The following is a 384,243-nucleotide window of genomic DNA, read 5'->3' on the forward strand; positions in this document are numbered from 1 at the left end:
TTTTGAACTCTAACTTTTGGGGTGCACGTCAAGCTGTCGCTTTTTTTCTTTTATTTATCCGTTGGAGGACCAATCAAAATAGAAGGCTGGATATTAGCAGTCGCCGCTTTCCATTGATTTTCATCCAGACCATACGTATAGGCGAAAACGTCAGCGGGCGTTGCTGTTAAAATGTCTGAACCTAAAATCACTTCGGGTGTATCGGTATTAAAGATTCCTTGTAAGTGGGTATCATCAGTATTTGCGATTTGATAATGCCACCAACCTTGAGGAATATTGACCACCTGTCCTGAGGTGATCTGAGAGTGTTGAAACTTTTTCGTGTTAGGATTCATTAATGAAATGGTGGCGGAACCGGATACGCAATAGGTCAGTTCGGATGCATTGGGATGGTAATGGGGCTCGATAATACTGTTTTTGCTAAGGAAGATATCGAGCATCGAGAGGTCGTTCAGTGTATTCAACTGCTGAACGCTAAGAATATTAATGAAGTTTTGTTCATCTTTCTTGAAGAATGTACTTTTATTAACATTCGCAGCATACTGATCGTGATTTGAAATCAGTTAAATCAACCTTTCCATTATACTATTGACCATATCTTTTTTAACAATACCCCGAAAGAATTCACCCTCTTCAAGCGTGTGAAGGGCAATGCCCAACGATAAGAGGGAGATGAATTTCAGTTGGCGATAGCCAAAATACCACTTCTTTGTCGTGGTAGAAACAGCTGTTCTTGTAATGTAATGAAGGTAAGTGCCTGTTTTTTATTCAATCTATTTGATGGTGGAGGCCAGTAAGTGGTATCAGGTCCCTAGTATATTTCACTTTATGTTATTCTTTCATCTTCCAAGTTTCTCCACAGGTGATGAGCTTCTCTTGCGATATGTTCTAACAAATCAGGAGGCGATGTTGTTGCGATTGCACATTTTTTGATTAGTTCATCTAACTCCAATTTAAATGCTTCGAGACTCTTAGCTTCTTTAATAATCACTTCCTTAAAATGTGTTAAAACAGGAAGCGTTTCATTGCGAGGTTTACGAATCATTGTTTTGAGAGCGGTTGCCTGCATTAATAGACGCTCAAATTTTTGCATCATATTTGTTACTTCAAAGTTCACTTCATAATTCGAGACGTCTGAATAATGACGAATATAGCCCAGATGATCTGCCATTTGTCTTAACCAAAATACGGTTTCGTGGATGATAGCATCTGACGGTGAAACTTTACCGCCACTTTCCATTAACTTAAAGACCCTTTGAGATTCTTCAGCTTCCCGTACCATGTGGTCAAGAAGGGATACTGGCGTTGAAATAATGACTTCACAATGTAAAGATTTATCCATCGTATGGGCTAACAGACTGTGAAATTCACTTGTGGCATGATGGGCATCAATAAGCAATGTACCAATATCCTCTTGTCTTGCTTCCGCTCTCTGCCATACTTCCCCCAAACGTTGTATATTGTTTAGGTTTGCACGTGCCAGTTCCATTTCGTAATGGCTTATTTCTCTGTCTAAAAAACGCCCATGATCATAATCATTTCGTAACCAAAATGCAATAATCCCATAGGCATCCCTTTCATAGTTATCTGTGTACGCCAATTCAACACCCCATTCCAAAGTAATGAGTACGGTGCCATGATATGCCTGGCATTTAAATCATATGTTTCGTAAATATATTTGAATAAGTCTATGTTTTGAAACAACTAACGTTGTGTGTTAAACGAAGCTGTGATTGATATGTATTCATATATATGGAAGTTAGTTTAGAAGGAATCTAATGGAAACTGTCGTCCGTTGGTTGAAACATCCACTCATTCATCGAATGCCGTCATACTATAGTAGTAACCGAAAATACGCTAAGAATTCATTTTCGGAGGACTACAAAGAAAGGAGTCGTAGTATGACAAAAAAGCATTGTGCAACATGCAGACAAACCTTACCACCTTGCGCAAATAAAAGCTGCAGATGCAGTGAGAATTCTCATGAAACTAGCTGCTGTGCATGTCATCATCAAAAGGATTGCAGTAATTGTCATCACAGCCATCAATGCTGTGATTGTTGTCGATCGAGGAGATCTTCTTCGACTTCAGCTGGAGGCAGTATTATTCCATCAACTGGATCGATAATGAGCTGATTGTTCTGATCGAGCAGTCTCATTCCATCATGCATGACAACCACAAATTCTCTAATGTCCGGCAAAAAAGGATTCCGTAAAATAACGTTTGCGCCTGTCTCCACAGGCTTCAAAGTATAGGGATCCAAATATTCTGTCCATCTGGGTTCAGCGATAAAAGCACCGAATGCTCCCTGTGATCTATGGTTGGTAGCTGTTTTGGTTATGGTGGTTGCGAAACGATCTTCGAATAAGGTTTTCTTTCTTCGTAAAATGAGGTAACAGAACAATGTAATGGCAAGATTCCAAACGCCAAGACTATAAATGATGACCATATTAAGATTCACGACCTTCTTATTGAAATACCGATTATGATGATCATTAGGAATATCAAGGCTTCCAGAATGACCATAAAATAGACATGCTCTGTCATGATAGCCCCTAGCATTGGAGACATAATACCCGCCATCAGACCATTTATTAATCCTGTTAACATTGTTTGGTAATCAAATAAAGCACCGAAAATTGCTCCAGTTACCATGCCTATGCATGTTGCTAAAATCGTAATAAATGTAAAGTGAAACGGAAATTGAAAAATTAATAAAATGCCCGAGGTTAATGCAATTAATCCACCGGTAACTATGGCTATGTTCATACCTAAATGAAAACCAATCATTCTACGCAACTTAAAAATAAAAATATACAAAAAAATGAACAGTACGAAATTCCCGTATAGTACAGATATAAAGGAAATTCCATGCATTCTACCACTCCACGATAGAATATGCTCCTAACACCCGCAGAGTGATTAAACTAGGGGCATTGCATTGTGATAACCCCTGAAATACTTTTCAATCGAACTACACTTCATGGCGGCAAAGTTGTTTACATCTCAGTGTATGAATTATTAAACAAGACGTCTTTCTACTTCCGACCATAGCTTTGGTCAGTGAAAGACGTCTAGATGGGCCATCTATTGAGGAAGGTAAATGAATTAGCTGTAAAAATTGTTTATGGCTTTTTGGCATCCCAAACCGTACCATTCAAGCGTTTTTCGCTCATCAGTTCACTGACTGTCCCGAGCCTGTAACCTTGCTCTTTAATCTGCATAATCATATCCTCTAAACCTTCTGCAACAGGCGATGTAGGGTGCATCAATACCATGGAGCCGTTTTCGACCTGGGATACTACTCTGTTCACCATCACCGTTGTTGCTGGTTTTTTCCAATCCACCGTGTCTACTGTCCATAAAACCGTATGCATTCCAAGCTGATCGGCGACCTCGACAGTTTGCTGATTGAAACTTCCGCTTGGCGGTCCAAACCATTTTGGCGGATCAATTCCCAATGTTTTCGAAATGATTTCATTCGTTTTCCTTAACTCTTCGACCGTTTCCGCTTCGGATTTCTGCTGCAAATCTGGATGACTGTATGCATGGTTTCCGATTTCATGACCTTCCTCGAAAATTAATTTCGCTATATCCGCGTTTTTGCTTACCCAGCTCCCGTCAAAGAAAAAAGATACCTTTATTTGATGTTTTTTCAATGCGTCCAAAATGTCTGGAATATATTCATTGCCCCAGGCAACATTAATTATAAAAGCTATCATTGGTTTTTCGGGATTACCTCTGAATATGGGTTGTGGAGGATTCAAATCTTCCAAATGAACGCTAGGAGAAATTTCTTGGTAGATGACTTCCGAGGGATTCAATTTGCCACTGACTTTCATTTTTTCATAGCTGGCTTTTATATTCACTTCGAGACCATTGTATCCAGGGATTGCTTTCCAAACCCGATCTACTTTTGCATCAACTGCAGGTATCTTATGTTTCTTACTGAATGCTTCCAATTCCTTATAAAGCTCATCTTGGTTGAGCTTCGAAGCAGAAGCCTTACTATTTGGACGTGAATCGATGCCTAAATACTTCGTGGAAACACCCCAGCACAAGATTCCGATACATATGAGAAGAGAAAGTATGCTTAAGTTCTTCACTGTTTTCAACTCCTTTTTGTTACGTAAATGGTTTTACTAATAAGTATTTCCTAAACATAGGGAACTATGCTTTTGATAAATGAACTGTAAAGTATTAGAAGTGTGACAATTTGAATTCAGGGTATTTCATTACATAATAAGCGATTTGCGTGCTGCTAGATGAGGAAAGCAAATTCTTGAATAGCTAATTGCTAAAGGAGGAGATTGGATATGGTGAAGGAGTATGATTTGCTTGTAATTGGAACGGGAACTGGCGGATCAATTGCAGCTAGTAAATGTAAGGAAGCCGGTTGGAGTGTGGCAATTATCGATGACCGCCCATTTGGCGGTACATGTTCTCAGCGCGGCTGTGACCCGAAGAAGGTGTTGGTAGGAATTGCTGAGCTGACCGATTGGAATGAGCGGATGTATGACAAAGGGGTGCGGACGGCGGCTCGGTTTGATTGGCGAAATCTGATGGAATTCAAACGCACATTTACGGCAACAATTCCCCAAAATACGGAAGAGAAATTTAAGAAGTTGGGTGTGGATTCGTATCATGGGAAAGCAGTTTTTTATAGTGAGAATGAACTGAAAGTTGGTTCAGAGCTCTTGAAAGGTAAGTATATCCTAATTGCGACCGGAGCAGAACCTATAGAGATGGGAATTGGGGGAGAAGAATATTTGAGGGCAAGTGATGAATTTTTGAAATTGGAGGAACTCCCAAAACGCATCGTTTTTGTCGGGGGCGGGTTTATTTCATTTGAGTTTGCGCATATTGCAGCTAGAGCAGGTTCGGAAGTTCATATTGTGCATAGGAGTGAACGTGTACTGAAGCATTTTGATCCAGATTTAGTTGACTTACTGATGGAACGATCAAAAGAAGTTGGTATTCAGGTTCATTTGGAAGTAAGTGTGGATGCGATTGAGAAGCGTGGAGATTCATTTGTTGTAAAGGGAAAGCAAAACGAGAAAGAACTAGAGTGGGAAACCGACTTGGTTGTGCATGGGGCAGGACGGACGGCGGCGCTCGATATGGAGTTGGACCGAGGGAATGTGGAGCGCGACAAGAAAGGGGTACGTGTGAATGAATACATGCAGAGTGTCAGCAATCCTTACGTCTACGCAGCGGGAGATGCAGCTTCAACGGATGGGCCGCCCTTAACGCCTATCGCTAAGGCCGAATCGCTCTTGGTAGCGGCCAATTTATTGGAGGGGAACTATGAGAAAGCAAAATATCCTGTCATTCCATCAGTCGTTTTTACAGTCCCCAAGCTGGCATCGGTAGGGATGAGTGAACAACAGGCGAAAAAATCGGGACTGGACTTCCACGTGGAGTATCAAAACACGACTGACTGGTTCACGTATAAAAGGACGAACGAATCGGCCGCAGCTTTTAAAGTGATTACAGATCAGGAAGAAGGCGTGGTACTGGGAGCTCATTTACTTAGCGAAGAAGCAGATGAGCTTATAAACTTTTTCGCTTTGGCTATCCGGTTTAAACTCTCTCTTCAGGAATTAAAAGACATGCCGTTTGCATATCCAACTTCAGCTTCGGATATTTCTTATATGATCTAGTATTAGGTGGAAATAGTTCCATAGGGTTTTAATCATCTGAACGAATAGACAAAGGGTGGACATTCCCTTTGTCTTTCTTTTTTGAAAAAATGAACATTAGTCATAGTTGTTATAAATAAAGAAAAGTTGACGATAAAGTAGGTGGCTATGCATAAAGTATTCAAAGGGCAAGGAAAGTTTTATGCAGAGATTGAATGATCTTTAGCATGAACATGTAGATGGGGGAAATCAAAAATGTCAATCGGAAAAAAGCTATATACGGGTTTCGGGGCAATCTTAGTAGTGATTTTATTATCCTCGGCTTGGAATCATTATGAGTTGAATGAAATTGAAAGTAGTTATGATGAGATGATGCAGGGCAGTGTCGCATTGACGATGCAAGCACAAGCCGTAAAAACTGAACTCGCATTGTCAGGATCATACATCCGTTCGTTTATTCTGCGAGGAAAGTCTGAGGATGTAGAGAAGTTTATCGAATATGAAGAAAAAGCACGACAAGGTATAGGTATATTGCAAAATATGGTGGAGAGTGGGAATTCTCAAGAGACCAAAGACTTTATTAATGGCATCAAGGTAATGTCAGAGGACTTTTCGGAAGCTGCATCCCGTGTGATTGATTTGAAGAAGGCGGGCCAAACGAGCCAGGCAGGCATTGTATTAGAAGAGACAATGCGCCCGCTCGATACTCAAATACGTGAATCAATGGATGGAATGATTGCGGTGCAATATGAAAATCTTGAAACCCAGATGAGTGAAGTCGAACAAGCTGCAAACTCTGCAAAATGGGGATTGATTTTCGCCGGCATAATTGCCTTGATATTAGCTCTAGTTATTTCCATCTATATCACCCGAATTATCACCCGTCCTTTGCGGCGAGTAACTGCAGAGTCAGCAATCATCGCTTCTGGAGACTTGACTCGTGAAGATGTAGAACTCAATTCCAAGGATGAACTTCGCGAATTGGCGGACTCATTCAATCAAATGAAGCATAATCTCCGCAAAGTAATTGGTGATGTCCATGACAATGCACTTCATTTGACAGCCTCTGCCGAAGAACTTTCAGCGAGTACGAATGAAGTGGCGGATTCCTCTGAAGACATCTCAAAGGCCGTGGAAAGCATTTCAAACGGTGCACGGGGATCTGCTGTCTCTGCCCGAGAGAGTTCAAAAGCTATGGAAGAGACGGCTACAGGGGTACAACGGATTGCAGAGTCAACAGTCAGCCTGCATGACCGTGCAGAAAATGCCATGAAGCTGGGTATAGAAAGTGGAAGAACGATGCAGTTTGCCAAAGAACAGATGGCGCTTATTCATACTTCATCTTCAGAAACGAATGAGATGATCAAACGATTAAGCCAGCAATCCGCTGAAATAGAGAAATTTACAAATGTCATTACGAGTATCACAGAACAAACCAATTTGCTGGCGCTTAACGCAGCAATCGAAGCCGCGCGTGCAGGTGAGCACGGCAAAGGATTCGCAGTCGTTGCGGATGAAGTTCGAAAATTAGCGGAAGAATCGAAAGCATCGGCAAGTCAGATTGCCAGCTTAACCTCTGCTATTCAGCATGATACGAGAAATGTTGAAGTGTCGGTACAAGATAGCTTATCCAATGCGACTCAAGGTGTAGAAGTGATTGAGGACGCTGCACATTCTTTCATGACAATCGTAGAAGCGGTTCAAAAAATGAATGACGAAATTGAAGAAATATCTGCTGCGACTGAAGAGATTTCGGCAAGTGCGGAAGAAGTATCTGCGTCTGTCACAGATATCGCTTCACTGGCAGAGGTAGCTTCGGAACAATCAGGACAAACATCTGCAGCGATGGAAGAACAGATGGCAACTGTTCAAGAAATTAATGCAGTGGCTAACGATCTCAGCAATAAGGCAATTGATTTGCAAGAGATGATTCAACAGTTCAAAATATAATACATGACAGGTACTCTGGCATATACCGTTTCGTCGGGAATGGTAGGAGTACCTGTTTTCCATAACGGCAGGCGCTTGAGCCAACTGAACTTGTTGGAATGATGGAAATTGACTCTTTCAATAACGTCATATGTTTCGTTACAATAGCGCAGTTATCCATTACTAAGGAGATGTCACAATGAACATAAAACGAGCACTAACCATTGCTGGATCTGCAGCGCGGGGTGGAGCAGGCATCCAGGCAGATTTAAAAACTTTCCAAGAGTTCGATGTATTCGGCATGACAGCAGTTACAGCGATTGTTGCGAAGAATCCAAGAACCGGAACAGGAGTATTCCCGCAATCTTGGGAAGCGATTGAAGCGCAATTGGTGACGATTGAAGAGGATATAGGAGTCGATGCGTTAAAGACGGGTATGCTGTTCACTAAAGATATTATTGTCAACGTAGCACAGTGGATCCGACAGTCGGAGGCAGATAATATTGTAGTGGATCCGGTCATGATCGGTAAAATGGGCTCTGCTTTATTGAAAGAAGATGCCATGGAAGTAATGAAAAACGAACTGCTGCCGCTCGCTACGATTATCACACCGAATATGCCGGAAGCAACATATTTACTGAATGGAATGGAACTAAACTCAGTTGTGGATCTGAAGGAAGCAGCACGTCGTCTAATTGATTTAGGTCCGAAATTTGTGCTCGTAAAAGGCGGCCGATTAACTGGTCCGGCAGTAGACGTATTATGCGACGGAAAACAATTTTATTTAATGGAGGCACCGCGCATCGATACGATTCATACAAATGGAGCGGGCTGTAGTTATTCGGCAGCGATAACGGCAGGACTCGCAAAAGGGCAAACTGTACCTGAAGCTGTGATTGAGGCAAAAAAATTCATTACGGCAGCTATTCGTCATTCGTTAACATTTAAGCAAGGAGTAGGACCTACATACCATGCAGCTTATGGCAAATATGATGAAACAAGCTGTCGTGTGACAGTGGAACAGCTGTAAATATGAGAATGGGTGAGTCACCATCTTCCGTAAATGAAGTGCGGAAGATGGTTTTTTCGAATGTTCATTGAGTTCGTATGGTTTTACTTATCGGTAAAAAATTGTTAAGGTTACTATTAGTAAGCTTAATTTGGTTGCTTCTGAAGACCTCGAATATAGTACTAAACGATTGGGGTAGTGCGAATCATGAATAATGAAGAGTTCGTTCAATCGGTAAACCCTAAAGGGCAACAAACATGTGATAGTTTCCATGGAACGATCGAATTTATCGGCAAACGATGGATGGGAATTATTATCTATCAGTTATTGGACGGACCAAAACGATATCACGAGCTGGTGTCTGAAATCGAAGGGATTTCGGATCGTCTTTTAACCGAGCGGCTGCGTGAATTGGAAGCTCATAAATTGGTCGTTAAAAAGAAATCAGATCCAGCAGCCAGGAAAGTTGAATATGAGCTGACGGGTAAAGGTAAAGAATTAGAAAAAATAATTCATGCTATTTTTGAGTGGGTGAAGAAAAATGGCTGTAGTTATAAGGAGTGAATGATGTGATCAGTGAAAAAGCTAAAAGATACAAAGGAATACCATTGTCTATATTGGATTTAGCAATGATTAATGAAGGCAGCGACGCGGGACAGTCTTTCAAGAACAGTGTCGACCTTGCCCAACATGCGGAAGATTGGGGGTTTAACCGCTATTGGCTGGCAGAGCACCATAATATGCCGGGTGTCGCGAGTTCAGCAACGTCAGTCATTATTGGACATGTTGCCGGGGAAACGAAGACGATTCGAGTAGGTTCGGGTGGTATTATGCTGCCTAACCATGCGCCGCTTGTTATTGCCGAGCAGTTCGGAACGCTCGATGCGATGTATCCGGGTCGAATCGATCTGGGCCTCGGGCGTGCGCCGGGCAGTGACCAAGCGACGGCTTATGCACTTCGTCGAACATTGCACAGCAGTGGGGAAGAGTTCCCTCAACAATTGGAGGAATTGCGGTCTTATTTCTCATCTGACTCAACTGCCCGAGTTCGAGCATTTCCTGGAGCAGGGCAGGACATTCCGATCTGGTTGCTTGGTTCAAGCGGTTTCAGCGCACAGTTGGCAGCTCAACTTGGATTGCCGTTTTCTTTTGCTAGCCATTTTGCGCCGGCGTATATGATGCAGGCATTACAGTTGTATCATCAAAATTTCCGCCCTTCTAAAGACCTTCAAAAGCCACATGCAATGTTAGGGGTTAACTTGATTGCGGCAGATACAGATGAAAAAGCACAGTACTTGGCGACCTCGATGCAACAGCAATTTTTGGATATTCGCCAAGGTATCTCGAAACAATTTAGACCGCCGATTGAGGACATCAATGCAACATGGTCACCGTATGAACAGGCTGCGGTCACTCAGCAAGCGGATGCGCCGTCCGTCATTATAGGCGGACCTGAAACCGTACGCCGTCAGCTTGAAGAATTTGTGGAAATGACAAAAGCGGATGAACTCATCATTAGTTCCGGTATATTCTATCACGAGGACCGACTCCGTTCGTATGAAATCTTAAGTGAATTGATGGACTGAAAGATGAAAAGCATCAGCTGTGCAGGGGAATCCTGAACAGCCGATGCTTTTTTACGTTCGTTTTATTGAGCTTCAATTTCTTCTGTCAGCTTCTCTATCTGTTCGATTAAGTCGCCGATGTAAGCAATCGTGTCGCGTAACGGTTTGTCTGTCGTGATGTCAATGCCTGCCATGTTCGCAAGTTCGGCTGGATTTTTGGATCCGCCTGCACTTAGGACATTCAGCCAATCCTTGACAGCTGGGTCGCCTTCTTTTAGAACGCGCTGTGCCATTTCAGTGGAGACTGTCAACCCCGCACTATATGTGTAAGGATATAAGCCCATATAATAATGAGGCTGGCGCATCCATGTTAGTTCGGCTCCTTCATTCAACGTGACAGTATCACCCCAGAATTCTTCCAATACACCGCGTTTTAACTCATTCAATATGATTGCATTGACATTGCCGCCAGCATCTACCCGTTCATACACTTTACGCTGGAATGCCGCCTCCAATAAATGGGTGACGAAGTTGTGGTAGTATGTCCGAGAAACAATAGAAGAGAGTACCCATCGTTTGAATTTCGGGTCTTCTGAGTTCTTAAGCAAATGGTTGGCCATCAGCATTTCATTCATCGTCGAAGGTGCCTCGATGAAATAAAGGGATGCTTCGTAGTTAAATAAATTCTGCTCCTGGTTGGCATGGTAGAAGTGTCCCGCATGACCGAGTTCGTGTGCCAACACAAAGACGTCTTCCATGCTGCCCGTCCAGGAGATCAGGATAAATGAACCGCCGCGATAAGGGCTTGCACAAAATGCACCCGTTGATTTCCCCTCGTTTTGCGCAAAATCAATCCAGCGCTCCGAGAAAGCCCGGTTTACCATGTCAAGATAGTCTTCGCCCATGACGGCGAGTGCATCGTTCATATAGGTTTTTGATTCTTCAACAGTAATGGAAGGCTCGTATAATGGGTCGATTGGCATTTTGAGATCTGCAAATGTCATCTCTTCCAAACCATAGATTTTCTGAAGAAGTTTCGCATATTTTCGCATATGCGGAGCCAACTCTTCCATAATGACATCGATCTGTCGATTGTACATCGAACGATCCACGTCCTGATCCATCAACAAGTAGTCGATAACGGATTTATAGCCACGTAAATCCGCTGTAGTTTTCTCCATTTGGACATGCATGTCATACGTTTTTGCTGTTGTATGCTGATACTCTCTTAACTTGCCCGAGAAAGTCTGGAATGCGGCGCGTCTTTTGGCAGTATCCGGCTCGGATTCCCAAACACCTTCAAATGAAACATAACTAAGTGGATAATCCACTCCGTTTACAGTGAAATTAGGAAAATTGATATCTGCCATCTTGGTCGTATTGTACAAAGTATATGGTGCTTGGAAAGTCGAAGAGAATGCAGCGAGTGTTTTCTCTACTTCGGGGTGCAGCTGATATGGCTTTTTGCGTATGATCTTCTCGAATGTCACTGCATAATCTTCTGATTGCTCACTTGCCTGCTGTAAAACTTCTTCAGGCAGTTCCGATAGTTCGCTCATGACAAATGAAGTTTGACTGCCAATTTTAGCGGCGATCGATCCGTATTGACTTTCTCTCATTTGTGCCTCATCATCTGTCAAATCGATGCTGGCAGCCAACTCTGCATAACTGCCAATCTTGGTCATTTTCTCTTGCAAACTGCGGTATGCATCCAATGCCTTGATTGCTGAAGCTGCGTCTTTAATCGTTCCCCGATAGTGCTTTGCAAATGTGGCGGAATCTGCTTCAGCCTCTTGTACAGCCTGCTGATAAGCGCTGTCATTTTCAAATAAAGTTTTTAAGTTCCATGTTTCCTCTACTTTAACTTGTTCACGTTTAGGTAAGCTTTTCACTATGTGGATCGCTCCTTTGCTTCGATTATTCGATTTCCGAATTATTTAATAGTATAGTACAGATACTAGCGAGAGTACAAAATTACGGTTTATTGGAAATGATAAATTCCATCAACCAGTCAACTTGTAAAGGTCCGTTGACGACTTCGTAGTATAATTGATCGTTTTGAATCAAAATCCCTTCTTCTATTAAGATTGTCATACGGTTTCCTGAATCATCGTGAAGGTCGATAGTGAAGAGAGGCTGATCGTCAAATAATTGCAAAGTATCCGGATCAACCCGTTCAAACTCATAAGCTTGCAAAAAATGAAGCAGGCGATTGACTTCATCCACTTGATCTACTTTCCATGTGACGGACGGTTGTTCATGTATGCCGGGTTGTCGGAAGATGATGGAGGAATAGGGCGTTCCATCCTGATCTGCATATAACCATTCAGTGGGCTGGAAAGTAGTTTCCTTGATTGTCTGGACCATCACATAGAAACCTGCTGAAACTAATAAGGCCAGTAAAACAGCACGTATTTTCATTGAGACTCACTCCTTTTACATACTCTGTGTTTCTTCATAGTATATGAATACTTCTATTACTATACGCACTGAATTATAGACTCGGCTGTGCCGATATTAATTTACACTCGATATTTCAATATTCGGAATGTATAATAGAGAGAATTCATTTAGAAGGAGGAGCTGTCGTGAAAGAATTTATTATCCATGCAATTCAAGATGAATATCCAGATGACTTTTCGTGGTGCTATGGCTGTGGCCGATTAAATGAAGCAGGTAATCATTTCCGGACTGGATGGGAAGGTGAGGAAACGGTGACGTATACTTTGCCGTCTGAAACCTATACCGCGATCCCGGGATTTGTCTATGGCGGATTTCTGGCGTCGTTCTTGGACTGTCATGGCACGGGTTCTTGCTCGCTTGCATTGCATCGTAAAAATGGTCATGAACCCGGCGACGGAGCGATTCCACCTCGTTTCGTTACGGCATCCTTGCAAATTACATACAGCAAGCCGACGCCTCAAGGTCAAGTGCTGAAGGCGGTTGGGCAAGTCACGGAAATCCATCCGAAAAAGTGGAAGGTGGATGTGAAAATCTTTGCGGGAGAGGAATTATGCGCCAAAGGAGAAGTAGTCGGTGTCGTGATGCCCTCTACATTTACTGAATAAAACGGCAACTAGATAAGGTGTGAACAGATAATGAAGAATTCTCCACAGGCTGCAACGGCTGCAAATCCTGTATTTCCAATCATGATTGCAATCGGTGTCTGTCATTTATTTAATGATACGTTGCAGGCGGTGATCCCGGCCATGTTGCCGATTCTTGAGAAAGAACATCAGTTTTCGTTCAAGCAATTAGGTTTCATTGTATTTGCGCTGAATATCGTGGCTTCTTTGCTACAGCCGGTCATCGGTTATTTCAGTGATCGCAAGCCGAAGCCTTTCGCTTTGCCGATTGGTATGACGTTTTCGTTAGTCGGGATGGCAGGCCTTGCGCTAGCGCCTAGTTACTGGCTGATTATTGTATCGGTGCTATTTCTAGGTTTTGGGTCAGCGGTATTTCATCCGGAAGGTTCCCGTGTTTCTTTTTTATCTGCCGGTAATAAACGAGGACTTTCGCAATCTATCTTTCAAGTAGGCGGAAACTCAGGCCAAGCGCTTGCCCCGTTAATTAGTGCATTTGTTCTCGTTCCGCTCGGACAGATCGGAGCAGCAGTTTTTGTTTTGGTGGCAGCGGCAGGAATTGCGCTGTTGTACCGTATTTCGGTTTGGTATAAGAAACAGTTAAATGAGGAACGTCTGGGCAAAAGAAAAAAGGCTATTTTGTCCACGATGGAGAATCTGTCGAAAAAACAAATTACCATCGCATTAATTCTTTTAATGATCGTTATTTTCGCCCGATCATTTTACGTGACGAATATTACGAGTTTTTATATCTTTCATTTGATAGATAACTACGGATTGACGATCCAGCATGGCCAGCTCTATATCTTCTTGTTTTTAGCGCTGGGCGCAGTCGGAACGTTTTTTGGCGGACCAGCGGCAGATCGGATCGGACGAAAGAAAGTCATTGTCTTGTCTCTGGTCGTGCCTTTGCCGCTCTGCCTGTTGTTGCCGTACGCTCCGTTATGGGCGGTCATATTGCTTTTGCTTATCATCGGATTTTTCATTATGTTGAGCTTTTCGGTGACGGTAATCTACGCACAGGAACTGGTGCCATCTAAAATCGGTACGATGGCGGGTCTTACGGTAGGATTGGCATTCGGGATGGGTGCGATCGGCGCGGTAGCGATTGGCGGTCTGATGGATTCGTTAGGAGTGTATCAAACAATGATTATTACATCGTTCTTACCTTTCATTGGTCTGGTTGGCTTGGGATTGCCGCGTGACCAGAAAGTTCAAGCGATGAATTGAAATAACTTATAATTTATATCAAATTACTATGATTTAAAGCTTTTAGTTTGTTATACTAGGTTCACCATTAAAAAAGAAGGTGAACGAGAATGTTAGTTGTAAATAATATGGCGGAGTTGATTGGAGAAACGCCTTTAGTAAAAGTACGTACGCTAGGGAGCCCGAGTGGTGCTGCTGTTTATGTCAAGCTGGAGTATTTCAATCCGAGCCGCAGTGTCAAAGACCGAGCCGCTTATCAAATGCTTGTGGAAGCAGAGAAAAGCGGAGTCTTGAAGCCTGGCGCTACGATCATTGAGCCGACTTCCGGCAATACTGGAATCGGCTTGGCGATGAATGCGGCGGCGAAAGGTTATCGTGCCATCTTCGTCATGCCCGACAACTCGACGATTGAGCGGATCAATTTGATGAAGGCTTATGGAGCGGAAGTGGTTCTTACGCCAAGTTCAGAGCGCATGCCGGGTGCGATTGCAAAAGCGAATGAAATTGCTGCATCGATTGATCACAGTTTCATACCGATGCAATTTGAGAACGAAGCGAACCCGGACAGCCATCGCCATACAACTGCTATTGAAATTATTGAGTCAATCGCTTCGATTGACCGTAAACTGACGGCCTTCGTCTGTACTTCCGGCACTGGCGGAACAGTAACAGGTACTGGAGAGGCACTGAAACAGCATGATCCTACAATTACGGTCCATGTAGTGGAGCCTGCCGGATCACCGGTCTTATCGGGTGGTCAGCCGGGAAAACATAAGCTTGTCGGTACGAGTCCTGGTTTTATTCCTCCAGTATTGAACACCGATGTCTATGATGAGATTTTCCGAATCGAAGATGATGATGCCTATACAACAGTCCGGCAATTTGCGAAACAAGAAGGTGTGTTGCTTGGCCCTTCTGGTGGTGCCTCACTCTATGCTGCTTTGCAAGTGGCCAAACGGCTGACACCTGAGGACACGGTTGTCTGTATTGCACCTGACTCTGGTGAACGATATCTATCAAGTGACTTGTTTCACTAATAAAATCTATTTATTAACCTCTCTGCATAGCAGAGGAGGTTTTTTGATTTGTAAATAATTCGATTCCTACGTTTTCCTGTAGTTTAAACAAATAATTGTAACTTTAAAAAAGAATTTTTAAAATTGTGTTGACAAATCCTATAGGAATGGTAGATTATATACATAGTTAAACATATAAAGATAGTAGGGATTAAAAATCTTTGATAGAAAATAAAATGAGCAATAGGGGGAATCGACATGTATTTATCAATTAAAGGGATTGAAAAGAGCTTTCCCCATAAAGAAAGAGGAACGGTCAAAGTATTGGATAAGATTGACCTTGAGGTGGAGAAAGGTCAGTTCGTCTCGATTGTCGGTCCATCCGGATGTGGAAAATCCACCATGCTGTACTTAATTGCAGGACTTGAAAAAGCGGATCAAGGAACGATCAGCATTAACGGAAAGACAGTGACTGGATCGGGTTCAGACCGCGTTGTCGTCTTTCAGGAAGCGGGATTATTTCCATGGCTGACTGTCCTGGATAATGTGACGTATGGCTTGCTGCTGAAAAAGATACCGAAAAAAGAAGCGGAACAGAAAGCGATTGAGATGCTGAAAATGGTTCATTTAGGAAATTATATCCATTCGTATCCGCATCAGTTGTCGGGGGGGATGAAGCAGCGAGTATCTATAGCACGTGCACTCGTGATGGAGCCTGATATTTTATTGATGGATGAACCGTTCGCAGCACTGGATGAGCAGACGCGCATGGTGTTGCATAAAGAGTTACTGGATATTTGGAGGAAAACAAAAGTCACGATTTTCTTTATTACCCATAATATCCGAGAAGCAGTGCTGCTCTCCCAAAAGATTGTAGTATTCGCTACTCGTCCTGGAAAAATTAAAGCGGTCTTCACATCTAAGGATTCAAAAGATGGCGTTGTACCAAGTGACGTGACACTGCAATTGGAAAAGCAAATTTTAGCAGAACTGCAAGACGAAATAGAGAAGGTGCTGAAGGAGGAGATGGGCGATGACTACAGCTTTAAGACGAATAGCGTTTCTCGGGATACTAGTGGCGATATGGGAAGTCACATCTAGATTATCGGATTTACCCGATTTCATGTTTCCGAGTTTTACGCAAGTGATGGCAACGTTATTTTCCGGGCTCATATCCGGCCAGATTCTAGTCGCAATTGGAGCTAGTCTCAGTCGCCTGCTCATCGGTTTCACCATTGCATCGATTCTCGGTCTTGTGCTTGGTTATTTGATATGGCGCTATAAATTGGTGGAAGATACGCTTGGTTTTCTTGTGACGGCTTTGCAGTCGATTCCCAGTATCGTCTGGTTTCCATTGGCGATCATTTGGTTTGGTCTAAATGACTTCGCTATTTTATTTATCGTTACATTAGGGGCTACTTGGACAATGATCGTCAATGCGACGAGTGGGTTCAAAAATGTACCCATACTTTACCAACGAGTTGCTAAGTCTCTTGGATCCAGTGGAATTCATTTTTTAAGGACCGTAATCTTGCCAGCGTCCGTTCCGCAGCTGATTTCCGGTTTACGTATTGCCTGGGCTTTCTCATGGCGCGCCCTGATGGCAGGTGAGTTGCTTGGTGCTGGTGTCGGGCTCGGTCAATTGCTGGAAGCAGGCCGTGCGCTCGGTCAGATGGATCTCGTAATTTCGGTCATGATCATCATAGGAGTGATCGGAACGATTATGGATAATGTATTATTCTTACGTTTGGAACGAAACGTAGAACGAAAATGGGGAATTAGGACGTAACGAATCCAATTGGAAAAGGGGAGAATGAGATGAATAAAAAGTTACTGGGTGTGTTGATTTCTATAGTGGCACTCGTTGGGATTTTATCTGGGTGCGGTAAAAAAGATGCAGCAGAAGCTGATAAAAATGAAGTGAAGATAGGCTATTTCCCGAACTTAACACATATTGCAACGATCATTGGTCTGGAAAATAACTACTTTGCAGAAGAATTTGGTGAAGATATCAAAATTTCTACGAAGACAGTGAGCAACGGCGGTCTTTTCATGGAAGCAATGGCTACAAATTCAATCGATATTGGAACTGTTGGTCCGGGACCGGTCATCAACTATTTTGTCAAGGATCCAAAATATCATATCGTTTCAGGTGCGGTGAATGGTGGCGCAGTATTGGTGGCAAGTGGTCATAGCGGCATCGATGAATTGGCGGACTTAGATGGAAAAAAAGTCGCGATTCCTGTTATCGGCAGCACGCAGGACGTCATGTTGCGTAAAGCATTGCAAGACGTAGACTTGAAAGCAAAAACAAATGGCGGAACAGTAGACTTATTCGCAGCTGCTCCTGCAGATACCGCTACATTATTCATACAAAAATCGGTTGATGCCGCGGCGACTCAAGAACCATGGGGCTATATTTTGCAAAACCAAGCAGGCGGAAAACTGTTATTGGATTGGGAAGACTTTGCATGGGGCAAAGAGTCAACAAATACTGTTGTAGCGACAAGCGATGGATTTTTGCAAAATAAAGAGCTTGTGACAGCATATTTAAAAGCCCATGCCAGAGCGGTGCAGTTTGTGCGTGATGAGCCGGAAGAAGCACAAGCACTTGTCGTGAAGCATATTAAAGGGCTGACAGGCAAAGAATTAGACAAAGCAGAGCTTGAAGCGGCATTCAGCCGGATCGAAGTGACGACGGAAGTGAATGAAGACGTCTTACAAGAAATGGCGGATATCAGTCAGGAAGCAGATTATATTAAAACGAATGAGATTGACGGTTTGATTGATCTGAATGTGATTAAGGAAATTACCGCCAAATAAAATGAAAGCGAGTGTCCAAAATAGGATGCTCGCTTTTCCTATGTCGTTGGAGTTTTGTCAATCCGGATGAAAACAAAATATGCTACTATAAAGAGAGAACGTAATTTCGCTATTATGAAAGGATGAGAATGTATGCTGGCAGATTTATTGAAGAAATCCAAGCGGACAATCGTCTATACAGGGGCGGGAATGTCGACGGAAAGTGGATTGCCGGATTTTCGTTCGGCCAAAACAGGAATGTGGGAAATGGAAGATCCATCAAAAGTGGCGAGTGTGACAGCTCTCAACGAACAGGTCGAGCAATTTTTCCAATTCTACAAACAACGCGTACTGGCCACGAAGGAAACTGGACCGCACGCCGGACACCGCATCTTGGCGAAGTGGGAACAGCAAGGCTTGATCAGCGGTATCATTACGCAGAACGTCGACGGTTTCCATACAATGGCCGGGTCGAAAAACGTGATGGAGCTGCACGGTACGCTCCGTAAGGTTCATTGTGAAAGCTGCGGAAAAGACTACAGTAATGAACGCTACGCACAGGACGAATTCTACTGCGAATGCGGTGGCAAACTTCGACCATCCGTTGTTCTTTTCGGGGAAATGCTACCTGAGGAAGCTTTTCTCCAGGCTATATTCGAAAGTGAAAAAGCCGATTTATTTATCGTCCTAGGCTCTTCATTAACCGTCTCCCCAGCCAATCAATTCCCGATGATGGCAAAAGAACAAGGTGCAAAAGTAGTCATCGTCAATTTGGAAGCAACTGAAATGGACGACATCGCAGATTTGGTCATCAACGGGCGGAAAATTGGAGAAGTTTTAAAGGAAGCGGATGAGGAATTGTTGCGATAAAAGGTTACTGGCCATTTTTATATACCCCGAGAGGAGAATACATTTGAAAATATTCCACACAGCGGACTGGCATCTTGGCAAACTGGTTCAAGGCGTTTACATGACGGAAGACCAGCGCTTCATCCTGCAAGCCTTTATCGAAGATATCAAACAAGAAAGACCGGACGCCGTCATCATCGCAGGCGACCTATACGACCGTGCCATCCCGCCAACCGAAGCTGTCGGACTGCTAAATGAAGTCCTGCAGGAAATCGTTATAGACTTGCAAACACCGGTCATCGCAATCGCCGGAAACCATGACAGCCCAAGTCGACTTCACTTTGGCAGTTCATTTATGAAAGAACGAGGGCTCTACATAACAGGAGAACTATCTGCCGATTTACCGCCAGTAGTCTTGAAAGATGAATTTGGAGACGTACATTTTCACCTCATACCATACGCTGATCCATCTATTGTTAGAAGCCTATTTGAAGACGACACCATCAGCAGCCACCAACAAGCGATGCAAAAAGTCATCGATCATTTACGATTATCGATGGAACCAAACGCAAGACATATTTTTGTGGGGCACGCATTCATCACACCAATTGGTGAAAAAGAAGAGAATACGAGCGACGCAGAGAGACCCTTATCAATCGGGGGAGCAGAATATGTCTCCTCAAATTTGTTCGAGCCTTTCCATTATACAGCACTTGGGCATTTGCATAGAGCTCATTTTGTTGGGAATGAAACGATTCGGTATTCAGGTTCGCCTTTGAAATATTCCATTTCAGAAGAGAATCATCAAAAAGGCTATCTCATCATTAATCTGCAAAAAGACGGAAAAGTGGATGTGGAGAAACGATCACTGACTCCGCGTCATGACGTCCGGACTGTCGAAGGAACTATGGAAGACTTGCTTGCACATCAGCCGAATGAAGACTATGTTTTTGTGAAGCTATCGGATACTGTGCCGATCATCCAGCCGATGGAAAAAATTCGTTCTGTCTACCCGAATGCTATGCACATCGAAAGAAAGCTCCTCACATCAACGTCTGAAGGATTAAGTGCTGCAGTAGACGTAAAAAAGCGGGAAGACGATCGTGCGATGTTTTTATCGTTCTACAAAGAGCTGCAAGGTGAAGAAGCTGATGCAGAAACAGCGAAGTTATTTGAAGAAGTTTTATGGGATGTCATGAATGAGGAGGACAGAGCATGAAGCCAATCTCATTAAACATGACTGCATTCGGCCCGTATAAAGATACAGAGACCGTAGATTTTCGTGATTTGAAAGAGCATCGCTTATTCGTCATTTCAGGTAAGACAGGTGCAGGAAAAACGACGATATTCGATGGCATTTGTTTTGCACTTTATGGGCTGGCGAGCGGGGAAGACCGAACAGATTCAAAAGCATTACGCAGTCAATTCGCAGATGACTCTGTTCAGACGACGGTGGAATTACTATTTGATATTCATCAACGAAGATACCGTGTTTTGCGGCAGATTCCTTACAGAAAACGAGGCAATAAATCCGAAACATCTGCGCGCTGTGAACTGTATGAGGTGAAGGATGAGCAAAACATTCCTGTAGTCGATCGGCAAATTGTCACTGAAGTGAATGAGAAAATCGAGCAGTTATTAGGATTTACACACGCGCAATTTAGTCAAATCATGATGCTTCCCCAAGGGGAGTTCCGTAAATTCCTTACGTCCGATACAGGAAATAAGGAAGCAATCATGCGCAAGATCTTTAAAACGGAACCTTATCAGAAAATCGTTGACCGGTTAAAGGCGAAAAAAGATGAAGCGAAAATGGAATATCTACGACAGAAACAGCTTAGCGATGCTATTCTACATCAAATTCCAGCGAAATTGCCTGTGCGTGATGCATTGCTCTTCACTGAACTGGAATCGGAGTACCCTAATTTTCATCAGCTAATTTTAGGGTTGCAAGAAGAACAACAGTATTACCAAACACAATCCGTGGAAAAACATGAAGACTATACCCGTTTTTATACCTTCCATAATGATAAACAAAAAGAATTGTACTCTGCTCGCACTACTAATGAACTGTTTGAGAAACTGCAGAAGCGTCAGGAAGATCTTCAGCGATTGTACGCGCAGCAAGATGAAATGACTTCTCTGGAGCAACAATTGCAAGCAGCCGAACGCGCTGCCGGCTTGGAAGATCTGGAACAACAAGTGAAGTCGAATAAATTAGAACAGGACAAAAAAGACCGCAGTTATCAAGAAGTGGTTCACTTGCTCGCGAATGCTAATGAACAACTTGCGAATACTACGGCTTCATATGAACAGGAGAAAGTGAAGGAATCAGACCGGATAGCAGCGAAGGAAGAATTACTAAGATTGAACGGACTTCTTCCGACGGTCACTGGACTGGCGGCTCAGCGTCAGCAGCTTGATCAGCTTCAAAAGAAAGCGGACCAGCTTGAGACGCAACTACAGCAAAATTATCAAGCGGTTGAGCAACAGCAAGCCACTATTATTTCCCGGAAAATAGAAATCGAGGAACTGGAAGGTACATTGGAAGATTACGAACTGCATCTGGACGAGCTAGCCGCTTTAACTGCCATTGCGAAACAATTGAAATTCTATCAAGAAAGAGTTCACGAACTTCAGCAGCTTCATTTTCAATATGAAGCTGCTAAAGAAGAATACGAAGAGTATGCCTCGGCTTTTCGTTTGCTGGAAGATCGTTGGATTGGTAATCAAGCAGTGCTGCTGGCAGCTTCCTTAAAAGAAGGAGAAGACTGTCCTGTTTGCGGCAGCGCTCACCATCCTGCAAAAGCAACAGGTTCAGAAGAACAGAATGTAACAAAACAGCAATTGGACGAGGCAAAGCAAGAGTTGGCATCGAAGGAGCAAGTCTTTCATACGAAATCTGCTGAAACTCGGCAGCTTCAGCAAAATTTAGAAACAATCAAACACGAACTGGATGAACAGCACGTCGATTTCGGGCGTGATTACAAAGCTGAACAGACGAATCTCGAAAACAAAGTGGCTGTGCTTCGAAAGAATCGAGATGTTTTAAAGCAGAAAAGAGATGCCGAAACTCAAGTTAAAATTGCTATGGACGAACAGATGGCTGAAACCAAAAAAATGGAACAGCAGTGTAATAAAACAAAAAGTGAATTGGAAACGAAGCGAGCCGTGTATGACCATACGATTGCATCTGTCCCTGAAGATGTAAGAGAGCTTGCTGCTTTAAATGAACAGATACGAATGAAAGAAGCCGTTAGTCAGCAGTTAGAAGATGCATGGGGAAGAATTCAAAAGCAGTTGCAAGAAGCGAATATCTTGCGAACACAAATGGAATCGCGTGAACAGATGGAAAAGCAATCTGTGGCGGAAATGAAGGAGAAATTGAATCGTAGTACGCTAGCATTTAAAAAGCGATTGGCAGAGGAAGGTTTTACGTCGGAGGAAAGTTATCTGAAAGTAAAATTATCCTCGAGCGATCGTCAAGAAATTAGACATCGTTTACAATCGTACAATCAAACGCTCCATACTTTAAGAGCTTCTGTCGATGAACTGAAACAATCGGTTGAAGGCAAAAAACTGATTGATCTCGAGACACTGGAACAGCAAGTAGAATCTTTGAAAGAACAATATGAGAAGGCATTTGCACATTTCAATCAGTCAGAAGGATGGAGAAAGTCTTCAGAAGAATTGTGTGAACAGCTGGAAAGCAGTAAATCACGTGAAGTGGGATTAGAGAAAACACATGGTAAGTACACAGACCTTTACGATATTGTACGTGGTCAAAATCGGTTAAAAATTTCATTCGAACGATATATTCAAATTGAATATTTGGAACGGATTATCCAAGCGGCGAATATCCGTTTACGAGATCTGTCGAATGGGCAGTATGAATTAGTCCGCAGCGATCGTCAGGAAACGAGAGGGAAGCAAAGCGGGCTGGGTATTGATGTCCATGACGCATATACAGGCCAGACGCGAGATGTAAAGACGTTGTCAGGCGGCGAGAAGTTCAATGCGTCTCTTTGTCTGGCACTTGGCATGGCGGATGTTATCCAAAGTTTCCAAGGTGCTGTACGGATGGAGACAATGTTTATAGATGAAGGGTTCGGTGCACTGGATGAGGAAGCCATTCAGAAAGCGATCGATACATTGATCGCTTTGCAGCAATCCGGAAGAATGATTGGAGTTATTTCACATATTGACGAAATGAAAGAAGCGATTCCAGCGACATTGCAAGTTACAAAATTGAAAGAGGGATATAGTAAGACGAAGTTTGTGCTGAGCTAAATAGATGGTGATAAGGAAAGGATAGAACTGACCGCTTATATGGTCAGTTTTTTTGTTTTGAAAAAGTATATTAAGAAAAAGTATATTAAATAGAAGAAGGCAGGTATATCACGGATACAACTAAATAGTCAGTGAGTTAGCAATAAATTCAATAATTAAACGATTTATCACTCTGTTGATTTTCTGGTTTAGGAAGAGTAATATATTGCATACAGAAAAGTACTGTCGTTAGTAGGAGGATTTTTATTCAAATGGAGAAAAAATTATCATTTTCATCAAGTCTCGTTATCGGGGTTATGCTGTTCGCTTTATTTTTTGGGGCAGGCAATTTAATTTTCCCCGCTGAACTTGGTCAGCTTTCAGGAACTCACACATGGAAAGCAATGCTGGGCTTTTTATTTACAGGTGTTGGTTTACCTTTTTTAGGAATATTAGCGATAGGTTTTTCAGGGAAGAAAGATTTACAGGACTTGGCAAGCCGGATTCACCCTATCTACGCGGTACTATTCACTTCAATATTGTACTTAACCATCGGTCCGTTTTTTGCTGCACCACGTACTGGAGCAGTAGCATTTGATATTGGAGTTGCTCCGTTCCTGGGTGGATTTTCTATTGATTTGGCCAGATTGCTATTTACTTTGGTGTTTTTTGGCATTAGCATGTGGTTATCAATGAATCCTGCAAAAATCGTTGATAGGGTCGGTAAATATCTATCACCTCTTATCATTATATTGTTGATTGGTTTAATTGCGATGACTCTCATCAAGCCGATGGGAACAATCCAAGCTCCTCAAGATCCATACATAGAGTCTCCGTTCTTTAAAGGTTTCCTCGAAGGATACAATACGATGGATGCATTGGCGTCGCTTGTTTTTGGAATTATTGTGATTAAAGCGTTGCATGCGATGGGTATAACGAATAAAAAACAAATTCTGACTTCCACTATGAAGACCGGCTTTGTGGCAGCTGGATTTTTGGCTATTATTTATCTCGGTATCGCTTACCTTGGTGCTACGTCGGTCGAATTATTCGGCCAACTGAATGGGGGAGGACCGGTCTTGAGTCAGACGGCGTCTCATTTCTTCGGTTCGATTGGTCTGGTGTTGCTCGGTGTAGTAATCATGCTTGCATGTTTGACTACAGCGATCGGATTAATAACAGCATGTGGTGAATACTTTCATTCAATTATCCCGGCGATTAGCTATAAATCATTTGTAATTTTCTTTTCGACATTTTGTTTAGTCGTTGCGAATTTTGGTTTAGAAAACATTATCAATTACTCACTACCTGTGCTCGTATTGCTTTACCCACTGGCTATGGTACTGATCTTGCTGACTTTTACAGGGCCTTTATTCCGACAAGCCAAGATAGTATACCGGATCGCCACAGTTACAGCTTTTCTGGTCAGCTTTGTGGAAGCGCTCGTGAAATTCTATTCACTGGTTGAGAAACAGATGCCTAAGTGGCTAGAAGTAATTAATGATGCGTATATAAAATACATCCCATATTATGAGCAGGGGATTGGTTGGCTAGTGCCCGTATTGATCGTAGCGGTCATTACCGGGACTATGGTCTTTATTACCAACAAAAAATAATAAAATTAAAACAGGATCCGAACTTATCTCGGGTCCTGTTTTTTGAAGAACTAAAAAATATTTGATTGGAAATAGTATTACTTTATGAATTGACTCTCTTAACAGAATGAAACTCTTCGATTGCGCGTAGCCAATTTTCTCGCATAACTTTTGTTACTTGTTCTCCGTCTCGTGCACTCATCAGATCAATTATTTGTTCGTGTTCCGTAATTGATTGGGAAGTTAATATGATGGAGTTATGGAAAAATAGTCTTCGTACATGGGCCTGTAAGGAGACGAGCATTGAAGAAATATATGGGTTTTCAGCCGTATCCACAATGATTTGATGGAATTTTTCATCGATTTTCAATGCCTGAAAATAATCTTCCTTTTCTACTGCCCGTGCAAAACGTTTATTCGTATCCCGCAGTTTCTTAATGATATTGTCAGTGAGATTCGGTATCGAAAGTTCAGCTGATAAAGCTTGTAAAGCAGCGAGCGGAGGCAATAAGTCTGAGATGGTCTCGCGATCTACCTCGGTTACTTGCGTCGCTTTTCCAGGAAACATTTGTACGAATCCCTGAACCTCTAAGAGTTGCAGTGATTCACGGATCGGCGTGCGGCTGACACCGAGTGCTTCTGCAAGTTCAACATCATTCAGTTTTTCACCGGGCTGGAGAGTTCCATCGATAATCCACTTTTGTAATTGACTAAATGCGTTTTCCTTTGCTGTCTTACGGATAGGTTGTTCATGATTAGTTGGTATAGGCAATTTCTTACACCATCTTTCTCTTTTTTCAGTCTATTTTGACGGATCGCAATCTAAATGGAGATGATATACAATATACTACATCTTTTAGCTGTTATTTAACAGAGAAAACTTGTTAAGGTTGAATAAAATCGAAAAAAGGGCACGTTTATTTAGAAAACTTAAAAAATAGCGAGTGATAAAAAATGTTCTTGTAACTTTCACTTGCATTTGATAGATTAATGAGTATATTAACTTGCTTATCTCAGTAGATTTAATTTTACAAATCTTCGAAAAAAGGTATTGCAAATTAAGTAAATGTTTGGTATTGTTTACATGTGTACTATAACAAATAACCTGTTTATTCCGCTGTGACATATTAACTAGACAGGCTAATGATGAAAGCGGTTTCAGAGGAACGGAGGAGATTGGTTAAATCGCTTCACTTTGCTAGATAAAATAGAAAAATAGAAAGGGGATTAACAAATGAGTAATCAATCGAAAACTACATTAGACTATGAGCGACTTGTCCAAACTGAAGACTTTAAAGGTTTGGTGAGAAGGAAAAAGAACTTTGCAACTCCTTATGTCGTAGCCTTCTTTGCAGCGACCTTCCTTCTTCCACTCTTAACTGGTTATACTACGATCCTAGAAACAAGAGCAATAGGCTATATGACATGGACATGGGTGTATGCGTTTTCTATGTTTTTCATGGTATGGATATTCACATCTATTTATATGACAAAAGCGAAACACTTTGACGTTGAAGTAGATAAGATAATAGAGAAAAACGTCTTAAAATAAGGGGGTTCTGTTGATGAAAATGGATTTTATTTCTGCACTAATATTCTTCTCAGTCATTGCACTGACACTTTTTATTACATGGTGGGCGGCAAAGCAAACGACCACAGCGAGTGACTTTTACACAGCCGGCGGATCATTGACTGGTTGGCAAAATGGTATGGCAATTGCCGGTGACTACTTATCAGCAGCCTCTTTCCTTGGTATCGCGGGTGCGATTTCACTTAACGGCTTCGATGGCTTCTACTATAGTATTGGTTGGCTGACAGCCTACCTAGTTGTACTATTTCTAATCGCAGAACCACTACGAAACTTAGGTAAGTTTACAATGGCCGATATGATCGGTGCTCGCTTCGGTGCTAAAAAAGTTCGTGGAGCGGCTGCATTAAATACAATTACAATTGTTATGTTTTACATGCTTGCACAATTAGTTGGTGCTGGAGCTCTTATTAAATTACTCTTTGGTATCCCATATGCGGGATCAGTTCTACTTGTTGGAACGATGATGTTGATTTACGTTTTATTCGGCGGAATGACTGCAACAAGCTGGGTACAGATTGTTAAAGCGATGCTACTAATGGCAGGTACAATTATTATCTCGTTCCTTGTACTTATGAAGTTCAACTTCAACTTCATTGGTATGTTTGATGCAATGAGAAATGCAACGCCACATGGGGAAGCATTCCTTCACTCAGGGGTTGTCTATAAGGATACAATTGGTCTAATATCTGTATTAATGGCCCTTGTTTTAGGTACAGCGGGTCTTCCGCATATCCTTATGCGTTTCTTTACAGTTAAAGATGCGAAAACAGCGCGTTCTTCTGTTATTTATTCAGTTTGGATTATTGGTCTTTTCTATATACTTACAATTTTCCTTGGCTTCGGAGCTGCCAAGTTCGTTGGGGCAGATGCGATCATCGCGGAAAATGCCGCCGGAAATATGGCAGCGCCTATGCTCGCCGGAGTTCTTGGTGGTAATGCCCTTGAATCCTTTGTTGCAGCAGTTGCATTTGCAACAATTCTAGCGGTAGTTGCAGGTCTCGTTCTTTCAGGTGCATCTGCAATCGCTCATGATCTGTATGGTCAAATTTTCAAAAATGGTAAAGTGACAGAGAAAGAGCAAGTTAACGCTGCGCGTTGGGCTTCCATCGCGATCGGTGTGTTCTCTATCATTCTTGCACTAGGCGCTGAAAAACTGAACGTTGCGTTCCTAGTATCACTGGCTTTCTGTATTGCAGCCTCTGCTAACGTGCCGACAATTCTTTTGACAATCTATTGGAAGCGTTTTAATACAACGGGTGCTGTCGTATCCATGTTATCAGGGCTTATCGTGGCGCTGGTACTTGTGGCAATGAGTCCGAGTGTATGGAACCCTGTTGAGGGAGCTGCATTGTTTACAGGAGAGCCAATCTTCCCGTATCCACTTCCTACAATTTTCTCTGTTCCAGCAGGTTTCATTGGTGCGTGGCTAGGTACAGTTCTAAGTGCAAAGCGTCACGAAGAGCTCGAAACTTCGTACGCCGAAGTACGCTTCAAAGCAGAAACTGGCTACAGAGAGCTTGATAATTAATTATTTGTAAGATAGTTTTAAGAAATGCTTCCCCTTCTACTAGTTACTCAGAAGGGGAGGCTATTTTTATGTACTGTCAGGGAACCCCGAATAATAAATTGTTCATGAACCGTTAATTTGTGAAGGAGGTTTTGGAGTGCTGCAGACGATAAAAGATCGTGCGTTATATGAAAAAATTCATCAGAGCCCATTATTTGAAAACACAACAGAAGAAGAATTCGACAAGTTATTGCTAGAGTGTAAACTAAAAATATATGAAAATGCCGAGAAAGAGAACTACTTTAAAACACCACAAGAAGGACTATTGATCATTTTGCAAGGAACTGCAGAAGTTCATATTGAAGGACAAGACGGAAGCTCTGTCCTGTTGGAAGTGATTCAAGAAGACGAGATAATCGGTTTTTCTAATTTTGCTTACTACTTAGGTGAAATGGATCGGCCGCTGGATAAACATCACATTGATATGGAAGTGGCGGAAAATGCAATCTGTCTTCAGATTCCGTATGAAGTAATAAAGCAGCGAATGGATGATCAGAACGTACGCGATTTCGTTCTGCGTAAGATGTCTTTGCGTCTAGCCAACGTATATACCTCCCTAGGAGAGCAGGTTCGTTTAGCTGATGAGTATGGTGAAAGTGAGCCTTATGTGCGCCGTGTACAGGACTTCATGAGCAGTCCTGTCATTACGATTGATGCTGATGCAAGAACGAAGGAAATAGCGGAGCTGATGATTAATAACTCCATCAGCTCAATTATTGTGGTAGATCAAATAGGCAAACTTATCGGCATCGTTACTGAAAAAGATCTAGTGGAACGTGTAATAGCGGGTGGAGGCTCTCCGATGGATCTAGCAGCCAAAGATATTATGACGAAGAAACCTCACACTGTTCGTTTGACAGATTATTATTATGAGGCATTGACAAAGTTCTACAAACACGGAATCAAGCATTTGCCGGTTGTGAAAGCTGGAAAGCCTGTAGGAATCGTTACGTTTGCTACGTTAATCATGAAACGTGACCGTAATTCCATGAATATTTTGCGTACGATTGAAGAATCTTCATTTGAAAATTTGCCAATCGTGAAAGCGGCGATTTATGATGTTCTTTCGAATTTGATTCACGATGAAATTTCTACCATTCATACTTTAGAAATCATCACGAAATTCTATGATCGTTTAGCTAAACATTGTGTAATGCTAGCTGTTAAATCACTGGAAGACCAGGGGAAAGGTTCACCGCCAGTGCCGTTTGCTTGGTATCAAATGGGGAGCGGGGCACGGGGAGAACAGTTCATGCTCACCGATCAGGATCATTTTTTAGTATATGAAGATGTTTCTTCAACTGAAGCACAGCGAGTCGAAAGTTATTTTGAAATTCTAGGGAATGAGATTGTCGTTCATTTGGAACAAGCCGGGTATACTAGATGTAAAGGGTTTATGATGGCGAGCGAGACTCAATGGCGCGGTACGATGAATGATTGGAGAGAGCGTCTGCGAAAATGGGCTTTGCAGTCGACGCCTGAACAAATTTTATTGGGTTATAACTTTCTATCATTCCGTTTCCTATATGGAGAGTCATCGGTGAATGACCGTTTTGTTCTAATGGTGAAAGAACAATTGAGGAAGTCTTCCACGTTCATCTATTACATGGCTCAGCAGGAGAGAGAAAAACCGATTCCTCAGCTCCATCAGAATTTCCTGACGATTTTTAAAGGGCGCAGCAAGGCAGATATTATTGATATTAAAAAGCATGCGTTGTTTCCTCTGCATCATTGTTTGCAGATTTTAGGTGTCAACAACGGTATCATTAACGCGACGCCTTTAGAAATTATTTCAGCTTTGCATAAAAAGAAAAAAATCACAAAAGATTTTGCAGAAGAAGTGCGCCATGCTTATGAAATTTCATTGAGCATTCGTATTTCGATGTCATGGGAAAAACATTTACGAAATGAGAAAATCTCCACAGAAATTGATTTGCGAAAGTTACGCCGTTGGGAACTGAATGAATTACGAACCACCTTAGATACTGTAAGAGCTCTTCAATCGCACTTATTATCAAAATTATAAGATGATTTAGATGAAGATCCCTGTACTAAACACGTGCGTAATGTACTATATAGGGAGGGGAGGCAAGATCATGTTCTGGAAAAAGAAAAAATTAACCTATGAGCTACAGCAATCTCTTCACTTAAACACGCCTTTACAAGATATGAGCTTTACAGTATTCGACACCGAAACAACTGGCTTTGCGATAGGAGCAGACGACAGGATGATAGAAATCGGCGCGGTTCAAGTGGAGGGGTTTCATGTGACGGATCGAGTATTTCAAACATTCGTCAATCCTTCAAGAGAGATTCCGACTGCAATCAAAAAATTAACCAATATACAGCAAGCACAAGTGGATGAAGCTCCTTTGCCTTTACCGGCCATTGAAAAATATTTCACATTCATCGAAAAGAATAAAAGTGGTGGCTGGGTAGGTCACCATGTTAGTTTTGATGAAATGGTCATAAAAAAAGAATTAAGCAGACAGAAATGTACCTTTGAAACGCCTACTTCGTTCGATACGATGCATCTCATCCGCTTTTTAGATCCAGCAAGCGAGCAGCAAGATTTGGAAGATTATGCGCGGATTTTTGGTACGGAAATTTTTGAACGGCATCGCGCACTAGGCGATGCCTTAACGACAGCGCATGTGTTCACTGAATTGCTAAAGAAACTCGACCGTCAAGGAATTAAGACACTTGCTGATTTATTGCGCATTAAAAATGGTGGAGCGCATAAGTTTGTATCACATACTTAATCCCTATCGAATAGCCCGCATTCAAGTGAACCTTGGATGACGGGCTGTTTTTGCCAGTCAGTTCATTGTGCTATAGTGAACATACAATTAGTTAGTTGAATTAATTAAGGGGCGTGACAGAATGAATAAACGTCAGCTGATTTTACTGATCCTCATCATCGCAGCTGTTTTACTCTATTGTTGGATTCTGTTTTTTGAACTGCCCGATAAAACTTTATAAGGGCAAATTGAAGAGTATCGCACATTGATCTGCAGAGAAACAATTTGGAAAGAGGTAGAAAAAATGGAAATTATCATTATTACGGGTGCATCAAAAGGAATTGGACAAGAACTGTATAAACAATTTACTGAATCCGGTGCAATGGTTTACGGTCTAGCACGCACGAATCCAGACCGCTTGCAACGTATGGAGGAAGTGGATATTACGGATTTTGGGAAAACGTCAAACATAGTGAAAACAATCATCCATCGCCATATGGACGAGGCTAAATCTTTCACCTTAATCAATAACGCGGGTGTGATCGATCCGATTGATATGGTTGGTTCATTGGATTCGGAAGAAATTGAGAAAGCAGTGAAAGTAAATCTGACTGCTCCTATTCATTTGATCAATACATTTATCGCCACTTTAGTAGATTTTTCGGGAGAGAAAAAGGTCTTGAATATTTCATCCGGCGCTGGTCGCAATGCTTATGAAGGGTGGAGCATTTATTGCACAACGAAAGCGGGGCTTGATCACTTCTCGCGAGTCGTTGCATTAGAACAACAGCAGTCAGAGAACCCAGTAGGTATTGTATCGATCGCGCCTGGAATTATTGATACGGGCATGCAAGAGACCATCCGATCTTCTTCAGAAGAACAATTTCCTCATTTAGAGAAATTCATTGCGTATAAAGAACAAGGACAACTAAGTTCTGCGGCAGAGACTGCGAGTAAATTATTGAAGTTTATTAACAAAACGAATTTCATTGAAACAGAAACAATTGCAGATATTCGTCACTTCAACTAATTAGAAAAGAAACCCCACGGCAACTTGAAGAATCCAAGCTGCAGCGGGGTTTCAACTTCATTCTATAGCTACATTGCGAACCTCTTTAAAATCCTTCATTTTTTCCAGCGCAATCAAAAAAGGTGGGTTTCTGCGTTGATTCAGCAATTCGTAGCGGATGGCATGGACATCTCCTTGATGCAGCGTCTTGACATATTCGAGCAGCGCATCGCGTTCTTCGCTGCCACCTTCATGTCCGTCATACACGGTAATCGTGATGATGCCCGTTTTTTTTAGTAAGCCAAGCAAAGCATCCATCGCTGCAATGGTTGAAGAAGGCTTTGTAATGATGCTTTGGTCTTCACTATAAGGCAGATAGCCTAAATTAAACATGGCACCGCCGATTTCGCCGCTTACATACTGGCGGACGTTCGCGTGACTATCGAGAACTAAAGAAGTCCGGCCTGCTAAATCGCCAAGATGTTGACGCGTCGTATCCAGTGCCTGCTGTTGGATATCAAACGCAAATACCTTTCCGGAGTCTCCGACAAGCTCAGCCAGAAACAGTGTATCGTTTCCGTTGCCTGCTGTTGCGTCGACCACCATTTCGCCCGGTTGCACGCGTTCTGAAATGAGCCGCTTTGCTACAGGCAGGACACGATGCAAAATAATGTCCGTCACTTCAAGTTCACCTCTTGCACATACTTTTTCCCTTGCCAGCTGTTCCGTCTTTCCAATTCCGCGTCAATGCCATTCAGCACTTCCCATTTGGTTACGCTCCACATCGGTCCAATCAATAAATCAATCGGTCCGTCTCCAGTAATCCGATGTACAATCATCTCAGGAGGCATGATTTCCAGCTGATCTGCGACAAGGTTTATATACGCTTCTTTTGTCAGGAATTCCAATTTGCCTTTTTCATATTGTTTGACCATAGGAGTACCTTTCAACAAATGAAGCAAATGAATTTTAATTCCCTGAACGTCAAGCTTTGCAACTGCCTGCGCAGTTTCCATCATCATTTCTTCCGTTTCACCCGGCAAGCCGTTAATAATATGGCTGCAAATGCGGATGCCATGTTTCCGAAGTTTATCGACACCTTCTTTATAGCACTCGAAATCATGCGCTCGATTGACTAGTTTTGCAGTGGATTCATGAACCGTCTGTAAACCGAGTTCGAGCCATAAATAGGTACGCTGATTGAGTTCCGCCAAATATTCAACTACGTCATCGGGGAGGCAATCCGGACGAGTTGCGATGGAAAGCGCAACGACTCCTTCTTGTGCGAGGGCAGCTTCAAATTTCTCTTTCAATACAGGAAGGGGAGCGTGGGTGTTCGTATACGCTTGGAAATACGCCATATATTTTGCGTCTTTCCATTTTCTTTGCGAGCGTTCCTTGATTTCTTTAAATTGCACTTCGATTGGATCGACGCGGTCTCCGGCGAAATCACCAGAACCTGCAACGCTGCAAAATGTACAGCCTCCATGCGCGACAGTTCCATCGCGGTTCGGACAGTCAAACCCCGCATCCAGTGCTACTTTCGCAATTTTACATCCAAATGTATCTTTTAAATGTCGAGACCATGTATGATACCGTTTCCCTTCACTCGGGAACGGAAAAGTTGGTTGGTTCATCGTATCCAGCTCCTTTACAACAGACATTGTACCACGTAGCAAGCGAATAAATCATACAACAATCTGTATGTATACGACAAAAAGCAACAGGGAAGGCTTGTATTCAATCAGGGTTTCGGGTAAACTGAAGAAAATAATGTTGGCTTTGATCAGGAATAGTAGTTCTACCGCTTATTTTAAGAGAGCAGACGGCAGGTGCAAGTCTGTAGTAACGTAGATCGAACTCGCCTAGGAGTCTGTATTAGTGAAGAGATGTAACTGATACCGTGATCCGCGTTAAGGAATCAAGTTGGACGGAGAAATCCGTTAATTTGGGTGGTACCGCGGGAAGCTATATAGGCTCTCGTCCCTGTGCAAAGGGACGAGAGCCTTTTCTATTTGAATTGGAGGAATTTTCAGATGAGTTATAATCACGTGCAAATCGAAGAAAAATGGCAGAAGTATTGGGATGACAACAAGACGTATAAAATGATCAATGATCCATCCAAGCCGAAATTTTACGCATTGGATATGTTTCCGTATCCGTCCGGCGCGGGGTTGCATGTCGGGCATCCGCTAGGCTATATTGCGACAGATATTTTGAGCGCATTTAAACGTAAGCAAGGCTACAATGTGTTACACCCAATGGGCTGGGATGCGTTCGGTTTGCCTGCGGAGCAATATGCGATCGATACAGGAAATGACCCTGCGGAATTCACTGCGAAAAATATTGCGACATTCAAGCGTCAAATGCAAGAACTTGGATTTTCTTATGACTGGGACCGTGAAATCAATACAACGGACCCGAGCTATTACAAATGGACACAATGGATTTTCATTCAGCTGTATAAGCGAGGCCTTGCGTATATCGATGAAGTTCCGGTCAACTGGTGTCCTGCATTAGGAACTGTGCTTGCAAATGAAGAAGTCATCGATGGACTGTCCGAACGAGGAAATCACCCGGTTGAACGCCGTCCGATGCGCCAGTGGGTTTTGCGTATTACTGAATATGCGGATCGTCTTCTTGAAGATTTAGATGACCTTGATTGGCCTGAAAGCCTGAAAGATATGCAGCGCAACTGGATCGGTCGTTCAGAAGGTGCACAGTTAACATTCCAAATTGCCGACACGGAACATTCATTTGATGCGTTCACAACACGTCCGGATACGATTTTTGGTGCAACGTATGCAGTTTTGGCACCTGAGCATAAATTAGTACAAGAGATTACGACGGATGCGCAGCGTGAGGCAGTGGAACAGTACATCGACAATGTGAAATCAAAGAGTGATCTGGAGCGTACGGATTTAGCGAAAGATAAAACAGGCGTCTTCACAGGTGCGTATGCGATTAATCCGGCAAGTGGCGAGAAAATGCCAATCTGGATTGCGGATTACGTTTTGGCGACGTACGGAACAGGTGCAATCATGGCGGTTCCAGCGCACGACGAGCGGGATTACGAATTCGCAAAAACATTTGATTTACCGATTGTCGAAGTTGTAGCAGGCGGGAATATTGACGAAGAAGCCTATGCAGGTGAAGGTGAGCATGTCAATTCTGATTTCTTGAATGGTTTAGGAAAAGAAGAAGCGATTGCAAAGTCGATTGAATGGTTCGAAGAACAAGGAACTGGCGAACGCAAAATTACGTATCGTCTGCGTGACTGGTTGTTCTCTCGTCAACGCTACTGGGGCGAGCCGATCCCTGTCATTCATTGGGAAGACGGCACGATGACGACAGTGGATGAGTCGGAATTGCCATTGATGCTTCCGGTTACACAGAATATCAAGCCGAGCGGCACTGGCGAGTCGCCACTAGCGAATATTGAAGAATGGGTCAATGTGGTAGATCCAAAAACAGGTATGAAAGGTCGTCGTGAAACGAATACGATGCCGCAATGGGCAGGTAGCTGCTGGTACTACTTGCGTTATATCGATCCGAACAATGATGAAATGATTATTGATCCGGAATTAGCAGAGCGCTGGCTGCCGGTGGATATTTACGTAGGAGGAGCAGAGCACGCGGTTCTGCATTTATTGTACGCGCGTTTCTGGCATAAAGTGCTGTATGATATCGGCGTGGTTCAGACGAAAGAGCCGTTCCAAAAACTCTTCAACCAAGGGATGATACTAGGGGAAGGTCATGTGAAAATGTCCAAGTCTTTAGGTAACGTCATCAACCCGGATGATATCGTTCATTCTCACGGTGCAGATACGCTGCGTCTTTATGAAATGTTCATGGGACCTCTTGATGCTTCGAAGGAATGGTCGACAAACGGTTTGGACGGATCCCGTCGTTTCCTAGACCGAATTTGGCGCTTACTGGTCAATGAAGATGATACGTTGACGGATAAGCTTACGGAAGAAACAGGCGGACCGCTTGAGAAAGTATACAATCAGACAGTCAAGAAAGTAACCGAAGATTTCGAAGGCATGCGCAATAATACGGCGATTTCTCAGATGATGGTCTTCATCAATGAGTGCTATAAAGCGGATAAATTACCGAAAGCGTATATCGAAGGATTCGTTTTATTGATTTCACCGATTACGCCGCATTTGGCAGAAGAGCTATGGGTGAAACTCGGTCATACGGAGACAGTAGCTTATGCACAATGGCCGACGTATGATGAAACGAAATTGTCTGATGACACGGTAGAAGTAGCGGTACAGATCAACGGTAAAATCCGTGCGAAAATCAATGTGTCGAAGGATAGTACGAAAGAAGAGCTAGAGCAAGTTGCACTAGCGAACGAAGATGTAAAACAGTGGATGGAAGGTAAGGAATTGAAAAAAATTATTGCGATTCCTGGACGTCTAGTAAATATAGTCGCTGGTTAATAAAATGTTTAAAAGCCGGTCAGAGAATATTTTTCTCTGACCGGCTTATTTTGATTGAAAAGATGGTCGCGATCATAAATTGTGGGCAAGCGCTCATACTTTTGGGAAAGTCGCTCATACTGCATCGATACATGATCATACCTCTTCGATTCACGCTCATAAAAGTTTTTTACCGCTCATAAACCTTCACTCCGCGCTCATACAACACAATGTTTTCACAGCATCCCTGCATTTATACCAGCTAATCTGCCTGTAACAAGCGCAGCGGTAATATTATATCCGCCCGTGTAACCGTGTATATCAAGAATCTCTCCGCAGAAAAAGAGACCGGACTTTTTTCGTGAAGCCATCGTCTTTGGTTCGATTTCTTTCACAGACACACCGCCGCCTGTGACGAATGCTTTCTCGATAGGTTGTGTCCCGGTAACGTGAACAGGAAATGTCTTGAGCAAATGAGCGAGCTTGCGAATAGCTTCCTTGGGAATATCTGCGCCGATTTCAGTTTCAGCGATCTCAGCTTTTTGTAGTAAAAATAAAAGCCAGCGCTCAGGTACAAGCCCTTTTAAAGAAGTCTTCACTTGCTTTTTAGACTCATCCTTCAAAACCTTTGTAATGGATTGCATGAGCTGTTCCTCATGCTGATCGGGTATAGAGTCGATTTGTAGCAACACCGGTTGTTTGCCGTTTTTCATTTGTTCCTTGACGACAAATTGGCTACAGCGCAATATCGCAGGCCCGCTCAATCCGAAATGGGTGAAAAGCATGTCCATTTGATGCGAAACAAGCGTTTTACCTTTTTTATTCAGCACCGACACATTGACATCACGCAGCGCGAGACCTTGCAATTCCTTTGAGACGATGAATGGTTCTTTTGACAATAAAGGAACTTCTGTCGGGTAAAGTTCTGTTACAGTATGTCCGGCGCGTTCAGCCCAAGGATAGCCGTCTCCTGTACTGCCTGTTTGGGGAACTGCTTTGCCACCGACTGCTACGACGACTGCGTTGGCCTGCAGTTCTTCGCCGTCATCCAATCGGACACCAAGAATCTTTTCGTCATTCATCAGCAATTTCTGAACACGGCATTCTAAACGCACTTCCACTTCAAATTTATCCATTTGATTCAATAAGGCATTGACGACATCTTTCGCTTTATTGGAAACAGGGAACATACGACCGTGATCTTCTTCTTTCAAAGGCACACCTAAACCTTCGAAATACTGGATGATGTCTTGGTTATTAAAGACGGAGAATGGTCCGTAGAGAAATTTTCCGTTACCCGGGATGTGCTTGATTATTTCTTCTTGAGATAGGCGGTTAGTGACGTTGCAGCGGCCACCTCCAGAAATGGCCAGTTTATTACCGAGCTTACGCCCCTTTTCAAGCAACAATACACGTTTGTTTTGTTCGGCCGCTGCAATAGAAGCCATTAAGCCAGAAGGGCCGCCGCCGATCACAATTACATCATACATAGTAGAACCACGCTTTCATTCGTTTTGAATTCATTATACACCATGTCGCTTGCAGTTAAAGATTGTACAAACACGTGCCGAGGGGTAAACTATATAAGTATCTCTTGAGAAATGGAAGGAATCAATCATGGCATCGAATTTAATTAAAGGCACAGCCATTTTAACGATTGGCTTATTTTTGTCAAAGGCACTTGGGCTGCTTTATGTTATCCCATTTTATGCAATAGTCGGTGAAAAAAGTGTCGGTCTCTATCAATATGCATACATACCTTATAACCTAGCACTTGCGGTGGCAGTTTCGGGGGCACCGCTTGCAATCTCGAAGTTCGTTTCGAAATATAACGCGCTCGGGGATTATGCGACAGGGCGAAAGTTGATGAAGTCAGGCATGCTCGTCATGTCTTTGACAGGTTTACTGTCGTTTCTCGCTTTGTTCGCCTTAGCGAATCCTATCGCTGGCCTCGTGATAAGAGATGATGAACAAATTTTCACGGTGCAAGATATCGCCTCAGTCATCCGCTGGGTCAGCTTTGCATTGCTTGCCGTTCCGTTACTCAGTATTGGGCGCGGATTTTTGCAAGGCTATCAAAAGTTCGAACCAACTTCTGTATCTCAATTAATTGAACAGATCGTCCGGATTGTTGTTGTTCTTGCAGGTGCTTTTATTGTTGTGAACGTACTGGGATTATCTCCTAGGATAGCTGTCCAATTTGCGGTCTTTGCCGCGTTTATTGGTGCGCTTGCGGGTTTGTGGAGTTTGTATCATTACTGGAAAAAGTATCGTGATGAATTCAATTATTTATTGACTAACAGTCCTCCGGCGAGTTCTGTATCACTCCGTCAAATCTATACAGAAGTATTCGCTTACGTTTTGCCGTTTGTTCTTGTCGGCACCATTAATCCGATTTATCAATTTGTCGATATGGTTACGTTCAATGATGCAATGAAATCGATTGGGCTGGCAAGCGTGTCAGATTTGTATTTGACGAAGCTGAACTTCTTGACGCATAAAGTTGTGATGATTCCTGTCATGGTGGCGACTGGGTTTTCGATGGCGCTCATTTCCATTATCACGAGCTATTACACAAAGAATGATCAGCAAGGAGTAAGCCGGTCATTGGACCAAACCTATCAAATCATGTTATTTCTAACGATCCCGATGGTTATCGGGCTGATCGTTTTGAACAATGAAGTTTATCAGTTTTTATATGAACAGGACGCAGCAGGTGCAGGTGTACTGGCGTCTTACGCTCCAGTCGCCATCCTGTTTGCAATGTTCACGGTAACAGCGGCAATTTTACAAGGTATCGATCATCATAAATGGATTGTCTTTACGTCTTTACTTGGTTTACTTGTGAAAATGATCATCAATATACCGCTAATTAAATTGTTCGAAACAAATGGTGCGATTCTCGCTACTGCAATTGGTTATTCAGTAGCGGTTGGCATCAATTTACTGGTCATTAAGAAGGCGTTGAATTATAAGTCGCAGATGGTCATCAGACGATTGGTTCTTATCTTAATCTTTAATGCGATCATGTTTGCCGGCGTATGGTTGACTACTAAAGGGCTGAACGCATTGCATGTGCCGGTAGGTCGCTGGCAGGCATTGCTTTATGTACTTATCGGAACAGGGGTCGGTATGGCGATTTACGGGTTCCTGTCATTCAAGTCAGGACTTGCACAACGATTATTCGGTGAACGGCTGACGCGGATTGCGCAGCGCATTGGATTTGGAGGGTGACGAATGAGGCTTGATAAATTATTATCGAATACGGGGTATGGTTCTCGGAAAGAAGTACGTCAGTTATTGAAAAAAGGAATGATTCGCGTGAACGGGGCGGTGATGAAAAATCCTGCCCAGCATGTGGATCCCGACAAAGATGCGGTTTCATTACTTGGCGAGGAAGTTGTTTACAAGGAATTCATTTATCTTATGTTGAATAAACCGCCTGGTGTTCTATCTGCAACGGAAGATTCCCGTGATCGCACTGTAGTGGATTTACTAGGAGCTGAAGAACGGCATTTTCAGCCGTTTCCTGTCGGTCGATTGGATAAAGACACAGAAGGTTTGTTATTGCTGACCAATGACGGACAGTTGGCACATAGTTTATTGGCACCAAAAAAAGAAGTGCCGAAGACGTATTTTGCCAAAGTATCGGGATGTGTCACAGAAGAGGATGTAAATGAATTTTCTAAAGGTGTCGTGCTCGATGATGGGTATGAAACAAAGCCGGGATTTTTGAATATACTTCATTCCGGCGAAATTTCCGAAATTGAACTTACGATTACGGAAGGGAAGTTTCATCAAGTAAAGCGGATGTTTGAGTCGGTAGGAAAAAAAGTAGTTTATCTCAAACGGCTGACGATGGGTCCCTTAAAGTTAGACGGCAATTTGCAGTTAGGGGAATACCGGGAGCTGACAGACGTGGAGCTGCAGGAATTGCTGAAATTGGATAGTTCCAAGCGAAAAGGCTGATGCAAGAATGCGTCAGCCTTTTCCGCTGTATAGACAACTGTATATAGGATGCTGAATCAGGAAGTTAATTTCACTTTCTTGGACGTCGTCGTCCATTCGCCGCGGACTGAGTTCTTGATCAATTCGTTGTACTCCAAAACGTTAAGGTCCCGCTGAGCCGTACGTGAGGAAATATTGAATTCCTCCGCCACATCTTCAGTCGTTACTGTACCGTTATCCCGAATGAACAAATAGACATCTTTGATACGAATTAACATGCGATCGGTAGCTGGGTTCATCGAAGAAACCACTCCTTCATCTTCATATTTTCACACCAACATAGCAAACGAAGACTGTTGGGTATTCTCTGAAATTACCTGTCCTGATCCGCTCCTTTTGAGTAGTTATGCCAGAATAGTATGTGAAATGTTCTGACAATATGATTATAACTTATTTTTTCATAAATCGCACATATTTTTGCTTCACTCTTTAACAAACTCCAATAAGATAGTTTCCCTTTATTTTATTCACTAAACGTGGGAAAATAGAGTCAGAGGAAACGGCAGCCTATCATGGTTGTTTTTAGGTTCTATAATAGAAGAGGTGACGGACGTATGATCTACTTTAAAGATGGAGAATACCTGCAGGAAGAACAGATGAATCTATCAATGAATGATCGTGGCTATGTTTTTGGCGACGGCGTTTACGAAGTGATAAAAGTGTATGATGGCGTACTGTATACAGCAGAGGAACATATGGAGCGACTGCTTGAAAGTGCTGCCAAAATTCGTTTGACCTTACCGTACACTTTGGAACAGCTGGTTGGAATTGCAGAACGGTTGTTGCAAGAAAATGAGTTATCGGTAGGTCATATTTATTTGCAAGTGACACGCGGGATAGCTCCACGCGTCCATCAATTTCCAGATCATAGCGTGTCTCCTGTCTTAACAGGCTATACAGTTGAGAATCCACGACCGCTTGAACAGTTGGACAAGGGGGCTGCCATGAAGTCAGTGGAAGACATGCGCTGGCTTCGTTGTGATATTAAGAGCTTGAATTTACTCGGTAATGTTTTGGCTAAGCAAGAAGCGGTGGAACAAGGTTGTCAGGAAGCATTGTTTGTGCGCGACGGAGTTGTCCGGGAAGGTTCAGCTTCTAATGTATTCGGCATTAAAGACGGTATCCTACATACGCACCCGGCCAATAACTTTATCCTGAATGGCATTACTCGTCGCGTTGTTCTTCAGTTAGCGTCCGAACTTTCAATACCTGTCCAAGAGAAGGAATTTACATTAGCTGAAGCGTTGGCAATGGACGAATTTTTCTTTACATCTACGAACGCAGAAATCACACCGGTCGTGACCATTGATCGTCAGCCAATCGGCGAAGGTATACCAGGCCCGCTCACTCGACAGTTGCAGAAATTATTCGATGAGCAGATACCTGCATTAGTAGCTGCTGGACATGCTTCGGAAAGGGATTCAAATGGCTCAACTAGTTAAGCTAGTCGACTATGTTTCGCGCTATGAGAATGATTTGACACGCTATCCGACACAATTCATCCGTCTAAAGCGTTATCAATGGAAACGGATTAAAAACCAATGGGAACATGGTTTTAATCTTTTTGAAGAACAGGCCGCTACGATTGAAGAGGATCCACGAGAAGATGCGAAATGGTATTCTCTTCTCTTCAAGAAATGGCGGAAGCGGCGAGATGAGGAATTTGAAGAGGAAGAACCGAACGTTGGGAAAGAAGAAGGTACGGAAACGGATTTGGCATTCCAGGCCGCTATCTCCGACCGGCCTTCTACTATTGAACAACTGAAAAAATCGTATACGAATCAATTATTTCAGTTCCAATTAAAATGGGCGAGTTCCACACTGTATGATCGTTCACGAGTAGATCCGAGGTTTTTCTCCGATCCCTTATTGAAAGAGTTGACGCAGCGCTTACCTGATAGTTTTTTGCTGTTCTATTATCCGATCGTCAAAGTGAATAAAGCTCCAATTGAACTGGATATTTTATTGCTGACACCAACTGCCTGCTATTGCATCACGGCACTGGAAGATGAGCGGATGGCTGCTTATATCAGCAGCGGTGATCGATTCTGGCTGAAGAAGTTCGGTGAGAATGAAGTAAAAGTGTTGAATCCAACCATTGCACTGAATCGGATGGAGAAAGTTGTTTCATCATTTTTCACGGCTGCGAATTTGGAGTTGCCTATCAAGAAATTAATCCTCACGAGAAATGGCTATATCGATTATCCTGGAAACCCGAATGAAATCACGTCAATAGATAAAAAAACATACGATGAGTGGCTGGAGCGACTCAGTAACAACCCAAGTCCGATGAAGCATACACAATTCAAGGCGGCACAAGCGATTTTGGAACATGCACAAACGACTGCAATGAGCCGGTTATTTGATCCGGAAGAGCCAGGCGAAGAATAAAAGAATTTAAAGAAAAAGTGAGAGTGTACTGATTATGCGTTTACGAAACAAACCATGGGCGAAAGATTTTATGGCAGAGCATCCTGAGATGTTGATCATGGATTCTGAAGGCAAGAAAAGTCATTGGGCGGAGGAGTTCGGAAACCCGCAGCCGATCCATATTGAAGTAGGGACAGGAAAAGGTCAATTTATCATTGGCATGGCGCTTGCCAATCCTTCCATCAACTATATCGGCATCGAACATTTTGATAATGTCATCGTTTCGGCATTGGAGAAAGCAATCGAGGCAGGCAAACCGTCCAATCTGCGTTTATTACGTGCCAATGGTGAAGATTTAGAAAATATTTTTGCGGATGCTGAAATCGATCGAGTGTATTTAAATTTTTCCGATCCATGGCCGAAAACACGCCATGAGAAGCGTCGGCTGACTCATGCGAAGTTTTTACAAAAATATGAAGGTATTCTGAAGCCGGGTGGAGAAATTCACTTTAAGACAGATAATCGTTCGCTCTTCGAATACTCTTTAGTGTCCATGACAGATTACGGCATGAAATTACTGTCTGTTTCCTTAGATTTACACGCGAACATGCCGGAAGACAATATATTAACGGAGTACGAAGAAAAGTTCTCAAGCAAAGGACAACCGATCTATCGCTTGGAAGCCGAGTATCCAATCAGAAAGAAAATATAGGCTATTCCGCGAGGTCTCCTCGCGGAAATCCATGATGGCGGGCGGGATGTTAATTCGGAAGGTAGGGAGGAATTATTATGGATCAATTAACTTTTCATGACATGAAACTAACATGGTTAGACGGTGGAGTGAACTATTTGGATGGAGGTGCGATGTTCGGTGTCGTACCGAAAGCGTTGTGGTCAAGACGCTACGAACCCGATGAAAACAACTTAATCGAATTGCGGACGGATCCGATCTTAATACAGTACCAAGGCAAGAATTTATTGATTGATTCAGGGATCGGCAAGGGGAAACTGGATGAAAAGAAGAAAAGAAACTTGGGTGTCCGTGCTGAAACTAGAGTAGAAGAAAGTTTAGAAGAGCTCGGCTTGACACCAGAAGATATCGACATCGTGCTGATGACGCATTTACACAACGACCATGCGGCAGGCCTGACACAATGGAAAGGCGACCGACTCGTCTCTGTGTTTTCGAATGCTACAATCTACACATCTAAAGTGGAATGGGACGAAATGAGAGAGCCGAATATTCGTTCACGCAACACGTATTGGCCGGAGAACTGGGAGCCGATCCAAGATCAAGTGGAGACATTTGAAGATGAGCTGGAAGTATTGCCAGGTATTAAAATGATCCATACAGGCGGTCATAGTGACGGCCATAGTGTGATCAAGTTGGAACAGCAAGGCGAAACACTTATTCACATGGCGGATATCATGCCGACACATGCGCATTCTAATCCACTGTGGGTACTTGCTTATGATGACTACCCGATGGACTCCATTTTCGCAAAAGAGCGCCTCATGAAGGAAGCGCTTCCAAATAACTATGGATTTATTTTCTATCACGATGCTGTGTTCCGTATGGCAAAGTTCAGCGAGGATGGAAAGCAAATCGTAGAGAGCGTTCCGCGTACTCGATAAAATGAAAAAATGAAGCTGTCCTGAAAGTAGAAATCACTTTCGGTGACAGCTTTTTCTCGTGTGGTCAAGCGAGAAAAGAATTGGAACTCACTAAAGTCTCGCTGCACCTAACATACAATATCGACATAAAACAAGAAATGAAAAAGGACACGTAAGATGAGTTACTCAGTCTCCGTGTCCTTACCTGTTATTTGTATATAGATTATTGGCGAACTAATTCCACGACAGTACCTGTCTTCGCATCCGCAGCAAATTCATATTGTTCCAGTCTTCCGTCTTTCATACGAGAAACTCCTCCACGGTAGACCTCCATAGAAATTACGTGATTTGTATAAGGTTCTGGTTTCATTACGATCCAAGAACCGTCAATTGGACCTTCCTCTTTAAAAGCTTCTTTCACTTTTTTAAGAACGTTGTCAGCAGGTACTTCTTCATTTAATTTGTTGAATGCTTCATTTACTACTACTCCTGCAGCAACACCAGTTAAAATGCCAGCTAAAAATTCTTTTACTCTCATGGCCAATTGCAGCCTCCTTCGCAAATCTTTTCTTATAGTGTACCATAGATTAAAAGAGCATGGCGATTCAAATGTCTTTCCTTTTTATCCATTCAGCATATTTTTAATCATCTAATTAAAGAAAATGAGGAACCTAAATAGTTTTCATCTGTTTGCCATCTCGATATAATGCAGGTAGATCGTAAAAAAAGTGAGGGATTTGCATGAAAAAAGAAACTTTGGATTTATTTCGCACATTGACAGAACTTCCCGGCGCTCCAGGAAATGAACATCGTGTCCGGGCTTTTATGCGTGAACAACTTAAAACAAATTCAGACGAGATCATTCAAGACGGTCTGGGCGGCGTGTTTGGTGTCCGAAACGGTAAAGAGGGGCAGCCGAAAATCATGGTAGCCGGACATATGGATGAAGTCGGCTTCATGGTGACAGGCATCACGGACAACGGAATGCTTCGTTTTCAGCCATTAGGCGGCTGGTGGAATCAAGTGCTGCTTGCGCAACGAGTGCAAATTATTACGACCAAAGATACTGTAACAGGTGTCATTGGTTCAATCCCTCCACATTTATTGAGTGATGAAGCACGAGCAAAACCAATGGATATTAAAAATATGCTAATCGATGTCGGTGCAGATGATAAGGCAGATGCAGAAAGTTTTGGAATCCGTCCTGGACAGCAGATTTTGCCGATTTGTCCGTTCACACCAATGGCAAATCCGAAAAAAATTATGGCGAAAGCCTGGGATAATCGATACGGCTGCGGGCTAGCGGTGGAATTGCTGCAGGAAGTGAAAAACGACACGCTGCCGAATACTCTTTATTCCGGTGCAACTGTCATGGAAGAAGTTGGTTTGCGCGGTGCACAGACCGCTGCCCGCATGATCAATCCAGACTTGTTCTTTGCGTTGGATGCAAGTCCTGCGAATGATGCGAGTGGCAATAAAAACGAATTTGGCCAGTTGGGAAAGGGAACGTTGTTGCGTATTTTCGACCGTACGATGGTGACACATCGCGGAATGCGTGAATTCATTTTGGATATGGCGGAAACTCACAACGTGCCCTATCAATATTTTGTTTCCCAAGGCGGAACGGATGCCGGTCAAGTCCATTTATCCAATGAGGGCGTGCCAAGTGCCGTCATCGGAATTTGTTCTCGATACATTCACACGGCGGCTTCGATTATTCATACGGACGATTATGCGGCAGCAAAAGAATTGCTCGTTCATTTAGTGAAAGCTTGCGACAAAACGACTGTCGAAACGATTAAACAAAACAGTTAAGCGGATATTGAGAGAGGAAGGAGGGTGCTGAATGAAATTTATAACAGGTTCTGAAAATCAAGCGAAAATGCGTGCGGCGACGCGGATGATTGAACGCTACCTTGGCAACAGGGACATATCTTCAGCATCCGTCGCTTCTGGTGTGAGTCCACAGCCAATGAGTGACGAAGAAACGAGACAAGGTGCGATTAATCGAGCGGTCGCGGCGAGTGCGTTGCAAGAGGATACATATGGAATCGGATTGGAAGGCGGCGTCCGGATAATCGGAAGGACGATGTATTTATGCAATTGGGGCGCACTTGCCACACCGGATGGTCAGGTGTTTACAGCTGCAGGTGCGCAAATTCCGCTTCCGGAAGACTTGGCTGCCGAAATTAAGAACGGTAAGGAACTGGGAGATGCGGTCGATCACTATTTTAAGAAACAACAAATTCGCCTTTCAGAAGGAGCCATGGGAATGCTTACAGCCCAAACGGTTCCGAGGGATGTATTGTTCGAACACATCATGCAGCTGTTGATTGGCCAATTCCTATACAGCAAGGCTAGCAGTTGAATATTGCAATAGAGACGGCATGCGATTAGAATAGGACTGATAGAAAATTGTACGGAGTGGAGAAGGGGGGAACCTAGATGTTCCGAAATGGAAAGGTTGTCTTGCTGCTGCTTCTGGCCGTAGTCCTCGTAGGATGCAACCAGAAAGTCGAAGGACTGACTGATGAGGGCTTTGTCGCTGCAAGGGAAGCATTTGAGGCAAATGCTAAAAAAACCAATGAGGCGGCTGGTGACATCCATTTTTACAAGCCGACAACGATGGAAGTGGACAAGCAATCCACTTCTCAAACAATTGTCCTAACGAAACGAAATGATTCATTTTATTTAACTGTCAATCCAAACGAAAAGAAAAATAGCCGTGTCTATTATGATTTGCTGATGACAGATGAACCTGAAAACTTAGTAGGAGCGCAGACATTCGCAAAGGACGAGGTGTTTGGCTTTGTTGCGGTCATACAAAAAAGTGAGAAGTTAGTGGAATTGATTGCTAGTGTAGGTGGAGTGAAAGTGGAGACCGTAACAGATGAAAAGAATATCGACTCTCATTTGGGAAAAATGATGCAAATTGCGCGTTCTGTTCAGCAAGACGAGAAGTGATGAAATAGGACGAACGATTGTTGAGAAGGAGAGTGTCTGGAATGGAAGCTAAAGATTTAGTAGAAGAACTGAAAAATCGTTTACCTAAAGAGAAGTTTGATTGGCAGTTCGATCGTAAGGCTGACAAGCTGCGAATCGTCCATCATACACTTCATAGAGGGATGGATATTTCATTGCCGGAGATTTTGGCGAAGTATGAGTTAAAAAAAGAGCGAGCAATCGATGAAGTAGTCTACACAATCCAAGAAACGTTCCATGCGATGGAACAGGAGCATGAAAAAGGATTTGTTGGTGAAACAACTATTTATCCTGTTATTCGTTCGACATCGTTCCCGACTGAAAGTGCAGCGGGGCAACCGTTTCTGACGAAGGATCATACAGCGGAAACCCGTATTTTTTATGCGCTGGATTTAGGTACGACTTATCGTTTGATTGATGAAGGCATGCTTACTGAGATGGGAATGACGGCTAAGGAAGTACAGGAAGTTGCTATGTTCACAGTGAAGACATTGCCAACTGCCTGGAAACGTGATGAAGTATCCGATAATGTATTTTATTTCATTAATAATAATGATGGCTATGATGCGAGCCGAATATTGAATCAGCCGTTTTTGAAGGAAATGGAACAGAAGATTGAAGGTCATATGGTTGTGTCGGTACCGCATCAAGACGTGTTGATCATCGGAGATATCCGGAATGACACAGGCTATGATGTCATTGCACAAATGGCAATGCAATTTTTCACAACAGGCGCGGTGCCTGTTACATCGCTGTCGTTTATTTATGAAGATGGCAAACTAGAGCCTATTTTTATTATGGCAAAAAATCGATTGGCTAGAAGGGACAAGAAAAAATGAACTTATTTTATAATGCCGCAGGTGTAGGCGATGTTTTATTCGTCCAGTTGACAACTGAACGACCAACTGAAGTAGTATGCGAGCGTAAAAATGATGTAGCGATCCTCAAAGAAGCGAAAACTGGTGATATCATCGGATTCAATTTGTTTGACGTGTCGAGTTACTTCCCGCTTGCTGCAGACGGACAAGTGGAATTAACAGAAGAACTTGCTGAACAACTTCAAGAAGCGCTTAGGAAGAATGAAGTGGAATTTGAACTTGATGTCGACTTCAGTCCGAAATTCGTTGTAGGGTATGTGAAAGAAAAAGAGAAGCATCCAAACGCAGATAAATTGAATATTTGTCAAGTTGACGTGGGCGAAGATACATTGCAAATCGTTTGCGGCGCACCGAATGTTGAAGCTGGACAAAAAGTAGTCGTAGCGAAAGTCGGTGCAGTTATGCCTTCTGGGATGGTTATTCGTGATGCTGAACTACGTGGCGTAGCGTCATCTGGAATGATCTGCTCTGCTAAAGAACTTAACCTGAAGGATTCTCCTGAAGAAAAGGGAATTCTTGTGCTGGACGAGCAAAGAGAAGCTGGAGAAGCTTTCCAACTTTAAGGTTATTATAATTATCTAAGTCGATCAGCTTTTGTACGAGGCTAAGTCCAGCTCGCTGCAAAAGCTTTTTTTATGACTTCAGTCGTATAAGAGGTCCGAGAATCTTGTTGCATTTGGATAGGCTGACTCTTGCAATATTCTTTTTATTTTCAACATACATAGATCTGTTTGATTTCCACATAGTGAACCTGTTAAAATAGATTGATTGACATGAAAAGAGTGATACATTTGAGTTGGTTACGAAATATGAAAAGACGTCTTCAACAAATGGAAGAAGACGGAGAAAAAATAAATGAATCCTATGAAAATTCTATCACCAATGATGATATGGAAGGTAATAAAAAAGTAAACTTTAGATTTCCGATTGTTTCAGATCATGAAATTTATGGATGGGAAAAAGAAATCGAGCACAATGAATATACAAAAGATTATTTACAACAAGAACTAGAAGAAGAATATGAAAAGATTCCGCTTTATCAAAATGCACGCTGGCCTGGCAGATTTGAACAAGAAGGTAAGGTTTATAGATCCGAACCAAAATCTGAATCTCCAAAGCCATCGACGATTGCTAAGATTCGCCCCAAGGCAGCACAAGTGAAAAGCACACCTGTTAAGGAAGCTCTGCCAAAGGTACCTAGAAGACCGTTCTCGCCATCTGAAGTACCGTCTCCTATCTATGGCTATGTTAAGAGCACGCCTGTCTTATCTGCTATGGAAGAAGCTAAGTTAAGAAGAAAGCAAAAAGATGCAATGCAAACGGAAGAACTAGAGGAAACCCAAGCTATAGATGATCTGGACCTGCAACAGGCTGAATCGGTAGATGTTGTGACAGAAATCGAAGAAGTACCTGCAGAAATGACTTCTAATAGTGGTTCAATCGAAGAACTCACACAGCCTTTAGCCGTAGAGGAGTTTGAGAGTGGGAGCAATGAAGTTGCTGTAGCTGAATCTTTTATTATGGAAGAGCAAGAAACTGAGGAAATAGAGGATGAAGTACAAGAAGTAGAAACAGAAACAGAAACAGAAACAGAAACAGAAACAGAAACAGAAACAGAAACAGAAACAGAAACAGACTCACAGTCAGAATTGCCCCTTTCTATGTCAGATACATCGACGATATCTGCCATTTCAGATGAAGATGAAGAAACGACTGTGATTTCCGAAGCACCAATGGTGGCAGTCCGTGAAATCGAGCAATTGGAAGTTGCAGAATCTGAAACTGATGAGTTTGATGCAGAAGAAGCTGAATTAGGAGAAGTGAACGAGGAAATTGATTTTGTTCAGACGATTGAAGAAAATGCTGAATCACAAAAGAAAGAAAAAATCATACCTTTTAATGTGTTGATGCTCCAATCGGACAAAGAAAAATTGGCGATGAAACATGCACAATCTTCATTGGAAGATAAAAACGTGCAAGAAGCCGTACAAGAGAAACAACCTTTAGTTGAGAAAACGGTCATTAAACCCTCAGTTGCGCAAGCAGTACAGCCTATTAAGAGCATGGAAGATGAAGTGGACGAAGAACCACTTCCTTCGTATGCATTCCCACCCCTGAATTTCTTGGCACCGCCGGAAGAAGAGGTGAAGGATGAGGAGTGGCTCGAGTCTCAGTCAGCGAAGTTAGAAGAGGCACTGTCATATTTCTCCATTCAAGCGACCGTCATGCAAGCTGTTCAAGGTCCTGCTGTGACGATGTTTGAGTTGACGGTGGAACAAGGGGTAAAAGTAAGTAAAATCCGCAATCTGACGGACGACTTGAAACTTGCTTTGGCAGCGCGGGATATTCGTATTCAAGCTCCTATTCCAGGAACCAGTTTGATCGGAGTAGAAATACCGAATCGTCAAACGAGAGCAGTCCGTATTTCAGAAGTGATAGAAAGTGAGCCCTTTAAAAACTCGGACTCACCTCTAGAAGCTGTTCTTGGACTCAGTTTAACAGGTGAACCGCAAACGATCGACCTGCGCAAAATGCCGCATGGAATGATTGCCGGTGCAACTGGCTCCGGTAAATCAGTCTGTATAAATTCATTGCTGATCAGTTTATTGTATAAAGCATCCTACCATGATCTGAAACTACTGTTGATCGATCCGAAGATGGTTGAGCTTGCTCCTTATAATGGCATTCCGCATTTATTGAGCCCGGTCATTACAGATGTCAAAGCTGCTACTGCTGCTCTAAAATGGGCTGTTGAAGAAATGGAAAGACGGTACGAGCTGTTTGCCCATTCCGGTGTACGAAATATTGAGCGCTATAATGAAATGGTCATGGAATCGCGCCGCTTCTCCTTGAAGATGCCATACATGCTGATCGTTATTGATGAGTTGGCGGATTTGATGATGATGGCGCCGGCAGACGTGGAAATTTCCATTAGCCGAATCACCCAAAAAGCCAGAGCTTGCGGCATTCACTTGATTATCGCGACACAAAGACCATCCGTCGATGTGATTACGGGAACGATCAAAGCAAATATTCCGACACGAATTGCATTCGCGGTCTCGTCACAAGTCGATTCACGGACGATATTGGATTCGGTTGGCGCAGAGAGGCTGCTCGGAAAAGGGGATATGCTGTACTTAGGCAATGGACAGTCAGCGTCTATTCGTCTACAAGGGACATTTGTCACGGATGATGAAATTGAGCGTATAATAGAACACGTTCGTAACGAAGCTGAACCTGACTATCTCTTCGGTCAAGAAGACTTGCTGGCCACAGCTATTCAGGAAGAGGAAATGGATCCATTATTCCAACAGGCATGTTCCTTCATCATTGAGCAGGGGAGTGCGTCCACCTCGATGCTGCAAAGACATTTCAGCATCGGATATAACCGTGCGGCCAAACTGATGGATCGTATGGAAGCGAATCAGTTTATTTCTGAGCAAAAAGGAAGTAAACCGAGAGATGTATTTTTGACACATCAAGCATTAGAAAACTTCCTAAACTGAAGAAATCAGTAATTCAGTCGCTAATTTTTTTCTTAAACACATGCTATACTATGACAAGATATAATCTTCAAGCGTAAATATTTTTAGCTGAAGATAAAAAGTGGGATGAAAGAATTCCCGGGAGGTTTCAATATGACATTGTTACACTTTACAGGCATAAAAGGATCGGGAATGAGCTCGCTTGCCCAGTTGCTGCATGATTCTTCTTATAAAATCCAAGGTTCTGACGTAGAGAAATATTTTTTCACGGAAGATCCTTTACATGAACGAAATATAAAAGTCCTACCATTTGACGAAAGCAATATCCAACCTGGTATGAAAGTTATCGCAGGCAATGCTTTTAAAGACGATCATGCCGAATTAAAAAGAGCAGACGAACTTGGAGTAGAAGTGATTCGCTATCATGATTTCCTTGGATCTTATATGGAACAATTCACTTCAATTGGCGTAACTGGCACTCATGGAAAGACGTCCACGACTGGCTTACTTTCCCATGTATTGGGCGGTTTCGCACCGACATCGTACTTAATTGGCGATGGAACTGGTAAAGGCGTAGAGAATAGCGAGTACTTTGTATTCGAAGCGTGCGAATATAAACGGCATTTTTTGGCGTACCATCCAGACTATGCCATTATGACGAATATTGATTTTGACCATCCGGATTATTTTAAGAGCTTGGACGATATTTTGGATGCATTTAGTCAAATGGCAAGTCAGGTGAAGAAAGCATTGATTGCTTGCGGTGATGATGAAAATCTTCAGCGTCTACAGACACAAGTGCCAATCGTTTATTATGGACTCGATTCCTCAAATGATTTCTATGCGACCAACATCGAAAAGGACAGAGTCGGCTGTTCCTTCGACGTGTTTATTCGCAATGAATTCTATCATCGATTCACGATTCCTTTAACTGGCGATCACGCAATCAAAAATGCGCTTGGTGTCATCACCCTATGCCATTATGAGAATATACCGGCTGAAGTAATCGATGCTCGGTTCGCTACGTTTCCAGGTGTGAAAAGACGTTTTTCTGTCATGGAATTCGAAGGCAGAGTGATCGTGGACGACTATGCGCATCATCCGACTGAAATTCGTGCAACGTTGGATTCTGCACGTCAAAAATACCCGGATCGGGAAGTAGTGGCGGTATTTCAGCCGCACACTTTCACGCGTACGGCTGCGCTTCTAGATCAGTTTGCAGACAGTTTGTCCGATGCCGATCAAGTGTACCTGTGCGATATATTTGGTTCAGCTAGAGAACAGGCAGGAAATTTAACAATTCAGGATTTAGTCAATAAAATTCCGAGTTCTCGCCATTTAACAATAGATGATACATCCGAACTTTCGCGACATCAAAACGCGGTCATCCTATTCATGGGTGCAGGAGATATCCAACAATACTTAGAACAATTCAAATCCAATATTTCCAAAGAAGAGACAGCCTAACCATATGGGGAGGCTGTTTTTTTATCTTATTCAACGGGAGACTTAAATGATGAGATGAAGTAGTTTTTATTGCGTGTTTGAGGGATGTTCAAACGCTCGCTGAACGGCAGGAGAACACAGGTTAATGCCTCCGTCCTGCATCAAAGTTTACTGACCTGCATCAAGCAGAACTAAGCACAATTCAAATTTCAGGCGCAATTATTCCAAGGAGTAATCGATAAAATGAAACAATTAATTGGAGATTGTAAAAGGATATCGCTTAGTTTTGTCGAAGAATAGCTATAAGGCGAAAAGTTTAAAAGCTCTTTAAGAAGGGTAAAGTTTTCGTAAGAATATGCTCTAGGGGGATAACGTCGGTGGTTAATTTACTTTATGTCGCAGCAGTTGTGGCTGCGATCGCATTTCTTATTCTTTGTGTCAGTCTTGCCATGACGCTCGGGTCTTTAAAGACTACTTTAAAAAGCGTCTCGCATACAATGGACGACATGACTAAACAACTGGAGGGAGTCACAACAGAAAGTACACAACTCCTTCACAAAACTAATCAGCTGGCTGAGGACTTACAAAGTAAGGCGGAAAAGCTGACCACTGTAGTGGATGCAGTAAAAGGAGTAGGTGATTCGGTAAACAACTTGAATCAATCCGTGCACCGTATTTCCAGCTCTGTTACTACACAGGCTGAACAAAACAGTGAAAAAATAGCCCAAGTCTTGCAGTGGGGAACCGTGGCAGTTGGTCTCTACGATCAAGTGAAAGAACGGAAACCGGCAAAGTCCACTGGCTGGACACTATATAAGGCCCGCTCCTAGTTCAAGCATTTTCCTTAGCAGCATACCAAACATTCAACACACAGGAGGAAGTAAAATGACAGAAAACAAACCGAACTACAATACAAACCAAGGTACCTACGCAAACACGTACGGTGAACCACAATACCCGGCAAATTACACGTACCGTTCTACAAACGATTTATATGAAGAAGATAACAGCGGAACAGGAAGCTTCCTGGCCGGAGCAATTATCGGAGGTGTCATCGGCGCAGCCACTGCACTTTTCTTGGCACCGAAAACAGGACGTGAGATGCGTGAAGATTTCACAACACAAGCAGCACAACTGAAAGATAAAAGCATTGAACTTAGCTCAACTGCAAAAGATAAAGCAATAGAATTATCAAGTACAGCAAAAGATAAAACGGCGGATTGGACGGACGTTGCCAAAGAGAAAACAGCTGCATTCACTTCCGCTGCAAAAGACAAATCATCGGAACTTTCTCAAACAATCCAAGAGCAATCTGGTCAGTTAGTGGATAAAGTGAAATCCGTTGCAGGCAAGACAAATATTCCAATGGATGATGGAACAGTGTCTTCAGAAGGTGAAGAGGCAACAGAATATAAAAGCATGAAGGAAAGCAAAGAAGAGTCTGGCAAGATCAAGAAAGCGGATCAATCTGTAGACCAAAATGAAAAAGAGAAGCCGCATAAAAATGTAAACCCGAATAAAACTGTGAGTGCAAGCAAAAAATAATGCTCAATAAATTAAGAGGCTGTCATTTTCTATATGAGAATGACAGCCTCTTTACACTTTATTCAAATTGAATTTCCAGTCGGTCTCCGCCAAAAATAGGTTCATTGAAACGAATGGATTCTCCGTTACGCAGCAAAAGATAAGCAGAAGCGGAGTTAGTAGGCAGCGAGAAATCTGTGAATGAAAAAATGTCGCTGAAAATGATAGGTGCATCTGAGACGGACTTAAATTCTACTTGATCTTCGGGTTGAACCTGATAAGCATGGTCCGCCAGCTGACCGTTGATGTATACGGCAGTGCGTTGTTTCTTGATACTGACAGGTTCAGTATTGAACATAACATCTGCACGAGCTTCCAAGATAATCTCCAATTCGTCCGCAATTTCTTTAATAGATAAATGCTCAGGAGATCTGGTCTCAATGATATCGCCGTCTTGGATTATATATTGATGAGTAATCTCTCTACCATCTACGAGATATTTAGACGGACGATGTTTCAGGATATGATTGCTCCCGTTCCACTTTACGGAAAACGATTCTGCAGATACTTTCGGATGTTGTATGCTGTACACTTTTTCAATAGCCGCACCTAATGTGTTTGCTTGCCGTACAATCAATTCATCACGATCTGAGACCATAGTGTCTATAGAGGCAACTTGTCCGTTCAGTAATACCTCGCTGTCAACTGTTACAGCCAAACCATCTAAGTGAAAATGGATCGATGCAGGACCATCTACTAAATCTTTAACTGCAGCTTCTGCGTCTTTGCCGTCCATTCCGAAATCCAGTTCAATTACATCTTGATTACGAATACGATCTTTCGTGCTGGCTTCTCTGCCATTTAATAAAATCGTGGTGGAAGACCCGTGTTCGCCAGGAATCGTTACCCAGCGCCCGTTTAATTTCACTGTCAAAGCGAGTCCGGGCTTTCCGTATAATTGGCGAGCAGTGACATGCGCTGCAAGTAATGCGTCGCCGACTGTCATTTCTTTTAGTTCGAAAAGACGAATATCCTGCTCGTTGACTGTGATGGACATGTAGTGAATCGGTGCTCTCTTCGCAGCAATGGCAATTCCAATCGGCGTGACGAGTGCAGGGGAAGCTTCAATCGTGTCGTTAAGAGTGACGCCTGTCAATGCATCCAAGCTTCGAATCGCCACCCGGTTCTCAGGCAGCTCCAGTTGGACGCTTAACTCTTTTGATAATGTGGGCGTCAAACTTCCGCCTCCAACAATCATAACAGCCTGCGGAGAGGTCCCGTTATTTAATCTTCTAATCTCTTCGCTGATGGAAATAGCCAAGCGTTGTACAGCAGGACGAATGACGTCAATAACTTCCTCCGCTGGAATTTCTTGTTCGAACCCCAAAATATCGTGAAAGGTGAGCGTTTCCTGCGAAGCTATTTGACGTTTCATTTGTTCGGCAAGCGGGAAGTCGAGCAAGTAATGACTGCTCAAAGTTTCCGTTACTTCATCACCTGCTACCGGGACCATGCCATACGCTGTTACGGTATTTTCATTCGCGATCGCAATATCCGATGTACCGGCGCCAATATCGACTAATGCAATATTCAACCTTCTCATGGAAGGCGGGATGAGGACATTAATCGCGGCAATCGGTTCAAGGGTTAATGCTTCCATCTCTAAATCTGCCCGTTTTAACGCCGCGAGTAATGATTCAACGACAACACGCGGTAAGAATGTAGCGATAACTTCGACTGTTGCTTCTTTTCCTTTCTGGTCGATCAGACTGCCGATTTCCTCGCCATTTAATTTATAGTGAAGTACGGAATAGCCAACACAGTAATAATGATCGTCCTCTTTCAGTTCATCCGAAGTGAGCAAAGTTTGCTGTGCATTCTGAACCGCTGATAATTCCAAGCGGTTAATATCCTCAGTCGAAATCAATGATCGTTCCGAGATATCAATCGTTATGGAGCCTTCTGCTGTCTTCAGAGAGCGACCTGCCGCTGCCACGCTGACATGCTGCAACTTACCATGATGCTGTTCTAGCTCTTGTTTAATCTCTTGAATGATAGACGCCACGCTTAAAATATTATGTATTTGTCCGTCAATCATCGAGCGTTCCTTATGTTCTTTCGAAATTAAATCGATGATATGAAACGAATCATCATATTCTTCAAGCACAATACCGACTACAGAACGCGTTCCGATGTCGAGTGCAAATAATGTGTTAACCAGGATTTTCAACCTCTTTTCAAGCTTTATTCTATGTGAAAATAGTGAAAATGTATTAATTCGGTGAAATTGCGTGACTTTTCAAAGATAAGTCATTATACTTGGTCTATTATATAAAAATGTAACATAGATTCCGGACTTAGAAAAGGATGATATGTGCGGGGAGGAGACAGAATGATGAGCAAGCAAGATTTAGGTGAGTTAAGAGGTCGCATTGATCAGTTAAACAATAATATTTTGGATTTGATCAATGAGCGTACCGCCATTGTACAAGAAATTGGTAAACTTAAGGAAAAGCAAGGTGTGAATAGATATGATCCAATCCGCGAACGGGAGATGCTAAACGTCTTAAAGGATGCGAATAACGGTCCATTACCAGACGGAATCCTGGAGCAAGTGTTCAAATCGATTTTCATGTCAGCGCTTGAGGTGCAGCAAGATGAGCAGAAGAACGCATTGCTCGTATCCCGTGCACGGAAAGCTGAAGATACAATTGTAAATGTGAACGGCCAGAAAATCGGAGGTGGGGAACCTACTTTCATTTATGGTCCTTGCGCAGTAGAATCTTACGAGCAAGTATTGGCTGTTGCACAATCTATCAAAGCAAAAGGCTTAACGATGATTCGTGGTGGAGCTTACAAGCCGCGTACATCTCCATATGACTTCCAAGGGCTTGGTCTGGAAGGACTGAAAATTTTAAAAAGAGTTGCGGATGAGACAGGACTTTCCATTGTCACTGAAATCATCACACCAGCACATTTGGAGGAAGCACTCGAGTATATCGATGTAATCCAAATTGGTGCTCGTAATATGCAGAACTTCGAATTGCTGAAAGAAGCGGGCATGGTTGATAAGCCGGTACTTCTGAAGCGCGGAATGTCAGCTACGATTTCTGAGTTTGTTAACGCAGCTGAATATATTATCTCTAAAGGAAATACTGAAATTATGCTATGTGAGCGTGGAATCCGTACATACGAAACGGCTACACGAAATACACTCGATATTTCAGCGGTTCCAATTTTGAAGCAAGAAACGCATTTGCCGGTATTCGTCGACGTGACGCACTCTACAGGACGCAAAGACCTATTGCTTCCAACGGCGAAAGCAGCGATTGCAGTAGGAGCAGATGGTGTCATGGCAGAAGTTCATCCGGATCCTGCAGTAGCACTGTCGGATTCAGCACAACAAATGAACCTAGAGCAGTTTGATACGTTCTATGAAGAAATGAATCGCTTCATGAAGACACACCAAACAATCTGACAATCAGGCACCGATCTCAGTAATGAGGATCGGTGCCTTCTATATAAGTTGAACAACTGATTTTTTACTTATTCACACTAAGTTGCTTGGAGTGGAAGGCATCTTCCTGGAACGGAAAGTGACGGTTGAGACCGTTCATTCCTTTAATTCATCGTATGTACATAATTAGAAATTTTAAAATAAAGAAAAAACCCTATAAAGATGGGCAACACTGTATACTAGTATAGAATAAGGATCGTTGGGAGGATTGGAAATGGCTATCACCATTTACGATGTAGCAAGAGAAGCAAACGTATCTATGGCAACGGTTTCACGAGTAGTTAATGGAAATCAAAATGTCAAGCCTGCTACTCGAAAAAAAGTATTGGATTGTATTGAGAGGTTAGGATACAGACCGAACGCAGTCGCTAGAGGGTTGGCTAGCAAAAGGACAACAACGATTGGTGTCATTGTTCCTGACATGTCCAAAAGCTATTATGCAGAATTATCTAGAGGAATTGCAGATGTGGCGACGATGTATGAATACAATATCATCATCTCCAACTCAGACAAGAGCACTTCACGGGAAGTCGAACTTTTTGAAGATCATTTAGGAAAACAAGTGGACGGCTTAATTTTCATGAGTGATTCGATCTCTCCAGAAGTGCGGGCAGAAATGAAGACTGCCAATGTACCGATTGTTTTGGCGGGTACATTGGATTTTGAAACCAATTTACCGTCGGTGAATATTGATCATGAACAAGCCGCTTATGATGTCGTTAAGAAATTAATTGATAATGGGCATAAGCGAATTGCCTTCGTATCAGGCCCGTTCACACGTGATATTAACCGTGTGTGTAAACGGGTAGGTTATATCCGGGCTCTAGAAGAAGCCGGTATGCCGATTGATGAATCATTGATTGTCGAGACAGATAATACGTATGATGATGCCTATGAAAGTTGGAATGTATTAGGGAAATTGGCAGATCATCCAACAGCTGTCATGACTAGCAGCGATGAGGTGGCGGTTGGAATTATGAATGGCGTACGTGATGAAGGTCTGAGTATACCAGATGATGTAGAAATCATTTGTTTCCAACACTCCATTCTCGCAAGAATCGTCCGTCCACAACTGTCGGCTATTGTCGTTCCTTTGTATGACCTCGGTGCAGTATCCATGCGTTTGCTGACAAAGTTGATCAATGAAGAAGAGGTAGAAGAAACAGAGGTTATCTTACCGTATCATCTAGAAGAGCGCCAGTCTGTAAAGTAAAAACGAGCAACTTATCATTTGGATAAGTTGCTTGTTTGTGTAGATTAAGAAACTAGTGGGTGAGGCACCGTTGACCTGCATTCCGGGCGGTTGCTTTCCGCGTGGCTCCTGCGGGGTTTCACCTGTCGGGCTAATCCCACAGGAAAAGCCGGAACGAAAAACGGCTTTTGCGAACAAAAGCGTAGCGTTGAGAGCATATTTTCGCCTTTCGCCGCCTTCCACCACGATCAACTGGCGTAATATCCTGAGGATGATGGATATAGGAAATAACATTCGAGTTAAAGAATAGAAATATTTTTTGTTCAAGGAAGAAAATATCAAACTTTCCACAGTGTTTCCACTATGTATAAAATCTTCGGTATGCAAGCACAGACGATCTTACATCATTTAATTACACTATCATATATTCGCCTTTATTCTATGTAGGCTACATAGTCAAGCAACTTATCACTGAGATAAGTTGCTTGTTTTTTATAAATAGATTACGAACCATTGCGAATGACATGGAGAGCTCTCGTTAGCATTTGCTCATTCTTTTCATTGATATCCTTTTTACGTGGCACAGGCTCGTACAAATTGGGGGGGTCTTCCCATGTTTCAATCAGGGAAACAGGGGATTCCGGCTGCCATTTTTTCAACCATTCTTCAGGCAGAGCGCCGGTTGGAGCTGGAATCGCTTTCATAGTTAACCATAAGTGAGACCAAGCGCGTGGAACGACGCGCCATATATCATAACCACCTCCGCCTATTGCAATCCAACGTCCATCACAATATTCTTCTGCCAGTTCTTTGGCAACTTTTGGAATCTCTTTGTAAATCTTCATCGTTCCATACAAATGGGTTAGCGGATCAAAATAATGTGCGTCCGCACCGTTTTGTGTCAGTATCACATCAGGTTTAAAAAACTCTGCAACTTCCCGCAATGCTGTACGATAAATGTGTAAGAACGATTCGTCTTCCGTGAATGCATCCACAGGGAAATTGAAAGAAGTGCCATATCCTTTACCGTTCCCACGCTCCGTTACGTTCCCGGTTCCTGGGAATAAATAACGGCCGGTTTCATGGATAGAAAATGTACAAACACTTGGATCGTCATAGAATGTCCATTGCACACCATCTCCATGATGTGCATCCGTATCGACGTAAAGCACACGGGCACCGTACTTTTCCTGCAAATATTTTATTGCAACAGAGCTGTCATTATAGATACAAAACCCTGATGCTTTGCCCTGAAAACCATGGTGTAAGCCTCCGCCTAGATTCAGAGCAAATCTTGAACGACCTTCCATCACTTCCTCAATCGCAGTGAGCGTTCCGCCGACTAGTAGTGCACTGGCTTCATGCATATTAGGGAAGAAGGGAGTATCTTCTGTTCCGATTCCATATATACTGCCAATATTTTCACTTACTTCACCTTTACTTGCTTTTTTCACAATTTCAATATACTTCGCGTCGTGAGCTAACAGTAGTTCTTCATCGGTTGCCGATCTTGGCACGACAATTTCATCTGGCTGGATCGCATGGATTTCTTCCAGTAAATCTTTAGTTAAGATAATTCGTTTTTGATTGAATGGGTGTGTCTCCGAAAACTCATAATTTAATTGGTCGGGTGAAAATATAAAACTTGCTTGTTTTTTCATAAGTTCATCTCCGGTTCGCTCGGCCAAAGAACCTGAAACCCTTCCATTTTTAAATCTTCGATGATGGAAAGGGGATTCATCCGTTTGATTCTGACAGCTAGAATTTTATATGATTCGTCATCTTGATAAGGATAGACAAGAACACTCAGCACATTGGTATTATGGTGATGAAATACTTTTGATACTTCAAAAAGAATGCCTGGTTGATTTGGGACTCTAATTTGAATATGAGAACTTGGCTGGTTCGCACCTGTCAATTCAATATAATTGTAGAGCAGATCTGTTTTGGTCAGTATACCGACGAGTTGATAATTTGATACGATAGGTAAACAACCGATTTCATATGTGTAAAATAGCAAAGCAGCCTCTTCTATAAAATCTCTTGGATGACCAATGATCAAATCAGTTTTCATAATTTTAGAAAGAGGTGTTTCATAGAGTAATGTTTCTAACTCATCGGAGAGGCTGGAAGGGGCGGCTTCTTTGACATCACGATCCGTTACCAATCCAATTAAGCGGTCATTTTCTATGATCGGTATATGTCTGATCTTTTTCTTTTGCATCAAATGGACAGCTTCTGCGATCGTATGCGTGGAATTCAACGTAATAACGTCATTCTTCATAATGTCTAGTACGAGCATCGTCATTCCTCACTTTCAGTAGTTTACCCGGTTTTTGAAACGAACTCGATCAAATTGTAGGATCGATTCTTCGTCGACTCTTTTTCCTATCCGTGCCATCAAACAATTGGCTGGGTGTGAGCATACCTCCGGATCGTCCGTTGAGAAAAACTCCATTCCGCCAGCACGCATCATTTTTTCCATGACTTTTCGGTATTCCCAAACTGTCAATCCGGTTCCTTTTAGATCCCAATGCCAATAATACTCCGTCGTGATCACGATATAATCTTCCATTGCATCGTCGATCATCGATAACTCCAGCAATGACTTTCCGATATGAGCACCCCGATAAGCTGCAGCTACTTCGACAGCACCAAGCTCAATTAAGTTGGATAATTTTGCTTCATACCATCTTTCAAGTGGATCAGGATAGAGAAAGGTCACGTAGCCGACGATCATGTCTCCGATTCTCGCGATATTGATGCGTCCTTCTGGAAATGAAGCAATTTTTACTAATGCTTCTTGTTGCTGTTTAGGTGGACGAAATGCTTTCAGTCCTTCATGGAAATTAAGCGCAGACAATTGCTCAGATGAAATAGGTCCTTCAATAATTAATTCACCTTCTTCGTGAGGAAACGATCTTGAAAAATACGTTTTTCTATGTTCCACGCAGTTCACTCCTTCCTTTTCAATTTACCCTTAAAGTTGGCAGGTAATCGCTGTGAGCCCAATATGTGCTACTCTACTTCAAGTATACAATTTATGTTGGAAAAATGCGTGTAGTTTTCAGAATATCATGAAATTGTCAATGTTATTTTTTCACAGAAAAAACCGAATTACAAAAGAATAATTGTAATTCGGTTTCATATTCAATCTGTCTTTGGTGGTTCCTGTTTCTCAGGTTCCGGTTTTTTCGGATCATCTTTGTTTTCATTGTTGTTAGAACCGCCATTAACGTTTCCATCTGTTTCAGGAGCGGGAGAACCACCATTTTCTTCAGGTTTGGTTTCCGGTGTAGTTGAATCCGGATCAGGTGTTGGTTCTGGTTCAGGCTCGTGCTCCGGCGCAGCAGTCACTGTATTGGAAGCACCTGATAATAATCCTGTAATATCAACAGCTCTTACATAGTACGACCCAGCGCCAGCCGGATAGGAAAGTGATTCGCCATCTCGGACTGTACCGACGCGAACGCCATTTTGATAAATGTAATAGCCGATTACATCATTAGAAGGTGAAGCTGACCAAGTAAGGACAGAACCATTTTGACTTGCTGAAACTGAAGCTGGCGGTACATTGTCTGCAGGGAAGACGGAGCCGGAAACTACACTGCTTGAATATCCGCTTTGTCCGGAGAATAATTTCGATCCGTCTCCACCAAGTCTGCCAAGCATACGTTTAATAAATTCAGAGTTCAAGCCAACGCCGCCAGATGTCACGAATTCACGTGGTGTGGAAGGCAATGCCTGATACATTTGACCTTTCACTCGTACTCCGGCAGATGAAATGATGCTGTCATCCGCTTTCGATGGGACCATCACTTTAGAATTAAACAAATCAGCGCGCACAAGCCCTGCAGCTGAGCAGGCAGCAGAAGGAGCCATGCCCGAAATCGAACAGAATGAACGAGTTACAACGCCACTTGGACGTTTAAATGTGTCGGACGCCTTGACAATGTCAGGTCGTACGCTGTTGGCTGTATTCATCAGCTGACCGAATAATCGTGCAGTCCGTTCAGAAGGGTGCATTTGACTAGGACTGCCATTGTATAGTGTTGTTTTCTGATTTTTATATCCAAGCCAAACACCGAGAGATACATTCGGATTGTAGCCAACGAGCCAAGCATCAGCATAATGCTGAGATGTACCGGTTTTGGCGGCTAAGTCTGGACGGAAATTCATGAATCCAGGAACTCTCGCCCCAGTACCAAAGCCTTTTAATACATCTCTCATCATATCGGTGACGATATATGCGGTCTCTGGACTGAATACTTCGACTGGCTCCGCTTTATGTTCGTAAACAATATTGCCTTTCATATCTTCAATACGCTCAATCATATAGGATTCAATGAATTGACCGCCGTTGGCGAATGTTGCAAAGGCATTGGTATTTTCCTCAACTGTGACGCCGTATTTTAAACCTCCGAGTGAAGCGGATGGGTTATGACCATCTTCTTCAATAATTTGAGAAAAATTCATTTTCCGTAGAAAATCAATCGGTTGTCTATCGATAATTTGATTGTAAAGACGTGCGGTGGATAAGTTTTGAGACCGTGCTAATGACTCGCGGGCTGAGATGATGCCCATTTCGCGATCATAGTAATTGGCAGGTTTCCAACCGTGCCAGTTGAACTTCACATCAACAACTGGACTACCTGCCCCGATAACGCCATATTCAATGGCGGGCGCATAGACAAGTAAAGGTTTGATGGAAGATCCGTTCTGTCTAAATGCTTGAGTTGAGTGATTCAACGCTTCAATTTCGTGATCGCGTCCACCGATAAATGAAAGAATTCTTCCCGTATGGTTTTCGATCATTGAAGCACCGACTTGTACTGGGTTTTCTACGATATAACTTTTACCGGAATCTTCATCCGTTTTCTCAGTAGTATAAGTAAAACCGTAGTGTTGGAAATTCTTCGCTACTTCATTCATCTTGTCATATAGATCTTTATCAATTGTAGAATAAATTCGGTAGCCGTCTGTGCGCATGGATCGATCTGCAATAATCTCATACTTTTCCTGTATTTTGGAGTCTTCTTCAAATCGACTAGCTTCAATACCATCTTTTTCTGCTAAGACCTTCGCAAGTATTTCGACTGTCCGATTCTGGATTTCTTGTGTAACGTAAGGGTAGCGGTCAGTTGCGCGTCTTGCAGGCTGTCTGAAATCTTTAACGATATCATAGGCAAGCGCTTCCTGATATTCTGCTTCTGTAATGTAGCCAGTATCCCTCATGCGGAATAATACCGTCTTCATTCGATTAATTCCGGGTTGCAGTTTTTCTGGTTCTTTCATCCCCTGATTCTTACTATAGAAAGGTGTGTAAGAGAAGGGAGCTTGCGGTATACCTGCTATGTATGCAGCTTGTGGCAAATTCAGCTCGCTTGCCTTAATACCGAAAATCCCGCGTGCTGCTGTTTCAATTCCCGCAATATTTTGACCTAAGACATCTCTGCCGTATGGAATGATGTTCAGGTACGCTTCTAATATTTCATCTTTAGTCATGAAGTGCTCTAAACGCATAGCGAGTAAAATCTCTTTCGCCTTACGTTCATAAGATACTTCATTCGTTAAAATTTGGTTTTTCACGAGCTGCTGGGTCAAAGTCGAGCCGCCCGTTTGACTAGCAGAATTGGTGACATCTTGGAATACACCGCGAAAAATCGCTTTCGGCACAATCCCTGTGTGCTCATTAAAATACTCATCCTCTGTTGCGAGAACAGCATCCAATGCATATTGTGACACCTTGTCCAAAGTGATCTGCCTGCGCTCGATGTCCGAGTTGATTTTCCCTAAATATACATTGTCGGCAAAATACATTTCCGATGTTTCTTCATAGGTGAAAACCGCATTGCGCAGTTCTTCTTTAGAACGCAAAGGTTCTTTCGCAACTAGTGAAGCGAAATATCCGGCACCGACAGATGTGGCGAAAACCGCGCCGATTACACCGAATATCAGTAACAATATGAATAAGTTCCAAACAACACCTGAACCGATTCGAACTTTTTTGGCCCACGGTTCTTTTTTGAGCTGTTCGAATTTACTTTCTAGTTGTTGGATCCGATTATTTTTCTCTTTATCCAAATCATTCTCCCCCTAAAAATCTTACTCATTATATCATAGATTCAACATTAAATAAGCAATTAATGTTGACTTTCATTGGAACTTGGTTAAAATGAAAGACATACGAAATTACATGTCGAAAAAACCGAAGTAATGTTAGCGATGGTCCGTATTAGAGAGGCAGCGGTTGGTGCAAGCTGCTCGGTGCGCTATACATGAATTACAGTTTTGGAGTGTACGTTTTGCGCAACGTTATCAGCGCCTTAAAGCCGGAGAGTTTCTCTCAAGCCGGGTGGTACCGCGTTATGTTTAATTTACTCAACTAGCGTCCCTGCATGATCATTTATTGATTGTGTGGGGACTTTTTGTGTTGAGCTGAGGAGGAAATGGAAAATGGCGAATGAATTAATGGAAGATTTGAGATGGAGAGGCCTGCTATACCAACAGACGAATGAAGAGGGCTTGGAAAAATTACTGACGGATGAAAAGATTGCTCTATACTGTGGTGTGGATCCAACCGCAAATAGTATGCATATTGGTCATATCGTTCCGTTATTGACATTGCGACGCTTCCAATTGCACGGACATCAGCCGATTTTATTGATCGGCGGGGCAACAGGAATGATTGGAGATCCATCTGGACGCTCTGAAGAACGCCAGCTGCAAACGACGGAACAAGTGGAAGATAATGTGCGCGGAATCAAAAAGCAATTGGAAATGATTTTTGATTTCCAATCAGATAATGGTGCGAAGCTAGTTAATAACAATGACTGGATCGGCTCAATGTCATTGATCGAATTTCTGCGTGATTACGGTAAATTATTGAGTGTCAATTACATGTTAGCGAAAGATAATGTCGCATCTCGTTTAGATCAAGGAATCTCCTATACGGAATTCTCGTACATGCTCATGCAAGGTGCGGACTTCAATCATCTATATGACCATCATAACTGCCGTGTGCAAATTGGTGGATCGGATCAGTGGGGGAATATCACGACAGGTCTTGAAGTCATACGTAAAATGCATGACGAAGAAGTAAAGGCATACGGATTTACAATTCCGCTCGTGACAAAGTCAGATGGAACGAAATTCGGAAAAACAGCGGGCGGCGCGGTTTGGCTAGATGCTAAGAAAACTTCTCCTTATGAGTTCTACCAATTTTGGATCAACGCAGCGGATGCAGATGTCGTGAAATACTTGAAAATCTTCACTTTCTTGAGCCGTGAAGAAATCGAAGCACTCGAAACTTCAGTTCAAGAAGAGCCACATTTACGTAAAGCACAAAAAACATTGGCAGAAGAAATGACACGCCTCATTCATGGAGAAGCGGCACTCGAGCAAGCCATCCGTATTTCAGCTGCTCTATTCAGCGGCGACTTGAAAGCGTTGACTGCCTCTGAAATGAAAGATGCATTTAAAGATGTGCCGACTGTTGAAATGGAGAAGGCGGATCAGAACATCGTCGATTTCATCGTTCAGGCAGGCGTGTCACCGTCGAAACGCCAAGCGCGTGAAGATGTGACAAACGGTGCGATTTCATTTAATGGGGAACGCATTACGGATACAGATTTCACAGTGGGGGCAGATCAGCGTTTAGAAGATGCCTTTACGATTGTGAGACGTGGTAAGAAGAAATATAGTATGGTGAAGTTTGTGTAATAGGTAGCTGAATTGAAAAGCAAGTGACCGTAAACGAATTGGTTTACAGTCACTTGTTTTATTTTTAAAGTGGATTGGAAAGCGTGTTCAGCATTTGGTCAGAAACAGGTTATTCACATCCGACTCCATCGCCATCACGGTCTAGGTGCTTTCCGTATCCCGGATCTCCTCGATATACAGGCGCTGCCCCTGCAGCTCTTGCAGCAGTACAATTTTTATAATAAGCAGTAGAGCTCTGTTGGCTCGGCTTTGATACACTGCTGCCAGATGATGAATCTGATTTATTACTAGCAGCATTTACAGTGGCGTTTGTATTCATGCTTGCTACCTGGCCTTTTAGGTTGCTAACTTCACTTGTCAAAGCTGTGTTCTTCGCTGTGAGATCAGTAATTTCCTGTTCAAAAGCTTTGTTGTTCTCTTCGTGAGCAGTTTGTTTTTCCGTTAACTCTTTTGTTAATTTATTGGAATCATCTAGCTTCACCACTAACTCGTCAATTTCTTTATTCGCATTCTTGTTCTCTTCTAGCAACTTCGAATTTTCTTCTATAAGTATATTGTGTAAGGTTTGCATCTCTTCGTTCTTTGCAATCAACTCGATATTCTCTTCCTGAGCTTTCTCGAACGCAACTTGTACGCTTGTATCCACATTGAAAGCCCCAACGATAAATAATAAAAGACCCCCGATTAAAGCGGAGTAGAAAGGCTTCTTCGGTAATATACGATTACTATTCTTAATTTTCCTTACGAAATGATAAGCCAGATAAATCAATGAACCAAAAAATATAAGTAAACCTACCGCTGCAATTGCCAGCATATTCCCACCTCAATATAATATTTAATAGAGGACTGATGAAGTCATTACATTTATCTCAAACATAGATTGAATTACTCTAAGCGAAAAATTAAATTTGTTGGCGACCCTTTTTCACTCCAAACTCTTTCCAACTTATATGAAACTTGTCTATGTATCCACCATCCTTGTTATATATCGTTATCCTATCTGTTTCTTTAAGTGACTTCTGAAAAGTTTCTGAAGTTATATTTAACGTAGTAGGTGTTCTTTAAAGAATGTATATCGAGGGTTAATAATATTATTAAGCAGAAACTCGTGAGGAGAAGAACTATTTCCCCTGAGTAATCAATAAAAAGTATAATGCATCAAACATAAGAACGACTGTGTTATAAATGAGGACGGAAGTTTACGAGACGAGCATTGGGGCCTTATAAAAAAGGATTATTATTGATAATTACAGAGGGAGGTGCAACGACGTTTGCTAAAGAACGTTTAAAAGTGTATTTTGGTGAAGGTAATTGAAGGGTTTTGCTTTCACTTATCGTATTAAATAAAGAGGGAGGGATTAATCATGACAAACGAAGAAGTAACTAAACTATCAGATATGCTGTTACAAAGCCTTTATGATTATCATTTTGCGAATAATGGAGGAAGCTACACTTTGCCAAAAGCAATGCTGAATGCCGATGCGAATAGTAAACTGGCTATTGACTATCTTATCGAAAATGAATATGCCGTAGATAGTGGGAAAGGGTCGGATAATTTAGTTTTGTCCATAACGCCGAAAGGTATGGAATATGTAAAGAGCAAATAAGCGGTTAATAGGGGCGTCCGTCTTGGGCGTTCTTTTTATTTTATTTAAAAAGAGAGAAGTGGGCGGGGATGGATAGTAGTAGGGGACAGTGTTTATTGCTTAAAGAAGTGATTTAAAAACAATAAAGCCAATCAAATCGAATTTTTATTTGTTCTGACTGGCTTTATAAAGATCTGAGATTTTGATTAATAAATATTCCTCCCTCTAATTAAGCAGCTTGATCAAAGTAACTATTAAGCAATACATCTAATTCTTGACTGCATTTTACTACTAGCGGATGTGTGAACCCTAAATTTGCGGCTTTTTTATACATGTCCTTTCTTTTTACTTCAATTTTACGTTTTAATATTTTCTTTAACAAGAAACTTATCATTATAATCCCTCTCATCCAATATTTTTAGCTTTCTTCATCTGGGGCGTTTGATTGAGATGAAACAACCTTTTCTATATTAGCCTACTCATAATGTAAAGAGTGTCGATTTATGCGTAAAAAAGTGATTTCATAATAATGTCATAAACAAAGAGTTTTGTGTAAGATAAACCAATTTTGACTTGACTTTTATCAACCCTTCAGTTTTGGGTTTCGAAGATGGAGAATGAAGGTTTTTGATTGAGTTGGGGAATAGGCTTTCATCTAATAATGTTACGCAATTTGCAGACAAAACGACGAAAGTGACACAAAACATGTAGTGGAATTAACTCTTTTATATATGAAAGAAGAGACCAATCTCATTGATCTCTTCTTTGTAATATTTTTTTAGCCTAAAAATTAAAAAAATAATAATGTGCTATTTGGAACTGTCCATTTAATTTTCTGGAGGGTCTGCTTGAATAAAGTAGTTAGGAGTTAAAATGTCATTGCTATATGGTTTATGGTAAATGTCAGTCGTTGCTGGTGAGAGTGGTGGAATAAGCCATGCCCAATTACCTGTGATAGGTCGACCATTTTTTCTTTCATTTTCTTCGAAAGTCTTAAATTGTTTTGCAGCTGTATGATGGTCGACAAGCGTTACGTGTTCTTTTTGATAAGAATGTATTACTGCGATATTTAATTCAATTAAAGCTTTGTCGATCCACAGCGAACTGTTTGACTTAGTGTCTAATTCCATTATTTTGGCAACTTTTGGCAGTAAATTATAACGGTCTTGATCGGCTAAGTTTCTTGCTCCAATTTCTGTGCCCATATACCAACCATTAAATGGGGCCATAGGATAATCAATACCGCCTATTTCCAAACGCATGTTTGAGATGATTGGAACGGCATACCATTTTACACCCAGCTTATTAAAATCATCAAGCTGCGGATGAGTTATCGGCACTTCTTTAATAATTTCCTTGGGGACTTCAAATAATTTAGGTTTTTTTCCTGTTTCCTGAATGACTAGAGGGAGAATATCAAAGTGGGTATTATCCCCTTTCCATCCCATTCTTTGGCACATTTTTGTCAATTTGATAGATGTTGAATCACCAATTACTTTATCGCCCTCTTTGTATCCGGCATAACGTAGTAATTGATGGTTCCAAATTCTAATAGGATCTTCTCCATTTTTTCGAGGTGCAAAAATCGTAATGGTAGATCGGATTTTCCCACCGTTTGTAGCAAAATCAATATGATTAACTAATTTTTCATATGCATCTTCTGCTGTAAGTGCATCTCGTGCATCAAAAATATGTAATGTGTTCCAGAGTAATCGACCTATACAACGATTGCTATTGCGCCAAGCCATTTTTGCTCCGTGCGTTAACTCAAAAGTCTTATGTGAATATGTTCCGGTAGTATTTATTTCATTTTTAATTTCTTCAATTCGCTTCAATTGATTTTCTTTAGATATATTGAGTTCATCGTAACAATGATTAATAAATTGTGTTGCTTCCATTAGCAATTTATTTGTTTTAGTAGATTGAACCATTAACATCAACTCCTTACATTGAGCTTAACACGAATATAAGAGGGGGATGACTAAACAATTTGTAGATTCATTGAATTGTTCAATTTGGAAAGATGTGAATGAAACATGAGGGTTAAACGAATTTGATACACATTTCGAAGAAAAGCGGAGTAGACGAAGAAATGAACCAAAAATCCCTAAAGGATGCCTGATCATCTATCGGGTTGAAACCTATGACATTGACGGTAAGCTCTTCCGCATGGTGACAGGAGATGCGGCATCAGGTGGCATGATATCGCTGTCTACATCTTGGAGGATGTGCAAACGAGCGTAAGAATGCAGGTAACAGAATATATAGCAGGCCACTATTAGAGTGTTTATGTGAATGTTTTTCTCCATATATTTTACAAACTACGAATAAAAAAACAAAGTAAGGGCAAAATGATACAAGCATACTTAGATTGGAGAGATTAACTTGAAAGAGAAAAAGTATATTATTCCACTTATGTCGGTTATTTTATCTGCTGGATTTTTATTTGGCTGCAATGGAGTAGATGAAAACGAACCGGATCCGACAGAAGAACCATCTGAACAGCGTCAAGATGAGAATAACCAGTAAAGTATGTGGCACCGTTTAGGCGGTGCTTTTTCTATGCCTAAACAAACTATCCTGAAATAGTTCCATTTTCAAACTCAACCCTTCATAGTGGATATTTTCCCCTCCTATGTATAATCCTTTAGATTTTTGTTAACCACTCCAACAACTCTATGCCAGATGTAAAAATCAACGTCTCTTCTATAGAAGCGGAAGTTACGGAAGTTGCTACAGTTGAAAAAGAAATCGATGCGTCCTCTGCGCAAATTAACAACATCCGGCTATCACGGCAAAGCAAAACGTGCGGCCATGCGCTTTGCTTGGTTCTCGCACTTCGCAATAGCATATTGATCTACGCTTAACTGTGTTTCGTGGTGTGCATACAGATGGCAGAACTCTTCTTCAAGCAGTAGCTTTTTCTCGATCTCGTCCAATCCTTTTTTAATGTAGATGATTCCGAGTTTGCCGCGATCTCTGGGTACGGAGGGATACTCTATCACATTCGTGACCTCTAAATTAAACGAAAGGAGATTGCAACGTAGAGAAATTCAGTATTTACACAACTCTGATTCTGTCGCGCGTTCTGGATGGACTCGCGCAGTTGGTTGAGTTCTATCGATGCCTACTTTGATAAGAGCTGCATTATTTAAAACTTAACTCAGCAGCCAATCCGCGCGAAGTCTACTTCCAAATGCGGAATGTGAAAAAGAAAGTTAATGGTCAAGTTGTTTGGACTAAGCAAATTGAAATGGGGATCGAAGGTTTGGAGGTGTAGCTGATTCCTAACTGGACAAACAACGGCGGAATCTACATGGTTCCCCGCTCAGATAAAGTGGACTAGCAGCAGATCAAGGGGGAGATGGATGCACTGGAAGCGAAGTTGCAAATTGCAGAGGTGGCGATAGCTGCGCGAGAGGGGATGACGACGTGAGGGAGTTTAAGCTGTTAAAGTATTCATTTGCCAAAGGTTAATGGGATTATATCTTAATTATCCTTGAACTTTAATTTATAGCACACTTGTCTAGTTGCCACTAGTTATTTAAAACTAATCAATTGATAATCGTAAATAAACTATCTAAAGGAAATGGGGCGCAATACAAATGAAAGCACTTGGAATTGTAAGGAAGATAGATCAGTTAGGCAGGATTGTTATTCCTATGGAAGTCGGAAGAACACAGAAATGGGAACACGGGACTTTGGTTGAAATGTTCGCGACAGACGATGGAATTACTATGAGGAAGTATCAAGAATCAGAGAAAGTGCACCAAGTCATTGTAGGCTTAGAAGAGGCGAAACTAAAAGCTAAAGATGTTGATACCATTCAAAGTCTCCAAGCGGCTATGGAGTATTTAAATACAAAATTACAATAATAAATTTAATTTAATTTAATTTAATTTATCGGCTAGCTTACATTATAACTAAAATTATTGCTGGATGTAGAAATGATATTTGGAAGATACAAAACTATATATTCTTACAGCCTGCAAATATTCGAGGTTGTAAGTAAGGATAGTTAGGAGTATTAAAAGTGCCTACAATAGACTAGTAAAGTCTACTGCAGGCACTGAGGTTAATTACCTTGTAATACTCCAGATCCAGTACATTGAGTACCTGTTGAACAAGACAAACCGATACTATAATAGCCAGGGCTGATGGAACCCGAAGTAGTTTGATATTCGAAACGTTAAAGATTATTGAAAGCATGGGTACATGGAAGCCGAGAGTGGTTATTGGGGAAAATGTGAAAAATGTCTTGTCGAAAAGAATGAAGCTGGAATTTGATCGTTATTTATCAGATATGGAAAGATTGAGTTATACGAATAATTTCGATGTGCTTAATGCTCGAGACTTCGGGATTCCTCAAGCGAGGGAAAGAGTATTTGTCGTAAGCAGACTGTGTGGATCAGTTTTCAATTTCGCGAGACTTAAGAAAAAGCCAATGCAAGATATTTGGAGTTTCATCGAAGACAAAGCGGACGATCGGTACATTATCACTCAGCCAAACATGCTTAACAAAATAGGTGTTGATCCAACCCTTTTGGTGGCAGGCTCACTCTTATCAAAGAATATGCATGGACAATAACCACGAAGCAAATGCGTTGTCCGAACAGCGGCATTATACCAATCGGAAAAGAAAATTATCGGTTGCTGACAGAAAAGGAGTGCTGGCATTTGATGTGCTTTGATGATGAGGACTTTAATGCCGCTGAGAAAGAGCATCCACGCAGGCGCGACTTTCTTAATGGCACGCTTTATCACCAAGCAGGCAATAGCATTGTGGTGGATGTGTTGGAAGCGATATTCGATGTTCTATTAAGTTCTGAACAACCAAATGATTTTATTCAAGAAACACACGGACAGTTAAGGTGGATTTGTTAAGTGGGGTGAAAGCGATGCACGATATTTTTTATAGTATCCGCTCTAACCATTTCCATGCTGTTTTACTGGATCGGTCGTAGCAACGGTTACATAGCAGGAGTAAATGCTGGCTATGATCACGGCTGGATAAATGGTAAGCGGGAAGGCGAAAGGCTTGGAAGGCGTAGGGAGTTTTGATACACAATTGACAAAAGCTGCACAACAATGAGTTTTCACATTAAAAAATAGTCCCTTCTTAATTAGCTATTAAGAAGAGACTATTACTTAATTTTATTCGTTTTTATTTAAAGAGAAGATTTAAAAAAGAAACGTTAGGGTTTAATTTCCTTTTTATAGAAGTCGTATAACTGGTTAATAGAAGAACCAGACAAGATATGGCTGGCCCGTTCAATTTTCTCACGTTCCCAATCGAACCAACGCATTTCCTTCAACTTTTCGATTTCTTTGTCTGTAAAGCGTTTCTTTATCTCTTTTGCAGGATTACCACCTACTATCGTATATGGTGGGACATTTTTTGCAACGACCGATCCAGCCGCAACAATGGCACCTTCACCAATGGTCACACCAGGCATAATCATCGAATTCATGCCAATCCAGGCATCATTTTCGATGATTGTATCGCCTTTAGGTTCGTAAGAAGTTTCAATTTGTTCCACAAACGGATACACGGTAATCCATTCGGGATGATGATTGTTATTTCCGCCCATTAAAATAATTACACCACTTGCAATGCATACGTAATTTCCAATAATTAACTTATCTAAATGCCAACCATAGTCTTCGATAGGGTTAAATAACTTTCTTGATTTTTCGTCTCCCCATAAGTATCTAACGCACCCATCTTCAAAATCTTGATTATCGTAATAACCAGAATAGTAGGAGTACTCCCCTACTTCAATCATTGGATTGTTGACAATATCTTTTAAATACTTAATTTCAGACCAGTGGTTAAATCGATGTTTTTTCATTTTTTTTCCTCGCTTCTAAGTAGTATAAATCATTTTTTACTTAGAAGCTTAATGCCGTAGCAACATTCTTAAACCGTTTCAAACGACGAACCATCGCCCTCATCCTATTCCTAATTGATGGGGGAATTGTAACAAATGAATCATCTTCTGTCAAATCTTACTGCAAAGTCGAAGGAAAAGCGCAAGAGGGGTCAGATGAAACCGAAAATTCACAAAGGTCGCCCGATTATCCAGCCAGGAGAAACCTATGATATCGACGGCAAGCTAAACGAAGTCGTGACAGGAGTAGCAGGCAACGGCAAGGTTAGAGGTGACTCAATATCGCTGTCGCAGCTGGTCTATATCTTGGAGGATGTTCAGACAGGCGAACGAATGCAGATAGGTGAGAAAGAGCTTCACGCTAAACTCTCATGACAAACAGACCGCAAAGCGCGGTCTACACTCACCATTTGGTGTAATCACAGTTTCAGCGAGTGAGGCTGTAAATAAACATAGTAAATTTTGGACAACAGGTGAAGAGCATGAGCAAAAATCCAATAGCAGAAATAACGAAGATATCGGACCAGCTACCGATCGTAGCGTTACAAGACATACACAAACGCATAGCGGATTGGTTAGCCGGCGGAGGCAAGCATGATGATCCGTATGTTTGGCGGCAGTTGAGATATGCGAAGAGTGTAGCAGAAAGGGTGAAAGTGAATGGTCGCTAAATATGAACCGATCTATTTGCTATTTGAAGATGCCACAGTCAAGTGGCAGTGGTTAGAGAGTGAGTTGTTCCGCTTCCGGCAGATGTGGGTGATGGCGCTGATATTAGCGAATTGACAAAAGCGTTTAAGACTAATCGGCGTAGTATTGCACTTGTTGTGATGGAACAGGCGGAGCAGGGGTTTATTGAGCATCAGCGATTTGGGTTGTTTGGGAATTGAAAAAGACGAGGATCCCTCCGCGGCATGGCTAACAACATTGTAATACACAAAGAGGTATCCTATGGGAAACACTCATGTTTTTAAATTTTATGGCAACAATAATTTGAAATGTTGAAAGAGAAACGGAGTGGAAATATAAGTGGAATTTTTTTATGGTCAAGAAAATCTTACAAGTATTCAATGGATATTACGTGCAATAGTTTCATTTTCCGTTTTACTTTTGGCAACCAAATTATTGGGACGCCGCTCAATTGCACAGTTAAGGCTTCTTGATTTTACTATAGCCTTAATACTTGGAAATATACTTGCACACCCTTTATCAGACGAGCAGTTAGGATTAAAAGGTTCAATTATTACGACAGGGGTGCTAATTGCTCTTTACTTGCTATGTGTATTTGTTTCTTTGAAGTCGAGAGGATTTGGAAAATGGTTAGAACCATCTCCTTTCCCTTTAATAGAAAATGGAGAAATTCTGTATAAAGAATTGGGTAAAGCAAGGATCACAATAGACCATTTATTATCAGAAGCTAGAAAAGCAAAAGTTGCAGAAATTAATCAAGTCGCCCTTGCAATGTGGGAACCTGATGGAACCATTTCTTTTTTCTTATCGCCACAACTCCAGGCATTAACTCCGAAAGATATTCAATTAGTGAAAGATCCTTTTTCTATTTCAAAGACGATTATCAAAGAAGGGAAAATAGATCTCGCTGAATTAAGCCAGATAGGTAAAGACATTGCTTGGTTAGAACATAAAATGTCAATTTCTAATGTTAGTGAAAAAGATATTTTATTGGCAACTATGGATAATCAAGAACAATTAAGATTTTATTTTTATTGATGAAGTTGTTTGTAAATAAAAAAGACAGGATCTCTCCCGTCATGGCTGACGTTATTGTAACACACAAGGAGGGATCCTGTGGGTGTAATTCAAGAAGAAGTATACGTTAAGAGAGCAGGCAAGTTTGTAAAAGTGAAAAATGCGGCGCTGGTGAGTTTGGATAAAAACGCGGTTTATCGAGTGATAGATAAGTCTATAGATGAGACGGACAAGCAGGGAGAGGGATTTGGGAAGCAAATCTTCAACTGGCAGGATGATAAGCCGTTGTTTTATGAGGTTAGTTATACGAAGAGGTAGGTGGGTGAATAGATGAATGATACAGTTAACGCTATGAGTTATCGTGATGGGTTACTTAGACGTTCAATTCTCAAGTTCCCTATTAAAAAAATTATACGTCAAGAAAATAAAATGGGGAAATGATACAATATATAATTCAGGGTTATGGAAAGCATCCACCAGTAATAGAATATATAGTCAAGCGCACAACTTGTTGAAGAGTCACAAATATAAAGATGTTATCTTGAATCACAAAAACGATAGTAAGGTAGGATAAGAAAATGAAAACTCAACTGTCAAAATATATAAAAAACAGGCTCTTCAAAACAATTTATTTCTATTTTTGGTGAAAATAACAATCTGCCTCTTTTAGTGTATTTGCATGGTGGTCCAGGTGATGCTGCTTTACCACTGATCTATAAATATAACTCAGAACTTGGAAAAACGTTTAATGTTGTAGTTTGGGAACAAAGAGGGGCTGGGAAATCCTACTATACTTTTTCTAATGAGGAACAAATATCTAGTGAAACTTATATAGAAGACGTATACAGTTTAATTCATTATTTGTTAGAAACGTTTAAACAAGAAAAAGTTTACCTTTTAGGGCACTCGTGGGGTAGTGTACTAGGCTTAATTTTTATTAAAAAATATCCTCATCTAGTATATAGTTATTTTGGATCTGGTCAAGTAGTTAACATGAAAAAAAGGGTTAAAGTGTCAATATGATTTTGTTCTGAAAGAAATTCAAGAACAAAATAAAAAAAAGCTTATTCAGCGATTGAAAAGTATTGACCTTTCATTAACTCAAAAAGATTGGTTAAACGATTTATTATTTATTACTAAATTAGTGGTACGATACAGACGTTCTTTATATGGTAAAAGCAATTATAACCAACTGGTAAGGGATTTCGTTTTTTCATCAAAGTACACATTTAAAGATTTAATTAATCGTGAAAAAGGGAGTCTACAATCAATACAATATTTGTGGCAAGAGCTCATGAAAATAGATTTTAGTGAATACAAGAGTTTCGATGTCCCTGTTACGTTTTTTGAGGGGCGTCATGATAGGCATGTTTCTTCCGCGTTAGTAGAGGATTACTATCACACAATAAAAACGACAAAAAAACTTATTTGGTTCGAAAATTCAAGTCATTTTCCCCAGTGGGAAGAATCAGTCAAGTTTAATGAGTCTTTGATAAGTGATATAAAGCAAAATTAGTTTTACAAGCTATTGATTTCTTTGAAGTCTGTAATTTGCAATGCTTTAGACGGCAGTATATCAACGCTTTTCATATCTGGTTGGTACAAACGCAGGACTATGAAAGGATATGCATAACTAAATAAGTCTACTGGAACAACCAGGGACACTGAGGAACGGCGTAACGCTGTTGTTTGGTGTCCTTTTTATTTGTTGCACAAGGGAAACTGCTCTCTGGGACTTTTTTACCCAAAAACGATAGTTTTGGCAACATTTATGAAAGGAGTGGGGAAATGAACAAAACTTTAAAAGAACAACTCATTGAAAAAGGACTCGTGCAGCTGGTCAAACAAGCGAAAGTGAAAAAGGATACTCGGACAAGCAAGAAGAGAAACGAGCGGTTGAGCGAGCGGGATTGGAGGAAATTGATGGGTTCGAACATGCCGACGTATGGACGGAAAAAGGGCTGAACATTTAGACAACGATAGGATGGGGGATACAACATGCTGGATTGGGCGGATCTGCTGGATAGAAACAATCCGATTGAGATGGAGGATCTGAAGCATTTCAACTCTATGATTAAATTCATGTCTTACTCTCTGGAATGGATGGAAACAGGACGTCAACCAGGGACTTATCGGGGAGCGGAAGAAAGTAATGTTTATCAAAAAAGATCCTACGAAAATATGGATTGGCTGCCTGATTTGGAAGCGCAACTACGTGAAGAAAATGACATAAACAAAAAGCATTTATTCATGACCAGGGAAGAAAAGATAATACTCGCTGACATACTTTCCTCCTTTTCGTTGAGAGAGCGTCAGTGCTGCCTGTTGCACAAGGGGCAGAAGAAAAGCATGAGTGACATAGGAGAGGGTTTAGGTGTCAGTAAAAGCATGGTCCAACAGTCTATACGCCTTGCCAAAAAGAAGATTTCTGATCGTATTCAAAAAGATTCATGATATATGCTATGATATACGAACTTGCTATACTTGAGGGGAACCATTAAAGGAGCCGTGATATTACCCCTTTCACGGGGATGTTTTACTTTTTTCCCGCACTGATATCAATTCTTTAGTAAATATCTTCACCCTCTTCAATGAATTTTGCTCGCTCATTATACAGTTCTAATTCTTCAGGTGTGAGTTCACGCAGCTTACTACCGTAGGTTGAACTTTTCTAAACTGACTGAAGCAAATGGGTGTACTCATCTTCATTCTTCTTTTAAATCTGTCTAACTCTCCATCTTTTCTTTTTTACTTTTATTTATTTGTTTATTTATTCTTTTATTATGCTTTGATTAACCTCGAATATAAAATATTGGAAGGGATTTAAAATGATCAGAATAAGTAAAAAATATCTAAAACCTTTTGTGTTGTTGTTATCTTTCACACTATTTTTAAATATGATTTCTCCAAGTATAGCTTTAGCACAAACAACAGCTTCTGATCAAAAACCTATCGAAAATCTACAGTATGACGAAAACGGATTTGAAGTACAACCTATGTTTTTAGGCTTAATTGCAAGAGTTGTTATTCAAGGTGGTTCAAGATTATTAAAAGTTTTTAGAGGCAACTCATTAGTCACTACTCATAAACTTATTATTCATTCTGGAAAACAAGGTAAACACATAATAGGTCACAGTAATTTCATACCAGGAAGAAGTGTTTTAAGAGCTGACGCTAATGCATTATTAAAATCATATGCTGGAAAAGGAAAAATGATTAATGAAAATAAAGAAAGAGTAGATTTAGGAAAATCAATTGGAGATTATTACAATCCAACAACAAAGCATTACCATCCTACAAACCAAGGAATTATACATTACAGTAAAACAGGTGCTTATATAGTTCCAGCAGCGCCATAATAGACTAAGGAAAGTTATTATAAATGATCCATATAGATAAAATTGTGAAAAGCTTCTTAAATATAAAACAGGAACTTTATTAAAGATAACTTGGGATAATAATTATACAAGCTTAAATGGGTAAATTTTACACGCGTGTATTTTTTAAGGAATACCCGGAAAGAACATACGAATACCATTATTTTTCAAAAGAACGTTTCTTCGGTGCTGCTTATGAAAATGGCGCAGAAATAGAAACGACGGAATATCTGAAAAATGCAAAATACCCATAACATAAGCGACTCTATCCATTCAGACGGAGTCGCTTTTTTTATTTGCCCGGTCAGTACCCAGTTTAGAGAATACATTATCATATTGATAAGAAAAAGGAGAGAATAAATGGACCCGCGTTTAGCAGACCTTCTTCAGAAGACCAGTTTGTACGGTACTTTAGCCAAATACTACGAACATATCGATCCACGATGGCATATGTATTTTTACGAGTTGCACTTTAAATATGAAAAACAGCTTGTAGAACTATACTGGAAGCTTCATGCACAAAATCCTAAAATGGATAATGAATAATAAATTTTAATTTATTGAGCCGCTAATTAGAAAGCGGCTCTCTTTTTGTATTATGCCTATCGCCCAATTCTAATAGTGTTTGTGCAAGCATACGTTGTTCATCTATAGATCCAGATTTTAAAAGTTCCATTAACATTTTCAATTCATTACTTGACCCCTTGTCACCAAACTCAACTCTCTCTGAAAGCATGATTACACCCCTTTAACGTTATGTTTCACCAATATGATTTGCATCATTCATCACCTCATACTCATTATGTCCACTTTTAATAATTACAATACATACCATTGGTATACGAACATTCATACGATATAATGAGAAAAAGGGGGGCGAGTGTGCGTAAAATATTAGAGAAGTAGGTAAAGTATGGAGAAATATTAGAGGTTATGTATATGGCCAAGGATGGTTCGATCAGTAAAAGACGAATCCGCGTGTTACAAGTGGAAGAGAACTCATTTCGCGCATATTACTTTCTACGAAATTCCAAACGAATATTTCTGATTGATAATATATATTAGCAGCCGTTCCCATATGCCACAGAGAAAGCCTGGTGATCTGATTAATTTCATCAGGCGACTTGAGTAAAATGAGTTCGGTATTGCACCGGACTCATTTTTAATTTTGCCTTCATCCGTTTCGTATTATAATAATTGATATATTTTTCTAGTTCTATTTTAAATTGTTCTACACTTTCAAATTCTTTTAAGTAGAGGAATTCCGACTTCATAATCCCAAAGAAATTCTCTATCATCGCGTTGTCGTAACAGTTGCCCTTACGAGACATGCTTTGGACGATTCCTCTTGCTTCAAGGGTGTGACGATATTGTTTCATTTGATAATGCCAACCTTGATCCGGATGCATCATTAGCTGGTGATCCTCTGGCAAGCGTTCTAGAGCGTTCTCCAACATATCTGAAACAAGTGAATACGTAGGTCTAGAGCCTATTGTATACGTAATAATTTCTCCATTAAATAAGTCTAAAACAGGCGATAAATAGAGTTCCTCGCCAAATAATTTAAATTCCGTAATGTCGGTTACCCATTTTTTATTTGGGGTATCTGCGGTAAAATTGCGGTCTAAAATATTGGGCGCTATTTTACCAACCGTACCTTTATATGATTTATACTTTTTCATACGTACCAAGCACTTTAACCTAACTCTTTCATGATGCGTTGAACCTTCTTATGATTAACTTTCTTTCCACGATTCGCTAGCTCATCACGAATACGACGGTAACCGTAACGTCCCTCATGTTCTTCATAACTCGCTTTGATTTCAACTTTTAAATCAGCATCTGGATCAGACTGATTCATTCGTTTCACTAAATCATAATATGTGCAGCGTGGAATGCCAGCAAGCTTCACGAGTGCTTTCACCGGATATTTATGCCTTAACTCATAGACTACTTGTGCTTGTCTTGTTTGGTGATTTTTCCTTGTTTTGAACTAAGATACTCAACTTTTTTGAATACTCGTTTTCCATCTCAAGCTGTTTAATGCGCGCTTCAAGCACTTCCGTTGATCTTTCAGTAGCGGATGGTTTTGATGATGGATGTGACTCTTTTTTCATGGATGGACGCCCCTTTTGTTTTGGCTGAAGGGCATCAATTCCTTGTGTTTCAAATTGTCTTTTCCAAACACGAATCGTTGAAGGAGAAGTTATTTTGAAAATAGCTGCAGTTTCATTCAAGGACGTACTATTTCCAACCATAAAATTTAGTACGTCCAGTCTAAACTGTTGGGTGTAATTTGTACATCGTTTTATGAATGCTTCGACACCATTGTACTCATATTGTTTGACCCATTTAAGAATCGCTTTATGATCAGTTCCTAAAGATTTAGCTATTTCACGAGAACTCTCACTTCCGTTTAAGTACTGATTAACTGCTTGTAATTTATCTTCTGCAGTAAATTTAGCCATAGAAAAACTGCACCTTCAATTGTTAGATTGTGTCTAACAATTGGGGTGCAGTTCATAAGCAGTTTCGGGGATTTTGAATACTGTCGTTTACTAAGCGTTCTAATTAGCGAGAGTAAACCGATAATTGAGGATTGGTTATTGTGGTGAATAAAAAGACCACTCTATTTTGAGTGGTCCATAAATAATCGGTATATTAGCCGCCTATGCTGTTTTTTATTAGCCCCAACTATATACTTTAACGTGCATTATAATACTTACATGAATAAATAAAAAGAAGCCCAGAACCTTGATTTAACAAGGTTTCTAAGGCTTTTAATACCATGGTTTGCAATGCAAACTAATTAACGAGAGTAGAATTCAACGATCAATGCTTCGTTGATTTCAGCAGCCAATTCGCTGCGCTCTGGAAGGCGAACGAACGTGCCTTTTTTAGAATCTTTGTCGAAAGTCACATAGTCAGGAACAAAGCTGCTCACTTCTAGCGCTTCTTCAACAGCAGTTAAGTTTTGAGATTTCTCGCGAAGAGAGATTTCAGAACCAGGTTTTACAGCGAAAGATGGGATATCTACGCGTTTGCCGTCTACTAGTACGTGACCGTGGTTGACCAATTGGCGAGCTGCGCGACGAGTGCGAGCAAGACCCATGCGGTATACAACGTTATCTAAACGAGTTTCAAGAAGAATCATGAAGTTTTCACCGTGAATTCCCTGCATTTTACCTGCTTTGTTGAAAAGCGTGCGGAATTGACGTTCGTTTACACCGTACATGAAACGTAGTTTTTGTTTTTCTTGTAATTGCATTCCGTATTCGGAAAGTTTTTTACGTTGGTTAGGACCGTGTTGTCCTGGTGCGTATGGACGCTTTTCAATTTCTTTACCTGTGCCGGTTAGTGAGATACCAAGACGGCGTGACAGTTTCCATGATGGACCTGTATATCGAGCCATGAGAGACTCCTCCTCTGTTGGTTTTATTTTGTTGTAAAATAAGACCAGATATGTTCAATCCATTTGCCATTCTATTATCTTGCATCTTCGCCTCTGCAGCCCCGAGGTTACGCGATACACCTTTATAAAGGAATAGACTGGACACAATGGAACACATAACTGCTGCAACTATTTTACACAAAGAATAGCATACCAATTAATTAGTCCTAGGTCAAGCTTTATACATATGGAGGAAGTTTAGAGAAACGATTCTTTCACTTTTCGAGAATTCGCGTTACACTGAAAATAGTATAACGAAAATACGCTTTCATATGATTAATTGAATAAGGTAGTAGAAGGAGGAATCAACATGCAAAAGAATAACAACTGGCATAAAGAAACGGCAATGATTCATGAAGGGTATAATAGTAAAGAGCATCAAGGTAGTCTCGCTGTACCTTTATATCAAACGGCAACCTATGTATTTGATTCGGCCGAGCAAGGTGAGCGGCGATTTGCAGGTGAAGAGAGTGGTAATATTTATTCACGTTTAGGAAACCCGACTGTTGGTGTACTGGAGGAACGGATTGCCAGAATGGAAGAAGGTTCAGCGGGACTGGCTTTTACATCGGGAATGGCAGCTGTTAGTGCAGTGCTCGTCCATGTTACAAAGGCGAATGATCATGTGCTTTGTTCTCGCGGAATTTATGGATGTACCTTTGGTTTATTAAAAATAATGCAGGAAAAATACAGTATCACACATGATCTAATTTCCATGGCGACAGAAGAAGAAATTGAAAAAGCGGTAACGCCTGAAACGGTATGTATATATGTAGAAACTCCAATTAATCCGACGATGGAGCTGGTGGATTTGCAGGCTGTCGTCAATGTTGCCAAACGTCATGGCTTGAAAGTGATCGTAGACAATACATTCTGTTCGCCTTATATCCAAACACCTCTGACATTCGGGGTAGACTTTGTGTTGCATAGTGCAACGAAATATTTGAATGGTCATGGGGATGTAATCGCAGGATTATTGGTAGGGAAAGATCAAGAAGAAATAGCGACTATTCGCAGTACTGTTCAAAAAGATTATGGCGGCGTGATTTCGCCATTTGATGCTTGGTTATTGCTGCGGGGAATCAAAACGTTGCCTGTGCGTATGGATAGACATTCTGCCAACGCCAAGATTCTTTTTGATTATCTGAAAAAACAACCGAAAGTAGAAGAAGTCTTTTATCCATTTGATGATCGACATTCACAGTATGAGATTGCGAAGAAGCAAATGAAAATGGGTGGAGGATTGATTTCCTTTACGATTAAAGGTGGTAAAAAGGAAGCACAGCAGTTGCTGAATAAACTGGAGCTTGTGAAATTGGCCGTTAGTTTAGGTGATGCGGAAACATTGATGCAACATCCCGCGACAATGACACATTCAGGAATACCAAAAGCAGAACGAGAAAAAATGGGCGTTACGGACTCCTTGCTTCGGTTATCTGTAGGACTAGAACATATGGATGATGTGATAGCTGATCTCGAACAAGCATTACACTCTATTTAATGAAGAAATGAAAAGAGGTTGCCGTGGAAGGTCTTTCCGTGGCAACCTTTTCGTTATACAAAAAAACGCCCGAAGTGAAAAAAACTTTTCGGGCGGTTCTGTTTACTGTATAAAATTGTGGAAGGGCTGCCTCTTTTGGAAGCAGCCCTTACTTTTGATAACTTACCAGTTTATTATGTTGGATCTCTCTATATCATAAGTGTGTTGGTTTCTATACATCATGTAGAATCTGAATAAACCGTATTTGCCGCGGTTGTTGTTCTACTGGTTGTTTTACTTAAGCAACGCAAACCCTACCTACTTTTGCGTCCTTGCGACCCTATAGTCGCGCCAGTGATGAATAAGTGTTCCGAAAAACATCTGCAGAACGCCATTTATTGTGTCAGATCAGTTATCAATACCAAATACTTATTATATACCATATATCATTACATGTCAACCGAATTGTAAATAGTCAAGATGGACGGAGTTTACATTTAGATGAAAGGGGAACAAATAAATTAGAGCCTGCGCTGTTAAAAGGCAGGAAAATTTGAACTGGAGGGATTAGGATGAACGTCGAAATTGTTAATGAATTTCCACATGAATTTTTGAGGGAGCAAGCGGAGCTATGTATCTCAATCTATCAACCGACCCACCGTTATCGTCCTGAAAATCAGCAAGATCCAATACGATTTAAAAATTTATTACAAAAAGTACATGAAGAACTAGAAAAAGAATATCCTGCGAATGAAGTGAAGGGCTTACTTGAGCCACTTGAAAAGCTAGTAGGCGAGAGGCCATTTTGGGCTCATGCAGGAGATGGACTAGCGTTATTTGCGACGAAAGATCGTTGTATTGCCTATAGACTCCAACGGCCCGTTCCTGAATTGGCAATCGTTTCAAAAAGCTTCCATATCAAGCCTCTCATCCGAGTATTCCAATCGGCAGATCGCTATCATTTGTTAGGAGTCAATCGACAACAGTTTAAATTGTTTGAAGGAAATCGCTACGGTGTAGAAGAAGTGGAAATACCTGAAGGATTGGCAAAAACTAAAGCGGAAGCAATCGGTGATCAAGTGACCGAATCATACTTAGGTGCAGGTGATTCAAGTGGAGCTGCCGGAACCGCAATGATGCATGGGCATGGAAGTAAAAAAGACGAAATCGATATAGATATTGAGCGTTATTTCCGCTATGTCGACCGAACGGTTGCAGAGCATTACTCCAAACCAAGTGGATTGCCTTTATATTTGGTCACGTTGACAGAGTACCATACGCCTTTTAAAGAACTGAGCCACAACCCGCACTTGCAGCAAATCGGAATCAAATCTGATTTTGAAGCACTGAGTTTAGAACAATTACGAAAAACCGCATGGGAATGCATTGAACCAAATTATTTAGAAAAAACAAAGAAACTAGTAGATAGTTTTGAGAACGCAAGGTCTAATGGTCAAGGCTCTGAAAAAATAGAGCAAGTTGTTCAAGCCGCCAGTGAAGATCGGATTAGTCGTCTTATGTTAGAAGACGGCCGTTTGTACCCAGGTAGAATTAATTTGGATACAGGAGAAATTCAGACAGAAAACCTGAAGAATACAGCTGTTGATGATGTGATGGACGACTTGGCTGAAATTGTTTTTAAAAGCGGCGGGGAAGTAGTCGTCTTGCCAGAAGAGCGAATGCCTGTCGATACCGGAATAGCGGCAATTTATAGATGGTAATGAAAAGCCGGTTGAGAAAATGTTCTCGACCGGCATTTTGTAGAGTTATTCATTTTCTAAAAGTTCTTTTGCGGCAGACAAAGCATTTTGAACACGCGGAAAGCCGACGTAAGGTATTAGTTGCATAATGCATTCGACGATTTCTGTTTTAGTCAAACCAACCGTCAATGCTCGTTTTACATGTGTCTTAATCTGTGGTTCTGTACCTTGCGTCACAAGAGAAGCAAGCGTCACCAACTGTCGCTGTTTACTATCTAATCCAGGCCTAGAATAGATTTCTCCATAACCAAACTCTACGATGTACTTTCGTAAATCAGGTGCTAGATCTTTTAATGTATCGGACGTCATCATCCGTTCTGCTTCTTCCTCGCTAACATATTCTTTGATTTTGCGTAAACCTTGTTCCAAACGATCTGTCGACATAATGTTCCCATCCTTTTTCTATTATTTTCTAATAAATTATAGAGTTAGTATAGCATAGTCCGAATGTTCTCTAAACAAATGGAGATTTTTTGCTTATAAAGGAAGTGAGCAGTTTATATTAGTTAGGTGAAAAGGTAATGGGTAAAAAGTCGCGAAGTGTGTAGAGGAAGTTTGAAAGGCAGGCTGAATAGGTATAGATGAATAGAGCGGAAAACAATTATTTGGAGGTTTTACAAATGGAAAAGTTTTTCTTAGAAAATGCAGTACAAGCAAAAAAGAAGATTGAAGAGCTAGTGACTCAAGGCTACACACATGACGATATTTATATATTCGCACACAATCAGGATCGCGAAGACAAAATCGCAGAAGCGTTAGATTCTGAACAAGTTGGAATGGGGGAGATGGGCTTCCTTAATAAAATGAAGAATATGTTTACTTCTCGTGGAGATACATTACGCAGTGAAATGCAATCAGTTGGATTGACTGAAGCTGAAGCGCAAGAAGGCGAAAGCGAGCTTGATAAAGGCAGACTTTTACTCGTAGCAAAACGATAAAAAAATAAAAAGTCGGTGAAGGACAAGTCCTTTGCCGACTTTTTTTATACTCATAAATTATCCAATGCTTCATAGTAGGCGTCAATCGGAATGAAAAGCCCCACTTTACCATGGTTGTCTTCGTTTAAAGTAGCAAAAATAATACCGATTACTTCATCTTCATTATTGATCACGGGACTACCGCTATTGCCGCGATAAACTGGTGCTCGGATCATCACGACAGGGCGGTCCCAATCAGGCAATTGAATATAATCAAGTACATACCCATTATTGGCTATGCCTGAAAAACTTAATGGGTTGCCAATGAATGTGATAGCTTCATGTTCATCAAAATGGGTTTGTTCGGCCAACACTAAATAGGGAAGATCCTCTCCCCGCACTTCTAAAATAGCGAGGTCAATGTCTGGGAAAGTACGAGTGACTGTGGCAGAGTATCGCTGTCCCTCAGGGAAAAAGACCATAACCGATTCATTCCCTTCGATCACGTGATAATTTGTAAGGATTGTACCTTTATCACTAATAGAAAATCCAGTCCCTTTACCATCCCCGGTTGAGACGACAACAACAGCTTCTTTATATGCAGCAACTTGCGGGTTTCTTGAGAGTTCAGATGAGGTCTTTAAAAATTCAATTGCTGGAATCGAAAAAATTTGAAATACAATAGCGAATGTGCTGACTGCCAATGTTGTCGCCATGATCCAAAACATCCATTTTGGAAATGGGCGGTATACGCGGCGTTCGTTCTTTTCAGTAGCTGCTTTTTCAAGCGCTTCACGTTGCGCTTCCAGCACTAGTTCTTGTAGCTCTTCATCATCCAAGTCTTCATGCAAAGGATCTTTAGAATCCACTCATTCCACCTCTTTCTACTAAGTAGTTTACCAGAAACTGAATGAAAAATACTGTACCGCACCTCTGACCTAATAATGTGAACGAGGAAGAGTGATTCTGTTTGATTTCTTGTCTTTGAAAGTCGATTAATCAGAAATTTGAGATAATAGTAGTAGAAAAGATTCTTTTTATGATATAATAGAAATGGAGATAAAGGACTATTGATTTGGAGGTGAGAGTGTGAAAAGGTCTGTTACGATCCAAGCAGAGACTGTAGAGCAGGCGTTGGAGCAAGCGCTTCAGGTATTGGGGCTCACATTGGATGAAGTGTCTGTTCGAGTAAATCGACCTGCTGGAACATCCATGTTCAGACTGAAAAAAGTTTTAGCAGAAGTCTCAGTTACAGAAGTGGAAGAAAAGAAAGAAAAAATTATGGAAAACCAATCTGTCGTACGAATTCACAACGGACAACTGGAAGCGCACTTTGAAGATCAGAAATATCCGATGATTATTCCGTCCGCTGGGACCGAATTAAGAATTAACGATGATATTGTGGCACGGCGTACAATTCTTTTACCCACAGATCAAATCGTTTGCAAAGCAAAAGCAGAAAAGCTAGATCCTCAGTTCGTCATTCAATTAAAGGATGACGATATGATCGCAAAGGCTATCGTGACACCGGGAAAAACGATTACACGTACATTGATGGATACACAGTGGGAAACGGTTCTGAATATCCAAGTAACAGAAGAAACGCAAAACTTTAACGAATTAAAAACAGAGAGCTTTGTGGATGAACTGAGAAAAATGGGGATTGAGAACGGTTTATGTATGGATGCTATAAAAGAAGCGGCAAATTCATTGGAAGTTAAAGAATTCGTCGTGGCAAAAGGGACTGCGCCAATTGAAAGTAAAGATGCTGCGCTGGTTATTCATTTAAAATTTGATAAAGAACAAGCAGAAGAGCATGAACGAGTAGATTATCGGGAGCAAGATCCCATCCCTACTGTTCAAGCTGGTCAGTTGATCGCAACATATAGTCCACCGGTGGAAGGAATCGCGGGGAAGAGTTTATTTGATGAAGAAAGGCCGGTAAAACCGCCGCAGGAAATCATAATGCAATCGGGTCGGCATGTGAAAGTTTTTCAAAATAAAGTTTATGCAAAAATTGATGGAAGACCCGTAATAGAATGGCGCGGGAAATTGGTGAAAATAGATGTTAATCGAGAATATAGACATTCTGCTGACGTTAATTTGGAGAGCGGAAATATTTATTTTGATGGGGATGTCTGGATTGGCGGCAGTATACATCCCTCAATGTTTATAGCAGCGTCTGGGTCGATTACGATCATAAAAAACAGCACGAAGGCTTCCATACGAGGAACAAAATCAGTATTTATTAAAGGAAGTATTTTTTCTTCCACTGTTACGGTTGGGATACAGGAAAAAGTGATTTCGATGTTGTTGAAAGATCTTGAAGAAGTTCTTTCCTATTTATGTAATATCGAATTGGCGCTTGTTCAAATATTTACATTACGTGGCGAGAAAGCGGAAGAAATAGCGCCATTTATTTTGAAACAAGCGATTCAACTTTTATTAGAACAGAAATATAGTGATTTCATGCAATTAAACAAACAGTTTATTCAAGTTGTCAAGAACCATTCGAGACGATTGGAGAAAGAATGGCTGGAACTTTCCGAGCGGCTGTATCTATTATTTGCCGATCCGCTGAGAGAAGAACAAACAACCATCTCTTATTTGCGACAATTAATAGACGATGCAGACGTGTTGCTTCAAATATATAATGAAGAGAGTTGGCCTGAATCGGTATTGCAAGCCTCCTTTGCGCTGAATAGCATATTATATAGCAATGGGAAAATCCATATTATGTCGAAAGGTGTCTACAACTGTTCAATTACTGCATTACATGACATTGCCATCAAAGGTGTTTGTCGTGGCGGCGAAGTAATTGGCAGAAGACATATTGACCTAGATGAAACAGGTTCTGCTGCTGGCGTGAAGACGAATATCCAAACTGATGAGGTTGGAGAAATTCGGATTGGAACAGCACATCCAGGAACTGTCATTCAAATTGGAAATCAGCGATATGAGTTTTTCGCTCTCAGGCATCATGTTACCGCAATGCTGAACTCCGAAGGATTTTTGACGATTACCTGATCCATTACACCGAGATGCATAGAGTAGGAAGAGTAAAGTTACCGAATTTCCCTCTAAAAACCGCGTCTAATTGATAAAATATCTGTTATTTCTCAAAAAACATGTTAATTCAAGACGAAAAAGCTTTAAACATGTTACGATATACTATAATATCTAGAGTAATGACTTTATGCGCGAAGTGTGGGATAGGGGGATCATAATGCGATGAAATATTTCATCATTCCATTAATTATTGTCATCGTTCTGACAGTAATCGCATTTCTGTTTAGGCGAAAGCATATACAAGAAATTGGAAGATTGGAACAAGAAAAATTACAAATTCAACATAAACCGATATTTGAAGAAATGACGAAAGTGAAACAATTGAATATGACAGGCCAAACGGAAGAGATGTTCGAGCGTTGGCGAAGCACTTGGACGGAAGTCGTTGATGATCGTATTCCAAAAGTGGATTCATTATTATTTGATGTGGAAGATCACGTGGATCGATTCCATTTCAAAAAAGCAACAGAAACAGAAAAGCATATACAAGAAATCTTGTCTCAGTGCGAAAAGGAAATGCATGCCATCCTTGAGGAACTGAATGAGTTAATCGGCAGCGAAGAGAAAAACCGCATTGAAATGGAAACGATTAAAGAGCAGCATTATGCGGCAAGAAAAGCAATCTTAGCACATCAACACTCATACGGGCCTGCCGTTGAACCACTTGAGAAGGAATGGGAGTCGTTTAATCCGAGATTTGATGAATACGATGCCTTGATCGCAAATGGGAACTATCTACAAGCCCGAGAAATCGTTATTTCATTGGCATCTAAAGGAGATAGGCTATCTCATATTATCCATGAAATTCCTTCGTTACTGACGGAGTTACAATCAAAAATACCTGCTGCATTACGTGAACTACGCATCGGGATTTTAGAAATGGAAGAACAAGCCTATTATTTGGGACATCTCAACCTAACTTCGCAGTTTGACGAAATTGAACAGCGCCTTACCGAACTTCGACAACAGCTTGTTGAGTTGCAAGTGAAAGAAGTTGGGCAAGAAGTATCGGAGCTTCACGATCGGATTGACTCCTTCTATGATGTCTTGGAGGAAGAAGTGAGTTCCCGACATTATGTTGAGGACCGATGGGAAGCGGTGTTGGATTTATTTGAAGAGCTGCAAGGAACGATTCAAGATACGATACGTGAAGTGAATTTTGTACAGCAAAGTTATCGTTTAGATGAAAAAGAAGCTCAAGTTCCGCAAAATGCTATGAAAAAGTTGAATGCGTTGGCAAAACGTATCGAGGTATTCATTGAACGCCAGGATAATCATGTATCCGCTTATTCCGGCCTACAGACAGAATTGCAGGAAATAGCAGAAGAACTAGATCTGTTGGCGGAAGAACAAGAGAGATTTACGAATCGTATAAAAAATCTTAGAATCGATGAAAATCAAGTACGTTCGCGTCTTTTGGCATTGTCGCAACAACTTCAGGCTGCGGATCGCAATTTGCATCGTGCGAATATCCCTGGTATTCCGGATGAAATGGAAATCCAGTTGGAAGAAGCAGATGAACAAATTTTTCTTGTCAAACAAAGTTTGGAAGATGTCCCGCTTAATATGGCTTTAGTGGAGTCGTATATTCAAAAAGCAACGACTGTTGTCGATGATGTATGCAAAAAAGCGGAAGATTTGATTGAAAATGCGATGTTAGTCGAACGAATTATTCAGTACGGCAATCGATATCGCGCTTCTCATCCAGAAGTGCATCAGAAATTAGTACAAGCGGAAGATTCTTTTATGCAATTCCGCTACATGAAAGCTTTGGAAGAGGCAGCTACCGCTGTTGAAGACGTCGAACCGGGCGCCATGAAGAAAATTCAAGAAATGCTTCATCATAAAGTGTAACTATATTCCGACAAAGCCACCGGTTTGCCCGGTGGCTTTGTTTCGCTCATTCTGATTAAGAAGGAAGGTTTGAAATGTGTATTTTGATCACAGTGCGACGACAAAAACGGATGAAAGGGTACTGCGCACATTTATAGAGGTTTCTACAAATTATTTTGCAAACCCAGCATCTTTGCATGCTGCAGGGAAACAAACAGAAAAGCTGCTGGAACGTGCAAGAAAACAATTATTGGATACCATTGGGACAGGACTTACAGAAGGAGTTTTTACATCGGGTGGAACGGAAGCAAATAATCTTGCTATTGTCGGATATGTTTTAGCGAATCAGCATAAAGGCAGACATTTGATCACAACAGTAGTAGAACATCCATCCGTGTTCCGTACATTTCAGTACTTAGAAGAACAGGGCTTTACTGTCGACTATTTACAAGTCGATGAAGAAGGAAGAATCTCACTGAAAGAACTCGAGTCTACTTTACGAAATGATACAATTATGGTCAGTATCATGCATGTCAATAATGAAATTGGTACAATTCAACCAATAGAGGAAAGTGCTAGGATCATCCATAGTACATCGCGTGCAGTCTTTCATTCGGACTGTGTCCAAAGTTTCGGAAAGTTATTGCCGGCTGATTTTCAGGATGGACCAGATCTCATTACAGTTTCCGCTCACAAAATTTATGGAATTAAAGGCAGTGGATTTTTAGCTTTTCGAAAAAATTTGAGGCTTCAGCCGATTTCATTTGGTGGTGGACAAGAGGCGACCTTGCGAAATGGTACAGTTTCCGTACCGCATGCAGCCGCATTCGCAAAAGCCGCACGTTTGCAAGCGGAAGAAGTGGATTTGGAAAAATTTAGACGGTGGAAAAATGAATTGCAACAATTCTTTGCAGAGTTTGATGATTGCAAAGTATTAGCGCCAAATTCGAGCGTACCCTATATACTATCGGTTGCTTTTAGAAATATTACTGGAGAAGTAGTCGTTAATTTTTTACAAGAACGAGACATCATCGTCTCAACGTCAAGTGCCTGCTCTTCGAAAAATTCGGACGTGAGCCATGTAATTGAGGCAATCCGTTTGCCGAAAGACTTCGAGAAGGGTGTAATCCGTATCAGCTTCGGAAAAGATCAGACAATAGATGAAATTCATCAGATAATGGTAGCTGTACGTCAATTGATGCAGCTGCTGAAAAGGGGAATTGGAAAATGAATTGGAATACCATTTTAATCAGATATGGTGAAATGTCTCTAAAAGGGAAGAATAAAAGTAAATTCGTCCGCAAATTAAAAGAAAATATTAAAGCTGCCTTGCAAGAACTTACGACATTGACAATGCGCGCAGAACGAGATCGCATGTTTCTTTATACGGAGCGTCCTGAGGAGTTAATCCGAGCGATTGAGATTTTGCCAACAGTGTTTGGAATCCAATCCTTCAGTCCAATTGCGATTTGCGAACCGACACTTGAAGCGATTAAGCAGACATCACTAGATGTGATCGGCAATACTGAAACAGAGGGTAAAACGTTTAAAGTTGAAGTGAAACGAACAGATAAAACTTTCCCGCTCGTCACAGGAGAATTGCAACAAGAACTCGGTGGACATGTACTTCGCGCGTTTCCTGAATTGATCGTAAAAATGAAGAAACCTGAAATTTTATTATACGTGGAAATACAACGCGGTGCAGCTTATATTTCTTCTCATATTTATAAGGGAGCGGGAGGAATGCCGGTCGGTTCAAATGGTCATTCGCTTTTATTGCTATCCGGCGGAATCGATAGTCCGGTTGCAGGCTATCTTATGATGAAAAGAGGTGTATCGTTTGACGCGATACATTTTGCGAGCCCTCCATTCACAAGTGACTTGGCAAAACAAAAGGTAGAAGATATTGTACGTCAGTTGACGAAGTTCGGAGCTACTATCCGCTTGCATGTTATTCCATTTACAGAATTGCAGCAAGCGATTGTTAAGCAAGTACCGAGTAATTTATCGATGACAACGACAAGACGGATGATGATGCAAATTGCAGATCGTGTCCGCGAAGAAATACATGCACTTGGACTGATTACAGGTGAAAGCCTTGGTCAAGTAGCCAGTCAAACATTAGAAAGTTTAACGGCTATTAATGAAGTAACGTCTACACCGGTGTTGCGTCCACTCGTTGCAATGGATAAGCTCGAGATTATTCAAATAGCAGAGACAATCGGAACGTATCCGATATCAATCCGTCCATACGAAGACTGCTGTACCATATTTGCGCCGTCCAGCGCCAAAACGAAACCGCAATTAGAAAAAGTACGTTATTACGAAAGCTTCGAGAATTTTGAAGCTATGGTGGAAGAAGCGGTTAACAAGCGTATCACGATCATTCCAAGTGAACAGAACGAAGAGGAATTCAATGATTTGCTTTAAAGAAAATATTTCCTGTCGAATCTCCTGCATGAAATTTCGAAAAGTGACCATTCTATAGTCACAAGGAGGTGACAACGACATGACAAACAACAGCAACGGCAACAACTCAAACCAGCTTTTAGTACCAGGAGTACAACAAGCACTTAACCAAATGAAAGAAGAAATTGCTTCTGAATTTGGAGTACAACTTGGACCAGATGCTTCATCGCGTGCCAACGGTTCCGTCGGCGGAGAAATTACTAAGCGATTAGTGCGTCAGGCTCAACAACAAATGAACGGTTTCCAAAAATAAGCATTGGTCCAAAGAGGACCGTTCTGCATATGCAGAACGGTCTTTTTAGTTTGTATGGAAAAGTGGAATTTATACATAGAGATCAGGCTATTGTAGTTAAATTTCATAACTTAAAATTACGATTAATATAAAAAGTTTTGAAAAGTACGCATTGTATTTGTATACTTATACTATTATGTAAAAGGAGGAATGAAAATGAACCGTGAAGAATTGTTAGCACCGTCTAAGTATAACATCGTCTCAGAATTCGAAAAGTATGCAACAGGTGATGGCAAAAAAGCGTTAATTTACGTAGACTCACAAAACCAACAGCAAGAAGTGACATATGATGAACTTATGAAAGCGGCAAACAGAACGGCCAATGTATTGACTGCAAATGGTCTGCGAAAAGGTGATGTCGTATTGGTCATGGTACCTCGCATGATCGAAGCCTATGTTACATACATTGGTGCGCTCAAGGCAGGGCTTGTCGTCATACCGAGTTCAGAAATGCTGCGTTCCTCTGATATTGAATACCGGATTGAGCATAGCGGTGCAAAAGCGATCATTGCATTTGATGCCTTCACCGACCAATTAGAGCACGTTGGCAATATAGACAAAGTGAAAGTTTGTATTATCGGTCAGGCAAGGGAAGGTGAAGTGTCTTTAACGGAACAAGAAAAAAACGCATCCTCTGATTTTACAGCTTGTGATACGGCAAGCACAGACACTGCATTTTTATCTTACACATCGGGCACAACAGGCAAACCAAAAGGTGCAGTACATACGCATGCTTGGGGTTATGCGCATTTACGTACGACAGCACCGAACTGGCTTGGTATAAAAGAAGGAGACATAGTTTGGGCGACCGCCGCGCCTGGTTGGCAAAAATGGATTTGGACGCCGTTTTTATCGGTTCTTGGAAGCGGTGCCACAGGATTTGTTTTTAATGGTAAATTTAATGTTGATAAATACCTCAATTTCTTAGACGAGTACCAAATCAATGTGTTGTGCTGTACACCGACAGAATACCGCTTCATGGCAAAAGCAGAAAATCTCAGCGACTATACACTTACCTCTGTTAGAAGTGCTGTTTCAGCGGGCGAACCGTTAAATCGTGAAGTCATTGATATTTTTGAAAAACAATTCTCGCTCTCTGTACGAGATGGTTATGGACAGACCGAAAACACTTTACTGGTTGGAACGATGATCGGAATGGAAGCGAAGCCGGGCTCCATGGGTAAACCGACACCAGGAAATCAAGTGGAGATCATTACGGATGAAGGAACAATTGCTGCAGTGGATGAAGTGGGAGATATTGCAGTTCATAAATTGACACCGGCTCTGTTCCGAGAGTATTTGAATGATCCTGAGCGAACTAAAATGCAATTCAGGGGCGATTACTACATTACAGGAGATCGTGCAAAAAAAGATGCAGATGGCTATTTCTGGTTTGAAGGACGCGGAGATGACATTATTATAAGCTCCGGCTATACGATCGGACCTTTTGAAGTGGAAGATGCGTTGATTAAACATCCAGCTGTGCGGGAATGTGCTGTGGTAGCAAGTCCTGATGCAGAGCGCGGCAATGTGGTGAAAGCATTTGTTGTGTTGCGTGATAGAGCGAACGCTCACTCAGATGATTTGGTTAAAGAGTTGCAAGAACATGTCAAGCAATTGACAGCGCCGTATAAATATCCGCGTAAAATTGAATTTTTGGAAGAATTGCCAAAGACAGCATCGGGTAAAATTATGCGCGTTGAGTTACGTAAAAAGGAACATAGTTTAGAAAGTTAATAGAAAAAAGGCTGTCCAAAGTCGTTTGCTCCGACTTTTGAACAGCCTTTAGTTTTGTAATTAAAAGAAAGTACGTTGCACTTTCTCGAAAAATGAATTATCCGAAAGTTTGGCAGTCCGAATGACCCGGTTACTCAGTTTAGCTTCGACTTTTTCAACCTGCTTGATTCCGAGCGCCTCATTGTCTGCCGCAGTCGAAGGGAACTCATTGCCTTCTTGATGAACATTCAAAGTGAGTTTCCTATTGCCGCTTAAAATAAATGAAGTCCCCAAAGTGCGGTAGCGATTGTTATTGACGGAAGCAAGTTCCGACACTTGGAAGCAAGGCAATAATGGATCAATGACAGCGCCGCGTACCGATTTATTGTAGGCTGTGCTGCCAGTCGGTGTGGAAATGATCAAACCGTCTCCTAAAAATGTCTCAAATAATAATTCGTCAATGGAAATATCCATGACGAATGTTCGTATAATGGTGGAACGAATGCTGAACTCATTTAAGCAATAGAATGGTTTATGTTGGTTGATTGTTACTTCGAGTATCGGATAGTGACGCTCTGCAAGGCTGGGTTGGTTCAATGCGTATACCAATGTCCCAATTTCATCGTATTTGAAGTCGCAATAAACTCCATGAGCGCCCTTTATGGAGATGCCAAGATAGAGACAGTCTTGGCGGAAATCTGTTTTGCGGACAGCTTGAAGAAATGTGCCATCACTTCCTATACTTATGACAACGGTCGCCTCTGTATGGTCATCAGTAAGCGAGAATCCTTCTTTCAGCAATTGTTCTTCAACAAATGTCTTTTTATGAACGGTATCTTCGTCAAGCCGGCTAAAGAGATAAATAGTGTGCTGATTAACCATCGGAAATCTCTCCTTCTCTATTTAATAGATTAAGTGTAGCATGAATGAAACATTTGGACGATTGGTAACGTACAGTAAGATGTAAACAAAGGAGGAATTTTAAGAATGACAGCAAAAAGAGTGATTGCAATTGCAGTCGCAGCGATATTGGTGTTCGTGTCGATCGGCATCAATACGATGTCCTGGTTTTTCACGAGAGATTGGAATGATCTAATCACTGAAATCACAGCTATCGACCAAGACCTGCAAGAAACAATAGTCGAAGACGGGAGTCTGAGTGAACGGATTGCCGTACTGAAAGTGGATGGTGTCATCCAAGATACGGGCGCAGCTTCTCTGTTTAGTGGGGAAGAGTACAATCACCGGCAGTTTATGGCACAATTGAATGAAGTCATGAACGACTCAACAGTAAAAGGAATCGTATTATCTGTCAATTCGCCAGGTGGCGGTGTATTGGAATCATCGGATATTTACGATGCGTTTACAGAAATTCAAGCGACAAAGGAAATTCCGATCTATGTGGCCATGGGTGGAATGGCAGCTTCAGGCGGTTACTATATCTCTGCCCCTGCTGAAAAGATTTTCGTTCACCCTGAAACATTAACTGGATCGATTGGAGTCATTATGCAGTCGATCAACTATGGCAAACTGGCAGAAAAATATGGAGTAGATTTTCCTACCATCAAGTCAGGTCCTTACAAGGACATGATGAGCAGTACGAGAGAGATGAAACCTGAAGAGCGCAAAATGCTACAGGAAATGATCGATGATTCGTATAAACGATTTGTAAACATCATCGCAGAAGGTCGCGGCATGTCAGAAAGCGATGTACGCAAAGTTGCGGATGGTCGTGTAATGAATGGCCGACAAGCGATCGAGGCTGGACTTGCAGATGATTACGGAAAATTACCGACAGTCGTTTCGGCAATGAAAGAAGACTACCATTTAGAAAAGGCTGCTGTCTTTGAATATGGGGCGCCAGACAATTTGACTTCATTGTTATCCATGAAAGCGCACGATGTATTTGGCGGAGATATGGAGTCCCAAATCATGAAGAAGTTACTGACAGATAACCAAGCACCTCGGATGATGTATTTATATGGTGAGTGAGAAGGGGGAAATCGATGATGACGAATGAACTGCTGAACACACAGCGATCCATACCCACGGAACATTCACTTTTCCAACCGAAATTTGCAGGGTTTTGGGTCAGGCTGTGGGCTTTTTTGATTGACCTGCTGCTCATCTCGTCCATTAGTGGAATCTTTGTCAAACCGATTTTCCGTCTGATGGATATGGCGATCAATAAACCGTTTGCCTTTTTATTCAGCCCATATAAAGTAGCGGCATTACTATTATTGCTTCTATATTTTATTTTAATGACAAAATTGGCTGGGCAAACAGTAGGGAAAATGATCATGGGGATTCGTGTAGTGAAATTAAATGGGCAGAAATTGGATTGGAGCACAGTTTTGTTTAGAGAAGGAATTGGACGATTCATTTCACAAATGCTGTGGATTCCTTATTTACTCGTTCTGTTTACACCCAAGAAGTCCGCGCTGCATGATATATTCGCAGATACGGCCGTGATTCATGAGCAGGTATATGAGAAAAAGAAAGTACATGAGTTGAGTCCAACCGAACAACATAAGTTGCATGAAGGCCCTACCGTTTAGTACACTATGTTAAAAGGAGTGATTGGCATGGTAAATGTTACATTTAAAAACAATCCAATACATCTAGAGGGAACAGAAGTGAAAGTAGGGGAACGTGCTCCAGACTTTACAGTTCTATCTAATGACTTGCAGCCTGTTACATTAGCAGATTCAAAAGGTAAGGTTCGTTTGATCAGTGTCGTACCTTCTGTAGATACAGGTGTTTGTTCTCTGCAGACAAAACGTTTCAATGATGAAGCTACTTCTCTTGGGGATGACGTGGAAGTGTTAACAATTTCGGTAGATTTACCTTTCGCACAAGCTAGATGGAAAGATGCTGAAGGTGTGGAGAATTTGAATCTATATTCCGATCACAAAGATCTTTCATTTGGTACGGCATATGGAACTGCCATTAAAGAACTGCGTTTGCTGACTCGTTCAATTTTCGTTATCGACCGTAATGATAACGTGTCCTATGTGGAATATGTCAGCGAAGCAACAGATCACCCGGACTATGATGCGGCAATCAAAGCCGTGAAAGAATTGAATTAAACTAAAACCCACCTATTAAGAGGTGGGTTTCTTCATGGAGGAAATAGCATGAACAATATGGAAAAAGTGTTTACTTATTATGATGAATATGCACAATCAACGGATGGTTTGTATTTGGATGCAGTGCTTGAGGCTAGTGAACATTGGCTGGACAAACCTTCAGCAGTAGAGTTGGAGGATCCTGTCCAACCAGAAGAAATCCGTAAAGGTGTTCAACTTGCTCTGTTAAAAGGAATGAAGCAATCTGCACAAGCTCATCACCAAATGACTCCCGATTCAATCGGCTATTTGATTGGCTACTTAGTCAATAAATTGATAAATCCTAAACAAGCAGTTATATTTTTGGATCCGGCTGCCGGTACAGGAAATCTGCTATTTACAGTGCTGAATCAATTTGAAGGCAAAGCATCTGCAAGTGCGGTGGAAATCGATGATGTACTTATTCAAATTGCAGCGGCTACGGCAAATTTACTGCAACTGCCGGTATCGTTTTATTTACAAGATGCTCTGCGGCCCCTGCCCATTGATTTGGTAGACGCGGTGATCAGTGATCTTCCGGTTGGTTACTATCCGGATGACGAAGTGGCGATGGATTATGAACTCATGGCTTCAGAAGGACATGCATTTTCGCATTATCTTTATATTGAGCAATCGATGCGCTATGTAAAGCCGGGTGGATATGGTTTCTTCGTCGTCCCATCAAAATTACTGACGGCGGATGGAGCAGAGCCGATCTTATCATTTGTGAAAGAACATCAGCTGTTAAGAGGAATGTTTGAACTACCTGCTTCTTTATTCAAGGATCAACGTTTTGCGAAAAGTATTTTGCTGCTGCAACAACCGCCAACTGATCGGATTGTCATGCCTGAGGTATTGCTTGCGAAGATTCCAGAGCTTGGAAACGCTTTGGCATTACAAAACTTTTTTGGTAAAGTAAGTCTTTGGATGGAGGAAGGGGAGAGTGACTGAGCACTCGCTCTTCCTCTCTTTTTCTTTTAAAGAAAAATTTTACAGAAAAATAGCTCAAATATCATTTTATTAATTGCGTTTCAAATAGTTAGGTATTATAATAACTTGAACGTCTACCAACGTAAAAGATTACTAAGGGGTTGAGTATAAATTGCCAAAAATTTTATCAGTGAATGCGGGAAGTTCATCTTTGAAATTCCAGTTGATTGAGATGGCAACGGAAGAAGAGATTACCAAAGGATTATTCGAAAGAGTAGGAATGGATAATTCAATTTTCTCCATGACAACAAATGACAAGAAGATCGAAAAAGTACTGGATATTGCGGACCACTCACAGGCTGTTAGTATGTTGCTTGAGCATTTGCTAAGCGAAGGTGTTGTATCGTCCTACGATGAGATTGATGGAATCGGACATCGGGTCGTCCACGGAGGCGAGGTATTTAGTGATTCAGTGCTGATCACTGAAGAAGTAATTGAAAAACTCGAAGAAATTTCAGGATTTGCACCGCTGCATAATCCCGCAAATATTGTCGGTATCAAAGCTTTTAAGGAAGCTCTGCCTAACTTGCCAGCGGTAGCAATTTTCGATACTGCGTTTCATCAAACGATGCCTGAAAAAGCATTTTTATATGCACTGCCGTATGAGTATTATGAAAAATATGGTATACGGAAGTACGGTTTCCATGGTACGAGCCATAAATATGTTACAGAACGGGCTGCGAAGATATTAAATCGTCCGCTTGAAGATACGCGTCTCATTTCATGTCACTTAGGTAACGGTGCAAGTATTGCCGCTGTCAAAGGCGGCAAATCAGTAGACACGTCCATGGGCTTCACTCCTTTAGCAGGGGTGATTATGGGTACTCGTTCAGGAAATATCGACCCGGCGCTTATTCCTTACATGATGGACCGCACGGGGCAGTCTGCTGAAGAGGTAGTGAATGTACTAAATAAAAAATCAGGCTTGCTTGGCCTGAGTGGTTTTTCTAGTGATTTACGTGATATTACAGAAGCTGCGGAACAAGGTAATGAACGTGCTCAATTAGCTTTGGATGTTTTCACAGATCGGATTCATCAGCATATTGGTCAATATGCTGCTGGAATGGGTGGAGTCGATGCCATCATATTCACAGCGGGAATCGGAGAAAACAGCGCCATTGTGCGTGAAAAAGTGATGCGAGGACTAGAATTCATGGGGGTCTATTTTGATCCGAGCTTGAATAATGTCAGAGGAGAAGAAGCGTATATTAGTTTCCCTCATTCGCCTGTAAAAGTATTGATCATTCCAACGAACGAAGAGATCATGTTGGCACGTGATACGGTGCGAGTTGGCGGTATTTCAGTGGAATCTTTACAAGTATCGAAATAAAAAACTCGTTCTTCCTAGAATACCTAGGGAGAACGAGCTTTTTTGTTATTCTTGAGTTTCAGGTGTACGTACTACAAGCACATCACATTTCGCGGAACGGACGATGTTCTCGGAAACGCTGCCGATCAGGAAACGCTCCACACGGTTTAACCCTGTAGCTCCACAAATAATGAGATCTGCATTTAATTTTTTAGCAATATCACGAGGGATCAATGTTTTGGGAGAACCGTATTCAACGTGGATCTGTACGTTGTTCATACCCACTGCGGCAGCCTCGGCCTGATATTCAGTCAATAGATCTTCCGCATACTTTTGAGCTCGTTCTGCGATGGAACGATCATATGCCTCGACTGCTGCATAAGAACGCGTATCAATGATGTTGATTAAGTGTAAAGTTGCTTCGTTACGGTCTGCAATAGCGATTGCTTTTTTGAAAGCCCATTTTGCCTCATCTGATCCATCTACGGCTACGATGATGTCTTTGTACTTAAGTGCCATAATTACCACTCCATCCTTAAAGTTAGATTGTATCTACATCTACTATATTCTTCATAGCTTGCGAATATCCTTCTTTTTTTGTCGAAATATTTACCCTAAGCAATGCAAACTGAAAAGTATACGGAAAGGTTTTAAAAAACAGAGGAAAAAACTTATATTTTCTGATAAGATTAAATTTATATTAATCGGCAAGATGAAATAGGCGATTAACGTAACTTTCAATTTAGGAGGATTTCGCATGCGTATAGGTGTTCCAAGAGAAGTTAAAAACAATGAAAACCGAGTGGCAATTGCCCCTGCAAGTGTACTGACTTTAAAAACTGCTGGACATGAAGTTTTAATTGAAACAGGGGCAGGACTTGGCTCCAGCTTTTTAGACGAAGAGTATAAAGAAGCTGGAGCTACGATTGTGGCAACTGCTGCTGAAGCCTGGGGTGCAGATATGGTGCTGAAAGTAAAGGAACCAGCTGCTTCAGAATTTCAATACTTCCGTGAAGGATTGATTTTATTCACCTATTTGCATCTGGCTCCAGAACTGAATCTGACGCAAGCATTGCTTGAACATAAAGTTACTGCGATTGCATATGAAACAGTCCAATTGCCAAACGGTGCATTGCCTTTATTGGCTCCGATGAGTGAAGTGGCTGGACGAATGGCAACTCAGATCGGTGCGCAATATTTAGAAAAAACAAAGGGTGGTAAAGGAATCCTGTTAGCAGGAGTTCCAGGCGTTTCACGCGGTAAGATAACAATCATCGGTGGTGGTCAGGCGGGTACGAATGCGGCTCGTGTTGCGATCGGAATTGGTGCACATGTGACGATTCTAGATTTATCCGTAGAGAGAGTCCGCCAGTTGGACGAGTTGTTCGGGAAGGATATTCAGACGCTAGTTTCTAACCCATACAATATTGCGAATGCAGTGAAAGATGCGGACTTGGTAATTGGCTGTGTGCTTATACCGGGCGCAAAAGCACCGACTTTGGTAACGGAAGAAATGGTTAAATCCATGAAGCCGGGCTCCGTATTAATTGATATCGCAATTGACCAAGGCGGTATTTTTGAAACATCCGATCGTGTAACGACTCATGATGAACCAACCTATGTAAAACATGATATCGTTCATTACGCGGTAGCGAATATGCCGGGTGCTGTTCCTCAAACATCTACCGTTGCATTAACGAATGTAACGATTCCATACGCACTTCAAATCGCGAATAAAGGTGTAAAACAGGCTTGTTTGGATAACGAAGCACTCCGCAAAGGTATTAATACAATGGCTGGAAGCATAACATACCAAGCAGTAGCAGAAGCTCAAGAGCTTGAGCATACTCGCGTGGAAGACGTTTTGCAAAGCATATAATTGAAAAAGCAGTCCGCGCTTTGTGCGGACTGCTTTAACTTTAAATAAACATTAAGTTTATTAAGGGAGAAATGAAATAAAATAATAAAGGGCTTAAAGTTAAGGTGATTGGATGATACTTACACTTTATATATTTCCCGAAATACACAATCAACTCACTATCATCAGAAAAATATGCTAGTTGATCGTAGTGGAAGGCGGCGACTCCAGCGGGATTAGCGTGACAGGTGAGACCCCACAGGAGCGAAGCGACGAGGAGGCTCACCGCACGCCCCACGGAAAGCGTCCGCCTGGAACGGAGTTCAACGATGTTATTCCACTTGCCTATTCTTTTGTCTACAATCTAAGCAGTCCGCACATTTCGCGGACTGCTTTTTTATGTTCATAAACTAGTTAAATAATCTTCAAGTCTTTAGGGAACTTCGTCAAGACCTCAACGCCGTCCTTCGTTACCAGTACATCGTCTTCAATTCGTACGCCTGTAATCGTTGGATCGTAAATACCCGGCTCGATTGTGAAAACCATCCCTTCTTCTAAAGGGAGTTCATTCGCTGCTGTCAGAGAAGGGTACTCATGTACGGATATACCGAGGCCATGACCTATTCGGTGTGGGAAAAGTTCACCATAGCCCGCTTCTTCAATCACAGAACGAGCGGCCAGATCCACTTCTTTTGCTAATGTGCCGGGACGAACCACATCAATTGCTGCTTGCTGTGCTTTTTTAACTGTTTCATAGATTTTTAGTTGTTCGTCTGTTGGCTCGCCAAGTGCGATTGTTCGGGTAATATCTGAACAATATCCTTTATAGACGACACCTAGATCAAAAAGGATGAAATCTCCATTTTTAATAGCGCGGTCTCCGGGGATACCGTGAGGAGAAGCGGTTTTTTTACCTGAAATGACAATCGTGTCAAAGGACATCTTTTCGGCACCCTTCTGTTTGACTGCTTGTTCAACAGCTTGGACAATCTCCAGTTCGGTTTTACCTTCTTTAATTTCATTGCAACCGACTTCGATTGCGTAGTCTGCCAATTCAGCAGCTTTTCTCAAGCAGTCCAGTTCAGTTTCATTTTTAATTAACCGATAATTTGCGATTTCTCCATCCAGCTTAGCGAATTGGAGGGCGGGGAACCGTTCTTGTAAAATTTCGAACCGGTCTACTGTTATATGTTCTTTTTCTATTGCCAGTAGTGTCAATTCAGAGATGCGTTCTTGGATGGCGTTATCCAAGAATTCAAATGCGTTATCGGTGTCTTTATAGCCGACAACGCCATGGGACCAGCCGATTGCTTTTACATCCGCCACTTCCATGGCTGGACATATAATAAATGGTTCTTCTTCTTTAAAAATAACCACACCTAGTAAACGTTCATGTGGCTCACTTCGAAAATTGGTTAGATAGAAGATGTTATCGGGATTCGTAATAAGAGCGGCATCTATAGCGTGTTCGATGAGGAAATCTTGGACTTTTTTAATATTAGACATTTATGTAGCCTCCTTTGTTTTTGTTAGTATAACAAAAAAAGAGGGTTTTGCGCTGTTTTGCAGAAGGTATAGAGTACAGATTCATTAAAATTAGGAGAGTGATTTTTGTGAAAATCTCATATCACGGCCATTCGATCGTGAAAATTGAAACAAGCGGAAAGACCATACTGATTGACCCATTCATTACGGGCAATAAGCTGACAGATCTGAAAGCGGCAGATGAAAAACCGGATGTGATCTTACTGACGCACGGTCATAACGACCATGTAGGAGATACGATGGACATTGCGAAAAGGGAAGATATTCTCGTCGTTGCGCCCAATGAATTGGCGGTTTATTTAGGTTTTCAAGGATTGCGGACACACGGCATGAATATAGGCGGTTCAAAAAAGTTCGATTTTGGGACAGTCAAATATACACAAGCATTCCACAGTTCTTCTTACACAACAGAAAATAATGAAATCATATACACAGGCATGCCAGCAGGTCTGTTACTGACCATTGAAGATAAAATCATTTATCACGCGGGAGACACGGCGCTGTTCAGTGATATGAAATTGTATGCCGAAGATCCGATTGATATTGCTTTCCTTCCGATTGGCGATAACTTTACAATGGGGCCGCGCGACGCAGCGAAGGCTGTTGAGATTCTGAAGCCGAAATTAACTGTGCCTGTCCATTTCAATACGTTTCCGCCAATCGAACAGAATCCTGAAGGTTTCAAATCACTTGTAACGTCACATGAAGTGAAAATTATGGCGGCTGGAGACGTGATTGAGATCTAAAAATCCAAAATAGAGCAGTGGCGGTCGAGACGCTTTGTTATCGTCTTAGACCGTTTTTTTGATTGAATTATGGTATGATTAGCTAAAAGCCTAAACCGTTCAAACTAGGTCGGAGAAAAAGGTGAATCCATGTCAACAAAACACGAACAAATCTTGCGCTACATTGAAAGTTTGGCAGTAGGGGAGAAGATTTCTGTACGCCAAGTAGCTAAAGCGCTAGAAGTAAGTGATGGTACTGCATACCGTGCGATTAAAGAAGCTGAAAATCAGAAGCTCGTCAATACAATTGAACGTGTAGGTACCATTCGTATAGAAAAAAAGAAAAAAGAAAATATTGAACGCCTGACATTTGCTGAAGTCATCAATATCGTAGATGGCGTGGTATTAGGTGGTCGCGATGGATTACATAAAACATTAACGAAATTTGTCGTTGGAGCTATGCAGCTTGAGGATATGATACGATACATCGATGCGGGTAGCCTGCTAATTGTCGGAAACCGTTTGAAAGCCCATGAAATCGCTATAAAAGCGGGAGCGGCGGTGCTTGTAACAGGCGGATTTGATGCGACGGAAGAAGTGAAGCATCTAGCAGATGAAATGAACTTACCTGTCATTTCCACGAGCTATGATACATTCACAGTGGCTACCATGCTCAATCGCGCCATTTATGATCAGTTAATCGAAAAAGAAATTTTATTAGTAGAAGACATATTGACTCCGCTCGCCCGTACGGTAACTTTGGCCCCGGAAGACTCAGTTGATCAGTTTTTCGAAGTTAATCATCAGACGGCACACTCGGCTTATCCCGTCGTGGAGTCCGATGGAAAGTTGGTTGGGATCATCACGTCTCGTGACGTCGTCAGTAAACCGGATATGGATACTGTCGGAAAAGTCATGACCCCGGATCCCATTACCGTCAATGGGAAAATGAGCGTGGCTTCGGCAGGTCACAGCATGATTTGGGAAGGCATTGATTTAATGCCAGTTGTTTCCGAAGCGGGAATACTCGAAGGGATCATCAGCCGTCAAGATGTCTTGAAGGCACTGCAAATGACCCAGCGTCAACCGCAACAAGGTGAAACAATCGATGATATTGTAAAGAATCAAATGAAGGTCATTCCAAACGCGCCTGAAAAAATAGAATTCTCTGTTGTCCCTCAAATGACCAATCAATTCGGCTCTCTATCTTATGGCGCTATGCTCACAATCTTGAACGAAGCAGGCAGCCGAGCGATTCGTCTTCAAAAACGCGGAGAGAGCGTTCCTGAAAACGTCACGATTTATTTCATTAAACAAGTTCAGCTAGGTGCTGCAGTCACAGTTGTGCCGAAAATCTTGCACACGAGTCGGAGATTCATCAAATTGGAAATAGAGCTCTTCTCGAATGACAGTATCGTGGCAAAAGCAATGGGGATGTTCCAACTTTTTGAGAAGTAACTTGGCTGGCTTCTAACCGTGATTAAAAATAAAAAACTGATGCCGTTTGGACATCAGTTTTCGTTCAATGCTCGCTCTTCTTCAACGAACTGCTTATAATGTTTCTTCGCTTTAAGATTAAAGATCGCGACATAGCCGCCAAATACTATGAATATACCTGCCACCACATAGGTTAGAATACCTTCGAAAAACAGTATTTGATTGAGCCCAAAAAAGATCAAAAGGGCACCAAGAGCAGATCCTGCCATGCTTGCATACATCTTTTTCCGGATCGGAAACATATGGCTGGTTCGAAATTGACGAGTCTTAAAAACGAAATAAAAAACGCCGGAAGCGACGATACCAAAAACGAATAAAAAATTGACCGTTCCCATTAAAAAGCCTCCATTACATGAAAATAATCTATAGGTTTAAACCTTTAGGTCATAATACATTGTAGCGGCTTTTAACAGGAATTGCGAATACAAGAACAAGAACTTGGGGGAATCCGCATGAAAAGACAAATCATTGACACAATTGAACGCTATCAAAAAATCATTATCCATCGACATGTCCGTCCAGACCCGGACGCATATGGCTCTCAAATGGGACTTAAAGAATTAATCAAAAAAAATTATCCTGATAAAGAAGTACTGGCTGCAGGAACACATGATGAACTTCTCACTTATTTGGGGAAACCCGATCAGGTTACTGAAGCAGATTACGAAGGCGCACTCGTCATTGTTACAGACACAGCCAATACAGATCGGATAGATGGCGAATTCTTCAAACAAGGATCTTTTTTATTGAAGATTGACCACCATCCGAACGAAGATCCATACGGTGATGAGCGATGGGTGAATACGGAAGCCAGCTCTTGTTCGGAGATGATCTATACTCTTTTTGAAGAAGGTCAAGCATCGTATGGCTGGGAAATTTCAACAGAAGCAGCTCGTTTTTTATTCGCTGGAATTGTGGGAGATACTGGACGTTTTATGTTCCAAAGCACTACAGAAAAAACATTTGAAATTGCGAGTTCACTTATCAAACAACCTTTTGATCGAACGAAATTATTTGCAGGAATGTATGAAGTAGAGCGTAAAATCTTGCACCTCCAAGGTTATATTTATCAAAACTTCACAATTGATGAACATGGAGCCGCGTATATTAAATTGACCCGTGAGATACTTGATCAATTTGATGTGACAGTTTCTGAAACTTCACAGCTGGTCGGTTCATTAGGGAATGTCGAAGGGATCTGTGCGTGGATTATTTTCGTTGAAGAAGACGATCAAATCCGTGTTCGCTTACGCTCAAAAGGTCCTGTGATTAACACCTTGGCGATGCAATATAACGGAGGCGGGCATCCACTTGCATCCGGAGCATCGGTCTATTCGTGGGATGAAGCAAATGAAGTCATTGTGAAGCTAGCAGAAATTTGTAGAAATTACTAAGCAGAGCTGAGGGATTGAAATGAACCTGATGTATCCGCAAATCGTTACTGGCGCAGACTTATTGCGCGGAATCGTAAAGTTAGATGAATTGGCTCCTCTTTTACAACAAAGGGGAGCTAGTTCGGCTGCAATCGTAAATAGTAAACTGTACGGTGTACGATCGTTCAGTAAGATGTTGTCAAAATACGGCATACGTCCAGTGATCGGTCTATCAGTCAAAGTGTCGATTGAGGACAAAGATCTTCTTCTATATGTGTATGCAAAAAATCAATTAGGTTTTTCGAATCTAATGAAAATGAGCAGTGCCATATCGACACGTGAAGAGGAAAACCTACCGCTTTCTTGGTTGCATGCATATCGGGAAGGTTGCTGGGTCATTTGTGCGTTAACGGATTCTTCATGGGCTGCACACAGGACCGCTGAGATTGTGCAACAGTTAGTGGAAGCACAAGCGGATCAGTCGACGTTTATTGGGATTGGTCGACCAGGCGGAGCAAAACACGCCGAAGAAGACCGCATGATCGAACTGGCAGGAGAATGTAAACTGCAAATTGCTGCATGCCATGAAACTCGTTTTCTGCATGCGGAAGATTTTCCTTCCTATGAAGTGGCAACCGCGATTCGTAAAGGCTATAAATTAAATGACCCTCAAAAACCTCCGAATCGTTTTCGCCAAGCGTATTTACCTCAGGCACATGAACTGTCTGAATGGTTCCATGACCATCCCGAATGGCTGCTACTGACTACGGAAATTCTCAGTGCATGCCAAGTGAACATATCAAATCAAGATTTTCAACTTCCTACATTTCCAATTCCTGCGGGACGAACCGCTATTTCCGTACTAACAGAAAAATGCCAGAAAGGTCTCCAGAGTCGTTTTCAGCAACTACCTGCTGAGTATGCAAAACGTTTGAACTATGAATTGGAGATCATTGAGCAGATGGGGTTCACTGATTATTTCTTGATTGTTGAAGATTATGTCCGCTATGCAAAAAACGAGAAAATACTCGTCGGTCCGGGCCGGGGTTCATCTGCCGGATCTTTAGTTGCCTTTGCTCTAGGTATCACGGAAGTAGATCCAATTCATTATGGATTGCTATTTGAACGATTTTTGAATCCTGACCGTGTGACGATGCCGGATATCGACATCGATTTCGCAGATAATCGCCGAACGGAAGTGGTCAATTATGTGGCGGGTACATACGGCAAGCAACACGCGGCACAAATCATCACGTTTGGAACATTGTCAACGAAAGCTGTCGCAAGGAATATAGCGAGAGTTCTGGATTTCACTCCAGAAGAAGTACGTTTTATGTCCAATGAATTAAACAGTGGACGTTCATTCAAAGACACGGTCCAGCAGTCCCGAAAACTGCAGGATTGGATTTCGGTTGATCCTCGCAGAGCCCTTTGGCAGCAATCTGCGGAAAGACTGGAAGACTTGCCGAGAAACGCTTCCACGCACGCAGCGGGCGTTGTACTGTCGACCGATCCGCTTGTCAATTTTGTGCCGTTGCAAATTGGTACAGAAGAAGTATTTTTAACGCAGTGGGCCATGAAGGATGTCGAAGAGGCCGGCTTGTTGAAAATGGACTTTCTGGGTCTGAGAAATTTAACATTACTCGACAGGATTCGTTCAATGGTCCAGTACAATAAAAAATTGGAGATTGATTTTGAAAGCATCCCGCTGGATGATCCGGCAACGTACACTTTGTTCAAAAAAGGGGATACGACAGGGATTTTCCAGTTTGAGTCACCTGGCATGCGGCGGGCATTGCAAACCATTCGTCCGGATAATTTCAATGATCTGTACTCGGTAAATGCCTTGTACCGACCGGGACCGATGGAATTCATTCCTCTCTATAGCCGCCGTAAAAACGGACAGGAGCCGACAACGTACGATATACCGGAATTACAGCCGATTTTAGCAGAAACATACGGAATCATCATCTATCAAGAGCAAATCATGAAAATCGCTGTTGAAATCGCCGGATTCACTTTAGCTGAAGCGGATTTATTACGACGGGCCATCAGTAAAAAGAATCAACAAGTGTTAGAAAAAGAGCGGCAGCATTTTATTGCAGGTGCAACGAAAAAAGGGTTTGATCATGCCAAGGCGAATAACGTCTATAATCTAATCGTCAAGTTCGCGGACTATGGTTTTCCGAAAAGTCATGCCGTTGCGTATACGTTAATTTCCTATCGCCTGGCTTTCTTTAAGGCAAATGAACCGACATATTTTTATGCGGCTTATCTATCTTCACTGACAGGCAGCAAAGATAAAATGATGGAACTAATTCGAGAAATTAAAGCGAAAGGAATGGAGATTCATCCGCCTTCCGTAACGAACAGCCGCTATTCGCATACTGTGGAAGGAAACGCTATTCGTTTAGGCCTTGGGGCGATTAAAGGAGTGACCTTTGCTTTCTATCAGCAATTAGCTATTGCTAGAGAGAATCAACAATGGTCGTCGATGTTTGATATGGCTATTGCTTTGGGTGCTGATCATTTCACTGAAAAGACATTGATTCCACTGATCAAAGCAGGTGCCCTAGATGGGTTCGGAGAGACACGAGCAGTTCTATTGGCCTCTATCGATGCGGCACAATCGCATGCATTGTATATAGGGGATGACGCGCTAAGCGAACAATTCAAATTCAATTCACATCCGAAATACAATCCAGGCGGAACGATGGATCGTTTAACGGTGCTGGCCTTTGAACGTGATACCTTAGGATTTTATTTATCTGAACATCCTATAGAAGAGTTAAAACGCAATGCCACCGATCTTATTCAGCCGATTTCATCTCTGCTTGATTTAAGGCCAGGCGCCAAAGTCAAATGTATGGGCATTATTTTATCGATTAAGCGGATCCGAACGAAAAAAGGAGAAGCAATGGCTTTTCTGACTCTGCAAGATGAGACGGAAGAAATTTCTTGTACAGTATTTCCGAAGCTTTATGCGCAAATTAGTGTTCACTTGAATGAAAACCAATTTGTTCAATTAGCAGGAACGATTGATTATCGAAATCATGCTGTTCAGGTAATCATTGACCAAATGACTCCCTTGTCGACTCATGAAAAAGAATGAAATAGAACAGAAAAAAAGCGTTAGCCAGACATGACACAAGACGCGTCATTGCTGGCTGTGCGCTGTACTATTACAAAGCGAGCGTTCAGTCAGTGCGAAATTTGACGGAAAAAAACTATCGAAACTTTCCCATTTATGCTTTACGGAGAGGAATCTTTTTTGTATGCTAGTAAGCAAGGTGGTCTGACCACTTTGCCGGCAGAACGAAAAAGGAGTTCTTTTATGCAAAATTCACAATCGTCATCCAAGAGATTTTTGGATATTATCGGAGAGCTGCAATCGCTGATCAAAGAGCAAGGTATCCAATATGGCGATAAATTGCCCTCTGAGCGACATCTTGCCGAGCAGTTGCAGGTTAGCAGGACAGCAGTCCGAGAAGCGTTGCGCAGTATGGAATTGCTTGGCTTGATTGAAACGAGACGCGGAGAAGGAACTTTTTTATCTGATTTTAAAAAACACCAATTGGTTGAGGTCCTCTCCACGTTTATCATGCAACAAGCTCGATCTGTCCAAGACGTTGTGGAAACTCGAATGATTCACGAACGTGCAGCCATCACCACTGTAACTGAAAATGAGGAACTGCGCGCATTGCCTGTTTGGAAGGGCATGCAAGTTAAATTAAATGAAGAAGAAGCTGTTTTCTTAAGAGAAGACGTGATACGTGAAACGATTATCGCGACGGAAAATCGACTTTCCTTAAAAATTTGGTTTTTATTGAAACAATATAGCGGAGTCTCTTTTGATGTGGCGATCATTGCCCCAGAAGAAATAGAGGTAGTGGGCGCTCTGTTAGAAGAAATGATGGCAGGCAATACACAGCAGGCCATAGCCTATTATGCACAATGGATGAACCGAGTCGAGGGAGAAAGAAGGGAAATGGAATGAGTATCCGAGAGTTATTTAAAAAGAAGTCAAAAGAAGAAAACCACACGATTCCATCAATGAAAAGCAAAAATGACGTACCAGAAGGCATCATGACTAAATGTCCTGAATGTAAGTTTGTAATATTGACAAAAGACCTGATGAAAAACGCCAAAGTTTGCCCGGAATGTCAACATCATTACAAGATGACTGCACAGGAAAGAATCGAGCATTTATTGGATGCTGAGAGCTTTGAATCAATGGATGATCACCTGAAAACAGAAAACCCTCTAGATTTTCCTTCCTATACGGAGAAAGTCCAGGCAGATTCAGAAGCGACAGGGTTAAATGAAGCAGTGTTAACAGGAGTCGGCACTATTCAAGGTAAGCAAGTTGCGGTTGCTATTATGGATGCGCATTTCAGAATGGGTTCAATGGGTTCTGTCGTAGGCGAGAAAATCACAAGAACTGTAGAAAAAGCAACGCAACTAGGAATTCCAATGTTGATCTTTTCCGCTAGCGGTGGGGCGAGGATGCAAGAAGGAGTCCTTAGTTTGATGCAAATGGCGAAAGTAAGTGTTGCTCTTAAACGTCATGCCAACAAGGGCTTGCTTTTTGTATCGATTATGACCTATCCGACAACAGGCGGAGTCTCAGCAAGCTTTGCTTCTGTTGGAGATATCAATCTGGCGGAACCAAAGGCACTTATCGGTTTTGCTGGACGTCGTGTCATTGAACAGACAGTCAGGGAGAAATTGCCGGAAGACTTCCAAACGGCAGAGTTCTTACTTAGTCACGGACAAGTTGATGCTGTCGTTCATCGATGCGATATGGTGGATGTAATGGATAGAATTATTAAGCTTCACGCAGGGAAGGAGACGGATCGTGCATGAGTAAAACATTAGCTTTTGAAGAACCCATCGTGAAACTGCGTGAAAAAATTAGTGAATTAGAAGAGTATACGACAGTAAATGATGTTGACCTTTCAACGGAAATCGTGAATTTGAAAAGCCGTTTGGCGAAATTGGAAAAAGATATTTATGAGAATATGGAGCCGTGGGATCGTGTACAAGTCGCTCGACACCCTATGAGACCGACAACTACTGACTATATCCAGTATCTTTTCGAAGACTTTATAGAGCTTCATGGCGATCGGAACTTCGGTGATGACGAAGCGATTGTAGGAGGCATTGCATCATTTGACCAAATGCCGATCACAGTCATTGGCCATCAGCGAGGGAAGGATACGAAAGAGAATGTCAGAAGAAACTTCGGAATGCCTCACCCGGAAGGATATCGCAAAGCGCTTCGTTTAATGAAGCAAGCCGAAAAATTCAATCGCCCAATTATATGCTTCATTGACACAAAAGGAGCTTACCCCGGGAAAGCCGCTGAAGAGCGTGGCCAAAGTGAAGCAATTGCACGGAACTTGGTGGAAATGGCAGGATTGAAAGTGCCTGTAATTTCGATTGTCATCGGTGAAGGCGGAAGTGGCGGGGCGCTGGCATTAGGCGTGGCCAACCATATCCATATGCTTGAGAACTCTACGTACTCTGTCATTTCACCAGAAGGGGCCGCTTCGATTCTATGGAAAGATCCAAAACTTGCGAAGCAGGCAGCGGAAGCGATGAAAATAACGGCTCCAGATCTTAAAGAAATGAACATCATTGATGAAATCATTCCTGAAGTTCTAGGCGGCGCCCACCGAGATGCAAATCAGCAAGCGATCGAGATTCGCGATACATTGCGCAGATCATTAAAAACGCTGTTTGAGTTGTCATCGGAAGCGTTAATCGATGCACGCTATGAGAAATTCCGTAATATCGGCGTGTTTTCTGAATGAAAGGTGCGGAATAACCGCATCTTTTCATCCTTACATACTAATTTGATGTGAAAGGAGTGTGGAGAATGAGGAAAATTGCAGTGTTGACGAGCGGAGGCGACGCGCCTGGAATGAATGCGGCGATTCGTTCGGTTGTCCGGAAGGCGATATTTGAAGGCTTGGAAGTCGCAGGTGTATTCAATGGTTATCAAGGGTTGATTGATGGGAAAATTGAACAGTTCCAACTTGGGTCGGTAGGCGATATCATTCAAAGGGGCGGAACTGTTTTACGTTCAGCCAGATGTCCTGAATTCATGACAGAAGAAGGCCGCCAAAAAGCAGTGCGACAGATTAAGCTTCACGGTATAGAAGGTATCGTGATCATCGGTGGTGACGGTTCTTTCCGCGGAGCTAATGAACTCGTCAAGCTGAATATACCGTGTGCTTGTGTACCGGCTACGATTGACAATGATATCAATGGCACAGAGTTTACGATTGGTTTTGATACTGCGCTCAACACGGTAATTGAAGCGATTGATAAAATCCGAGACACTGCCACCTCACATGAACGTTCATTTATCATAGAGGTCATGGGGCGGGATGCAGGTGACCTGGCGTTATGGGCCGGCCTTGGCGGCGGAGCGGAGTCCATTCTACTTCCTGAAAAGGAGTTTGACGTGACTTCAGTCGTCAACCGTATAAAGAAAAGTGCTGATCGTGGAAAAAAACACAGTATTATCGTTTTGGCTGAAGGGATGATGCCCGCAAATGAATTGGCGGAGATTCTAAAAAAAGAAGCTAATGTCGATACGCGTGTTTCTGTTTTGGGGCATATTCAGCGGGGGGGTTCACCATCTGCACGAGACCGCGTCATTGCCAGCCAATATGGCGCACGTGCGGTTGAAGCTCTGATGGAAGGAAAAAGAAGTGCTGCCATTGGTATGAGAAATCATAAAGTGGTAGACTATAATTTAGAGGAAGTCTTTACGAAGCGAGAAAAGTTAGATCTGTCATTATTGGATTTAGCTGAAACTTTATCCATTTAATTGTTATCACTAGAGTCTACATGACACAGAGGAGCGATAGTTAGTGAGGAAGACAAAAATTGTGTGTACAATCGGTCCAGCAAGTGAATCGTATGAATCACTGAATAAGCTGATTGACGCAGGGATGAACGTGGCACGTCTGAACTTCTCCCATGGCACCCAAGAAGAACATAAAGTACGTATCGAAAGAATTCGTAAGGCGGCTAAAGAAAGAGGAAAAGTCGTCGGGATTTTACTGGATACGAAGGGTCCTGAAATCAGAACACATAAAATGAAGGACGACCAAATCGAGCTAGTCAGAGGACAAGCAATCGATATTTCGATGGAGGAAGTGCTTGGGACTGAAGAAGTTTTTTCAGTCACGTATAAAGAGCTGATCAATGATGTAGATCGCGGTTCATTCGTACTTTTGGATGATGGACTGATTGAGCTGGAAGTTACCGGCAAAGATAATGACAAAGGGTTGATTCATACTAAAGTGATCAACGCAGGTCCATTGAAAAACAATAAAGGTGTTAACGTACCAAATGTTTCTGTACAGCTTCCGGGGATTACGGATAAAGACAAAGAAGATATTCTGTTTGGTATTGAGCAAGGAGTCGATTTCATTGCAGCTTCCTTTGTTCGACGCGCAGCAGATGTGATAGAGATTCGCGAATTGCTTGAAAACAATAATGGCGGACAGATCCATATTGTGCCGAAGATCGAAAATCAAGAAGGCGTCGACAATTTGGATGCAATACTTCAATTATCAGATGGATTAATGGTAGCTCGCGGAGACTTAGGCGTCGAAATACCGGCTGAAGAAGTTCCTTTGGTTCAGAAGATGATGATTAAGAAATGTAACCAGTATGGAAAGCCGGTTATTACGGCCACTCAAATGCTTGATTCCATGCAGAGAAATCCGCGCCCGACGAGAGCGGAAGCAAGCGACGTAGCGAATGCCATCTTGGATGGCTCTGATGCAGTCATGCTATCAGGCGAAACGGCAGCAGGGATGTATCCAGTAGAGTCTGTTAAAATAATGGATAAGATTGCAGTTTCTACAGAAGACTCCATGGACTTCCACTCGGTTGTTTCCTCCAGAACAAGAGGAAAAGAAGGAAACCTTACAGAAGCGATTGGACAAGCGGCTGCCTATACAGCTCTAAATCTTAATGTAAAAGTAATTTTGGCACCGACAGAAAGTGGTCAAACTGCTGAGATGATTGCGAAATACCGCCCAGGTGTTCCGATTATCGCAGTGACACGTTCTGAATCTGTTTCTAATAAACTGACACTCGTGTGGGGGGTATATCCTATCGTCGGCAAAAAAGCGTTGGATATTGATGGGATCCTCCAAGAATCTGTTGAAGAAAGTGTCAAGCATCAATACGTCACACATGGGGATGTCGTCATCATCACTGCAGGTGTTCCAGTTGGAGAAGCAGGTACTACTAACCTAATGAAATTGCATGTGATCGGTGATTTAATCGCACGCGGACAAGGTATCGGTAAAAATGTGGCGTTTGGAAAAGCGAAAGTCATCAATTCGGCAAGGGAAGCACTGACTCAAATAGCTGAAGGCGACATCATCGTGACGAAATCAACCGATCGTGATATGTATGCAGCGCTTGAGAGATGTGCAGGTATTATCACAGAAACTAGCGGGCTGACGAGTCATGCAGCAGTAGTTGGTTTAAGTCTAGGTGTTCCTGTTATCGTCGGTGTTGAAAATGTAACATCAATAATTAAAAATGGAAGCGACATTACAATGGATGCAGCGAGCGGTGTTATCTACAACGGTCACGCGAAAGTATTGTAATTCATTCAGACCGCTGTTCTCATTATGAGAAGGCGGTCTTTTAGGAGGTTAATATATGAAATGGTTAGTAGGTCTGTTCATCATTGTTCCAACTGCAGAGTTGGCTTTATTGATAGTTACCGGTAAAACACTAGGAGTGCTTCCGACAATCTTAATCATACTTGTGACGGGGTTCGGAGGTGCCTATCTAGCGAAAAAACAAGGTTTTCGGGCTTGGCGAGATCTTCAATATCGCTTGGCGAATAGGGAAACACCTGGAAAAGCCTTGGTAGATAGTGTTTGTATATTTTTCGGCGGACTATTGTTGTTGATGCCTGGATTTTTGACAGACATCCTAGGATTTATATTGCTATTTAGTTGGCCGCGTAAAATTTTATATCCATTTATTGTGAAGTGGATTTACAATAAGATGAAAAACGGGCAAATTCGCGTTATGTGAAGGTAGGATGTTCTTTTACTTTCAAAGCTAAAAATAAAAAGAATGGTAAAAATATAATGCCGTAAATGCCAAATAAATAGACTGCACATGCAGTAATGAGAAACGAATGAACGGTTCTTAATTTGAAAGTATGAGCCCATAAAAAAGATTCAGTCATCTGCCTTGTGATGAGCAAAACGATATATAGAATGAGCAAACCGATTGCTAATTGTACGTGATCTATGTAAAACGCAAATGCAATCATTGGTAAAAAGACTAATCCAATTCCTAAAAAAGGAATACTGTCGACCATGGAAATTAAAAATGCTTTTGTCAAAAAAGAGTCGAAACCGAGCAACCAAAAACCGATACTCATGAGTGAAAAGGTAATGAAAAAAAGCCGTATTTGAACAGAAAAGAAATGCCCCATCAGGCTGCTGGCTTTTGAAAAAATACGTGTCGCAGCGGGGCGGAATTTTTTGGGGAAATAAACTAAAAACCAAAAGCGATTCTTCGCACTTTCTCGTAATGCAAAGAAATAAGCAATAACGAACATGAAGATGCTAAACAATTGTTGGAATAACTTTTGGAAAAAACTTAAAATTCCTTCCATTGCTTCATGACTGGACTGTATAAAGCTCTCTGATACTGCGTGAAAATCCAGCCCTTTGCTGTCAATCATCTCCAAGACTAAGACCAACTGATCTTCAACTGTCCAAAGAACTGAAATAAAGCCGTTCACCGAAAAGAAAACAAATGCGTACATTAAAAGCGCAAGGATGAACATAATGATTAAGGTAGCTAAAAAAGCTGGTAATTTAGTTAAAGATATTAAAGAGTTCACAAGCGGGGCAGTGAAAAAAGCTAAAATTATTGCGAAGCCAATAGGCGGGATGATCACTACAAACAGGACAATGAATAAAGCGGGTAACCATTGCCGTGAGTACGTTTGTAGGCGTTTAGAGTCGATCGATATCATAATTTCTGCCCGCTCCTTTCGAATAATTATAAACAAAAAACATCTTTACCATTCACAAAACTGTAAAAGTTGCTTATAATGGACATTGTAAGCGTTTTAGATAAAAATATAATTAGCAGATGGCCGTCATTCTGCACTCCGCATCCGGGGGATGGCCAGACTGGGAAGAAGGAGAGAATATCATGACAGCAACAAAAGGATTGGAAGGTATCATTGCGGCACAAACTCAAATCAGCTCCATTATCGATGACACACTTACGTATGTAGGGTATGGCATTGACGATCTAGCAGAGAACGCTAGTTTTGAAGAAGTAGTTTACCTCCTTTGGCATAAGCGCCTGCCAAGTGCAGACGAGCTTGCTGAGTTAAAACAGCAACTAGAAGAGCATGCGGAAATACCACAAGGAGTAATCGACCACTTTAAAACTTATCCAATCGACAAAGTGCATCCGATGGCAGCACTACGCACAGCAATCTCACTTCTTGGATTATACGATGATAAAGCTGAAGATATGTCACCTGAAGAAAATTACAAAAAGGCGATTAAACTTCAAGCAAAAGTTGCAACTGTTGTTACTGCTTTCGCGCGTATCCGTAAAGGACAAGAGCCAGTAGCGCCTAAAAAGGGCCTTAGCTATGCGGCAAACTTCCTTTACATGCTTTCTGGGGAAGAGCCTGCTGATATCGCGGAAGAAGCATTCAACAAAGCACTTGTACTACATGCAGACCATGAATTGAACGCATCTACTTTCACAGCGCGTGTATGTGTCGCAACTCTTTCTGATATGTATTCTGGTGTAACTGCTGCAATTGGCGCTCTTAAAGGGCCGCTACACGGCGGAGCTAACGAAGCGGTTATGAATATGCTAATGGAAATCGGCGATGAGGAAAAAGTCGAGCCATATATTCGTGAAAAGCTAGCAAACAAGGAAAAAATCATGGGCTTCGGTCACCGTGTCTACCGCAAAGGTGATCCACGTGCGAAGCATTTACGTGAAATGTCTAAGAAATTAACTGCTCTTCGCGGTGAAGAAAAATGGTATAACATGTCTGAGAAAATCGAATCAATTGTAACAGGCGAAAAGAATTTGCCTCCAAATGTTGATTTCTACTCCGCTTCGGTATATCATTCATTAGACATCGATCATGATATTTTCACACCTATTTTTGCGGTTTCTCGTTTTTCAGGATGGATTGCACATATCCTGGAGCAATACGAAAACAATCGCTTGATCCGCCCACGTGCAGAATACGTAGGACCAGGCATGCAGAAATATGTTCCAATCAATGAACGATAAAAACTAGTAAATTTCGTGGGGCGGTATCTCGTATACCGGCCCACTGATTTTGAACTCAGGAGGATATCAATAATGGCTAATGATGGAAAGATTACAGTAACTAACGGTGTTTTAAACGTCCCAGATCACGCAACGATTCCTTTCATTATAGGCGACGGTACGGGTCCAGATATTTGGAACGCAGCATCACGCGTAATTGAAGCGGCTGTTGAGAAGGCTTATGACGGTAAAAAGAAGATTAATTGGTTAGAAGTTCTTGCAGGGGAAAAAGCATTTAATCAAACTGGTGATTGGCTTCCGAAAGAAACTCTCGACACAATTGACGAATATCTTATCGCGATTAAAGGACCGCTTACAACACCAATCGGTGGAGGATTCCGTTCATTGAACGTAGCTTTGCGTCAAGAACTTGATCTTTACACTTGCTTGCGTCCAGTTCGTTATTTCGAAGGAGTACCTTCACCCGTGAAACGTCCTGAGGATTGTGACATGGTTATTTTCCGTGAGAACACAGAAGATATCTACGCGGGGATCGAGTACCAAAAAGGTTCTGACGATGCGAAAAAATTAGTTAACTTCCTTCAAACTGAGCTAGGTGTTGATAAGATCCGTTTCCCTGAAACTTCCGGTCTTGGAATCAAACCGATTTCTGAAGAAGGAACGAAACGTCTTGTCCGTGCTGCGTTGAACTATACGATCAATGAAGGCCGTAAATCATTGACACTTGTTCACAAAGGTAACATCATGAAGTTCACAGAAGGCGCATTCGCAAGCTGGGGATATGAAGTGGCTGAAGAAGAATTCGGCGACAAAGTATTCACGTGGAAAGAATATGACCGTATCAAAGAAGCTGACGGCACTGAAGCAGCGAACAAAGCACAAACTGACGCAGAAGCTGCTGGTAAAATCATCGTAAAAGATGCGATTGCAGATATCTTCTTGCAACAAATCTTGACTCGTCCTAAAGAATTCGACGTAGTTGCTACAATGAACTTGAACGGTGACTACATCTCAGATGCACTAGCTGCACAAGTTGGCGGAATTGGTATCGCTCCAGGAGCGAACATCAACTATGTAACTGGACATGCAATCTTCGAAGCAACTCACGGTACTGCACCTAAATACGCTGGATTGGATAAAGTTAACCCTTCATCCGTACTTCTTTCAGGCGTTATGATGCTAGAACACCTTGGTTGGAATGAAGCAGCTAATTTAATCACAGCTTCTATCGAAAGCACAATTGCGTCTAAAGTCGTGACGTATGATTTCGCACGTCTAATGGACAACGCAACTGAAGTCAGCACATCTGGTTTCGCTGATGAATTAATCAAAAATCTATAAGAAATAATTAAGAGGGGGAATTCATTCTCCCTCTTTATCTACATTCAGCAACAGACTTTCACCTCTATAGGTGGCGGGATGAAAGCTTTATATTTACTGTTTAGCGGTGTTCAAACGCCTGCTGAATAAAGACGGAGCCTCCGGCGGATGTCACAGGTTTTGAAAGGAGTTAATCGAGCTTGCTCGATTCAAAATCTAGACGCAATTACACCGAGGCGTAATTGATAGTAAATTGTTCTGAAAAGGGGAGTTTTACATGTCATTGAAGCGTAAAAAAGTATCGGTTATCGGATCTGGTTTTACCGGAGCAACAACTGCATTTCTTTTGGCTCAAAAAGAACTTTGTGATGTCGTAATTGTGGATATTCCTCAGATGGAAAATCCAACAAAGGGCAAAGCATTGGACATGTTGGAGGCTGGTCCGGTTCAAGGTTTCGACGCAAATATCATAGGGACTTCTAATTATGAAGATACAAAGGATTCAGATGTCGTTGTCATCACTGCAGGTATTGCACGTAAACCAGGAATGAGCCGTGACGACTTAGTTCAGACCAACCAAAAAGTAATGAAATCAGTAACAGCTGAGATCGTGAAATATTCACCAAATACGACGATTCTAGTGTTAACCAATCCAGTTGATGCGATGACGTATACCGTTTATAGGGAATCTGGCTTTCCGAAAGAACGCGTAATCGGTCAGTCTGGAGTTTTAGATACTGCTCGTTTCCGTACATTTGTCGCACAAGAATTAAATCTTTCCGTAAAAGATGTGACTGGTTTTGTATTGGGCGGTCACGGGGATGATATGGTTCCGTTAGTGCGTTATTCAACAGCAGGTGGTGTACCGTTGGAAAACTTGATTTCTGCAGGCCGTCTGGAAGAAATCGTAGATCGGACGCGCAAAGGTGGAGCTGAGATCGTCAATCTTTTAGGTAATGGTTCTGCATACTATGCACCTGCCGCTTCATTAGTGGAGATGACAGAAGCAATCCTTAAAGATCAAAAACGTGTCTTGCCATCTATTGCATTCCTTGAAGGAGAGTATGGCATGGACGGTATATACTTAGGTGTGCCGACTGTGTTAGGTGCAGGCGGTATCGAAAAAATTATAGAACTGGAATTAACGGACGATGAAAAAGCGGGTCTTGAGAAATCAGCTGACTCTGTGCGTGCGGTAATGAATGTTCTGGCATAATGAATGTCTGAAGAAACGAGCAGCGAATGAAGCTGCTCGTTTTTTTATGTAACTCGATTTTTCGCAAAGAGATTGCTATACTTTAACTAATTGAATAGATCTTCGTTCGCTTTACTGGATAATCCGGAAGTATACTAGGGGGGATTTCTTTGTTGAAAGGTAAACGTATAACGATTGGGAAAGAAATGGCCGAGTTGGAAGTTGGAGAGAGGCTAAGCCTTACTGAGAAAATTGAGGATAAAGACTTGATGCTCTATTTAGGGCTGACAAATGATGCGAATCCGCTGTATATTCAGCATGACTATGCAGCTGAGACCATTTATGGACAGCCGATTGTGCCGCCGATTATGTTGACGGGTATCGTGACAGCTGCAGTTTCAAAGCACTTGCCTGGCCCAGGCGCGCACATTATCCGTCAACAACTACATTTTCCAAAGCCGGTATATCACTATGCGATTGTCGAGTTTTTCTTGGAAATTACTAAGTTGGAGCTCGCAACAAATCAAGTAACGATTTCAGTAGATGCGATCGATGACGAGGGAGAGTGTGTCATGAGCGGGGAAGTAGTCGTCAAGACGCCTGAAAAAACAAACACCGAACAATTGTCGAAAAAAGGAGTTATTAATGGAAACTAAACAACAGAAGGTATTGATCGTAGAAGATGAACAATCGATTCAAAAACTATTAGAATTTACTCTTAAGCAAGCGAATTATCACACAATCTTGGCCAGTGACGGTGAACAAGCTCTATCACTCGTTTTAGATGAAGAGCCCGATTTGATTATTTTAGATTTGATGCTTCCTAAAATTGAGGGCATAGAAGTGTGCAGAATGCTGAGAAAGCAAGATATTGAAACTCCGATCATAATGCTGACCGCAAAAGGCGAAGAGATGGACAAAATCATCGGTCTTGAGATGGGGGCAGATGATTATATGACAAAACCTTTCAGTCCACGCGAAGTGGCAGCTCGGGTAAAGGCGGTTCTTCGGCGTACCGGCGAAAAAAAGGTCCAAAAAATAAAAGAAGAAATTCTAGAAGCAGGACAATTAGTCGTCTATCCTGAGCGTTTTGAAGTCTATCTCGATAAAAAACAATTAGATTTCACACCTAAGGAATTTGAGCTGCTCGTCTATTTCATGCGTCATACCAACCGTGTACTCACACGTGATCAGCTTCTTCAAGCTGTCTGGAATTATGATTTTGCGGGCGATACGAGAATCGTGGACGTCCATGTCAGCCATCTGCGCGATAAAATCGAAGAAAATACAAGAAAGCCTCGTTACATCAAAACGATGAGAGGGGTAGGCTATAAATTCGGAGAGCAAATTTAAATGAAGAACTATTATTCGAGCCTGCTCGCTGCGTCTGCGATAATTTTATCCATCTTATTAATTGTACTTGGAATTATCCTAGGTCAATTTTTTCACTTATTCGCAGAAGATGTCGACCCAATCATTCAACAAACGTATTGGGTCTTTCTTTTACTTACACTTGTATTAGTATTCATCGTCATGATGTTTGTGATGGCAAAATTACTCCAGCAATACGTTCAACCCATCGACCATTTTACGGATATCGCTCATCAGCTGGCTTCAGGTAACTACTTAGCGAGAGCTCAAGTGGAAGATGGTCATATGAATCAGCAGTTGACGATCACAATCAATCAGATAGCCAGGAATCTGCAAGAGAATTCGATTCTGCGTGCGATGGAACAGGAACGACTTAAGACATTGATCAGCAGTATCGGCAGCAGTCTTCTTGTATTTGGTCGGCAAGGCGCTGTCAATCTTGTAAACCGTGTGTTTGAAGAAACATTTCATCGAACTGGCGAAGATCTAATGGGGAAGACTTATAAAGATATCGGATTACCAGAAGATATTGAGAAGGAAATTGAAGCGATTTTTTTAACGGAAGAAGTTCGCTCATTCCAATCAAAAATTCGTTTGGAAGGCGATATAGTTCATTTGGAAGTGTACGGTGCTCCAGTTATTGGGGAAAATGGGAATTGGCTAGGGATCGTTGTCATCATGCATGACATTACGGAGTTGATTCACCTTGAACAAATACGTAAAGATTTTGTTGCAAATGTCTCTCATGAATTGAAAACCCCTGTCACATCAATTAAAGGATTTTCTGAGATGCTATTGGATGGGGAACTTGAAGACTCTGCGCTTAAAAAAGAATTTCTTGAAATCATCTACAAAGAAAGTAATCGGCTCCAACTGCTAATTGAGGATTTACTTCGTTTGTCGAGTATGGAACGCGGAAGTTTTGAAATTACGAGTAAACCTGTAAATATGATTGAAGTTATTAAGCAATCTATCCAAATTGTTCAAACCAAGTTGCAGAAAAAAGATATGGAAGTTGTATTAAATATGCCGCAACAATTAATAATCCCTGCGGATCACGACCGTCTTGTACAAGTGATGGTCAATTTGCTGAATAACGCTATTGCCTATTCACGAGAGGAAACTACGATTACTGTATCGGTTCAGGAAGTATCTGACTTTGTCAATATTGATGTCAGTGACGAAGGAATGGGCATCACATCTTCTGAGCTGCCACGCTTGTTTGAGCGCTTCTACCGTATCGATCGTGCGAGAAGCAGGGAATCGGGCGGTACGGGACTTGGTTTGGCAATTGTCAAACACATAGTAGAAGCACATAACGGATCTGTTACGGTTGATAGTGAAATAGGGATCGGCACCACCTTTAAAGTACAGCTTCCAGTAAGTGAATCTAAACAATGATATACAATTCTCTATTTCATTGAAACTAAATTGCCGGTTGTTCCGTAAAGTAAACATACAGAGAAAAGGGAGGAACAATTATGGGCACAAAACGAATCCTCGTGACACTGGGCTTAGTCATCACCGGATTATTGCTTTTATTAATCGTATTTACGACATGGTATACCGTTGACGAATCCGAACAAGCCGTCGTGATTTCATTTGGTCAAGCGGGTGAACCAGTCGTGGAGTCTGGCTTGCACTTCAAACTACCGTGGCCGATTCAGCGGGCTGAAATTTTATCTAAAGAAACGTATAGTATCCACTTTGGCTACAAACAAGACAAAAGTGGTGAGATTGTCGATAAGGAAACGAAAATGATTACAGGTGATGAATACATAGTACTCACCGATCTAACCGTTCAATGGCGAATTGTCGATCCCAAAAAATATATTTTCAATGCTGAAGAGCCAATTGAAATTTTGCGGGATGCAGCTTCTGCTTCCATTCGCTCCGTCATCGGCAGTTCGACTATCGATGCAGCATTAACGGATGGAAAGGCAGAAATAGAGGCTAAAACACGCGATTTATTAACGAACCTGGTGGAAAGTTATGACATTGGAATTGCCGTTCAAGGCGTAAAACTGCAAGATGTAGAACTGCCAAATGCTGAAGTACGTGCTGCATTTACGGCCGTGACTGATGCAAGGGAAACGAAGAATACGAAAATTAACGAAGCAAAGAAATATGAAAACCAGAAAACAAAAGAAGCGATCGGTGAACGTGACGCGATCAAATCCGAAGCACAAGGTAAGAAGACCGCACGTATTGAACAAGCACGAGGGGATGTAGCGGTATTCAGTGATCTATATACCGAGTATGCGAAAAGCAAAGCAATTACGCGAGAGCGTCTGATCCTCGAAACGCTTGAACAAGTCTTACCTAAAGCAAATCTTTATATCATGAACGATAGCGGAGAAACAATGAAGTATTTGCCTATTCAACAGTTGCCGCAAGCCCCGCCTGTAGAGACTAAAGAGTCGGAGCAGCAAGCTGAGAAAGGAGAGAAAGCATCATGAGTAACGAGCAAAATCCTTTCAAAAAAATAGAAGAAGCGATGAAGAAAATGAGTGAAAATGAGAAAAATAAAACCGATCAGAAAAGACCGGCAACTGATCCTAAAGTAAAAGTTATCAAACCGAAAAAAACAGTCAATATCAAACGTTATACGAAATTAATCGTAATGCTGACCGCCGCATTTGCTGTGCTGGTCATCCTGCTTTCCAATTTGTTCATCGTCAAAGAGAATGAATACCGGGTCGTTCGTCAGTTCGGTGAAATTACCAGGATCGTCAAAGACCCGGGTATTAATATGAAAATACCATTTATTCAAAGTGTCTCGACTTTGCCTAAAAACCAAATGACGTATAACGTGCAGGAAGCAGAAATCACTACTAAGGATAAAAAGCGGATCATCATCGACAACTATGCAGTCTGGCACATCACAGATCCTGCAAAGATGATTTCAAACGCCCGGAACATCGTTAACGCGGAAGCACGGATGGAGGAATTCATTTATTCAGTAGTCCGAAATGAAATGGGGCGCCTGGATTACGTGGATGTCGTCAATGACGAAAACTCAGGACGCGGAAGTTTAAACGACCGCGTTACAGAGAAGGTCAATGACTTCCTAGCTGAAGGAAACTTTGGAATCGAAGTCGTCGATGTCCGAATGAAACGCATCGACTTACCTGAAGAGAACGAGCAATCCATATACACACGCATGATTTCAGAACGTCAATCGACCGCACAATCCTATTTGTCGGAAGGGGACGCGGAAAAACGTAAAATCGAAGCAGAAACGGATCGAGAAGTACAGGAAATGTTGGCGAAAGCAAAAAAAGAAGCAGCCATTGTGACAGCACAAGGGGAAGCAGAAGCTGCAAAAATCTATAACCAAGCTTTCTCGAAAGATCCTGAATTCTACAAGCTTTATCGAACGCTTCAATCTTATTCGAAAGTCGTGAATGACGAAACGGTAATCATCCTTCCATCCGATTCACCATATGCGAAGCTATTAACTGGATATTTACAATAATAATAAGTGCGTCATTTTCATTTACAGTTGCCGAATGGTAAACTAAATGAAAATGACGTGTTTTTAATTCAAAAGCGGAAAGCGCCGTCTAGCCTCGACAGGCACTGGAAGCTTTAAAATAAAGGCGCTTTTTGCCTTTATCTTTAAGACTGAAGTGTCCCGAGAGGCTGGCGCTTGCAGCTGGATGATTAATTGTGAAGATACTTAAAGGAGTGGGATAGATTTTGACGAAAAAGAAAATAGTCTTACTGGACGGCAACAGCTTGGCGTATCGAGCTTTTTTTGCTTTACCCTTACTGACGAATGATAAAGGGATCCACACGAATGCTGTATATGGCTTCACGATGATGCTCGAAACGATTCTGGACAATGAAAAGCCGACACATGTCTTGGTGGCCTGGGATGCGGGTAAAACAACGTTCCGGCACAGCACTTTTACAGAATATAAAGGAGGCCGACAAAAGACGCCGCCCGAGCTTTCCGAACAATTTCCCTATATCCGTAAATTGATTGAGGCATTTGGCATCGAGCAATATGAACTCGATCTTTATGAGGCGGATGACATCATTGGTACATTGAGCAGGGAGTGTAGTGAAGCGAAAGCAGAAGTGGTCATCATTTCTGGAGACAAGGACTTGACCCAACTGGCAAACGAACAGACAACGGTGTGTATTACGAGAAAAGGGATTACGGATCTTGAAAAATACACTCCTCAGCATATTGAAGAAAAATACGGCATTGAGCCATTGCAGATCATCGATATGAAAGGCTTGATGGGCGATGCGTCCGACAATATTCCAGGTGTTCCGGGAATTGGGGAGAAAACTGCGCTAAAGCTTTTGAAAGAGTATGGTTCAGTAGAGAATGTTTACCAATCAATCGATCAAATTACCGCCAAAAAAATGAAAGAAAACTTAGTGACGAATAAAGAGCAGGCGTTCATGAGTAAAGAATTGGCAACGATCGAAGTGCATGCGCCAATCGAAGTATCTTTAGCAGATCTAGATTTTGCAGGTCGAAATGAAGAGGAAGTCATCCAGCTTTACAAAGAGCTGCAATTTAATTCGCTTCTCGAAAAATTGGATGCGCCAGTTGAAGTGCAGCACCTTGAAGAAATAGAAATTCAAACTGTCGATGAAGTGACTGCCGATATGTTGACGGATACAATGTCTATCCATGTGGAAATCGATGGAGACAATTATTTATCAGCGTCTATTTTAGGGATTGGCCTGTCGAATGAAACCAATACCTATTTCGTTCCGACTAATGTAGCGGCATCTTCGGCTGTGCTTAAAGAATGGCTGGAAGACCATGCGACATTGAAATATGCTTCTGATTCCAAGTCAGCCTATGCGGCGATAGCGAGGCTTGGCATGGAGCTGAACGGCACGGACTTTGATCTCATGCTGGCAGCATATATCGTTAATCCTTCTTTTTCGACAGGAGAAGTAGCAGAGATTGCGCGTTCATTCGGATACCACGGAGTTAAAAGCGATGAAGCGGTTTTTGGCAAAGGTGCAAAAAGATCACTTCCTGCTGCAGAACAACTTGCAGAGCATGTCGCAAGAAAAGCGCATGCTGTGTGGGAGCTGTACCCAGTCGTATCCAAGCAGTTGGAAGAAAATGAGCAACAAGAATTATTTCATGAGCTTGAACTGCCATTAGCGAAAATTCTAGGTAAGATGGAAGTGACTGGAGTTAAGACCGATTTGGACGTACTCCAAACAATTGGTCAACAATTGTCCGAACGCCTAGCATTGATTGAGAAGGACATCTATGAAATGGCGGGAGAGAAATTCAATATTAATTCGCCAAAGCAACTCGGTGTAATTCTTTTTGAGAAAATTGGCCTGACACCGATTAAGAAGACGAAAACAGGCTACTCGACAGCAGCCGATGTTTTGGAGAAGCTAGAGAATGAGCATGAAATCATTCAGCATATCCTACTGTATCGTCAGCTTGGTAAGTTGAATTCGACTTATATTGATGGACTTTCAAAAGAGATTCACGAAGATGGAAAAATTCATACGCGCTTCCAGCAAGCCCTGACGCAGACAGGTCGCTTAAGCTCAATCAATCCGAACTTGCAAAATATCCCGATTCGTTTGGAAGAAGGCCGCAAAATACGGGCAGCATTTATTCCTTCCGAACCTGAATGGATTATGTTTGCTGCAGACTATTCACAAATTGAGTTGCGTGTATTAGCTCATATCTCGCAGGATGAGAAATTGATCGAGGCCTTCAAGCAAGGCGCGGATATTCATACGAAAACTGCGATGGATGTATTCGGCGTAAGTGAAGAGGATGTCGACAGCAATATGCGCCGTGCAGCCAAAGCTGTCAACTTCGGAATTGTCTACGGCATAAGCGATTATGGATTGTCGCAAAGCTTGAATATTACGCGTAAAGAGGCAGGGGAATTTATCGATACGTATTTGGCTAGTTTCCCGGGTGTAAAACAATATATGGATGACAGTATTGCCGATGCCAAGCAAAAGGGATATGTGACGACTTTGCTTAATAGACGCCGATACTTGCCGGATATTACGAGCTCTAACTTTAATTTGCGCAGCTTTGCAGAACGGACTGCAATGAATACACCGATTCAAGGGACTGCGGCGGATATCATTAAAAAAGCGATGATTGATATGGACGCACGACTTGAAAAAGAACAATTGCAAACACGTATGCTGCTGCAAGTACATGATGAATTGATTTTTGAAGCCCCTGTGGAAGAATTAGAAAGATTAAAAGAAATCGTACCGGAAGTCATGGAACAAACACTTCAGCTTGATGTTCCATTAAAAGTCGATTGGAATCATGGCAAGTCCTGGTACGAAACGAAGTGAGAGGATATACATGCCGGAACTACCCGAAGTAGAAGGAGTGGTGCGAGATCTCGCGCCGCTTGTTGAAGGACGGACGATCAAAGGGCTTTCCGTGTCCGATACGGTCGTAACTTCAAAATTAGCTGGTAAAGAAACGATTATTAAAGGAAAAACTGTAGAGGACTTTCTTCAAGATATGGAACTTATGCACATTCAGAAGATCGTCCGGCGCAGTAAATATATTTATTTTCATCTGAAGAAGCAAGAGCAGTCGTATCTACTCGTCAGCCATTTAGGGATGACGGGTGCTTGGTTTGTCGTCGACTCTTTAAATGGAATTGCAGAAGAGAAGTTTCGTAAACATGCTCATATCTTTTTGGAGATGGAAGATGGCGGTTTACTTATTTATTCGGATATCCGCAGATTCGGAGAGATGCGTCTTTTACAATCAGAAGAAGATTTTCCGCCTCTCCTAGATATGGCACCAGAGCCATTTTCAGAGGAAGCGCTAGATCATTTTCTCGAAATGGCGGAATCCACAAAATATAAAAGTAAAGCGATCAAAGAAGTGATCATGGATGGCAAAGTGATCTCAGGCTGTGGCAATATTTATGCAACAGAAGCATTGTTTCATATGAATATTCATCCAGCGCGAGCCGCGGAAAGAATTAGCAGAAAACGCAAAATTCTGCTGTTCAATGAAATTGTCCGCGTGCTGCAAGAGAGCATAGATGCAGGGGGCAGCACGATTTCGGATTATCGTTCTGTCAACGGCAATGCGGGAACAATGCAAAATCGTTTGCATATGTACGGAAAGAAAGTGTGCAGTACGTGCGAAACGCCTACGAAAAGCAAGCAGATTGCCGGAAGGACTTCCGTCTATTGTCCTGCTTGTCAAAAATGAGGAGTGATAGAAGTGATCATTGGATTGACAGGTAGTATCGCCAGCGGCAAAAGCACAGTGGCCAACATGCTGCGTGAAAAAGGTTACCCTATTGTCGACGCAGACGTCATCGCCCGCCAAGTAGTTGAACCAGGAAGTCCTCTTTTGAATGAAATTCAACATGCATTTGGCAGTGATGTTATTCAAAAAGACGGATCACTCAATCGCGAAGAACTAGGTGCACTAATTTTTCATGATGAAAATAAACGCGTCCAATTAAACGAACTCATGCACCCGGCAATTAGAGGGGAAATGGTAAGCCAGAAGGAACAATATCTGCAGCAAGGCTATCAAACTGTCATTATGGACATCCCATTGCTTTTTGAAAGCAAATTGCATTCCTATGTAGAAAAGATTCTAGTCGTCTCTGTCACTAAAGAACTGCAAAAACAGCGTCTAATCGCACGTAATGAATTGTCAGAACAAGAGGCAGATGCACGAATTGCCTCCCAGCTCGACATGGATATCAAAGAATCAAGTGCCGACGCAGTCATCCATAATAATGGCACGATAGAAGAAACTGAAAAACAGTTAGAAAAGATACTAGCTGACTGGCAAGCGACGCCTTTATAAGGAATACCCGACGGTACCGCATAATATCCGTAGTTCGTTCGTGTTTGTAAGTAGTATTTCTTTCGTATATTTAGAAAATTTTTTTTAAAAAATAAACATCTAATAGTGTTGGCTAAATCGTAATATATGTTATACTAATTAACGATAAAAGATAATAAGTATAACATACATGCAGGAGGATCCCTTTCATGACTACTACAATTGCGATTAACGGACTCGGCCGTATTGGACGGATGGTATTCCGTCAAATCATCAAGGAAGAAGATGTTAATTTAGTTGCCGTAAACGCGACATATCCAGCAGAAACGATTGCTCACCTATTAAAATATGATTCCACTCACGGTGTGTTTGACGGTGACATTCAAACTGAAGAAAATGCCATCATTGTAGACGGCAAACGTGTACAACTCATTTCTGAACGCGACCCATCAAAGCTGCCGTGGAAAGAACTCGGTGTTGACATCGTGATCGAATCAACAGGTGTATTTAATTCACGTGAAAAAGCAGCACTTCACTTAGGATCCGGAGCAAAGAAAGTAATCTTGACGGCTCCTGGTAAAAATGAAGATGTCACAGTAGTACTTGGTGTTAATGATGATAAACTGGACGTTGAAAAACACAGCGTTATTTCGAATGCCAGCTGTACGACCAACTGTTTGGCGCCAGTAGCAAAAGTATTGAACGATGAGTTTGGTATTGTGAATGGCTTAATGACAACGGTACATGCTTACACGAATGACCAGAAAAACTTGGATAATCCACATAAAGATTTACGTCGTGCTCGTTCTTGCGGCGAGTCAATTATCCCAACTTCAACTGGAGCAGCGAAAGCATTATCTTTAGTCCTCCCTGAACTTGAAGGGAAAATTCATGGCTTGGCATTACGTATTCCAACACCAAACGTATCACTTGTAGACTTAGTTGTAGACGTAGAAAAAGATGTGACTGTTGAGAAAGTGAATAATGCATTTCTAAAAGCAGCAAATGGGCCATTGAAAGGTATCATGCGTTTCACGACGGAACCGCTTGTTTCTATCGACTTCAACACGACAACAGAATCTGCAACGATTGACGGTCTTTCCACGATGGTAATGGGAGATCGTAAGATAAAAGTACTTGCTTGGTATGACAATGAGTGGGGCTATTCAGCACGCGTAGTCCAATTAACTAAAAAAGTAGCAGCTGCTTTGAAAAATAAAGTAATTTCATAATGGCAGAGCGAACACTTCACCATAATCGGTGAAGTGTTTTTCATTACCCTTCTGTTGTTGTACCGGCAGTTTCTGTTATAATGAAAGGTACCAATTAAAAATGCGGAGGAACCGACTATGTTATGTCCAGCTTGCCATTACAATGGAACACGCGTTATCGATTCGCGTCCGGCAGAAGAAAATCGCTCAATTCGTAGAAGACGTGAATGCGAAAAATGTAGTTATCGTTTCACGACTTTTGAAAAAGTAGAACATACCCCGCTCATTGTCGTCAAAAAAGACGCAACGCGCGAGGAGTTCAGCAGTGAAAAATTGCTTAGAGGTTTAATTCGTGCCTGTGAAAAGCGAGCCGTCCCTATAGAAAAATTGAAAGGTATTGTTATCTCGATTGAAAAAGAGCTGCGAAGTGCAGGGATCGTAGAAATAGACTCCGATCAAGTAGGTGAAATGGTGATGGAACGGTTGATTGACGTAGACGAAGTTGCATACGTCCGCTTCGCTTCTGTTTATCGGCAATACAAAGATATCACCGTGTTCATAGATGAATTACAGCATTTACAAAGCAGGAAAGACCAACAAGAGTAAATCGTTTTAACCAGAGGAGGAGGAGATTGTCATAATGCTTTATACAGAACTACAGCCTGTCGATTCCTTCCAAGTAAAACTAGCGCATCCTTTTTCCGTTTATGACCGGCAGATGATCACTTTGTTTTATCAGCCACTCATCGGTTCAGAGGCTGTCAGTTTGTTTTTGACACTTTGGACGGATGCTGAAAATATGGAGGCCCAAGAGCATACTCATTACTATTTAATGAATATCTTATCATTCCCACTTCAAAGAATTTTTGAAGCGAGAATTTCATTAGAGGCGATTGGATTGCTTCGGACTTATAAAAAAACAGATGAGATGGAGAACCGCTCTTTTCTATACGAGTTACTGCCGCCGCTAGACGCGCCTTCTTTCTTTCACGATCCGTTATTATCCACTTTTTTATTCAGTAAAATAGGTGAACAGCCATATCGCCAACTACGCAGCCGGTTTCTTCAAGAATCAATCAATGAAGAAATGTATCAAGACATTTCCCGTACTTTTTTAGACGTATTTCAGCCTGCAAGAGGGGATCAGGCTATGGAGTTAACATATGGCTTGGAGTTTCAAGGGAAAACAGTTGCCCCTGGAATCCCTTTTTATATGTCAGATTTCAACTTCGAGTTATTTTATAGCGGACTGTCTGAACAAATGATTCCGAAGTCTTCACTTCGCAGTATTTCCCAGGAAATGATAGCAAAACTTTCTTTTTTATATACATTGACGCCTTTGGATATGCAAAAAGTTGTGATGATTGCAATGGACGAAAACCATCAAGTTACAGAGGAGCGGGCGCGAAAAGCCGCCGCTGAATTTTATAAGATGAACCGCTCGAAAGTGCCGCCTCGTTTAAAGAAAGCATTCGCTTTACCGGTAAATGATGAGCCAATGCCAGAAGACTTGAGTCGGGAAGAAGAGTTGGTTTATTATTTAGAAAATATTTCTACAATTGATATGCTAAGGCAGATTACTGACAAAGAACCATTATCAGTCGATATTAATTTAGCAGAAGAACTTATTCTGACTCACGAGTTTCCAATTGGTGTTGTAAATGCGTTGTTCCAATACATCATGTTGCGTAACGATATGAAAATTACGAAAGGCTTTGCAGAACGCATTGCCTCTCATTGGGCAAGTAAAAAAGTAGAGGATGTCAAGACAGCGCTTGAGCTTGCACGAAAAGAACATGATAAATATATGAAGTGGCTAAAAGAAGGAAAACAGCCGAATACAGGTACACGAAAACCAATTCGAGAAGAGAAAGTGCCTGAATGGTTTGCCAAACGTACCAATAAATCGAAAAAAGCAGAAACGCCTTCTGATTTTAACGTAGAGGAAGAACGACGGAAATTAATGAAGGAACTGGGGATTCAAGAAACAGAGGTGAAATAATTGGAACGAATCGGAGATGCTATGAAGCGGGTGGTCAATGCTCCTTCATTGGCTGCAAAATACGAGGAACTTCGGCAAGAAGTGCTAGAAGACATTGCTGTCCAGCAATTCATCAGTGAACATTCAGACGAAATCAATACAGAAGTAGTGAATCGCAGTTTAGGGAAACTGTATGAGTTCTCAACCGCCTCGCATGCTTGTGAACGCTGTCCAAACCTAGAAGGCTGCGTAAATGTCATGAAAGGATTCGAACCCAAACTGGTAATCGCACAGCGTCTCATCGACCTGGACTACGTCGTCTGTCCGACCAAGCAACTTGACGATGAACGTCGAAATGTATCGAAAATGGTCAATAGCATGTATATGCCAAAAGATGTGATGGAAGCTCGACTGTCAAATGTCGATTTTAAAACTGAAGACAGCCGTGTCCAAATCATGCGGGCTGCGAAGAATTTTTTGAACACCATTGACTCCACAGGTGAGATTCCTGAACGCGGTTTGTATTTGTATGGAGATTATGGAGTTGGGAAGTCCTTCATATTAGGCGCTTTGGCGAATGAACTGGCAACACGTAAAATTCAAACAGTTGTTGTATACGTCCCAGAGTTTTTACGTGAAATGAAGCAATCTATCCAAAACCAGACATTGGATGAAAAAGTGGAATTCGTCAAAAAAGCTCCGATATTAATGTTGGATGATATCGGTGCTGAAACGATGTCAAGCTGGACCAGAGATGAAGTGCTCGGTACCATCTTGCAATATCGAATGGCCGAAAAATTGCCTGTCTTCTTCACATCCAATTTCGATTACGATGTGCTCGAACATCATTTGACCACATCTCAGCGCGGTGAAAAGGAACCGATGAAAGCAGGCCGGCTCATGGAAAGAATTCGCATGGTCAGCACTCCGCTCAAACTGGGCGGTAAAAACTGGCGGGATTGATGTTATATAATGTTTTTTATTAAGGCTTAAAGCGTCCCGTCTGCAGCATAAATCTCGTGTCGCCGCTAAACTTTACTTATGCCATTTCATCGGATTTTGGTTATGAAATTAAGGAAATAAGAAAATAAACTTGCAATTCCGCTCAGACTTTTTTATACTATTACTCAGTTCAATATAAATAATTTGTCAAAATGCATCGAAGAGGACAACAGTTACTTTTTCACCTTTCAGAGAGCAGGGGCATGGCTGAAACCCTTGCAGGCAGGAAAAATAATTTACCACCTCCAAGCAGCATCAGTGAATATAGTAGCTGATGACGGTAACGGCCCGTTAGCCGATCGAAAGCTTCATCTATTCGCAAATGCGAACAGAAGGAAGAAGGGTGGAACCACGAGCTCAAGCCTCGTCCCTTTAGGGATGAGGCTTTTTTGTGTTCAAAAAAAGAAAGGGAGTATGGCAAAATGGCAGAAAACATTCATTTAACATTTCCGGATGGAGCAGTAAAGGAATTTGAAAATGGAACAACAACAGAAGATGTTGCGGGGTCTATCAGTCCTGGATTGCGAAAAAGTGCATTGGCAGGGAAAATTGGAGATCAGCTAATCGATTTGAAAACACCGATCCATGAAGATGGGGAAATCAGTATCGTGACACCAACTTCAGACGAAGCATTGGAAATCTTACGTCATAGTACTGCTCACCTTTTAGCACAAGCTGTCAAACGTAAGTTTCCTGACGCGAAGCTTGGAATCGGTCCGGTTATTGAAAACGGATTTTACTATGATATCGATTCACCGACGCCGATCACAGCAGAGGATCTACCAGAATTAGAAAAAGAAATGAAACGGATCATTGGTGAAAATCTTCCTATTGTGCGTCATGATGTTTCACGAGAAGAAGCAGAAAAACGTTTCAAAGAAATTGATGATGAATATAAATTGGAACTTCTTGAAGCAATTCCCGAGGGTGAACAAGTCTCAATCTATGAACAAGGCGAGTTTTTCGACCTTTGCCGTGGAATTCACGTACCGTCTACCGGTAAACTAAAAGAGTTCAAATTGCTCAGCATTGCGGGCGCTTATTGGAGAGGGAACTCTGACAATAAAATGCTTCAACGTATTTACGGAACAGCTTTCTTCAAAAAAGATGAACTGAAAGAGCATTTGCGTTTATTGGAAGAAGCGAAAGAGCGTGACCACCGTAAAATCGGTAAAGAACTGAACCTTTTTACGAACTCTCAAAAAGTAGGACAAGGTTTGCCGCTATGGCTGCCAAAAGGCGCTACAATTCGTCGAGTCATCGAACGGTATATTGTAGATAAAGAGGAAAGACTGGGTTACGATCACGTCTATACACCTGTTTTGGGAAGTGTAGATTTATACAAGACATCCGGACACTGGGACCACTATCAAGACAGCATCTTCCCGGTGATGGAAATGGATAATGAAAGCCTGATCCTGCGCCCGATGAACTGTCCTCATCATATGATGGTCTATAAGAATGGTATTCACTCTTACAGGAACTTACCTGTTCGAATTGCTGAACTTGGAACCATGCATCGTTATGAAATGTCTGGGGCACTTTCCGGTTTGCAAAGGGTACGCGGAATGACGTTAAACGATGCGCATATCTTTGTTCGTCCTGATCAAATTAAAGAAGAATTGAAAAATGTAATTTTATTAATTATCGAAGTGTATAAAGACTTTAATATTAAAGATTATACGTTCCGTCTGTCATATCGTGATCCCGCGGATACAAAGAAATACTTTGATGATGATGAAATGTGGGAACGCGCACAGTCCATGCTGAAAGAAGCAATGGATGAGTTAGAGCTTCCTTATACAGAAGAAGAAGGCGAAGCCGCATTCTATGGTCCGAAACTGGATGTTCAAGTGAAAACAGCTATCGGCATGGAAGAAACACTTTCTACGGCACAACTCGATTTCCTTCAGCCTGAACGCTTCGACTTAACGTACATTGGCGAAGACGGGAAACAACATCGTCCAGTCGTCATCCACCGTGGTGTCGTATCCACAATGGAACGTTTCGTTGCATTCTTAATTGAGGAGTATAAAGGAGCCTTCCCAACTTGGCTTGCACCTGTTCAAGTAGAAGTGATCCCGGTCTCGCCTGAAGTGCATTTCGACTATGCAAATCAAGTGAAAGAGCAATTGACAGCAGCTGGATTCCGCGTCGATGTAGACAGCCGTGATGAGAAGATCGGTTACAAAATCCGTGAAGCGCAAGTTCAAAAAGTACCTTATATGCTCGTCCTTGGAGATAAAGAGGTCGAGTCCGGTGAGGTCAATGTCCGGAAGTATGGTGAACAAAAATCCGAAAGCATGTCTTTCGAAGCGTTCTTGGAATTGATTCAGGAAGACGTGAAGAAAGACTAAATCTTTTTAGGGGTTTGCTTTCTCTAACTGGACAATTAGTTTTGTGCCGTCGTTCGACTTATAGTGTGTCCGGGACGAAGTGCATGTTGTGCTTTGGCACCGCTACGCCGCTGGGGGATTGCCTCCCGCTAAGAGCCAACTAGCAAAGGACGCTAGCTGTCTCTTGGCTTCGGCCGACCCCGCAGTTGCGGCTTTGCTGGTGTGATGAAGCTAATAAGTGTATTGTTTAAAACTAAGAAAGCTCCGGCACCTGGTTTAGTAGTCAGAAGCCCATGAGCGAAAATATATACCCGGGGCTTTCACTTACTCAACGAAGGCGCCTTACAAGCGGTAGGCGAAGTGATGAGACAGACAGGCGCTTTTCCTGACTGGCTCGTCGCGGGAGCCATCCGCAAGCGCCGAAGTAGTTTCAATGACGTTACTCATTTTTTGTTCCGTTGCTCGAATACCAGTGTGTCCTAGACAGAGTACATGTTGTGCTTTGGCACCGCTACGCCGCTGGGGGATTGCCTCCCGCCAAGAGCCAACTAGCAAAAAGCGCTAGCTGTCTCCTGGCTTCGGCTGACCCCGCAGTTGCGGCTTCGCTAGTGTGGTAAAACTAGTGAGAAAAGTGTTTAAAGTTGTGGAAACTTCGGCAACCGATTTATTAGTCAGAAGCCAATGTGCAAAAATATATACCTAGGGCCTTCACTCACTAAACGAAGGCGCCTTACAAGCGGTAGGCGGAGTGATGGGACAGACAGGTGCACTTCCTGACTGGCTCATCGCGGGAGCCATCCGTAAGCGCCGAAGTGTTTTCAATGACGTTACTTATTTTTTGTGCCGATACTCCAATGAAAGTGTTTAAAGCTGAGAAGGCTTTAGCACCCGGTTAAGTAGTCAGAAGCCGATGAGCGAAAATATATACCCGGGGTTTTCACTTATTCAACGAAGGCGCCTTACAAGCGGGAGCCATCCGCAAGCGCCGAAGTGATTTCAATAACGTTACTTATTTTTGCTGTTTTTTGCTTAAGAAAATAATAGTTGCCAAATATTCACGAGTGAGCTATACTATGATAGTTGAATTCTTTTGAATCTAAAATGTGCATTCGATAACAAGTTTCAAATCTAGTTGTTGACACGTTATCCAAAACATGATAAAGTAAATAAGGTTAAATGAATACAGTTTGTGGTATAAGAAGAGGCTACCCGCTTCTCACCTGATCGACGCAATAAAGTTGTTGACAGGTTGGCACATGAGTGAATTTCTATGCATGCATTGCATAGATTACTTACGCGGGTAGACAAATAACATTTGTCTACTTTTTTTATTTCGTAAAATGAATGGACCTGTGGGATCGGATTATTCGACATACCCAATACGTGTATTCACGAGACAACATTCGGAGGTGGATTACTATTAGCAAAGACATGTACGTAAATGACGGTATCCGAGCACGTGAACTACGCTTAATTGATCACAATGGTGAGCAACTCGGTATCAAAACACGTAATGAAGCTTTGGATATTGCTGCTCGAGTGAACCTGGACCTTGTTCTTGTCGCTCCACAAGCGAAGCCCCCAGTAGCTCGTGTTATGGACTATGGAAAGTTCAAGTTCGAACAGCAAAAGAAAGAGCGTGAAGTTCGTAAAAATCAAAAGATCATCAATTTGAAAGAAGTTCGGCTAAGCCCGACAATTGATGAGCATGATTTCCAAACGAAACTTCGTAACGGAATCAAGTTCCTCGAAAATGGGGACAAGGTAAAAGCTTCGATTCGTTTCCGTGGCCGTGCGATCACGCACAAAGAAATTGGCCAACGTGTGCTCGATCGCTTTGCAGAAGCTTGCAAAGAAGTCGCAACTGTTGAAGTAAAACCAAAAATGGAAGGCCGGAGCATGTTCTTAATACTTGCACCGCTTGCCGAAAAAAAGTAACACGAACAATTTAGGAGGAACAGAACATGCCAAAAATGAAAACTCACCGCGGTTCCGCGAAACGTTTCAAAAAAACTGGATCTGGTAAATTAAAACGCGGCCGTGCGTATACAAGTCACCTTTTTGCAAACAAGTCAACGAAGGCAAAACGTCACCTTCGTAAATCTGCACTAGTTTCTTCAGGCGATTACAAGCGAATTCGTGAAATGCTAACAAACATGAAGTAATACAGGTAGAACTCGCTGGATGAATTCTAACAACACACACTTACAGGATAAGCAGGAGGTAATGCACTATGCCACGCGTAAAAGGTGGAACAGTCACGCGCAAGCGTCATAAACGAGTATTGAAATTAGCAAAAGGCTACTTTGGTTCAAAACATAGACTTTATAAGGTTGCTAACCAACAGGTAATGAAATCTTATAACTATGCATACCGTGACCGTCGTCAAAAGAAACGTGACTTCCGTAAACTATGGATCACACGTATCAATGCGGCTGCACGTATGAATGGCCTTTCATACAGCACATTAATGCACGGCTTGAAAGTAGCTGGCATCGATGTTAACCGTAAAATGCTTGCAGATCTTGCTGTTACAGATGCACAAGCATTTGCACAGCTTGCAGAAACTGCAAAAAAATCGGTTGCAAAATAAGATGAACTAAAAGCCGCTTTCGTTTTCATTCTTATATGGAAACGGAGCGGTTTTTCTATGTGAAGGAGCGGGTAAGTTGGCACAAACCCTGATGATTTATATGGCAATCCTTTCTATATGGGCATTTGCAGCTATGGGATTTGATAAAAAACAAGCACAAAAGAAAAAAAAGCGTATTCCAGAAAGGAATCTTTGGTTACTCGCACTACTAGGCGGCGGTGTCGGTGCCTACTTCGGCATGCAAATATTTCGTCATAAAACGAGAAAGACTGCTTTTCGAATCGGTTTTTTGTTATTCGCAATGTTAGACGTTGTAATCCTGCTTGCCGCGTCAGGTGTTAAATTGCCGACTTCTATTACCTTTTAAAAAAGGAATAGCCCATATGCGCTATTCCTTTAAAGAATTATGATTTCATTAACTGCTCGATAGGATTCTTCCAATTGATCTCGGCGTGTGGATAATTAGTTTTGACCTCGGATTCTAAAAAATAGAAGTCCTCCTTTGTCATCCCTTGCAGTTTAGACTCGTCCTTTACCCAGATGAAAATGGATATGACATCGAATGAATCTGTTGTCGTGCCTAAATACTTCTCGCCTTCAAATAATGCACCTTTATACGTGATGAAGAAATTTTTTCGGATATTTTTCACATCATCATAAAAATAGTATTGCTCTTTTTCATGCGCTTCATCCAGTTTCCGCTTAGCATCCGTCAAATAGCGAATACCTACATAAAATAAGTAAATGACAAGAGCTATAATGAACACGCGAATCAATAAAACCATGAAATCAACTCCTGAACACTATATAATACTTTACTATACGGATGAACAGGATATAAGGTTTCATTCTACAGCAAACTTTCGGGGGGATTTTGAAATGAAATTACACCAATTATTCGAAATGCAGAAAGCATTGGATGCATACATACAAGCAAACCACCAACAAGCCGAAACATTCAATGAAAGAGGATTGGCGTTATTGGTGGAATTGTCGGAGTTAGCGAATGAAACGAGATGTTTTAAATTTTGGAGCACGAAAGGTCCTTCCGCGGATGAAGTCGTTCTTGAAGAGTACGTGGACTCTATTCACTTCCTTCTTTCGTTAGGAATTGAAAAAGGGTTTGACGACTTGGATGAATGGCCTACGAGTGATGAACTAGAACGGGATCTAACTCAATTATTTTTACAAACAGGACAGTCCATCTACAAGTTTTTGGATGACTTGACGTTTGACAATTACAAAGATGTTTGGATGCGGTATGGGGCATTGGCCAAAACATTGGGCTTTACAGAACAGCAGATCATTCAAGCTTATATTGACAAAAATGAAGAAAATTATGCACGTCAAAGAAATGGCTATTGAGCTCTACTGCTATGTATTTGATATATCGCGGTTCAGATGATACGATTCTTTCGAGCCTTATATGAATTTCATATAAAATCAATTGACAAAAAGACCTTTTTATCAATAAAATAAATGAGTAGAGCTCAAATGGGGGGTATTTCGTTGAACGAATGGAGTAAAGATGACTTTGGATTGCGTTTGAAAGCACTTAGAGAGCGACGAGGGCTTTCGATGATGGCATTTGGTGCCGCAATCGGAACATCTGCTAGTCGAATAAAAGATTGGGAGCGCGGGAAAAATGCCCCATCCGCTGCCTGGATTGCCAAAATTTCAGAACGTTTTTCGGTGTCTACAGATGAATTGATCATGGGTGAAGTAACCTTTACTCCTTATATAAAAACGACAGGAAACACCGTCGAATCGCTGTATGATCGACTTCGCGAAACAATGAATGCAGAATCCTCTGGAAAATGGCCATCCGAAAGCGATGAGATGTATGCGGAAATCGATTCAACTAATAAAGAACGATACCGCAGTGGGAAAGGCCGACGCTTAGCCGAAAAAGAATTAATGGAACTGGTTATCAGACTGCCTAAAAAAGATGTACTTGAACTATTGGAATTAGCTAAATATAAAAGACGTAACATCTAACACAATGACTCGATTGTTCATTGTGTTTTTTTGTGTCTGAAATATGGAATAGAGTGAAGTATATGAAAACATTTAATAATACGTTATGATAGAAGCGTATATAAATGTGGGAAGGATGAGTTGAATGAAAGCTTTTGTACATGAGAATGGCAAATTGCAGTTTACTAATATCGCAGAACCTATGGCAGGTAAAGGAGAAGTGGTAGTCGCATTGAAAACTGCTGGTCTGAACCGCCGCGACACGAAAATTCCAATTCGGCGGGGAGATGCCAAAGAACCTCTAGTGCTAGGTTCTGATGGGGCGGGTATCATTGAGTCAATAGGTGAAGGTGTAACAAATTGGAGTGTCGGCGATAAAGTAATCATCAACCCATCGCTTCGTTGGTTTGAAAAAAGTGATGCGCCTTCAAAGGAGTTCGATATTCTAGGTATGCCGGATCACGGTACATTTGCTGAAAAAATTTGTCTTCCAGCAGACCAGTTAGAAAAGAAACCTTCTTATTTAACTTGGGAGGAGTCTGCTGTTATCGCACTTGCCGGCTTGACAGGTTACCGCGCACTGGTGACGAAAGGACAAATACAAAAGGGACAGACCGTATTTATTCCTGGCGCGGGGAGCGGCGTCGCAACATTTTTAATTCAGTTCGCTAAGAAGCTTGGAGCGCGTGTAATTGTCTCTTCTCGAAGCGAAGAGAAAAGACGTCAGGCAACTGAAATAGGTGCAGATCTGGCGATTAATACAAATAGTGACTGGCAAGCTGAACTGCAAGATGAATGTGTGGATTTAGTAATAGAAAGTGTGGGAAGAGCGACATTTAATCGTTCCCTTGATGTCTTGAAACAAGGCGGCCGGATCGTTGTATTCGGAGCTACGACAGAGGATACAGTCGATCTTAATTTGCGGGAGTTCTTTTATGGTCAGTACACATTGCTTGGAACGACGATGGGCAGTCGTGAGGAATTACGTGAGATGTTATCATTTATTGAAACGCATCAAATTCATCCAGTTATTGATTCAGTTCTTCCGCTCGCAGAAACAAATGATGCATTTGCCAAGCTAGACGACAGTGTACAATTCGGTAAAATCGTTTTACAAATTATGCAATGAGACTATCCGAGAAATAGAAAGGCAGTGGGGGCAGTGGCGGAACAGGTGAAAACGCTGACGGATTTAGAAATTGCTTCAAAAGCAAAAATGCAGCCAATTGAAAAAATAGCGGAAAAAGCAGGAATACCTATAGATGCTCTTGAGTTATATGGGAAGTTCAAAGCGAAAATCAATGTGGATTTAATACCAAAAGAAACAAATCAAGCAAAGGTGGTCTTAGTCACAGCCACGAGTCCTACGCCGGCAGGAGAAGGGAAATCGACAGTGACGGTTGGTCTTGGTGATGCGCTTTCCCGCTTAGGTAAGAAAACGATGGTTGCTTTACGTGAACCTTCATTAGGTCCTGTAATGGGTGTCAAAGGAGGTGCCACTGGTGGCGGCTTCTCACAAGTAGTGCCGATGGAAGACATCAACCTTCATTTTACGGGAGATCTTCATGCAATCACAACTGTGAATAATGCACTGAGTGCGATGATTGATAATCATCTGCATCAAGGAAATTTGTTAAATATTGATCCGCGTCGTATAACATGGAAACGTGTTATGGATATGAATGACCGGGCTCTTCGCCATATAACTATTGGACTCGGCGGACCCGCTCAAGGAGTACCACGGGAAGAAGGGTTTGATATTACGGTTGCTTCTGAAATTATGGCTGTGTTCTGTTTGGCGACAGATTTGTCAGATCTCAAGGAGAGATTGGCACAGATCGTCATTGGCTACACGTATGAAAAAGAAGCTATAACAGTAAGGGACTTAGGGGTAGAAGGCGCACTTACTTTATTATTGAAAGATGCATTTAAACCCAATCTTGTCCAAACGATAGAAGGTACGCCAGCATTGATTCATGGAGGCCCTTTTGCAAATATTGCACACGGTTGTAATTCATTAATCGCGACAAACACTGCCCGTAATCTTGCAGACTTTGTGGTGACGGAAGCAGGGTTCGGTTCGGACTTAGGTGCGGAGAAGTTCATGGATATCAAAGCGCGGAAAGGGAATTTTCAGCCGGATGCAGTAGTCTTGGTGACGACAATCCGTGCGTTAAAAATGCAAGGCGGCGTAGCCAAGCAGGAATTGAAATCGGAAAATAGTTCTGCGGTTGAGCTAGGTTTAGTCAACTTAGAGAAGCATGTGGAAACGATTCGTGCATTCGGTGTTCAGCCAGTTGTTGCGTTGAATCATTTCATAGGAGATTCTGAAAGCGAACTTCAAAAAGTTCAACAATGGTGCAAGACAAATGCCGTAAAGATAGCTTTAACTAATGTCTGGCAAGACGGCGGGGCTGGTGGAGAGGAATTGGCGAAAGAAGTTCTCAAAGCATTAGATGAGCCAAATGAATTTGCCCCGATTTATGATGTGGAACAATCGGTCGAAGAGAAGGTGACCGCAATCGTCCAGAAAGTATATGGAGGATTAGGTGTTTTATTTACCGACCAAGCACTAAAAGATTTGGCTGAAATTCAGAAAAACGGCTGGGATTTACTGCCTGTCTGCATGGCGAAGACACAGTATTCCTTTTCGGATGATCCCAAAAAACTTGGTCGGCCTACTGAATTCATGATCACGATACGCAGTATTTTGCCGAAGCTTGGTGCTGGATTCCTCGTTTGTTTAACAGGTGACATCATGACAATGCCTGGTCTTCCAAAACAGCCAGCTGCGCTGAAAATGGATATAGATGAAGATGGCAAGGCAAAAGGCTTAATGTGAACATACTTAGAATGCAAGGAGTCTAATTAGGCTCTTTGCTCTTTTTTTTGTAAAGTAATGCATGCATTGTGACAAAAGACTGAAAAAAACCAAAATAAGGTCCCAATGGACTACTTTAATGATATAATATTTATAGAAGTTTATAACTATTGTTGAGGATGAGAGGTGATGGATTGGATAAGAATTTTCGCGGGAAATTAACAGTCATCCTCTTTTCATTCATGCTGTTTCTTTCACTCATTATCGTTGTGGCCGATTATCAGAAGCTGAAAAAGAATGTGCAAGCAAATCTGGAGACGAAAATTCAGAAGGCGGAAGATGAAATTATCACAAGTCTTTCCACTATTGATAAAGTCTATAACATACTAGACGTGGACCGTGCTGCGAATATGGAAGCGTATTCACTTAAACTGCTGGATCTGTATGAAGAAAATTCGGATTTTTCAACGTGGGATCTTGAGGCAATGGAAAAAGAAAGTGGAATGGATATTTTTATTATTAATTCTTCAAATGAAGTGATTGAGAGCAGTTACATAGAAGATATCGGTCTCAACTTTAATGAATGCTGCAAAAACTTTAGTACGTTATTGACAGAACGGCGTAAGCTTGGAGTTTTTTCTCATGATGCTCTGGATATTCAACAAAAAACAGGCGAATTCAAGAAATTTAGCTATATGCCGACTCCCGATGGAAAATTCTTAATTGAGCTGGCATATTACTTAGAGGATAAACTGGAATTCCAAGAATTTAATTTCAATGATACCACGGAGCGGTTGGAGCAGGAAAATGAGCAAATTAAATCGATCAACGTCTACACATCTTTCGGTTTACTGTTAGGTGACAGGAGAACGGATAGGGATGTAAGGGTGGCTGCATCTCGTGAAGAAGTCTTCAAAGAAGCTTTTAAGAAGTTCGAGAAAAGAGAACTAACTGTCGAGGAAAATGGGCAGACGTTAACTTATCGTTACATACCCTATAAAGCAGAGAAAGCGAAAGGACTTTCAACTAACCGTGTAGTGGAAATAGCATACTATGACGTCCCTTTCGCCAGTGTACTCGCATCATACAGAAATCAATTTATCTTTCAAATTATCGCGATTACAATCATTACCATTATTCTCTCGATTGTTCTGGCTCGAATGATTTCAAGACCAGTATATTTAGCCTTCCATGATGTGTTGACTGGATTAAAGAATCGCGCAGCGTTCGAAGATACGGCTGTAGAATGGTTACGCCAAAAAAAGGGACCTTTGCAATTTATGATTATCGATTTGGATAACTTTAAATTGGTGAATGATTCACTTGGCCACGGAGAAGGAGACAAGATTCTAATTCAAGCTGCAGAAATTATTGGAAAAGAAAGTGGGAAAGATCACTTGGCAGCTCGGATTGGCGGCGACGAATTTGTCGTACTGTTTTCTCGGCTAACAGAAGAGCAAGTGAGGGAGCGAGCGGAAAATATGTTAAAGACAATGCGTCAATCCTTTAGTTACTTGCAAAAAGAAGAAATACCCTTGTCAATCAGTATTGGGATTGCAATCGCTGATGAGAAAGATACCATGCATACCCTCTATCATAAAGCGGACCTCGCTTTATACCAATCAAAGAAAAAAGGAAAGGATCAGTATTCGCTATATAATTCCGCAGAATAATCAAAACCGGTCATCTCAAAGTGGGATGACCGGTTTGATTGGAATCAATTAAGTTCGTTTACAGCTAACCAATTTCTGATTGAATCGGCAATAGATTGTACGGTGTCTTCTTCAAATGGAGACTGCAAGTGTGCTTCTTTGATGAGCTCCAAAAAGGATTTTGAACCACCAAGTTGGCAAAGATGTACATAATCTTTCCACGCGGAATCGAAATCTTCGATGGAACGCTGCCAGAATTGAAATGCGCAGATTTGAGCAAGCGTATAATCGATATAATAAAACGGCACTTCATAAATATGACCTTGTCGCTGCCAGAAGCCTCCTTGTTCTAAATACGGATGTCCATCATAGTCACGAGTCGGTAAATAGATATTTTCTAACTCTTTCCACACGGATTTTCGTTCACCAGCGTCAGATCAGGCTGATCATAGATCCGGTGCTGAAATTCATCCACAGCTACTCCGTATGGTAAAAATAAGACACCTTCAAGTAAATGGGTATAACGATAGAGGTCGGCGTCCTTTTCAAAGAAAAGATCCATCCAAAACCAAGTGAAAAACTCCATACTCATCGAATGTATCTCTGCGCCTTCACTCGTGGGCCAAATATATTCGGGGATTCCAATATTTCGACTGGAATAAACTTGGAATGCATGGCCTGCTTCATGAGTTAAGACGTCGATATCACCGGAAGTACCATTGAAGTTGGAAAAGATAAAAGGAGAGTCATAGTTATCGATGAAGGTACAATAGCCGCCGGCCTCTTTTCCTTTCTTCGCCACAAGATCCAGCAGATTTTTTCGTTTCATATAATCAAAAAAGCGTCCTGTCTCGCGAGAAAGTTCTTGATACATCTTTTGCCCATTTTCAATAATCCACTCCGGCGACCCGCTTGGCTGCGGATTGCCTTCAGGAAAGTGTAACGGTTCATCATAGAACTTTAATTTAGGTACATGGATTCGATTTGCCTGCCCATGACGAATTTCTGCAGCTAAGGGAACAATTGCCTCTCTAATTTGCTTTCTGAAACCTTCTACCATCTTTGCATCGTAGCCTATCCGATCCATCCGGACGTAACCAAGCTCTGTGAAATTCTTGTAACCAAGCGTCGTTGCTATTTTATGACGCACTGCAACGAGCTGATCGAAAAGGTCATCGAATTGATCCGCATGTGCAGCGAAGAAATCGGCTGACGCTTGCATAGCGTCTTTTCTTATCGAACGATCAAGCGACTCTTTATAAGGTCCGAGCTGAGCGAGAGTTAACGTCTCGCCTTGAAATTCTATTTGCGCTGAAGCGACAAGCTTCGCGTACTCAGAGATCAGTTTATTTTCTTGTTGCAAGAAAGGCTGTACCTCATCGGAGTATGAGCGGATTGCGTTTTCTGCTAAAGCGAACAATTGGGGTCCCCATTTAGCCTCGAGATCTCCACGGAATGGTGTAGTGAGCAATGCTTTATAATACTCGCTCTGCAACGCTTGGAATTGAGGTCCGATTTCATCAAAAACATCTCGCTCTTGCTGATAAAAAGAGTCGTTCGTATCGATGGAAGAGCGGATATACATGATGTTTTCCTGTGTACTATAGTTCCTTGTGATCGTATTAATCTGCTCAATAATGGCGGATTGATCTTCGAATGAAGAGGCTTGTTGAAAATTTTCAAGAAGTGCATGGAATTGCTTTGAAAGTTCATTCATGTCTGGTCGGGTATACTTATAATCTTCAAAGGTAAGCATATAATTCCTCCTAATTCGTCTTAACGCAGTCTATCCATTCATTTTCGAGCAACTATTCATGAAAAGCAAACTTTTTATCAGAATTCATGGTCTTAAATTGCCCCCTACATGTAAAATGATGTAGGATAGAGGAAGCACTAAAGTGAACAGCGCTGAAATGCCCCAAGTGGTTGGCGATACTTTAAAGAGCGGGAAGAAGGAGAAGTTGTATGAACATAGTAAACGGCAAGGTAGAAGAATTGGTGGATCCGACAGGCATTATAGAAGGACAGAGGTTTGAGTTCCTTTTGACGGTCAAATTGGATGAAGAAGATGAGCTATACAATGAGAATGGCACGGGACTGCGTATTCTATATTCTGTAAAAGACGATCAACGCAAAATGTTAACATATCAATTTTATGAACTGGCTACCGAAATTCCATTTGACGTAGAATGGGACGAAGAAGAACAAGCAGCAGCAGAACAGTATTGCCTGGCTCATTTTCCTGAAATGTAAAACAAAATAGATGTAACTCTCTAAGAAATAGTAGATAATATAGTAGGAATACGTGTTGTAGATCTCAAGAGTATTATACTAAAGAATTGTTTATAGGAGTGTTTTTCATGAATCAAGAAATAGTAGATATTACGATTATCGGCGGAGGACCGACTGGATTGTTTTCATCGTTCTATGCAGGTATGCGTGAAATGTCTGTGAAAATTATCGATAGCCTGCCGCAGCTGGGCGGACAATTGATCGAGCTATATCCTGATAAATATATTTACGACGTCGGCGGCTTCCCTAAAATCTTAGCAAAGGATTTAGTGGCGAACTTAGTCACACAAGCGCATCATGCGAATCCGGAAGTTTTATTAGGTGAGGCTGCATTGTCTGTAGAGAAAAAAGACGATCATTTTGTTCTGACTACAGATAAAGGACAGCATCTGACACGTACGATTTTATTAACTGCCGGAATCGGCGCATTCCAACCGCGTAAAATCGGTTTAAAGGAAGAAGCTCTTTTTGAAAACAAAACATTGCACTACGGCATTAAGGACCTTTCCATGTTCAAGGACCAGAACATCCTTGTATGTGGGGGAGGAGACTCTGCACTTGACTGGGCGTTGATGCTGGAAAATATCGCAAGCCAAGTCACGCTCGTTCACCGAAGAGAGCGATTTACGGCGCATGAAACAAGTGTTAATCAGCTGCGCAATTCAACGGTGAATGTTTTGACATCCCATACGGTAAGTGAAATTCATGGTGATGGCGATAAAATCGAGAAGTTGACCTTAACAGAAAAAGGCGGCGACACGAAAGAATTCGAAGTGGATCATGTGGTCGTCAACTATGGTAATATTTCTTCACTTGGGCCATTGAAGGAGTGGGGCTTGGAGATGGAGCGCAACTCGATCGTAGTCAACTCTCGAATGGAAACCAATATTGAAGGTATCTATGCAGCCGGAGATGTTACAACGTATGACGGCAAAGTGAAATTGATTGCTGTCGGTATGGGTGAAGCACCAGTTGCTATCAGCCACGCGAAAGCTTTTATCGATCCGAAAGCTAAGCTGCAGCCATTACACAGTACTAGTGTATTTGGTTGATCTGAAAATAAAATTCATACCCTATAGGAAGCCTCAGCCGGGCTTTCTATAGGGTATTTTATTGTTCGTGCATAGATTCAAATGAAACTTTTTTTGAAAAATTTGCGTATGTGAAGGTGCATTTAAATAGGAGGGAGAGTTAAATGAAACAACTATACATTAAACAAAAGGTGTTCAGTATGAGCGGCAAGTTTACAGTAAAGGATCAGACCGAGAAAGATGTCTATTATGTAGAAGGCAGTTTTATGAAGGTCCCTAAGACTTATTCAATCAAAAATTCTGAAATGAATGAGGTAGCACTGATTACGAAAAAAATATTCAGTTTCATGCCGACTTTTTTTGTTGAGACTGAGAATCGAGAAATGGTAACGATCAAGAAGCAATTCACATTCTTGAAAGCAAAATATACTATTGATGCGGCAGGACTTGAAGTGCGGGGAAACTGGTGGGATATGAATTTTGAGGTTTTGCAAAATGGGGAAGTTATTGGTGCTGTAGATAAGGAATGGTTCACGTGGGGGGATAGCTATCAAATAGAAATTATGAAGGAAGAAATGGAAATCCTACTCGTTGCTCTTGTCATAGCTATTGATTGTGCTAAGGCTGATCAGGCAGCTGCTTCCAGTGGGAGTGTTTGAGTTCAAGGCATTCTTCATACTCAGATGTTGCATTTCCGGACCACCATGGAAATTGGAAAATGGGAGGAGAAAATATGTCTGTTCAGATAAAACGAGTATATGATAAGGCTGAAAAAGCGGATGGGATACGGGTTTTGGTAGATCGTCTATGGCCGCGGGGAGTCAGCAAAGAGGATGCTAAGCTGGATGACTGGTTAAAAGAAGTGGGACCGAGCAAAGAACTTCGTGAGTGGTTTGGCCATGATCCTGAAAAGTTTGATGAATTCAAAAGGAAATACAAAGAAGAGTTGAAAAATAATAAAGTCCAAACAGAAGAATTGAACAAATTGATCAACCGGAGCAAGGAGCATGATGAACAATTGACGCTTGTATTTGGGTCGAAGGATGAAAAACATAACCAGGCAATCGTTCTTAAAGAACTATTGGACCACCAATGAAATGCATGAAAAATACGTTAAAAGCAGTCTGAATACCCTGCTTGGAGAAAACTCCATACAGGGTATTCGTTAACCATATAGTATTAAAGCTTTGTTATTTCAGGATCTGCAACTTTTACAAGTTGTTTCCCAAGGTTTGTTCCTTCGAAAAGACCTAAGAACGCATTTGGGATATTTTCAAAACCCTCAACGATCGTTTCGTTATATTTCAATTTTCCTTCCGCAAGCCATTTACCTAAATCAGCAGCAGCAGTTCCAAAGTCTGCTGAATAATCCCCGACAGTGAACCCTTTCATTAATGCACTTGTTTTGATCATAGCTGATTGAAGGCGAGGGCCGACGTCCTGACCTTCTTTATTATAAGACGAAATCGCTCCGCATAAAGGGATACGCGCATGTTTATTCAACAAACGAAATACCGCGTCTGTTACTTCGCCGCCTACATTATCAAAATAAATATCTACGCCATCGGAAGCAGCATTTTCCAAGTCTTGTTGAAAACTGTCATTTTTATAATTCACTGCCTCGTCGAAACCAAGTTCACTTTTCAGATAATCAACCTTCTCATCCGAACCTGCGATCCCCACTACTTTGGCTCCTTTCATTTTGGCGATTTGACCAACGATGGAACCAACTGCTCCTGCAGCACCTGACACAACAACGGTTTCGCCTTTTTGCGGCTTTCCGATATCTAATAATCCAAAATACGCTGTAAGGCCAGGCATGCCAAGGATTCCCAAATGTGTAGTGATTGGGGCAATGGATGGATCTATTTTTCGTATATCTTTCTCCATTGCTGCAGTGTACTCCGCCCAGTTTAGATTGCCTACAACAACATCACCTGGCTGGAAAGCATCTGAATTTGACTTCGACACTTCACCTACCACACCGCCAACAATCACCTCATCGAGCTTAAAAGGCGGGATATAAGATTTTGCATCTTGCATCCGTCCTCGCATGTATGGATCTACCGATACATATAAAGTTCTGATCAGTACTTCTTTATCTTTAAGTGTAGGAATAGGACGCTCTACAAAATTAAAGTCTTCCATAGTAGGCAAACCAGTTGGACGTTTTGCTAAGTAAATTTCTTGTTGTGTTGCTTGAGTCATTAATAAGTCCTCCCATTATGTTCGGTTATAGGTATTAAACATGCTATACCCTGTTAATAAACTTACTAATAGTAAGTTTATATTCAACCTTACTATTAGTAAGTAAACATGTCAATTATAAGGCCGTTTTTTGTGAATATCGGCTGTAAGTTAGCAGTTGAAATACAGGGAGGTGTTTCATTTGATTAACTAACAGGAAAATTGGGGAGCTAGAAGAGAAATATTAAGCCGAAATACTGCTGATCGTAGTCTTGTTGTCTGCATTCATAGTGTATAATATTTTTTTTAATCTACTGATTTTTAATAAGAAAATAAGGAGCCATCCGAGTCATTTTCACCTGACTTTACGGATGGCTCTTGTTTTTTATGTTTATTAAAATAAATGGACTTTTTACATACGATGGATTAAATAATGCAAAAACTCTTCTTATTATTCCATTTACATTTATTCAAAATTTGTTATTATATTAATTGATAATGATTATCAGTATCAAGTGAAAAGGAGGGATTAACAACACAATGATAATAGCATTATTTTAGAAGGTCGAGTAATAGTATGAAAAATGAAAAAAGGACGAGATTATTTATTTGCATCCTATATGAATTCGTCCTTTCTAATAAGAAGGGGTTAGATGACAAATTCTGAACATTTGGTAGAACTATATGGAACTGCTCCGCTCACATTTTTAGATATTGTTACACAAAAAATGGCGGAGAAAGATTCAATTCGATCCTTTACTTCGAATGTCGGGGCAGGGGGACTGCTATTCCCTATAGATGGATCGGCTGTTTTTACGATTGAAAATGTAGAGTACATGTTGGAGAGAGGGAAAATCTTGCATGTAGGACCCGATTTAGCGATAGAAAGCCAAATAACAAGCGATCGTCCTTTTGAGTATGCAGTAATTCACTTCAAACTTTCATGTGACATATCAGATCAATTTCCACTTTTTTATAAACATTTCCTGCTCCAGACGAGTGAAAGTATCAAACTAGCTAAGATAGTCCAACAACTTCAGCAAAACTTTTTGATTCCAGGGGCTTTGTCCTATTTACAGTCTAAAGTGTTGTTTTTGAAGATCTTAGAAGAGCTCATCATAATAACTGAAAAAAAACGCTCAGACAGGATCGACGATATGAGTGCCATCATCGAATATATGCATCAGTTTTACGAGCAGGGGATCAGCGCATTGGATATCGCAAATCATTTCAATACAGAGAGAAGAAAGCTGTCGTCCTTATTTTTCAAACAAATAGGGGTGAGTCCCACAAGTTATTTAACAGATTTGAGAATTCAACAAGCAAAATTATTATTGCGTACCTCTGATTTGCCAATAGCTGAAGTTGCTGAGAATACGGGCTATAAAGACCATTTTTATTTCAGTAGAGTCTTTAAAAAAGAGACGGGCTTTTCACCAACTGGTTATAGAAAGCATATGGGTTGAGGATAAATTTCACAATAGTAATGATAAATATGAAGGTCTTACATCAAAAATAGAAAAAAGGAGAAATTGCCAAATGAAAACCAAAGTACAACTATTTATCTTATCACTAGTAGCATTGTTCGCGTTAGCTGCTTGTAGCACCCAAGAGAAAGTTGAGGCAGATACAGAAAAGGAAGCAAAAACAGCAACAAGTGAGGCGAATACTAGTGAATCGGAGACGCGTGCTATTACATATTTAGGAGAAACATATACGGTTCCCAGTAAAGTGGAGCGTCTTGTAATTACGGGTGCAATGGAAGCGATGGAAGACGCTACAGCTTTAGAAGTAGAACCTGTTGGAGCCATAACGATTGCTGGTGAGTTCCCGGAAATGTTTAAAACGGCAATGGGCCAAGCTGAGTCAATTGGAGAAAAACAGCAGCCCAATTTCGAAAAAATCGTCCAATTAAAGCCAGATGTTATTTTAGGGTCAACTAAATTTTCTGAAGAAGTAGTAAGTAAGTTAGAGCAAATTGCACCGACTATCTTAGTTTCACATATTTCCTCCAGTTGGGAAGACAATCTCATGTTGATGGGGGAGTTGAGTGGAAAAGAGGAAAAAGCTCAAACGCTATTAAGTGACTATAAGGAAAGTGTCAAAACAATAAAGCCTTCTTTAGCTGAGGATTTCAAAGACCAAACAGTTGTGGCCATGCGTGTTCGCGGGGGCAAAATGTTCGTCTATCCAGAAGATGTCTTTTTCAATCCTGTTTTGTATGAAGAACTAGGATTGGAGATTCCTGAGACGATTAAGAAAGCTAAAGCACAAGAGGAACTATCAGTTGAACAACTTGCAGAAATGAATCCAAATCATATTTTCATGCAAGTACAACAAACTGGAACGCAAGAGAATGAACAAGCCTTCGAACATTTGAAGAAAAATCCGATTATCCAAAATATCAAAGCGTTTAAAGAAGATCAAGTCTACGTAAACGTCGTTGATTCGCTCCTTGAAGGAGGAACTGTTTTTAGTAAGAGTGCATTTGTGAATGAATTACAGAAAAACTATTAATTCTAATGAAAATAGGAGCTATTTGTATGTCGAAGATACGAAATAAACCTACCCTATTACTGATCGTCATACCGCCAGCCTTAATCGTTACAATGATTTGTTCTGTTATGTATGGGGCGACAACTTATGACGTATCAACTGTTTGGAGAGCTATGTATCATGCGGATTTTTCAAACATGGATCATCTGATCATACGAAATTCTCGAATTCCAAGAGTGGTGGGTGCACTTCTTGTAGGGTTATTTATTGCTATCTCGGGAGCGTTAATGCAGGGGATGACAAGGAACTTTCTTGCATCTCCTAGCATTATGGGCGTTTCAGATGGGTCTATCTTCGTGATTACGTTAAGTATGATATTTATGCCGAATGCCACGCCGTTAACATTGATCCTCTATTCATTTGTCGGATCTATTCTAGGGCTTCTATTTGTATTCGGTGTCGCTAATTTGATTCCAAATGGGTTATCACCGATTTCCTTAGCGATTATCGGTACAATTCTTGGCATGTTCCTAAACGGAGTGTCGCAAGCGCTCGCTACATATTTTCAAGTCTCACAAAATATTAGTTATTGGTACAATTCTCGCCTGCATGAAATCGATCCAATTATTATTAAATGGTCAATACCGTTTGCACTCATTGGACTCATCATCGCATGGATTGTCAGTAAATCCATCACGGCTATTTCCTTAGGAGATGAAGTCGCACAAGGATTGGGAATCGACCTTCTTAAAATTAAACTTCTGACCATATTGAGTGTTGCGCTCTTAACTGGAATCTCCGTAGCGATGGTTGGGAAAATTACATTCATCGGTTTAATCATTCCGCATATCGCTCGATTTTTAGTCGGCGAAGATTATAAGCGAATTATTTTTTTCGCTGGAGTTTTAGGCGCATTTTTCTTAGCTTGGGCAGATATTGCCAGCAGATTGATCAACCCGCCTTTCGAAACCCCTGTAGGTGTGATGACTGCTTTAGTCGGTGTTCCTTTCTTCCTTTATCTAATACGAATAAAGGGAGGGAAACAACATGCGTAGACGCGCGGCATCAAGACGTTTTACCACTGTTTTCTTTCTTGGTTTAGTGTTAGTGCTACTGGTCATGTACATGAGCTTGGCAACTGGAATTATTCAATTGACTCATTTTGAGATCATCCGCACTCTGTTTGGACTAAATGAAAATCTGGATGATCAACTTGTGATTTATGAATTTCGCATCCCGCGTATTACTATTGCTGCCTTTGTAGGTTGTGCTTTAGGTATAGTCGGTGCTGTCTTGCAAGGTCTTACAAAAAATCAATTAGCGGATCCCGGTATTTTAGGGATACAAGCTGCTGTCGGTTTTTCAGTAGTTTGCTATATGTTTATTGTACAAAGTAATGTAGTCGGCATGAGCGGGCAGTCTATCTTCAGTATGTCGTTATTTGGTTGGCTGGGCGGGGTTCTCGCTGCTATATTCCTCTTTATGTTCTCTAGAAACCATGGAGAGCTCGATCCAAAAAGATTGATATTGGTAGGAATTGCCATAAATGCTGAATTTGGTGCGCTTACACTTTTCGTTTCATTAAAGATGAACCCACAAGATTTTGAAATGGCTACGGTCTGGCTGTCAGGAAGTATTTACAGCGCATCATGGGAACAGATCTATTCAATCATCCCATGGTTGCTCATCGTGGTACCTTTTCTCATATGGAATTCGCGTACATTGAATTTGCTGCAATTAGATGAAGTATCAATGGTTGGTCTTGGATTACGGGCAAATAGAGTTCGGCTCCTTTTTCTTTTGGGGGCAGTAGGTTTAATCAGTTCCAGTGTCATCGTTTCAGGGAGTATTAGCTTTGTTGGCTTGATTGCACCTCATATATCAAGACGCTTGGTAGGCATCCATTATCAATATGTCATGCCGATCAGTGGGGTGGTCGGAGTTCTGTTAGTAGTAATTGGGGATTGGATAGGGCGAACGATTTTCTCGCCTGCAGAGTTGCCTGTAGGTATTGTCATTTCCATAATCGGAGTTCCATACTTTGTATATTTATTGATGCGTTCAACGAGATCGATGTAGTGAATTGATAAGGAGGTGATGGGGATGCAAGGAAATATTCAAAAGATATTTCGGCACCCTTTAGCGGGACATTTTTATAAAATAACTGTGTCGGTTCCAAATGAAGAAGTGCCTGCAACAGGCTTTCCGGTATTGTATATTCTAGATGGCAATGCTTATGGAACTATGTGCGAAGAAATATTGAAGCTGCAGTGGCGGAGGGCTGAAAAAACCTATATTTCTCCAATGATTATCGTGAGCATTGGATATGAGCTAGACGAAGTATTTCCCGCCTTGCGTGTATACGATTTTACTCCTTCTTATCCCGCTAGTTCATTGCCTGATAAACCAGATGGTACTTCATGGCCGGCACATGGCGGAGCAAAAGAATTTTTAGATTTATTGGAAGAAGAGATTCAACCATTTGTTACCAAGCAGGTATCTGTTGATTTAAATAACCAAATTTTATTCGGCCATTCATTAGGCGGGTTGTTTGTTTTATATGTGCTATTTGAACGACCTGAACTGTTTAGAAATTATTTATGTTGCAGTCCGTCTATCTGGTGGAATGATCGAGAAATTTTAATTCATGAACGAAAAACCTGTCTTTTTCCAAATAAAAAATTGTACATTGCAGCGGAAAAGGTAGAAAAAGGGGATATGTTCGAAAATAGCCTAATGCTTTATCAGAGATTAAAAGCTCATCATCCTGATTTTGTTTCTTTTACCTCTCCAGTTGGAGAAAACCATATGTCCATAGTTCCCGCGATATTCAGCGAAGCAATGCGCTTTTTTTATAAATAACATAGAGGTGATAAAAATGATAGGGATCGACCACATTCAAGTAGGGTATGGCGAGCAATTAATCATCAGCGATCTTAGTGTCAACATACCCAGTGGAGAAATCACTACAATTATTGGACCAAATGGCTGTGGGAAATCTACCTTGCTTAAGACGATTGCCCGGATTTTAAAAGTACAGCAAGGAGCGGTTTATATCGATGGGAAATCGGTACACGAAACGTCTTCCAAAGAAATAGCGAAGAAGTTGGCGGTTTTGCCACAAACAGCTGCAGCGCCAGGAGGTTTGACAGTTCAGGAGTTAATTACATATGGGAGATTTCCGCACCAAAACTATTTTGCAAAGACTACGTCAGAAGATAAAAAGATGGTGGAATGGGCATTAAAAAGCACTAATTTAGAGCAGCTTGCTGATCGTCCGATTGAAGCATTGTCTGGCGGTCAAAGGCAAAGAGTGTGGATTGCGATGGCGTTAGCACAAGATACAGATATCTTAATCTTAGACGAACCAACCACATATTTAGATATGGCGCATCAGTTAGATGTATTGGAGCTATTAAAAGAATTAAATAGCGAAGAAAATAAAACGATTGTGATGGTCCTTCATGATGTAAATCATGCCTCAAGGTTTTCGCAGTTTTTGATTGCTATGCGAGATGGAAAAGTTGTAACAGAAGGAAAAGTCTCAGAAGTCATGACTGCCCACTACTTAAATGAAATTTTTGATATTCACCCATTTTTCGCGAAATGCCCTATTAGCGGAAATCCAATATGCCTTTCTTATGAAAAAACAAAGGTAGGTTGAATTTCAAAGATTAAAATGGAGGGAAAGCTACAAACAATTCAGTTCGGTTATAACCATAATTAAAGAAAAGAATGTTTAAGCGATTTATGAAGAGTATAAGGTCTGGATAAGATTGTGAATAAGAAAAAAGGAAGTGTTTATGTTAATAATGGATTCCGTTGCCTATCGCAAAACTAGAATTTACACTCAAAAATGCAAATAAAAATATATATTTAAAAGCACCATATAGTTTAGGTATATTTCTTCATAAGCTAGCTTTAATAACAACTATATTAATAAAAAGAAGCAGCCAATTCGCAGTTATATTAACTGCGAATTGGAGGGGTAACTCAGATAATGTAATCGAAAACTGAACTACGTTAAAATTAGGGCATTTAATCTTTGACTTTTTTCGAGATATTCTATTTTGGGAAAATGCCGCTGTTTTAATTGATCATTAGTATGTACAGTCGCATGCCTAATTTGCCGAATATCTGAAAAAAAGATTTATAAATCTCCAAATTGACTTCCTTTACGTATAGTGATAAGCTAATCCGTATTAGGGATATTAGGAGTCTCTAATATCCCTTTTAGGATAAGGAGGATATGTATGAGGTATTCAAACGCCACAAACTACGCCCTGCACACAATGGTCCACTTAATGCTGCAGCCTAGGGAGAACCTGGTGGGAGTGCAGGAATTAGCTGAAATGCAACATCTTTCCCCGACGTACCTTTCTAAGATATTAACCAAACTTACGAAAGCTGGTTTGGTCGAGTCGACACCAGGAGCGAAGGGAGGCTATAAAATCTCCAGAACAAAACACGAAATATCCTTTTTAGATGTTATTAATGCGACTGAAGGAGATAATAGCTTATTCGACTGCTCCATTCATCATGAAGGCTGCCTGATTGAGAAAGTCATGTGGCAGGCAGAAGAAAATATGAAAAGTGAATTGAAATCAAAGCTTTTGATTGATATTGCTAAAGAGGCAGAATCCAAACAGGAATAACGAAAAAGTTAATTTATTTAAAGGAGTGGACAAAATGATATTAGACTGCGCTGTGATTGGCGGAGGACCGGCTGGGCTGAATGCTGCATTAGTTCTTGGAAGATCAAGACGTAAAACGATTCTGTTCGATGACAATAAACCAAGAAATGCGGTAACCTCCGAGTCCCACGGGTTTATCACAAGGGACGGTATACATCCGCAGGAATTCAAAAGAGTTGCCCAGGAAGAATTAAGCAGATATCCAGACGTGAGAATTGAAAAGCAACGGGTGTATCGTATAAATAAAGAAAACACTTTTTTCCAGGTGGAGACAGAAAATGGGGAAGTATACAGCGCGAAAAAGATCATTCTCGCAACCGGTTTTAAAGAAGTCCTTCCAGATATCCCAAGGGTGGAAGAGTTCTATGGCAAAAGCCTGTTCAGCTGTCCTTTCTGTGATGGCTGGGAATTAAGAGATCGTCCGCTAGCAGTGATTGCAAATGATCAAAAAGCTTTTCATATGGCGAAACTGGTGTCCAACTGGACGAACGATTTAATTATTTTTACCAATGGCAATAAAATACTATCGCTGGAAGAACAAGAATTACTCAAACGCTACGGAATCAGTATTAATGAAAAGAAGATCGCCACTTTCATTGGCGAAAACCGGATGCTGAAAAAAATTCAACTTGAAGATGGTACAAAAGTGCTCCGTGAAGGAGGGTTTATATCTGTGGAATGGAAACAGGCTGCTTCTTTTGATTCTACACTTAAATATACATTAAACGAGCATGGTGGAATTGAAACCGACAGCTGGCAACGCACGAATACGGAAGGGGTGTTTGCTTGTGGAGATACGCGAATTTCCGGTCCCTCCCAATTAATTATTGGAACGGCAGAAGGTAGTATGGCTGCCATATCTGTGATTACAGCACTGACAGAAGAAAAATTTAACCAGGATAAACAGCCACTTAAAAGGAGAATATATATGCATCACCCGCATGGTAAGAATAGCAAAGAAAAAGTATCATACTTGGAAAGCCCAGAACGAAGAAAGGAATTTTCCCCGGAACAGTTGCTGAACATGATACCTTTAAAAGAAACGGACAGCATCTTGGACTTTGGCGCCGGAACCGGTTATTTTTCCATCCCGGTGGCGAAGAGGACCACGGGAAAAGTATACGCACTAGATATCGATGCTGCAATGCTGGCAATAATAAAAGAGAAATCCTTGAAGGAACAGCTTTCGAATATTGTCCCGGTGCAAGGAAGTATGGAGGAACTACCTTCACCTGAAGGCACTATCGATATGATTATTGCTTCTCTGATATTGCATGAAATTCAGCCGCTGGGACCATTGTTACAGCAAATGAGAAATGTACTGAAAAAAGAAGGCCATCTAATCTGTCTAGAACTTGAACCAAAAGGAAGTTCCGATAAAGGATCAAGAATTACCTTGGAAGGAATGGAGCGAGAAATGAAGGAAGCAGGATTCCAGGTAACAGAGAAATATTTTCCATCGGAATCTCTATACATGCTCGTTGCACAGAGAAGGGATTAATCGATTATTTTTTTGTTTTATTAAAGATATTAGGTATCTTTAAAGACTTCAATTCATTCTTCACATAACATGTAGTTGACGAGCTAGTTTCCTTTTTCGAGGCAAACAGGGCAGGAATGATATATAGGCACTGAGGCTAACGTAGTTGTCCAATGCCCATTTTCTTTTGTGGTTCCTTCTAATCATTCATAGTGTGACAAATCAATGATTTTTTTGATAAACTGATGTAGCAAGTGGCAGAACCTCGTGTTTGTTTCGACAACTTTCACAATAACGGATTTGCCATTTGTTTTCATTTCATCGTCTTATCTGTCGACTACACTTCGCGGTGATGAACCAATATGGCTCCTAGTTAAGCAGGTGTTTTGGTGAAGAGCCGAGAAGCCGTTAATAAAAAAGTCGCTGTCAATAGAAAAACAGCCAACTCCACTCTAGGAAGTTGGCTGTTGTCTATTCAATCAATCATGAAACTGTCTCTTCTAAACGTAACGCTTCAATTTTAGCTAAGCGATCGTTAAACTCCTCAACCGTTAAATCGTGTTCCACGAAATAACGATTGCGTGGATGTACACGACATTCATCTGAACAGCTGCGCATATAGACATGTTCATTCTCTTCAGAACATAAGATTTTCGCATTACACTCCGGGTTCGCACAATTCACATAGCGTTCGCATGGTGTGCCATCAAAATGATCACGGCCAACGACTACATGCTCCACTTGATTGATCGGAACTGCGATACGCTCATCAAATACATAACACTGGCCATCCCAAAGCTGTCCTTTTGCAACAGGATCCTTACCATACGAAACAATACCGCCATGTAAATGCGCTACGTCCTCAAAGCCCTCTCGTTTCAACCAGCCAGTAAATTTCTCGCATCGGATACCGCCTGTACAATAAGCCAATATTTTCTTACCTTCTAGTTGCTCTTTATTTTCTAGAACCCACTCAGGTAGATCACGGAAGTTTTCGATATCTGGACGGATTGCTCCGCGAAAATGGCCTAAGTCATACTCGTAATCGTTACGGGCATCCAGAACAACTGTGTTTTCGTCTTGCATCTGCTCTAGAAATTGTTCAGGCTCCAAATACTCACCAGTTAACTCTAAAGGATTGACATCTTCAGGTAAGCTGAGATTAACAATTTCGGGTCGGTGTCGTACGTGCATTTTTTTGAATGCGTGACCGTCTGTTTCATCGATTTTGAACCAAATATCAGCGAAACGCGGATCAGCTTTCATATGTTCCATGTACGCGTCAGTTTGTTCAATTGTCCCTGAACATGTTCCGTTAATACCTTCTTCACCAACTAGGATTCGTCCCTTTAGTCCAGTTTCCTTACAGAATGCCAGGTGTTCAGCAGCGAATTCCTCAGGATTTTCCACGTGGACGTACTTGTAAAACAACAATACTCGATATTCATTCTTTTCCATTTTAATTACCGCCTTCTGTTTTCTCTTTGCAATAGATAACAGCCGAGATCGGTGTGTATCAAAGGAGATGGTAAGTTCCCCTTACACCCGGATTTGCAAGATTCGGGCCTTGGATATTATACCATAAATCCGATTTCAGGAAAAGTATATCTTCAGGGGATTGCCCAATCTACTTAATGAAAAAATATTGAGAGATTCTATCAAATTCTTGTTTAGTTATAAATTTATTGTATACTAATAAATAGACATACTTTTTTAGTTTTCGCTATAAATCTACCATAGCTGACTGCATACAGAAGAGATTTGTCCGATCAAACTGAATAAAGCAATTTTAGGTAGTTTCAAAGATTAAGAAATATCGAAAAAAGGAGTCTTTCTATGAAGTTCAAAAAGAGAAAACGCCGTTCGCTATGGATCGATGTTGCGTTTTCAAGTGCAATCATGGCAATGACAGCCATTGCATTACTGTTAATATTTAACACATCTGACCGGTCGACAAATGCATCTCCAAATAAATCAAAAAAAGAGACGAAGCCGGAAATATTGGTCGACTCAAGCGACTCAAATTTTCCAGGCGTAAAAATTGTCACTGAAACTACCAATGATCCAAATAATCCGTTTGCAATCCAGTACCCTCAAACCGAGTTTACAGATTTTAATGACGAGATATTGGAGTACATAGATCAATGGAAAACTCGTTATTTGAAATCTGACTCGGATAAAAACAGTACAACACCAAAAGAATTGAATATTTCATTTGAAACAGTACAGCATAAGTCAGGGAACTACTCATTCGTTATGCTGACAACAATTTCAACGAGTGAAAGTGATAGCCAGACAGAGATTCGTACATTCCATATCCAGCCAGAAACAGGTAAAGGAATTAAGATGACGGACTTGGTTGGTGGAGACGTTGAAAAACTAAAACGGATTGCTAAAGTAGTTCGTGATCATATTTATCAAAATCCTGAATTCAAAGACATACTCCTAGCGGAAAATGTCTGGACGCCGACGGAACCTTTATGGAAAAATTATCGTAATTTTTCTTTGACTGACGACAAAATCATTTTTTATTATGATGCAGGCGTTGTTACGGAAGAGTCAGCAGGCCCGGCAATTGTGGAAGTCCCCTTAGAAAAGTTAAATCCATTTTTAGCTGAAGAGTATCAAGTGGAGGTCGCTGAAAAGTCTGAGGGCAAAAAAGTCGCACTCACATTTGACGACGGTCCTGATCCGAAATCCACTGTAAGAATTCTTGAGACACTGAAGAAATACGATGCAAAAGCGACGTTTTTCATGTTAGGAAGCCGCGTTGAATATTATCCGGAAATTGCACAGCAGGTTGCCGAAGCTGGTCACGAACTAGGCAACCATTCATGGAACCATCCTTCGTTAACAAAAGTACCGGATAAAAAGCTCTATGACGAAGTACAGGGGACTACGGATATCATTCAAGAAGTAATCGGACAACCCGCAACTGTTTTCAGACCACCATATGGCGCAGTCGATGATCGTGTGCGAGCTATTACAAATTTACCTGTAGTAATGTGGGATGTTGACACCTTGGACTGGAAACATCACAATCCTCAAAAACTATTAGCAATAGTGAAAGCTCATACGCGTGATGGGAGCATTATTTTGATGCATGACATCCATAAAGCAACAGCAGATGGTTTGGAATCCGTTATGGCTTACTTGCAATCTCAAGGTTATTCATTTGTAACCGTTTCTGAATTAGAAAATTACTAATTTAAAGTTGTTTCATTGTTTTACTTCTAACAATGGAACAACTTTTGTTTTGTACTAGTCCTATTTAGTAGAGGATGGACATACAGTAAGAATATCAGTCCAAATGAGCATTAAAGAAAAATGGCGTCATGTTATTAACAGTTGACTGCGTGATATACTGTATGGAATGAATTTTATTGGAGGAACAATACGCATGGAGTGGAAAAATTTATATCGAGGGTTTTTAATGGGAATCAGTGATTTGATCCCAGGTGTGAGTGGTGGAACAATTGCTTTCATATTAGGAATATATGATCGATTGCTTATCTCGATAAGCGGATTTTTCAGCAGAGAGTGGAAAAAGCATATTGGATTCTTGCTTCCACTTGGCATTGGGATGGGTGCGACCATTATCTTATTCAGTAAAGTAATTTCTTATTTATTGAAGCATTATCATGAACCTACTCAATATTTCTTCTTAGGGTTGATCGTAGGCGTAATTCCGTTTGTTTCCAAGCAGGCAGGATTGAGAAAAAGTTTTAAGTTTCACCATATAATATTAATGTTAGTTGTGGCAGCAGGACTTGCCTCTACCATATTTATTAAGCCGGCGGATCCTAGTCTCATCACACATCTGACAGGAAAGACAGCGGTTATATTATTTTTTTCCGGATGGGCAGGAAGTATGGCCATGTTGTTGCCAGGTGTGAGCGGATCTTTTGTGCTATTGCTGCTTGGCGTCTACACGACTGTTATTACAGCAATTTCAGACTTTAATATTCCGATTATTTTAGTTACAGGTGTCGGAATCACTGTTGGATTTGTGGTGAGCAGTAAACTTATTCGCATGTTGTTGACTCATTTCCATACCGGAATGTTTGCGGTCATCCTAGGTCTCATTATTGGTTCCATTTTTGTTATTTTCCCGGGAATCCCTGAAAGTGGCACGCCATTTGTCATGAGTGTGGTCGCCATTATTACAGGATTAATCATCGCTAATATTTTGAATGGCGTAGGAGAAAAATAATGTTCAGACAAAAGCGCTTGGAGAATGAACTCCAAGCGCTTTTATATGTTTTATTCTTAGACGAGTGTTGTAGTATTTTCAATGTCTACATCTGCCATTGGAATGTCCAATGCTTTTGCGACACCTTCACCATATCTCGGATCTGCTAAATAACAGTGGCGGATATGCTTGATTTTGATTTCTTTAGGAGCATCTCCCATATTACGAGCAGTATTGTTGAATAAGCGTTCTTGTTCTTCACTGCTTAATAGATTGAATAATTTTCCTGGCTGTGTGAAGTAGTCATCGTCATCCTCACGGAAATTCCAATGATCTGCATCGCCATGAATTTTAAGTGGTGGTTCTTTGAAATCAGGTTGTTCTTGCCACTCGCCGTAGCTGTTTGGTTCATAATGCATTGTAGCACCGTGGTTCCCGTCAACACGCATTGCGCCGTCGCGATGGAAACTATGGAATGGACATTTTGGTGCGTTGACTGGAATTTGATGATGATTGACGCCTAGACGGTAGCGCTGCGCGTCACCATAAGAGAATAGGCGGCCTTGCAACATTTTGTCAGGAGAGAAACCGATGCCTGGGACGATTGCAGCTGGTGTGAACGCGGCTTGTTCCACTTCCGCAAAATAGTTATCTGGGTTACGGTTTAGCTCAAATTCTCCAACTTCAATTAAAGGGAAGTCCTTTTTATACCAAACTTTTGTCAAATCGAAAGGGTTGTAGGGCATTTCCATCGCTTGCTCTTCCGTCATGACCTGGATATACATTTTCCATTTCGGGAAGTTTCCATTATCGATATTGGACAGTAAGTCACGCTGAGCACTCTCACGGTCAGTAGCAATTGTTGCAGCAGACTCTTCATCAGTTAAGTTTGCAATCCCTTGTTGAGAACGGAAATGAAACTTCACCCAATGACGTTCATTGTTCGCATTAATCATGCTGTATGTGTGGCTGCCGAAACCATGCATTTCACGATACGATCTTGGTATACCACGGTCGCTCATGATGATAGTGATTTGGTGAAGCGCTTCAGGCAGGGAAGTCCAGAAATCCCAGTTGTTTTTCGGGCTTCTTAGATTCGTCCGCGGGTCTCGTTTAACGGCGTGGTTCAAATCTGGGAATTGCAATGGGTCACGGAAAAAGAATACCGGTGTATTATTGCCGACTAAATCCCAGTTACCTTCCTCCGTATAGAATTTTAATGCAAATCCTCGAATATCTCTCTCCGCATCCGCTGCTCCGCGTTCACCAGCAACAGTTGAAAAACGTGCGAACATCTCAGTCTGTTTACCAATCTCTGAAAACAGCTTAGCTTTCGTATATTGCGTAATATCATGCGTGACAGTAAATGTACCGTAAGCTCCTGAACCTTTCGCGTGCATGCGTCGCTCAGGAATAACTTCGCGGTCAAAATGTGCTAACTTTTCCAATAACCAAACGTCCTGCAGCAAAAGCGGACCTCTTGAACCTGCAGACATAGAGTTTTGGTTATCAACTACAGGAGCACCAGCTGCTGTAGTAAGCTTTCTTCTTTGAGAATCGTTCTCGTTAATTGACATATAAAATTCCTCCCAATCAGTTCTTTTTTTATCTACAATTACCATTATAGCAGAGCATTTATTAAAAGAAAAGAGTTATTTATAATAATTATCACCTGATAACTATTACTGTTAGATATAAGTTATTAAATGATATATATTATATCTTAATTTTTAGCTTGCTGTTTGTCTAGAAAAAGGTATCGGCTAACGAAAAAAGTTGCAATGAGGTATAATAACAAAAGAAATAGTTTGAAAGAAAGGATGTTAATCGATGAAATCAACGAGTAGATTGTTCGTTTTGCTTACCGTACTTACCAGCTTATTGCTTAGTGCATGCAATGATGAAAAGAATGAATCAGAAGAAAAACCCGAAGTGAATAAGCCGCAGGAGGAAAATGTGGTAATCCCAGCATTAACAGATGAAGCTTTTTTTGAGCAGGTACATAAGAAATTAGAGACAGCAGGTTTTGAAGTGAGCGAACCGATGGAAGCAGATGTGGAACTATTCGGAGCAGTAAGCGGCATGACACTTATAGTGAATAAAGAAGCCTTGATGCCCCTTAATCTTTACAAATTATCACCTTCAGATGAACGTTTATCAGAAGTCGACAAAACGGGCTATTTAGAGGTGACAACTGAAACAAAACATGAACGCCTAGCAGCCAAACGAAAAGATCACTTCATTATATATCTGCATAAAGGCCATCCGGATTACGAGAAAGTGATGGAAGTGTTGGACGAGTTGTAATCTATAGAGAAATATTATCCCATAAGGCTGTCACTGAAAGTTGCAATTGTCTTTCAGTGACAGCCTTTTCTTTTGTTATTGAGCAATGGAAGCTGGAGAAAGGAACAGAGTTTTGTTGAATCGTACTAAAATGCCTCCAGTCTGAACCAAAAAACATACCGTTCTAAACCACCACCGAAAGAATCACTCCAGCCGCACATCCAAATTACCTTCCCTTAAGTAATTGTCTCAAAGAACAACATTCTTTCGTTATACAAAAACCAGAGCCACGCAATACTCGAATTCATATGACTTTTTTGCCTTGATTTCCTGATAAAGGTAGCCGTTTTAAGGAATTCGCAAGGTCTGAACTTGTTGTTACAAAGCCGCCATAACTTCTGTACAATTCGGACATAAGTTTGCAGCTTTGTAACAGGAACTACGCAGATTGTTCACGAACTCTTTTTCGAACTACGTTATTGTAGGTAATAGAAACAAAGATCGAAAGGAGATCATGGAAAATGGAGGAAGTTCTATTAGCAAGAATACAATTTGCATCCACCACACTATTCCATTTTATTTTCGTACCACTGTCTATTGGCTTGGCATTGGTTATTGCGATCATGCAAACGATGTATGTGGTGAAAAAAGACGAAATCTATTTAAAAATGACCGAATTTTGGAGTGTGTTCTTTCTCATTAATTTCGCCATCGGAGTGGTGACCGGGATCATTCAAGAATTTCAATTTGGCATGAACTGGTCTGCTTATTCTAGATTTGTAGGGGATATATTTGGCGCCCCACTGGCAGTTGAAGCATTATTGGCATTTTTCCTGGAATCCACCTTTATCGGAATTTGGATTTTCGGATGGAATAAGTTACCGAAAAAATTACATTTAGCGTGTATTTGGCTTGTTTCAATCGGCACAGTTATGTCTGCGTTTTGGATATTGGCGGCCAACTCGTTCATGCAAAACCCAACAGGCTATGTATTGCAAAATGGGCGGGCGGAAATGAATGATATTATGGCCGTTCTGTTGAATGAGAAGTTATGGGTTGCATTTCCACATACGGTTTTCGGCAGTTTCGCAACCGGTGCATTTTTCGTAGCAGGGGTCAGCGCATGGTATTTGATTAAGAAACGTAAAGTGGACTTCTTTAAAAAGTCACTGACCATTTCATTGGTCATCGGCATGTTGTCTGGCGTGGGAATTGCATTCTCCGGACACTCTCAAGCACAATACCTAATGCATGCACAGCCAATGAAAATGGCAGCTGCAGAAGGATTATGGGAAGATAGTGGAGACCCTGCTGCGTGGACATTGTTTGCGAATATTGATGTGGAAAATCGTGAAACGACTAGCCGCATTGATATTCCATACATGTTGAGCTACTTGACGTACAGTGAATTCAAAGGAAAAGTCGAAGGTATGAATGCACTGGAAGCGAAAATGATTGAAAAGCACGGAGAAGGCAGTTATATTCCTCCTGTAAAAACGACATTCTGGAGTTTTCGTATCATGGTCGTGATGGGCGGCGTGCTCCTCGGACTAGGTACAGTAGGACTGTTTCTCATGTATCGAAAAAAGATTGCCGAGTCGGTTTGGTTCTTGCGTTTACTGATCGCGGGGATATTCCTGCCGTTTATTGGTAACTCGTTCGGATGGATTATGTCGGAAATGGGTCGTCAGCCGTGGGTAGTGAATGGCTTGATGAAAACAGCAGATGGCATTTCACCGAACGTTTCGGCCGGACAGATTCTATTTTCGCTCATATCATTCTCTACAATCTATACAATCCTAGGTATTATCATGGTTGTGTTGTTCGTAAAGTTTATCCAGCGAGGACCGGAAGAGAGACCAGAAGCGGATGTTTCCGCAACAGATCCGTTTGATACAGGAGGTGCCGGACATGCCGTTAAGTGATATTTGGTTCATATTGATAGCTGTCCTGTTTATTGGGTTCATATTCTTGGAAGGCTTTGACTTCGGTGTCGGGATGAGTACGAAGTTTTTGGCGAAAGATGATACCGATAAACGGATCATCATCAATACGATCGGCCCTGTCTGGGATGCCAATGAAGTATGGCTGATCACTGCTGGAGGCGCCATGTTTGCGGCATTTCCTCATTGGTATGCAACAGTCTTCAGTGGATACTATCTGCCTTTCGTTGTTCTATTGCTGGCGCTGATCGTCAGGGGAGTAGCATTTGAGTTCCGTGGAAAAGGTGACTCGGAAGCTTGGGTCAAAACTTGGGATTGGGCGATTTTCTTTGGAAGTTTGCTGCCGCCTTTCCTATTCGGTGTATTTTTCACGAGTTTGATACAAGGATTACCGATTGACAGTGAAATGAATATGTATGCAGGATTCACTGACTTCATTAATGTCTATACAGTAATCGGCGGTGTCACTTTTGTTATGTTGTCGTACTTGCACGGGCTTTTATTCATCGGTTTGAAAACAGTAGGCAGCTTGCGGGAGCGAGCCAATTCCGCAGCTCTTAAGGTGTATGGGCTTACAGGGGTGGTTGTCGTACTGTTCATGGTTTTCACCTATATAGATACTGGTGCATTTTCAGATCGGGGAACGATTCTAGTCCCGTTGTACAGCGTGGCCCTAGTATTGTATGGTTTATTATTTTTCTTCCTGAAAACAAAGCGGGAAGGCCTAAGTTTCACCATGACAGGATTAATCTTAGTGATTGTCATGGCTAGCTTCTTCATTGCTTTGTTCCCGAACGTCATGATCAGTACAATGGATCCGGCATTTAATATGTCGATCGCAGAAGCGGCTTCAGGAGAGTATTCACTGAAAATCATGACGATCGTAGCATTTACTATGGTGCCAATCGTTTTGGCGTATACAATCTGGAGTTATTATGTGTTCCGTAAACGATTGACAGGTGATAAGGAGCATCTAGAATACTAATGGATAAATACTTGCTTCAATATAAAGGAAGTAAACAAGTGTTGGCGTTGATTGGACTACTAACTGTAGTTCAGTCAATTGCCATCGTTTTCCAAGCAATTTACTTGGCGAAAGCCATTACACAATTGTTCCAAGGTGCCGAAGGAAGTATTGCACTTCGGTCATTTGTGATTTTTATCGTTGCCAACAGCATTCGCCACCTCATTCAATGGGGGAAGGAGCGAATTGCATATAGATTTGCCGATCGAACAGCGAAGGATTACGAACAGCAATTGCTGCGCAAGATTTTTACGATCGGTCCTCAAGCTGTCGGAAAGTATGGTTCGGGTCATCTGGTGACACTTGGGCTAGAGGGGGTTCCAAAGTTCCGTAAGTATTTGGAGTTGCTCTTACCGCGTTCTCTCTCAATGGCGATTGTTCCATTTGTGATTTTGGTCTATGTTTTTACACTTGATAAAATGTCCGCGATCACATTGCTTATCGTTTTGCCGATCTTGATCATTTTTTTAATTCTGATTGGAATGGTCTCTCAGAAAAAGATTGATGACCAGATGGATACGTATCGATTGCTATCACGACATTTTGTTGATTCATTGCGCGGTATCGTCACGTTAAAGTATTTAGGCCACAGCCGTGCTCATGAGCAGTCTATCGCAACGGTCAGTAATAAGTATCGTATCGCGACCAATCGTTCGTTGCGCTACGCATTTCTATCGTCTTTTTCATTGGATTTCTTTGCAAGCCTGTCGGTGGCTGTTGTAGCGGTGGAGCTCGGATTGCGTTTGATCAATGGCCAGATGTTGCTTGAACCATCTTTAGCAATTTTGATTTTAGCGCCTGAATATTTTTCTCCTGTACGGGAGCTTGGAAATGATTTTCACGCAACCGCTGACGGTAAAGATGCAAGTATGCAAATTCACGCTATTTTAGAAGAGGCTGAGCCAGAATCGCTTGTTTTAGAAAAAACAATTCGACGCTGGAATGCTGAATCTTCATTAGAGCTGAAAAATCTAGAGGTCAAGATGGAAGAACAGACTATATTTAAAGGTCTTACTATGAAAATGCAGGGTTACGGAAAAGTGGGGGTAATTGGCCATTCAGGCGCAGGAAAGTCCACATTGATCGATGTATTATCGGGTTTCACAGTGCCGACCGGTGGGGCTTGCTTGCTGGATGGGCAAGAGCTGCCTCACTTGTCGACTGCGGAATGGCAAGATCAAGTCGCCTATATTCCGCAACACCCAACGATATTTCCAGATTCAGTAATCAATAATATTCGCTTTTATGAGCCCGATGCATCGTTAGAAGAAGTGACGGAAGCCGCGAAAAGAGTTGGCCTTGATCAGTTGATCACGACTTTACCGAATGGTTACGATGAACGGATTGGCGCAGGCGGACGTTCATTAAGCGGGGGAGAAGAGCAACGGATTGCAGTCGCGCGTTCTTTGCTCCAACGTCGCCAAATTTTATTGTTTGACGAACCGACAGCACATTTGGATGTGGAGACAGAGCATGAATTGAAGCAGATGTTATTACCCTTACTTGAAGATAAACTCGTTGTGTTTGCGACGCATCGAATACATTGGATGCAAGATATGGATACGATCATTGTGCTGGAAAATGGCAAGGTTGTAGAGACGGGTTCTCATGAAGAGCTTATCGGCGCGGACGGAGCCTATTGTCGACTGCTGGAAGCACGCGGAAAGGGGCATGCAGTATGAATCTTTACCAACATCATATTTTTCCGTATGTCCGTAAATATAAGAAGACATTGTGGTCCACAATCATTTTAGGCGCATTGACGATCTTGTCTGCGGCGATGTTAACATTCACTTCAGGTTATTTGATTTCGAGGACATCTGAACGTCCCGAAACAATTTTGCTTGTCTATATTCCAATCGTAGCGGTTCGGACGTTTGGAATTTCGCGTGCTGCTCTTCGCTATGTGGAACGGTTGCTTGGCCACAATGCGGTTTTGAAGATTATTGCTGATATGCGTGTTCGTCTTTACCATGTGTTGGAGCCGCAAGCATTGTTCATTCGCTCACGCTTTCAGACCGGTGATTTACTCGGTACACTTGCGGATGACATCGAACATTTGCAAGACGTCTATATTCGAACGCTATTTCCGACAGTCATCGGTTTATTCCTCTATAGCTTTTCGGTGATCGTGCTGGCGGTATATGATTGGAAATTCGCACTCGTTATGGCACTTTGTCTTGCAGTTGTGGTCTTCATCTATCCGATGGCTTCTCTTTATTTAATGAAGAAAAACCAGCAACAATCTAAAAAGCTGCATAGTCAATTGTACAACACAATGACCGAAGGAATCTTCGGTCTGCGCGATTGGATTATCAGTGGGCGCAAAGAACAATTCTTATCAGCTTTCCAAAAAGAGAGCCATGCAAGTCACGAAATCGATAAGAAAATTGCTTATTGGCAACAATCTCGAACCGTACAACTTCAGATTTTCTCAGGTATTCTTGTATTGGTAGTTGGTGTGTGGGCTGGTCAACAAGCAGCGGATGGATTATTGCTCCCTACGTATATTGCAGCCTTCACTTTGGTGACATTGCCAATTTTGGAAGGATTGATTCCAGTTTCGCATGCAGTTGAGCGCATGCCTGCCTATGATGCATCCTTACAACGTATCGATCGCATACATCGGCAGAGTCCCGAATATGTGCAGCTGCTTGAAATGCCGAATGAACATCTTGATGTTACGATTGAACTCCAAAATGTTCGTTATCGTTATGAAAATCAACCAGCGGATGCAGTAAAGAACATCAACCTTTCCATTCGACCTGGTGAAAAAGTTGCAGTGCTAGGTAAGAGCGGGGCTGGAAAATCTACACTGATCCAATTATTGCTTGGCACACTCGAGCCGACAGAAGGCGACGTCCATGTCAATGGTCAACCAGTTAGTCAGTATGGAGATTCCGTGTATGACGTAATGAGTGTGTTGAATCAAAAACCGTATCTATTCGCTACGACTGTAGAAAATAATATGAAATTGGGTGATTACCAAGCTGTCCTTGAAGACGTCAACCGAGTAGCTGAACAAGTAGGTTTGCACGAATATTTACAGTCTCTTCCTGCAGGATTGAAAACTCAGATGGAGGAAACAGGGCAGCGTTTTTCTGGCGGTGAACGCCAGCGAATTGCGCTTGCAAGAATACTCCTAAAGGAAACACCAGTCGTCATTTTGGATGAACCGACTGTAGGGTTAGATCCGGTGACAGAATATTCTTTGGTTGAGACGCTCCATCAATCTTTGCAAGACAAGACAGTCGTATGGATTACCCATCATTTGATGGGTATGGAGAAAATGGATACAATCCTTTTCATGGAGGACGGGGAAATCATCATGCAAGGAACGCATGAAGAATTGCTCAGTATGAATGAACGGTATCGCCAGCTGTATACAATGGATCAAGGATTATGAAGAACAACTAAATTGGTAACAAAACGTCTGGCATAATGCTAGGCGTTTTTTCTCATATCATAACGTGGTTGGATGTCTAGCGTAAATAACGGTCAAATATATATAGTAGTAGTTTACTAAAAATTTTGTTATTGTTTTTTCTTTCCAATAAAACTATAATAGAAAGTAGGATAAATTGACTAATTCAACTAGTGCAATCAGCATACAAAAGAAAAATGAATCTAGGGGTGCTGTATGAGAACGATTGGTTCTAAGCTTATTTTGTCAATTGTGTTACTAGTAGTTGGGGGAAGTGTGTTGCTTGGCTTTTTTACTGCGCAAAACAGCTCGAAAGCTCTGTTGTATCAGTCTGAAATTACATTGACTGAAAAATCCAAAGACACTTCAGATTATATCGATGAACATTTCAAGAGAAAATACTTAGAAATTGAAGCGCTTGCAAAGAGTCAGGAAGTAAGAAGTATGGATTTTAAAATACAATAAGAATATTTGGCAAAACAATTGGACAGTCAATCAGATTATCTAACTTTTGCAATCGTAACAGCCGATGGAATTTCGCATTATCTTGATGGAACGACAGCGGATTTAAGTGACCGTCCATATGTGATTGAGGCATTTAACGGGAAAACAACTTTATCCAGCTCGATTATTAGTCGTGTAACAGAAGAACCGGTTTTCATGATGGCGACACCCATTTTAACAGAGGACAGTGAACCCGCACTTTTATTAGGGCGTATTGATGGAGATTATTTAAGCTCTATCGTAGAAGGAGTTACATTCGGAAAGAATGGGTATGCCTATATTTTAGATGAAAACGGCAAATTCATTGGTCACCCGGATAGAACATTGGTGAACGATGAAATCAACTTTTTAAATTTAGTAGAAGAGTCAAAGAAACAGTCTGATAAAGGGAGCAGAATAAAAGAGATACTGACCCTAAATCAAGGTTTGATCAACTACTATTATAAAGAGAAGGATCGCTACGTTGGATTTGACACAATGGAAAATGGGTGGAAAGTGGTTATTGCTTCTCCAATGGAAGATATGCTAAGCGGTATGACGCAATTAAAAAAAGATTTCTTTATAGTAGTAGTGGTTATTATTCTTTTAGGGATTATAATTGCCTATTTCATGGCCAGATCGATCAGTAAACCAATTCAAGTGGTGAAAAGCATAGGCGAGCAAATTGCGGAAGGGAGTTTTTCTTATGAAATACCTGCACGTTACTTACGGAGAAATGATGAAATTGGCTCACTGTCTCATACGCTAGTGAGGATGACGGACAATATGAAAGATATGATCGATAACGTGCGCAACGGGGCTGAAAATCTAGCGGACTCCTCACAGTTGCTCAACCGAAAATCCGAGGAAGTGACCAAGATGTCAAATGACATTTCATCTGCGATCGAACAAGTGGATCACGGTTCCGAAATGCAAGTGCAAATGTCCGAAGATAGCGCACGAGCGATGGAGGAAATGTCTATAGGTATTCAAAATGTGGCAGAAATTGCGGCTAATATTGCGGGCAACTCCGATTATATTACAGAGCGTGTGAGTGAGGGGCATGTAGCGGTCCAAACTTCCGTACAACAAATGAATAGTATACAAGCGACAACTGCCCAATCCACCAACGCTATCCGACAATTGGCAGACGAAGCATTGGAGATCGGACAAATATCTAAAATGATAACGGATATTTCGGAACAGACGAATTTACTTGCATTGAATGCTTCGATTGAAGCTGCACGAGCTGGAGATGCCGGGAAAGGATTTGCGGTCGTTGCGAGTGAAGTACGTAAATTGTCCGAGCAGACAGCAGATTCTGCTTCACAAATTAATCGTCTGATCGATAGCGTACAATCTCATACGGGAGACGCAGTGAAAGCTGCTGAACAAGGGGATGCTAACGTCATAAAAGGATTGGATGTGATCAACCAACTAGGCGATCGCTTTGAGGAAATCGTTCGTTCCATTGCACAAATCAGCAATGATATTGGGGAAATGAGTGCCGTTTCTGAGGAGATGTCAGCAAGTTCAGAAGAAGTCAGTGCGGCGATGGAAGAAATGGCGGCTACTGCAAGAGATGCATCCGATTATATCGGCGAAGTGACGAATGCAGCCAATCGACAGCTCGTCACAGTTGAAGAGATGGATCAGTACACGAACCGCTTGCTTTCATTGGCGGAAGATTTACGATCCTCTATCGATAGATTTACAATTTAATACTCCAGCTGGAAAAAGCGTATTCGAGACCCCACTCTCGAATACGCTTTATTTTTGTACAGTAAAGATTTAGAAAAAAGGCAGTCGAATGAAATAGCCGAGAAGGATGCAAATCATTGTCGACACGATCACACCTGGAATTGCGAATAAAATATAACGTCTTACGCTCATCCCGCTCATTCCTGAAACATAACAAACAAAATGGCGCATACCCGGTAAGAAATAACCAATCGTTACTGCCCAAGAACCGTATGCCATAAACCATTGCTCCACCTTTTGCATACGATGGGGCGAGAGGAATAAATAGCGGCCGAAACGATGAACGAGCGGCTTGCCAATCTTCCTTCCGATCATATATGTGAACAATGTTCCGACCATTACACCGGAAATCGTGAAAACCATTGCAAATACGAAATGAAATGTCCCGGCAGATGCTAAATAACCAGCAAATGTTACGAGCAATTCATCTGGCAGCGGTAAACCGAAAATACCTAGCGCCAAAAAGAAAAAAATGGAGAGATATCCGTACTGCGCTATATATTCTTGAATCTGTTCCATTAGAAAACCTCATCTATTTAATATTGCCACTCTCCGATTTTATCACCGACCTGCACTTCTGTAAAAGGTAGATTTAACGGAGCGAGAGAGTTTTTGTTTTCAATGAATAGAATCACGGTAGAACCGAATGCAAAGTGACCAAAATCTTCACCCTTCACACAGTCCTTAGAAGAATCTGCAATACGAATACTATTGACATTCAACGCACCGACCTTAACGATCGCAACCCGGCCACATGCAGTTTCCAACTCTGAAATAATCCGATAGTTTGAGGAGAACAGCTCATCTTTCATTCGAATTCCTAAATCGTTTACAGGATAGGAAGTCGTTCCTAATGCATAGCGGCTGACCAACTTTCCAGAAACAGGGTAGTGGAAATGATGGTAATGCTGAGGGGATAGGTAAAACAAATAATAATAACCATTTTGATAAGGTTCTGCTTTACTTGTATCGCCGAAAAGGTCCGTAATACTGTAGTTTTTGTCCTTCACTACAAACTGCTGTTGTTCATTGACAGGACCTGAGTAGCTCAAGACCCCGTCAACTGGTGAAATCAATGTGTTCGGATCGTTATCAATTGGCCGGCTGCCGGCTTTCAGAGACCTCGTGAAAAAGGCATTCAAACTTTCATATTCATTCATTGGGAATTCTGCTTCCTGTTGCTGAATACGATAGAATGAAGAAAATGGCTTGATCAATGGCTTACTGATTGCGGAGGCAGTGAAGTTTTTTATAATTGAAGAACTGATCGGATGCCCCGTCAACTCGACAAATGTTTTAAAAATATGTTTTTTCATCTTTTCATCCCTTCTGTAAAGGATTATAATGGATTAGTCAGTGAGGAGGCAATGAAATGTTTTCATTCAGATATTTTGATTATACTAAACTCAAATCACAATTGGCGAATATTATTACACTTTTCAATTTAAGTTTAGGAATTATAGCAATATTACTTGTGTTAAAAGGACATGGGCATATGAGTTTGATGTTCATATTCTTTGCAGCTATTTTTGATCGATTCGATGGGATGGTTGCAAGACACTACAATATGGAGTCTTTATTCGGTAAAGAACTTGATTCACTAAGCGATTTAGTTTCATTCGGGGTAGCACCGGCTATTCTCATCTATGACGCTGCTTTGTCACAAACATTATGGATTGGTTTATCTGCAGTGCTGTTTTATATTTTAGCCGGTGCTGTGCGATTAGCTCGATATAATGTCGAAGAGTTTGACGGCACGTTCTTCGGCTTACCGATTACGGCTGCCGGTGTGCTGCTGACTTTGAGTTATTTTGCAGTACCGTATATTCAACCGCCATATTTTGTGATCTTCATGGGATTGCTCGCATGGCTGATGGTGAGCCGAATCCGAGTCGCGAAAGTCTGAAATACGTCTTGCAGGGAGTTTTCTGCAAGGCTTTTTTTATTTGGTAATATTATGTGTGTTGATTAACCAATGTTTCACTCATCTTTCTGTCTTTTTATTTAACATTCCCCGAAAGAAGTCTCCCTCTTCAAGCGTGTGCAAGGCGAAGCCCAACGGTAAGGGGGGAAGAATTTCGGCTGGTGATAGAGGGAATGATGTATCAATGAATTTGGATAGCAACAATCATTCATTGTTCTTACTGTATTCTCATCTCGTGATGGCCGTCAAATACCGCCGAAAAGCGATGGACGATGTGATCTCGGATTATGCAAAAATTACATGATTTCTTTAGTCGAATGGAATCATGATCAGAATCATGTCCACATATTTTTCAAGGCTCACCCAAACACTGAACCCTCGAAATTTATCAATGCTTACAAGGGTGCGAGTTCGAGACGTATCAAAAAAGAATTTCCAGAAATGAAGAAGAGGCTTTGGAAAGAGTTTCTTTGGTCGAGAAGTCCAATCACTCTCGCTTCTATCGGCAGATACAAGAAAAACTTTCAAAGGAACAGAAAGTCCTTTCACGCAGAACGAAAGGTTCCGCTTGATACAAAAAACAGCGAATCAAAGTCGCTGCACTACATGAGCAGGTGGCGAATCAACGAAAGGACTTCTTACACAAGAAATCTCGTCAGTTGGCAAACAAATATGATTGTGTCGTCATCGAAGCCCTCAACATGAAAGGGATGTCGCAATCCCTTCACTTCGGTAAAAGTGTTGCGGACAACGGATGGGGAATGTTCACCACATTTCTGCACTATAAGTTGGTGAAGCAAGGAAAGCACCTTATCAAAATCAACAAGTGGTTCCTTCAACTAAAACCTGCTCAAATTGCGGACATGTAAAAAAGGTTGCCCTTTCTGAACGACTCTACTCCTGTGCGTGCGGGTTCGAATCTGATAGAGATTGGAACGCCGCCATCAACAGCCGAAATGAAGGGAAATTGATGGTAGCATTACCGTGAAATCAAAACAAAAACTCTCAGAACAAGAGGAGTAGCTCGGTCAGTTTTCGTTGGCTAGTAAAAGCAGCGATAAGTCGAGAAGCCCCCACTTCAAACAACCTGAAAGGGTGTTAAGTGGTGGGGAGTTCACGTGTCTCTGCAATTCTGTTATGATTAGGGAAACGATGAAGGAGTGGTTGATATGTCAGGACCCGCTTTAAGACAGCTGCATTCACATCGAGCAATCCATGAAGGCGGCTTATCAGGTGCCGTGATGAAGACGGAAGATTTGGTGGGTTTTCTAGAGCAAGGTGAGCAGGAAATGGTCAATCAAGCGTGCGATGATTTAATAGATTACTGGAAAACGAGAGTGATCAGCCATGCAGATGCCGAAGAGGAAGGTTTCTATAAGCAAATTTTAGCTGAGAATCCAGAGCTCGAACGAGAAATTATCCAATTGACACGTGATCATGATTTGATGCGTTTAGTAGTACAAGATATCGAAGCATTGCGTGAGAAGGATCCGCAAGTGACACCGGAAATCATGCAGAAGTTTTATGGCTTGATGGTAATCAACGAATTACATAGTCGGGAAGAAGAACGGTTATTATTTCAATGAAACAAAATAGCAATTCGGGAAGGAGGCGGCGATCATTCACGATCCATTAGATATATTAGCTAAGCATTTTGGATATTCAGAGTTCCGGGAAGGCCAACAGCGGGTCATCGATCAAGTGTTACAGGACGATGATACGCTTTGCGTCATGCCTACAGGCGGCGGAAAGTCCATTTGTTACCAAGTGCCTGCTCTTGCGATGGAGGGCACAGTGCTCGTCATTTCGCCGCTCATTTCATTGATGAAGGACCAAGTCGATGCACTGCACCAATTAGGTATCCCTGCGGCCTATATAAACAGCACATTATCGACAGAAGAGTATTTCGGTACGATGGATAATGCAACAGCAGGCATGTATAAGCTTTTATACGTTGCTCCTGAGCGTTTGGAGTCTGAATCGTTCCTGAATCAATTGCAGAAAATGAATATTCCGTTGATTGCGATCGATGAAGCGCATTGTATTTCGCAATGGGGACATGATTTTCGTCCAAGCTATCGAAATATCCACCGTATTCTAGACTATTTAAACAGGCGGCCGATTATTCTTGCTTTGACTGCAACAGCGACTCCGGAAGTTCAGGATGACATTTGCCAGCAACTCCACATCCCGCCTGTCAGCCGCGTCGTAACAGGATTCGAACGGAGCAACTTAGTGTTTTCAGTAGTCAAAGGACAAAACCGGGATCAATTTGTCAAAGATTATACGCAGAAGAACAAAAGTGAATCGGGTATCATCTATGCAGCTACGCGAAAAGCAGTGGAGCAAGTATACTCGACGTTAGAGAAAAATGGTATTGCGGTTGCAAAATATCATGCAGGCTTGCCGGATCAGGAACGACAGCATCAACAAGATCGTTTCATAATGGAAGAAGCGCGCGTCATGGTGGCGACAAATGCGTTTGGAATGGGTATTGATAAGTCCAATATAAGATACGTTATTCATTACCAAATGCCAAAAAACATGGAAAGTTATTATCAAGAAGCCGGAAGAGCAGGCCGGGATGGGCTCGATAGTGATTGTTACCTCTTATTCTCTTCGCAAGATGTGCAGACGCAGCGTTTCCTGATCGAACAATCACCTGATCCCACACGTGTTTCGAATGAAATCAAGAAGATGCAGGTGATGGTCGATTATTGCCATACTGAAGGGTGTCTTCAAAAGCATATCATCACATATTTTGGTGAAAACGATGCAGAAGACTGTAAACGATGCGGAAATTGTACTGATACGCGAGAGCAATTTGATGTCACAGTCGACACGCAAAAAGTTCTCTCTTGCGTGATCCGGATGGGACAGCGATTCGGAAAAACTATGGTCGCACAAGTATTGACAGGTTCGAAAAATAAAAAACTGATGGAATTTAATTTTGATCAGCTGACGACGTATGGCCTGATGAAAGAACGAAGTGCCAAAGACGTTGCGGATTTCATTGAGTTTTTGATTTCGGAGAATTATTTGCAAGTGGAAAGTGGTCCTTTTCCGATCATTTTTGTGAGTGAAGAAGGGAAGGATGTACTTCTCGGGAAAGTGAAAGTGTGGCGTAAAGGCGAGATGGTCACGACCGTTGTGGCTAAAGACGATCCATTATTCAATGAGTTGCGTGCGCTTCGCCTGAAATTGGCACAGGAAGCAGGAGTACCGCCATTTGTTATTTTCTCGGATAAGACGCTGCGTGATATGGTGGCCAAAATGCCGGCAACCGACGATGAATTGCTGACGGTACAAGGTGTCGGTGAAACGAAGTTAGAGCGCTACGGAGACGTGTTCCTTGAAGCCATCCTATCCTTTTCAGCTCAACAAGCATAAAAAAGAGCCGATTCAATCAATTTTTGATTGGATCGGCTTCTTTTAGTTTTGAATTGTGCTTGGGCCAGCAGGATGTAGCTCATGCAGGCGTTGCCACAGGACGTGGCGTTCTTAGCCTGCGTACTCCTATTGTTCAGCGAGCATTTGAATACCCGAAGAACAGGAAATAACACCACATTCGTTTCATCTCCTATAGTGGCGAGAGGTTTCTACTGAATAAAGATAAATTATTGATTTGAAATCACTGCGTCCGAATTAGTTAATGGGCGAGAGTTTTTTTCTTTTCTCGCTTCGATTCGACGACATATAGCGACCAATAAGTAGACAATCGGTGTATCGACTAAAGCAACAACGAATTTGAAAATATATTGCGTGCCAATCAGTACAAGTAAAGCGCTAATCGGCATAATACCGTAGAATGCAATCGTGATGAAGATTACGGTGTCGACCAATTGACTAGCCATGGTAGACGCATTATTACGGATCCATAATTTCTTCTCACCGTGTTTTTCTTTAAGTTTATGGAAAATCGTGACGTCTAGATTTTGACTGACAATATAGGCAGTCAAACTCGCGAGCGTTACACGAAAACCTGCCGAAAAAATCGTTTGGAAAGCTTCTTGGTCCTGATATACCGGCGCGGCAGGCAAATTGATCGCAAGCCAGATGAACATACTGGATAAAAGCTGGGCAAATAAACCAGTGAGCACAGTTTGACGCGCGGCTTCCTTACCATATGTTTCTGTTAAGACATCCAAAATAGGATATGTACAAACATAGACAATGGCCGCTGCCGGCAACACGATCCAGCTTCCGAAACTGACTAATTTGACCGCCAAAATATTTGAAAGAATGAGTAGACCGACAAATGTACCGCTTAAATAGTATCTCATCGCTCAATCACCGATTATCCACTTTCTCAGGATACAAATCGTGTTGGAACAAGCGCTGCTCCGCCATCTGTTCGAACTTTGTGCCGGGCTTGCCGTAATTACAATACGGATCGATCGATAAACCACCGCGCGGTGTGAACTTACCCCATACTTCAATATAACGAGGTTCAAGTAAGTTGACCAAATCCATCATGATTGAATTGACGCAGTCCTCATGGAAATCACCGTGATTTCGGAAACTGAATAAATAGAGTTTCAGTGACTTACTTTCGACAAGTTTCCGATCGGGAATGAAGCTGATATAGATTGTCGCAAAATCGGGTTGACCGGTTTGAGGACATAGTGAAGTGAATTCAGGGCAATTAAATTTTACGAAGTAATCACGTCCCTGGTGTAAATTATCGATGGATTCCAGTAAATTTGGATTGTAGGAATAATCATAGACCGTATTCTGATTTCCTAGTAATGTTAAGTCATGCAAAGTTGATTCATCTCTTCCTGCCATTTAAAAAAACCTCCTGTGTAAGTGGTCAGGGAGGTTCATAGACGAGGTGAATTTACTTATTTATTTCTGCAAAAATGCTGCTAAAATAAAAAAAGCCATGTCAATGGACATGGCGAAAATTCATCATCCATAGTTTTTTATAGAGGGTCGCTATGAACCTCTCCCAGACGGGTTATTCATTTCTATCAAGACATTACTGGATTGTCGTCGTTTTGTCAACAGGCTGTATATCTTTTCGTAGACCAATAACCGTAAAAACTCCCGCTAGGAACAAAATGCCACTTGCGAGCATAAACGCATGCTGAGACCCTAAGTCCAGAATACCGATTGCACTGGATCCTACTACGACTCCAAATGAAAAGAATGCATAGAAAAAGCCATATGCCTTCCCTCTGGTTTCAGGTTTAGTAGAATCAATCAGCAATGAATTGATGGAAGGGAATAATAAAGCAAAACCCATGCCGTAAACAATCATGGCTGTCAGCATTAGGGACAATTGATCCACTTGCGATAAAAACAGCATACTGGCGCTCATTAGAAATAACCCGATCGCCAATGTCAACATCGGTCGCGCAAAGTCAAAAATTCGGTTGACCGGCAAAAGGAAAATCAGCACGGCAACAAAACCGAAAACGCTTAGCAGCATACCGGTCGTTTTGGCATCATACTGTAGAAACTCAACTTTTAACGGAAGGACCAATGCTAAAACGCCTTGAGAGAACATCAAGAAGAAAGCACCGAGAAATGCACGGATAATTCCTGGGTGGCGAAAGAATGCCAATGGCTTCACTGCTTTTTGTGTTTCCGTTTTCACTTTCCTAACATATGTAAACGAGCGTAAAAATAGGAAAGCTCCTATCGTCAACAGAACCATGAAGGTCCCGTTAATTGCCATGATCGTCACGACACTTGTATGGACAGAAACGATACCGCTGTAAGCAGGTCCGAAAATGGCTGCCAACCCAACAAAAGCACCTGAAATCGCTGCATTGCGTCCTCTTTTTGAGCGCTCAGAACCGTTCGCAAGAAAAGTGAATGCTGCCGGAACGATCAAACCTTCTGTCAAACCATGCAGGAAACGGACACCGATCAATGTCGCGGAGCCTTCAATCAGCGCATAAGAAAATAAAGATAAGGCAGAAGTGAGCAATCCAAACAGCAATATGTAGAATGGACCCTTTCGATCGGTCAAAATCCCCGAGATAATATTTCCGAAAACATTCGAAAATGAATAGATTCCGACTGACAAACCAACAATAAATGAAGAAGCGCCCAGCGAAGTCGCAAATGGACTAATAACAGGGAGCTGTGAAAATAAATCGAAAAACGAGAAGAAGACAATTAAATAAACAAAAAAGCGCATTATGAACCCCTACTTTTCAAATAATTCAACTGCCCCTATTTTACCATGAATCTCTATGAAATGAACGAAACAGCTCAACAATCACTGACGTCTTGGCGTAATTGCATCCAGATTTTGAATTGCGCTAGCACGATCCCTTTTTCGAAAACTGCGGCTGTCGACATACGCTTATCTTAATTCGGAAAAATATTCGCAATCTATCAACCTTCACGGTAAAATGAGAAAGGTAAAAAAGAAAGTAGAAGGGGATGTGTATTCTTGAATAACAAAATACGAGTAGGAATCGCTGGATACGGAAATCTGGGACGCGGCGTAGAGTCCGCGATTAGTCAAAATGAAGATATGACGTTGGTTGGTGTATTTACACGGAGAGAGCCAGTGGACGTGCAATTGCTGTCTGATCAAGTGCCTGTTCATAAATTGGACGAAATTGAATCATTCAAAGACGATATCGATGTGCTGATCCTTTGTGGCGGCTCTAAAGACGATTTGCCAGAACAAGGACCTGCATTGGCCAAACACTTCACAACAGTCGATAGTTACGACACGCATGCCAAAATTCCAGAATATTTTGCTTCCGTCGATGAAGTCGCACAAGCTGCAGGAACAACGGCCATCATTTCAGTCGGCTGGGACCCGGGCTTGTTCTCGATTAACCGTATGATGGGCGAAGCGATTTTGCCAGAAGGCGAAACGTATACGTTCTGGGGCAAGGGGCTTAGTCAAGGACATTCGGATGCGGTGAGACGAGTAGACGGAGTCAAAGCAGGCGTTCAATACACATTACCGGCTGAAGACGCAATGAATCGTGTACGCAATGGTGAACTTCCTGAACTGTCCACAAAAGAAAAACACACACGCGAATGTTATGTGGTCTTAGAAGAGGGGGCTAGCGAAGAACAAGTTCGCGAAACGATCGTCACGATGCCGGATTACTTCGCGGACTATAATACAACGGTCAACTTCATTACCGAGGAAGAATTGCGCCGTGATCACGCGAAAATGCCGCACGGCGGATTTGTCATCCGAAGCGGGAAAACAGGTGAAAGTACAGACCAAGTAATAGAATTTTCCCTGAAATTAGACAGCAACCCTGAATTCACGTCAAGCGTATTAGTAGCCTACGCACGCGCAGCTCACAAACTACAGCAAAAAGGCGACACAGGCGCGAAAACTGTTTATGACATAGCACCGGGCCTTCTTTCTCCCAAGTCGCCAGCGGAGATTCGTAAGGAATTGCTGTAAATACACCTATTCAGGACACTTTAGAAATTTAAGAACTAGGAGGAAGAGCCTTTTATGAAACTAGATGAAACGTTAGAAATGATGAAAGACCTGACGGATGCACGAGGCATTCCAGGAAACGAACGGGAAGCACGGGACGCTATGAAAAAACATATCGAACCGTACGCAGACGAAATCGATCATGACGGACTTGGATCGCTGATCGCGAGTAAGACAGGTGACGTAAACGGCCCGAAAATCATGATAGCGGGTCACTTAGATGAAGTAGGTTTCATGATTACACGGATTGACGACAAAGGTTTCATTTACTTCCAAACAGTAGGTGGCTGGTGGTCACAAGTCATGCTTGCACAACGTGTATCCATCGTAACTCGGTCAGGAGAAACGATCACGGGCATCATAGGTTCAAAACCGCCGCACATCCTAACACCGGAAGCACGCAAAAAGCCAGTCGACATTAAAGACATGTTCATTGATGTTGGCGCTGTATCGAAAGAAGAAGTCCTTTCATGGGGCGTCCTTCCTGGAGATATGGCAGTGCCATACTTCGAATTCACAGTCATGAAAAACGAAAATTTCCTATTGGCAAAAGCCTGGGACAATCGAATTGGCTGCGCAATCGCGATTGAAGTAATGAAGCGATTAAAAGATGAAAAGCATCCAAACCAAGTCTATGGCGTTGGCGTTATTCAAGAAGAAGTCGGCTTGCGCGGAGCTAAAACCGCGACCAATAAAATCCAGCCTGACATCGGTTTCGCAGTCGATGTAGGAATTGCTGGTGATACACCTGGAGTTTCTGATAAGGAAGCTGTTGGAAATATGGGAGAAGGACCTCAAATTCTGTTATATGATGCTTCTATGGTGTCGCATACAGGCTTACGTAATTTTGTCGTAGAGACAGCAGAGGAAATCGGCGTCCCATACCAATTCGCGACAATGTCGGGCGGCGGAACAGATGCTGGATCCATTCATGTAAGCGGGACTGGAATACCGACACTGGCAATCTGTATTCCAACTCGTTATATTCATTCACATGCGGCTATGCTGCATCGAGCAGACTTCGAAAATACAGTAAGACTATTGGTTGAATTAATGAAGCGCTTGGACTCCGAAACGGTTCAAAAAATCACATTTGAATAATACTTTCTAGACGACAGCGATGCCTTTTCAGGTATCGCTGTTTTATTAATAAAAATTCATTTGACTTCATAATTATACATATGTATACTAATGCATAATACTTTAAATGGATGGTAGGGGATCGGAAAATGGCGACTAATAATCAAACAAAAGCGATGATAGAAAAAGAATCGTTAAAGGGACGCGACTTCTTGACATTATTGGATTATTCCAGTGAAGAAATCGCCTATTTATTGCAACAAGCGTATGATATGAAGCAAGACACATTGGCTGGAACTATGCCTCCTGTCCTGGCAGGCAAGACGCTCGGCATGATTTTCGAAAAACATTCAACACGAACTCGTATTTCATTCGAAGTCGGCATGATTCATTTAGGCGGACATGGAATATTCATGAACGCGCGTGATTTGCAAATTGGCCGTGGGGAGTCTGTTTATGATACGGGGCATGTGCTGTCTGAATTTTTGGACGGCGTTATGATTCGTGCGAAATCCCATAAAATGGTGGAAGAGTTGGCAGAGCATACGTCTGTACCAGTAATCAATGGATTGACAGATATATTCCATCCTTGTCAAGCGATGGCGGATTTATTGACAATTAAAGAAGTGAAAGGTGATTTGAAAGGTTTAAAGCTTTCCTACATCGGTGATGGCAATAATGTTGCGCATTCATTGGTCATTGCAGGAGCGCATATGGGAATGCATGTGGCAGTTGCTACGCCGGAAGGCTATGAATACAATGCCGGCCTTCTGGAAAAGGCGAAAAAGATTGCAGAGAAGAATGGGGGCAGCGTTATTTCAACGTATGATCCAGTCGAAGCTGCTTCTGAGTCAGACGCGATCTATACAGACGTCTGGACGAGTATGGGGCAAGAAGAAGAAGCTGCAAAACGTTTGATCGATTTTAAAGATTTCCAGATAAATGATCAGCTAGTGGGCCATGCACACAAAGATTATGTATTCTTGCACTGTCTGCCGGCACACCGAGAAGAAGAAGTTGCAACGTCTGTAATCGATGGACCGAACTCATACGTCTTCCAACAAGCGGGCAATCGTTTGCATGCACAAAAAGCGATTTTAGCTTCTTTATTATAAGAATATAAAGAAAACCGGACTGCTTTCCCTGTTGATCGGGAGAGTGGTTTTTTTGTCGTGATGTTTAGATGAACATTATTTTGTTATAATACGATCAATTGAAATCGAGGAGGAAAAGCTTTGTTGACCTATTTACTCGTATTTTTGATAGCAGCTGTTCCTGGATTTGAAGTGTTGGTGGCTGTCCCGTTAGGTATCTTGCGCGGTATCCCGCCAGTTTTAGCTGTAATCATTGGTTTTGCTGGTAATGCTGCAACCATTTTACTAGAGATCATTGTATTCAAGAAGTTGAAAGAATGGTGGGAAAGCAAAAAGAAAAAAGATGTTTCGATGCCTTCCAAACGTACTGTTCGTGCTGAGAATATTTGGAGACATTACGGGATTCCGGGTCTTTCCTTACTTGGTCCAATTTTAATCGGCTCTCATCTTGCTACATTCTTGGCATTGGCACTTGGCTCGACAAAAAAACAAACTGCTTTCTGGATGTTAATCAGTCTAGCTGTTTGGGCAATTATATTTGGGATCCTGTCGGTGCTTGGTGTAGACATATTCTCTTGGATGAGGCAAAAATTCATTTAATATTCAAATAATGGTAGACAGAATAGTTTGATAATGTGTATACTATGTCCATAAAGTAAACCTAAAGTGTCATTGCAGGAATTCATAGTAGACCTCATCGGCGCATAGAGTACATCCGGGGAAACAAACTCCATCCCATTGCGCATAGATGCTTTTCATTTTAGACGATTGGACAAGCAGATGTTCAGTTGGTAAGGCGATGGATAATGATTTTCACTTCTAAATTAAGAGGAGCGGATGGATATGATGCAGACACCACTAATTTTGTCATCATTTATTAAAAGGGCAGAACGATTTTTTCCAGAAAAGATGGTTATCTCACGTACAGGAGAACAAACAATTCAGCGGTTCACATACCGAGAATGGGCAAAGAGGACACGCAAATTATCGAATGCCTTAACGCAGCTAGGAATGGAAAAAGGAACAAGGGTTGGTACCTTTGCGTGGAACCATCACCGTCATTTGGAGGCATATTTTGGCGTGCCTTGTACAGGTGCGATCCTTCATATGATCAATATTCGATTATCACCCGAGCATATTGTCTACGTCATCAATCATGCAGAAGATGAAATCCTTCTCGTCGATGAAGATTTTCTCCCTCATTTTGAAAAAATGGCACCCATGTTGAAATCCGTGAAACATATTGTCGTAATGAGTGACAGCAAAGATTTGCCCGAAACATCACTTGAAAATGTCCATTCTTACGAAGCGCTGCTCGAAGCTGCTTCCGATGAATACGACTATCCTGAAGACTTGGATGAAAATACACCTGCGGGATTATGCTATACATCTGCGACGACAGGGAATCCAAAAGGTGTAATATACACGCATCGCGGATTGGTGTTGCATAGTTACGCGCTTGGCCTTGCGGATGCAATGGGGCTTTGCGAGCGCGATATCGCTATGTCCGTTGTACCGATGTTTCATGCAAATGCCTGGGGCCTTCCATTCGCAGGCGTCTTTTTTGGAACAACGCAAGTGCTGCCGGGACCAGGCTTTAATCCGGCGGTTCTCTTAGACCTGATTGAGGCAGAAAAAGTAACGATTACTGCCGGTGTGCCGACCATCTGGCTCGCTGCACTGAAAGAATTGCAACAAAATCCACGTGACCTCTCTTCATTGCGTGTCATTGTCTGTGGTGGTTCGGCTTCACCAAAGGGACTAATCCGTGCATTTGAGGAAAAATATAATATCCCGTTTATAGTTGGTTACGGAATGACGGAGACAAGTCCGCTTGTCAGTTTATCTGTCCTCACTTCATCGATGAAGGATTTGACGATGGACGAGCGAATTGAAATCCGTGCTTTACAAGGATTGGTCATGCCGGGACTGGATATACGAGTAGTCAACGAAGAAGGCGAAGTGCCGTGGGATGGCAAAACGATGGGCGAGTTGACGGTGAAAGGACCATGGATTGCAAGTGAATACTATAAAGATGAACGAACAGAGGAAGCATTTAAGAACGGCTGGCTCTACACAGGGGATATTGCGATCATGACCGAAGATGGCTATCTGAAGTTAATGGATCGAACAAAAGACTTGATAAAGAGCGGTGGTGAATGGATTTCTTCTGTAGATCTGGAGAACGCCCTTATGACACATGAATCGGTTTATGAAGCAGCCGTCGTCGCGGTGCCTCATGAAAAATGGATGGAACGCCCGCTTGCCTGTGTAGTATTGAATGAAGGTGTCACGGAAGATGACAGCAAGAAAGAAGAACTGAGAGACTATTTAAAAGGTCAATTCGCCAGCTGGTGGGTTCCGGATGAAGTGCTCTTCGTTAAAGAAATCCCGAAGACTTCGGTAGGGAAGTTCCTGAAAGCAGCATTGCGCGTTCAATTACGAGAACAGTATTCAGTCAATTAAACAGCACAGTAAAAAATCCTCCGCTTTTTTACAAAGTGGAGGATTTTCAGCTGTTGTTCGATTTATTGCGCTTTAGCGAATGCTTGAGACAACTCATTTGTCATCGCATCTTTTTCTTTATCATCGGCACGCTGCCAAAGCTGTTCGAAAAAAACGCCGAGGCCTGGTAACAAATGTTCTTCTCCCCGCTGAATTGCATCATCGATAACACTGCGTACATCCTGTGAACTATTATTCGTCATATTTGCGGCAATTGCATCGCGTATTTGAAAATTCATTTCATCAACCTCCTACCTTCATCTTTTCCACAACAGTCGCTAAATATACGCGCGTTTGGTACACTAAAAAGAAAAAAGGATGTACAGCCTCTTGAATAAACGTATAGAATCCACACAAAATTCATTAGTGAAACATTGGAAAAAATTAGTGACGACACGGAAAGAACGAGATCAAACAAACGAGTTTCTCGTAGAGGGATTCCATCTCGTCGAAGAAGCAATAAAACACAAGGATTTAGTCATTCAATTGCTTGTGAGAGAAGATCTTGATATTCCTGCTCATTGGGATGTACCGATCATCGAATTGACGGCCGCAGTCTCCAAGGAAATTTCGGAGACCGAACAAACACAAGGTGTCTTTGCCTATTGCAAACAACCGCAATATGACGAAGCAGACCATCATGAATGGAAACGGCTTTTATTGATAGACGCTGTGCAAGACCCTGGCAATATCGGAACAATGATCCGCACTGCAGACGCAGCCGGCCTCGATGCCGTAGTTCTTGGCAAGGGCTGCGCCGATCCGTTTAATCCGAAGACTGTGCGCTCTGCACAAGGGTCACACTTCCATATTCCTGTCGTGCGTGGTGAATTAATGCCATGGCTGGAACGTCTGAAATCGAATAATATTCCAATCATCGGTACCGGTTTGCAGGAAGCAGTCTCTCTTAATGAAATCACTGCACAATCAGAATTCGCCTTACTTGTTGGCAATGAAGGTAGCGGCGTAGACCCGGACCTTCTTTCAAAAGCCAATCAAGTAGTAAAAATCCCGCTCTATGGGCAGGCGGAATCATTGAACGTAGCCGTCGCAACAGGCATTTTGCTATACACGCTCCGCGATCATTGAGTTGACTGTTGAAGGCGATTGTCTTTTACGGTATACTACAAGATGAATCATACAAACAGCAACGACCGGGAAAAGTACATGGCACAGCACGTTCTTAGGGATTTCACACCTCGACTGAAAATGTGAAAAACGTCGCCCCATCGAATTCACCCTGCGAGCTGCACGCTAGGACCAGCAATGTAAAAGCGTGCCGGCAAAGGACCGTTATTCCAAATCAAGTGATTTTGCATCACATTCTTCAAGATGCAAACTAATCAGGGTGGTACCGCGAACTCGACCTCGTCCCTTTTACAGGGGCGAGTTTTTTGTTTTTCGGAAACTATACAAGTTGATTTGTTTTTTATTCTTTAGATAGTTTTTCTTGATTTGAAGAATATCTAGTTGATTGTAGTGGAAGACGGCGACTCCAGCGGGATTAGCGGGACAGGTGAGACCCCACAGGGAGCGGAGCGACCGAGGAGGCTCACCGCCCGCCCCGCGGAAAGCGTCCGTCTGGAACGGAAATCAACGGTGCTTAGCAGCCAATCCATCTTACATAGTTTTAAACCACCATTGAACTCAAGAGAGGAGCTATGAACATGAAAGAACAACTGCATGAACTGAAAGAACAAGTCATTGCAAAAATCAAAGATTCCCAAACCATCAAAGAACTCAACGACGTACGCGTGGCCTACCTGGGGAAAAAAGGACCCATCACAGACCTGCTAAAAGGAATGGGTAAACTTCCTGCAGAAGAACGACCAAAAATGGGCGCGCTCGTCAACGAAATCCGCGAAAGTGTAACTGGAATTCTGGAAGAGCGCAAAGAAACACTTGAACAGCAAGCCATCCAAGAGCAACTCGAAAAAGAGTCCATTGACGTGACATTGCCTGGTCGCCCAGTAGAGCTTGGCAACCACCATCCGCTAACCCGCGTTGTAGAAGAAATCGAAGACTTCTTTATCAGCATGGGATATGAAATCGCGGAAGGACCTGAAGTGGAAAAAGACTACTACAACTTCGAGGCACTCAATCTTCCAAAAGGACACCCAGCTCGCGACATGCAGGACTCCTTCTATATTACGGAAGATATTTTACTGCGTACCCACACGTCTCCCGTGCAGGCACGGACGATGGAAGCGAAAGATGGTGCTGCCATTAAGATCATCTGCCCAGGAAAAGTGTATCGACGTGACTCAGATGACGCAACACACTCCCACCAATTTACTCAGATTGAAGGATTGGTCGTTGGCGAAAACATTCGCATGAGTGACTTGAAAGGTACTCTTGATTTATTGGCGAAGAAATTATTTGGAGCAGATCGCGAAATCCGTTTGCGCCCAAGCTTCTTCCCATTCACTGAACCATCTGTAGAGATGGATATTTCTTGCTTTAAATGTGGCGGATCTGGATGTAACGTTTGTAAGAAAACAGGTTGGATCGAAATTCTGGGAGCCGGCATGGTGCATCCAAATGTGCTGAAAATGGCGGGCTATAATCCGGAAGAAGTGACTGGCTTTGCGTTCGGCATGGGGCCTGAACGAATCGCGATGTTAAAATACGGAGTGGAAGATATTCGTCATTTCTATACAAATGACATTCGGTTTATTTCACAATTCCACCGGGCAGAGGCGTAAGGAGGCGTACTGATGTTAGTATCAACAAATTGGTTAAGTAAGTATGTAGATTGGAATGAACTCAGCGTAGAAGAACTAGCCGAAAAAATCACTCGTGCTGGAATTGAAGTAGACGGTATCATTGATCGTTCATTCGGTATGGACAATATAGTTATCGGATACGTAACAGACTGCGTAAAACATCCAGAAGCGGACAAATTACATATTTGTCAAGTGGATGTGGGTGGAGAAATCACTCAAATCATTTGTGGCGCACCGAATATTGCGGCAGGTCAAAAAGTCATCGTTGCACGTCCGGGAGCTGTGTTGCCGGGTGGAATGAAGATCAAAAAAGCGAAACTTCGCGGCGAAGAGTCAAATGGTATGATTTGTTCATTGCAAGAACTGGGCATTGAAGGGAAAGTAGTTCCGAAAGCCTATGCAGAAGGAATTTATGTTTTGCCGAATGATGTGCAAGCTGGAGAAAGTGCGTTGACTCATCTTGGATTATACGATCAAGTAATGGAATTTGACTTGACACCGAACCGTTCGGATGCACTCAGTATGCTAGGGGTTGCATATGAAGTAGGGGCAATACTGTCAAAAGACATCAAGTTGCCGGCTATTTCTTTTGAAGAATCTTCAGAAAAAGCACAGGACTATTTAAAGTTGGCGGTAGAAGCTCAAGAGGACAATCCGATGTATATTGCGAAAGTCGTGAAGAACGTCAAAGTGGCGGAATCCCCGCAGTGGCTGCAAAATACATTGATGTCTGCAGGAATCCGTCCGCATAATAATATCGTCGACATCACGAACTATGTGCTGTTGGAATATGGTCAGCCGTTGCATGCGTTTGATTACGATCGTCTGGAAACGAAAGAAATCGTTGTGCGTCATGCCCGTGAAGGCGAAAAAATTGTGACGCTCGATCAGGCAGAACGTACATTGAATGGCCATCAGCTCGTTATCACGAACGGGGTGGAGCCGGTTGCACTTGCAGGTGTGATGGGCGGAGCGAACTCGGAAGTGCATGAGGGAACTGCGACTGTCGTCATCGAATCGGCTTATTTCGCACCAAGTTCTGTACGTCGGACTTCAAAAGAAGTTGGACTGCGTAGCGATGCGAGTACACGATTTGAAAAGGGTGTAGATCCAAATCGGGTGGCTGAAGCAGCAGAACGTGCAGCACAACTGATGGCTGAACTTGCTGGCGGGGAAGTCCTTGAAGGTTCAGTTCAATTTGATGAGTTGGATAAAACTGCCGAGAGAATCATTCTGTCTCCAGATTACGTTAACAATCGTCTAGGTATGAAGATTCCGATGGACGAAATGAAGTCGATCATGGACCGTCTGCAAATTCCTACGGAAGCGATCAATGGTCAGCTCGTGATGGATATTCCGACGAGACGACAAGACTTGCGAATCAAAGAAGATATAATTGAGGAAATTGCTCGTCTTTACGGCTATGATGAGATACCGAAAACTTTGCCGGTTGTGGAAAGTACACCAGGTGGATTAACTCCATATCAAGCAAAGCGGCGCATCGTCCGCAGATTTTTAGAAGCAGCGGGTCTTTCGCAGGCATTGACATATTCATTGGCTTCACCAAAAGATGCACAAGCTTTTGCACTGGAGACAGCTCCCGTCACAGAGCTTCTTATGCCGATGAGTGAAGAGCGCAGCGTACTTCGCCAAAGTTTGATCCCCCATTTACTCGATGCAGCTACGTACAATACGGCACGTCGCAACGAATCGGTTGCGTTATATGAAACAGGTTCCGTGTTCCTTGGCATCGAAGAAGATGGATTGCCGAAAGAAGTCGAGCATGTGGCAGCCGTATTAACTGGCAAGTGGGTTCACCATGCGTGGCAAGGTGAGACGAAAAAAGTAGATTTCTTCGTCATGAAAGGGATTGTGGAAGGGCTGTTTGAACAATTAGGATTGCTCGAGCGCATCCAATTTACTAAAGCTACGGTAGAAGGCATGCACCCTGGCCGAACTGCAACTGTATGGCTAGGTGACCAAGCGGTAGGTATGCTGGGCCAAGTACACCCGACTGTACAAAATCAACGCGATTTGCAGGAAACGTACGTAATGGAAATGAATTTACGCGTGATCATGGAAACGGCGGCGGAGGAGCTCTTCTACGAGCCAGTACCTCGCTATCCATCGATCTCCCGTGATATCGCATTAGTCGTTGATCGCGACACATCTGCTGCGAACTTGCAGGCTATTATTTTGCAGGCGGGCGGCAAGCTGCTGAAGACCGTTCAGTTGTTCGATCTGTACGAAGGAAAAAATGTTGAAGAGGGCAAGAAATCCTTGGCCTTCTCGTTAACGTACTTTGATCCTGAACGTACTTTGACAGATGAAGAAGTAGTCAATGCGCACAAGAAAGTGCTGGATGCACTGACAGTACAAGCTAATGCGCAATTGAGATCTTAATAAAAAATGAACCGCAGTTCTCTTACGAGGACTGCGGTGTTTTTACCTTATTTCTTATATGCAAGTTTCAATGCTTTTTGTGTATTGGCGAAATGCACTTTCGTGATGGAATGTAAAAACGGTTCGCCTTTTTTACGTATGATCTGACAAGCGATTTGGTCGACTTTCGGACCGGCACCTTTTGGCAGCGTAACTCCTGCCTTGGCACTCAGCCGATCCATTTCTTCCAAGAAAGCCACACGTGCTAGAATGGATGCCGTTGCTACGGATACATGCAAATTCTCTGCTTTTGTCGAAAATAACACTTTGTCACGAATGATTGTCGACTCATTTTTTAAATGATTGTAGTAAATTCTTCGTTCGGCAAATTGGTCGATTAAAATATATTCGGGCAACTCAGGCTGCATTTGTTCGAGAACTTGTTGAATCGCTTGGTTGTGTAGTACGGCTTTGATTTTTCCTTGTGACCAGCCTTTTTTTTGGATTTCATTGTATTTGTCATTATCGAGGGTCAGCACACAATGTGGGACAACCTGTTTCAAGTCCTCTGCGATTTGTTGCATATAGACATCCGTCAGCTGTTTCGAATCTTTCACTCCTAGTTCGCGGACCAGTTCTATTTTATCACGGCTGACAAAACAGGCAGCTACCGTAATTGGACCGAAAAAGTCGCCTGTTCCAGTCTCGTCTGAACCTATTACAGACAAAGTAGCGAAATTCTCGGGCAAGACATCACCTTTTGCTGCAGAACTTTTTGTTTTAGCAGCCGTTGATGGAGTTAGGGAAGGGGACCAGCGTGCAGCTTCTCGATCGGCACCAGCCCCTTGAAACAGCACTTTGCCGGATCGATATGCTGTGATGGAAGTATCAGCTGTCTTTGCAGCGAAAATCACGCCTGGTGCATTGCGTGTAATTTTATTTTGCTCGTAGAAATTCAGAACTTTAGGCATTTCATTTTCATTAAGGACGATGACTTGGTTACTCACTAAATCGTTCACTCACTTCCTGAAAGGATTTTCTACTTAGTATACCTGAAAAGCTAGTGCATAATGAACAGAACCATTTAAAATAGTTGAGAGAATGTAGATATGAGGCATAATTGATTCACAACCAATTGTTATTCATGGTATGATTATTAACAGGGTTTTTCAGAGGAGGGCGGAATAGTGGCGGACAAAGAAAAGACAAGAGTGGCAGTTGGAATCTATGGACAAACCTATACAATCGTTGGCACGGAAACGTCTAATCATGTACGTCATGTTGCCTCGCTCGTTGATGAGAGAATGCGGGAAATCAGTAAACGCAATCCTTACTTGGACAGTACAAAAATAGCTGTTTTGACTGCTGTTAATAGTGTGCATGACTATTTAAAACTGGAAGAAACCGTACAGCAATTAGAAGAAGAAGTGAAAAAGTTGAAGGGTTGAGAGGCGAAAAATGGTTGATTTACTGATAATTTTCTTGTTAGTCGGCGGTTTGATCACGGGCTTCAGACGTGGGTTGATCGTCCAGCTGATCCATATGCTTGGACTGATCGTGTCGATTATCGTTGCGTATATGTATTACAAACAATTAGCGGAGAAGCTCATCTTGTGGATTCCGTATCCTGGGGCTACGGCTGATTCGAAACTTAGTTGGACATTTGATCACTTAGACTTGGATATGACGTTTTATCGGCTCATCGCATTTATATTCATTTTTGTCGCAGTCAAGCTGGTATTACAGTTAATTGGCTCGATGTTGGACTTTTTGAAGCATTTGCCTGTTCTTGGTTTCGGTGCACGTTTACTTGGCGCTGGTCTCGGATTTATTGAATTTTATTTCATTATCTTTTTCTTTTTATCCGTTTTGGCGATTTTACCAATTGAGGTCATTCAAAATTCCTTGCGCCATTCCTTGCTGGCAAAAGCGATGTTCGAACATACGCCGGTCATCTCATCGGCCATCAAAAATTGGTGGTTTGTGTATATGGGTTAACGCCCGTCTGTAAGCAGTGTACATATGAACTGACAGCTTCCCGTTAGCGTGGAAGCTTTTTTAACAGAGTAGGGAGGGTAACGATTTGAATAAAAAGACAATCATTCGCACGTTTGAAAAAATTGCACTCTATATGGAGTTGCTTGGAGAAAACCACTTTAAAGTAGCGGCTTTCCGAAAGGCGGCTTCTGTACTTGAATTAGATACAAGAAGTTTATCCGAAATGGACGATATCCTGTCATTGAAAGGAATCGGAAAAGGAACAGGTGCGGTCATTACCGATTTGATGGAAAACGGCACATCCGAAGTGCTAAAAGAATTGGAAGACCAAGTGCCAAAAGGGTTAATTCCTTTGCTGAACATACCGGGACTTGGTGGGAAAAAGATCGCCAAATTAAGAGAGGCGTTGAATATTGATTCGGTGGAATCGCTTCGGAAAGCATGCGAAGAAAAACAGGTGAGTACAGTGCCTGGTTTTGGCAAGAAGACAGAAGAAAACCTATTACGTGAAATCGAATTGCTTGCGGAACGCTCCGGAAAGACGCCGATTTGGCAAGTAGAAAAAGTCGTAAATATTGTTGAAGCGGAATTGGAACTGATTAAAGAAGTCGATAAGTTTCAAGTTGCCGGCAGTTACCGCAGACGTGAAGAAGAAAGTTCTGACGTGGATTGGATCATCGTGACGGAAAAACCGGAAACAGTGCGTGAAAAAATTCTTTCCGTATTGCCGATTGAAAAGATCATCGCAGCAGGTGATGCTAAGCTTTCTATTTCACTCGACACAGAAAAACCGATTGATGCGGATTTCCGTTTTGTTACAGAAGCCCAATTTGCCACTGCACTCCATCATTTCACTGGTTCTGCAGCACATAATGTTCGGATGCGGCAGCTCGCGAAAAGTAAAAAGCTGAAAATCAGTGAATATGGAGTAGAAGATGAGGCAGGAAATGTTCAGACTTTCAAAAGCGAGAAAGAATTTTTCGCACATTTCGACTTACCTTTTATTCCGCCGAGTATTCGAAAAGACGGTACAGAGATTGAGCGCGCCGATGAAATCGCAAATATTGTCATGCCTGATCAGATTCGTTCGGATCTGCATATGCATACGACGTGGTCAGACGGCGGCTATTCTATAGAAGAAATGGTGGAGGCGTGTCGGGCAAAAGGCTATTCCCATATGGTAATCACCGATCATTCTCATTATTTAAAAGTAGCAAATGGTCTGACACCTGAACGATTGCTGAAGCAGATAGAAGAAATCCGTGAAGTGAGTGCGAAATATGATGATATTGAAGTTTTTTGCGGAACGGAAATGGATATTTTGCCAGACGGAACATTGGATTTTGAAGATGAAATTCTAGAGCAATTGGATTTCGTCATTGCATCGATTCATTCGAGTTTCAATCAGCCGCAAGAGCAAATTATGGAGCGCCTGCATTCTGCCTGCAAAAATCCCCTTGTCCATATGATTGCGCACCCGACAGGCAGGATCATTGGTCAGCGGGAAGGTTATAATCCCGATATGGATCAATTGATCAAATGGGCGAGCGAGTACGGTAAAATATTAGAATTGAACGCGAGTCCCTATCGTTTGGATTTGCGTACAGAATATTTGATTCAAGCGAAAGAAGCGGGTGTGAACATTGCGATCAATACGGATGCACATGCGACCGAACAGCTTGACTATATGCCTATTGGTGTAGAGTATGCTCAAAAGGCATGGCTTCCAGCTGAGATGGTCATCAATACTTGGCCGCTTGAAACATTCATCAAGAACGTGATACGCAGATGAAAGGAAGTGTGAGACGTTGGAAAAACGTGTCTTAAAAACACTTGAATTTAATAAAATAATTCAGCAAGTCGCGACGCACTGTACATCAGTAGCGGGAAGAGCACACGTAGAACAACTTACGCCTTCACGTGAACTGGAAGATGTTCGGCGTTTATTGGAAGAAACGGATGAGGGACTTGCTTTGTTACGTATTCGAGGGAATGTCCCGATGGGGGGAATTCATGACATCCGACCACATGCGAAACGTGCGCAAATCGGCGGAATGCTGAGTGCTATGGAGCTTGTGGAAATTGCGGATACTATACGTGCAAGCCGAATCTTACGCCAGTTCTTGGAGGCTGTAACTGCAGAAGGAGAAATTAACATTCCTCATTTAATTGCCCGCAAAGAAGCAATGCCGATTTTGACGGGTGTTGAGCATGAGATCAATGCCGCGATTGATGATAATGGACGAGTAGTTGATAGTGCTTCTTCGGCATTGCGATCGATTCGTCAAAGCTTACGCGTGCAAGAAAGTCGAGTGCGCGAACGGCTTGAAAGTTATACGAGAGGGAAGAATGCAGCGAAAATGCTGTCCGATGCAATCGTAACAATCCGTAACGATCGGTATGTTATCCCTGTCAAGGCAGAATATCGCTCGCATTATGGCGGTGTTATTCACGACATGTCTTCTTCAGGTCAGACTTTATTTATCGAGCCGGACGCTGTCGTTCAAGCGAATAATGAAATCCGCAGTTTAAAAGTGAAAGAGCAGGAAGAAATCGAGAAGATCTTGCTCGCATTATCCGCCAGTGTCCGGGAAGTGGCACATGACCTCTTTACGTTAGTGCAGCTATTGGCGGAAATTGATGTGATCTTGGCGAAAGCGAAGTATGGAACGGCGAATAAATGTACCAAACCTGCTGTAAACGCAGACGGGTATATGCGTCTTACAAAAGCGCGTCATCCGCTGTTGCCAATTGAAGAAGCGGTTGCCAATACGATTGAATTCGGCCAAGATATCACGACAATCGTCATTACAGGACCGAATACAGGAGGTAAGACAGTTACACTAAAAACCGTGGGCTTATGTACACTGATGGCCCAATCTGGACTGCCAATCCCTGTATTGGACGGTTCTGAAATTGCGGTCTTTGATTCGATTTATGCCGATATTGGAGACGAGCAGTCTATCGAGCAAAGTTTGAGTACATTTTCTTCTCATATGGTCAATATCGTAGACATTTTGAAGAAGTTCGATGACCGGTCATTACTATTATTTGACGAGCTAGGCTCAGGGACAGATCCTCAAGAAGGAGCAGCACTGGCCATTTCGATTTTGGATGAAGTGCATGGCAGCGGCGCGCGTGTAATGGCAACGACTCACTATCCTGAACTAAAGGCGTATGGCTATAATCGTCCGGGTGTCGCAAATGCCAGCGTGGAATTCGATATCGATACATTAAGCCCTACGTATCGTCTGCTGATCGGCGTTCCCGGTCGAAGCAATGCGTTCGAAATATCGAAACGACTCGGTTTGCATAATCATATTATTGATCGAGCAAAAGGGTTTACAGGTGAGGATCGCGGCGAAGTGGATTCGATGATTGCTTCTCTAGAGACCAGTCGGGTGCAGTCTGAAAAAGATGCTGAACGCACGCATGATTTACTTCTTGAAACAGAACAATTAAAGAAGGAATTGAATGCGAAGCTGGCAGAATTTGAAGAACAGAAAGAGCGCTTGACGGAAGCTGCAAAAGAACGGGCGAAAAAGATCGTGGAAAAAGCAAAATCCGAATCTGAAGCCGTTATTTCTGACTTACGTGCGTTACGAATGAATGCAGGGGCAAGTGTGAAAGAACACGAACTAATTGAAGCGAGAAAACGGCTTGAAAGTGCTACGCCTGCTGAAAAGAAAAAGAAAGCCATCAAGGCAAAAGCAGCTCCTCGTCCATTGCAAAAGGGCGATGAGGTAAAAGTGCTGGCATACGGACAAAAGGGTACGCTCGTTGAGAAAGTCTCGGATAAAGAATGGGTCGTCGAAATAGGAATCTTGAAAATGAAGTTGCCGGAATTAGGTTTGGAATATGTAAAACCTGAGAAAGAGAAGAAACAAGTGACCTCTGCAGCCGTCCGGGGGCGTTCAGGTCATGTAAAACTGGAACTAGATCTGCGCGGGGAGCGTTATGAAGATGCGATTGCGCGAACGGAAAAATATATTGATGATGCATTGTTGTCCAATTATCATCAAGTCTCAATCATTCATGGAAAAGGGACAGGCGCACTGCAAAAAGGTGTCCAACAGTATTTGAAAAAACATTCCCGCGTCAATTCCTATCGCTTTGGCGAGGCGGGAGAAGGCGGTCACGGTGTTACAATCGTAGAATTAAAATAAAATGAAACTTTTCGGCTGCCTGAACCGTATGACATGCAAGAGAACATAAAGAAGGTGCCGAATACATGAATAATACTGGTTTTTGGGGTCATCCATTAGTAGAGACTGCAGGTTACTTCAGTGTCGTCGTTCTATGTCTGATCGTCTCCATGGTTTTATTTGAAATCGTAACAAAATATAAAAACTGGGAAGAAATTCGAAAAGGTAATCTGTCGGTTGCTATGGCAACGGGCGGGAAAATCTTTGGAGTGGCTAATATTTTTCGCTATTCCATTGAGCAGCATAATAGCTTGCCGCAAATGATGGGCTGGGGGTTGTATGGCTTTACATTGCTCATCTTTGCCTACCTTTTGTTCGAGTTCCTGACGCCAAAATTCAAAGTGGATGAAGAGATTCAAGCAGATAATCGTTCGGTCGGCTTCATTTCCCTTTGTATTTCGGTTGGTCTGTCCTTTGTTATAGGAGCCAGTATATCTTAGGAGATAGCGTATTATGGAAAGATTGATTAAAATTTTATTCGCGGTCTGTATACTTTTCGTTCTAATAGGGGTATATTGGCTCTTCAAAAACACGCCTTGACAGTTGTCTTGGCGTGTTTTTGCTTCACTCCAAATAATTCATGTCCTGTTTTGCAAAAAGAACGAAAGTGTGGAGGAAAAGGTGTGTTGCTCGGGATTTGCCCTCCAGACGGGGACGCGTTCTGGAGGGCGCGCGGTGAGCCCGCCGTCGCAAGCTCCCTGGCGGTCTCACCTGTCACGCTGATCCTCCCAGAGTCGCCCCGCCTTCCGGGCAAATCCCCAACTTTTTATCCGGAAGGCACTGAATTTTTTCTGGTGAGTAGCGAGTGGAATAGTGGTTGCTCTTAAAAAAAGAAATACTAGTACAAAAACGATACCTTTTGGTTTTTATTAATTTCAAACGAAAATCAAATTATCTAGCCTACTCAATGTAGGGATTGGAGCGGAAGACGGTCGACTCCGGGAGGATCAGCGTGTGCCTTGAGACCCCGCAGGTAGCGAAGCGGACGAGGAGGCTCAAGCAACGCCCTCCGGAAAGCGTACCGTCTGGAGCGCAAATCCCCATGGATACACTCATGCCGCACTCACTTGGCCAAAAGAACCCATCGGTTGCATTCGTTTTATTTTTGTTGCATTTAAAATAAAAATTACAAAAAACATGTGAACTATTAATTAATCAACTTATCAGATAGTCCCTCCAAGTAGTAAAGTTAGTCATAAAAACCACTTGCACCTAATAGAATAAAAAGCAAGGGCTCTTGTCTGTTTAGTCATAATTCGCCATTACCGTAGACAAACCATTTAAAATAGCTCTTAATTCAACAGGAGAGTAAAGCGCTTTCATATTTATCTTGTAAACTAAAAGATTTATCGATATACTAATGAACAAGGAATATTCAAACAATTAACTACATGTAGAGGAGTTGTGAAGATGACACAAAAACCTTGGTTGTCCGCTTATCCCCCTGAAATTCCGACGACTTTGGAATATGAACAAATTCCATTGCAAGACTATCTTACTAGGTCCAGTAAGAAATATCCCAATAAAACGGCAATCCACTTTATGGGGAAAGATGTTTCATTTCAAGAGTTTCATGAGTCTGCTTTGAAGTTTGCGACGTATTTGCAGAAGCTTGGGGTTGAAAAAGGAGATCGGGTGGCGATTATGTTGCCTAACTGTCCGCAAGGTGCCGTGGCGTATTATGGTATACTCTATGCAGGTGGTATTGTCGTTCAGACAAACCCATTGTATACTGAGCGTGAATTAACCTACCAAATGGCAGATTCGGGAGCAAAGGTTATTATCTCGCTTGACATTTTGTTTCCACGAATCTCGAAAATCAGGAAAGACACTTCTTTAGAACACATCATCGTGACAGGTATCAAAGACTATTTACCCTTCCCTAAAAATGTCATCTACCCATTCATCCAGAAGAAAGAACATGGTCTTTCCGTTAAGGTGGAACATCGGGGGATTCATCATCTTTATACAGAAATAATGAAATCGACGAAAGCTGATCCGATTCATGTTACTTTTGAAAAAGATGATATTGCATTATTGCAATATACTGGAGGAACAACAGGGCCACCGAAAGGCGTAGAGCTGACGCATGCTAATTTGATCAGTAATACAGAGATGTGTAACGCCTGGCTGTATGAAACAGAAGAAGGAAAAGAAACGATCATGGGAATTTTGCCGTTCTTCCATGTCTATGGTATGACGACCGTCTTAATCTTTGCGGTTATGAAGGGCCATCGGATGGTATTGGTACCTAAATTCGATTTTAAAACGGCTTTGAAAGAAATTGATAAACAAAAGCCGACACTTTTCCCAGGCGCTCCGACTATTTATATCGGTCTTTTAAATCATCCGGATTTGTCAAAATATGATTTATCATCAATCAAAGCATGTATTAGTGGTTCAGCCTCCTTGCCTATCGAAGTGAAAGAGAAATTCGAACAGGTGACAGGCGGAAAGCTGGTAGAAGGTTACGGACTGACGGAGACTTCACCGGTCGCTTTAGCGAATTTTGTTTGGGATGGGCTAGAGAAAAGGGGCTCTATTGGTGTGCCTTGGCCGGATACCGATGCTTGCATTTTAGGTCCTGGCTCTTCGGAATCATTGCCTGTCGGAGAGATTGGAGAAATCGCGGTAAAAGGTCCACAAGTAATGACTGGTTACTGGAATAGACCGGATGATACGGCTGAAGCTTTCCGTGACGGCTGGTTTTTGACAGGTGATTTAGGGTATATGGATGAGGACGGATACTTCTATATCGTAGACCGCAAAAAAGATATGATTATCGCAAGTGGCTTCAATATCTATCCACGTGAAATTGAAGAAGTGCTCTATGAACACCCTGCCATTCAAGAATGTATCGTAGCTGGCGTGCCAGATCCATATCGTGGCGAAACAGTGAAGGCGTATATTGTCTTGAAGGATGGTCAATCGGTTACAGAAAAAGATTTGGATACGTATTGCAGGAAACAACTTGCCGCATTCAAAGTTCCTAAGAAATATGAATTCCGGGATGATTTGCCGAAAACTGCAGTTGGCAAAATTTTACGTCGTTCATTAGTAGAAGAAGAAAGAAAAAAACAAACAGATGTCCAAGACACTTTAAAAAGTTCATAACAAAAAGCTTGACTCTAACTGAAAAGTTTATTATTATGAAAATATGAATGAATCATCATTCATATTTTCTTTTTTGGTGGTGAAACAAAATTAAACGAACAAAACCTAAATATAAACAAATTGTAGACGCTGCAGTGATCGTAATTGCAGAAAATGGATACCACCAAGCGCAAGTCTCGAAAATTGCGAAGGAAGCCGGAGTAGCAGACGGAACCATCTATCTTTATTTTAAAAATAAGGAAGATATCCTCATCTCTGTCTTCAGAGAAAAAATGGCGATTTTTGTAGAAAACATCAACGAGATACTTACAAAAGATCTTTCTATCAGTGAAAAATTACTTCAAGTAGTAGAAAACCATTTTAGGGTATTGCAAAACGATCCTCATCTGGCGATTGTCACACAGCTGGAACTAAGACAGTCAAACAAAGATCTACGATTTCAGATCAACAATGTATTGAGAGAGTACATGATCTTGCTGGATCAGCTGCTGGAAGAAGGGGTAGAGAAAAACGAGTTGTCTTCTGAACTCGATTTACGTCTAGCTCGGCAAATGCTCTTCGGTACAATGGATGAGACCATTACTTCTTGGGTAATGAATGAACAAAAGTACGATTTGATCAGTCTGGCACCCAAAGTGAGTAATATGTTATTGCGCGGTTATCAACAACGGTAAAAGAACATTTTTTGAAGGAGATGTACTAGATGGCGTTGATTAAATTGGAAAAAGACGGACATGTTGCATTAGCAAAAATCGACCACCCACCAGCGAATGCACTATCTTCTAAAATAATTGAAGAAGTGGATCAACTGTTAACCGAAGTAGAGAATGACCCCGATGTACGAGTGGTCGTTCTCTACGGAGAAGGTCGGTTTTTCTCCGCAGGTGCGGACATTAAAGAGTTTACGACAGTGGAATCAGGCGAAGCGTTCGCTAAGCTTGCTGGCAAAGGACAGCAAGTGTTTGAACGCTTAGAAAATTTTCCGAAACCTGTAATCGCTTCCATACATGGAGCGGCTCTAGGCGGCGGTTTAGAATTAGCTATGGCATGCCATATTCGGTTGGTTACAAAAAGCGCGAAGCTTGGTTTGCCTGAGCTTCAGTTAGGGCTTATCCCCGGTTTCGCAGGGACTCAACGGCTGCCCCGATTGGTCGGTGTCGCAAAAGCAGCAGAAATAATGCTGACAAGTGATCCTATTTCAGGTGAAGAAGCTGTTAAGTGGGGGCTTGCCAATCATGCGTACTCCGATGAAGAACTTTCAAGCGAGACATTGAAATTGGCAAAGAAGATCTCACTGAAAAGCCCGATTGCGGTAAAGCATGCTTTGCAGATGCTAACGTATTCAAAAGACCAGTCCTTCTATGATGGAGTGGAAGCAGAAGCTAAATCGTTCGGTGAAGTGTTTGTATCAGAAGATGCAAAAGAAGGTATTCAAGCATTTATTGAAAAGCGTCAACCTGCATTTACTGGAAAGTAATTATTGAATAGGAGGTTCTATTAATGAACATTTATGCATTAGTAAAAAGAACATTTGATACGGAAGAAAAAATCTCGATTTCAAACGGTGCTATTTCAGAAGACGGCGCAGAATTCATCATCAATCCATACGATGAGTACGCTGTGGAAGAAGCGATTCAACTCCGCGACGAACATGGCGGTGAAGTAACGGTCATTTCAATCGGTGAAGAAGATGCTGAGAAGCAATTGCGTACTGCATTAGCTATGGGCGCAGACAAAGCGGTCTTGATCAACGTTGAAGATGACATCGATGAAGTGGATGAATTTACTTCTGCTAAAATAATTGCAGATTACTTGAAAGATAAGGATGCAGATATCATTCTTGCAGGTAACGTAGCAATTGACGGCGGTTCAGGCCAAGTTGGTCCTCGTGTAGCGGAATTATTAGGTATTAATTATGTAACGACAATTACAGAACTAACGGTGGACGGCACCAATGTAACAGTTGTACGTGACGTAGAAGGGGATTCTGAAACAATTGAAACTTCTTTGCCACTTCTTGTAACAGCTCAGCAAGGACTCAACGAACCTCGTTACCCTTCTCTGCCAGGAATTATGAAAGCAAAGAAGAAACCATTAGAAGAGTTGGAGTTCGATGATTTAGACTTGGAAGAAGACGATGTGGAAGCGAAGACAGAAACAAAAGACGTTTTCTTACCACCTGAAAAAGCGGCAGGACGTATCCTTGAAGGTGAACCAGCAGATCAAGCAGCTGAGCTCGTGAAATTATTGCATTCTGAAGCGAAAGTAATTTAATTCTCATAGAACTGTATTAGGAGGGACTACATTATGTCAAAGAAAATTTTGGTTTTAGGTGAAGCACGCGATGGCGAACTGCGTAACGTGTCATTTGAGACGGTTGCTGCAGCAAAGAAAATATCATGCGGCGGGGAAGTTGTCGCTGTTTTAATAGGAGACCAAGTCCAGTCATTAGGGGAAGAAATGATTCATTATGGAGCGGACCGTGTGGTTACGGTGGAGCACCCACATTTGAAGCATTATACATCTGATGGATACGGACAGGCATTCATGGCTGTATATGAAGATGAATCACCAGAGGGGATTGTCTTTGGTCACACGGCAATGGGGAAAGACTTATCTCCCAAAATCGCTAGTAAACTAGCATCTGGATTGATTTCAGACGTGACAAAAATCGGAGGAGAAGGCGATGATGCAGAATTCATCCGCCCGATTTACTCCGGTAAAGCGTTTGAAAAAGTGGAAATTAAAGAAGGTTTGTTGTTCATCAGCATACGTCCGAACAACATCGAGCCACTTGAACACGATGCAAGCCGTACAGGCGACGTATCTGCGAAAAGTGTCGAAATTACCAATTTACGTTCAGTGATCAAAGACGTTGTTCGAAAGTCTACAGAAGGTGTGGATTTGTCAGAAGCGAAAGTCATTGTAGCAGGTGGACGCGGCGTAAAAGGAACAGAAGGATTCGAGCCGTTGAAAGAGTTGGCTAACCTCCTTGGAGGGGCAGTTGGTGCTTCACGTGGTGCGTGTGATGCGGATTACTGTGATTATTCGTTGCAAATTGGTCAAACAGGTAAGGTCGTCACTCCAGATCTATATATCGCAGCGGGTATTTCAGGTGCAATCCAGCACGTTGCCGGGATGTCAAACTCAAAAGTTATTGTCGCGATCAATAAAGATCCAGAAGCGAATATTTTCAAAATTGCAGACTATGGTATTGTAGGAGATATTTTTGAAATCATTCCAATCATGATTGAAGAAATAAAGAAATTAAAAGCTAGCTAATCAAAAGGCGTTGTAAGCATTTGTTTAGCCCCTATGAAACCTCCATGATATAATGCGAATATAGTCGTATTTAAAAGGAGGTAATAACAGATGGCAATTATTAATGCAACAGATGCGAATTTTGCTGAAAATGTTAAAGAAGGCGTAGTACTTGTAGACTTTTGGGCACCTTGGTGTGGTCCTTGTAAAATGATCGCTCCAGTGCTAGAAGAACTTTCAGGTGAAGTTGAAGGTAAAGCGAATATCGTTAAAGTTAACGTGGACGATAACCAAGCAACAGCAAGCCAGTTTGGAATTATGTCCATTCCAACTCTCCTTCTATTTAAAGATGGAGAAGTAGCGGAGAAGGTTGTAGGATTCCAACCGAAGGAAGCACTTGCACAACTAGTTGAAAAACACGCGTAAATACAAGAGACCGGGAGCTACTTCAGCCACCCGGTCTTTTAGTAGGTGAAAATAATGAATGAAATAATTGAACATAAACTATCGATCCTCCCTGATCTCCCTGGCTGCTATTTAATGAAGGATCGGCAAGGGACCATTATCTATGTCGGAAAAGCCAAAGTGCTGAAAAATCGTGTTCGTAGTTACTTCACGGGCTCACACGACGGCAAAACGCAGCGCCTGGTCGGAGAAATAGAGGACTTTGAATATATTATTACCAATACGGAAATCGAGGCACTCGTCCTTGAATTGAACTTAATCAAAAAGCATGACCCGAAGTACAATATCATGCTAAAAGATGACAAGACCTATCCTTATTTGAAGATAACGAATGAACGGCATCCGAAACTTATCATCACACGCAAAGTGAATAAGAAATCGGGCAAGTACTTCGGTCCCTATCCAAACGCAACAGCAGCCCATGAGACGAAAAAGCTCTTGGATCGCCTCTATCCCTACCGAAAGTGCCAAAATATCCCGACTCGGGCTTGCCTATATTACCACATCGGCCAGTGCTTGGCGCCGTGCATCAAAGAAGTTCCTGCAGAAGCCTATCATGAGATGGTCAATGACATTACACGTTTCCTGAATGGTGGCTACAAAGAAATGAAAAAAGAACTTCAGGAGAAGATGAATGAAGCTTCTTTAGAGTTGGAATTTGAGCGGGCAAAAGAATACCGCGATCAGATCACGAATATCGAAGCCGTCATGGAAAAACAGAATGTGAATACAAATGACTTCACAGACCGTGACATTTTCGGCTATGCAGTGGATAAAGGGTGGATGTGTGTTCAAGTATTTTTCGTACGTCAAGGAAAATTGATCGAGCGCGATGTTTCAATCTTTCCCGCTTATAAAGACGCCGAAGATGAATTATTGACGTTCCTCGGCCGATTTTATGGGGAAACACAACATTTGCTGCCAAAAGAAGTTCTCCTGCCTGAAACGGTAGATATAACGCTTGCTGAACAATTGCTTAACACAAATGTCTATGTGCCGCAGCGTGGGAAAAAGAAAGATCTTGTGAAGTTGGCTGAAAAAAATGCATCGATTGCATTGCGTGCAAAGTTTCAATTGATTGAACGGCAGGAAGAACGAACAATCGGGGCTTGTGAAGAATTAGGTGAAGCTATGGCCATAAGCACGCCATTGCGGATCGAAGCATTTGATAACTCGCATACTCACGGTGTAGAACCAGTGTCTGCAATGATTTCATTTATAGATGGTAGACCGAATCGCAAGGATTATAGAAAGTATAAGACGAAGACAGCTGCCGCTCATGACGACTACGGTGCGATGCGTGAAGTAATTAGAAGACGCTATACCCGGGTACTGAAAGATCATCTCCCGCTTCCCGACTTGATCGTCATTGATGGCGGAAAAGGGCAAATGGAGATTGCTAGGGAAGTTTTAGAGGATGAACTTGGCTTGTTTATTCCGATTGCAGGTCTTGCGAAAGATGATAAGCACAATACGGCACAATTGCTGTATGGCAGTCCGCCTGAGATTGTACCGCTGAAGAAAACGAGTGAGGCATTTTATCTGCTGCAACGAATTCAAGATGAGGTCCACCGTTTCGCGATTACTTTCCACCGACAGCGTAGAGGGGCTTCTTCACTAACCTCTTCGTTGGATGGCATAGAGGGAGTAGGACCGAAACGCAAACAGCAGCTGCTTAAGCACTTTAAAACAGTAAAAGCCATTCGCGAAGCAACAGCTGAACAGTTAAAAGAAGCTGGTCTCCCTGCAAAAGTAGCAGAAGGACTCATCGCGCATTTTCAACAACAATGATAAAAAGTGGCCACGTAATCTAAGTGGCCCCTTCCTTATTATACGGGTGATTTAGGATCACCTTTCACGATGAAATGAATATGATCTTCTTTGGGCATTTTCTGACCGTAACATTCGGTCAAATAGCCGTTGACCTTTTGATGCTGTTCGGCCAGAAAACCTGCCTCGAGCGAGCAAGAACCACCTGAAAGTTCAAGTAAGCTACTATTATGTAATGTATAATGTGTTTCTTGCTTAACAGTCTTTTCAATTGCCAATTGTCCCCAACCGGCTTCTGCAAAAAAGGCGGGTAACTCATCGAGCGACAAGATAGGGAACTTTCTGGCCATGTCTTTACCAAGCCAATACAATATGTCGTCTTCGTGCTTGCCTAGTAACGTGGGCAGTAAATGATCCCGCAGCAGATTGTAGCCAAAGTTTGTGGCTGGTGTTTGTTGAGTATTCAATAGTTTACAATCCTTTCGGAAATAGATATGAACAGGATCAGAGCAGTTTTCGGAAAAATCGCAATAAATTATAAAAAGTAGACAGCATCTTGACCTGCCACATACAGAGGAGTACAATGTACATGTTATCATATTGTACCACGAAGAGAGATACCGAGGAAGTGCAGCTAAATAGAGAATCTGCAATTCTTGTCAGGGAAATCTCAGAAATAAGGGAGGGTAAAAGACTTGTCGAAAGAATCAGATTTTTTCTTGCGCCGACTACATTCGTTGTTAGGTGTTATTCCAGTCGGACTATTTGTTGCCCAACACTTAGTCATCAACCACTTTGCAACGCGCGGTGAAGAAGCATTCAACACTGCATCTAACTTTATGGGCAACTTGCCATTTGTTACATTCTTGGAATGGTTCATCATCTATATTCCATTAATGTTCCACGCTTTTTATGGAGTGTACATAGCTTTTTCTGCGAAATATAACGTGAACCATTACGGCACATTCCGTAACTGGATGTTTACGCTGCAACGTTTTACTGGCGTATTCCTAGTGATCTTCATCGCATGGCACGTGTATGAAACACGTATCCAAAAAGCTCTTGGTGCAACAGTAGACTATAACATGATGGCGGATATCTTATCGAATCCACTTATGCTTGTATTCTATATTGTTGGAATCCTATCTGCGACTTTCCACTTGGCAAACGGACTTTGGTCTTTCTGTGTCACTTGGGGTATCGCTCAATCACCAAATTCACAAAAAATCGTTTCTTATATTACAATGATCGTATTCTTAGTACTTTCAGTAATCGGAATTCAAGCACTTTTAGCTTTCGTTTAATCAACTAACTTATGAAAACATGTATAATTGAGGAGTGAAACAATAATGGCAAAAGGCAGATTGATTGTCGTCGGTGGAGGGTTAGCTGGTTTAATGGCTACCATCAAAGCAGCAGAAGCTGGCACACCGGTTGACTTGTTCTCGCTAGTCCCAGTGAAACGTTCCCACTCCGTATGTGCCCAAGGTGGCATTAACGGTGCTGTTAACACGAAAGGTGAAGGCGACTCAGTCGATATTCACTTTGATGATACGGTTTACGGCGGAGACTTCCTAGCGAATCAAAAACCAGTGCAAGCAATGACGGCAGCAGCTCCTGGGATCATCCATTTATTAGACCGTATGGGCGTTATGTTCAACCGTACACCAGAAGGTCTTTTGGATTTCCGTCGTTTCGGTGGTACACTTCACCACCGTACAGCTTATGCAGGTGCTACAACAGGACAACAATTACTGTATGCTCTTGATGAACAAGTTCGTTCACACGAGGTAGCAGGGTTAGTGAAAAAGTATGAGCACTGGGAATTCCTTGGAATCATCACTGACGAAGAGGGAATTTGCCGTGGGATTAGAGCGCAAGACTTAAAGACCATGGAAATCCAAGCATTTAAAGCGGATGCTGTTATCATGGCGACAGGCGGACCTGGAATTATTTTCGGTAAATCAACAAACTCTGTAATCAATACAGGTTCTGCAGCTTCAATCGTCTATCAGCAAGGTGCATATTATGCAAACGGAGAATTCATCCAAATTCACCCGACTGCGATTCCTGGCGATGACAAACTTCGTCTAATGAGTGAATCCGCACGTGGTGAAGGTGGACGAGTTTGGACTTATAAAGATGGTAAGCCGTGGTACTTCCTAGAGGAAAAGTATCCCGATTACGGTAACTTGGTTCCACGTGATATCGCGACACGTGAGATTTTTGATGTCTGCGTAAACCAAAAATTAGGTATCAATGGAGAGAACATGGTGTATTTGGACCTTTCTCACAAGGACCCTAAAGAATTGGATATCAAACTTGGTGGGATCATCGAGATTTATGAGAAATTCACAGGGGACGACCCTCGTAAATTGCCAATGAAAATCTTCCCGGCTGTTCACTATTCAATGGGTGGACTATGGGTTGACGATCATCAGCAGACGAACATTCCAGGACTATTTGCTGCTGGGGAGTGTGATTATTCTCAGCACGGAGCAAACCGCCTAGGTGCGAACTCATTGCTATCTGCAATCTATGGCGGGATGGTCGCAGGACCAAACGCTATCGATTATATGAAGCACTTGAAGCGTACAGCTGACGAACTGCCTGAAACTATTTATGATGAAGCAGTCAAAGAAGAGCAGCAAAAATGGGAAGACTTGCTCAAAATGGATGGTACGGAAAATGCGTATGTCATCCACAGAGAGCTTGGCGAATTGATGACTGATAATGTTACAGTTGTTCGTTTTAATGATAAGTTAAAAGAAACTGACGAGAAGATTGTCGAGTTGCTTAAGCGCTATGAAAATATCAGCATGACGGATACACAACAGTGGTCTAACCAAGGCGCAATGTTTACTCGTCAGTTGAAAAACATGCTATACCTAGCTCGTGTTATCACATTAGGCGCATTGAACCGTGATGAAAGCCGTGGTGCACATTATAAGCCTGAGTTCCCGAATCGTGATGACGAGAACTTCTTGAAGACAACAATGGCGAAATTTGACGGAGTATCTGCACCGATCATAACGTATGAAGATGTAGATGTTTCCCTAATTCCTCCACGTAAACGCGATTATTCAGCGAAGAAAGGAGATTGACCAAAGTGAGTGAACAACAAACAGCAACTGCAACTAAGACAGTCGTGTTTGAGATTCAGCGTCAGGACACTGCTACTTCAACGCCATACATGGAAAAGTTTGAGATTCCTTACCGTCCGAATATGAACGTTATTTCGGCGCTAATGGAAATCAGACGGAATCCAGTGAACGCAAAAGGTGAAAAAACAACACCTGTTAACTGGGATATGAACTGTTTGGAAGAAGTATGTGGTGCATGTTCCATGGTAATCAACGGTCGCCCGCGTCAATCTTGTACAGCGCTAGTCGATCAGTTGACACAGCCAATTAAACTAGAGCCAATGCGTACATTCCCAGTTGTCCGTGACTTGATCGTGGACCGTGAATTCATGTTTGATTCATTGAAGCGAATTAAAGCGTGGGTACCAATCGACGGTACGTATGATTTAGGTGAAGGTCCACGTATGCCTGAGCGTAAACGTCAATGGGCGTATGAGTTATCTAAGTGTATGACATGCGGTGTATGTCTGGAAGCTTGTCCGAACGTAAACGACAAGACGAATTTCATGGGACCTGCTTTGATGTCACAGGTTCGTCTATTCAACTCTCACCCAACAGGTGCGATGAACAAAGACGAGCGTTTGGCAACAGTCATGTCAGACGGTGGAATCACAGAGTGTGGTAACTCACAAAACTGTGTAGTTGCTTGCCCTAAAGGTATTCCATTGACTACATCTATCGGTGCAATCGGTAGAGCAACAACAATTCAGATGTTCAAGAACTTCTTCGGAAGTGACCATCAAGTAGACTAATATCAAAACAAGACGACTTGCCTAATAGGTAAGTCGTCTTTTATTTGTCCTAAAATGATTGATTAAAGGTAAGGCAGTGCCAACCACTCGTAGCCAAGTTGGTTGACGTCTACCATTTTTTTGATATAATAAAAGAATGAATATTCATTCACTTATATAAGGGGGTATTTTGATATGAAAGCAAACTATATTGAGGATTTGGATAAATGGAAAGAGGATTTTCAGTTCTTTTCAGAAGTATCGGTGCGTTTCTCTGAGACGGATATGTACGGACATTTGAATAATACGTCTGTTTTTACGTACTTTGAATACGCACGCATAGAATATTTTAAGTCTTTGAACTGTATGGAGAAGTGGATGAATCCGAAAGGGGAGACAATTCCGATCGTCGCTGATTTGCAATGTGATTACAGGAAACAAGTCTTCTTTGACGAAAAGCTAAGGGTCTTTGTGAAAACCCACAAGATGGGAAATAGCTCAATGGATCTGCATTATATGGGGAAAAATGAACACGATGAAATTGTCTTTACGGGCAGGGGGACAGTCGTGCAAATCAACCGAAAGTCCGGACAGCCTGTGGCATGGTCGGAAGAAGAACTGGGAGTATACTTGCAAAACTCGTAAAAGCCTACACAGACGCGCCCGCGCTCACATATCTTATGTGGAAAGCGTAAAGAGGAGGGGCGCATCTTGGATGAAATGCAAAACCGTTCTTTATTGACGAATCGAGAACGACAAATATTTACTTTACTCGTTGAAGACTTTACCACAAAAGAAATTGCAGGGCAGTTGACGATCAGTGAAAAAACTGTCCGGAATCACATTTCGAATACAATTCAAAAGCTTGGTGTATCGGGCCGGGCGCAAGCAATTGTAGAATTACTTCGGTTGGGTGAATTGCGTTTGAACTAATTTTTATTGAAAGCGTATGAAATTTGGCGTATTTTTGATCAATAGGTGTCCACAAATCCCTCTCTGCTGGTAGATTGCATGAAAAACTGTTGCGTTCATCATTGAAAAAGGTACAATGAAAAGACAGGAATCATTTCAGGGAGCTGATTTTTTGTCGAACGAACAGAAAAGCCTGTTGCATGGGATCGCATTGATGGAAAAAGATCTGCGGCATGTTGCAGCGATCATCAAAGAGCAAGGACGTAAAATCTTAAAAAATTATACGATAACGCCTCCTCAATTTAGCGCTCTTCAATGGCTGCTGGAGCACGGAGATATGACGATCGGTGACTTATCCAATAAAATGTTTTTGGCATTCAGTACGACAACGGACTTGGTGGACCGAATGGAAAGCAGTCAGTTGGTGAAACGAGTACGCGATGACAAAGATCGACGGGTTGTTCGGGTTCATTTGTTACCAGAAGGAGAACGAATCATTGAGGAAGTCATAGAAAAAAGGCAGCAGTATTTGCAGGAAGTACTCAAAAATCATGATAAGCAGGAAATTGAACAATTTTCGGCTCTGCTAGCTAAATTACATGAAGAGATGACTAGAGATTGAGGGATTATAGTGAATGCACCTATTGGAGTTATTGATTCGGGTGTCGGCGGTTTAACGGTCGTACGAGAGTTGCGAAAGTTTTTACCGAATGAACCCATTATTTACATTGGCGATGATGCACGTTGTCCATATGGGCCAAGACCATCAGAGGAAGTGTTGGAATTTACCATGGATATGGTGAAGAGTTTGGCAGATATGGGCATTAAAATGTTAGTGATAGCATGTAATACAGCGACTGCGATTGCTTTAGAGGAAGTCCGACATCAATTCGACTTTCCGGTGATCGGCGTTATTCAGCCAGGAGCAAGAGCGGCTTTAAAGGCGTCTCAAACTAGCGAGATTGCAGTATTAGGTACTCTTGGCACAGTGAAAAGTAAGGCGTATGATCAAGCAATTCATATGCAGCAGCCTGACGCAACGGTCCATTCATTGGCTTGTCCTGAGTTTGTTCCGATCGTTGAAAATGGGGAGTATCGCTCTCCAGCAGCCAAAGTAATTGTGGATCAAACCTTACAGCCATTGCACAAAGAGTCGTTTGATACGGTCATACTTGGCTGTACGCATTACCCGTTACTGCAAGAACATATCGAAGAGCATTTCCAACAGCAGAAGCGTATTATTTCTTCTGCTGTGGAAACCGTTGCGGACGTTGAAAGTATTTTACGCAAGCAGCAGATGTTGTCTGTCTCCGCAGTAGAACCGATTTTCTATACGACCGGTTTAAAAGAAAAGTTTCAGTCAATCGTTGAAGATTGGCTGAGCATTCAGAAACCGGATGTACGCACGATACAGTTTTGAGAATAGCGGAATTCACCCGAAAACAGTTACTCGTTTTCGGGTTTTTACTGTTCTTATGGTAAGATAGGTTGAATGTTTATTTATATGGACAAAATAATAAAAATGGTACATAACGGAGGATATAGCATGCGACATGATGGCAGAACAACTGAAGATATTCGTACAGTGACGATAGAGAAAGATTATTTAATCCACCCGGAAGGCTCGGTGTTGATCTCAGTTGGAAATACGAAAGTGATTTGTACGGCTACGATTGAAGATCGGGTACCACCATTTCTACGAGGCAGCGGAAAAGGCTGGATATCAGCGGAGTATTCCATGCTTCCGCGGGCAACAGGACAGCGGACAATCCGTGAATCTTCTCGCGGTAAGGTAGGCGGCCGCACAATGGAAATCCAACGTTTGATCGGCCGTGCTTTACGTGCGGTTGTAGATTTGGATGCAATCGGTGAACGGACGATTTGGATTGATTGTGACGTGATCCAAGCTGATGGCGGCACACGGACTTCTTCCATTACCGGCGCGTTTGTTGCGTTAGTGATTGCTGCGAATAAATTGCAGGTCGAAAAGCAATTGCCGACTTTCCCGGTTCGTGATTTTCTAGCGGCTACAAGCGTTGGTAAGCTTGCGGACGGACAACTCATTACGGATCTTGACTATGTAGAGGATTCATCGGCAGACGTCGATATGAATGTCGTAATGACAGGAGAAGGACAATTTGTCGAACTCCAAGGTACAGGGGAAGAAGCTACGTTCTCACGAGCAGAGATGAATGACCTATTAACACTTGCAGAACAGGGAATCGAACGGTTGATCAAGATTCAAAAAGAAACGTTAGGGGAGCTAGCGAATAAAGTCGGACAGCGGGCAGGCGATGCACAATGAAAGAAGTATTGATTGCGACAAATAACCGCGGAAAAGCGAAGGATTTTGAGGTGCTGTTTAGCCCTCTTGGAATTAAGGTTTTTACTTTACAGGATCTAGACGAATCAATCGATGTGGAAGAGACGGGCACGACGTTTGCGGAGAATGCGATCTTGAAGGCCGAAACGGTAGCGAACATGCTCGATAAGGTGGTCATAGCAGACGACAGCGGATTGGAGGTAGACGCCCTAAAAGGAGAGCCAGGCGTCTACTCTGCACGCTATGCGGGCGAACCGTCAAACGATGAAGCGAATATCGATAAGTTGCTGGCGAATCTTTCTGATGTGCCTGCAGCCGATCGTCAGGCGCGTTTTAGATGTGTGTTGGCGATCGCTGGGCCTGACGTGGAGACAACGACATTCTCAGGCAGCTGCGAGGGTGTTATTACGGCGGAAAGACAAGGCATAAACGGCTTTGGCTATGATCCGGTATTTTATGTACCGAAAAAAGAGAAGACGATGGCACAGTTAACAGCCGAAGAAAAAAGCGCAATTTCTCATCGGGGTGCAGCGTTAGCACAATTAAAAGAACATCTTTTAGAATTCCTTAAAAGTTTAGGTGATAATGAATGAAAATTATTGTATTAAGTGATTCGCATGGTGATACGGCAACTGTTCAGCAGATTGCCGCATTGCCGGCGGATGCTATATTTCATTGTGGAGATAGCGAATTAGCAGCAGATCATCCCTTGCTTGCAGATTTACATTGTGTTCGAGGCAATTGCGACCTCGACAGCCGTCTACCAGCCTCTCTATTGGAGAAGGTAGGGGATGAATCAGTATTTGCTGTACATGGCCATGAACATGATGTGAAGCGCTCTTTACTTACGCTTTCTTATGCGACAGCCGAACAGCAAGCGACCATTGCGTTATTCGGCCATTCTCATTTATATGGAGCAGAACTGATCAACGGTGTATTATTCGTCAATCCCGGCAGCACAACACAGCCACGCGGCGGCAGGGAAGCAACATATGCGGTGATTGAGACAGGAGAAAAGTACACAGTCAACTTTTATACTATGCAAAATCATCTAGTAGATCAAATAGTTTTAGAAAAATAAAATATAGTGTTGACTTTTATTTAAGTCATGCCTATAATAGTTCTTGTGCCTGAGTTATTCAGGTGTTTGTCTCAGTAGCTCAGCTGGATAGAGCAACGCCCTTCTAAGGCGTCGGTCGGGGGTTCGAATCCCTCCTGGGACGTTTTTGAGTAAAAATGGAATACGATAAGAAAATCAAAGAAGACCACAAACGTTGATATAATAGCGTTTGTGGTCATTTTTGTTTTTTTTAGATATACTTTCTGTAAATACATAGTTATATTTTAAAATCCTCACTTGTTTGTTCCGATAAATTATCGTATATATCATCTGTATAACAACAGGAACTTTTCCACTCGTTTACTGTTGTAGTAATGAGATACTGAATTATTGTCATCATGAATATATTACGTGCGGTATCCTTTTATTCTATGAATTTATGTTAGTATGGACATAGTTAATCTCTTTGTTAAGATGCTGCGAATATTAATATAAGTTTTTGATAAATTAAAATGTATTTTACTGTAAAGGGGAATTAGTTATGCCTAATTTAACAGGAAAAGTTGTGTTAGTAACTGGAGCAAATAGGGGGCAGGGAAGGGACATAGCGAAACATTTAGCATCACTTGGAGCAAAAGTTGCCTTAGGCGCAAGGGATATAGAAAAAGTGAAGGCTCTCTCATTAGAAATTGGAGAGGATAAATGCCTTCCGCTACAATTAGATGTAACGAAGGAAGAAGATTGGATATCTGCTGTGAACTCTATTATTTCTACTTATAAAAAGGTGGATGTACTTGTTAATAATGCTGGAGTTTTTATGAAAAAACCAATATTAGATACTACCGTTGAAGACTTTCAAGAATTAATCAATGTGAATCAGTTGGGGGTTTTTAGAGGAATAAAGGCAGTTGCTCCATTTATGCAAAAACAACAAAATGGGTCAATTATCAATAATGTTTCCATATCTTCTTTTGCACCAATTAATCAATCCGCAGCTTATGCCGCTACAAAGGCAGCAGTTTCCAACCTTTCGAAATCAGCTGCAATAGAATTAGGCAGAAAGGGAATTAGAGTAAATGTAGTCCATCCAGGTGTTATTGAGACAGATATGGTCAGTAACAATACATTAAATTTAGATCGTGATGCCATCCCTTTAGGGAGAATGGGAAAGGCGAATGATATTGCCAATGTAATTGCTTTTCTTGCTTCCGATCAGAGCGCTTATTGTAATGGAACTGAAATTGTTGTTGATGGAGGTTTGACGCTAGGAACAGATATTTAATATTATGCTTGTTAATTAACCATAAAGATCCATTTGAAACATGTATAAAGCAGCTGGGAAGACACGGACTTAGATTATTTTTTTAAAGATTTTTATTTAGGTATACAAACAATACTGTATATATTGACACATAAGGTTTCGCGTAGGTCCACCGGAGATGTAATACGAACGATGAAAGAACGTTAAGAAATCGACGTTCTTTTTTATATATAGTTTAAACACTTGTCCTACAAAATTAAGGATAAGAAGGAGTGATTATTAGTGGCTCGAAAAAAATATCAAAATTCAGATCCAACAGCAACAATCAGTTCACTGAAAGATGTTATACGTTGGCAAAAAGAGCGAATGGGAAAGAAAAAAGATCAAAGTTATCGGATCGGCCAGGCAGAATGTAAACAACAGGAATTTTTGAGAAGTAATAAAAACGAAACAACGCTTACATGGATTGGCCATTCGACATTCCTACTGCAAATCGCTGGGCTGACGATTGTAACGGATCCTGTATGGGCAAAAAAAATGGGGTTCAGTCCAAGACTTGAAGAACCGGGCATTGCTTTGGAAGAAATGCCGTCCATAGATGTTATTTTACTTTCACATGCGCATTATGATCATCTGCATGTTCCCTCGTTGAAAAAACTCAAAGGCTCGCCAACCGTTCTCGTACCAGAAGGTTTCGGTCGTAAAATGCAAAAGATAATGCCTGGAAAAATTGTACATGAGCTGCCGTGGTGGGGATATGTCAAGATTGATTCCGTTGAATTCCACTTTGTGCCTGCTCAGCACTGGAATCGTCGCACGCTGTCTGACACGAATTCGTCCCATTGGGGAGGGTGGGTAATCAAACGTTCTGAAGCGGCTTTAGCCGAAGGGATGCAAGAGAACGATGCGATCTACTTTGCAGGAGACAGTGGATATTTTCAAGGCTTCCGTGAAGTTGGAGAGAGATTCCCAGATATCACCTATGCCCTTATGCCGATTGGAGCGTACGAACCAGAATGGTTTATGGGTACACAGCATGTAACGCCTGAAGAAGCAGTGCAGGCTTTTCTTGATGTAGACGCAAAGATTTTTATACCGATGCATTACGGGGCTTTTCGTTTAGCGGACGATACGACAGAAGAAGCACTGAATCGACTGCTGGCAGAGTGGGATCAAAAAAAACTGCCTAGTGATCGATTGCAATTGCTACAGCACGGAGAGACATTAGTCCATGCGAGAACTAAAACTACTTGGGATCGTAATCTTTCCCAGCATGTTTACCTATAAATAGACACGAAATTATCTTCCAATTCAGCTGAATGGAAGATTTTTTTGTAGAGGAAAGCAAGTATTTAGCGATTTGGATGGAAGGTAGAATGCTTTTTGGAGACCTTATGAAAACTATTCATCCACGAAATTGCAAAACTATAAAGACAGTAACGCGGTGAACCTATCAATTATACTGACACAAAGTCTAAAAGTTATATTGATTATTTTTATTTCGACGAACTATAAAGAGCGTTATCTAAAAAATACTTAAGCTTAGTAATATCTAGAAAATGAATGTAGCCCTGGTCATAATAAATCATTTCTTCTGCTTTCCATTGATTGATTATCTTATAGACGGTAACCCGGGATGTACCGATAAAGCGAGCTAGAGAAACTTGGCTTAATTTTACTTTAAAATCATTTTCTCGTAAGTGAAGCTTATACAGAAGATGAGCTAGTCTATAGTCAGCCGGTGCATTTAGAATGGATGTTGTCTCTGCCAACAACCGGACTTTTACTATTAAAGAATTCATCAACATATTGGCGGCTTCTGGAATATCTACACAAAGAAGATCAAAATCTTTTTTTGAAAAAAAATAAAGCGTTGAAGGAATAGTACTTGATGCTGTGGTAAAGTAGGGATTATGATTAAAGCCTTGTTCTCCTAGTAAATCCCCTGGCATTACATAATCGATATCCCTCTCGCTTCCTTGGTTGGATAAAAGACTGATTCTCACTTCGCCTTTTTCAAGATAGTAGAAGCCTTGACCAATTTCACCTTGACGAAATAATACAGTGTTTTTATTAACATCAATCCTTTTTCCGTATCCACTATTAATAATATTTTTCCAAGTATATTGCTGTTCATTCAACAGTTATCACCTCTATTAAGAAATGGATAGAAAACACTGCATAAAGAATTGGTACATTTTACTTTATTTTATCAGATAATACTGATAACTACAATATTGTATGTAAATCGAATATAATTTAATATACTAGAACTTTCAGTCAAATAGTTGTCCTCATCGTTTGCGTATGTATAGTGTTTTACAAATGACTTTTCTACCAATCGTATAGGAGGGTTTTTATGTTTGATTCGTATCTTAAAGAAGGTAAGAGAATGTTTTTAAAAAAGAATACAGTGGTGTATGAACAAGGAACAAAAGGCGCTGGATTTTATTATGTTGCAGACGGCATGGTAAAAATGAGCATGAAAGTGTTCGAAGGAAAAGAAAGGATACTTGAACTTGTTGATAGCGGAAAAACATTCGGTGAATTATCAATAGATCGTAAATGTTATGTTTCATCTGCTATCACAATGGAAAACTCAGTCATTTACTACTTGGAATATAATAAAATTCAAGAGCTAGTTATGAAAGATAAAAGTGTTCGGAATATGTTTTATAGTTCAGTAATCGATAAGTTAAAACAACTTGGCGATATTATTCAGTATAAATCTCTTTCTGTAGAAGAACAGTTAGCACATTTATTGATAGGCATTTGCCGTGAAAATAATCATTATGAAATCCCTCTTAATCAACAACAACTAACGAATTACACGGGCTTGACGCGTATAACAATTTATAAAATTACAAAGGAATGGAATGAAAAGAAACTTATAATAAAAAAAGAAGGTAAGCTGTTTATTCGGTGTCCGAAAAAGCTATTAGAATATGTAAGCGCTCTCTAGTAAATGGAGAGCGTTTTTCTATTTAAGTGGACTAATAGTAATCGACAGCAACTGAAAAGATAAAAGATGTTAATAGGTTAACGGAAAAAGTAAGTGAGTGACGTTACTATAAATATATAAGAGATCATAACAATTGTCATGAAGGTAAAGAGAGGGGTTTAATGTGATGACTACAAAGGATGCAGCAATCTTAAAAAGCCTGGACGAGCAGAAAGAGAGACAGCCGAGCAAGTATACAACGAGTACGGCGTTTTTAGAATCACTACAAGAAGCTGGGGTTTCATATATTTTTGCCAACTTGGGAAGCGACCATCCAGCAATAATTGAGAGTTTAGCGCAAGCAAAAAAAGATAATAAAAAACTGCCTAAGTTGATTACTTGTCCCCACGAAATGGTTGCGATGAGTGCTGCACATGGCTATGCACAGCTAACAGGTGAACCGCAAGCCGTCTTGGTTCACGTGGAATGTGGAACGCAAAACATTGGGGGGGCAATTCATAATGCCTTCAAAGGAAGAATCCCCGTACTTGTCTTTGCAGGTGCTTCTCCGTATACGCAAGAAAATGAATTGTTAGGAAGTAGAAATGAGTTTATTCATTGGATTCAAGACGTATTTGATCAACGCGGAATCATGCGAGGATATTCAAAGTATGATAACGAAATTCGCACTGGTAAAAATGTTAAACAACTCGTTCACCGTGCTTTGCAATTCGCTAAAAGCGAGCCAAGAGGTCCTGTTTATTTGATGGGTCCGCGTGAAGCAATGGAAGAAGTAACTGAACCCATAACGATTAATACAGATCTTTGGGAACCGATATCTCCTAGCGCAATCCCGCCAAAAGATATCGAGGAAATAGCCGAAGATTTAACGAGGTCCAAAAAACCACTTATCATTACATCTTATTTAGGAAGAAATCCGGCAGCTGTTGGAGATCTTGTGCAATTGAGTAACCGTTTGGCGATACCTGTAATCGAATCGGTATCCAATGCGATGAATTTCCCAGCGGATCATCCGATGCATTGCGGTCATCAATGGAATACTGCAGAGCAAAATGAACTGCTGGCGGAAGCTGATTTTGTCCTTGTATTAGATAGCGATGTGCCGTGGATTCCTATGAAAAATAAACCATCAGAAGAAGCGACAATTTATTATATTGACATGGATCCATTGAAGGAGGAAATGCCGTTATGGTATATCCCTTCCAAAAGTTTTTTTAAAGCAGACACAAAAGTAGCGCTTCAACAATTAAATGAGCAGCTTAACAGTGTGCAAATATGTGAAGAAACAATCCAGAGCCGCAGAGAGAAAATTACTGCAATTCATGAGGAAAATAAAGCAGAGAATCTTCGTTTAGAAGAACCCACAGAAAATGTGATTACACCTGAATACCTCAGCGCATGTGTTCGTGAAATTATTGATGAAGACACGATTGTGTTGAACGAGGGCATTTCAAATTATAAAACGATTTGTACTCATATTGGCCCTAGAAAACCCGGTACACTCCATGGAAGTGGTGCAGGCTCGTTAGGGTGGAACGGGGGCGCAGCGATTGGGATGAAGCTGGCTAATCCGGATAAAACAGTTGTCAGCCTAACAGGTGACGGTTCTTACCTGTTTAGCATTCCATCCGTCGTCCATTGGATGGCTCGAAAGTACAATACTCCATTCCTAACAGTAATTTATAACAATACTGGATGGAAATCACCGAAACTTTCGACATTAGGAGTGCATCCCGACGGCATTGCAAATGCTATGGATGAATTCGGAGTAAACTTTGATCCTCCCGCTGACTTGGCTAAAATAGCGGAGGCTGCAGGTAACGCATTTGCGCTAATAGTGACAAAACCCGAAGAGTTAAAAATTGCATTAGATGAGGCGTTTAAAGTGGTAAAAGAAGGTCGTGCCGCTGTAGTAGATGTAATGATTCCGACAGTTTAACTATTTAATTTCCAACGGACTGAAAACTGGAAAAATGTTAATAGGTTAACAATCTTTAAAGTTAATAAGATATAAAATGAAGTAAGCAATAAATATTAAATGGAAGATACGGGGGTAATAGGATGGATGTTCAATCGCAAGTATTACACAAAACATCGCATGATCAATCACACGTATTAAGCCAATTACTAGGAAGTATTGTAAATGATTCAATTGAAGTCGTAGATATGACGCAAGTATTGAACGAAGATACACCAGTAATTCAACTTCCAGAACCATTTAAGAACACGGGCGGTTTTCAGTTTAAACAGCTTTCTAAATACGATGAAACAGGGCCTGTATGCTATTGGAATGATTTTGTCGCAGGTGAGCACTGTGGTACACATTTCGATGCACCGAATCATTGGGTAACAGGCAGAGAAAATGCAAGTGTAGATAAGATCCCAGTAAAAAATCTGATTGGAGAAGCACGAGTCATTAATATTAAAGAAAAGTGTATAGAGAACCCGGATTATTGTTTAACAGTTGAAGATATAGAAGAATACGAAGCAGAATTCGGACAAATACCTAAGCATTCCTGGGTATTGCTATATACGGGTTGGGCGGAGTATCTAAACAGTGAAAAATATTTCAATACAGATAGAGATGGTTTGTCACATACGCCTGGATTTACACCGGAAGCATCCCGTTTTCTTGTCGAACGCGATATTTTAGGAGTAGGTGTAGAGACAGTAGGCACTGATGCGGGGATTGCCCATACTTTCGATCCTCCATTTCCAAGCCATCATATTATGCACCAAGCAAATAAATATGGTTTAGCACAGTTGACGAACGTTGATAAGCTTCCGCCTAAAGGAGCGGTCCTAATTGCGGCCCCGTTAAAAATAGAAAATGGGAGTGGAAGCCCAATTAGAGCCATCGCTTTAGTTTAATGCAGTGCTAAATTTAAACCCGATAAAAAATAGATAAACCCCAGAATAAATTGTTGATTTTATATTAATGGAGGAGATTTATATGCAAACAATTAAAGCAAACACAAACGAAATCACATTAGATAGCCAATACGGTTCTTTTATTAATGGTGAATTTGTTGAGTCGGCAAATGGTTATATTGATGCAATTAATCCAGCAACCGGTGCCGTACTGTCCAAAATAGCTAGAGGGAATAAAGAAGATGTGGACCTTGCAGTAAAGGCTGCAAATGAAGCATTTAAAACATGGTCAACTCTATCAGTGGAAGAACGTGCAGCATATCTTCACAAAGTTGCGGACGCACTAGAAGAAAACACAGCACGATTGTCTATGATTGAATGCTTAGATACAGGCCGTCCTATAAATGAATTTGGGCTAGATTATGATATTGCAGTAAAACAATTCCGATACTTCGCTTCTGCGATTTTAACTTATGAAGGTACTTCAAGACCACTTCCTAATGGTCAGTTGATTGTACAGAAAGATCCTTTAGGTGTTTGTGCACAAATTATTCCATGGAATGTTCCGATGATAATGGTTTCTTTCAAACTGGCACCTGCTCTTGCAGCAGGTAACACAATTGTCATGAAGCCCGCTGAAGATGCGAGTTTATCTACTTTGGAATTTGCTAAAATCCTTAAAGATATTCTACCGAAAGGCGTCGTGAACTTTGTTACAGGTTACGGTATTGAGGCCGGAGATGCGCTTATTAACCATAAGGATGTTCATAAACTTTCTTTTACGGGCAGTGTAGGCGTAGGCCGGTTAGTTGGTAAGATAGCTGGTGAAAGACTGTTGCCGGTAACTCTTGAATTGGGTGGAAAGTCTCCGCATATCGTCTTCCCAGACGTCAATATTGATGATGCTGTAGAAAACACTACTCTAGGTTACTGCTTATTTAATGGACAAAGTTGTATTCTTGGTTCTCGTTTATTCGTCCATGACGATATCTATGATGAATTTGTTGAGAAGTTAGTTGCAAGAGCAAAAGAAGTTAAAGTGGGCGATCCAACTGATCCATCTACTCGAGTCAGTGCGCTTATCAATGAAAAGCAGGGAAAACGTGTATTAGGCTATATTGATATCGCTAAAGAAGAAGGAGCAAAACTTTTAGCAGGAGGCAACCGCGTAACTGTTCCTAATAATGAACACGGTTACTTCATAGAACCGACGATTTTTGAAGCAACGAATGAGATGAGAATTTCACAAGAAGAGATTTTCGGACCCGTGATTACAGTTATGCGTTGGAATGATGTGGATACGGTCATTAAAGAAGCAAATGATGTGGAGTACGGTTTGGCGGCGGGTATTATGACGAATGATTTTAAGGCCGCATTGGATACTGCACAAAAAATGCAGGCTGGAAGTGTCTGGATTAATCAATATTTTAACTTCCAAACAGGAGCCCCTTTTGGAGGTTACAAAGACAGTGGCGTAGGAAGAGAATATGGCAAGGAAGCCTTAAGTGAATATACGCAAACAAAGACAATAGCGGCGAATTTCAACTTACCGCCGGCTGGTTTTTTTAAATAAGTCGTTTGTATTTGAAGGATCTTTGTGTAAGAAATTTTGAATGTTTAAGCATTCATAATGATATCATGTACCAGTATCCGCCAATGACAGAGGGGGAGCCCAATGCAAAGTTTGCAACGCGAAATTATTAATCCAAGTTCAATTCACGACCCGATCGGATATACCCACATCACGATCCCTAAAGGGAAAAAGATTGTTTTCATTGCTGGACAAGTAGCATGGGATAAAAATTTGCAAGTAGTAGAAGTGGGCGATCTGGCTAAACAAACAGATATGGTCTATCAAAATATTGAACAAGCTTTAATTGAAATAGGAGCAACTTGGGATCATATTGCGAAGACAACAATCTTTACAACCCAGCCGCACGAATATGAAATAATAGGAAGTGTAACTGCAAAGTACTTTGGAGATATCCCTCCACCCTCCCAAACTATAGTTGGTGTAATGGGGCTAGCGCTTCCGGAGTTCCTAATCGAGATCGAAGTGACTGTAGTAATGGAGGAATAAAAATAGTACCCTGCAAATGATGAGGGGAAAGGAAAACCCTCAATCAAACAACGCATAATCGAACGCAACACCACTTTGTTACGATCAACGTATCAAAGTGGTGCTTTCTCGCGAAGAGGGCCTGTGAGAAAGCTTACATACTCATGTTTGCTGAAACTCGTATGAATTATTAAACAAACTATATTCTTTTATCTATTTAACATTATAGATACCCCCAATACTGTTTCCATTATGATCAACACGATGCAAGGCATGCTTGATCTAGAAAAAGAATGCTTTTAAGTAGGCGACAATAACCATTCCTTTATTCGCAAAGACTTTACCTCATTCAATGAATAAAAAATTCCTATTTGGACAAACTTTACGTACACTATTGGGAATAAAGGGGAGGTGTGTCTCTATGGATAATTTAAATTGTGATTTTACACCGATGAAGAGAACATTAACCGAAGATATTCGCCAAGTTATTTCGGCATTACAAAATAATGTAGAAGCAATGAACGCTGAAAATTTCTGTGTACTTGGAGATTTCGAGGAAATTAAAGAGGCTTTTTTAAGCATTGAAATGAGAGCGGCTACTTTTTATTTGAACTGTTATTTGTCTCCGTTTACAGATAAGTATCCGGAAATATCACAGTGCATTCAAAATATGTCTAAGCGAAGACATGGCGGATTAATTGTAATTCAGCGTGAAGATCCTCTTGAATCTTTGGTGACATCAGGAATACCGATAGGCGCAGAATTAACTCATACTTTATTGGAATCAATTTTTTTCCCCGGTAATCCACTTCATGATGGAGCTGTGATGGTGAACTTTAATCACATCGTTTCAGCGACAAATGTTCTGCCGTTATCAGACAGATTTACAGGTGACAAAAAGCTGGGTACCCGACATCGTGCTGCTTTAGGATTATCCGAACGAAGCGACGCGCTTGTACTTGTAGTATCTGAAGAAACGGGAAGAGTTTCATTTGCTATTAATGGACAACTCCATCCTATAACTTCTCATGGAGCTCTATAAACATAACATGCAAGACACAATTTCTTGTATGTTGGAATAAAATTAACATTTTTTAAAAATCATAAAACAGAATTTCCAGCCCTTTCTTTCTATCTAGAAGAAAAGGGTTTTTTCATGTGCACCAACAAGGTGAAACCTCTTCAGCCTTCTTATCGGACAAATTTCATTGTTGCTCATTTGCAAAATACAAATTAAAGTAAAGGATAGATACTTATAGATTAAGATATTAACTAATACCTAATAAACTATGTAAGCACATCGGAGGAATTGTATTGGATAATAAAAACAAAACAGTGGTTCGATCAATGGATGTCTTAAATCTATTCATTAACCATGCAGAACTGACATTTCAAGAAATCATAGATTACTCGGGTATCCCAAAAACATCTGTTTACCGCATGCTTCGGTCACTTGAGGAAATGGGTTTTCTCGTGAAGGGGGAGGATTCAAAATATCGATTGGGACTTATATTTCTGAAGTTTGGTCATTTGGTCTCTTCTAGGATGAATATTCGTGCCATCGCGTATCCGATCATGCAGGCTCTTCATCAAGAAGTGAATGAAGCAGTGAATCTTATCATAAAACAAAATGATGAAGCCATTTACATAGAAAAAATTGATACACACCAGAAAGTTCGGCTTTACACAGCGATAGGAAGAAGAAGTCCTTTATACGCCGGAGCCTGTTCTCGTGCCATTCTTTCATTCTTACCGGATACGGAAATTGATGACTATCTTGATTCGATTGAGCTGACATCTTTTGGCAGGGGCTCTATTACAGATAAAACACAACTTCGAGAAACGATTAATCAAGCAAGAATAGATGGGTATACTGTCAGTCATTCTGAATTGGAAAACCATACATCCGCGATCGCAGCTCCTATCTTTGACCATAAAGGAGATGTCATTGCGGGAATCAGTGTTGCAGGGATCGAAGCAAATTATCAAGGAGAAAAGATTCAATATTTTGCAGAAAAAACGCTAGAAGCGGCAAAAAAAATATCAATGCACTTAGGCCACGATGAATAGTGCCTTGAAGAGGCTGCCTTGAATGTTAGAAAAACTTTCAATGGCAGCTTTTACTCATATGAAAGGTGAGAGAAACGGTGAATCAAGCCAAAGTAAAGTTGCACTTGCCCCTGTCAAACCTTTAACTGAATCCCTATTTTGAGGCTTGCGATAATTTGTTCGTTTTTCCATAGTTCATTTTCTGCTTCCTCAATTGAAACCACTTCAAATTGGATGGTCCCTGGTGGCCGCAGTTGCGCTAAACTCGATAAATCGGCCGAAATAATTTGTGCGATCTTCGGATAACCACCAGTCGTTTGCCGATCTGCCATTAAAATAATGGGCTGACCGTTAGGAGGGATTTGTATCGTTCCATAAGTGACACCTTCAGACAAAAGCTCGGTTTTTTCATTTAATGCAAGGGGCGGACCTTCCAAGCGATATCCCATTCGATCGGATGAATTTGTCAATACAAATAGTTCCTCGATTAGCCTTTGTTTACTCATTTCATCAAATTGATCATATTCTGCGCCTTCCGTGATACGAATGGTTTGCGCTTGACCAAGACGAATGATTGTTTCGTGGTTAACGCTCCATGCAAAGTGGCGTTGCAACTTAGATAATTGTTGCAAAAATGATCGGCTTGTTGCATTTAGTTCACCGCAGGATAGGCTGTCCCCTTTTTTCAATGCTCTTCCTAAGAAGCCACCAATCCCAGCTCGGACATATGTACTTTTACTCCCCATAACTTTGGGGACAACTAAACCACCAGCAAACGCAATATATGCACGGCATCCTTTTCTTGCCGATTTAAAGGAGAGTAAGGAGCCTTTTCGGACTAATACAGGACGCCACATTGGTACTTCTTTGTCATCTACAGCCGGCATTAAATCACCGCCAGTAATTGCTATTAGAAGATCCCTTTCGAAGCGAAGCGTGCAGCCTACCAATGTCATTTCCAGAGTGCCTTCACCTTCATCATTTCCTACGAGTAAGTTTGCGATGCGAAGCGAATAGCTGTCCATTGCGCCGCCCACGATGACACCGTATTTTTGTGAACCGTATCTTCCCAAGTCCTGTATAGTCGTCAAAAGACCGGGGTGAACTACTTGGAAACTCATGATTTCAACTCCTTTATTCTAGTGTACTCCCTAACGGAAATAGACTTGAAGCGTATTTTATATCCTGCCTGCAGATATGTCGGAGGTTGCTGATCGGGAAGGAAAAGATCGACAGGAGTCCGGCCGATAATTTGCCAACCCCCAGGCGTTTCTAAAGGATAAACTCCTGTTTGCAACCCTGCGATTCCTACAGAACCCGCAGGAATAGAAGTTCTGGGTGTTTCCTTGCGCGGAGTAGCAATTCGCTCATCCATGCCACCCAAGAAAGGAAAACCAGGAGCAAATCCAATCATATATGCTAAATATTCATTTTTTGAGTGAATTTCGATTACTTCATCGGGACTCAGCCCATGATGGCTCGCAACATATTCTAAGTCTGGTCCATACTCACCGCCGTAAACAACAGGAATCGTGACGAGTTTTTCTTCGGAACCTGGTTGTTTACCGATTTTCTGAACTAAGTTTTCCATGTAAACGCTAACATATCGAAATGGACTTTTTGGCAATCCATCAGTAATCGACTGATGCACAATGTAAGGATTATAGTAAACAGTTAAACTGGTGTACGCAGGAACGGACTCGATATAGCCGTTAAATGGATGAATCTCCAGCAATCTAGTCAACTCGCCTACTAATTTGTGAATGGAAGGGTCGATCCCTTCACCTAACTGGACAATCAGGGCCGAATCTCCCAATGGTTTAATAAGTGCGTTATTCGTTTCTTTCTTCATTATCACAACTCCTAAAGTTCCGAAATTCGGTACACTGGTTTTAAATATTGGATCATATAGTTATTATAATAGACAGAAAACAAATTTCAAGTCGTCTAAACAATAAAAAGGTTTCGATACCTTATCACAAACTTTTTTAAAATAAAATCTATTCAATTTCAAAACTTTATGATAAAGTGGATTTGTAATTCAAAACTAGAGTTTCGATTATCGGAACTAAACGATTTGTAAGCGTTTACGATAATGCATTTCATTTTATTTTTGGAGGGATTATGATGTATCAAGTTGATTTGAACTGTGATTTGGGTGAGAGTTTTGGACGCTATATGTTAGGTGAACAGAAAGAAATATTAAAATATGTCACATCTGCAAATATAGCATGCGGGTTTCATGCAGGTGATCCGCGTGTGATGAGAGAGACCGTCAGACTTGCTGTAGATCATAATGTGAAAATCGGTGCCCATCCAGGTCTACCAGATTTGAATGGTTTTGGCCGCCGCGAAATGAAAATCACTCCACAGGAAGCATATGATATGGTCATTTACCAAATAGGCGCACTGCAAGGGTTCTTAACTGCTTGCCAAACGTCTATGCAACATGTGAAACCACATGGCGCGCTGTACAATATGGCTGCACAAGATGAAAAACTTGCAGAAGCTATTGCGCAAGCTGTATATGACATTTCTGCCGATCTTATCTTATTTGGTCTGGCGGGAAGTGAATTAACAAAAGCTGGTGAACGAATCGGTTTACAAACAGTACATGAAGTATTTGCAGATCGGACCTATCAGGACGATGGTTCTTTAACTTCCCGCTCCCAGGCTGAAGCGATGATTGTTGATAAAGAACAATCTGCTGCACAAGTGATCAAAATGGTGACAGAAGGAAAAGTGTTAACGCAGCAAGGAATAGAAGTCCCTGTCAAGGCGCATTCCATTTGCATCCATGGCGATGGAGAGCATGCGTTGGATTTTGCAAAATACTTAAAAGAACAGCTACTGCAAAACAAGATAAAAGTTGCGGCAATGTCGTAAGAAGTGGAGGGTTCGTATGAAAGACAAGAATTTGGTGCATACACCGAAGAGTGAGAAAGTAAGTAAAAGTGTTTTATTCGGAGCGGCCTTTTTAATGGCTACTTCTTCGATCGGTCCTGGATTCCTAACGCAGACGACGGTATTTACGCAACAATTAGCGGCAAGTTTCGGGTTTGTGATTTTAATTTCCTTGCTGCTAGATGTCTTTGTACAAATAAATATTTGGAGAATTATTGCAGTATCTGGTTTAAGAGGACAAGAAATAGCGAATAAAGTGCTTCCCGGTCTCGGAGTCGTGCTGGCTGTTTTAATTGTCATTGGAGGACTTGCCTTTAATATTGGGAACGTTGCTGGCGCTGGGCTTGGACTTAACGCCATGCTCGGTATGGATCCCGTTTATGGAGCAGTTTTGAGCGCTGCTTTTGCAATCTTTATCTTTCTCTTTAAAGAAGCCGGTAAGGCAATGGATAAAGTTGCACAAGCTGCAGGCGGTGTCATGATCCTCTTGATGCTTTACGTTGCATTTACTACTTCACCACCGGTAGGAGAAGCGATTGTGAATACTTTTAAACCTGAGCAGCTTAGCATCTTTGCGATTATCACAATTGTTGGGGGATCTGTAGGCGGATACATTACATTTGCCGGAGGTCACCGTTTATTAGACGCTGGTGTGAAAGGGATTGACTCATTACCGGACGTTACGAAAAGCTCTGTTATGGGAATTGCGGTAACAGGTGTTATGCGTGTAGCTTTGTTCTTGGCAGTTTTGGGCGTTGTATCGATGGGACTGGCGATCGATCCTGCCAATCCACCTGCTTCGGTTTTCAAGCTGGCAGCAGGAGAGGTAGGATACCGAATGTTTGGTGTGATTATGTGGGCAGCAGCCATTACATCAGTTGTTGGAGCTGCATACACATCCGTTTCTTTCATACGAACCTTTCATCCTGCTATCGAAAAGTATCATAACTGGGTCATCATCTTATTTATTTTGATTTCAACACTGACATTTGCCATCGTCGGTAAACCTGTAAATGTTCTGATCCTTGTTGGTGCCTTAAATGCATTAATCTTGCCTCTTGGACTCGGTACTATTTTAGTAGCCGCTTATAAGAAAGAGATTATCGGGAATTATAAACATCCGCTTTGGTTAACCATTACAGGAGGAATCGTCGTGGTGGCGATGGCTGTGTTAAGTATTATGACATTAATTGAGCAGATTCCATTACTGTTTTAAAGAATGGCAAGTATGCATAGAAGAGGAGAATACATAATGACGAACTATGAAGAGATGTCTCCTGCAAAAGTTAGGGAACTGATCCGCGAACAGACGATTACAGGTCCTACTGCAGGAATGTCAAAAGGATTTGCACAAGCGAATTTGGTGATTCTAAAAAAAGAGCATGCGTACGATTTTTTATTATTTTGCCAGCGGAACCCGAAGTCATGTCCTTTATTGGATGTGACGGAGGTCGGTTCGTTCAAGCCCAACAAAATAGCGACGAATGCAAACATTTTAACTGATGTACCCAAATATCGGATTTATAAAGATGGTGTATTTACGGAGGAAGTGCTGGACGCTTCTGACTATTGGGAAGAGGACATGGTCTGCTTTCTGATAGGTTGCAGTTTCACATTTGAAACGCCACTCTTGGCAGACGATATACCGATACGTCATATCGAAGAAAAATGCAATGTGCCTATGTACAAAACGTCGATTGCATGTGAGAAAGCGGGCGTCTTTGAAGGGCCAATGGTAGTGAGTATGCGGCCTATGACTTATGAAAATGCCATACGAGCTGTACAAATCACCACTCCTTTACCTGCTGTCCACGGGGCGCCTATTCATATCGGAGACCCGAGCCAAATCGGCATTCAAGATATTGACAAACCAGACTTTGGGGATTCAGTCACGATAAAGGATGGAGAAATTCCGGTGTTCTGGCCATGTGGTGTTACTCCACAGGCAGTTGCGATGCAAAGCAAACCTTCCATCATGATTACGCATGCCCCGGGCTGCATGTTTATTGGCGATATTAAAGATACAACGCTTAGTATTTTTTAATGCCATAGATAACTAAATAAAATGCATGAGAGATTGGACATGAACCCGTGTCTGATCTTTTTTGCGGTATGATGACTAGACAAAATTTTTCATAGTAGGTAAAGTGGAGAGCAGGCTAGGGCGATTGGACAGAGTATTATTAGGTTATACTCCGAACTAAACCTGATTTTAGTAAATAATAAGGAGTGAATGATTATGACAATGAGTAATAAAAAAGAGTTATCACCCGAACAACAAGAAGAACTACTATCAATTTTGAAAGCACGTTTCGAAAAAAACATGAACCGTCATGAAGGACTGGTATGGACGGTGATACAAGCGAAGCTCGAAGCAAATCCCGAAAAACTTTGGTCACTCAATGAAATGGAATTGACTGGGGGTGAACCGGACGTCGTAGAGTATGATGAAAAATCAGATGAATATGCTTTTTACGATTGTTCAGCGGAAAGTCCTAAAGGGCGCAGAAGTGTGTGTTACGATCAGGAAGCGCTGGAGTCGAGGAAGAAACATAAACCGGAGAATAGCGCTATGGAGATGGCAACTGCCATGGGCATTGAATTGTTAACGGAGAACCAGTTCCGTGCATTACAGGAACTTGGGGATTTCGATTTGAAGACATCGAGTTGGGTTCAAACTCCATCTGATATTAGGAAACTCGGCGGAGCCCTTTTTTGCGATCGTCGATTCGGACACGTTTTCGTATATCATAATGGAGCGGAATCTTATTATGCCAGCAGAGGATTTCGTGGATGTCTTCTTGTCTGAATAAGGGACGTCGTGATTTAAGGAGATATCTAAACTGAGTTGTTAGGATTCTAATTCAGACATCATTAAGGCAACACCATAAATAATGAACCATACGTCTGTGAAAAATAGATGTGCGGTTCATTATTTTTTTACATACCCATCAGATGGATAAATTTCGTTTACAATTCATATCAATGAATGGGGAGGTATATGAAATGACAGATAAACAGAAAGATAACGAAAAAGATGAGCAACTTGAGTGTTTTCGTGTGAATGATAAGGGAAAATATATGACAACAAATCAAGGGTTAAAGGTTTCCGAGGATGAACTTTCCTTGACTGCCGGTGTCCGTGGTCCAACCTTAATGGAGGACTTTCATTTCCGGGAGAAATTAACACATTTTGATAATGAACGAATACCAGAACGGGTTGTCCATGCTAGGGGCTTTGCAGCTCACGGTGAATTTGAGTTGTACCAAGATATGTCGCGTTATACAAAAGCGAAAATATTTACTGATACATCTATAAAAACACCAGTATTTGTACGGTTCTCCACTGTTAATGGGGCAAGGGGTTCAGGAGATACGGCAAGAGATGCTCGCGGATTTGCAACAAAGTTTTACACGGAGGAAGGAAACTATGACCTCGTAGCCAATAACATCCCTGTTTTCTTTATTCAAGATGGAATAAAATTTCCAGATGTTGTTCACGCATTCAAACCAGAACCTCATAATGACATTCCTCAAGCATCTACAGCTCATGATAACTTTTGGGACTTTGTTGCCAATAATCCCGAAAATGCGCATATGGTGATGTGGATTATGTCCGACCGAGCGATTCCAAGAAGTTTTCGAATGATGGAAGGGTTTGGTGTAAATACATTTCGTTTTGTTAACGCTGCGGGGGAAGCATTCTTTGTTAAATTTCATTGGAAACCAAAACTCGGCGCCCACTCTTTAACTTGGGAGGAGGCCCAGAAGCTAATGGGAGTTGACCCTGATTTCCATCGCCATGATTTGTGGAATGCGATTGAACGAGGGGATTATCCAGAGTTTGAGTTAGGTGTACAAATTGTAAATGAAAAAGATGAATTTACGTTTGATTTTGATTTATTAGACGCAACTAAGCTAATACCCGAGGAAGAAGTGCCGGTGCAAATCATTGGAAAGATGACATTAACGAAGAACGTTGATAACTTCTTTGCTGAGACTGAGCAAGTAGCGTTTCATCCGGGGAATGTGGTACCAGGTATTGACTTTACGAATGATCCATTGCTCCAGGCGAGATTATTCTCCTATATTGACACACAATTAATACGTTTAGGTGGACCAAACTTTCATGAGATACCGATCAACCGTCCGATTTGTCCCTTCTATAATAACCAGCGTGAAGGTTATCATAGAATGACGATCAATGTTGGTCGTGTGAACTATCATCGCAACTCCTTAGCAGGGAATACACCGGCTCCCGTACCGCCTGAAGAGGGTGGTTATAAGCATTATGAAGAAAAAGTTGAGGGTCGGACAATAAGAGCAAGAAGTAAAAGTTTCACGGATTTCTTTTCTCAAGCAACTATGTTTTGGAATAGCATGAGTGGAACCGAGAGGAAACATATAATCGATGCATTTAGTTTTGAACTAGGAAAAGTAAAAAATAAATCGGTACGACAACAAAATGTAGATTTATTTGCAAATGTTAACCTTGAACTGGCTAGAACAATAGCTAGAAATATTGGGGTTTCACCACCAACAAGTGGAGGATCAACTGTAAAAAAATCTTCCCCAGCATTGAGCCAATTAAATATGCCTATGTCTGCGAAAACTCGTAAAGTAGCGGTAATTGTATCGGATGGGTTTAATGGTCCTTTAGTAAAGTCAGTACTTGACTATTGGAAATCGAAAGGGCTTGTTCCGGAAATCATAAGTGAGGACCAAGGAATAGTTCATGGTACGAAGAACGTTCAGTTAGAAGCGACACAAAATGTATATACTGCCGATTCAGTGTTATACGATGCGGTCTATATGGTGCGGGGAAGTAGTGATGATATGGCTTTTAACCAAAAAATCGCAAATTTCCTTGATGAGGCTTTTCGTCACAAAAAGACAATTGGGGCTACTGGTCAAGGCGTACAATGGTTAAATGTCAATAATTTCATCAATAAACCAGGTGTTATTACAGATGAAAATATCCCTAATTTTGCAAATCGGTTTGTGGAAGCTGTTGCACAGCATCGTCATTGGGATAGGTAGTTTTCAATGGGAGGCGGTCCAAGGTTCCCTGAATAATAAGAGGTTGAGACAATAAAACCAACAAATTAAAATATTGGCGTCGTACTCCCACCATGTACTGGTGAAGGTACCGCGCCTATTTTTGTTTTTCCTATTCTTATATTTGTTTAGTATTCGAAGAGAATAACTTGAAAAAAATAAAGTGACACAATAACTAGCAGGACCTGTGAATATCTAGAATTTTTATTTAAATACTGCAAACGGCTGAGAATAAAAATTAACGAAATCAGGCAGTAGCATTGATAGAAACAAATCAGCTCATGATTCTTCACTTTCAAAATGACTACAAATAAATAAGAAATTTATAGTCTGAAAAATAGTTATTAAATTTTCAGAAAATTAACTTGATATTTAAAAAGTGAATGTGTAGAATAAAAATTAATCAATTAACAGGGAGGTGAATCACTGTGTCGTTGCGGCAGAAGAAGATAGCTAAGAAAAAAGAAGATATTTTACGGACAGCAGTTAGTATTCTGGCAGAAAAGGGCTATCAGGGGACGACAATGGAAGAGATTGCCTCTAGTTTATTGATGACAAAAGGATCTGTCTATTATTATTTTAAAGACAAACAGGATCTACTTTATCAGAGTCAGCTTATGCTCTTACAGCAAAGTCTGATAAATATTAAAACAATACAGCAGGAAAATTTACCGGTAGTTGATAGATTTAAAAAGGCTATGGTAGCTCATATCACCTATTTACTAGATGAAAAATCAGGGTTTGAAATGATGGTAAAGCTTGAACAGATCTTTTCAACTGAACAACTTGAAGAGATTTTTCAATTGCGAAATGATTACGAGAAGTGTTTCGACCAACTAATCCTAGAAGGTATCAATGAAGAAGTGTTTGAAGCTGTAGAAATCACAATAGTAAGGAACACAATATTAGGTGCCATGAACTGGGTGACTCAATGGTACTCGCCAGAAGGAAAAAAAGACCCGATAGAAATTGCTGAAACGGTTTCTGGCTATTTAACACGTATTCTGGTAAAAAAATAAACTACATCATTATTGGAGGGAAACAAATGAAAGTAAAAAATGCCGTCGTAGTAGTTACAGGTGGAGCTTCAGGTCTTGGAGAAGCTACAGTAAGGCAAATCGTTTCCAAGGGAGGCAAAGCTGTTATCCTCGATCTATCTGAGGAAAAAGCTCTTCATCTGAAAGAGGAATTAGGGGAAAGTATGTATTATGTACAAACCGATGTAACCGACGAGACCAGTGTACAGCAGGCTCTGGACCAGGCAGTTGAAAAGTATGGAAAAATTAATGGGCTCGTAAATTGTGCAGGTATTGGCATAGCAGAGAAGACGATCGGCAAAAAAGGGGTACATAGTTTATCTCGTTTTGCAAAAGTTGTCCAAGTGAATTTAATTGGTACATTTAATGTCATTCGACTGACATCAGAAATGATGGCTAAAAACGAACCGAATGAGGATGGTGAGCGTGGGGTAATCGTTAATACGGCATCTGTTGCTGCCTTTGATGGGCAAATTGGTCAGGTTGCCTACAGTGCTTCGAAGGGTGGGATTGTAGGAATGACATTACCGATTGCACGAGATCTTGCTCCGCTCGGTATTCGGGTAATGACAGTAGCACCTGGATTATTCGATACTCCATTATTTGCTTCATTGCCGGAAGAGGCAAAATCCGCATTGGGCAAAATGACACCGTTTCCATCCCGTCTAGGTTTTCCTGCTGAGTATGCACTTTTGGTAAGCAGTATTATGGAAAATCCAATGCTAAACGGTGAAACCATTCGTCTTGATGGCGCGATAAGAATGCAGCCACGGTAAGACCAGCCCTGAAGGATAGATGATGTAAAGGAGGATATTTGATGGAAAGAACTTTTTTACTTGAAGAACATGAAATTTTCCGTAGTTCATTGAGAAGGTTTCTTGAGAAGGAAGCTTTTCCATACTATGAGCAATGGGAGAGTGAGAAACAAGTTCCCAGATCTTTTTGGAAAAAGGCGGGGGCACAAGGCTATCTTTGTCCTTGGGCTGATGAAAAACACGGGGCGTTTCAAACTGATTTTGGTTATACTGTTGTCCTTAGTGAGGAATTCGAACGTGTAGGAACCGGAATGATCGGTGTAGGTCTCCATAATGATATTGTAATGCCGTACATTGCGTCTTATGGGACAATTGCACAAAAAGCAGCTTGGATGCCTGGCGCAATCACCGGAGATTTAATTTCTGCTATAGCTATGACGGAACCGGGAACTGGATCGGACTTGGCCGCAGTCAAAACGACTGCAATTAAAGATGGCGATGTGTATATCTTAAATGGGGAAAAATCTTTTATTACGAATGGACACAGTGCCGATTTAGTTATCGTCGTTTGTAAAACAAACCCTAAAGCTCAGCCTGCTCACAAGGGCATCAGTCTGATTGTAGTAGAAACTGGGACGCCAGGATTTACAAAAGGTAAAAAGCTGCGGAAAGTCGGACAGCATGCTAATGATACATGTGAATTAATTTTCGAAGACGCACGTGTTCCAGCCAGCAATTTACTGGGTGAAGAGGGGAAGGGTTTTTATTATTTAATGGAAAAGCTGCAGCAGGAACGTTTGATGGTTGCCATTCAAAGTATAGCAGCATCGGAAATTATGCTGGATTCAACCATTGACTATGTTAAACAACGAAAAGCTTTTGGCCGCAGTATCAGTCAGTTCCAAAATACGCAGTTTAAGCTTGCGGAACTGAAGACTGAAATTCAGATCGGCAGGACATTTATTGACCGACTGATTGTTGACCATGTTGCAGGAAAAGATGTCGTGACCGAAGTATCGATGGCGAAATGGTGGACGACTGATCTAGCAAAGAAAGTGGCAAATGAATGTATGCAGCTGCATGGCGGCTATGGGTATATGGAAGAGTACGATATCGCGAGAAGATATCGTGATGTGGCAGTTTCAACTATTTATGCAGGTTCCAATGAAATCATGAAAGTGATCATTGCGAAAAACATGGGATTATAGAGGCTGACTGCATGTAATTGAAAGAGGAGAATAATATTGAAATTTGATGCATTTTCTATCGGACAGGAATTCCACACGGAACCTGTCATGATAACAAAAGAGGACATTATTGCGTTCGGAGAGAAATATGATCCTCAATATTTCCATATTGATGAACAAGCTGCTGCAAACAGCCTGTTTGGCTCATTGATTGCGTCAGGATTTCATACGCTTGCCGTTGTCTGGTCAGAGTGGATTAAAATGGATATCCTTTCTGAAGATTGCCTTGGCGGTGTGGGAGCGGATGAAATCAGGTGGAAAAAACCAGTAAGAGCAAACGATTGGCTGGCAGGCCGATTTACTGTAGCAGCTAAAAAGATAGACTCCAATGGAAAACGCGGACTTCTGACATTGAAAATCATTATTAAGAATCAGCGGGATGAGGAAGTATTAACTTGCAGTACAAATGTATATGTGCAGGCTTAAATATAAGGGCTTACAGAATGCTTGATGGAAAGGGAGTTAGCTATGCGTGAAGCAGTAATTATTGAGGCAGTCAGGACGCCTGTTGGCAGAAGAAACGGATTATTAAGCGGAATACGGGCAGAGGAATTGGCTGCAAAGCCTTTAGAGGAAGTATTGAAACGGGCAGGTATTTCTGCAGAATTGGTGGAAGATGTTATTTTCGGCTGTGTATCGCAAGTTGGAGAGCAGGCTTTTGATATTGCTAGACAAGCAGCGTTGATTGCCGGTTTTCCAGTGGATGTTCCGGGCACAACAATTGATCGGCAGTGTGGTTCGAGTCAGCAAGCGGTTCATTTTGCTTCACAAGCGATTATTAGCGGTGATATGGATGTTGTGATTGCCGGTGGAATTGAAAGTATGTCGCGTGTGCCAATGGGATCCAATATGCAAGGCGTACAGCTTAGTGAAGCATTAACTTCAAAGTACGAGATCATTAATCAAGGCATATCCGCCGAGCGAGTCGCGGATAAATGGAATATAAGCCGTGAAGAAATGGATGAATTCTCATTGGAAAGCCATAGAAAGGCAATTAAGGCTCGTAAGGAAGGACGTTTTGTAGAAGAAATCATGCCGTTAGAGGTAGCACTTCCAGATGGGACAATGACTGTGATGAAAGATGATGAAGGTCCTAGAGAAAATACAAATCTCGAGAAACTTAGCGGGATTAAGCCGGCTTTTCGGGAGGACGGCAGCGTAACAGCGGGTAATTCCAGTCAAATCAGTGATGGCGCTGTTGCGATATTAATGATGTCGCGAGAGAAGGCCGTTGAACTTGGATTAAAGCCGAGATTTCGTGTAATTGCGCGAACTGTTGTAGGATCCGATCCGACACTCATGTTGACAGGACCCATTCCTGCAACAGAAAAAGTACTGCAAAAAGCGGCATTGACGCTTGGAGATATCGACATTTTCGAAGTCAATGAAGCGTTTGCATCGGTTCCGCTCGCCTGGCTTAAGGAATTTGATATCGATCCGGCAAAACTGAATCCAAATGGCGGTGCGATTGCGTTAGGCCACCCTCTTGGTGCAAGTGGCGGACGTCTGATGACCACCATGCTGCATGAATTGGAGAGAAGCAATGGACGGTATGGACTGCAGACCATGTGTGAAGGCCATGGGATGGCAAATGCGACCATTGTAGAGCGACTTGATTAGTAAATTGTAAGTTGCCTGTCGTTTTATCATTTTACTAGAGTGACAGTTACCTTATAATATTTGCGCAATTAATTTTGTCTGGAGGTGTTCGTGTGGTATTAACGTCTATTCGTGTTCTCGATTTAACCCGCCTGTTGCCGGGACCGTATTGTACGATGTTACTTGCAGATTTCGGCGCGGAAGTGATAAAAATAGAGGACCCAAAAATCGGTGATTATGCAAGAATGTACGAACCTAAATTAGACGAGGACAGTGCACTTTTTCATTCGCTCAATAGAAATAAGAAAAGTGTTTGCCTTGATTTAAAAACAGAAGAAGGTAAACACAATTTTATAAAAATGGTCGAGAACGCAGATATAGTGGTAGAGTCATTTCGTCCGGGGGTTATGGAACGACTCGGCTTGGGTTATCAAACGCTGAAACTAGTAAACCCACGCCTTATTTATTGTGCGGTGACAGGTTACGGGCAAACAGGTCCCTATAAAGATTTTCCAGGACATGATATTAATTATTTGAGTTTTGCCGGCCTGCTCAATTTGATGGGAGAAAAGGATGGGAAACCGATCGTACCTTCCACGCAAATAGCCGATATTGGCGGTGGGGCCCTGCCGGCAGCAGTAGGTATTTTATTAGCTTTATTTGAGAGAGAAAGATCAGGAAAAGGGCAGTTTGTCGACATCTCCATGTTGGATGGCGTGATTTCCTGGTTGCAGACGATCCTCCCGAACTATTTAGCCGACTCTGTGACGACCAAACGAGGAGAACAAATGTTGTCCGGCGGGCTTGCTGCTTACAGCATTTATGAAACAAAGGACGCGCGCTTCCTTTCTGTAGGGGCACTCGAGGAAAAATTTTGGCAAGCGTTTTGTCATGGGATAGGAAGAAGTGATTTTATCCCTCGTATATTGGCACCTCCCCACGAACAACATCGCCTAAAATACGAAATACAAACGATAATCTATCAAAAAACACTGGCTGAGTGGATGGAGATATTTGAGAATAAAGAAGCCTGTGTCACTCCAGTGTTAACACTGGAGGAAATGACAAGCGACCCTCAAATAATGGCGCGTGAAATGATTCAATCCATGAAACACGAAACTTTAGGAACGATAAAACAAATTGGTATTCCCATTAAACTTTCTGAGACACCTGGTGTAATTCGTTTCATAGCACCAAAACTGGGTGAACATACAGAAGAAATCTTGAAGGAAGTAAATGCCGCTCGAAAAAAAGTATAAGTACATTATATTTTTCTGGAGGAATGTTCATGGATATTGGGACTACTTTAGCGAGGAACGCACGTCGGACGCCGGATAAAGAAGCAATTTATTTTAAGGATCACGTATACACATATGGTCGATTGAATCGGGAAGTAAATAAACTTGCACATGGATTGATTGCAAGAGGAATTGAAAAAGGAGACAAAGTTGCACTTTTGATGAAAAATTCCGACATGTTCGTAATTGCATTTTATGCAGTTATGAAAGTCGGAGGTGTAGCTGTTCCAATTAATTTCCGATTGACCCAAGAGGAAGTTCGGTATATTCTGGATGACTCCGATGCGTCCGCTGTATTCTTTGATGAAGAGTATGCGATGTTAGTCAATCAGGCTGCTGCGGATAACCAAAAAGTTATATTTCAGGTTTCTGTCGGAGAAAAAGTAGTAGGTGAACAAATCAAAATGGCAGAAATACTGACAAAAAATGACGCGGACCCGCCTATTGAAGTGGATGAATCCGACGATGCAGAAATTTTATACACCTCTGGCACGACCGGACGTCCAAAAGGAGCTTTATTCGATCATCATCGGGTTCTTCATGTAGCGTTTTCTACCGCGATTATGATGAAAATTAGTCCTGATGATAATCTGCTGCACGTAGCGCCACTTTTCCACTCAGCTCAACTCAACTTATTTATGATTACTGGGACGTTTTTAGGAAGTACTCAGGTAATTCATCAGGAATTCGACCCGCGTCACGTACTCCAATCAATCGAAAAATATAAAATTAACATTTTCTTCGCCGTTCCAACCATGTACAATTATTTGCTTTTAGTTCCTGATAGAGAGAGTTTTGACCTAACATCCGTAAAGAGATGCGGGTATGGTGCAGCACCCATGCCGGTTGCCCTGTTGGAAAAGTCTATTGCCATGTTTAAGAATGATCAGTTTCATAACATGTGCGGCTTAACCGAGGCGGGTCCGGGAGGGATTATATTACCGCCTGAAAAACATAAGGATAAAATAGGTGCAGGCGGAAAAGCCATGCTGAATACAGAAGTAAGGGTAGTAAGCGATACAGGTGATGATGTACTGCCGGGTCAAGTAGGAGAATTCATTATCAAAAGTGAGATGGTGATGAAGGGGTATTATAAAAACCCTGAGGAAACAAGAAAAGCGCTTCGGGATGGCTGGCTGTATACCGGAGATCTTGCGTTAATAGATGAAGAAGGCTATATTACACTGGTAGACCGTAAGAAAGACATGATTATCTCTGGTGGCGAAAATGTTTATTCTACTGAGGTAGAACAGATTCTATATAAACATCCAAAATTATTGGATGCAGCAATTATTGGCTTGCCAGATGAGTTGTGGGGAGAAAAGGTTGTGGCAATCGTTGTTCCGAATGAAGGAGAAGTAGTGGATGAGGAGGAAATAAAAACTTTTTGCGGGCAACATCTCGCAAAGTATAAAGTTCCCACCCAAATTTTTGTGGAAAAACAGATTCCACGTAATGCATCAGGTAAGGTATTGAAATATCGAATCCGGGAAGCACTTTCCAATGGTAAACCGGTCATTAATTGAACCAGATTAAGAAAGGGATTTCAAATGATGAATAAGCGGCTAACGTTAGCGTCTTTAGAACCGGTTAAGGGAATACCCCTTAGCCGGTTTTACGTGTTTCTTACTGGCCTTGATTTATGTTAACAAACCGTCGAAAAGTTATACCTAATAATTCAAATTAGAAAAGAGCAATACGGCTGAATTAATGCTATACTTACAAAGTATAATTTACAAGCGAGTAGGTGAGCGATATAATAGAAGTGAAACGATCTCCTGTCAGTGACGGAGAATTCAACAGGGGAGTATTCGCAACATGCGACATCAAAAAAGGCCAGCTCTTGCACGAGGCGCCTGTCATTGCGTACCCGAATGAACAACACCAACATATTGAAAAAACAATACTTGCCGACTACGCTTTCGAATACGGAATGAATCATACGGCAATCCTTTTAGGTTATGGAATGTTATTCAACCATTCATATGAACCGAATGCAACGTACGACATTAACTTTGATCACCATACCTTTGATTTCTTTGCACACAAAGACATCAAAGCAGGTGAAGAAATTCTGATCAACTATAACGGTGATGTGGATGATCAAGAACAACTATGGTTTAATGAAGATTACGATGGAACTGCAAATGATTAATATTGGAACTTCGATTCTATACCTGAATCGAAGTTGTTAATCATTTTTATTACTGTGTCCTAGTAGCTCAGCTGGATAGAGCAACACCCTCCTAAGGTGTAGGTCGGGGGTTCAAATCCCTCCTGGGACGTAATTTAAATTAGTCGCGAACATTTTAGTTGTTGAATAAATTTTCTTTAAAAGAAGAGAGTAGGTGAACAAAGTGGGGAAATATCAATTGGATGCTAAAGGTCAGGCAGCTGTGACAAAGTATCATGAAAAACACAAGCCTGCCAAATTTGATAAAAAGCAACAACTTGAAAAAATACGTGCGGAGTATTTGGAAAAGAAGCAAAAACAAACAGATAAATAAAAGGAAGAAACATCTTCAAAATTATCAAAAATAGACCAACGGCAAAAGGCTATTTAAGAATTAGTGACGGTATAACACTTGTTTAAGTATTTAATATATTATAATTTAAAAGAGTGTATAGAGCAGATTCATGCGGTTGAAAAGCAAGAGAATAAGAGCAGCAATGAGGCGAGTAAACTAAGTGTTTATCTCGTTTTTTTATTTGTATTGTCAAAACTGAAATTGCCATTTGAGAACATCCGTTGAGCGTTCCTAAATTTGAACGAATCCCTTCTGAGAAGTCAAATAATACAAAAAAGAACGCTGATCCACTCAGCGTTCTTTTTTATATACCATTCACCATTACACAGCATGCGATCCTCTGCGTGTAAACAACCGAATAATCCAATTAAATAAAGGCTCGATCAAACGACGTTGCCAAATAATCAAAAATGCAACTACAAGTGCAATGAAAGCGCCCGTCAATACATCGGTAGGATAATGGACACCAACGAATATTCGTGACAATGCCATCAGTCCTGCAAACACTAGAAGCACAGCGCCCATTTTTCTGCGTTTCCAGAAGAGGGCAAGGGCTAGGGCAAAGGAACCGGCAGTGTGATTACTTGGAAATGAAGGGTCGGAATCTAATTTGTCTACTAACATGGTGACATCATGGTTGACGAAAGGTCGTGAGCGGAAAAACGACATCTCAATGACCTTATCAATCCCGATTGTGACCACGGCAATCGTAAAAGCAAACAGCACGATTTTTCGGTTTTCTGCACGGTTTCCGTGTTTCGTGAACCATAGCCAGACGAAAAACAATCCGAATAAAAGCGGACCGTATTTCGTGAAAAATACAACGGATTGATCCAGTATATTATTGTGACCGGCAAATTGATTGATTGCTTCAAAAATCTTAAAGTCTAAATTCATTTGTTTTAATCCTCACGTTCTGTTTCGATAAATCATCATTCTTCATCATTTTTATTTGACGCTAAAAAGTCTTTTAGGATTTCTTTATTTTCTTCGAGATTAATATCCAATACAGCGCCTACATTTACACGTTTATCGGTGTAGGAGCCTTCTACAGGTATGCGCAGCGTCTCCATTTCTTTGGATTTCCCACCTGTCACCATACCTTTGCCGATTGCAAACAATATTTTACTATCTATATTCGTATCGAGATAGGAATCGACCACGCCAAGTAGTTTTGGTAAATTTAAGAGGGTGTGGACACTGATGGCCTGTTCTTTTAGTTTAGACAACGCTTCTTGCTGACGCTCTACCCTGCCAAAATCGCTATGGATGTCATGTCGGAAACGGACATACGCAAGCAGCTGTTCACCATTAAGATGTTGTTCGCCTGGTTCCAGTGTCATACCGATACCGTGCGACATGGGATAGGGGATATCGACATGTATGCCGTCAGGTGTAATCACATCTACAATCTTCGTAAAACCCTCGAAATCGACGATTGCATAATATTGAACATCTATGTCGAAATTTTGCTTGATGGTTTTGCGGACTAATTCAGGACCACCAAGGAAAAATGCTGCATTTATTTTCTGCATTCCATATTCAGGAACCTCGACATATGTATCTCTCATAAGGGAGACTAGCTTTACTTTATTCGTATGTTGATCGTAATGGCCGATCATCAGGGCGTCTGATCGTGCATCTTCCTCATCCGCTCTGGCATCGTTACCGATTAGCAGTACGTTTATTTCACCAAACTGAGGATCCGCGCCTTCAAACGGTTCGAACTTCGTATTCAAATCCCCATTGCCGCTCGAATTGCTATTCAGTTCAGTGTGGACGTTGCTCGTCGTATCCCCATTTGCCAAAGATACTCCACTAGTATATTGATTCACAAAGTAGATAGCACCTGCTAGTAGTATGAACGCAAAAATCAGGAAAAAGTTCCTCTGATCCTTGCTTTTCTTCCTCCTTCTCTTGCTTCTCGTCTCCATCCTTATCACCTGCTAACTTGGTTATTAATTCTTATTTACTGTGCTGGAAGCAATCTGAACAGCGATCGCATCATCGATATAGCCAATTGCGAATAAATAATCCGGTATGGCATCGATCGGGGCAATGAAATATAATAATGCACTGCCAATAATAGCAATTTCTCGTTTACTTCCATTTTGAGCTTTGAACCTGCCGAATAAGTATTTTAGCTGATCCATGAATGGTCCCGTTCCGCCGGTGCTTTGGAGTTTCTCCTCAAAATCATTCAGAATACGATTCTTGCCTTCTGTCGTTTGTGAATCGTCTTTGTACTCTGCCAGTTGTTTTTCTACATTAGAAATGGAAATAGTGGCGGAGAGTTGATCAGATATATCCAAGAGGTGTTGTATGGTTTTATCGTCAGCAAACGTTGATTCTTTTTTGTTTTCTATAGAATAGCCTGCAGCTTCCAATAATTTCGACAACGGGATATCCAAAACAGATGAAAACTTCTCTAGATGATCAAGAGTCGCTTTACGTTTGTTGTTGATGATTCGAGAAATCGTAGCTGTGTCAATGTCCGTACGTTCACTTAGTTTGCGCATGGACAATGAATGTTTTTTTAAAGTATTTCGTAATAAATGCCCGATCGACAGTGTTTCAAATTCATTTGACATAAAACCAATCTCCTTTACAGAAAAACTGTAAGAAATTAAATGATCACCTAACGGCTTACATTGTAAAGAATTTTAAAGTAGTGTTGACAATTTGTCAACATGTGTAGAAAAATATTGCAGTTTGTTGAAAATGCAAATGAAATTCACTTGTTACTTTGCAGTAAGATTTCTTTTCATGAGATGTCAAATGTTTTTTCTGGTACGCTACAACATAGGATATAGAACTGTATAGAAAGGAATGGATAATTTGAAAGAAATGATAGCGAAATGCAGACAGATGGTTGAAATTATTTATAATAAATATGATGCGAGTCACGATCTAGATCATATTGATCGCGTGATGAAAAATGCAGAGAAGATCTTGCTTACTGAACCAACTGCTGATGAGCTCGTCGTTCGCTTAGCTGTTCTTTTGCATGACATAGAAGATGCGAAATATGAATCATTGCATGAGGCTACAACGGTAGAGATGCTCAAGCAAATTGGTGCTTCAGAGGACTTATCTGCGAACGTAATGTCTGCAATTGAAAGTGTGTCATTTAACGGAGGGCATTCGAAAGAGATTACTTCTATTGAAGGGGCTATTGTCAGAGATGCGGACCGGCTGGATGCAATCGGAGCAATCGGCATTGCGAGGGCATTTGCTTTTGGAGGGGCGCGGGGCAGAAAGTTATACGACTTAGAGGAAGAAGCTCGCAGGAGTATGTCGGCTTCTGAGTACCGTTCAAAAGAAACAGCTTCTGTTACGCATTTTCATGAAAAGTTGCTATTGCTTAAGGATTTGATGGTAACAGAAGAAGGAATCCGACTGGCGAAGGAACGACATGATTTTATGGTTTTATTTTTAAATGAATTGAAGAAGGAGATTGAGTAAAAAGAATAGTTTGAAATTCAATTCCTTTTCTGGTCTTCGTTTGGTAGAATAAAGAAAACAGCTTATTTTGTTCTATCCTGTGAAGAAAAAGGTGAGTACTTGGATAAAAATAATAGATTATTTATTATTACATTAATTGCAATTGTACTCTTTACATTGGGTGGTTTTGCAATGCAAAAAGGTTTTATTACATTTTAAGTGTCTTGTTTCATTCTTTAGAGTCCTATGGTCAGTTCATCGACCAAGGGCTTTTCAAGTTATTTTGACATCATGAAAGATATAAACGAAATACTCAATGAAGGAAGGAGGGAATCAGATGAATATATATCAAAAACAGCCTGCAGAAATAGCGTCTATTTTTGTTGGGAAACCAAAAGTGATAGGGCAGCAAAATGCAGATCATCCGATGGAACGTGAATGGAAAACCTCCATCTTTAAAGAGCCTTTTGACGGACAGATCTTTTTAGGGATGACCAATCTGGAAGGGGATGAGCAGGCGGATCTAAAACACCACGGGGGTCCTGAAAAAGCTGTGTTTTCCTATCCGTCCGAGCATTATCATTATTGGCAAAATAAGCTCGGAAATTCGGAAATCAAGCCGGGCGGCATGGGAGAAAATTTCTCTACTATTAATTTGCAGGAATCTGACGTTGCGATTGGTGATATCTATGAAGTTGGGGAAGCCGTGATACAGGTGTCCCAACCGCGTCAGCCATGCTGGAAGCCTGCCCGTAGATTCCAAATACAAAATCTGGCTATACTTCTGCAAAACTCAGGCCGCACGGGTTGGTATTATCGTGTTCTTCAGGAGGGCTTTGTCGAGGCGGGTCAGACATTTCAACTGAGAGATCGTGTCGCCCCAGAATGGACAATTGAAAAATGTAATCAGGTCATGCATATAGAGCGAGAAAACTTCGAAAAAGCAGCTGCACTTGCAGCAGTTTCTGAGCTTGCGACCAATTGGAAAAAGACGTTGCTGAATCGAATTGAAATGAGAAAGGCTGAGGATATTCATAATCGAGTGTTCGGTCCTAATGTCGAGTGATATTCCTCGTATTTACTTTGCATAATCTACAACAGTTCAATATAGTAAGCAATCCAAGCTGAAAACTTTTTTGTGTTCAGCTTTTTTTGTTGCAATAGATTTAACGTTGCTGTTTTTTTAACCGTTCTACTTCTTTCATCAAATATTCAATTTGCTGTTGCATCTCCAATTTATCCGGATCATTCGCTGATTCAGGTCCTTTTGAAATTTGCTGTAGTGCTAAGTAGGCGGAAAACGTGGTCAGTGCATCGCCAAGAAACCCGAAAGCTTCACCAAGAAAAGCGATTTCCGCAATTTGTTTATCGCTAACACCCTCGTTTTGAAAGAAGTCATTATCCACCCAAACAACCTCCCTTATCCTTTTATCTATTATATGAAAAGCCAGCTAATTGAGTTCGAAATAGAAGTGCTATAGTACATACTAGTTATGCTGAAACTGCATAAAACTCGACTTGAAAGGGCAGGCTTTTTGCATGTCCGTTGTTCGGGTGTTTAGAAAGCAGATTTTGGGTATACGTTTTAAATAGTATGACTCTTTGAAAGGGCGGAGTATAGTGGCTTTAAATGTTACACAAAAGCTAATTAAATCACATTTAATTTCCGGGGAAATGAAACACGGAGAAGAGATTGGATTGAAGATTGACCAGACACTTACACAAGATGCAACCGGTACAATGGTGATGTTAGAGCTGGAGGCAATGGGTGTAAAGCGTGCACAGACAGAAGCATCCGCCCAATATGTAGACCACAATGTCATTCAAGTAGACAACAAGAATGCGGATGATCACTTATTTTTGCAGAGCGCCACACAGCGATTTGGATTGTATTATAGCCGACCTGGCAATGGAGTTAGCCACCCTGTACACATGCAACGGCTTGCAAAACCTGGGAAGACCTTGCTGGGTTCGGATAGTCACACTTGCGCGAACGGTTGTATGGGGATGCTGGCGATGGGTGCAGGCGGTTTGGATGTCGCGCTGGCGATCGCCGGCAAACCCATTTATATTAAAATGCCACAAGTATGGGGTGTGAGATTGACTGGTGAATTACCTGATTGGGTAAGTGCCAAAGATGTCATACTGGAAATGTTAAGGCGTTATGATGTCAAAGGCGGCGTAGGTAAGATCATTGAATATTATGGCCCGGGGTTGAACCATCTAAGTGCCATGGATCGGCATGTGATTGCCAATATGGGGGCTGAATTAGGTGCCACCACGACTGTCTTCCCATCAGATGAAGAGATAAAACATTTTCTAAAGACTCAGGGGAGAGAAGAAGATTGGACAGAACTTACAGCGGATAAAGGCGCAACTTATGACTTGAATGAAGAAATTAATTTATCAGAACTCGTTCCCTTAATCGCTAAGCCTTCAAGCCCCGGAAATGTTGTTCCTGTATCTGAAGTTGCCGGTACACCCATTTATCAATCATATCTCGGTTCCTCGGCAAATCCGGGTTATCGTGATTTTGCTATCGTATCTGAAATTGTTAAAGGGAAAAGGGCGAAACAAGGTGTTTCTTTCGATGTTAACCCAACTTCCAGACAACTCCTAACTGATTTAGTTAAAGAAGGGCATATCGCCAATCTTCTTCAAGCGGACGCACGGTTGCACCAAGCTGGCTGTAATGGCTGTATCGGTATGGGACAAGCCCCAGCGACTGGGCGGAATAGCTTACGGACAACACCGCGGAACTTCCCGGGCAGATCGGGAACACTCGAGGATAGCGTGTTTTTGTGTAGTCCGGAAACAGCTGCAGCATCCGTTCTGAATGGAGAAATTACAGATCCGAGAACTTTGGGTATGCCGTATCCGCTAGTAAAAGACCCGGAAACGCCTACCGTGGATACGAAACTATTGACAGAACCATTGCCATATGAGGAAGCTCGAAAAGTGGAACTATACAAGGGACCGAATATCGCGTTGATTCCGGAGATGGATGAATTAAAAGACGAACTTGAAATTCCAATATTGCTAAAGATGAATGATAATATTTCAACCGATGAAATCCTCGCAGGAGGAGCGCGTGTCTTGCCTTATCGGAGTAATCTTCCTGAAATCAGTAAATTTGCATTTGAGATAATCGACCGTACCTATTACTCGCGAGCCAAAGCAAGTACTTTGGAAGGCGGACATGCCATTGTCGCAGGTTCTAACTATGGGCAAGGATCAAGTCGGGAACATGCCGCTCTTGCACCGAGATATCTTGGTCTACGGGTAGCATTAGTAAAAGATTTTGCCCGTATACATTGGCAAAACTTAGTTAATTTTGGTGTTCTTCCATTAACCTTTGTCGATCCAGATGATTATAAGTTGTTAGAAAATGGAGACGTTCTTCAACTTAGTAATTTACGTGAAGCGGTGAAGAGTGCAAAAGAATTTCCGATTGCTATAAAAGGGAAAAATCGTCAAATTCTTGTTCGACACAGCATGTCGGAGAGGCAAATTGATGTCATGCTCGAAGGTGGCATGATTAATTGGGCAAAAGCTCGACAAGATGAGACGCATGTTTAATTAAAGAGGGGGTATTATAAAATGGTTGATCGAGAAAGTACATGTAAGGCATGTGAAGGTGCAGGAATGTTAGCGGACGATGAAGGTTGGCAATATGCCTGCAGTGTCTGCCGAGGTAAAGGAATTCTTCACTCTGCTGTTTCTGCAGAGGAAGCAAAAGTCATGGAAGTAGACCACAACAACCGATTGTTAGATTAATGGACAGGAGGCTACAATAATGGAAAGAAGTTCATCAACTGAGCGTTTTCAACCGGTTACTTCAGAAAAGAGTAATCAAGGTGTAGAGGTAACGCCTGACCTGTATTGTCATACGATACAAATTGTGAACATCATCTTTTATGGTAAACCTGACGAGGGAGATTGGGTCCTGATTGACGCAGGAATGCCTAAATCCGGGAAAAAAATTGTGGAAGCCGCAGTTGCGCGGTTTGGTTCTCACCGACCTCCAAAAGCGATTATCATGACACATGCACATTTCGACCATGTGGGTGGATTGATTGATGTATTGGAGGAATGGAAAGACGTCCCGGTTTACGCCCACGAGCTTGAAATGCCTTATATTACGGGTAAGCAAGACTATCCACAACCTGATACTTTGGTAGAAGGTGGCATGGTAGCCAAAATGTCTTTTATGTTTCCAATCGAAGCCGTAGATATTGGAGAACGGGCGCATGTCTTACCAACTGATCATTCTGTACCGTTCATGCCGGGATGGAAATGGATCCATACGCCGGGTCACTCAACAGGACATGTATCACTATTTAGAGAATCAGATCATGCGCTGATTGCAGGAGATGCATTCGTTACAGTGAAACAGGATTCACTTTACAAAGTGTTTACCCAAGAACTGGAGATGAACGGTCCACCACGCTATTTGACTCCCGATTGGGAAAGTGCAGAACAATCAGTCAAGTCATTGGCTGCTCTCAAACCAGAAATTGCGATTACAGGTCATGGCGTACCGGTTACGGATGCTTCATGGCTGCAAATAGAATTAGACAACTTAGCCAATCGGTTTAAAAATGTAGCTGTGCCCAATTATGGTAAATTTGTCGATGAATAATTGAAAAGCTTATCTGCAGACAGGATGTACTGCAGATAAGCTTTTTGGTTTGAAAACAAGAAAACCTTGAATTGACGAACTATTAAAACAACAGTAGTATAGTTAATGAAAGCGAATACATTCAGTTTGTATATAGATAAGCTACAGAGGGAGGAATCGGGATGGCGATAGAAGGAACAATACTTTGGAAACCAAGTGAATCCTACAAAGAACAAGCGAACATTACACACTATATGAATTGGTTGCAGGAAGAGAGAGGATTAGAGGTCTCTGACTATAACTCACTATGGCAATGGTCTGTAAATGAACTAGAGGATTTTTGGGAATCGATATGGAACTACTTCGCTATTGATTCAGCTTCTCCTTATAAACAAGTACTAGACACGAAGAGAATGCCGGGCGCTAACTGGTTTTCGGGATCAACACTAAATTACGTGGAGCATATTTTCCGACAGGGCGCTAATGAGAAAACTGCGATTTTTCATGAATCTGAAATTCGTCCGCTCGGAGAAATGTCATGGGGGACATTTAAAGAGCAAGTCGTGACCTTAGCGACGAAATTACGAGAGATTGGGGTCAAACCTGGAGATTGTGTAGCTGCCTACTTGCCGAATATACCGGAAACCGTTGTAGCAATGATGGCTACAATGAGCATCGGTGCGATCTGGTCAAGTTGTTCACCGGATTTTGGCAGCAGAAGTGTGCTGGATCGCCTTCAGCAAATCGAACCGAAGCTATTGTTGACGATCGATGGGTATCAGTATGCTGGTAAAACCTTTGATCGGCGTGAAGAGATTCGTGACATTGTAAAGCGTTTGCCAAGTGTTCAGCATGTGATTCATGTACCATATTTATATGCAGAAGAACAGGTAGGACCTACGAAAGATGCGTTAATCTGGAATGATGTGATCAATGAGCCCGCAGCAGTCTCGGTAGCCCAATTTACATTTGAAAAAGTGCCATTTGACCACCCTCTGCAAATTATGTACTCATCCGGCACGACAGGAATTCCAAAAGCGATTGTGCATAGTCATGGCGGAATTTTATTGGAATCATATAAGATTTTAACCTTCCATGCAAACTTGACTCCGGATAGCCGCTTGCTCTTTTATACAACGACAGGGTGGATGATGTTCAATATATTAACGAGTGGATTGCTTACAGGTTCGTCTATCATCCTGTATGATGGGAATCCGGCTTATCCATCGATCGGAAAGTTGTGGGAGTTAGCAGAAAAGACGAAAGCTACTGTCTTTGGTGCCAGCCCGATGTACATTAATTTAATGAAGAAAGCAGGCCTAACGCCAAAAGAGCAATATGATATTTCGGCTATTGATTCCATTATATTAAGCGGCGCGCCGGCAAGTCCAGATGTCTTTGAGTGGATTTATCAGAATGTGAAAGACGATTTATGGCTTTCCTCTCAAAGTGGGGGTACCGATATTTGTTCGGGGTTCGTGTCGGGTGTACCGACAGAGCCGGTATACGCGGGAGAAATGCAAGTCCGCGGCCTTGGCGTAGATGTCCACGCATTCTCCGAAGCAGGAGTTCCTGTCGTGGATGAAGTTGGGGAATTAGTTGTACTGCAGCCGATGCCGTCCATGCCGATTTATTTTTGGAATGATGAACAAAATGAGCGGCTTCTGGAAAGCTACTTTGACACGTATGAGGGAATTTGGCGGCAAGGAGATAATTTGAAGATAACTTCGCGGGGTACTTGCGTAATTTACGGTCGGTCCGACTCTGTATTAAACCGCAACGGGGTCAGGATGGGGACAAGTGAAATTTACGCGTCGGTAGAATCACTCGAAGGAATCCAAGATAGCATTATTGTGAATTTAGATTTACCGGATAGCCGATCGTATATGCCATTATTTATCGTGGTAAAAGAAGGGGTTTTATTCGACGAAGAATTAAAGTCGAGAATTAATAAAAAGATAAGAGAAGGTGTTTCGCCGAAGCACGTACCGGACGCTATTTTTCCAATCCAGCAAGTACCTTATACACTTACCGGAAAAAAGATGGAAGTGCCTATACGAAAAATAATTACGGGGATTCCAGTAGAGCAAGCAGCAAACCCGGATGCTATGGCGAATCCAGGGGCGCTTGATTATTTCGTTCGCTTCTCTGAAACCTTGAACGCACCTGTTGAAGGATGAACCGATAAAAGAGCTGAAGTCTTTATGATTTCAGCTCTTTTCTATATGATTAAAAGCTGTTTTCACGATTTGCTTAGTATGAAAGGGACTAGCTGACGCATAGCAATGTATTAAGAGAAAAGGAGAGTGATGGAAATGTATAATGCGTCTTATCATGATCAGCAAAGCCGTTCCATAACTGTTTGGGGGGAAGGGGCGGTGAAGGTAACTCCCGACACCGTTCATATTATTATGATGGTCAATTCGAGAGGAAATGAATTAAATGAAATTCAGCAAGAAAATGCGGATCGGATGAACAATGTCATCAGCTCATTGGTCGCTATGGGCGTCCCGGAATCCTCTATCCAAACGATCGATTATCAGATTCATCCTGTCTATGATTACGTGGATGGCGTACAAATCTTCAAAGGTTATGAAGTCGTCAATACAATACGCGTTACAATCAGTGAAATTTCACGTGTAGGTGAAGTGGTGGACACTGCTGTTTCGAATGGTGTGAACCAAATTGGCTCAATCCAATTTACGATCCAAGATCAAAGCGAATACTATCAAAAAGCTCTTGCGCAGGCACTGCAAGACGCCGAAACAAAGATGGTGACGATCGGTTCTTCGCTAAAGCTGCCCAATCGACCAATTCCAGTGAAAATTGAAGAACAACATGTTGCACAGCCGGTTGCCTTTCGTGCTGTTACGATGGCGGAAGCAGGGGGGACGCCGATTGAGTCGGGAACGATTACGGTGAGTGCTAGTTTGAAGGTTAGATATCAAATGGTTTGAGAGTAAAAAAACATAGTATTTTGCTTTATTGGTCTGACAATTTAATTGTTAGATATATCCGTTAATCATTTAATCCGACGACAGCCCCCAACTGGAATCCTAATCTGCCCCTGTGCTATAGTAAAGTTAAAAGGCAGGTGAATGGATTGCGGAAAAAACCTAAACGAGTAATCCAGAAGGGGAATGTCGTAGTATTCCCAGGCACCTTGGAACGATTGCATAGAGAAGGAAGAGAAGCGATGGAGCGGGATCTTCATGTCGAAGCCATCGAGCACTTTGAGACGATCCTTGATATTGATCCCGAAGAAACTTCCATTCTTGACTTGCTGGCCATTTCGTTATACGAGACGAAGGATTTTGAACGTGCTAAGGAATATGCGCTTCTTGCTATGCAAAATCAATCGGGTGATTACATAGAAATATTGGAATTGTATTTATCGATTTCAATTCAACTGCGGCAGTATGAAGAAGTTGAGTTGACGATACAAGGTTTAATGGAAAAACAGATGATTCCACAAGACAGCATAAGGAAATTTCAATATTTGCGGGAATTAAATAATCGATTAGCTAATCGTTATATAGAAGATTCTACGCTTGAAGAACCTGCCATGGAGCTTGACGATTTTCTTCAAATGACAGCTCATGAACAGCAAGATTTTCTTTTGTCCTTGCAGAATCAACAACTGAAACCGTTTGTGCCTTTGTTGGTTGAACTTGTTCAGTATGAAGACAGTCTTCCCGTTGTAAAGACCTATGCGCTTCTTTTGCTGCAGCAAAATGGTGTGGAAGAAAGACTATATATAAGGAAGTATCATTTTGAGACAGAGACGATTCCGACAAGGCTTGTGTCGCCTGAGGATGATTTATTTATCAATGAAGTACAGTTTATTGCGAAATCACGATTTGAAAAAGATCCGACGGCCAGCGAGTTGGCGATGAATTTAATATTGAAGTACGGTATTATGCTTTATCCCTTTCATTGGGGTCCTTATACAGCAGAAGAAGTGGCAGAGGCATATGTCGCCTACACCAAACATTTATTGTATGGAAAAACGGTAGATGAAACTTCCCTGCTCCAATTCATCCGCTCTGTCGATGAAGAAATGGACGGCTGATGAGGAAATTTTGTTGAAAGATGATTAGACTATGTTATACTAAAATGGTTGTCAACTGCTTATCTGTCTCCACTGTAATTTTCGCTAAATAGCATGGCGGGGAACAATCTATTAGTGGTGTCCAGATAAAGCCTTCGAACGGTGTCACAGAGTTTTTTCAAGTGCTACTGAAAAAGTTTCGGACGCAATCACGCGGAGGTATAATTGATTAAAATAAAAGAAATAAAAGTTGTGTAAATGATTTGGAGGTCAGACATATGACAGTTAAATGGGAAAAATTAGAAGGCAGTGAAGGGAAACTTACGTTTGAAGTTTCTGTCGAACGGTTCAACCAAGGAATGGACGAAGCGTTTAAAAAAGTAGTAAAGAAAGTACAAGCACCAGGTTTCCGTAAAGGAAAAATGCCACGTAAGATGTTTGATAAAATGTATGGTGAAGAAGCACTTTACAACGATGCAATTGATATCGTGCTACCTGAAGCATATTCAAAAGCAGTTGAAGAAGCTGACGTTGAGCCAATCGCAGCTCCTGAAATTGATATTGAAAAGCTAGAAAAAGGCGAGCCGGTTATTTTCACAGCAGTTATCGCTTTGAAACCAGAAGTGAAATTGGGTGAATATAAAGGACTTGAAGTGACTCGTCAATCTACTGAAGTTACAGATGAAGAAGTAGACGCTCAACTACAACAAGGCCGCGAAGGACTTGCGGAAATGGTAGTTAAAGAAGATGGCGCTGCAGAAAACGGCGACACGGCTACAATCGATTTCGAAGGCTTTGCAAATGGTGAAGCGTTTGAAGGCGGAAAATCTGAGAACTATGATCTTGAAATCGGATCTGGATCTTTCATTCCAGGATTTGAAGAACAAGTGGTCGGTATGAAAGCAGGAGAAGAAAAAGATATCGAAATCACTTTCCCTGAAGAGTACCATGCAGCTGAATTAGCTGGACAACCTGCTACATTCAAAGTGAAAGTTCATGAAATCAAAGCGAAAGAAGTTCCTGAGCTTGACGATGAACTAGCAAAAGAAATCGACGAGAGCGTTTCTTCAGTAGAAGAACTGCGCACGAAGCTTAAAGAAGAAGCAGAAGAAGTGAAAAAGAACGATTCTGAAACTGCGCTTCGCGACGATCTAGTTGAGCAAGCAGCAAGCAATGCAGAAATGGAAATTCCACAAGCGATGATCGATTCTGAAACAGATCGCATGATGCAAGATTTCGAACAACGTTTACAAATGCAAGGCATGAATCTTGAGCTTTACTTCCAATTCTCTGGTCAAGACGAGCAAACTCTTCGCGACCAAATGAAAGACGACGCATTAAGCCGCGTTCGCGTTTCATTGACACTTGAAGCAATTGGTGAAGCAGAAAAAGTGGAAGTAACAGAAGAAGAAGTCAATGCAGAACTTGAAAAAATGTCAGAGCAATTCGGCATGGAAGTAGAACAAATCAAGGCAACTCTTGGTGGCACTTCTGTACTTGAAAATGACCTTCGTTTCAACAAAACAGTTCAATTGCTTGTAGACAACGCAAAAATCGTTGACTAATCCAGCCATAAAACTAAAACAAGGTACGGTTTACCGTGCCTTGTTTTTCGTAAATAAAGGTAGGTATGCATAGTCTGCACAAATATCCATAAGCTATCAAGGAAACCGAATACATATTTGTCTTGGAGTTCTAAATAGTTGATTAAGTCATGGTAATCTTGTAGTATATTCACTTGAATAGGGGTGAGCATAATGTTCAAATTTAATGATGAAAACGATAACCTAAGCTGTTCTTTTTGCGGTAAATCACAAGATCAAGTCCGTAAATTAGTGGCAGGTCAAGGTGTTTATATTTGTGATGAATGCGTTGAACTTTGTGCGGAAATCGTGGAAGAGGAAGTTGGTCTTGAAGAAGACTTCGAACTGAAAGACGTTCCAAAACCAAGAGAGATCCAAAGCATTCTCGATGAATATATCATCGGGCAAGATCGCGCAAAGAAATCACTCGCTGTAGCTGTATACAATCACTACAAACGTGTAAATTCAGGAAGTAAAATCGATGATGTCGAACTGGCAAAATCGAATATTGTATTAATCGGACCAACGGGTAGCGGTAAAACGTTACTTGCTCAAACATTGGCTCGAATCTTGGACGTTCCATTCGCGATTGCGGATGCGACTTCTCTGACAGAAGCAGGTTATGTTGGTGAAGACGTAGAGAATATCCTTTTGAAATTGATTCAAGCGGCGGACTTCGATATTGAAAAAGCTGAAAAAGGAATTATTTATATCGATGAAATCGATAAAGTAGCTCGTAAGTCTGAGAATGCTTCCATCACACGTGATGTATCGGGTGAAGGTGTTCAACAAGCATTGCTGAAAATCTTGGAAGGAACTGTCGCGAGCGTGCCACCACAAGGCGGACGTAAGCATCCACACCAAGAGTTCCTACAAATCGATACGACGAATATTCTGTTCGTAGTCGGCGGTGCGTTTGACGGCATTGAAGATATCGTCAAGCGTAGAATTGGACGTAAAGTCATTGGCTTTGGTTCCAACCCGAACAAAGAAATTAGTGAAGATGAGAGCTTGTTGTCTAGATTGATTCCAGAAGACTTGCAGCAATACGGCTTAATTCCGGAATTCATCGGTCGTTTGCCTGTTATCGCTACATTGGACGCACTGGATGTAGACACGCTCTATCAAATCCTCACTGTTCCAAAAAATGCAATCGTCAAACAATACCAAAAGATGGTAGAACTTGATGAAGTAGAGCTTCGTTTCGAAGAAGAAGCTTTACGTGAGATCGCGAAAGAAGCCATTGCACGTAAAACAGGTGCTCGTGGATTGCGTTCGATTATCGAGAATATCATGCTCGATGTCATGTATGAGTTGCCTTCACTTGATGAAGTGAAGGAATGTCTCATTACAAAGGATTCCGTCCTAGGAAAAGCTTCTCCAATTTTATATAAAGCTGATGGAACCGTATTTGACATCGATCAAGAAAAAAATACGGCATAACGCCGATATTGGCAAAAAGCCGGCTCAACCTATGCGTTTTCACGCTAGGTAGTCGGCTTTTTCTTACATATGATTTTGCAGTTTATCTTTCTTACATATACATAACTTAATGGAGGTGGCTTGTAATGCCGAGTAATCAAAAGAAGAACATCCCTTTATTGCCACTTCGCGGAGTGATCGTTTATCCAACGATGCTTTTACATATCGATGTAGGCAGAGAGCGTTCGGTTTTTGCGATCGAACACGCTTTAGCTAATGATCATCAAGTTTTTCTTGCAACACAGATGGACTTAGGACTGGAAAACCCTGAAAAAGAAGACTTACACAGATTAGGTACGCTTGCGACCATCAAATCAATGACTCAATTACCGAACGGTACATATCGGGTGTTAATCGAAGGGGTGCAGCGCGCACACTGGTCTGCTTATCAAGAAGCCGATCTTTATCCCGTCGTAAATGTTCAAGGCTATGAAGAAGAGCAAGAGAAAGACGCTGAAACCGAAGCCCTTATGCGGACTTTGATTGCACAGTTCAAGCGCTATGCTAAAAATAGCAATCGGATTTCCGATGAGACAGTGGAAACAGTGGAAGGGATTCAAGAAGCAGGAAGATTAGCAGATATGATCGCCTCGAACCTTCCTTTGAAGTTGTCTGCCAAGCAAGAAGTACTTGAAATGACAGATGTCCAAGATCGTTTGGAATGGCTAATTAGCAGGATGTACAACGAACAGGAAATCATGGAGCTGGAACGCAAAATAAACGAGCGAGTAAAAGAAGCGATGGAGCGGACACAAAAAGAGTTCTATTTGCGTGAACAGCTTAGAGCAATTCAAACAGAACTTGGGGATAAAGACGGCAAAGGCATCGAAATCGCGGAGCTCAGGCAGAAGATTAAAGAGGCCGATATGCCGGAAGGAGTCCTAGAAGCGGCAGAACGAGAACTGGATCGGTATGAAAAGATTCCTTCGGTTTCCGCGGAAAGTGGCATTATTCGCAATTACCTCGATTGGCTGATCGCGCTGCCATGGTCTCATGCGACGGTGGACCAGCTTGATTTGGCTAAATCAGAAGCTATATTGAATAGAGACCATGAAGGTTTAGAAAATGTCAAAGAACGTATATTGGAATATTTAGCAGTGCGACAAATGACCAATTCGCTGCGCGGACCGATTCTTTGTCTCGACGGTCCTCCTGGTGTAGGGAAAACGTCATTGGCTCGTTCGATTGCAGAGTCCCTTGGCCGAAAATTTGTCCGTTTATCGCTCGGCGGTGTCCGGGACGAGTCTGAAATTCGGGGTCACCGCAGAACGTATGTCGGTGCGATGCCAGGCAGAATCATTCAAGGTATGAAGAAAGCAGAAACGATCAACCCCGTCTTTTTATTGGATGAGATCGATAAAATGTCGAATGATTTTCGTGGAGATCCTTCATCCGCAATGCTTGAAGTACTCGATCCAGAACAAAATAGTACGTTCAGCGATCATTATATCGAAGAACCATATGATTTATCGAATGTCTTATTCATTGCGACGTCAAATGATTTAGGTGCGATTCCAGGACCTTTACGCGACCGCATGGAAGTCATTTCGATTCCTGGTTATACAGAACAAGAAAAACAATCAATTGCTGTAAATTATTTGATTCCAAAACAATTGAAAGAACATGGACTGACGAAATCTCAGGTCCGTTTCCAAAGTCAGGCGATTTTAGAGCTTGTGCGCTATTATACACGAGAAGCCGGCGTTCGTTCATTGGAGCGGAAAATCGCGAGCATCTGCCGTAAAGCCGCTCGTCAAATACTTGCAGGTGACAAGAAAAGCTTGACAATCAGCCCAAAAACATTACAAGTCTTACTAGGGAAAAAACTATTTCGGTTTGGACAGGCGGAAACAGTCAATCAGGTTGGTATGGCTACGGGCCTTGCTTATACTACTGTCGGGGGCGATACTCTTCAAATTGAAGTTTCATTATCACCCGGAAAAGGTAAGCTATTGTTAACTGGGAAGCTTGGCGATGTCATGAAAGAGTCTGCTCAAACAGCGTTGTCCTATGTCCGTTCAAAAGCAGTCGATTTCGCGATTGATCCCGAGTTCCATGAAAAATGGGATATTCATATTCACGTCCCTGAAGGTGCTACGCCGAAAGACGGCCCTTCGGCTGGAATTACGATTGTGACAGCTTTAGTCTCCGCTTTGACAGAACATCCTGTTCGCCGTGAAGTCGGCATGACGGGAGAAGTGACTTTGCGCGGACGTGTACTGCCTATCGGTGGGCTGAAGGAAAAATCGTTAAGTGCCCATCGCGCTGGTTTGCGAACAATTATTATACCGAAAGACAATGAACGCGATCTTGATGATATACCAGAAAGTGTACGTGAAGAATTAACATTTAAACTCGTGTCGGATGCTCAGGAAGTACTCGATATCGCTTTGGAGGAAAAGAAATGAAAGTCCATAATGTCGAAATGATCATGAGTGCGGTGAAACCTGAACAATACCCTACGGAAGGCTATCCGGAATTTGCTTTAGCAGGCCGGTCAAATGTAGGTAAATCTTCGTTTATCAATAAGATGATCGGACGTAAAAGCTTAGCCCGGACTTCATCAAAGCCAGGGAAGACCCAAACTCTGAATTTTTATAAAATCGAAGAGCAATTATTTTTCGTCGATGTTCCTGGTTACGGTTACGCAAAAGTTTCTAAAACGGAACGAGAAGCATGGGGGAAGATGATTGAGCGCTATATTACAGCGCGTGAAGAATTGCGTGCGGTTTTGCTCATTGTCGATTTGCGTCACCCGCCCACTGAAGACGACTGCATGATGTATGACTTTTTGGCACATTATAATGTACCGACCATCGTAGTGGCGACGAAGGCAGATAAAATTCCAAAAGGTAAGTGGGAAAAGCATAAAAAGGTCGTACGTACAACGTTGAATATGGAGAAGCATCATCCACTATTATTGTTTTCATCCGAAAAGGGGATGGGAATTGAAGAAGCGTGGCGCGAAATTGAAAGTCGGATGTGAAAATAAGCGATTTTAACTGAACACTGCTAAAATTTGACGTCAAATGTTGTTCACAAATCGCATTCCGACCAGAACACTATATATGTTATAATGTAGTTACGAAAAGATCTCGAAAGGTGTGAGCACCTAATGCATACAGTTGTCGTCGGTGTTAATCACCGAACTGCCCCTGTCGAAATTAGGGAAAAATTATCATTCGTTGAAGCTGAACTGCCGCAAGCGATGCAAACATTGCAACAGCAAAAAAGCATCTTGGAAAACATCATTATTTCCACTTGTAACCGTACAGAAATCTATGCGGTTGTAGATCAGCTTCATACTGGACGATATTATATAAAACGGTTCCTCGCTGATTGGTTTTCAATTCCGATTGAGGAATTCTCAAGCCACTTAATCATCTTTGAAGAAGATGGCGCGGTAGAACATTTATTGCGTGTTGCAGCAGGTATTGACTCCATGGTACTCGGCGAAACACAAATTTTAGGGCAAGTTCGAAGCAGTTTTCTTTCTGCACAGGAAATCGGTACTACCGGAACGATCTTTAATGAATTATTCAAACAAGCTCTAACAACTGCGAAAAAAGCCCATTCTGAAACAGCAATCGGCGAAAATGCTGTTTCGGTCTCTTACGCTGCTGTGGAACTTGGAAAGAAAATTTTTGGTTCACTGAAAAATAAACATATTGCAATTCTGGGTGCAGGTAAGATGGGCGAATTGGCTGTCAAGAACTTGCAGGGCAGCGGTGTCGGGAAGATCACAGTGATCAACCGTACATTCTCAAAAGCAGAATTATTAGCTGCCAAGTTCGATGGAGAAGCGAAGTCCATGCAGGAGTTACAATGTTTATTATTGGAAGCTGATATTCTGATCAGCTCCACAGGCTCGACCGATTATGTAATTGATTATGAGTTGATGGAGTTCGTTGAGAAATTACGTAAGGGAAAACCGTTATTCTTGGTGGATATCGCAGTTCCACGTGACTTGGATCCGAAAATAGGCGATTTAGCGAATATGTTCTTATATGATATTGACGACCTGCAAGGAATCGTGGAAGCAAATCTCGCAGAACGTAAGCGTGCTGCAGATGAAATTGGCATCATGATCGAAAGAGAAGTCGTCTTATTTAAAGAATGGCTTTTGACTCTCGGCGTAGTTCCAATGATTTCAGCATTGCGTAAAAAAGCAAGCCGCATCCAAAGTGAAACGATGCAAAGTATTGAAAATAAAATGCCTGATTTAACAGAACGTGAAAAGAAAGTGCTGAACAAGCATACAAAATCCATCATCAACCAACTTCTGAAAGAACCGATCTTACAGGCAAAGGAACTTTCTATAGATAAAAAAGCTGAAGAGAAACTGGCTTTATTTGAGCAGATCTTCGGAATTTCAGATGATGTCGTGGCAGAAAAAGAACAACAGGCTATTCAAGCGAAAGAACGCCTGCAAAAACGTGCAAACGAGAAAAATAACACAATCGACTCAACCAAATTGAATTATTTGTACTAATACACTGGTGGTTCTGTATCTAGCTCTTTCACAAGAACGATACAGGCCGCTTTTTTTATGGTGAGTATGAAATATTTTTAAATTTGGTTGTGTGTTTTATGTGAACATAATAGTTGATTGGAGTGGAAGGCGGCGACTCCAGCGGGATTAGCGGGACAGGTGAGACCCCACAGGGAGCTCAGCGACCGAGGAGGCTCACCGCCCGCCCCGCGGAAAGCGTCCGCCTGCAACAGAAATCAACGGTGCTTGGAAGCAATGTAGATTTAATTGTATGGATGCAATCATTTGCAGGAATACCCTCTCATTTGAGAGAATGAAGGTAGAATACTTCTGAATACAAAAGAGAGGTCTTCGCTTGAAAGGCAGAGAATAGCATATGGTGGATTTGACTATGGCAAGACTTCAGGAATTCATGATCGTCCTATATGCCCTTGGTCTTGTCTTTTATTTAATTGACTACTTTAAAAAGCAAAAAACTTTGCAACAAATTGCCTTCTGGCTGATTGTTACGGTGTGGGTGACACAAACCGCGATTCTGCTGCTGTATATTATCGAGATGAAACGGTTTCCGGTACTCTCACTAGTCGAAGGAATTTATTTTTACGTCTGGCTATTGGTAACCCTGTCGATAGTATTTCAATTGATTTACAAAGTGAATTTTATGGTCTTTTTTACAAACATCATCGGATTTATTTTCTTAATGATTCACGTGTTTTCCAACTTGAAATATACGGCGTCTACAGTCGGTGATTCGCTCATTTCGGAAGTATTATTCATTCATATTACGACAGCGATCCTCTCGTATGCCGTGTTTGCATTAGCTTTTGTTTTTGCGGTATTGTATTTGATTGTCTATAAAGTATTGAAGAAGAAAAAGTGGTCGAAGCAATTTTCCAATCTTCCGAATCTGCATCAAACGATGATGGGGATGAAGATGTCGATTTACACAGGGATTCCGATTTTGTTCGTCAGTCTAATCTTTGGAGTGCAATGGGCATATGTGGCGCTTGTAGATTGGTCGATTTGGGATGTGAAGATCATGGGCTCGTTTGCAGTGCTCTTGATCTATACAGGGGTAATGTATTTCCAACACAAAGGTAAGCTTCAATCGATGGAATTTGCCTGGATGACAGTTTTTGCATTTCTCTTAACGGTTGTAAATTTCTTTTTGGGCAGTACATTGTCTGAGTTTCATTTATGGATATAAGGAAGGAAGAGTGTTGTGAGAAAAATCATTGTAGGTTCTCGTAGAAGTAATTTGGCATTAACACAAACAAAATGGTTCATTGAGCAAATGAAACAAGCAGGTGCACCATTTGAATTCGAAATCAAGGAAATCGTAACAAAAGGCGATCAGATTCTAGATGTCATGCTGTCAAAAGTCGGCGGTAAAGGTCTGTTCGTGAAAGAAATCCAGCAGGCGCTATTTGATAAGGAAATCGACTTTGCGGTACATAGCATGAAAGATATGCCTGCTGTCATTCCAGATGGTTTAACGGTAGGTTGTATTCCTGAACGTGTCGATCCGCGTGATGCGTATATTGCCAATGACCACGTCCGTTTCATGGACTTGCCGATCGGCGCGATTGTCGGGACATCCAGTTTACGCCGCAGTTCTCAACTATTGATGTTGCGTCCTGACCTTGAGATTAAGTGGATTCGAGGCAATATCGATACGCGTATACGCAAGTTACGAGACGGTGAATATGACGCAATTATACTTGCAGCAGCGGGTATGAAGCGTATGGGCTGGGATGATAGCACTGTCACGGAATACTTGGCACTTGACGACTGCATCCCTGCGGTTGGCCAAGGCGCACTGGCTATTGAATGCCGACAAGACGATACGGAACTTTTGGATGAATTAGCAAAACTGACGGACCAAAAAACATGGATCGAACTGCAAGCTGAACGGACATTCCTCAACGAAATGGACGGCTCTTGTCAAGTTCCGATTGCTGGATTTGCGAAGTATGACGGTAATGAAGTGGAACTGACTGGTTTTATTGCGTCACCTGATGCAATTGAAGTCTTCCGTGAAACGGTGAAAGGAACTGATCCTGTCGCTGTTGGTAAAGAAGTGAGTAAAATTCTTCGCGAGCAAGGTGCCGCCGAAGTAATTGAGAAAGTGAAGGCGGACATGGATGCGTAATGCGTTACCATTAACAGGGGAAACAGTCATTTTCACAGGTACCCCTAAAGCGAAAGAGGCAGCAGAACTCGTTAAAGAGTACGGCGGCACACCTATTTCAATTCCGCTCATTGAAGTGGGAGAAGTGCAGGACAAAAAAGATCTGCAAAAGTTGGAAGAAGCGATGCAAGCGGATTGGCTCATTTTCACGAGTCAATCTGCAGTCGGAGCATTTCGTTCAAAAATGGAACGACATCGTTTTACTGCGGATTCGTATGCAGGAAAAGTAGCTGCTGTCGGAACACGAACGGCAGCTGCACTTGACCAGCTTGGCTTTACGGTTTCGTTCATTCCAACTGTATTCAGTGCGGATGTCTTCGTTCAGCAATTTAAGCCAAAAAAGTCCGAGCAATTACGTGTTGTATTTTTAAAAGGTTCGCTCGCAGGCAACTTAATCCGCGAAGAATTGCCGTTTCATGTTACAGAATGGACAGTTTACGAAACGAAAAGCGCTACGAGTTCCATTGATAAATTATGCAAACAGATCAAGCAAAAAAATCAGGTTTCTGTACTGTTCGCTAGTCCGTCAGCGGTAGAAGTTTTTGCTACACGCGTAGCTCCGAATACAACATGGAACGGTTTTACAGTTTGTGCGATCGGGCATGTTACAGAACGTGCGTTACTGAAAGCAGGTGCGCGTGTTCATGTCAAACCCGAAACGTATACGTTAACCGAGTTAGTTCATGCATTAGCTAAACGAAAGGGAGATTTCAAATGAATCCAATAGAATTTAAGCGTCATCGCCGACTTCGTACGCATCCGACAGTGCGTGCGATGGTTAGAGAGACATCGATCAAAGCAGCGGACTTCATTTATCCACTATTTGTAACGGAAGGCGAGAATGTTCGCAATCCGATTGCCTCGATGCCTGGGGTCGATCAGTTTTCGATTGATTTATTGCTGAAAGAAACAGATGAAGTGGTGGAACTCGGTATTTCATCGATCATTTTATTCGGGATTCCTTCCAGCAAGGATGCAGTTGGTTCAGAAGCATATGACGATGAAGGCATCATTCAGCGTGCAACTCGTGCAGTGAAGGAACGTCATCCGGAATTGGTTGTGATTGCAGATACATGTTTATGTGAGTATACCGATCATGGCCATTGTGGTGTAATTCACGGTACTGATGTTGATAATGACGAAAGCCTGGAATTGCTTGCGAAAACAGCTGTGAGCCAAGCGAAAGCTGGGGCGGACATTATTGCACCTTCAAATATGATGGACGGTTTCGTTGCGGTGATTCGTCAAGCGCTGGATGAAGCTGGATTTGAGCAGATCCCGATTATGTCGTATGCAGTCAAATATGCTTCCGCGTATTATGGCCCGTTTCGTGAAGCAGCTCAATCAACTCCGCAATTCGGTGACCGTAAGACCTATCAGATGGATCCGGCGAACCGTATGGAAGCGATGCGTGAAGCGGAATCCGATATTCTTGAAGGAGCAGACTTCTTGATTGTCAAACCGGCATTATCTTATTTAGACATTATTCGAGATGTGAAGAACCATGTGTTATTGCCGGTCGTCGCGTATAACGTCAGTGGTGAGTACGCAATGGTGAAGGCAGCTGCTCAAAACGGCTGGGTAGATGAGAAAAAAATCGTATTAGAAACGTTGACAAGTATGAAGCGTGCAGGCGCAGACATTATTATGACGTATCATGCAAAAGACGCTGCTCGCTGGCTGGAGGAGAAATAATTGGGTAGATCATATACAAAGTCTGAACAAGCATTCAAAAAAGCTGTAGATTTATTGCCAGGGGGAGTGAACTCTCCTGTCCGTGCATTTAAGTCTGTCAATATGGATCCGATTTTCATGGAAAGCGGTAAAGGCGCGATCATTAAAGACATTGATGGCAATGAATACATCGACTATGTCCTATCATGGGGACCCCTGATTTTAGGACATACAGACCCGGACGTGGTCGCGGCGATTCAGAGAGTAGCCGAGACAGGGACGAGCTTCGGTGCTCCTTCTTTAATTGAAAATGAAGTGGCCGAACTCATTATCGACCGAGTGCCGTCTATTGAAATGGTGCGCATGGTGTCTTCAGGCACAGAAGCGACGATGAGTGCATTGCGGTTGGCACGTGGTTACACAGGCCGCAATAAAATTTTGAAGTTTGAAGGCTGCTATCATGGCCACGGCGACTCTTTGCTGATCAAAGCAGGATCGGGCGTCGCTACATTAGGCTTGCCAGACAGTCCGGGAGTACCGGAGTCGATTGCTAAAAATACGATTACAGTTGCTTACAACGACTTGGAAAGTGTTAAAGCGGCATTCGAACAATATGGCGATGATTTGGCAGGAGTCATTGTAGAGCCGGTTGCGGGGAATATGGGAGTTGTCCCACCTGAGCCAGGTTTCCTTGAAGGTTTGCGTGAGTTGACGGCCGCCAATGGCACATTGTTAATTTTTGATGAAGTTATGACAGGTTTCCGTGTCGGTTATAATTGCGCGCAAGGTTATTTCGGTATTACTCCTGATCTGACTTGCCTGGGCAAAGTAATCGGCGGTGGACTACCGGTCGGAGCGTACGGTGGTAAACGTGAAATCATGGAACATATTGCGCCGGCAGGAACGGTTTATCAGGCAGGTACATTGTCTGGGAATCCACTTGCGATGACTGCAGGTTCAGAAACATTAAAGAAATTGACACCTCAATCTTATGACCGTTTCGTTCAGTTGGGGGATCAATTGGAGCAAGGTTTCCGTGAAGCTGCGTCGGAAAATGGTATACCGCATACGGTGAATCGTGCAGGTTCCATGATCGGATTCTTCTTTACAAATGAACGCGTCTATAATTATGATCAAGCTAAAACTTCTGATTTGCAGTTGTTTGCTGAATATTATCGTCTGATGGCGGAAGAAGGCATTTTCTTGCCGCCGTCCCAGTTTGAAGGAATGTTCTTATCTGCTGCTCATACAGAAGAGCATATTGCGAAGACAGTGGAGGCATTCCACACCGTGTTTGCTAAGTTGAAACGATAAAAGATAGCGCTGAGGGATGATCTGTTTTAGGACAGATCATCCGCTCAGCGTTTTTTCTGTGGGCGAAGTGGGATTGGTGCGGTGTGATAGGGTTTTCGCTCGGATTGATTGAGCTTTGGTTCGGTTGCCTGCGGCTTTGGTGCGGTACGGTGGTGAATTGGTTCGGTTCTCACTAGGTTTGGTGCGTTCTCAATGATTTATACTACTTTTTTCGCTGGTAGTACTTCTATTCTTTTCGTTTGCTTCATATAGTAGCCTGAGTTAAGAAAAGGAGTGAAGCGGATTGACTAATCATCAATGGACGTTGAATGAAACGTTTTATTTTCCTACTGAATATGGTGCTTTTTCGGAAGCAGTTGAAGTGAAAGTAACACCTGGCTACACGGAAGACCGTACGGAGGAAGCGATCCGATTGCAAGGGATCTATCATATTGCAGCGAATGTTACATTTGACCAAGACAAGCTTGTAGAATTGTCTGCTGAGGATCGATTGGTAATTGATGATGTAGAAGTGGAGAACGGTGCAGGTTACTTTGAATATGCGGTGCCGTTAAATGTGGACTTACCCGGCGATATTGCGGGCCCTCTTGAATTGAATGTGGAAGGAGTGCGGGCTGCGCAGCTTGAAGACGGAGGCCTGCGTTTGGAATGGTCTGTAAATTTACAAGAAATAGCTGAGGTACAAGAGGAGATTGTAGAAGAGGTAGCGGTTGAATCGAAGAAGCCTGTTAAAACAGCAATTGAATCAACTTCCCATTTAGAGTTTTTAGCCAACGCGGACAAAGCAGTTGAAAACGTCGAAAAAGAAATGGAAGACTTTCTCTTATACATCGCCGAGTTGGATGACGATGTGACGAGAAAGATCTTCCATTCAAATAATATTTTTGTAGAAGCAGAACGACAGACCAGCGAGGAGACAGAATAGTAAAAAATCTCCGGTCGTTGGCACGATCAGCAAACGGATCAATTGAAACACAGTGAGCGGAAATATACATCCTTTGCAATAAAACCTTGTCTTCCGAAGCCAAGGTGGCAGCAAATATGGATTATATCCTTTTCGCAATGCACACCCTCCTTTCTTGTTTGTCTAAAGTAAAACTTGACGGTTATGGCATCCTTCCCATATAATAATGGGTGATAAGGATAAAGATGCGAAGAATAGGAAAGTACATGTGCAAAGTTTTCTCTAGAGAGGGTACGATAGGTGGAACGTACCTGTAAACTACAGATGGAAAGTCCCCTATGAGCAGTTTCTGTGAAAAACGAGTAGCAGGAACCGGTGAAAGCCGTTACTGATTCATTAAGATGCATGCTTTTTAGCGTTCATAAATAAAGGTGGTACCACGAGCTCCTTCGTCCTTTAACCGGGATGGACGGGGCTTTTTGTATCCCTTTTTTTACCTTAAGGAGGAACTGAAATGACAGATGAACTAACGATGCCGACAAAATACGATCCACAAGCAGTGGAAGACGGACGCTACGACTGGTGGCTGAAAGGAAACTACTTTGAAGCCGATGTGACAAGCAAGAAAGAACCGTACACGATTGTCATACCGCCGCCGAATGTAACAGGCAGACTTCATTTGGGTCACGCTTGGGATACGACGTTACAGGATATGCTCATCCGGATGAAGCGTATGCAAGGCTATGATGCGTTATGGTTGCCTGGAATGGACCACGCAGGCATCGCGACGCAAGCGAAAGTGGAAGAAAAGCTTCGTTCAGAAGGTGTATCGCGCTATGATCTAGGGCGTGAAAAGTTCGTACAGGAAACATGGAAGTGGAAGGAAGAATACGCCGACCACATCCGTGCACAATGGGCAAAGCTAGGACTGGCACTGGATTATTCACGTGAGCGATTCACATTAGATGAAGGGCTTTCTAAAGCTGTTCGTGAAGTGTTCGTCAAGCTGTATAAAAAAGGATTGATTTATCGCGGTGAGTATATTATCAACTGGGATCCTGCCACTAAAACTGCGTTATCTGATATTGAAGTTATCCATAAAGACGTTCAGGGCGCATTCTATCATATGCGTTACCCATTGACGGATGGCACAGGACATATCGAAATCGCAACAACGCGTCCTGAAACGATGCTTGGAGATACGGCGGTTGCGGTCCATCCAGATGATGAGCGTTATCAGCATTTGATCGGGAAAATGGTCAAGTTGCCAATTGTTGACCGTGAAATTCCGATCGTAGCGGACGACTATGTCGAAATGGACTTCGGAAGCGGTGCGGTGAAAATTACACCTGCCCATGATCCGAACGACTTCGAAGTGGGGAATCGTCATAACTTGCCAAGAGTGCTTGTGATGAACGAAGACGGTACGATGAATAAACTGGCGGGTAAGTATGAAGGCATGGATCGCTTTGAGTGCCGCAAGCAAATCGTCAAGGATTTGCAGGAGATGGAAGTTTTATTCACAATAGAAGATCATATGCATTCGGTTGGACATTCTGAGCGAAGTGGAGCGGTCGTAGAGCCGTATTTATCGACACAATGGTTCGTCAAGATGCAGCCGCTAGCAGAAGAAGCGGTCAAATTACAGAAAAATGAAGAAGAAAAAGTTCAATTTGTTCCGGAACGTTTTGAAAAGACCTATTTGAACTGGATGGAAAACATCCACGACTGGTGTATTTCACGTCAGCTTTGGTGGGGACATCGAATTCCGGCTTGGTATCATAAGACGACAGGTGAAGTATACGTTGGTCAGGAAGCGCCGGCTGATGCGGACAATTGGACACAGGACAACGATGTGCTCGATACTTGGTTCTCCTCCGCTCTATGGCCGTTCTCGACAATGGGATGGCCGGACGTCGACAGCGAAGAGTTCAAGAAATATTACCCGAACGCTGCCCTAGTTACAGGATATGATATTATCTTCTTTTGGGTGTCTCGCATGATTTTCCAAGCTCTAGAATTCACGGGAGAACGTCCATTCAAGGATGTTTTGATCCATGGACTCGTACGTGCGGAAGATGGACGGAAAATGTCTAAATCCCTTGGTAACGGCGTCGATCCAATGGACGTTATCGATCAATACGGTGCAGATGCATTGCGCTATTTCTTGGCGACGGGTTCTTCACCAGGACAGGATTTACGTTACTCCACTGAAAAAGTCGAAGCAATCTGGAATTTTGCCAATAAGATTTGGAACGCATCTCGATTTGCATTGATGAATATGGATGGAATGAAATACGAAGAAATCGACCTGACAGGGGAAAAATCTGTTGCAGATGCGTGGATCTTAACTCGTCTGAATGAAACAATCGAACAAGTGACAAGCCTTGCAGATCGTTATGAGTTCGGTGAGATGGGTCGTGCGTTGTACAACTTTATTTGGGATGATTTCTGTGATTGGTATATCGAAATGGCGAAGCTTCCATTGTATGGTGAAGACGAAGCAGCGAAGAAAACGACACGTTCGGTTCTCGCATATGTTCTCGATAACACGATGCGTCTATTGCACCCATTGATGCCATTCATCACAGAAGAAATCTGGCAGAACCTTCCGCATGAAGGGGAGTCGATCACGGTAGCGAAATGGCCGGAAGTAGACACGGCATTGTCTGACGCGTCTCGTGCAACACATATGAAGTTGTTGATGGACATCATCCATGCAGTGCGTAATATTCGCTCGGAAGTAAATACACCGATGAGCCGTAAAGTCGATTTGTATATTTCCGCGAAAGATGAAGCGACGGTCGCAGTGTTGGAAGACAACCGTGCGTATATCGAGCGCTTCTGTAATCCAGAAACATTGACAATCGGTGTAGGTGTAAATGCACCAGGCAAAACGATGTCAGCTGTTGTGACTGGCGCCGAGCTTTACTTACCGCTTGAAGGTTTGATTGACATCGACGAAGAATTGGCTCGTTTGACGAAAGAACTCGGCAAATGGGAAGGCGAAGTAAAGAGAGTTCAAGGGAAATTGTCCAATGAACGCTTTACAGCGAAAGCTCCTGCAGCAGTTGTTGAAGAAGAACGTGCGAAAGAACAGGACTACCTGGAGAAACGCGCGGCGGTTGAACGACGTATAGCGGAGTTGAAAGAGATTTAATTGAAGAAAAAATCAAGCTGTCCTGTTAGTCGTTGAGTATGACTGACAGGACAGCTTTTTTCATGTAATCATTTATGTGTTCTCATAAGCAGCAGGTTTGCGCTCATAAACTCTGCTTCCACGCTCATAGCGTGCAGATTTACGCTCATAAGCCTCGCTTTTGCGCTCATAGCATGCGAGTTTACGCTCATAACCCCTGCGTTTGTGCTCATAGCGTCTGATTTACACTCCTAAAGTATTCACACTTCCAATCGCTCTTTTATATAACACATCAACTTCTCAGCCACTGAAAAATCATGTGTCGCGTAAAGCGATCGCGCGCCGACGGGGTCTTCAATTTCATTGAGCAGCCAGCCGCCTTCTAGGGGCAGGAGAAAATCGATGCCAATATAGTCGCTGCGAATAGCTCGTGCGATTGTCTGGACTTGATTTGTCTGTGCTGCATTAAGCATATATTTTTCCACCGATCCGCCAAGCGTGAAATTGGATTTGAATGAATCCGAGGGACCTGTTCGCTTTACAGCTCCAAGTATTTCGTCGCCAAGCATGAACACGCGAACATCCTGTGCATTGGATTCGATGAACGGCTGAGCAATCAATTCTTTCAGATCAAATCGGCTACATACCTCTTCCACATCTTTTTCGGTGTGGCAAAGGAATACTTCGCTGCCGCCGTGTCCCACTTTTGTTTTAAGAACGAACGGAAGCGGAGGCAATTGTTTATCCGGACGAAAAGTCTGCACTGCGGGAATGCCTAGCATAGTGGCCAATTCAAATGTACGGTATTTATCATTGGCGATTTCTTGGACAGCGGAACGGTTGAAAAGGCGATAGCCGGATTGCTCGAGTTCACGAGCTACAAGTGGATTGCGATCGCGGAATAAAACAAAATCGAGCGGACCGGTTGGATGCGTTGTCCGTAAGTCGAGTTCAATGCCGATTTTCTGTGCTTCCTGTTGTACGTCTGCAATAAAAGTCTGATTCCGCAAAGCTTCTGCCTCACTATAATAAACAGCGCCTTTCATTGAATTTCCCCCAATATGTATTCAATCATCGCATCTGCCACATTGATGCCTGTAACCGTATAGATATTACGGATATGCGCTGCGGCATTCACTTCACAGACGAGCGGTTCATCATCCGCCCCATACAGTAAGTCGACGCCCGCAAATTCTGCGCCGACAGCTTTTGCTGCGCGTAAGGCCAGCGATTCCTGCTCGGCTGTCAGATCCACGACTTCGGCTATCCCGCCATTCGTGATATTCGCACGGAAATCGGTCTCTGAATACCGATACATCGCAGCGACGATTGTATCTCCCACGATATTGACACGCAAATCTCGTCCTCTGCTCGTTTCAATAAACTCTTGGAACACATAATCCACTCCACGCAATTCGTCGACTTTTTCATAAAAACTTTCTTCTGACTCGATCAAATAAACCTTCATGCCGAATGAACCATGACCTTCCTTGATGATCATCGGCAAGCCGAGTTCGTCAAGCACTCGCTCATAATAGCCGCTGTCACGGATGGTGAAGTTCGCATACACTTTCGGTGCGATGATGGTCTTTGGCATTGGAATCCCCGTGTTTGCGAGTTCTAAATACTGCTTCGCTTTATTGTCACATGTCTCGATCACATCTGGATCGTTAAATACCGGAATGCCCGCTTGCTTCAGATAGCTTGCGAGCAGTGTATCTTTATCGAGAAACACGACAAAATCAGGAGGGTTCTGAATCGGTTCTTGCAAATTCATTGGAAGTTCATGGTTTTTCAGTATCGTAGCTTGCACCCCCGCACGTTCTGCCGCTTCTTGTATTAAATGCGCTTGATCGGCAAATTTATCACTCGTCAAACTGCCGTTATAGATCACCCAACAACTTTTCAATCCCCACGCCACCTTTGCTATAATAAAGTTATATATCAATATTAGCACAGGAGGAATTCCTTTGATTCCAAAACTTGACGAATATAAAAAACAATTTGAATTAAAGAGCGATGACGCGATTAAACCGGGACTTGAGGCAGTGGAAGAGGCACTTGCGAAAGTTGGTCATCCTGAAAAAGATTTGAAGATTATTCATGTCGCAGGCACGAACGGTAAAGGCTCGACGATCGCGGTGATGGAAGCCGTGTTGAAAGAGCATGGATTCACGACCGGTGTGTTTTCTTCACCTGCTATTGTCGATTTGCATGATCAGATTCGGTTGAATGGCGTGCCGATTTCATCTGAGGAACTGTCCGTTGTGTTTGAGGAAATGAACAGTGCCGGTCTAAGTGGGACATTAACGGACTTTGAATTATTGACAGTGGCGGCATTTTTGGTTTTTCGAAATGCTGCACCAGACTATGTATTGCTCGAGACGGGAATGGGTGGAAGGCTAGATAGTACGAATGTTGCGACGCCGTTAGTCTCTGTTATCACTTCGATTGCGCTTGACCATACAGGGTTTCTAGGTAATACAGTAGCAGAGATCGCTTCGCATAAGGCAGGTATCATTAAGCCGGGTGTGCCGGTAGTAATTGGCAAGTTGCCGAAAGACGCGACAGAAATAGTAGAATTTGAAGCCAATCAAAAAGGAAGTCCGTTAGTTGTCTATGGACAAGATTTTAGAATGGCCAACGAGGAAATTGAAACTTTTAAAGGTATACAGAATTTTGATCTTCCGATTAGAAGAATGAAAGGGCCGCATCAGGCGATTAATCATGCAGTGGCATTGGAAGCTTTACTGCATGCAGGAGTTTCCTTAGAACAGGAAAATGTAGCCACAGCCATTCAGAATGTACAGTTGCCGTTTCGTTTCCAAGAAATTAGGGAAGGCGTGTTCATAGATGGCGCACATAACCCGGCAGCTGCTCGTATGCTGGTTCGAACGATAGAGGAAGAGTTCCCTGGTGAGAAGGTGGACTGGGTAGTGGGGATGCTGAAGACGAAGGATTATGAAGAGACTTTAAAGATTTTAGCGCCACTTGCTAATAGCTTTACGTTTGTTGATTTTCCGCACCCGCAAGCTGCGAGAGCGGAGGATTTGCAGGCGGTATGTCCGATTGGAGACAGTACGATTGTTTCATTGGAGGAGATTGATTTCAAATGTAATGAAAAGTACAAAAAGATTGTTGTTGGGTCACTTTACTTGTTGAGTGGTTTAGTGAGACAATAGGCTTAATAGAATACGTTTTTTATTATTATTTTAGGTGATTAAGGTATTTAGGATTAGTGTTCATAGTAGATTTGCAATATATGAAAAGATTCTGAGGGAGGGGTATCATGAGAGCGAAAGATGAGAAGGGCATGACACTTGTAGAAGTGTTGGCGGCTCTTGTGATTTTGGGCATTGTGTTTGTTGGTTTCATGACTATTTTCCCACAGATGAGTAACTTTAACTCCAAAACAGAAGCGAAATTAGAAACAATGAATCTGGTGAAAAAAGAGTTGGATTTTTGGAAAAACAACCCACTTCCCTTAATGGAAGATGAAGAGTTAATAAATGTTTTATTGCCTGATAAAAGCAATTCAGAGTTTACTGTGTATGAATACGATCGAGTGAGTACACCGAATTACCATTATAAAGTAAAGTATTTTACAAATTCGGATTTGATTACGGATGGATTAGATAATGAAGACCATTCTCTGTCGGAGCTCTATAAACTACACATAACAATAGAGAAAAATAATAGAGAAATAAGCGAGACATTTGGTTATGTGCATTTAGGGGGCATAAAATGAGAAAAAAAGAAAAAGGTATGACTTTAGTGGAAGTGCTAGCCACTCTCGTACTTTTATCTTTGATAGTTGGAATAATTTGGACTACTTACTTCATCGCTTCAAAATCAAACGTGAAGGAAATGTCTGTTTTGCGTTTACAACAGGAAGCGAACTATATTATTTCGGAGCTACAACAAGTGCATCGTCACTGTCCTTCTTATGAGTTAACGATAGAGAAGGGAAAAATAGAAATCCAAAAATGTACGTCAAGTGATAATCAAGAAGCATATAACGGAATAATAAGTTCCGATTTTCGCTTTTTTGCAACATTTACTGATGTGTCAGATGAAGAACTAGAGAGATTAATATCTTCAGGTTTCAAAGACTTTGAAGGCATTACTGATAATAAAATCATTCCGACGGGAACTGATTTGAATTTCCGACATTTGATTGTGCAAGATCCTCTAAGTACAAAGCGATTTGTAGATGTACCTACGTTGATTACTCGGTATAAAACTGATTAATGAATGTTAATATAAAATTTTCATTAACTGGATAGTTGAGTGATAAAGTCTCTATAAAGGCGGTGCTAGCGATGAGAAAGTCGAAAAGTCAGGAAGGATACGCATTGGTTTTAGTATTGTTCCTAATTGTATTTATTATGATTGTTAGTGCTGTTTTCATGAGAGGAGCGCTAAGCAACGCTAAGCAAGAGAAGATTGTAGACTCTAATCAATTGGCAGTCGTTGCCTCAGAAATGGGAGTGGATCTTTATAAAACTGCTGTATTAAATGCGTTTTATGGAAAGAAAGATGAGCTGATAAATAGCGCTCAAAGTGAAATTGATAAACTATATAAAAATAGTGCTAACCTTACTTCGACTCAATTGAAAAACCAAGAAAATGCTATTTACGATTCATTTAAGCAACAGTTTATTAATGAATTAAATAAAGGTATTGTTGAGCAGAAACAAAGAAATCAGATAGAAAGTGATATTTATTATGAAAATATTAGTATCAAAGCTATAGATGCCGGACCGAAAGTAGTAAAAGTGAACGGGTTAGTTATTGGGGTTAAGAAAGATGCTAATGAAGGGAATTTGCATGAAAATAAAATGGAGATACAAATGGTTTTTCAACTTCCTAATCTAAAACCAACTGATGGTTCAAATGATGGGAATTCAGGCTCATCAAGTGGGCAGCAAGGGAAAATCAATATGTATCAATTGTACCCTACTGACGTCGTGTTCCCTAAATGCGATAATAATTTAAAAAATAAAACATGTGTGGGTGACAATTCAAATAGGTTAAGCGAAATGGATAAAACAAAGTTGTACCTTCCCACTGGACACACTTCAGAGAATGAAAATAATCTTAATTTAAAGAACTCAGTTATTTATAGTAAAGATAAAATAACTTTTAAAAATATTAATAGTTTAAATAATATTACTATATATACTGATGGAGCATTTAGCGCAAAAAATATGAATGGACAGGGATTGCAAAACTCAAATTTATTCATAAATAATAGCTCTGATTTTGACCAAGTAAAAATGAACAATTCTTCTATTGTGCAACGTGGTGCAATCAAAATTAATGATCATCTAACGTTAAGTAATAATTCTAAGATGTGTGTAGCTGGTAGTATTCATGTTGTAAAATCCTTTACAAAGGATGCTTCAAGTAAAGTTTATGTTTGGGGAACGGTACAAGGAATCAACGAGTCAGATATTATTAGAGTAAATAGTGTCGAAGAATTAGTTGAAAGATGTGTTGGTGACAATCAAACGGGTCCAAATAGTCCTATTCTTGATTCGAATTGGCCACCGCCAGAAGTCAATGTGGATTATGTATCGTAATAGAATGATATTTAGAAAAGGTGACTACCCAATGAAAAGAAAACTATACACAATCAGCCTACTATGGGCGGCCGTTCTCCTAGCCCTATCCACCCTATTCGTCCAAGACACCTACGCAGGCGACGGCTTTTTCTCAAACATCAAGCGCTTCGGCAAGCACACATATGTCGGGCCGTTTGATATATCGAAACTAAGTCGTAAGAAAGCAAAAGAAAAGCTTGCGGCAGATTTCACTGATCTAGAACAGAATCTCGCGGTGGAATTGCTTGTGCAGGATGAGTCTGTGGAGGTACCTTCAGAAGTCGTTACGTTTGATGTCGATTCCACGTTAAGTCAGGCTGCTTCAGGGCAGGATAATTCGTTAATTGCGAGTGTATCGCGAGATGGTTTGCGAACGGTCTTGAAGCAGAATTTTGATTCGCTGGTATTCTCTGAAGATGAAGTAGATACAGTCGCTACTAAAATAGAAGAATATGTGTGCAGCGGGATTATGCCACAGCGCATTCATTTGCCGGAGTATGTCCCGAATTTATATTCACAAACGCAAACTTTGGCTTCTTCTACCTATTCAATCAATGAACTATCAAAAGAGTTACGCCTGATTATGGAAGATCTGAATGGTACGGAAATTCAACCAAATACCACTTTATCTTTTATGGAGATTTTGGAAGGAAAAGAATCGGCCAGTGCGAGTGATGAACAGTTGACGATCATGGCCTCGATGTTATACACGGCGGCCCTTCAAACGAATTGGATTATTGATGAACGTAACATCAGCAGTGAACTGACAGCTGAAGTACAGCCGGGATTTGAAGCGGCAATCAACCGTCAACTTGGTTTGGATTTTATGTTCTCTAATCCGAATCAAACGGTTTTCACCATCCATACAAATTGGACAAACTCTCAATTGGAGTTGACGATAGAGGGGCTGTCTTTTGTCCGTACATACGAACCAGAAGTGGAGAAATTGACCACATATGAGCCCAAAACAGTCATTCGTTATAGTGCATTTGTTTCTCCAGGTAGTGTGGAAACGTTGGAGGTTGGGAAAAAGGGCTTGGAAGCAACAGTAAAACGAAAAGTGTTGCTGAACGGTTCGCTTGAAGAGTATGAAGACGTGTCTGTTGATTTCTATGTGCCTCAACCAAGAATTGAACGCCATCATTTGGTCCAGGCTGAGAAGCCGTCTGACGGCACAAATCAGGATGGGAATAGTAGCTCGGGACCAAACAGCGCAAATCCAGACAGTTCGGGATCGGACAATACAAGTAAGAACCCAAGAAATTCTGAAAATAATACTACAGGAACCGGGACATCTTCAGGAAAACCTTCTGGAAACTCTAATGCTTCAGAAGGCTCCGCTGGCGGTAAAGAAGACGATAAAATCATTTACGACAAAGGCGGAAATATTATGAAGTTCGATGAAAACGGGAATCCGATCGACTGATGAAGGAGGATTTAGATGGCTGGTACTAGAAAACGTCTCGGGGATTTATTAATTGAATCAGGTTTATTGTCTGATGAACAACTGATGAGTGCGTTGAAAGACAAACCGCGAGAACAACGACTTGGTGATGCGTTATTGCAGCGTGGCTACATTACTGAGCAACAGCTGATTGAAGTGTTGGAGTTCCAGCTTGGAATCCCGCACGTCAATTTATACAGGTATCCGTTTGATCCGAAACTCTTCAATATCGTACCAAAAGAATTGGCTAAGCAGAAAATGATTGTGCCGCTAAAGAAAGATGGCGATAAATTATTCGTCGCGATGGCGGACCCGATGGATTACAATACAATTGAAGATTTACGTCTCTCGACTGGTTTCCATATCGAAACCGCGATCGCTTCAAAAGACGATATTACTCGAACGATCACTCGATACTATGATGATGAACTTTTCGAAGATCTGACTTTTGAAGAACCAGAAGATCAGCAACAGCAACAACAGCAGGAAGAATTGGTTGACAACGACTCGCCAATAGTCCGTCTCGTCAATCAAATCATTTCAAGTGCTGTTTCAATGAAAGCAAGTGATATTCATATCGATCCACAAGAACACCAAGTGGTCATTCGTTTCCGTATCGATGGTAAATTGCAGACAGAACGCGTCTTGCCGAAACATTTGCAGTCCACACTCATTGCGCGGATTAAGATCATGGGCAATTTGAATATTACCGAATCACGTATTCCCCAAGACGGCCGTATTAAAGTAACCATCGATTTTAGACCGATCGACATCCGTTTATCTACTTTACCTACCGTCTTTGGTGAAAAAATTGTTATGAGGATATTGGATTTAAGCAGCTCGCTGAACGACTTGGCCAAGCTAGGTTTTGGCCATACGAATTTACAGCGCTTTTTAGAAGAAATCGAAAAGCCTAACGGCATTATTTTGATTTCAGGTCCGACGGGTTCGGGTAAGTCTTCCACATTGTATGCTTCGCTGAATCGTCTGAATAATGAAGAGGTCAATATTATCACGATAGAAGATCCGGTTGAGTATCAGCTCGAAGGCATCAATCAAATCCAAGTGAATCCTAAAGTGGGCTTGTCTTTTGCGGCCGGCTTACGTTCCATTTTGCGGCAAGATCCGGATATCGTCATGGTTGGTGAAATCCGTGATAAAGAGACTGTAGAAATTGCGATTCGCGCTTCGTTGACAGGGCATTTAGTGCTCAGTACGATTCATACAAATGATTCTGTGGCTTCCATTTCGAGGTTGCTTGATATGGGGGTAGAGCCATTTTTGTTGACGGCTTCATTAAATGCGATAGTCGCACAACGTTTGATTCGGAGAGTGTGTCGAGATTGTGGGGCACGTCAGCCAGCTACAACTCGTGAGAAAGAGATTTTTGCTCGGCGTGGCATGGAGATTGAGGAAATCAATCGAGGAGCTGGCTGTGCGGCGTGTAATATGACGGGATACAGAGGACGAATTGCGATTCATGAAGTATTGATCATCAATGCCGAGATGCGCGATGCAATCAATCGCAATGCCTCGCCAAGTGTATTGCGGGATATTGCTGAAAAAAGCGATACGATTTTCTTGATTGATGATGGTTTAGATAAAGTAAAGCAAGGCATTACAACTACTGAGGAAGTGTTGCGAGTGGCCTTGATTGAATAGGGGTGTGTGTGATGCCGATACGTATTGATCAATTATTAACTGAAGCATTTCAAATGAAGGCTTCTGATATTCATTTGACTGTTGGCGTACCTCCAGTCTTTCGTGTTCATGGAGATTTAAAACGTTATGGTGAAAATCCATTGACGGAAGAAGATACACGAGAGATCGCTTATCAAACAATTCCTGAAAAAGTGGTTCCAGACTTTAAAGAGGCGGGTCAGATCGACTACTCGTATGAAATTTCAGATGTGTCACGTTTCAGGGTCAATGCATTCCAGCAACGCGGAGCGATATCATTGGCATTCCGGACCATTCCGACGAAAATTCCGACTATCGACGATCTGCAGATGCCAGAGACGTTAAAGAATCTTTCGGGTACAGCACAAGGACTTATTTTAGTGACAGGTCCCACAGGTTCAGGGAAATCTACAACACTTGCCGCAATGATACGCTATATGAATGAAACGATGAGAAAGCATATTATTACGTTGGAAGATCCGATTGAGTATATGCATGATCACGGAGCATCGATTATTGACCAGCGTGAAGTTGGCTTTGATACACTTTCGTTTGCGGATGGATTGCGTGCAGCATTGCGTCAAGATCCAGATGTCATTCTAGTTGGTGAAATGCGGGATTTGGAGACGATCTCCACAGCGATTACTGCGGCGGAGACCGGTCACTTGGTGCTTGCAACCTTGCATACTTGGAGTGCAGCTTCTACAATCGACCGGATTATCGATGTGTTCCCGCATGGACAACAGGCACAGATTCGTATTCAGCTGGCGGGTGTGTTGACAGCGGTTATTTCGCAGCGTTTATTTCAAACGATGGATAAAGACGGTCGACGTGCCGCTACAGAAATTATGATCAACAATCCAGCTGTTTCAAATTTGATTCGTTCTGAAAAAGTACATCAGATTCCGAACGTCATCCAAACGAATCGTGCGCTCGGTATGCATATGATGGAGCATTCGGTCAAAAGCCTCATGGAGCAAGGCATCATCTCGTATGAGGTCGCGATACCATACTTGCAAGGAGATGATTGACCGTGACGCGTTTTACATATGAAGGGCGTGACGCGAAATCGATCCGTCGCGGCACTATCACAGCTACAAATAAACGAGATGCGGCGGTAAAATTGAAGAATCAAGGCATTCGTGTCGTCAGTATTGTGGAGCAGAAAGAAACTGTTTTGACAAAAGACATCACAATCGGTAGTCCTGTCAAACGAGAACAATTGATCATGTTCTTGCGTCAGTTTTCTACTTTGTTGCAGGCTGGAGTAACGATTGTGGACGCTGTTCGAATTCTGGCCATGCAAGTCGAACAGCCTGCATTTAGGAAGATTTTAAACGCCGTGCAGGAGGACTTGCGTACCGGTACACCATTATCAGACGCATTGGCAAAGCATCCGAAAGCGTTTGAACCATTGATTTTGAATATGGTTGGTGCAGGGGAAGTTTCCGGGACAGTCGATGAATCGCTCGATCAGTTGGCAGATCATTTCGAGAAAGCTTACCGAACCAGACAGAAAGTAACATCTGCTATGGCTTATCCAGTTGTTGTTGGCATTTTGGCGCTCGGCGTTGTGATTTTTCTGTTGTCATTCGTTGTTCCGATGTTTGTCGATATGTTCGATAGTATCGGAGGCGAATTGCCTTGGTTGACGCTTTTTGTGCTTGCAGCGAGTGATTGGATGCAAAACTATTGGTATTTGTTGGTGTTGCTAGTGGCAGCTAGTGTAGTGGGTATTCTATTGTTGCGGAACAATCCTCAAGGGAAATATATTTTGGATTCTTTCTTATTGAGGATGCCTATTTTTGGAAATATCGTCAAAAAGTCCTCACTGGCAATGATGACACGTACACTCAGTTCGATGTTTTCGAGCTCGGTACCGATTCTACAGGCGCTCACCATGACGGAGCGAGTCATAGGAAACGAAGTGATCTCAAGAGTGGTTGGTGAATCCAGACAATCAATGGAACGCGGCGGATCATTGACAGAGCCGATGATGAACCACTGGGCATTTCCTCCGCTAATTCCGCATATGATTGCGATAGGCGAAGAAACTGGTTCTTTAGACTCTATGTTAGCGAAAGTTGCGGACTTTTATGAGAAGGAAGTAGAAGCAGCGACAGACCGATTAAAGGCGCTCATAGAGCCGATTATGATTGTTATTTTGGCAGCAATAGTAGGGACTATCATCTTAGCAATTATGATTCCGATGTTTAGTATGTTTGAACAAATAGATAGTTTGTAATGGATATTATGATTTTTTTTTTGAAATGTGTATTTTTTAGATATTACTAGTGTTAATTTCCTAATTCGTCTGCTATACTATATTCATAGAGTAAGTGAAAAAAGAGGAGGAAACTACATGAAAATGTTTCTACAAAAGAAATTGAAAAATGAAAAAGGTTTGACGTTGGTGGAGTTACTTGCGGTAATTGTTATTTTAGGGATTATTGCAGCGATTGCGGTGCCGGCTATTGGGAATATTATTGATAACTCGCGGGCGAAAGCGCTGGTGTCTGATGGGATCAATGTTATGAATGCAGGAAATATGTACTTTACAGAAAACTCCGGTGAGTCAACAGTAGATATCGCTAAACTGAAATCTGAAAAATATTTGGAATCAGAAGGCAAGCTATCTACCGCTACAGTTAACAACGTTACCGGAGGGGAAAATACTATTTCAGCCAAAGGTACAAATGGTAAAGTAACATTAGATATAAGCGATAAGACTCTAAAGCAACTTTCCACTCAGAAAGTTAGTATTGGTGATAGTGGGGCTATAACTCTTGGTGAGGAGTAAGATGTACCAGATTCCCGCACAATTTGGAAACTAAATAAAATTACCTGTGCAACACATAATTTATTTGTCCAAAATCTAGACTCTCAAGAGATATTCTCTTCAGAGTCTTTTTTAAACCTTTTGACTATGTTTGTTCAGTCATTCGATTATGAAAAGATAAGCAACATATTGAAAGAATTAACTTTTGTTCTGTCTTAGAAAATTAGTAATATATATTCTTTTCTTTATGCAAGGAGAAGAAACTATAATAAAACTACTAAAAGATAAAAAAAGCCTTTCCCTCATCGAAGTATTAACGGTTGTACAGAATTAAAGGTTGGAAAAGAACAATGTGGAGATATGGAACCATTGTAAAATACTAATTAATAAATAAGTGCGATAAATAAGCATATTTCGCTATGAATCTTTCCTTCTCGCAGTCCATTTGCTATACTTAGCCTAACTAAACAGCAGTGAAAATCATTGATAGTTGAATGCTTGCTATTGCTTGTCCGGAAGGAGCCGCCTATGTCTATTCTTGAAAAACTTTCGCGTCCCATTTCATTATTCGGTCGTAAAAAACGTACGGCATCTTTAACAATTGATGAAGACGCAATCCGTCATGTGCGTATTAAGTCTCGAGATCCGCTCGTGCTGGAAATGGCACAAGAACTTCCTATGCCGCCGGATGTCATGGAAGAAGGCCGGATTGCGGATCAGCCTGCGCTTGAACAAATATTGTCTGAGGCAGTGAAAGATTGGAACCTGACAAAGCGAGACGTGGCGTTCCTTGCGCCTGATGCATACGTCATCATCCGACGAGTGGCTTATCCCGAAACAGTAAAAGACGAGGAATTGAAAGGACATTTCTTCATCGAAATTGGTTCAACCATTTATTTACCATTTGATGATCCGGTATTCGATGTTGTGCCTTATAAAGCAAATACTGCCCAGCATGAAGCCATTTTGATTGCCTCGAAGGAAAGTGTAATGCAGACCTATGAGGATGTTCTCGAAGCGGTAAAACTCGTGCCGGTAGTGGCCGACATCACGCCGCTTTCGTTGTATCGGCTAGCGTTTCATTCGCATCGGTTCTCAGGTGCAGAGCATATTCTACTTGCGGATTTACGAGGCCGCAGTTTGACGGTGTCCATATTCTTCAGCCATTTCCCTTTATTCATCCGGTCGATGGAGCTAGAAGTGCCGCTTAGTATGACAACAGGTGAAGAAATGAATGAACACCGCGTGGAGCCGTTAACTATTGTTATGGAACTTGAAAAACTGGCGAATTTCTATCGTTTTAATTTGGCGGAAAATGAAGCGTCGATCACGCATCTTCTGTGGAACGGATCGTATGGACAACAGGATGAGTTGCTGCAGATGGTGCGGGATCGTCTGGCGATCGAAGCGCTTCCTTTGGTGAAGGAGCCGATTACTTGCGTGGACGGTTCTGCGGTTTCTGCAGAGTTTCATCGGACGATCGGTCTTGCGCTGAAGGAAGAGGTGTAGGTGAAGTATGTTAGTCGACATAAATTTGCTGCCAGAGAAGTTAAAAGAACGGTCCACATGGTTATGGGTGGCGATAACAATTCTCGCAGCCGCACTTATCAGCTGGGCTGTTCTTTTTTGGCTTGCGCAAAAGAATGACAATGAAGCCCAATCTCTTCAACAGCAAGCGTTTGAAGTGCAGAAACAACAAGAAGATGTCACCTCACAGCTTCGGCCTTCTTCATTTGGCCAGGAGAAAGCTCAGCTCGCCGCAACGGTAGAGTGGCTTGAAGGGTATCAGTATAAAACAGTTCCGCTTCTTCAGGAGCTTGTACACGCATTACCTGAGCGAGGATTCTTTTTGGAGTTCACGTTCACCTCACCGAATGAAGCGACCTTCGATGTGCAGTTCGATGATGTGTCGGAAGCTGCTCATTATTTGACGAGAATGAAAGCTTCTTCATTGATCAATGGAGCGACCTTTGAATTAGTAGAGACAGAAGAGCTGACAGAGGAAGAATTGAGTGCAGATGTGCTGCCGCGCTACGTCGCTAGATATTTCGTTCAATTCCTTGATGAACGAGCTCAGACGGAGACGGACGCCATAGTTGAACCGGATGATGCAATTGATCAGCCGGAAGAACTGCCTGTAGATGAAGCGGAGCCTTCGGAGAACGAAGAAACGGAAGGAGGCGGCGTAGTTGAGTAAATACTTTACAAAACGACAGATGGAGATCGGGCTTGTCGTTTTAGCTTCCATTTTCTTTATCGCGCTCGCATTCTATTCCTTATATACGCTCTATTTGCCGACAAAAGAACAACGTGATCAAGCTGCGCTGCAATTATCTACAGAGCGGGATACATTGTTTGCTTTGCGAAAACAGTTGGCGAATAAGGATCCAGATAAAACCTTCACTTCCCGGCCTCTTCAGCAGAAAGTACCCGTCATACCGCTGGAAGATGCTCTTCTTCTGCAAATTGAAAAAGCAGAAGTGAAATCAGGAAGCAGAGTACACGGAATCGTATTTTCTAAAGAAGTGCCGGAATTTGAAGACATGCCGGAAGAAATGCAGAATGTAGAGAGAGTTCTAATGGAAGTAGAATTGGTTGCGGATACATACGACCAAGTGGAGATGTTCATTTACGAAGTCGAAGAGATGAAGAGGATTCTCAATGTAGAATCCATTCAATTTAAAGCGACAGCAGAAAAGACTGAAGAAGAGGTTGCAACAGGACCCATGGAGTTGGTTATCTCCTTTAACGCTTTCTTCCGTCCAGACCTAATCAACCTACAGAATGAAGCGCCGAAAATAGATGCTCCGCCTGCTGCATTAAAGGAAGATCCGACAACGCTCAATAAAATGACCGGCGACGAGAACGTGGAGTAGGAGGCTGTCTATGGAACTACTAATTAGCGTATTTTTCTTCCTCTACGGCATCACGTTCGGCTCATTTTTCAACGTGGTTGGCTTGCGTGTGCCGATGAAGGAATCCATTGTATCACCGCCTTCTCATTGCACGACATGTGAACGCCGCTTGACACTTGCCGACCTGGTGCCGGTATTTTCCTACGTCTTTCTTAAAGGCAAGTGCCGTGGTTGTGGAGAGCGTATCAGTGCGATTTATCCACTCATGGAGTTGCTGACGGGGGTACTGTTCGTCTTCGCCTATTTACACTTTGGTTTTGAGCGCGAACTGATCCTGGCACTTTTATTTATTTCGCTGCTGGTCATTTTGACGGTATCTGATTTGAAATACATGCTGATTCCGAACAGAATCCTTTTGCCTTTCGGCGTAGCGATTTTTATCATGCGCATTTTCAGTCCGCTGACACCTTGGTGGGATAGCTTGCTCGGCGCGATTGTCGGTTTTGGTCTGTTATTGTTCATTGCGATCTTGTCGAAAGGCGGCATGGGAGGCGGGGACATTAAACTGTTCCTAGTGATTGGATTGGTTCTAGGGACGTTGCAGACCTTGTTAACGCTTTTTTTGGCTTCATTGATCGGCGCGATTGTCGGTATGATCTTTCTTAAAAAGACCAAGCAGGGCCGCAAGACGCCGGTACCTTTTGGGCCGTCAATTGCAGTTGCTGCACTCATTGCCTATTTTTACGGCACGCAACTTGTCGGATGGTACACGGGTTTGTTGAGCTGAATCAGAAAATGTTCTAGGACAAGACGACAAGAGTCTTGTCCTTTTTCGCGTCTGCTTTGGTAAAGTGAAGAAAAAAGTGGAGTGAGTGCAGAATGAATTTTCGCAAATCCTATTCAAAATTCACAGTGATTCGGGCGATGGTGCAAGGTGTGGCAATTGGTCTTGCGGCCGTTTTAGTCATTGGTTTGACAATTTTCAGTACTGGAGGGAAAGATGCAAAGCCGTCTAAAACTGTTGTCACATCCGGCCCGAATACAGAGGAGACTGAAGAAAAACCTGCGGATGGAACGGCGATTCCAATGTACGTTAAGCAGCATGGCGTATTTTCAAGTGAGGAGACGGCGACTGAATTTATCACGTCTAATCCCGCCTTGGCAAATACGGCTATTATACAAGTAGGCGATCAGTTCTACATCTGGGGAGCTGTCTGGCTGAAGGAAAGCCAAGTGGTCTTGAAAGAAGGAGAAGATGCATTTAAGAAGAAAATCCAAGTTACCCCCGGAACGTGCAAGACGGCGGACATCAATGAAGTGAAAAAGGCGTTACTTGCGGAGGATTTATCGAAAATTAAATTATCCAAAGCGAAAGACGATGCCAAAAAAGAGTCGGATTTTGAGAAGAAATTAACCGCTATCACAGCATTCACCAAGGATTCTTCCATTGCCCGACTTCATTTGCTGTCACACTACTCGAGTCAGGACCCATGCTTCAAAATTCAATTTTGATCGAATATCCAGATCGAAATTCAATTTTGCTGCTTTTTCAAAAAGGGTGCAATAGCGTACACTATGGGAAAGGAGGTTTTCCCAATGAAATTTACAAGTACACGACCAATTATCCTCGCATCCTCTTCACCAAGGCGTAAGGAACTGTTAAAACTTGCAGGAATCGATTTTGAGGTGAAGCCGAGCCATGTAGCAGAAGATTTACCATTTACCCCGGAAGAACCGGATCTCTATGCGATTCGCTTATCTGAGCAAAAGGCGCAAGCTGTTTTTAAGGAAGAACCGGACTCGATTATCATCGCAGCAGATACGGTTGTCGTGATGAACGGCAGGCAGTATCCGAAACCCGCCAATAATGCGCAAGCGGTAGATTTCCTGATGGAACTTTCCGGTCAGACGCATGAAGTAATTACTGGCGTAACAGTATTGGAGAAAAATCGTAAGCTGCAGTTCGCAAGTTTGTCACAAGTGAAGTTCAGGCGGCTAGATTTGGAACTGGTTCACGCATATGTGCGGTCAGGGGATGCTGCGGATAAAGCAGGCGCCTACGGAATTCAAACAGAAGGAATGCTGTTTGTGGAAATCATCGCCGGAGATTATCAAAATATCGTCGGGCTGCCAATTGGAAAATTGGTTGAGCGTCTACGAGAAGAAGATTGGTTGTTTCTAGAAGAAGGTGACGCCTGAAATGCCGCTTGATTTAGCTCCACAAATGATGATCCGTGACGTTCATTTAGCGGACAGGCCTCGTGAACGTTTGATCCGGGAAGGGGCAGGAAGTCTTTCCAATCAAGAGCTCATGGCGATTTTATTACGCAGCGGAACGCGCTCTGAGTCAGTTTTAGTGCTCGCTAATCGGGTATTGTCGACACTGGACCGGCTGCAGGATTTGAAAGAGCTGACGGTGGAGGAAATGACGGAGATAAAAGGGATTGGCGAGGCGAAGGCCGTACAGCTCTTGGCTGCGGCCGAACTTGGCAAACGTTTATATCGTACAGCACCGCAAGACCGTTATAAAATCCGTTCACCTGAAGATGCAGCCAATTATTTGATGACGGACATGTCTTCACTGAATCAAGAACATTTTGTCGCGTTATTTTTAAATGTCAAAAATGAAGTGCTACATAAGCAGACGATTTTTATCGGCAGTTTGAACTCCAGTATCGTTCACCCGCGCGAGGTGTTCCGCGAAGCATTCAAACGCTCGGCTGCTTCGATGATAATCAGCCATAACCACCCAAGTGGCGACACGTTATCCATAGTACAATAAATTGTAGTATTTAAAGTAATCAAGGATAGGGATGTATGGCATTATATTTCTTTAAATACAAACTAACAAGAGCTATAATTTATAGTAGTTATAGTATTTAAAGAGGGGGGAGGATGTGAAGGTTCAAAAGATAACAGTGGATAATAAACCATATCCACTTTATTTATTGTTAGATAAAGAATACCAGCTAATAGAGCCAGTGATGGGATTTATAAAATATCTTGATAATACTGGTAAGTCACCAAACACCATTAAGGCTTACTGCTACCATTTAAAGCTCTTTTATGAGTTTATGGAGCAGAGAGGGATAATACTAGATGACGTAGGGTTTGAGGAATTAGCGAACTTTATGGGATGGTTGAGATACCCAACGGCAGTAAAAGTAATAGATATTCAGCCAAAAGAAGCCGTAAGGGAAGAATCAACTGTGAATACAATTCTAAATGCAGTTATGAGCTATCTGGAATACTTAACTAGACTAGGAGAATTTAAATCAGTTAATGTATTTAAACAAGCGAGAGGAAGAAATTTCAAAGGGTTTTTACATCATATTAATAAAGGGAAATACCAAAAGAATGTCTTAAAATTAAGGGCTAAAAAGAAGCAGATAAGAATTTTAACATCAGAAGAAGTCAAACAAATAGTTGATGCTTGTCATACAAAGAGAGATAAATTGATTTTAATGCTTATGTATGAGGGCGGTTTAAGAATCGGGGAAGTGTTATCGTTAAGGCTTGAAGACATTGCCACTTGGGATAATCAAATCCATTTAATACCTAGAGATGTGAATGTCAATGAGGCCTACATTAAATTAAGGAAGGAAAGAACAATACATGTAAGTAAAGAGCTTATGGCACTTTACACAGAGTATTTGGTATATGAGTATTGTGAGGACCTGGAGCATGATTATGTTTTTATTTCCTTAAAAGAAGGCTATTTCGGAAAGCCGCTAAAGTATCAAAGCGTTCTTGATCTGGTAAGAAGAATTGTTAAAAGAACTGGAATAGAATTTACGCCACACATGCTACGTCACACTCACGCAACGCAGCTAATTAGGGATGGATGGGATGTTGCACACGTTCAAAAGAGATTGGGCCATGCAAATGTTCAAACAACGTTAAATACCTATGTTCATCTTTCGGATCAGGATATGAAAATTGAATTTAATAAATATCTTGAGAGAAAGGAACATAAAAATGAATGATTCCAATAAAAGAAAAATTATCAATCAAAATGAGATCAGCAAAAAAATAGCTTCAATGAAAGAAGAATTACAGGGGTTTTGGGCTGATGACAATTGGGATATAAGGATATGCCCACATCCATCTGCCATAGAGTTAAGTAAAAATCCTTCTTTGAGAAATCGATGGGTTCGTTTTGAGCGTGTTGAAAACCTATGGTTAAGAACAGAATTGAAGTATTTTTATTTTTATCATTTAAATAATGGAATATGGAATGCTAAAACTGTATGGATTAGAAAAGGAACTGTAATTAATAGAATGTTAGATTTTTTAGACTCAAAGTATCCTAATATTGCTTCAATTACAGAAGTCCCTATTGAAAAAGCAATTACGGAATACAGGACATATTTGATTGAAAAGGGAGTAAGAATCACCACCACCAATTATAAGATTACTGCTAACCAGGAGAAAATAGCTGTAAAAGCTAATTCTTATTATGTAACTAATTTAAAACAATTCATAGAGTTTTACGAGGACTATTACTTTGAAGGGGAGGAGTGGGATAAAGATGTTTGGGATAGACGTAAATTGCCATTGCCAGATGATAAGGTTAATCCAACTTCGTATGAATACTTAATTACATTCAAAACCATTCGTAATGATTATTTTAAACGATTAGCAAAAAGGTATTGCAAATTGAAATTGAATACTTCTAGCTTTTCTCATGTAAATGATATTGCGCAGAAACTTTGTGAGTTCTTCAATTTCATAGATGCAAATTTCAATGGTGTTCAAAGAATACACCAATTGACAAGAAAGGAAATTGAAGCGTATTTAAGTAAGATAAATGCTATGGGAATAAAACCAAGCACAATAACTGGTAGAATCTCTACATTGGAAGGGTTGTTTAGCACTCTTCTAAGGCTAGAATGGGAAGACATTCCTTCAAAGGTATTAATTTATCCAGAAGACTATCCAAAAATACCTAACGCAAAACCACGCTTTATAGATGAATTCGTATTAGAACAATTGAATAAACAAATTGATAAATTACCGGAATATATAGCTACGATGACTATGATAGTCCAAGAATGTGGAATGAGAGTAAGTGAATTGTGTACTATAAAAAAAGGATGTTTATTAGAAGACAAAGATGGTGATTACTTTTTAAAGTATTATAATTGGAAAATGAAAAAGGAGCATATTGTTCCAATATCAAAAGAGGTGGCATTATTAATTAAAATGCAGGAAGATCAGACCTCAGAAATTTTTCCGAACAGCGATTATCTCTTTCCAAGAAAAGACGGATCACCGTTGAAACAGGCAACATTTAGAGAAGAATTAAACAAATTAGCTTTTGACCAAAATATAGTGGACAGGTCTGGTAATGTTTTTAGATTTCATGCGCACGCTTTTCGTCATACAGTTGGAACAAGAATGATTAATAACGGCGTGCCGCAGCATATTGTACAGAAGTTTTTGGGTCATGAAACCCCTGAAATGACCAGCAGATACGCTCATATTTTTGATGAAACCCTTAAAGTCGAATTTACCAAGTTTAAGGAAAAGCTGGTTACTAATCACGGAGATATCTTAGAGTTGGACAGCGAAAGTGAAGTCGATGATGTAAATCTTCAATGGTTTAAGAAAAATATAAATGCACAAGTGCTTCCAAATGGTTATTGCAGGTTGCCAGTCGTAGCAGGTTCTTGCCCGCATGCCAACGCTTGTTTAGATTGTACTCACTTTTGTACTAGTAAACAGTTCTTACCGCAGCATGAAGAACAGTTAAAGCATACAGAAGAGTTATTGGCTATGGCTAAAAATAAACAATGGCAAAGACAAATTGAAACTAACAGCCGTATTAAAGATCGCCTTGAGCAAATAATTGGTGGCTTGAGGGGGGTATGATTAATTGGATAAACAAGTGAGAAATACAAGGGAAATTGTGCGTTTAGCAAAGCTAAAGACCAAGCATACTAGAGAAAATGTAGACAAGATTATTTCCAAGTTATCCCTTGAGGGTAAGACCATTAATTTTAATACAGTAGCAAAAGAAGCGAATGTTTCTAAATCATGGCTTTATAAAGAAAGCGATATTAGGCAAAGGATTGAATCCCTTCGTAATCGACAGAAAACATACAGTGCATCGAAATCTAAGAAAAGCTCCCGGTCAGAAGAAGTATTAATTAAAACCTTAAAAACAAGAATCAAAGAGTTAGAAGGGGAAAATATTAAACTAAGAGACCAAATTCAAAAATTATATGGAGACTTGTACACTAAAGATTAGTTTAAATGAAATGTTAAATGCTCTCGAACTAAAGATGTTACTTATCCTTTATTTCAAAGGGATCGGATCATATTTATTATTTCGCGAAAGGACGGAAGTTCATGGATAATAGTTATTTTTTTGAACACTTGGACGCTGATACAGAAAGCAATCCAAGGATACACTCGATATTAAGGGATCTTGAAAAACTATCCCAAGAGGAAAAAAAGCAAGTATATGTAATAAACAAACCAGTAGGCGAAAGAAAATATCAATACTCTTATAAAGAAGCAGTTGTAATTCTTATTCCAAAAGTTAAGCTATTAGTTATTAATGTTGGTAATGATACGGATGCGTTTCAAGACTTTTCTGATGACTTTATCGAAGATCTTGGGATTATATCAGATAAATATAATTATAATAGTTTTTTGGGTAGACCGAGAAAATGGAGAGATAAGCTTGTTGAAGAAATTGATTTCGAGGCTAATGATGATATAGCTTCGATTATTCAGAGTAATTCTTTAACTGGTATAGATGCACGTAAAGGTGAGCTATTGATATCTTTACTAACTGGAAGTATAAATGATATTGATCGTGTTGATGGAGAACTCCCTGGAAATACGTTAGAACAAATAAAGAAAAATATTATTCTATTTGATGGCGAACAAACAAGGTTCATTTACAAACAGCCAGATAAAAAAGTAGTAACAATTCAAGGTTTAGCAGGCACGGGTAAAACGGAATTACTGTTACATAAACTTAAGGATATTTACGTTAACGAGGAAAAGTCGAAAATCTTTTTCACCTGTTTCAGTAAGATTTTAGCACAAGATTTGAATGGGCGAATCCCCACTTTTTTTGATTTCATGAAAGTTAATGAGCAAATTAAATGGGACGAGCGACTTTGGGTGGAACGTAGCTGGGGCTCTAAAGCAGATAAAAATTCGGGTTTATATAGTTTTATTTGTAATTATTACCAAATTCCTTTTCAAAGGTACAGCTGGTCTATATCTTTTGAATCAGTATGTAAAGATGCGTTAGAAAGGCTGAATCAACTTGAATCAGAAGGGGCATTTGAGCCGTTCTTTGATTATATTCTAATCGATGAAAGTCAAGATTTTAATGAAGCGTTTTTCGAACTATGTAAAAAGGTTACAAAAAAACAGGTTTATATTGCTGGTGATATCTTTCAAAGTATTTATTACTATAATGAAAACACAGAAATAATGCCTGATTTTCTTTTGAATAGAGTTTATAGGACTGATCCAAAAACTCTAATGTTTGCTCACGCCATCGGATTTGGACTTTTAGAGAGGCCGGTAGTTAGATGGTTAAGTGATGAAGAATGGGAGGCTTGCGGATACACGATTGAAAAAGAAGGGGATTATTACAGTTTTTCAAGAGAGCCCTTAAAAAGGTTTGAAAACATTGCAGAAGATATTACCAGCCTTAAACTTGCTGTTGCTAAAGATGACACGTATTTAGATAAAGTTCTATCGGCTATTCAAGATATTCGAGAAAAAAATCCTACTGTCGAACCGGGTGATATTGGAATCGTATTCCTTGAAGACAATAAATCTAACTATGAACTTGCTGAACAATTGATTATCAAGGTTGATCGGATGTTTGGGTGGACAGCCATTAAGGGTTATGAAGTAAAAAATAAAACAAAAGATGCTTTATTTATAAGTAATCGAAACAATATAAAGGGGCTAGAATTTCCTTTTATTATTTGTATAACAACCTCCATACTTAATAGTAATACAACTATTAGAAACTCGCTATACATGATGCTAACCAGGTCATTTATCACAAGCTATTTAATACTTTCAGAAGAAAATGGAGAACTTAATTTAAAACTTGAAGGTGCAGCAAAAGAATTAAACGATACGGGTCAACTTAAGGTGGAAAAGCCAAAACCTGATGAAATAATGGATAAATCTAAACTGATGCTTGAAGCTAGTGAAAATAAATCTCAATACGAAATCGTAGAAGAGATTTTGCACCAATCGTTTCAAATTCGAGACCTAAGAGTAAAAGAACAAATTCATAGAGTGGTTAATGTAATGTTACCGGAGAGTGTGGATGTTGATAAAATTTATGAAGTAATTAGTAAAAATATTGAATTGATATAAGGTGTTAGTATGAAAGAGTTTACAGTAAGTATGACTAAAAGATTCGTGGAAATAGCTTCTAAACCAATTAGAACGAAAAAACATGTTATTATGTTGATGCTAGAAGCTATTCCATTACTAACAAATGCTGATGTTTTAGAAAGACCAAGTAATAATTATATCATCTTAAGAGTTGATAAAATGAAACGGTTGTTTTTTGTAATTGAGAATAAGATTTTCTCATTCAATTTTCCTTTCAATGTTGAAGTTCAGGAAGAGAAGAACAATCCAATAATTTACGATTCTATTACCGATTTAGAGTTAAATGCGCTCAACCTTACAGTTCTGAAATCAGCGTTTGAAGAAACTTTTTATGGAAACGAAAATCAGGGGATTCTTGATTTGGATTCTGAATTGATGCAAGTAATAGACAGTTTTGATACCAAACCGAATAAAGATCAAGTATGGCAAATACTAAAAACCCTACAGATGTTTGAATCGGGTTATTTACGATACGATTATGATGAGGTGCGCGAAAATGGTAAGTTACACCCATTAAATCATATTGATATAAATTATACTTCTGACGGTACCTTTAAGATTGGAATTAATGATACACTTGATTGTAACACTTTTATAGATATTCTCGATGTAAATACGGATAGTTACTTTATCTCAAAGTGACGGTATCCCAAAAACGTATGAATAAGCCTATATAGATAATGGCAGTATAGATTTGTTTGCTACTCCAATAAATGTTTACTCGCTATTTGGCTCTTGACATGGAGCGTCAGAGCATGTGAATAACATGGGTCTTGAAGGTAGTATTATAATAACTTTCGCCTTTGACTTTTTTAGAAAGCACTTGTATGATGGGAATAACAATTTGAATTTTAGGAGGACTATTGAAAATGACACACTCTATGAGACTACGTTTCCCAACTTTGAACCAGTAACTGAATATGGTTAAAGACTCTGTTTGTGAATGCAGAGTAAACGGGATAAGTCTATCCATTTTCAATACCCCCTTTGGAAAATAATTATATGATTTGAGGAAAGGGGATTAAGTTGCCTTTCTTTATTTTGTGTACTATCGATTTTACATTCTGACAGGAGTAGTAGTCGATAGCAATGATACTTTCGTGATTCATTCAATTAGATAGGAAATCCCCTTACTTTAGATCACAGACAGACCGTTTGTGATCTTTTATTTTATTTAAATTCGAAGGAGGATATTTAAATGGGTATGTTGCTTTTTTATTGATGCGAGCTGAAGTGTTGATAGCTCGTATCGATTAATAATCGATACGTAAGAACTTTTACAGGGGGTATCGATTATAATGAAAAATAACGGTTTAAACTGGAAACGTAAATTCTTCGCTATTTATACAGGGCAGTTCTTTTCGCTACTAAGTAGTGCTGCCGTACAATTTAGTATTATATGGTGGCTAACTGACACGACGGGAGGTTCACCGCTGGTCTTAACACTGGCTGGTTTGGCTGGATTTTTACCTCAATCACTCTTAGGACCTGTTGCAGGTACAATAACAGATCGTTATTCACGAAAAGTGATGATGATCTGTTCAGACATGACAGTTGCCTGTGTAACTTTCGCTTTATTTGTTACGATGTATTTTTTTGAACCAAGTATACAATTGGTCATACTTGTGCTAATTCTTCGTTCAATAGCAACAGCATTCCATATGCCGGCCATGCAAGCGTCTATTCCACTAATGGCACCCGAAGAACATCTTACAAAGGTTGCCGGTTGGGGACAGACAGTAAGTTCCTTGTCCAATATCGCAGGTCCGGCAATTGGGATGTCATTATTAGCTGCTAGTTCAATTGAATGGGTATTATTGTTAGATGTTTTCGGTGCAGTGATAGCAAGTAGTATTCTACTATTTATTCACATACCGAAAGTGCAAAGAAGAAAAACAATAGACAGTACAAGCATTCTTGCTGAAATGAAAGAAGGATTTGATGCGCTTGTAAACCATCCTGTCTTGTTAAAGTTAACGGTCATCATGACGGTTGTTGCTGTTTTATACATTCCTCTTGGCACTTACTTTCCTCTTATAACACGCAATCATTTTGAAAAAGGTGTTATCGAGGCTGGTGTTGTCGAGGTTGTTTTTGCTGTAGGTTTAATTGCAGGGGGTTCACTGTTAGGTATTCTCGGTGATCGATTTGATAAGGTCAAAACAATGGCAGCAGGAATGATTTTGATGGGTATTGCATTGGCCATTTCCGGTTTGCTCTCTCCATCCCTCTTTTACGTATTTGTTGTTTTAGCTTGCTTAGTCGGTTTAGCCGGACCTTTGTTTTCAGGACCTTTCTATGCTTTTATTCAGACTGAAATTGAACCACAGATACTTGGAAGAGCCTTTGGTTTCGTAACAAGTCTTTCGTTATTAGCGGTACCAATTGGCTATGCAGTGGCAGGGATATTGATTAAATTAGTAGGAGTAGCTGCGCTATTTTCTATAATAGGTGTATTAATTACAATAAACGGAATTTTAGCGTTGAAATCTAAATAGGAGGAAAGTGCAATGTCATTTTTATTGTTTTATTGATACGGGCTTGATTTAAAAGCTCGTATCGATGGTTAGCTATCGGTACGAAATGACCATATTTCGGGAGGTAGCTATGATGGAACAAATATGTTTTGAAATAGAAAATGTGGAAGTAACCTTTCTTGATAAGAAAGTATTGGAGATTGATCGTTTAGCTGTCCATCAATTTGATCGGATTGGTGTCGTTGGGAAAAACGGCGCAGGGAAAAGTACTTTAATAAAATTACTTGCAGGAATCGCTAAACCATCGAAGGGGAAAGTTGGAAGTCATGTAAGTGTTGGATATTTTGAACAATTAGAAGTGCCAAAATCCGTTGAAGTCGATCCTCGGTTGCTGGGAAAATTGCACGTGCACAGTGCTGTTGATGGATTGAGTGGTGGTGAACAGACAAGATTGAAGCTTGCCCAGTTGTTTACCCACTATTATGAATGCTTATTAATTGATGAACCGACAACACATCTGGATCAAGAGGGTATTTCCTTTTTACTCGATGAGCTTAGGTATTACTATGGTGCACTTGTGCTAATTAGTCATGACCGGGCTGTATTAGACGAATTGGTTACAACCATTTGGGAAGTAGAGGAAGGTAAAGTAAACGTATATTCCGGGAATTACAGTGAATACATTGCACATAAGCAATTGGAGCGAGAACAGCAAGGTAAAGCTCACGAACAATACATGAAAGAAAAGAGTCGTCTTGAAAAAGCAGCCCAGGAAAAAATGAAAAAAGCTGAGAAAATAGCTAAGTCATCGAAAAAGGAGCCAAAGGCAAAGGCTAATCGTATGATAGAGACCAAGTCAAAGGGAACAAGCCAAAAAGCCATACAGCGTGCGGCAAAAGCAATTGAGCAAAGGGTGGAGAAGCTGGAAGCTGTGGAAGCTCCGAAGGAAGAAAACGTCATTCGTTTTCGCCAACCAAAATCGCTTGAGCTGCACAATAAGTTTCCAATTATGGCAGAGCGATTAACGATTTCGGCAGGCGATAAATTGCTTCTAAGCGAAGCCGATTTTCAGTTCCCATTGGGTCGAACTATTGCTATTACGGGGAGTAATGGATCAGGTAAAACAACGCTTCTTCGACATATTTTAGCAAACGGTAAGGGCCTGACGATTTCTCCCAAAGTGGTTTTTGGAGCTTATGAGCAGATGGATTATCAGTTCACTAAAGATGAAACAGTCATCGGGTTTGTAAAAGAGAGAAGTGACTACGAAGAAAGCGAAATTCGTTCCGCTCTTCATTCTATGGGGTTTGCAGGAAATGATTTGAAAAAGAATGTTCGTAATTTAAGTGGTGGTGAAGCAACTCGCCTTGTGTTGTGCCGGTTAGTTTTAGGCAGATACAATGTTTTGGTTTTAGATGAACCAACCAACTTCCTTGATATTTTTTGCATTGAGGCTTTGGAGAGATTTTTAAAGGGATATGAGGGTACTGTCCTTCTTGTATCACATGACCGAACTTTTATAGACCGGGTAGCTGATGATGTGTATGTGATTGAGAAACAAAAAATAAAGCATATAATCTAAACCTTAGGGAGCAGGGTAATCCTGCTTCCAAGGTTTTTCTTATTAATCATTTTCACAAGAGAACGACACGATTATATAATAAATGTCACTTTTAGGTGTAAGTTTAAGTGAACTTATATAAAACCTGAATACTTACATTATTTGGTAATAATTTCGGGTGCCAGTTTTAAATATATTTACCAAGTGAGATCACCTTAAATACATAGCCTTAAAGTACGGGCATTGATTTTAATGGATTTTAAATAATTTACTCTTGATAAAACCCGACGCCATCCAGGGAGGATATCGAAGTGACGAAACGACTAATGGAAGCGGGGGCGATCATGGGAATAGACGTCCTTGATCACATCATTATCGGCGACCAAAAGTTCATCAGCCTTAAGGATAAGGGATATATTTAAGAGGGATGATAGACTGTTAGATGCATGCAAGAGACTGGGGAAATCGGTCTCTTTTTTCGTGTTTTTTGCATTCTAGTGAGACCCCACTGTAAATTTAGTTACCTTTCCGTTATAATGTGGTGTATGCTTTTAAGAAGGCCGTTGACGGTTATGCAGAAAGGAAGAACTAATTTGTTTGGAATCGGAACTAAAGATGTAGGAATCGACCTGGGTACAGCCAATACATTGGTCTTTATCAAAGGAAAAGGTATTGTGCTGCGGGAACCTTCCGTAGTAGCTAAAAACACTGTGACAAATGAAATCGTAGCAGTCGGTAGTGCTGCTAAAAATATGATTGGACGTACGCCAGGCTCCATCGTGGCGACTCGCCCGATGAAAGACGGGGTCATTGCGGATTTTGAAACAACAACTGCAATGATTGAGCATTATATGAAAGAGGCAACAAAGGCTTCCGGCGGTTCATGGAAGAAGCCGAATGTCATGATTTGTGTGCCATACGGAATTACTTCCGTCGAGCAACGTGCAGTCATTGATGCGGCACGTCAAGCAGGAGCAAAAGATGCATTCACGATTGAAGAGCCTTTTGCGGCAGCAATCGGAGCAAATTTGCCGGTTTGGGAACCAACGGGCAGTATGGTCGTCGATATAGGTGGCGGTACGACAGAAGTCGCAGTCATTTCACTTGGCGGTATTGTAACGAGCGAATCAATCCGCGTCGGTGGGGATACGATGGATTTAGCGATTATCAGCTATATTCGCAAGACGTACAACTTAACGATCGGTGAGCGTACGGCAGAGGCGATCAAAATTGAGATCGGTTCCGCTAAAGATGCAGTGAAAGCGGAAAAGATGGATATTCGCGGTCGTGACCTATTGACGGGTCTGCCGAAAACATTGGAAATTTCTTCAGAAGAAATTGTCGAAGCGTTGCGCGAATCTATTTTGCAGATTATTGAAGGTGTGAAAAAGACACTGGAAACTACTCCGCCTGAATTATCTTCAGACGTGATGGAACGCGGAATCGTCTTGACAGGCGGGGGCGCGATGCTTCGCAATTTGGACAAGGTTATTTCGGATGAAACGAATATGCCTGTGTTTATCGCAGAAGATCCATTGGACTGTGTGGCTATGGGTACCGGAAAAGCATTAGATAACTTAGAAGTTATCAAAAAAATGCAAGTAAAATAATTGGAGGAGATGTAGGCAATGCCACGTTTTTTTTCCAATAAACGATTAATCATTTTATTAGTAGGAGTAATCGTCCTTGTGGCATTAATTGCATTCTCACTTCGTGACCGGGATCATTCAAATTTACCGGAGCAAGTAGTGAAGGATGTTGTCGGTTTCGGGCAGTCAATGTTCACGAAACCGGCTCATTTTGTTACGGGGATTATTGAAAATATTGATACGATGCTTAATACATACGAAGAAAACAAACGATTGAAGGAACGACTGGATGCGTATGCGGCTACGCAAGCCGAGCTGGTCGATGTGAAATCGGATAATGTGAAATTGCGGGAGATCGTCAATAAGCTGGATGATTTACGAGCGTACGAGCCGATCCAATCAACGGTGATTTCACGGAATCCAGATCAATGGGAAGATAAGCTGATTGTCGATAAAGGAACGACGGACGGTGTGGAAGTCAATATGGCCGTCATTACTTCTCAAGGATTGATCGGGAAAGTTGTGCTTTCCAATCCATTCACATCTACAGTGGAATTGCTATCAACTGAAAATATCAATTTCCGCGTAGCTGCAATGATTGCAGGAGAAGAAGAGATCTTCGGTCTGATTGAAGGATTTGACCGACAATCACGTCAATTGATCATGAAGCGAATCGACTCTAGCTTTGACGTGAAAAAAGGCATGCAGGTCACGTCTTCTGGTCTAGGCGGGATTTTCCCTAAAGGTATTTTAATTGGCGAAATAACGGAAGTGTCAACGGATGACTATGGTCTTACGAAGCTTGCGTACATTCGACCAGCAGCTAATTTTTCCATGCTGGATCACGTGATGATTGCCAAACGTTCATCGACTATCGTGGATGGCACGGATGGAGGCAGCTCTGCTGACACAGAGGGGGACGATGAATCATGACTCGGTTCGTCATCCCTCTCATTGCAGTTGTATTGTTTTTCTTGGAGCCGATTTTTAGTCTGTTCTCGCCAATTGAACAGAACGGAGAATTATTTGTATTCGTTCCGAGATTTTTGATTGTTTACTTGATTTTCATTGCGGCTTATTACAGTCGTCAGCGGGCCATTTTATATGGTTTAATACTCGGACTCTTGTATGATATGTATCACATTGATATTATTGGACTATACACTTTTATGTACCCGCTCATTTGTTATTTATCTACGTTGGTGATCCGCCAAATTCAGCGGCACACATTGACGGTCATGGTATTATCATTAGTGATGATTGTCTTGCTTGAAATTCTTTCGTACTTTTTTGCTAGCGTGATCGCGCTCACGTCGATCGATTTCAATGAATTCTTGACGAGTCGACTCGTGCCGACGGTGATTGCCAATTCAATATTCATTGTGATGTTTGGCTGGACGTTTAAGCAAATTACATTAAAACGATTTTCTCAAAAACAAGCTGGTTTTTAAGTATTGCGAGGTGATGTGGGTGACAAAATCACAAATGGTAACCATAAAAGGAACAAAAGACGGCTTGGTGCTTCGGTTGGACGACCATTGTTCGTTTTCCGAGCTGCTGGAAGAGCTGGAGGAAAAAGTACAGGGCACCGGACTCGAAGGCGTTGCAGAAGTGCAGTTGCATACAGGGCACCGTTATTGTGACGAACAAGACATGAAAAGCATTCTCTCGGTCATTCATCATTCTCCTCATTTACGAGTTTCAAAGGTTCAGAGTGATGTCATATCGTTGGAAGAATGTCAGCAAAAGCTGATCGAGAAGCAATCCGAAACCTATATTGGGATTGTTCGATCAGGACAAATCGTAAAGGCGGCTGGCGATTTAGTCATTATTGGCGATGTGAATCCAAATGCCCAAGTTATTGCGGGTGGGAGTATTTACATTTTGGGTAGGCTGAAAGGCATAGCGCATGCGGGAGCCAAAGGTAATTTAGAAGCCGTAATAGCTGCTTCTTGGCTGGAGGCTACGCATTTGAAAATTGCGGATAAAATGGAGACGATGACGGATGAATTGACGATCCTTTCCGAACATCCTGAAATGGAATGTGCGTACATCCATGATAATGGGCAGATTGCGATTGACCGCCTCCAAGAACTCCGACATTTACGTCCGGGCCTTGCTACATTTAAAGGAGGTATATAATTTGGGAGAAGCAATTGTTATTACTTCTGGTAAGGGTGGCGTCGGTAAAACAACTACGTCCGCCAATCTCGGCACCGCCCTTGCATTACAAGGAAAAAAAGTTTGTTTAATTGATACAGATATCGGTCTGCGAAATTTAGACGTTATTCTCGGCTTGGAAAACCGGATTATTTACGATCTTGTCGATGTCGTCGAAGGCCGTTGTAAGATACATCAAGCCCTTGTAAAAGACAAGCGCTTTGATGATCGTCTGTTTTTATTGCCGGCTGCTCAGACGACGGATAAAAGCGCCGTATCTCCAGAGCAGATGAAAAAACTCATCACAGAATTGAAAATGGATTACGATTATATTTTGATCGACTGTCCTGCAGGCATCGAGCAAGGATATAAAAATGCCATTGCCGGAGCGGATCGGGCAATTGTTGTCACGACTCCGGAAATTTCTGCCGTTCGTGATGCAGATCGGATCATCGGATTACTAGAATCAGAAAAAGATATAGAACCACCAAAATTGATCATCAACCGAATAAAAGGCCGTTTGATGGAAAGCGGAGACGCGCTTGACGTCAATGAAATCACAACACATTTGTCGATTGACTTGCTAGGGATCGTCTTAGACGATGAAAACGTGATTTCTTCTTCCAATAAAGGCGAGCCTGTCGTGATGGACCCTTCCAATCCGGCTGCTGTAGGCTATCGTAATATTGCACGCCGCATTTTGGGTGAATCTGTGCCGTTGATGTCCATGGATACAGGGAAAACAGGATTTTTCGGTAAATTGAAATCATTGTTTAGTAAATAATTGAAATGAAACTCAGTGCCATTAAGGTACTGAGTTTTTTTGCGTCTATTTTCCACCCGCATTTCTAGAGCCGTTCTTTCATACACTGCAGGTAAGGGAGGGGAAGTGGTGAAGTGGAAAACCAAATGGATAATCGCTTTTCTTTTGACTGTGTCTGTAGTCGCTTTGTCAAAAATGGAAGAACGCCAACTCGTCAACATACCTATAACGCAATACGTCACAACAGGTAAAGATTTTGTAGTCATGAAAAAATGGGTTTCCTCCTGGATTGCGGATGATGAATCCATCACAGTATCAGCTGAAGCAGCATTCGACCCATTCGCCAAATATGAATCGTTTCAGCCTTACCAGGATGGTGCGATTATTTCGTACACTCAACCATTATCGATAACGTCACAAGGAAACGGACTCGTTGTATTTACAGGCTATACCCGCCAGTCAGGCAAAACGGTGACGATACAGTATGACAATGGAGACGAGGTGACGTACGGATTTGTCGGTTCTTTTTCGACGTTGCCCTATACAACCGTCAGACGAGGGGATGAAATCGCCATGATGGATGAAGACGCTGTGTATATACGTGTGAAACGCAATGGTATTCCATTGGAGCCTACAGTACTCGCAACCTATATGACAGGCGACCTCGAATGAAATTTCGCATTCATCCAATTTTATTGCCGATTTTTTTATTTTTTATGATTGTCGGAGGCGTCTCATTGTATGCCATGATCTTATTTTCACTATTATTCCATGAGGTTGGACACATATGGGCTGCCAAACAAGCAGGGATGAATGTTCGCAGCTGCACAATCTTGCCGTACGGAGGAGAATTGCAAATCGTCAATCGTCAGTTGGCAACAAAACAGCAACGGCTGATCGTAGCACTTGGCGGACCGCTCGCGACAGCCGTTCTGTTACTCATTGCTTTACTCGTCTCATTCCCGGGAAGCGCTCAGCTTATTCAAATTCAACTCATATTGCTGGCCGTCAATTTGTTACCCATCCTGCCTCTAGACGGTGGACAAGCACTCTCCGTATTACTGGAAAGTAAAGACGATAAATACTCCTCACGCTCGATATTCACGCTCTATTCCGTCATCGCGTCAATTGCCTTGTTTTTATTTTTAAGCATGTATCTGCCAGAAAGCCTTCCTTACACAATTGTAGCTGCTTTCCTAGCGGTTCAAAACATCATCTCCTACCGTTTCCGTAAGTATGAGCAGGTATTTGAGCAAATGTCGAAAGCACGGAGAACAACGGCTTAAGGGCGGAATCTAGATGTATACCCGAGACTGGGTGCATCATATCCTGAGACCGCTTTGGCGCTGAGAGATTTTACGGCATGAGCCAACTAGTGAAGGGGGTGTTAGTTGACTTATGGCAACTAATGCCCCCGAGTTGCGCTTACAAAAGGAAAAGAAATCGAACGGATATTGGCTGAGTTGGAATATGAGGAATTTGAAAAATTGAAGGTTCAGCAGAAACAGATGAAGCAACAGAAAGGGATAAATCAAAAGAGACAACCATAAATCATATCGAAAGACTTTGATTATTATGGAGGTTATTGGAAAGATAAAATGTTATCATTGAGTGAAGTGAGAAATAATGGGTGTTAAGCAAACGGGCCATATTGCGAAAAAAACAGTAATTAAGATTGTTTGAAAGGATTGGAGGGTTAACCATTTTCCTTGTAGTTATTATCATTTTATTGCTTGTTATGTCCTTATTGTTCAGTGGAAAAACTCTGTACAATAAATGGGTTAAAATATTGGTAATACTCTATTATCTAATTATTACTTTCGTATTCATCTATGGTTATCATCGTATTCACGAGAAATACAATATGTATGACGGACCTGTCATACCAGAGGGCTGGGACGTAAATAGGAATTGGGCATACGGGTTTAGTTTTGCTTTTATCATTCCAATCGCGATTCTTTTTTTATACGCAATAACTCAAAAAATAAAGCCGATGGAAAGAAAACGTTGGACTTATTTTATAAGAGCCATATTGCTTGGTGTAATAGTATTATTTATTTTATTTAGTATTTTTAATCTTGCATATGGTTTGAGTCCTTGAGTTAGTTTACTAGCCATGGTTAATTTAACGGATGCATTTCTTGCATAAAATTTGTGCTCCAATCGGGCGCGATTGTGGCACATTCAAAAGGGTCAATTTCTCAATTTTTTGTTGAGGAGTTGACCTTTTTGTTGTTTTATTTCTCCTAATTACCATAGTCAAAATTCCATAAAGTCCATTTCCGCTTTATTGCAAACATAACAGATACATGTTCTCGTTAAAACTTGGTAATATTTCGACAATAGTCGATTTATTTAAAGAAATACCACGGAAAAGAACGGCTTAAGGGCGGAATCAAGATGTATGCCCGAGACTGGATGCATCATGTCCTGAGACCGCTTTGGCGCTGAGGGATTTTACGCCATGAGCCAACTAGTGAAGGGGGTACTAGTTGACTCGTGGCAATGAACGATCCCCTGTTGCGCTTACAAGCTGTGCAAACGCGAGCGGCAACCTTTATGCAGCAACAGGGGGTATCGCTTCAACAGAAGGCATCTATGGACCAGCTATCTCCTGCTGAAAAAGACAACTTTGAAAGTATGTTGAAGGAAATCAAGAGATTGCAACTGGCATTGCGTTTATTTGGATCTTATTATGACGAGTGCATTCATTTGCGGATGCCAAGTTTGGATGTATCGGATAAGTCGTTAGTTCAGCGTGAGTGGCTGATGACGGCAATGGATTATTACGGAGAAGCTTTTACAAAAGAACGACTGGCCAATTTTCCAAGTGAGCCACCGAAGAAATACTAGAAAGAGCAATTAGTAGCTGTGCCCGATTATTTACGAGCGAAACGAGCATATGATGTAGCCGTTTTACGAGGAGAGCAGGTGTCCGCACAGGAGTTGCTGCGAGTCCAGAAAGGAATGGACCCGGAATTATTGAAGGATTTGGCACACCCTCGTTATCAGGCTTTTGTATTGAGTGATTGTGTTGCAGAAGACATATTGTCCGAAAAGAAAGCGAATGATTTTTTAGCAGCTGTAGAAGTGGCAACAGATCAAGGAACTGTTTTTTATAATGACACTTTCGGGGGCAAACAAATGAATGTCTACAGTTCCCAAACGTTATTTGAGCAGTTCTTTAAAGGAAAAGCAATCGATCGGATATTGGATGAGTTGGAATATGAGGAATTTGAAAAATTGAAGGCGCAGCAGAAACAAATGAAACAACAGAAGGGGATGAATCAAAGAAGGAAGTCATAAGTATCAGTTAAAACTTCTAATATTATGGAGGTTATTGGAAAGTTAAAATGTTATCATTGAGTGAAATGATAAATAATGGATGTTAAGCAAACGGGCCATTATGCAGACCAAAAAAGGGGATAACTTGTTATGTTATTTAATAAAGAACATCCGTGGCGTTTTGCTATCGGAAATTGGGGAGCATTTGTTGTGGCAACTATATTGCTCTTGATATTTGATAATAATAAATATCTAATGCTTGGTCTTTTAACCTCAGCAATAATTGTAACGATTGGGAACGCAATTTATGTACTTTACAAAAAGCGGAATTCAAGAGCAGAGAAAAAATAAAGTATTTATTTTCAGACGTCAATAATACAGTATTTTAAGCAAATGGGGGCTTTACTTAAAGATCGTTGAGCTGCTTCAGGCAAATTAGATACTAGATTCCTATTTGAGGTTCTAATTGGAGATTAGTGATTTAAAAATGAACGGATTAGCTCAATAGAACATCCCTTTCATTTTCAGTTTAGAGGAGGAAGGTAATTATGTTAGATGGTCTTTTTGATTGTAATCCACTTGCCATAATCCGTTTTAAGATTGACGACGAAAAAGAAGAGCATGGGGAGTACATGGGTGGATTTTCAACTTGGGTTCCCGATGAATTGACTGAACACCTTGAACATAATTTCGGTAAGGTCACACTTGTTCAACAAACTGAAACCAAGATTCGGTACACATACAAGTATGGGAAAAAAGGCGGGAATAGAGAAGGGAAAATACTTGTGACGTTCGATTACTTGTGGGATCAGAAAGCGGAGAGGGTTAATAAACTTGTCCCTTATTGGATTGCAAAGGGGCGGCAATCCAATAGGGGACAGTAATTAGGAAATTAATTCTTATGCCTAATTACCGAATGCTCAATTTTTCTTGTTCAATCAACGGGGGCGATTGTTGTATTATCATCTCCGTTCCTATTAAACTAATGAGGCTTTGCTTAATAAGTCTAATTTTAAAAAACCTATTCCTAGCATTTGCAAGGTGGGCTAACCTAATTTTTTGAGACAATCGATATCTTGGACTGTAGTTCAAGTACTTTAAATTTTAATATAAACACTATTGGGTAGCACCGTTTATTTATGAGAACGGGGTCATGTTTTTTAAAGTTTCTAGAATTCAACATATAAACAACTGTTTTTCTGTTTACCTTTTATAAACTCAATCGTTATACAAGTAGGAGGGGAGAAATGAATGATACATTCGGGAAGAAATTGCAGCAAAAGTTACGTCCAGTATTTCTAACCTTAATATGGGAGCAAGTAAAGAAGATGCAGAAGATATTACACAAGAAACAGCCTTACAATTTCTTCAATATATCGATGGAATAGACATCGATCTTGCACAGGCCTGGCTTTACAGAGTAGCAATTAATAAATATTATGACATGTTGAAGAAGAAGAAAATCCGTGAAAATTACATACTTGCATTTAATTATGAATGAACTTTTTAATTATGAAACACCGGAACATTTCTTGTTGATGAAGCGAGAGGAATAGCAGGAAGATAAATGAATAGTGAAAGTAGGTTTGTGTATGACAAAACAACACGTAAAAATGCGCTTCGCATTCGGCACAGCTTTGACTCTGGTGATTTGTTTAGCAGTTACATCCGAAAGCATTTTTGCCTCAGCTGGACAAGTCCAAGCTAAGCTCACAAATGCAGCTCATGTCGTGAAATTCAACACGCGGCTATCAGCAACTCATTCGATGAAAGACGCCAGTTTTGCGATCTGACTAAGTGCTTTCTTCTTGGATTTCAAATCATTTCAGTGGGATTATTCCATGCATTCACACTCAAATCCCGGACCACTTTCAAATCATTCTTTCACTCAATTACGATTTCCCTTGACCAAGAGATTTCTATGTGATAATATTTTACTGTTATTGTTTGTAGCACCCGTGCTACAACCGCACTGATCAGGTACAAGCATTCGAGAGCGAATCACCTGTGAAGGCGAGTCTGAGTAAATAGAGGAGGTGCAAGTATGTACGCAATTATTGAAACTGGTGGAAAACAAATCAAAGTTGAAGCGGGCCAAGAAATCTTCATCGAGAAAGTTGCTGGTGAAGCTGACGAGGTTGTAACATTTGACAAAGTCCTTTTAGTAGGTGGGGATGACCTGAAAGTAGGTGCTCCTTTCGTAGAAGGCGCTACTGTAACAGGTAAAGTTGTCAAGCAAGGCCGTGGAAAGAAAATTACGGTTTTCAAATACAAGCCGAAAAAGAACTACCACAAAAAACAAGGTCACCGTCAGCCATACACGAAAATCGTGATCGACGGAATCAATCTATAATTCGGTATGATACATGTCCGAATTACAAAAGAGCCTTCTGGGCGCATCTCAGCTTTTGAGATGGACGGTCATGCTGAATTTGCAGAACACGGTAAAGATTTAGTATGTGCAGGCGCTTCAGCCGTATCCTTCGGGGCGGTCAATGCAATCGCTGAACTTACTGGAACTACACCTATGATCGAGCAAGGAGCGGACGGTGGATACTTGCGAGTGTCGTTTCCGGAAACGGAGCGGGACACGGAAGTCCAACTGATCGTGCAAGCAATGATCGTTTCTTTACAAACGATTGAATTAGACTATGGGCAATATATACAATTATCCTTTACCAAGTAGGAGGTGGCAGCTATGTTACGTTTGGATCTTCAGTTTTTCGCATCCAAAAAAGGAGTAGGTTCTACAAAGAACGGTCGTGACTCCGAATCGAAACGTCTTGGCGCTAAGCGTGCAGACGGACAATTCGTTTCCGGTGGTTCAATCCTTTATCGCCAACGCGGAACAAAAATTCACCCAGGTGAAAACGTTGGTCGCGGTGGAGATGATACTCTTTTCGCAAAAGTTGACGGCATCGTTCGTTTCGAACGCCTTGGCCGCGACAAAAAGAAAGTCAGCGTCTACCCAGAAGTGCAAGAAGCATAATTGGATAGCATGACGAAATAGAAAAAGGACTGCACTTGATGCAGTCCTTTTTCTATTTCTTTGTTGATTATTTTAGTGATTTCCGTACGTAAATGCTATACTAAGAAGTACGAATTCAGCTGGCGGTGAAAACAATGGGAAATATCGAATTAAATGTGTCCGACACCATGAGATACAGTCGGCATGACCATATGAATGACCTGCAATTATTGCTCATGTATTTGGACATGGGCAAGTATAAGGAAGCCAGAAAATGCATCCTGGACAAAACAGCAGAAATGCAGCAACTTGCAATGCTTCAGAAACTTTGTATGCCGCTAACGGAAGAGTGGTTGACTACATTGGACTGGAGATACCCAGTCTTTAAAAGCCACCTGCATTGCGACATCGCATCGAAAATAGAAGTGCAACAGATTGACGAAGTACTTGTGGATTACTTGGAACGTCTTGTACAGGACGTTATACCGAAGATCGACCAATATGCAGAATGTCCAGTGGAAATCACAGTCAGGACAGATGCAGCAGGGTGGAGTATTCAAATGACGTTTTCAGAAATACATGCAAAGCAAATGAACATAAGCGAGAATTCATCTCTGCTTACGGTTGAAGTCTGCGCTGAAGAGGGTCAATGGACGTTTATCATCAGTGGACAATTAGGAGGATTATAAATAATGTTTGTGGATCACGTAAAAGTATTTGTTAAAGGTGGCGACGGAGGCGACGGTATGGTCGCGTTTCGCCGAGAAAAGTATATTGCATATGGCGGCCCTGCTGGAGGGGATGGCGGAAAAGGCGCGGATGTAATCTTTGTCGTTGACGAAGGTCTACGTACGTTAATGGATTTCCGTTATCAGCGTCATTTTAAAGCACCGCGTGGAGAGCACGGAGGAAGTAAGAATATGCATGGACGCGGTGGCGCGAATTTAGTCGTGAAAGTTCCGCCCGGCACCGTCGTAAAAGATGCGGAAACTGGCACAGTCATTGCAGACCTTGTAGAAGACGGCCAGCAAGCTGTCATCGCTCGCGGGGGACGTGGAGGACGCGGCAATAGCCGTTTTGCGACACCTCAGAACACAGCTCCTGAGCTATCGGAAAAAGGTGAGCCAGGTGTCAGCCGTGATATCATACTGGAATTGAAAGTATTGGCTGATGTTGGATTGGTAGGTTTCCCGAGTGTCGGAAAATCCACCTTGTTATCTGTCGTTTCGGCAGCCAAGCCGAAGATCGCCGATTATCACTTCACTACGCTTGTACCGAACTTAGGGATGGTGGAAACGGATGATCACCGTACATTTGTTATGGCGGATTTGCCTGGCCTGATTGAAGGAGCGCATGAAGGAATCGGCCTCGGCCATCAGTTTTTGCGACATATTGAACGGACGCGTGTTATCGTCCACGTCATTGACATGTCTGGACTCGAAGGGCGCGAACCTCTCGAAGACTATCAGACCATCAATGCGGAGCTTGAGCAATATAATATGCGTCTGACCGAACGGCCGCAGATTGTAGTAGCCAATAAAATGGACATGCCGGATGCGGAAGAGAATTTAGCGGAATTCAAAAAAGCGCTGGGAGACGAAGATATACAAATATTCCCGATTTCGGCATTGACCAGAACAGGATTGGATCCATTGCTGTATGCAATTCTGGATTTATTGGAAACAACGCCTGAATTCCCAATGTTGGAAGAGGAAGAAGAGGAAGCGAATTCTGTCTTGTACAAACATGAGGCAACCGGTCCTGACTTTGTTATTTCTAGAGATGACGACGGTGCGTATGTATTGTCCGGTTACACATTGGAGCGCTTGTTCAAGATGACGGATTTCAATTTCGATCAATCTGTGCGGAAGTTTGCACGACAGATGCGTGGTATGGGTATCGACGATGCATTGCGTGAACGAGGTGCACAAGACGGCGATATCGTACGGATCTTGAACTATGAGTTCGAGTTCTTAGAATAAGTCGTCAAATGTAATTGCTCGTTGTGGGGGGAGCCAAATGGAACAAATTGGGGAAGGCCAGTTTTACTTGGTCCGTGAAGATGTTTTGACAGAATCCATGCAAAAAATGCTGGAAGCAAAGAGAATGTTGGCAAGAGGCGAAGTGACAACGATCCAAGAAGCTACGAAGCGGGTCGGTTTGTCACGTAGCGCCTTTTACAAATATCGTGATGCCGTGTTCCCGTTCGAATCGATCGCGCGGGACCGCATCTTGACGATTTTTATTCAATTGGAAGATTTAAAGGGGTCATTGGCCGTGCTGCTGGAAATTATTTCAGAGGCAAAATGCAATGTGTTGACGATCCACCAGACGATTCCTGTACAGGGGCGTGCCAATATCACGCTATCGCTCGATGTAACGGAAATGGAAATTAAAGTGGAAGCTTTTCTACAACGACTGAAAGCTCCCCGATTCATTGATTCCGTTGATTTAATCAGTTCAGGTGTCTTCTGAAATAAGGCAAGACGAACTAGTTAGGAGATGAAAATACATTGAATGATACTAATTACACACCATCTGTTGCATATTTAGGGCCGGAAGCATCTTTTACTCATATTGCAGCAGCTGAGTTATTCGGCCACAAAGGCTTGACGCCCCGTCCGACCATTCCAGATTGTATCGAAGCAGTGACGGAAGGTCATGTAGCTTATGCTGTCGTACCTTTAGAGAATGCGCTGGAAGGCTCGGTGCCGTTGACAATTGATTACTTATTCCATGGCGGAGAATTATTCATCACAGCGGAAATTTCCACGCCGATCGGACAGCATCTAATGGTGAATAAAGCACAGAAAGACTTTACGGATCAATTGGAGTCCATTCAATCGCATCCTCATGCGCTTGCGCAATGTCATAAGTTCTTGCAATATCGTTATCGCAAGATTCCTTTGATTCAGACGACATCCACAGCGGCAGCAGCAAAATATATTTCTGAGCAACCCGCACTGCATATTGCAGCAATCGGCAATCGGCTTGCGGCAGAAACGTACGGCTTACATATAGTAGAAGAAAATATTCATGACTTTCATTTCAATCATACGCGGTTTGTCGTGCTATCGTTAAGGAAAGAAATACTCGATCATAAAAATCATGCGGCATCAAAAAAGACTACGCTTATGGTCAAGCTGCCGGAAGATGACAAAGCAGGGATGCTCCATCAGATTTTATCCGTATTTTCATGGCGGCGCCTAAATTTAAGCAAAATTGAATCGAGACCACTTAAGACTGGGCTCGGTCATTATTTCTTTATTATCGATGTTAATGAATCCGACGATCATCCGATGATGAAAGGCGCCATGGAAGAGTTGGCTGCGCTCGGTTGCACCGCTCGATCATTCGGCTCCTATTACGTCTATGAAACAGATCCATCCTCTGAGTGAGGGAGGATCTGTGCTTTTGGACGAAAGAATTGACAAGTGGCTAATGGTAACGTTGATCTTCGTTTCAGGCGGGCGCTTTCCGGGGGCGTGGCTTGAGCCACCTCGCTCCTAACGCTTTGCTTTTACTCGCAAAAGCGAAGCGTTACGGCTTTCGCTACCTACGGGGTCTCAAGGCTTACGGTGATCCCTCAAGAAGTCTGTTTTGCCTTCCACTGCGATCAACTACCATATTTTACTGAAATTAGTGAGTTGACTGTCTATCCCGGGAAAATACGAAGTGCAGTAAGTAATAGCCCGGGAAAGTACAGATGTTTTTCTGTTGAAGGAAGCGATAACTTACACTACATACAGTGAGTTCGCTATGTACTACAGTTCACTTTATAGGGATTGGAGCGGAAGATGGGCGACTCCTGTGGGACTTAGTGCGAATGATGAGACCCTGGACTGAGCGAAGCGAGGGAAGCGGCTCATCCGCGCCCCACGGAAAGCGTCCCATCTGGAGCGCAAATCCCCGGACCACAAGCCTCATATTCTTTTCTTGCATTTCTATCTTTATAACTTTAATAGTTATCTACATTTTGCGATCCACCTCCATGTGAGGGTGGATCTTTTTTTGTAATAAAGAATTCCCTGCCGAATATACATAACAAGAGAGGAAGCCTAAATAAGAGTCACCAATCTAGGCGTCCGTTCATACGATGGATTGATGGAAGGGGGAAATGTTAGTGGAAGTTCATATTGTCGTTAAAGGTGATACATTATGGAAAATTGCGAGGCAATACAATATTCCATTTGAAGAATTGAAGCGAGTGAATGCGCATTTGGCCAATCCGGATTATATTGTGCCTGGGATGAAAATATTTTTACCGATGGATAAGAAAAAGCCGACTCATAAAGGTGAATCATCCAAACCGCATGATAAGACACCACAAAAGCCAGCGAAACCAAGTCAACCAGAGATGAAACCGCCGACGCCGGCACCGAAGCCAACGCCAAAACCTGAAAAACCGCATCCTCCAGCACAGCAGGTACCGCCACTGCCACAGATGCCGCAGATGCCACAGACACCTCAGAAGCCGCATACACCGCCGCCACAGAAGCCGCAACTGCCGCAGAAGCCACAGACACCGCAAACGCCGCAATATCCGCAACAGCCATTGGAGCCACAAACACCGCCGGCACCTCAGATGCCGATGATGCCGAATATGCCGAGCGTACCAATGTGGCAAGCAGTTTTCCCGATTTGTGGATGGATGCCGATTTTCGATGCAGACTGCCACCCACATATGCCGCAACAACCGATACATCCGCCTATGCAAGCGCCGATTAAGCCGTTGCCGCCAAAAGCACCGATAGATTGTCATGATGAGTCGCCGCATCATCATAAACCTGCACCTATGCCGGACGGCTGGCAGTTGCTCGAGTCCAGTTCTCTGCACATGCCAATTAAGCCGCTTCCGACACCGAAACCGCCCGTCATGCAGCCAAAACCACCTGTTACGCAACCTAAGCCAATTCCACCAAAAGTAGAGCAGCCAATGCCGATGCCGATGCCAAATCAGCCGTCCATTCCGCCGAAAGCTTGTACACCTGCCTCATGGTGTCCGTCTAATCAGGATTACTGCTCGCCGCAGTGGCCGATTCAGCCGCAATGGCCGATGAATACGGAATGCATGCCGTCGCAGCCGCCAATGCAATGGTATCCAATGGCGTGTTACCCGCCAGCGTCGATGATGCCGCTGCCGTATCCAGGTCCATACCCACAGCAGATGCACCCGCCATTCGGACAGCAGAACGAATCGCATTATCCGATGCCCATTCAGGATGATTGGTATAGAAACCAATAATGGGATATGACAGCTGAACAACGATTTACAAAGATAAAAAAGAATGTATGGAAAATGGAAGCCGGCGGACGGGTATATTCTGTAAAGAAGTATGCATCCCTTGCACAAGCTGTGAAAGTTCGACAACTTCATCAATTACTTAATGTACATCATTTCCCGCATATCGTGTCAGTGTTAGAAGAAAAGGACCCATTACTCATCATGCAGCCATGGCTTGAAGGAGCGAAAGCCGTCAATTTCAAACGAAGGATTGACCGGATCGATTCTTTCAATGCGCTGCAGGCATTACATGATACAAATTCGTATATTGATTGGCCGTCGATGTCATTTCTCCCTCATTATCATATGCTGGAGAAATGGGAGGTCCGACTGGCCAGGTTCATGGAGCTTCGAGAAATTTGCCAGCAATTTCTCTCTCCGAAAATGTATGAAGAGTTACTTGTTTATGGCAAAGAAGCCTTGAAAATCAGCAAGAAACAGCCTTCACCGAATAATTCATTGACCTTGTTACATGGTGATGTCGTCCATCATAATATTTTGCGTGATGGATCCGGCCTAATTCGTTTCATTGATTTTGATTTAGCGTGTCTCGGAGCTGAGGAAGATGAGCTCGTATTGTGGATGCATCGTGTGTTACCACAGGTTACGTACAATCCTTCTTTTTTAATGGGCGAGCATCCCGCATTGCAGCACTTGTCCAACCAAGCGTTGGCAAAATTACTGTATCCCAATGAAGTGCTGCGTGAATGGCTGCATTTACTGTCGCTTCCGGCAGCTCAGCAACAACGTATGGTCAGCAAACTCCTCCTCTTTACGGAGACCGCACTCTCGCAATGGCCGAGATTATGGTATGATGTAGAGCGAATGATGAAGTAGGAGGTTTGATCCATGGCTGGCCATTCCAAATGGAAAAATATCCAGAACAGAAAAGGCGCACAGGATGCAAAACGAGGAAAGATCTTTCAGAAGATGTCACGAGAGATTTACGTCGCGGCAAAGTCTGGCGGAGACGATCCAGACACGAATCCGGCTCTACGTCTAGCAATCGATAAATCGAAAAGCGCGAACGTCCCTAATGATGTAATTCAGCGGGCAATTGATAAAGCAACAGGTGCTGGTGCGGATGAAAATTACGAGGAAGTTATTTATGAAGGTTATGGACCGGGCGGAGTAGCAGTGCTCGTCTATTGCCTGACAGAAAATCGCAATCGTACAGGTCCGAATATCCGAGTTGCTTTCAATAAAAATGGCGGGAGTTTAGGGGAATCCGGCTCTGTCAATTATTTGTTCGAACGAAAGGGACGACTTTTTATCGAACGTACAGCAGAGATTGATGAAGATGCGATCATGCTGTTGGCTTTAGAAGCAGGTGCGGAAGATATACTCTCTACTGAAGACGGATTTGAAATCCTCACGGAGCCGTCTGAGTTCCTGACAGTGAAAGAAACACTGGAAGCAGAGGCGTTTACGTTTGTTTCAGCGGAAGTCGATATGGTACCATCTGTGTATGCTGAATTGTCGGATGAACAAGAAGAGCAATTCGAAAAAATGATCGATACGCTTGAAGATGACGACGATGTGCAAAATGTTTATCATAATGCAGGCAACTAAAAACTCAACCCGACAGGAGAAGTCTTTGTCGGGTTTTTTGATCTGTCATTGTTGGATTTCCAGCGTTTCCAGCATTTGAAAAAATCGGGCACCATGACCTTCCTGTGCTTCAAGTGAATAGGCTTCAGTAATGAGCAAAGTGCCGGCTTCTCCAGCATCCATCAAATAAGCCATAAAAACTTGACTGTCCGGCTCAATGCCAGAAGTACCGTGAAGCGAAGTGGCTTGGACAGGGGATGTAACAGTTTCTTCTTCTACTGTAAAACTAAGATCCTTTTTTACTTCTTCCTTTACTTCATCTGGAGATTTATTGTGAATGTATCGAATTTCCATTTTCACTTCGGGATACGAATCAGGTAATGGCTCGACAGGAGTCAACACATCAAAATTTTCAAGCCTCTCAAATTGATAGCGCTCTTTATCCACGTAAAAGGAATAAAGCGATTCTCTGCCTTCCATTAAATCCATTTTAATCGTCTCATCCTGTCCTTCTACTGAAAACACAACGTCTTTCGTAGGTTTTCGCTCTGTTGGGGCAGCAGTGGCAGAAGAACCCGATGGTGTTTCTTCCATTGTTTCTTTAGGCGTATCTGCTTGGTTTGTAGAATCACAGCTGACTAATAGGATGGATGCGATCACGCCGGAATATAAAACTTTGCGCATATACTTTCCTCCTCAATTTAAATTCTAACTATTCAATCAGACGGATAAGAAACCCGAAATGTTACAGAATATAAGCAAATGATTCGTGATTTGAAACTACAAGCGCTATGATAATAAGTAGAATTTAAACACACAAAAAAGGGGCCATTCTTTATGACAATTAAAGTAAAAGCAATCATCGGCAGCACAAGTTCTACTTCGTATAATTTGAAGCTGGTCAACTACATGGCAAAACGCTATCAAGACGAATTGGAGATTGTTCCTGTACTCATTAACGATTTGGAAATGTTTTCTATTGATATCGAAAGCGATCCATCTCCTGCAGTACGTGCATTCAAGGATGACGTCAAAGATTCCGATGCTGTATTGTTCGCAGCGCCGGAATATAACTACTCAATTCCAGGTGCAATGAAAAATGCAATAGATTGGCTGTCTCGTGGAGGAGATTTCACGTTGCACGGAAAAACCGGCTTCATTGTCGGTGCATCCATGGGCGTACTTGGTACAGTCAGAGCACAAATACACTTGCGCGAAATCCTTTCCAACCCTGCGTTGGCACCTACTTTATTGCCTGGAAATGATGTGTTTATTGGGGCAGTCCATACAAAGATGAATGATGAAGGCGACTTGACCGATGAAGCGACGATTCAGTTCTTAGATACAGTCGTACAAAATTTCATCGCATTTTATAAGAAGCAAAAAGCGGTCTCATTGGCATAAATTCTTATAACGGACGGACTGGATGGACACGATGTTAACGTGTCCATTTTTTCTGATGAATTTTAGAGGTCTGACAAGTAGAAAACTCGTTCGTATGCTATAATAACAGGTATACTTAGGGGGAGAATGTATTGTACGATTACATAAAAGGACTTGTCACAAGAGTGACACCGGAATATATTGTCTTGGAGCAGCAAGGAATCGGCTGGCAAGTGATGACGCCAAATCCGTTTGCTTTTCATGTCACGGAAGAGTTGCAGCAAGTATATACCTATCTGCATGTGAGGGAAGACGCCCAATTACTGATTGGTTTTAAGACACTTGAACAGCGCGAATTGTTTCGTAAGCTGATCACCGTCTCGGGAATTGGTCCTAAAGGAGCGCTCGCTATTTTGGCGAACGGTCTGCCTTCTCAGGTAGTCAGCGCAATTGAACGTGAGGATGAAGGATTCCTCGTGCAATTCCCGGGGGTCGGCAAGAAAACAGCCCGCCAAATGATCCTGGATTTAAAAGGCAAGCTGCATGATCTGTTTACGGAAATCGATATGCCGGATTCGGAAGATACACTGTTGACGCTTGCCGAAAGTGATGCGCTCGACGAAGCGTTGCTTGCTTTATCAGCGCTCGGCTATTCTGAGCGTGAATTGAAGAAAGTGAAGCCGAAACTGGCGGATGTTGATCTCGATACAGAAGGCTATATGCGTCTCGCTTTGCAGTTATTATTGAAACAAGGCTAAAACGACGGAGGTGGTTCCAATGGAAGAACGCATATTGACGAATGAAGCAACTCATTTTGACGATAGCTTCGAACAATCATTACGACCTCAATTGCTGCAGCAATACATCGGTCAACAGCAAGCGAAGGACAATTTATCGATTTTTATTGAGGCGGCAAAAGGGCGTGAGGAAAGTCTAGATCACGTCTTATTGTATGGTCCTCCCGGGCTCGGAAAGACGACATTAGCTACCGTTATCGGCAATGAGATGGGTGTGAATGTGCGGATGACGAGCGGCCCAGCCATTGAACGTCCAGGTGATTTGGCCGCCGTCGTTTCTTCCTTGGAGCCGGGTGATGTGTTATTCATCGATGAAATCCATCGGCTGAACCGTGCGATTGAGGAAGTTCTATATCCGGCGATGGAAGACTTTTGCTTGGATATCATGGTAGGAAAAGGACCGACAGCGCGTTCTGTCCGTCTGGATTTGCCGCCCTTCACTTTGATCGGTGCTACAACTCGGGCAGGTTCATTGTCTGCACCGTTGCGTGACCGATTCGGCGTTCCGCTGCGGCTTGAGTATTATGAAGTGGAGCCGCTGACTGAAATCGTGATCCGAAGTGCAGGCTTATTCGAAGTACAGATTGATCCGCTGGCAGCCGTGGAACTCGCGAAACGATCGAGAGGTACACCGCGTATTGCCAATCGACTGTTGCGCCGAGTACGGGATTATGCGCAAGTACGAGGCAATGGAACGATTACGCTCGACATTGCCCAGGAAGCACTCGACATGCTGCAAGTGGACCATCATGGACTCGATCAAATCGACCACCAGCTGTTGCAAAGCATGATGGAGCGGTTTCGCGGGGGGCCCGTCGGTATAGATACGCTCGCTGCAAGTATAGGCGAAGAATCAGTGACGATAGAAGATGTATATGAACCATATTTATTGCAAATTGGATTTATTCAACGCACAGCTAGAGGACGGATGGCGACAGAAAAAGCGTACGCGCATTTCGGTTATCCACTCCCGCAGTGACAGATAGGAGTTACAATGATGGATGTACATGATTTTGATTTTGACTTACCCGAGCATTTGATTGCTCAGACGCCGCTTCTCGACCGCACAGCTAGTCGTTTGCTTGTGATGGATCGTCAGAACGGGGAAGTGTCCCATCGGCATTTTCGTGACCTGGTTGATGAAATGGAGGCCGGAGATTTGCTCGTTTTGAACGACACGAAAGTCCTTCCAGCTCGTTTGATCGGGACGAAAGAAGACACGGGTGCTACGATTGAAGTATTGTTGTTGAAAGAGATTGGTGAAGATCGATGGGAGACTTTGGTCAAACCAGCGAAGCGAGTGAAGGTTGGAACGGTTGTGACGTTTGGAGACGGACGCCTGCAAGCGAAATGTACCGCAATTGGTGAACAAGGCGGGCGAGAATTTACGTTCATGTATGATGGTATTTTCTATGAACTGCTTGATCAGCTAGGTCAAATGCCGTTGCCGCCTTACATTACGGAGTCACTTGAAGATCAATCACGTTATCAGACGGTCTTTGCGAAAGAACGAGGATCGGCTGCCGCACCGACAGCAGGTTTGCATTTTACAGATGAAATCCTCGATGAATTGCGGGATAAAGGGGTGAAGGTCGCCTTCATTACACTGCACGTCGGGCTCGGCACATTCCGCCCGGTGAGCGTGGATTCGATTGAAGATCATACGATGCATGCCGAGTATTATGTGATGACGGAAGAAACGGCAGCGCTGGTGAGAGAGACGAAGGCAACTGGCGGCCGGGTAATTGCGGTCGGTACGACGTCTACTCGAACATTGGAGACGATTGCTTCAGAAAACGACGGAAACGTTGTAGCTGCGAGTGGTTGGACTTCGATTTTTATCTTTCCGGGATATGAGTTCAAGGCGATTGACGGTTTGGTGACGAATTTTCATTTACCGAAATCGACCTTGTTGATGCTGTTGTCGGCTTTTGCAGGACGCGAACCGATACTCGCAGCATATGAAGAAGCCGTGAAAGAGCAATACCGCTTTTTCAGTTTTGGGGACGCGATGTTTATTCGCCCCGCTAAAAGAAAGGAACGAGATTAATTGGCAGCTATTACGTATGAACATATAAAAACGTGTAAACAAACAGGCGCGCGCCTTGGAGTCGTCCACACACCGCACGGTTCTTTTGAAACGCCTGCTTTCATGCCGGTCGGTACGCAAGCCTCTGTCAAAACGATGGCACCGGAAGAGCTGAAAGAAATGGGCGCAGGAATCATCTTAAGCAATACGTATCACCTTTGGTTGCGTCCAGGCCACGAGATCGTCAAAGAAGCTGGCGGCCTTCATAAGTTCATGAACTGGGATCGTCCGATTTTGACAGACTCCGGTGGTTTTCAAGTGTTTTCATTGAGCAAATTCCGGGATATTAAAGAAGAAGGCGTTCATTTCCGTAATCACATAAATGGCGATAAGTTATTTTTAAGTCCAGAGAAAGCGATGGAGATACAAAATGCACTGGGCTCGGATATTATGATGGCGTTTGATGAGTGTCCTCCATTTCCTGCGACACACGAGTATATGAAAGCGAGTGTGGAGCGGACTTCCAGATGGGCGGAACGTTGTTTGGAAGCACATCAGCGTTCGGGAGACCAAGGCTTGTTTGGTATTGTACAGGGGGGAGAGTATGAGGATCTCCGAAAACAAAGCGCAAAAGATTTGGTGTCGTTGGATTTCCCGGGCTATGCAATCGGTGGCTTATCTGTAGGGGAACCGAAAGACGTCATGAATCGTGCGCTTGAATTTACGACGCCTTTATTGCCTGAAAACAAACCGCGTTATTTGATGGGGGTCGGATCTCCTGACTCCTTGATCGATGGAGCAATCCGTGGAATCGATATGTTCGACTGTGTATTGCCAACACGTATTGCACGAAACGGTACGTTAATGACAAGTGAAGGTCGTCTTGTTGTGAAAAATGCAAAATACGAACGAGATTTCGGTCCGCTTGATCCGAATTGTGATTGTTATGCATGCAAAAATTATAGTCGTGCCTATATTCGTCACTTGATTCGTGCAGGAGAAACTTTTGGTATTCGTTTAACGTCTTATCATAATCTCCACTTTTTATTGAATTTGATGGAGCAAGTACGACAAGCCATTCGTGAAGACCGGCTCGGAGATTTCCGCGAAGAATTTTTTGAGCAATATGGCTTCAACAAACCGAATGCAAAAAACTTTTAAATCTTGTATAATAAATCTTGGTGCTTCAGGAAGGGGGAATTAGATTATGGAACAATATGGTGGAATTTTGACTATGGTGCTTATGGTCGCTATAATGTGGTTTTTACTTATTCGACCTGCACAAAAAAGACAAAAAGCAGCGAAAGAGATGCAAAACAGTTTGCAGCGTGGAGACGAAGTAGTAACAATTGGCGGTTTACATGGAACGGTAGATGCGGTGGATGAAACATCTATCTTCTTGCGTGTAGCTGACACGACAGTCTTGCGTTTCGACAAGCAGGCAGTTGGAAGAGTTGTAACGAACACATCAGCTTAATAAAAAGCGGTTATCTACTGGAATGTCCATAGATTGCCGCTTTTTTGTTTGCATGCGTATAGAACAAATGCCTGAAGGAACACTAGTTGTTTAAGGAGGCAGATTTGGGATGCATGAGTATGTGATTATCGGATTGCGGACGATTTTTTTATATGTCTTTTTATTGGTCATTTTACGAATTATGGGCAAAAGAGAAGTGGGAGAACTGGGTGTCATCGATATTGTGGTCTTCATTATTATGGCTGAAGTGGCGGCAATGATTGTAGAAACTCCTGACAAACCAATCATTGTAGGGGTTCTCCCTATTCTTCTGTTGCTCGTAATCCAATATATTTCTTCATTAATTTCTCTGAAAAGCAAGAAATTCAGGGATGTCGTAGACGGCAATCCGACCTTAATTATTAAAGATGGACAGATTCAAGAACAAGAAATGCGAAAACAACGGTATAATTTAGATGATTTATTTCAACAGCTGCGTGAAAATCAAATCGGCTCGATCCATAACGTCACCTATGCGTACCTAGAGCCTTCCGGTAATTTATCAGTGTTTACACGAGATGGCGATCTTCCCATAGTAGGTCTTGTTCTTGATGGAGAAATTCAAGAAGAACATCTCCGCTTAGTCGGAAAAACAGAAGAGTGGTTATTGAAACAGTTGCAAGACCAAAATATTTCGGATGTCTCGACTGTTTTTTATTGCTCATGGGAACAAGGCGATCTAAAGATTCAGATGAAAGAAAGTTAATACAGCAGGCTCAAAGCGCGACCTCTAGAATGCGTCCCCGCCTGGAGGGCAAATCTCGAGGATCCATAATGGCACACAAATTAGCTAATCCACACGTTCATTAATACCGTTTGACTAAATTACGAAGCATAATCCAATCTGACTTTTTTATTTGCCCTGTCAGCAATAAAAGGGCTAATAATACAGCGGATGTGATGACACATTCTGTAAATAAATGATAGGAACCAACCGGGATGAAGATAGGCCGCATGATCGCGGTTAAAAGGAAAGCAGCATAGGTCATGGCGAACATTGAGAAGCCGGTTGCCGTGGCTTTATTTTGCCGGATTGTCGCGATATGTAAAAACGAAGTGACCAATACGCCGAAACCGATCGCTAGGACCGCCCCTGTTTCCTGTAGACCAGGTTGCGATGCAAGAATGAACATGACCGCGAGTTTAGCAATTCCTCCGTACACCGAATTCATCATACCAGCTTTTGCGTCACCGGTAGCCTGCAAGATGGAATACAATGGACTTTGAATATAATAAAAGAAAAAGACGGGTGCCAAAATTGTCATATAACTGGCCCCTTCTACTACATGGAACAGCTTTTCGGCTAGTTCTTGACCATGAATATAAAATACCGTCGCTGCAAAAGCTCCAGTTAAAGCAGATAAGCGGAGTGCTAAATGAATGCGTTCCTGCAGCTTCTTTACATTGCTCGATGCGGCAGCCCCACTGACAGCCGGTACAAGCACGACAGATAATGCATACGGAATGAATGCAGGGAACAATAACAAAGGAATCAATACACCTGATATGACTCCGTACAAAGAGGTGGCGGCTACAGCTCCGACACCTGCCATACTTAGTGCACGTAAAAATATGATCGGCTCCAAAAACCAAGTGAAAGTACCGAATAGTCGACTACCCGACGAAGGAAGCGCGACGGAAAGGATGGGTCCCATCGGATAACGCGGCTCTTTTTTACGTTTCTTCGGCTGTTTGCGCTGATGTTGTTTGTATTTGTAAAGGAGATAGAGTACCGACAACACTTCTGCCAAAAATGTGACGACCATCGCATAGGCAGCATTGATCATCGGATCGTTTGGCGCCAGAATATAAGGCAGCATCCATGTAATAAGCAGGATTCGGAAGATTTGTTCAATGACCTGAGCCCACGCCGTTTCTTCTATCCGTGCAATCCCTTGAAAATAACCTCTTATTAAACCTCCAATCGCCGCAATCGGCACAATCGCTATGGCTACATAGAGAGCGGATGAGGTTGCTTCATTACCAAGCAGATTTCCCGCCAAATAAGGCACGAATAAAATACAGGCCGGGATGAAAACCGCTCCTGATAAAATCGTAATGAACGCCGACGTCTTCATCACTTGACGCAACTGCACATTTCCACCTTGCGCCTTCAGTTCAGCAATTACTTTCGCCATCGCAATCGGCACGCCCAACTGTACAAGGGAAAGAAAAAATACAAAAGCAGGATATGCTGTCATATAAATTCCAACTGTTTCTTCTCCAGCTACCCGCATGAACTGAATTCGGTACACGAAACCAAGCAACTTCGATAGAAATACAGCGGCCATCAAAAAAACTGTCCCGCGGATAAATGAAGACACCTCAAACAACTCCTTCTCAATTCCAGACTTTTCAGTTACACTATGAATACGTATTTTAAATTCCAAATATATGTTGAATTATAGTTTAAACATGAATTTATGCAGTAATGGACACTTAGTTGATTGGAGTGAAAGGCGGCGAAAGGCAAAGATATGCTCCCAACGCTTCGCTTGTGCTCGCAAAAGCCGTTCTTCGTTACGGCTTTTCCTGGGAGATCGGCGTGCGTCTTGAGACCCCGCAGGTAGCGAAGCGGACGAGGATGCTCAAGCCACGCCCCCTGGAAAGTGTCCGCCGGGAACGGAAATCACCGGTTTCTACGTTTTACTTTGTGTGTAAGTTATTTATTTCAGTTTATCTAGTTAAGTGTATGTACTAGCATTCGAAATATTCCGCAAAACAGACGAGGCAAGGCAGAAGGGGGAAGCGCCAATGGATCAGAAATTAGACGAACTGTACACACATGTATTGCCGGCACTAGAAAGCAAAAAGAACGAATTTCATCTATATGGTTACACCGTAGTCACGGAAAGAGGACTGTGGGACTATCTTGTACAAAAGAAATGGCGCAGAAAAGATATCTCCAATATGCGCCCTTATGAAATTGTTCAAGATTTATTCAAATTATCTCCCGCTCAATTTATGACGTATACTCAGACAGAGGCTCAGCGTAATAGCAGCGCGTTTCCAGAGCTTAGCGAAGAAGAGCGGGCCATTCTTTTTTCCCCAAGAAAATCAAATTGATTGGCATTTGACATCATGAACTATTTGACACAGACTTCCGACTGTTTCATAATTGGTATGTTGTACAATGAGAGAACGAAGTACGAAGTACATAACAAGTGCTGTGCCGCTCTAGTATATGAGGGGGAAAAGGAAATATGAAAAACAGAGGCAGGATTGTCGCGTTTTTGCTGCTGATTGTGATATTTGCATCAACGATCTTTTCAACGACAAATCCGATTTTAAAAGACGTCAAGCTAGGCCTTGACTTGCAAGGCGGTTTTGAGGTTCTGTACCAAGTGAATCCGCTGAAGGAAGGGCAAAAGATTACAGAGTCCACGGTAGCGGACACCGCGCGGGCATTGACGAACCGGGTCGACGTTTTGGGTGTCAGTGAACCAAGCATTCAAATCGAGTCGAACAACCGTATTCGTGTACAGCTTGCCGGGGTAGAAGATCAGGAATCTGCCCGGAAATTGTTGTCCACTCAAGCGAATCTTTCATTCCGTGATGCGGATGATAATTTGATGCTTGACGGGAATGATTTGAAAGAAGGCAAAGCAAAAGCCAATTTTAATGAAAACAACAGTCCAGTCGTCACATTAGAAATGAAAGATCCAAATAAGTTTGGAGAGGTTACAACTCAAATCCTTCAGAAGAAACCGGATAATGTGCTGGTAATTTGGTTGGATTTTGAAGAAGGCGTGGATTCTTATAAAGAAGAAATCACTAAGCCTAAACCGGCATTTATCTCTGCTCCTATGGTATCCAAGCCAATCAACTCATCCAGTGTTGAAATTTCTGGGAGTTTTACGGTAGAAGAGACGAAGAACCTTGCTGGTATTTTGAACGCAGGTGCGTTACCGGTTGATCTTGAGGAAATTTACTCCACTTCAGTCGGCGCACAATTTGGTGAACAGGCACTTGATAAAACGATATTTGCCGGAATAGTTGGTATCAGCTTAATCTTCATCTTTATGGCATTCTATTATCGTTTGCCAGGGATTGTTGCAGTTATCACCTTGTCTGTTTATATCTACTTGATCTTGTTGGTGTTTACACTGATCAATGGGGTACTGACACTTCCAGGGATCGCTGCATTGATGCTCGGTGTAGGGATGGCGGTAGATGCCAATATTCTTACCTATGAGCGGATTAAAGAAGAATTGCGTGTCGGAAAATCTATTAAATCATCCTTTACAGCCGGCGCCAAGTCATCATTCACCGCGATATTGGATGCGAACATTACCACTCTTTTAGCAGCGGTTGTATTGTTCATATTCGGTACAAGCTCTGTAAAAGGATTTGCGACCATGCTGATCATCAGTATTCTGGTCAGCTTTATCACCGCTGTCTGGGGGTCCCGCCTATTGCTTGGATTGCTTGTCCACAGTGGCAGCCTGGATGGAAAAACCGGTTGGTTCGGTCTTTCCAAGAAGCAAGTCCATTCGGCGGATGAAGGACTTGAAACATTGGATCTTACAACGAAGTTTGACCGTTTTGATTTCGTTAGGTCGAGAAAACGTTTCTATACGCTCTCAATTGTCCTGCTGATTGTCGGTGCAATTATGCTTGGAGTCTTCAAGCTGAACCTCGGAATCGATTTCTCCGGCGGTACGCGTGTAGAAATCCTTGCTGAACAGGCATTGGATCAAACGGAAGTTGAAAAAGAACTAGAAGCGATCGGGCATCCTTCATCTGACGTCGTCATATCCGGTGATGAGAAAAATATTGCCATTGCACGATATAAGGAAGACTTCTCGCAAGAAGAAGTGAATAAGATTAAGAAAGAGCTGAATGGTGTCTACGACTCAGAACCGAACGTTTCAACGGTTTCCGATACTGTCGGGAAAGAGCTCGTGCAAAATGCGATCAAAGCATTGGCTGTCGCTGCAATCGGCATCATTATCTATGTTGCCTTCCGTTTTGAATGGCGGATGGGATTGGCTTCAATCGTCGGTTTATTGCATGATGCATTCTTCATGATTGCAGTCTTCAGTATTCTACGTTTAGAAGTCGATATCACATTCATCGCAGCCGTTCTTACAATTATCGGGTATTCCATCAACGATACGATCGTCACGTTCGACCGGATTCGTGAAAACCTTCACCACACGAAGCACATTGACAGTGAAGATGAATTGGCAACGATTGTCAATAAATCCTTACGTCAGACACTTGGACGCTCAGTCAATACAGTCTTGACTGTAATCTTCGTAGTTGTTGCATTAATGGCGTTAGGTGCAGAATCCATCCGTCCATTCTCGATTGCATTGCTGATCGGTTTGATTGCGGGTACGTATTCTTCCATCTTCATTTCCGCTCAACTTTGGTTTGATCTGAAGAAGAAGCAGATCAACAAGGGTAACGGTTTGAAAGTAGAAAAAGAGAAAAAACAATGGGGCTCCGACGAACCAGTCGTTTAAGACGTTTGCAGCCTATCAAAAACAGGGTATACTCCGGTATATCCTGTTTTTTGATTGGAGGAATGAATGGAATGAGTAGAGAAAGTGGAAAGAATTTTCAGTGGACTGTGTTGTTAAGTTTATTGTTTGCGGTCATTATTGCAGTTTTCGCAGTTTTCAATGTCGATTCGGTACCTGTTAATTATCTATTCGGCACGGAAATGATTCCTCTCGTGCTGGTCATCCTCGGCTCGGCATTGCTAGGTGCCTTATTTAGTGGATTTTTCGCCATCTTCAAATCGTATATAGGCAGCCGACGTATAAAGGAGCTAGAGAAGAAGCTGCAAGCGAAAGAAGAGGAACTGACAAGGCAACAACGACAAATGCAAGAGATGGAAGAACAGATCGATACGCTGATGGCAGAAGTGCCGGTTGTGGAAGCAGAAATTCTTCCGCCAAAACAAATGTGATGCAAGAGCGGAATGGGCTGTGTTTCTCGCCTGACCGCTTTTTTCATGTGGTTTCCTTTCCGTCTCCGCCAAGATTCGATATAATACGAGATGAGGATGTGAACGTAATGATACAATCCAAAAAAAGATGGCAAATTGAACGTCCAGACGAACAGCTCGTTGAACAGTTAGCGAATGATCTGCAACTCTCTACGATGCTTGCGAAAATTCTTGTTGCACGGGGCGTCACGACCAGTGAGCAAGCAACAGCGTACTTGCATATGGATGAAACCAATTTGCACGATCCTTTTTTATTATATGGTATGACAGAAACGGTCGAATGTTTGAAGCAAGCAATCAAAGAACAAAAGCAAATTACGGTATATGGCGACTATGATGCCGACGGAGTGACTAGCGTAACTGTCCTCACGACTGCACTAGAACGTCTCGGAGCAAATGTAAACTTCGCTATACCGAATCGTTTTGAGCACGGTTATGGGCCGAATAAAGACTATTTTGAGCAATTACATACAGAAGGTACCGAAGTTCTCGTTACAGTAGACAATGGCATATCAGGGATCGAAGAGATCGCATTTGCTAAGTCGCTCGGCATGACCGTCATCGTCACGGATCACCATGAGATGGGCGAACAATTACCCGAAGCTGACGCGGTCATTCATCCGCGCCATCCGAAGGGCGAGTATCCATTTGGCGAATTGGCTGGAGTAGGGGTAGCATTTAAACTAGCTTCTGCATTATTAGGCGAGCCGCCACTCGATCTGCTGGAGTTTGTTGCAATCGGCACCGTAGCTGATCTTGTTCCGTTAGAGGATGAAAATCGCTATGCCGTCAAAGAGGGAATACGCAGATTGCGGCGTTCTAAGCGACCTGCTATTAAAGCATTGATGCAAGTGAGCGGGCACGAACAAGAGGCTTTATCGGAAGAGACCATCGGCTTTACGATTGGGCCTCGTTTGAATGCACCAGGACGTCTGGGAGATGCAGATCCTGCTGTTCATTTACTAAAATCAAAAGACGAGCAGCAAGCGATGGGGATCGCCGAGGAACTAAATGAACTCAATAAAGAGCGACAGCATTTGGTGAAAGAAATTGCAAAAGAAGCAGAAGAGCAAATCCAAATTCGCTACGGTAATCAGGTGCCGTACGTCTTGGTCATTGAAGGAGAAGGTTGGAACCCGGGGGTGGTCGGAATTGTCGCATCCCGATTGACAGAGAAATTCTATCGTCCTGCTATTGTGTTATCAATCGATCATGAGACAGGTTTAGCAAAGGGGTCTGCACGAAGCATTGAAGGATTTGATCTGTATAAGGAACTTTCAAAGAATGCTTCCATTCTGCCGCATTTTGGAGGCCACGCAATGGCTGCCGGCATGTCGTTAGAAATAGCAGACGTCGAATTGCTGCGGAGCAATTTAAATGAGCAGGCAAAAGAACTATTGACGGATGAATTGCTGCAACCTAAGTTGTCGATTGACGTTCCACTTTCACTTCATGAAATTGATATTGCAGCCATCGAAGCGCTCGAATTGATTCGGCCGTTTGGTGTTGGATTTCCGAAGCCTGTCTTTCTGCTCGAACAGCTGGAGACGGCTTCCGTTCGAAAAATTGGAGCGTCAAAAGATCATCTGAAATTGGAGATGGCAGACGGAGACGAGCGATTGGATGCCATTCATTTTGGTGCGGGCGCATTAGCGGATGAAATGGCGCCCACCATCAAATTAAGTCTAACGGGCGATCTGCAGATCAATGAATGGAACGGACGAAAGAAACCGCAAATGCTAGTGGAAGATATTAAATGCGACGAATGGCAACTATTTGATTATCGGGGAGTGCGGGACCCGGCAAGATGGCTGCCGCTTATACCGGAACAGGCTGCATTTGTGGCGTTTACGGAAGAGGCAATCCATCATTTCACTCCGTTTCTCAAGGATGTGCCGATTCAGTTAATCGGAAGAGACACACTTTCACCGGTGGATTCAATCGTGTTAATCGACTTACCGCAGGACGAAGAACAGCTTAAATCAGCGATCGGATCATCGCAGGCCAATCGAATCTATTTGCATTTATATGTCCATGATTCGATGTATTTCGAGAAAATGCCTGACCGCCAACAATTTGGCTGGTATTACAGCTTTTTGAAGAAGAGAGGGTCTTTTCACCTGCGAGATCAGATGGATATGCTCTCGAAACATAAGGGTTGGAAAAAAAGTACGATTAAATTCATGACAAAAGTGTTTTATGAGCTAGAATTTGTTACACTAGAGAATGGTGAAATCACTATGATGGAACCTGCCGAGAAACGTGATTTGGCAGAAGCGCCATCTTATAAAAAACGCCAACAGCAGATCAAATTGGAAGAGTTACTTCTTTATGCGCCGTATCAGGATTTGAAGAAGGTGTTCAACTCATTACGCAAGATTGAAGCTGTTGAGGAGGAAAAACTGTGGATTTAAAAAAGTTTGTAACGATTGTCGATGACTATCCAAAACCAGGAGTAAGCTTTAAAGATATTACAACGATTATGGACAACGGCGAAGCATACAAATACGCTACCGATCAAATCGTGGAGTATGCGCAGGATCTGGACGTTGATATCATCGTCGGACCGGAAGCTCGCGGCTTCATTATCGGTTGTCCCGTGGCATATGCGCTGCAAGTCGGTTTCGCACCTGTTCGAAAACCTGGAAAACTGCCGCGTGAAACGATCTCCGTTTTCTACGATTTAGAATATGGTCAAGATGAATTGACCATTCATAAAGATGCCATTAAACCCGGCCAGCGTGTGTTGATCGTAGATGATTTGCTCGCAACAGGCGGAACAGTTGGTGCTACAGTTGAACTAGTCGAAAAACTTGGCGGCGTTGTAGCAGGTTGTGCCTTTTTAATCGAACTTTCCTATTTGAATGGTCGAGAAAAATTGACCAATCATGACATTCGGGCATTGATTACGTATTAATTTAAGAATCCTTCGCATATTGCGGAGGATTCTTACTATATTTACCAAGCGCTGTAATTGATTCGTTTTACATTTAAGTGATACTATACATATAATAATATAATTAAATTTCGGAATAGGTTGAAAGGGGTAAGAGAATGGCGAAGAATCAAGACATGACAGAACAAGATATTTTTGAGCTTGTCGCCAAATACATGAACGAAGAACATGTCGACTTTATCAAGAAGGCGTTCGTCGTGGCAAAAGCTGCACATGAAGGGCAGTTTAGAAGTTCAGGTGAGCCATACATCAACCATCCGATTCAAGTGGCTGGGATTTTAGCAGAACTTCAAATGGACCCTGAAACGGTAGCAGCCGGTTTCTTGCATGATGTGGTGGAAGATACTGAAGTCAGCCGTGAAGACATTATCCGCGAGTTCGGGGATGAAGTGGCGATGCTCGTAGATGGTGTGACGAAACTTGATAAATTGAAGTTTAAGTCAAATGAAGAAAAGCAAGCGGAAAACCATCGTAAAATGTTTATTGCAATGGCCCAAGACATCCGAGTCATTTTAATCAAGTTGGCAGATCGCCTTCACAATATGCGAACTTTGAAACATGTGCCCGCTGCGAAACAACGTCGAGTCTCCGAGGAAACACTGGAAATCTTCTCTCCGCTAGCGCATCGTCTAGGAATCTCCACAATCAAATGGGAACTCGAAGATATTGCATTACGTTATTCCAATCCCCAACAATATTATCGTATCGTGAATTTAATGAAACAAAAACGTGTCGAACGAGAAAAGTATTTGCAGGATGTAATGGAGCAAATGCGGGTAGAGCTTGATAATATGGGAATCGCTTCCGAAATGCATGGAAGACCGAAGCATTTATATTCGATCTATCAAAAAATGGTCATTCAAAAGAAAGAATTCAATGAAATATACGATCTATTGGCTGTTCGAATTGTGGTCAAGAGTATTAAAGATTGTTACGCAGCGCTCGGTATTATCCATACTTTATGGAAGCCAATGCCAGGCCGATTCAAAGACTATATTGCCATGCCGAAACAAAATCTTTACCAATCTCTCCATACGACGGTTGTTGGTCCAGCGGGAGATCCACTGGAAGTACAGATCCGTACGGAAGAGATGCACCGTATTTCCGAATTTGGAGTGGCTGCTCATTGGGCATATAAAGAAGGCAAATCCGTCGCAAAATCTTCCAATGATATTGATTCAAAATTAACTTGGTTCCGTGAAATATTGGAGATCCAAAACGAATCTTCCAATGCACAGGAGTTCATGGAGTCGTTAAAGTTCGACCTGTTTTCCGACATGGTCTACGTTTTCACGCCGAATGGGGATGTTGTCGAATTGCCGCAAGGATCTGTGCCGATCGACTTTGCTTACCGAGTACATTCGGAAGTTGGAAATCGGACGACTGGCGCTAAAGTGAATGGGAAAATTGTTCCGCTGGATTCTTCTCTTGAAACCGGGGATATTGTAGAAATCCTTACATCGAAACAATCATTCGGTCCAAGCCGGGATTGGCTGAAGCTTGCCCATACTTCCCAGGCGAAAAACAAAATCCGGCAATACTTTAAGAAACAATTGCGAGATGAAAATATTATTAAAGGCAGCGAACTCGTCGAAAAGGAATTGAAATCCCAGGAATATGACGCTAAAGAGGCGTTAAGCCATGCGAATATTCAACGGACGATCGATAAGTTCAGTTTCACTTCCGAAGAAGATATGTACGCAGCGGTTGGATCTGGTGGAATTACCGCTCAGCAAGTCGTCAATCGGTTGGCTGAACGTATGCGCAAAGAACGCGAGCAAAAAGAGACCATCGATAAAATCGTTTCGGATATGAAAACGCCTCAGCCTGAGAAACAGACGGAATCAGGAGTCATCGTCAAAGATGTCGACAATATGTTGATCCGAATCTCAAAATGCTGCAATCCGGTGCCTGGGGATGACATCGTCGGCTTCATTACGAGAGGTCGGGGAGTCTCCGTGCATAGAACGGATTGTACCAATATTTTATCGGAAGATGGTCAAAGTGAACGATTGATTGACGTGAAATGGGCATTGCCTGACGAGAAAATGCGCAAAGAATTCCAAGTCGACATTGAGATTTCTGCATTCGATCGTCAAGGTTTGCTGAATGAAGTAATGATGGTTGTAGCGGATATGTCGACACCAATTATTGCAGTCAGCGGCAAAGCGGATAAAGACAGTATTGCGCATATCCATATGTCAATAAAGATTCAGAATATTACTCATTTACAACGCACCGTCGAGAAAATTAAACAGATTAAAGATGTTTATTCAGTAGAACGAGTCATGAATTAAAAAGGAGGGGCTGACTTATGCGCGTGCTATTGCAGCGGGCGAAAGATGCGTCTGTGACAGTGGATGGAGAAATTGTCGGCTCCATTGCTAAAGGTTATGTGTTACTGGTCGGGATTACGCACGAAGACAGCGAAAAGGATGCGGCCTACTTGGCTAAGAAAATAGCGGGGTTGCGAATTTACGAGGATGACGAAGGTAAAATGAATCGCTCCATTGAAGAAGTGGAAGGTGCCATTTTATCGGTATCTCAATTCACTTTATACGGCAATGTTCAAAAAGGCAGACGACCGAGTTTTATTGGCGCCGCAAGACCAGAGCAAGCTGAACCATTATGGGAGTACTTTAACGAACAGCTCCGCAACGAAGGACTTCATGTTGAAACCGGACAATTCGGAGCCATGATGGATGTTCAATTGACCAATGATGGACCTGTGACGTTGTTGGTGGAATCGCCTAAGGCGTAACTTCGGCGTAAGATTTTTATTTAATTATCTGCGGGCATAGTAGTTTTAGTTCTAGTAATGTTATTGAAGCTTGGCAAAGGAAAGCATCTTAAATGATGCTTTTTTTATGTAGAGATTTAATGGAGATGAATTGCTGCCGTTAAGGATGATCAACATTCTAAGTTTGATAATTACTTTAAAAATGAACAAATTGTGATTTGCTAATCGTCTAAAACCGGAATTGGTTACAACTTGCAAGAAGATATTCAAGTAAGAGGTAAATAGAGTGTCATTTGTATTTAACAAGGGAATGAATCTTTGCAAGGCGAAGACGTTGCATTATTAATGAGGGCTACTACAGTGTGAAATTACACTAGGGGTGGAATGAAAGATGAAATGATAGATGCGGCTTACTATATTACCTTTGAGAAAGACTTTTAAATTCAATTTCAGAAGAGTTAACTACATATAATTCAATATAAAACGAGAAATTTTGAAAAAGTATTAATGATTACATCTACAATTTAGTTGGGTGGTGTTTCTGGTTTTATTGTTGGCGCCGGATTTATCAGCACTTGGGTACTTAAAAAGCGTTAAGATAGCTTCAGTTCTGTATAATTTAGTTCATACCTATACCATTCCAGCTATACAAATGATCTGCGGTTTATTGATAGACCACCATCATGCTTTAAAGGTTAGCTTAATCTGGATTGCTCATATCGGGATGGATAGAATGTTTGGATATGGATTGAAATATCCAACAAAATTTCAAGATTCTCATCTTAATCGTGTTTGAGCGCTATACTAACAAAATTTATTTAGGTAAGAAGGTAGTGTGTGTTGGATATAATTACTGCAAAATTAATGTATATTGCCATATTTATTTTTATCATTCACTCAATCGAGACACTCGCTTATGCCGTGAGATTATCAGGTGCCAGGGTAAAGATGATTGCTTCCGCTTTATCCCTTTTTAATATCATGGTGATGTTTTCAAGATTGGCAAATATGATGCAACAACCCTTTACGGGAAGTTTAATCGACACTGCACCAGGTAGTCATGCACAGGAGTTCGTAGCAACGCAATTTCGATTTCTTATAGGTGCATCAACAGTTGGAACAATTTTTGGCATGTTGTTACTACCTACTTTTATCGCCCTATTTTCAAGAGCGATTATTCATTTATCTGAAGAAAAGGGATCTGTTCCATCTTTAGTTAAAAGGTTATTTTCCTTACAGTATATAAAACGCGGTGTAACTCATTTCAATTTGCCTAAATTTTCGTATCTAAAAGATACAAAAATGAAAGATATTCCAATACGATTATTTTTCGTCAATATGGTAATAACAGCGATCTATACCATTGGTGTGTTATCTGCGTTGTATGCAGCCCTGCTCGCACCTGAACGGGCATCGACAGCTATTATGGCATCTGGCTTAATAAATGGAATGGCTACCATACTGCTAGTTATTTTTGTTGACCCAAAAGTTTCTGTTGTTGCTGATGAGGTTGTAAATGGAAGAGGGAGTTATCAAAAGCTTAAAAATCTCTCCTTGATGATGGTTTCGTCAAGGTTATTGGGAACGTTGTTGGCACAATTATTTTTTATTCCAGGAGCAAAATATATTGCTTGGTTTACTCAATTTATCGTGTAACATTCTTCGTCAAGCGGGCGTTTTAACCGCATTATGGAGCGCCTGTTTTTATATGAAATACTGCAGCCGTAATAGGCTATATTGCAAATTACTGAATGATTTTAAATTATTGATTTAAAATAGTGTGCTATTCTTCGATAGGGAGAGTAGCTTTTTTGTTTCACCAAATATATTTCACTAAAAACTAAGACGGTATTCTAGATTTTAGAATTTTTTCTCTTTGTTGTAAACTTTCTTAACGAGTGCATTTCATGATTACTAGAACGCCTACTACGATGTGAAAGATTTAAATATAGATAGTATAGAAATACTAGAAAAAATCACTTATGGTACAAAGGATGAAATAGCAGATATTATCAATAAAGCATCATCAGAAGGGGGCAAAGATAATTATTAACAAATACTTGCTAATCGGTAGGGGATGCTCCTCTCAATTGAAGCAATAAGCCAGAATGAATACACATCCTTCAATTTAGTAACATCATCACGAATCCGAGATGTTTCTCTTGCACATTTATCAATTGAGTAGTAAAGTGAAGATGACACAAGGGAGTGCTGGACAATATGAAAAAGAATACTCGTGGATCATTAATCTGGCTGCGACTCGCTCGATTTACACATCAAAGTAACTTACTTTCAAATGACTTTTTAAAGCAATTTGATTTAACAACTGCACAATTTGATGTGTTAATGCAAATTTCAACATACCAACCATTAACACAAAGTGAACTGGCTGAGAAAGTAACCGTAACGCAGGGCGGTATTTCGCGTATGCTCGCTCGCCTTGAAAAAGAAGGGCTTATTGAACGTAAGCAAGATTGGAAAACAAAAACGATTTCCTTAACAAAGAAAGGGCAGGACAAACTGGACAATGCGTTTGAAGCTCAGCTGGAGTTTCAATCTTCATTCTTTGATGAGTCTTTATCTGAAGAGGAACAAAAGACTTTGTATTCGCTCATATCACGCGTGCAAAAAAATAGCGAAAAAAAGAAATTGTCAAACAGATAATTTTTTTACCTCATCACTTGATTAATCAAATGAAAAACAGGAGGAAAACTTATGAATACAATTCCAGGACATCATCATATTTCAATGATTACAAAAAACGCAAAACAAAATAACCGTTTTTACCGTGACATACTGGGTTTACGGCGTGTGAAAAAGACGGTAAATCAAGACGAACCATCAATGTATCACTTATTTTACGGCGATAGAACAGGAAGCCCTGGTACGGAGTTATCATTTTTTGAGATACCGATGGCTGGCCGGACGCATCGAGGCACAAATGCGATCACTCGAATCGGCTTGCTTGTACCGTCAGAAGCGAGCTTAATTTACTGGAAAGAACGTTTTGAGGAATTCGGCATACAACACAGTGACATCACAACCTATGCCAATAAAACTGCTCTTCACTTTGAAGATTCCGAAGGCCTTCGCATGGTGCTTCTTGTGTCGAATGGAGAGAAAGTGGATCACTGGGAAACATGGGAAAGATCAAATGTGCCTGAAGAACATCAAATTCAAGGGATGGGCGCTGTGGAAATTACGGTGCGCCGACTCGATAAACTAGCGCGTACGCTTACGGAAATATTTGGCTATACACAAATTTCGCGTACAGAAGATGAAGCGATATTTCAATCGATAGAAGGTCAAGTATTCGGTGAGATCGTTGTGAAATCTATAGATGGACCTAGTGAAAAACCAGGGCGCGGCAGTATCCATCACTTAGCGATTCGTGTGAAAGACGATGCAGAGCTCGCTTACTGGGATGAACAAGTACGAGCAAATGGTTTTCACTCATCGGGGATTGTAGACCGTTTCTACTTCAAGAGCTTATACTTTCGCGAATCAAATGGTATTTTATTTGAAATTGCAACAGACGGACCAGGTTTTACAATCGATGGAGATATCGAAACACTGGGCGAAAAATTAGATTTGCCACCTTTTTTAGAAGGCCGACGTGCGGAAATTGAAGAAAAACTACAACCTATTGAGGAGGACTAATTATGGAAAACTATCGTATCGACCCGTCAAAAGGTATGGAATTTGGATTGTATTCATTAGGAGATCATATGCCGAACCCACTAACAGGTGAGCGGATTTCGGCCCAACAACGAATCAATGAATTAATTGAAGCAAGCAAACTAGCGGAACAAGCTGGAATTGATGTCTTTGGCGTTGGTGAAAGTCATCAAACATATTTTACCACTCAAGCTCATACCGTTGTCCTTGGTGCGATCGCACAAGCAACAAGTAAAATTAAAATCACAAGTTCTGCAACCGTATTAAGCGTATCAGACCCTGTACGTGTGTATGAAGATTTTTCCACAATCGATTTAATATCCGACGGCCGTGCAGAAATTGTTGCTGGACGTGGCTCCCGTGTAGGGGCCTATCAATTACTAGGCGTCGATTTACAGGATTATGAAGAAATCTTTGAAGAGAAGTTGGAACTCCTTAAAAAGCTAAATGAAGAAGAGTATGTGACATGGCAAGGAGAATTCCGTGCCCCATTAAAAAATGCAAATATACTTCCTCAACCCAAAAATGGTTCACTACCAATTTGGCGTGCGGTCGGTGGCCTGCCTGCAAGTGCCATTAAAGCGGGTGTAATGGGAATTCCAATGATGCTGACTACATTAGGCGGACCAGCAAGCAACTTTAAACCTTCTGTTGATGCATATCGCGAGGCAGCTGAACAAAGCGGATATGATCCAAAAACATTACCGATTGCGACAACCAGCTTGTTCTATGTAGCTGAGACTACAAAAGAGGCTTTGCAAGGTATGTACCCTCATATCAACGGCGGATTCCTGGCAATTCGCGGCGGCGGCTATCCTAAGCAGCAATTTGCTCAAGCACCTGATACACGCGATGCACTAATGGTTGGCAGTACACAACAAATTATTGAAAAAATGCTGTTCCAATATGAACTCTATGATATGCAGCGTTTTATGGCGCAGATTGACTTTGGCGGGGTACCTTTTGAAAAGATTATGAAAAACATCGAAATTATCGGGAACGATATTATTCCAGCCATTAAAAAATATACAGCAAAATAACGGGAGGTAATAACATGAAAATCGTCGCACTTGCTGGATCAATCGTCGGTTCAAAGACAAAAACCGCTATGCTGAAAACAGTGGAAATTCTTAAACAAAAATATCCTCAGCATGAAGTCACGCTCATAGATTTAGCGGAATATACAGTAGAGTTTAGTGATGGACGTAGTTACTTTGAATATGAAGGAGATACGAAATACGTTACAGAGACCATCATGGCAGCAGATGCCATGATTATTGGAACGCCGACATTCCAGGCATCGATTCCCGCAACACTTAAAAACATCTTCGACTTACTCCCTGTTAACGCTTTTCGAGACAAAGTCGTAAGTAGTATCGTGACAGCTGGTACAGCGAAGCATTATTTAATGGTGGAACAGCAATTAAAGCCAATCTTGGCGTATATGAAAGCACACATCGTTCCAACATATGTATTCATAGAAGAAAAGGACTTCTTACGTAAAGAAATTGTGAATGATGATATCCTATTCCGTTTAGAACGATTGGTTGAGGATACAGTATTAACAGTAGAAGCATTCGAAGCCATTCGTAGGAAAAAAGACGAAGAATATGATTTTTAAAAGGAGTGCATATAATCTTTAACAAAAATCTATATGGGCTGTTCTGTTAATCATTATTTGGATTGGTATGGATTATTCGGTTGAAATTAAAAACTAATAATAGAAATCTTATTTCTCAGTAATAATTAGATTTAAAAAGTAATTCTCGTTTTCGAGACATTTAATTTGATTTCCAATCGATTGATTGGTAAAGTGAAACAGAGTTAACGAATGGATTTTATTTTTTGTCCAATATCTCTAATACGAGACATATGAAGTGGCTACATTCAAAATTGAAAAAGACACTTTTTTTAGTTGATCTTTATCAATTCAAGAAAATACACGTGTTTTTTCTTGTAGCTAACCCAAACTAACCCATGATGAAAAAGAAAAAATTACTTATTTAGATAAGAGAAAAATGAGGGATATATAATGGAAATCAAAGGAATACATCACGTTACAGCGATCACTAGCAGCGCAGAAAAAAACTATGAGTTTTTCACTTATGTTTTAGGCATGCGTTTAGTTAAAAAAACGGTGAATCAAGACGATATTCAAACGTATCATTTATTCTTTGCCGATGATAAAGGCAGTGCAGGCACAGACATGACCTTCTTTGACTTTCCCGGCATTCCAAAGGGAGTGCATGGTACAAACGAGATTTCAAAAACATCATTCCGAGTGCCGAGTGACGCTGCATTGGATTATTGGGTAAAACATTTTGAACGTTTAGAAGTTAATCATACAGGGATCAAAGAACAGTTTGGCAAAAAAATTCTCTCTTTCGTTGATTTTGATGATCAACAGTATCAATTGATTTCAGATGAAATCAACAAAGGGATTGATTCCGGTACGCCTTGGCAAAAGGGTCCGATCCCAATTGAGTATGCGATTACTGGTTTAGGACCTGTTTTTATCCGGATTGCGAATTTTGATTATTTTAAAGAAATGCTGGAAAAAGTTTTATTATTTAAAGAGACAGCTCAAGAAGAATCATTCCATTTATTTGAAGTAGGTAAAGGCGGAAATGGTGCCTCAGTCATCGTGGAACATAATGCGCTTCTTCCTGAGGGCCGCCAAGGCTTTGGTACAGTACACCATGCGGCTTTCCGCGTAGAGGATCGTTCAGTACTTGAGGGATGGATTGACCGGATGAATAGTTTTGGATTTCAGACATCTGGTTATATAAATCGCCATTTCTTTGAGTCATTGTATTCAAGGGTTGCACCACAAATCTTATTTGAGTTCGCGACAGATGGTCCTGGTTTTATGGGAGATGAACCTTATGAAACGCTTGGGGAAAAATTATCTTTACCTCCATTCCTGGAGCCTAAACGTGAAGAAATAGAAAAATTGGTTCGTCCGATTGATACAGTAAGAAGCACGAAGGAATTCATTAAAGAATAAAACCAGAGGCTGGAACACAAACTTTCACTAGTAATTTTGGTTTTCAAACGAATGGATGAATTTTTGCGGCTCTAGCAAGGTTTACAGTAAAACAACTTAGAATACACATCCTCTCAACTATTTTGTACTTGAATTATGTTGCAGGGCAAAATATTGAATATCAAATATATTCAAAGGAGGTGGTTATAACTAAACGAAAAGAGGAAATCATATATGGGAATTTTAAATAAAATATTCGGGAGAACAAAGGAGAATAAAGATATGTCAAACGTCAAATTAGCAGTAGTTTTTTATAGCATGGGTGGAACAAATTATCAACTATCAAAATGGGCAGAAGAAGGAGCCAAAGAAGCTGGAGCAGAAGTAAAATTACTAAAAGTACAAGAATTGGCACCGCAATCCGTTATCGATGGGAACGAAGGATGGAAAGCTACTGTTGAAGCAACGAAAGACGTTCCAGTTGCAACATCAGAAGATCTTGAATGGGCAGATGCAATCATCTTTAGCGCTCCGACTCGATTTGGAAACATGCCATCACAAATGAAGCAGTTCCTTGATATTCAAGGCGGGCTTTGGGCTGGTGGAAAAACAGTGAATAAAGTGGTAAGCGCAATGACTTCCGCGCAAAACCCACATGGTGGTCAGGAAGCGACCCTTTTATCATTATATACTTCCATGATGCACTGGGGAGCTATTATCGCAACCCCTGGTTATACAGACCAAGTCCTATTTGGAGCAGGTGGAAACCCGTATGGAACTAGCGTAACTGTAGGACAGGATGGAAAAATGATTGAAGATGTCCAAGCGGCTGTCAAACATCAAGCGAAGCGTACAGTGCAAGTTGCGGAATGGGTTAAAAAAGGAAATCAATAAGAAAATACAAAGGCTGACCGATATTTATTCGGTCAGCTTTTTTTACGTTGTGAAGATTTATCGTAAAGGTCAAATTGAATTGTTTACAGTGATCAGCATTTCTTTTGCAATGAGGAATGCTGTTTACCTTTGGCTGAAATTCAAAGAACTTCACAAAAATGTATGGAAACCGATAAATATTTATTGTAATTCGATAAATAATGTATTATTATCAAATAGAAACTAAATATGCGAGGTGCTTTTTGTGAAACATGGTTCAACATTATTTTTAAAGATAGCTGTTATTTTTATTGGCCTTCCTGTTCTTGCTTTGTGCATCTTTGCGCTGCCCCAACTCGCGAGTGTAGCGATTGCAGAGGCCGTGAAAGGTGCAAAGTTGGGTTATGTGATAGTAGGCCTTTTAGTAGTTATGTATGTATCGGTGCTCCCGTTTTACTTTGCATTGTATCAGGCATTTAGACTATTAACGTATATTGACAAGAACCAAGCCTTTTCGGAATTGTCAGTAGGGGCACTGAAAAAAATTAAAACTTATGCCCTCTCAATCAGCGGTTTGTATGTGATCGCGCTGCCATTGGTTTATATCATCGCGGAGTGGGATGACGCACCGGGTCTCATATTAATTGGGCTGGTCATGGTCGGTGCATCCATGGTGATCGCGGTCTTTGCTGCTGTTCTTCAAAAGCTTTTAAAAGATGCGATCGATATTAAATCCGAAAATGATTTGACGGTCTGAGGTGAATAATATGGCGATTATAATTAATATTGATGTGATGTTGGCTAAAAGGAAAATGAGCGTAACGGAGCTTTCACAAAGAGTTGGTATCACGATGGCCAATCTTTCTATATTGAAAAATGGCAAGGCAAAAGCGATTCGATTATCAACTTTGGAGGCAATTTGTAAGGCTTTGGATTGTCAGCCAGGCGATATTTTAGAATACAAAAGTGATGAAAACGCTCAAGAATGATGAAGGTATATATTTAGTGCAACCTTCTACTAAGAGTACGGCACTTTTGACTTGGTGGTTCTCGTCTAACATTCTGCGCTGTCACCTTTTAATTAGCAAATCCGAATAATACTTTACGAACTGGATCTACTAGATGTAAACCCCAGCAATCTTCCTATGTGAAGTTTGCTGGGGTTTTAAGTTGGATGTGCGGACTATCTGTTCAACATCTCGTAATCTTCAATTCAACTCAATTAAAATAATCAAGCAATCCTTGATAAATACCGTGTGTAGCCTGTTCACGGAAATGATTGGTCGTGATTTGGCGTTCTTCATTGTAATTCGATAAGTATCCTAGTTCTACCAGCACGCCAATTCGGTTATTTTCGCGCAACACATGAAAATCTCCGAATTGCGTACCGCGGTCTCGTAACGTGATCGTAGAAGCTAACCCTTTATTGATAGCTTCTGCGAGCGGCTGTTGTTCAGATCGCGTGTAATAACTCGTGAATCCTGAAATCGATGGGTCTACATGCGCGTCATAATGAATACTGACGAACGCATCCGCATCATGGTACTGTGCAATGGAAGCACGCGCTCCAAGCAATACATATGTATCCGAATTCCGTGTTAATACTACTTCAGCCCCTGCTTTTTGAAGCTTCGTTGCAAGCAGCTCTGCTGTTATAAGCGTCAAATCTTTCTCGATCGAACCATGGGCGCCTGTTGTCCCTCGGTCATGTCCACCATGTCCCGGGTCCACCACAATCGTCAACCCTTTCAGCGTCCCTTTGACCCGAGCTTGTTTTGTCTGCTTTTGCCCAGTTGGGGAAGAAGAATCCGTTGTGGTCACTACCCATTCCGCTACAAATGCTTGCTGGCCGTTTGGCAATGTAATTTTATACCAATCGTCCTGCTTGTCGATAATTGGATAGTTCTCACCTGCGTTCACTCGGAAAACGACCGGCGATGAAGTAGAAGGCTCTTCACGTAAATTCGTTCCATCTGTCAGGATGGTAACGATTCCTTGGTCGGTCTCATCAGTCGATGCTACTTTTGTTTGATTCGACGAAAGATGCCCGTGGAATGAATAGACCCAACCTGTCTTTTTCTTATCCAATTGGACTTGCACCCAATTGCCATCAGTTGCCACTACAGGGAACGTATCGCCTTTGTTAATCTGCGTTAGTTTTTTTGACTGCAGTGTCGCTTTTTTACGAACATTGAGCTTTTCAACCGCCACTGTAAATTCATCGGGATCAGTTACTTCTTTAGATACGGTAGGCTGTTCGATTTCTTCCTCTTCACCCGACGCTGCGAATGAAGATTCCTTCGCTTCCGACACATACTCAGCAGAAACCCAGCCTTCTCTTCCGTCCAGTATGATTGAAATCCAATCACCTTCTTGACCGTTAGCTGTCGCAATCGCACCTGCACGCATTTTTCCGATGACCGCAGATTGAACGGAAGGACTGGAACGGATATTAAGTGAATCGACTTTCGATACGACTTCCTTTGACTGTTCGCTCGTTTCAGCAGAGCGCGTCAGCCACTTTGCAACCCATCCTTGTTCCTCTCCAAACTGGATTTTCAGCCAATCTCCATCGGTCTCTAAAATAGTTAAGCGATCTCGATCTTTTAATTGACCGACAACAGGATAGGTGAGCCCAGGCCCGCTGCGTACATTAAGGGTCGGCGAATCTACTTCAACGGTTTCCGCTAAGCCGCTTGGGAGACTACTGAAAAATAATAAGAGTGCTAGAGACATTATTAAACCAAAGCGATATTTTCTCATGTCTTCACCTCCTTACTTCGTATTGTACCGAACAAGCCGCAGTAAACGCCACAATTAGATAAAAAAGTTGACAGTTTGAGTAGAAGTGATTAACATAGGAAATAATCGAATCGAACTACATACCGATGAGATGGAAAGTAACTTTACGAACGGCTGGAAAGAGAACAGGGAACTTGGCTGAAATTCCTTGACAGAACAGTAAGGCGAACAACACCATGGAGGTTTTGTGCTGAAATTAGTAGGCATGAACGGAACCGGCCGTTATCCGGATTCGAGTGGGCACAGTATGTGTCAATTTGGGTGGAACCGCGGAAGCTACAAGCTCTCGTCCCTATGTTTTTAGGGATGGGAGCTTTTTTATGTTTTCTGAAAAGGACGCCCGCAACTATTAGGTCATTGAAAGGGGTTATGAACATGAATTTCAAAGTTCCTCGGGGTACACAGGACATCTTGCCTGATGTTTCTTGGAAATGGCAACGTGTCGAAAACATCATCCAATCTGTTTGTGATGTTTACAATTACAAAGAAATTCGCACACCTATTTTTGAACAAACCGAATTATTCCAACGCACAGTCGGTGATACGACCGATATCGTACAAAAAGAAATGTACACATTCACAGACAAAGGAAATCGCTCGATGACATTGCGTCCTGAAGGCACAGCGGCAGTCGTTCGTTCATTCGTTGAGAATAAAATGTTCGGCTATGCAGATCAACCTGTAAAATTATTTTATACAGGACCGATGTTTCGTTACGAACGTCAACAAGCGGGACGCTATCGTCAGTTTGTACAATTTGGCGTAGAAGCAATCGGGAGTGATGATCCGGCTATTGATGCTGAAGTGATTGAGTTGGCGATGACAGTCTATAAGCGTGCAGGTTTATCTGATATCAAACTCGTCTTGAACTCACTCGGTGATAAGGAATCCAGAAACTCACACCGGGAAGCACTCATCGCACACTTCACTCCGCACATCGGAGAATTCTGCCAAGACTGCCAAAACCGTCTGGAGAAAAACCCGCTGCGCATACTAGACTGTAAAGTGGACAGAGAGCATCCGTTGATGGAAACTGCTCCATCTTTAGCAGACTATTTGAATGAAAGCTCATCGGCTTATTTCGAAAAAGTGAAACAGTATTTGGATATAGCAGGAATCGAGTACGAATATGATCCAAACTTAGTCCGCGGACTCGATTATTACAATCACACTGCATTTGAGATCATGAGCACATCAAAAGGCTTCGGCGCCATCACTACGCTTTGCGGCGGCGGTCGCTACAACGGCTTAGCAGAAGAAATCGGCGGACCACCAGCACCTGGTATCGGCTTTGCCATGAGTATTGAACGCCTCCTGCTCGCACTAGAAGCAGAAGAAAAATCCTGGACAGATGAACCGTCACTAGACGTCTATCTCGTCACATTAGGCGACGCAGCCCGAACAAAAGGCTTCGAACTCATCGGAAAACTTAGAGAAAACGGCCTTCGCAGTGAAATGGATTACATGGACCGCAAAATGAAAGCCCAAATGAAATCCGCTGACCGCCTGCAAGCAAACTACGTCATCGTCATCGGCGAAGACGAAGTAAACGAAAACACCGTCCAACTAAAAAACATGGCAGACGGACAGCAGAAAAAAGTATCAATGGATGATTTATTGGAAGAACTGAAGAAGTAATATAATTAGGATCGGTGTTTTTATTTATCTTCCAAGACTTTAGTTGATTGTAGTGGAAGGCGGCGACTCCTGCGGGATTAGCGGGACAGGTGAGACCCCACAGGGAGCGTAGCGACCGAGGAGGCTCACCGCCCGCCCCGCGGAAAGCGTCCGCCTGCAACGGAAATCAACGGTGGGTGGATATGATGTACCAGTTTTAAACGCTAATGCAAATGCAATTAAAACCAACAACAAAGAATTGAAAGGTAGTGTAGTCGTCATGCAACGCACACATTATTGTGGAAACCTAACAGAACAACAAATCGGACAAGAAGTCACCCTCCAAGGCTGGGTACAAAAACGCCGCGACTTGGGAGGACTCATCTTCATCGACGTCCGTGACCGTGCAGGAATCGTCCAAACTGTCTTCAACCCGGATATTTCTAAAGAAGCACTGGAGATTGCCGAAACACTGCGTAACGAATACGTCGTCGAAATCAAAGGACACGTCATCGAACGCGCGGAAAAAACAAAAAATCCGAACCTGAAAACAGGCGCGATCGAAGTCCAAGTAAGCGACGTCAAAGTCGTCAATGAAGCAAAAAATCCGCCATTCACAATTGAAGACAACACCGACGTAGGGGAAGAAACGCGTTTGAAATACCGTTACTTAGACCTTCGCCGTCCTGAACTTGCACGTATTTTCAAAATGCGCTCAGACATCACGAAAACGGTCCGCAATTTCTTGGACGATGAAGGCTTCTTGGAAGTTGAGACGCCAATCCTTACGAAATCAACACCTGAAGGCGCGCGAGACTATTTGGTTCCAAGCCGTGTGCATGAAGGGGAATTCTACGCACTACCGCAGTCACCGCAACTATTCAAGCAATTATTGATGGTATCTGGCTTCGACCGGTACTACCAAATTGCACGCTGCTTCCGTGACGAAGATTTACGTGCAGACCGCCAACCTGAATTTACTCAAATCGATATGGAAATGAGCTTTATGTCGATTGAAGATATTTTAGAGATGAATGAACGTTTAATGAAGAAAGTCATGAAAGATGTAAAAGGGGTCGACGTCGAAACACCATTCAAGCGACTTCCTTATGATGAGGCGATGAGCCGCTACGGTTCAGACAAACCGGATACTCGTTTTGGAATGGAATTGACGGATGTATCGGAAATCGTCAAAGACTCTTCATTCAAAGTATTTGCCGGAGCAGTCGAATCGGGTGGACAGGTGAAATTAATCAACGTCAAAGGGGCAGCAGAGAAATATTCTCGTAAAGATATTGATGCGCTTGGCGAGTATGCAAAAGTGTACGGAGCGAAAGGGTTAGCTTGGTTGAAAGTAACGGAAGACGGCTTTAATGGACCGATTGCAAAGTTCTTTGATGGGGAAATTGGAGAAGCACTTAAGGCAGCTGGAGAAGGAGAAGTGGGTGACTTATTCCTTTTCGGTGCAGATAAGAAATCTGTTGTCGCGGATTCATTGGGCGCATTGCGTTTGAAATTAGGAAAAGACTTGGACATGATCGATCAGTCTCTGTATAATTTCCTATGGGTTACAGACTGGCCACTATTCGAGTACGATGAAGAAGACGGCCGCTACTACGCAGCGCACCATCCATTCACTATGCCTGCTGATGTTGAGCAGTTAAAAACTCATCCTGAGTCGGTAAAAGCGCAAGCATATGACTTAGTGTTAAACGGCTACGAACTCGGCGGAGGATCATTGCGTATTTACCAACGTGAAGTACAGGAAGAAATGTTCAAGGCACTTGGCTTCACTGAGGAATCTGCTCGCGAACAATTCGGTTTCTTAATGGATGCATTTGAATATGGGACACCTCCACACGGCGGAATTGCATTCGGTCTAGACCGGATTGTCATGTTGCTTGCGGGCTCCACAAACTTACGTGACACTATCGCATTCCCGAAAACAGCAAGCGCAAGTGATTTGTTGACGGAAGCGCCAAGTTCCGTAGATGATGCACAATTAAAAGAACTAGGGATTAAAGTGGTAGCTGAACCAGCAAAAAAGTGAGGAATCTACTATTTTTGAAAGACTGTATTCAAATTGATTGAATTATGAAATAGTATATGATAGGATAAAGATAGTAAAAATCCTGAAGTGTTCGTCATTTGCCAATCAGTTTTGACCCAACATATTATCGTCGGGAGTCTGCTGTTCCAACTTGGATGGCATGCCTTTAATCGGGACGTCAAAAGAGCTGGATAAGACACCCACCTGCTACATGCGGGTTCAAAGCGATATCCAAAGACGGCACAGTCGGGATTTTACTTTCTTGCAAACTTCCAACCTCTTGCATCTGCAGGAGGTTTTTTGCGCTTCAATTAAGTTAGTTGCACTGTGGGCTATGACTGCATTAACATAGGGAATAAGACAAATTACTTTAAAGGATGGGTATCTATGTTACATCAATTTTCAAGAAATGAGTTAGCAATCGGCAAGGAAGGCGTCGAGCGGATGAAAGGGAAGACCGTTGCGATCCTCGGTGTAGGAGGCGTAGGTTCCTTTGCGGCGGAAGCATGTGCCCGGACAGGGGTTGGACGCATTATTTTGGTGGACAAGGATACAGTTGACATTACAAATATTAACCGTCAATTGGTCGCTTACCTTTCAACTGTCGGAAAATCGAAGGCTGGCGTCATGAAAGAACGGATTGAGGATATTAATAAAGAGTGTGAAGTCATCTCGCTACATATGTTTTATACAGAAGAAACAGCAGAGGAATTTTTCTCTTATAAACCGGATTACGTCATCGATGCGTCGGATACGATCAGTTACAAAATTCATCTGATCCAAGAATGCCTAAAACGAGGAGTGAAAGTAATCTCCAGCATGGGGGCTGCAAATAAAACGGATCCGACTCGCTTCCGAATCGCAGATATTTCAAAAACTCATACCGACCCGCTTGCAAAGGTCATTCGCCTTCGTTTGAGAAAGCTAGGCATTGCAAAAGGAGTGCCCGTCGTGTTCTCTGATGAAAGTCCGATCGTTATTCGGGAAGATGTCGTAGAGACCGTCGGAAATCCTGATGCTTCCATTCGAAAAGCACAGATGCCCCCAGCTTCCAATGCCTTTTGCCCTTCTGTCGCTGGTTTGATTTTAGCCAGCTGGGTATTAAACGATATAGTGGCAGATATTCCTGTTGAACGTGTAAACGATTCGAAATAAAGGAGAGATGTACGATGGATGTAGTTGAAATGATCATCAATGGAAAGCTAATCGGCTCAGATTTACCGCAGATGAATGTGACCAATCCTGCGACGGGCGAAAAGATTGCAATGGTACCGCGTGGCGGAGCAAAGGAAGCGGTGCAGGCAGTGGACGCAGCTTCTGCTGCGCTAAAAGAGTGGTCTGCACTGTCTGCATATGAACGCAGTGCGTTTTTGATGAAATGGCACGCATTGATCTCGGAAAATGAAGAGAGCTTAGCCACGACGATGACGACGGAACAAGGAAAGCCCTTGTCAGAAGCATTGGGTGAAATGCGCTATGCGAATGGTTTTATTAGCTGGTATGCGGAAGAAGGGAAGAGAATTTACGGTGAAATGATCCCTGCAACCCACTCAACAAAGCGGCTCTTTGTTCATAAGCAGCCCGTTGGCGTGATTGCAGCCATCACACCTTGGAACTTTCCGGCTGCGATGATTACACGGAAAGTTGGACCCGCTCTTGCCGCTGGCTGTACGGTCGTGTTGAAGCCGGCTTCTCAAACTCCTTTGACAGCTCTTCGTTTAGTCGAGTTGGCACACCAAGCAGGCATTCCTGACGGTGTTGTCAATATCGTAACCGGGAGTGCCAGTGAGATTGCGGGTGCCTGGCAACAGGATGGGCGTGTGCGCAAGCTGACGTTCACCGGTTCTACTGAAGTGGGAAAAACGCTGATGAAAGGGGCTGCCGATACAGTGAAGAAAATTTCATTGGAACTCGGTGGACATGCTCCGGCAATCGTGATGGCTAATAGCGACCTCGATAAAGCGGTGGAAGGGATTATCGCCGCAAAATTCCGTAATGCAGGCCAGACTTGTGTCTGTGCCAACCGAATTTACGTTCATTCATCAGTAGCTGAGGAATTTACTCGGCGCATCGGTGAGAAAACGAAAGCTCTGAAGGTTGGAAATGGAGTAGAAGAAGGCGTGGACATCGGCCCTTTAATCGATGAGGCTGCGATTGAAAAGGTGTTGGAACACGTTACGGATGCAAAAACCAAAGGAGCGACTATCGTGGCTGGAGGAGAGCAGATCGATGGATTATTCTATTCACCTACTGTGCTTTATAATGTAAAGGATGAAATGCTCTGCATGAAAGAAGAAACATTCGGCCCGGTTCTACCGATCACATTATTTGAAACGGAAGAAGAAGTGATTCAGCGTGCCAACGACTCCATCTATGGATTGGCTGCCTACGTCTTCACTGAAAACATTTCAGAGGGAATCCGAATTTGTGAAGCCTTGGAGTACGGTATCGTCGGTCTGAATGACGGTCTGCCATCTGCCCCGCAAGCACCGTTTGGCGGGTTTAAACAAAGTGGGCTTGGACGAGAAGGCGGGCATCATGGGATCGATGAATATTTGGAAGTGAAGTATATTTCACTGGGTCTTTAATGAAATAAAGGTGCAGGCACGGGTTTGATCGATGAGAAGAAAACAATATCCAACAATATTTTTGGGGAACTAATTCGCGTATGAATTGGTTTCCCTTTTTTATTGAAAGCTAAATTTTTGTGTGGTGTTTAATATACGAATCAACGAGACGTTGCACATCTAAATTAACGCTATGGTGTTAATTGGCATGATGGAAATGATTACAAATTGTATACATCTTAGGTAGCGGTTTGCTTATTATGAGAATAAATAGGTTTCTTGTAGGGTTTAGAAAAAGGTTGTGGTAAAATAAGTTAAAATATTAGAAAGGGTCTGTGCGGGGAATTAAGAGGGAATTTTTTTCTTAAACAAACTAACCGTTTGACAGAATAAGGATATTAAGATATCGGGTGATAATGGGGGATATAGTTTGTAAGGTGATAAGGGAAACAATGTGAAGGAACCAGTTATTATTGGAGATTACAATTCAGATTGGTTGAAAGAAAAAAGCTATTAAGTTAAAACAAAAGCAAAAACGTGTGAATATAGTAGTTCTATGTATAGTGGCGTTTTTAGCTTTATTTTATTTGAATTAGCACGTAAGAATTAACTCTAATAATTTTCGGTAATAGAACTATTAGAAAAATAAACGTGTAAGGATGATAGCATACGTGGAAAGAAATATTCTAGCGATTTCCGGTGGTGGTTTTTCTAAAGAAGAGAAAGCTTATATAGACGAGTACTTACTAAAAATTTCACGCAAAGAAAAAAAGTTAAAAATCGCATTTATTGCTACGGCAAGTGATGATACTCAGGAGTATATTAATAAATTTTATGAAACTTTTAAAACAGAACAGGCAAGCCACATTACAATTCAAGACTTTGAATCAACAAACATCCAAGAAATTATAAACTCCTTAGACATTGTGTATGTAGGTGGGGGCAACACGCAATACATGCTAAGAACTTGGCAAAGAGCTCATTTCGACGCTGTATTAAGAAATGCATATCGAAATGGTGTCATCTTAGCTGGAATAAGTGCAGGAGCAATGTGTTGGTTCGACACTTGTTTTAGTGAAAAAAACGGGGAAGAGTACGAAGAATTTAAAGGCTTAGGAATATTAAAAGGTACTCTGTGTCCACATTACAATGACGAAAAACGTCGGAAAGCTTTCGATCACTGGGCAAAAGCTCAAAAAGACAGTAATTTATATACATTAGATGACAATGTAAATTTACACTTTCGAAATGAAAAATTAATCGCGAGAATTATAGTATGAAGTAACCTGATCTTGAACACAAATGCCATTTAATACAGCTATTAATGGAGGTGGGTTTTATGGTGTCTAATTATAATTGTTCTATTGATATTCTTTTCAGTAATGGAGATATTCAATTTGATGTTACAAATGGCACACAGTTATTTAGTTTTAAATCAGGTATAGGTTTTATAGCAATCCCGGTTTTTTTCTCAACTCTTTCCTCGCTATATAAAGGAGAAATTAGTGAGGCGGAATTAGTTTGTCATGGAAACTATGATTACTATTTGTTTTCCACTGATGGTACAAACCTTTTTATTGAACATGTAAGCCATTTTCCAGATGGTGTTTTTAAATATGAATTTAACCTAAAAAAGTATATTGCAGTTATCTGCACAGGGTTTCAAAAATTTCTGAAACAACTTGAAAAAGAAGGAATATTGCCTGTGAAATCTCAAGAATTTGCTCATCCATTAGGTGATGATATATTAAATGCCTTCAATGGTTTTTCATCACATTTAAGTCATTAATTTTATATATTTATTTGGAAAGTTCAACTATACGGCCAGATTGTTTGGTCAATCATATTCAAAGACTATTCAACAAAGTTAGTGGCGATGCAAACAAGGAGGTTGGAACTGTGGTTAAAACAGTAACTTTTTCTTTCAAAAGTTCTGAGTATGACGGTACTGAGGCGACAGAAACATTTACCTTTGAAGAGCTGGAAATTGATAAGAAAATAGATGGGGAATTATTGGAGAGAGAATTGGAACAAATTTTTCAAGCTTGGGTTTGGCACAAACTGAATATTTCTTGCAGCATAATTATGGATAAATCAGATACTGCCCAGTAAGACGATAAAAATTACAAGACACTTTTACAAGTGTTAAGTTAAACTAATGGAGACGTCGATTCCCAACATCGATGTATTAGCAGGAATGTGCTTAACGATGTAGATGTGTAAAGCGCATACCAAAACTAAATTTGCAATTAACTAAGATGTGAATGTCGATACTTACCATTGAACATAGGATTCCAACGAAGGATCGGATGGAAGAATTAAATGAACTTCATTCATAAAAAAGGATGGTGCAGAAATTAAATCTGCTCCCATCCTTTTTATTGTGATCGATATTTTATTTCCTTAATTAACAAACTGATTGCCAAAAGGATACTTGCCCCCAAAATGATTGGTCCGACTTTAAAATAAAACATGCCGATCAAGTAAAAACCAATAGCCTGCGCGACTGCCACGCTTAAACCATAGACAAATGCTTGGTAACGGTTTTTACGAATAGCAAGAAATAGTTGGAGTATAATGATATTACCTAAAAGTAAGATACCTGCCGCAATCAAGTAATCGACTGAAAAAATGCTTGTTCCTTCTGCTGTGCCAAAGAGTGAAAATGAGGCTATCAAAATTGTGGGAATGTTAATGGCAACCAATGCCACTACCCAAATGATCCATTGTACTGGTTTATTCATTGTATTTATCTCCTTTTATTTGAATGAATCGACGACTGCACCTATACTCGATGCACGGACGCCGGATTCGTTCTGTAATTGTTTAAGTGCTACTTTTTTTCCGACCACAACCGACCCGATGACTTTAATATTTGTTTCATCAACCTCACCTTGCTCGGTCAGTGTTTCGTAGAACGTTGCCATATCTCTTTTATAGGGCCCCATGTGATTTTTCCCATACACCACAGAATCCATGAATTCCTTAACAGGATCCTTTAATCTGATGCCTGTTTTGTCTACCAATGAAAACCCGAAGACTTCGTTTTCCGTAAATATATTTGCGGGAGGCTCTGAAGTTTGTAACGAGTTGACTTCTTCGACGGAATAAACATCAACCCACGCCCATTGTAAGGCTATATCTTTTGGTAACATTGCTTTCACTTCATCCAATGAATAAGCTTTATCAAATGAAAGTCCCATTTCAATTAATTGATGATCCTGAAACATATCGATATTCTTTAATTCGTTCGGGACGTGGTTTAATTTCACTTCTGGGTGAATAAAATTCATCACTTTTCCGCCAAGGTAACTATACGTTTCGTATTCGTTCGGCGTGAGATGCACTTCGATTTTATCGGAGTTATTCGAGATTTCTCCAAGGTATACAGGTCGCCCGTCCAATAATTTATACTGAGGAGCTGTCGCTTTGCTTCCAATAATCTGAATTGACTCTTCCCAAGGACCAATAAACGAATTGGCACCGTGCACTTCATAGTACGTTTCTTGGGCTATCAATTCCTTGTTCAACAACCAAGGTGTCACTTGCAGTTTCACTAATATGATGAGTGTTAGTACCAACAGAGAGACTAATCCACTAATAAAGACCATACGGATTGTACTTTTTTGTTTTGCTTTCGTAATGAGGTTTTTTTCGTTTTTCTCAAAACTGAAAAGATCGTCCAATTCATGATTGTCTTTCAACAAACTCACTCCATTTCTGTTTAAAAGTATTCCGTGAGCGATATAGCGTCGTTCGGATTGTGTCAACTTTCATATTTAGTAGGACACTTATTTCTTCGTACGATAAATCGAGCTCATATTTCAAGAGTAGCAAGTTCGATTGTGTAGGCGATAATTGATTCAAAACTGTTTCAATTTCATTTTTATGTTCTTTCTTCAGCACAATTTGTTCCCCGTCCTCACCCATCTGGTACATATTCTCAAAGAAACTTTCATCTATTTGCGCATGCGGGTATCGTTTTTGTTTCCTGCATAAATCGTAATAATTGTTTATAGATACCCTAAAGAGCCACGCAGAAGGATTGTCCACATTCAGATGAATCATATGCTCAAATGCTTTAGAAAACGTGGTTTGTACGATATCTTCAGCATCCTCTTTCGGACATCCAATTTTTATTAGGTAACGGAATATGACACGAGACTTCTCCCGGTACAGGTCCTCAATCGTTTGGATTTGCAAGTGGCCACCTACTTTATGTTGTTAACATACATCAGACGCAGAGGTTTGAAAAAAGTATACATGTTTTTATTTATTTTCGTTAAAGAAATATTTCACTGCCAGTTGTCCTGCCAAATTTAATTAATCTACACTAAGTCATTGCTGAAACACTGATTTACGAAAAGTAGAGCAAAGCGGGGTGGATCGAGTTCTTTCAACCGTATCTTAAAAGCATCGAGGCATTCAGAGTTTTAGGGCTTTTTTGTTTGTAATTTGTAAAGAAATCTACTTAAAATAACGGCGGTGGTTGGTGAAATAAGTATAGTAAACATACGTCAAAAAAAACGCTCATTTTTCTTAGCGTTTTTGCTGTTTTTATTAATAGTTTATGGATAATTTGAAAGAAAATAGTGATATTGTGTTAAAATGGATTATAAATAAATATTTTATTCAACAAACAGAGCCGTTTCGTTGTAATGCTCTTTAAATTAAACCTTAATAAATCCGTGAATTGTAAAGCGTTATAGGTTGTATGATGTGCAGGTTTGTCTTTTGAAGAAGGACTATAATACAGACGAACATTTAACGGGTGCAAGAATAGCATTTAATTTAGCGCTGTTTTTGCTGATATCTTTAACCAGTTTAGTCGGTAACTTCAGCAAAACTTTTTTCTTGAATATAAATGGTTTATTCCAACGTTATTGTGAATAGATATTATATTTTTGTTTCTTTACTACTTGAACGTCAAAAATAAAGGCTATCGTAGCGAAGGTATTTATTATTTCATTCTACTATTGCTTTTAGAAATTGCATCGGTAGGAATAATCATTTCTTACATTTTAAGCGGTTTTCTGAAGTATGCTTATCTCAACGAGAGGAATTAAATGGCTATAAAAAGTATACGGATTTTTGGGGGCTGGGTACAGTCGCAGTGCTATTCATACTTTTCATGTCTTGGTTTTATCCATTTTTTCACTTCAGTATATATAAAATTTTTACATACAAACCGACTGAGGTTTTATACCATAACGATAAAACATATGAAGATATTCTCAATAAATTCACTGAATCATACGAGAAGAACTTGGCTAAAGGAATTGAAAAATATAGTAACCGTGATCAGGACGTAACCGTAATGCAGACCCAATATATTCTGCCGATTTTTGAACAGGACTGGCTAATCGGTACAGATCCAGTATCGATGGATCAACATAAATTAGATGAGATGCTTGTCGATGTAAAACAGAGCAGAGACACATTATTGAGCTTGATTACTAAGAAAGATTATTCAAGTGAAGTTAAAGTGTACTTGGTTGATACAATAAATAATTTTTTAAGGCTGGAAGAAGAAATCAGGTATATAAAAGATGGGAATAATTTTTCGAGAAGTGAACTGAATATTTTATTTGGTAATTTACGTAATACTTTCAGAAGCAACTTTAATATTTTTGCAACGACCTTTTATGAAAGTTCCCACTTGCAGCGGCAGTGAATTACCTTATTGTTCAATCGGACCAATATTGTTTAATAGCTTATGTGGAAATTTCATGCGTCAATTTGAGGAGGAGAAATCATGAAATATAGAGTAGGAAACGTTCAACTTGTTTGCCCTTGCTGTCAAAATGATACTTTCGATAAAGACTATAGACAACTCAACACAAGGGGAGCAACGCTGTTTGGCCTTGACTGGGCAAACCGCGATGCGACTATATTGATTTGCAGACAATGTTCCTATATTTCTTGGTTTATGAAGGAACCAGAAGCGGTTAGGTAAAAATTTAAACGATGAGAATTGGAGACGACAGTGGTGTTTCCGTGATTACACTGTTTTCATAAACAGACCAATCTGTTTAATAACAATTTTAAAGTGAAGTGGATATTATGAAGGTTTGCCGGTTTAACCTTATATATCCACAATCTTAATTACATTTGTTTGTATATTGGTTAAAGGTAGGTTTGGAATGGGGGATTAAATGGTTGATTTCTTCTTAATACTTAGGGGTTTCTTTATCGTTATTGCAAATATTATTGGATTTATATACTACAAAAAAAGAAAAACCTATATTTTGCTGCATTTACAATATTACTACTAGCAGTTTTATTTAGTGCAATTGGTGGTGCATTAGCAATAGTTATTATTCGTGATCCTTTTGCAATATTTTATGGCATGCAAGTGGGACAGTATTTATTGGCAAATAGTGTCATCGTTTTTATTATTGCAATTTTGGTAACTGTGATAAGAAAATATAACAACAGTAAAATTTAAATCATGATTATATTTAACTAACTCGGCGCGATTGCTTAACAGGAGAGTGAGCCAAACGTGCAAGGAGAGTTACTTATTAAAAATAATAGAATGGTATTTTCTTTTAATGCAAAGAATGGGGGATTTTTGGTTTTTACGCTGACCTACTTGTTTCAGCTATATACTATTTTTATTATTTATTTACAGTAAGTACTTTATTTTCTCCTAGTTTGATTTTTTGGAACGGTCTATTTGTTTTCTTTGCAGTTGAATTCATTTCGAGCATTATACACAAGGAATCGGAAAGGAAATTATAATTGAATTGTACTGTTTTGCACTCAGGCGCTTTTCTTCAATAAAGATCAGTGCCAATCGTCGTTTCGATTATACTATTATTCCCTTCTATTAATAGACAAAAAATCAACTTGAAAGAATTGAAAAAAGTTGATGATCTGAATCAACAATTAGAAATGGATAATCAAGAAGTGGGGAGTTATTAAATTAACGGGCGCAGTTGCTTTACAAGGATTGTGCCGCAAACTGGCCATTTTGTTAAGTACTAACTCGTTGGAAGGGAGCAGATTACATGGGCTTATGGTATATAATTAAAGATCGTTACATGCTTTTTTCAATTCTTCTAATAATTCTTCTTGTATGTTTATTTTTACTTTTAGCTACTTGGAAAAGACGCTCTGACATACCTAAAATCTTAACCTTAATAATAACTACAATTTGTACAGTTATAATCTTTTTATCAATATTTGCATTGGTATTTGCAGTTTCCTTTGGATATAACTCTTAAAAAGATTTTCAGAAGCGGATGCGCTTCCGCACTAAGGATTTGCGCCCATTCATCACTCAGGCCAGATTGCTGAAAGAGGTGATAGACAGGATGAACGATATGATTTTTATGGGAGCAGGAAATTGGATTGGTATGCTCTCAACAATTTTAATCATTATTTGTTTTTATTTTACTCTTACATTTTTCCAAAGTTTAAGATCGAATAATGAACGTCTTGCTAAACAGTCAAAGTTAGCAGCAGTTACTTGTTTGGCACTCGGATTGTTGTTGCCCGTTTTATATGGTTTTTATATTTATAATCAGATGATGCGATGAAGAATTAATATTTTGGGTTTTGGCAATCAGGGATGGCAACAGTTATGTAGGAGAAGGTGATTGACATTAAAAACTGGTTTTGGATACTTTTTAATTTAAGCTTTGCGTTCATCCTTCTTGGTTGTGCAAAGGGGGGACATATATTTGATCATAGAGTATAGTGATCGGTTTAATATGTATATTATTTAAGATGACTTTCTATTACCGGTTTGTTTGTCGTGCTAAAAGTGAATGTATAATCTAGGCTAGTTCAGTAGCTTCTCCTATTTACAAAACAATAGTACCGATAAGAATCGACAATGTTTGGTATTTTAAAAATCATTGTGTTGAAATGGAATTACAAATTGTGGCCATATCATTATACAACTGCCCGTGTGAAACACATTCATGATTATTTAATTTAATAGGACGGTTAAACAAACGAAATAGTTTCGTATACAGGTATCCTTCACCGGCATATTTTAGTCAAAACAGGGAAATATACATATGACAGTTTCAGGAACCACAGAAAGGAGATGAATAAGATGGGCGTGCATCACTATTTTAAAAGCTTGTCTGATTTAGAACAAATTATCCGTTGTCCAGGAAAGTTTAAATATCAAGAGCATTCTGTGGCCAGTCATTCATTTAAGGTAGCAAAAATTGCTCAATTTCTTGGGACGGTCGAAGAAAGATCTGGACAGGAAGTAGATTGGAGAACGTTGTATGAAAAGGCATTGAACCATGACTATGCGGAACTTTTCACAGGAGATATCAAGACACCCGTAAAATATGCTTCAAAAGAGTTGAAGCAGCTGTTCAGTGAAGTAGAAGAAGAAATGACAAGAAATTTTGTGGAAAAAGAAATTCCGGTTGAGTATCAGGCCATTTATTTGGAACGGTTCAAGGAAGGGAAAGATGAAACACTGGAAGGACGTATTTTGGCAATTGCTGATAAAATTGATTTGCTTTATGAATCATTTGGTGAGATTCAAAAGGGAAATCCGGAGCCGTTGTTTTTGGAAATCTACGAAGAAGCATTGCGGACCATTCTGCTGTTTCAAGATATGAGCTGTGTGGAATACTTCATGGAAAATATACTTACAGATATGCTTAGTGAACAATTTACTGAGCATGACGAGCTGACGGACATTACGATGTGGATAATTGGCGAATGCAAGAAGTAAAAGACATCCAGCACTGTCTTGTTGAATTTAGGTGACTAACTTGATTCTATAATCGTTCCAAGATATATTATTTAACGACAGATCGAAAGTACAAGACCATCTGTATTTTAGTGAATGACGAAGAAATCTCTATTGATAATATAATGGGTATATAATCTATATCAGTGATCTTTGTTATTCAATTATCGAACGCGATTGCTGGATAAAAACTCCAAGCGGTCTCCTAGGTGATTAAAAAGGAAGGCGGCGACTCCTGCAGACAAGTGAACAGCTAGCCTAAATTCGATTAACAGACATGATTGTTGAGCAGGGAACGCCACTTTTATGAATAAGATAGTGCATCAAAAAACGTTCAGATTTCTGATCGGTTTTTGATGCTGTTTATATTTTTACTCTCCCGATTCTGCTTCTTTTTACTTCGTTTCAATCTCCCGTAAAATGCCATGACCATCTCGCACTTTAAAATGTGCAGTAGTGATTCCGTCCTGAAGCCCTTGCGCTGCTACACGATGTCCTTTTTTCGGGACATAAAAAGGATCCAAGCCGAAGTTCACGATATAGTGTTCGCTTTCCCGGTATTCCCGTTCAGTTGTTTGAGGCAACCAGCCCTCTAAATAGACACCGTCTGTGGGTTCCTTCTCGCTTAAAGTGACCAGCTGATCTATTCCATTTTGCTTTTCCAATACGCCGAAGACTTTTGTCATCCCCAATTCGGACGGTTGTTTCAATGTTTCCACTAAACTGTCCGTCATCTGTTCTTTGAGGACCTTTTCAATTTCATAACGTAGGACGATGTAGTTTTCATTTGCGTCCTCTTTCGTGATCGGTTCGGTTTGCAAATAGACATCATCCCCCGTTTGAAGTGTTTTAAAATGAGGAACTGCGAGACTTGCCAGTAGAAGCAGAGGAATGACAAAGAGAAGTGCAACACTTATTTTTCTATGCCGATTGCTCAAAGCCGGGTCGCCGCCTTTCGGTAGATTTCATAAAAATACTTCTTATGTATGTAGAGCATGTGCATAAATGGATGGTTTTAGTAGTAATTTACCCATTAATTTTATCCAGGAAACATTTTGAAATTGAAATTTCAAGCACAAAAAAAGCCTAATGTGGTAAACATCAGGCTTTTTCGGTGTATATAAATTAGATCAGCAGTCCGAATAAAGAGCTGTCTTTGTTCACTTCTTTATAAGGGAATCCATTCTGTTCCATTCGTGCAATTAGACCTTTGTAGTCTTCTTTGCGTTTAATCTCTATACCAACCAGTCCAGGACCGCTTTCTTTGTTGTTTTTCTTCGTGTATTCAAACATCGTGATATCATCATCAGGACCGAGCACGGTGTCGAGGAATTGACGTAGAGCTCCTGCACGCTGTGGAAAGTCGACGAGGAAATAATAGAGCAAGCCTTCATAAATCATCGACTTTTCTTTGATTTCCTGCATCCGTCCGATGTCATTATTCCCGCCGCTGATGACACAGACGACGCATTTTCCTTTGATTTCATTTTTATAGAAATCTAGTGCGGCAATTGGCAAAGCGCCTGCTGGTTCCGCGATGATGGCGTGTTCATTGTATAAATCCAAAATGGCCGTGCATACTTTACCTTCAGGCACGCTGACAATATTGTCTACGTAACTCATGCAAATATCAAAGTTGAGGTCACCGACACATTTAACAGCAGCTCCATCGACAAACTTATCGATCGTTTGCAACGGCACCACTTTCTGTGCGTCAATGGAAGTTTTCATACTTAAAGCACCAGCAGGTTCTGCTCCAATCATTCGTGTATGTGGAGATAAGTTTTTGATGTATGTGCTGATGCCCGACATGAGACCGCCGCCTCCGATGCTTGCAAAGACATAATCAATGGGTTCTTCAATATCGTTCATAATTTCTACCGCGACGGTTCCTTGTCCGGCCACGATGTCCCGATCATTGAATGGATGAATGAAGATTCGTTTCTCTTTCTCTACCAATTCAATTGCCTGTTCGAAGCAATCATCAAATGTGTCTCCGACCAATATGATTTCGATACGGTCGCGTCCAAACATTTTCACCATATTCACTTTTTGTTTAGGTGTTGTCTGAGGCATGAAGATTTTGCCGTCAATATCGAGGTGAGCACACGCATACGCAACGCCTTGCGCATGATTTCCAGCGCTGGCACAAACGATGCCTGACTTCCGTGCTTCCGTTTCTATACGTTTCATCTTGTAGTACGCACCGCGCAGTTTAAAGGAACGGACATGTTGCAAGTCTTCACGTTTAATATACACATGACAGTCATATTTTTCCGATAGACGCTCATTCTTTTGCAGCGGCGTATGGGCTACTACATCTTTCAGCAGCTGGTTGGCAATTAAGATATCTTCCACTTGAATACTTTTCGACTCCATAGTTTTCACCTTCATAATTAATCATCTAACCTCCGTAACAATTCAACGTTTACTCATAATAACATGAAAAAATCCGAATGAACATAAGAAAGTTCCAAATTGTTCGTTTATTTTAACAACACCTCAATATGTAAGCGTTTACTTGGTTTGAAGGGGTTTCAATAGAGATAAATGGGAAAAGAATTTAATATTTTTAGTACTATTCTTCGTTGGCGATTGCTAGATCTAATACAGTTAGTGTTTAATTTAAAAAGCGAGGGGAAAACTACTCAGAGAAGAGGCAGCCAGCTAAAATAAGAAAGGGAGCGTTACTGTATGCAAAAATGGGATAGCAGGCCCGAGAAGCCGGATAACGCGCAGTGGACATTTTTTGTGGTCACTCTCGTTATTATCGCAGCCGTAATTGTGTACGGCTTAATGATATAGGAGTCAAAAATTCGGAGCGCCGAGTAATCAGCGCTCCGAATTTTTGTTCAATTCTAAATCTTTATGCATTCATCCAGCTCTTTTGCATTCTATCGCAGAATACTAGCTTTTATCCAAAAGTAGTGACAAATCTATTCAATCTGTTATATATTAGTATCAATCATAAGTTGCTGTATCAGTACAGTATATCACAGAAAATGAATGGAGGAATTAAGGATGAAAATGAATAATGAGCAAAGACAAAAGGTTGAAAAGGTTTGCCCGGAGTGTGGAGATAAGTTCACGGAAAAACACGAATCGGTATTGGTGGAGTGCGAACGCTGCATCGGCCGTCATGAAGAATAAAAGCAACTGCATCCTATGCTTCCATTGCGGAGCATAGGATTTTTAATGTTTTAGAAAAACCCTGAGTGGTATAGAATGATAAGATGTATACAGTCTGTGGAAAGGAGGAAGGATGTATGGCGTATCTTGGCGTGCTATTTATAGCCATTGCGTTTTTGATCGTAGCCATCTACCTCTCCATGTTGCTTGTGAAGTCGTCCCATTTGTTACTGACGGTCACCAAAACAGCGAAGCGAGTGGAAGAGAACTTGGATCAGAGCTTGGAATATGTGAATGGTTTACTAAACGAAACGGAAGAGTTGGCAACAGATGTTCAAGTGAAATTGGATGCGACGACGCCGCTTTTCTCGTCAATTGAAAACGTCGGACGTTCTAGTCAGTACTTGAGTGAAGAATTGACGAAACGAACGAAGCAATTTGAAGAAGATGGATCACTTTCAGGAACGAAACCATTCGTTCAAGCGATTCAATATGGAGAATTTGGCTCCGAACTCTTACGTTCATGGAAACGAGGAAAACAAAGTACGGAAAATAGTCGATAGAAATGAGGTATGAAGATGGATCTCGTAGGAATTGGCGTCGTATTGATTGGTATCGCCTTTATAATTTTAGCCATTTATTTCTCTAAAGTCTTGCAGCAGGTAGGGAATATCTTGCAGGACGTAGATAAGACGGTAGGGGAGTTACCTCGCCAACTGAATGGCATTTTAGATGAAACAGGAAATTTGATTCAAAATAGTAATAACACGTTAGCGGATATGAATACGAAATTGGAAAATTTGACTCCGCTGTTTCAAGTAGTTGGAGATCTCGGTGAAACCACACAAGGTTTGACTTCTTCTCTAGTGGATGTAACTTCATCGGTACAGCAAAAAGGTGAGCATGCTAATAAATCCGAGCAAAATAAACGACTTGGTAATATTTACGGCTCAGCGATGTTAGGTTACTATTTCTTGAAAAAGCGTAAAGAATCTTCTACAGGATCAACCCATTCAAGAGTAGCGCAAGATCAACCCTTGAAAAAGTTACCATCACCTGAAAACACCGGTTACTGAAGGCTGGTGAATTCGGTCCTTGGATAGAAAATAATATATAACAGTTGGGGACACCATTCGTATATGAATTGGTGTCCCCGTTTTTATTGATGTACACAGTTTCAAGGAATTTACTGCACGAATGTAGAACTCATAACCAACTTAACTGTATTGCCTGCATCTAAATAAAGGTGCAGAATTGTTTTATGTATCTTGTAATTTATAATTGACATTTGGATACTATATATTACAATCAAAGTAGGGAATTGAGGTGAAGGTTTTTGAAAGAAATCTCAGTTAAAAATAAAGTAAAAATTACTCGGATTGAAAAGGGAAAGATGACCCAAATAGAATTAGCCAACTTGGTCGGAGTTACCCGACAGACGATGAATTTAATTGAAGCACAAAAATATAATCCTTCCATTCGAATATGTCTTCTAATCGCACGGTTTTTAGAAAAACCATTAGACGAGCTTTTTTGGATTGACGATTAAAACTTATTAACAAGAAAGGAGAATTCAGTATGCGTTTACCAAAGTGGGGATTGTTGATATTCAATATGTTATTGTGTGCGGCATTTGCATATGTAAGTATTTCATCATATTCCAATGGGGCGATGATTTGGTGGTTATGGGGGCTAATCTCTATCCTATATGGATTTACCACTATTACTCTTTTTGTAAAGGGGGTTAAGGAAGGTTGGTCTTCAACTGAAATTGTGGAGGATGAACGGACTTGGAATGTTCGACTCGTATCATGTTTCATCTCTTTTATTTTTATCCTGCTTTTCTTAACCGTTGGTATTATTGCCTATTACACAGAGAATTTATCCTTAGATCCTGTTGCTTACATGATTCTTGCAGTCACTGCAAGTGTAGTAGTATTTGCAATAGCTCAAGTTGTACAGTCGATTCAAAAGTAATTTAAGGGCTGTGATTTTGTGCGCTTTAACGGCATAAAGAAACGTGGATTTTTTATTATCGGGCCAAATTTTGGAGGGATTAATATGAAGGACAGGGTATTGTCCATGGTAATATAATCTTTTATTGTAGGAGGTGTAGCTATAAGTAGCATGGATTCCCTAAGTCATGCTTTCAAATCAAATTTTTACATCTTAGCTATGGTTATTTTAGGGGCGATTGTGCTACTTTATCTTTTTGAAAAGGTTAAAAGCATTGGAGAGTAGCCTATATATAGTGTCGGCAATCGGGTGGGCTTAATGGAATAAGCGATAGAGTGAGGTGTTAAAATGAAGTTCCATCTGTTAGGTGAGAAAACTGTATTAGAAATAGATGTCTTAGCTCGTATGTATCCGAACAGTTCTGATTATTGGGACGGAAACTGGCTTAGTTCAAATTTGAAAATTGAAATTCCAGGGTATACAGTTGACTTTAGTGCAAGTTTAAGAGCAGATGAAATTAGAGATTTTTTGAATGACGTAAAGTTAATGCATAGGAATTTATCTGGGAAAGCGAAATTGACAAGTTTAGAAGACTATATACATCTTGAAGGTGAAATGGATAAGCGGGGTCATATAGATTGGTCTGGAGAGACATGTTATCCAGCAGGAAGCGGTGCGGTACTAACCTTTGAATTTGTATCAAATCAATCCTATTTAGAAGAGGTTATTAAAGAGTTAGAGGATATAACCTATGTATATCCAGTAACAGGTAAGCCGTAGTCTTCAATTATGGGCGTGACGGTTTAAAAACATATACTATAATCGGTCCCAATTGTTGAATGACATGTTTTACAAGGTGGGGCAACACCACTAAAATAAACTTGGAGGTTTAAAAATATGAAACCATCAGGGACGCTATACTTTTTCTGTGGAAAAATGGGCGCAGGAAAATCAACTAAATCAAAACAAATGGCAATAGATAAACATGCGGTACTGTTATCTGAGGATGAATGGCTTTCATCTCTTTATCCCAATCAAATCGGATCATTTGAGGATTATCTAAAATTTTCGGCGCAGATCAAGCCGTTGGTGAAAAAGCATGTCCAAAATATATTAAGCGTCGGTACAGATGTAGTGATGGATTTTCCAGCTAACACTCAAAAGCAACGAAAATGGTTTTTGGATATGGTGTTAGATGTCAATGCAAGCCATCAATTAATTTTCCTTAATCTTAATAATGAGCAATGCTTACGTCAAATTGCACAAAGGCGTAACGAACAACCTGAAAGAGCGGATTTTGACACGGAAGCGGTGTTTACTCATGTTACTAACTTTTTTGAAGCACCAGAGGCATTCGAGGGTTTAAATATTTTAGAGTTTAGTGGAAAAGAATAATAAGGAGTTCAACACAACATTGGGGTAGCTTTCAACAAAAGGGAGCTCTTCTTAAATGGTAAATGATTTCTGATTGAGCCTGCCATAGGGCATTTTTTTCATTAACGCATCATGGCTTGCGAAATAATAGTATTTGTTATAAAGGGGGAATTGGAGTGGCAGTAATAATTAGGAAATATGAAGACGCGGACTTACCACATATGATCACAATATGGAATGATATTGTGGAAGAAGGTATGGCTTTCCCAGAAGAGGGGCCATTGACAATTGAGGAAGCACGTTCTTTTTTTGCAGAACAATCCTATACAGGTGTGGCCGTCGACAACGGTGAGATAGTGGGTCTTTATATTGTACACCCGAATAATGTAGGGCGTTGCGGACATATTGCCAACGCTTCCTATGGTGTCAAAGCTGGACAAAGAGGTAAACGTATTGGCGAAAGGCTAGTGGTTGATTCATTGGAAAGAGCAAAATCACTGGGTTTTCGAATCATGCAATTTAATGCGGTGCTGGCTACGAACGAAGGGGCGATTCACCTATACAAAAAACTAGGATTTACCCCGCTAGGTTTAATTCCAGGAGGATTTAGACAGAAAAACGGTCATTATGTCGATATTATTCCTTTTTATATTGAAATGAATACAAATAAAGGTCTTTCTTGAGTTCCGCAAGATGAAGTTGTTCCACAAATGGGGCATCCACCCTGTTAAATGTAGTTTGCATGCAAAATGCCCTCCTGCAACATACTACAGGAGGGCAATCATGTCTTATAGTTTTTGAAGTTTCTTCAGTTCTTTACGCTGTTGCAACAAATAAAACACGATTGTCACTAACCCGTATAATCCTTTGTATTCTTTCTCTTTCACAAAATCACTTGCATTTCCGACACGCTCTTTCAATCGTACGGAACGATCGAGCGCAGCTGTTGTTACCTCACGTGACGCTTCACCAACATCGCCGACGATTTCGAAAACAGGCGTTACTTCTGTAATTTGCTTATTTACATTGCTAATCGTTTCATTGCTTGTGTGAAGTATTTGCTGTGTCTGTCCCGTTAAATCCGCTACCGTTGACGGCAGGGTATCTGTCGTCTTTTTAACGCTTTCCAACACCTCGGTTAACTTCCCAAGCGGTTTGATCAGAATGACGGCTACTATAATAAGTGCAATGCCAATTAGTAAGACGCCTATGCCTAGTACCCAATCCATCAAATTCACCTCTTTCCTTTCTGTTGCTTCGCGCTGTAATACATACGCGCTGCTGCTTCAGATAAAACAGTTGTTTGTTGCATCAGTTTTGCGTATTTTCCTGGGGTCGCAGCTACTTGATCGGCTATTTTCGTTAAGGAATGCTGTACATACTCTGTAGAATCACGAAGTTCCTTTGCCGAAGCCGCCAATCCATCAACAGATTGTAATTTGGCATTCGCATCTTCCGCAATTCGATTCGTCTGATTCATCAGCTGATCCGTCTTATCTGTAATGCCACCCACTTTTAATTCTACGCGTTTCATCGTGTCCGTTACGTCTTTCATTGCTTCTTTGACCGTTTTGGCCGTTTTGATAATAGCAATTGCAATGACTACTAAGGCCGCTACGGCGACTATGGCACTAATATACAAGAGCACCTTCAATCTCGTCACCTCCACATGATAAAAACATGAACTATTTTATACAAAACGTCTGCCGAATTGCAATTGCGGGTTGACGTTCCATACCCTTGTCTTTCCACAAATGAGGAGAATCTAAACCCCAGCTTGCTTGTGGCTTCTATTTGATATGCTTAACATATCATAAAAACAGGATTTATCCACTTTGTATCTATCTCAATTTCGAAAAAACTTTCGTTGCGCCAAAAGGGAATACTTTTCTGCCCATTTTGTGAGTTGAAATCATTTACTGCGCTTATTGTTTAATGTTAAACTAACTGCATGAAGGAGTGGTTGATTATGAAACTAGAAAACAAAGTTGCCATCATTACCGGGGGAGCAGGCGGTATCGGCTTTGGAATTGCAACAGCCTATGTAAAAGAAGGTGCAACCGTTGCCATTGTCGACTTGAATCAACAAGCAGGTGAGGCAGCGATAGAAAAACTGAAAGAAATTTCTCCTCAGTCCATATTCATTCAAGCGGATCTATCCGATCATTTGACCTTACCATCTATTGTGGAAAAAGTAGTCCAGACCTTTGGGAAATTGGATATCTTGGTCAACAATGCGCACGCTTCACGTATGAAGCCATTCGAGGAAACAACTAAAGAAGACCTAGACCTTTCATTCGGCACGGGATTCTACCCTACTTTTTATTTGATGCAGGCAGCGCTTCCACATTTAAAAGAGACAAAGGGAAAAGTCGTGAATTTTGCATCAGGCGCAGGAATTAACGGGGACGTCAATCAAGTTTCCTATGCAGCTGCAAAAGAAGCGATCCGTGCGGTTACTCGGGTAGCTGCAAACGAATGGGGACAATATGGTATTACATGCAACTTGATTTCCCCAATTGCGAAAACTCCGGGGATTGAACAGTGGGCAGAAGAACATCCTGATTTCTATAAAGCCATGCTCAGCAAGAATCCTTTAGGCCGACTTGGAGATCCTGAAAAAGACATTGGTCGGACTGCTGTTTTTCTGGCTAGCGAAGACTCGGATTATATAACAGGTCAGACATTGATGGTGGACGGCGGTTCCATCAAACTTCGATAATAACTCATGCAAAAGGCTGTTGCCGAAAGAAAATTCTTTCAGTGACAGCCTTTTTTGACGCATTAAAAATCAGATGAATGTCTCATTCAACTTCGTATAAATCTTTAACAATTGGCTCTGCTCGGCGGCAGATAGATGGCTAAAAAATTCGGTTCGTACTTGTTGACCGTATCGTTTAGCTTCATTCAAGACCTCCAAGCCAAGAGGTGTGATATTCCAATACTTCGTACGTCGATCTTCTTTATCATTTCGCAGCGTAATATATTCATTTTTGATGAGTTTGGTCGATAAATGAGTAAGAGAGGCCGGCGTATAGCCGAGAGTCTCTGCCAGATCGGATGGACGCAGTTCCCCGTTGTTATGTAGTTCTAACAGCACTAGGATGTGAGAAATGCCAAGTGACAACTCAGACTCACGCTGGAAGCGAATGAGCATTTTATTCGTTACTTGATCCATCGTATGGAGCAAATTGAAGAAGGTTTGTTCATCTTTCAAATGGGACACCTGCCTTTCTTTTATGATCAATTATGTCCCGGCGGTATTGCGCCCAAATTTTGGATTTAAAATTTGTGTCATCTGCCGGAAGCTTTATCTTTGTTCTGGAAATCCGTTGAACAGGAAAGAAAACCGTATTCCTCTCACCAGCCATAAAGGCGGGGGTTTTCTGCTGAATAAAGATAAACCTTATGTTCATATACTATTCATTATACAGCAATTTGAGTATTTACAACATTTCTATGACAAATTCGCCATGAACTACTTTACTTTGCTATCGAAAATAAAGAGATTTACATTTTCTACTTTTTAATTACAGATTGATAGCGTATTATTAAGACAACGAATGAACTAGATGATTAGAAAGAGAAAGGTGGGCAAAAAGATTGATGAAATTTAGAGATTCACTAACATTTCAACTAGGAACGATTATTGCCGGGATCTTAGTAGTAATGCTAGCGATCACATCGATTGCCACGTACAAAACAGCATATGATAAATTATATGACGCAGCTGGAATTGAAGCATATGGCTGTGCCAATATTACAACCGGTCTGATTCGTCCGGATGAAATGGAAAAGGCGATGGCTGGTGATCTTCAGACGCAGGATGAAATTGGAAAAACATTGAATTGGACAACTGATCACAAAGATATATTTGAAACGCAATATATTTTGGATTTGGATGGTAATTTGATTGCATTGGATGACAATCTGAAAAGTAAAGGGTTTAAGCCTGGAGATGCGTTCCACATGGATAAGAAAGCAGTGGACGATTTGCTGGCACACGCACATCCTTCCTATTCCGAACCTTATGAGTTTGGCGGCATGAAGAGATTATCCGGTTATGCGCCTATCCATAAAGACCATGATCCAAGCAAGGAAATTATTGCGGTCAGTGTCATTGATTTTGATGCCGATATCGTGAAAAATCGTACGTGGGATGTTGTGCGCGACGGCATTTTGATCAGCATTATTCCGATGCTGCTAGCTTCCATTGTAACAGGCTTCCTCATTCGTCGAAAAACGAAGCCGATTTCCAGCTTGATTGTCCAAGCGAAGAAAATTGCGGATGGAGATTTGGCAGTGGAAACCACAACCGTCCACTCGAACGATGAAGTAGGGGACTTGGCACGCACGTTGAATCGCATGACAGTGAACCTGCAAGAAATGATCGGGACGATGAACACTACATCGCATCAGTTATCTGAGAATTCAAATGAAACTTCTAGTTCGTTGAATGAAATGCGAGAAGCTGTCTCTATGGTTGCGAATAGCATTGAAGAAGTGGCAACAGCGGTGACAGATGGAACAACTACCGCCGAAAGTGCAACGGAAATCTTAACGAATTTGGCCAACGACTTACGCAGTACGAAAGAAGATGCAGATGCTATGCTCGTCAATTCCAATGAAACGATGAACATTGCGCTCGAAGGCGCACAGCGGGCTAACGAAATCAGCAGAGACATGGAATTGATTCGAACCGGGTCACAAGAAGTTGGAGATACCATTCAAAACTTGGTGGAATCCACAACGAAAATTCAAGATATTACAGGGTCGATTGCCGGAATTGCGGCACAAACGAACTTGCTCGCCCTGAACGCATCCATTGAAGCCGCTCGTGCCGGCGAACATGGTAAAGGATTTGCGGTAGTTGCCGAAGAAGTACGAAAATTGGCGGAGCAGTCCAATCAAGAAGTGCTGGAAGTGGAGAAATTGGTTCAGGATATTTCAGAACGAATTCAGCAAGTCATCACTTCCACATCAGAAAATACGAAGCATATTACCAAAGGTACAGAAACTGTACGACTCACCTCTCAGTCATTGAGCAATATTTCTTCCGCTGTGGCAGAAACTGTTGAAGAAATTAAAAACATTTCACGCCTGATGACTTCAGAATCAGAAAAGTCGGGTGAAGTCGTGCAATTAATCGAGAATCTGACGCATTCGGTTCGAGATATTGAAGACATGACGAATAATATTGCAGCAGCTGCAGAGCAGACGACTGCAAGTATCGAGGAAATTGCTGATCGCTCAACGCAGACGAATCAAATGGCACAGGATCTCGAAGTGTTTGTCGGTTCCTTCCGATTGCCAGAACAAAATTAGACGATCTATTGAGAAAGAATAATAACTGAAAAGCCTGTATCTTTGATTACCTTGTAATCAGGATACAGGCTTTTTTATTTAAGCTATACTTGTGCTTAAATTAATTTTTATAAAAATTGAACCTAATATGATTTGATAATCGTCTAATTGCTGAATTTGAAGTGGTTTGAAGGGGAGGATAATCGATTGAACAAAGAAGAAAAAGATTTTGAACTAGAGAGAGTGATGATTAAATACGGTAATGAGTTGATGCGGCTTGCATTCTCTTACGTGAAAGACACAGAGACTGCTAAGGACATGGTTCAAAATTCGTTTATCAAATGCTATAAAAACCTTGATTCATTCCGTTATGACTCACAAATCAAAACCTGGCTATATCGCATAACAATCAACGAATGTAAAGATCATTTAAAAAGCTGGAATTACAAAATGGTACAAGTAAAAAGCTTTATAAATGAAACAGCAAAATCCATATTGCCATCAACAGAAAAAACAGTTATCGAGAAATACAGGAATAAAAAAATAAAGGATACTGTCTTTTCTCTTCCAAAAGTGTATAGGGAAGTAGTTTATCTATATTACTATGATTCACTAAACATGGAGGAAATTGCCGAAGTGTTGGATATACCGGTCAATACAGTGAAAACCCGATTAAGAAGAGCGAAACAAAGATTAGAGTTAATGATAAGGGAGGCAGAGCTGAATGGGAGATAAACGATTAAAAGAAAAATTTTATAATGCGGATGACCAAGAACTACGATTTACGAAAGAAGACCGTAATGAGGTATTTGAAAAAATTCATAAACTGGAGAAGCATAATACAAAAAAGAAATCCATTATTTTTTCTTCAAAAAAGTTCACCCCACTTGCAGCATCTTTAGTAGTAGCGGGCTTGTGTATAATTTTGTTTATTCCATCAATCCTACCTAGAGATATTGCCAACCAAAGCAACGGAAATATTGACGGTAATGCAAATACAAGCAAATCAGTGGTACAAGAAAATGAAGTTTCAACCACTTTATTAACGGTGAAAGATGAAAATAATAGAATACCAATTAACCTTTTATTTACTTATAGTAAAGATAAAAATATGATGAAGATTCTATCGATTCCTCGTGATACCTATGCTCCGATATTGGATAATGAAAAAACTACTCCATATGATAAATTGTCGCACGCTTATGTAAATGGTTCGGGAGGGATTGAAGATGTACGAACAACCATTTCTAATTTATTTGATTTACCAATTGATTATTATGCTGTGATGGATGTAGAAGCTTTTTCAAAGATGATTGATTCAGTGAATGGTATAGATTACGACTTGCAAGAAGATATTCGAGTCCGAGCAATATCCAAAGTAGCATTTGAATTCAAAAAGGGAACGCATCGTTTGAATGGAGAAGAAGTTTTGGCATTACTGATGGATGCTACAGTGGGAAATGAATTGGGTGAAAAAGACCAATTAAACCTCATTAATGCGGTTATAAATCAAACAATAAACGTGTTACCACAAACGCAATTAGAACAATTTGCTACTGAAATAGAAGGTGATTTTCCAATTGAACAATTATTGGAGAATCCATTGGAACTTCCCTCGATACAATTAGTATCTTTAACCGATGGAATGATAGGTTCCATGATGAATGAGTCATACTATATTAAATTTGAGAAGAAATTTTTAAATTCAGTTTCAGAAGAGTTAACTACATTTAACTGATAAGAGTTTTAAAATAAGGGAAACATCTTTGATTTGAGTTCGATTTGGGGAACACGTCGATGGTTCTATTGCTTGTCTGACTATTTAAGTAAAAGAACTGATCCAATCAAGTTGAAAGAAATGATAGCGTTATCTATTTAATGAAAAATTAAATGAAACTGGGTCCTCAAGTATCAAGACGAGTTTGTGGCGTAGCAATATACCAGGATCGGGTCATTATGCTGAAATTATGAAACTGCTCACTATCTCGTTTCGTCTTAATTAATAAGAACTTTCAGTATGAATGGAGGATGTGTAATTTTGTGGCTAATATTCGGACTCCTAGCAATAACTGCAACTTTTATAAATTTATATATGTATGGAACAGGCAAAGATTATAAATTGGCAATGGCGATGGGGTTATCTTTTACTGCTCTAACCCTTGTTGCAGATTATAGTATGGTCTCCAATTGGGTAAAGGCGGAAGATTGGGCTGCTTTATCAGACGTAGTGCCTACGATGGAAAAAGCGTTTTGGATTTTAACGAGTATAGCGATTTTATTAAATATAACTCCCACACTTTTAGAGTTAAAAAATAGAAAATAACTATTGCATTAACTTTTTTGTGCAATTAAAAGGTGCAATTGTTGATAAGGGCATTGCGTCACCGAATCATGAAATTGAACAAAAAGAGATCATCAATTGTGATGGTCTTTTTTTACATTGCATTCAGAATATATGTTCTGTATAATCACGAACATATATACGGTTTTGGAAGGAGCAATTATATGGAGCGAAATCGTGACCGAGGAAATATCAAATGGACTTCTCTGATGCTTCCTGAACATTTAGAACGTCTACGCGACTGGCAGCGGGAAGATCAGTACACGGAACGACCAGAGCTGACGGACTGGGAGCTGCAATCGATGCAGCTGACGCTGGAACATGGCTGGCGAAGCAAGTGTGAACTGTTGATCAAGACATGGCATGACGGTGAAGTGCGTTATCATCAGGGAGTGATCGAAGCGCTTGATTCTGCTAATTCCGCAATTCTGCTTGGCGATCCTTTCGGTACGGAAAGAATCCCTGTTGCCGACATCATCGACGTACAACTGGCAAAAGGTGCGGATGGGGTTTGAACAAAAATAAAAACTGTCTGCGAATGCAGACAGTTTAGTCTCTGTAAAATGCTTTTTCTGTATTGTACTTTGCGCGTTCCGTATTGATCACATACGTTTCATAAATCTCGCGCTCCATTGGATCGTCCACAAGAATAGCAGCTATTTTCGCTACTTCTTCACGGTGATTGCGCAATGGAGATACTTGGTCTTCAAAATGCTTTTTTAGACGCGGGCGCAACTTTCTTGCTTTCCCTACGAATAATAGCTCGTCACTTTGGTTGTAAAACAACAACAGACCGCCTTTATCCCGGGGAATTTCATGGAAATCAATAAAACCGAAGATCGGCTTGATTGGCGTCGTATCCGGCGTCAGTTCCTGCTTTCTGCGAACGATTGTCACAGCTGGTTCTGGTAATTGAATCGTAATCAATTTTACTTCACATCCTCATATGATTAAGTGTCCATCCTACCATATGGCAGGGGAAAAAGCGAGAAACTTTCCGTGTGTTCCTTGCATATGGTAGACAAATGCCTTGGAGAGGATGAATCCATGAAATTGCCTGCTGTTATACAAGCGTATCATGTGTCGCATACGAAACCCAAAGTGAATATTTATTATCCTGTCATCATTCAGCTGGAGGACCCGAAAATTCAGCAGCAGCTCAATCAAGTGATTTTCACAGAGATGAATAAACTGCTTGTGGAACAAAATTATTACGAACCCAGTTTGGTCGAATTAGTAGCTGATTTTGAAATAAAAAACAACCAGCGAGGGATTCTCAGTTTAAATCTTATTGTCTATTCCTTCACTGGCGGGGCGCATGGAATGACAGTCTGTAAGTCACTGACGTTCGACACACGTACAGGCAGAAGCTATAGCTTGCCCGATCTTTTTAAGCCAGGCAGCCCATATGTGCAGCGGATTTCTGAATATGTCCGCCGGCATATTGAAAAATGGAAAACGCCTGTATTGGAGCCATTTAAACAAATCCGGCCCGATCAAGATTTCTACATCGCAGATACTTCCCTCGTCGTCTATTTCCAGCTGTATGAAATCTCACCTTACGTAGCCGGTTTCCCGTATTTCCCGATTCCACTACTCGACCTGGAAGACCTCATCAAGCCAGGCAGCCCTGCAGATAGAATGCTGCCATTTATAGGAGTTTAACAAGATCTCTTACGGAAGATATGTAGGAATATATGAAGTATTAATGCTATAATTTGAATATACAGACTATACAAACGAGGTGGAACGTATGCTAAGAGATCTCTTTATCGGTTTATCGGAAAATCAATTGTTGAACCGCGCCGCTCGGAACTATGGCTTACAGCTTGGAGCGCAGCAGGTAGTGGCTGGAACAAATATTACAGAAATGATGGACAGCGTAAAAGAACTAAATCAAGCAGGGATTGCGTGTACCATTGATAATTTAGGTGAATTTGTTTACGACAAAAGCGAGGCTATCAGGGCGAAAGAACAGATCTTAGCAGTAGTGGAGGCGATCCGCGAGCAGCAAGCGGATGCACATATCTCCTTGAAACCATCTCAGCTCGGCCTCGACATCGATTATGAGTTTTGTAGAGAGCAAATAAAAGAGATAGCAGAAAAGGCAAGCCGCGACGACATCTTCGTGAATTTGGATATGGAGAATTATCCGCGGCTTGAACCTACCTTCCGTCTGGTTAATGAATTATCAGAAGAAGGGTATACGAATATTGGAACCGTCATTCAGGCGTATTTTCATCGCGCATTGAAAGACACGCGTGCCTATCGTGACATGCGAATGCGTCTGGTGAAAGGTGCATATAAAGAATCGCCTGCTGTTGCCTATCAAAAAAAGCAAGAAATTGATGAGAACTTCATCCGAATCATCGAGTGGCATCTGCTTCATGGAAAGTTCACTTCAATTGCCACGCATGATGATAAAATCATCGATCATGTCAAACGCTTTGCAGCAGAACATGACATCGAGCGTGATCAATTCGAATTTCAGATGCTATACGGATTCCGCAAAGACTTGCAGCTGGCGTTAGCGAAGGAAGGCTACCGCTTCTGTACATATGTACCATTCGGTGAAGATTGGTATGGGTACTTCATGCGCAGATTGGCGGAACGTCCGCAAAATATGAATTTGATGGTGAAGCAAGTGTTTAATAAGAAGACCAATACAGTAATAGGTTTGGCGGCAGGTGCATTTTTGCTTGGGCGGTTGTCGAAGCGTGGGAAATGACGAAATCATTGAATAGGGCTATCCGGGAAGTCGTTAGACGATTTCTTGGATAGCCCTTTTTTATATCAAGTGTTTCTTTAGGACCCTCACGCTCATAAGATGCCCGTCGGCGATCATATTTTCGGCCGGGCGCTCATATCCATCCGTTTGCCGCTCATACGGACTCGAAACTCGCTCATATGTCTTCTCCCCGCGATCATAAAGGGAGTATTCTCGCTCATACGCCGAATTGCCAGGTGTTATTTTTCTTATGATTCTACTAAATAAAGCTTCATTTAGTAGAAATACACTTATTTTATCAAATGATTTGAAACTTTTATAGAAAATCTCCGTCTGTAGGGTTCTAAATAAAATAACAGATAGCGGAGTGAATATATAGTGAGAAAATTGTTCGGAAAAATAAAGGTCGTTCTTTTCATTAGTTTGTTATTTGTTTTAATTACCCTGGCCAGCCTGTCTTTTTCCCATTTCGGTGCTGCGGTGCAGGACCAGCGATTTTCGGATATAGACAATACATTCTGGGCCAAAGATGAAGTGATGCAGCTGGCGGATGAAGGGATTATTGCCGGGTATCCGGATTTTCAATTTAGACCGAGTGCTGTTATAACACGTGGTCAGGCGGCCAATTTATTAGCAAGTGCATTACAACTACCCGATACGCCATATGAACCGATATTTACAGATGTCAGTCAGGAGTCATCCTTTTTACGTGGAGCGATGGCGACATACCAGGAAAAGATATTTGCCGGAAAACCGGACGGCGCGTTCGGCGTCAGTGACCCCTTAACAAGAGAACAGATGGCCAGCGCAATCGTCAGCGCGTTCAATTTAAAAAACACAGGGACGGCAAGTGGGTTCACGGATGAAAATGAAATCGGCATATCTCATAAACAAAGTGTAAACGTGCTGAAACAATATGGTATTACGACAGGGAAAGAAGACGGCTCGTTTGATCCGAAATCACCTGTCACAAGAGCGACCTTCGCAGTATTCTTACATAGGACGATGATTCAGTCGGGCGCATTGAAAGAACGGGCAGCTGTAAAGCTCACTGAACCGGAAACAATCGGACCATTTGAAGCCGTCCCTCATTCGGAGCAATTTATTGAATTACCATTGGGTGAGGAGTGTAAAGTATTTCTGCGGTCCGATCAGCAATTGCAGTTGATTGAAAAACGGACGCAGGCTCACGGTCATGCAACCGATCAAATGTATACGTACAGTGTGAACGGGCAGGATTCTGTAACTATGACCGTGGTCAAGCGCCAGTTGCCAAACAGTGACTATTTCTTATTTACAGAGTTACGGAATCCCGAGACGACCCCGATCCGTATAGATCTTGTACAGACTGAAGACGAAATTAAATCAAATGCACTCGAACCGTTCAGCAAGTTTTCTGCGAAAAAAGAAGTGAAGAAACTAGTCGGCGAAGATGTGACGACATTTCCTGTTGGTCTACTGGAGACGGTGACGGATGACAAAATCAGTCAGGAGCTGATCGGAAAATCGTATCGTTCCCGTGAATTGGAAATAAACTATGCGCAGGGGAGCAGCCGTACCCGCGAATTTCTGGCAGAAGAAGATGTATACAGCAGCATAGTGATGGGCGGCACGCGTGTGTCTGTATTTGCATTGCAATCGCATGGTGATGATGTTACAGATCAATGGCTTCTTTCATCCGGAACCAAGTTGTTCTCTACAGATGAACAAAGGGATAACTGGATGCATGAATTTGCCCTCCATAGTAAAAAACGCAATCAATGGTACACTGCCAAAGGAGCTTACAGTAAAATGGCCGAGACCGTGGAACCGATTGCTGCTTCCGGACGTGCGTATGGCCGTAATTTGCTGATGATGAAAGAAGACCGTGCCATGGAACTGTACCAACAGACACAAGAGCGGTTCTATGAAGACCTGCTGCATAATGCATTTGTCAATTTACAGTTGTTCAAAGGAGAGGAACAGTATTGGGAAACAGAAGTGACCAGTACCTACCTGAAAGACTTGTACGGCTTTACGGCTCCGTTTATTGATACGCGTTTTAATGAACAAATTGCCTTGTTCTTGAATAAAGCCGGCGATGCTTTTGAACATCCGGATGCGAGTGAAGGCCTGCGCAACTATGCTGATTTGCTTGTCGCTCAGCAGGAAAAAGGGAATATCAGTGGTTTGAAGCCAGGTGCTTATTATATTCCAGATTATTTCCCAGTGAAGCAGAAGGTGGTTACGCATACATCTATGAATCATCAGCTTGGCGGGATGAACATTCTTTTATTGGCCTATCAAGAGTTTGGGGATACTGTTTATCTAGAAACAGCAAGTGCGATTGAAAAAGCGATCGCGCTGGAAGAAAAAAGCTGGATCCGGGATGATGGGGATATATGGTATAAGCGGACGCCCGATGGAGAGTTTGCAGGAAGGGACTATACCCATCTGACATTGGAAGATTTGATTGATTCCTATGAGAACTGGCTTGCTGTAGACGAAGCAAAAACGCCTGTGTTTAAGCGGATGATCGAGTCAAAAGCAGGCTATTTAGATAAAAATAAGAAAGGGTATACAACTAAAATTAAAGAGGGGCTGAAACGGATCGATATGTCTAACTTATTACCTAATGGAATCGAGCATACAGATGCGTTGTAAAGTAAAATTGTTTGAAGATGCCTTTGTAATAAATTGATGGATTCGTCTAGATGACCATGAGTATTCGTGTGAAATTTCCTATTTGTTACTCTTATAGATGCATTTTCCGAAATAAAGCTTCACTTGCGAAAGAAAATGTATTGAAATGAACAGTATATGCGAACAATACGAGGGGGAGCAATATGAGCAAAAAAAAAACCATTTACCTCTAAAGTAGAGAAGCTGCTAAGTCTAATGCGAAATAAATAAGCATCTATTTGGATTGAGAATAACCATGCTATTTTTAAATTAAAAGGAGTGCGATTTGCACTCCTTTTTTCTTAGTCAATTCCAATTCTCTCTCAATCAACAGAACCCGTTAAAAATGAGGCAAGCGTTTCCACTATACTGTACAATAATAGAAACCGTCTAGATGTAAACTTAGGATTGGAGGCGAATTGCTTGTTTGAAGTGATTAATAAAAAGAAAGCGCAATTAGATGATGCTCGCCCTTTACCAAAATATACTTTAAAAAGTTTACAAGAAAAATTATTTCTTGAGTGGACATATAATTCGAATGCCATTGAGGGAAATACACTAACAATGTACGAAACGAAAGTAGTTCTTGAAGGAATTACTGTCGGTGGTAAAACGTTAAGGGAGCATTTAGAAGTCATTAATCATCGTGACGCTATTTCGTATGTCGAAGAAATTGTCCAAGAGAAAGCATCACTTTCTGAATGGCAAATTAAAAATTTACATCGTTTAGTGTTAAAGGGGATTGTCGATGAATATGCAGGAGTATATCGTCAAGAACAAGTCTTTATTTCGGGTGCTAAACATACTCCTCCAGCGCATTTTCTAATTCAAGAAAAAATGGAACAGATGATGAATTGGTATTATACAGCAGGAGTTGACCTTCATCCAGTGGAGCGGGGAGCAATGTTACATGCCATTTTTGTGGGAATTCATCCTTTTATAGTTGGGAAAGGACGCACCTCTAGACTTTTGCTTAACTTAGAGATGATGAAGGATGGGTTTCCCCCAGTAATTATAAAGGTTGAAAATCGATTAGCCTATTACGAAGCGCTCGATAAAGCTCATACAACAGAAGATTACAAAGACTTTATTGCGTTAGTAGAACGAGAAGCGGAAGATTCTTTGGATTTATATTTAAGTGCAATTAATTAGATTAGCATCTTATATGAGGTGCTTTTTTAATACAATATAAGAACGTAGCGGCGAACATTGATATTCTATGAAAGAGCATGATCTATGGGAGATTTCGTTAAGACACACTTTTTATTTGTCATTAGTAAATAACGAAATTGAAATGTATAATAAAGGGAAGGATAACAGTATGAAAGTGGTGTTTGTATGAAAGAATTTAATATCGATCAAAAGAATTTAGAAGAGTGATGCATAATCTTCGATTGGAAAACATGAGTCTTTCTCAAGCAGAAAAAAAGAAAGTACTTGAGCTTATCAATACAAATATCGCAATTACGCCAACTTTGATCAAGGATTTATTTAAGCATGGGGAAATATAATGAACAAGATAATGATGACGGTCTTTTAAAGCATAATCGGTTGTTGATGTAGGCCATTAAGAAAATTCTTTTTAGAGAAAATTCAATACCACAAGTGAATAACAATAATCTTTTAGAGTGTCGAATGTGAGCAGTGTGTGTTGAAGGACTGGGTTTATCAGTATCCATGATTGGACGAATTTCCGTAAATGGGAATGCGTCCAGTCTTACAATAGGACCCAAATAATACGTTGCATACTGTCCCTACACTGAAGAAAATAGTAAATTGAGTTATGACAATGAGGCTTTAAAGATATTTTTGACAAATCATGATGGTGATTGCACTTCAGATGCCACCCCAAGAACGTTTATTATTCAGGGCGATAAAGACTTATCTAAAAGTATAAAAAGAGTTGTTATTACTCAAAGTGGTACGAAAACCAACATACCAAATAAAGAGTAAAGTTTGCTATATGTGGCTTTATTTATGAAATATCGTTTGTTTTCCGCTAAAAGGCGCTTTTCTTCAAGAAAGAGCAGCGCTCAATTTCATAAACGGCCGTTTTTGTTGAATAATTGAATACCGAAATAATAAAGAAGTGCTTAGTTTTCCAATGAATGTAGTGACCCCTAAAAGTTAGAGTTTTAT

At 41.6% G+C, this 384,243-nt stretch carries 363 protein-coding genes, 2 tRNA genes, 1 other RNA gene, 8 pseudogenes, 1 riboswitch and 6 other annotated features; of the genes and pseudogenes, 307 read left to right on the top strand and 67 right to left on the bottom strand.

Translation table 11 applies throughout. The features are described from left to right. Positions 1–65 precede the first annotated feature (65 nt). The 5 genes and pseudogenes from H7J92_RS07585 to H7J92_RS07605 all read right to left on the bottom strand — a co-directional run. Positions 66–563, bottom strand: a pseudogene (locus tag H7J92_RS07585) (cupin domain-containing protein); the annotation flags it as partial. Positions 564–826: 263 nt separating this feature from the next. Next, positions 827–1,600: a DUF2935 domain-containing protein gene (locus H7J92_RS07590; protein WP_221836301.1), complete on the bottom strand. Its 774-nt coding sequence runs from the start codon at positions 1,598–1,600 to the stop codon at positions 827–829. 444 nt (positions 1,601–2,044) lie between these two features. Beyond that, entirely contained in the window at positions 2,045–2,461 is a 417-nt protein-coding gene (locus tag H7J92_RS17665) for a hypothetical protein (protein ID WP_246602654.1), read from the bottom strand. After that, positions 2,458–2,769 carry a hypothetical protein gene (locus H7J92_RS07600; protein ID WP_246602655.1) on the bottom strand — a complete coding sequence of 104 codons (312 nt, stop codon included), beginning with the start codon at positions 2,767–2,769 and terminating at the stop codon, positions 2,458–2,460. The genes H7J92_RS17665 and H7J92_RS07600 overlap by 4 nt, the downstream gene beginning before the upstream one ends. A 356-nt stretch (positions 2,770–3,125) precedes the next feature. Then, positions 3,126–4,106, bottom strand: coding sequence for a polysaccharide deacetylase family protein (locus H7J92_RS07605; RefSeq protein WP_221836305.1), 981 nt, complete (start codon positions 4,104–4,106; stop codon positions 3,126–3,128). A 210-nt stretch (positions 4,107–4,316) separates the two neighbouring features. Between H7J92_RS07605 and H7J92_RS07610 the strand changes: the two genes are divergently transcribed. From H7J92_RS07610 to H7J92_RS07630, 5 genes are all read left to right on the top strand, one after another. After that, the gene (locus tag H7J92_RS07610; protein ID WP_221836307.1) at positions 4,317–5,663 is read left to right on the top strand and encodes a dihydrolipoyl dehydrogenase family protein; all 1,347 of its coding nucleotides are present in this window, start codon (positions 4,317–4,319) and stop codon (positions 5,661–5,663) included. Between the two features lie 234 nt (positions 5,664–5,897). Further along, positions 5,898–7,592 carry a methyl-accepting chemotaxis protein gene (locus H7J92_RS07615; RefSeq protein ID WP_221836310.1) on the top strand — a complete coding sequence of 565 codons (1,695 nt, stop codon included), beginning with the start codon at positions 5,898–5,900 and terminating at the stop codon, positions 7,590–7,592. Positions 7,593–7,770: 178 nt separating this feature from the next. Next, on the top strand, positions 7,771–8,601 hold the full coding sequence (thiD, locus tag H7J92_RS07620; protein WP_221836311.1) for a bifunctional hydroxymethylpyrimidine kinase/phosphomethylpyrimidine kinase: 831 nt from the start codon (positions 7,771–7,773) through the stop codon (positions 8,599–8,601). A gap of 186 nt (positions 8,602–8,787) precedes the next feature. Further along, complete coding sequence (locus H7J92_RS07625) at positions 8,788–9,144, top strand: winged helix-turn-helix transcriptional regulator (protein ID WP_246602660.1); 357 nt, start codon at positions 8,788–8,790, stop codon at positions 9,142–9,144. Positions 9,145–9,149: 5 nt separating this feature from the next. Beyond that, positions 9,150–10,166, top strand: coding sequence for an LLM class flavin-dependent oxidoreductase (locus H7J92_RS07630; protein WP_221836312.1), 1,017 nt, complete (start codon positions 9,150–9,152; stop codon positions 10,164–10,166). Between the two features lie 62 nt (positions 10,167–10,228). Here H7J92_RS07630 and pepF read toward each other — a convergent pair whose 3' ends face one another. Both pepF and H7J92_RS07640 read right to left on the bottom strand, forming a co-directional pair. Then, positions 10,229–12,037, bottom strand: a complete 1,809-nt coding sequence (gene pepF / locus H7J92_RS07635; protein WP_343228079.1) for an oligoendopeptidase F — start codon at positions 12,035–12,037, stop codon at positions 10,229–10,231. 82 nt (positions 12,038–12,119) lie between these two features. Next, complete coding sequence (locus H7J92_RS07640) at positions 12,120–12,566, bottom strand: hypothetical protein (protein WP_221836313.1); 447 nt, start codon at positions 12,564–12,566, stop codon at positions 12,120–12,122. Between the two features lie 167 nt (positions 12,567–12,733). Between H7J92_RS07640 and H7J92_RS07645 the strand changes: the two genes are divergently transcribed. From H7J92_RS07645 to brnQ, 10 genes are all read left to right on the top strand, one after another. Next, positions 12,734–13,213, top strand: coding sequence for a PaaI family thioesterase (locus tag H7J92_RS07645; RefSeq protein ID WP_221836314.1), 480 nt, complete (start codon positions 12,734–12,736; stop codon positions 13,211–13,213). Positions 13,214–13,243: 30 nt separating this feature from the next. Further along, positions 13,244–14,458, top strand: a complete 1,215-nt coding sequence (locus H7J92_RS07650) for an MFS transporter (protein WP_221836315.1) — start codon at positions 13,244–13,246, stop codon at positions 14,456–14,458. An 89-nt stretch (positions 14,459–14,547) separates the two neighbouring features. After that, positions 14,548–15,474, top strand: a complete 927-nt coding sequence (gene cysK, locus H7J92_RS07655) for a cysteine synthase A (protein ID WP_078816953.1) — start codon at positions 14,548–14,550, stop codon at positions 15,472–15,474. Between the two features lie 237 nt (positions 15,475–15,711). Beyond that, positions 15,712–16,554 (top strand): ABC transporter ATP-binding protein, encoded by an 843-nt coding sequence (locus tag H7J92_RS07660; protein WP_221836317.1) that lies wholly within the window; start codon positions 15,712–15,714, stop codon positions 16,552–16,554. After that, positions 16,487–17,242: an ABC transporter permease gene (locus tag H7J92_RS07665; RefSeq protein ID WP_221836319.1), complete on the top strand. Its 756-nt coding sequence runs from the start codon at positions 16,487–16,489 to the stop codon at positions 17,240–17,242. Before H7J92_RS07660 ends, H7J92_RS07665 begins: the two co-directional genes overlap by 68 nt. 29 nt (positions 17,243–17,271) lie before the next feature. Beyond that, entirely contained in the window at positions 17,272–18,276 is a 1,005-nt protein-coding gene (locus H7J92_RS07670; RefSeq protein ID WP_221836322.1) for an aliphatic sulfonate ABC transporter substrate-binding protein, read from the top strand. Positions 18,277–18,408: 132 nt separating this feature from the next. Beyond that, complete coding sequence (locus H7J92_RS07675; protein ID WP_221836325.1) at positions 18,409–19,125, top strand: NAD-dependent deacylase; 717 nt, start codon at positions 18,409–18,411, stop codon at positions 19,123–19,125. Between the two features lie 43 nt (positions 19,126–19,168). Next, positions 19,169–20,323 (top strand): exonuclease SbcCD subunit D, encoded by a 1,155-nt coding sequence (locus H7J92_RS07680; protein WP_221836341.1) that lies wholly within the window; start codon positions 19,169–19,171, stop codon positions 20,321–20,323. After that, the gene (locus H7J92_RS07685; protein WP_221836343.1) at positions 20,320–23,394 is read left to right on the top strand and encodes an AAA family ATPase; all 3,075 of its coding nucleotides are present in this window, start codon (positions 20,320–20,322) and stop codon (positions 23,392–23,394) included. Before H7J92_RS07680 ends, H7J92_RS07685 begins: the two co-directional genes overlap by 4 nt. A gap of 251 nt (positions 23,395–23,645) precedes the next feature. After that, the gene (gene brnQ, locus H7J92_RS07690) at positions 23,646–24,989 is read left to right on the top strand and encodes a branched-chain amino acid transport system II carrier protein (protein WP_221836344.1); all 1,344 of its coding nucleotides are present in this window, start codon (positions 23,646–23,648) and stop codon (positions 24,987–24,989) included. Positions 24,990–25,071: 82 nt separating this feature from the next. Here brnQ and H7J92_RS07695 read toward each other — a convergent pair whose 3' ends face one another. Next, positions 25,072–25,740: a GntR family transcriptional regulator gene (locus tag H7J92_RS07695; RefSeq protein WP_221836345.1), complete on the bottom strand. Its 669-nt coding sequence runs from the start codon at positions 25,738–25,740 to the stop codon at positions 25,072–25,074. A 462-nt stretch (positions 25,741–26,202) separates the two neighbouring features. On the opposite strand from H7J92_RS07695, the gene H7J92_RS07700 reads away from it, so the two are divergent. The 5 genes from H7J92_RS07700 to H7J92_RS07720 all read left to right on the top strand — a co-directional run bounded on the left by H7J92_RS07700 (position 26,203) and on the right by H7J92_RS07720 (position 31,897). Further along, positions 26,203–26,520 carry a DUF485 domain-containing protein gene (locus H7J92_RS07700; RefSeq protein ID WP_009497736.1) on the top strand — a complete coding sequence of 106 codons (318 nt, stop codon included), beginning with the start codon at positions 26,203–26,205 and terminating at the stop codon, positions 26,518–26,520. A gap of 19 nt (positions 26,521–26,539) precedes the next feature. After that, complete coding sequence (locus H7J92_RS07705; protein WP_176132496.1) at positions 26,540–28,087, top strand: solute symporter family protein; 1,548 nt, start codon at positions 26,540–26,542, stop codon at positions 28,085–28,087. A 136-nt stretch (positions 28,088–28,223) separates the two neighbouring features. Continuing rightward, positions 28,224–30,152 (top strand): DUF294 nucleotidyltransferase-like domain-containing protein, encoded by a 1,929-nt coding sequence (locus tag H7J92_RS07710; RefSeq protein ID WP_221836346.1) that lies wholly within the window; start codon positions 28,224–28,226, stop codon positions 30,150–30,152. A gap of 70 nt (positions 30,153–30,222) precedes the next feature. Next, positions 30,223–30,888 carry a 3'-5' exonuclease gene (locus H7J92_RS07715; protein ID WP_245799441.1) on the top strand — a complete coding sequence of 222 codons (666 nt, stop codon included), beginning with the start codon at positions 30,223–30,225 and terminating at the stop codon, positions 30,886–30,888. A 283-nt stretch (positions 30,889–31,171) separates the two neighbouring features. Next, positions 31,172–31,897 carry an SDR family NAD(P)-dependent oxidoreductase gene (locus H7J92_RS07720; RefSeq protein ID WP_221836347.1) on the top strand — a complete coding sequence of 242 codons (726 nt, stop codon included), beginning with the start codon at positions 31,172–31,174 and terminating at the stop codon, positions 31,895–31,897. A gap of 57 nt (positions 31,898–31,954) precedes the next feature. Here the strand turns inward: H7J92_RS07720 and mnmM are convergent, their stop codons facing one another. Both mnmM and mnmL read right to left on the bottom strand, forming a co-directional pair. Further along, positions 31,955–32,548, bottom strand: a complete 594-nt coding sequence (gene mnmM, locus H7J92_RS07725; RefSeq protein ID WP_343228084.1) for a tRNA 5-(aminomethyl)-2-thiouridylate-methyltransferase MnmM — start codon at positions 32,546–32,548, stop codon at positions 31,955–31,957. A 5-nt stretch (positions 32,549–32,553) separates the two neighbouring features. Further along, on the bottom strand, positions 32,554–33,513 hold the full coding sequence (gene mnmL, locus H7J92_RS07730) for a tRNA modification radical SAM protein MnmL/YtqA (protein WP_221836350.1): 960 nt from the start codon (positions 33,511–33,513) through the stop codon (positions 32,554–32,556). 136 nt (positions 33,514–33,649) lie between these two features. Then, positions 33,650–33,867: a binding site (T-box leader), on the top strand. A 45-nt stretch (positions 33,868–33,912) separates the two neighbouring features. Here mnmL and leuS point away from each other — a divergent pair. Beyond that, positions 33,913–36,327 (top strand): leucine--tRNA ligase, encoded by a 2,415-nt coding sequence (gene leuS, locus H7J92_RS07735; protein ID WP_078816939.1) that lies wholly within the window; start codon positions 33,913–33,915, stop codon positions 36,325–36,327. A 215-nt stretch (positions 36,328–36,542) separates the two neighbouring features. Here the strand turns inward: leuS and H7J92_RS07740 are convergent, their stop codons facing one another. Beyond that, a complete protein-coding gene (locus tag H7J92_RS07740) occupies positions 36,543–37,796 on the bottom strand; it encodes a BaiN/RdsA family NAD(P)/FAD-dependent oxidoreductase (protein WP_009497723.1) in 1,254 nt (417 codons plus the stop codon). Positions 37,797–37,923: 127 nt separating this feature from the next. On the opposite strand from H7J92_RS07740, the gene H7J92_RS07745 reads away from it, so the two are divergent. Together H7J92_RS07745 and H7J92_RS07750 are read left to right on the top strand one after the other, a co-directional pair. After that, on the top strand, positions 37,924–39,540 hold the full coding sequence (locus H7J92_RS07745) for a putative polysaccharide biosynthesis protein (RefSeq protein ID WP_221836352.1): 1,617 nt from the start codon (positions 37,924–37,926) through the stop codon (positions 39,538–39,540). A gap of 3 nt (positions 39,541–39,543) precedes the next feature. Next, positions 39,544–40,275, top strand: coding sequence for a pseudouridine synthase (locus H7J92_RS07750; protein WP_221836356.1), 732 nt, complete (start codon positions 39,544–39,546; stop codon positions 40,273–40,275). Positions 40,276–40,331: 56 nt separating this feature from the next. On the opposite strand, the gene H7J92_RS07755 is transcribed toward H7J92_RS07750, so the two are convergent. Beyond that, positions 40,332–40,553, bottom strand: coding sequence for a DeoR family transcriptional regulator (locus H7J92_RS07755; protein WP_009497720.1), 222 nt, complete (start codon positions 40,551–40,553; stop codon positions 40,332–40,334). A 315-nt stretch (positions 40,554–40,868) separates the two neighbouring features. Here H7J92_RS07755 and dat point away from each other — a divergent pair, with 315 nt between their 5' ends. The 4 genes from dat (at position 40,869) to H7J92_RS07775 (ending at position 44,319) form a co-directional block, all read left to right on the top strand. Continuing rightward, entirely contained in the window at positions 40,869–41,756 is an 888-nt protein-coding gene (gene dat / locus H7J92_RS07760) for a D-amino-acid transaminase (protein ID WP_221836359.1), read from the top strand. Continuing rightward, a complete protein-coding gene (locus H7J92_RS07765) occupies positions 41,740–42,705 on the top strand; it encodes an NERD domain-containing protein (protein ID WP_221836361.1) in 966 nt (321 codons plus the stop codon). Before dat ends, H7J92_RS07765 begins: the two co-directional genes overlap by 17 nt. Before the next feature lie 34 nt (positions 42,706–42,739). Beyond that, positions 42,740–43,396, top strand: coding sequence for a tRNA (guanosine(46)-N7)-methyltransferase TrmB (gene trmB / locus H7J92_RS07770; RefSeq protein WP_221836363.1), 657 nt, complete (start codon positions 42,740–42,742; stop codon positions 43,394–43,396). Between the two features lie 77 nt (positions 43,397–43,473). Beyond that, complete coding sequence (locus tag H7J92_RS07775; RefSeq protein ID WP_221836365.1) at positions 43,474–44,319, top strand: YtnP family quorum-quenching lactonase; 846 nt, start codon at positions 43,474–43,476, stop codon at positions 44,317–44,319. A gap of 202 nt (positions 44,320–44,521) precedes the next feature. On the opposite strand, the gene H7J92_RS07780 is transcribed toward H7J92_RS07775, so the two are convergent. Beyond that, entirely contained in the window at positions 44,522–44,836 is a 315-nt protein-coding gene (locus H7J92_RS07780; RefSeq protein ID WP_009497715.1) for a PepSY domain-containing protein, read from the bottom strand. Between the two features lie 203 nt (positions 44,837–45,039). On the opposite strand from H7J92_RS07780, the gene H7J92_RS07785 reads away from it, so the two are divergent. From H7J92_RS07785 to H7J92_RS07825, 9 genes are all read left to right on the top strand, one after another. Next, positions 45,040–46,113 (top strand): M42 family metallopeptidase, encoded by a 1,074-nt coding sequence (locus tag H7J92_RS07785; protein ID WP_009497714.1) that lies wholly within the window; start codon positions 45,040–45,042, stop codon positions 46,111–46,113. 31 nt (positions 46,114–46,144) lie between these two features. Continuing rightward, positions 46,145–46,666, top strand: a complete 522-nt coding sequence (locus H7J92_RS07790; protein ID WP_009497713.1) for a DUF84 family protein — start codon at positions 46,145–46,147, stop codon at positions 46,664–46,666. Between the two features lie 77 nt (positions 46,667–46,743). After that, complete coding sequence (locus tag H7J92_RS07795; protein ID WP_078816930.1) at positions 46,744–47,262, top strand: hypothetical protein; 519 nt, start codon at positions 46,744–46,746, stop codon at positions 47,260–47,262. Positions 47,263–47,303: 41 nt separating this feature from the next. Beyond that, positions 47,304–48,119, top strand: a complete 816-nt coding sequence (locus H7J92_RS07800) for a DUF1444 domain-containing protein (RefSeq protein ID WP_078816927.1) — start codon at positions 47,304–47,306, stop codon at positions 48,117–48,119. Continuing rightward, positions 48,116–48,721 (top strand): YtpR family tRNA-binding protein, encoded by a 606-nt coding sequence (gene ytpR, locus H7J92_RS07805; protein ID WP_078816926.1) that lies wholly within the window; start codon positions 48,116–48,118, stop codon positions 48,719–48,721. The genes H7J92_RS07800 and ytpR overlap by 4 nt, the downstream gene beginning before the upstream one ends. Before the next feature lie 228 nt (positions 48,722–48,949). Then, the gene (locus tag H7J92_RS07810) at positions 48,950–51,664 is read left to right on the top strand and encodes a DNA translocase FtsK (RefSeq protein WP_246602664.1); all 2,715 of its coding nucleotides are present in this window, start codon (positions 48,950–48,952) and stop codon (positions 51,662–51,664) included. A 132-nt stretch (positions 51,665–51,796) separates the two neighbouring features. After that, positions 51,797–53,110 (top strand): UDP-N-acetylmuramate--L-alanine ligase, encoded by a 1,314-nt coding sequence (murC, locus tag H7J92_RS07815; protein WP_221836369.1) that lies wholly within the window; start codon positions 51,797–51,799, stop codon positions 53,108–53,110. Between the two features lie 356 nt (positions 53,111–53,466). After that, entirely contained in the window at positions 53,467–53,919 is a 453-nt protein-coding gene (locus tag H7J92_RS07820) for a DUF948 domain-containing protein (RefSeq protein WP_221836371.1), read from the top strand. 55 nt (positions 53,920–53,974) lie between these two features. Then, complete coding sequence (locus tag H7J92_RS07825; RefSeq protein ID WP_078816922.1) at positions 53,975–54,634, top strand: YtxH domain-containing protein; 660 nt, start codon at positions 53,975–53,977, stop codon at positions 54,632–54,634. Between the two features lie 58 nt (positions 54,635–54,692). On the opposite strand, the gene H7J92_RS07830 is transcribed toward H7J92_RS07825, so the two are convergent. Further along, a complete protein-coding gene (locus H7J92_RS07830) occupies positions 54,693–56,843 on the bottom strand; it encodes a cell division protein FtsA (RefSeq protein WP_246602665.1) in 2,151 nt (716 codons plus the stop codon). Between the two features lie 165 nt (positions 56,844–57,008). Between H7J92_RS07830 and H7J92_RS07835 the strand changes: the two genes are divergently transcribed. Beyond that, the gene (locus tag H7J92_RS07835) at positions 57,009–58,091 is read left to right on the top strand and encodes a bifunctional 3-deoxy-7-phosphoheptulonate synthase/chorismate mutase (protein WP_040759645.1); all 1,083 of its coding nucleotides are present in this window, start codon (positions 57,009–57,011) and stop codon (positions 58,089–58,091) included. Between the two features lie 253 nt (positions 58,092–58,344). Further along, positions 58,345–59,343 (top strand): catabolite control protein A, encoded by a 999-nt coding sequence (ccpA, locus tag H7J92_RS07840; protein WP_078816921.1) that lies wholly within the window; start codon positions 58,345–58,347, stop codon positions 59,341–59,343. A gap of 482 nt (positions 59,344–59,825) precedes the next feature. Here the strand turns inward: ccpA and H7J92_RS07845 are convergent, their stop codons facing one another. The 4 genes from H7J92_RS07845 to H7J92_RS07860 all read right to left on the bottom strand — a co-directional run bounded on the left by H7J92_RS07845 (position 59,826) and on the right by H7J92_RS07860 (position 65,406). Next, positions 59,826–60,983, bottom strand: a complete 1,158-nt coding sequence (locus H7J92_RS07845; RefSeq protein WP_221836374.1) for an acetoin utilization protein AcuC — start codon at positions 60,981–60,983, stop codon at positions 59,826–59,828. Then, a complete protein-coding gene (locus tag H7J92_RS07850; RefSeq protein WP_221836377.1) occupies positions 60,980–61,624 on the bottom strand; it encodes an acetoin utilization AcuB family protein in 645 nt (214 codons plus the stop codon). The genes H7J92_RS07845 and H7J92_RS07850 overlap by 4 nt, the downstream gene beginning before the upstream one ends. Positions 61,625–61,639: 15 nt before the next feature. After that, complete coding sequence (locus tag H7J92_RS07855; protein ID WP_221836379.1) at positions 61,640–62,272, bottom strand: GNAT family N-acetyltransferase; 633 nt, start codon at positions 62,270–62,272, stop codon at positions 61,640–61,642. 200 nt (positions 62,273–62,472) lie between these two features. Further along, positions 62,473–65,406, bottom strand: a complete 2,934-nt coding sequence (locus H7J92_RS07860) for a transglycosylase domain-containing protein (RefSeq protein ID WP_221836381.1) — start codon at positions 65,404–65,406, stop codon at positions 62,473–62,475. Positions 65,407–65,778: 372 nt separating this feature from the next. Here H7J92_RS07860 and tyrS point away from each other — a divergent pair, with 372 nt between their 5' ends. Further along, a complete protein-coding gene (tyrS, locus tag H7J92_RS07865; RefSeq protein ID WP_009497698.1) occupies positions 65,779–67,044 on the top strand; it encodes a tyrosine--tRNA ligase in 1,266 nt (421 codons plus the stop codon). A 109-nt stretch (positions 67,045–67,153) separates the two neighbouring features. On the opposite strand, the gene H7J92_RS07870 is transcribed toward tyrS, so the two are convergent. Further along, complete coding sequence (locus H7J92_RS07870; RefSeq protein ID WP_221836383.1) at positions 67,154–67,858, bottom strand: excalibur calcium-binding domain-containing protein; 705 nt, start codon at positions 67,856–67,858, stop codon at positions 67,154–67,156. A 550-nt stretch (positions 67,859–68,408) separates the two neighbouring features. On the opposite strand from H7J92_RS07870, the gene H7J92_RS07875 reads away from it, so the two are divergent. Beyond that, positions 68,409–68,651, top strand: a complete 243-nt coding sequence (locus tag H7J92_RS07875; protein ID WP_221836384.1) for a hypothetical protein — start codon at positions 68,409–68,411, stop codon at positions 68,649–68,651. A 208-nt stretch (positions 68,652–68,859) separates the two neighbouring features. Here H7J92_RS07875 and H7J92_RS07880 read toward each other — a convergent pair whose 3' ends face one another. Beyond that, complete coding sequence (locus H7J92_RS07880; RefSeq protein WP_221836385.1) at positions 68,860–69,024, bottom strand: aspartyl-phosphate phosphatase Spo0E family protein; 165 nt, start codon at positions 69,022–69,024, stop codon at positions 68,860–68,862. A 433-nt stretch (positions 69,025–69,457) separates the two neighbouring features. Continuing rightward, positions 69,458–70,561 (bottom strand): nitric oxide synthase oxygenase, encoded by a 1,104-nt coding sequence (locus H7J92_RS07885; RefSeq protein ID WP_246602666.1) that lies wholly within the window; start codon positions 70,559–70,561, stop codon positions 69,458–69,460. Positions 70,562–71,015: 454 nt separating this feature from the next. On the opposite strand from H7J92_RS07885, the gene H7J92_RS07890 reads away from it, so the two are divergent. Beyond that, complete coding sequence (locus H7J92_RS07890) at positions 71,016–71,159, top strand: hypothetical protein (RefSeq protein WP_176132486.1); 144 nt, start codon at positions 71,016–71,018, stop codon at positions 71,157–71,159. Between the two features lie 260 nt (positions 71,160–71,419). Here the strand turns inward: H7J92_RS07890 and H7J92_RS07895 are convergent, their stop codons facing one another. Then, on the bottom strand, positions 71,420–71,635 hold the full coding sequence (locus H7J92_RS07895) for an ImmA/IrrE family metallo-endopeptidase (protein WP_221836386.1): 216 nt from the start codon (positions 71,633–71,635) through the stop codon (positions 71,420–71,422). Positions 71,636–72,235: 600 nt separating this feature from the next. Between H7J92_RS07895 and H7J92_RS07900 the strand changes: the two genes are divergently transcribed. The 3 genes from H7J92_RS07900 (at position 72,236) to H7J92_RS07910 (ending at position 73,514) form a co-directional block, all read left to right on the top strand. Continuing rightward, entirely contained in the window at positions 72,236–72,505 is a 270-nt protein-coding gene (locus tag H7J92_RS07900) for an AbrB/MazE/SpoVT family DNA-binding domain-containing protein (RefSeq protein WP_221836387.1), read from the top strand. Between the two features lie 269 nt (positions 72,506–72,774). Then, positions 72,775–73,218: a DNA cytosine methyltransferase gene (locus tag H7J92_RS07905; protein WP_425516856.1), complete on the top strand. Its 444-nt coding sequence runs from the start codon at positions 72,775–72,777 to the stop codon at positions 73,216–73,218. 11 nt (positions 73,219–73,229) lie between these two features. Then, positions 73,230–73,514 (top strand): DNA cytosine methyltransferase, encoded by a 285-nt coding sequence (locus H7J92_RS07910; protein ID WP_343228080.1) that lies wholly within the window; start codon positions 73,230–73,232, stop codon positions 73,512–73,514. A 311-nt stretch (positions 73,515–73,825) separates the two neighbouring features. Here H7J92_RS07910 and H7J92_RS07915 read toward each other — a convergent pair whose 3' ends face one another. Continuing rightward, positions 73,826–74,482 carry a CatB-related O-acetyltransferase gene (locus H7J92_RS07915; protein ID WP_221836392.1) on the bottom strand — a complete coding sequence of 219 codons (657 nt, stop codon included), beginning with the start codon at positions 74,480–74,482 and terminating at the stop codon, positions 73,826–73,828. Between the two features lie 195 nt (positions 74,483–74,677). Between H7J92_RS07915 and H7J92_RS07920 the strand changes: the two genes are divergently transcribed. The 9 genes from H7J92_RS07920 (at position 74,678) to H7J92_RS07960 (ending at position 80,151) form a co-directional block, all read left to right on the top strand. Further along, positions 74,678–74,896, top strand: a complete 219-nt coding sequence (locus H7J92_RS07920; protein ID WP_221836394.1) for a hypothetical protein — start codon at positions 74,678–74,680, stop codon at positions 74,894–74,896. Positions 74,897–75,003: 107 nt separating this feature from the next. Beyond that, positions 75,004–75,192 carry a DUF6877 family protein gene (locus H7J92_RS07925; RefSeq protein WP_221836396.1) on the top strand — a complete coding sequence of 63 codons (189 nt, stop codon included), beginning with the start codon at positions 75,004–75,006 and terminating at the stop codon, positions 75,190–75,192. A 358-nt stretch (positions 75,193–75,550) separates the two neighbouring features. Next, entirely contained in the window at positions 75,551–76,249 is a 699-nt protein-coding gene (locus tag H7J92_RS07930) for a DUF421 domain-containing protein (protein WP_221836399.1), read from the top strand. A gap of 78 nt (positions 76,250–76,327) precedes the next feature. Then, a complete protein-coding gene (locus tag H7J92_RS07935) occupies positions 76,328–76,546 on the top strand; it encodes a glycosyltransferase (RefSeq protein WP_221836402.1) in 219 nt (72 codons plus the stop codon). 351 nt (positions 76,547–76,897) lie between these two features. Next, complete coding sequence (locus tag H7J92_RS18045; protein WP_221836404.1) at positions 76,898–77,251, top strand: alpha/beta fold hydrolase; 354 nt, start codon at positions 76,898–76,900, stop codon at positions 77,249–77,251. 765 nt (positions 77,252–78,016) lie between these two features. Then, complete coding sequence (locus H7J92_RS07945; RefSeq protein WP_176132457.1) at positions 78,017–78,193, top strand: hypothetical protein; 177 nt, start codon at positions 78,017–78,019, stop codon at positions 78,191–78,193. Positions 78,194–78,226: 33 nt separating this feature from the next. Then, complete coding sequence (locus tag H7J92_RS07950; protein ID WP_078816904.1) at positions 78,227–78,682, top strand: hypothetical protein; 456 nt, start codon at positions 78,227–78,229, stop codon at positions 78,680–78,682. 374 nt (positions 78,683–79,056) lie between these two features. Then, positions 79,057–79,587 carry a polymorphic toxin type 50 domain-containing protein gene (locus tag H7J92_RS07955; RefSeq protein ID WP_078816903.1) on the top strand — a complete coding sequence of 177 codons (531 nt, stop codon included), beginning with the start codon at positions 79,057–79,059 and terminating at the stop codon, positions 79,585–79,587. A 378-nt stretch (positions 79,588–79,965) separates the two neighbouring features. Continuing rightward, the gene (locus H7J92_RS07960; protein ID WP_078816902.1) at positions 79,966–80,151 is read left to right on the top strand and encodes a hypothetical protein; all 186 of its coding nucleotides are present in this window, start codon (positions 79,966–79,968) and stop codon (positions 80,149–80,151) included. A 22-nt stretch (positions 80,152–80,173) separates the two neighbouring features. Here H7J92_RS07960 and H7J92_RS07965 read toward each other — a convergent pair whose 3' ends face one another. The 3 genes and pseudogenes from H7J92_RS07965 to rpsD form a co-directional block, all read right to left on the bottom strand. Next, the gene (locus H7J92_RS07965; protein WP_176132484.1) at positions 80,174–80,341 is read right to left on the bottom strand and encodes a hypothetical protein; all 168 of its coding nucleotides are present in this window, start codon (positions 80,339–80,341) and stop codon (positions 80,174–80,176) included. Between the two features lie 379 nt (positions 80,342–80,720). Beyond that, positions 80,721–82,073 (bottom strand): annotated as a pseudogene (locus tag H7J92_RS07970) (IS3 family transposase). 341 nt (positions 82,074–82,414) lie between these two features. Continuing rightward, entirely contained in the window at positions 82,415–83,017 is a 603-nt protein-coding gene (gene rpsD / locus H7J92_RS07975; protein ID WP_078816901.1) for a 30S ribosomal protein S4, read from the bottom strand. 349 nt (positions 83,018–83,366) lie between these two features. Between rpsD and megL the strand changes: the two genes are divergently transcribed. Both megL and H7J92_RS07985 read left to right on the top strand, forming a co-directional pair. After that, complete coding sequence (gene megL, locus H7J92_RS07980; protein WP_221836405.1) at positions 83,367–84,557, top strand: methionine gamma-lyase; 1,191 nt, start codon at positions 83,367–83,369, stop codon at positions 84,555–84,557. Between the two features lie 551 nt (positions 84,558–85,108). Further along, on the top strand, positions 85,109–86,257 hold the full coding sequence (locus tag H7J92_RS07985; protein WP_221836408.1) for a baeRF3 domain-containing protein: 1,149 nt from the start codon (positions 85,109–85,111) through the stop codon (positions 86,255–86,257). Between the two features lie 45 nt (positions 86,258–86,302). On the opposite strand, the gene H7J92_RS07990 is transcribed toward H7J92_RS07985, so the two are convergent. Continuing rightward, positions 86,303–86,680, bottom strand: a complete 378-nt coding sequence (locus H7J92_RS07990) for a carboxymuconolactone decarboxylase family protein (RefSeq protein WP_078816898.1) — start codon at positions 86,678–86,680, stop codon at positions 86,303–86,305. Positions 86,681–86,916: 236 nt separating this feature from the next. Between H7J92_RS07990 and H7J92_RS07995 the strand changes: the two genes are divergently transcribed. After that, a complete protein-coding gene (locus tag H7J92_RS07995; RefSeq protein ID WP_246602668.1) occupies positions 86,917–87,234 on the top strand; it encodes a YflT domain-containing protein in 318 nt (105 codons plus the stop codon). A gap of 50 nt (positions 87,235–87,284) precedes the next feature. On the opposite strand, the gene H7J92_RS08000 is transcribed toward H7J92_RS07995, so the two are convergent. After that, positions 87,285–88,082 (bottom strand): S1C family serine protease, encoded by a 798-nt coding sequence (locus tag H7J92_RS08000; RefSeq protein WP_221836412.1) that lies wholly within the window; start codon positions 88,080–88,082, stop codon positions 87,285–87,287. A 220-nt stretch (positions 88,083–88,302) separates the two neighbouring features. Here H7J92_RS08000 and H7J92_RS08005 point away from each other — a divergent pair, with 220 nt between their 5' ends. The 6 genes from H7J92_RS08005 to mbcS all read left to right on the top strand — a co-directional run bounded on the left by H7J92_RS08005 (position 88,303) and on the right by mbcS (position 96,613). Then, entirely contained in the window at positions 88,303–90,240 is a 1,938-nt protein-coding gene (locus tag H7J92_RS08005; protein ID WP_221836414.1) for a flagellar assembly protein A, read from the top strand. Between the two features lie 204 nt (positions 90,241–90,444). Then, on the top strand, positions 90,445–92,136 hold the full coding sequence (ezrA, locus tag H7J92_RS08010; protein WP_221836415.1) for a septation ring formation regulator EzrA: 1,692 nt from the start codon (positions 90,445–90,447) through the stop codon (positions 92,134–92,136). Positions 92,137–92,212: 76 nt separating this feature from the next. Continuing rightward, entirely contained in the window at positions 92,213–93,346 is a 1,134-nt protein-coding gene (locus H7J92_RS08015; RefSeq protein ID WP_221836416.1) for a cysteine desulfurase family protein, read from the top strand. Continuing rightward, positions 93,343–94,545 (top strand): tRNA uracil 4-sulfurtransferase ThiI, encoded by a 1,203-nt coding sequence (gene thiI / locus H7J92_RS08020; protein ID WP_078816892.1) that lies wholly within the window; start codon positions 93,343–93,345, stop codon positions 94,543–94,545. Before H7J92_RS08015 ends, thiI begins: the two co-directional genes overlap by 4 nt. A 79-nt stretch (positions 94,546–94,624) precedes the next feature. Next, positions 94,625–94,837 carry an alpha/beta-type small acid-soluble spore protein gene (locus tag H7J92_RS08025; RefSeq protein ID WP_078816891.1) on the top strand — a complete coding sequence of 71 codons (213 nt, stop codon included), beginning with the start codon at positions 94,625–94,627 and terminating at the stop codon, positions 94,835–94,837. 195 nt (positions 94,838–95,032) lie between these two features. After that, positions 95,033–96,613 carry an acyl-CoA synthetase MbcS gene (gene mbcS, locus H7J92_RS08030; RefSeq protein ID WP_221836417.1) on the top strand — a complete coding sequence of 527 codons (1,581 nt, stop codon included), beginning with the start codon at positions 95,033–95,035 and terminating at the stop codon, positions 96,611–96,613. 60 nt (positions 96,614–96,673) lie between these two features. Here the strand turns inward: mbcS and H7J92_RS08035 are convergent, their stop codons facing one another. After that, the gene (locus H7J92_RS08035) at positions 96,674–97,474 is read right to left on the bottom strand and encodes an NAD kinase (protein WP_078816889.1); all 801 of its coding nucleotides are present in this window, start codon (positions 97,472–97,474) and stop codon (positions 96,674–96,676) included. A 105-nt stretch (positions 97,475–97,579) separates the two neighbouring features. Between H7J92_RS08035 and sppA the strand changes: the two genes are divergently transcribed. The 5 genes from sppA (at position 97,580) to H7J92_RS08060 (ending at position 102,019) form a co-directional block, all read left to right on the top strand. After that, positions 97,580–98,584 (top strand): signal peptide peptidase SppA, encoded by a 1,005-nt coding sequence (gene sppA, locus H7J92_RS08040; protein ID WP_078816888.1) that lies wholly within the window; start codon positions 97,580–97,582, stop codon positions 98,582–98,584. A 14-nt stretch (positions 98,585–98,598) separates the two neighbouring features. Beyond that, the gene (locus H7J92_RS08045; RefSeq protein ID WP_221836418.1) at positions 98,599–99,150 is read left to right on the top strand and encodes an RDD family protein; all 552 of its coding nucleotides are present in this window, start codon (positions 98,599–98,601) and stop codon (positions 99,148–99,150) included. Positions 99,151–99,177: 27 nt separating this feature from the next. Next, a complete protein-coding gene (tpx, locus tag H7J92_RS08050; protein ID WP_078816886.1) occupies positions 99,178–99,681 on the top strand; it encodes a thiol peroxidase in 504 nt (167 codons plus the stop codon). Positions 99,682–99,729: 48 nt separating this feature from the next. Further along, the gene (locus H7J92_RS08055) at positions 99,730–100,650 is read left to right on the top strand and encodes a class I SAM-dependent methyltransferase (protein WP_221836420.1); all 921 of its coding nucleotides are present in this window, start codon (positions 99,730–99,732) and stop codon (positions 100,648–100,650) included. Positions 100,651–100,801: 151 nt separating this feature from the next. Continuing rightward, positions 100,802–102,019 (top strand): acetate kinase, encoded by a 1,218-nt coding sequence (locus H7J92_RS08060; protein ID WP_009497679.1) that lies wholly within the window; start codon positions 100,802–100,804, stop codon positions 102,017–102,019. 45 nt (positions 102,020–102,064) lie between these two features. On the opposite strand, the gene H7J92_RS08065 is transcribed toward H7J92_RS08060, so the two are convergent. Beyond that, positions 102,065–102,517: a universal stress protein gene (locus tag H7J92_RS08065; RefSeq protein WP_009497678.1), complete on the bottom strand. Its 453-nt coding sequence runs from the start codon at positions 102,515–102,517 to the stop codon at positions 102,065–102,067. A gap of 238 nt (positions 102,518–102,755) precedes the next feature. Here H7J92_RS08065 and ald point away from each other — a divergent pair, with 238 nt between their 5' ends. Continuing rightward, entirely contained in the window at positions 102,756–103,877 is a 1,122-nt protein-coding gene (ald, locus tag H7J92_RS08070) for an alanine dehydrogenase (protein ID WP_078816884.1), read from the top strand. Positions 103,878–104,270: 393 nt separating this feature from the next. On the opposite strand, the gene H7J92_RS08075 is transcribed toward ald, so the two are convergent. Further along, a complete protein-coding gene (locus H7J92_RS08075; protein ID WP_221836422.1) occupies positions 104,271–105,362 on the bottom strand; it encodes a M24 family metallopeptidase in 1,092 nt (363 codons plus the stop codon). Positions 105,363–105,469: 107 nt separating this feature from the next. Here H7J92_RS08075 and H7J92_RS08080 point away from each other — a divergent pair, with 107 nt between their 5' ends. Both H7J92_RS08080 and H7J92_RS08085 read left to right on the top strand, forming a co-directional pair. After that, positions 105,470–106,147 (top strand): metal-dependent hydrolase, encoded by a 678-nt coding sequence (locus H7J92_RS08080; protein ID WP_221836423.1) that lies wholly within the window; start codon positions 105,470–105,472, stop codon positions 106,145–106,147. Positions 106,148–106,276: 129 nt separating this feature from the next. Next, entirely contained in the window at positions 106,277–107,584 is a 1,308-nt protein-coding gene (locus tag H7J92_RS08085) for a DRTGG domain-containing protein (protein ID WP_221836424.1), read from the top strand. A gap of 53 nt (positions 107,585–107,637) precedes the next feature. On the opposite strand, the gene H7J92_RS08090 is transcribed toward H7J92_RS08085, so the two are convergent. Next, on the bottom strand, positions 107,638–107,958 hold the full coding sequence (locus tag H7J92_RS08090; protein ID WP_009497672.1) for a YtpI family protein: 321 nt from the start codon (positions 107,956–107,958) through the stop codon (positions 107,638–107,640). Between the two features lie 117 nt (positions 107,959–108,075). On the opposite strand from H7J92_RS08090, the gene H7J92_RS08095 reads away from it, so the two are divergent. From H7J92_RS08095 to H7J92_RS08130, 8 genes are all read left to right on the top strand, one after another. Continuing rightward, the gene (locus H7J92_RS08095) at positions 108,076–109,017 is read left to right on the top strand and encodes a DHH family phosphoesterase (RefSeq protein WP_040759267.1); all 942 of its coding nucleotides are present in this window, start codon (positions 108,076–108,078) and stop codon (positions 109,015–109,017) included. Between the two features lie 19 nt (positions 109,018–109,036). Continuing rightward, positions 109,037–112,108, top strand: a complete 3,072-nt coding sequence (locus H7J92_RS08100) for a DNA polymerase III subunit alpha (protein WP_221836426.1) — start codon at positions 109,037–109,039, stop codon at positions 112,106–112,108. A 222-nt stretch (positions 112,109–112,330) separates the two neighbouring features. After that, positions 112,331–112,993 carry a FadR/GntR family transcriptional regulator gene (locus H7J92_RS08105; protein ID WP_040759265.1) on the top strand — a complete coding sequence of 221 codons (663 nt, stop codon included), beginning with the start codon at positions 112,331–112,333 and terminating at the stop codon, positions 112,991–112,993. Continuing rightward, positions 112,990–113,862 (top strand): acetyl-CoA carboxylase, carboxyltransferase subunit beta, encoded by an 873-nt coding sequence (gene accD, locus H7J92_RS08110; RefSeq protein ID WP_221836428.1) that lies wholly within the window; start codon positions 112,990–112,992, stop codon positions 113,860–113,862. Before H7J92_RS08105 ends, accD begins: the two co-directional genes overlap by 4 nt. Next, positions 113,859–114,812 carry an acetyl-CoA carboxylase carboxyl transferase subunit alpha gene (accA, locus tag H7J92_RS08115; RefSeq protein ID WP_221836432.1) on the top strand — a complete coding sequence of 318 codons (954 nt, stop codon included), beginning with the start codon at positions 113,859–113,861 and terminating at the stop codon, positions 114,810–114,812. The genes accD and accA overlap by 4 nt, the downstream gene beginning before the upstream one ends. A 65-nt stretch (positions 114,813–114,877) precedes the next feature. Beyond that, positions 114,878–115,837, top strand: a complete 960-nt coding sequence (gene pfkA / locus H7J92_RS08120) for a 6-phosphofructokinase (RefSeq protein WP_221836435.1) — start codon at positions 114,878–114,880, stop codon at positions 115,835–115,837. Between the two features lie 43 nt (positions 115,838–115,880). Further along, entirely contained in the window at positions 115,881–117,641 is a 1,761-nt protein-coding gene (pyk, locus tag H7J92_RS08125) for a pyruvate kinase (protein WP_009497665.1), read from the top strand. A gap of 55 nt (positions 117,642–117,696) precedes the next feature. Next, positions 117,697–118,080 (top strand): FxsA family protein, encoded by a 384-nt coding sequence (locus tag H7J92_RS08130; protein ID WP_221836438.1) that lies wholly within the window; start codon positions 117,697–117,699, stop codon positions 118,078–118,080. On the opposite strand, the gene H7J92_RS08135 is transcribed toward H7J92_RS08130, so the two are convergent. Continuing rightward, positions 118,073–119,038, bottom strand: a complete 966-nt coding sequence (locus H7J92_RS08135; protein ID WP_221836441.1) for an AI-2E family transporter — start codon at positions 119,036–119,038, stop codon at positions 118,073–118,075. The two genes, H7J92_RS08130 and H7J92_RS08135, sit on opposite strands and share 8 nt — an antisense overlap. Positions 119,039–119,220: 182 nt before the next feature. Between H7J92_RS08135 and citZ the strand changes: the two genes are divergently transcribed. From citZ to H7J92_RS08235, 20 genes are all read left to right on the top strand, one after another. Beyond that, positions 119,221–120,336 carry a citrate synthase gene (gene citZ / locus H7J92_RS08140; RefSeq protein ID WP_040759263.1) on the top strand — a complete coding sequence of 372 codons (1,116 nt, stop codon included), beginning with the start codon at positions 119,221–119,223 and terminating at the stop codon, positions 120,334–120,336. 72 nt (positions 120,337–120,408) lie between these two features. Then, positions 120,409–121,677 (top strand): NADP-dependent isocitrate dehydrogenase, encoded by a 1,269-nt coding sequence (gene icd / locus H7J92_RS08145; RefSeq protein WP_078816876.1) that lies wholly within the window; start codon positions 120,409–120,411, stop codon positions 121,675–121,677. A 256-nt stretch (positions 121,678–121,933) separates the two neighbouring features. Further along, a complete protein-coding gene (mdh, locus tag H7J92_RS08150; RefSeq protein ID WP_009497660.1) occupies positions 121,934–122,872 on the top strand; it encodes a malate dehydrogenase in 939 nt (312 codons plus the stop codon). Positions 122,873–123,021: 149 nt separating this feature from the next. Next, on the top strand, positions 123,022–123,507 hold the full coding sequence (locus H7J92_RS08155; protein ID WP_009497659.1) for a MaoC/PaaZ C-terminal domain-containing protein: 486 nt from the start codon (positions 123,022–123,024) through the stop codon (positions 123,505–123,507). Next, positions 123,497–124,204 (top strand): response regulator transcription factor, encoded by a 708-nt coding sequence (locus H7J92_RS08160; RefSeq protein WP_078816875.1) that lies wholly within the window; start codon positions 123,497–123,499, stop codon positions 124,202–124,204. The genes H7J92_RS08155 and H7J92_RS08160 overlap by 11 nt, the downstream gene beginning before the upstream one ends. Beyond that, positions 124,205–125,623 carry a two-component system histidine kinase PnpS gene (pnpS, locus tag H7J92_RS08165; protein ID WP_078816874.1) on the top strand — a complete coding sequence of 473 codons (1,419 nt, stop codon included), beginning with the start codon at positions 124,205–124,207 and terminating at the stop codon, positions 125,621–125,623. Positions 125,624–125,703: 80 nt separating this feature from the next. Further along, entirely contained in the window at positions 125,704–126,681 is a 978-nt protein-coding gene (gene hflK / locus H7J92_RS08170) for an FtsH protease activity modulator HflK (RefSeq protein ID WP_078816873.1), read from the top strand. Further along, positions 126,678–127,700: a protease modulator HflC gene (gene hflC / locus H7J92_RS08175; protein WP_009497655.1), complete on the top strand. Its 1,023-nt coding sequence runs from the start codon at positions 126,678–126,680 to the stop codon at positions 127,698–127,700. Before hflK ends, hflC begins: the two co-directional genes overlap by 4 nt. Before the next feature lie 224 nt (positions 127,701–127,924). After that, positions 127,925–130,549 carry a DNA polymerase I gene (gene polA / locus H7J92_RS08180; RefSeq protein ID WP_221836444.1) on the top strand — a complete coding sequence of 875 codons (2,625 nt, stop codon included), beginning with the start codon at positions 127,925–127,927 and terminating at the stop codon, positions 130,547–130,549. Positions 130,550–130,559: 10 nt separating this feature from the next. After that, entirely contained in the window at positions 130,560–131,432 is an 873-nt protein-coding gene (gene mutM / locus H7J92_RS08185) for a bifunctional DNA-formamidopyrimidine glycosylase/DNA-(apurinic or apyrimidinic site) lyase (RefSeq protein WP_221836447.1), read from the top strand. A 12-nt stretch (positions 131,433–131,444) separates the two neighbouring features. Next, on the top strand, positions 131,445–132,044 hold the full coding sequence (gene coaE / locus H7J92_RS08190) for a dephospho-CoA kinase (protein WP_343228081.1): 600 nt from the start codon (positions 131,445–131,447) through the stop codon (positions 132,042–132,044). Positions 132,045–132,232: 188 nt separating this feature from the next. Then, on the top strand, positions 132,233–133,255 hold the full coding sequence (locus H7J92_RS08195; protein WP_009497651.1) for a glyceraldehyde-3-phosphate dehydrogenase: 1,023 nt from the start codon (positions 132,233–132,235) through the stop codon (positions 133,253–133,255). A 117-nt stretch (positions 133,256–133,372) separates the two neighbouring features. Beyond that, complete coding sequence (nrdR, locus tag H7J92_RS08200) at positions 133,373–133,840, top strand: transcriptional regulator NrdR (RefSeq protein WP_009497650.1); 468 nt, start codon at positions 133,373–133,375, stop codon at positions 133,838–133,840. Positions 133,841–133,874: 34 nt separating this feature from the next. After that, positions 133,875–135,236 carry a replication initiation and membrane attachment family protein gene (locus tag H7J92_RS08205; RefSeq protein WP_009497649.1) on the top strand — a complete coding sequence of 454 codons (1,362 nt, stop codon included), beginning with the start codon at positions 133,875–133,877 and terminating at the stop codon, positions 135,234–135,236. After that, entirely contained in the window at positions 135,237–136,178 is a 942-nt protein-coding gene (gene dnaI, locus H7J92_RS08210) for a primosomal protein DnaI (RefSeq protein WP_009497648.1), read from the top strand. It begins immediately after the preceding gene. A 187-nt stretch (positions 136,179–136,365) separates the two neighbouring features. Continuing rightward, positions 136,366–136,592: a binding site (T-box leader), on the top strand. Between the two features lie 47 nt (positions 136,593–136,639). After that, the gene (thrS, locus tag H7J92_RS08215; protein ID WP_009497647.1) at positions 136,640–138,574 is read left to right on the top strand and encodes a threonine--tRNA ligase; all 1,935 of its coding nucleotides are present in this window, start codon (positions 136,640–136,642) and stop codon (positions 138,572–138,574) included. A gap of 1,410 nt (positions 138,575–139,984) precedes the next feature. Next, positions 139,985–140,491, top strand: a complete 507-nt coding sequence (gene infC / locus H7J92_RS08220) for a translation initiation factor IF-3 (RefSeq protein ID WP_040759255.1) — start codon at positions 139,985–139,987, stop codon at positions 140,489–140,491. 26 nt (positions 140,492–140,517) lie between these two features. Continuing rightward, the gene (rpmI, locus tag H7J92_RS08225; RefSeq protein WP_009497645.1) at positions 140,518–140,718 is read left to right on the top strand and encodes a 50S ribosomal protein L35; all 201 of its coding nucleotides are present in this window, start codon (positions 140,518–140,520) and stop codon (positions 140,716–140,718) included. A gap of 68 nt (positions 140,719–140,786) precedes the next feature. Beyond that, complete coding sequence (rplT, locus tag H7J92_RS08230; protein WP_009497644.1) at positions 140,787–141,146, top strand: 50S ribosomal protein L20; 360 nt, start codon at positions 140,787–140,789, stop codon at positions 141,144–141,146. 76 nt (positions 141,147–141,222) lie between these two features. Next, positions 141,223–141,513 (top strand): DUF1294 domain-containing protein, encoded by a 291-nt coding sequence (locus H7J92_RS08235; protein ID WP_246602670.1) that lies wholly within the window; start codon positions 141,223–141,225, stop codon positions 141,511–141,513. 37 nt (positions 141,514–141,550) lie between these two features. Here H7J92_RS08235 and H7J92_RS08240 read toward each other — a convergent pair whose 3' ends face one another. After that, positions 141,551–141,931, bottom strand: coding sequence for a hypothetical protein (locus H7J92_RS08240; RefSeq protein WP_009497642.1), 381 nt, complete (start codon positions 141,929–141,931; stop codon positions 141,551–141,553). Positions 141,932–142,025: 94 nt separating this feature from the next. Between H7J92_RS08240 and H7J92_RS08245 the strand changes: the two genes are divergently transcribed. From H7J92_RS08245 to H7J92_RS08265, 5 genes are all read left to right on the top strand, one after another. Beyond that, on the top strand, positions 142,026–142,511 hold the full coding sequence (locus H7J92_RS08245; protein WP_040759253.1) for a dUTP diphosphatase: 486 nt from the start codon (positions 142,026–142,028) through the stop codon (positions 142,509–142,511). 144 nt (positions 142,512–142,655) lie between these two features. Next, entirely contained in the window at positions 142,656–143,144 is a 489-nt protein-coding gene (locus H7J92_RS08250; RefSeq protein ID WP_050804681.1) for a helix-turn-helix domain-containing protein, read from the top strand. A 124-nt stretch (positions 143,145–143,268) separates the two neighbouring features. Beyond that, positions 143,269–144,252, top strand: coding sequence for a zinc-binding dehydrogenase (locus H7J92_RS08255; RefSeq protein ID WP_221836449.1), 984 nt, complete (start codon positions 143,269–143,271; stop codon positions 144,250–144,252). A 24-nt stretch (positions 144,253–144,276) separates the two neighbouring features. Beyond that, positions 144,277–145,965 carry a formate--tetrahydrofolate ligase gene (locus H7J92_RS08260; protein ID WP_425516855.1) on the top strand — a complete coding sequence of 563 codons (1,689 nt, stop codon included), beginning with the start codon at positions 144,277–144,279 and terminating at the stop codon, positions 145,963–145,965. A gap of 173 nt (positions 145,966–146,138) precedes the next feature. Then, positions 146,139–147,617: a GGDEF domain-containing protein gene (locus H7J92_RS08265; protein ID WP_176132483.1), complete on the top strand. Its 1,479-nt coding sequence runs from the start codon at positions 146,139–146,141 to the stop codon at positions 147,615–147,617. A gap of 44 nt (positions 147,618–147,661) precedes the next feature. Here H7J92_RS08265 and H7J92_RS08270 read toward each other — a convergent pair. Next, positions 147,662–149,352 (bottom strand): annotated as a pseudogene (locus H7J92_RS08270) (M3 family oligoendopeptidase). Positions 149,353–149,561: 209 nt separating this feature from the next. Here H7J92_RS08270 and H7J92_RS08275 point away from each other — a divergent pair. The 4 genes from H7J92_RS08275 to H7J92_RS08290 all read left to right on the top strand — a co-directional run bounded on the left by H7J92_RS08275 (position 149,562) and on the right by H7J92_RS08290 (position 152,015). After that, entirely contained in the window at positions 149,562–149,849 is a 288-nt protein-coding gene (locus H7J92_RS08275; RefSeq protein ID WP_009497635.1) for a DUF6509 family protein, read from the top strand. 107 nt (positions 149,850–149,956) lie between these two features. Beyond that, positions 149,957–150,940 carry an NAD(P)/FAD-dependent oxidoreductase gene (locus H7J92_RS08280; RefSeq protein WP_009497634.1) on the top strand — a complete coding sequence of 328 codons (984 nt, stop codon included), beginning with the start codon at positions 149,957–149,959 and terminating at the stop codon, positions 150,938–150,940. A gap of 143 nt (positions 150,941–151,083) precedes the next feature. Then, positions 151,084–151,578, top strand: coding sequence for an LURP-one-related/scramblase family protein (locus tag H7J92_RS08285; RefSeq protein WP_221836452.1), 495 nt, complete (start codon positions 151,084–151,086; stop codon positions 151,576–151,578). A 74-nt stretch (positions 151,579–151,652) separates the two neighbouring features. After that, on the top strand, positions 151,653–152,015 hold the full coding sequence (locus H7J92_RS08290) for a DUF488 domain-containing protein (protein WP_040759249.1): 363 nt from the start codon (positions 151,653–151,655) through the stop codon (positions 152,013–152,015). Positions 152,016–152,098: 83 nt separating this feature from the next. Here the strand turns inward: H7J92_RS08290 and H7J92_RS08295 are convergent, their stop codons facing one another. Continuing rightward, positions 152,099–153,127, bottom strand: coding sequence for an NADP-dependent oxidoreductase (locus H7J92_RS08295; RefSeq protein ID WP_078816861.1), 1,029 nt, complete (start codon positions 153,125–153,127; stop codon positions 152,099–152,101). Between the two features lie 632 nt (positions 153,128–153,759). Here H7J92_RS08295 and H7J92_RS08300 point away from each other — a divergent pair. From H7J92_RS08300 to H7J92_RS17945, 8 genes are all read left to right on the top strand, one after another. Continuing rightward, complete coding sequence (locus H7J92_RS08300) at positions 153,760–154,572, top strand: helix-turn-helix transcriptional regulator (RefSeq protein ID WP_221836454.1); 813 nt, start codon at positions 153,760–153,762, stop codon at positions 154,570–154,572. Positions 154,573–154,645: 73 nt separating this feature from the next. Beyond that, complete coding sequence (locus H7J92_RS08305; RefSeq protein ID WP_221836457.1) at positions 154,646–155,623, top strand: ABC transporter substrate-binding protein; 978 nt, start codon at positions 154,646–154,648, stop codon at positions 155,621–155,623. Positions 155,624–155,649: 26 nt separating this feature from the next. Continuing rightward, positions 155,650–156,657 (top strand): FecCD family ABC transporter permease, encoded by a 1,008-nt coding sequence (locus H7J92_RS08310; protein WP_221836458.1) that lies wholly within the window; start codon positions 155,650–155,652, stop codon positions 156,655–156,657. Further along, entirely contained in the window at positions 156,650–157,681 is a 1,032-nt protein-coding gene (locus tag H7J92_RS08315; RefSeq protein WP_221836461.1) for a FecCD family ABC transporter permease, read from the top strand. Before H7J92_RS08310 ends, H7J92_RS08315 begins: the two co-directional genes overlap by 8 nt. 24 nt (positions 157,682–157,705) lie before the next feature. Next, positions 157,706–158,464 carry an alpha/beta hydrolase gene (locus tag H7J92_RS08320; protein WP_221836464.1) on the top strand — a complete coding sequence of 253 codons (759 nt, stop codon included), beginning with the start codon at positions 157,706–157,708 and terminating at the stop codon, positions 158,462–158,464. A 10-nt stretch (positions 158,465–158,474) separates the two neighbouring features. Beyond that, on the top strand, positions 158,475–159,266 hold the full coding sequence (locus H7J92_RS08325; protein ID WP_221836684.1) for an ABC transporter ATP-binding protein: 792 nt from the start codon (positions 158,475–158,477) through the stop codon (positions 159,264–159,266). A gap of 589 nt (positions 159,267–159,855) precedes the next feature. Further along, entirely contained in the window at positions 159,856–160,257 is a 402-nt protein-coding gene (locus tag H7J92_RS08330; RefSeq protein ID WP_040759242.1) for an RrF2 family transcriptional regulator, read from the top strand. A gap of 34 nt (positions 160,258–160,291) precedes the next feature. Beyond that, on the top strand, positions 160,292–161,797 hold the full coding sequence (locus H7J92_RS17945) for an FAD-dependent oxidoreductase (protein WP_343228082.1): 1,506 nt from the start codon (positions 160,292–160,294) through the stop codon (positions 161,795–161,797). 462 nt (positions 161,798–162,259) lie between these two features. Here the strand turns inward: H7J92_RS17945 and trhO are convergent, their stop codons facing one another. Beyond that, positions 162,260–163,234, bottom strand: coding sequence for an oxygen-dependent tRNA uridine(34) hydroxylase TrhO (gene trhO, locus H7J92_RS08345; RefSeq protein WP_040759240.1), 975 nt, complete (start codon positions 163,232–163,234; stop codon positions 162,260–162,262). Positions 163,235–163,612: 378 nt separating this feature from the next. Here trhO and H7J92_RS17670 point away from each other — a divergent pair, with 378 nt between their 5' ends. Together H7J92_RS17670 and H7J92_RS08355 are read left to right on the top strand one after the other, a co-directional pair. Continuing rightward, positions 163,613–164,983 carry a polysaccharide deacetylase family protein gene (locus H7J92_RS17670; protein ID WP_009497619.1) on the top strand — a complete coding sequence of 457 codons (1,371 nt, stop codon included), beginning with the start codon at positions 163,613–163,615 and terminating at the stop codon, positions 164,981–164,983. 193 nt (positions 164,984–165,176) lie between these two features. Beyond that, the gene (locus H7J92_RS08355; RefSeq protein ID WP_246602673.1) at positions 165,177–165,989 is read left to right on the top strand and encodes a DUF368 domain-containing protein; all 813 of its coding nucleotides are present in this window, start codon (positions 165,177–165,179) and stop codon (positions 165,987–165,989) included. 56 nt (positions 165,990–166,045) lie between these two features. On the opposite strand, the gene H7J92_RS08360 is transcribed toward H7J92_RS08355, so the two are convergent. After that, positions 166,046–167,545: a catalase gene (locus H7J92_RS08360; protein WP_171805924.1), complete on the bottom strand. Its 1,500-nt coding sequence runs from the start codon at positions 167,543–167,545 to the stop codon at positions 166,046–166,048. 253 nt (positions 167,546–167,798) lie between these two features. Between H7J92_RS08360 and H7J92_RS08365 the strand changes: the two genes are divergently transcribed. The 7 genes from H7J92_RS08365 to H7J92_RS08395 all read left to right on the top strand — a co-directional run bounded on the left by H7J92_RS08365 (position 167,799) and on the right by H7J92_RS08395 (position 176,850). Next, entirely contained in the window at positions 167,799–168,275 is a 477-nt protein-coding gene (locus H7J92_RS08365; RefSeq protein ID WP_078816855.1) for a hypothetical protein, read from the top strand. A gap of 500 nt (positions 168,276–168,775) precedes the next feature. Further along, positions 168,776–170,179, top strand: coding sequence for a cytochrome ubiquinol oxidase subunit I (locus H7J92_RS08370; protein WP_221836468.1), 1,404 nt, complete (start codon positions 168,776–168,778; stop codon positions 170,177–170,179). Continuing rightward, entirely contained in the window at positions 170,166–171,182 is a 1,017-nt protein-coding gene (gene cydB / locus H7J92_RS08375; RefSeq protein ID WP_009497613.1) for a cytochrome d ubiquinol oxidase subunit II, read from the top strand. The genes H7J92_RS08370 and cydB overlap by 14 nt, the downstream gene beginning before the upstream one ends. Beyond that, positions 171,182–172,903, top strand: a complete 1,722-nt coding sequence (gene cydD / locus H7J92_RS08380) for a thiol reductant ABC exporter subunit CydD (RefSeq protein WP_078816853.1) — start codon at positions 171,182–171,184, stop codon at positions 172,901–172,903. The genes cydB and cydD overlap by 1 nt, the downstream gene beginning before the upstream one ends. Next, positions 172,900–174,627, top strand: a complete 1,728-nt coding sequence (gene cydC / locus H7J92_RS08385) for a thiol reductant ABC exporter subunit CydC (protein WP_078816852.1) — start codon at positions 172,900–172,902, stop codon at positions 174,625–174,627. The genes cydD and cydC overlap by 4 nt, the downstream gene beginning before the upstream one ends. Before the next feature lie 234 nt (positions 174,628–174,861). Beyond that, the gene (locus H7J92_RS08390; RefSeq protein ID WP_221836470.1) at positions 174,862–175,110 is read left to right on the top strand and encodes a hypothetical protein; all 249 of its coding nucleotides are present in this window, start codon (positions 174,862–174,864) and stop codon (positions 175,108–175,110) included. Between the two features lie 6 nt (positions 175,111–175,116). Next, the gene (locus H7J92_RS08395) at positions 175,117–176,850 is read left to right on the top strand and encodes a methyl-accepting chemotaxis protein (protein WP_221836472.1); all 1,734 of its coding nucleotides are present in this window, start codon (positions 175,117–175,119) and stop codon (positions 176,848–176,850) included. 69 nt (positions 176,851–176,919) lie between these two features. Here H7J92_RS08395 and H7J92_RS08400 read toward each other — a convergent pair whose 3' ends face one another. Both H7J92_RS08400 and asd read right to left on the bottom strand, forming a co-directional pair. Beyond that, on the bottom strand, positions 176,920–177,408 hold the full coding sequence (locus H7J92_RS08400; RefSeq protein WP_009497610.1) for a DedA family protein: 489 nt from the start codon (positions 177,406–177,408) through the stop codon (positions 176,920–176,922). 17 nt (positions 177,409–177,425) lie between these two features. Continuing rightward, positions 177,426–178,205, bottom strand: a complete 780-nt coding sequence (asd, locus tag H7J92_RS08405; RefSeq protein ID WP_221836474.1) for an archaetidylserine decarboxylase — start codon at positions 178,203–178,205, stop codon at positions 177,426–177,428. Between the two features lie 56 nt (positions 178,206–178,261). On the opposite strand from asd, the gene pssA reads away from it, so the two are divergent. The 5 genes and pseudogenes from pssA (at position 178,262) to recQ (ending at position 182,203) form a co-directional block, all read left to right on the top strand. After that, positions 178,262–178,795 (top strand): CDP-diacylglycerol--serine O-phosphatidyltransferase, encoded by a 534-nt coding sequence (pssA, locus tag H7J92_RS08410; RefSeq protein ID WP_009497608.1) that lies wholly within the window; start codon positions 178,262–178,264, stop codon positions 178,793–178,795. Positions 178,796–178,997: 202 nt separating this feature from the next. Further along, positions 178,998–179,320 (top strand): annotated as a pseudogene (tnpA, locus tag H7J92_RS08415) (IS200/IS605 family transposase); the annotation flags it as partial. Further along, a pseudogene (locus tag H7J92_RS08420) lies at positions 179,233–179,801 on the top strand (RNA-guided endonuclease InsQ/TnpB family protein); the annotation flags it as partial. The pseudogenes tnpA and H7J92_RS08420, both read left to right, overlap by 88 nt. 181 nt (positions 179,802–179,982) lie before the next feature. Continuing rightward, a complete protein-coding gene (locus H7J92_RS08425) occupies positions 179,983–180,399 on the top strand; it encodes a hemerythrin domain-containing protein (protein ID WP_009497604.1) in 417 nt (138 codons plus the stop codon). A gap of 31 nt (positions 180,400–180,430) precedes the next feature. Beyond that, complete coding sequence (gene recQ, locus H7J92_RS08430) at positions 180,431–182,203, top strand: DNA helicase RecQ (RefSeq protein WP_040759235.1); 1,773 nt, start codon at positions 180,431–180,433, stop codon at positions 182,201–182,203. Positions 182,204–182,430: 227 nt separating this feature from the next. Here recQ and H7J92_RS08435 read toward each other — a convergent pair whose 3' ends face one another. The 3 genes from H7J92_RS08435 to H7J92_RS08445 form a co-directional block, all read right to left on the bottom strand. Further along, positions 182,431–183,096 carry a queuosine precursor transporter gene (locus H7J92_RS08435; protein WP_221836476.1) on the bottom strand — a complete coding sequence of 222 codons (666 nt, stop codon included), beginning with the start codon at positions 183,094–183,096 and terminating at the stop codon, positions 182,431–182,433. A gap of 7 nt (positions 183,097–183,103) precedes the next feature. Continuing rightward, positions 183,104–183,601, bottom strand: a complete 498-nt coding sequence (gene queF, locus H7J92_RS08440) for a preQ(1) synthase (protein ID WP_078816847.1) — start codon at positions 183,599–183,601, stop codon at positions 183,104–183,106. Between the two features lie 123 nt (positions 183,602–183,724). Beyond that, positions 183,725–183,768: riboswitch (PreQ1 riboswitch) on the bottom strand. A gap of 26 nt (positions 183,769–183,794) precedes the next feature. Further along, positions 183,795–184,964: an MFS transporter gene (locus H7J92_RS08445; RefSeq protein WP_009497600.1), complete on the bottom strand. Its 1,170-nt coding sequence runs from the start codon at positions 184,962–184,964 to the stop codon at positions 183,795–183,797. 258 nt (positions 184,965–185,222) lie between these two features. Here H7J92_RS08445 and H7J92_RS08450 point away from each other — a divergent pair, with 258 nt between their 5' ends. From H7J92_RS08450 to H7J92_RS08470, 5 genes are all read left to right on the top strand, one after another. Continuing rightward, positions 185,223–186,209, top strand: a complete 987-nt coding sequence (locus tag H7J92_RS08450; protein ID WP_221836479.1) for a diaminopimelate dehydrogenase — start codon at positions 185,223–185,225, stop codon at positions 186,207–186,209. Between the two features lie 54 nt (positions 186,210–186,263). Beyond that, positions 186,264–187,349 carry a M42 family metallopeptidase gene (locus H7J92_RS08455; protein ID WP_078816846.1) on the top strand — a complete coding sequence of 362 codons (1,086 nt, stop codon included), beginning with the start codon at positions 186,264–186,266 and terminating at the stop codon, positions 187,347–187,349. Positions 187,350–187,477: 128 nt separating this feature from the next. After that, positions 187,478–188,443: an ornithine carbamoyltransferase gene (argF, locus tag H7J92_RS08460; RefSeq protein WP_078816845.1), complete on the top strand. Its 966-nt coding sequence runs from the start codon at positions 187,478–187,480 to the stop codon at positions 188,441–188,443. Between the two features lie 120 nt (positions 188,444–188,563). Continuing rightward, positions 188,564–189,022: a small multi-drug export protein gene (locus tag H7J92_RS08465; RefSeq protein WP_009497595.1), complete on the top strand. Its 459-nt coding sequence runs from the start codon at positions 188,564–188,566 to the stop codon at positions 189,020–189,022. A 243-nt stretch (positions 189,023–189,265) separates the two neighbouring features. Continuing rightward, positions 189,266–190,888, top strand: a complete 1,623-nt coding sequence (locus H7J92_RS08470) for a long-chain fatty acid--CoA ligase (protein ID WP_040759623.1) — start codon at positions 189,266–189,268, stop codon at positions 190,886–190,888. A 62-nt stretch (positions 190,889–190,950) separates the two neighbouring features. Here H7J92_RS08470 and sspI read toward each other — a convergent pair whose 3' ends face one another. Further along, complete coding sequence (gene sspI / locus H7J92_RS08475) at positions 190,951–191,166, bottom strand: small acid-soluble spore protein SspI (RefSeq protein WP_009497593.1); 216 nt, start codon at positions 191,164–191,166, stop codon at positions 190,951–190,953. 79 nt (positions 191,167–191,245) lie between these two features. Here sspI and H7J92_RS08480 point away from each other — a divergent pair, with 79 nt between their 5' ends. The 3 genes from H7J92_RS08480 to pheT all read left to right on the top strand — a co-directional run bounded on the left by H7J92_RS08480 (position 191,246) and on the right by pheT (position 196,056). Next, complete coding sequence (locus tag H7J92_RS08480; RefSeq protein WP_009497592.1) at positions 191,246–192,016, top strand: TrmH family RNA methyltransferase; 771 nt, start codon at positions 191,246–191,248, stop codon at positions 192,014–192,016. Between the two features lie 52 nt (positions 192,017–192,068). Continuing rightward, positions 192,069–192,306: a binding site (T-box leader), on the top strand. 288 nt (positions 192,307–192,594) lie between these two features. Beyond that, the gene (gene pheS, locus H7J92_RS08485) at positions 192,595–193,632 is read left to right on the top strand and encodes a phenylalanine--tRNA ligase subunit alpha (protein WP_040759233.1); all 1,038 of its coding nucleotides are present in this window, start codon (positions 192,595–192,597) and stop codon (positions 193,630–193,632) included. A gap of 12 nt (positions 193,633–193,644) precedes the next feature. Beyond that, on the top strand, positions 193,645–196,056 hold the full coding sequence (gene pheT / locus H7J92_RS08490; RefSeq protein WP_009497590.1) for a phenylalanine--tRNA ligase subunit beta: 2,412 nt from the start codon (positions 193,645–193,647) through the stop codon (positions 196,054–196,056). 47 nt (positions 196,057–196,103) lie between these two features. On the opposite strand, the gene rnhC is transcribed toward pheT, so the two are convergent. Next, entirely contained in the window at positions 196,104–197,042 is a 939-nt protein-coding gene (gene rnhC / locus H7J92_RS08495; protein WP_078817016.1) for a ribonuclease HIII, read from the bottom strand. A gap of 180 nt (positions 197,043–197,222) precedes the next feature. Here rnhC and zapA point away from each other — a divergent pair, with 180 nt between their 5' ends. The 12 genes from zapA (at position 197,223) to uvrC (ending at position 210,869) form a co-directional block, all read left to right on the top strand. Next, positions 197,223–197,483, top strand: coding sequence for a cell division protein ZapA (gene zapA / locus H7J92_RS08500; RefSeq protein ID WP_009497588.1), 261 nt, complete (start codon positions 197,223–197,225; stop codon positions 197,481–197,483). Between the two features lie 10 nt (positions 197,484–197,493). Beyond that, complete coding sequence (locus tag H7J92_RS08505) at positions 197,494–198,033, top strand: CvpA family protein (RefSeq protein WP_009497587.1); 540 nt, start codon at positions 197,494–197,496, stop codon at positions 198,031–198,033. An 85-nt stretch (positions 198,034–198,118) separates the two neighbouring features. Beyond that, positions 198,119–199,825, top strand: coding sequence for a DNA polymerase/3'-5' exonuclease PolX (gene polX, locus H7J92_RS08510; RefSeq protein ID WP_009497586.1), 1,707 nt, complete (start codon positions 198,119–198,121; stop codon positions 199,823–199,825). Between the two features lie 16 nt (positions 199,826–199,841). Then, entirely contained in the window at positions 199,842–202,199 is a 2,358-nt protein-coding gene (locus H7J92_RS08515; RefSeq protein WP_078816843.1) for an endonuclease MutS2, read from the top strand. 65 nt (positions 202,200–202,264) lie between these two features. Beyond that, positions 202,265–202,678 carry a DUF350 domain-containing protein gene (locus H7J92_RS08520; protein ID WP_009497584.1) on the top strand — a complete coding sequence of 138 codons (414 nt, stop codon included), beginning with the start codon at positions 202,265–202,267 and terminating at the stop codon, positions 202,676–202,678. Positions 202,679–203,648: 970 nt separating this feature from the next. Then, positions 203,649–205,352 (top strand): long-chain-fatty-acid--CoA ligase, encoded by a 1,704-nt coding sequence (locus H7J92_RS08525; protein ID WP_221836482.1) that lies wholly within the window; start codon positions 203,649–203,651, stop codon positions 205,350–205,352. A gap of 89 nt (positions 205,353–205,441) precedes the next feature. After that, positions 205,442–206,026 (top strand): fatty acid metabolism transcriptional regulator FadR, encoded by a 585-nt coding sequence (gene fadR, locus H7J92_RS08530; RefSeq protein ID WP_221836690.1) that lies wholly within the window; start codon positions 205,442–205,444, stop codon positions 206,024–206,026. Between the two features lie 29 nt (positions 206,027–206,055). Next, positions 206,056–206,829 carry an enoyl-CoA hydratase gene (locus tag H7J92_RS08535; RefSeq protein ID WP_221836485.1) on the top strand — a complete coding sequence of 258 codons (774 nt, stop codon included), beginning with the start codon at positions 206,056–206,058 and terminating at the stop codon, positions 206,827–206,829. Between the two features lie 23 nt (positions 206,830–206,852). Then, entirely contained in the window at positions 206,853–207,626 is a 774-nt protein-coding gene (locus H7J92_RS08540; protein ID WP_009497580.1) for an electron transfer flavoprotein subunit beta/FixA family protein, read from the top strand. Between the two features lie 33 nt (positions 207,627–207,659). Then, positions 207,660–208,634, top strand: coding sequence for an electron transfer flavoprotein subunit alpha/FixB family protein (locus H7J92_RS08545; protein WP_221836487.1), 975 nt, complete (start codon positions 207,660–207,662; stop codon positions 208,632–208,634). Between the two features lie 90 nt (positions 208,635–208,724). Beyond that, the gene (trxA, locus tag H7J92_RS08550; protein ID WP_009497578.1) at positions 208,725–209,039 is read left to right on the top strand and encodes a thioredoxin; all 315 of its coding nucleotides are present in this window, start codon (positions 208,725–208,727) and stop codon (positions 209,037–209,039) included. Positions 209,040–209,093: 54 nt separating this feature from the next. After that, entirely contained in the window at positions 209,094–210,869 is a 1,776-nt protein-coding gene (gene uvrC / locus H7J92_RS08555; protein ID WP_009497577.1) for an excinuclease ABC subunit UvrC, read from the top strand. A gap of 38 nt (positions 210,870–210,907) precedes the next feature. Here the strand turns inward: uvrC and H7J92_RS08560 are convergent, their stop codons facing one another. Then, entirely contained in the window at positions 210,908–211,315 is a 408-nt protein-coding gene (locus tag H7J92_RS08560) for a YslB family protein (RefSeq protein WP_009497576.1), read from the bottom strand. Between the two features lie 228 nt (positions 211,316–211,543). Between H7J92_RS08560 and H7J92_RS08565 the strand changes: the two genes are divergently transcribed. The 13 genes from H7J92_RS08565 to H7J92_RS08625 all read left to right on the top strand — a co-directional run bounded on the left by H7J92_RS08565 (position 211,544) and on the right by H7J92_RS08625 (position 221,565). Further along, a complete protein-coding gene (locus H7J92_RS08565; RefSeq protein ID WP_009497575.1) occupies positions 211,544–212,152 on the top strand; it encodes a succinate dehydrogenase cytochrome b558 subunit in 609 nt (202 codons plus the stop codon). Positions 212,153–212,197: 45 nt separating this feature from the next. After that, on the top strand, positions 212,198–213,952 hold the full coding sequence (gene sdhA / locus H7J92_RS08570; protein ID WP_009497574.1) for a succinate dehydrogenase flavoprotein subunit: 1,755 nt from the start codon (positions 212,198–212,200) through the stop codon (positions 213,950–213,952). Beyond that, on the top strand, positions 213,949–214,743 hold the full coding sequence (gene sdhB / locus H7J92_RS08575) for a succinate dehydrogenase iron-sulfur subunit (RefSeq protein ID WP_009497573.1): 795 nt from the start codon (positions 213,949–213,951) through the stop codon (positions 214,741–214,743). The genes sdhA and sdhB overlap by 4 nt, the downstream gene beginning before the upstream one ends. A gap of 174 nt (positions 214,744–214,917) precedes the next feature. Further along, positions 214,918–215,367, top strand: coding sequence for an acyl-CoA thioesterase (locus tag H7J92_RS08580; protein ID WP_009497572.1), 450 nt, complete (start codon positions 214,918–214,920; stop codon positions 215,365–215,367). 75 nt (positions 215,368–215,442) lie between these two features. After that, positions 215,443–215,655, top strand: a complete 213-nt coding sequence (locus tag H7J92_RS08585) for a helix-turn-helix domain-containing protein (RefSeq protein WP_040759620.1) — start codon at positions 215,443–215,445, stop codon at positions 215,653–215,655. A gap of 193 nt (positions 215,656–215,848) precedes the next feature. Next, positions 215,849–216,256: a MarR family winged helix-turn-helix transcriptional regulator gene (locus tag H7J92_RS08590; protein ID WP_050804706.1), complete on the top strand. Its 408-nt coding sequence runs from the start codon at positions 215,849–215,851 to the stop codon at positions 216,254–216,256. Between the two features lie 9 nt (positions 216,257–216,265). Next, positions 216,266–217,054, top strand: a complete 789-nt coding sequence (gene racE / locus H7J92_RS08595) for a glutamate racemase (RefSeq protein WP_221836490.1) — start codon at positions 216,266–216,268, stop codon at positions 217,052–217,054. A gap of 126 nt (positions 217,055–217,180) precedes the next feature. Further along, positions 217,181–217,939, top strand: coding sequence for a ribonuclease PH (gene rph, locus H7J92_RS08600; protein ID WP_040759228.1), 759 nt, complete (start codon positions 217,181–217,183; stop codon positions 217,937–217,939). After that, positions 217,936–218,550: an XTP/dITP diphosphatase gene (locus H7J92_RS08605; protein ID WP_009497567.1), complete on the top strand. Its 615-nt coding sequence runs from the start codon at positions 217,936–217,938 to the stop codon at positions 218,548–218,550. Before rph ends, H7J92_RS08605 begins: the two co-directional genes overlap by 4 nt. Next, positions 218,547–219,038 (top strand): metallophosphoesterase, encoded by a 492-nt coding sequence (locus H7J92_RS08610; RefSeq protein WP_009497566.1) that lies wholly within the window; start codon positions 218,547–218,549, stop codon positions 219,036–219,038. The genes H7J92_RS08605 and H7J92_RS08610 overlap by 4 nt, the downstream gene beginning before the upstream one ends. 68 nt (positions 219,039–219,106) lie before the next feature. After that, positions 219,107–219,180 (top strand) — tRNA-Arg (locus tag H7J92_RS08615). A 378-nt stretch (positions 219,181–219,558) separates the two neighbouring features. Further along, positions 219,559–220,299 carry an SDR family NAD(P)-dependent oxidoreductase gene (locus H7J92_RS08620; RefSeq protein ID WP_009497564.1) on the top strand — a complete coding sequence of 247 codons (741 nt, stop codon included), beginning with the start codon at positions 219,559–219,561 and terminating at the stop codon, positions 220,297–220,299. A 261-nt stretch (positions 220,300–220,560) separates the two neighbouring features. Then, positions 220,561–221,565, top strand: a complete 1,005-nt coding sequence (locus H7J92_RS08625; protein WP_009497563.1) for an MBL fold metallo-hydrolase — start codon at positions 220,561–220,563, stop codon at positions 221,563–221,565. 209 nt (positions 221,566–221,774) lie between these two features. Here H7J92_RS08625 and H7J92_RS08630 read toward each other — a convergent pair whose 3' ends face one another. After that, positions 221,775–222,419 carry a Crp/Fnr family transcriptional regulator gene (locus H7J92_RS08630; RefSeq protein WP_078816830.1) on the bottom strand — a complete coding sequence of 215 codons (645 nt, stop codon included), beginning with the start codon at positions 222,417–222,419 and terminating at the stop codon, positions 221,775–221,777. 218 nt (positions 222,420–222,637) lie between these two features. On the opposite strand from H7J92_RS08630, the gene H7J92_RS08635 reads away from it, so the two are divergent. From H7J92_RS08635 to H7J92_RS08665, 7 genes are all read left to right on the top strand, one after another. Next, entirely contained in the window at positions 222,638–223,240 is a 603-nt protein-coding gene (locus tag H7J92_RS08635; RefSeq protein WP_009497560.1) for a Crp/Fnr family transcriptional regulator, read from the top strand. A 166-nt stretch (positions 223,241–223,406) separates the two neighbouring features. Further along, the gene (locus tag H7J92_RS08640) at positions 223,407–225,179 is read left to right on the top strand and encodes a thiamine pyrophosphate-requiring protein (protein ID WP_009497559.1); all 1,773 of its coding nucleotides are present in this window, start codon (positions 223,407–223,409) and stop codon (positions 225,177–225,179) included. A 122-nt stretch (positions 225,180–225,301) separates the two neighbouring features. Continuing rightward, positions 225,302–226,111: a cyclase family protein gene (locus H7J92_RS08645; RefSeq protein ID WP_009497558.1), complete on the top strand. Its 810-nt coding sequence runs from the start codon at positions 225,302–225,304 to the stop codon at positions 226,109–226,111. 82 nt (positions 226,112–226,193) lie between these two features. Next, positions 226,194–227,684 (top strand): aldehyde dehydrogenase family protein, encoded by a 1,491-nt coding sequence (locus tag H7J92_RS08650; protein ID WP_246602674.1) that lies wholly within the window; start codon positions 226,194–226,196, stop codon positions 227,682–227,684. 102 nt (positions 227,685–227,786) lie between these two features. After that, positions 227,787–228,191 (top strand): RidA family protein, encoded by a 405-nt coding sequence (locus H7J92_RS08655; RefSeq protein ID WP_009497556.1) that lies wholly within the window; start codon positions 227,787–227,789, stop codon positions 228,189–228,191. A 400-nt stretch (positions 228,192–228,591) separates the two neighbouring features. Beyond that, positions 228,592–229,212, top strand: coding sequence for a sporulation-specific diadenylate cyclase CdaS (cdaS, locus tag H7J92_RS08660; RefSeq protein WP_221836496.1), 621 nt, complete (start codon positions 228,592–228,594; stop codon positions 229,210–229,212). A 272-nt stretch (positions 229,213–229,484) separates the two neighbouring features. Further along, positions 229,485–230,240, top strand: coding sequence for an IclR family transcriptional regulator (locus H7J92_RS08665; protein WP_009497553.1), 756 nt, complete (start codon positions 229,485–229,487; stop codon positions 230,238–230,240). Positions 230,241–230,353: 113 nt separating this feature from the next. On the opposite strand, the gene H7J92_RS08670 is transcribed toward H7J92_RS08665, so the two are convergent. Further along, a complete protein-coding gene (locus tag H7J92_RS08670) occupies positions 230,354–231,340 on the bottom strand; it encodes a 5-oxoprolinase subunit C family protein (protein ID WP_221836499.1) in 987 nt (328 codons plus the stop codon). Further along, positions 231,337–232,071 carry a 5-oxoprolinase subunit PxpB gene (gene pxpB, locus H7J92_RS08675; RefSeq protein WP_221836502.1) on the bottom strand — a complete coding sequence of 245 codons (735 nt, stop codon included), beginning with the start codon at positions 232,069–232,071 and terminating at the stop codon, positions 231,337–231,339. The genes H7J92_RS08670 and pxpB overlap by 4 nt, the downstream gene beginning before the upstream one ends. Positions 232,072–232,346: 275 nt before the next feature. Here pxpB and H7J92_RS08680 point away from each other — a divergent pair, with 275 nt between their 5' ends. The 15 genes from H7J92_RS08680 to H7J92_RS08750 all read left to right on the top strand — a co-directional run bounded on the left by H7J92_RS08680 (position 232,347) and on the right by H7J92_RS08750 (position 246,624). Next, the gene (locus H7J92_RS08680) at positions 232,347–233,105 is read left to right on the top strand and encodes a LamB/YcsF family protein (RefSeq protein WP_040759226.1); all 759 of its coding nucleotides are present in this window, start codon (positions 232,347–232,349) and stop codon (positions 233,103–233,105) included. A 16-nt stretch (positions 233,106–233,121) separates the two neighbouring features. Continuing rightward, on the top strand, positions 233,122–234,339 hold the full coding sequence (locus H7J92_RS08685; protein WP_009497548.1) for an NRAMP family divalent metal transporter: 1,218 nt from the start codon (positions 233,122–233,124) through the stop codon (positions 234,337–234,339). Between the two features lie 36 nt (positions 234,340–234,375). Further along, positions 234,376–235,167, top strand: coding sequence for a putative hydro-lyase (locus tag H7J92_RS08690; RefSeq protein WP_221836505.1), 792 nt, complete (start codon positions 234,376–234,378; stop codon positions 235,165–235,167). A gap of 189 nt (positions 235,168–235,356) precedes the next feature. Then, positions 235,357–235,932, top strand: a complete 576-nt coding sequence (locus tag H7J92_RS08695; RefSeq protein ID WP_009497546.1) for a DUF4256 domain-containing protein — start codon at positions 235,357–235,359, stop codon at positions 235,930–235,932. 197 nt (positions 235,933–236,129) lie between these two features. Continuing rightward, on the top strand, positions 236,130–238,163 hold the full coding sequence (locus H7J92_RS08700; protein WP_221836508.1) for a catalase: 2,034 nt from the start codon (positions 236,130–236,132) through the stop codon (positions 238,161–238,163). 446 nt (positions 238,164–238,609) lie between these two features. Next, entirely contained in the window at positions 238,610–239,200 is a 591-nt protein-coding gene (locus H7J92_RS08705) for a TetR/AcrR family transcriptional regulator (protein ID WP_221836511.1), read from the top strand. Positions 239,201–239,226: 26 nt separating this feature from the next. Further along, a complete protein-coding gene (locus H7J92_RS08710; RefSeq protein ID WP_221836514.1) occupies positions 239,227–239,994 on the top strand; it encodes a 3-hydroxyacyl-CoA dehydrogenase in 768 nt (255 codons plus the stop codon). A gap of 41 nt (positions 239,995–240,035) precedes the next feature. Continuing rightward, the gene (locus tag H7J92_RS08715) at positions 240,036–241,181 is read left to right on the top strand and encodes an acyl-CoA dehydrogenase family protein (protein WP_221836517.1); all 1,146 of its coding nucleotides are present in this window, start codon (positions 240,036–240,038) and stop codon (positions 241,179–241,181) included. 36 nt (positions 241,182–241,217) lie between these two features. Further along, positions 241,218–241,646, top strand: coding sequence for a MaoC/PaaZ C-terminal domain-containing protein (locus H7J92_RS08720; protein ID WP_078816812.1), 429 nt, complete (start codon positions 241,218–241,220; stop codon positions 241,644–241,646). 42 nt (positions 241,647–241,688) lie between these two features. Next, positions 241,689–242,840 carry a thiolase family protein gene (locus H7J92_RS08725; RefSeq protein ID WP_040759217.1) on the top strand — a complete coding sequence of 384 codons (1,152 nt, stop codon included), beginning with the start codon at positions 241,689–241,691 and terminating at the stop codon, positions 242,838–242,840. Positions 242,841–242,932: 92 nt separating this feature from the next. After that, positions 242,933–244,078: a CaiB/BaiF CoA transferase family protein gene (locus H7J92_RS08730; protein WP_078816811.1), complete on the top strand. Its 1,146-nt coding sequence runs from the start codon at positions 242,933–242,935 to the stop codon at positions 244,076–244,078. Between the two features lie 29 nt (positions 244,079–244,107). Continuing rightward, a complete protein-coding gene (locus H7J92_RS08735; protein WP_246602678.1) occupies positions 244,108–245,643 on the top strand; it encodes a class I adenylate-forming enzyme family protein in 1,536 nt (511 codons plus the stop codon). A 230-nt stretch (positions 245,644–245,873) separates the two neighbouring features. Next, on the top strand, positions 245,874–246,272 hold the full coding sequence (locus tag H7J92_RS08740) for an SET domain-containing protein (RefSeq protein ID WP_040759608.1): 399 nt from the start codon (positions 245,874–245,876) through the stop codon (positions 246,270–246,272). A 56-nt stretch (positions 246,273–246,328) separates the two neighbouring features. Next, a tRNA-Arg gene (locus H7J92_RS08745) sits at positions 246,329–246,402 on the top strand. 72 nt (positions 246,403–246,474) lie between these two features. Further along, positions 246,475–246,624 carry a hypothetical protein gene (locus H7J92_RS08750; RefSeq protein ID WP_176132480.1) on the top strand — a complete coding sequence of 50 codons (150 nt, stop codon included), beginning with the start codon at positions 246,475–246,477 and terminating at the stop codon, positions 246,622–246,624. Between the two features lie 342 nt (positions 246,625–246,966). Here the strand turns inward: H7J92_RS08750 and H7J92_RS08755 are convergent, their stop codons facing one another. From H7J92_RS08755 to H7J92_RS08765, 3 genes are read right to left on the bottom strand one after another with little or no spacing between them, the layout of a single operon-like run. Then, positions 246,967–247,542 carry a phosphatase PAP2 family protein gene (locus H7J92_RS08755; RefSeq protein ID WP_078816809.1) on the bottom strand — a complete coding sequence of 192 codons (576 nt, stop codon included), beginning with the start codon at positions 247,540–247,542 and terminating at the stop codon, positions 246,967–246,969. 35 nt (positions 247,543–247,577) lie between these two features. Continuing rightward, the gene (locus tag H7J92_RS08760) at positions 247,578–248,579 is read right to left on the bottom strand and encodes an LCP family protein (protein ID WP_221836521.1); all 1,002 of its coding nucleotides are present in this window, start codon (positions 248,577–248,579) and stop codon (positions 247,578–247,580) included. 24 nt (positions 248,580–248,603) lie between these two features. Beyond that, complete coding sequence (locus tag H7J92_RS08765) at positions 248,604–249,236, bottom strand: DUF1232 domain-containing protein (protein WP_078816807.1); 633 nt, start codon at positions 249,234–249,236, stop codon at positions 248,604–248,606. Positions 249,237–249,474: 238 nt separating this feature from the next. Here H7J92_RS08765 and H7J92_RS08770 point away from each other — a divergent pair, with 238 nt between their 5' ends. Together H7J92_RS08770 and H7J92_RS08775 are read left to right on the top strand one after the other, a co-directional pair. Then, positions 249,475–250,110 carry an HD domain-containing protein gene (locus H7J92_RS08770; protein ID WP_009497532.1) on the top strand — a complete coding sequence of 212 codons (636 nt, stop codon included), beginning with the start codon at positions 249,475–249,477 and terminating at the stop codon, positions 250,108–250,110. A 316-nt stretch (positions 250,111–250,426) separates the two neighbouring features. Next, positions 250,427–251,155, top strand: a complete 729-nt coding sequence (locus tag H7J92_RS08775; protein WP_245799433.1) for an MOSC domain-containing protein — start codon at positions 250,427–250,429, stop codon at positions 251,153–251,155. Positions 251,156–251,255: 100 nt separating this feature from the next. Here H7J92_RS08775 and H7J92_RS08780 read toward each other — a convergent pair whose 3' ends face one another. Further along, complete coding sequence (locus H7J92_RS08780; protein ID WP_009497530.1) at positions 251,256–251,495, bottom strand: hypothetical protein; 240 nt, start codon at positions 251,493–251,495, stop codon at positions 251,256–251,258. A gap of 214 nt (positions 251,496–251,709) precedes the next feature. On the opposite strand from H7J92_RS08780, the gene H7J92_RS08785 reads away from it, so the two are divergent. The 18 genes from H7J92_RS08785 (at position 251,710) to H7J92_RS08870 (ending at position 275,561) form a co-directional block, all read left to right on the top strand. Further along, positions 251,710–253,668 carry an aconitate hydratase gene (locus H7J92_RS08785; RefSeq protein WP_009497529.1) on the top strand — a complete coding sequence of 653 codons (1,959 nt, stop codon included), beginning with the start codon at positions 251,710–251,712 and terminating at the stop codon, positions 253,666–253,668. A gap of 21 nt (positions 253,669–253,689) precedes the next feature. Then, entirely contained in the window at positions 253,690–253,866 is a 177-nt protein-coding gene (locus tag H7J92_RS08790; protein ID WP_009497528.1) for a hypothetical protein, read from the top strand. A gap of 19 nt (positions 253,867–253,885) precedes the next feature. Further along, positions 253,886–254,731: an MBL fold metallo-hydrolase gene (locus tag H7J92_RS08795; RefSeq protein WP_009497527.1), complete on the top strand. Its 846-nt coding sequence runs from the start codon at positions 253,886–253,888 to the stop codon at positions 254,729–254,731. A 161-nt stretch (positions 254,732–254,892) separates the two neighbouring features. Beyond that, positions 254,893–256,890: an acetoacetate--CoA ligase gene (locus tag H7J92_RS08800; protein ID WP_221836523.1), complete on the top strand. Its 1,998-nt coding sequence runs from the start codon at positions 254,893–254,895 to the stop codon at positions 256,888–256,890. 135 nt (positions 256,891–257,025) lie between these two features. Continuing rightward, on the top strand, positions 257,026–257,667 hold the full coding sequence (locus tag H7J92_RS08805; protein ID WP_221836525.1) for an SIMPL domain-containing protein: 642 nt from the start codon (positions 257,026–257,028) through the stop codon (positions 257,665–257,667). A 146-nt stretch (positions 257,668–257,813) separates the two neighbouring features. Continuing rightward, positions 257,814–258,782 carry a hypothetical protein gene (locus tag H7J92_RS08810; protein ID WP_221836527.1) on the top strand — a complete coding sequence of 323 codons (969 nt, stop codon included), beginning with the start codon at positions 257,814–257,816 and terminating at the stop codon, positions 258,780–258,782. 257 nt (positions 258,783–259,039) lie between these two features. Next, the gene (gene tig, locus H7J92_RS08815) at positions 259,040–260,326 is read left to right on the top strand and encodes a trigger factor (RefSeq protein WP_221836530.1); all 1,287 of its coding nucleotides are present in this window, start codon (positions 259,040–259,042) and stop codon (positions 260,324–260,326) included. A gap of 192 nt (positions 260,327–260,518) precedes the next feature. Continuing rightward, positions 260,519–261,787 carry an ATP-dependent protease ATP-binding subunit ClpX gene (clpX, locus tag H7J92_RS08820; protein WP_078816792.1) on the top strand — a complete coding sequence of 423 codons (1,269 nt, stop codon included), beginning with the start codon at positions 260,519–260,521 and terminating at the stop codon, positions 261,785–261,787. 125 nt (positions 261,788–261,912) lie between these two features. Beyond that, positions 261,913–264,234, top strand: a complete 2,322-nt coding sequence (lon, locus tag H7J92_RS08825; protein ID WP_009497520.1) for an endopeptidase La — start codon at positions 261,913–261,915, stop codon at positions 264,232–264,234. Continuing rightward, positions 264,231–264,812, top strand: coding sequence for a ribosome biogenesis GTP-binding protein YihA/YsxC (gene yihA, locus H7J92_RS08830; RefSeq protein WP_009497519.1), 582 nt, complete (start codon positions 264,231–264,233; stop codon positions 264,810–264,812). Before lon ends, yihA begins: the two co-directional genes overlap by 4 nt. Before the next feature lie 129 nt (positions 264,813–264,941). Then, positions 264,942–266,318, top strand: a complete 1,377-nt coding sequence (gene hemA, locus H7J92_RS08835; protein WP_009497518.1) for a glutamyl-tRNA reductase — start codon at positions 264,942–264,944, stop codon at positions 266,316–266,318. Between the two features lie 376 nt (positions 266,319–266,694). Then, positions 266,695–267,525 (top strand): cytochrome c biogenesis protein, encoded by an 831-nt coding sequence (locus H7J92_RS08840; protein ID WP_009497517.1) that lies wholly within the window; start codon positions 266,695–266,697, stop codon positions 267,523–267,525. Positions 267,526–267,540: 15 nt separating this feature from the next. Then, positions 267,541–268,470, top strand: coding sequence for a hydroxymethylbilane synthase (gene hemC, locus H7J92_RS08845; protein WP_221836532.1), 930 nt, complete (start codon positions 267,541–267,543; stop codon positions 268,468–268,470). Further along, positions 268,463–269,227 (top strand): uroporphyrinogen-III synthase, encoded by a 765-nt coding sequence (locus H7J92_RS08850; RefSeq protein WP_221836534.1) that lies wholly within the window; start codon positions 268,463–268,465, stop codon positions 269,225–269,227. Before hemC ends, H7J92_RS08850 begins: the two co-directional genes overlap by 8 nt. Next, the gene (gene hemB / locus H7J92_RS08855) at positions 269,224–270,204 is read left to right on the top strand and encodes a porphobilinogen synthase (RefSeq protein ID WP_221836535.1); all 981 of its coding nucleotides are present in this window, start codon (positions 269,224–269,226) and stop codon (positions 270,202–270,204) included. The genes H7J92_RS08850 and hemB overlap by 4 nt, the downstream gene beginning before the upstream one ends. Continuing rightward, positions 270,205–271,497 carry a glutamate-1-semialdehyde 2,1-aminomutase gene (hemL, locus tag H7J92_RS08860; RefSeq protein ID WP_221836536.1) on the top strand — a complete coding sequence of 431 codons (1,293 nt, stop codon included), beginning with the start codon at positions 270,205–270,207 and terminating at the stop codon, positions 271,495–271,497. 283 nt (positions 271,498–271,780) lie between these two features. Beyond that, a complete protein-coding gene (locus H7J92_RS08865; RefSeq protein WP_221836537.1) occupies positions 271,781–272,422 on the top strand; it encodes a hypothetical protein in 642 nt (213 codons plus the stop codon). 220 nt (positions 272,423–272,642) lie between these two features. Continuing rightward, positions 272,643–272,861 (top strand) — a binding site (T-box leader). Positions 272,862–272,915: 54 nt separating this feature from the next. Next, on the top strand, positions 272,916–275,561 hold the full coding sequence (locus H7J92_RS08870; RefSeq protein WP_221836538.1) for a valine--tRNA ligase: 2,646 nt from the start codon (positions 272,916–272,918) through the stop codon (positions 275,559–275,561). A gap of 239 nt (positions 275,562–275,800) precedes the next feature. Here H7J92_RS08870 and H7J92_RS08875 read toward each other — a convergent pair whose 3' ends face one another. Both H7J92_RS08875 and H7J92_RS08880 read right to left on the bottom strand, forming a co-directional pair. Continuing rightward, the gene (locus H7J92_RS08875) at positions 275,801–276,586 is read right to left on the bottom strand and encodes an ATP-grasp domain-containing protein (RefSeq protein ID WP_221836539.1); all 786 of its coding nucleotides are present in this window, start codon (positions 276,584–276,586) and stop codon (positions 275,801–275,803) included. Continuing rightward, positions 276,583–277,449, bottom strand: a complete 867-nt coding sequence (locus H7J92_RS08880) for an ATP-grasp domain-containing protein (protein ID WP_221836540.1) — start codon at positions 277,447–277,449, stop codon at positions 276,583–276,585. The genes H7J92_RS08875 and H7J92_RS08880 overlap by 4 nt, the downstream gene beginning before the upstream one ends. Positions 277,450–277,510: 61 nt before the next feature. Between H7J92_RS08880 and H7J92_RS08885 the strand changes: the two genes are divergently transcribed. From H7J92_RS08885 to H7J92_RS09120, 49 genes and pseudogenes are all read left to right on the top strand, one after another. Then, complete coding sequence (locus H7J92_RS08885) at positions 277,511–278,722, top strand: bifunctional folylpolyglutamate synthase/dihydrofolate synthase (protein WP_221836541.1); 1,212 nt, start codon at positions 277,511–277,513, stop codon at positions 278,720–278,722. Between the two features lie 107 nt (positions 278,723–278,829). Continuing rightward, complete coding sequence (locus H7J92_RS08890) at positions 278,830–279,288, top strand: type IV pilus modification PilV family protein (protein WP_009497507.1); 459 nt, start codon at positions 278,830–278,832, stop codon at positions 279,286–279,288. Further along, positions 279,285–279,791 carry a PilW family protein gene (locus H7J92_RS08895; RefSeq protein ID WP_221836543.1) on the top strand — a complete coding sequence of 169 codons (507 nt, stop codon included), beginning with the start codon at positions 279,285–279,287 and terminating at the stop codon, positions 279,789–279,791. Before H7J92_RS08890 ends, H7J92_RS08895 begins: the two co-directional genes overlap by 4 nt. Positions 279,792–279,862: 71 nt before the next feature. Further along, positions 279,863–281,125, top strand: coding sequence for a hypothetical protein (locus H7J92_RS08900; RefSeq protein WP_221836546.1), 1,263 nt, complete (start codon positions 279,863–279,865; stop codon positions 281,123–281,125). A 31-nt stretch (positions 281,126–281,156) separates the two neighbouring features. After that, on the top strand, positions 281,157–282,572 hold the full coding sequence (locus H7J92_RS08905; protein WP_221836549.1) for a VanW family protein: 1,416 nt from the start codon (positions 281,157–281,159) through the stop codon (positions 282,570–282,572). A 15-nt stretch (positions 282,573–282,587) separates the two neighbouring features. Then, positions 282,588–284,252, top strand: coding sequence for a GspE/PulE family protein (locus H7J92_RS08910; protein WP_221836552.1), 1,665 nt, complete (start codon positions 282,588–282,590; stop codon positions 284,250–284,252). An 11-nt stretch (positions 284,253–284,263) separates the two neighbouring features. Then, positions 284,264–285,301, top strand: a complete 1,038-nt coding sequence (locus H7J92_RS08915; protein ID WP_221836554.1) for a type IV pilus twitching motility protein PilT — start codon at positions 284,264–284,266, stop codon at positions 285,299–285,301. Between the two features lie 2 nt (positions 285,302–285,303). Next, positions 285,304–286,515: a type II secretion system F family protein gene (locus H7J92_RS08920; RefSeq protein WP_221836555.1), complete on the top strand. Its 1,212-nt coding sequence runs from the start codon at positions 285,304–285,306 to the stop codon at positions 286,513–286,515. Positions 286,516–286,632: 117 nt separating this feature from the next. Then, positions 286,633–287,070, top strand: a complete 438-nt coding sequence (locus tag H7J92_RS08925; RefSeq protein WP_221836556.1) for a type II secretion system protein — start codon at positions 286,633–286,635, stop codon at positions 287,068–287,070. A gap of 507 nt (positions 287,071–287,577) precedes the next feature. Further along, complete coding sequence (gene pilM, locus H7J92_RS08930) at positions 287,578–288,558, top strand: type IV pilus biogenesis protein PilM (protein WP_221836557.1); 981 nt, start codon at positions 287,578–287,580, stop codon at positions 288,556–288,558. 7 nt (positions 288,559–288,565) lie between these two features. Next, complete coding sequence (locus H7J92_RS08935) at positions 288,566–289,246, top strand: PilN domain-containing protein (protein ID WP_221836558.1); 681 nt, start codon at positions 288,566–288,568, stop codon at positions 289,244–289,246. Then, a complete protein-coding gene (locus H7J92_RS08940; RefSeq protein WP_221836559.1) occupies positions 289,239–289,925 on the top strand; it encodes a pilus assembly protein PilO in 687 nt (228 codons plus the stop codon). The genes H7J92_RS08935 and H7J92_RS08940 overlap by 8 nt, the downstream gene beginning before the upstream one ends. Before the next feature lie 10 nt (positions 289,926–289,935). Continuing rightward, the gene (locus tag H7J92_RS08945; RefSeq protein ID WP_221836560.1) at positions 289,936–290,691 is read left to right on the top strand and encodes a prepilin peptidase; all 756 of its coding nucleotides are present in this window, start codon (positions 289,936–289,938) and stop codon (positions 290,689–290,691) included. 92 nt (positions 290,692–290,783) lie between these two features. Then, the gene (locus H7J92_RS08950) at positions 290,784–291,416 is read left to right on the top strand and encodes a hypothetical protein (protein WP_221836561.1); all 633 of its coding nucleotides are present in this window, start codon (positions 290,784–290,786) and stop codon (positions 291,414–291,416) included. Between the two features lie 84 nt (positions 291,417–291,500). Further along, positions 291,501–292,103 (top strand): Maf family protein, encoded by a 603-nt coding sequence (locus H7J92_RS08955; protein ID WP_221836564.1) that lies wholly within the window; start codon positions 291,501–291,503, stop codon positions 292,101–292,103. Position 292,104: 1 nt separating this feature from the next. Continuing rightward, a pseudogene (gene radC / locus H7J92_RS08960) lies at positions 292,105–292,665 on the top strand (RadC family protein); the annotation flags it as partial. A gap of 136 nt (positions 292,666–292,801) precedes the next feature. Further along, positions 292,802–293,890, top strand: coding sequence for a tyrosine-type recombinase/integrase (locus tag H7J92_RS08965; RefSeq protein WP_221836569.1), 1,089 nt, complete (start codon positions 292,802–292,804; stop codon positions 293,888–293,890). Next, positions 293,883–295,778 carry a tyrosine-type recombinase/integrase gene (locus H7J92_RS08970; RefSeq protein ID WP_221836571.1) on the top strand — a complete coding sequence of 632 codons (1,896 nt, stop codon included), beginning with the start codon at positions 293,883–293,885 and terminating at the stop codon, positions 295,776–295,778. Before H7J92_RS08965 ends, H7J92_RS08970 begins: the two co-directional genes overlap by 8 nt. 4 nt (positions 295,779–295,782) lie before the next feature. Further along, complete coding sequence (locus H7J92_RS08975; RefSeq protein WP_221836572.1) at positions 295,783–296,157, top strand: DUF6262 family protein; 375 nt, start codon at positions 295,783–295,785, stop codon at positions 296,155–296,157. Positions 296,158–296,258: 101 nt separating this feature from the next. Beyond that, a complete protein-coding gene (locus H7J92_RS08980) occupies positions 296,259–298,271 on the top strand; it encodes an STM2767 family DEAD/DEAH box helicase (protein ID WP_246602682.1) in 2,013 nt (670 codons plus the stop codon). A 9-nt stretch (positions 298,272–298,280) separates the two neighbouring features. Next, the gene (locus H7J92_RS08985) at positions 298,281–298,934 is read left to right on the top strand and encodes an STM2766 family helicase-associated protein (RefSeq protein WP_221836573.1); all 654 of its coding nucleotides are present in this window, start codon (positions 298,281–298,283) and stop codon (positions 298,932–298,934) included. A 227-nt stretch (positions 298,935–299,161) separates the two neighbouring features. Beyond that, positions 299,162–299,206: an erythromycin resistance leader peptide gene (locus H7J92_RS18050; protein ID WP_105980607.1), complete on the top strand. Its 45-nt coding sequence runs from the start codon at positions 299,162–299,164 to the stop codon at positions 299,204–299,206. A gap of 384 nt (positions 299,207–299,590) precedes the next feature. Beyond that, positions 299,591–300,790, top strand: coding sequence for an MFS transporter (locus H7J92_RS08995; RefSeq protein ID WP_221836574.1), 1,200 nt, complete (start codon positions 299,591–299,593; stop codon positions 300,788–300,790). Positions 300,791–300,902: 112 nt separating this feature from the next. Continuing rightward, on the top strand, positions 300,903–302,351 hold the full coding sequence (locus H7J92_RS09000) for an Msr family ABC-F type ribosomal protection protein (protein ID WP_221836696.1): 1,449 nt from the start codon (positions 300,903–300,905) through the stop codon (positions 302,349–302,351). A gap of 260 nt (positions 302,352–302,611) precedes the next feature. Beyond that, positions 302,612–302,752 (top strand): annotated as a pseudogene (locus tag H7J92_RS09005) (JAB domain-containing protein); the annotation flags it as partial. 171 nt (positions 302,753–302,923) lie between these two features. Then, entirely contained in the window at positions 302,924–303,940 is a 1,017-nt protein-coding gene (locus H7J92_RS09010) for a rod shape-determining protein (RefSeq protein WP_040759197.1), read from the top strand. Between the two features lie 18 nt (positions 303,941–303,958). Further along, a complete protein-coding gene (gene mreC / locus H7J92_RS09015; protein WP_221836575.1) occupies positions 303,959–304,852 on the top strand; it encodes a rod shape-determining protein MreC in 894 nt (297 codons plus the stop codon). Continuing rightward, the gene (gene mreD / locus H7J92_RS09020; RefSeq protein WP_078816764.1) at positions 304,849–305,370 is read left to right on the top strand and encodes a rod shape-determining protein MreD; all 522 of its coding nucleotides are present in this window, start codon (positions 304,849–304,851) and stop codon (positions 305,368–305,370) included. Before mreC ends, mreD begins: the two co-directional genes overlap by 4 nt. Positions 305,371–305,383: 13 nt before the next feature. Beyond that, positions 305,384–306,061: a septum site-determining protein MinC gene (minC, locus tag H7J92_RS09025; protein ID WP_078816763.1), complete on the top strand. Its 678-nt coding sequence runs from the start codon at positions 305,384–305,386 to the stop codon at positions 306,059–306,061. Position 306,062: 1 nt separating this feature from the next. Beyond that, positions 306,063–306,863 (top strand): septum site-determining protein MinD, encoded by an 801-nt coding sequence (minD, locus tag H7J92_RS09030; protein ID WP_040759193.1) that lies wholly within the window; start codon positions 306,063–306,065, stop codon positions 306,861–306,863. A gap of 108 nt (positions 306,864–306,971) precedes the next feature. Beyond that, entirely contained in the window at positions 306,972–307,514 is a 543-nt protein-coding gene (locus tag H7J92_RS09035) for a peptidoglycan DD-metalloendopeptidase family protein (RefSeq protein WP_078816762.1), read from the top strand. Then, positions 307,511–308,128 carry a M50 family metallopeptidase gene (locus tag H7J92_RS09040; protein ID WP_221836576.1) on the top strand — a complete coding sequence of 206 codons (618 nt, stop codon included), beginning with the start codon at positions 307,511–307,513 and terminating at the stop codon, positions 308,126–308,128. Before H7J92_RS09035 ends, H7J92_RS09040 begins: the two co-directional genes overlap by 4 nt. Before the next feature lie 1,213 nt (positions 308,129–309,341). Next, positions 309,342–309,695: a hypothetical protein gene (locus H7J92_RS09045; RefSeq protein ID WP_221836579.1), complete on the top strand. Its 354-nt coding sequence runs from the start codon at positions 309,342–309,344 to the stop codon at positions 309,693–309,695. 18 nt (positions 309,696–309,713) lie between these two features. Beyond that, positions 309,714–310,148, top strand: a complete 435-nt coding sequence (locus H7J92_RS09050) for a hypothetical protein (protein ID WP_221836581.1) — start codon at positions 309,714–309,716, stop codon at positions 310,146–310,148. A 129-nt stretch (positions 310,149–310,277) separates the two neighbouring features. Continuing rightward, the gene (locus tag H7J92_RS09055) at positions 310,278–310,478 is read left to right on the top strand and encodes a hypothetical protein (protein ID WP_221836584.1); all 201 of its coding nucleotides are present in this window, start codon (positions 310,278–310,280) and stop codon (positions 310,476–310,478) included. Between the two features lie 197 nt (positions 310,479–310,675). Continuing rightward, on the top strand, positions 310,676–311,011 hold the full coding sequence (locus H7J92_RS09060) for a hypothetical protein (protein WP_221836588.1): 336 nt from the start codon (positions 310,676–310,678) through the stop codon (positions 311,009–311,011). A 363-nt stretch (positions 311,012–311,374) separates the two neighbouring features. Next, positions 311,375–311,515 (top strand): hypothetical protein, encoded by a 141-nt coding sequence (locus H7J92_RS17680; protein ID WP_246602683.1) that lies wholly within the window; start codon positions 311,375–311,377, stop codon positions 311,513–311,515. Continuing rightward, positions 311,467–311,628 carry an RNA polymerase sigma factor gene (locus H7J92_RS18055; RefSeq protein WP_425516857.1) on the top strand — a complete coding sequence of 54 codons (162 nt, stop codon included), beginning with the start codon at positions 311,467–311,469 and terminating at the stop codon, positions 311,626–311,628. The genes H7J92_RS17680 and H7J92_RS18055 overlap by 49 nt, the downstream gene beginning before the upstream one ends. Before the next feature lie 91 nt (positions 311,629–311,719). Continuing rightward, the gene (locus tag H7J92_RS09070) at positions 311,720–311,920 is read left to right on the top strand and encodes a hypothetical protein (RefSeq protein WP_221836595.1); all 201 of its coding nucleotides are present in this window, start codon (positions 311,720–311,722) and stop codon (positions 311,918–311,920) included. 162 nt (positions 311,921–312,082) lie between these two features. Next, positions 312,083–312,158: a sequence feature (ribosomal protein L21 leader region), on the top strand. Between the two features lie 13 nt (positions 312,159–312,171). Then, the gene (gene rplU, locus H7J92_RS09075; protein ID WP_009497483.1) at positions 312,172–312,480 is read left to right on the top strand and encodes a 50S ribosomal protein L21; all 309 of its coding nucleotides are present in this window, start codon (positions 312,172–312,174) and stop codon (positions 312,478–312,480) included. 6 nt (positions 312,481–312,486) lie between these two features. Continuing rightward, entirely contained in the window at positions 312,487–312,813 is a 327-nt protein-coding gene (locus tag H7J92_RS09080) for a ribosomal-processing cysteine protease Prp (RefSeq protein ID WP_221836597.1), read from the top strand. A gap of 12 nt (positions 312,814–312,825) precedes the next feature. Next, a complete protein-coding gene (rpmA, locus tag H7J92_RS09085; RefSeq protein WP_009497481.1) occupies positions 312,826–313,116 on the top strand; it encodes a 50S ribosomal protein L27 in 291 nt (96 codons plus the stop codon). A gap of 134 nt (positions 313,117–313,250) precedes the next feature. Continuing rightward, positions 313,251–313,784, top strand: a complete 534-nt coding sequence (locus tag H7J92_RS09090) for a Spo0B domain-containing protein (protein ID WP_221836599.1) — start codon at positions 313,251–313,253, stop codon at positions 313,782–313,784. Between the two features lie 3 nt (positions 313,785–313,787). After that, the gene (gene obgE, locus H7J92_RS09095) at positions 313,788–315,077 is read left to right on the top strand and encodes a GTPase ObgE (protein ID WP_221836601.1); all 1,290 of its coding nucleotides are present in this window, start codon (positions 313,788–313,790) and stop codon (positions 315,075–315,077) included. Positions 315,078–315,114: 37 nt separating this feature from the next. Further along, positions 315,115–315,570 carry an ACT domain-containing protein gene (locus H7J92_RS09100; protein ID WP_009497478.1) on the top strand — a complete coding sequence of 152 codons (456 nt, stop codon included), beginning with the start codon at positions 315,115–315,117 and terminating at the stop codon, positions 315,568–315,570. Positions 315,571–315,608: 38 nt separating this feature from the next. After that, positions 315,609–316,493 (top strand): prephenate dehydratase, encoded by an 885-nt coding sequence (gene pheA, locus H7J92_RS09105; protein WP_221836603.1) that lies wholly within the window; start codon positions 315,609–315,611, stop codon positions 316,491–316,493. A gap of 725 nt (positions 316,494–317,218) precedes the next feature. Further along, positions 317,219–318,340: a LysM peptidoglycan-binding domain-containing protein gene (locus H7J92_RS09110; RefSeq protein WP_221836604.1), complete on the top strand. Its 1,122-nt coding sequence runs from the start codon at positions 317,219–317,221 to the stop codon at positions 318,338–318,340. Between the two features lie 6 nt (positions 318,341–318,346). Beyond that, a complete protein-coding gene (locus H7J92_RS09115) occupies positions 318,347–319,216 on the top strand; it encodes a phosphotransferase (RefSeq protein WP_221836606.1) in 870 nt (289 codons plus the stop codon). A gap of 12 nt (positions 319,217–319,228) precedes the next feature. After that, the gene (locus H7J92_RS09120) at positions 319,229–319,951 is read left to right on the top strand and encodes a YebC/PmpR family DNA-binding transcriptional regulator (RefSeq protein ID WP_221836607.1); all 723 of its coding nucleotides are present in this window, start codon (positions 319,229–319,231) and stop codon (positions 319,949–319,951) included. 45 nt (positions 319,952–319,996) lie between these two features. Here H7J92_RS09120 and H7J92_RS09125 read toward each other — a convergent pair whose 3' ends face one another. Next, a complete protein-coding gene (locus tag H7J92_RS09125) occupies positions 319,997–320,614 on the bottom strand; it encodes a hypothetical protein (RefSeq protein ID WP_221836610.1) in 618 nt (205 codons plus the stop codon). A gap of 153 nt (positions 320,615–320,767) precedes the next feature. On the opposite strand from H7J92_RS09125, the gene H7J92_RS09130 reads away from it, so the two are divergent. The 7 genes from H7J92_RS09130 to H7J92_RS09160 all read left to right on the top strand — a co-directional run bounded on the left by H7J92_RS09130 (position 320,768) and on the right by H7J92_RS09160 (position 326,361). Continuing rightward, a complete protein-coding gene (locus H7J92_RS09130) occupies positions 320,768–321,334 on the top strand; it encodes an NADPH-dependent FMN reductase (protein WP_221836611.1) in 567 nt (188 codons plus the stop codon). Positions 321,335–321,465: 131 nt separating this feature from the next. After that, on the top strand, positions 321,466–322,071 hold the full coding sequence (ruvA, locus tag H7J92_RS09135; protein WP_009497470.1) for a Holliday junction branch migration protein RuvA: 606 nt from the start codon (positions 321,466–321,468) through the stop codon (positions 322,069–322,071). Between the two features lie 19 nt (positions 322,072–322,090). Further along, entirely contained in the window at positions 322,091–323,089 is a 999-nt protein-coding gene (gene ruvB / locus H7J92_RS09140) for a Holliday junction branch migration DNA helicase RuvB (protein WP_221836612.1), read from the top strand. 18 nt (positions 323,090–323,107) lie between these two features. Further along, positions 323,108–324,160 carry a tRNA preQ1(34) S-adenosylmethionine ribosyltransferase-isomerase QueA gene (gene queA / locus H7J92_RS09145; RefSeq protein WP_221836613.1) on the top strand — a complete coding sequence of 351 codons (1,053 nt, stop codon included), beginning with the start codon at positions 323,108–323,110 and terminating at the stop codon, positions 324,158–324,160. Then, positions 324,161–325,300 carry a tRNA guanosine(34) transglycosylase Tgt gene (gene tgt / locus H7J92_RS09150; RefSeq protein ID WP_221836614.1) on the top strand — a complete coding sequence of 380 codons (1,140 nt, stop codon included), beginning with the start codon at positions 324,161–324,163 and terminating at the stop codon, positions 325,298–325,300. Between the two features lie 46 nt (positions 325,301–325,346). After that, positions 325,347–325,616, top strand: a complete 270-nt coding sequence (gene yajC / locus H7J92_RS09155) for a preprotein translocase subunit YajC (protein ID WP_009497465.1) — start codon at positions 325,347–325,349, stop codon at positions 325,614–325,616. Positions 325,617–325,725: 109 nt separating this feature from the next. After that, positions 325,726–326,361 (top strand): DUF421 domain-containing protein, encoded by a 636-nt coding sequence (locus tag H7J92_RS09160; RefSeq protein WP_009497464.1) that lies wholly within the window; start codon positions 325,726–325,728, stop codon positions 326,359–326,361. A gap of 100 nt (positions 326,362–326,461) precedes the next feature. Here H7J92_RS09160 and H7J92_RS09165 read toward each other — a convergent pair whose 3' ends face one another. Beyond that, on the bottom strand, positions 326,462–327,979 hold the full coding sequence (locus tag H7J92_RS09165; RefSeq protein ID WP_040759189.1) for a putative polysaccharide biosynthesis protein: 1,518 nt from the start codon (positions 327,977–327,979) through the stop codon (positions 326,462–326,464). Positions 327,980–328,409: 430 nt separating this feature from the next. Here H7J92_RS09165 and H7J92_RS09170 point away from each other — a divergent pair, with 430 nt between their 5' ends. From H7J92_RS09170 to H7J92_RS09250, 17 genes and pseudogenes are all read left to right on the top strand, one after another. Then, the gene (locus H7J92_RS09170) at positions 328,410–328,721 is read left to right on the top strand and encodes a post-transcriptional regulator (RefSeq protein ID WP_221836615.1); all 312 of its coding nucleotides are present in this window, start codon (positions 328,410–328,412) and stop codon (positions 328,719–328,721) included. Between the two features lie 137 nt (positions 328,722–328,858). After that, the gene (gene secDF, locus H7J92_RS09175) at positions 328,859–331,126 is read left to right on the top strand and encodes a protein translocase subunit SecDF (RefSeq protein ID WP_221836616.1); all 2,268 of its coding nucleotides are present in this window, start codon (positions 328,859–328,861) and stop codon (positions 331,124–331,126) included. A 71-nt stretch (positions 331,127–331,197) separates the two neighbouring features. Further along, on the top strand, positions 331,198–331,575 hold the full coding sequence (locus tag H7J92_RS09180) for a LapA family protein (protein WP_221836617.1): 378 nt from the start codon (positions 331,198–331,200) through the stop codon (positions 331,573–331,575). 107 nt (positions 331,576–331,682) lie between these two features. Then, the gene (recJ, locus tag H7J92_RS09185; RefSeq protein ID WP_078816750.1) at positions 331,683–334,028 is read left to right on the top strand and encodes a single-stranded-DNA-specific exonuclease RecJ; all 2,346 of its coding nucleotides are present in this window, start codon (positions 331,683–331,685) and stop codon (positions 334,026–334,028) included. Continuing rightward, a complete protein-coding gene (locus H7J92_RS09190) occupies positions 334,019–334,531 on the top strand; it encodes an adenine phosphoribosyltransferase (RefSeq protein WP_009497457.1) in 513 nt (170 codons plus the stop codon). Before recJ ends, H7J92_RS09190 begins: the two co-directional genes overlap by 10 nt. A gap of 137 nt (positions 334,532–334,668) precedes the next feature. Next, a complete protein-coding gene (locus tag H7J92_RS09195; RefSeq protein ID WP_221836618.1) occupies positions 334,669–336,867 on the top strand; it encodes a RelA/SpoT family protein in 2,199 nt (732 codons plus the stop codon). 17 nt (positions 336,868–336,884) lie between these two features. Next, complete coding sequence (gene dtd / locus H7J92_RS09200) at positions 336,885–337,331, top strand: D-aminoacyl-tRNA deacylase (protein ID WP_221836620.1); 447 nt, start codon at positions 336,885–336,887, stop codon at positions 337,329–337,331. Between the two features lie 505 nt (positions 337,332–337,836). Further along, a pseudogene (locus tag H7J92_RS09205) lies at positions 337,837–338,106 on the top strand (DUF4260 domain-containing protein); the annotation flags it as partial. A 44-nt stretch (positions 338,107–338,150) separates the two neighbouring features. After that, entirely contained in the window at positions 338,151–338,966 is an 816-nt protein-coding gene (locus H7J92_RS09210) for a lipid II flippase Amj family protein (RefSeq protein ID WP_078817013.1), read from the top strand. Between the two features lie 564 nt (positions 338,967–339,530). Next, positions 339,531–339,974 (top strand): MarR family winged helix-turn-helix transcriptional regulator, encoded by a 444-nt coding sequence (locus H7J92_RS09215; protein ID WP_009497449.1) that lies wholly within the window; start codon positions 339,531–339,533, stop codon positions 339,972–339,974. A gap of 51 nt (positions 339,975–340,025) precedes the next feature. Beyond that, the gene (locus H7J92_RS09220; RefSeq protein ID WP_221836623.1) at positions 340,026–340,970 is read left to right on the top strand and encodes a ring-cleaving dioxygenase; all 945 of its coding nucleotides are present in this window, start codon (positions 340,026–340,028) and stop codon (positions 340,968–340,970) included. Between the two features lie 2 nt (positions 340,971–340,972). Further along, on the top strand, positions 340,973–342,028 hold the full coding sequence (locus tag H7J92_RS09225) for an LLM class flavin-dependent oxidoreductase (protein ID WP_221836625.1): 1,056 nt from the start codon (positions 340,973–340,975) through the stop codon (positions 342,026–342,028). 14 nt (positions 342,029–342,042) lie between these two features. Beyond that, the gene (locus tag H7J92_RS09230) at positions 342,043–342,609 is read left to right on the top strand and encodes an NADPH-dependent FMN reductase (protein ID WP_221836628.1); all 567 of its coding nucleotides are present in this window, start codon (positions 342,043–342,045) and stop codon (positions 342,607–342,609) included. 408 nt (positions 342,610–343,017) lie between these two features. Then, a complete protein-coding gene (locus H7J92_RS09235; RefSeq protein ID WP_221836702.1) occupies positions 343,018–343,995 on the top strand; it encodes a ring-cleaving dioxygenase in 978 nt (325 codons plus the stop codon). 261 nt (positions 343,996–344,256) lie between these two features. After that, on the top strand, positions 344,257–344,868 hold the full coding sequence (wrbA, locus tag H7J92_RS09240) for an NAD(P)H:quinone oxidoreductase (RefSeq protein WP_040759591.1): 612 nt from the start codon (positions 344,257–344,259) through the stop codon (positions 344,866–344,868). Between the two features lie 244 nt (positions 344,869–345,112). Beyond that, positions 345,113–345,604 (top strand): DUF2975 domain-containing protein, encoded by a 492-nt coding sequence (locus H7J92_RS09245; RefSeq protein ID WP_040759186.1) that lies wholly within the window; start codon positions 345,113–345,115, stop codon positions 345,602–345,604. A 10-nt stretch (positions 345,605–345,614) separates the two neighbouring features. Continuing rightward, positions 345,615–345,836, top strand: a complete 222-nt coding sequence (locus H7J92_RS09250) for a helix-turn-helix domain-containing protein (RefSeq protein WP_009497437.1) — start codon at positions 345,615–345,617, stop codon at positions 345,834–345,836. A 229-nt stretch (positions 345,837–346,065) separates the two neighbouring features. On the opposite strand, the gene H7J92_RS09255 is transcribed toward H7J92_RS09250, so the two are convergent. Further along, positions 346,066–347,610 carry an N-acetylmuramoyl-L-alanine amidase family protein gene (locus tag H7J92_RS09255; protein ID WP_221836631.1) on the bottom strand — a complete coding sequence of 515 codons (1,545 nt, stop codon included), beginning with the start codon at positions 347,608–347,610 and terminating at the stop codon, positions 346,066–346,068. A 116-nt stretch (positions 347,611–347,726) separates the two neighbouring features. Next, positions 347,727–347,946: a binding site (T-box leader), on the top strand. Positions 347,947–348,024: 78 nt separating this feature from the next. Between H7J92_RS09255 and hisS the strand changes: the two genes are divergently transcribed. The 8 genes from hisS (at position 348,025) to H7J92_RS09295 (ending at position 355,995) form a co-directional block, all read left to right on the top strand. Next, on the top strand, positions 348,025–349,287 hold the full coding sequence (gene hisS / locus H7J92_RS09260; RefSeq protein WP_221836634.1) for a histidine--tRNA ligase: 1,263 nt from the start codon (positions 348,025–348,027) through the stop codon (positions 349,285–349,287). Between the two features lie 259 nt (positions 349,288–349,546). Next, positions 349,547–351,316, top strand: coding sequence for an aspartate--tRNA ligase (gene aspS, locus H7J92_RS09265; protein WP_221836705.1), 1,770 nt, complete (start codon positions 349,547–349,549; stop codon positions 351,314–351,316). Positions 351,317–351,392: 76 nt separating this feature from the next. Further along, positions 351,393–351,573: non-coding RNA, 6S RNA (gene ssrS / locus H7J92_RS09270), on the top strand. Positions 351,574–351,703: 130 nt separating this feature from the next. After that, on the top strand, positions 351,704–352,471 hold the full coding sequence (locus H7J92_RS09275) for a tRNA threonylcarbamoyladenosine dehydratase (RefSeq protein ID WP_221836635.1): 768 nt from the start codon (positions 351,704–351,706) through the stop codon (positions 352,469–352,471). 14 nt (positions 352,472–352,485) lie between these two features. After that, the gene (locus tag H7J92_RS09280) at positions 352,486–353,904 is read left to right on the top strand and encodes an NAD-dependent succinate-semialdehyde dehydrogenase (RefSeq protein ID WP_221836637.1); all 1,419 of its coding nucleotides are present in this window, start codon (positions 352,486–352,488) and stop codon (positions 353,902–353,904) included. Positions 353,905–354,554: 650 nt separating this feature from the next. Beyond that, on the top strand, positions 354,555–355,163 hold the full coding sequence (locus H7J92_RS09285; protein WP_221836639.1) for a Type 1 glutamine amidotransferase-like domain-containing protein: 609 nt from the start codon (positions 354,555–354,557) through the stop codon (positions 355,161–355,163). Between the two features lie 59 nt (positions 355,164–355,222). Next, positions 355,223–355,672, top strand: a complete 450-nt coding sequence (locus H7J92_RS09290; protein WP_246602691.1) for a hypothetical protein — start codon at positions 355,223–355,225, stop codon at positions 355,670–355,672. Between the two features lie 110 nt (positions 355,673–355,782). Beyond that, on the top strand, positions 355,783–355,995 hold the full coding sequence (locus H7J92_RS09295) for a hypothetical protein (protein WP_040759177.1): 213 nt from the start codon (positions 355,783–355,785) through the stop codon (positions 355,993–355,995). A gap of 266 nt (positions 355,996–356,261) precedes the next feature. On the opposite strand, the gene H7J92_RS09300 is transcribed toward H7J92_RS09295, so the two are convergent. The 3 genes from H7J92_RS09300 to H7J92_RS09310 are packed head-to-tail and all read right to left on the bottom strand — an operon-like array spanning position 356,262 to position 358,086. Next, positions 356,262–356,627, bottom strand: coding sequence for a hypothetical protein (locus H7J92_RS09300; protein WP_009497423.1), 366 nt, complete (start codon positions 356,625–356,627; stop codon positions 356,262–356,264). Positions 356,628–356,642: 15 nt separating this feature from the next. Next, positions 356,643–357,587 carry an anti sigma factor C-terminal domain-containing protein gene (locus H7J92_RS09305; protein WP_221836643.1) on the bottom strand — a complete coding sequence of 315 codons (945 nt, stop codon included), beginning with the start codon at positions 357,585–357,587 and terminating at the stop codon, positions 356,643–356,645. Then, positions 357,571–358,086: an RNA polymerase sigma factor gene (locus tag H7J92_RS09310; protein WP_221836645.1), complete on the bottom strand. Its 516-nt coding sequence runs from the start codon at positions 358,084–358,086 to the stop codon at positions 357,571–357,573. Before H7J92_RS09310 ends, H7J92_RS09305 begins: the two co-directional genes overlap by 17 nt. Before the next feature lie 1,063 nt (positions 358,087–359,149). On the opposite strand from H7J92_RS09310, the gene H7J92_RS09315 reads away from it, so the two are divergent. The 4 genes from H7J92_RS09315 to H7J92_RS09330 all read left to right on the top strand — a co-directional run bounded on the left by H7J92_RS09315 (position 359,150) and on the right by H7J92_RS09330 (position 362,593). Further along, entirely contained in the window at positions 359,150–359,557 is a 408-nt protein-coding gene (locus H7J92_RS09315) for a hypothetical protein (protein ID WP_221836647.1), read from the top strand. Positions 359,558–359,638: 81 nt separating this feature from the next. Beyond that, complete coding sequence (locus H7J92_RS09320) at positions 359,639–359,839, top strand: hypothetical protein (RefSeq protein ID WP_009499533.1); 201 nt, start codon at positions 359,639–359,641, stop codon at positions 359,837–359,839. 1,363 nt (positions 359,840–361,202) lie between these two features. Continuing rightward, entirely contained in the window at positions 361,203–361,427 is a 225-nt protein-coding gene (locus tag H7J92_RS09325) for a hypothetical protein (RefSeq protein WP_050804617.1), read from the top strand. Between the two features lie 524 nt (positions 361,428–361,951). After that, positions 361,952–362,593 (top strand): HD domain-containing protein, encoded by a 642-nt coding sequence (locus H7J92_RS09330; RefSeq protein WP_221836649.1) that lies wholly within the window; start codon positions 361,952–361,954, stop codon positions 362,591–362,593. Between the two features lie 413 nt (positions 362,594–363,006). On the opposite strand, the gene H7J92_RS09335 is transcribed toward H7J92_RS09330, so the two are convergent. Both H7J92_RS09335 and ilvA read right to left on the bottom strand, forming a co-directional pair. Continuing rightward, positions 363,007–363,549, bottom strand: coding sequence for a GDYXXLXY domain-containing protein (locus H7J92_RS09335; RefSeq protein WP_221836651.1), 543 nt, complete (start codon positions 363,547–363,549; stop codon positions 363,007–363,009). Between the two features lie 187 nt (positions 363,550–363,736). Beyond that, positions 363,737–365,005 carry a threonine ammonia-lyase IlvA gene (ilvA, locus tag H7J92_RS09340; RefSeq protein WP_009496504.1) on the bottom strand — a complete coding sequence of 423 codons (1,269 nt, stop codon included), beginning with the start codon at positions 365,003–365,005 and terminating at the stop codon, positions 363,737–363,739. 627 nt (positions 365,006–365,632) lie between these two features. Here ilvA and yhfH point away from each other — a divergent pair. From yhfH to H7J92_RS09380, 8 genes are all read left to right on the top strand, one after another. After that, positions 365,633–365,761, top strand: coding sequence for a protein YhfH (gene yhfH / locus H7J92_RS09345; RefSeq protein WP_143759236.1), 129 nt, complete (start codon positions 365,633–365,635; stop codon positions 365,759–365,761). A 116-nt stretch (positions 365,762–365,877) separates the two neighbouring features. Then, complete coding sequence (locus H7J92_RS09350; RefSeq protein WP_221836653.1) at positions 365,878–366,303, top strand: DUF948 domain-containing protein; 426 nt, start codon at positions 365,878–365,880, stop codon at positions 366,301–366,303. A 15-nt stretch (positions 366,304–366,318) separates the two neighbouring features. Then, the gene (locus H7J92_RS09355) at positions 366,319–366,816 is read left to right on the top strand and encodes a DUF948 domain-containing protein (RefSeq protein ID WP_078816720.1); all 498 of its coding nucleotides are present in this window, start codon (positions 366,319–366,321) and stop codon (positions 366,814–366,816) included. 260 nt (positions 366,817–367,076) lie between these two features. Beyond that, positions 367,077–367,289, top strand: coding sequence for a helix-turn-helix transcriptional regulator (locus tag H7J92_RS09360; RefSeq protein WP_009496508.1), 213 nt, complete (start codon positions 367,077–367,079; stop codon positions 367,287–367,289). Positions 367,290–367,318: 29 nt separating this feature from the next. Next, positions 367,319–367,717 carry a hypothetical protein gene (locus H7J92_RS09365; protein ID WP_078816719.1) on the top strand — a complete coding sequence of 133 codons (399 nt, stop codon included), beginning with the start codon at positions 367,319–367,321 and terminating at the stop codon, positions 367,715–367,717. A 327-nt stretch (positions 367,718–368,044) separates the two neighbouring features. Beyond that, positions 368,045–368,476, top strand: coding sequence for a WapI family immunity protein (locus tag H7J92_RS09370; protein WP_221836655.1), 432 nt, complete (start codon positions 368,045–368,047; stop codon positions 368,474–368,476). Between the two features lie 117 nt (positions 368,477–368,593). Further along, positions 368,594–369,091, top strand: coding sequence for a P-loop nucleotide/nucleoside kinase family protein (locus H7J92_RS09375; RefSeq protein WP_078816717.1), 498 nt, complete (start codon positions 368,594–368,596; stop codon positions 369,089–369,091). 155 nt (positions 369,092–369,246) lie between these two features. Continuing rightward, positions 369,247–369,753, top strand: coding sequence for a GNAT family N-acetyltransferase (locus H7J92_RS09380; protein WP_343228083.1), 507 nt, complete (start codon positions 369,247–369,249; stop codon positions 369,751–369,753). Positions 369,754–369,858: 105 nt separating this feature from the next. Here the strand turns inward: H7J92_RS09380 and H7J92_RS09385 are convergent, their stop codons facing one another. Further along, positions 369,859–370,299, bottom strand: coding sequence for a DUF948 domain-containing protein (locus tag H7J92_RS09385; RefSeq protein WP_009496513.1), 441 nt, complete (start codon positions 370,297–370,299; stop codon positions 369,859–369,861). Positions 370,300–370,304: 5 nt separating this feature from the next. Beyond that, positions 370,305–370,718, bottom strand: coding sequence for a DUF948 domain-containing protein (locus H7J92_RS09390; RefSeq protein ID WP_343228085.1), 414 nt, complete (start codon positions 370,716–370,718; stop codon positions 370,305–370,307). Between the two features lie 321 nt (positions 370,719–371,039). On the opposite strand from H7J92_RS09390, the gene H7J92_RS09395 reads away from it, so the two are divergent. Then, the gene (locus H7J92_RS09395) at positions 371,040–371,792 is read left to right on the top strand and encodes an SDR family NAD(P)-dependent oxidoreductase (protein WP_246602693.1); all 753 of its coding nucleotides are present in this window, start codon (positions 371,040–371,042) and stop codon (positions 371,790–371,792) included. Between the two features lie 69 nt (positions 371,793–371,861). On the opposite strand, the gene H7J92_RS09400 is transcribed toward H7J92_RS09395, so the two are convergent. Further along, positions 371,862–372,287, bottom strand: coding sequence for a MarR family winged helix-turn-helix transcriptional regulator (locus tag H7J92_RS09400; RefSeq protein ID WP_009496516.1), 426 nt, complete (start codon positions 372,285–372,287; stop codon positions 371,862–371,864). Positions 372,288–372,676: 389 nt separating this feature from the next. Here H7J92_RS09400 and H7J92_RS09405 point away from each other — a divergent pair, with 389 nt between their 5' ends. The 5 genes from H7J92_RS09405 (at position 372,677) to H7J92_RS09425 (ending at position 377,230) form a co-directional block, all read left to right on the top strand. Beyond that, a complete protein-coding gene (locus H7J92_RS09405) occupies positions 372,677–374,395 on the top strand; it encodes a methyl-accepting chemotaxis protein (RefSeq protein ID WP_009496518.1) in 1,719 nt (572 codons plus the stop codon). A gap of 186 nt (positions 374,396–374,581) precedes the next feature. Further along, the gene (locus H7J92_RS09410) at positions 374,582–375,109 is read left to right on the top strand and encodes a sigma-70 family RNA polymerase sigma factor (RefSeq protein ID WP_040758077.1); all 528 of its coding nucleotides are present in this window, start codon (positions 374,582–374,584) and stop codon (positions 375,107–375,109) included. Then, on the top strand, positions 375,099–376,112 hold the full coding sequence (locus H7J92_RS09415; protein WP_221836658.1) for an LCP family protein: 1,014 nt from the start codon (positions 375,099–375,101) through the stop codon (positions 376,110–376,112). Before H7J92_RS09410 ends, H7J92_RS09415 begins: the two co-directional genes overlap by 11 nt. 300 nt (positions 376,113–376,412) lie before the next feature. After that, positions 376,413–376,697 (top strand): hypothetical protein, encoded by a 285-nt coding sequence (locus H7J92_RS09420; RefSeq protein WP_078816712.1) that lies wholly within the window; start codon positions 376,413–376,415, stop codon positions 376,695–376,697. A 182-nt stretch (positions 376,698–376,879) separates the two neighbouring features. Beyond that, on the top strand, positions 376,880–377,230 hold the full coding sequence (locus tag H7J92_RS09425) for a YolD-like family protein (protein WP_040758079.1): 351 nt from the start codon (positions 376,880–376,882) through the stop codon (positions 377,228–377,230). 34 nt (positions 377,231–377,264) lie between these two features. On the opposite strand, the gene H7J92_RS09430 is transcribed toward H7J92_RS09425, so the two are convergent. Further along, positions 377,265–377,642, bottom strand: coding sequence for a nucleotide excision repair endonuclease (locus H7J92_RS09430; protein WP_009496523.1), 378 nt, complete (start codon positions 377,640–377,642; stop codon positions 377,265–377,267). Between the two features lie 120 nt (positions 377,643–377,762). Here H7J92_RS09430 and H7J92_RS09435 point away from each other — a divergent pair, with 120 nt between their 5' ends. The 4 genes from H7J92_RS09435 to H7J92_RS09450 all read left to right on the top strand — a co-directional run bounded on the left by H7J92_RS09435 (position 377,763) and on the right by H7J92_RS09450 (position 383,256). Beyond that, positions 377,763–378,380 carry a DUF3298 and DUF4163 domain-containing protein gene (locus tag H7J92_RS09435; protein WP_009496524.1) on the top strand — a complete coding sequence of 206 codons (618 nt, stop codon included), beginning with the start codon at positions 377,763–377,765 and terminating at the stop codon, positions 378,378–378,380. 88 nt (positions 378,381–378,468) lie between these two features. After that, positions 378,469–379,443 (top strand): proline dehydrogenase family protein, encoded by a 975-nt coding sequence (locus tag H7J92_RS09440; protein WP_221836660.1) that lies wholly within the window; start codon positions 378,469–378,471, stop codon positions 379,441–379,443. Between the two features lie 378 nt (positions 379,444–379,821). Next, positions 379,822–382,086 carry an S-layer homology domain-containing protein gene (locus H7J92_RS09445; RefSeq protein ID WP_221836662.1) on the top strand — a complete coding sequence of 755 codons (2,265 nt, stop codon included), beginning with the start codon at positions 379,822–379,824 and terminating at the stop codon, positions 382,084–382,086. Between the two features lie 441 nt (positions 382,087–382,527). Next, positions 382,528–383,256, top strand: coding sequence for a Fic family protein (locus H7J92_RS09450; protein WP_221836664.1), 729 nt, complete (start codon positions 382,528–382,530; stop codon positions 383,254–383,256). Positions 383,257–384,243 lie beyond the last annotated feature (987 nt).

Source organism: Sporosarcina aquimarina (assembly GCF_019748715.1).
GTDB classification, from domain to species: Bacteria; Bacillota; Bacilli; order Bacillales_A; family Planococcaceae; genus Sporosarcina; species Sporosarcina newyorkensis.

Bases quoted from the DNA above. Each gene is read 5' to 3' on its own strand.
- H7J92_RS07600 (WP_246602655.1), bottom strand. From the start codon at position 2,769: ATGAACATAGCCATAGTTACCGGTGGATTAATTGCATTAACCTCGGGC.
- H7J92_RS07610 (WP_221836307.1), top strand. From the start codon at position 4,317: ATGGTGAAGGAGTATGATTTGCTTGTAATTGGAACGGGAACTGGCGGA.
- H7J92_RS07615 (WP_221836310.1), top strand. From the start codon at position 5,898: ATGTCAATCGGAAAAAAGCTATATACGGGTTTCGGGGCAATCTTAGTA.
- thiD (WP_221836311.1), top strand. From the start codon at position 7,771: ATGAACATAAAACGAGCACTAACCATTGCTGGATCTGCAGCGCGGGGT.
- H7J92_RS07625 (WP_246602660.1), top strand. From the start codon at position 8,788: ATGAATAATGAAGAGTTCGTTCAATCGGTAAACCCTAAAGGGCAACAA.
- H7J92_RS07640 (WP_221836313.1), bottom strand. From the start codon at position 12,566: ATGAAAATACGTGCTGTTTTACTGGCCTTATTAGTTTCAGCAGGTTTC.
- H7J92_RS07650 (WP_221836315.1), top strand. From the start codon at position 13,244: ATGAAGAATTCTCCACAGGCTGCAACGGCTGCAAATCCTGTATTTCCA.
- cysK (WP_078816953.1), top strand. From the start codon at position 14,548: ATGTTAGTTGTAAATAATATGGCGGAGTTGATTGGAGAAACGCCTTTA.
- H7J92_RS07660 (WP_221836317.1), top strand. From the start codon at position 15,712: ATGTATTTATCAATTAAAGGGATTGAAAAGAGCTTTCCCCATAAAGAA.
- H7J92_RS07665 (WP_221836319.1), top strand. From the start codon at position 16,487: ATGACTACAGCTTTAAGACGAATAGCGTTTCTCGGGATACTAGTGGCG.
- H7J92_RS07670 (WP_221836322.1), top strand. From the start codon at position 17,272: ATGAATAAAAAGTTACTGGGTGTGTTGATTTCTATAGTGGCACTCGTT.
- H7J92_RS07675 (WP_221836325.1), top strand. From the start codon at position 18,409: ATGCTGGCAGATTTATTGAAGAAATCCAAGCGGACAATCGTCTATACA.
- H7J92_RS07685 (WP_221836343.1), top strand. From the start codon at position 20,320: ATGAAGCCAATCTCATTAAACATGACTGCATTCGGCCCGTATAAAGAT.
- brnQ (WP_221836344.1), top strand. From the start codon at position 23,646: ATGGAGAAAAAATTATCATTTTCATCAAGTCTCGTTATCGGGGTTATG.
- H7J92_RS07700 (WP_009497736.1), top strand. From the start codon at position 26,203: ATGAGTAATCAATCGAAAACTACATTAGACTATGAGCGACTTGTCCAA.
- H7J92_RS07705 (WP_176132496.1), top strand. From the start codon at position 26,540: ATGGATTTTATTTCTGCACTAATATTCTTCTCAGTCATTGCACTGACA.
- H7J92_RS07715 (WP_245799441.1), top strand. From the start codon at position 30,223: ATGTTCTGGAAAAAGAAAAAATTAACCTATGAGCTACAGCAATCTCTT.
- H7J92_RS07720 (WP_221836347.1), top strand. From the start codon at position 31,172: ATGGAAATTATCATTATTACGGGTGCATCAAAAGGAATTGGACAAGAA.
- mnmL (WP_221836350.1), bottom strand. From the start codon at position 33,513: ATGAACCAACCAACTTTTCCGTTCCCGAGTGAAGGGAAACGGTATCAT.
- leuS (WP_078816939.1), top strand. From the start codon at position 33,913: ATGAGTTATAATCACGTGCAAATCGAAGAAAAATGGCAGAAGTATTGG.
- H7J92_RS07740 (WP_009497723.1), bottom strand. From the start codon at position 37,796: ATGTATGATGTAATTGTGATCGGCGGCGGCCCTTCTGGCTTAATGGCT.
- H7J92_RS07745 (WP_221836352.1), top strand. From the start codon at position 37,924: ATGGCATCGAATTTAATTAAAGGCACAGCCATTTTAACGATTGGCTTA.
- H7J92_RS07750 (WP_221836356.1), top strand. From the start codon at position 39,544: ATGAGGCTTGATAAATTATTATCGAATACGGGGTATGGTTCTCGGAAA.
- H7J92_RS07755 (WP_009497720.1), bottom strand. From the start codon at position 40,553: ATGAACCCAGCTACCGATCGCATGTTAATTCGTATCAAAGATGTCTAT.
- dat (WP_221836359.1), top strand. From the start codon at position 40,869: ATGATCTACTTTAAAGATGGAGAATACCTGCAGGAAGAACAGATGAAT.
- H7J92_RS07765 (WP_221836361.1), top strand. From the start codon at position 41,740: ATGGCTCAACTAGTTAAGCTAGTCGACTATGTTTCGCGCTATGAGAAT.
- trmB (WP_221836363.1), top strand. From the start codon at position 42,740: ATGCGTTTACGAAACAAACCATGGGCGAAAGATTTTATGGCAGAGCAT.
- H7J92_RS07775 (WP_221836365.1), top strand. From the start codon at position 43,474: ATGGATCAATTAACTTTTCATGACATGAAACTAACATGGTTAGACGGT.
- H7J92_RS07780 (WP_009497715.1), bottom strand. From the start codon at position 44,836: ATGAGAGTAAAAGAATTTTTAGCTGGCATTTTAACTGGTGTTGCTGCA.
- H7J92_RS07785 (WP_009497714.1), top strand. From the start codon at position 45,040: ATGAAAAAAGAAACTTTGGATTTATTTCGCACATTGACAGAACTTCCC.
- H7J92_RS07790 (WP_009497713.1), top strand. From the start codon at position 46,145: ATGAAATTTATAACAGGTTCTGAAAATCAAGCGAAAATGCGTGCGGCG.
- H7J92_RS07795 (WP_078816930.1), top strand. From the start codon at position 46,744: ATGTTCCGAAATGGAAAGGTTGTCTTGCTGCTGCTTCTGGCCGTAGTC.
- H7J92_RS07800 (WP_078816927.1), top strand. From the start codon at position 47,304: ATGGAAGCTAAAGATTTAGTAGAAGAACTGAAAAATCGTTTACCTAAA.
- ytpR (WP_078816926.1), top strand. From the start codon at position 48,116: ATGAACTTATTTTATAATGCCGCAGGTGTAGGCGATGTTTTATTCGTC.
- murC (WP_221836369.1), top strand. From the start codon at position 51,797: ATGACATTGTTACACTTTACAGGCATAAAAGGATCGGGAATGAGCTCG.
- H7J92_RS07825 (WP_078816922.1), top strand. From the start codon at position 53,975: ATGACAGAAAACAAACCGAACTACAATACAAACCAAGGTACCTACGCA.
- H7J92_RS07835 (WP_040759645.1), top strand. From the start codon at position 57,009: ATGAGCAAGCAAGATTTAGGTGAGTTAAGAGGTCGCATTGATCAGTTA.
- ccpA (WP_078816921.1), top strand. From the start codon at position 58,345: ATGGCTATCACCATTTACGATGTAGCAAGAGAAGCAAACGTATCTATG.
- H7J92_RS07845 (WP_221836374.1), bottom strand. From the start codon at position 60,983: ATGAAAAAACAAGCAAGTTTTATATTTTCACCCGACCAATTAAATTAT.
- H7J92_RS07850 (WP_221836377.1), bottom strand. From the start codon at position 61,624: ATGCTCGTACTAGACATTATGAAGAATGACGTTATTACGTTGAATTCC.
- tyrS (WP_009497698.1), top strand. From the start codon at position 65,779: ATGGCGAATGAATTAATGGAAGATTTGAGATGGAGAGGCCTGCTATAC.
- H7J92_RS07870 (WP_221836383.1), bottom strand. From the start codon at position 67,858: ATGCTGGCAATTGCAGCGGTAGGTTTACTTATATTTTTTGGTTCATTG.
- H7J92_RS07875 (WP_221836384.1), top strand. From the start codon at position 68,409: ATGACAAACGAAGAAGTAACTAAACTATCAGATATGCTGTTACAAAGC.
- H7J92_RS07880 (WP_221836385.1), bottom strand. From the start codon at position 69,024: ATGATAAGTTTCTTGTTAAAGAAAATATTAAAACGTAAAATTGAAGTA.
- H7J92_RS07885 (WP_246602666.1), bottom strand. From the start codon at position 70,561: ATGGTTCAATCTACTAAAACAAATAAATTGCTAATGGAAGCAACACAA.
- H7J92_RS07900 (WP_221836387.1), top strand. From the start codon at position 72,236: ATGAAAGCACTTGGAATTGTAAGGAAGATAGATCAGTTAGGCAGGATT.
- H7J92_RS07910 (WP_343228080.1), top strand. From the start codon at position 73,230: ATGCGTTGTCCGAACAGCGGCATTATACCAATCGGAAAAGAAAATTAT.
- H7J92_RS07915 (WP_221836392.1), bottom strand. From the start codon at position 74,482: ATGAAAAAACATCGATTTAACCACTGGTCTGAAATTAAGTATTTAAAA.
- H7J92_RS07920 (WP_221836394.1), top strand. From the start codon at position 74,678: ATGAAACCGAAAATTCACAAAGGTCGCCCGATTATCCAGCCAGGAGAA.
- H7J92_RS07925 (WP_221836396.1), top strand. From the start codon at position 75,004: ATGAGCAAAAATCCAATAGCAGAAATAACGAAGATATCGGACCAGCTA.
- H7J92_RS07945 (WP_176132457.1), top strand. From the start codon at position 78,017: ATGAACAAAACTTTAAAAGAACAACTCATTGAAAAAGGACTCGTGCAG.
- H7J92_RS07950 (WP_078816904.1), top strand. From the start codon at position 78,227: ATGCTGGATTGGGCGGATCTGCTGGATAGAAACAATCCGATTGAGATG.
- H7J92_RS07955 (WP_078816903.1), top strand. From the start codon at position 79,057: ATGATCAGAATAAGTAAAAAATATCTAAAACCTTTTGTGTTGTTGTTA.
- H7J92_RS07960 (WP_078816902.1), top strand. From the start codon at position 79,966: ATGGACCCGCGTTTAGCAGACCTTCTTCAGAAGACCAGTTTGTACGGT.
- H7J92_RS07965 (WP_176132484.1), bottom strand. From the start codon at position 80,341: ATGCTTTCAGAGAGAGTTGAGTTTGGTGACAAGGGGTCAAGTAATGAA.
- rpsD (WP_078816901.1), bottom strand. From the start codon at position 83,017: ATGGCTCGATATACAGGTCCATCATGGAAACTGTCACGCCGTCTTGGT.
- megL (WP_221836405.1), top strand. From the start codon at position 83,367: ATGCAAAAGAATAACAACTGGCATAAAGAAACGGCAATGATTCATGAA.
- H7J92_RS07985 (WP_221836408.1), top strand. From the start codon at position 85,109: ATGAACGTCGAAATTGTTAATGAATTTCCACATGAATTTTTGAGGGAG.
- H7J92_RS07990 (WP_078816898.1), bottom strand. From the start codon at position 86,680: ATGTCGACAGATCGTTTGGAACAAGGTTTACGCAAAATCAAAGAATAT.
- H7J92_RS07995 (WP_246602668.1), top strand. From the start codon at position 86,917: ATGGAAAAGTTTTTCTTAGAAAATGCAGTACAAGCAAAAAAGAAGATT.
- ezrA (WP_221836415.1), top strand. From the start codon at position 90,445: ATGAAATATTTCATCATTCCATTAATTATTGTCATCGTTCTGACAGTA.
- thiI (WP_078816892.1), top strand. From the start codon at position 93,343: ATGAATTGGAATACCATTTTAATCAGATATGGTGAAATGTCTCTAAAA.
- H7J92_RS08025 (WP_078816891.1), top strand. From the start codon at position 94,625: ATGACAAACAACAGCAACGGCAACAACTCAAACCAGCTTTTAGTACCA.
- mbcS (WP_221836417.1), top strand. From the start codon at position 95,033: ATGAACCGTGAAGAATTGTTAGCACCGTCTAAGTATAACATCGTCTCA.
- H7J92_RS08035 (WP_078816889.1), bottom strand. From the start codon at position 97,474: ATGGTTAATCAGCACACTATTTATCTCTTTAGCCGGCTTGACGAAGAT.
- sppA (WP_078816888.1), top strand. From the start codon at position 97,580: ATGACAGCAAAAAGAGTGATTGCAATTGCAGTCGCAGCGATATTGGTG.
- H7J92_RS08045 (WP_221836418.1), top strand. From the start codon at position 98,599: ATGATGACGAATGAACTGCTGAACACACAGCGATCCATACCCACGGAA.
- tpx (WP_078816886.1), top strand. From the start codon at position 99,178: ATGGTAAATGTTACATTTAAAAACAATCCAATACATCTAGAGGGAACA.
- H7J92_RS08055 (WP_221836420.1), top strand. From the start codon at position 99,730: ATGAACAATATGGAAAAAGTGTTTACTTATTATGATGAATATGCACAA.
- H7J92_RS08065 (WP_009497678.1), bottom strand. From the start codon at position 102,517: ATGGCACTTAAGTACAAAGACATCATCGTAGCCGTAGATGGATCAGAT.
- ald (WP_078816884.1), top strand. From the start codon at position 102,756: ATGCGTATAGGTGTTCCAAGAGAAGTTAAAAACAATGAAAACCGAGTG.
- H7J92_RS08075 (WP_221836422.1), bottom strand. From the start codon at position 105,362: ATGTCTAATATTAAAAAAGTCCAAGATTTCCTCATCGAACACGCTATA.
- H7J92_RS08085 (WP_221836424.1), top strand. From the start codon at position 106,277: ATGTCAACAAAACACGAACAAATCTTGCGCTACATTGAAAGTTTGGCA.
- H7J92_RS08090 (WP_009497672.1), bottom strand. From the start codon at position 107,958: ATGGGAACGGTCAATTTTTTATTCGTTTTTGGTATCGTCGCTTCCGGC.
- H7J92_RS08095 (WP_040759267.1), top strand. From the start codon at position 108,076: ATGAAAAGACAAATCATTGACACAATTGAACGCTATCAAAAAATCATT.
- H7J92_RS08100 (WP_221836426.1), top strand. From the start codon at position 109,037: ATGAACCTGATGTATCCGCAAATCGTTACTGGCGCAGACTTATTGCGC.
- H7J92_RS08105 (WP_040759265.1), top strand. From the start codon at position 112,331: ATGCAAAATTCACAATCGTCATCCAAGAGATTTTTGGATATTATCGGA.
- accD (WP_221836428.1), top strand. From the start codon at position 112,990: ATGAGTATCCGAGAGTTATTTAAAAAGAAGTCAAAAGAAGAAAACCAC.
- accA (WP_221836432.1), top strand. From the start codon at position 113,859: ATGAGTAAAACATTAGCTTTTGAAGAACCCATCGTGAAACTGCGTGAA.
- pfkA (WP_221836435.1), top strand. From the start codon at position 114,878: ATGAGGAAAATTGCAGTGTTGACGAGCGGAGGCGACGCGCCTGGAATG.
- H7J92_RS08130 (WP_221836438.1), top strand. From the start codon at position 117,697: ATGAAATGGTTAGTAGGTCTGTTCATCATTGTTCCAACTGCAGAGTTG.
- H7J92_RS08135 (WP_221836441.1), bottom strand. From the start codon at position 119,038: ATGATATCGATCGACTCTAAACGCCTACAAACGTACTCACGGCAATGG.
- citZ (WP_040759263.1), top strand. From the start codon at position 119,221: ATGACAGCAACAAAAGGATTGGAAGGTATCATTGCGGCACAAACTCAA.
- icd (WP_078816876.1), top strand. From the start codon at position 120,409: ATGGCTAATGATGGAAAGATTACAGTAACTAACGGTGTTTTAAACGTC.
- mdh (WP_009497660.1), top strand. From the start codon at position 121,934: ATGTCATTGAAGCGTAAAAAAGTATCGGTTATCGGATCTGGTTTTACC.
- H7J92_RS08160 (WP_078816875.1), top strand. From the start codon at position 123,497: ATGGAAACTAAACAACAGAAGGTATTGATCGTAGAAGATGAACAATCG.
- pnpS (WP_078816874.1), top strand. From the start codon at position 124,205: ATGAAGAACTATTATTCGAGCCTGCTCGCTGCGTCTGCGATAATTTTA.
- hflK (WP_078816873.1), top strand. From the start codon at position 125,704: ATGGGCACAAAACGAATCCTCGTGACACTGGGCTTAGTCATCACCGGA.
- hflC (WP_009497655.1), top strand. From the start codon at position 126,678: ATGAGTAACGAGCAAAATCCTTTCAAAAAAATAGAAGAAGCGATGAAG.
- mutM (WP_221836447.1), top strand. From the start codon at position 130,560: ATGCCGGAACTACCCGAAGTAGAAGGAGTGGTGCGAGATCTCGCGCCG.
- H7J92_RS08195 (WP_009497651.1), top strand. From the start codon at position 132,233: ATGACTACTACAATTGCGATTAACGGACTCGGCCGTATTGGACGGATG.
- nrdR (WP_009497650.1), top strand. From the start codon at position 133,373: ATGTTATGTCCAGCTTGCCATTACAATGGAACACGCGTTATCGATTCG.
- H7J92_RS08205 (WP_009497649.1), top strand. From the start codon at position 133,875: ATGCTTTATACAGAACTACAGCCTGTCGATTCCTTCCAAGTAAAACTA.
- thrS (WP_009497647.1), top strand. From the start codon at position 136,640: ATGGCAGAAAACATTCATTTAACATTTCCGGATGGAGCAGTAAAGGAA.
- infC (WP_040759255.1), top strand. From the start codon at position 139,985: ATGTACGTAAATGACGGTATCCGAGCACGTGAACTACGCTTAATTGAT.
- rpmI (WP_009497645.1), top strand. From the start codon at position 140,518: ATGCCAAAAATGAAAACTCACCGCGGTTCCGCGAAACGTTTCAAAAAA.
- rplT (WP_009497644.1), top strand. From the start codon at position 140,787: ATGCCACGCGTAAAAGGTGGAACAGTCACGCGCAAGCGTCATAAACGA.
- H7J92_RS08240 (WP_009497642.1), bottom strand. From the start codon at position 141,931: ATGGTTTTATTGATTCGCGTGTTCATTATAGCTCTTGTCATTTACTTA.
- H7J92_RS08245 (WP_040759253.1), top strand. From the start codon at position 142,026: ATGAAATTACACCAATTATTCGAAATGCAGAAAGCATTGGATGCATAC.
- H7J92_RS08255 (WP_221836449.1), top strand. From the start codon at position 143,269: ATGAAAGCTTTTGTACATGAGAATGGCAAATTGCAGTTTACTAATATC.
- H7J92_RS08275 (WP_009497635.1), top strand. From the start codon at position 149,562: ATGAACATAGTAAACGGCAAGGTAGAAGAATTGGTGGATCCGACAGGC.
- H7J92_RS08280 (WP_009497634.1), top strand. From the start codon at position 149,957: ATGAATCAAGAAATAGTAGATATTACGATTATCGGCGGAGGACCGACT.
- H7J92_RS08285 (WP_221836452.1), top strand. From the start codon at position 151,084: ATGAAACAACTATACATTAAACAAAAGGTGTTCAGTATGAGCGGCAAG.
- H7J92_RS08290 (WP_040759249.1), top strand. From the start codon at position 151,653: ATGTCTGTTCAGATAAAACGAGTATATGATAAGGCTGAAAAAGCGGAT.
- H7J92_RS08295 (WP_078816861.1), bottom strand. From the start codon at position 153,127: ATGACTCAAGCAACACAACAAGAAATTTACTTAGCAAAACGTCCAACT.
- H7J92_RS08300 (WP_221836454.1), top strand. From the start codon at position 153,760: ATGACAAATTCTGAACATTTGGTAGAACTATATGGAACTGCTCCGCTC.
- H7J92_RS08305 (WP_221836457.1), top strand. From the start codon at position 154,646: ATGAAAACCAAAGTACAACTATTTATCTTATCACTAGTAGCATTGTTC.
- H7J92_RS08310 (WP_221836458.1), top strand. From the start codon at position 155,650: ATGTCGAAGATACGAAATAAACCTACCCTATTACTGATCGTCATACCG.
- H7J92_RS08315 (WP_221836461.1), top strand. From the start codon at position 156,650: ATGCGTAGACGCGCGGCATCAAGACGTTTTACCACTGTTTTCTTTCTT.
- H7J92_RS08320 (WP_221836464.1), top strand. From the start codon at position 157,706: ATGCAAGGAAATATTCAAAAGATATTTCGGCACCCTTTAGCGGGACAT.
- H7J92_RS08330 (WP_040759242.1), top strand. From the start codon at position 159,856: ATGAGGTATTCAAACGCCACAAACTACGCCCTGCACACAATGGTCCAC.
- H7J92_RS17945 (WP_343228082.1), top strand. From the start codon at position 160,292: ATGATATTAGACTGCGCTGTGATTGGCGGAGGACCGGCTGGGCTGAAT.
- trhO (WP_040759240.1), bottom strand. From the start codon at position 163,234: ATGGAAAAGAATGAATATCGAGTATTGTTGTTTTACAAGTACGTCCAC.
- H7J92_RS17670 (WP_009497619.1), top strand. From the start codon at position 163,613: ATGAAGTTCAAAAAGAGAAAACGCCGTTCGCTATGGATCGATGTTGCG.
- H7J92_RS08355 (WP_246602673.1), top strand. From the start codon at position 165,177: ATGGAGTGGAAAAATTTATATCGAGGGTTTTTAATGGGAATCAGTGAT.
- H7J92_RS08360 (WP_171805924.1), bottom strand. From the start codon at position 167,545: ATGTCAATTAACGAGAACGATTCTCAAAGAAGAAAGCTTACTACAGCA.
- H7J92_RS08365 (WP_078816855.1), top strand. From the start codon at position 167,799: ATGAAATCAACGAGTAGATTGTTCGTTTTGCTTACCGTACTTACCAGC.
- H7J92_RS08370 (WP_221836468.1), top strand. From the start codon at position 168,776: ATGGAGGAAGTTCTATTAGCAAGAATACAATTTGCATCCACCACACTA.
- cydB (WP_009497613.1), top strand. From the start codon at position 170,166: ATGCCGTTAAGTGATATTTGGTTCATATTGATAGCTGTCCTGTTTATT.
- cydD (WP_078816853.1), top strand. From the start codon at position 171,182: ATGGATAAATACTTGCTTCAATATAAAGGAAGTAAACAAGTGTTGGCG.
- cydC (WP_078816852.1), top strand. From the start codon at position 172,900: ATGAATCTTTACCAACATCATATTTTTCCGTATGTCCGTAAATATAAG.
- H7J92_RS08390 (WP_221836470.1), top strand. From the start codon at position 174,862: ATGAGAACGATTGGTTCTAAGCTTATTTTGTCAATTGTGTTACTAGTA.
- H7J92_RS08400 (WP_009497610.1), bottom strand. From the start codon at position 177,408: ATGGAACAGATTCAAGAATATATAGCGCAGTACGGATATCTCTCCATT.
- asd (WP_221836474.1), bottom strand. From the start codon at position 178,205: ATGAAAAAACATATTTTTAAAACATTTGTCGAGTTGACGGGGCATCCG.
- pssA (WP_009497608.1), top strand. From the start codon at position 178,262: ATGTTTTCATTCAGATATTTTGATTATACTAAACTCAAATCACAATTG.
- H7J92_RS08425 (WP_009497604.1), top strand. From the start codon at position 179,983: ATGTCAGGACCCGCTTTAAGACAGCTGCATTCACATCGAGCAATCCAT.
- H7J92_RS08435 (WP_221836476.1), bottom strand. From the start codon at position 183,096: ATGAGATACTATTTAAGCGGTACATTTGTCGGTCTACTCATTCTTTCA.
- queF (WP_078816847.1), bottom strand. From the start codon at position 183,601: ATGGCAGGAAGAGATGAATCAACTTTGCATGACTTAACATTACTAGGA.
- H7J92_RS08445 (WP_009497600.1), bottom strand. From the start codon at position 184,964: ATGCGCTTTTTTGTTTATTTAATTGTCTTCTTCTCGTTTTTCGATTTA.
- H7J92_RS08455 (WP_078816846.1), top strand. From the start codon at position 186,264: ATGAAACTAGATGAAACGTTAGAAATGATGAAAGACCTGACGGATGCA.
- argF (WP_078816845.1), top strand. From the start codon at position 187,478: ATGGCGACTAATAATCAAACAAAAGCGATGATAGAAAAAGAATCGTTA.
- H7J92_RS08470 (WP_040759623.1), top strand. From the start codon at position 189,266: ATGATGCAGACACCACTAATTTTGTCATCATTTATTAAAAGGGCAGAA.
- sspI (WP_009497593.1), bottom strand. From the start codon at position 191,166: ATGAATTTTCAAATACGCGATGCAATTGCCGCAAATATGACGAATAAT.
- H7J92_RS08480 (WP_009497592.1), top strand. From the start codon at position 191,246: ATGTACAGCCTCTTGAATAAACGTATAGAATCCACACAAAATTCATTA.
- pheS (WP_040759233.1), top strand. From the start codon at position 192,595: ATGAAAGAACAACTGCATGAACTGAAAGAACAAGTCATTGCAAAAATC.
- pheT (WP_009497590.1), top strand. From the start codon at position 193,645: ATGTTAGTATCAACAAATTGGTTAAGTAAGTATGTAGATTGGAATGAA.
- H7J92_RS08505 (WP_009497587.1), top strand. From the start codon at position 197,494: ATGGTTGATTTACTGATAATTTTCTTGTTAGTCGGCGGTTTGATCACG.
- H7J92_RS08520 (WP_009497584.1), top strand. From the start codon at position 202,265: ATGAATAATACTGGTTTTTGGGGTCATCCATTAGTAGAGACTGCAGGT.
- H7J92_RS08525 (WP_221836482.1), top strand. From the start codon at position 203,649: ATGACACAAAAACCTTGGTTGTCCGCTTATCCCCCTGAAATTCCGACG.
- H7J92_RS08535 (WP_221836485.1), top strand. From the start codon at position 206,056: ATGGCGTTGATTAAATTGGAAAAAGACGGACATGTTGCATTAGCAAAA.
- H7J92_RS08540 (WP_009497580.1), top strand. From the start codon at position 206,853: ATGAACATTTATGCATTAGTAAAAAGAACATTTGATACGGAAGAAAAA.
- H7J92_RS08545 (WP_221836487.1), top strand. From the start codon at position 207,660: ATGTCAAAGAAAATTTTGGTTTTAGGTGAAGCACGCGATGGCGAACTG.
- trxA (WP_009497578.1), top strand. From the start codon at position 208,725: ATGGCAATTATTAATGCAACAGATGCGAATTTTGCTGAAAATGTTAAA.
- uvrC (WP_009497577.1), top strand. From the start codon at position 209,094: ATGAATGAAATAATTGAACATAAACTATCGATCCTCCCTGATCTCCCT.
- sdhA (WP_009497574.1), top strand. From the start codon at position 212,198: ATGGCAAAAGGCAGATTGATTGTCGTCGGTGGAGGGTTAGCTGGTTTA.
- H7J92_RS08580 (WP_009497572.1), top strand. From the start codon at position 214,918: ATGAAAGCAAACTATATTGAGGATTTGGATAAATGGAAAGAGGATTTT.
- H7J92_RS08585 (WP_040759620.1), top strand. From the start codon at position 215,443: ATGCAAAACCGTTCTTTATTGACGAATCGAGAACGACAAATATTTACT.
- H7J92_RS08590 (WP_050804706.1), top strand. From the start codon at position 215,849: ATGGAAAAAGATCTGCGGCATGTTGCAGCGATCATCAAAGAGCAAGGA.
- rph (WP_040759228.1), top strand. From the start codon at position 217,181: ATGCGACATGATGGCAGAACAACTGAAGATATTCGTACAGTGACGATA.
- H7J92_RS08605 (WP_009497567.1), top strand. From the start codon at position 217,936: ATGAAAGAAGTATTGATTGCGACAAATAACCGCGGAAAAGCGAAGGAT.
- H7J92_RS08610 (WP_009497566.1), top strand. From the start codon at position 218,547: ATGAAAATTATTGTATTAAGTGATTCGCATGGTGATACGGCAACTGTT.
- H7J92_RS08620 (WP_009497564.1), top strand. From the start codon at position 219,559: ATGCCTAATTTAACAGGAAAAGTTGTGTTAGTAACTGGAGCAAATAGG.
- H7J92_RS08635 (WP_009497560.1), top strand. From the start codon at position 222,638: ATGTTTGATTCGTATCTTAAAGAAGGTAAGAGAATGTTTTTAAAAAAG.
- H7J92_RS08640 (WP_009497559.1), top strand. From the start codon at position 223,407: ATGACTACAAAGGATGCAGCAATCTTAAAAAGCCTGGACGAGCAGAAA.
- H7J92_RS08645 (WP_009497558.1), top strand. From the start codon at position 225,302: ATGGATGTTCAATCGCAAGTATTACACAAAACATCGCATGATCAATCA.
- H7J92_RS08650 (WP_246602674.1), top strand. From the start codon at position 226,194: ATGCAAACAATTAAAGCAAACACAAACGAAATCACATTAGATAGCCAA.
- H7J92_RS08655 (WP_009497556.1), top strand. From the start codon at position 227,787: ATGCAAAGTTTGCAACGCGAAATTATTAATCCAAGTTCAATTCACGAC.
- cdaS (WP_221836496.1), top strand. From the start codon at position 228,592: ATGGATAATTTAAATTGTGATTTTACACCGATGAAGAGAACATTAACC.
- H7J92_RS08670 (WP_221836499.1), bottom strand. From the start codon at position 231,340: ATGAGTTTCCAAGTAGTTCACCCCGGTCTTTTGACGACTATACAGGAC.
- pxpB (WP_221836502.1), bottom strand. From the start codon at position 232,071: ATGAAGAAAGAAACGAATAACGCACTTATTAAACCATTGGGAGATTCG.
- H7J92_RS08680 (WP_040759226.1), top strand. From the start codon at position 232,347: ATGTATCAAGTTGATTTGAACTGTGATTTGGGTGAGAGTTTTGGACGC.
- H7J92_RS08685 (WP_009497548.1), top strand. From the start codon at position 233,122: ATGAAAGACAAGAATTTGGTGCATACACCGAAGAGTGAGAAAGTAAGT.
- H7J92_RS08690 (WP_221836505.1), top strand. From the start codon at position 234,376: ATGACGAACTATGAAGAGATGTCTCCTGCAAAAGTTAGGGAACTGATC.
- H7J92_RS08695 (WP_009497546.1), top strand. From the start codon at position 235,357: ATGATTATGACAATGAGTAATAAAAAAGAGTTATCACCCGAACAACAA.
- H7J92_RS08700 (WP_221836508.1), top strand. From the start codon at position 236,130: ATGACAGATAAACAGAAAGATAACGAAAAAGATGAGCAACTTGAGTGT.
- H7J92_RS08710 (WP_221836514.1), top strand. From the start codon at position 239,227: ATGAAAGTAAAAAATGCCGTCGTAGTAGTTACAGGTGGAGCTTCAGGT.
- H7J92_RS08715 (WP_221836517.1), top strand. From the start codon at position 240,036: ATGGAAAGAACTTTTTTACTTGAAGAACATGAAATTTTCCGTAGTTCA.
- H7J92_RS08725 (WP_040759217.1), top strand. From the start codon at position 241,689: ATGCGTGAAGCAGTAATTATTGAGGCAGTCAGGACGCCTGTTGGCAGA.
- H7J92_RS08735 (WP_246602678.1), top strand. From the start codon at position 244,108: ATGGATATTGGGACTACTTTAGCGAGGAACGCACGTCGGACGCCGGAT.
- H7J92_RS08755 (WP_078816809.1), bottom strand. From the start codon at position 247,542: ATGAATTTAGACTTTAAGATTTTTGAAGCAATCAATCAATTTGCCGGT.
- H7J92_RS08760 (WP_221836521.1), bottom strand. From the start codon at position 248,579: ATGGAGACGAGAAGCAAGAGAAGGAGGAAGAAAAGCAAGGATCAGAGG.
- H7J92_RS08765 (WP_078816807.1), bottom strand. From the start codon at position 249,236: ATGTCAAATGAATTTGAAACACTGTCGATCGGGCATTTATTACGAAAT.
- H7J92_RS08770 (WP_009497532.1), top strand. From the start codon at position 249,475: ATGGATAATTTGAAAGAAATGATAGCGAAATGCAGACAGATGGTTGAA.
- H7J92_RS08775 (WP_245799433.1), top strand. From the start codon at position 250,427: ATGAATATATATCAAAAACAGCCTGCAGAAATAGCGTCTATTTTTGTT.
- H7J92_RS08790 (WP_009497528.1), top strand. From the start codon at position 253,690: ATGGTTGATCGAGAAAGTACATGTAAGGCATGTGAAGGTGCAGGAATG.
- H7J92_RS08795 (WP_009497527.1), top strand. From the start codon at position 253,886: ATGGAAAGAAGTTCATCAACTGAGCGTTTTCAACCGGTTACTTCAGAA.
- H7J92_RS08800 (WP_221836523.1), top strand. From the start codon at position 254,893: ATGGCGATAGAAGGAACAATACTTTGGAAACCAAGTGAATCCTACAAA.
- H7J92_RS08805 (WP_221836525.1), top strand. From the start codon at position 257,026: ATGTATAATGCGTCTTATCATGATCAGCAAAGCCGTTCCATAACTGTT.
- tig (WP_221836530.1), top strand. From the start codon at position 259,040: ATGACAGTTAAATGGGAAAAATTAGAAGGCAGTGAAGGGAAACTTACG.
- clpX (WP_078816792.1), top strand. From the start codon at position 260,519: ATGTTCAAATTTAATGATGAAAACGATAACCTAAGCTGTTCTTTTTGC.
- lon (WP_009497520.1), top strand. From the start codon at position 261,913: ATGCCGAGTAATCAAAAGAAGAACATCCCTTTATTGCCACTTCGCGGA.
- yihA (WP_009497519.1), top strand. From the start codon at position 264,231: ATGAAAGTCCATAATGTCGAAATGATCATGAGTGCGGTGAAACCTGAA.
- hemA (WP_009497518.1), top strand. From the start codon at position 264,942: ATGCATACAGTTGTCGTCGGTGTTAATCACCGAACTGCCCCTGTCGAA.
- H7J92_RS08840 (WP_009497517.1), top strand. From the start codon at position 266,695: ATGGTGGATTTGACTATGGCAAGACTTCAGGAATTCATGATCGTCCTA.
- H7J92_RS08850 (WP_221836534.1), top strand. From the start codon at position 268,463: ATGCGTAATGCGTTACCATTAACAGGGGAAACAGTCATTTTCACAGGT.
- hemB (WP_221836535.1), top strand. From the start codon at position 269,224: ATGAATCCAATAGAATTTAAGCGTCATCGCCGACTTCGTACGCATCCG.
- H7J92_RS08870 (WP_221836538.1), top strand. From the start codon at position 272,916: ATGACAGATGAACTAACGATGCCGACAAAATACGATCCACAAGCAGTG.
- H7J92_RS08875 (WP_221836539.1), bottom strand. From the start codon at position 276,586: ATGAAAGGCGCTGTTTATTATAGTGAGGCAGAAGCTTTGCGGAATCAG.
- H7J92_RS08890 (WP_009497507.1), top strand. From the start codon at position 278,830: ATGAGAGCGAAAGATGAGAAGGGCATGACACTTGTAGAAGTGTTGGCG.
- H7J92_RS08895 (WP_221836543.1), top strand. From the start codon at position 279,285: ATGAGAAAAAAAGAAAAAGGTATGACTTTAGTGGAAGTGCTAGCCACT.
- H7J92_RS08900 (WP_221836546.1), top strand. From the start codon at position 279,863: ATGAGAAAGTCGAAAAGTCAGGAAGGATACGCATTGGTTTTAGTATTG.
- H7J92_RS08905 (WP_221836549.1), top strand. From the start codon at position 281,157: ATGAAAAGAAAACTATACACAATCAGCCTACTATGGGCGGCCGTTCTC.
- H7J92_RS08910 (WP_221836552.1), top strand. From the start codon at position 282,588: ATGGCTGGTACTAGAAAACGTCTCGGGGATTTATTAATTGAATCAGGT.
- H7J92_RS08915 (WP_221836554.1), top strand. From the start codon at position 284,264: ATGCCGATACGTATTGATCAATTATTAACTGAAGCATTTCAAATGAAG.
- H7J92_RS08925 (WP_221836556.1), top strand. From the start codon at position 286,633: ATGAAAATGTTTCTACAAAAGAAATTGAAAAATGAAAAAGGTTTGACG.
- pilM (WP_221836557.1), top strand. From the start codon at position 287,578: ATGTCTATTCTTGAAAAACTTTCGCGTCCCATTTCATTATTCGGTCGT.
- H7J92_RS08935 (WP_221836558.1), top strand. From the start codon at position 288,566: ATGTTAGTCGACATAAATTTGCTGCCAGAGAAGTTAAAAGAACGGTCC.
- H7J92_RS08945 (WP_221836560.1), top strand. From the start codon at position 289,936: ATGGAACTACTAATTAGCGTATTTTTCTTCCTCTACGGCATCACGTTC.
- H7J92_RS08950 (WP_221836561.1), top strand. From the start codon at position 290,784: ATGAATTTTCGCAAATCCTATTCAAAATTCACAGTGATTCGGGCGATG.
- H7J92_RS08955 (WP_221836564.1), top strand. From the start codon at position 291,501: ATGAAATTTACAAGTACACGACCAATTATCCTCGCATCCTCTTCACCA.
- H7J92_RS08970 (WP_221836571.1), top strand. From the start codon at position 293,883: ATGAATGATTCCAATAAAAGAAAAATTATCAATCAAAATGAGATCAGC.
- H7J92_RS08980 (WP_246602682.1), top strand. From the start codon at position 296,259: ATGGATAATAGTTATTTTTTTGAACACTTGGACGCTGATACAGAAAGC.
- H7J92_RS08985 (WP_221836573.1), top strand. From the start codon at position 298,281: ATGAAAGAGTTTACAGTAAGTATGACTAAAAGATTCGTGGAAATAGCT.
- H7J92_RS08995 (WP_221836574.1), top strand. From the start codon at position 299,591: ATGAAAAATAACGGTTTAAACTGGAAACGTAAATTCTTCGCTATTTAT.
- H7J92_RS09000 (WP_221836696.1), top strand. From the start codon at position 300,903: ATGGAACAAATATGTTTTGAAATAGAAAATGTGGAAGTAACCTTTCTT.
- mreC (WP_221836575.1), top strand. From the start codon at position 303,959: ATGCCACGTTTTTTTTCCAATAAACGATTAATCATTTTATTAGTAGGA.
- mreD (WP_078816764.1), top strand. From the start codon at position 304,849: ATGACTCGGTTCGTCATCCCTCTCATTGCAGTTGTATTGTTTTTCTTG.
- minC (WP_078816763.1), top strand. From the start codon at position 305,384: ATGTGGGTGACAAAATCACAAATGGTAACCATAAAAGGAACAAAAGAC.
- H7J92_RS09040 (WP_221836576.1), top strand. From the start codon at position 307,511: ATGAAATTTCGCATTCATCCAATTTTATTGCCGATTTTTTTATTTTTT.
- H7J92_RS09055 (WP_221836584.1), top strand. From the start codon at position 310,278: ATGTTATTTAATAAAGAACATCCGTGGCGTTTTGCTATCGGAAATTGG.
- H7J92_RS09060 (WP_221836588.1), top strand. From the start codon at position 310,676: ATGTTAGATGGTCTTTTTGATTGTAATCCACTTGCCATAATCCGTTTT.
- H7J92_RS17680 (WP_246602683.1), top strand. From the start codon at position 311,375: ATGAATGATACATTCGGGAAGAAATTGCAGCAAAAGTTACGTCCAGTA.
- H7J92_RS09070 (WP_221836595.1), top strand. From the start codon at position 311,720: ATGACAAAACAACACGTAAAAATGCGCTTCGCATTCGGCACAGCTTTG.
- rplU (WP_009497483.1), top strand. From the start codon at position 312,172: ATGTACGCAATTATTGAAACTGGTGGAAAACAAATCAAAGTTGAAGCG.
- H7J92_RS09080 (WP_221836597.1), top strand. From the start codon at position 312,487: ATGATACATGTCCGAATTACAAAAGAGCCTTCTGGGCGCATCTCAGCT.
- rpmA (WP_009497481.1), top strand. From the start codon at position 312,826: ATGTTACGTTTGGATCTTCAGTTTTTCGCATCCAAAAAAGGAGTAGGT.
- H7J92_RS09090 (WP_221836599.1), top strand. From the start codon at position 313,251: ATGGGAAATATCGAATTAAATGTGTCCGACACCATGAGATACAGTCGG.
- obgE (WP_221836601.1), top strand. From the start codon at position 313,788: ATGTTTGTGGATCACGTAAAAGTATTTGTTAAAGGTGGCGACGGAGGC.
- H7J92_RS09100 (WP_009497478.1), top strand. From the start codon at position 315,115: ATGGAACAAATTGGGGAAGGCCAGTTTTACTTGGTCCGTGAAGATGTT.
- H7J92_RS09115 (WP_221836606.1), top strand. From the start codon at position 318,347: ATGACAGCTGAACAACGATTTACAAAGATAAAAAAGAATGTATGGAAA.
- H7J92_RS09120 (WP_221836607.1), top strand. From the start codon at position 319,229: ATGGCTGGCCATTCCAAATGGAAAAATATCCAGAACAGAAAAGGCGCA.
- H7J92_RS09125 (WP_221836610.1), bottom strand. From the start codon at position 320,614: ATGCGCAAAGTTTTATATTCCGGCGTGATCGCATCCATCCTATTAGTC.
- H7J92_RS09130 (WP_221836611.1), top strand. From the start codon at position 320,768: ATGACAATTAAAGTAAAAGCAATCATCGGCAGCACAAGTTCTACTTCG.
- ruvB (WP_221836612.1), top strand. From the start codon at position 322,091: ATGGAAGAACGCATATTGACGAATGAAGCAACTCATTTTGACGATAGC.
- queA (WP_221836613.1), top strand. From the start codon at position 323,108: ATGGATGTACATGATTTTGATTTTGACTTACCCGAGCATTTGATTGCT.
- yajC (WP_009497465.1), top strand. From the start codon at position 325,347: ATGGAACAATATGGTGGAATTTTGACTATGGTGCTTATGGTCGCTATA.
- H7J92_RS09160 (WP_009497464.1), top strand. From the start codon at position 325,726: ATGCATGAGTATGTGATTATCGGATTGCGGACGATTTTTTTATATGTC.
- H7J92_RS09170 (WP_221836615.1), top strand. From the start codon at position 328,410: ATGGATCAGAAATTAGACGAACTGTACACACATGTATTGCCGGCACTA.
- secDF (WP_221836616.1), top strand. From the start codon at position 328,859: ATGAAAAACAGAGGCAGGATTGTCGCGTTTTTGCTGCTGATTGTGATA.
- H7J92_RS09180 (WP_221836617.1), top strand. From the start codon at position 331,198: ATGAGTAGAGAAAGTGGAAAGAATTTTCAGTGGACTGTGTTGTTAAGT.
- recJ (WP_078816750.1), top strand. From the start codon at position 331,683: ATGATACAATCCAAAAAAAGATGGCAAATTGAACGTCCAGACGAACAG.
- H7J92_RS09195 (WP_221836618.1), top strand. From the start codon at position 334,669: ATGGCGAAGAATCAAGACATGACAGAACAAGATATTTTTGAGCTTGTC.
- dtd (WP_221836620.1), top strand. From the start codon at position 336,885: ATGCGCGTGCTATTGCAGCGGGCGAAAGATGCGTCTGTGACAGTGGAT.
- H7J92_RS09215 (WP_009497449.1), top strand. From the start codon at position 339,531: ATGAAAAAGAATACTCGTGGATCATTAATCTGGCTGCGACTCGCTCGA.
- H7J92_RS09220 (WP_221836623.1), top strand. From the start codon at position 340,026: ATGAATACAATTCCAGGACATCATCATATTTCAATGATTACAAAAAAC.
- H7J92_RS09225 (WP_221836625.1), top strand. From the start codon at position 340,973: ATGGAAAACTATCGTATCGACCCGTCAAAAGGTATGGAATTTGGATTG.
- H7J92_RS09230 (WP_221836628.1), top strand. From the start codon at position 342,043: ATGAAAATCGTCGCACTTGCTGGATCAATCGTCGGTTCAAAGACAAAA.
- wrbA (WP_040759591.1), top strand. From the start codon at position 344,257: ATGTCAAACGTCAAATTAGCAGTAGTTTTTTATAGCATGGGTGGAACA.
- H7J92_RS09250 (WP_009497437.1), top strand. From the start codon at position 345,615: ATGGCGATTATAATTAATATTGATGTGATGTTGGCTAAAAGGAAAATG.
- H7J92_RS09255 (WP_221836631.1), bottom strand. From the start codon at position 347,610: ATGAGAAAATATCGCTTTGGTTTAATAATGTCTCTAGCACTCTTATTA.
- hisS (WP_221836634.1), top strand. From the start codon at position 348,025: ATGAATTTCAAAGTTCCTCGGGGTACACAGGACATCTTGCCTGATGTT.
- aspS (WP_221836705.1), top strand. From the start codon at position 349,547: ATGCAACGCACACATTATTGTGGAAACCTAACAGAACAACAAATCGGA.
- H7J92_RS09275 (WP_221836635.1), top strand. From the start codon at position 351,704: ATGTTACATCAATTTTCAAGAAATGAGTTAGCAATCGGCAAGGAAGGC.
- H7J92_RS09280 (WP_221836637.1), top strand. From the start codon at position 352,486: ATGGATGTAGTTGAAATGATCATCAATGGAAAGCTAATCGGCTCAGAT.
- H7J92_RS09290 (WP_246602691.1), top strand. From the start codon at position 355,223: ATGGTGTCTAATTATAATTGTTCTATTGATATTCTTTTCAGTAATGGA.
- H7J92_RS09300 (WP_009497423.1), bottom strand. From the start codon at position 356,627: ATGAATAAACCAGTACAATGGATCATTTGGGTAGTGGCATTGGTTGCC.
- H7J92_RS09320 (WP_009499533.1), top strand. From the start codon at position 359,639: ATGAAATATAGAGTAGGAAACGTTCAACTTGTTTGCCCTTGCTGTCAA.
- H7J92_RS09325 (WP_050804617.1), top strand. From the start codon at position 361,203: ATGAACGATATGATTTTTATGGGAGCAGGAAATTGGATTGGTATGCTC.
- H7J92_RS09330 (WP_221836649.1), top strand. From the start codon at position 361,952: ATGGGCGTGCATCACTATTTTAAAAGCTTGTCTGATTTAGAACAAATT.
- ilvA (WP_009496504.1), bottom strand. From the start codon at position 365,005: ATGAAGGTGAAAACTATGGAGTCGAAAAGTATTCAAGTGGAAGATATC.
- yhfH (WP_143759236.1), top strand. From the start codon at position 365,633: ATGAAAATGAATAATGAGCAAAGACAAAAGGTTGAAAAGGTTTGCCCG.
- H7J92_RS09350 (WP_221836653.1), top strand. From the start codon at position 365,878: ATGGCGTATCTTGGCGTGCTATTTATAGCCATTGCGTTTTTGATCGTA.
- H7J92_RS09355 (WP_078816720.1), top strand. From the start codon at position 366,319: ATGGATCTCGTAGGAATTGGCGTCGTATTGATTGGTATCGCCTTTATA.
- H7J92_RS09365 (WP_078816719.1), top strand. From the start codon at position 367,319: ATGCGTTTACCAAAGTGGGGATTGTTGATATTCAATATGTTATTGTGT.
- H7J92_RS09370 (WP_221836655.1), top strand. From the start codon at position 368,045: ATGAAGTTCCATCTGTTAGGTGAGAAAACTGTATTAGAAATAGATGTC.
- H7J92_RS09375 (WP_078816717.1), top strand. From the start codon at position 368,594: ATGAAACCATCAGGGACGCTATACTTTTTCTGTGGAAAAATGGGCGCA.
- H7J92_RS09385 (WP_009496513.1), bottom strand. From the start codon at position 370,299: ATGGATTGGGTACTAGGCATAGGCGTCTTACTAATTGGCATTGCACTT.
- H7J92_RS09395 (WP_246602693.1), top strand. From the start codon at position 371,040: ATGAAACTAGAAAACAAAGTTGCCATCATTACCGGGGGAGCAGGCGGT.
- H7J92_RS09405 (WP_009496518.1), top strand. From the start codon at position 372,677: ATGAAATTTAGAGATTCACTAACATTTCAACTAGGAACGATTATTGCC.
- H7J92_RS09415 (WP_221836658.1), top strand. From the start codon at position 375,099: ATGGGAGATAAACGATTAAAAGAAAAATTTTATAATGCGGATGACCAA.
- H7J92_RS09425 (WP_040758079.1), top strand. From the start codon at position 376,880: ATGGAGCGAAATCGTGACCGAGGAAATATCAAATGGACTTCTCTGATG.
- H7J92_RS09435 (WP_009496524.1), top strand. From the start codon at position 377,763: ATGAAATTGCCTGCTGTTATACAAGCGTATCATGTGTCGCATACGAAA.
- H7J92_RS09440 (WP_221836660.1), top strand. From the start codon at position 378,469: ATGCTAAGAGATCTCTTTATCGGTTTATCGGAAAATCAATTGTTGAAC.